Here is a 456,796-nt window from a genome sequence, read left to right as displayed (position 1 = left end):
TCTTCATGGACGTGCGTGGATTGGCCGCGATGAACTCGCAGGCCCAGATGGCACCGTCGATGTGCGTGAGGGCGTATGGCAGGTGCTCCAGGATCTCGGTCGCGGTCGGCTCGTCCATTGGCGCGCCAACAAGTAGCGCGAACCTGGATGACGGCAAGTCGGGTGGCGTAGGAGCGGTGTCGTACCCCTGGGCATGTCAGCGATCGATGGTTCTTGGTCGAAAACCTTTCAGAAAACTCTGGTGCTACGGCCGTTGCGATCCGAGGTGCCTGGCGTGCTCCGGAGGAAGCACCACGGGCCGACAAACGTAGCGAGACTGGAGTAGCTCAGTCAGCGAGGATTCGAAACCATCCACGGTCGAAGTTGCACTCACGAGGACGTCGTAATTCTTCGGCTCCTCTGCGGCGGCGGGATTGAAGGGGAAGCCACCTCTGACCAGCCGGCGTCCACAGCAGACGCGGAACATTGCGCCTTCGAGCATTACGTCGAACTTCGCAGACCAGAAACCGTTCGCGCGCAACACGTGGAACCGAAGCAAAGGGTCATGGTTGCGGCAGTGCTCGATAGCGTCGCAGACGACGTCGGTCAGCATCGTGGTCATCATGCCCGTGCCGTCGCGCAAGTCTCCTCGCCTGAAGTCATCCCAGCGAACAACCCTCCCCGCCGAACGTGTTTGAACGACCAAAGACAGCATCGCCGTGCTTCTCGCGATGGTAGCCGGAGGCCAAGGCGACGAACATCGCGTCGTTCTCGGTCGTCAGAGTGCGCGACGAGCGCCGAAAGTGGCTGCGGCGTGATGGTAGGCGACAACAGGGCGACCGGAGTGGATAGGGTTATGCAGCGCCGCCCCTCAGAAGCACTTCTTCACCTCGAACGAGCCGACCGCGCTCGTCTCCAGGTAGTAATGAACGTCGATGCTTCCCTTCACGCTCGTGTCGGTGACTTCGTCGATTACGATGGTGGCTGACAAGTCGGGATAGCCAATCACTTTCTCTCGCTTTGCGTCCCAGATGAGAGCTTGAGCCCAGTCGTAGGTTCCCGGCTCTCGCGCCCAGATAGAGGCTTCGACGAACTTTCCCCAAGTGCTCATCGCGCAATCCATCGGCGAGCTGGAGAAGCGCATCGTCATCCCCTCCGGAGCATCGGCCCAGAGTTGCTCTCCGTCGTGGTCACCGCCCGCCACGACGATGCCGCACTTCAGGTCGAAGGGTTGGCCTTCGATGATCGCCGTGATGCCGTTCTGACTCATGGGCTCGCAGTGGGGCTCCTTGGATTCCGATGCGTCCGAGGAACAGCCGGCGCAAAGCACGACGCCGACGATGCCGAGCAGTTCCGCAGTCGCGTGAACCTGCCGTTCCCGTTCAGTCGGTCGCATCACCGGCGTCCACTCCAGCATCGGTTCCAGCATCAGGACACATCGGCAGGTGCAAGCCGCCTCCGATGTTCTCGCAGCTCCATGATCCACTCGGGCACTTACAGGCCCAGATAGCCGGGTAGACCAATATTGTACCGTCTGGACACGTGCTCTTGCGCTGGATCTCGCAAGAAGCCCCTTCGACACACGAGGCCGTCGGCAGGTCCCACAGGATGTCGCCGTCGTGGCAGTTGGGATCGACAGGCGCGGGCTCACTCTTTGCGTCGGTGGCGTTGGGAGCGTCGCTGGCGGCGTCCGTGCCGATCGACTCCGAAGCAGTGTTCCCGCAGGCGATGGTGAGCGCGGCGGCGAGCGTAATCACCCGGAGCCGTGCCGAACGCACCATGCCCAACATGATACGCTCGATGGCGATGGAGCGCTGCTCGTTCTGCGGCAAAAGCAAGGGTGAGGTCGAGCGCTTGATCCAGGGCGGTGGGAAACAGCCGGCCGGCGAGCTGCCCGTGGTGTTCATCTGCAACGAGTGCATCGACCTCTGCGCGAACATCATCCGTCCGCCATCACCGCCGACGGTCGTCACGCGGCCCGAGGCACGATACGACAAGCTCTACCTGCCGCTGACGCCATGGGCCGAGATCGAGGTGGACGGCGAAAAGTATCGATGGTCTGCCGCCCGCGTGACGATGTCGGAGCATGACGCCGCCGGGAAGCTCACCACCAGGGCGCGGCCGATGGTGATGATCTCGGTGGGCAAGCTCGGGGAGCCAGCCGTTGGGGTGATGCATGAGGACGGAACGGTGCCGACAGAGGAGCTGGCGGTGGAGGCTGTGCGACGCATGCGGGCCCACATGTAGCGCCGGTGGTATCCTTCTCGAACGCGGGGTGGCGAGCCTGCCCCTGCTCGGGAGCCACCAATGACGAAGAACAGGAAGTGCCCGGTTTGCGAGCAGCCGCTGCCCGATCCGTCCGCCGTGGCTCGCGCGGAGAAAAACCTGGAGAAGCTCTCGGCAAAGCGCGAGGCCGAGTTTCAGCGACAGCTCGAAACCGAGCTGCGGCGGGCTGAACGGACGGCGGAAGCAAAGGCACGCAAGCAGTACGAGGCGAAGCTCAAGAGCGTCGAGGAAGCCGCCGCGACCAAGGCCAGAACTGAGGAGCGTCGCCGGCAAGATCGGCTGCAAGACCAGTTGATGCGTCAGAACGATGAGCTGCGCCGAAAGCTGGAGCGGCTGACGGCGGACGAGAAGGGGGAGATTGGCGAAGCCGACATCCGACGCGCGCTCCAGGAAGCCTTCCCTACGGACATCATCGAGCGCATCGGCAAGAGCCGCGGCTCCGCAGACATCCGGCACGAAGTCCGCGAGCAAGGCAGGACGTGCGGCGTGATCATCTACGAGGTCAAGAACGTCGCGAAGTGGTCAACCGACTACTTGAAGCAGGCTCGCAAGTCGCTGGCGCTTCACCATGGGGCGCAAGCAGTGCTCGTCTCGACCGCCTTCCCCGCCGGCAAGAAGTACCTAACGTTCGAGAAGGACGTCGCCGTGGTGCACCCAACGATCGTGGCCAGCGTTGTCCGCGCGCTTCGGCAGGTGATCGTCGTTCGAGGTGCAGCGACGGCCGGCACCCACGCCGAGCGTTCGCGGAAGGCGGACAAGCTCCTGCAATTCGTCAAGAGCGACGAATACCGCCGGGGCATGAAGGCCGTGGCCGAAAGCATCGCGGATCTCATTCGTCTTCAGGGCAAGGAAAGGCAGCAACACGACCGTACATGGGCTGCGCAGTCCGACCTGTACCGCGCGGTCGAGCAGGGTCACGCGGCCGTGGACTCTCGCGTCGCGCAGATCGTGTCGGGCGTGCCGCTGTCGCTGGTGAAGGATGACGAGGATGCGGACGAGACGGCGGCCGGGTAGCCGCCGGGTCACCGAGGCCGCGAGCCACTCCGACGCTGCTTCCGAACACCCTCCTTGAACGCATGCCGGAGGACCACGTATCTGGCCAGGCGCAGGGCCCAGTCGCTCATCTCGTCCCAGGCAGCGTCGGAGCGAAGCGGCAGGCTACCAAGAACGATACGGCCGGCGCTGACCAGCTCGGGCTCCCGGTGGCTGACGAACGCCAACAGCTCGTCAGCCTTGGCCGCCCCCTTGCCGACGGTGGCCACGCCCGAGTGCCGGAAGTGCATGCGTTCACCGCGAACCTCCAGGAAGCGATCGAGGCGATACACCATGACGGGGTGGTAGACGGAGCCGAACGATAGGCAGCAGACCAGCATGCTGGAACCAGTGCGATTGCCCCATGTCGGATGGCCAACCGTCTTCTGCGAACTGGAGACTCGAAGACCGAACACAACCTCGCGGCCTTTAGCATCACGAACGAGGAAATCGCGGTACTCGCCAGGGAACGTTCCGCCCCCCGCGTCGCCTGGCTCGTGCCACTTGAGGCCGAGATCTTCGGCAAGAGTGACGCCGAAACCTGCTTGCGGCTCGCGGAAGAGCGGAGCGTTCCGGAGCAGGATGTCGTCGAGCACAAGGATTGGCCGCCAGATGTGCTCGGGTACGTCCGCGCCGATCACGGTACGGTTCCGTGCGTGGAATCGTACGAAGTCGGGATCCATGACGGCGACTGTGGGTAGCGGTTCGTAGTTCCGCTCATCCTTCAATGCCGTGACCTCGTAGCGGCGATTAGAGAGGGCCTCAATGTAGGTCGGTATGTCCTCGACCTCGACTGCTTCTCGGCCGTCCAGAAAGAAGGCGGAACGCCAATCACCGTTCGTTAGCACCAGAAACTTTGCGCCTCGCGTCCTTGCGTAACCAAGTCCCTGGTTCTTGACCTCCTCGGAGAAGGAGACGTGCGGAGCCTTGCACTCGACCACAATGAACGTCCGCTCGCGATCATCCCTCCGGTGAACTGCTGTCGAGGTAACCGATTCTTCCGCGGTGGGGACGCGCCCCATCACCCATGGGTGGTTGGCTTGCAGCGTGAGGGTCGCTTCGACCGTGCCCTGCTCGCCGCGATCAACGAGTACTGAATGCTCGGTAATCTCCTGAACCACGCCTTCAACGGGTAGACCATCATCGCACGGCAGGATGAACACTCGCTCCCCGGAGCGGAGAGCATCTAGGTTGTCTCGGTGTGCCATGCGTCCGCTGCCGTCGTGAAGCGGCACTCGGCGCAGCTGGTTCACCCGCGCGCCCAACAGCTGCTCCCAGGCGCGCGAACTGGTGTCGATGAGGCACAACGCTCCGTACCAGTGTCGCCAATCGGTGCGCAGGATGGCCCACCCGCGAACATTGGTCTCGGCAACGCTTCCTCCCGGAGAGATATTCAGTCCCTCGTCCATCAAGAAGAGTTCCGAAAATTCGGCGTCGAATTCTTCGCTCACGGTGGCATTCGGCGCTGCGGCGGGAAGTCCAAGGGAGCGAGCGACCTCCCGCTCCTGGCGCGTCATGCCGTAGCCCAAGACGTGCAGGCACAGCTCCGGAGGCAGCCCGTCGATGGGTTCGGCCAGACGGAGCCACAGGCCGAGAGCTTGCCCCTCCTCTTTGAAGCCCAATACTCGGCAGACGACGGGCTTGCCGCTCACCGTCACGTCGAGGGCCTCCGGCACTTCCACGAAGCGGACGGCCTCTTGATCGCCGAGCCGAGCATTCAGCTCGCCGACGATGCTGGCGTAGGAGGGGTCTGGCTCATCGTTGGCAGTTAGCCCGTCTCGAACGATGACCTCGTGGACGTCCCTTACCTCGGCGGGCAGCTCCACGAGAACGTCGGCCCGCTGGCGGTTGCTGGTGCCGCGCGCAACCGGCTCTTCGGACAGCAGCGCCAGTCGCGGGTAGCCGTACTCCAACATGAGCGAGCGAAGCACATCTTGCCGGACGTACTCCTCGGGCAGGTTGCGGACGAGCTGCGAGCGGGCCACATCCATCAGGCGCGGCCCATCGGGGGTCTGAAAGACGCGGTGGTTGTACGAGCGCAGACGGCGCACGGCATGAGCAGGGTACCGAAGCTGTCACGCCTGTCACGGCCTCTGTCACGGGCAGTGGTGCGGCCAATCCAGCATGTTTTCCGCCGGATTCGGAGCCGTCACACCTGTAACGGCAGTTTTCAGTGATTGTTTGAAAGAAGAGGAAAAAAGGGGATTGGGCCGCGCCACTTTTCTCTTTTTCGCGCGCCTCTGAGAAAACAGGCGTGACACCCGTGACAGTGGGACACGCCCGACATCGTTTGTCTTTTTCGCGCGCTCTCTCTGGCGGTCAACGCTCTTCGGCGGTCTCGGGGTCTGGTGCGCTCAGGGGCGAGTGCTTCGCGAGCAGTTCCTCGCTCGGCTCCCACATGTTGCCCTTCCGCGTGTGCTTCCTCCTGTACCCGAGATGCCGAAGCGCCGCCGTGAACAGTTGCTCGTTCTGCGGCGTGTGCGGGACCTTCAGGCTGTCCATGAGCGCGTGCACGGGCTGAACGGTGCGGAACATGCCGAGGCGCTCGATCTCGGCGGCGATGAGCGGCGCGTACATCGGCTCGCGCATGACCGACTCCTGTGCCCTCGTCAGCTCGCGCTCAAGCTCGGGCGGGAGATACCAGGCTTCCCCTTGTTCGTAACGGACGCGCGCCTCGGCGAAGAACTGGTCGCGCACTTTGCTCACGCCATCTGGGTCGCACTGCTTGACCGGCACGACCCAGTAACGACGGTTGCCGGTCTGGTCGCGCAAGAATTCGTCGTGGTTGGTCGTGCCGGCGAAGACGCAGTGGCGCGGAAAGCGTTGGTTCTTTCGCCCGTAGGAGAGTCGGAACATGTCCTCCTTCCGTGAGATGAATGCTTTGGCCGTCTCGGCGTCGCGGCGGTTCAGCGCGGCCAGCTCGCCCATCTCGACCAGCCAGCAGTAGCGCAGCAGCTCGAACGAGTCCTTGTTGTGGAAGTCGATGTCGGCGTCGCTGAACCAGTCGTCGCCGGCAAGCGCCCTCAGCAGCGACGACTTGAGCACGCCTTGTTCGCCTTGGAGGACGAGCATAGTATCGACCTTCGCTCCAGGGACGATGGCTCGCGCGACCATGGCGATGAGGAACTTCGCCGAGATGGCACGGACGAGCGGAGTGTCATCGGCCCCCGCATGCTCGATCAGCCAGGTATCGATTCTCTTCACGCCATCCCACTCCAGGCCCTGCACGTACTCCCGCAGGGGGTTGTACGCCTTGCGGGCCGCGACCATGGCGATGGCTTCCCAGGCAAGGTTCGACGACGCGATCAGCTGCTGTTGCTTCTCGACCCGCGCTCGGAACTCGGACACGTCAGCTTCCTCAAGCGTCTTGCCGTTGCTGTGCCATGGCGGTCGCTTGGTCAGCTCGATCTCGCCGGTCATCTCGTTCAAGCGAAAGAGTCCGTCGTAGACGTAAGTCCGGTCGGTCAGGAGCTTTTCGAGCGTCGCCAGAGTAGCGGCCTTCGGCTTGCGCGACTTCTTTTTGGCCGGCTCCTTGGCTGCTGCATCGAGCCCATCGATCAGTGCCAGACCGGCGGAATTGTCGTTCGCCGCTTCGGCTTTGGGCGGCGGCGCGGAATCGGCTTCCGCGGGCGGTGGAGTCGAGACGCGGCGGAGCAGCTCGTCGGCCTTCTCATTGGCGTCGAGCACTTCCATGCCCCGCGCGACGAAGACCTCCTGCACCTGGAGCTTGTAGTTGGCTTCGGGGTTTTCCTCGACGAGCTTCTTTACTTCAGCGTCGAGGTTCTCGGCGTCCAGGAGCTGGAGCGCGAGCGGGGTCAGCCATCGTTTCTGTGTTGATCTATCGTCATCGTGATTGAGTTTCTGCATTCGTGCCTCGCGTAGTCTCTGAACGCACGCACGAGCAGATCTCGAAGCAGTGTCTGGTAGCAGATGCCAGGAGCAGCGTTGGCGATCTCCTTGGCGTCCTCGACCAGATCACGCGGCAGACAAATCGTGATGCGTTTTAATTCGCTCATGTCTATCTGCATGAATATGCATAGACGCTCTCGACAAAGTTTTGGCCCGCGTCACGACTCGCGAGCCAAAACAGAGCGAACCTTTTTTTCGAGGCCCTACATGAATGCGGCGCAATGCCCGTTCCGCTCGACATCTTTTTCGAGCGTGAAGGGGTTGGTGAAGCGGTGAAGGCCCGTGAAGGGGCTCGGGTTCACGGACTTCGTCTTTGTTTTCGCGGCCTTCTGGAGCGTGAAGGGGTGTGAAGGGGGTCGGACGCTATTGGGCGCGAAGTACACCGCGCTCTCATCGGGCGGCCATGTGCTCTCCCTCTTCCTCTCCCCTTTTCTCAATCTCTAACGGGGTAATACCCGTCACCCTATTCACCTCCGCCGTAACCCCCTGGAATCCAGGCGCAATCGCGTGAAGGGGTGGCCGCCCGGAACCCCTTCACACCCCTTCACGCCCCTTCACGCGCAGCCGGTGCCGGTCATGGCGGAATCGCCGTCGGCGGCGCATCGTTGATCTCCAAGGCGATGGCTCACGGCGAGGACAACCCGCTGGCCCAGGTGATGGAAGCCCTGCGCGCGAAGCTCGACGGCCGAGCGCAAGCCGCCGCCGACGTTGCCCAGAAGCTCCACGCCGCCGCCGACCGGTACGAGCGCGCCGTGCAGGCCGGTGCCGCTGCCGACCTCGCTCGCCAGCACGGGCTCGATGCGCCAGCTGTGGATTGCTCGCCAGAAGATGCCGCCCGAGACCTGAAGGTCATCATCGACGCGCTTCCGGAGCTGGCCAACACCAGGCCCCTCTCCACTGCGAGCCCCGAGCCGAAGGTGCCGGCACGAGAAGAGCCTGACGTGACGCCACCTCCACCAGCTTCGTTCGGCGACCTGATGGCCAAGAGCGCGCCCAGCAATCCTCGGCCCGAACGCGCGCCACCAAGGGAGCAAGCAGACCCTGAGGTTCTCCGGCTCGTCAGTGACATGCGCGGCTACGAACTCCCGGCGCTTCCCACGCCCCTCTTCCGTGCAGTGGCCGAGGAGCTGGCCGCTCGTGCGCGTGACCTCCAGGAGCGAGGCGTTGCAGATCCCGATAACAAGCTCGGCCTCGTCTTCCGTGCGCTCACCAAGTGCGCCTACGACCACGGCACGACGAATATCTTCGGCTTGAGCCGCCAGCACCAGGGCGATTGGCGGCAGAAGGCCATCGAAGCGCGAGAGCGCCGCCTGCGCCTCGAAGCCGGCGAGCCCGACTCCCTTCGCCAGCGCATCCAGATCCCCAAAGCCATCGTCGATCAGGTGACCAACGGCGACGACGACGACGACGACGACGACGACGAGGTCGAATTGTGGGAGCTACCGCGTCTTACCGAGCGGGCGGCCGACAGGGCGGTGGTGTTGCTCGGCGGCGTGCGAAAGCCCGAGAAGCTCGACAAGCTTCACCAGCGCATCGACTTTGATGTGGAATGGATCGAAACCTCGGCCGGCAGCACGGGCTCGACGTCAACGCTGGAGCGGCGCATCCGAGAGGGCAATGTGGCTGCCGTGGTGATCTTGCACGGGCTCATCGGGCACAAGCACTACGAGCCCGTCGTCGCAGCGGCGAGGCAAGCTTGCATTCCGGTCGCGTACGGCGGTCGAGCGGGCACGGCATCGCTGCGGTCGGCCTTCGAGGAGATCGAAACAGGGCTCGGCTGATCTTCTGAGGGCCAGCGGGTGTTGAGAAGATCGTTGATGCGGTGGCTGGCTGTCGCCCTACGGCAATTCGTAGCAGCAGCGAATCCCGACAGCCTCGGTCTTCGCGAACCGATTGTCGTATGCCCACGCGCCGCACGACAGCTCTGCGCCACTGCTTGAGAAGGCACCGCCGCGGACGTTGCACGTGTCCCAGCGATCGACGAACTGATCGCATGCGTTCTCCCATTCGCCCACGTTGCCGCTCAGATCGAACATCCCCGTGAATCCCCCCTCGCAGATCGGGAGTGACCCAGCGACGACTGGTGCAAGCTGGCCCTCTCCACGACACGCGGTCGGTTGGTACTTGTCCCCGTAGGGGTAGGCGCGTTCACCGTCGTGCGAGCAGGCCGCCATCCAACGGCTTGCGTTCGGGTCGCTGCCGTCTGAGTAGTCGAGAGTGCTCCCTTCTGCGCCGCCGCAAAGATCGCCTCCAGCCCACTCGCAGTAGGCGCGTGCGTCGCACCAATCGACGAAGGTGACCGGTGTCTCTGGACTCGCGGTTGGCCACTTGGCTGTCGGCACGTAGGACTCGTTCCACTTGCAGAACGCCGGCTGGGACTGTGGCGGCTCCTTCAGGAACTCAGAGTACCTGGCACCGGTGACCTCGGTTCGATCAATGCAGAAGGTGCCGAGCTTCGAATCAACCTCGACCGCCGACTCTGGGCAGCCCGAGGCGGGCGGCCGGTCGGTGTGCGTGGTCTCTCCCCCACACGACACGGTCCAAACGGCCGCAAGTAGAGCTGTACGCATCATCTGATTCACCGGCAACTCCAGAACTCCGTTTGACCTGCTCGCTTCCTGACACAAGCACCCGATGCACATTCACCATCGTGCTTGCAGAGTTGGCGGAACGGCGACCGCGCTTCGGCGTCGCAGGTTGGGGCACAGCGCACCGAAGAGCCAAGCACGCAGCACACGTGTCCCTTTGGGCAATCCGCGGCCTCATCACATTCGAATTGGAGCAAGTCCGCTGGGCATCCCTGAGTTCGCGCGACGCACGCCGCCTGGGTAGGGGACATGCAACAAGAAGACGTCGCTAGATTGCACGGGTCGGTTCCGCACGTCATCGTGCCTGGGTCAGAAACAGCGCGTTCGTGGGAGTCCTCGAATCGAAGTGCGACCGAAGGCAGGGCCCGCAGCGCGACGGCTTCCGGGGGACTTGCCGTGGTCGCGGTGATTGTTGGCCGTGCCCGCGGTGGGGATTCAGGTCGCCTCCACGCGAGCATGGCCGCAATTCCCAACACGACGGCGACTGAGCCGAACCCGACTCGCAGCCAGCTCGGGAAACGAGCCACGGTCGCCGCCTCACAACCAGGTCGCGAACGCGATCCTGAAGTCGCCGTCTTGTGGCTCAACAAGCGTGCCCGGTGAGGGCTGCGTCCACGCACCAATCCACCCGCCGGTCTGGCCGAGCAACCCTGGGTGATGTGCAACGCCTTGGTACTCGTAGACGCCGCGGCTTTCTGGATACGGTGCGAGGGGGTTGATGGGGAAAAAGCTCGAACCCGAGATCTCGAAGGCCGCGGTGTTGGACTGCCACCCAGCGCCTGAACTGAAGAACCCTCGGGTTCGCCGCTCGACCCTGCCGCCGGCGGTCGCTTGGTACCAAGTCACGAAGATCGTTCCCGAGAACACTCGATCAATCGAGTCGGTGAACGTGGAAAGCGCAATCGCGGGTTGGGTTTGATCCGCGTCCGAGAGCTGCCCATCGAAGACATTTTGCAGATTCCAACCCTGACCGCTGAGCGGCGCTGTTGCCAACGAGATCCGCCGTGGCACGACCAGCGGTGGGTCGAACGAGATGAGCGGGCCTTTGGAGTAGACGACCGCGATCTTTTGGCTCTGCGGATCGACGACAATTTCGGGGTCGCTCTCCTCGATGTGGCCCTGCGACGCGCAGTCGCTGGTCAGGTACTGATCGACACACGAGATGAAGCGATTGGGGCCGTTGAGCTTCGAAACATAGATGCGACGCCACTCTGGTCCGCATTCCGGATCTGCGGCCAAGTTGTTGCTGAACGCCAGATACAACGTTCCGGTTGGGGTCGCGTACAGGTTGCCGCGTCCCATGTCCTCCACTGGCTGGGGCGTGCAGTTACCCCAGATCATCTCCGCGGGGCCATCCTCGCCTGGTGCTTGAAGCATCTGCGGCGACGCCGCGAAGCCAAGCGATCCATCGGACGGGGAGAGGTTCACCTTCTGAAGCCAGATGTGACCCACCGCCGCCGGTGGGTTGGGCGGAACGCGCTTTCTGCCATCCTGGTAGGTGACGTAGAGGGCGTCTTGGAGGAAGTTGTCGAGCGCGGCCGAAGTCTTGTCGGCGAAGCCGACGTCTGCCGGAGCGAGCACCAACTTGCACTGAATGCCGGGCTCGTCGAACCGGCCCGAAGGACCGGTGCGAACCACGGCAAGCGCGCCGGGTTGTATGAACCCGTAGAGCGCCACCGCGTATGCGTGCTGAAACCCTCCTGGCGCGAGCACCGCGCGCGGCACAACGACGTCGGTGTCCCCACGGAAGCCGATCGCGGGGGGACAATCCGCGTTGATCCCTTCCAGGTCGTCCCACCGCGTGGCAACAAACGATCCCGCGCCGTCGAGGCTCGCATAGAGATGTCTGTTGGCGCTCATGTACACCCGCCCGTCGGGGAACTCTTCGCTCGGGTCGGTGGCTGCAACCTGAACCTCGGCGTCTTGAAGCTCGGTTTCGACTATTTGTTGATCGAGGGTCGGGCGAGTGGGATTGCAGGCCGTGAGAGCTGCCAGGAGGGCAACTGTCGAGACCAATCCGGATCGGATGCGTTCCATGGGCTCCCTCCAGCGCTACACGAAGCACTCACACTTGCACTTGCCGTCGGTGCACATTCCAAGCCCTGGATCTGGGCTGCAAGTTGCCGCGCAGGCCGCGTCGCATGCTGAAGGGTTGCAGCCCCCGTCGGGCACTCCACCTGCGCCGCCAGCGTCGCCAGCGTCTGGGTGGGCCCCCGATCCGCTCCCCGAACCGGAGCCACTGCTGCCACCCGCGGAGGCGTCGGGGGAACGATGTGCCGATGAGGTCGAGCCGCCACAGTTTGCGGCGAGTGCGGACGCGAACAGCGCCCCCAGTAACGGCCCCGAAAATCGTCCCACGCCGCCATGGTAGCGGTGATTCCCAGCGCCTCGCAAGAGTCCACGGCTGACTTGCCGGCAATCACCAGCGAGGACGACCAGGCTGGCACACGGAGGTGGATCGCGCTCTGGCGGTTGCTCGTAACCAAGCTCACTTGGTGTGTAGGTGTCTCACTCGTCCGGCCCCCGATGCCTCGTCGCCTCCTCATCCACCCAGTCGTCCTCCAGATACGACATGCCCTTCCTGCCAGGCACTTGTCGTCTCGCCCCCGGCCGATACACCGAGCAAGACTTCGGCCCATAGCAAAAGGTCTCGACCCGCCACTTCACCTTCGATTGATCCCATTGGTCGATGACGATCTCGACCGCCATCTTCGCGCCCCACATGCAGGAGCCGCACTTGGAGTCGTACGTCTTTGGGTCCAGGCGGCGATGGCCTCGCGCTCGGTAGACTTCGAGATCCGGCGGCGGAACACCGAGCCATGGCGGCGGCGATGAAGCGTCCGTCGCCGGTCGGTTCACCAGCTTGAGCCGAGCGGTCTTGTACAACTCGGCCACTTCGGTGCGCGCGTCCTCCACCGGCTCCGACTCGCCCGAGACTTGGTCGCCCGCTCGGAAGGCATGCTTGACCTGAGCAGCCTTCCCGATGGCGACAACGAATTCGCGCTGCTCGCCCCCGATGGTTCCGTCCACGCGCAATACGTAGCCGAGGTAGGAGTGGCTGCTCTGGTCGAAGGAGCGAGTGAGCCGGATGCGGGGCTGAACGCCGGTGATGGTGCCGGCCCAGGGGATCTTGTCGCTCATGGCGTAGCCTTCGGAGCTTCGCGCGCTTCGGCGACAAGACGAAAGCCAGAGCCGTCCGCTTCCACCCGGAGGTTCACCAAGAACGGGATGTGGCGGTACTTCTTTTCGCGGTCGGTGAGCAGTTGCTTCACCAGGACGCGAAGCTCGGCCGGCATCTTCGCCATCGCCTCGTCGAGCATGCTCCGCAGCTTTACTTGCTCAGGGTCACCTGTGCGTTCTAGCACCGGAAGGTTCCAGCAGACGCTCGCCGCCATGAACACGCGCCGGAGATCGTCCATGCTGTGGGGCCGTTCCAGCGCCTCGATGAGCGGCGCGGCGAAGTCGAGCATCAGTTCGGACACTTTGCCCGGAATGACGTTGCCCTTGGCGTCGATCTTGTGGAGGCCCTTCACGCGCTTGAGCTTCGATCCCACGAGCGCGACGGTAACACGGCCCGGCGAGTGCCTGGCGTCTTGACATCGCGCGAGTCAAACTACCGCCATGGCTTCACCGTACAGCATTGCGATCTGGGCTGCGCGCAAGTTGCACGAGCAGGGCCGGCACGCGTCCAAGTGGTACGCCGGCATCACCGATCACCCGCCTGCCCGCCTCTTCGACGAGCATGGTGTCGATGAGCACCGAGATCTTTGGGCCTGGGTGCAGTGCACGAGCGCCGATGTGGCACGGGAAGCTGAACGATTTCTACTCGCCGCTGGCTACCAGGGAGGGCCCGGCGGCGGACACGACGGCAGCGTCTTCGTCTACGTGTACAGGATCACGCCGGACACCTGCGAAACCTGCTGAACGCGGGAGCGGACGGCGTCGCGCGCGTGTAGGTGTGGTGGCCCGGTGGCTGTTCGGCCGTCGTGGAATTCGAGGACGAACCTTTCAGGAAAGACCAGGCTCCACGACAGACGGCGACTGGATCACCAACGGCCCGCTCCGGCTCTGGCCCCCGCCAACGAATAGTCCATTCGATAGCCATTCGGAGCCGCGTGCGCAAGCTCCCAGCGGTCGATCTTCTATCGAGCCCGAGGCGTCGGAAACTCGCTCCACTCGCGCCCGTCGAGTACGCGGAAGTTCTTGGTGGCGAGCTTGACGAGCTTGTCACTTGCGCCATCTCGCTGCGCCCAGTTGCCCCACTGTTTGAAGAAGAACCAGATGCCGGCCTCGGTCACTTGGTCGCGGAGCCGCCTGACCCAATCGATCTCTGCCGGCCGAGCTTGAGTCCCCGACTCGCCACCGACGATCACCCAGTCGAGCTTGTCGAGCCAAGGCGACAGATCGAGCGGCCCAAGCAGGGGCTCCACGCTGACGAAACGCACCGGTGCAGGAATCTCGACTAGATGCGGCAAACGTTGAGCGGCGCGCTGCTGGTCTTCGACCGTCGCACCGACCCACGCGTTCGCCGGCCAGCTCGACAACCACTTCTTGGGCACCATCTGCTTGATCGAGTGGGGACGCTTGCTCAAGAACTGGAAGTTGAGCCAGGCGCACTTGGGAACGAACTCATCGAACAGCCTGGCTCGCGCCACGTCCATCATTCGGTTGACCTCGTCGAGTCGGTGCTTGTCGAAGAGGTCACCCATGCTCTCCACGAAAACGCGAGCAGGCTGTCCTGCCGCCTCGGCCTCGCGGTTCCACTTGTACGGACTCTTCAAGATCGCACTGTGAGCCGGAGGAAAGGCCCTCGGTGCGTCTGCTCCCCAGATCTCCGGTCGTTTCGGATCCGTGAAGCGCGTGCGCCTGGGTTCGGCTCGACCTTCGCCGATGATCAACCAGTTCAACGGAAGCCGGTGATGTGCCTGTGCTTCGGCGTAGCAGTGATCGCACGCTGGCGAGACGCGAGTGCATCCCCACCACATGTTGAACGTGTGGTGTGTCCATTCGATTGACGAATTTGTTCCCATGTCGTTGCTCCTCTCGAATTAGCTTGGCGTGGCCGATTCGTCGCACTCAATCAGCGGTCGGCCGACTGAAGCCCCACACGCGTCCACGTCCACCTGCCACAACACGCCACACTCCACCGCGCACGCGAGCGGTCGGATGTTGGTGCTTGGCGTGATCGAGCCTTGCGCGTCCGGTGGCGTACAGGTCATCGCCCGCGCGGTAGAGCTTGCCGTTGCCGAGTGCCCCCAGGTGATGGGACTCACGCACGATGCCTTCGCCGCTTTCGACTAGCGTCGCGCCGGAAGGCAGACGGTCCACCGGGACGAACGCAACGTCGCCATTTCGTACAATGTCGCTGAGGTCGTCCTCATCGCATCCCCAGATCTTGGCCAGCGCGATGCGCACGCCAGCAGTCAGTTCACGCTGGACCCGCGCCGATCGACGAAACTCTGGAATCGGGTGGGCGAACGCTAGACCATTCTCGTTCCGGCCGATCAGGTAGTAGTCCTTCCGCACGCGCGTGTACCGACGCGGATCGAACACGGCCTCGCGTACCTGGACGACGGCCAACATTTCCCCGTCGGAATACGAGTACACCGACGCGTTGATCGCGCTGCCCCGACCACGTCGATCTGACTCGATCCCTGTACTCCACGCAGTACCGTCGAGATCGTCCAGGATGACGCGCAGCCAACCCGGAACGGCCTTGAGCGCGCCGAACCTGTCTCGTTCGACCTCGGGCGGCGAGGCTCGCTTCCTGGCGTCGGCTGCGAGTTTGCCGCTCTTGGACGGCGGCACGATGACACGCGGCGGCTTGCAGGTCGCGCTCGGGTTGGTTGCTGACGCACCGCTCTTCGGTTGGTGTGCTTCCCGGTCGTACTTCTTGCTGGTGTTGATGGTCACGATTGCCTCTCTTCCTTGTCCCCTGCATGACCTCTCTTTCCCCGCCGGGCTGATCTACCGGCGGATGGCAGACGCGGGACTGCTATGCCCGCGCCGCTCGGATCAAGATAGTCATCGAGTGCAGCGGTGCAACGTCGCTCGGCGCATTGGCCGGCAGATCTTCGTCGCGCTCGTCTCGGTCAGCGCTCGTCGCGTTCGCGCTAGCGCCGCCAGGAAATGATCGCCGAGTTGCTACTCGGGCTCATCGTAACGCGCGCTTTCGAATTCCGGATTTTGGATCACCAGGATCATTTTTCGTGTCGCGCGTCGAACCGCTATTACTCCGTCGCTCTCGATGTCCGATCGACTTTCCTGTCGCACGCGTCGTTGCCGAATCGAGCCGAAGCTCATCGCAACGGCGACATTTTCAGAGCGACGTTTCGAACTCGCGTTTGGGAGGGATGGGTGGCCAATCCGGGACGAAACATGCCCTTCCAGCGATCGTCGGCCTCTTTGGCGACGCTCTTCATGGAACGCCGCGTCATGCTCGCCAACCCCGTCGCCGGTGATGATCGGTTCCGGTTTTCGTTCCGGACGCCCGTGCGCGACCACCAGGAACGGTCATGGAACCACAGGGCGACGCGACGGTCGGGCGACGAGAATTTTCTGCTCGCGTTTGCTTGACACGTGCGCCCACTGAGGGCAGACGATCCCGGATGCCACGTGGAGCGGCGCTGCTGGAGATGAGGCCGACGCCGTACGGCTTCAGCCACGTCCGGCTGAAGCTGCACCGCGCTGCCAACACCAACGGATCGCGGGTCGCTTTGTCCATCGACGACATGAAGGCCGTCGTGGAGGTCTTCGGCATCCTCCGCGCCTGGCGTGACGAGGGGCGACGATGATGACGGGCCACCGGCACAACGAGTCGAAGCCGCCTTGGTGGGACACCAAGAACCGCCGCGCAATGCTCATCTGCCGCATCAGCGACAAGAAGCAGAAGGACGGTGTGTCCCTCGATGCGCAGGAGAAGGCGGCGACTGACTACGCGCAGGATGTCAGCTTGGAGGTCGTGGCGGCGAGGCCGTTTCAGGAGAGCGCCAAGAAGTCCGCGCTGAGGGCCGAGTTCCACGCGGCCATCGCCGAAGCTCGGAAGCAGAACATCAAGCACCTGGTGTTCTCCTTCTGGGATCGCATCACGCGAAACTTCACCGACGCAGAGCTGCTGGAGGAGATGATCCGCGACGACGAGATCACGCTCCACATCGCGGCCGGCCGTACCGTGCTTCATTCGCAGAGCGACGACTCCGAGTTCTTCATGTTCGACATCAACGTCGCGCAGGCGAAGCAGGACAACCGGCTCCGGCGGCGAAAGACGATCGACGGGATGGAGCAGCGGTGTCGCAACGGCTGGTATCCGAGCAAGCCGCCGTGGTTCTACTGGCAGCAGCCGGTGCTGGACGAGGACGGTCGTCCCAAGCGGCGCGGCAGCACCGTGATGGGGCCCACGCCCGAGGGTCGCCGCCTCCTGCGCCGGGAGATGGAGCTGCACCTTCGCGGCTTCAGCCTCACCCGCATCCGGGAGATGTGTCTCGAAGAGGGGCTCGTGCCGGCGCGCCTGATCCCGAGGTACCACTGCTCGATCATCGACGCGCATCTCAAGAACGCTTTCTACGCTGCGATCCCGAACCCGCACGACGGCTTCAGGAGCCAGTTCGTCTGGCGCGGCAATTGGTACGAAGCAAAGCACGAGCCGATCTTCACTGCCGAGGAGTGGGAGCGCCTGAGGGCGTCGTTCGGGGAGCGCACGCTGTACCGGAAGCTCCGGCACGATGGGCTCTTCGCTCAGGGCCCGCTCTCGCTCACATGCGCGGAGCCGGCGTGCTCTTGCAAGATCACGTATGCGCCGAAGTCCAAGCCGAATGGGGTCGTGTATCCCTACTACCGCTGCGCGGACGGCCGGCGCGTGCACCGTGGCAGAGGCGAGTCGCAGGTGAACGTCCGCGAACAGCAGATCCTCGACCAGCTCGTGAGCGCTGCGGACGCCATCCAGGTCACGACCGAGTTTGCCGAGACCGTGGCGCGCGCGCTGAACGAGACGCACAGAGCGGCGATGGCCGCGAAGGCGAAGTCAGCGGAGGTCTACCGTGCCGAGATCCGGTCGCTCGAAGAGAGGGAAGACCGGCTCTTCGATCGGTTCGACAGCGGCGAGATCGACCGCGACACCTACGACCGGCAGCTCGCACGCCTTCGCTCGGACAAGCAGGATCGGTTCGAGAAGCTCCGTGACGCGGACGGCGAGATCGACGCCAGCTACCTCGAAACGGCCGAGAGCGTTTTGGAACTCGCCAAGAGTGCGAGATCGTTGCTCGAAGCTCGTTCGCCTGCGGAGCAGCGCGATTTTCTGGAACGGCTGGTTTGTAACCCGCGCCTCGATGGGACAACCGTGCGTTTTGATTTCAGAAAGCCCTTCGACGTGCTTGCGAAAATGCGCGGAGTTGACGGATGGCGTCCCCAACGGGATTCGAACCCGTGTTACAGCCTTGAAAGGGCCGTGTCCTGGGCCGGGCTAGACGATGGGGACCGGCAGGGCCGCCTCATCTAGCAAAACTCTTCGGGCTGCTCAAGGGCTCGCCTCCAGGGTCCAGAGCGCGCCGCGCCTTTGATCGCCCACGAAAACGCGGCCTTCGAAGGCCGTGAGGGGAGCCGCGCAGTAGGCGTCGTTCAGGGCGAAGGGGGACTTTTTGTCCTCGACCCGGGCGAGAACGAGCGGGCCGTTCGCGCCCAGCTCGAGCAGCGCGCGCTCGGCCATGACGAGCAGGCGCTCGCCGACGCGGAGCAGGTCCGTCGGCGCACCGGCATCCGCAGGCAATGCGACGCGGGTCCACTGGTCGCCGTCCTCGGTGACGCGGAGCTCGCCGCCGTCGCCTCCCACGGTGATCCAGTAGAGGCGCTCGCGGTCGGCGAACCAGCGCACGGTGTGAGCGCCGCCGGAGTCGGTGACCTGAACGGCGCGCGCGTGCTCCGGAGCGAGGGCGGTGGCGTCCTTCGGCGGCGAGAGCACGACGTAGTCGTGGCGATCGATGCCGTAGAGCGGGCTCACCGCGACGTAGAGGCGATCCTTGAACCGAGTCATGTAGCCGAGGCGCACCGCCGCCTCGCCGCGAGCGCCGTCGTAACTGTAGGCGACGTCCCAGCGATCGGGCTTGTCGCCTTCGACGAAGAGCACGCCGGGCGAGCGCGACGCGGTGGCCTTCGGGGGGACGACGGCGCCGCTCGAGGCGTAGCGCTTGCCGCGGAAGCGGATCACGTCGAACACATGGATGGCCCCGGGCAGGAGGATGCTGCCGCCGCGCTCGGCGCTCGGGGCGCGGGGCGGGCGATGACCGGGCCGGCCGACGGGCTCGAAGCGGCCGCTGGCGCTGCTGGTGAACACGTAGCCTTCGACACCGAAGGCGACGCCCAGGCCCAGGTAGGGCGGATCGGCGTCGGGCACGTAGAAGCGCCCCTCGATGTCGCGGATGCGCAAGAAACCCTGACCGCCGGCTCCACCCTGCTCCGGCTCGCCGGGACGGTTCCAGTCGAAGACCAGCGCGAAGGGCTCCTTCTGCTTCGGGTCGTAACGCGTGATCGTGGCGCCGGTGTAGCCGAGCGGCGAGGTGGCGTGCGCCATGAACAACACGCCATCTCGGACCGCGAAGTCGCAGATGCGCTGGAGCGCGGACCAGTGACGGCCGACCTTGGTCAAGCGGGGGCGCTCGGGCAGCGTCAGAGCAGGGGCCGCGACCTCGTCGTTGCCGTCCTCGTCGAGTTGCTTGGGCTTCGCCGGTACCGGCGCTTTGGGCGGCGTCGCGCTCGCGCTCGCGCTGGGCGCGGACGCGGAAGCGCTCGGGGCGGGGGCCGGAGGCGCGCTCGGCGACGGCGGCGGCGCGTTGCAGCTCGCGATCAGCAGGGCCCAGGCGAAGGGTCGGCGCGCCACGCGGCCGAGCCTAGCGCGGGCGCACCTCCGCCGCGATTTCCGGCGTCTAGCGGGCTGGAACGCGGAGGGCCAAAAACTCGGCCGGAGTCCCAGGTCTGGGTAGGGTCGGCGGCGATGCTTCGCCGCCTGATGCCGCCGCTCGCCCTGGGTCTGCTCGCCGGCTGCGCCGCCAGCGACGACGGCAGCCCCCCGCCAGCCGCGAAGACCCAGGCCGTGGCGCCGAAGCCGCGCAAGAAGGTGGTGAAGAAGCCCGCGACCGAGCGGCCCGCGCCCAAGCCCGCGGTGGCGCCCGAGAAGAAGCCCGAGGCGCCGGCCTGCCCGGAGGACATGGCGCTGGTCGCGGGCGATCACTGCCGCGCCGTGGCGCAGCCCTGCCTCGAGCAGCTGAGCGCGAACGACGGCGGCGCCGACGAGAACCGCTGCGCCCGCTTCGATGCCTCCAAGTGCGTGAGCACCGCGCCGGAGCCGCGCAAGATGCGCTTCTGCATGGATCGCTACGAGTACCCGAACAAGGTCGGCGAGTTGCCGATGACTCTGGTGAGCTGGACCGACGCGGAGCGCATCTGCCAGTCGCACGGCAAGCGCCTCTGCACGGAGAGCGAGTTCACCTTCGCCTGCGAGGGCGAGGCGATGCTGCCGTACACCTACGGCCACGAGCGTGACGCGAAGAAGTGCAACATCGACAAGCCTTACCAGACGCCGCAGAAGCACCTTCTGCCCTACGAGCAGTGCCTGGCCAACGCGAGCTGCGCCGCGGAGTTCAAGCGGGTGGACGGGCGCGAGCCCATCGGCTCGCACCCGGAGTGTGTGTCGCCGTTCGGCGTCTACGACCTGAACGGCAACGCCAACGAGTGGGTCAGCCAGCCCTGGAAGGACGCGCCGCGCCGCTCCGGCATCAAGGGCGGTTGGTGGGGGCCGGTCCGCAACCGGTGCCGCGCCATCACCATGAGCCACGGCGAGAGCTACCTCGGCTACGAGGTGGGGTTCCGCTGCTGTCAGGACGCCGCCAAGCCCTAGCCACGGTCGCGGCGGCGACGTAGCGTGCCGCCATGTCGAGAGCGAACCCGCGCTGGGTGGTCGCGGCCCTCGCCGTGCTCGCGCTCGCGTTCTGGGTGACGCTGCGCTTCGGCCTGCGCGCGCCGAGCGGGAGCGAGCCGGGCGTGTCGTCGTCGCCCGCGGCAACGGCTGGCCCGGCTCGGCCCAGGCCGCGCGGGAGCTGGGGCGGATTCCGCGGCATTCATCTGAGTGACGCCGTGGTCGAGAGCGGCGAGGACTCGCGGCTCGGCGCCTTCTCGGGACGGGTCATCTCCTCGGGGAACCAGCAGCCGGTGGCTGGGGCGGAGCTCACCTTCGTCGGACCCGACGGAGCCCGCGCCGTGAAGAGCGGCGCGGACGGAGGCTTCGAGTTTCAACCCGAGCGGGAGGGTGGCCACGAGATCGCGCTGGTCACCGCCGAGGGCTTCTTCCCGCTCTCCGCGGAGCTCGGCACGAGCCCGGTCACGCTGATGGCCAAGGCCGGCTCGGGGATCTCGGGCGTCACGCTGCGCCTCGACCCGGCCGTCGAGTACCGCGGGCTGGTCGTGGATCCCAAGGATCAGCCGGCTCCTGGCGCTCGGGTCCGCGTCGTCGGCGGCGACGAGCTCGAGCTCGGGGGCGAGAGCTTCCAGGCGGATCACGTCGCCGACGCCCAGGGTGCGTTCTCATTTCGCGCGCCCGACGGCGCGCTGCTCGAAGCGCGCCACGACGGCTTCGGGCCCGGGCGCGCGCGGCTGGATGCGTCGGCCCAGATCAGCCACCGAATACGAATTCGGCTGACGGAGAAGCGCGCCGAGCAGGGTCAGGCGATCCGCGGGCGCGTGGTGGACGAAGAAGGGACGCCGCGGGTGGACGTCCCCGTCGTCGCTCGCATCGACGCCGCGAATCCCGCCGCCGAGGTGGCGGCGCCGCCGGCGCGAACGCGGAGCGGGGAGGGGGGAGAGTTCCTGCTCGACGGGCTCGCCCCTGGTGCCTATTCACTCTTGGCGAGTGACGGCACGAGCGCGCCCGCCGTCTTGCGGGGCGTGAGCGCGGGCGCGGCCGACGTGACGTTGGTCCTGACCCGCGGGGCGACGCTCTCCGGCAAGGTCAGCGACGCCGCCAGCGGCGCGGCGGTGCCGGCGTTCAGCGTGATCTTGTCGCAGCGGCGGGGACCCCTGGCGCTGGACACCGCGCGCGCGGTGACGGTGTTCGACGCGGAGGGCCGTTACTCGATCGAGCACCTGCGCCCCGGCAAGTACCTGATGCTGGTCGCCGCAAAGGGCTACGCGCCGCTCGCCGAGCGCGAGATCGAGGTCGCCGGCGACACCCGGGCCGACGCCAGCTTGAGCCGCGGCGCGACGCTCCGCGGAGTGGTCCGCGATGCGAAGAGCAAGCAGGCGCTCGAGGCGGCCAAGGTGTCGCTCGAAGGGCGGCAAGGGGGTGGGGAGGGCTCGGTGCAGCTCTTCGCCGTGGCGGTGACCGACGCGAGCGGGCGCTTCGAGCTCGAAGGGCTCGCGCCCGGGCAGCGCTCGGTGTTCGCCGCCGCGTCGAAGCACCACGCGCGGGTCGTCGGTGGCATCGTCGTGAAGGCCAGCGAGGCGCTGGGCCCGCTGGAGATCGAGCTCACCCCGACCGAGCCGGGCGAAGAGCCGCGCATCGAGCTCACGGGCATCGGCGCCATCTTGGCTGCCAAGGACGACGCCATGTTGATCGGCAAGGTGGTCGAGGGCGGCGGCGCCGCCGAAGTGGGCCTGAAGAGCGGCGACGCCATCCTCGCCGTGGACGGGCAGAGCGTGGTGAGCCTGGGCTTCGAGGGCACCATCAACGCCATCCGCGGCCCGGAGGGCAGCACCGTCTCGCTCCTGGTGCGGCGCGCCGACGCCGGAGCGCTGGAGCTGATCAACGTGCCGCGACGGCGGCTGAAGGCGTGAGCGCGGCAGCAGGGTTCATGCCGCCGCGGGCGAAGAAGTAGGCGGCCAGTGCCAGCTCCAGGTAGCCGTGGAACATGGCGAGAGACAGGTACAGGTTGCGCGTCCTGTGCACGTTGAAGCAAGCCGCGACCAGCACGCCCAAGGCGGAGAGCAGCAGCAGCGCGAAGCCGATCCGCCCGAACTCGCGCAGCATGGAGCGCGCGGCCATGCGCCAGGTCACCGTGCCCTGACCGCGTACGTCCTCTTGGGGCACCACCAGGAGCCAGGTCGAGTAGTGCACCGACTGCAGGAAGGCGAAGCTCAGCGTGAGGCCCGCGGCCTCGTAGAAGGGCAAGCCGGGCGCCAGCCAGTCGGAGGCCGCCAGCACGTGCAAGCCCAGGAGCTGCACCGTGCCGAGCTTCTCGGTCCAGAAGTAGGTGCGCCCGCTGAGAAGGATCAGCGAGAGGCCGACGATCAGCGCGAGCGGCACCAACGACGAGCGCAGGCGCCCGCGGAACAGGTAGAGCCAGAGCCCGAGGGCGACCAGGTTGTGGAGGTGGGTGAAGGCGATGCGCACGGCGTAGGGCTCGGCCTGCGCGTACAGACCGAAGGCGCCCACCAGCAGAAATCCGCCGGCGGCGCGGCCGTAGCGCCGGGACAGGGCCGCGCCCGCCACGAGCGCTGCGCCCATCCACACCGTGACCACGGCGAACTCCACGCGCGCCACGCCCACCGGATCGGCGCCCAGCTCTTGGGCGCTGCGGAGCAGCACGATGACGCCGCAGGCGACGGCGATGACCGCGAGCCAGACCCTGCCGAGCCCGCGCCTGAGCACGAGGTAGCGCAGATCGGCCGCCACGTGAGCGACGCCAAGGAAGATGGGGCCGAGCGCCAGGAGCAGGGTCGGCACCGTCACCGTGAGCACGAAAGCCACGATGGCGTGCAAGCTCGCGGTCAGCGCCACGCGCCGATCGCGCAGCGTGATCAGCGCCGCCAGCGGGCGGATGCCGAGCGCGACCCGGTACAGGGCGCTCCGCACCCAGTCGAGAGGAGAGACCGCGCGCTCGACGAGCGTCGTCACGGCCGGCGGCGGCGAAGCGCGCCGAGCCCGGCGAGGCCGAGCCCGAGCGCGATCAGGAGCGAGGTGCGCTCGGCGGAGGGGGCGCCGATGGAGCAGCCGCCGTCGTCGCTCGAGCTGCTGGACTTGGTGCCACCGGTCGCAGTGCTGCCGCCGGTCGCGCTGCCACCGCCGGCGCCCGCGCCGCCGCCGGCGCCCGCGCTGCCGCTCGGGACACACAGGTTGCAGTCGTATTCGACGCTACCGTCGGGCAGGGCCTTCTGGCACTTCTTCGCGGTGCAGGTGCCCGGGGACTTGTAGTCCGGCGGCGCCGTGTTGCAGGCATCACCGGCGGTGTTGCACTGATCGGGGGGCGGGACGTCGGCGCTCGCGGAGGTGGCAGAGAGCGCGAGTGCGCCAAAAAGGAACGCAGCAGAGATCAGGGGTCGTCGCAGCATGGCCGGAAGAATTGCTCGAAAGCGCGGAAGGGGCAAGCACCGGGCGTTGCTCGGCTTGCGTCGAGGCGGCACAATGCCGGTCCGATGCGGCGCGCGGTTCTGTGGGTGCTCCTCGCACCCTTCCTGGTTGGGCTGGTTGGCTGCGGTGAGGACGAACGCTTTGCGATCTCCGGGCTCGGCGCCGGCGGTACGGGAGGAGGCGGCGGCAGCGGCGGCGGCACCTCGGCGAGCTTTCAGACCCGAGGCACGGTCGAGCAGATCTACGTGACGCACGCCAAGCCCGGCGCGTCGCTCGAGGTGCTCGATCCGAGTGACGCCGTGGTCGGAGGCGGCGAGGCCGACGCGCTCGGCAGCCTGGTGGTGCGCAAGCTCACGCCCGGAAAGGGCTATCGCGTGCGCTCCGGAAACGAGGTGAGCGACGCCGTCGAGGTGCTCTCGGTCGGCGGGAGCACCCCGAGCCAGGACTTCTACTCGTCGCAGAAGCTCTCCGCCGGCTCCGGCTACATCACCACGCGCGACGGCACCAAGCTCTCGGTGTACGTCACGTTGCCGGGGCCCGCCGACAAGGGCCCATACCCGACCGTCGTCAACTACTCCGGCTACGATCCGTCGAAGCCGGGAGAGCCGCTCGGCGACTACAAGGACCTGTGCGGCGCGCTGCCGGTCCTGTGCGACGCGCCCTCGGATCCGAGCGCGCTGATCGCCGCGCTGATGGGCTACGCCACGGTCGGCGTGAACATGCGTGGCACCGGCTGCTCCGGCGGGCCCTACGACTTCTTCGAGCCGCTTCAGCTCTTGGACGGTTACGACGTGATCGAGACGGTGGCGGCGCAGGACTGGGTGGCTGGTCACCGGGTCGGCATGACGGGCCTGTCTTACCCCGGCATTTCGCAGCTCTTCGTGGCCAGGACCCACCCGCCGAGCCTCGCGGCCATCACGCCGCTCTCGGTGATCGGCAACACCGTCACCACGCTCGTGCCGGGCGGCATCTTGAACGACGGCTTCGCCATCAACTGGATCGAGAACGTGCTGAAGAAGGCCGACCCCTACGGGCAGGGTTGGGAGCAAGCCAGGGTCGATGCCGGCGACGAGACCTGCGAGGAGAACCAGCTCCTGCACGGCCAGAAGGTGGACGTCATCCAGAAGGCCTACGACAACCCGTACTACACCGACGAGGTCGCTGGTCCGGTGAACCCCAGCGCGTTCGCCGGCGAGATCGACGTGCCGGTGTTCCTGGCTGGAGCCTGGCAAGACGAGCAGACAGGGCCGTTCTTCTTCACCCTGCTCGACCAGTTCGCGGGCGCGCCGCTCGCGCGCTTCACGGTCTACAACGGCGTGCACCCGGACGCCTTCGGCCCGCACACGCTGATCGAGTGGAAGAACTTCCTCGATTTCTACGTGGCCGAGCGCATCCCGAGCATCGACGCCGCCGTCCGCAGCCTGTCGCCGCTCCTGTTCCAGGAGATCTTCAAGGTGAAGATGGACCTGCCGCCGGATCGCTTCACGCAGTACACGAGCTACGACGAGGCCCTCTCGGCGTACCAGAAGGAGCCGAACCTGCGCGTGCTGTTCGAGGCCGGCGGCGAGGCGCCGCTCGGCGCACCCCAGGGCTCCTTCGAGTCGAGCTTCGCGGCCTGGCCCGTGCCCGGCACGGAGGCGCGGCGCCTGTACTTCCAGCCCGACGGCAGCCTCGGCACCGACAAGCCCGCGGTCGCGACCGGCGCGTCGCGCTTCGCCCTGGATCCGGAGGCGGGTCAGCGCGGCATCCTGGCGCCGGGGGGCAACGTCTGGGACCTCTTGCCCGCCTACGACTGGAAGCCCCTCGAGACCGGCAAGGCGGTCGCCTTCATCAGCGCGCCGCTCGGGGACGACATGGCCGTGGTCGGGACCGGGAGCGTGGACCTGTTCGTCAAGAGCAGCGTCGACGACGCCGATCTGGAGGTCAACCTGAGCGAGGTGCGGCCGGACGGACAGGAGATGTACGTGCAGAGCGGCTGGCTCCGCGCCAGCCACCGCGCGCTCGCGGCCTCGGCCACGGAGCTCTGGCCCGAGCATGCCTTCCGCGAGAAGGACGCGAAGCCGCTCACGCCCGGCGAGTGGACCGAGGTGCGCGTGGGCATCGCCGGCATGAGCCACGTGTTCCGCAAGGGCTCACGAGTGCGTGTCGCCGTGGACACCCCCGGCGACAGCCGCGCCGAATGGCGCTTCAACCTGAAGAAGTTCTCCGGCGACGCGCTCTACGACGTGGCGCACTCCGCGGATCGCCCGAGCAGCCTGGTGCTCTCGGTCGTGTCCGGTGTGACGGTGCCGCCGACGCTGCCCGCGTGCCCGTCGCTCCGCGGGCAGCAGTGCCGCGCCTACGTCGAGCTCTCGAATCAGCCCTCGCCGTGATTCAGAACGGCGTGTCCGCGGTCCAGATCGGCCCGTTCTTCGGGCCACCGACCTTGATCACCCCGTGCGAAGGTCCGCCGCTCGCGCCGGAGCTGTCGCCCAGGGTGGTGCTGCTGCCCTCGTCGAAGTGGTAGAGCGCCGCGGTTTGGGCGTCGGTCGCGTGCTTCGTCTTGGCGGGCGTGAAGGCTGCCGTGTAGCGTACGCTGGTCGAGAGCCGGAGCTCGTCCACCCAGCCGGAGAAGGACGGGTAGGCGGAGCCGGCGTCGTGCTTCTCGGCGCCGATCACCAGGTAAGGATCCGAATTCGGCCAGGAGGTCGCGCGCCCGTTCTGGTAGCTCACGTCGCCGGTCGGCCCGGTCGCTTGCCCGTCGAGCTTGCCGTCCACCCAGAGTCGGAGCTGACCGCTGCCGCTCGCGCGCGTCGCGGCGACGTGGTGCCAGCTGCCGTCCTTCACGTTGGTCGCGCCGCAGAGCGTGGTGCCGTTGTTGCCCTTGCTGACGCCGATGGCCAGGCCGTTGGCGAAGAGCGAGAGCCCGAAGTCGCCCAGGTCCCCGGGGCCGTAGATGTCGCGATCGACGATGATGTTGCCGTTGATCCAGCCGTCGCCGCCGGACACGCAATTGCCCGCCTGGTTCTCGCCGCTCGCGACCTTCAGCCAGAGCTCGAGAGTGAAGTCGCCCTTGCCGATGTCGGCGGGGACCTCGGGCGCGTCGATCTTGATCTTGACGCGATCGACGTCGTTCTGTCCCGTCCCGTAGAAGCGCAAGGACCAGCCCGAGCCGGCGCCGCCGCTGCCGGAGCTGCCGCCGCTGCCGGAGCTGCCGCCGCTGCCGGAGCTGCCGCCGCTGCCGCCGCTGCCGGCGTTGCCGGACGTGCCGCCGCTGCCGGCGTTGCCGGACGTGCCGCCGTTGCCGCCGTTGCCGGACGTGCCGCCGTTGCCGGCGTTGCCGGACGTGCCGCCGCTGCCGGACGTGCCGGCGTTGCCGGACGTGCCGCCGCTGCCGGAGCTGCCGCCGTTGCCGGAGCTGCCGCCGCTGCCGGAGCTTCCGCCGCTGCCCGACGCGCCGCCGCTGCCGGACGCGCCGCCGTTGCCGGAGCCGCCGCTTTCGTCCTCGGCGCCGCACGCGAGCGCGAGCGCGAGCGCGCCTGCGCAGAGCAGCGCGCCCGCCAGAGAAAACCGCTCCATGCTGCGAAGCTACCACGTGGCCCGGCCAGGCGCCCCGTGCTTTGCTTCGCCCCGATGGCAGACTTCTATCTTCGACAACTGCTGGTCGGACGCGACGTGGGCAAGCAGAGCAGCGTTGGGCGACAGATGCAGAACTTCGTCTACCTGGTCGGCGACCGGGAAGCGGGAGAGTGCATCGCCGTCGATCCGGCCTGGGACGTGAAGGGCGCGCTCGACGTCGCGGCGGCCGACGGCATGAAGGTGGTCGGCGCCTTCGCCACGCACTACCACCCGGACCACGTCGGCGGCGGGCTGTTCGGCTTCGGCGTGCAGGGCCTGCCGGATCTGCTCGAGCTCCAGGCCTGCGCGGTCCACGCGCACCGCCTGGAGGCCGACGGATTGCGCAAGGTCACCGGCATCTCGAAGAGCGACATGACGCTCCACGACTCGGGCGACAAGATCCGGGTCGGTGAGATCGAGATCGAGTGGCTGCACACGCCGGGGCACACGCCGGGCTCCTCGTGCTTTCGGGTGAAGGACGCCTTGATCGCCGGGGACACGCTGTTCCTTCAGGGTTGCGGCCGAGTGGATCTGCCGGGCGGCGATCCGGAGGAGATGCGTCGGACGTTGACCCAGCGCCTGGCGACGCTGCCGGATCACTTGGTGCTCTACCCGGGGCACGCCTACGGCGGCGAGCACGCGCGGCTCGGCGAGGTGCGGCAGACCAACCCCTACTTCCCGCCCGCCCGCCCGGAGTCGTGAGGCATCACTCGAAGCGGGTGCGGGCGACGTCCAGGCGCGGGTGCGCGGGGAAGGAGAGGCGACGCACCGCGCGCGCGACGCAGCGCTCGGCGCTCGGGGAGCGCGGAGTGAGCCGCACCGTCACCCCGACCGCGCGCCCGTTCTGCACGGCGGCGCACACGTCCACGCGGGCAGAGTCGGGGACGCCGCAGCCCGCGAGGTAGCCGCTTCCGTTCAGGACCTTCGCGTAGTCGGCGGCGCCGAGATCCGCCGGCCCGCGCGGTCCGCCGATCCGCAGCTCGTCGTTCGCCGCGGCAGCCGCCGCCTCACAGGAAAGCCCGTCGCTCGAGCCAGGGCCGCTCGCGGGCTCCAGGGCAGGCGCCGGCGGCGACGGGACGGGCGCGGCGGCCCGATCCGGGGCGGGCGCAACCCGTGGCGCGGGGGTCGGGGCCGGCGTGGGCTCGGGAGTGGGCACCGGCTCGAACGCGGGCGCGCGCGCGGCGAGCGCCGGGGCTACGGGCCGAGGCTCGGGCGCGGGTTCGGGAACGAGCACCGGTTCGAACGCCGGCTCGGGGCGGGGCTCGGCGACGCGCGGGCGCGGCTCGGTCACCGGCGAGGGCGGCGGCAGCGTGCGCGGCGCGCGGGGCGGCGCAGGGTGAGCCGGCTCGTGCGAGCTCTCGAGCCAGCTCGCCACCGGGATCGTGCCCGCGCTCACGCCCCAGGCGACCGCCACCGACGCGAGCCACGCCGATAGCCCGACCGCGAGCACGGGGGTGCGCCGGGGTCGCGGCAGCGGCGGCTCCTCGAGATCCGGCATGCGGACCCGGCGCTTGTATTCGAGCGGGCGTGCCAAGGTTGGAGCAGCGTCCTAGCCGCGCGAGCCTCAGAGGTCCAGCTCGAGCCCCAGCTGCTGAAACACCAGGAAATCCAGCATCCCCGCCAAGAGCAGGAACAGCAGCGGCAGCGCGATCACCAGCAAGAGCTCCGCCGGCGGCGAGCGCTTGCGCTTCGGCGCCTCGATCGCCTTGATGTCGGTGAGATCGTCGTTGGCCTCCCGCGGCAGGGTCGGATCGCGCTCGAGCTGGCGGCGCTTCTTGCTCGGGCCTTCGAACGCGAGCCACCAGGGCTCTGGGCGCACGTTCGGATCGCCGCTCCGGTAGAACGTCTTCTCGGGGATGCGCGACGAGGTACGGCAGTAGGTGCAGGTCACGATTCGCTCCGTCGAGCCCACCTTCAGCCCACCGCCGCAGCTCGGGCAGAGCAGCGCGATGGCGCCGGGCTGCTCCTCGACCCGGGTCTCGAGCTGGTCGGTGCGGTGCTCCTCGGTCATCACGCCGATCAAACCCGGTGCGATGCGCGAAGCGTTCAGCGGCAAGCGATAGCTCCGAGTCTGAGCGCAGCGCAGGCAGCTCGAGCGGAGCTCCGGTCCCTGGCGCTGAAACGAGAGCGGCACCTGGCACTTCTCACACTTCGGGTCATCGACCGTGGCGACCATGTGGAGAGAAGTCGGCACCTGCATCCCGCGCTCGGTGACGAAGCCCGACTGCTGGTGACTGGTGCTGGTGACGTCCTTGAACGGGTTCTCGTTGGCGATGGATAGCCAGGCGCTCGGGTGCCTGCCCTCCGGCGAGCCGGCGAGATCCCCCGTGGCGTGGGCGTGCTCCAGCGCCTGTCGCCAGGAGCTCTCCGCGAACGCTTGGTCGAGCCCGCAGCGCAAGCAGCGCACCGAGCCGTCCAGATCCAGGTGGTTCAACGGCGAGGCGTGCCCGCAAGCGCGGCACTGGAACTCGACGCTGACCATCACCCAATACACGGCCACGGAGGGTAGCCTCGACCCGGGCAGTCTTGCCACGATCAGATCGCGCTCCACGCCGGCTCGAGGTGGTAACGTGTCCGTCGAGATGGGCGGCATCATCGACGTCGGGCCGGAAGCCACGGGCTTCATCGCCATCGGGCAGTTCGCGACGGGCTTCTTCGCGCTGGGTCAGGTGGCGACCGGCGTGATCGCCATCGGCCAGGTCGCCCGCGGCTTCTTCGTGGTCGGCCAAGCGGCGTTCGGGATCGTCTCGCTCGGCATGCTCTCGGGCGGGCTCGTCGGCACCATCGGCATGCTGGGCGTCGGTGGGCGCGGCGTCGGGGGCATTCTGCCGCTGGTGCCGCGGCTCCGGGAGGCGCGCGAGCTGCCACCGACGCAGAGCTTCGACGAGCTCGCGCGCGGCGGAACGGCCGAAGGCTGGGTGGCGGCGAGCGTGCAGCTCTCCCAGGACGGCAGCGCGCGCTTGTACACGGGCAGCGTGCCGCTGCCGGTGCGCGTGGACGCGCGCCTGCGCCGCGCGCTCACCAGCCACGCGGGCCAGACCCTGCTCGTGTCCGTGCGGCGCCTCGGCAACGGCTTCGTGGCGGAGCGCTTGATGTTGCTCCCCAAGGAGCGGGTCAAGGACCCGCGCTGGTGGTTGATCTGGGCGGCGCAGCTCGGGCTCTTGTTCGTGGCCAGCCTCGCGTTCTGGCTCTTGGTGGTGCGGCCGATCGTGGCGGCGATGCACCAGGTCTTCGCCTGACCTCTTCCGCTCGGGGCGGCTCCCTCCTATGAAGGCCAGATGACCGAAGCAGTCCGCTTCTCGAAGTACTCCGGCGCGCTCGCGGTGCCCGACCGGCAGCGCTCTCCGGGCCTGGTCATCTGCCACGAGTGGTGGGGTCTCAACGACGACATGCGCGCGATGGCCGAGCGTTTCGCGGACGAGGGGTTCCTTTCGCTCGCGGTCGATCTGTACGCCGGGCGGGTGACGGACGATCAGAACGAGGCGGCAGTGCTCTCGAACGAGCTCCGCACGCCGGACGCCATGAAGGTGGTGCAGGCAGCTTGCGACTACCTCGCGGCCCATCCCCGCGGCACGGGCAAGGTCGGCGTCACCGGGTTCTGCTTGGGCGGCGCCATGGCGCTGGCGGCCGCCTGCAACGTCGACGGGCTCGGGGCGGTGCTGCCGTTCTACGGCCTGCCGCGCGCCGAACACGCCAACTGGTCGCGTGCCAAGGCACCCATTCAAGGACACTTTGCCACGCAGGACGGCTTCGTGACGCCCGAACGCGTGACGGCGGCGCACGTCGCAGCGCTCGCAGCGGGTGCGAAATTCGAGCTGCACTTCTACGACGCCGGGCACGCGTTCATGCGCAAGGGCGACGCTCAGGCGTACGACGCGACCGCGGCGGAGCTCGCCTGGTCGCGCGCGACGGAGTTTCTGCACCGGAATCTGGACTAGGGGTGTCCCTAGTTCAGTGGGCGACAAGGCGGCTCGATACGAGCCGCTCGGCGGTCAGCCGAGCCCCGGGATCGCTCGAGCGGTCTTGCCATGATCAGATCACGTTCCGCCGCTGAGAGGCGAGTGCGAAGACCGGCCGGAACCGGCGCCGGCCGTTTCGACCGCACGGAAGCGTCGCGTGGCGTTTGCGGCCGCCAGCGGAGCGCGAATCAGGGACACCCCTAGCGCTGCGCGCTCTTGCCGCTGCCGTTCGGGGGTAGGCGTCGCGGCGGGATGGCCACCGCGGCGGGGCGGCCGAGGGCGCCGCGCTTGGGGATGCGGTACACCTGCTTGGCGCGGATCTTGGCGTTACGGAGCCCGTTCGCGCGCTGGATCTCGCGCACCGTCGTGCCGTATTTCCGGGCCAGCATGCCGAGCGTCTCGCCGTTCTTGGCGCGGTGAGCCACGAAGGACGTCGCGGCGCTGGCGAGGCCCCGCGCGACCATGACCTCGTGGGCGCGAACCGCGGTCTCTTGCGCGATGGGGTTGTAGAAGCGCACGTGGAGGTGGGTTGCGTGCCCCTTGGCGTGGAAGATCAGCGGCCGGTGCACGCCGCGCACGCCGTCGAAGAGGCTCTGGATCCAGGTCGGATCTTCGCCGGCCTCCAAGGCGTGCTCGCGCAGGAGCTTCTGAAGCCCTCGGTCGATCAGGATCAGCTCGACGTCCGTCTCGGTGATCAGCGCGCGCACGAACGCCCAGGTGCGCTCGCGATCGAGGTTCGCCTCCGTCGCGCGCCGGTACCAGCGCGCCGAGTCATCGCTGTAGAAATAGCTGAGATCGACGTCGCGACCGGCCTGATGGCTCATGTGCGGGCGGAGCGCGCCGCCGTGACGGGCGCTGATGTGGCCGATGTACACGTCGTGGGTATCGGGAAAGCGGGCGCGCACCACGCCGATGGCTCGCGCGATGTAGTCCACGGTCTCCTGCGTCCCATAGGCGTGACCCGGATCGATCAGCTGCCAGCCCTCGCCGCGCGGCATCTGCACGCCGTTGAAGAGAGCGCCGGCGCTGGGGCGCCCGAGCGACACGGAGCCGATGCTCCCGGGGTCTTGGGCGAAGGCTCGGGCGATCTCCGCTCGGGTCTTGCCGTCGAGCGGGTGCGGCTGCTTCGGCGCTGCCGCGACCTCCGGCCCCTCGGCGTCGGGCTGGTCTTCCCCGTCCTCCGGATCCTCGTCGTGGTCCTCGTGGGGCACGTAAGCGACGTCGTGGGTCGGCTCGGCCGTGCCCACGGCCGCAACGGGGACGGCGCTCGAAGCCGGCGTCGGGGAGCCGGACGCCGCAGGCACGGCCGCTCTCTGCACGGCACAGCCCGCGAGCAGAGCGAACGCCACGACGATCGGGGGCGGGCCGCGCATGGACGCCGGGAACGCTAGGCTATGCTCCGCGCTCGTGCCAGTTTCGGCCGCGCACTGCTGAACCCATGTCCTGGCTTCTCGCGAAAATCTACGACCCGTTCATGCGGAAGACCGAAGAGTCTTGCCTGGCGGAGTGGCGGCGTTCGCTGCTCTCGCCGCTGTCGGGTGAGGTGCTGGAGATCGGCGCCGGCACTGGCGTGAACCTCGCGCACTACGGACCCGACGTCCAGCGACTGGTGGTCGCCGAGCCCGACCCGCACATGCGGCGAAGTCTCAGTCGCCGCGTCGCCGCGAGCTCACGCGCCGTCGAGTTGCTCGACGCGGGCGCCGACGCGTTGCCGGCGGACGCTGCCGCCTTCGACTACGTGGTTTCCACACTGGTCTTGTGCAGCGTGCCAGACCTCGAAGCGGCGCTCGGGGAGATCCACCGCGTGCTCAGGCCCGGAGGCCGACTGGTGTTCATCGAGCACGTCGCGGCAGAGGACAGACCCGAGCGGTTGGCGTGGCAGGAGCGGCTCGAGCCGCTCTGGGTTCGCATCGCTTCGGGCTGCCACCTGACCCGGCGCACCGATCGCGCCATCGAGCGAGCGGGCTTCGGTATCGAGGCGATTGTCCGGCAAAGCGTGCGCAAAGCGCTGCCCTTCGTCCGCCCCAGCATCCGCGGCGTGGCGGTCCGGCCTTGATCCCTCGCGGGCGGAGGCTGCTATCCTCCCCGCTCCCGTGGTCCTCCCGATCCCCGATCACGACGAGTCGCTCGCGGCTCTGGCGCAGCAAGAGATCAAGTCGCTGCGCGAGCCGGGCGTGGTCTTCCGGCTGGGCTCGCTGCTCGGCACCGGCGCCATGGGCATCGCTTACTTCGGCATGCGCCACGCGCCGGACGGCAAGTCGCCGGTCGTGATCAAGCTGCTGAAGCCCCACTACGTGCTCCAGGCCGGCGAGACGGCGAAGCTCGTGGTGGACAAGGAGGCCACGGCGCTCTCGCGCCTGAACAGCCGCGTGCCGCCGACGCCGTTCGTGGTGCGCATGATCGACACCGGCGTCCTGCCCATCCACTACAAGGGCCGCGCGCTCGAGCTGCCCTGGCTCGCGTTGGAGTACGTGCACGGCGGCGCCGAGGGCACGACGCTGACGGAGCGGGTCGCGTACAGCGTGGACAAGACCGGGCACGCCTTCGACCCGGTGCGCGCCGCGCTGGCCGTGGAGTGCATGGCCAAGGGCATCGACGCCGTGCACGAGGTGGGGGTCATCCACCGCGATCTCACGCCGAACAACGTGCTCTGCTGCGGCTTCGGCGACAGCGAGATCTTCAAGATCACCGATTTCGGGCTGGCGCGTCCCATCGGTATGAACGCCACCTTCGGCGGCATCGTGGTCGGCACCGTCGGCTACGCCCCACCGGAGCAAGCGGCGCTGGACGACCGGCGCATCGGCACCTGGAGCGACGTCTTCACGTTCGCGGTCGATCTGTTCTTCATGCTGACGGGGCGCGGCTATTTCCCGACTCGGAACGCCATGGACTCGCTGGCGCTGATCCGCGCGCCGGAGCGCACCAGCATCCTGGAGTCCAGCATGCTGTCGCCCGAGCTGCGCGAGCAGCCGGCGGCCTGCGCGGGCATCGACCTGGCGCTGCGCCTGGCCACCAGCCACCGCCCCGAGGACCGGCCGCGGACCGCGCAGATGTTTGCGTCCATGGTGCTGCCCTGGCTCAAAGGCGGCCCCCGCTCGCGCCCGGCCACCTCGCGCCGCATCGAGAGCATCGCGCCGGGGGCGATGCCGAAGTCCGCGGACGACGCCGGCTGGCGCTGGACCGTGCGCCACATGCCCGGCGACGATCACGTGGTGCGCAGCGTGGCCTGGGACGGAGACGGACGCTGCCTGGCGGCCACCAACGAAGGCCTGCGCTTCTGGAACGGGACCGGCTGGCTCGAAGCGCCGATGGACGAGCTGCCGAACGAGCGGGGGATCCGCTTCGTGCAGCGCGTCTCGGCGGGGAGCTGGCTGGTGGGCGGCGATCAGGCGACGCTCGCCAGCTACTCCGCGGACGGCGTCAGCGACGTGGTGCGCGGGCCTTCGCCGGAGGTGAGCTTCTCGCTCGCGAGCGGCGACTTCGAGGATCTGGCCGTGGTGGTCGGTGAGGCGGAGGGCCGGCCGCCGGTCCTGTACGCGCTGTCGTCTCGGCGCTGGCTCAAGCCGCTCCGGCTCGACGACGTGGCTCGCGTCAGCGCCATCTCCCGCATCGGCGACGACCGCTGGCTGGTGGTGGGGCGCCGCGGCGACGGCGCGGGCTTCGCCGCGCTCTACCACCCGCTGCTCTGGCAGGTGCAGATGCTGGACATCCCGCGGGTGCGCGCGCTCCTGTCTTGCGCCGGCCGCAGCGATCGACGCGTCGGAGTGGCGACCGGCAGCGAGGGCCTGGTGATCTGCGTGGACGACGCGGGCGAGAGCCACTGGTTCCTGAAGGGCAAGCCGGATCTGCCGGCGGCGGCCGTGGACGCGGCGGGGCGCATCTGGGCCAGCGGAGCCGGCTGCATCTTCTTGCGCGATCCGAGCACCGATCGCTTCGAGCCGGTCTGGCAAGATCCGGCCTGGGTGACGCCCATCGTCAGCCTGTTCGCCGACGTCGGCATCGTGATCGCGATGGGCGCCGACGGCGGCATCCTGGAGGGCAGTCGCACGGGCGCCGACGCCGTGGGCTCGACGGAGCGCGCGCTCTAGAGGACGCGAGCAGAAGAAGTGCGCCACGACGCCACGGACGCCACGACGCCACGTTCCTTTGTCATGTGGACCGGTCGGACGTTCCGACTCGGGAGTCCCTGAGCAGCTCGGATGACGCACTGCGATCAGCGCTCGGGGGAACAGGAGCATGGCAGCGTACGAAGCCCGCTCGGATCTGACACCAAGATCTTCTTCTTCTTCTTCTTTCGTGGCGTCGTGGCGTCGTGGCGTCGTGGCGCAAATTTTCCTCGCGCTCACTTCCCCTGACTGAGCATGATGGTCGCGCAAGGCGCGCGGCTCGCGACCTTGATGGCGAAATCCCCGAACAGCGCCCGGCCGTCGATCCGCGGCAGGCCGAGCACGAGCAGGTCGGCGCCTTGGGCCGCGTCGACGACCGCCTCCACTGCGTCGCTCGCGCTCCGCACGCTCACATGGGGCTTGCCGCCCGCTTCGTCGTTGGCGAGGCGCAAGAGCGCGCGCTCCGCGTCCTTCACGGCGTCGTCGCTCGCCCCCGCGGGCAGAAGGCGGAGAAACTCGATGTCTCGCCGGGCGCTGCGGCGCAGGCTCCCGAGCAGGCGTGCGCGCAGCTCGTGTTGACCGCCTCGACCCCCGGCCGGCACCAACACGCGCCGAACCGCAGAGAGATCGAAGCCCAAAGGCGCGTTGAGCACCGCCACGTCGCAGTCGACGCCGTTCAAGAGGTGCTCGAGCTCGTTGAGCGTCCGACGTCTCGTCGAGCCGGGTCAGGCCCAGCAGAATGCACTCGCACTGCCGGACCTTGGCGACGCGCTCGATCTCGCGCCAGGGTGAGTCGGCGATGGTCATCAGGGCCTCGGGGCTGTGCCCGCGGCCGAGCGCTCTGGCGATGGCCTCGGTGAGCACGCTCTGCGAGCGCACCAGGCTCTCGGGCGGACCGTCACCGACCTCGGTCGGCCGCCGCATCACGGAGAGCAGCAGCACGCGGCCGACCTCCGGTGGCGCGAGCGCGCTGGCGACCTCGACCAGGCCCGTGGCGCTGTCGGGGTTCGCCACCGGAACGAGCACCATGGGCGAGCGCCCGCGCAGCTTGAGGAGCGCCGGATCGCGGGCTTCCGCCCGGGCGTCGAGCACCTCGGCGCGCGACGCGAACGCCGCCACGTACAGCAACACCCCCAGGCCGAGCCAGACTGCGCTGATGGCGCCCGCCGCGGGCACGGTCACCGCCTGGAACGCGGCGAGCGCGACACATGCGATGCCGCCCAGCACCGGGAACAGCGGGAACCAGGGCGCGCGGAACGCGTCGGTGGCGCCGCCTCGCCGGCGCGCCAGGTACGCCGTCCAGTGCGCGAGCGCGAACGAGACCAGGAAGATGAGGCCCGTCGCCGCGCCGGCGGCCGCCAGATCGGGCACCATGAACAGGATGGCGGCGACGGCGAGCAGCGTGGCGAACAGGGCCAAGACCGGCGTGCGGTAGACCTCGTGGCGCGTGGCCAGGAGCCGCGGCAACGTGTGGTCGGTGGCCATGGTGAACGCGACGCGAGACGCAGCCAGGAGGCAGGCTTGGAGCGCGGAGAGCGTGGAGAGCACGACCGCCACCATGACCAGCACGTAGCCGAACGGTCCCAGGAATTCGCGCACCGCGACCGCCGTGACCGTGTCGGCGTGGCGCTCGGTGAGGGCCATGATGCTGGTCCCCGGCGGCGTCCCGACCGTGACGATCAGGAACAACAGCGGCATGTAGATCGAGAGGCCCACCACCAGAGACAGGAAGGTCGCGCGAGGGATGTTCTTGCGCGGCTCGCGCACCGCGCCCCCGACTCCGGCGATCAGCTCGAAGCCCTCGAGCGAGAAGAACGTGATGCCCATGGCCGCGACCACGCCAGAGAATCCGTTGGGCATGAACGGCGTGAAGTCGGCCGCGATGGGATCTCCGTGCCGGACCCCCAGGGCCCAGAGACCCGCGGCGACCAGGAAGGCGAACACCACCAGCTTGCCGATGGTCGCGAGCTGGCTGCCGCCCATGGGCCTTCGGGCCAGCGAGAGCACGTAGATGGAGGCCGCGGCCAGGGCCAAGACCAGCCTGGCGCGACGCCCTGTCAGCCAGTCCGGCGGTGTGGTGCCCAGCGCGCGCAGCGCGTCCGCGAAGAGCTGAGCGCCGAACTCGGCGAAGCCGAGCGCGTAGAGCACCGCGGCCACGATGTACGCGAACCAGAGCACCCAGCCGACGGCGAACGCGGCGCGCACCGAGAGGATCTTCTTGGCGAACACATAGGCGCCCCCGGACTGGGGAAACGCGGTGCCGAGCTCGGCGAACGAGAGCGCGGTGATGAACGCGATCACGCCGTTCAGCGCGAACCCCAACAGGGCGGCGGGTCCGGCGGCGCGAAACGCAGAACCGGCGAGCACGATGAGACCACCGCCGACGATGGCGCCGACACCGATGCCGGTGGCGCCGAGCAAGCCCAGGGTGCGCGCCTCGTCGTCCGGCCGCGCTACGGTCGATTCCGGTGCTTCGTCCAAGCCGCTCACATGTTCAGGCGGCGGCGGAACGCCTCGTTCTTCTCCGCGTATTTCGGCGAGAACACGCTGAGCACCGTACCCTGCGCCGTGCGCACCATGAGCGCCTGCGTGCCGGCCAGGACGCCGCCGGTCAGATCGCAGTGCAAGAGCGCGCCGCCGTGGGCGTTCTTGAGCGCCGTCCCGCCGCCCAACAGCTCGCAGCTCACCTCACCGGGGCTCAGCGTCGAGAACTCGAAGACGTCCGGCTCGGCCTCCCAGTAGGTCACCCGGAGCTTGTGCTCGCTCGCCGCGCGCTCGCGGGTACACCAGCGCTCCTTCTCCTTCTTCGGATCCGCCGGCGCGGAGCAGGCGACGTTGACGGCGGCGCCCGCGGGGTTCGACTTGTGGGTGCCCGCCCACTCGCTGAAGAGCTTCACCAGCTGCTCGGTCTGCTGGCGCTTCGAATCCTCCGCCGCCTTCCTGGACTGGACGGCCGCCTCTTTGTCGACGATGTCCTTGTCCAGGGCGTCGAGCGCCGTGCGATCCGCGCAGTGCTTGTAGGCGTAGTCGCGCCATTGGCGCGCCGCCGCGAAGTCCTCGGCCACGATGCCTTGGCGGATCACGCTCTGTGCGTTCTCGCACTTCTTCGGATCCTTCTGGTTGCAGGCGGAGACGGCGAGGAACGCGAGGCAGACGGCCAGCTTGGGGGTGCGCATCGGGCGGGATACTACACGGGGTCGGGTCCCGGCGGCAGCGCGGTTTCGCCGGTCTTGTCCAGGGCCAGCTTGAACAGCACCGGCCCGACGACCTCGTTCACGGCGACCACGGCGATGCACAGCGAGCGGAGCGGGTCGCCGAAGCTCGGGAACGCCCTCGCGATCACCACCGACAGGCCGAGCGTGAGCCCGGCCTGCGAGACCAGGCCCGCCCAACCCCAGCGCCGGATCGGCGGCGGGTCGCCGGCCACGCGGGTGCTCAGCGAGTGCGCCACCCAGGTGGCCGCGGCGCGGCACGCCGCCAGCGCGAGCGCCAGCGGCCACAGCGAGCGCAGCAGCGGGATGTCCAGGTGCGCGCCGGCGGAGGCGAAGAAGACCACGAACACGATGGCGCTGGTCTGCTCCACCCCGTAGAGGAGCTTCTTGCCCTGCTGGGAGAAGTTCTCGACCACGAAGCCCGCGATCAGGAAGGTGAGCAGCGGATCGAAGCGGAGGTACTGAATGCCGGCGGTCAGGCCGTAGCCCAGCGCCATCAGCACCACCAGGAGCTCGGTGCCGACGAAGCGCAGGTAGAGCGTGAGCAAAATGCCGAGCGTCGTGCCGAGAGACGCGCTGCCCAACAGCTCGTGTCCCAGATGCTCGAAGTCCTCGAACGACGCCTGGGCGGCGGGATCGAGGAGCTGGCGCGCGAGCATCATCGCCACCGCCAGCATGACCAGCACGACCACGTCGGACGCCATGACGAAGGCGAGCGTGAAACGCGCGACGGGCCCCTGGGCGCGCGTTTGCGACAGGATGGCCAAGGTGACGCTCGGGCTGCGGCTCACCGCCAAGACGCCCCAGAGCAGGCCGGCGGCGAGCACGCCCAGCTTGGAGAGCCCTGCGGTGAACGGCATGAAGCGCGCGAGCAGGAAGAACGCTCCCGTGGTGACCGCGAGCACGATCAGCGACTGGAAGAACATTGCCGAGGCGAGGCTCTTGAAGGCGCTGCGGAGATCCGCGACCCGCAGCTCCGCCCCGCCGGCGAGGGCGATCAAGGCGAGGGCCAGCGTGTTGACGACCGAGAGGCGACCGACCGTCTCGTGGTCGATCAGGCCGAGCAGGTGTGGGCCGGCGACGACGCCTGCCAGGATGTAGCCGGTGAGGTGGGGAAGACCGACGACCTCGCAGAGCTCGCTGGTCAGAGTCCCGGCCAGGAGCAAGAAGCCGATGGCGCCGATCAGCTGGCCCATGCCGTGGGACTCCGGCACGACGCGCACCCCGAGCCAGAGCAGCCCGAACACCGCGACCAGCGTCACGAGCTGGGTCAGCCGCGCGGTGACGGACTTCTGCTGGGCGACGCCGCTCACGGGGCCCTCGCTGGCGGTCGGCTCGACCGGCCGGCGGAGGTGCGCGACGACGTCGGAGGCTCGACCTCGCCGGCGCGCTTGAGCGCGAAGCGGAGCGACGTGGGGCCGACGAGCTCGCCGAACAGGGTGACCGCGGTCGCGACGACCAGCACGGTCTGCCCGACTTCACCGCGGAATCTGAAGGCGAACGCCAGGCCGAACGCCAGCGCCACGCCGCCCGAGGAGAGCAGCCCGAACCCGAGCAAGGGCCCAGCCTTCTTGCCACCCCGCGAGAAGCGCAGGAGCGAGCCGCTCGTCCATTTGACCGCGATTCGAGCGAGGAGGACGACGGCGATCAAGAGCAGCAACCGCGGCGGCGCGTCGAGATCCACGTAGGCGCCGGCGAGCACCAGCACCGGCAGGAGCACCGAGTGCTCGGTGCGTTCGAGCATCGCGCGGAGCTCGTGGCGGCGCCCCGCCAGGAGCGAGAGGGTGAGCCCGAGCATGAAGCAGATCCCGAGCGCGGAGCTGCCCAGGCGCGTGGCGATGCCGATGCCGAAGAGGGCCGCGCCGAGCACGATGCCCCAGGTCTGGGTCACGCGTTCTTCCACCCGGAGCAGGGCGGAGGCCAGCGCTCCGAGCAACACCCCGCTGCCGAGGATGCTGAGCGCCACGCCCCAGAACGGCAGGCTGAGGGCGAGCCCCGGCGCCGGATCCAGCGCGAAAGCCAGGGTGATGGCGACCACGGGGATGACGTCGTCGGCTTCGGAGACGTCGGCGACCAGATCCGAGAGCGGGCCTTCGGCCGCGTAGCGCTCCACCACCCAGCGCACGGCGTAGCGGGTGGTCTCGCACGAGACGGCGCCGACGCCGATGCAGGTCACCAGGAGATCGTGCCCGCGCAGGGTGGTGAAGCTCTGGGCGTAGACCGCGAAGGCGCTGGCGACGCCGACGCCGGAGCCGAGCGCCAACAGCACGCCGGCGAAGAGCCGCCGCGCCCGGATACGGCGCGCCCCGACGAAGCCGTAGTCCACGCCGATCACCAGCGCGAGCCAGGCCAACGCCACCTGGGCCACGGGCTCGAGCGCCGCGAGCGTCGCGCGATCGACCGCGCCGAGCGCGTGCGGTCCGACGACCAGCCCGAGCAGCACCCACTCCGAGCCGGAGGGCAGGCCGTAGCCGCGGATGGCGCGGCCACCCACGAAGATGCTGCCGAGGTAGGCCAGGACGAGCAGGCCCACCAAGACCAGGATGGAGCTCACGCGCTCCCCGCGGCCCGTCCCCGACCCAGGCGCACGCCGCGCTCGGAGAGCGCTTCGAGGACCATCTTCAAGAGCTCTCCGCGGGCGGTCTCGCCCTCGGATTCGACGGAGACGCGGTAGCGCAGACCGTCGGCGTCGGCGCCGAGGAGCTGGACCTTCACGTCGTCGCCGACGCGAGCTGCCGCGGCGGCGAGCAGCTCCTCGACGGGCCCCGGCTTCTCCTCGGCGGCCACGACGAGCTCGACCCCGACGCGTCCGGCCGCCGCCACCAGCTCGGAGGTCTGGAAGAACAGCAGGAGGTGTGGGATCCGCACCAGGCTTCCGTCGTCGGACTCGAGCTGCACGTCCAACAGCCCGACGCTCTTCACCCGCCCCGAGCGCGAACCGACGCGGGTCAGATCTCCCGGCGAGAGGCGCCCCGAGTAGAGCACCGCCGCGCCAGCCAGCGCGGTCGCGAGCAGCGGCGTCGCAGCGAGCCCGAGCGCCGCCACTACGACCGTGCCCGCGCGCGCCAGGGCGCCCTGGCTGTCGCCGGTCACCACCGGCGCCGCGAACACCAGGGCCGCCGCCACGATGCCCATGCGCAGGAGCAGGCTGGTCGGGCCCGCCAGCTCGGCGGGGAGCCAGGCCACGCGCGTCTCGCCGCGGGCCACGCTGCCGAAAAACATCGCGACGAAGCGCAGCACCACGAGCAGCGCCACGGCCGTGAGCGCGGTGACCACGAGCATCGGGATGGTCGCCACCACCCGGCCGAGCAGGCCGGTGATGGGGGAGATCACCAGGCCCGTGAGCTTCTCCGTGTAGGGCCGCGTGGTCTCGAACAGCGAGAGCGAGCCGAGCAGCCACAAGTAGATGATGCTGACCTGCGCGACGAAGCGCAGGGCGCCGAAGCCCACGACCAGGGCGCTGCGGAGCGCGGCGGGTTGCACCACCTCCAGCGAGTAGATGCGCAGCGCCGGGATCCGATCGGGGTGGGTGACGATGTAGTCCCGGGCGCGTTCGGTGAACTCCCCCAACTTGCGCAGGAGGTACACGGCGAAGAGCAGCGCCAGCACCACCAGCGAGAGCGAGAACACGGTGGTCGCGATGGCGCTGCGCTTCTGCTCGCGCCGCATGGCCTCGCGGACCTGGGTGGCGACCCGCGCCGCGTGCTCCTTGACGCTGAGCTCGCCGGCGGCGCTGGCGTCCTCCGGGTAGAGCTCGATCACCAGGACCTTGCCGGCGTAGACGGCCGCGCCTTCGCCGCGCTCCTCGACGCGTACGTCTTCTGGCTTGTGGCTGGAGATGGCCTCCTTCAGCGCCGCCGCCGCGGCCTCGGCGCGGGCCTTCGCGGTCTGGCTTCCGTGCCCCACCAGCAGCTGGAACACCGTGACGTCGCCCACCCGAACCGGGGAGCCGGCCTCGGCGCTCGCGCTCGGGGCGGGCGGCGCAGCGCTCGGAGGCGCGCTCGGCTCGGGCGCGGCGCTCGGCGTCGGCTCGGGCTCCGGCGCGGCGCTCGGCTCCGGCACGGCGCTCGCGATTGGCGCAGGCTCGGGCTCGGCGCTCGCGCTGGGCGCGGCCTCGAGCTCCGCGTCGGCAGGCGCGTCGAGCGCGGCGTCTCGCGGTTGCGCTACCGGCTTGGCTGCCGGCGGCTTCGGCGCGGGCAGCGCCGCTGGTGGCTTCGGAGTGGGAGGCGCGACGCTGGGCGCCTGAGCGCTCGCCGCGCCGGCCAGGCCGAGCCAGAGCGCGGCCAGCAAACCTGCCAGGCGCTGAGCTCGGAGCGACATCGCTCGGAGCTTCGACCACCCCGGGCTCGGGAGGCAAGGGGGGTCAGACGGACCAGGCGGAAACACGGATGGGCACCGGATTGAAAGGCCTGCGCCCCGGGGGCACCATGTCGAGCGTGAATGCCCGGCCGACGCTCGAGCGGATCGCAGAGGCTCTCGCCGCGGTGCGGCTGGACGCCGTGCTCGTGGGCAACGCGGCTGCGGCGCTCCACGGTGCGCCGGTCACCACCTTGGATTTCGACTTCATGTTCCGGGACACTCCGCTCAATCGGACCAAGCTCAAGCGGTTCGCCAAGGCCATTGGTGCAGTGGTGTTTCGACCCTACTACCCGGTGTCGAAGCTCTACCGCGTGGTGGACGACGACGCGGGGCTACAGATCGATTTCATGCCGGCGCTCCACGGAGTGCGCTCCTTCCGGGGGACGCCGCGGCGACTGGGCCGCAGAGCTCGAGAGCCCGCAATGGCCCGCAACGCGGGCCACATGGACGATGGCGAGCGGCGTTGCTAGAATCCCGTCGGGCCAGGAGGGAAGCGATGAAGCCGTTGCGATCGGTTGGTCTGCTAGTTGCAGGGGGGCAATAGCGCTGGCTTTGCCCTAAAAGGCGCGCCTGCCCCAAAAACCCAAATCCTGACCAGGAATTACGCGGCGCGGTACATCGGGTCGAAAAAATGCCGCTCAGCGAGTGTGCCACCGGATCCGTCAGCCACGATGTCGGGAGCGCTCGCGTTCACCATGACCCGGGCCGTCCCGAATTTCCGTTGGCGAGCCGCGAGCGCTGGCCCCGGTAGTTGCTCAGGCATCGGGCGCGAAAGCTGACGCAGCGTGAGTTGCGGTTCCACATCTTGACCGACATAGGGGCTGCTGCGATTCTTTCCCCATGGGGCGGACACTTCTTCGGGCGTTTCCAGCGATCGGCGTGCTTGCAGCATTTGGTTGCCAGGACCAAGGCGTGCGGGTCACGGGCGGCCCGGACACGACGCTCGATGATCCGCAGTCCGAGACGGCAATCGCGGTTTCGAGCACCCTGGACTTCGCGCCGTCCGTGGTTGTGGCCTACAACGACGACACGGATAACGAGGCGAACGGCTACATCGAGTACACGAGTTCGACGCGAACGATCCACCCTGGCGCAAGCCTCATGGGTTGGTCGTACTCGCTCGACCAGGGCCAAAGCTTCACGTACGGCGGGAAGGTGGCACCGCCTCTGGAGCAAGGCTGGTGGGCAATATGGAGCGACCCGGCGATCACTACGCAGACAAGCGAGCCCGAAAATTCCAACGTGTTCATGGGCTACCTAGCCATCTCGTTCCGGCCGTTCCTTGCGAGCGGCGGAACGTTGAGCGGCTTCGTCAACGGTGAAGTGGATGGAGCCTGCGTAGCTCGCTCGGGTGATGGCGGGCTCAGTTTTGGGCAAGCTGAGTGTTTCAATCACCCGACCTGCCACAAGTGCATTCTGTGCCCCGGCGGCGTCGGCGACAGTAATGGCCAGAGTTGCCTGAGCGACGACGACTGCTCAGGCTTCGGCGAGTACCAGTACTGCAAGGGCGACTTTTACGACGGCGGGAGCATGACCGGCACCGCGACAGGGCAGGTCTTCTACGCGGTGCACGACGTGCCTGCTGGCACACCTCACGTGTGGCGATCCACGATCAGCTCTCCGCAGTTCGCATTGCTGGACCTGCCGTTCCCGGACAGCCAGAACTTCGTGATGCATCCGAGGGTTCGCTTCGACCAGTACCGCGGACGCGTCTACATCGCCCAACAATACAGTTTCGACGTGGACACTTCGGCCTTGGCTGCAACCTATTTCGAGGACGGCGTGTGGGCACCACCGACGTTCAACATCATGCCGGGATCGCTCAATGTCCCGATCGGACCGACGGTGACGACCGCGAATGGGCCGATGCGGACGGCCAACCAGTTCTCGTTCGATGTCGGCGAGACTGAGGTGCGATTCTTTTTCAACACCCGAAATCCCGAGAACGGGAACCTGTCGCTTCGCATCGTTTCATGCACGCCAGAGTTGACCGGGTGCCAGGTCGCCTACGCGTGGGGCACGTCTCCGCCCGGGCCGGTCGCCGATAGATTCAACCCTCTCATCCGTGTTGAACCCAACGAACCGGGCTTCGGGGAACGTTGGGGCATACAGTACCAGACGACGCAGTTTGATCCAGGCGGAACCGTCGCAGTCCTTCGCGCCGTGCTCGATTCGCCTACCGCGCCGCTGACCCCACTGACCGCCGTGCCCAGCCGAGAGGCGTGTCCCACCACGACGACGTTCTATTGGGGCGACTACGATGACCTACAAGCCGTTGATCGCGACACGTTTGGTCGTGCGCTGTTCGTAACGGCGTTCACGCAATCGTATGACGGCTGCAACCCGGCCGACCAGAAGGCATTCACCGCCGAGTCCGTACATGTGAATGCCACGGTCTTCCCGTGAGAGCGGCCTTGACAGCTATCGCCGGAATCTTGGCAGCGTGCGCCGGGCACTCGACGACTGACTCCTCTCTCGGCGGAGGCGGCATGGGCCACGGTGGCGCTGGCGGAGTAGTCAGTGACGCGATGGAAGGGAGCGCACAATCGGGCGGAATGGGCGGCGTGCTGGACGCCGGTCACGCCGATGCAGATGCGCAAGCGGACGTTGATGGCGACGCCCAGGTGATCGATCCGGAGTCTTGCGACTACCCTGTGAAGGGCATTCACGCGTGCTGCAATGGCAAGCTCTGTCGTGGGCAGTGCAATCCCAAGACCGGCGAGTGCTACTGCGGCGCGATCAGCGGTGGCTGCTGGGTTCCCACGGTTTGTTGCGGCAGCGTCTGCGCGAGCGAGAAGCTATGCGGGAACTGAAGTTCGTAAGCACCGGCGTTGCCACGCTCGTGTTGCTGGTCATGTGCGGCGGAGAATCGTCGAACGACGATCACACAAGTAGCTCCGGCGGGACTGGCGCGGGGACAGGCGGCAGCGCAAACGGCGGAACAGCCGGGTCCGGTGGCTCGTCTCCAGACTCCAGCGGCTGGGGTGGCGGTGGAGGAGGAATCATCATTCCGGATTCGAGCATCGACTACATGAGCCCGAACCCATACCTCGACGCTGGCGAAGACCAATGGTGCGCGCCAGAGCCGGGGCCCGGAGCCGTTACTACCTGCTGCGGAGGCGCGCCTTGCAACGGCGGATGCCTCACTTCGGGGGCAAGCAAGACATGCGACTGCTTTGCAATCCCTGGAGGTTGCCCGCCAGGACTAATTTGCTGCTTGATCAAAAAGGGCTGTACGGCGGCGGGCTCGTGTCAGCCCGGATTCTGACCCCCGCCTTTTCTCTCCGCCAGCCCGAAGTCCCCGCCCGTCAGCGCCGAGTGCATCGCCGGTCGCAGTCGCCCATCTTGTCGCCCTTGCACAGCTCGATGCAGCTGCGCTCCACCAGCGGCTTGAGCTTCGTTTCCAGCAGCTGCTTGCAGAGGCCCTCGGCCATCGCGGTTCCGCCGTTGTCGAGCAGACACTGCACGAGCACGCTCCGTCGCGCCCGCAGCCAGGGGTCGCTCGCCGCGTCGGACAATGCCTTCTGTGCTTCCCGTGCTCGGCGACGAGCTTCTGCCTCGCGCTTGTCGTCCAGCGCCTTCTGGTAGGCGATGCAGCCTGCCTGGTAGTTCAGCTCGCAGGCTTTCTTGAACCAGGCCGCGTTGCTCGACCGCTGCCCCAGAGCGTAACAGGCTTGCGCGTCACCGGCCTTGCACTGGTCGGCTTGCTCCTTCAGCTTCTCGCGGAGCGCCGCTTCTTCTGCGGCGCGCTTCTCCTCTTCGAGCCGAGTTTTCTCCTCGCGCGCGGCGCGTTCCGAGCGCAGCTGCTCCTTCCACTGGGGGAACACATCCAGGCGGGACAGATCAACGTCTGCCACTTTCACGTTGCCTACGCGCGCGTCAGTGATCGGAGTCTCGTCGATCCCGCGTGGCGGTTCCTCACCGGCAAGATCGAAGCGTGCGATGCCGTCTTGCTCCGTCAGCGCCGTCCGCTGCGCGCCTCGGAGCGAAAGCGTCACGGTGACTTTCGCTGCTGCCGCTGTCTCGCACTGCTTCCAGGGTGTCTCCGTGCGCCAGGGCTGCGTCGGCCCCACTTCTTGCGTGTCCTGGCTGCGGAACACGTTGACAACGAACATCGCCCCAGCCGCACCGCCGACGACGACTAGTCCGACGCCGCCGTTCTTCTGATCCTTGGCCTCTTGGGACGTGCAGTCGCGCTCCACATCTTTGCCGGCTGCGTCGGTGTCCGTCTTCTTGCACGGGCCGCCAACCATGTACGCGCCGACGCCTGCGAGCACGACCGCCCCCCCGACGAGCAAGTACTGCGTGCCCCGCCCGACGCTCGTGAGCTTCTTCTTGGCGGTGGTGTCCGCGACCATGGGTGTTGTGGTCACGTCGCGGCACAGCGTGGTCTTCTGGACGAGCACGTTGACGGAGTTTCCCGACACCTTGGCCTCGCCGGTCAGGTCGCCGGGCTTCTGCTCATGCTGCGCCTGGGCCTGGCGTGATGGATCGGGGCGCGGGTTGTTCTGGACGGTTTGCGTCTCGTAGGGCGCGCAGGCAGCGGCGCAGACGATGGTGGCGGAAAGAACCAGGCAGGGTACTCGGGTGAGCACGGCTTACGCCTCCTCCGGATCGAAGGAGATGGTATACCATCCTGTTTCGAGGGACCACGGGAAACGACCGTGGCGGCGTGGAGAAGCCAAGCCAGGTCATCCGCGACGTGGGGCGCAAGATCCGCGAGTTCCGAATGCGGCGCGGGTGGACGCAGGAGCAGGCCGCGGAGAAGCTCGGCATCGCGTTACGGAACTTTCAGGCGATGGAGCGCGGCAAGCAGAACCTGACGCTCAAGACGATGGTGCGGCTCGCGCGGCTGCTCGGCGTGCTCACCAGGGACTTGCTGGATGATCCTGTGTCACGCGCCGTTCCCCGCGGTCGGCCCCCAGCACGCGGATCATCGCGTCGTCGGTGAGGCTGCCACCTTGACTGGGTCGCTATCGCGCGTCAGCATTTTGTCGTGGCGAGGCCACCATGCCAAAGAAACGAAACTTCTCTTTGCCAAACCGGTACATCCCGAAGCGATCCGGCGTGTACATCGTCCACGACGAGGAAGGCAACGTGCTCGACGTGGGCGAGTCCGCCAAGGTCGGCCAGCGTATCAGGACCCACGAGCGACGTGCGTGCTGGAGTGAGAACGCCGTTGGGGCCGTCCGCGTTCAGGTGGTGTGGACGCCGGGGAAGAAGAAGGCCGGGCGGCGCGTGGTCGAACACCAGCTGCGCGATGAGTTCGATCCTGATTGCGGCGAAAGGTAGTGCGGACCATGCCATCAACTGGCCTCAAACGCGGGCCATTCCCGAGAGCCGAGATCGACTTGCACGTGAAAGAGGGCACTTGCATCGGCGTGTACGTTCTTGGCAGATGACGATGGCAAGTTCATCGTGAGATACGTTGGCCGTTCGGATAATCATGCCGAGGGCGTCCGCGGCCGTCTTCACCAGCACGACAACGACAAGTCAAAACTGAAGTCTACCCACTTCAAGTTCGACTACTTCAGCCCGGTGAAAGAATCCTACGAGCGCGAGTGTAGGATCTTTCATGACTTCGAGCCCCCAGACAATGATGCGCACCCGCCTCGTCCGGCTGGGAAGAAGTATAGGTGCCCCGTTAGCGACGCCTGTTTTTCAGGAGATCAAGACGAAGACGACGGGTGAGTGTCGCCATCCGTCATGGGATACTCGTCCACCCGATGCTCGATCATCCGCAGCATGTCCCGCATCGCCGATACGTAGCCAGCATGCCAGTACGCTCGCTCTCCAGTGCCTTCGTCCAGGTGGAGCTGGGTACTGAGATGCTCCGCAAGTTCTGGTTCCCCCAGAGCCCCGCCCATCGTGGGAATGCGGACGCGAAGCATGCTTGTGAGAGCGGCCAGTACCGCTGAGTCCGTCAACTCCGCCGAGTTCGCCCTACTCTTTCTCTTGTTGCCCATGATCGATATGCGGCGGAATGCCCACGGGACCGCCCAGGGCGCGGAGGCACTCCACGAGGTCAACAAGGGGCATCGCATCCAGCGAGCAATACTCCAAGAGGGACGCCTTCGCTTTGCTGCGGCTGCTTTCGGTCAGCTCAAGGTCGAACATCAGCCGCTCTAGTTCTACGCTCGCTGTACCGCCATCCGCAATTTCGAGTTCGGCGTAGCCATCTCGTCCGAGCAGTGCCGGAAAGACGCGCTTGAGGGAGAAGCTTCCACCGAAGTCCGGATGGTACACGTGGTCCCGGACAATCGGCAGCACGTCCACCAGCCGCGCGATTACGCCTTCGAGGGCCTTGGCGGTGCGCGGAAGGTTGTCTCGCAGATGCTCGATGCAGCGCCGCTCGAACGGCGAGTTGTACGCCGCGATCCTCTTCGCGCCGCGCACGGCGTGTACCAGGGCCGCCGCGAGTTTCTCTCGCGGGTCGGCGGGCCCATCAGCGATCCACTCGTGGTGTTGGCCGTCCTCGAAGTGGACGCTGAACTGCACCGGCACGGCATCGTACGGTCGGCAGCCTTTCCACACCGGAATGGCCAGCGCGACGGTTTCGAAGTCGAGGTAGGCGACCGGGGGCTCGAGCGCGGCGAGCGCCGCCCCGAGCCCCGGCTCCACGATCATCCTGCCGGCCACCACGGCCTTGCGCTGACGCTCGGTCACGGCGCTGAGCACGAGGCCGCCGGGGAGGTCAAAGATTGTGTGGCACCCTTGCTGCACCAACTCCGCCACTTTGGTTCGGCGAATTCGGTGGAGCGTGCTCACGTGATGGTTCGGCAGCGGCGGCGCGCAGCGGGGCAGGAAGGGGCACTCGTACGGTTCGTGGCAGTGCTCACCCGCGGGCACGTTCGGGCAGGGCCCGTGAAGCACCTTGAGCTGGCGTTTGGCCTCTCCAGGGATCGAAGGCAGAGCCAGTTCAGTCTCGTGGGTCACGTCACTTCGCACGAAGAGGTTCGACAGGTTCGGGAATTGGCACTCGCGGTTCAAGTGCATGATCTCGACGCGCCTCACACACAGGCCGGCGCGTTCAAGCACGTAGCGTTGGACGGCGGCGTCGGGAATGTGCGCAGCCTTCACCTTCGTGGTGGACTTGACCTCTGCGAGCGTCCAGCCTCCGCCGTCGTGCTCCAGAATGTCCGTCGCGACGAAGATTCCGCCCTCAAAGAAGGCGGCCTCGTAGAGCACCTGAGCGCCGGACTTGACGGCGCGCTTGGTTTCGCGCACGCGGCGCGCTCGATCGCGATGCGGCGCGTCGATCAAGACGCCGCCGGGAACGTGGCCCCGCGCCACCTCGCCGACGCGAATCCCGCGATCGAGGATGGCCTGCTCGGCCGGCGTGCGCGTCAACTCGGGCGCGTCGGGCTCGTGGACTTCCAGCCAGAGCCGCTTGTGGCACTGGAGTCCCGCCGTGAAGCGGGACTTGGAGAGCTGGAGCTTGTCAAAGATCGGGTGCCTCGGTCGTGCGCCGGCCCCCGCGCTGGTCGCCGCGTCAGTGAAGGACACGGCCACCTTCGCTCGGCTGCCAGAACTCAGGATGTATCCCAAGCTCGTGCATCTCGTGGATCAAGACGACGATGTTGTGGCAGAGGAACTTGCACAGAACTTCGTTGACTTGGCTCTGAAACTTCTTCGAACGCAGCGAGCCACCGAACTTCTTCTTGATCATTCCGAAGGTGGCCTCCACGTTCGAACGGCGGTGGTAGTGCTTCAGGAATTCGTCGCGCTTGTACCAGAACAAGTGCCATAGCTTCCTCCACGTCTCCGTTCGCGGCAGGTTCGACACAGCGTTCTTCTTGAACGGGATGAACGGTGCAGCGCCGTGAGCTTCAATTGCCACAAGATTGGGCTCGCTCAAGTAGCCCTTGTCAGCGGAGACTTCGTGCATATCGAAATTCTCTGCGGTGCTGGCCACCAGGCCCGCCAGTTGCGTTGAATCACCGACGCTGCCCATCGTGACCCGTATGGCCGTGACCACGTTCGTGATCGTGCCGACCATGGCGTGTGCCTTCAGCCAGCGCTTGCGGCGCTCCTCCCCGTAGTCATGGCCGTACCAGCGGTCGTAAACGCTGGTGCCGAATCCGGTGGAGTCGATAGCGAACTGCGACTCCACGGACACCAATGGCAGCGCGGTCTCCCTGACGAGCGCGGTGAGCACCGGCGTCAGCGCCGGCATCGTCAGATAGTGGCTGATCGAGTTGTGGTGCGGAGCGTCGTCGATGAACCCGTTCTTCTGGCACTCGCGAACATCCGTACTCGCGCGCCGGCCGCTCATGGTCGTGTACACCTTGGTCGTCGCCGCGTGCACCACGTCGCCGAGACCGAGGCGAGGGCGGCCTCGGTTCTGTGGCGGGCTGACGACACCGGCGCAGAGATCGCGGAGCAGGATGTGGAAGTATTCCTTCTCCTTGGTCTGGGCCTCGTTGTACGCCGGCCAATCTTGTGGATAGCTCGGCCGCATGATGTCGGTGCTTGCATGGGGTTGAACGTGATGCTGGAGAGACTGGAAAAGACGGACCGCAAGGATGTGCTTGCAGTCGGCACCCCAATCTTCGAAGTCAGCGCAGGTACAGGTGCCTTGCGCCGTGTTGACCATGTAGCCGCCCTTCGCCTTCGATTGCGATGGGACGATCCACACGCCTTCACCCACATCGAGTAGCCCACCCCTGTTCGCGATCAGGTGAGCCTTGGCGAGTCGGCGCTCCGCGCTCATGACACACCCTTTGGCCCCGGCTCACGCTCGAAGAGGCGCACCACGCGCGAGTCGCAGGACGAAGTACTCACTCCAAGCACGTCGGCTGCGGTGCTGCCCATTGGCAACCGCTTCAGCAGCGCGAGCACGTTGGCCGAGTAGCGAACGACCCTGGCTTGCTCTGGCTCAAGCGTCGCCGCGAGCTGGAGCATCTCGACATGGATCAGGGAAAGACGGAGGGCGGCCTGGAGCGGCGTCATCGCGTCGCCGGAAAGCACGTCGTCTTGTCGCAGGTTGGCCATACCTTTTAGTGTATACCTAAAAGGAATACCCTGCAAGGTAAGCTAAACACTTGACGCCCATGACAGACTCGGCGATGAGTGAGCCATGGCCCTGGTCAAGCTCGACGGCTACCGGTGCGAGAGGTGTGGCCACCAGTGGCTTCCAAGGTCCGGAAAGACCTACGGAAAAGACCTGCCGATGGTCTGCCCGAAGTGCAAGAGCCCGTACTGGAACAAGCCGCTTCAGGGCAAGCCCCGGAAAAAAACACGTGCAAAATGAGCGAGGGCGCGGGCAAAGTGCCACCGTCTGAGCTTGTCCAGCAGCGGAGCGACGAAGCGCGCATGATGTAATCGGGCGATATCCATGCTCTTTTCTCCATGCCGGAAAAAAGAGCTTGCACGCCTTCCATCTCGGAAATAGACTACTCCCGAGCTGCCTGAGGCGTGAAAAGCTCTTTTCTCACAGGCTGCTGGGGGCGAAAACTTATCTGGAACTCACAATCACGGTTCCGGTGGTTTGTTCTCCTGAAGGACTTTTCCTGCTCGGTAGATATCGTCGCGATCCTTGAAGATCACGTCGTAAACATCGAGCCGCGACTTCTTGGCGTTCTTGGTAATGCCAGCAATTGTCCCGGAGGTTTTGTTGCGACCCGCATTACCTCCGCCATCACCAATTGCGATGCTCAGTTCTTCGAGCGTGATACCTTTTTCACCGCGGCCAAAAACGATGCAAAGGATTTTTCGCTGCCGCCTTTTCTTGTCTTGGTCACCAGATATAAATGAGAAGAACATTTCAACTGGCGATCTACTATCGGGTTCGGAATCCTGACCAGGCAGAGTTTCCCGACGACGCTGTTTTCTTGCTGGTTTGCCTGCGCTGGATAAAAGAGCGTTGTATTCGGCCAACTCGGTGACAGTAAGGGAAACCTGGGTTCCGTCCTTGAGCGTGATAAGGGGCACGGGCATGGACTAACCCATGCCGAAGACATCGTCAAGCACGATGTTTTATGTGCAGAGCTTATCTGCCCGAGAAATCGAGACATGGCGCGGGTTTTGCGACAAAGCCAATAGCGCTCGGAGGTTGTGATGTGGCCGGGGCGCCGCCGCACTCAGCGCGTTCACAGGACGCACTCTACGGCGCTGGCGTTTACCCCGACATGACGGCCACGTCGGGCATCGTGTCGACGGTCGCCTTCCTGGGAATCAACAAGCAGAGCGTGTGTTCCGGCACGCTCGTCGCGCGTGACCGAATTCTGACTGCGGCGCATTGCCTCTGCCAAGTCGACCAGCCGGGTGTGAGCGGCCAGGTGGTTCCGCAGGGTTCGGTGACGCTCTCATTCCCTCAAAAAACGGATGCGGACGGGGCGTTCAACACGAGCCAAGCGATCGGCTATCGTCATTGCACGTGTTTCGACGACGCTTCAGACGAGCCGCTCTCTCTCCTCGAGTGCGTGGGAGACGGCAAGCAGTGCACCTGGTCGAATCCCGAGAGTGCCCCCCGTTGGAACGAGCCGCGCATGACCACGGCGACCGGAACCAACATCCTCTCGGGCTCGGGATTCACCTCGCCCGTGACGTTCTCGCGAGGCGTAGCGCTGGACTTCGAGCGCTTCTGGGCGTGGCGCCAGGACTTGTCCGCGGGCGCGGTGGAAGGACACGGCGTTTGCACTGCCGCGCTGACGTCGTGCTCCACTCATGGGGCCTTCTTCTCCACGACCGCCGGCCCGATAGTGGGTGGCCGCGACCTCGCGGGCGACCTGCGCGACGCCTTCGAGCTCGTGACCACCCCGGCCCTGGCCATCAAGCCCTTGCTCCCCATCGGCGGCTCGGACGACGCGGGTTGCCCGTCGCTGCCGTGCCTCACTTGGGTGAACCCGGATCTCTACCTGAAGGACCCGGCTCTCTTCGACTTCGGAAACGAGTTGGTGCAGCCCACGCTGATCCAGATGGTCGCGGGGAACATCCTCGCCCGGACGCTGCCCAGCGCCGGAATCGACATCACGACGTCATTGGCGGCGGACGTTCGGAGTCTGATCTCCGACTCGAGCCTCATGTGGCTCGCACCCGCCGAACCGAGCGAGAGGGTCCGCCGGCTGAGCGGTCGCGGAGCGGTTCAAGCGGTGGTGTTTCCGCGTGACCTCACCGACGCGCGCGTCGCCACGGTGGTCCGGGGCGCCTCCGGCTTGAGCCTGGAACGGCGCGGCGGACCTGCCGAGCAGCTGGGCGCCGCTTCCGAACCCGCGCCGAGCGTTCGCGCGCGCCGGGCTTTCGGGGCGGTCCTGAGCGGGGTGGAAGAAGCCGTGTACGTGGCCGGCGGCGTGGATTCAATCACCGGAGCGCCGGCGCGGAGCGTGCTGCGCTACGATCTCGCTTCCGGGACCTGGTCCTCCGTCGCCCCGAACCTAAAGGAGCGCCCGTCCACCCGCGTGCTCAGCACCGCGTGGGACCAGGAACGCCACCGGTTGTTCGTGCTCGATCTGGACGACGACCGGTTGGGCGCTTCGAAGCTCGACCGCGTGCGGCTCCTCTCCATCGACGTCCATGGCGGCGCGAGCAAGATCCTCCTCGAGCTTCCGTACTTGAAGCTCCACGACCGTTTGTGGATCCAGTGGTCGGATCAAGGGCTACTGGTGTATGGCGGGGCCAAGAAGACGCTGCGCATCTGGCGTTTCAGCGTGGGTGACAGCAGCATTTCGCTCACCGGTGTCCACACCAGGCAAGGCAGGCTGGTCGGCGAGCCGACCATGGGCAACCGCGATCCGATCGTTGCGGTGAGCAAGAACGGGTCGGTCGAGTACGTCACGGTGACCAGCGGTCTCTTCGGCTGGTGCCCACCGATCGGAGCCCTGTGAGGTCCCGCATCGTCGTCCTCTCGGTGGTGGTCGCAGCCGGTATCGCGTGGTCCTTTGGCGCCTGCGCGAGGGGTGGCGACGAAGAGTATCGGCACCCATGGGACGGTGGTGGAACCGGTGGCGGTGATGGCGCAGCGGACGATGCGAAGCACGCTCCCGTCGATGCCAAGGATGCGCCGGCCGACGCGCCGTTCGAGGTCAGCTTGTCCGATTCCGGCCTGCCAGCAGAGCACGCCTGGCTTGCGGATCCGATTATCTGGAAGCCGGCGCCGGGCAATGGGGCATGGGCTCCGAAGTGCGCGGTGTTCGAAGGGGTCTCCGCGCTGCTGAAGTTCCCCTCGCTCACATGGGAGGCTTGCGGACCCGGTTGCGCGCAGATGGACGTGACCGCCGGGTTCGGCAAGGTGAGCTACCCGACGCTCAGCACCCCACTCCTGCCCGAGGGGCCGGTTGCGTTTCTCCAGATTGAGGTGGGGGTCGAGACCGAGTCCCACTGGTTCATCCCGCGGCGGATCGTGAGTCTGTCGAACGGCGCGACGATTGCTGCCGTCCTACGGCAAGTGACCAAGGCTCCCGGGTATGCGACATGCGTGTTCGGGAATGCACGCGATGATGCATTCTCGAACCTGGTGGCGGGCAACTCGCAGGAGCTGCCATTCACCTGGCTCCCGGACGAGAAGGCATGGCGCTGGGCCACCCCTCCGCTCAGCGGCCTGCCACAGGGCCGCATGGAGTTCACCATGGACTCCTCGACGCCGATCCGCATCAAGACCGGAAAGGGCGCCGTTTTCGCGCTGCTCGACGTCGCCAAGAACGTTTGGACGTTGCTGGAGAGCAACTCGCACAGCCAGCTCGGCGGGGGCCAGGGCGACCTCGCAGTCTGGACCGACTACCCGAACGCATCTAGCGAGCGCATCCGCGGTTGGTCGCCGGACGGCAAGGGGGTGCGCACGCTCATCGAGTCCGTGCCCACCGACACCTGTTGGGTGGGGGTGAGCCCGACGGACATCGTCGGACTGGCGGCCAGTGCGTGCAAGCTCTTCGGGGACCTGAGGTTTTGGAGGGCGCCTCGCTCAAAAGACACCATCGCATTTCCGCCGAGTGTGAGCCCGACGCTCGACTACGGAGCCAATTGGGCGGTTCGCACTTGGGGCGGATACGCGGGCACTGTGCTCTACAAGCCGGACGACGCGGGCGCGTTCTCCAAGACCAACTCGCTCGTGCTGGTGCAGCTTTCGACCTGGAAGGCTTGGCGCATCGAGCCCACGCCAGGCAGCTACTTCGACCAGGACACCTGGAGCCTGACGGACACCGCCGTCTACCTCGGCGAGCAGAAGATCGGCGCTTCGAGCATGGGGCTCGCCCTGGTGAAGCGCATCGATCTCTCGATGCTGGACCTAGTCGCAACACCGCTCGGGTAAACGCGGGATCGTCTCGCGTTCACGCCGCGCTGCCGCGCAGCACCCGCGCCAGTGGCAGGCAGACCAGGAGAAAAAGCAGCGACAAGGTTGCCTGGGACGCACCGACCGGGAACTCGAAGAAGAAGGCGAAAAGGTAGCCGAGCCCGCCGGCGAGCCCGCCGAGCAGGCCCGCCAGGACGAGCGCCCAGCGCACCCGCTCGAGCAGCGCGAGGGCGGCCATGGCCGGGGCGACCGCGAACGCGAACACGGGCAAGGCCCCGATGGCACGCGTGGTGATCGACACTTCCAGCGCCACCACCGCCCACAGCAGGAGATCGAGGAACCGCACCGGCAGCCGGTGCACGCGTGCGCCCTCGGGGTCGAAGCCGGCGAACAGGAAGCCGCGGTAACAGGCCGTGATCACCAGCAGCGTGAACAGGCCCGCCCCGATCACCAGCGCCAGATCCAACGGGCGCACCAGGACCGCGGTGCCGAACAGGATGCTGGCGATGTCGTGGGACTCCTGCGCGATGCGATCGCCGACCAGGATGGCGCCGGCGCTCGACGCGAGGTAGACGAGGCCCACCAGCGTCTCGCTCGGCAGCCGCATGCGCTGCATGCGCAGGGTGAGGACGGCGGTGGCCGCGAGGGCCAGGCCGAGCGCGCCGAGCGCGGGCGGGATCCTGGCGTGGAGCGTGAGCTCGAGCCAGAACGCGAGCGCGACGCCGAGCCCGGCGGCTTGGCTCACCGCCGCGGTGACGAACACCGCGCGCCGGAGCACCACGAACACGCCGAGCACGCCCAGCACGAGCCCCGCGAACACGCCGCACAGGACCGGATCGCGGTAGATGCCGAGCTCCCAGCCGTGGGCGAACTCCGACCAGGTGGGCACGCCTTCCACCGCGCTCCGCTCGGAGCCCATTGGCACGCTGGGGACCTCGAGCGCCGCGTTCGGTTCGCTGGCCGCGTCGGTCTCGGGACCGGCGCCGAGGCCGCCGCCGAACGCCTCGTCGAGCTCGCCCGCGCTCAGCGCTTCGCCGCTGGCCGCGGGGGCCGGGCCGGCGTCAGCCATTTTCGTCCTCCAGCGTCTCGATCGCCGGCGGGCGCTCGCTGAAGCGCGCGTGGAAACGCTCGTCGGAGAACACCTCCGCGGGTGCGCCGCTGATGGCGGTGCCGGTGTCGCGATCGAGCAGGAGCGCGCGATCCGCGAAGCGCCGAACCATCCCCAGGTAGTGGCTGACGATCACGATGGCCAGGCCGTGGCGCTTGCGCAGGCCGTCCAGCAGCGTGAACGCCTCGTGCTCGGCCACCTGATCCATGGCGCTGGTCGGCTCGTCGAGCACGACCACGTCGGCCCCCGACAGGCTGAGCCGGGCGAACAACACCCGCTGCTTCTGGCCCTCCGAGAGCCGGCGGAACGGTTCGTCGCCCAGCGGCAAGACGCCCATCTCGTCGAGCGCGCGCTCGACCTCCGGCGGCTCGCCGCCCAGGCGCGGCCGCAGGAACGACCAGCCGCGATCGAGCCCCATGCGCACCACGTCCCGGGCGAGCAGCGGGTAGAGCTCGTCGATGGCCTTGCGCTGCGGCAAGTACGAGAGATGCAGGCCCTGCCGCCCGTGCTCGACGCTGCCCTTCACCGGCGGAAGCAGGCCCAGCATGGTCTTGAGCCAGGTGGTCTTGCCGGACCCGTTGCGGCCGATGATCGCCCAGAACTCGCCCGCGCGGATCTCGAGATCCACCGGCGGCAAGATGGCCTGGCCCAGGTAACCGACCTCGAGGCGGCGGCTGGCGAGCAGGGTGCGGGGCTCGGCGGTCATGACTCAGTGCGCGTGGCCTTCGACTTCGGTCAGCATCAGCCACACGCTCGGCAGCGCGCTCGGGCCCAGGCGCAGGAAGTAATCTCCGCTCTGGTCGAGCCCGAGGTCGAAGTGCTCGGGGATCGCGTTCGGACAGTGCTCGTTCGGCGCGCCCTCCGGCAGGAGCTCCGTCGCGTCGCTGCCGAAGCTGAGCCCGGTCGCGACGTTCGCGGTCCCGAAGAACAGAAGCGCGTTCGACGGGCCCTGGAGCTTCAGGTAGCCGGGCTTGCCGCTGGGCAGGGTCACCGTGTACGGAGTCTCGGCGAGAGCGAGCGCCGGCGCGCTCGCCGTGTCCTCCGCCGCGACGAGCGCCGTCCCGGTCTCGGAGGCCTGCTCGCAGGCGTGCTCTTCCGGGTCTTCGCCCGCGGGAGTGGATGCGTCTTCGCCACCGCAGGCGGCGGCGAGCAGACCGAGCAGGAAAAGGAGAGGAGTCGTTTTCATTCCAGGCGAGCCTCCATGGTTGCCGCTGCGAGCTTCTCCGACAGTGCGATGAGCTCGGCGTCGGTGAGCTGAATCGTCCCGGAGCTCTGGAGCGCGGCGAAGTCGAGGCCGTCGAAGAGCGTCCCGTCCAAGCCGACCCCGACCTCCAAGCGCAGGCGCTCGGGCGAGTGGCGTCCGATCGAGGTGCTCATGGCCCGCGACAGGCTGAGCGCCGGCAGCTCCAGCGAGAGCGTCGCGGGCACCGGCAGCTCGGCGCCCGCCGGACCCTTTTCGACCGTGGCTTCGAGCTCGAAGCGGCCGAAGCGCGCGTCGGCCCGCGCGATCTGGGCCTCCGGCAGCTCCCGCGAGGGCAGGACGCGCTCGAGCGCCGACGCTTCGGCGGCGTACAGGTCGAGCGGCTCGCCGAGGGGCAAGCGCACGACTGGAGACAGCACCACGCTGCCGCCGGCGAGCTCGGCCTCGATCTCCTCGTAGGCGACCAGCCGGCCGTCGTCGGCGTGGCAGTGCCCGCCGTGGCACAGCGAGTAGCCCGCCGGCGGATTCGCTGGGTCGAACCTCCCGCCGCCGCTCGGGCCGCTCGACGCGAGCAGGCGCGCCTCGTCCAGCCGCCAGCGCGCGCTGTCGATGCTGACCCAATATCCCAGGTCCGTGAGCACGGTTCGGTTGCCGAGGTCGCGCGCCGGGCCGGGCTCGAGCCGCGCCGAGATGCTCGCGCTCTCGAGCGTCGCGAAGCCGTGGCCGGCCTCGAACGTGCACGCCACGCTGCCGAGCCCAAGCAGAAGGACGAGGACCGTTCGCATGCTCACTTCCCGTAGATCTTGGCGAGCTGCTTCACCACGCCGTCCAGGTGCGTGATGTACGTCTGCCTGCCCTTCACGTTGGGGCCGCCGGGGATCTTCACCAGCGTGGCGCCGGCCTGCTTGGCGATGAGCTCGCTGGTCTTGGCGGGGTAATACGCCTCTTGCAGCACCGACTTCGCTCCTTGCTGCTTCGCGACCTCGATCACGTGCGTCACGTGATGCGGGTTCGGCGGGATGCCCGGGCGCGGCTCGACATATTCGACCACGACGAGCCCGAGCCAGTCGGCGAAGTAGGCGATGGAGCGGTGGTAGGCGATGACCTTCTGCCCTCGCGCCTTCGCCAGCGTCTTCTCCCAGCCCTTGGTGGCCTTGCCCAGCTTCTTGATGAAGGCGAGGGCGTTCTGGCGGTAGTCCTCGGCGTGAGTCGGGTCGAGCTTGGCCAATCGATCCGCGATGCCCTTGGACACGCGCGCCGCCTGGCGCGGATCGAGCATGTAATGGGGGTTTCCGTGCGGGTGAACGTCGCCTTGGCTGCGATCGACCTTGCCGGTCGGGATCTCCAGGATCTTCACCAGCTCCGAGCAGTCGAGGTAGCCGTCGGCTCCCACCTGGATCTTGCCGTTCCGCGAGCCGGTCTGGAGCGTCGGCAGCCAGCCCGTCTCGAGCTCGAGCCCGACTGCGATCAGGAGCTGGGCCTTCGCCAGCCTGAGCGCCAGGTGCGGCTTGGCGTCCACGAAGTGGGGATCCTGAGTGTGCAGCGCCAGCGGTGTCACCTCCACGTGCGCGCCGCCCACCTCCTTGGCGATGGCGGCCAGATCGGAGGTCGTGGTGACGATGGACAGCGCGGCGAATGCGCGCGCCGGCAGGAACAAGACAGAGAGGACGATCAGGGCTCGGATGCAGCGAAACATGGTCGGTTCCTTGTCAGAACGTGTGCGCGCCGTGGGCGCCCACGACGACTTCCGCGGCCAAGAAGGCCGCCCAGATGGGCTGGCCCGCGCCCCCCATGTCGCGCGAGCCTTGCAGCCGGAAGCGAGAGAACTCGCTCGGCCAGTGGGTGAGGTTGGCGCTCACGCGGTGGCGGAAGCGCGTCCACTCGGGGTCGAGGGGGTCGGTGGCCACGGCGCCGCCGAGGTCGTAGGCGGGAGAGCCGGCCTCGTAGCGGAGCGCGCTGCCCCAGCGCCGCGCGAAGCGGACGGCGACCTGGCTGTAACCGCTCGCGTCCCAGAGCACGTCTTCAGGCACCTGCCGCCGGCGATACAAGAGCTCCGTCTGCCAGCCGACGGACGTGGCGCTGGTGCGGGTGATGGGTCGGTACTTCAGGTACAGATCCGTGCCGAAGACCTCGGTGCGGTTGTCGCGTCCGCTGGCGTTCGGGCCGAAGGCACCGGATAGACCCCAGAGCAGCGACCAGTCGTGGGACAGGTCGAAGAACTGCTCTAGCGCGGTGACGTAGAGCAGATCCGCGGGGCGCTCGACGCCCAGATCGTTCGCGCCGTAGAAGCTCCGCGCGCTGGCCTCGCCGCCGGCCTGCGTCGCCGACGCCACGAGCTCCGCGTACCAGGGCAGCGGCAACAGCCAAGACAGCTCGACGCCGAGACCGCGGTTGCCCTCGGCGCCGAACACGCGCCCGATGGCGAAGGGCTGATCGGCGAAGTCCCAGGCGTGCGGGTGGGTGGCGTTGATGCGTCCGAAGCGGGTGAGGAACTGCCCGAAGCGCGCTTGCAGGCCCTGAGGCAGCTCCAGCGTGGTGGCGTAGACCTCCTCGATCTCCACGCCGGCTTCGGCGAACACCAGGTTCGCGTCGAAGCGCAGGTAGGGATCGACGACGCTCCTCGCGTTGAGCTCGAGCGATTGCAGGTTGAAGCCGTTGCGGCTCGGATCGTGTCCGCCGGTCTGGCGGTGTTCTTCGTCGGAGAACCAGGCCGCGGCGAAGTCGGCGATCAGCGCCAGATCCGGGTTCATCGACTGCGTTCCGCGGGCGGGCGCGGCTCGGGTCGGCGACGCGGGCGCGGAGCCCGGCGTGGACAGGTCTTGCTCCAGCTCGGCGAACACCGAGTCGGTCTCGCTGGTCGCCGGCTCGATCGGCGGAGCGCTCTCGCTGGTCGCCGGCTCGATCGGCGGAGCGCTCTCGCTGGCGGCCGGCTCGGCCGCTTCTTCGACGTCGGGCTCGTCGGCAGGCGTACCCGGTGGCGTGGCCTGGGCGAACGCCAGCCGCGCGCCGAGACACGCCGCCAGAGTGATGCGGGTGGTGGGGACCACGGGAGTGATCGCGTGTTGGATGGAACGATGGAAACGATGCGTCGCGGGCGCCGGTCGTGGGCGCGGAGTCGCGTGGGATGGACCACGCCGCGCGAGCTGGCCGCGCGAGCGTGTGGAAGGCCTTCGAGGCGCGGGCTCAGGCGCGCGGAGGCGACAGCTTCGGCGCGAGCGCGAGGAGCGGGATGGCGTCGTGGGCCAGCGCGGCATCCGGCGCGAGCAGCGCGGCGGAGCTCTCGGGCGCCGTCGCGACGAGCGTCCACCGAGCGATCTCGGCGAGCTCCGCGGGCGTGCGGGCCGGGAAGCAGCAGTCGTCGTGGCTGCCGTGGTCGCCGTTCTCCTCGGGCGTCGCGGTCTCGGCGCTCATGCGCTCGGTGGAGCGGAGCTCGGGGGCCTGCCCGTGGTGGAGCGTGCCGTGCTTGGCGCACAGGTAGTGGGCCACGAGCACGTGGTGACCGATGCTGGTGAGCTGCGCGCCGACCAGCACGAGCGCGACCAGCGCGGCGAAGGCGCGCAGGCTTCGCACCAGGCGGGCTCCGGGCAGGCGGCGCATGCGGACGGCTCTAGTTTTGCCACACGCACCGGGCCCACCGCAACTGCGCCGGGCGCAGGTGCGCCCGCGGCCACGCGCCCACGGGCGTGTCCTCGCCGACACGACCCAGCGCGCGATTGCGCGGAAATTTGGCTGGCTCGGCCCTTGCTCTCTAGGGTGCGAGAACGCTCGGGTGATTGCCGGGCAGGAGTGTCAGAGCATGAATGAGCGCAGGTTTGCAGTGGCCGTGGCCCTCTCTCTGGTCGCCGTGGCGTGCAGTCGGCAGGACCCGACCGAAGCGTCCCGGGAGCCTTTGGCCCGGGCGACCCCGGCCGTCCCTGCCGCGCCGGCGCCGGCTGCGCCCGCTCGTGCCGAGCCCAAGACCGCGGACCCACCAGCGAGCGTGCTGGTCAAGGCGGAGAAGGCCGAGCCCGCCAAGAAGCCCGCCAAGTCGCACCCCGCGTCCACGGACGCGGTTCTCCCCGACGGCCTCGCCGTGAAGCGCATCGTGATCACCCGCAGCATCGACAAGCGCGAGCCGGCAGCGGTCGATCGGCTGGTGGTGTCCGACGAGCCGCTCTACGCCTTCGTCGAGCTGGCGAACGGCTCGGACTCTGCCGCTGGTGTGGTCATCACCTTCGAGCGCGAGGGCAAGAGCGTCGGGCACGTCAAGCTCGAGGTGCCCGCCAAGAACGCCCGCTGGCGCACCTGGGGCAAGACGAAGCAGGTGCGACAGGCCGGCGACTGGGTCGCGGTGGTGAGGTCCGCCGACGGTGCCGAGCTCGGGAAGAAGAGCTTCACCGTCGAGTGACGTCCAGGACTCACCCTCAGGCGTGAAGTCGTCCCGTCTCGCGCGGAAGTTCGCTGGGCAGCTGCGCGAGCGAAGCGAGCCCGCGACGAGCGAGGCGAGTCGCGTCGGGGGTCCGGGGGCCGTGCCCCCGGCGGAGGACTACGGTGGGGGTGGGTGGGCGGGATCTAAGAAGTCGAGCAGCACCCGCGCCAGCGCTGCCGGCTGGTGGCGCTGCAACATGTGGGAAGCACCATCGATGATCACCCGCTCGGGGCTCTGGAAGCACGCCACGCGTCGCTCCAGGTTCTCCAGGGAGCGAAACGGCGAGTCCGCGCCCTCGACGAGCAGCACCGGACACTTCACCGCGCGCCAGAACGACTCGGCGACGTCGACGCGGAAGGGGTAGGGGCCGCGGGTCAGGTGCAACGGGTCGTGCTTGAAGCGGCGGGCGCCACCGGGCAGGGCGACGGTGCCGTGCTCGGCGAAGTACCGAGCCAGCTCGTCGCTGAGCAGCGGGTCGGCGGCCCGCAGGCGCTCGGCCGCGGCGTCGAGGCTCGGGTAGGCGCGGCTTTCGCTTTCGCGGGCGCGCTTCCAGGCGCGGATCCAGCTCTCCACGCGCACCGGGTGGGGCGTCTCGTCCTCCGGCGGCCCGAGCCCTTCGAGCAGGGCGAGAGCGTGCACCCGCTCCGGAAACGCGCCCGCGTAATACGCCGCGATGCTGCCGCCCATGGAGTGCCCGACCAGGGAGACGCGCCCCCTGCCGAGCGCTTCGACCACGCCGGCGAGATCCGCCACGTAGTCCATGAAGTGGTAGTAGCCACCGGCGCCGACGCGATCGCTGTCGCCGTGGCCTCGCATGTCCGGCGCGACCACGTGAAAGCGCTCGGCGAGCCCGTGGTCGACCAGCGGGCCGAAGCCCCAGGCGAGGTCCAGGAAGCCGTGCACCAGGACCAGCGTGTGATCCCGCGAGCTGTCCCGGCCGCCCCATTCGAGGACGTTGAGCGTCAGGCCCGTGGCCAGGGGGAGGCGAAGCTCGGTCGGCGCCAGCACGCTTCGGGATGCTAGCATGCGAGGGTGCCCGATGAGTCAGCCACAGCGTCGCCGCTCGGGTCGCTCGTCGCACGCTCGCCCGTCGCGATGTTGGTGGTGGACGAGCGCGGCGTCATCGTCGAGGCCAACCGCGAGGTCGAGCGGCTGTTCGGCTGGGCCGACCACCAGCTGATCGGCTCGTTCGTCGAGGTGCTGGTGCCGGGCCCCCTACGCCAGCTGCACGCGGAGCGCCGCAGCGAGTATTCGGCGACGCCGCGCACGCGCAACATGGGCAGCGGCTCCCGGCTCGAGGCGCGTCACCGCGACGGCCACTTGTTCAGCGTCGACGTGATGCTCGCCCCGCTCGACGACGGGCGCACACTGACGGTGGTCGTGGACCGGAGCGAGCTCGGCGTGGCCGAGGACGCGCTCCGGCGCAACAGCGCGACCTTCCGCCACGTGATGGAGAGCATTCCCGACGTGGTCTACGTCGTGCGGACGCAGGGCAGCGACGCGTTGTCGGCGCGCGTGGAGCTGGTGAGCGACCACGTCGAGGAGGTGGTGGGCTGGGCCGCCGAGGACTTCATGCGCGATCCGGGCCTCTGGCTCCGCTGCATCCACCCGGACGACCTGCCCGCGCTCGGGCAGCGCACGCAAGAGATGTTCGCGAGCGGCGAGCCGGTGATCCGGAGCTACCGGCTCGCGCACAAGAACGGAGCGGAGTGGCGGCAGATGGAAGACCGCGCGTCCCTGCTCCGGGACGTGAGCGGGAGGATCACCGGCTACTGCGGCGTCGCGCGGGACGTCACCGAGCAGCGGTCGCGGGAGGCTCACACGGCGATGCAGGAGCGTGTCGCAGCCCTGGGCCTCTTGTGCGCGTCCGTGTCCCACGAGCTCAGCAACCCGCTCACCTACGTGCTCGCGAGCGTCGATCTGGCCCAGACCCTGCTCGCGGAGCGACCGGAAGAAATTGCGCGGGCGCGCGCCGCCCTCGCGGACGCGCTCGACGGCCTTGGGCGCATGCGCGCCATCCTGGCGGATCTGACGCAGATGGGCCGACAAGAGGACTCGGCCGGCGTGGCGGACGTGCGGCGCGCGATCGATCTGGCGGCGCGCATCGCGGCCGGCGCGCTCACCGAGCGCGCCTCGCTGAGCCGAAAGTACGCAGAAATCCCTTTGGTTCGCGGCGACGAGACGCGCCTGGCCCAGGTCTTTCTGAACTTGCTCATCAACGCTGCTCAGGCCATGCCGAAGGAGCGCCACGGCGACATCACGGTCAGCGTCGCGCCTGGCTCGGGCGCCGAGGTGGTCGTGGAGGTATCGGACGACGGGGAGGGGATCGCCGCCGAAGCGCTGCCGCGCATCTTCGACGCGTTCTTCACCACCAAGCCGGTGGGCGTGGGCACCGGGCTCGGTCTGTACGTGTGCCGGGCGTTGGTCCGAGAGATGGGCGGCGACATCCGAGTCGAGAGCGAGCTCGGCAAGGGCACGCGTGTCCGGGTGGTCTTGCCGGCGGTCTTGGTGTAACCTGATTGCCTTGGGTCGGGCGCCGGGCGCTCGTTTACTTCCCAGTCAGGAGTCACCGTGAGAATCGCCACCATCTCTGCCTTGGTCTGCCTTGGTTTCGGAGCCGTCTTTTATGGCGCGTGCGGGAGCAGCAGTAGTAGTGGCGGGAACACGGGAGGCACGCAGACCGTGACCGGCGGCGGCGGCGGCGCGGGTGGCGCGGTCGGCGGCGCGGGCGGTTCCGGCGGCATGGCCACCGGTGGCGGCGGCAGCGGCGGCAGCGGCGGCAGCTCCGCTGGCTCCTGCAAGGGCGTCTGCGGCAGCGCCGACGAGCAGCCCGGCGGCTGCTACTGCGACCCGGCGTGCAAGAACCAGAGCCCGCCGGACTGCTGCGCGGACTACGACACCGAGTGCAAGACGACGCAGGTCCAGCTTCCGGCAGGCTGCGCCTCAGGCATTACGATCGAGTGCAATCCGGTCACGAACGAGGGCTGCAACGGCGGGGCCGGTCAGGCTTGCGACCTGGGAACGAGCTCGGGACAGTCGGTGATCGCCTGTTTCGATCCGCCCAACGACAAGAACCTGGGAGAGTCGTGCACCAACTCGAAGGGCCCGTACTGCAAGGGCACCATGCACTGCTCGGGTGACGTCGACGGTGGAACCGGCACCTGCAAGAAGTTCTGCTGCTCGAACGCGGACTGTGGTGGTGGCACCTGCGCGGCGTTCAACTCCCAGCTCGGCACCCTCGGCGTATGCGAGGGCGGCACCACCGACGCCGGCACCGACGGCGGCGGAGGCACGGGCGGCGGCGGCAACGACGCAGCGGCCGACACGTCCACGGACTGAACCCCGAGCTCTAACCCAGCAGCGAAGCCGCCGCGGTCCGCGAGGCCCCGGCGGCTTCGGTGTTTTTGTCCCGTCAGGGGCGTGCGCTGCGCCGAACGTCCGCGGGATGGACGTTCCGCGCAGCGGAGGGGGATGACGCCTCCCGATCAGCCGGGGGGGCCGCTCGGCTGTCACGGCGTGCGCGACCGCGCGATCGCCTCCCGGTCACGGGCGGGGGAACAGGTCGGCTGTAGCTGCCCGCGCGACCGCCTTCCGGTCACGGGCGGGGGAGCAGGTCGGCCGTAGCTGCTCGCGCGACCGCCTTCCGGTCACGGGCGGTGGAGCAGGTTGGCTGTATCCGTGGGGCTCATGATTGGTCACATCTCTTCCGGTGCCGCCTCGGATCGGGAGAGAACCGCCAAGACGCCAGAAAGAACGCCAAGGTCGCCAGGAAGAAGCTCACGGCCCTTGGCGGCTTGGCGGTCTTCTGAGGGTCCAGGCGCCGCGGGCGAGCAATGGTCAGCCGTGGGGGTGACCAGCGCCGCTCGGCTCACGCACGCCCGTCCGCCCACGACACAATCAAAGAAATCTGTCGTGGCGTCGTGGCGTCGTGGCGCAACTCTCCTGGTTGCCTCGACCTACCTCTTGATCTCGAGGCTCCAGCCGTTGAGCGTGCCGCTGTCGCCCGAGGCCACGTCCGCGACCAGCAGGCGCCAGGTGCCCTTGGACTCGTCGCCGACGAACTCGCTCACGCTGAAGGTGCGCTTGCCGAAGGGACCGCTCTCCGCGTCGGCTTCCTGGAGCACGGCCTCGCCCACGCCGATGCGCTGGAGCTTCACCGTCAGGTCGCCCTTGTACGGGTGGGTCACGTCCACCGTCACGCTGAGCGCCTTGATCTTGCCGGCGTCCGCCACCGCGATGTCCGTCGAGACACCCGCCGGGTCGTTGTCCTTGATCGGCTTCGACTCGGTGCTCGAGTAGCTCTGGCTGGTCGGCGCGGCGCTGCCGCGGGTGATCGAGAGCTTCCAGGAGTTCAGCTTGCCGACGTCGCTCTTGGCCTTGTCGATCACGACCAGGGACCAGGTGCCGGCGGCGTCCTGCCCGTCGAAGGCGGTGACCGCGAAGGTCTTCTTCAGATCGTCGGCGCTGCCGCCGGCGCGATCGGAGAGCACCACCTCGCCGCCGCCCTGGCGCACGAGCTTCACGATCAGGTCGCCACGGTAAGGGTGGGTGACGTCCACCGTCACGCTGAGGGCGCTGATGCTGCCGCCTTCGGCGACCACGATGTCGCTCTTCAGGCCGTTCGCGTCGTTGTCGGGGATGGCGCCGCCGGTGGTGTTCTCGTAGTCGGTTCCGCTGCCGGTGCAGGCCGCGTCCGCCGCGCAGTCGCCGTCGGCGCAGTCGGTCTTGCCGTCGCCGTCGTTGTCCTTCTGGTCGTTGCAGATCTCCTGCTTGGGCTCGGGCTTCGGCACGTCCGAGCCGTACACCGTGCCGTACTGCTCCACGTACTTGTAGCTGAGGTAGCCGTAGCCCGGGCCGTAGGGGTTCTGCGTGCCGAAGCGATCGGTGCCCCAGCTGTTCTTGAAGATGAAGAAGCCCTTCTCCTTGACCGGGTTCCCGCTGCCGTCCACGGCGGGCTTGCCCTCTTCGTCGAGGGGCTGGATCTCTTTGTCGTCGTCCCAGCCCACCAGCAAGATGGCGTGACCGGCGCGCTTCTTCAGGCTCTCGGTCTTGTCCTTCGCGTTCGGGTAAAACACGACGCCTTCCTTCCAGTACGTGGCCGAGTCCACCGGGATGGCCGAGAGGCGGTGGTTCCAGGCCTGGTAGAAGAAGGTCATGCCCACGACCACCGCCTGCTTCTTGCCGGTCATGAAGGCCTTGATGCTGTTGGTCTTCGAGTTGACCCACTTGCCGGCCGGCAGCTTGAAGCGAGGCGCTGCGAGGGCGCTCGCCGGCGGATCGCCGTTCGTGTAGCACTTGGTCGGCATGCTCTCGCCGGTGCACTCCGGGTCGTTGGCCGTCGTCCACTTGGTGCCCTGGTAGGGCCAGTCCTGCTCCTGCACGATGCCGAACTGGCTGATGGCCTCCAGGTTCGAGGCGGCGTTCGAGCCTTCGGTGTTGGTGAAGTCGCCGCCCTCCACCTTCACGCTCCACTGAAGGAACTGCTCCGAGAAGTCCGGGTTCGGCAGGTTGCCGCCCTTGATGTAGAGGTGCTCCATCAGCGCGTTGGTGGCGAAGATCGAGCACACGCCGCGGCTAGCCTGGTTTCGCACCGGCGACTGCTGCGTCAGGAGCTCGGTGTAGAGCTTCGGGTAGACGGCGTCGGCCTTGCCGAGCTCGTCGAGCTTGGCGTTGTCCGGAGCGTCCTTGAACAGGGCGTCCAGATCCGAGAGCGGCGCGTCGTTGTCGATTTCCCCGCCGGCCGGGCCGCCGCCGTCCGAGGACGAGCAGCCGAGCGCGAGGGAGGCGAGCAGAGGTAGGACAGAAAAGGACCGATTCACTTGGAGCTGGCGCATGTGGCTGTTCCTCCTACACTGTACGACAATGGACTACCGGATCTTCCCCGCCCAGTCTAATGAAATCGGGGGGTTGGTGGCCGCTGGGCGGCAGGCTCCGGGGCAAGCTTCGGGAAAGTAGCCGCGGCCTCGGCCCGCGCCAGGGAAAAATCATACCCTTCTGCTCGTAAGGTCCCCAATCGTGCGCACCACACTTGCTTGTCTCGGGTCCAGCCTGGTCCTCGTCGTGTCGGGTTGCGGGGGAGGCGACGACAACAGCCCCCCGAAGCTCGATCCCATCCCCGATCAGGTCGCGGCGGTGGGCACCGAGCTGTCGGTGGCGCTCCGCGCGACCGATCCAGACGGCGACCCCATCACCTTCAGCTACAAGGCCGACCTGGGCGACATCAAGAACCGCGCGCAGCTCACCAGCGGCGCCGGCGGCACCGCGGTCTTCAAGTGGGTCCCAATCGGGTCCGACGTCGGGATTCACTCCTTCGACTTCATCGCTTCGGACGGCAAGGACGACGCCCGCCGCACCGTCGCCATCGACGTGAAGTCGGCGGCGGGCGGCGCGGGCTCCCCGGTCTTCATCAAACCGCTCGGGACGGGGACGACGCTCGATCTGGGCAGCAAGAAATGCGTCGAGCTGCCCATCGTGATCCAGGACGCGGACAGCACCCAGGTCGAGATCGCGCAGGAGCCGCCCCTCATCGACGGCGCGACGCTCGAACAGACCGACGGGCTGGAGGCGACCTGGAGTTGGTGTCCGACGCCGGAGCAGATCAGCGGCGGTGAGCTCTTCTCGCTCCTGCTCTCCGCCTACGACAGCGAGAACGCGAAGGTCTTGAAGGACTTCCTGATCGTGCTTCAGAAGGGCGTGAAGCCGGACTGCCCGGGCGACGGCCCGGTCATCACTCACAGCCCGGGCGATCAGTCCACGAACCTCGACATCGCCATCGACGCCGACGTGAGCGACGACAAGGGCCTGAAATACCCGCCGCTCCTCATGTACAGCACGACGGATCCGGGCCAGACGCCGGACTTGTCGGCGATGACCCAGGTGACGATGACCCAGGTGTCCGGGGACATGGTCAACGGCAAGTGGACCGCCGCCATCCCGAACCCGGTGGCGGACAAGCCGACGGGCACGACGGGGAAGCTCTTCTACCTGATCGTCGCCAACGACAACGACGACGCCGAGGGCGACTGCGATCACCAGACGCGCTCGCCGGATCCCGGCTCGCACTCGATGACGGTGACCAACGCGACGTCCAGCGGCCAGAAGGAGTGCTCTTCGTGCTCCAGCGACGTGCAGTGCGGCGGGCCCGAGGACAACTGCATCTTCGTGGCGGGCGCCAAGGTGTGCGGCCTCGCCTGCATCGACGACTTCGACTGTCCGCTCAGCCACGAGTGCTCGACGGCGCCGGTGCTCAGCGTGAGCGGCAAGAGCGCCAAGCAGTGCATCCCGAGCTCCGGCAAGTGCGGCGGCTCCACCACGCAGTGCACCGACGACTCGCACGAGGACAACGACACGCTGACGCAGGTGAAGACCAAGCCGGGGCTGCCGGCGGGGACCTACCAGCTGAAGAGCTGCCCGGGCGCCCCGTTCGACGACGAGGACTGGTACCCCATCGACATCGCGAGCGAGTCCACCGTGACCGCGACGCTCTCCGGCGGCGCCTCGAGCAACCTGGACCTGATGCTGAAGGACTCGACCGGCAAGGTCGTGGTCAGCTCGGCCAAGCCGGGCTCGCAAGAGAGTGTGACGAGCTGCCTCACGCCAGGCCGGTACTACTTCCACGTCTGGGCCTGGTCCAAGGCGGAGAACTCGTATTCGCTGACCTGGTCCAAGCAGAACGGCTGCACCGCGCAGTGCGTGGACGACTCCTCGGACACCGGCGGCAAGAACGACGACAACAAGAGCCAGGCGCGGGACGCCGACATCACGAGCGGCCCGTACAAGTCGGCGGCCCAGCAGATCTGCGCCTGGGACGACGACTGGTTCAAGGTGTTCATGGTCAAGGACGAGACCATCAAGGCGACCTTGAAGTTCACCCAGACCAAGGCCAGCGAGGATCTGGATCTCTACCTGTACGATCCGGCCGGCGTGCAGCTCACCAAGTGCACCGAGGCCGACCCGTGGGAGTGCGACAGCTCGAACGGCCAGTCGAGCACCTCGAACGAGAACCTCTCGTACAAGATCCCGGCGACCGGCGACTACTTCGTGGTCGTCCACGGCTGGGAGGGCGCGCAGAACAAGTACGACATCTGCATCGACTACACGAGCACCAGCAAGACGACGAGCGGATGTCCGGCGCTGTGAAAAGAGCCCTCGGGCGCCTCGCGTTCGGGGCCCTCGCGCTGATCTGGGTCGCCTGCGGCTCGGACGCCTCCGAGTCGCCGGGAGGCAAGGTCACCGATCTGACGCTGAACGAGGTCACGCCAGGGGCCCTGGTCCCGGGCAGCGCCCTGGTCGTCGTGGGCAACTACGTCGATCTGAAGCCGGCGTTCGTGCGCCTCGTGGGCAGCATGAACGGGCAGCCCGTGGACGCGCTCCTGCCGGCGGAGCTCAAGGGCCTGGGCCGGCTGGAGGTGAAGTGGACCGGCGGCGCCAGCATGGGCCTGCCCGGAAACGACGGCGAGTTCTCGGGCACCGCGCAGGTGACCGCCAGCGTGCCCGCCGATCCGCGCGAGCACCTGTCGCCGCCCCGAGACGTCGTGCTCCGGGTGGCCTCCAAGCTCGAGCCGAAGTTCTACGGCGTCGAGGAGGGCATCAAGCAGGTCAACGACGCCATCCACGTCGAGGGGGACGACTTCCTCCTGGGCGGCGGCGAAGGGCGCACGGTCGCCATCCTGGAGGGCTGCTACCAGAAGACCGGTGACACCGCCTGCACCCCGGTGCCGGACGTCGAGGTGCCGCTCACTCCGGACGAAATCAAAACCGACGTCACCACGCAGCGCAAGCTCGCGACCTTCCCCTTCGCGCCCAAGATCGCCGGCATCCAGCCGGGCCTGTTCCAGGGCAGCGTGCGGCTGCGCAGCGACCACGTGGTGTCCGGCGCCTCCAGCGAGACGGGGCAGATCCCCGTGCAGATCCAGCTGGTGGCCACCACCATGACGGCGTTCTCGCCGGCCGCCGCCAGCCTCGGTCAATACGTCGAGATCAGCGGCGGCGGCTTCGTCGGGAAGAACGCGGATCTGAACGACCCGACGCCGGCGACCACGCGCATCCAGCTCGCCGGGACCTTCACGCCCACCGGCGCCCCGAGCGGCAACCCGGTGAACCTCGAGCTCATCACCGAGTTCGTGAACGGCAAGCTGATCCGCTACGTGCTGAACGAAGAGGACGCGCTGGGGCAGGCCGCGGATCTTCGCAAGGTGACGGGGCAGTTCAAGGGCACCGCCAAGCCGGTGGCCACCTACGGCGCACAGAGCGTGATCGGGGGCGAGATCCAGGTGACGCTCGGCATCGCGCCGCTCAAGCAGGTGGTCTGGGTCAACTGGCTCCCCACCTACAAGGACAGCCTGGAGAACCTGGGGCTGCGCGCCGCGGATCAGCGCGTCCGCGATCGCATCATCGAGGTGATGCAGGCCGCCTACGTCGGCGTGAACCTCGAGTTTCGCACGGAGGAGCCCCGCGACTTCAAGCTCTTCGCCCAGGTCGATCTGGAGGGGCCGGATCCGAACGGCCTCGGCCTGCTCGGCTACGACAACTCCGCCGGCAAGGACAAGGGCAACATCCGGCTGGAGGACAAGATCGGCGGCGTGAACGCGGTGACCCAGGAGGGCGGCTACCCCGGCTTCGGCGGCGTGTTCATCGACTCGCTGTTCGGCTTCAGCACGCATCCGGGAAAGTTCGCGAAGAAGCTCGACGTCGCCGATCCGCTGTTCGATCAGATCTTCGATCCGTTCCGGCCGGACCGCAGCGGCAAGCCGGTGCTGGCGGAGGAGCTGGCGGTGAACGTGCCCATCCTCCAGAGCGGCGCGAGCTGCCCGGCGCCGAGCAGCGATCGCAAGATGCGCATCGCGTGTGCCATCTGGGTGCTCGGCTCCATGGTCGGCACGACTGCGGCGCACGAGGTCGGCCACTCCCTCGGCCTGGCCGATCCCGAGGGCGAGGAGTTCCACAACCCCGGCGACGAGCCAAACCGGCTGATGGACTCCGGCGGCGCGCGCAGCTTCCGCGAGCGCGCCGAGCTCGGCGAGGGTCCGGGCGTGTTCTGCGACCTGGAGTTCAAGTACCTGCGCGAGATCCTGCCGAGCTCCGTGCCGGATCCGGTGCCCGTGCGGCCGACCTGCGACTGATCACAGGCTGTTGATCCAGGCGTCCACCGCCGCGAGGCCCGTGGCGTCCACGACCTCGGTGCCCAGGGTCGGCATCTGATTGAGGGTGCCACGCTGGTTCATGCGGATGTGCAGGTCGCTCTTGGCGGCGTCGCCTGGGACCAGGCGCGCCTGGCCGGTGCTGGGGTTCGAGGCCGTGAGCGCCTGGTTGGCCGTCGAGAGGTAGGTGTCCGTCGTCTTCACCGACGCCAGGTTTCCAGTTTTCAGCCAGAGCTGCATGTCCACCAGCGAGAACACGAAGCTGGTGTCGTTGTGGCAGATGCCGCAGTTGGCGTGCAGGTAGCCGAGCGCAGCCTGATCCGTCGCGGTGCCGGGCAGCGTGAAGGGACCGCTCGGGTTCGCGGTCAGGCGACCGTCCGCGATCAGGCTGGTCAGGGTCACGCCGGGCAAGCCGTGCGAGAGCTGGATGGCGGTGAACGAAGCGGCTCGGTCCTTCAGCTTGCCGTGGCAGGTCAGGCAGTCGTTCGACGACGGGATGTCGTGCTGCGTGCCCGAGGCGTTCAACACGCCGAGCGGCACCGCGTCCGCGTCGGTCTGCCCGGTGTTCCAGTGATAGGCCATCATCTGCCACTCGGAGGCGGAGGTCTTCTCGAGCAGGCGGGTCTCGACCCGCACGCCGTCCCGCGAGAACTCCTTCCAGAGCTTCGTGCCGACCGGGTAGACCCAGTAGTCCATGTCGCTGGTGTCGATCTTCGTGCCGGCGGGCAAGTAGACCCAGCGCTTCTTGGCCGCGCCGTCGGTCCAGAGCTGGTACTTCGGCTGGTACTCCTGGACGCCGGGCGCCAGCGTGCCCTTCGCCGTATCGGAGTAGAGCCCGGTCGCCGAGAGCTTGTCGGGGACGCCGCCGTCCGTGGTGGCGCCGCCGCTGCCCGAGGCGCCGCCGCTCGCGCCGCCGCTGCCGGAGGCGCCACCGCTCGCGCCGCCGCTGCCCGAGGCGCCGCCGGAGCCGCCGGTGTTGCCGCTGCCACCGGTCGAGCCGCCGGCGCCGCCGGTGCTCGTTCCGCCGTCCGAGTCGTCCGAGGAGCAGGCACCGGCGATCGCGGCAAGGGAGAGCAGGGCGAGGAGCGAGAGGCGGGGAAGCATGTCCCCGAGTCTACCTCAGCTCGCGGCCCAGGCGCGCCGGGCGTCGATGCCGTGCTTCTCGAAGCGCGGCACGTAGTCTCGCGCGAGGGTGTCGTCGAGGACGCGCGCGTACCAGCCGGCCGGCATCAGCCCCCAGGCCCGGTCCGCGTCGGGGATGCTCTGCTCGTCCCGGGCGGCCCAGGGTGCGTAAGCGCCGCGCACCCGGGTGAACATGCGCGGCAGCTCGCGCTCCGCGAGCTTCTCCAGCTTCGGCCCGAGGGGCGTCTCGGCCAGCCAGTCGAACAGCGCCCAGCCGAAGTCGCGGTGGCGGACCTCGTCGCGGAGGATGCGATCGAGCGCGCGCCGAGCCTCGGGGACGACGCATTTGTGTCGGAGCTCCTTGAACAAGCGGACCGCCACGGTCTCGCCGAGGCAGAACAGATCGACGCCGTAGCGCAGCACGTCGTGCTCCAGCGGCTCGCTCGCGCTCCGGCGCAGGACGAGCGAGTCGCGATCGATGCGCGGCAGCTCCGTGCCCCCGGCCGCCGTGTAGACCACGTGCGAGAGCTCCGCGTGGACCATCTCGTCGTTCACGATGCGCAGGCCGTCACGGATCAGATCCGGGCTCGCGCCGATCTGGATCAGCCAGTGCACCAGGTGGTGGGCGAACGCGGCGGAGCGGTACTCGGCTTCGATGCGCCGGAGCCACTCGGTGCGGGTGCGGTCCGAGGCGGGAGGGCGGGCGCGCTTCTTCGCGGCCATCTCTGGTTCAGGCGGGCTTCTTGCCGTGCTTGTCGTTCGCCCCGGCGGCGCCGGCCACGATCAAGAACAACGCGGCGAGCAAGCCGACCACGATCGGCCGAGACATGAACGGCTTGTTCTGAGCTGGCTTCGCCGCGACCGTCGGCGGATCCGGCGGCTCGTCGGCCCGAGCCGGAGCCGAGAGCGAGAGCGCCAAGCCGAGCCCGAGCCACGCCAGCCGTCGCGATGCCATCGATCTCACGGGTATTCGCGGGCCCGCGAGCCGTCAAGGCTGCCGAGGGCCAGAGCCGCTTCATCGCGCACCAGGCGCTCCGGATCCTCGAGCGCCGCGCGGAGCGCGGCCTCGGCTTCGGCTCCGCCCAGGCGTCCGAGGGCCCAGGCGGCGTGAGCGCGCGTGAGCGCGCTCGGATGGGACCCGAGCGCCAGGGCGAGGGCGGGCACGGCCCGCGGGTCGCCGGCGTTGCCGAGCGCGATGGCGGCGTTGCGGGCGAGCACGTCGCGGCTCACCCGGCGCAGCGCCGTCCGACGCACCAGCTTGCGGTAGCGCGCGTTGCCCGCGCCGAGCAGCTCGACCAAGTCCACGCCGGCCTCGGGAATGCGGCCGGCGAGCTCCGGGGCGTGAGGCGCCGGCGTCGCCGAGGCGTCGAACGGGCACACCGCCTGGCAGTCGTCGCAGCCGAACACGCGGGTGCCGATGGCCGCGCGGAGCTCGACCGGGATCACGCCGTGGTGCTCGATGGTCAGGTAGGAGATGCAGCGCCGCGCATCGACCACGAACGGCGCGACGATGGCGCCGGTCGGGCAGGCCTCGAGGCACGCGGTGCAGCTGCCGCAGCCCGCTAGGATGGCCGCGCCTGGCTCGAGCTCGAGATCGGTGACGAGCTCGCCCAGGAGCACGTTGGTCCCCAGGCCGGGCACGATCAAGAGCGTGCTCTTGCCCACGAAGCCGAGGCCGGCTCGCGCCGCGAGCTCGCGCTCGAGCAAGGGGGCGCTGTCCACGGCGATGCGGGCGTGGACGACGCGACCCGCTGCGTCCGCGAGTGCATCGGCGAGCGCGCGGAGCTTGTCCTTCATCACCAGGTGATAGTCGGTCCCACGGGCGTAGGCCGCGACCGCGCCGCGCAGCGGCTCTCCGCCCTTCGAGCGGCGCAGGGCGACGGGGGTGGGGTAGGTGAGGGCCGCCACGATCACCGAGCGCGCGACCGGGAGCAGCGCGCGCGGGTCGGCTCGATCGCCGCCCTGGGCCATGTAGTCGAGGCCCGCGCCGTAGCCCGCGTCGAGCCAGCTCTCGAGGCGCGCGGCTCCCTCTCCGAGGCGCTCCGCCGAGGTCACGCCGAGGCGCGAGAAGCCCAGGGCCGCGCCCGTCTCCCGGAGCCATTCCGCGAGCCTCGGGGCCTCGACGCGCGTCGAGCCGGCCCTCGGTTCGTGGCGCGTGCGCGCGGAGTCTCCGGTCACGGTCACCGTTGGAGCATAATCCGACTCGGCCATGTCCACCGCCCGCACGACCGAAGCGCCGCTCGCGCTGCTCGCCAAGGCTGCCGGTCCGGCGCGCGCCTGGCCGCCGAAGGCGCTCGGGGTCGCCCGGCTGCTCGCGCGTTATGGGACGCGCGCCCACCGCCGCAAGCTCGGGCGCTTGCAGGAGCTCGGCCTGATCGACCGGATCCCGAGCGACGCCCAGCTCTTCGCCGGCGCGATCGACATGCTGCGCTTCTGGATCTCACCTGCTGCGGCGGACTACTACGCCGAGAAGGGCATCGACTACACGTTCCACCAGGTCCTGCGCTTCGTGGACGATCCGGCCGCCGTCGGCGATCCCATCGGGGTCTTCAGCGAGCGCGACGCCATCATCGGGCACCTGATGCAGGTCGTGCACGCGAACCCGGTCTACGACCTCCAGCTCCTGATGCTGTTCGACGACGGGCACGCGGAGCTCGAGGGGCAGCTCGAAGCGATGCTGGCCGGCACACACCCGCGCGCGAGCTCGATCGCGGCCATCGTCGAGGAGCCCGACTACCACGCTCGGCTCTTGGACTACGTGCGGGTGTTCCGCCGAGAGCCGCGCACACCGCCGCCGCTCCGCAGCAACATCCAGGGCCGCTTCGACGCCGTCGAGCGCACCTTCGGCTCGCTGCCGGCAGCCATGCGCTACTTCGGCCGCCTGCCGGAGCGCTGGCCGGACGCGCTCCGGCACCTGCGGAGCGTCGAGACCTTCCCGCTCGAGCTGGCCGAGCCGGAGCCCGGGAAATCGCCTGCCCGGGAATAGTCCGGGCGCCTTCCGGGTCCCGGGCGGGCGGCTCTTGTGGTAACGCGGGGCCCCCGGTTCGACGCTGGGGTGCCTGGCGCCTGAGACCGGGCCTTTCGGAGGATCAGTCGTTTGCCGTGATCGAGATCCGCGAGCTCTACAAGTACTACGGGGACCGGCGTGCGGTGGGACCGCTCTCGGCCAGCATCGAGAAGGGCGAGATCATCGGCCTGCTCGGGCTGAACGGCGCCGGCAAGACCACCACCCTGCGCATCCTGGCCTGCGACCTCTTGCCGACCAGCGGCAGCGTCCGGGTCGGCGGCCTCGACGTGGTCGAGTCGCCGCACGAGGTGCGCAAGCGCATCGGGTATTTGCCGGATACGCCGCCGGTCTACCCGGAGATGACCGTCGAGGAATACCTGAGCTTCGCGGCGCGCCTGCGCGGCGTCTCCGGTGCCGAGGTCGAGCGGCGCGTGGACGAGACGCTCGAGCTCACCGAGACGGGCTCCGAGCGGGACCGGCCCATCGGAGCGCTCTCGCACGGCTACCGGCAGCGCGTGGGCATCGCGCAGGCCATCGTCCACAAGCCGGAGCTCGTGGTGCTCGACGAGCCCATCAGCGGCCTCGATCCGGTGCAGATCGTCGAGATGCGCGATCTGGTGCGGAGCCTGGGCGGCGAGCACACGGTGGTCGTCTCCAGCCACATCCTGAGCGAGATCCACGAGACCTGCGATCGCATCCTGGTGATCCGCGACGGCGAGATCGTCGCTTCGGGCACCGAGAAGCAGCTCTCCGATTCGCTCCTGTCGGGCATGCGGCTGTCGCTGCTCTTGCGCGTCGGCAAGGACGGCCATGCGCGGGCCGGCGAGCTCATCGCCGGGGTGGCCGGGGTGACCCACGTCGAGCTCTCGGCGGACGCCGGCTCGGCGCCAGGTGGCGAGCTCGCGGCCTTCCGCGTCCAGCTCGCCCGCGACACCCGCGACGAGCTCAGTCGGGCGATCGTCAACGGTGGCTTCGGCCTGCTCGAGGTGACCCGAGGCGAGCGCGAGCTCGAGAGCGTGTTCCTGGAGCTCGCCAAGAGCCTGGACGAACCCGCGCAGAAGAAGCGCAAGAAGAGGCGGAAGGCCGAGGACGCGGCGCCGAAGGCGGAGGAGCAGCCATGAGCCAGGCTCTGCTCATCGCTCGCCGCGAGCTCGCCGCGTACATGCGTTCGCCCCTAGGCGCCATCGTGATCGCCGGTGCGTTGCTCATCGACGGCATCTACTTCTACTGGAAGGGCCTGACCGAGAAGCTGGTCTCTGCCCAGGTGCTGAGCGAGTTCTTCTACGGCGCCAGCGGCACCACCATGATCGCCGGCATCGTGCTGGCGATGCGCCTCCTGGCGGAGGAGCGCCAGACCGGGACGCTGACCCTGCTCAACACCTCGCCGATCAAGGACAGCGAGATCGTCCTCGGCAAGTTCGTGTCCGCGTTCGGCGTGCTGGCCTTGATGACGCTGTTCACGCTGTACATGCCGCTGCTCATCTTCGTGAACGGCAAGGTCAGCGCCGGTCACATCCTGGTGGGCTACGCGGGCCTGCTCCTGCTCGGCGCCGCGTCGCTGTCCATCGGCCTGTTCGCCTCGGCGGTGGCCAAGTCGCAGGTCGTGGCGGCGCTGCTCGGCGCATTGATCCTGGCGCCGCTGGTGCTGCTCTGGGCGCTGGCCAAGGCGGTGGATCCGCCGCTCAACCGCGTGCTCTCGTCCCTCGCCATCCACCACGAGAACTTCCGCCCGTTCATGAACGGCATCCTGGAGCTGGACGGCGTCGTCTACTACGTGATGGTCACCTACTTCTTCTTGCTCGCAGCGACCAAGACCCTGGAGGCGCGCCGATGGCGGTGAAGGACGAAGAGCGCGACTCGTCGCCGGACAGCGCCCGCGGCTCGGAGCCGCCCCAGCCGAAGAGCGAGCCGACCGCGCCCGCCGAGCCCGCCCCGGAGGAGCGCCCGGCGGCGCCCGGCCGGCCCGCGCCCCTCTGGGTCGTCCCGGCCTACGTGGTGGGCTTCGTCCTGGTCTTCCTGGGCGAGCGCGTGCTCGAGCCGATGCCGACGCTGCGCTGGGTCGCGACCTTCGCGGGCCTCGGGGCGCTCTCCGGCGCCACGGCGGTGCGCTTCATGCCGCAGTTCCGCGTGGGCGGGGAGCGCCGCGACATCGAGAAGCTGCTCGGCGTCCTCAGCGTGCTGGGCGTGGTCGCCCTCGGCGTGTACTTCGTGACCACCGACTTCGGCTGGGACAAGCTCGGCCTCGCGGCGCTCGAGCCGGACACCGGCGAGCGCGTGCGCGGCGTGTTGACCATCTTCTGGGTGGCGCTGGTGCTGGTGGCCCTGTTGCCCATGCTGTTCGCCGAGGCGGCCCTCCTGCCCATGCGCCACGCGGAGCGGCCCGAGGCGCGCCGGGTGCGCGCGGCGGCGGTCAGCGGCCTCACCCTGGTCCTGGCGGCGGTGTACGGCGCGCTCTTCGTCTACTCGGCGGACAAGCTCGGCACCCGGGTGGACTACTCGTACTTCAAGACCTCGCGGCCCAGCGACTCGACCCGCAAGATCGCCGAGAGCCTGAGCGAGCCGCTGGAGGTCGTCGCCTTCTTCCCGCAGGTGAGCGAGATCAAGACCGAGGTCGAGAGCTACCTCGGCGATCTCGGGCGCGGCGTGCCCAACCTGAAGATCGAGATCCAGGATCGGCTGCTCGTGCCGAAGCGCGCGCGGGATCTGAAGGCCACGCAGGACGGCGTGATCGTGCTCGCCAAGGGCAGCGTCACCGAGACGCTCACCATCGGCATCGACGAGAAGAACGCGCGCCCCAAGCTCAAGACCCTGGACCGTGACTTCCAGGAGAAGCTCTTGAAGATCGTGCGCGCCCGACGCGTGGCCTACCTGACCGTCGGCCACGGCGAGCTGAACGACGCCTCGCAGGGCGAGAGCAGCCAGCGCAGCGTGCGCATCGCGCGGACCATCTTGCAGAAGCAGAACTACCTGGTGAAGGATCTGGGCCTGTCGCAGGGGCTCGGCAGCGAGGTGCCCGACGACGCCGACGTGGTGCTCGTGCTCGGCCCCACCGAGCCCTTCGCGCGGGAGGAGCTCGCCGCGCTCGAGCGCTACGGCAGCCGCGGCGGCAAGCTCTTCATCGCCCTCGATCCGGACGCCGTGTCCTGGGCCGAAGCCGGACCCGAAGGGCAGCCCGGCGAGGAGACGCCGGAGCCAGCCGGGAGCGCCGAGCCCGCCGCGTCGGCGGCGCCTTCAGCCAAGCCGGCCGCGTCGGTCGCGCCTCCGCCCGCGCCCTCCGCCGCGCCGGCGAAGCCCGCGCCCTCCGCCGCGCCGACGCCCTCCGCCGCGCCGGCTGGGTCCGCGCCTTCCGCCGCGCCGCCGGAGGCGTCGAAGCCGGTGCTGCCCGCGCAGGCGAGCGGCCTCGCGGCCCTCGCGCGCATCGCCGGCATCGAGTTTTCGCCCGTGGTGCTGGCCAACGAGAAGCAGCACGTGCGCCGGCGCTACAACGACTCCGATCGCACGTTGCTCGTGACCAACCGCTTCTCGTCCCACGCCTCGGTCTCGACCTTGAGCCGCAACTCCGCGCGGGCGGCGGTGGCGGTGTTCGGCGCCGGCAGCCTGGAGCGCGCCAGCGGCGCCACCGAGAAGGTGGACTTCGCGCTCAAGACCGTGGTCGGCACCTTCGCCGACCAGAACCGGAACTACCGCGCGGACAAGGACGAGAAGCCCGGCACCTTCAACCTGGCCGCGGCGGTCACCCGGCCGCGCAGCGCGGAGCCGCTGAAGAAGGCGCCGGAGCCCGAGAAGAAGGACGACAAGGACAAGAAGGACGACAAGAAGAAGGTCGACGCCGACGAGATGCGGGCCTTCGTGTTGGCCGACGCGGACGCCGTCACCGACGTGGTGCTGGCGAACGTCGTGGCCAACCAGGTCTTGTTCGCCGACGCGGTGCGCTGGCTCGGCGGCGAGGAGAGCTTCGCCGGAGAGGTGAACACCGAGGAAGACGTGCGCATCGAGCACACCAAGCAGAAGGACCTGGCTTGGTTCTACGCGACCATCTTCGGCGCGCCCGCGCTGGTGCTCGGCGCCGGCCTGTTGCTCTCGCGCCGCGGCAAGCCGAAGAAGAAGGCAGGTGCGGCGTGATCTCCTGGCGCGCGCTCTCCGGTCACCTGGTGGCCCTCGGCGTGGCCTCCGCCGTGGCGCTGATCGTCTGGACCCGCAAGGATCCCGAGGCCACCACCCAGAAGGGCAACGTCGAGGTCTGGGGCGGCTCCGCCGACGCCGTCGAGAAGATCGTGTTCGAGGCGGAGAACCGCTCGGTCCGGCTCGAACGCCGCAAGGACTCCCACGGGCTCTGGTACGTCGGCAACGTGGACAAGACCATCGAGGTCAAGCCGCCGTCCCCCCACGGCGACGCCGGAGCGGGCGACGCCGCCGACCCGAGCGCCGGGGACGCCGGCCCGCCCGCCGAGAAGAAGCGCGAGACGACCACGTTCGTCAGCGTCGAGCAGGGCAAGAAGCTGGCCGAGAGCCTGGCGCCGCTGCTCGCGGTGCGCCGCCTGGGCAAGCTGGACGACGCCCGCGCCGCGGAGTTCGGCTTCGACAAGCCCGAAGGCACCCTCAAGGTCACCGTCTCGGGGCGCGAGCGCACCCTGACCTTCGGCGGCGCGACCCCCGGCGGCGGCGATCGCTACGTGAAGGTGGACGGTGGCGAGATGTTCGCCATCGGCGGCAGCGTGGCGCAGAGCGTGCTCTTCGCCGAGTCCCGGCTGGTCGAGCGCAACTTGCACGGCTACGAGGCCGACGAGCTCAAGAGCGCCAAGATCGAGCGCGGCACGCTCTCGCGCGAGGTGGTCCGGGTCGAGGACAAGAAGGACGGCTGGGCCGACGCGGCCACGCCGATGTCGCTGGACGAGACCGCCGGCAACTGGATGAGCAAGCTCGACCGCCTGCGCATCGTCACCTTCGTCGAGAGCCCGAGCGGGCTCGGCCCCGACTCGAGCATCGTGAAGGTCGAGCTGTTCGGCAAAGGCGGGCGCAAGCTCGGCTTCCTCGAGCTCTACAAAGTGCCCGGAGAGGGCGGCAAGCCGAAATTCCTGGTCAAGACCGAGCACACGCGCTGGCACGCCGAGGTGATCGCGAGCGTGGCGGAGCAGGTGGAGCAGGATCTGGGCTCGGTGGTGAAGGCGAACTGAAGATCACCACCGGTGATACGCCGGGTGACCTTCCTTGACGGCGACGAACACCCCGCGGCAGGTGGCGGTGACCTTGCCGCCGGCCTCGAGGCGCGCCTCCACCACCGCCTTGTCCCCTTCCACGCTGGTGGTCTTGGCAAAGACGCGCAGCGGCGCGAGCGGGGTCGGGGCGCGTAGCTTGACGTGGAACTCCGCCGTCACCGTGCAGGGCGGGGTGTCCATGCCCTTGGCGAGCATCAAGGCGTAGGCCGCCGCCCAGTTGCTGTGACAGTCGAGCAGGGCGCCGGCGATGCCGCCGTTCAGGATGCCGCCGAAGGCCTGGTGGTGCTCCTCGGGGGTGAAGTCGGCGACCACTTCGTCACCCTCGACGCGGCTCTTGATGCGCAGGCCCTTGTCGTTGGCGGGGCCGCAGCCGAAGCAGCGGTTCTGGGGCGCGTAGCGGTCTTGCAGGCTCTCGGACATGGCCGAAGCGTAGATCAGCGCGCCCCGCTCGGCGACGGGGTGGTAGTCTACTGGATGGTGCGGAAGCTCTGCGTGCTCGGCCTGCTCGCCGCCGTCGCTTGCGGCGGGAGCGATGACGACCCGACCGGCAGTCCGACCAGCAGCGGGGGCGCGGGGGGCGTCTTCCCCGATGCTTCGTGGCCGGACGGCGGCGGAGCCGCAGGAGCCGGTGGCGCCGCCGGCGCTGCTGGAGCCGACGCCGGGCCGCCGCCGACGCAGCTCGCGCCCTGCGCCACGGGTCAGTGCTGGGACGCGCCAGCGCTCTCCAGCGTCTGCGGCTCGGCGACGGTGAACGAGGACTTCAGCAGCGGGAAGTACAACGTCCACGAGTACGCGCTGATCTTGCCGGCCGCGACGGCGGTGGGGCTCACGCTCACCGCCACCGGCGGCTCCTGGAGCCCGGAGCTGATCGTGAACACCGCCGGCGGCACGACGCTCTTCGACGGGCAGAACGCCGCGTCGGGGAACGACCCGTTGGTCGTGGCCACGGGCCCGACCGAGGTCACGCTGACCGCGAAGCAGGACACGGCGGTGAGCGTGTTCGTGACCGACTCGGCCGTCATCGACTCTGGGTTCGCGGCGCCGCTGCCGGCCGATGCGAAGTACACGCTCACCACCAACGTGGACTGCGCGCCTCCGGCGCGGGGCACGTTGCTCACTCCACCGAACTTCGATCCCAACGACAAGAGCGCCGGCGGCTACTACCTCCTGCCGGACTCGGTACCGCCCGGGCTCTACACCCACAAGGCCGCGGACTGTTCCCGCGGGACGAAGCTCCTGATCGACGTGATCTACACCGTGGCCACCCACTGGAAACCGCTCTATCCGTCGCTCTCGCCGCTGAAGGTGATGGACATGAACGAGGGCTCCTGCAGCACGGTCAACCACGCGACCCACGACGACGGAACGCACGTGGACATCGTCGCCGGCTGCGCCACGGACATCACCTGCGCCGACAAGAAGCCGAAGATTGCGCTGGCCAAGCTGTTCGTCGACACCGGCGTGGCCTGCGGCATCTTGAACAACGACACCGCCGTGCACGCCGAGGTCAACGCCTACTTCGCGCAGAAGACCAACTACACGCCCTGGAAGAGCCAGTTCATGCGCTACGTGGACGGCCACGTGGCCCACTTCCACGTGCGCGTGAAGAAGCCGGACGGAACGTGTAACTGAGTCAGCGCTGGAGCCCGAGCAGCGCCTCGGCCCGCTCCAAGAGCGCCCGCGTGCGCTTCGCGTCGTGGATCGCGGCGGCGGGATCGGCGAGGACCAGGCGCACGCTCTCCAGCGCTTCGCGCCGCTTCGGATCGCTCGGTTTAGGCAGCGTGCCGGCGTGGAGCGGGCGCTTCGGGTCTACCCGCCCGCCCAGAGCGCGGAGCGCCGCGAGCGCGCGTTCGCGCAGCCGTGTTTCTGCCGCGGGCACGCCCTCGGCGTGGCAGCCCTGCGTGCAGCGGGCGGGGTTGCTCCGGAAGCTGTGGTTCCTGCCGCGCGCCTCCAGGCTGGCTGCTTTGCCAGAGTGACAACCAACGCAGCCCTTGGGTACGTCCGCGTGGGCGCCAGGTGAGTCGTGGTCGTAGAGCAGCGTCGCCGCAGAGGCGTCCGGCCCGCTGTGGCACTCGACGCAGATGCGGCTCGGCTTGGCCTTGTCCGGCAGCTTCAGGGCGGGCAGCACGCGGAGCAGGGCTCGGTCCTGCTTCTCTGCGTGGGGCGCGTGACAGGCAGCGCAGCCGATGCCCAGCTCGAGGTCCGGCGTCGTGGGTCCGGTGTCCTTGCGCGCGCCGATGCGGTCGAGGAAGCCCGCGGTGGTGTGGCAGCCGCGGCAGGCCGGCTCGCGGCGCGCGCGCTCGTCGCGATCCGCCTGGGCCATGCGCGTGGCATTCCAGGCAGCGACGTGACCGTAGCGGGGCGGCGCGTCGTGACAGGTCGCGCACACGTCGGTGCGCAGGACGGCCCAACGTGCGGCCGGCTCCGGGATGGCCCCTGGACCGTGACAGGCGGTGCAGGTCACGCCGCCCAGCCGGCGGAGCGCCCGCGGCAGCTCGTTCCACGCCTCGGGCTTCAGCTCGAAGTGCCCGCTGTGGCCGAGCTCACCCAGGACTTGGGTGAAGCCGCCGTCCGGCAGCCCGGGCTCCCCAGCGGTGTGACAGGGCAGGGCGCAGCTCGCGTCGTAGCGCATCAGCTGTCCGCGCAGCCCGCGCTCGAAGACGTGGGTCATGCGCGAGCTCTTCACCCCCGCGGTGGCCTGCGCGTGGCAGTCGCTACGGCCGCAGTCGAGGAGCGTGTCGGAGTGGGTCCCGACCACCAGGGACAGCTCGCGCTTCTCGCGGTCCTCCAGCACCCAGCGCCCGCGGGCGTCGGGCTGGAACGATTGCAGGCTGCCGGCGGGCTGGATCTCGGCCTTGCCGTCCTTGGCCCGCTCCCGCACGCGCCAGCCGCTTCCGCCCAGCAACACCCGCTGCGAGAGCGCGAGGCTCGGCAAGCCCGAGGCCCGCGCGGCGGCGGAGACACGCACCTTCAAGCTGTGTTTGCCGGACTTGGCCGTGAGCTCGACCTCGCCCCGCGTGCGCGGCGACAGCGGCACGATGCCCCAGGGGGTCGGCGCCGCGAGCGGGCGCGTGCGCCCGCGCACGACGAAGCCGTTCTGCTCGACCTGGAGGTCGACGGGCTCACCTGCTGTCTGCGACCACTCGACCTTGCTCGCGAGCGCGTCGCGACAGCCGGGCGTCAGCGTGACGGTGAAGGGCGCGTCGAAGCCGATCTGGGTCAGATCACCGCCGGCGATCGAGAGCCAGGGCTGGAGCGTCACGCTGCGCGTCTCCCCGGCGCCCGCGTCGCCGAGGTCCACCTCGGCGGGACAGGTGCTCGGCGTCGTGACGGTCACGGACGGGCTGCCGACCCGCACGTCGAGCTCGAGCTGATCGGCGCTGGTCCGCAGACCGAGCAAGCTCGTGGTGGGCTCGATCTGACTGCCGGCGAGGCTCAGCCCCGAGCCGGCCTTGGCGCGGACGACCAGGTGCACGCTCGGCGGCGCGCGCTCACTCTGCGAGGGCCCGCTCGAGCAAGCAGAGAGGGCCGCGGCGACGAGCGCGCGCTTCAACGCGGCAGCTCCCGGCAGCTGCCGTGGGCGCACTTCGCGCCTTCGTCGCAGTCCTTGTCAATCCAGCAACCGGGCTTCGGCTCGAGGGGCAGACAGCGGTCGAGCACGCAGGCGCTCCCGAACGGGCAGCCGGCGCCGCAGGCGCGCCCGAGCGGTCCCGGGCCGCCGCGAGCGCACGCCCGAGCCGGAAGCTCCGCTTCGAACTGGAACTTGCAGCTCCAGGGCTCACCCGCCGGGCGCTCCGGCGCGAGGTCCACGCAGATGCGCTCGCCCGGGTGGCCCTGGCGCGGGCCGCAGAACCAGCCCGGATCGGGCTTGCCGGCCACCACACCGGCGGCCTCCGCCCAGCCGCGACAGACGAGCGCGCCGTCGAGATCGGCGCACTCCCACTCGCCGTCGTCGGGCAGGCGAGGGTGGCGCTGCGTGCACAGGTCGCCCCGGCACTCGAAGGCGTCGGAGGCGTGGCGCCGGTCTTCGCAGACGCGCGCGGCGCCGCTGCCGGAGCAGCGGAAACCGCGCTGGGTCGGAAGGTTGGGCAGCGGCCGCTCCACGCGGCGCAGCGCCCCGTCCACCCAGCAGACGCGGGTGTCCGCCACGTCGGTGCAGCGCTCGCCCACGTCCGCCGCTGCCGGGCTCGGCAGCGAACGCGCCCCGAGCTCCACCCTGGGTCTGCCGCGCTCGCCTGACTCGCCGCGGGAGCAGCCGAGCGCGCACGCCGCGGCGAGGAGCGCCGCGGGCATACGCGACCACCGGCTCACTTGCACGTGACGATGTTACTGCAGTTGCCGATCGACAGATCGTCCTTCGGGTAGTTCTGGCAGCACTGGTTGGCCTTCACGCAGCAGTCGGCGCTGTACAGCGAGCCGGTGCAGCCCGGAGGCGGGGTCTGGGTCTCGATGCACTGGCCCCACTTGCCGTCGCTGCCGCACTTCTGCTTGCCCCAGTGGCAATACTGCGGGTCGTCGCACCAGCGCTCGCTGCCGGGCGTGCACTTCTGGCAGTCCTTGTCCGCGCAGTCGGTGCTCTTGTCGCAGTCCTCGTCCTTGCCGTCGCTGCAGGCCGTCTCCACCGGTGCGCAGCCGCAGTCGCCCGGGCGCTTGCAGTCCGGATCGTCGCAGTCGATCTTGCCGTCGCAGTCGTTGTCGACGTTGTCCCCGCACAGGATCTCGACGAAGAACGGGAATTGTGGTGTGCAATTGGGCACCTGCTTGCAGGCGGTGGCGCTCACACAGTCCGCGTCCTTGCAGTCCACCTGGCCGTCGCAGTCGTTGTCCTGGCCGTCGTCGCACTTCTCCGCGCTGCACGTGCAGACGCTCGCGCAGTCCGGATCGGCGCAGTCCACCAGGCCGTCGCACTCGTCGTCCTTGCCGCTCCAGCAGTCCTCGTAAGTCGCCGTCGGCACACAGGGACCGCCGGAGTCGCCGTCGCAGTCCTCGTCGATCGAGTTGCCGGCGATCTCGGGCGAGGGCAGCACCTCGCCGACGCACTGGCCCCAGGAGTAGAACTCGCCGAACAGCTGGCAAGCCTGCTTGCCGTCCTTGCAGGCGCCTTTGTTGCGTCGCTCCGGCGGGCCGCTCCAGCAGTCCTGCACGGCGTCCTTGCCGCAGTTGCAGCCCTCGTCCACCAGGCCGTTGCCGTCGTTGTCCTGGCCGTCGGTGCAGTTTTCCTTGCTCGAGCCGGCGTCGCCGCTCGTGCCACCGCCGCCCGCGCTCCCGCCGTTGCCCGCAGCGTTTCCGCCGCCCGCCGCGCCGCCCAGGCTCACCCCGCCGGAGCCGCCGCCCGTGCCCGCGCCGCCGGCGTTGCCCGAGCCTCCGCTGCCGTCTTCGTTGCTCGTGGCGGAGCACGCCACCCCCGTCGCGATCAGAGCCCCGAGCCCGAGCCTCAGCCACTGCGCCGCCATGGCCGGGAGGATCGCACCGGCCCGCTGGTCGGGCAAGAGCTGCCTTGGAACACCGGGTGGAACCCGAGTGACCCGCGTCAGTTCGCCGGGCCGTTGGCCACGCCGCCGCCCTCGAGCTTGTTGCCGCCGTAGGGCTTCACCCTGGGCAGCGCGCCCCAGACCTTCTGGTAGAGCGCCTTCATCTCGGCGAGCTTCTCGGGCTGGGACTTGGCGAGGTCCTTGGTCTCGTTCGGGTCGTTCTTCAGATCGTACAGGTCGAAGCGCCAGTCGTTGCCGAACACCAAGAGCTTGTAGTCGCCGCTGATCAGCGCCCGCCGCTCGGGGTTGTTGCTGTCGGCGGGCAGATCCAGGAGCACCGGGCGCTCCTTCGGCGTCGCCCCGCCGAGCTCCGGCACCAGCGACTCGCCGACGAAATCGTGGCTCTCCTTCACTCCCATGAGCTCCAAGATGGTGGGGGCGAAGTCGATGCTCGAGCGAGGCGCGTCGATGCGCCGCGCAGAGATGCCCGGCCCGCAGAACATCAGCGGCACGCGCACCAGCATCTCCCAGAGCTCGAAGGCGTGCCGGTACATCTTGTGCTCGCCGAAGGCCTCGCCGTGGTCCGCGCTGACGATCAGCACGGTCTTGTCCCACCAGGGCTGCTTCTTCATGAAGTCGAAGAGCTTGCCCAGCCAGAGGTCGGTGTAGAACACCTCGGAGTCGTACTTGTCCCGCACCTTCTTGCCGAACACCGGCGAGTCCTTGTGCTGGTGGTAGACGTCGTGCGGGTCCATGTAATGCAGGTACATGAAGAAGGGTTTGTCCTTCGGCATCGCCTCGAGCTGCGAGATGGCGAGCGGCGTCATCTTGTGGCTGGTGACGTGGTTGTCCGTCTGCGCGTCGAACGACAGGCCCTCGACGATGCGCCAGTCGGCGAAGCCCTGGTCCATGCCGCTGTGCCCTCTTCGCATGTACATGTGGCCGTGCGTGCTCATGGTGTGGACGCCGGCCTTCTGCAACAGCTCCGGGAAGAACAGGTTGCTCTCGGAGTATTTGGTGAAGAAGTAACCGCTGCGCTTGAGCATGCTCGGGTACTTGCCGGAGAGCGCCGTGGCGACGCTCTTGGCCGTGTAGCTCGAGGTGGAGTAGCCCCGGGTGTAGCTCGCGCAGGTCTTCTCGAGCGCCGTCAGGTTCGGCGCGATGTCCCGCGGGTAACCTGCCCAGGGCATGTCGGCGCGCAGGCTGTCGACGAGCAGCAGCACCACGTTGTACGGTCCCGCGGGCTTCTTGGCGGCGGGAGCGGCGGTCGGCTCGTTGCTCGGCGGGGGCTCGACGGGAGCGCTCGCGCTCGGGCTGGCGCTCGCGGTCGCCGGGAGCGGGGCGGGGGTGGACGGCTCGGTCGGGGGCGGCGCGCCCGCGCAGGCGGCGGCCAGGAGCGCGAGCCAAGCGCGCCTCACGGCTTCTTCTCCACGGGGCCGGTCGGCCCCTTGGCGCTGCCGCCCTCCTTCAGCTTCATGCCGCCGTAGGGCTCGACGAAGCCGATCTTGCCGAATCTGTCCTCGAACACCTTCTTCATCTCCGCCAGCTTCTCGGGCTCGGACTTGCCGAGCTCCTTCAGCTCGCCCGGGTCGTCCTTCAGGTTGAAGAGCAGGTACTTCGAGCCTCTGCCCCAGACCGTCAACTTGTAGTCGCCCGAGATCACCGCGCGGCGCGGCGGGTTGTGGCTGTCTTCCGCCAGCTCGACGGCGATCGGCTCGCGATTTTCCGCCTCTTTGCCCCGGAGCTCCGGGACCAGGCTCTTGCCCTGGAACTGCTCCAGCGGCTTCTCGCCCAGGAGCTCCATGATGGTGGGCGCGATGTCCACCAGCGAGCGCCGGGCGTCGATGCGTCGCGGCTTGCCTCCCGGCAGCTTGACGATGAGCGGGACGCGGACGAGCACCTGCCAGACGTCGAAGGCGTGCTTCCACACGTTGTTCTCCCCGAACGCCTCGCCGTGGTCCGCGGAGATGATCAGCGCCGTGTCCTTCCACCACGGCTGCTTCTCGCACCACTCGAACAGCGTGCCCAGCCAGCGGTCGGTGTGGAAGACCTCCGAGTCGTAGCGGTCGCGGTTCTTGTTGCCGAAGTCGGGACCGTCGGGGTGCTTCTTGTATTCGTCGTGGGGGTCCATGTAGTGCGCCCACGCGAAGAACCGCTTCCCGGTGTTCTCGGGCTTACCCAGGATGTCCATCGCGAGCTTCGTCATCTTCTCGCTCGTGATGTGCTCGTCGGTGTTCGGGTTGAAGGTGATCCCGGGCACGAGCTCCCAGACGTCGAAGCCTTGATCCAAGCCCTTGCCGCGCCCGAAGTACATGTGCGCGTGCCAGGCCAGGGTGCGGATCCCTTTGTCCTGGAGCACCTCCGGGAAGAACGTGTTGCTCTTGGAGTAGCTCGCGAAGAACCAGCCGGCGCGGTACAGCGTCGCGGCGTAGCGGCCCGTCAGGTAGGTCGCGACGCTCTGGGCGGTGTAGCTCGAGGGCGAGTAGGCCTCGGTGTAGACCACGCTCTCTTCGGCCAGCTTGGTCAGGTTCGGGGCGATCTTCCGCTCGTAGCCGGTCCAGGGCATGTCCGCGCGCAGGCTGTCCACGGTCAGGAACAGCACGTTGAGCGGGCGTTCGTCCGCGGGCGCCGCCGGCGCAGCGCTCGGCGCGGGGACGGCGACCGACGCGCTGGGCGCGGCGGGCGGCGCGCTGGGCGCCGCGGGGGCGGGAGGCTCGCTCTTCGAGCAGGCCAGTGCCGAAAATGCGAGCAGGAGGGCGGAGGAGGAGCGCACGGGGATTCGCGGCTCCTAGCAGACTAGACTTTCGCTGTCTTGGCAGGGCAGATCGCGAGCTGCCAATGAGGCCAAAACCCACGGGAATACCGGCGAGGCCGGCTCACTCCCGCCGTCAGGTGGGAGCTCTCGCCTAGCGCTTCCTGAGCGCGTCTCGACGAGAACCCTCGGAGAGAGCAGGGCGCGCCAGCAAACGTGGGCCGCGACAGGGCAGAACCCGAGTCCGCCGCCGCGCCAACCTACTCGGAGATTTCTTTCTCCAGCTTGTCGAGCTCTTCCTCGGCGTTCTGAGCGCTGATCTTCTGCTCGGCCTCGTCCTCGAAGTCTTCCTCGGTGGGCAACCCCTCGCCGTCGTCGCCGACCCGGGCCGAGGCGGCGGTCGGGGCGGCGGTGGTGGCCGCCGGCGTCGCGGTGGAGGCGGCCGGCGTCTCCTTCTTCTCGCAGGCGGGCACGCAGAGGCAAGCCAGCATCAGAGCCAGGAGCGTGCGGGTCATTCAGCACCTCCCTTCGACTTCAGGGTGTCCATGTGCTTCTGATGCCGCTCTTTCTCTTTTTCGATCAGCTTGTCGGCCCGAGCCACGATGTCCTTCTTTCCTTCGGCGTCTGCCACGGCGCGGATGCGCTTGAGGCGCGCCATGCGCCAGGCGTGAACCTTGAGCTCCGCCTTCACGGCGGGGTGCTGGTGGAGATCTCCCCACTTCTTCTTGATCTCTTCGCGGCGTTCTTGCCGGCGCTCCTTGCGCGTCTCGCGGAGCTTGGCCCAGGCTTCTTTGAGGTCCTTCTTCGCCTCTTTGACCTCCTCCTTGGCCTCGTCCTTCTTGTCCTCGGCGGCGTCCTTCTTCTCCGCGATCTTCTCCTTGAGCTCCGCGCGCTTCTCCCGCACCGCCTCGGCGGCCGCCTTGCCCGGGCCTTTGGCGCCCGGAGGCCCGCCCTTCTCGGCCAGAGCGGGCGCGCTGAGCGAGAGCGCACAGAGGGAAACCAGTGCCAGCCTCGAAAGGGCGTTCATCGTGTTCTCCTGTTCGACGAGCCGAGCTCGCCTTCGATGGACGGCCATTTGAGCGGCGCTGGCGGTGTTCGGCCAGCACAACCGCGATTGTCTCGTGATTCTCGCGGGCTGCCTGGGGTGACCGGCCCGGAGGCCAGCTTCTGCCCAGTCCCGCGCCGTGCCATGATGGCGCCGCTCTCATGTCCGCCACCGTCCGCGGCCTGCTCGGAATCGCGCTGATCGGAGCGCTCTCCGGCGCGGCGGCGATCGGGGCGAGCGTCGGCGCCGGCGACGCCTGGCGCGAGATCGTCCGGCAGTTCTGGGCCGCGTTCGGCACGGGAGGCTGGGCCTGGCTCATCCGGGTCACGGCGCTGGCGAGTGCCATCGCGCTCTGCCTGGGGCTCGCGGAGGTGCTGCTCGGCATCCGGCGCGTGCGCGTGCGGGCCGACTACGACGGGCTCTCGACCGGCAACGTCCAGGAGGCCATCGCCGAGGTGCGGCGGCGCATCGCGGACTGCACCTCTCAGGCTCCGGACGTGGTCGCCGCCTTCACCGAGCTGGTGCGAGGCGCCGTGAAGGTCAGTGCCAGCGACATCCACGTCTCGCCGACGCCCGACGCACTCAAGCTGACCTACCGGGTACACGGCACGCTGCACGAGGTCGCGATGCTCGACCCGATGGTGCAGGCGCCGCTGGTCACCCGGGTGAAGGTCCTGGCACGCCTCGACACTTACGTGAAGAACTCGCCACAAGACGGGCGCCTGGTGATGGCGCTGGACGGTGGCAGCATCGAGGCGCGCGTCTCGACGCTGCCGACCGAGGGCGGCGAGCGCGTGGTGCTCCGGCTGGTGCGCGGCAGCCGCGCCGTGCCCGACGTGGAGTCGCTCACGTTCTCTCAGGAAGTGCGGGACGGCCTGGTAGACGTAGTCAATCGCCCCCAAGGGCTGCTCTTCGTCACCGGTCCGGTGGGCAGCGGCAAGACCACCACGCTGTACGCGGCACTCAAGCAGATCTCCCTGAACCGCGGCCGGACCACCACCATGGTCACGCTCGAAGATCCCATCGAGCTCGAGCTGCCGTTCGCAACCCAGACGCAGATGCACCCGAAGGCGGGCATGACCTTCGCCGGGACCCTGCGCAGCGTGCTGCGCCAGGATCCCAACGTGCTGATGGTCGGCGAGATCCGCGACAAGGAGACCGCGGAGATCGCGATGCAAGCCGGCCTGACCGGGCACCTGATCTTGACCACGGTGCACGGCCAGAGCGCCGCGGGCGTGTTCGCGCGCCTGGTCGAGATGGGCATCGAGCCCTTCATCCTGGCGAGCGCGACGGTGGGCTGCCTGTCGCAGCGGCTCGTCCGCACGCTCTGCACGGCCTGCCGGCGCGAGGCCAAGCCCGATGCCATGATCACCGACCGCTTCGCGCAGGCCGGCATCGTGCTGCCCGCCGGTCAGTACTTCGAGCACGTCGGCTGCGACTTCTGCGAGGGGCAGGGCTTCACCGGGCGCCTGCCGATCGCGGAGCTGCTCATCTTGAACGAGCCGGTCCGGCGCGCCATCAACGCGCGCGTGCCGACGAACGAGCTGCACCAGCTCGCCGTGTCGGAGGGCATGACGCCGCTCCTGCGCGACGGCCTGTCGAGAGCCCAGCGCGGCGAGACCTCGCTGCTCGAGGTGCTGAGGGTGGCGGGATGATCCGAGCTGCCGTGATCCGCGCCAGCGGCGTCGCTCAGCTCGTCGCCGCCGGCATGCTGGCGCTGGTCGGCGCGCGGTTCGGCACCGCCGGGGTGCTGTTCGCGGTGCGTGAGCGCGCACCCACCCTGGACGAAGGCGCACCGCCCGCCCGGCCCCCGCCGCCGCCGGCCGCGTCCGCGAGCGCGGCGCCGCCGCCGCGCCCCGCCGGCTCGGTGGTCAAGTCCGGCACCACGCTGAGGTTGCCGCTGGTGGTCACCCTAGGAGCGGATCGCTCCGAGCTCAGAGTGAATGGGACGAAGGTGGGAAACACTCCCTACGTCGGCGAGATCAGCTGCCGGGCGGGCGAGAGCATCAAGCTCGACATCCTGCCGCCGCGGGGCAATCCCACGACCATCGAGAAGAGCTGCGTGCCCGGCACGCTCAGGGTCGGGGAGTAGCCGCCGCGGTCCAGCTCGCGATCCGAGCCGCCAGGCGCGTCGCGCCTTCACCGACGAAGGCAATCGAGAAGAGCTCGTCGCCCGCCTCGACGAGCAGGTGGCGGGGCTCGCCGGGCACCAGGCCCACCGCGTGCACCGCGCCGAGGCGCGGTGCGGGCACGCAGAGGCGCGACCAGACGATCCCGAGGGCGCGGCGCTCGATCACGAGCTCGGCTCCTTGGAGGCGCGCGCTCACTCGGTCGCTGACCATGAAGCAGCCGAGCAGAACGATGAAGCCGAGCAAGAGGGCCGAGAGCAGGTAGCTCAGCCACGCCGATGCCTCGCCGCGCTGGAAGCGCGCGTTGTGCAAGAGCGCCATCACCGTGCCGACCACGACTGCGCCGCCGAGCACGCACAGGCCGGCACCGAGCTCGCTCTCGCCGGGGCGACCGCGCTCCTCGATGGGAGCACCGAGCTCGCGCCGCGCGGGGGGCGGGTGCCTGCGCCAGGGCTCCGCGCCGACGCCGAGGCCCCAGCCGGGCGTCACCGGCAGCGGCAGGTAACCGAGCGTGCGGCCGAGGTCGCGGAGCACGCGCGCTGGGTCTGCGCTCTCGAGCACGACCAGCCGCTCGCCGCCGTCGATGACGAGCTCGGCGCGATAACGAGCGAACGGTGCCGCCTCGAGCGTGGACCCGCCGGAGGTGAGGGCGATGGCGCGCGCGCGGGCCAAGGGGAAGCTCTGGTCGGCGGCCTCGATCACACCGGCGTCGAGCGCGATGCGAACGTTGCGCTCGCGAGGCCGGGCGAGCAGGACGAGCGCGAGGGCCACGAGCCCGAGCAGCAGCGCGAACGCGGCACGCGAGCTGGTGACGGGCCCCGGCGCGAGTAGGGGCGTGAGCGCGAAGAGACCCAGCAGGATGGCCGTGATCACGGGCGCGCCCCAGCTGCCGCGCTTGCGGAACTCGAGGCGCGCGGGGCTCGCGTACCGGAGCTGCATCCGGTCGGGCGTTCTAGCCGCCGCGATACCCCCGGGCGACAAAAAGATCAGCGGCAGCCAGGGCGGAGGGGGGGGGACGCCACAGGCTGCCGCTGCTCCAGGACACAGCAAGTCCCGGGCCATCTGGCAGTGACCACGAATCAGCCACTTGCGCCGTCCTGCTCCCAATTGGCATTTCACAGTTGAAATTCACGGATTCGCGGCTGCAATCCATGCCGCTTTCTGGCGGGTCCGCCCGGGTTCGTGCCATTTCAGGGGCCGATGACCCGCCGCTGGCTGAGCTTGCTCGGGCTGACCGTTCTCGGGGCCTGCTCCAAGAGCGAGGCGCCGACCCTGTCGAGCGCCCAACCAGCTCAGGACGCCGATTCGGCGAGCTCTGCGGCGCCGGCGCCGAAGGAGCGTCCGGCCCGGCCGCGGGTGCCGCCCGCCGTCACGCTGAGCGGCGAGAGCCAGCCGCTGCCCGCGACTGCGGTCGAGGCAGGCAGGCCTCGGGTCCACGCCCGCGCGCTCCGGGCCTGGATCCACGAGCGGCCTTCGTTTCGTTCCCCACGCCTCGGGTACCTGCGGGTCGGCTCGTCGTCGCCCACGACCGACAAGCCTGCGGGTCACGAGGGCTGCAAGGGCGGCTGGTACGCGGTCGAGCCGGACGGCTACGTGTGCGTCGGCAAGCGCGCGACGCTGGACGCGAACGACCCGGTGGTGAAGGCGACGCGCGAGCACCCGCCGGATCCGACGCGCAAGCTGCCCTACATCTACGGCACCGTGCGCAAGCCCGGACCCATCTACGGCCACCTGCCGAGCGCCGAGGAGCTCGGCCGCGCGGAGCCCGATCTCGCCGACCGCATGCAGAAGTGGTTGGACGCCGAGGGTGAGATCGGCGCCGGCTACGCCCAGGAGGTTTGGCTCGGGGGCGTGGGGGAGCTGGTCCCACCGGCGCAGGCGTGGGCGGACAAGCGCAGCGATCCGCTCCCCGCCTTTCTGCAGGCGGGGGCGCAGATCCCGACCATGCAGACCGACGACGACGAGGCCGCGGAGGTCGTCAGCACGGGCAAGAACCTGGTGACCGAACGCATGCGGGCGAAGGTGGGTTACTCGTTCTTTCAGACCTTCCTCCACGAGGGCCGTCGCTACGGGGTGACGACGGACCTGAAGGTGATGCCCACCGATCGGCTGCGCCCGATTCGCGGCTCCGACTTTCACGGCTTCGAGATTCCGAAGCAGATCGACTTCCCGTTCGCGATCGTGCGCCGGCCCGACGCGAAGCTCTGGCTCTGGCAGAAATCGGCGAACAAGCTCATCGACGCCGGCAACGCGCCCTACCGCGGCGCCGTGAAGCTCAGCGGCAAGCAGCAGTTCTTCAAGGGGCGGCTCCACTACGAGACCAGCGAGGGCAAGTGGCTCAGCGACAAGGACGCTTCGCGCCTGGACCCGGCCAAACGCATGCCGGCCTGGGGAAAGAGCGGCGAAAAGTGGATGGACGTGAACCTGACCAAGCAGACGGTCGTGCTGTACGAAGGTGAGAAACCCGTCTACGCCACGCTGATCTCGAGCGGCGAGGCCGGGCTCGAGGATCCGAAGCACACCACCGCGACCAAGCGCGGCATCTTTCGTATCCACACCAAACACGTCACCGCCACCATGTCCTCGGACGAAGTGGGGGAGGAGTTCGAGCTGCGCGACGTGCCCTACGTGCAGTACTTCGACAAGGAAGGCTACGCCTTGCACGGCGCGTACTGGCACGATCGCTTTGGTGTGCCGAAGAGCCACGGCTGCATCAACCTGGCTCCCGAGGATGCGCGGCGCATCTTCCACTGGACCGAGCCGCAGGTGCCGGTCGGTTGGCACGGCGTGCTCCTGCCCTTGAAGGGCACGATCATGTTCGTGCACCCCTGATTCAGTCCGCAGCGTCGGCGTCGGCCGCGTCGACTCCGGCGTCGCTCGCGGCGTCCAGATCCGCGTCGCTCGCGGCGTCGCTCGCGGCGTCGCTGCCGGCGTCGCTGCCGGCGTCGCTCGCGGCGTCGCTGCCGGCGTCGCTCGCGGCGTCGCTGCCGGCGTCGCTCGCGGCGTCACTGCCGGCATCGCTCGCGCCGCCGCAGCCTCCGGGCGCTTTCACCTCCAGGGTGGCCTCGTCGAACAGCGTTTCCTTGGTTTGCTTGTCGAGGACCGGATCGCCGTCCGCCTCGCGGAGCTCCACGCGGAAAATGCGGGTGCCGGTGCCCAGCGTCGCGAGCTTGGCGGCGAGGCTGGTCTGCGCGCCCGACACCCGAAGCGCCTCGCCCTCACCGCTCGGATCGACCCGGAGCAAGGCGGTCCCGCACTGCCGCTCGCTGCCGCAGGTGCCGGGCGGACGCAGGGTGAACGTGGCTTCGCCCTCGGAGTTGGTCATGTCGATGCTCACGACCACGGTCTGATCGGCGTCCTGTCCGAGCTCCACGCAGGGAGCGTCTCCGGGCTTCCAGCTTGGACCACCGACGCTCTGTACGGACACGATGGAGACGACCGGCGGCGGCAGGGGCGCCGGCGGGGTGGTCTCGTCGTCGCCACAGCCGAAGGCGCCGAGCGCGAGGCAGAGCCAGAGGGGGGCGCGCTTCATTTGCTGGCCTCGGGCAGCGCCTTGAGCTCCGCCTCGTCGAGCAGCGCCCGCTCGGAGTCGATGCGGAAGCCGCGCACGCTCTCCTCGAGCTCGTCCGCCAGCTTCTGTAGGGCGTCGCCCTGAGCCACCGCGTTCTCGCTGGAGCTCAGCACGGAGGCCGCGATGCGCTGCACGGCGTCCATGTTGCGCGCGATCTCGTCGGAGGCGATGGCCTGCTCCTGCACCGCCGCCGCGGTGTCGTCCACGACGCTGATCAGCGTCTTCAGATCGGCGAGGGTGGTCTCCACCAGGCCGGTGCCCTCCTCCACTACGCGGGTGCCGTCCTGCATGACGTTCACGGCCTCGGTGGTCTGATCTCGGATGGTGGCGATGAGGTCCTCGATGTCTCGGGCGCTCTGCCCGGTGCGCTTGGCCAGTGAGCTGACCTCGTCGGCTACCACGGCGAAGCCGCGGCCGTGCTCGCCGGCGTGGGCGGCCTCGATGGCGGCGTTCAGCGCCAGCATGGTGGTCTGCTCGCTGATCTGGCGGATCACCTCGACGATGTTGCCGATACGCTTGCCGCTCTCGCCCAGCGTGCCGATGCGCTGGGCGGCGTCCTCGACCACCCGGCGGATCTGCTGCAGGCGCTGGATGGCACGCGTGACCGCCTCGCCGCTCTGCTTGGCGGTTCGGGTGGCCTCGGCGGCGTTCTCGGCCACCTGCTGGATGGACGACGACAGCTCGGTCACGGCGGCCGTCGAGTTCGAGATCTTGCCGGCCTGCTCCTTGGCGCCGTCGAGCATCTGCTTGCTGACGCTGGAGATCTCACCGCTCGACGAGTTGACCTGGAAGGCGGTGCGCTGCACGCCGGCGGCCAAGCTGTGGATCTTGGCGAACACGCGGTTGAGGTTACCGGCCAGCACGCCGAGCTCGTCGTTGGTCTCGACGGCCAAGCGCTTGGACAGATCGGCGCGTCCCCGGGTCAGATCCTCGGTGGCGTCGATGTAGCGGCGCAGTGGCCGCGTGATCTGGACCGCCAAGAGGTAACCGACCAGGAGCGCTGCCGCGAGCGCGACGGCGAACACCACGGCCATGTCGCCGACTGCGTCGCGGATCTTCGCAGCCTGGTGCTCGCGGGTCCGGACCATGTAGAGCGTGCCGATCTTGTTGGTCTCCGGATCGCCGTTGCGCTCGTAGCCGAAGATCGGCTCGCTCCAGAGGTCCCAGGTCTTGCCCGAGAACTCCAGGACGGGGACCTCCTCGTCGCCCTCCTTGGCCATCTTCGGCGCCTTGGTGGCCTCGGCCATCGGCTCGCGCTCGTCCTTGCCCAGAGCGCTCGCCACGACCTTGTCACCGGCGACCAGCGCGAAGCGGTGCTGCTTCTCGGGCTTGTCGCTGCCGCTGTTGGCCGCGACGTCGGCGAACCAACCGTCGAGCTGGGTGGCGATCAGCACGGTGCCGACGATGCGCTCCCCGGCCGGCGCACCGGGTGTGTGGCTCTCGCTGCGCCGCACGGTGGCGCCGGCGACGCGGTAGCCCTTGCCGTTGATCAGCGCGATCTTGCCGCGGATCGGCTTGCCGTCGCGCAGATCGGAGTAGAGCCGCGTGGTGCGGTAGTCGGCGCTCGGGATGGTCTTCATGCCGCCGACGGCGACGGTGTTGCCCGCTGCATCCGAGATCACGAGCAAGTCGGGCGCGATGGTGCTCTGGAGCGGCTCCATCAGGCGCTTGACCGCCTCGCCGACCACGCCGGCCTCGGCGCCGTCGAGCGCCTGGCCGAGCGCTGGATCGCTGGCGATGATGCGGGCGATGGCGTAGTCGCTGGTGCCGAAGCTCTGGAGGTTGGACTTGTAGCGCTCGTAGTGCTTTTGCAGCACCGGTCCGCCCCGGCCGCCGGTGCTGGTCACGGCGCCGAACGCCGCCCACGCCCCCAGCGCCAGCACCACCACCGAGACGGCGATGATGGTGCCCACGATCTTTCCGCGCACACTGAGCTTCGGCCCGCGCATCGGGCCGAGACGCTACCTCTGGCCGGGTGGGGCTGTAAAATACCGGACGCGATCAGCGCTGAGCGAGCCGATACGCCCGGTTTTGTGCCCAAGCGGAGAGCACGATCAGGGCCGCCGCCCCGAGGCCCAGGGCCGAGAGCACTTGGGGGTGGGCCTGGGCGAACCCGAGCCCGAGCCCGCCGACCAGCGAGGCGGCGGGCACCGCGACTCCGATGACCAGGGTGCGGGCGAGGGCCCGGCGCGCAGCGGGCATGGCCTCGTAGAGCAGACTGGCCACTGGAGTCCGGAGCGCGTTGCGGAGCTCGCTCTCGACCAGCCGTGCCGACAGCGCCACCAGCACCGAGGCCGGGCCGAACGAGAGCAAGGCCTGGGCGGCCAGGTAGAGCAGGGACCAACCGCTGTTCAGGAGCGGCAACCCACCGGCGCCGAGCACGCGGCCCACCATCAGTGCCTGGAGCAAGAAGGCGAGCAGGTTTGCACCGGTGAAATAGAGGCCGAGTACGCGGTTCAGCTCGGCCTCGCCGTAGGCGCGCTCCAGGATGGCGCCGCTCTGGGTGACCAGCGCGAGCCGCCCCAGGGCGAGGGCGACGGCGCCCACCAGAATGGCGGCGAGCAAGCCCGTCGCCGCGCTCGGGTCGGGGCCGGACGCGGCGGCGGGCGCGACCGACGGCGGAGCGCCGCGCGCACGCAGCAAGAAGAGCGTGGTCGATGCGTACAGGCCCGCGGCCACGGCCACCAGCCAATGGGGACCGAGGGCCGGGCCCCCGAGCGCGAGCAGCGGGCCGGCGGCGACCCCGCCGAGTCGGCCGCCGGCGTGGACCAGCGGCAGCGCCCGCGCCGCGCTGGGGCCTGGCAGCTCGGCGAGCGCCAGCACGCCGAAGTGGATGGACTTGATGCGGGCCATCGCGGTGACCACGACGAATCCCGCGTAGACGCCCGCGCTGCTCGAGAGCGTGGCCGCCGCCGCGACGAACAGCACGACGCCTGCCAGCACGACGGCGCGCATGGCCCGCCCGGGGCTCGATCGGGCGAGCCCTCGCTCGAAGCCGAGCGAGAGCAGCACTTCGCCGAGCGCCCGGAGCGCCAGCGCGGTGGGCAACGCCGCGGCCCCGATACGGGCGATGAAGGCCGAGAGCACCACGCCTTCGGCGACGAGCTCCGCGCCGGTGGTGAGCGCGAGCAGGAGCGCCAGCCGCCTGACGCCAGGCAGCTCCTCAGGCTCGACTCCGAACAATCGCGCGGCGCTCAGGGAGCCTCCGCGCGATTCACACGGCAGAGGCGCGCCACGAAACGCCCGCGCACGCTCTTGGCGGGACGCTCGGCGTCGCCGGGGAACTGGAAGTCGAGGTCGCCTTCGACGCTGCCGTGTGGCGAGAGCTCGAGGGAGCGGAGCGTGACGCCGCCACCGGGCGGCAAATCGTAGGCGCGGGTCCCGATGCGTACGCTCGGCAGCGCGTGCGCGCGCTCGGTCTGTCCGGTCCACGGGTAGTGCGCCGGGCGTGGCGGGTCGTTCCACGGGCTGGCGATCACGACGCTCACCAGGGGTCGGCCCGGGGGCGGGGTGACGTAGCCTTCGCAAGAAGTTGCGTAGCCTGCGAACGTGAGCCTGAGCTCGTGACGCGAATCCTTGAGCTCGACGTATTCGGCGAACGAAGCTTGGGGTGAGAACTCCAGGCGCTCCCCGGCCGCCGGCCCGACCTCGAGGTGAATGCTCGGGGCCGCCGGCCGGCTGCAGCCGAGCGCGAGGAGCGCGGCGACCAACGCGAGCCTCGCGCTCACGGACGTGCGCTCGCGGGCTCGGCGCGCGGGGTCCTGCCCAGCGGCCAGCTCGCACGCACGAGCTTCCGGCCGGCTTGTCCCAGGGCCTTGCGCACGTCGCTGATGTCAGGGCGAGCGCGCGCATCGCGGCGCAGGCATGCGGCGAGCACCACGCTGACGTCGGCGAGATCCGTCATCTTGCCGAGCGACACCAGCTTGTCGGGCCAGCCGTCGTGGGCGAGGTGAAGCGAGAGGATGGCGGTCTCGTCGGCGGCGTCGAAGAGCGGCTTGCCCGTCAGCACCTCGAACGCCATGCAGGCGAAGGCGTACACGTCGGCGGCGAGGGGGCTCGGGGCGTGTCCCTCGGCGACGATGCCGATCACCTCCGGGGAGCAGTACTCGAGCGTGCCGCAGCCCGGGCGCAGCTTGCGACCGCTCAGGCCGAAGTCCACGAGCACCGGAGTGTCGCCGTCACGTAAGATCACATTCGAAGGCTTCACGTCCAAGTGGCCGACGCCCACGCTGTGCATGGCCTCCAGGCCGGCCAAGATGCCGTCCAGGTAGGAGAACGCCCGCTCGACGGTCAGCGAGCGGCTGCGCACCAGCCGATCGAGGCCCACGCCGCGGATCAGCTCCATCACCAGGATGGGCTTCGGACGCGCCGCCATGTCGAAGGTGACGAAGCGCGCCAGGTTCTCGTGCTGCGGCAGGGACAAGAGCGCGCCGGCCTCGTCGCGGAAGAGTTGCATGAACTCCTGCTCGGACAGGCTGCGGGCCGTGGTGGGGTCGAACTGCGGCACCTTGAGCGCGAAGCTCTCGGCCTTGGCGTCGTGGCGCTCCTCGAGTCGGCGCGCGACGAACACCGAGCTGACGCCGCCGGCGCCCAGGGGCCTGACCACGTAGAAAGCGCCGAGGGTGCGGCGCGGCAGCAGCCAGTCCGGCAGCTCGGCGCGGCGCCGGCCGAGCGGGATCGCGACCACGTCCGCCGGCGCCACCGCCGGCAGCTCCGCGACCCGCGACAGCACACCGGCGACGGCGAGTGTGAGCGGGGTGGGCAGCTCGCGCAGGAGCTCCTCTCGCGCGGCCGCCAGCTGCTCGGCATTCGGCGGCACCGACGCGCTCACGGCGCGCTCGAGCAAGAGCGACAACGGAGCGACGTCCGCGATCACCTCCGCGGCATCGGGCTCCTGCTCGAGCACGCGTCGCCGCGCGCCGGAGAGCAGCATGCGCAGCGAGTCCAGGGCGTGCTCGATCTCCTCGATGGCCGAGCTGCCGGAGCTCTGCTCCACGATGTCCGAGAGCCCGCGCGCGGCTACCACCGCCTCGAGCGAGCGAGCCAGCCGGAGCACCGTCCCGCGCAGCGCCTCCGCGCGGTGCGAGCCCCCGGCGGCTAGGCCCACCGAGAGCCGGAGCACGCGCCGGGCCGCGGTGGCGAAGCCGGCGTGATCGGCCAGGTGCGCCGTCTCGGTGTCGTGGGTGCTCTCTGCCTGCGACTCTGCAGCGCCGCCCGGGTCGAGGAAGCTGGCGTAGGCGCCGAGCACGGTCTCCACGTCCTCGTTGGTGCTGGCCTCGCCGAGGGTCACGATGGAGTGCCGGTCGCCGAGCCGCTCGGCCACCAGCAGGAACACGTCGCTCGGTTCGGCGACACCCTCGCGCACCGCGGCGTCGCAAGCGCGGGCCAGCGTGGCGCACACGATGCGGTGCACAGAGGCGTCGGGCCCGGCGGCGACCCGTCGGACCAGCACGTCGAGGGCGCGACGGATCCGCTCGCGCAGGCGGGTGCTGGCCTCGTCCGTCTCGCCGTGCGCGGTCTCGGTGTCGACCAGGTGCAGGAGCGCGCGCAAGCGTCGCTGATTGCCCAGCGAGCCGAGGCGGGACCAGGCGGCGGCGATCTCACGCTCCTCGGCGTCGAGCAGCCAGCGGCCCAGAGCATCGAACGCGCGTTCCATTCCGGGCAGGCTCGCGTCCGCGTCGCCGGGGCGGCGGCCAAGCAGCAGGAGATCGGCGAGGCGATTCGACTCCAGTGCCCCGGCGTCCAGGTCGGCGAGCAGCGCGAGCGCCTCGGGCAACGCTTGCGGGTCGTGCGCGTCGAGCTCGAGCAAGCGCTCGAGCGCTGCCCGCGCCTCCGTTTCGGCTTCCGTGGCGTGATCGTGGGCGGCGCGAGCCCCGCGGGTCTCGAACGCGACCATCGCCCGACGCAGCGACTCCGCGAGCCCGCCGTCGCCCCGTTCTCGGTCCAGGCTCGCAAGCGTGCGCTCGGTGATCGCTCGCAGCGCCGGCGGATCGCTGTCGAGCTTGGAAGCCAGGACCGAGCGCAGCATGTCGGCAGCCCGGCCACCGAAGCGAGTCGGCCCGAGCTCCGCGAACAGCTGCGCCACGGCCTCCGCGACGTCTGGCCGGCGCGACGCGGCCAAGAGATCGAGAAGCTGCTCGGCGGCGTCCGGCTCGGTCTCGATGGCGGGGCCGAGGCCCCAGACCATGGTGGCCGCGATGCCCGGGTCCTTGCGCAGGATCTCGCTCCTGAGGAGCCGCTGGCAGGCCTTCAGGCCGCCGTTCGGATCGGCGGCCAGGGTCGCCACCAGCGAGACCGCGGCGCGGCGCCACTCGGTGGGCGACAGCGCCGGGTCGAGCGCCAGATCGATCTGCTCGCGCAGGCTCTGATCCACGCTGGCGAGTAGCCCGCGCGAGATCGCCGCGTGGCGCCAGACCAGGGGCTCGCGATCGGCGAGCAGGCGGCGTCGCACGGGCCGCACGATCTCGCCCCCGAGCAGCTCGCCCGGGAGCGGATCGCCTTGCTGGGAGCGCATCACCGCTTCCCGCGCCGCGCGCTCCAGGATGCGCGCTGCCATGCGCCGCGCCGGCAGCGCCGCGAACGACGGTCGCACCATCCAGCGCTCCGCGAGCTCGCGCCGGGTCGCCAAGGTCAGGGCCAGCGCGTCCCCGTCCACGTCCGAGCCGATGGGCACGTCGATGACGAGGCTGACTCGGGCGCGCATCGTGGCCGGCTCGAGCGCCTTGCCCGAGCCCAGAGCCATGCGCGTGGCGACAGCGGCAAAGGTCCCGGCCGTGCCCTCGTAGAGGCGGGTCAGCACCTTGCGCCCGAGCTCGCGGCGCTCGGCGCCCGTCGGCAGCGCCATCATCAGCTCGTAGAGCGCGACGGTCGCGGGCCCCGGCGCGATCCAGTCCAGATCCTCGAACAGCTTGGCTTCCAGGGCGACCTGGCAGGCCCGGGTCAGCGATTGCGGGTCGATTCCGTCCAGGGGCGGGGGCCCGGTGACCCGCATGTTCTGCCCCAGCGCGGCGATCGCCTGCCGGAAGCTCGCGGCCCGGTCCTGCGGATCGGTGAGCCGACCCACCGCCAGCAGGGCGGTGGCTGGGTTGATGCGGGCGCGCATCGAGTCCGCGCAGGATATCCCAGGGCGCGCGCAGAGGAAAAACGCGAGCCCGAGAACCCGAGTTCACGCGGAGGCCTGGGTCCGGGAGTGCACGCTACGGTCGAAGCACGCGAAAAATTCCCCGAATTGTTCTTGGCCCGGTCCTTGAAAGAGGTGCCGGCGAGCTGGGAGCAAAGAAAAATGACCAAGTGGTTCAATCGCGGGTTCTGGAAGTTGGGCGCATGGGTGGCGGCGGCTGCGATCGGGCAGGGCTGCGTGCTGAAGCAGGAGGAGGACGTCTCCAAGTTCCAGCAGGCCATCCCCCAGGCAGACCACGTCAAAGTCGCCGGTCCCGAGGACGCGCAGGGCAGCGGTAGCTCCGGCGGCCAGAGCATCCAGGGGGACGAGCCCTGGGCCAACGGGCCTTGGGCCAAGTACTACGGGTTCACTCGGCAGGTCCGCAAGGGCGTGAACCAGGTCGCCGGCGTCGTGCTCGGCAGCGTGTGGATCATCGTACACACGCACCCGACCTCGGTAGACGACCACGAGGCCACCTGGGGCCCCTGGACGGACTCGCTGGAACCGGTGACCTACCGCTTCCGCGTCACCGAGGTCGGCCAGAAGGAGTACGAGTATCGCCTCGAAGGCCGCCCCAAGGGCTCGAACAGCGACGCGGACTACAAGACCATCCTGCTCGGCAAGGGCTGGGGCAAGGGCCACTCGAGCCACGGCGACGGCTACTTCACCATCGATCTGGACGTCGCCCACGAGCTCGACCCGTTCACCGCGGACGGCGAGACCGGCAAGATCAAGATCACCCACGACCTGCCGCCGGACATCACCTCGAACCTGTTCTCGCAGCCGCGCACCATCACGGCGGAGGTCACCCCGACCCACACCGAGGAGTGGTTCACGGTGACGAGCAAGAGCGCCGCCGACGGCACCGGGACGCTGAAGGTCGACGCCTTCGCCGACGCCGACGACAGCAACATGACGGAGCCGGAGGACATCTCGATCCTGAGCCAGTGGAACGGCACCGGCGCCGGCCGCGCCGACATCACCATCACCGGCGGCGACGTCCCGGCCGATCCGGGCAAGGTCACTGCCGTCGAGTGCTGGGGCTCGGACTTCTACCGGGTCTACTACAGTGACTCGATCAACTGGGAGACGTCTGAAGGCGACCCGGCCGCATGCGCCTACCAGAGCGCGCCGGAGATCTGAGCGCACTCACTCTGCCGCGGCCGCCGGGACGCTCAGAAAACCGCCAAGACCCCAAGTTCGCCAAGTTCGCCAAGTCAGAAATTCTTGAATCTCGGAATTCTCGAATCTCAGAATCCTCGGATTTGTGAGCTCTTGGCGAACTTGGCGTTCCTTCTGGCGCCTTGGCGGTTCTCTGGTGACCCCGAAGCCCTCGTGAAAGGGTGTTTCCGTACGCCAGATCCCCGCTACCATTCCGCGCCATGCAGCAGATCGGCTTGGTGGGGTTGGCGGTGATGGGGGAGAACCTGGCCCTCAACATCGAGGAGAAGGGGTTTCCCATCGCGGTCTTCAACCGCAGCACCGACAAGGTGGACGCCTTCCTCGCGGCGAACCCGGGCAAGAAGATCGTCGGCGCGAAGTCGCCGGCGGAGCTCTGCGCTGCGCTCAGCCGGCCGCGCAAGATCGTGATGATGGTCAAGGCGGGCAAACCCGTGGACGACACCATCGCAAGCCTGACTCCGCACCTCGAGCCCGGCGACATGCTGATCGACGGCGGCAACGAGTACTTCACCAACACCGAGCGCCGCAGCAAGGAGCTCGACGCCCGGGGCTTCCGCTTCGTGGGCATGGGCGTGTCAGGCGGCGAGGAAGGCGCGCGGCACGGCCCTTCGCTGATGCCCGGCGGGCCGAAGAGCGCGTATGAAGAGCTCGCGCCCATCCTGACCAAGATCGCCGCTCAGGTGGACGACGGCCCGTGCGTGGACTGGATGGGGCCGGGCGGCGCGGGCCACTACGTGAAGATGGTCCACAACGGCATCGAGTACGGCGACATGCAGCTCATCGCCGAGGCCTACGACGTCCTGAAGACGCTGGGTGGCATGAGCAACGAGCAGCTCGGGGAGCTGTTCGCGGAGTGGAACCGTGGCGAGCTCGAGTCGTTCCTGATCGAGATCACCAGCAAGATCTTTCGCAAGAAAGACGCGCTCGCCGACGGCTTCCTGGTGGACAAGATCGTGGACGCCACGGGCATGAAGGGCACCGGCAAGTGGACGGTGCAGCAGGCCGCCGAGCTCGGCTCGCCCATCCCGACCATAGCCAGCTCCGTGGAGGCCCGAATGCTCTCGGCCATGAAGGCCGACCGCGTGGCGGCTTCGAAGGCCATCGAGGGCCGCACCATCGCGAGCGGCAAGGTCGATCCGAAAACGCTCGCCGAGGACGTGCGCCACGCGCTCTACGCCGCCAAGGTGCAGAGCTACGCCCAGGGGATGAACCTGCTCCGGCGCGCCTCAGGCGAGTACGGCTGGGGCCTGCGCCTCGGGGCAATCGCCCGCATCTGGAAGGGTGGCTGCATCATCCGTGCGCGCTTCCTCGATCGCATCAAGCGCGCCTACGACCGAAACGCCGAGCTGCCGAGCCTGCTCGTGGACGCAGAGTTCGCCAAGGAGCTCGCCGAGCGCCAGCCCGCCTGGCGCCGGGTGGTGTCGCTGGCCGTCCAGTCCGGCGTACCGGTGCCGACCTTCTCGGGATCGCTCGCCTACTTCGACGGCTACCGGCGCGAGCGCCTGCCGGCGAACCTGCTCCAGGCCCAGCGGGACTTCTTCGGCGCCCACACCTACGCACGGGTCGATCGCGAGGGCTCCTTCCACACCGAGTGGGAGTGAGGCCCTGGCCGGTTTCACGCGCGTGTATTAGGCATCTCCGAACATGAACGACGACAGCGCCGCGCTCGACCGAGCCCGCGAGCACTGCTTCCTGTCCGGGGTGGGGGACGTGGGCGAGCAGCTGTGCGGGGCCAACATGCCCTTCGGCATCGCCAAGATCCAGGAGGTGCAGCGCCAGCTGGGCCTGCCCATGGACGCGAGCTTCACCGGCGCGCCGGACGCCACCGTCACGCGCAACACCGGGCGCTGGGGCCAAGGCTTCGGCTACGGCGGGCGCATCCAGTGGAGCGGCGACTTCGCGGTGCTCGACATCAAGAGCAACCACTGCGGCATGATCGCCGTCGCGCTCCACGACCGGCCGCCGCCCGCCGAGATCGAGGCGCGCGCGAAGAAGCTCGAGAAGGAGCCGCTGGTCGTCGACGGCGTCGAGGTCGAGTTCGACCTGACCGAGGGCAACCACTTTCTGGACATCTGCGAGGTGCGCGAGCGCTACACGGACGACGCGCCCAAGGCCGACACGCTCGCCATCATCCACTCGTCCGGGCACGAGCACCGCGAGCGCTCGCCGAAGGGGCCGGGCATCTACTGGGACGCCAGCGAGGAGCTCCAGAAGATGATGGAGACGCGCCAGACGCCTTGGGGGCCGGTGCACGTGCTCACGGGCGCGAAGGCGACCGACTTCTACGCGGCCTACACCTGGTGCCAGGACTTCAGCCTGCGGCGCCGGGAGGCCCTGGCCCGGGCGCTGCTCGGACCTCTGGACGTGATCGTGAACCGCACGCACCAGGGGCAGCTCGCGATGAACGACGCCATCCTCGGCTGCTACTGCTTCGACGACGAAGATCTGGCCTCCGGGCAGCTCTTCCCGCTGACGCTGGGACCGGAGCTGCCCGCGTATCTCGTGCGCCCGCGGCCGAACTTCGACGACGCGGCGCTCGGGGAGACCGGCTTCCGCCCGCGCGCGGAGCGGCTCGGGCTGGTGGAGCGCCTGAGCCGAGCGAACCTCCTGCCGCACGGCGGCGGCTACGCCTACTCGCAGTACCAGCGGGTGAAGGGCGTCGTGCAAGACGGTGCAAGCCGCGCATTCGAGCTCGAGAAGCCCGATGGAGGAGTCGATCTGGTCAGCGACGTGCGCGGCGCCGCCTACGGCTACCGCGGCGACGAGGTGCGACAGCGCATGCTGGACCTCCGCTTGGGCGAGCCGGTGGTCAAGACGGAGATCACGTATATTCTTCGCGTGTGAGGCGCCCGCTCACCCGCCTGCGTTGCACGAGCCGGCGCTGCAGGTCCCACCTTCGCAGGCGTTGCCGCAGGCGCCGCAGTTCTGCGGATCGGTCTGGAAGTTGACGCACTTCACCACGCTCGAGCCGGCGTCGCTGGCCGCCGCGTCGCCTGCATCCGTGCCGGCGTCAGCGGCGGTCCCGCCGCAGGCGTTGAGCCCGGTGCCACAGGCGCAGACACCGGCGTTGCACGCGCCGCCCGGGCCGCACTTGTTGTTGCAGGCACCGCAGTTGGCCGGGCTCTTCTGCACGTTGGTGCAGACCGCGGGCGTACCGCACTCGAGGTCGCCGGCGGGGCAGGCGCACACGCCGGCGTTGCACTCGCGGCCGCCGGTGCAGGTCACGCCGCAGGTGCCGCAGTTCGACTCGTTGGTCTGCAAGTTCACGCAGGCTCCGTTGCAGTCCGTGGTACCGGTGGGACAGCTCGCCGCGCAGGCGCTGGCCGCGCAGACCTGAGCGCTGGAGCAGGTGGTGCCACAGGCGCCGCAGTGGCTCGGGTTGTTCGTGAGGTCCACGCACAGGCCGCTGCACAGCGTGGTGCCGCCGGGGCAGGCGCAGGTGCCACTGTTGCAGACCTGGCCGCCGGTGCAGACGTTGCCGCAGCTGCCGCAGTTCGCGGGGTCGACCTGGAGCTTCGCGCAGGTGCCGCCGCACAGCGTCTGCTGGGTCGGGCAGCCCTGGTTGGTGCAGGTGCCGTTGACGCAAGCTTCGCCAGCGCCGCACTTGTTGTTGCAGGCGCCGCAGTGCTGGAAGCTGATGGTGGTGTCCGCGCACTGGTTGCCGCAAGCCAGCGTGCCGGCCGGGCAAGCGCAGGCGCCGTTGATGCAGGTCAGGCCGTTGCCGCAGGCCGTGCCGCAGGCGCCGCAGTTCTGCGCGTCGCTCTTGGTGTCCACGCAGCTTCCGGCGCAGAGCTGGAGCGGCGCGGTGCAGCCCGCAGCGCAGGTGCCGGCGTTGCAGACCTGGTTCGCGCCGCAGGCGGTGCCGCAGGCGCCGCAGTGGGTCGGGCTCGTGGCTGTGTTCACGCAGGTGCCGCTGCAGTCAGTCTGGCCGGCGTCGCACACGCAGGCCGCGTTGCTGCAGATCTTGCCACCCGCGCAGGCGGTGCCGCAGGCGCCGCAGTGGTTCGCGTCGCTGCCGGTGTCCACGCAGCTCGAGCCGCACTTGGTCAGCTGACCGCTGCACACGGTGTCGCAGAGGCCGAGGTTGCAGACCTGGGTGCTGGTGCACGCCGTGCCGCAGGCGCCGCAGTTGGCGGCGTCGGTCTGGAGGTTGACGCAGCTCGTGCCGCACAGCGTCTCGGGGCTCTGGCAGGTCGGCGGTCCGCCGTCGCCGGCGTCGCCCGCGTCGCTCCCCGCCACGCCGCCGGAGCCCGCCGTGCCGCCGGTCGAGCCGCCGGAGCCCGCCGTGCCGCCGGTCGAGCCGCCGGAGCCTGCCGTGCCGCCGGAGCCGCCGGTGGTGCCGTCGCTGCCGGCGTCCTTCTTGCCCCCGCTTCCGCCGCCGCCCTCGTCGTCGTCACCGCACTGGGTCTGCGCCAGCGCGAGCACACCGACCGTGAACAGCATCGTGAGCGTGCGAGCGGGTCGAAGCATGGACTTCATGGGGGCCCTCCGGAAAACCCGAGGGTAGCGTCGGTGCGTCTCGGATTGCAACGGGTGAGACACCCGCCCACAAGCTCAGTCCTTGGCCAGGAACGGGTAGCGCCAGCTGGTCGGAGGGGCGAAGGTCTCTTTGATCGTGCGCGGGGAGATCCAGCGGATCAGGTTCCAGAGCGAGCCGGCCTTGTCGTTCGTGCCGGAGGCGCGCGCGCCGCCGAAGGGTTGCTGACCGACCACGGCGCCGGTCGGCTTGTCGTTGACGTAGAAGTTGCCGGCGGCGTTGCGGAGCCGCTCCGACGCCTTGCTCACGAAGGCGCGGTCTTGCGCGAACACGGCGCCCGTCAGCGCGTAGGGCGAGGTCTCGTCGCAGAGCGAGAGCGCGTCGTCCAGCTTGCCCGCGTCGTACACGTACCAGGTGAGCACTGGACCGAAGATCTCCTCGCGCATCAGCCTGGACTTCGGGTCCGGAGTCTCCACCAGGGTCGGCTGGATGAAATAGCCGACCTTGTCGTCGTAGCTGCCACCCGCCAGGATCTTCGAGCCGTCGCCGCGCGCGTGCTCGATGTAGCTGACGTGATCGCGGTACGCGCTCTGGTCGATGACGGCGCCCATGAAGTTCGAGAAGTCCCGGATGTCCCCCACGCTGAGTTCGCGGATCATCGCCACCACGCGCTCGCGGACGTCGTCGGCGATGCTGCTCGGCAGGTAGACGCGGGAGGCCGCGCTGCACTTCTGCCCCTGGAATTCGAAGGCGCCGCGCACGATGGCCACCGCCAGGGCCTGCCGATCGGCGCTCTCGTGGGCGAAGATGAAGTCCTTGCCGCCGGTCTCGCCGACCAGGCGCGGATAGGTGCGGTAGCTCCCGATGCGTTCCCCGATGCTCTTCCACATGCCCTGGAAGACGCCGGTCGAGCCGGTGAAGTGCACGCCCGCCAGGTGCGGGCTCTCCAGCACGGCGTTGCCCACTTGCCCGCCGGAGCCGTAGACCAGGTTGATCACTCCGGGAGGCAGCCCGGCTTCGAGCAGGAGCTGCATGATGAAGTGCGCGGAGTAGACCGCGGTCGACGCGGGCTTCCACACCGCGGTGTTGCCCAGGATGGCCGGGGCGGTGGGCAGGTTGCCGGCGATGGACGTGAAGTTGAAGGGCGTCACCGCGAACACGAAGCCCTCGAGGGGCCGCGCGTCCCCCTGATTCCACATGCCCGGGCCGGAGAGCGGCTGCTCCGCCAGGATGCGCTCTGCGAAGTGGACGTTGAAGCGGAAGAAGTCGATCAGCTCGCAGGCCGCGTCGATCTCCGCCTGATGTGCCGTCTTGCTCTGCCCCAGCATGGTGGCGGCGTTCAGGATCGGGCGGTACTTCCCGGCCAGGAGCTCGGCGGCCTTGAGGAAGATCGCCGCGCGGGCGCCCTGCGACATGCGCGCCCAGTCGTGCTGCGCGTCCACCGCGGCCCGGATCGCCGCCTGCACCTCGGCCGGCCCCGCCATGTGATGGCGGCCGAGCACGTGCGCGTGAGCGTGGGGCATCACGGCGCTGCCCTGCTTGCCGGTCCGCACCTCTTTGCCGGCGATGATCAGCGGGATGTCGAGCTCGCTCGAGGCCAACCGCGACAGCTCGGCTTTGAGCGCCGCGCGCTCGGCCGTGCCCGGCGCGTAGCTCAGCACGGGCTCGTTGACGGGGGGTGGCGCGTGGCTCAGGGCGTTCAGCATGCGCGGCAGGGTAGACCAGATCCGGCGCGGTGTGAGCCGCCGGCAATCGTTGCGGACGCCGCTCCCCGCGAGCCGCGTCACCTCTGGTGTATGCTGCGCGCCGAATGAGACTCCGCGTGCTGTGGCTGCCGGCGCTGCTCGTCTGGGCGTGCTCGAGCACTGCGCGCAACCATGGCAGCTCCACGGGGGGTGCGGCGGGCACGGCCGGGGCGGGCGGCCAAGCCGGCAGCGCCGGAAGCGCGGGCTCGGACGCAGGCCCTGACGCGGGGTCGGGGAGCCCGACTCTGACGGAGCTCCACGTCATTCCCGGCGGCGCGGGCCATCACGTCACCGACGTGGCCATCAGCCCGACGAACGCTCACGTCTTCGTGGTCGGTTACGGCTCCGTGGCGCCCGGCTACGAGAGCTTCGTCGCCGAGGTCGCGCCGGGACAGGCCGAGGAGCTGCCGCGCCGCCATTTCCCGTCCAGCGGCGAAGCGTACGCGGAAGGCGTGGTCGTGGGCGGCACCGGATCCCTGTTCCTGTCCGGGTTCTTCGTGAAGGACGTGAAGATCGGCGACGCGTCCTTCACGGAGGCCGCAGGCTGGGGCGGCGTAGTCGCGCGCCTGATACCGGGCCCGGCTGGCGATCAGGTCGACGGACTGTCCATCATCGGAAACGGAAACCAGTCGTTCTGGGGCAACGCCCGCTTCGGCTCCGGCAGCGTCAGCGTGGGCATCGTGGTGAGCGGGACACAGCTGCACGCGCAGACCGTGAACGCTGACGCAGCTGGCGACGCCCTCGTGTCGCTCGAGTGGAGCGGCCCGGGCAAGCACGCGGTCTTCGCCGGGAGCGGCGCGCAGCGCTTCTTCGACGTCGCCACCGACTCGGTCCCGAAGATCTACGCCGCCGGTGAGTCTGCGGGCTTCGGCGACCCGCTCCTGGTCTTGGGCTCCGGCGCAGCGCTGCAGCTGGCCACCGTGGTGGCCTATGACTCGAACCTCGATCTGGAGTGGGCTCGCGCCATCGGCAGCGCCGGTGACGACGCCTTCTTCGACGTCGCGACGAATCCGACCGGCAACCAGGTGGTCGCCGTCGGGGTCGCCAAGGGCCAGGTCGACGTCGGCAAGGGCTCTCCGCTTCCCAACGAGGGCGGCGAAGACGTGCTGATCGCGCAGCTCGACGGCAAGGGTGAGCTGAAGTGGGCGCGCACGTTCGGGGGTGGGGCCGACGACCGCGCCTACGCGGTCGCCGTCGACAGCACGGGGGACGTCTGGGTGGGCGGGAGCATGAAGAGCGTCAGCATCGACTTCGGCACCGGCCCACTCACCAAGCAGGGCCTCGAAGACGGCTTCATCGTGCGCCTGGATTCGAGCGGCATGGTGCGCTTCGCGACGCTTTTCGGCGGCAGCGGCGCCGACAGCATCAGCGCGCTCGGCGCCACCGCCGGCCGCGTGGTTGCCGTCGGGAAGTTCGAGAAGAAGTTCGACTTCCTGAGCACGGAGATCGCCCCGGTCAGCACGAATCCGGGAGTCTTCGACTTCGCCGTGCTGGACCTCACCCCTTGAGGCAAGCTCAGAAGGCCGTGAAGCCGCCGTCGACGCACAGCGTCTGACCGGTCACGAACGACGCCGCGTCGCTGGCCAGGAACAGCGCTGCCGAGGCGATCTCCTCGGGGCGCCCGACTCGACCCAGGGCGGTGTGGCGGTTCGCGTGCTCCAGCATCTCGGGGCTCGCCAGGATGGCCGCCGCGAGCCGGGTCTCGACCAGCCCGGGCGCGATGGCGTTGACGCGCACCCCGCTCTGGCCGAGCTCGAAGGCGAGGGTCTGCGTCATGCTGACGAGCGCCGCCTTGGTCATGCCGTAGACGCCCTGGAGCGGCGCCGCGCGCAGGCCCGCCACGCTGGTGATGGTGACGATGGAGCCCGTGCCCTTGCGATCGATCACGTGCTGGGCGAATGCGCGGCTGGTCTCGAAGGCGCCGCGCAGGTTCACCTCGAAGGTCTTCTCGTAGGCGCCGGGATCGATGTTCACCATGGGGCCGAAGTAGGGGTTGGTGCCGGCACAGTTCACCAGCACGTCGGCGCGACCGAAGCGCTCCACGGTCTCCCGTACCAGGGCGTGGCACTGGTCGGTGTTGCCGACGTGAGCGGCCACGGCGTGCACCTCGCTGCCGCCTTCGCGGAGCTGGGCCGCCACGGCCTGCACGCCGTCGAGCTTGCGCGACGAGAGCACCAAGTTGGCGCCGGCGCCAGCGAAGGCGCGGGCGATGGCCTCGCCAATGCCCCGGCTCGCGCCGCTGACGATGGCAACCTTGTCCTTCAAGTGAATGAGCGACATGGCCGAGAGGTGTACACCTTCTCTGCCGAGCGTCCTATGCTCGAGTCCGATGCCGATTGGACCCCACGACGGCGTGCTCCTGGTGGCGCACGGCACGGTGACCGACCTCGACGACCTGCCGGCGTTCCTGCAACAGATCCGCCGCGGCCGGCCGGCTTCGCCGGAGCTCTGCGCCGAGATCCGCCACCGCTACGAGGTCATCGGTGGCTCGCCGCTGCTCGACATCACCCGGGCGCAGGCCTCGGCGTTGTCGAAGCGGCTCGACGCGCCGGTGCTGGTCGGGATGCGGCTCTGGCGCCCCACCGTCGAAGACGTGCTGCGCGGCATCGGCGGGCTCCGGCTTCGGCGCCTGTGCGTGCTGCCGCTGGCGCCGTTCTCGGTGCACGTCTACTGGGAGGCCGCCCAGGCCTCACTCGCGTCAGTGCGCGCCGAGCTCGGACCCAACGCGCCGGAGCTCGTGCCCACGGAGCCGTGGGGCACGGAGCCCGCGCTGGTCGAAGGCTTCGCGGCGGCGATCCGCTCGGTGTTGGGCGAGGACGGCAAGCGGACCGCGGTCGTGCTCACGGCCCACAGCTTGCCGACCCGCGCCATCCGTGAGGGGGATCCGTACGAAGCCCAGTTCCGCGCCTGCGCGACGGCTGTGAGCGAGCGCCTGGGTCGCGACACGGTCGTGGCGTTCCAGAGCCAGGGCGCCGACGGCGGCGACTGGCTGGGGCCGGATCTGAAGAGCGTGCTCGAGCTGGAAAAGGCGTCTGGAGCCGAGCGCGTCGTGCTCTCGCCGATCGGCTTTCCCGCCGAGCACGTCGAGACGCTCTACGACCTGGACGTCGAGGCGGCGGGCTGGGCCCGAGAGCTCGGGCTCGAGCTCACGCGGGTGCGCGCTCTGAACGACGACCCCAGCTTGGTGTCAGCGCTGGAGAGCGTGGTGCGCCGCGCATTCGGCTGAGGCGGAAAATTCCAGGCTGACCCAGCGCGCGCAAATTCGCGCAATTGTACCGGAGGGCGCGTGTCCGTAGCATGTGGCCATGTCCCTCTCGAAGCGCAGCATCTTTGCGGTCGCTCTGGTTTGCTTCGGCGTCGCGCACGCCTGCGGCGGTGACGAAGGGGGAGGGGTCGCGGGAAACACCGGTGGCTCGGTCGGCACCGGCGGCAGCAGCGCGTCCGGTGGCGGCGGCACGGGCGCCGACTCCGGCTTGATCTTCGACGGACCCCAGAGCGAGATCGAGTCGCTCAGCGTCGAGCCGGCGAGCGCGATCATCGACGTCTTGAACGGCACCAGCACGCCAGCGCAGTTCAAGGCCGTGGGCAAGCTCAAGGGCGGCGGCACCACCGCCGTCAGCGCGACCTGGAGCTTCGACCGGCTCGACCTCGGGCTGATCTCGCCGGCAGCGAGCCTCAAGGCCCACGGCAACAAGGGCGGCTCCGGCACCGTCACTGCGACCTACGGCGCCCTCACCGCCACAGCCAGCGCGACCATCAACCTGAAGTTCGAGGACGACACCGCGAACCTGCCGCAGTCGGACAAGGACAAGTTCAAGACGCCGGACGCCAACCCGAGCGGCACGCTGCTCTACCCGTACGACCAGACGGTGTTCGCCCGGGGGATCCTGGCGCCCGAGCTGATGTGGAGCGGCGGCGGGGCGGGTGACAAGTACAAGCTGGAGATCGCCGACAAGTCCGTGACGCTGACGGCGTACTTCAGCGCCGATCCGCCCAGTCGCTTCAGCATGAAGAAGGAGTGGTGGACGGCGCTGACGGAGAGCAGCGACGGCTCGCCGGTGAGCGTCAAGGTCTCGCGCTTGGACGCTGCCGGCGCGGCCCATCAGGCCATGTCCCAGAGCTGGACCATCGCCCCCGGCAACCTGCGCGGCACCATCTACTACTGGGCGGTCAACACCGGCACGCTGATGAAGATCGCCCCGGGAGCGTCGAGCCCGGTGGCCGTGTTCGACCCGGGTCCCGCCAATCAGCTCGGCAGCCCCGCGCCCGCCAACTACAACGGCACGCAGCCGCCCTGGGAGTCCGGCGGCAACGGCAAGCGCTGCGTGGCCTGCCACACCGTGAGCAAGGACGGTTCGACGCTGGCCACCGTGTTCGAGAAGACGGGCTCGACCGCGAGCCCCTGGGGCACGATCGATCTCACGCAGAGCACGCCGCCCGTCGTGCAAATCAGCTCCTACACCTCGACCACGATCTACCTCGCGCTCTCGCCCGACGGCGCCTACGCGGTGCACAACGATCTGAACATGTCGATGCACCTGGCGAACGCCAAGACCGGGGCCGCGGTGGCGAGCGCCCTGGACGGCATCGCGGACAAGGTGTGCGATCCGGTGTTCTCCCCGGACGGGAAGCTCTTGGCGTTCTCCAGCAACGTGACCGGCGCCTACCCGGTGGAGTTCACCCGGGCGGACCTCGACGTGTTCGAGTTCGACCAGAACACGCTGACCTTCAGCAATCGGAAGAACATCGTGAACGGGGCCAACCTGGCCATCGCGTTCCCGAGCTTCTCCCCGGACTCGAAGTGGATCCTCTACCAGAAGGGCGACTACAGCCGGGCCAAGTACGGCGCCGGCAACAACCTGACCGGGCACAACAAGCTCTACATCGCGGACGTCGCCAAGCAGGTCGGCGAGATCGAGCTCTCGGCGGCGAGCGGCACGAGCCTGCCCGCCAAGGACCAGCTCCGGAGCTACCAGCCCACGGTCAACCCCGTCGCGGTCGGCGGCTACATCTGGGTCGTGTTCTTCAGCCCCCGCGACTACGGCAACCGCATGCAGTCCACGAGCGACTCCACCACGGAGAACAGGAAGCAGCTCTGGGTCTCGGCGGTGGACCTGAACCCCCAACCGGGGAAAGACCCGAGCCATCCGGCGTTCTGGCTGCCGGGACAAGATCTCAGCACCATCAACATGAGCGGGTACTGGGCGCTCGAGCCCTGCAAGCAGAACGGCCTCGAGTGCAACGAGGGCTACGAGTGCTGCACCGGCTTCTGCCGCGACCAGGGCGACGGCACCTTCAAGTGCGTGCCGCCCCCCACGAACCAGTGCGCCTTGGTCGGGGAGAAGTGCACCACGGTGGCGGACTGCTGCCTGCCGCCCGGCTCCAAGATCCAGTGTATCGGCGGCTTCTGTGCGCTGCCCGGTCCGGCCTGAAGGGGAGGGGCGGCGCCCTCCGCGCGTAGGACGACATGTGTCGCTGTGTGCGCCGATCCGGAGTAAGACGGACTCGATGAAGAAGAAGCCTACCCGGGTCGTTCCGCTCCGGCTCCGGCTCCTGGGCCTCTTCTGCGTGCTGGTGCTCGGTGTGGGCTGCCCGTGCGTGAAGGGTCCGGTGAACGCCAGCCCCGCCCTGCGCTGGTGGCTGTTCTCGAACTTCGGTGCCTCGAAGGTGTGTCCGGAGATGCTCAAGCGCGGCGCCCCGCTCAAGCTCACTCCCACCGGCAACACCATCGGACGCTTCTTCCCCACGCAGTGCACCCACGAGATCCATGACGACCGGAAGAGCATGACCCTGCACTTCGGCGGCACCGGCTTCGCGTGGACGCCGGTGGCGGGGCGGGTCGGTTTCGCCGTGAGCGCGTCCATCGAGTACCGCTTCGACTTCTTCATGGGCGAAGAGCACATCTACGTCTGGGCCAAGGATCCGCGCATCCTCAAGGGACCGGACTTCCAGGTCGGCTCGGTCGAGAACAAGGTGGTGAACTGGGGGCTCAAGACCCCCGCCGGTTGGATGGTCGATCAGTTCGGCTCGCAGATCGTCTCGAGCCAGCTGGCCAGCGGGTTCACGGTGTTGCACGGCGACGACGGCGACGACTTCACCCTGGGCATCCTGCAACCCCCGCAGAAGCCGAAGCGCCCGTTCGACACCTCTAAGGGCGATCGTTACGTCTTCGCCAACGAGACCACCGAGATCCGCGCCAACCAGATCGATTTCCTCGGCCCGTTCGAGGTCGCCGACGACGAGCAGGCGCTGTTCTTCCGCATGCGCGTGGACGGCCCCGCGGTGGAGGCGCTGCTCTTCCCGCGCGGCACGGGCGATCTGTGGCGCGAGGGGCTGCAGAAAGGCGCGGCCCTCGGGCCGCCGCCGGGGCCGCCGATCACCGGGTTTGCGCTGCCGCCGGGCGGCGAGACCAAGAAGCGCATCCCGGTGCGGAAGGGGCAGTATTACCTGATCGTCGACAACTCCGCGGTCGTTGGCCAGGTCACGCCGCCCTGGAACCCGCTGGCCGTCGTCGGTGGTGCCGCCGCGGTGGTTTCTTACAGCGCGGAGCTCGGCGACGACGACGACGAGTTCTGACTCGACTTTCGCCGTCTTGACATGAGCAGATCGCGATCTGCCACTGAGGTCGAGAACCCGCGAGAATGCCGGCGAACGCGCTTCGCGATACCCGGAGGGGTGGGCCGGCGCACTCCGTCGTCAGGTGGAGGTAGTCGCCGAGCGCTTCCTGAGCGGGTCTCGACGAGTACCGCGCAGCAGGCAGGCCCCGGTCGCAATCGCGGGGCGCGAAAGAGCGAAGCCGGACTCTGATCACGGCAAGAAGCGGTAGGTGAACGAGATCCAGGGCAGGAACGCGATCTCGGGCTCCTCCTCGGTGTCGAGCGGGCGCACCGCCGCGAGATCCAGCGACCAGGTGCGGTAGGGGAAGCGGAAGCCCGGCGCCACGACGATGCCGCTGAGCTCGCCGACCTCGCCGCCGAGCGGGACGGCGGTGTCCACCTCGAGCAACAGCGCCGCGCCGTCAGAGAGCCGCCAGATGGCGCCGACGCCGTTGACCATGAAGGTCGCCGGCCCGGCCAGCAGCATGTGGCTCGAGAGGCTCGCGCTCGATTCGCATTTCCGGTCGAGGCAGAGCTCGGCGACGCCGCCCACGCGACCGAGCACGAGGTTCGCGTCCTCGACGCCGAACAGCCCCGTCACCGAGCCGATGCCGGCGAGCCGGAGCGGCCCCTGGCGCAAGAACGCGCTCTTCAGGCTCAAGTCGAAGAAGTACAGCGTGTCCGGGCCCTCGGCGATGGGCGGGACGCCGGTGAGCGTGATCTGAGTGGTGTCGCTCACGGCGTAGCCCGCCTGAAGCAGCACGATCTCGCTGCTGCTGAAGTACAGCGTGCCCTCGGGATGCGTGTACGCGGTGGGCAGGAGCACGACCCGGTCGGCGTGCGCGTGTCCGATGCGCGCGGAGCGGCCGGTCGGCGCGGGGGGCAAAACCGGGGCGGGCGCCCAGCCGGGGGGCGGCGCGGAGTAGGCCGGGGCGCGGTAGGGCGGCGGCAGCGGCGCGGGCTCCGGGGCGGCCGGGGAGCTGCTCGGCTCGGGTGTAGCCGCCGGTTCGCTCGGCGGTGTAGCCGGCGGTTCGCCCGCTGGCTCGGGCGCGGGGATCGGCGCGGGCTGCGCATGAGCCGACGCGGTCGTCGCGGAGATCGCACAACAAAGGGCGATCACCCGAGAAATCAGCCGCGTCGTTACCTGCATTGGGTGCTCGGGGGTCGATGGTCAAGGTCCGCCCGAGCTGCTACTTTCGCTCATGTCGGGCCCGGTGTGGACTGGTTCCCGCCTTGCATTCACGTCGTGTTCCAACCCGAGCCCTCCGTGATGCCCCACCCCCTTCGCCGCGTGCTTCGCCTGGGTCTCCCCCTCGCCGGGGCCCTGGGGCTTGCCCTTGCCTGCAGCCGCAGCGGCCTGGACGCCGACGACTTCGAGTGGATCGACGGCCGAGAGACCCCGCCGGATGCCGGCCTGGGTGGAGCGGCCGGCGCCGCTGGTCTGCCTGACGCCCAGCAGCCGAACGTCTGCGTGCCGAGCGAGGAGGTCTGCAACGGCACCGACGACGACTGCGACGGCCAGACCGACGAGCTGTCGCCCGTCCCTTGCCCGGGCGGCGGCGAGCAATACTGCGTGAGCGGGGCGTGGAGCGCCTGCCCGGAGAAGTGTGAAGCCTGCATGCCGGGCAGCGAGCGGGTCTGCTTCAACTCGTACTGCAAGTACTGGGGTGTCCAGACTTGCACGGCGGACGGCAAGAGCTTCGGCAAGTGCAAGGAGCACGATCCTCCGCCGGAGTGCAAGAGCATCGCCAAGGACAAGAAGTACTCGCCGGAGCTCGAGCAGTGCTGCCTCGACAATGGCTACTGCTGCCGCGACACCTTCGATCTCGACGACGACGGGGACAGCGGCGAGATGCTCGGCGACTGCGAGGACGTCCTGTGCAAGCCGTGAGGCTCTGGGCACAGGTCACCATCGCGCTCTCGGTCCTGCTCCTCCAGCACCGGGCCGACGCGGCGTGCAACCGGCCCGACCTGGTGTTCGTCGTGCCTCCGGACGGCGCCAGCGCCGTGCCGCCGAACGCGAAGCTCTTCGCGCGCTACCGCTCGAACGCCGCGTACACCGGCGAGGACATCACGCTCAGCGGCGCGGGCGGCGAGCAGGTCCTGAGCGGTGAGTGGAGCGAGGCGGAGACCCTGCTCAGCGTGACGCCGGTGGAGCTCCTGCCCGGCGAGCAGTACTCGGTGGAGTGGCCGCGCCTGCGCGGCGTCAACTCGGGGAGCCTGGGCAAGGGCGCGAGCGTGGAGTTCACGGTGGGCAGCGCGCTCGACGAGGCGCCCCCCGAGTTCGAGGGACTCTCCGGCATCTCCTGGGACGTGGACCGCGAGCGCGACGACTGCACGGACAGCCTCGAGGACCGCTACCTCTTCGACCTCGAGCTGGGTGACGCCAGCGACGACGGCGGCCGCGAGTCGCTGATGGTCGTGGTGTTCCAGACCAAGGGCCCCAACGTCGACGAGAGCGCGCCGGAGCCGATCGGCGTGCAGCGCATCCCGAGCCCGGGCAGCAGGTTGCGCGTCGAGCGCACGCTCGGCGACGGGGAGGGCGACGTGTGCTTCGCGGCGGTGGCCCGGGATCTCACGGGCAAGGTGAGCGCGAGCGGCGCGAAGGAGGTGTGTACCGAGACCGTCGCCCCGCCGTTTTTCGAGGGATGCAGCGCGGCGCCGAGACCGCCCGCCGGCGGCGTCGCGGCTCTCTTCGCGCTCGTGCTCGGCGCGCTGGTCTGCCGGCGGGGTCGGCGGTGAGAGTACGGGTCGCCCTGTTCGGGCTCGCTCTCGTCTCCGCGGCCGGCGCCCAGCCCACACCCGCACCCGCACCCGCACCCGCACCCACACCTGCACCCGCACCCGCGCCTCGCGTCGCCGTGTTCAGCGTGCACGTCGCCCCTGGCATCGACCCGAGCCTCAGCGCGCTGGTCGAGCGCCAGCTCGGGCAGAGCGCGGGTCGCCTGGGCTACGAGCTCACCGATCCGACCACGACGTCCCGAGTCGCGACCGGGCTCTCCGGCGCCCTGACGCCCGAGCGCGCGAGCGGGCTGGTCCAGCAGAGTGGCTCGGCGTTCGGGCTGTTCGCCAGCGTGAGCGCCAGCGGCGGCCGCTACCTCGTGAACGTGCAGGTCTCCCCGGCGAGCGGGCCCCCGAGGAGCGCGGCGGCCGCCGGCGTGTCCTCGGATCTGTACGCTTCCATCGATCAGGCGCTGCGCTCGCTCTTGCCGCCCGCGCAGAGCTCGGCCGCGGCGTCACCTGCGCCCGCACCGGCGGTGGCGCCGGAGAGCGAGCCGTTCCCGGAGGGCCGCTTCCGGCTGGCCTTGGGCGGGGCAGCTGCCTTCGGGGTCTCGCCGGGGCCGTTTCAGAACTACCTGGCGGGCGCTCGGGCGGACTGGCGCTTCAGCGACGAGGCGTCCCTCGGCATCGGCGTCCAATACGCCAACCTGAAGGGCAAGGAGGGCCGCGCGCACAACGTGCTCTCGGTCGCCTTGTTCGAATACCGCATCGACGTCGGCGCGGGCTGGGCCGTGCCCCTGCGCTTCGGCAGCGGCTACCTGCCGAAGAACGGCCCGGTGGTGAAGACGGCGGCGGGCGTGTCCGCGCCGCTCGGCGACGATCTCGAGCTCACCGCAGAGCTCCTGGCACCGACCATCTGGATCACGAACGAGCGGGCGGTGCTGTCTCTGGACGTGTCGGCGGAGATCGGCGTGACGTTCTGAATCGACTCCTGCTGTCTTGCCGCTTCGCCCTCGAGATCGCGATCGTCCCATTGATCGTCACAGAGGTCGTGTTCGCCCTGGTCGGGCACTGAGGGGAGCCGTGAAGAACCGCGCCCGGTTGGCGCGGAACTCGGAAGCGCGAAGTGGCGCCGCATGCCTGCCCCTCGTCCAAGACGAATACTGGAGCGCCGGAGTCGAGAGGCGGGTACCCTTGGGCGCATGGGCATCAGGAAGGCTTTGTCTTTGGGGCTCGCGCTCGCGGCGCTCGGCCATGCCGCCAGCGCACGGGCCGCGACCGGCTTGTGCGACAGCAACCCGCCGACCTCCTCCAACGCCTGCATCAACGCGATTCAATCCGCGGGCGGCGTGGTCAACGACATCTTCAAGGACAAGAACGGCCTGACCGGCCCCCAGCTCCCGCTGTTTGCCAAGTTCTTCAACAACTGGCCGGGCTGCGACACCACGAGCTGGGCGGGCTGCGCGGGCGAGTCCACCCCGCCTTACGACTGCCCGAGCCAGTACACCTGCAACGCGGCGGTCACCAACACGGTCGCGAACGCGACGAAGTACCTGGAGAAGCTCGATCATCTGTGGTGGCACCCCTGCCGGCTCATCGATCACACGCTGGTGAACGGCTGCCCGAACCGCGCCATCACGAACTGCGTGCCGGATGGCAACACGCAGGGCTACTTCCCCTGGGAGGGCCTGGTCTTCGATCTGGGCGGCCCTTCGAACAAGGTGGCGATCTTCGCACAGAACGACCACGGGCCGCAGCCCTGCGAGTCGATCGAGTACACCGTCTACCTGACGGACAACCCGCTGGCGAAGGAGGCCATCAACGACCCAGCCACGACCGGCACCGATCCGCAGAAGTGGAACCGTGCCGTGCTCCAGCAGATCTTCACGCATGGCTGGTTCACCACGCGCCAGCCTTCTCCGGGCAACCCAACCTACGCCGCGTGCGGCGACACGGCGAACTACGCCGTGGAGGACGACTCTTTCGTGCAGGTGCACGGGCTCCCCTGCGGGATCACGTTCCGCTACGCCTCGATCGTCGCGGGCTACGACGGCAAGGAGTTCGGCGCGTGCGAGTACCACTCTCAAGAGGGCGAGGTGGACGCCGTCGCGGGCCTCACTGAAGAGGGAAGCGGCGTCTGCCCCGACGCCGACAAGGACGGGTTCGTCGACTGCAGCTGCCCGGGCGCGACCAAGCCTTGCGACTGCAAGGACGACGACGCCAAGGTCTATCCAGGCGCGCCGGAGCCGTGCGATTCGGCGACCGATCTGGATTGCGACGGCACGCCGGGCGCGTGTCCGAGCGGCCTCTACTGCCACACGAGCATCTGCGTGCCGCCCTGCAAGGTGGGCGAGATCGGCAACTGCCCCATCGGCTCGACGTGTCAGGGCACCGCTCAGGGCTCGATCTGCGTCCCTGACGACTGCACGACCGGCGGTTGCCCGCCAGGCTCGGTGTGCGACTCGCAGACCAAGAAGTGCAAGCCAGCCTGCGACGGCGTCGTGTGTCCGTTCGGCGAGTCGTGCAAGGACGGCAAATGCGTCGACTTGTGTGCCGGCGTGCAGTGCCCGCCGCCGAAGCAGTGCTGGCTCGGCGAGTGCAAGGCGCCCTGCAAGTGCTACGCGGGGGACATCGGCTGCAACACCGGCGAGGTGTGCGACAAGGGCGGCACCGACGGTTGCGTGCCTCCAGCGTGCCAGGGCAAGACCTGCGCGGCGGGTGAGCACTGCGACGCGACCGGCGCGTGCGTCGGGAAGTGCTCCGGTGTGATCTGCCCTCAGGGCCAGAAGTGCAACTCGACCACCGGCTGCGTCCCGCTCTGTGAAGGCGTGCTCTGCGGCGACGGTGAGACGTGCAACCCGAAGACCGGCGCTTGCGAGGCTTCGCAGTGCAACCCCCTCTGCATTCCGCCGAAGGTCTGCGTGGCCGGGCAGTGCGTGTTGCCCGAGGCGGGCACGGGCGGCAGCGGTGGCGCGGTCAACGACGCGGGCAGCGACGCGGCGGCCGCGAGCGGCGGTCAGACGCCGAAGGGCGGCACCACCGACAGCGGCGACGACGGCGGCTGCGGCTGCCGCGCGCCGAAGACCGCGCCGGTCTGGCCTGCGGCGCTCCTCGGCCTGCTCGGCGCTCTCGGGCTCCTGGCCCGCCGCCGTCGGAGCTGAGAGGTCGGACCCTCGACCTCCTCGATCAAGGCATCGAGCTCGGAACGCGCTCGGTACCGACTCGAGCGGGGTTACTCCCCGTCCTCCCGCCGGGGCGTGACCACCACCGAGTCGATCAGCCAGCCGTCTTTGGTCTTTGACAGGCCGAAGGTGACGTCGCGCTCGTCGCGCTCGGGGCCGCTACCGCGATCACCGGTCATGCTGGCGCTGCCGCGGACCGTGGCGCTGGTGGCGCCGGCCAGCAGCTCGACGGAGTCCGGGTGGATCTCGACCTCCGCGGTGCGAAAGATCGTACCGGCGCGCGTGGCCACACCGACCAGGTCGTCGCGACCGGACTTCAGGTTGGTGAGCTCGCTGATGTCCACCCGCACGTTCGGCACGAACAGCGTCTCGAACTCCTTCTTCATGCGCGTCCCGCGGAAGATCGGGTTCTCGCCCGGACCGGAGACCCGAACCACCGTCGCCAGGCGGTCGAGCTGCTCGCGGATCAGCTCCTCGTCGTTCTTCCGCGCGAAGATCGCGTAAAGCAGGACGGCGACGCCGATCACCGCGGCGCCGATCCCGAGCCAGCGCCTGGACACTAGTTCCTCGCGAGCTTGACCCGCCAGTCCACGGGCAGGTCCAGGAAGCCCTCGAGGCACAGGAAATCGTAGATCCCGTCGCAGATCACCTCGGCGGTGTCGCTGAACAGGTGCGGATCGGTGAAGAAGCGGATGGTCTCGTCGCGGAAGGCTTCCTCGCTGTTCTGGAGCTTGCCGAGCAGCTCGTCGCCGCAGAAGTTCACCATCTGCTCCATGAAGATCCGCTCCCAGTTGGCGCGGAACTCGGGGAACTGCGTGCTCAGCACCTTGTAGTTCACCGCGTTCGGGCTGCGGCCGGTGTGGGCTGCGCGGAGCGTCGCGCGGCACATGGCCTCGAGGCGCGGCGGCAGGTGCTTCTGCAGGAACTCGAGCAGCACGCCGCTGTGGATGTGCATCACCCGGTTCAGCTCCGGCGAGCGCCGCGACAGGAAACCGACCTGCAGATCGCGCTCGATCTTGGCCAGCAACTCCAGCGTCTGCTGCTTGACGTCGTTGCTGGTGTACTCGAAGCCCTCGAGCTCGGCGCGCAGGCGGTTCTTGTAGCGGTTCAGGACGTAGTACACGCCCTGCTCGGCGTGGTGGATGACCTTGTCCTTGTCCCCGCGGGACTTCTCGTGCAGCTCGCTCTCGAAGAACAGCTTCGCGATGCGGCGCCCGATGGTCTTCATGTTCTGGGTGGCGAAGTTGCCGTCGCTGGCGAAGAGCCGGCTGAGCAGTCGGGTCATGGTCTTGCCCTGCTGCTCTTCGAGCTGCTCCGCCGGTACGTTCGGGCTCTCGCCGGTGCCGAGCGCGGCCTGCATGCCCTTGATCTGAGCGACCACCTGCGCGGTGATGGCGTCGAGCTCGGGGCTGGTCTCGAGCTCGCCCTTGTAGTGGACGATGCGGGCCTGGACCTGCTCGTTCAGGAGGCCTAGCGCCTGAAAGGTGAGCTTCTCCTTCTCGTGCTCCGTCATCGAGGGCTGCTCGCGGCGCAGGGGCGGCGGGCGCTGAGGGGGCTTTGGCGGGGGCTTGCGAGGCGGGGCGGCGTCGGTCACGACCGCGGAGAATAGCCGAGCTTGTCCCTGGCGTCGCCAAGGTTCAGGGACTAGCGTCGCCCGGTCCCTCGGAGGAGAGCTGTCATGCGCTTCGTGCTTCGGAACCTGGTCTTTTCCAGCGTGCTGGCCATCGGCTGCGCACGCGGTCCCAACGTCTCGACGGACCAGCTGCCGCTCAAGCGCGTGGTCGTGTACCGCAACGGCGTCGGCTACTTCGAGCGCTCCGGCCGCGTGGACGCGGACGCGGTGACCTTCAAGATGCGCCAGCGCATGGTGGGGGATTTTCTGGCCACGCTGGCCATCGTCGAGCGCGGCGGCAGCTCGGTGCGGGCGGCGTCCTTTCCCCTCGAGATCCTGGACGACGAGCAGGAGCCCGAGCTCGATCCGCGCTACCAGAGCATGCTGAAGCCCTGGCCGGGGCTGCCGCCGAAGAAGAAGGAGAAGAACCCGCTCCGCGAGGTCATCCTGCAGCTCGACGGCAAGGAGCACGATCTGGCCATCGGTTACGTGTCCGAGACGCCGGTCTGGCGTCCTTCCTACCGGGTGGTGGTGCAGGACGGCGGCAACGCCGATCTACAGACCTGGGGCATCGTGCAGAACGTCTCGGGCGAAGACTGGAAGGCCGTCGATCTGGTGCTGGTGGCCGGCGCGCCGCTGGCCTTCGAGTCCACGCTGGGCGATCCCGTGATCCCCGAGCGCCCCATCGTGACCGACACCGGCGAGGTGATCGCGGCGGTGCCGACCGGCGTCACCAGCCTGCAGCAGCGGCGCGAGGCGGAGCTCGAGCGCTTCGGAGGCGAGGCGGCGGAGGAGACGGCGGCGGACAAGGCCATGGAAGGCGGGCTCGGCCTCCGCGGCGCTGGACCTGGTGGCGGTGGCCTGTCGGACCTCGACGAGGACGACGCGCCCAGCACCAAGGCCGGTGGCAAGGGAGATCTGGCGAAGAACAAGAAGAAGCCGGCGCCCAAGCGCGTAGCCGCCACCGGTGCAGCCCGACCGACGACGCCCTCGGCGGAGCCGGCGCCCGCGCCGCCCAGGGAGGCGCCGGCGCCGAGCCGCGACGAGCGGCGGCGCATGGCGCTGGAAGAAGCCAAACGCGAGGGCCTCTCGGCGCCGCGTCGCATGAGCGCGCTGGCGGCGGTCGCCGTCGAGGCGGGGGCGACGCGCTACGAAATCCCGACGCCGACCACGGTGCCGAACGAGAGCGCCACCATGGTGTTGCTCCTGAACAAGCGTGTGCCGGGCGAGGCGGTGTTCCTGTTCGCGCCCGACGGCGGCGTCCCCGAGTCGGGGTCTCATCCGTTCCGCGTGGTGCGCTTCACGAACGCGACCAACGGGCTGCTCGAGCGCGGCCCCATCGCCGTCTTCGAGAAAGGCTCGTTCCTGGGCCAGGGCATGCTCGATCCGCTGCCGCCCAAGGCCACCGCGGTGGTGCCCTTCGCGCTCGAGCGCAGCCTGGCGGTGCACCTCGATCGCAAGTACGACGAGCAAGGCGCCCGCGTGTTCAAGATCGAAGCGGGCGAGCTCTGGATCGAGCGGGACAGCGTTCAGAAGACGCTCTACACGGTCGCGAACGGCGGCGACAAGCCGGGCAAGGTCCTGGTCAAGCACCCGCGCGCGGCCGGCACCCGGCTCTTCAAGCCGCCAGCGGGCACCGAAGACAACGCGGGCCTCGGGCACGCCCTGGTGCCGATGAGCGTCAGGCCCTTCGGCAAGAGCGAGCTCACCGTGGACGAGCGGCGCGCGCACCAGCAGATGGTCAGCTGGCTCTCGCCGCTGGCCGACGAGGCCGTCAAGGCCTTCCTCGCGGACAGCCGCGCGAACCCCGGGGTGCAGGCGCAGCTCAAGAGCGTGTGGGCCGTCCGCGAGGTCTGGAAGAAGAGCGTGGACGAGGAGCGGAAGCTCGTGGACGAGCAGGCGGAGCTGGAGAAGGCCGCGAACGAGACCCGCCTGTCGCTGCGCGCCATCGAGAAGAACACCCAGGCGGCCGACCTGCGCGTGAAGCTCACCAAGCGCCTGGACGAGGTCACCAAGCGTTTGGAGCAGATCACCAAGCGCCTGATCGAGGTGAAGATGGCGATGAACGAGCAGGAGGTGCGCTTCCGCGACGCCGTCCGCGAGATCAAGCTCCTGGCGGCGCCGCCGCCCAAGGAGTGAGCCGAGCGGGACCCGCGGCCGGGTTGACAAAGCTGACGTTACGTATCATTTGAAGCGCCCATGATGGAGCCCGAGGCGGTCCGCGCCCTCCTGGCAAAAGCCTTTCCCGACGGGGAGATCCGCGTCGAGGACATGACCGGAACCCAGGATCACTACGACGCGACCATCGTCTCCGAGGCCTTCGTCGGTAAGAGCCGCATCGAGCAGCACCAGCTGGTCTACGCGGCGCTCGGCGAGGCCATGCGCGGGCCCATCCACGCGCTCGCGCTCAAGACCTACACGCCCGAGGCCTGGGCGAAGACCAGAGGTTAGGACCATGGACGACGCACTCCGACAGAAAATCCAAGACACCATCGGCCAGAGCGGGGTCGTGCTGTTCATGAAGGGCAGCAAGATCTTCCCGCAGTGCGGCTTCTCCGCGCGGGTGGTTCAGATGCTGAAGGAGCTCGGCGCGGACTTCCGCGACGTGAACATCCTGCAAGATCCGGAGCTGCGCGAAGGCTTGAAGGAGTACTCGAGCTGGCCCACCTTCCCGCAGCTCTACGTGGACGGAAAGCTCGTCGGCGGCTGCGACATCGTGACCGACCTGTTCGAGAGCGGCGAGCTCAAGGAGCTGGTCCAGAAGAGCTGAGGGCGCGGTTCGGCCCGCGCCTCCCTCAACGCTCCACGCCCACCCCCGAGACCTTCGCCACCTCGAAGCTCGCCCGCGCGGCGCGGTTCGCGTCCGCGAACGGGAAGGTGAGGGTGGTCGGGCCGTCGGCCTTGCCGGTGATCATGCCCTCGTGCTGGCCGATCACCGCGCGCACCTTGTTGCGGTCGAGGCTCTTGGTCTTGTCCGCGATGCGGCCGAGGGCGCCGGAGGCCCGGACGTCCCTGCCGCCGTCCGGGAAGAGCACCGACTCTCGCACCTGCGCGGGATCGCCGAAGGCGCCGATCCAGTAGACCAGCGAGGCGGCGGCGGCGCCGGGGGTCGGGCCGGTGAACCAGGCGCCCAGATGGTGGGTCGTGCCCAGCGCGCAGCGCGCGTAGAGCGCCCCGTGCGTCGCGCCGAGCTTCTCGGTCAGCGCGTTGGCGAGCTTGAGAAACGCGCGGCGCTCCCCCGAGTAGAAGTACGGCGTCACGTATTTCCCGGCGAAGGTCAGGCGCAGCCCGTGAGGCGAGCCGTCGAGCGGGACTGGCTCCGGCGCCAGCGTGACCTCGGTGCCGATGCCCTCGTGGCTGGCGATCTCGCCGGCCTCCTTCCAGACGAAGCGCCAGCTGCCGTTCGGGTTCTTGGTCAAGAACTCCCCGAGCGCGGGGTCAGCCGCGGGATCGGCGTTCGGGCGGGCGAGGGCCAGCTCGACCACCCAGCCTTCGACCTCCGTCGGTCCGATGGTCGCACCGCGCATGATGCGCGCGCGCGTCGCTTCGCACACGCGCTGCGCGCGCTCCGCGCGCTCGCGCTCGTACTGATCGGCGCTGATCGCGGACGCGCTCGGGCTCGCGCTGCCCCAGGACCAATTGCTACCCGGAGCCAGGTAGCGAAACGCGGCGCCGATTGCGACGACGGCGACGACGACGATGACCAGCGGCGCGACGACGCGCGGCACACCACGGCGCGGCTTGTTGGCGCCGCCCTCGAGCGCCGCGCGGCGGGCCGTCACCAGGCGGCGGGCGAGCTCGGCGGCGCGACGCTGGCGGAGCTCCGGCGCCAGGGTGCCCCAGTGATCCGTCATCCCGGCGATGTCGGCGGACACCTCGGGGCCGGCGCCGACCAAGCGGATCTTGCCGCCCTCGACGATGGCGTCGCCGGCCATGCCGAAGCGCGCGATGGCCTCGCCCACCATCACCTCCAGGTCGGCGAAGCTGCCGTCGTAGTGCTCCGGCGAAGCGGGAGGCACGCTCGGCGCTCCGAGCGCTTCGGGGCGGTCCACGGAAGCGAGGGTCGGCCCGGTGGGCGTGACGCCCAGGTCGAGCGGGGCGCCGGAGGGCGGCACGATCAGATCCGGGATGTCCACCGACTCGTCGGGCTCCGCCACGGGCACCTCGGGGTGCTCTTCGCCGGCGCGGACGCGCCGGAGCATCTCCCGCTTCTCCGTGGCGCGGTCCCGGAACAGCTCCTGCATCGCACCGGCCAGCGCTTGCTCGGGGTCGGCGGCGCCCAGGGTCTCGTGGGTCACCGCCAAGAGATCGCGGCGCATCTCGGCGGCGGTCGCGTAACGCCCGGCGGGATCCTTGACGAGCGCCTTCAGGATCACGCGCTCGAGCGAGACCGGGCAGTCGGGGGCCACCTGGCTCGGCGGCAAGATCGGCTCCTTGGTGATGGCCTCGAGGCTCGCGAGCACGCTGTCGCGCTTGAACAACCGCCGCCGGCTCACCAGCTCGTACAGGACCACGCCGAGCGCGAAGATGTCGCTCCGGCGGTCGAGCGGCTTGCCGCGCGCCTGCTCGGGCGACATGTACTCGACCTTGCCCTTGAGCTGGCCCGCCTCGGTCTCCGGAGAGATGCGCACGAACGCCTTGGCGACGCCGAAGTCGAGGACCTTCACGCCGCCGGAGTAGGTGACGAACACGTTCTGCGGGGAGACGTCGCGGTGAACGATGCCGAGCGGCGAGCCCGCGTCGTCGGTGAGCTCGTGGGCGGCGTGCAGGCCGGAGCAGGCCTCGGCCACGATGTAGGCCGCCAGCCCGAAGGAGGTCTTGCGCTTCACCGCGAGGCTGCGCTTGATGAGCGCCGCCACGTTCTCGCCCTCGAGGTACTCCATCACCAGGTACAGGTGCTGGCCGGAGTGCCCGAGATCGGTGACTTGAACGACGTTCTTGTGCTGAATGCCGGCGGCGATGCGCGCCTCGTCCAAAAACATGTCCACGAAGCGTTGCTGCTCCGCCAGGTGCGGCAGGATGCGCTTGATGACCACCGGGCGCTCGAAGCCGCTCGGGCCGCGCAGGCGCCCGAGCAGGATTTCCGCCATGCCGCCCGTCGCGAGGTGGCCGACCACCTGATATCTGCCGATGCTCTCCAGTGGGGCAGGGGAAGCCATCGCGTCGTCCGGGCACGCCAGCGTAGTCGACAGCCGCGCGGAATTGTGCACTTTTCGGGACGGACCATGACCGAACGCCCCCTTGTCTTGCTCTCCAACGACGACGGCTATCGCTCCCGCGGCATCTCCGCGCTCCGCGACGCGCTCTCGGAGATCGCGGACGTCGTCGTCTGCGCCCCCGAGGTCGAGCAGAGCGCCTCCAGTCACGCGCTGAGCCTTCACCGCCCGCTCCGACTGTTCCGGCACGAGCCCGGAGTGTTCTCGGTGGACGGCACGCCGGCGGACTGCGTCTACGTGGCGCTCGCGGCCGGCGAACGCGTCTTGCCTCGCAAGCCCGATGCCGTCGTCAGCGGGCTCAACCACGGGCTGAACCTGGGCGATGACGTGTTCTACAGCGGGACGGTCGCTGCGGCGCGCGAAGGCGCGCTCAAGGGGTTGCCGGCGCTGGCCGTGTCCGCGGGCGCGGGCGCGGACTTTGCCGCCGCAGCAGCGCTGTCTGCCCGCCTGCTCGAGGCGCTCCTGGCCGAACACCGGGGGCGGGCCGTGCTGCTCAACGCGAACTTCCCTGCCGGCGCGAGCTGGCCGGTTCGCGCCACTCGGCTCGGCCGGCGCGAGTACGAGGAGAGCATCGAGTTTCGCCGTGATCCGCGCGGCCGCGAGTACCTCTGGATCGGTGGTCCGCTGCGCGAGCATCGCCCTGTACCCGGCTCGGACACCGAAGCCTTCGACCAGGGCGCGGTGGGTGTCACGCCGTTGGTTCTGGATCTCTGGGGGCGCGAGACGCACGCCGAGGCGGAGAGTGTCGTCGAACGAACGGGCGCGAATTGAGATGAAGAGCTTGGGGGGCGCTCGGAAATGAACTAATGAATGCGCCGATGGCTGCCCGCAAGCGCTCCGCCCAGACCCCGAAGCCCCGTTCACCGGCCCGAGGGAAGCTCACCCCGCGCGGAGGCAGCAAGAAGTCGCCTCTCGCCAAGAAGCCCCCCAAGCACGCCCTGCCGCACATCGCGGCGGAGCTGGTCGATGGGCTCAGCTACGTACGCAAGCTAATCCGCGAGATCCCGAACTTCCCCCAGCCGGGGATCCTTTTCAAGGACATCACGCCGCTCTTGGCCAACCCGAAGGCCTTCCACATCGTGTTGGACGCCATCGCGGAGCGCTTCATGGGCGAGCACATCGACGCGGTGGTGGGCATCGAGTCCCGCGGCTTCATCTTCGGCGGCGCGCTGGCCGCTCGGCTGAACGCGAGCTTCGTCCCGGTGCGCAAGCCCGGCAAGCTGCCGTACCGCACCGACAAGGTGAGCTACTCGCTCGAATACGGCGAGAGCGAGCTGGAGATGCACCGCGACTCGCTGCCCGAGGGTTGCCGCGTGTTGGTGGTGGACGACCTCCTCGCCACCGGCGGAACCGCCGCCGCCGCCGGCGAGCTGGTGCACCGACAGGGCGCCTACGTGGCCGCCTACGCCTTCGTGGTGGAGCTGGGCTCCCTCGGAGGTCGCGAGCGCCTGCTGCCGACCCCGGTGATTTCCTTCCTGCAGTACGACTGAGCTGGGGCAACTCGCGCGGGATCTGGTACGATCTCCGCATGGCTTTCCGGGGATGGCTGGTTTTCGGGCTTGGGCTCGCTCTGCCGCTGGCGACGCAGGGCTGTGACGACGGCGCCTACGACGGAGGTGGTTCGTCCGGCGGCAGCGGCGGCAGCGGCGGCAGCGTGCCGATCACGGGCGCGGGCGTCGGGCAGGCGTGCAGCGGAGCGACGCCGTGCCGGCCGGGGCTCGCCTGCACGAACGGGGTGTGCGAGCTGGGGCACTCCACTCCGGAGGGACAGAACTGCGTGATCGGCGGCGAGTGCCAGGACGGCCTCACGTGCCTCCTGGGCAAGTGCGCCAAGGCCGGCACCGGCCAGACCGGAGACAGCTGCACGAGCGACGCGGACTGCATCAGCGGGCATCGCTGCGTGCTCGCCGGTTTCTCGACTCAGTGCGCGCCGGAGGGCACCGGCGACGTGGGCGCGGACTGCCAGGTCGCCGGGGACTGCTACTCGGGTCTGACCTGCACCCTCGGCAAGTGCGGGCAGCCGCTGCCTGGCGCGCCGACCTTCGGGCTGCCGACCTGGCAAGGCGTGAGCTGCGAGGGTGCGACGGCCGGCACCGTGCGGGCCTACTTCGAGGTGCCGGGCGCGAACCCCAAGGGCCAAGAGGGTGACTTCTTCCGGCTGCCGTTCCCGAACGACGTCCGCATCAAGGGCGGCACCCTCGACCTCACCGGCTTTCCGACGCCGGGCGCCGAGCTGCTCGGCTTCGATCCGGTGAAGCTCTACGTGGACGCCCTGGATCAGGGCGAGGGCGCCTGGGGCACCAACCCGACCATGGTGTTCCGGTTTTCCGGCGAGATCGACTTCGACACCTTCACCAAGACCAGCGGTGGCATCTACCCGATCCAGTGGGTGGACATCACGCCGGGCACCCCGGAATACGGCTCGAGCGCAGGCCTCTTCTTCCAGTACGACCCCAACAAGAGCAACTACGTCTGCCCGAACAGCATCTCGATGCGGCGGCCGACGGGCTACCCGATGACGCCCGGGCACCAATACGCGGTGTTCCTCACCACCGCCGGCAAGTCGAAGAGCGGCGCCGCCATCGAGCGCTCCGAGCACCTCGCAGCGGTGCTGGCGGACGCGGCTCCCTCCGACGCCGCGCTCGCGGCGGCGCACGCCGCGTTCGCGCCGCTGCGCGCCTACCTCAAGGACAAGCTGATCGGCACCGAGCTGGTGCTGAACGCCGCGGTCATCACCGCAGGCAAGGTGCGCGATCCGATGCAGAAGCTCGCCTCGGTGGTGGACGCGCTGCCGGCGCCGACCGCGAAGAGCTGGGTGAAGTGCGGCGGCGGCGCCAAGTCGCCGTGCCCCCAAGCGGAGGGCGAGCGGGCTTGCGGTGACGGCAGCGCGGCGGACTTCGACGAGTACCACGCGCTGGTCTCGCTGCCGGTCTTCCAGAAGGGCACGCCGCCGTACACGGAGTCGGGCGGCGACGTGCGGCTCGATCAGCCGGAGCGCAGCGAAGACGTCTGCCTGGCGCTGACGCTGCCCAAGGGCACGATGCCGCCGAGCGGCTGGCCGCTGGCGGTCTACGCGCACGGCACCGGCGGCTCGTTCCGCAGCCACGCGCGCGCAGAGATCGCCGGCGCCCTCGCCAAGGCGGCCACGCCGGGGGGCACCGTGGGCTTCGCGGTGCTCGGCATCGATCAGGTCCAGCACGGCCCGCGCCGCGGCGCCTCCACGGCGTCGCCCAACGATCTGTTCTTCAATTTCAAGAACCCGGCCGCGGCCCGCGGCAACCCGCTCCAGGGCGCGGTCGATCAGGTCGCGCTCGCGCGCCTCGCGGCGGCGCTGGACGTGGACGCCGCGACCAGCGGCGGCGCGGCCTTCAAGGCCGATCCCGCGGCCATCGTGTTCTACGGCCACTCGCAGGGCTCGACCGAGGGCAGCCTCGCGCTGCCGTACAGCGACGGCTACAAGGCCGCCGTGCTGAGCGGGAACGGCGCGAGCTTGATCCACGCGCTGCTCGCCAAGAAGCAGCCGGTGAACATCGCCGGCGCGCTGCCCTTCGTGATCGCAGACCTCGATCCGAGCACCGGCAAGCTCCGCAGCGGGGATCTCCACCCCGTGCTGAGCCTGCTCCAGATCTGGATCGACCCCGCCGACCCGCTCAACTTCGGTCGCGTCATCGGCAAGGCGCCGGAGACCGGCAAGCTGCCGAAGCACGTCTTCCAGACCTACGGCACCGGCGACAACTACAGCCCCGGCAAGACCATGGCGGCCTTCGCCCTGGCCTCGGGGCTCGAGCTCGCCACGCACGACTCGAGCGCCACGAGCACGGAGCCGATCGGCGAGCCGCCCCTGCCCGAGAAGACCCTGCCGCTCGCCGGCAACGTCAGCGTGAGCGGCACCCCGACCACGCTGGTGGTCCGTCAATACGGTCCGCCGACCGGCAAGGACGGCCACTTCGTGGCCCTCGACGTGGCGGCGGCGACCGCGGACATCGCGCGCTTCCTCGGCATGGCGGCCCAGGGCGCGGTGCCGCAGGTCGGGCAGTAGCTCAGAGCCATTCCCACGGGAACGCCTGAACCTCGGCGATGCTGGTGCGCCCCAGCGCCAGCGCGACCAGTCGATCGACGCCCAGCGCGTTGCCACCGGCGGGCGGCATTCCCTCGCCGAGGGCCACCAGGAGCTTCTCGTCCAGCGCGTAGACGGGCCGGCGCGCGCGGCGCCGCGCGCGTCGATCGGCGACGAAGCGCGCGCGCTGCTCCACCGGGTCGGTGAGCTCACCGAAGCCGTTGCAGAGCTCGACGCCGCCCAGGTAGAGCTCGAAGCGCTCGGCCACGCGGGGATCGCTCGGGCTCCGGCGCGCCAGCGACGCCTGAGAAGCGGGATAATCACACAGGAATACTGGACGGCGACGGGCGGCGAGCGCCGGCTCGACCGCGTCGACCAAGAGCTGGTAGAAACGATCCTCGTCCTCTTCCGCCAGGCGCACGGCGTCCTCGACGTCGGCGTGGCGACGAAATGCGTCGCGCACGCTGACGCGATCGAAGGGCGCTCGCACGTCGATCTTCCTGCCGTCGGCCAACTGAACGCGGGGCTTGCCGGCGAGGCGGCGCACTACGCGCTCGACCAGCGCCTCCGTATCGGCCATCACCGCATCCTGCCCGGCGAAGGCGCGGTACCACTCCAGCATCGTGAACTCGGGCTCGTGCAAGCTGCCGAGCTCGTCCTTGCGGAAGCAGTGCGCGAGCTGGAAGCAGCGCGGGATGCCACCCACGAGCAGTCGCTTCATCTGAAACTCCGGCGAGGTCGAGAGGTAGCCGCCCGCCGCCCCGAGCGCGTCGACGTGGAGGTCGAGCCCCGGCGTGCGAACCCGCGCCGGCGTGTCCACCTCCACGAAGCCCGCCTTCGCGAAGTAGCGCCGGATCTCGTCGCACGCAGCGGCGCGCCCGAGCAGATGTCGACCGACTCCCTCCCAGGTGAAGCGCGCGACCTCGCCGTCGCCGCGCGGCGCGGGGCAAGGGAAGCGCTCGCGGACCTCGGCGTGCGTGAGCTCGGTGCGCGCGAGCCTCCCGGCGACCACCAGCAGATCCCCGGGAGCGACCTCCGCGGCGGCCGCCAGGCTCACCCGCAGGCTCGCGAACGCGTCGGCGAGCACGAGGCGCTTGCCCAGGACGCTGGCCACTCGCCCGCCTACGGCGACCTCCCGGGCGCGGCTCGGCCTAGCGCCAGGCGCTGTGAGGTCGCTCGGTGCGAGAACCGGGCTCAACCGCCCGCGAACACGCGCGCGGCGAACGCGGCGATCTGTACGCCCATCCACGGTCCTGCGATCGCGAGCACCACGGCCACCACCACCAGGCGGGGCAGGTGCGCCAGAGTGACGTCCTGAACCTGGGTCGCTGCCTGCATCACCGCCACGGCGAGCCCGATGACCGCCGCGGCGCCCACCACCGGGAGCGAGACGGCGACCGCCAGAAGCAGCGCCTCCTGGGCGTTGCCGATCAGGTGCGCGACGTCCGGCACGGCTCAGTCCTGGCTCGCGTCGCTGGCGGCGTCGCCGCTGTCGGCGCCTGCGGTGCCGTCGCTACCCGCGGCGCCGTCGCTGCCGGCGGCGCCACTGCTGCCCGCAGCTCCGTCGCTGCCGGCGCTACCGCCGCTGCCGCCCGAGCCGCCACTGCCACCGGTTCCGGGCGGGATGGCCGCGGCGTCCACCGACGGATCGGGCTCGTAGCTCTCGACCTTGGGATCGCAGGCGCTGACGGAGGACTTGGCCGGGGGCGCGGGGCAGCACACCGCACTCTTCGACTTCACCTCCCAGGGGCCGCGGCAGATGAGCCCCTGTTCGCAGTCGTCATTGCCATTTCCGAGATCGCAGCTCTCGCCCTCGCCCGCGTCGCCGCACGCGCCGAAGAGGCCCAGCGACGCGACCAAGAGCCCCAGCTTGGCGGCGCGCCCCAGCATCAATCGGCCCCCGCGTCGTTGCTGGCGTCGCCCGCGCTGCCGTCGCCACCCGCGGCGCCGCTGCTGCCGCCCGAGCCGCTGTCGCTTCCCGCAGCGCCGCCGCTGCCGGCGCTGCCGCCGGAGCCGCCGCTGCCAGCGCTGCCGCCCGACCCGCCACTGCCGGCGCTGCCGTCGCCGCCGCCGCTGCCGCCCGACCCGCCGCTGCCGCCCGACCCGCCCGCGCCGCCGCTGCGCAGGCAGCTATCGGAGCTGATGGTCTGCCCCACCGGGGGGCAGCACCGATCGGCCGAGTCATCGACGAGCTCGGCTCCGGACACGCAGATCAGGCCGCTCTCGCAGTCCTGGTTGCCGTTCAACGGGTCGCAGCGGTCGCCCTCGCCCTGCTTGGCGCAGCCGGGTGCCCAGAGCAGGGCGGAGAGGGGAATGGCGCAGAGATGGGGCAAGAGCCGGCGCAACATGTTCGCCCTCAATAGCATGACTCGTCGGCATTCCGTCAGGGGGAAGGCGGAAATTCGCGGAGTTTCCCCGCTACTCGCCGCCGGCGCGGCGCCGCTTGGCCTCGACCGCCTCGGCGAAGAGGCCGACGTACTGGAATGCGCTGGTGATGGAGAAGACCAGCGAGATGTAGACCAGGGTTCGGCCCACCACGACGAGGTCCACCACCCCGAGGTCGAGCGGGCCGAGCGACAGGTGGTACGGATAGCCGACGATCAGCGCGATGATGCCGATCATCTGTAGCGCGGTCTTGCTCTTGCCGCCTTCGCCGGCGGCGATCACCACGCCTTCGCTGCTGGCGATGGACCGCAAACCGGTGATGCTGAGCTCGCGGGCGAGCAAGAGCGCCACCGCCCACTCCGGGATGCGGCCCATCGGCACCATCCACACCAGCGTCGCCATCACGATCAGCTTGTCCGCGAGCGGATCGAGGAACTTGCCGAGCACGCTCACGACGCCCAGCTTGCGCGCCAGGTAGCCGTCCAGCAGATCGGTGATGGCCGCTGCGCCGTAGACGATGGCGGCCCAGGTGCAATCGGTGGGGGTGCCGCTGTCGAGCAGCCAGAGCACCAGCGGGATCACCGCGATGCGTCCGAAGGTCAGCAGGTTGGGCAGATTGACGGCGTCCTCTTTGAGCGAGCGCCGCCGTTCGGCGCGCACCTTCGGGTCGAGCTTGGGCTTCCTCTTGCGCGGCCGGCGCGAGCGGCGGGAAGGCGGCGCTTCGGAGGCGGGCATCGACGCGGCGAGCATACAGGGAATCGGCTGCGTCAGGTCGCGTCGACGAATACGGCTCCGTCGCCGTTCATGCTGACCAGCCCGGCCTGAACGGCGGACGCATCGCCCGGGCCTTGCGCCTGCGGCAGGATCCGCCCGACCCAGCCCACGACAGTGCCGCCCCGGAGCATCAGCGGGCGCTCGGGACTGACCTGGACGGCGAACAGCGACGCGCTCGTGCGCAAGGCGAGCAAGCCCTCGCCGGAGAGCTGGACCATGGGCACGTGCTCCATGGCGCCAATCGACAGCCGGCCGCTCTCGTGCCGGAGCGACGTGTCGAAGCCGATCACGCGGTCCTCGCGCGCGTAGAACAGCTCGCGCTCGAGGCGGGTGACCAGCAAGCGCGGCTCGGCGGAGAGCACCAGCGAGCCCATGCCCTCCAGCACCACGAGCGGCGTGCGCATGCCGCCGAGCGGCTCGTCGAGCTCACGACCGCGAGCGCGCCGATGGATGGCGCTCTGGCGAAACGCTCCAGCTTCGGGCAAGAGGGCCCGCACCCGATCCAGGCGTACTGCGAAGCCGCCCTCGAGACGGATCAGGGCGACCTCCGGCGAGCTCGCCACTACGCGACCGTCGAGCGGCGGCGCGAGCAGCAGGCTGTCGGCCAGCTTGCGCGGCGAGCTGACCCCAGCGACGGCGGGTGGGGGTCGTGGCTCGAGCGCGGCGCCGATGTCGGCGACTGGTGGGGGGGGCACGGAAGCGCGCGCCCTGAGCGGTCGGGACGGAGGCGGCACGTCGCCCCCGAGCTCGTGCCAGTGACCGGTCAGTGCGGGGTCGCCTCGGCCCGACTCGGCGCGAGAGAAAGCCTGGGTGTCGCCCTCGAGCTCGTGCACCGCCTCCGCCGCGACGGCACGCACGGCCTGCATCTCGGGGCGCGGGCCGGGCTCGATCAGGTCGGCGAGCGCCTGTTGCATGCGCCGCGCCAGGTGCGGCTGACCGGCCCGCTCGAACGTCGTGGCGGCCTTCTCGAAGTCACCCAGGCGCTGGTGTACGAGCCCGAGGTAGCCGGCAGCGCGCTTGTGACGAGGACTGTGCTCCAGGAGCTGCTCGAAGGTGTCGCGCGCCCTGAGGAGCTGGCCGGTCTTCAGGTAGCACAAGCCCAGGTTCAGGCGCGGCGTCTCGGCTTCGGGGCGCGCGCGCACGATCTCTTCGAAGATGCTGATGGCGCGCGGGTACAGGCCCAGCCGGAAGTAGACCACGCCGAGCAGACCTTGCCCTTCGACGTCAGCCGGCTGGAAGCCGAGCGCACGCTCCAGCTCCTCCTTGGCCTCGCCGACGCGGTTTTCCTGGAGCAGCTCGCTGCCGCGGTACAGGTGGAACAAGAAGTCTTCCGCAGCAAACGCCCCGCTCGACGGCAGCTCCGACTCGCGCTCGCGGTCGTCGGGCGCTTGCTCCGGCGGGCGATCGCTGCCGCCGGCGCGCTCGCTGGCCTCTGCCAGCGAGGGCAGGACGCCGGGGTCGGGGCGGGTCATGACAGGGGGAAGGGTAGCGAAGATCGAAAGCAAGCACGAGCCTTCAGCTCGCGGCGCGCACGGCTTCTTCGAGCCCGAACCTGCCTTCGTGCAGCGCGCGGCCGACGACCGCCGCGGCGATCTCACCGGGCGCCTGGGCGAGGGCGGTCAGGTGCGCGAGCGTGCCGACGCCGCCGCTGGCGATGACCGGGAAGTGGGTGCTCGCGGCGAGGCGCGACGTGGCGTCCACGTTCGGGCCGACCTCGGTCCCGTCGCGCTCGATGTCGGTGTAGAGCAGGCCCGCGAGGGGATGCTCGGAGAGCTCTGCCACCAGATCTTCGACGCGGCGATCGCTGGTGTTCTCCCAACCGTCGGTGGCCACCCAGCCGTCCTTGGCGTCGAGCGCGACGATCACGCGACCCGGGTGGGCGCGGGCCAGCTCGCGGACCAAGACCGGATCGGAGACGGCTGCGGTACCGAGCACGACACGCTCGACTCCGAGCTCGAGGTAGCTCTCCGCCGCCTGGGCGCTGCGGATGCCTCCGCCCACCTGGACGCCCGGCCCGAAGCTCGCGACCACGCGCCGCACCAGATCCGTCTGCACGGCCCGGCCGGCGCGGGCGCCTTCGAGATCGACCACGTGGAGCCGCGAGACCCGAGCGCGCCACTGTCGGGCGATCTCGGCGGGATCGCTCGCGTAGACGGTGACGTCGTCGTAGCGCCCGCGGCGCAGGCGCACGGCCTGGCCGTTCAAGAGGTCGATGGCGGGGATCACCAGCACGGCGCGCTCAGCTCGAGAGGAAGGCGGCGAGCAGAGCCAGCCCGGCGGCTTGGCTCTTCTCGGGGTGAAACTGCACCGCGAACACGTTGTCCCGGGCGATGGCGGCGGTGATCCGGTGAGGACCGTGGCTGGAGGTGGCGACCACTAGAGAGACATCCGCCGGGAGCGCGTGGAAGGAGTGAACGTAGTAGACCCAGGTGCCGGCGCCGCCGGCGGCGTCCAGGAGGCGGTGGCCCTCGCCGGCGTACTCCAGCTGGTTCCAGCCCATGTGCGGGACCTTCACGCCCTCCGGCGTGAGTCGCTCGACCCGCCCGGCGTAGAGCCCGAGGCCCGGCACGCCTTCGGCCTCGGCGCTCGCGTCGAACAGCACCTGCAGGCCCAAGCAGATCCCGAGGTAGGGTACGCCCTGCCGGATGCGCTCGAGGATGGCGGCGCCGAGCCCGCCGCCGAGGGAGCTCATGCAGTCGCGGAACGCGCCCTGCCCGGGGAACACCAGCCGCTCCGCCCGCCGCACGCGTTCGGGATCGGCGGTGCGCTCGACGCTGACCGCAAGCCCCGCCCGCTCCGCGGCGGCGGCCAACGCCTTCTCCACCGAGCGCAGGTTGCCGAGCCCGGTGTCGATGACCGAGAGCTGCATCAGAGCGTGCCCTTGGTGGAGGGAACGCCGGGCGCGCGGGGGTCGATCTCGACCGCGCTCCTGAGCGCCCGAGCGAAGGACTTGAAGCAGATTTCCACGATGTGGTGCAGGTTCTCGCCGGCGTGCAGCTGGACGTGCAAGTTGGCCTGCGCGCTGCGGGCGAAGGCTTCGAAGAAGACCTCGGCGAGCTCGACGTCGAACTCGCCGATCTTCGCCTTGGGCAGCGGCACGCGCCAGACGAAGAAGGGCCTGCCGGAGAGGTCGAGGGCAGCGGTCACCAGCGCCTCGTCCATCGGCAGGGTTGCCGAGCCGTAGCGGCGGATCCCGGCGCGGTCGCCCAATGCCTCGAGCACTGCGCGGCCGAGCACGATGCCGACGTCCTCGGTGGTGTGGTGACCGTCGATCTCCACGTCGCCCTTGGCCTTGACCGAGAGATCGATGGCGCCGTGCCGGGCGATTTGGTCGAGCATGTGCGAGAGGAACGGCAGCGGCGTGTCGATGCTGCTCTTGCCCGTGCCGTCGAGGTCGAGCTCGACCGTGACCGAGGTCTCCTTGGTCGTCCGTTCGACTCGCGCCCTCCGGCTCGTCACCGGAACTCCTCGACCTTCCACGCACCGCCCTCGCGCAACAGCTCCACGGTGCCGCCGGCGCCGTAGGACATGGTCGCGCGCTCGCCGATGCGCTCGAACTTCGCCGTGGGCAGCGCCGCGGCCAGGGCCTGCGTGAGCCGCGCCAGCTCGTCCTTCTGCTCGCCCTCCCAGGCCTTCTTGAGCTTGCCGGCGTCGAGCCCTTCCTTCTTGCCGTCCGGGACGAAGCGCATCAGCACGTCCCAACGTTTGTTCTCGAAGGCGCGGATGAAGGCCCGCACGGCGGCCTCCGGCGAGGCCTGGCTGTAGAGGTCGATGGCCGAGCCGTCGACCCGCCACTGGCCGCCTTCATAGACGAGCAGGAGCGACTCCCCGTTGGGCGCGGTCACGCTGGCAGTGACCAGCGGCGGCCCGGACGGGCGGGCCAGCGCGGTGGCGATGTCGCGCACCTCCTCCGGGTTCTCCTTGACCATTCGCGCGAAGGCCTCGAAGGGCAGTTGCTTCTTCGCCTCGTCGCTGAGGAGCGAATAGGCCTGCTCCGTACGCCCGGCTTTCAGCGCCTGGGCATAGGCGTCCAGCGTCTCTTTCGGGCCCTGGGCGGGCTTGCCCGTCGCGCAGCCGGCGGCGAGCGCGGCGGCCACGACGGCCACGGATCGGAGGCGGGTCACGCGGGGAGACACGCCGCCCGGATACCACAGGCCGGGCGCAGCGTCAGCGTACTGGCCTTTGCCCGGAGGCGTACTAGTGTCCGGGGTATGGCGCCCGCCCCGCCGAAGCCCCTGGGCACCGAGCGCATCGCGGTCGTCCCGCTGCGCAACTCGGTGCTCTTCCCCATGTCGGTGGTGCCCATCAACGTGGGGCGACCGCGCAGCGTGCGGCTGGTCGAGGAGCTGGTCGGCAAGGAGAGCGCCCTGGTCGGCGTGCTCACGCAGAAGGACGCCGAGACCGTCGAGCCGACCTTCGAGGAGCTGTACGAGGTCGGGACGCTCGCGCGGCTGGTCAAGGTGATACGGCTGGGGCCGAACAACTACTCCGTGGTGCTGAACGGCATCGGTCGCTTCCGCGTCGACCAGCCCCTCGGGCTCGAGCCCTACATGCGCGCGGACATCGTGCGGCTCGCCGACGAGGGGGGCGACGAGGCGTCGCTCGGGGACCTGGCGAAGCGGCTGCGCGAGGCCACCCGCAAGATGCTCGCGCTCCTGCCCAACCTGCCCAAGGAGACGGCGGGCATCCTCGACAACGTCCGCGAGGCGGGCGCGCTGGCGGATCTCATCGCCTCGAACCTGCCGGAGGAACAGGCCGAAATCGCCTTCCGGCAGCGGGTGCTCGAGGCGGTGGACGTGCGAGCGCGGATCGAGATCGTGCTCGCCGTCGTGGAGCGGCAGCTCGACGTCTTGAGGGTCAAGGGCGAGATCACCACGATGGTGCAGGAGGAGCTCAGCCGCTCGCAGCGCGATCTGGTGTTGCGCCAGCAGATGCGCAGCATCCGCGAGGAGCTTGGCGAGGCGGGTGACGACGACGAGCTGGACGACCTCCGAGAGCGCGTGGCGCGCGCGGAGCTGCCGACCGAGGCAGAGAAGGCCGCGCGCAAGCAGCTCTCGCGGCTGTCCGGCATGCAGCCGCAGGGCGCGGAGTTCCAGGTCACGAAGACCTACGTCGAGTGGCTCGCGGACCTGCCGTGGAACCGCACCACGAGCGACCGCTTCGACGTGCGCGAGGTGCGCCGCTGCCTGGACGAGGATCACTTCGGGCTCGAGCGGGTGAAGAAGCGCATCGTGGAGTTTTCGGCCATTCGCCAGCTGCGGCGCGACAAGAAGGGCCCGATCCTGCTCTTCGTCGGCCCGCCCGGCGTGGGCAAGACCAGCCTCGGCCGCTCCATCGCCCGCGCCATGGGCCGGCGCTACGGCCGCATCGCCCTCGGCGGCGTACGCGACGAGGCGGAGGTCCGCGGCCACCGCCGCACCTACGTGGGTGCCCTACCGGGCCGCATCATCCAGGCGCTGAAGAAGGTCGGCACCAAGAACCCCGTGCTCGTCCTCGACGAGGTCGACAAGATGGGCGTGGACATGCGCGGCGATCCCGCGGCAGCGCTGCTCGAGGTGCTGGATCCGGAGCAGAACGACACCTTCGTCGATCACTACATCGACGTGCCCTTCGACCTGTCGTCGATCATGTTCCTGGCCACGGCGAACTACTTCGACAACATCCCAGCGGCGCTGCGCGATCGCATGGAGGTGATCGAGGTGCCCGGCTACACGCGCACGGAGAAGCGCGCCATCGCCGAGCAGTTCCTGGTCCCGAAGCAGCTCAAAGAGCACGCGCTCAAGCCCGAAATGCTCTCCTTCGCGAGGGAGGGCGTCGAGGCCATCATCGACTACTACACGCGCGAAGCCGGCGTGCGCGGGCTGGAGCGGGAGATCGCCGCGGTGTGCCGCGACGCAGCGGTGCGGCTGGCGGAGGGGCAGACCGTCCAGGACGTGATCGTGGACAAGCCCTGGGTCGAGCAGGTCCTGGGCGTGCACAAGCACAACCCGGAGATCGCCGAGCGGCGCTTGCACCCGGGCGCTGCGACCGGCCTGTCGGTCACCGCGAGCGGCGGCGATCTGTTGCTCGTCGAGGTCACTCGCATGCCGGGCAAGGGCGAGATCACCGTCACCGGCGGCCTGCGCAACGTGATGAAGGAGTCCGCGGCCACCGCGCTCTCCTTCGTGCGCTCGAAGGCCGAGCTCCTGAAGCTCGAGCCGGAGTTCCTGCGCACCATCGACCTGCACGTGCACGTGCCCAAGGGCGGCTCCGCCCGGGACGCGGCCAGCGCCGGCGTCGCGATCTTCGTCGCCGTGGCATCGCTGCTCCTGGATACCCCGGTGAAGCCCGACGTGGCGATGAGCGGCGAGCTGACCCTGCGCGGGCGCATCCTGCCGGTGTCCGGGATCAAGGCGATGGTGCTCGCGGCGCATCGCGCGGGGATGCGCTCGCTGGTGTTGCCGGCGCGCAACGAGCGCGACCTGGAAGAGGTTCCGGACGAGGTGAAGCAAGACCTCGAGGTCCACCTCGTGAGCCGCGTGGACGAGGTCTTGCCGCTGGTGCTCGCGTCCCCGGAGGAGCGCGGTCCGCTGTCCGACCGCTCCTTCCCGCCGCCGGGCAGCGGTGAGGCTCGACCCTGACGGCGGAGCTCGGGCCCCTCTTCCGCTCGCGCTCCCTGCTCGTCGGCTTCGGCGTGGGCGGTCTCGGCTGCCTGGGCAGCGGGTTCCTTCCGCTCTTCGGCGGTCCGGGCTACGAAGCGGCGCTGCTGGCCGGTGTGCTCCTGCCGAGCGTGGCGGCGGTCTCGACGGCCGTGGCGGTCTCGGGCACGCGGGCCTCGGCCTTCGACGCGCTCGGCCGCGGCGTGGCCGCTGGGTTCGTGCTCGGTCTGCTCGGTCTCGTGCTCTCGGTGCTCCACGGCCTGCGCGTCGGCTTCTGTGATCTCTGGGACGGCGTCTTCGTGTTCTGCCTGGGACCGGGGGTCGGCAGCGTGCTGGGCGGCGCGTTCGGCGCCGGGGCGGGGCTCGTCGCCGCCGGGCGCGCGCGGCGGCGCCTGCTCTGGGCGGTGTCGCTCGCGCTCGCGGGTCCGGTCGGCTCCATCTTGGTCAGCCTGTGGCGCTTCTGGTCGAGCCCGATGGTGTTCGCGTTCGATCCCTTCTTCGGCCATTTCGCTGGCCCGCTCTACGACACCGTGATCGAGCCGCTCGACCGGCTCGAGAGCTACCGGGTCGGCTCGCTGCTGTCGCTGCTCGCCTTCGCGGCGTTCTGCTTCCACCTGGAGCGCCGCGAGACGGGCTTCCTGCTGGTGGGGCGCGGCCGACCTGGCGTGGCGCTGGCGGGGCTCCTCGCCCTCGGGGGCTCGCTCTGGGTGTCGCTCTCGGGCCCGGAGCTCGGCCACTGGAGCACCACGGCGAGTATCCGCGCCGAGCTCGAACGGACGCACTCGACGGAGCGCTGCGACATCGTCTACGCGCCCAGCATCCCCGAGCGCGAGGCGCGCATCCTGGGCCGCGAGTGCGACGCCCACGTGCGCGAGCTCGAGCGCTGGTTCGAGACCCGAGGCCCCGAGCGCGTCAGCGTCTTCGTGTTCGAGTCCGAGGGCCAGAAGGGGCGCCTGATGGGCGCAGCCAGCACCTACATCGCCAAGCCCTGGCGCCGCGAAGTGTACGTGCAGTTCGCGCGCTATCCGCACCCCGTGCTGGGTCACGAGCTCGCGCACGTCGTCGCCGGCAGCTTCGGCTCGGGACCCTTCCGCGTGAGCGGACCGCTCGGCGGCTTCATCCCGGATCCCGGGCGCATCGAGGGCGTCGCCACGGCGGCCACGCCCTCCGACGACCCGGAGCTCACGCTGGCGGAGTGGTCCCGAGCCATGCTCGAGCTCGAGCTGTTGCCGCCGCTCTCGGCGGTGTTCCGCCTGAGCTTCCTGGGCGAAAACAGCAGCAAGGCGTACACGGTGGCCGGCGCCTTCATGGAGTGGCTGCGCGCCACCCACGGCGCCGCGGCGGTGCGCGGCTGGTACGCCGGCAGGCCGCTCGAAGAGCTGACCGGCAAGGATCTGCTCGCGCTCGAGCGTGACTGGCGGGCGTCGCTGGCGGAAGCCAAGCTCGCCCCCGCCGCGCTGGAAGCCGCCCGGGCGCGCTTCGATCGTCCCGCGGTGTTCGGGCGCAAGTGCCCCCACGTCGTGGATCGCATCCTGGGGGAGGCCCACGGCAGGCTGGGGCAGGGCGACGTGCGCGGCGCGCGGGAGCGCTTCGAGCGCGTGCTCTCGCTCGACGAGGCCCACTTCGGCGCGCGCCTCGCGCTCGGCAGCTGCTCGGTCCGCGCCGGCGACGAGGCCGACGCACGGCGCCGCTTCCAGGCGCTGGCCGAGGACCAGAAGCTCCACAAGTTGCTCAGGATCGCGGCGGACGAAGCCATCGCCGACCTGGACCTCGCCAGTGGCGCCGCCGAGCCCGCGGCCCAGCGCTACCGCCGCATCGCCGAGGCGTTGGTGGACGAAGACCGGTTGCGAACGCTGGACGTGAAGGCTTCGAGCCGCGCGGACCCCGCCCGCAGCGCGATCGCCGCGCTGTTGATCGGCGACCCGCGGACAGGTCGCGACTTCGGTGAAGCAGCGGCTCGGCTCGGCGAGTGGGCCGAGGCCGAGCGGAGCGACGGGCTGCCGGAGTACTTGCTCGGCCGGAACTTCTACAACGCCGGGCGCTACGAAGAGGCCGCGCGGCGCCTCGACAGCGCCCTCGGCAAGCAGCTCACCTTGCGCCGGGTCGAGGCGGAAGCGCTGCGCTTGCGCGTGATCGTCGCCTGTGCCCTGGACGACCGCCCGAGCGGTCGCGCTGCGCTCGCCCGCTACAGAGCGCTCGCCGGGCTGGAACCTGCGGCGCGCTCGGGCGTGGAACGGGTCGCGGCGCGCTGTGGCCTGGAATGAGCCGCGCCGACCGCGCAACCCATCCCTGGGGCACGCAATGGACACGAGCTTTTCCCGACCGCTGGCGCTGGCGCTCGGGCTGCACGCCCTCGTGGCGCTCGCTGGGCGCTCGCTGGCAGCGCCGGCGGTCGGGCCTCCCGCGCAGCCCGCCCCGGGCATCGACGAGCTCGGGATCCTCGTCGAGAGCGAGCCGCCGGCCGCCGCCGAGCCGGGGCCGGCGCTCGGTGCCCTGGCAGCGCGTGGCGCGCCGGCCGCAGCGCTCACGAAGCTGGCTCGCGGCCCTGCGCCGCTCGTCGGGCAGCAGACCGGCAGCGAGCTCGGCAACGCTGGCGAGGCGGCCAGGCCGAGCGCGGCGGCCCCCGTGCCGGAGATGGCCGCGAGCCCCGAGCGCCCGGTGGACCTCGGCCTCGGCGGGCTCTGGGCTCGCGCCGGCCTGCCGGATCGCCCGAAGTCCGGCTGGCGCACCGGAGCCGACGCGGCCGGTGGGCTGGGCGCCGGCCTCGAGGCTCGGGACCAGGAGCGCGGCCTCGCGCGGGGTGGCGTGGTCGCGACGCTGGCCCGCAGCGCGGCCATCGGCCTCGGCCCGAGCGAAGGCGAGGCGACCTTCAGCGTGCTGACGGACCGCGACGGCAAGGTGACCAGCGTGAGCCTGGGCGAGGCTCGGGGCGGCGCGTGGGAAGCCACGCTCGGCGAGCTCCGGCGCTCCCTCGCTCGGAAGCGCCTGCGCGTGCCGCCCGGGGCGAACGGGCTCGCGGTTCAAGTGCTGGTGCGGGCGCGCCTGCAGCTGCCGAGCGGCTCCCGACCCGGCGAGGCCATCCGCGCCCGAGGCGCCGGCGCCGAGTTCGACGTCGCCGACCTCGGGGCTCGACCCGCGCGCGTGGTCAGCGCGCGGGTCACGAACGAGCGCTTGCTCTGAGCCCGCTCGGCGGCACCGCCTCAGAAATGCCCGCTGATGCCAGCGCTCCTGTAGCCGACCCAGGGCATCACCCGGGGCGCCTCCGCACGGGCGCTGCTCTTGGTGCTGCCGGAGCTCAGGAGCAGCAGCGTCACGCCGGCGCCGATCCCGACGATGCCGACGCCGAAGCCGACGTAGGAGAGCGTCTTGGCGCTGTCGCCGTCCTCGTCGAGGGCGACGATGTCCTCCTGAACCGACTTGTCGCAGGCGGAGCCCGGCCCCGTGTTGCTGCCACAACCGCTCTTGTCGAACAGGTCGTCGGCATCGGAGTACTTTCCGGAAGCCGTGAGCGCGAACACGGTCCCGAGGCCGAGCCCGACGGCGCCGACGCCGAGCGCGACGTAGCCGCCGATCTTCATGCCGTTCGAGCCCGAGCTCGTACCGCGGTCACCGGCTCCGTCTGCGCCCTCAGGCGAGCCCGCGCCGTCTCCGCCGCCCCCAGCCGGAGCGCCAGCGCCCGGCTTGGCGACGAGCGCGAGCGCGACCGACTCCTTGCCGCCTTCCTTTACGGTGAGGGTCACGACCTCGGACTCCATGTCCTTGGCGTAGGCCTGGAACTTGTGCTCGCCGGGATCGACCGGGCGCGGTACGCCGACCAATGCCGACGGCACCTGCACGCCGTCCTGAGTGACGGTGACCTGCGCCGCGCCTGCACCCTGGACGTTCACGGTCACGTAGGGGAGCCGCGGCTCGAGCGCCGCGAGCTCGGTCTCGGCAGCCCGCTTCGCTTCCTTGAAGGCTGCGGGCGCGTCGTCCGCGATGTTCGCGCGCTTGATCTGTAGGTAGTTTTCTCGAGCTTTGACCAGCTGGCCGAGCTTCTCGTGAGAGCGCGCGATGTAGAGCAGGTGAGGGGGCGCCTTCACGAGTGATTGGGCACGACTGAACAGGTCGATGGCATCGGCCCACCGCGACTCGTTGAAGGCCTTTGCCCCCTCGCTGGCGGCGGCTCTGGCACCCGCACGCTCGTCGTCCGACTGAGCGAGCCCCAAGGTCGAGTGTGACGCCAGTGCCACCGCCAAGAGGCCGGCGGACATGCGACCACGCCACGTGCTCGGTATCTCCGACATGATGGCGGAGCCTACATCAAGCACACCGGAAGCGGGTAGACCTGGCGTCTTCGGGCACATCCCGGCACAAACCGGCCGAAATCGCCCCGGCGTCGAGCGTGAGATCCGCTAGCATGGCAGTGTGACCCAACGCGGCGGCAGAGGCCCCGTCATCAACGACGACAACGCGGCGACGTTGGTCATGCGCCCGTCCGAGCGGCCGGTGCTGCCCGCCGACCCGTCGAACCTGATGACGGCCTATGCGCCGCCGAACGAAGAGCTGCTCGAGCTCGCGCGCTACCAGCCCCCAGATTCGGGCGGGGCGGAGTCGATGCGCGGCCGAGCTCCGGCCATTCCTCTGCCGCCCATGAGCGGCGACGCTCCGGAGTGGATTCGGGCGGCGCGCGCCATGGCCAACGCCTTCGAAGCCTGCATCCAGCGCGGAGAGGCGGACGCCTTCGAGCGCGCCGCCATCGAGCGGGCCTGGTACGCCTACACGATGGGCGGTGTCTCGCCGCGCCAGGTGATGCGCGTCGTCCGGTTGGTGGGTCACGCCCACAATGCGCTCTCCAAGACACCGCCCGATCGTCTGCACGTGGCCATCGAGGACTGTGCGCTCCTCATCTACAACGGCCTGCCTTCCATCGTCCGCTCGACCGTCCCGTACGATCGCGTGCGACGGGTCGTCCACTACCTCAGCCAACAACCCAATGCCTGGGTCGGCATCGTCGAGGGCAGCGTGGAGCTGTTGGGCTGGAAGGACGCCGCGCAAGCCCACGCGGCCTCCATCCTGCGCTCCATCATCGACAAGGAGATGTGACGCGCGAGCGGGTCGAACGCCGCGTTTCCGCGGTTTGTCGGCGATTCTGCGAGCGTTTCGTGCCCCACGTCAGGCCTGGGTGTAGACTCCGGCCGGAGCGCCTGCGGAGGAGTCCGAGTTGTTCGAGCCCGGCACGATCATCGAGGGAAAGTACAAGATTGTCCGCCCCATCGGCGTGGGCGGCATGGGCGAGGTCTACGAAGGGGAGAACGTCCGCATCAATCGCCGCGTGGCGATCAAGGTGCTCCACGCCGCCGCCGCGCAGAACTCGGACGCCGTGGCCCGCTTCGAGCGCGAGGCTCAGGCCGCCGGCCGCATCGGCAGCGACCACATCCTGGAGATCTTGGACCTCGGCACGCTGGACGGCGGCGAGCACTTCATCGCCATGGAGTACCTGGACGGCGAGACGCTCGGCGCCCGCATCGAGCGCGTAGGCCGCATGACCCCTGGCCAGGTGTACCCGCTGATCCGCCAGGCCCTGGTCGGGCTCAAGGCCGCGCATGGCGCCGGCATCATCCACCGCGATCTGAAGCCCGACAACCTGTACATCCTGCGGGAGAAGGCCGGCACGCCGGACTTCGTCAAGATCATCGACTTCGGCATCTCGAAGTTTCACGCCCTGGGCAGCGACATGAGCATGACGCGCACGGGCGCCGTGATGGGCACGCCGTATTACATGTCGCCGGAGCAAGCCCGCGGCAGCCGCGACATCGACGTGCGCAGCGACGTGTACGCGATGGGCGTGATCATGTACGAGGCGCTCTCGGGCGCGAAGCCCTTCGACGCGGAGACGTTCAACGAGCTCTTGTTCAAGATCGTGCTCTCGACCCCGCCGCCGCTCGCGGAGATCGTGCCGGGCATCGATGTCGCCTTCGAGAGCATCGTCTACAAGGCCATGGCGCGGGACGTCGCGCACCGCTTCCAGTCGGCGGAGGACATGATCCAGGGCCTCGACGCCTGGGCGCAGGGCGGCAAGCCGGTGACCATCCCGCCGGAGATCGGCCACGGGCCATCCCCGGACGTCGAGATCCCGCGTGCAGCTCCGCTCCCGGCGGCGGGCATGCCGGCCCACGGCGCGACGGCCAACGGCGCGGTCTGGTCGAGTTCGAGCGACCAAGTCGTCACGCCGATGAAGAAGAGCAACGCGCCACTCTTCGCCGCGATCGGTGCCGTGGGCTTCGTGCTGGTCGCCGGTGGCGCGTTCGCCGCCTACAAGGTCGCCACCCGTGGGGCGCCGGAGGCCGCGTCGGCAGCGTCGGCGATCCCCGAGGTCGCCGCCGCCGCCCCCGAGCCGACCGCGAGCGCGGAGCCGGCCGAGCCCGCGGAGACCGCCGAGCCCGCGCCGTCCCCGTCCGCCTCCGCAGAGCCGGCGCAGCCGGAGGCCGTCGCGGCCAAGCCCACGGCGCAAAAGCCGGTCATCGGGACCAAGCCCGTGGTCAAGCCCGTGGAGAAGCCCACGACCACGACCAAGCCCGCGGAGAAGCCGGCGACCAAGCCCAAGCCCGGCGGCGACGACTTCGGGTACTAGGGGGGTCCCTCATTCGCGCTCCGCGGGCGGCAGCAAACGCCATGCGACGCTTCCGTTCGGTCGAAACGGCCGGCGCCGGTCCCGGCCGGTTCTCGCCCTCGGGTCTCGATGGCGGAACGTGATCTGATCATGGCAAGACTGCTCGAGTGATCCCGGGGCTCGGCTGACCGCCGAGCGGCGCGCATCGCGCATCGGCGCGCACCTGCGCCCCTAGCCCAGCCGCTGACGGATCAGGCCCTCTTGCGCCGTCGACGCCACGTGCCGGCCGTCGCGCGTGAAGACCATGCCGCGCACCAGGCCGCGCCCGCCCCGCGCGGCTGGGCTCTCGATGCTGTGCAGCAGCCACTCGTCCATGCGGAACGGCTCGTGAAACCACATCACGTGATCGAGGCTCGCGACCTGCATCCCCGGGCTCAGCCAGCTGACCCCGTGAGGCAAGAGCGCGGTGCCGATGAACGAGTAGTCGCTGGCGTAGGCCAGCAGGTAGCGGTGCAAGGCAGGGTCGTCGGCGAGCTTTCCGACCGCTCGAAACCAGACGTCGCGGCGGGCCGGGGCCACGGCCGGCCGACGCGGATCGAGCACTGGCTGCACGGGCTTGATCTCGAACGGTCGCTCGGCGGTGGCACGCTCCAGCAGCTCCGCCGGTAGGTCGGCCAGGAGCCGAGCGAGCTGTGCGCCTTCGGTAGGCAGCGTCTCCGGCGCTGGCACCTCGGGCATCGCCGAGCTGTGCGCGAAGCCCTCTTCCTCGGTCTGAAAGGAAGCGGCCAGGTTGAAGATCGGGTGTCCGCTCTGCACCGCCACCACGCGTCGCGTGGTGAACGAGCCGCCGTCACGGATGCGGTCGACCTGGTACACGATCGGCTTCGACACGTTGCCCGGCCGCAGGAAATAGGCGTGCAGCGAGTGCGCTTGCCGCTCCGGCGGCACCGTCTGCACCGCCGCCGACAGCGCTTGCCCGAGGACCTGCCCGCCGAACACCGTTCCCCAGCCGAGATCCTGGCTCTGGCCGCGGAACAGGTTCTCCTCGATCTTCTCCAACGCGAGCTGGGTCACCAGCTCGTCGAGCACCTTGGACATGGCCGACGCTTTAGCACGCTAGCCTTGGTACTTCTTCAGTCGCTCCGCCAGCTCCGACCACGCGCTGGTCAGCACGTTGTCGGCGATGGGGTAGAGCACGCCCTCCTCCTTGACGTTGTGCTGCTGGATCAACATCAGGAGCGTGTCCCCTTGATCCAGCACGCCGGCGAGGTCGCCGCGTTCCATGGCGCTCGCCATTTGGTCGAGCAGTCCTTTCATCTGCGCGTGCTCCATGCGCATGATGTGGGTCGGTCCGCCGCCGTGCATGCCGGTGGCGTCCTCGAGGGCAGGGAACAGCACCTCCTCCTCCATCGCGAAGTGCTGCCGCATGGCGTGCGCGAACGCGGCGAAGCGCGCCCGGGCGGTGGCGGAGTCGTCTGCAGCGGCCTCGAGCTCCGCCCAGAGCTCGTCGCAGCGGCGGTGGTCATGGGTGAACAGTTCGCCAGGGCTCGCAGAGCTCATGATTTACCTCCAACAGCGCTCATGTTATCGGTCGATAACATGGCCTGGTCGTTCCGGCGAGCAAAAACCGACGTGCGCCAGCAGCAGATCGTCGAAGCCACCCTGGCGTTGCTCGCGGACTCGCCCCTCGACCAGCTGAGCACGCGGCAGATCGCGCGGGCCCTGGGCATCTCCCAGCCCGCGCTGTTCCGACACTTCGCCTCCCGCGACGAGCTGCTCATGGCCGTGATCGCGGCGACCCAGAGACAGCTCGGCGAGATCGCCGAGAGCGTGCTCTCCGAGCCGGTCGGACCGGTCGAAAAGCTCGAGGCGCTCGCCCGTGCGCTGCTCCGGCACCTGCACCGTCACCCCGGTCTGCCACGGCTGCTGTTCGCGAACGTAGCCAGCGGCGAAGGCCCGCTGTTCGACGCGCTCAAGCAGCTCTACTCGATGCAGCGCGCCCTGGTCACCGAGCTCACGCGCGAGGCGCAGCGGGCTGGTGAGATCGACCCGAGCATCGACCCCCGCGACGCGGCCACGCTGTTCGTGGGGATGTTGCAGAGCATCACGCTGATCCGGCGCCTGGACGCGCGCCCGGATCCGCTCGAGGCCGAAGGAGCGCGCCTGCTCGGCATCTGGCTGCGCGGCGTGCGCGCGAGCTCCAGTGCTCTGCCGGCGCTGCCAGTCGAGTCATTGCCGGTGCCCGAGGGCCTCCGGGCCCTCGACGTCCGACCGATCCTCGAGCAGGGCACCGATCCGCTCGACGCCATCCTAGAGGCGCTCGCCGCCGTGGGGCCAGGCGGTGTGCTGAAGCTCACCGCTCCATTCCGGCCGGAGCCGCTCCTCGCCCTGCTCGGGGGCCGCGGTCACGCGCTCGCGGACCAGCGCCTCGGCCCGCGCGAGTTCCTGGTCGAGGTAATCCACGGCGGGCAACCGGTGCCCGAGGACCTGCGCGACCTCCCGGCGCCGGAGCCGATGGAACGCGTGCTCGTGGCGGTGAGCGCGCTGCCGCCGAGCGGCGTCTACCTCGCCCGCTTGCCGCGGAACCCCCGGCTCCTCGTGCCGCACCTCCGCGAACGCGGTCTCATCCACCAGATCTACGAGGAGCCCGACGGCAGCGCGCTCGTCCGGGTGTATCGGCCGAGATGAGCGCCGGCATGTCGATGGGCAGCCTGCGCCCCGAACAGGGGCCGCCGCTCGGCATCCCGGCGAGCTTCTTCGCCACCGCGCCGCTCGGCGTGCTCGGCGCAGGAGCGCTGTTGATCGCCGGCGGCTCGTCGTTGCTCTGGACCCGCTTCGCCGGGGCGACCGCCGCGCTCGTGCACCTGGGAACGCTCGGTCTGCTCGGCTCGGTGATGCTCGGCGCGCTCTACCAGATGATCCCGGTGGTCGCCGGCGCGCCGGTCCCGCTGGCGCGCGCGGCGCACGGGGTGCACGCCGGCTGGGTGCTCGCGGTGAGCGCGCTGGTCTGGGGCTTCGCCGCCGAGCAGCGCACGGCGTTGGTCGTCGGCGCGAGCCTGCTGTCGCTGGTCTTCTTGGCGTTCCTGGTGCCCACGGGCGTCGCGCTCGCGCGGGCACCCGTGACGGGACCGACCGTGGCCGGCATGCGCGTGGCGGTGCTCGGCCTTCTGCTGGTGGTGGTGCTCGGCGTCTGGCTCGGCCACCTGCGCGGCTCCGGTGTGCCGAGCCCGCGCTACCCCGGCGTGCTCGCCGCGCACGTCTCGGCGGGGCTCGTGGTCTGGATCGGCGGCTTGATCGCCGGAGTCAGCTTCCAGGTCGTGCCCATGTTCTACCTGACTCCAGCCTTCCCGCGCTGGCAGACCCACGGCCTGGTAGCGGGGTTTGCGCTCGCGCTCGCGTGCCTCGTGCTCGCCCTCGTGCTCGGCGCGAGCCCGACCGTCACCACTCTCGCGGCGCTGCCGGGCGCGCTCGCGGCCTGGGCGCTGCACCCGATCTGTACCCTCGTCGCCATCGCCCGCCGCCGGCGCAAGCGCCCGGACGCGAGCCTCTGGTTCTGGAAGGCAGGGCTGGGCGCCGCCCTCGCCGCGTTGCCGAGCGCAGCCCTCGCGCTCTTCGGGGACGACTCGCGCTGGCCCGTGCTGTTCGGGTGGCTCGTGCTCTGGGGTTGGGCAGGTTTGATCGTGCACGGCATGCTCGGGCGCATCGTGCCCTTCCTGGTCTGGTTCCATCGCTACTCGAAGCGGGTGGGGCTCGAGCCGGTGCCGTCGATGAAGCAGCTCTTGCCGGAGCGCTACCAGCGGCTGGGCTTCGCCGCGCACCTCTGCACGCTGCTCCTCGGCATCGCAGCGCTCGCGAGCGGTCTCGATCCGCTGGCGCGCGCTACCGGCGTCGGCTTGGTGCTCACGGGGCTCGCGCTGGGCGCAACCGTCTTGCGCCCGCTCGCCCACGGCCGATAGCTCAGATCCCCTTGCTCGCCACCGCTCGGAGCAGGTGGCGCTGCGCGAACGCGAACACCGCGAGCGCAGGTGCGCTGAGCAACACGTTGCCGGCCATCACGATGTGCCAGCGCACGCCGGTGCCCTGCTCGCGCAAGAGCGCGATGCCGAGCGGCAACGTGCGTACGGCGTCGTCGGTGGTCATCACCAGCGGCCAGAAGTAGTCGTTCCAGTGGTAGACGAAGCTGAACAAGAAGAACGACACCAGGGTCGGCTTGAGCATCGGGGCGAGCAGGCCGTAGACGATGCGGAGCTCGCTGGCGCCGTCCATCCGGGCAGCCTCGATCAGCGAGTCCGGTACGCTTTGCAGGGCCTGGCGGATCAGGAAGGTGCCGAAGGCGCTGACGCCGAAGGGCAGGATCAGCGCCGTCATGGTGTTGACCAGCCCGACCTCGGCCAGCATGGCGAAGACGGGCACGAAGCGCACCTGTGCGGGGATGAGCAGCGTGGCCACCACCAGCCCGAAGGCCAGGCCCCGCCCGCTGAACTTGAGCTTGGCGAGGGCGTAGCCCGCCGGCAGCGCCACGGCGATCTGCACCACCGCGATGCCGAGGGCCATCAGCGTCGTGTTGAGGAAGTAGCGCGCCAGCGGCATCGACTCGAGCACCGCTCGGTAGGCGGCGAAGCTCAGTCCCGAGGGCAGGGGAGCGGTCGGCGCCCGCACGATCTCCGGCAGGGTCTTGAAGCTGGTCGCCAGCATCCACAGGTAGGGCAGGAGCCAGACCGCGGCCGCCACGCCGAGCAGCAGGTTGACCACGCCCTCGGCGAGCGGGCGCCGCAAGGTCCGGGTCTCGCGTCCGCTCACGCCGCCCCCTTCTTGCGCCAGGCCCAGAGCTGGAGGGCGGTCAGCCCGAGCAAGAGCACGAAGAACACCACGACCAGCGCGCTGGCGCGGCCGACCCGCAGGTTCAGGAAGACCTGCTCGTAAATGGCGTAAACGAACACGCTGGTCGAGCGCACCGGGCCGCCCTGGGTCATCACCCGCACCACGTCGAAGACCTGAAAGCTCGTGATCAGGCTGGTCGTGCCGACGAAAGCCGCAGTCGGCCGGAGCAGCGGCCAGGTCACGTTGACGAAGCGTTGCCAGGCGCCGGCGCCGTCGAGGGACGCCGCCTCGTAGAGCGAGCGCGGGATGTCCTGCAAGCCGGCCAGGAACAGCACCATCGAGTATCCCGCGATCTTCCAGATGGTGACGCCGGAGAGGGCGTAGAGCGCCGACTTGGGGTTACCGAGCCAGTTGGTGGTGGGCAGCCCCACCGCACGGCAGAGCGCGGTGAAGGCGCCGGCGTCCGCGTCCAGCACCCAGAGCCAGAGCAGCGCCACGCTCACCCAGGACACGACGTAGGCGCTGAAGATGGCGCTGCGCACGAAGGCCGCGAAGCGCGTCGGCCGGTTCAGCGCCAGCGCCAGGCCGAGCCCGAGCGCCATCGAGCCGAGCACCACGATGACGCTCAGGGTGAGGGTCGTCCCGAGCGCGTGCCCGAGCTCGCCGGAGTCGATCAGCGCTCGGTAGTTGTCGAGCCCGACGTAGCGCGGCGGCGTCAAGAGATCCCAGTCGTAGAGGCTGGTCTTGGCGGCCTGGATCAGCGGCACGAAGAAGAACACCACCAGCAAGAGCAGCGTGGGACCGAGCATCCAGAGCAGGTCGAGGCGGCGGCTCGGACGCATCAGCGCCACCTCCGCGCGAGCGAGCGGGCCTCGTCGAGCGCGACGCGCGTGTCCCGCCCGCCGAGCACCGCGCCCTCCAGCCGCGGCTGCACGATCTCGCGCTGCACGCGGAACAGCTCCGGCGACCAGGGCCAGGGCCGCGCGACCTCGAGCTGATCGAGCGCAACACGGTCGTTCGGGTGTTTCTCGTAGTAGCCGTCCCGCTCGAGCTTCTCGATGGCGGCGCGGGTCACCGGCAGGTAGCCGGTGCTGGTCGCCCAGCTGATGGCGCTGTCGGTCTGGTGCATGAAGCGCAGGAAGGCCCACGCCGTGAGCTTCTCCGCTTCGGGTGCGGCGCGCAGCATCACCCAGTGCGTGCCGCCGGTGGGCACCGCGCGTCGCGTCTCGCCGGGCAGCGGGGCCGCGACCACGGGGAACGGCGCGTTCTCTTCCAGGTATTTCAGGAACGCCGTGCTGGTCCAGATCATCGCCACGCGCGAGCCCAGAAAGTCCTGGTTGGTCTGCTCCCAGGCGTTGTAGTCGCGGCCCGGCGGCGGCTTCATGCTGCGATCCTCGAGCACCAGGGTCTTCCAGAAGTCGAGGGCGCGGACGCCCGCTTCGCCGCCCAGGCTCACGCTGCCGTCGGCCTCGACGACGTCAGCACCGGCCTGTCCGACCAGCGCGGCCCAGAACCACCAGTCGATGGGACAGCCGAAGCCGTAGCGAGCGGGGCTCCTGGTCAGCACGCGGGCCGTCTCCCGGAGCTCGGCCCAGGTCTTGGGTGCTGCGAGCTTCGCCTCGGCGAACAGCTTGCCGTTCAGGTAGGCGATGGGCGTCGAGCGGTTGAAGGGCAGGGCGACCAGCCGCCGGTCCGCGCCGCCGACCCACGAGCCGCTCTGACCGAGCGCCGGCACGATGCCGAGCTCGCCCGCGCCCGGGTAGCCGTCGAGGGGCTCGAGCACGTCCGCCTCGGCCAGGTACGGCACGACCTCGCCGACCACGTGGGAGAGAGCCGGCGCCCGCCGCGCCGCGATGGCGGTGCGGAGCTTCGCGAGTCCCTCGAAGTAGTCGCCCTGGTAGATGGGCTTGATCCAGTGCTCGGTCTGAGACTGATTGAAGGCCCGAACCAGCGTCTCGAGCACCTGCCGGTTCTTGCCGCCGTAGGTGAACCAGAGCGGGGCGACCTTGCGCCCCGGAGGCGGCCCGGCCGCCGCACAGCCGGCCAGCCCCGCGGCGCTCGCGGCGAGGAACGCCCGGCGCCCGAGCCTCACAGCGCCTTCCCCGTCTCGCGATCGAACCAGCGCAGGTGCTCCGGGGAGAAGCCGATCGAGACGCTCGTCTCGGGCGCCGGCGTCTCGAAGCCGGCGACCTTGGCGCGCAGGGTGACCGCGCCCGCGGCCAGCTCCAGGTGGGTCTCGCTGCCGTGGGGCTCGGCGCTGACCACGCGGGCCTCGGCGTTGATGGCGAGCTCGACGGCTGCGCTCCCAACACGCACGTGCTCCGGGCGAATGCCGAGCAGGTCGCCCGGGTCGGGTGCCGGCAACGCGAACCCCGCGGCGCGCGCCTGCTCCGCCTCGATCAGGTTCATCGGCGGCGAGCCGAAGAAGCCCGCCACGAAGCTCGTCGCCGGCGCCTCGTAGATGCGCCGGGGCGTGTCCACCTGCTCCAGCCGCCCCGCGCGGATCACCGCGATGCGGCTCGAGAGCGTCATGGCCTCGGCCTGATCGTGGGTGACGTAGAGCGCCGTCGCGCCCAGTCGCCTGAGGAGCTTGCCGAGCTCCACGCGCAGCTCGGCGCGCAGCGCCGCGTCCAGGTTCGAGAGCGGCTCGTCGAACAGGAACACGGCTGGCTCGCGCACGATGGCACGACCCATCGCCACGCGTTGCTGCTCGCCGCCGGACAGCTCGCCCGGCCGGCGATCGAGCAGGCGCGTGATGCTCAGGAGCTCGGCGGTCTTCGCCACCGTCGCCTCCCGCGCGCTCTGGCTCACCCCGCGCATCTTGAGCGGGAAGGCCATGATGTCGCGCACGCGCATGTGCGGGTAGAGCGCGAAGCCCTGAAAGACCATGGCCACGTCGCGGTCCTGGGGCGCCACCCGGGTCATGTCCTTGCCGCCGATGAGCACCCGGCCGCTGTCGGGGAAGTCGAGGCCCGCGACCATGCGCAGCGTGGTGCTCTTGCCGCAGCCGCTGGGCCCGACCAAGCTGACCACCTCGCCGGCGGCGACCTCGAGGCTCACGTCGTCCACCGCCGGGCGATCTCCCCCGGAAAAGCGTCGAACCAGGCGCTCGAGCTGGAGGTCGGTGGCCATGGCGATCCCGGGTGGTATACGGGAAAACCCGGTCGATCAGGAATTTCGCGAGATATGGCTCCGGCAGGCGACATAGCGGCTCTCTTCGGCGCCCTGGGGCTTGTCGCGCTCTTCGGCTGCGACACCCGCACCTCGCAGGCGGCCTCGGTTCCCGCGTCCGCCGCCTCGCCGGTCGCGAGCGCCAGCGCAGCGCCGGCCGCGACCGCGACCGCGGCGCCTGCAGCTTGCCCGGCGGGCATGGTCCTGATCCCCGGCGGGCCGTTCAAGGCCGGCAACGACTCGCCGGCTGCGGCGCCCGAGGAGACGCCGCGCTTCGAGACCGAGGTCGCGAGCTTCTGCCTCGACGTGACCGAGGTCACGGTGGACGCCTACGCGGCCTGCGTCACGGCAGGAAAGTGCGTGGCACCCGCGGCGGAGGGGCGCTTCTGCAACACTCGCTTCGACGATCGCGGCGACCACCCGATGAACTGCGTGGACTGGAGGCAATCCCACGCCTACTGCGAAGCCCAGGGAGCGCGTTTGCCGAGCGAGCTCGAGTGGGAGTACGCCGCCCGTGGCGGCAGCGAGTACCGCGCCTACTCCTGGGGCTCGGAGCCGCCGGACGGCCGCACCTGCTGGAAGCACGTGGGCGGCTCGTGCCGCGTGAAGGAGTTCCCCGCCGGTGCCTTCGGCCTCTACGACATGATCGGCAACGTCTGGGAGTGGACCGACGACTGGTTCGGCGACTACCCGTGGCCACCGCCCGCTGGCACCAACAAGGTCTACCGCGGCGGCAGCTGGAGCCGCCGCTTCGAGAAGTGGATGAGCCCGCGGCTCCGGAACCGCTGGCCTCCCGGCATGTCGGGCTCGCACCTCGGGTTTCGCTGCGCCGCGACGCCCGGCGACGTCAAGTGCCCGTTCGGCAGGAGCGGCGACGGCAAGCACTGCTTGCACGGGGTGACCAACGTGAGCTGCCCCGGCCGCGCCAAGTGGAACGGCGTGCGCTGCGCCCTCGAAGCCGAGCCCGAGTGCCCGGCGGGTCGGGAGAAGCGGCCAGGACACGGCTGTGTGCTCACCCTGGACGTCAAAGGGCCAGGCCCCGCTGCCGACAGCTCACCGGTATCCCGCGTGCGGACGCCGGAGTACGACGCGGATTGCCAGCAGAACAAGCCGGGGCGCCCGAGCGCTTATCGCTACAGCGGCGGCAGCCACCACGCGCGAAATCAGGTGAGCGGCGCCGCGGGATGTGCCAATCGAGACGTGGGAGTCGGATGGAACTCGACGTGTTGTCCGTGAAGATCCTGATCGCCGCTGCCTTGGCGATCGCCTGTGCGCCAGCTGCCGCACTTGCACCGGCCTCCGCACCCGCGCCCGCGAGCCGCGTGCTCTCCGGGGAGCCGGCGGTGTCCACGGAGCGCGCCGCCACCCCGCCGCCGGAGGCTTCGGCCGAGCCCATGGCGGCAACTCGTGCCGAGCCGCCCGCTGCGCCGGCGCCGAGCGAGCCCGCGCCGCTGCCGGAAGGCACCATCGTCTTGCACATCGGCGACTCGATGGCCGGCGCGCTGGGCGTGGCGCTGAATGCCGAGCTCGAGCAGCACAAGGTCAAGGGGCACTTGCGCTTCAAGACCGCGAGCTACATCCCGGGCTGGGCCGGCGGGCTCGAGCTGCCGCTGCACCTCTCGCAGCTGAAGCCGGATCTGGTGCTGATCACGCTGGGCACGAACGAGGTGAAGATGCCCGATCCGACCCAGCGCGCGCCGATGTTGAAGAAGATCGTGAAGATGATCGGCGACCGCCCCTGCGTGTGGATCGCGCCGCCGGTCTGGACCCAGGAGAAGGGCCTCTACCAGGTGATTCGCGACAACATCGCGCCGTGTCGCTACATGGACACCGAGGTCGTGTACCCGGACATGCCCCGCCTGAACGACAAGATCCACCCCACCATCGGCGCGCGCCAGGAGTGGGCGAAGCGCGTGGTGGCCTGGCTCGCCAAGGAGCGCCGCCCGACACCGGACAAGCCTTGGGCCCTGGCCCCGGAGTGAGTCAGCTCGGCTTCTTCTTCTCGACGGCCTTCGCCTCGGGGCGCTTGGTGAAGCGCGTGGCGATACTGCCCAGGAGCAGGCCGGCGCCGCCGCCCACGAAGAGCGAGACCAGGAGCGCGGCCACGAAGGCGTCGAGGGTGTCTTTGCCGACCCTGGCGTGAGTCGGCAGGTAGAGGGCGAGCATGGTCACCATGCCCATCCACGCGGCGAAGGCGTTGCGCATGCCGCGCCCTGCGGCGGCGCCCTGCACGGCGGCGGCGAGCAGCAGCGCCAGCACGCTGATCACGGAGAGCACCTGCACCGGCACGATGGCGTAGGCCTGCACGTTCGGCTGGAGCGCGTGGGCGATCGACAGCTCCGCAGCCGCTGCGCCCAAGCCGCCGACCACCAGCGCCGGGGTGAAGAGCGAGCTCTCCCTGAGCGGCGCGCTCGCCGCCAGCAGAGCCAACACCGGGAACCCGTAGGTCAGGAGCACGCCCGCGATGGGCCGCGTGGCGTCGAAGCGTGACGCGCCGTACAGCGCCAGGCCGCCGATCAGCAGGACCGGGAGCTGGTAGCGCGCCCAGCCGGTGTCGAGGTCGCGGTCGCTCATCGGGGGGAGTCTCTGACACTTTTCCCGGGCCGCGGCCAGGGCTATGCCGCAAACATGTCTCGCTTCACCAAGGACGCCATCCTGGCCGCCGGCGCCGCCCTCGCGACGCAGCGCCGGCCGGTGCGATTCCAGGACGTGGACGCCGCCGGCACCATCTTCTTCCCGAAGGTGTTCGAATACTTCTCCGACGCTTACCTGGAGCTGTTGCTCGCGGCGGGGCTCGACGTCCCGGGGTCGCTCGCGCGCAAGGAGTCGGCGGCGCCGCTGGTGCACGCCGAGGCGGACTACCTCGGGCCGCTGCGCTTCGGCGACGAGGCCGTGGTCGAGGTCGTGCTGGCTCGCGTGGGTGGCTCGAGCACGAGCTACGCGCACCGGATCCGCCGGCCCGACGGCAGCGTCGCCGCCATCGGTCAGACCGTGCACGTGTGGGTGAGCGGGCAGAGCTTCGCGCCCATCCCGGTGCCGGACGCGCTACGCGCCTACCTCGAGGGGCGGCCCGGCGTCAGCATGGCTTGAGCGCCGAGGCGAGCTCCCGCGCGGCACGCCGGCGATCCGGCTTGCCCAGCGCGTTCGCCGGCAGCGCGGCGACGCACGCGATCCGGCGTGGCCGCGCGAAGCTCGACAGCGAACCAGCCGCGCCCTCCAGCACTCGGCGGAGGGCCGGCTCGGGATCGAGCCCGGGAGTCAGGACCAAGAGCGCGGCCACCACCTGGCCGAAGCGGGGATCTGGTGCGCCGAACACCAGGGCGTCGCGCACGCCCGGCTGCGCGCGGAGCGCGCGCTCGACGCTCTCCGGGTGCACGTTCTCGCCGCCGCAAAGCAGGACGTCGTCGGCGCGACCGTGGACGTAGACCCGGCCTGCTGCGTCGATTTCGCCGAGATCCCCGGTACGGAAAAACGCGTCCGGCGCAAACGGCTCGCCCAGATACCCGTTCGCGAGCATGGGTCCGCGGACCTCCAACACTCCGTCCTGCACGCGGAGCTCGGCGCCCGGCAGCGCTTGCCCCGAGTCCAGCGACTCGGGATCGTGCGCGTCGCCCGGGCGCTGGGTCGCGATCTGCGAGCAGGTCTCGGTTAGCCCGTAGCTCGTCAGGAGCGGCACGCGGCGCGCGCAGGCCTCGCGCCGGAGCTCGCTCGGACAGCCGGCACCGCCGACCAGGAGCGCGCGCAGGCGCCCGAGGCGGCCGTGACCGTCGGCGGAGAAGAGCGGGCCGAGCATGGCGGGGACCGCGGAGAGCACGCTCACCCGCTGGCGCTCGCAGAGCTCGAGCAGCGCCTCGGGCTCGAAGCCGGGATGGGCCACGACGCCGCTTCCGGCCATCAGACAACGCGTCAGGATCGACAGCCCGCCCACGTGGGCGAAGGGCAGACACAGGAGCCAGCGGTCGCTGGGACGGAGCGGGAGGTTCGCCGCGCTCGCGCGAGCGCTGGCGAGGAACGCTCGGCGCGGGAGCGCGACGAGCTTGGGCTCGGCGGTCGAGCCCGACGTCGCGACGAGCGCGGCGGTCTCTTCGCCGGAGGGTGGGAGCGCTGCCGCGCTGGGCTCGAGCGCGCTCGGCTCGACACGGACGGCATTCGCGCGGCGCACCAGGAGCTCGCGTTCGACCTCGCTCGCTCGCGGGTGCAGCGGCAGGAACGGAATGCCGGCGTCGAAGAGCGCCAGGCTGAGCACCAGCGTAGGCTCGTCCACGCGCGCGACGAACGCGATCGGCCGGCCCTGCGGGAGGGAGCTCACGATGAGCCGCGCGCGCGCAGCGAGCTCCGTCCCGGTCAGGGTTCTCTCACCCAAGCTGAGCGAGAAGCCGGGCGTCAGCCGGAGCTCGTCCACGGGCCCTCCAGAGTCAGCCCGAGCCCCGCCATGGGTGGTCGGACGATGGACAGCGGCGCGCCCTCGGGCAGCTGCGGCAGCTCCAAAGTCGGGAACGCGGCGAGCGCGGCGTGCCGATCGACGCCATGCCCCAGCGCTCCGCCCGCCGCGAGCGCGACCTCTGCCGCGGCGGCGAGCGCCACCGGTCCCTCGAAGGCGTGGCTCACGAGCGCGTGTTTGCCGGCAGCGCGCAGTGCTCGCGCGCGCGCGAGCGTGCGTTCGATCCCGCCGATCGGGCTCGGCTTGAGCACCACGCCCGAGCAGCCCGGGTGCGCCACGAAACGGGCGAACAGCTCGGGGTCCAGGGCGGATTCGTCCGCGAGCCAGGGTGTGGCCTCGCGGCCGAGCTCGAGCAGCTCGGCGCCCGCAGCCGGCTCCTCGCACAGCGCGACTCCGTGCCGGGCGTAGACACCGAGCGCCTCCCGCGCGCGGGCCGCGTCGAGGCCGCCGTTCAGGTCGAGGCGCAGCTCGATCTCGGGCCCGAGCGCGCGCCGCAGCTCGCCGAGACGCCGCGACTCCTCGCCGAGCTCGCGGCCCAGGGCCTTGAGCTTGAGCGCGCGCGCGCCGCGCTGGAGCGCCGCCCGAGCTGCGTCCAGAAACCCGTCGTCCAGAAGGGCGCCCACCAGCACCGAGCGCGGAGCGCCGAGCGCCTGCGCGCCCAAGAGCGTCGAGAGAGCGACTCCCCGCCGCCTCGCCAAACGGTCGAGGAGCGCCGTCTCCACGGCGAAGCGCGCGCTGGGAGAGCGAAACCCCGCGAGCACGGCCTCGGGATCGTCCACGGCCTCGGGCAGCGCACTCGAGACCAGCTCCGCCCGCGCGCGCTCCAGATCGTCGTCGCCGAATCCCGGCAGCGGCGTGGCCTCGCCGAAGCCGAGCGTGCCCTCGGCATCACGGAGCACCACCAGGAGCCCGTCGCGTCGCGGGTACGTGCGCCGCGCGCTCGCCACGCCCGATACGTCGCCGCCCCAGGGCGTGACGAACCAGGTCATGAGAGGGCGATTCCGATCGCCAGCAGCGCGCTCACGGCGAGCAGCAGACGCGCCGTCGCCGGCAGGAGCGAGTTGAGCTCACGGCCCTCGCTCGCGCGGAGCCGCAGCCAGAGCCGGACGGCCCAGGGCAGCGTCAGCCACGGGGCCAAGACCAGCGGCCGCCCGAGCCCGGCGCCGAGCATCAGGGCCGGCCCGAGGTAGGCCGCCGACAACAGCGCCAAATACTCGTGGTTGGCGAAGCGCCGGCCGAAGCGCACCACCAGCGTGCGCTTGCCGGCGCCGACGTCGGTCTGGTGATCGCGGGCGTTGTTGACCACCAGGACCGCAGTGGCCAGCGCACCGACCGGCACGGCGGCGAGCCAGGCCAGCGCCGGCACGCTGCCGGCGGCGACGAAGCTCGTGCCGCAGACGGCGACGAAGCCGAAGAACACCAGCACGAACAGGTCACCGAGCCCGTGGTAACCGAGCGGGTAGGGACCGCCGGTGTAGGCGATGCCGCTCAGGATCGAGGCGATGCCGATCACGACGACGGGCGCGCCGCCGATCGCCGTCAGGTAGAGCCCGGCCAGGAACGCGGCGAAGAACGCTGCGATCATGCCGGCCTTCACCGCCTTGGCCGACAGGATGCCGCTCTGGACCGCGCGCGTCGGGCCGAGCCGCGCGGCCGTGTCCGCGCCCTTCTCGTGATCGAAGACATCGTTGGCGAAGTTGGTGCCGATCTGGATCAGGAGCGCGCCAGCCAGGGCCGCCAGGGCCGCGCCCCAGCGCACTGGTCCGAGCGTGCTCGCGACCGCGGTGCCGACGGCCACCGGCGCCAGCGCCACGGGCAAGGTCTGCGGACGCGCCGCCAGGAGCCACGCGCCGAAGCTGCCCGGACCGGGCAAGGAGAGCGTCGAGGTCATCTCAGGGCAGCCGCTTGAATTTTCCGAACTCGGGCTTGCGGTGCTCGAGGAAGGCGTTCTTGCCCTCCTGGCCCTCGGCGGTCATGTAGAAGAGCAGCGTCGCGTTGCCCGCCAGCTCCTGCAGCCCGGCCTGGCCGTCGCAGTCGGCGTTGAGCGACGCCTTCAGGCAACGCAGAGCGAGCGGGCTGAGCTCGAGCATCTCGCGACACCACTTCACGGTCTCGCGCTCGAGCTCGGCGAGCGGCACCACGGTGTTCACCAGCCCCATGTCCAGGGCCGCCTTCGCGTCGTACTGTCGGCACAGGAACCAGATCTCGCGGGCCTTCTTCTGGCCCACGATGCGCGCCAGGTACGAGGCCCCGTAGCCGCCGTCGAAGCTGCCCACCTTGGGACCGGTCTGGCCGAAGCGCGCGTTGTCCGCGGCGATGGTCAGATCGCAGACCAGGTGCAGCACGTGCCCGCCGCCGATGGCGTAGCCGGCCACCATGGCCACCACCGGCTTGGGGAGCGTGCGGATCTGGCGTTGCAGATCCAGCACGTTGAGCCGGGGCACGCCGTCGGCGCCGACGTAGCCTGCGCTGCCGCGCACCCGTTGATCGCCGCCGGAGCAGAAGGCCTGGTCGCCCGCGCCGGTCAGGATCACCACGCCAACCTCGGGATCTTCCCGCGCCGCGTCGAAGGCGCGGATCAGCTCCTTCACCGTCTGCGGGCGGAAGGCGTTGTGGACCTCTGGGCGGTTGATGCTGATCTTCGCGATGCCCTCGGCGCGCTCGTAGACGATGTCTTCGTAGCCGCCGGTCTTCTGCCAATTCGGGAGCGTCATGGGTGGTTCTCCAGGGTTTTCGTCACGGACCAGGCCGAGAGCTCGCGGTCGAGGATTCGGGCCAGTAGGCTGGGGGTTTCGAGGAGAGGGTTGTGCCCGGCTCCGGGGACGCGGCGGTGCGGGACGCCCGGGCGCCCGCGCGCCGCCGCGGCGAGCTTTTCGTCGTGCTCGCCCGTGAGCAGCAGGATCGGTACCTCGGCGCGCTCGCTCGGCAGCTCGGGCATGCGCCCGGTGCCGAGCGACGCGAGCGCGCGAGCGAGCGCGCGCGGGTCGTGGGCGAGGCGAGTGGCGCGCTGCGCGGCGAGCACGGGCTCCGGGAGCCGCGCCTGCGAGGCGAAGAGCGGCAGCTTCTCCCAAGCGTCGACGAAGCTCGCGAGGCTCTCGGTCTCGAGCCGGAGCGCCAGCTGGTCTTCCCAGGCGAGCCGCGCGGCGCGCTCTGCGGCCGTGCCGAGGCCCGGGTTTGCCCCGATGGCGATCACACCTCGGATGCGTTCGGGGTGGCGGCAGGCGAGCCCGAGTGCGAGGCGGCCCCCGAGCGAGTAACCCACCACGAAGGCCGGCTCCAGGATCTCGGCGGCGAGCGCGTCCACCGCGCCCCAGAAGTCCGGCGGCACCTCCCGCGGCGGCAAGCCGTGCCCGAACAGGGGCGGGCTCCGCACCGGACCGGGGTAGCGGAGCGACCCACGCACCCGCTCCCACGACTCGGGTGCGCCCAGAAACCCGTGCAAGAGCCAGAGCGGCGCCGTCATGCCGAGACCCCCGGAGCTCGCGCCAGCGACTCGCGCAGCGCGCGCCGGCGCGTGCGTCCATCCTCCGGCGGCACCACCACGTGGAGCAACCGCGCTCCGCTCGGGCGTGCCGCGAGCGCGTTCGAGAGCTTGGTTCGGCTGTCGATGCGCTCGTAGGCGACGCCGAAGGCGCGGCACGCGTGCCCGAGGAAGTCCGGCGGCGGGGTCAAGAACAGTCGCTCGAGATCCGCGACACCGATCGCGCTCGCCACCGGCAGCTCGCCGAAGATGCGGCCCCCAACGTTGTCCACGACCACCAGGCTGAGCGGACCCGACGCCTGGCCGAGGAGCGCGAGGGAGCCGACGTCGTGTTGCGCGCTGACGTCGCCGATCAGCGCGAACACCGGGATCTCGGCCGGGAGCACGCTGCGAGCGCCGGCCGTGCCGGCGATCAGCCCGTCGATGCCCGATAGCCCGCGCTGGTGCAACACCGTGAGCGCGCGCTCGGAGCGCGGCGCGAATAGATCGACGTCACGCACCGGCAGGCTGTTGCCCAGCATCAGGTGCGCGCCTTCGGGCAGGGCGTCGAGCAGAGCCCTCGCGACGAAAGCTTCGCTCAGGACCGCGCCCGCCAGCGCCTCGGAGAGCAAGCCCTCGGCCTGGCGCGCTCGGGCACCGAGGCGCGCGAGCCAGGCATCATCCACGGAGCCCCTGGGATCGAGCGCCTCGATCAGCGCCGCCGGGCTCGCCCTCACCACAGCCGTCGCGGTGGCCGTCGGATCGGGCAGCGCCGCCTCGCTCACTACGATGCGCGGCACGTCGGCGAGCTCGCCCGCGAGCCGCTCCCACGCTCCCGAGGTGGGGGGGCTGCCGAGCTCCAGGATCAGATCCGGGTGGTCTCCCTCGGCGCAGGCCCGCCCGAGCCAGGCGTCGAACGCTGGCAGGACGAGCGAGGCGCACTCCGCTCCGTGCGGAACGCCGCTCGTGCTCTCCGCCAGGAGCGCGAAGCCGCGCTCGCGCACGAAGCGGCCGAGCGCGCGCCTGAGGCGCGCGTCGCCACTCGCGTGGCCGAGCCGCGGTCCGCACACGACCAAGCCGCGGCGGGCCCGCGCGACCGCCTCGGCCACCGACGCCGGAACGCGCAGCTGGCTGAGCTCGGTGCGCTCGAGCGCGGGCACGCTGACCCGCAGCGGCTCGCTTGGCCCAGCGCTGGGCTCGAGGGGCTTCCGGAACCGGGCGTTCACGTGCACCGGGCCAGGGACCGGTGACAGCGCGGCTTGCACCGCCAGCGCCGCGACCCGCGGCACGTAGGCGAGTCGCGCGTCGTCCGGCTCGCCGAGCTGGATGCTCTGGCGCACGTGGGCGCCGAAGAGCGCCTTCTGATCGAAGGTCTGGTTCGCGCCCAAGAGCTCGAGCTCCCAGGGCCGATCCGCGGTGACGGCGATGAGCGGCAGCAGCGCCCGCTCGGCCTCGAGGATGGCGGGGAAGTAGTGGGCACCCGCGCTGCCCGAGGTGCAGACGAGCAGACTCGGGCGCCCGCTCACCCGCGCCTGGCCCAGCGCGAAGAAGCCGGCGCTGCGCTCGTCCACGATCATGTCGAGCCGGAGCCCCGGCTCGGCCGCCGCCGCCAGCACGAGCGGGGTCGAGCGCGAGCCGGGGCTCGCCACGACCGAGCGGACGCCCAGCTCGACGAACGAGCGCATCAACGCTCGCGCCCAGTCCTGGGCGCTCACGGTGCGCTCTCCGCCCATGGCCCTGGGGCCCGGCCGGCCCCCAGCGCGGCGAGCATGGTCATGAGCTTCGCCTCGGTCTCGGCGAGCTCGGCTTCGGCGGCCGATCCCCGGACCACACCGGAGCCGGCGAAGAGCCAGGCGCGCGTCTGGGAGAGCAGCGCCGAGCGCAGCGCGACCACGAAGCTGCCGGTGCCGTTCGCCTCGATGCAGCCGACCGGGGCGGCGAACCAGCCGCGCGGGAAGTGCTCGGCGCGGCGCAGGAAGGCGCGCGCCAGATCCGCGGGAACGCCGAGCACCGCTGGCGTCGGGTGGAGGGCGCCGACCAGGTCCAGCACGTGCCGCGGCTCGCGGAGCATGCCTGCGATCGGGGTCACCAGGTGGTGGACGTGGCGGAGGCTCCGGATCTCGGGCTCGCGTTCGGATTCGATCTCGGCCCCCGCGCTCGAGAGAGCCGCGCGCACGGCGCCCACCACGTAGTCGTGCTCGAGCCGATCCTTGGCGCTCCGCCGAAGCTCTTCGGGATCCCTCGCGCGCCCCAGCGTGCCGGCGACCGCCTCGCTCTGGACCTGGCTCCCGTCCCAGCGCACCAGGAGCTCTGGGGTCGCGCCGACGAAGCTCCGCGTGCCATCGGAGAAGCCGAAGCGCGTCACCCCGAATTCCTGCGCCAGGGCGTCGAGGGCCACCCCCGGATCGAAGCTGCCCGCGAGCACGGTGCGCCGCACGACGACCACCTTGTCGAGCGCCCCAGCCTCGACGTGCGCCACTGCGTCCCGAGCCGCCGAGAGAAAGCGCGCCTTGCCGTCGTCGAGCATGCTGGTCGGGCCGGTGCTCGGCTTCGCGCGCGGTCGCCGGAGGGTGCGCAGCTCTTCGAGCAGGGACTCGGGCCGCGAGAGCTCTCGAGGCTCCGCCACCAGCGTGACCCGCGTCTCGACGCCGCGCCGGGTGAACGTCCAGCGCGGGATCGCGAAGCGCAGATCGCCGAGCGCCGCGAACGGGCCGGGCGAGTCCGGCTCGAAGCCGAGACCGCCGAAGGCTCGGAGCGGGGCGGCGTCCAGGCGCTCGATGTCCGCCAGAGTGGCGGCGAACGACGCGCGGGCGTCCGCGAAGCGGTCGGGGCCGCGGGCCGTCACCACCCGCGCGGCGCCCACCCCGAGCGTGAGCTCCGGCTCGAGCTCACGCTTGCCGCGGGTGTCCCAGAACGACCAAGCGAAGCCCGGCGGGATCCGGAGCAGCTCGGGGTCGACGTCCACGCTGCCCGAGAGCGCTACGTGAGAGGCCGCTGAGCGTGCACCGGATCCGGCTCTTCGCAGCGCACGCTCGAAGCTCATGGCACCCGTCCCACGAACAAGGTTGCGACGCCGAAGGTCAGGAGCTCGACCTTCTCCACTTCGAGCCCGGCGCCGGACATCAGCGCGCCGAACTCCACCCGCGAGGGGAATGCCGCGATGGAGCGCTGCAGGTACTCGTACTCGCGCGTGCCCGAGAGCAGCCCGCCGAGCCACGGCACCACGCTGTGGATGTGCCAGCGGGCCATGCCCGCGAGCGGGCCGCTCTCCGGCTCGCCCAGCTCGAGCACGACGACCCGCCCGCCGCTCCGGGTCACGCGCCGCATCTCCACGAGCCCGAGCGCACGGTCCTTGGCGTTGCGGATCCCGAAGGCGATGGTGGCCCCGTCGAAGCTCGCGTCGGGGTGGGGCAGGGACTCCACCTTGCCGGCCTCGAGGAGCACGCGACCGCCGAGGCCGGCCTTCTCCAGCTTCGTCCGGCCGATCTCCAGCATGCGCTCGGACGGATCGACGCCGACCACCTCGGCCGACCGCAGCGTGCGCGCGATGCGGAGCGCGAGATCCGCGGTGCCGGTCGCGACGTCGAGCACCCGCGCGGCGCCCGAGAGCGCGAGCGCTCGCACCGCCTTGTCGCGCCAGCTCTGATCGACGCCAAGGGAGATGATGCGGTTCAGGAGGTCGTAGCGGTCCGCGATGGCGTCGAACATCTCGCCGCTGCCGGGGCGAACGTCGGCGCTCACGTGAGCCCCGCGAGGGCTTCCGGGGCCAGCGCCTGCGCGCCGTCGCTCCGGGCCGAGGCCGGATCGTCGTGGACCTCGATCATCAGCCCGTGGGCGCCAGCGGCGAGCGCGGCGCGAGCCAGCGGCAGGATCAGATCGCGGCGTCCGGCGGCGTGCGAGGGATCGACCACGACCGGCAGCCGGTACACGTGGGCGAGCAGCGCCACGCTGCCGAGGTCGAGGAGATTGCGCGTGGAGGGGTCGAAGCTGCGGATGCCACGCTCGCAGAACGCGACGCCCGCCGCACCGTGCACCATCAGGTACTCCCCGGCGTGCAGCCACTCGTCCACGGTGGCGGCCATGCTGCGCTTCAGGAGCACCGGCTTCTTGGCCCGCCCGACCGCCTTCAAGAGCGAGAAGCTCTGCATGTTGCGCGAGCCGACCTGGAGCAGATCCGCGACGGCCGCGACCTCGTCCACCTCGCGCTCGCTCATCACCTCGGAGACCACGCCGAGGCCCGCCGCGTCAGCCGCGCGCCGCAGCCAGCCCAGAGCCGCGCTGCCAAAGCCCTGGAAGTCGTAGGGGCTGGTGCGCGGCTTGTAGGCGCCGCCACGCAAGACGCGCACGCCACGACCGGCGAGCGCCTTGGCGATGCGCGTGATCTGCTCCTCGCTCTCCACGGCGCACGGTCCGGCGATCAAGACCGGCGCCTCGCCGCCGAGCACGACGTCACCGATCTCGAGCCGCGGGCCGTGCCCGTCCACGCGCGGGCGCGGCGAACGCGGCTGGCTCACGCAACCGACGCCCTCGACCCGAGCGACCGCTTCGGGCTCCACCCGCGCCGAGGCCCGACCGATGATCAGATGTACCGGGCCGCGCTCGGAGCGCTCCGTGCTCTCGACCCAGAGACCGAGCCCGGTGAGCTCGCGGCGCACCTGATCGACGTCGGCTTGCTCCGTCAGCGTGACGATCATCGGTCAACCTCGCCGGCGCGCGACCTTTTCGCGCGCGAAGGAGAGCAGGTTGCCGAAGCGCTGGAAGTCCGCCCGCTGCGACTGCACGAACGAGTCGATGACCGTTTGTGCGACCAGCGCGAAGGAGACCAGGCGCTTCAGCCGCTCGGTCACGTGGCTGCGTCGGGACGAGCGGGGGGCGTCGTAGGCCACCTCCGTCGCCTCCTCCAGCCGCGAACGCACGCTCTGGGCGAGTGCGCGCTCGCGCTCGTTCACCACCCGCGAGATCATCTTCCAGAAGTCCGTCTCGGCTTCGAAGAACTCCTTGCGCTGACCCGGCTTCCACACGCGCTTGACCACGCCCCAGCGCGAGAGCTCGCCCAGCGTGGTCGAGACCGCGCCCGCGCTCATGCTCAGCCGCTCCGCGATCTCCGCGGCTGAGAGCGGGATGTCCTCCAGGTAGAGCACGGTCCAGACCCGGCCCAGCGCCTTGCGAAAGCCCCAGTGCTCGATCACGTCGCCGATGGCGTCGGCGGCGATCAGCGCGGACTGGTGCAGCGGATCACTCATGAAACCTCGAACTTTCAGAAGTTACTGAAAGTTCGTAGGTGAGCGAGCCTCGAAGGTCAAGGGGGGCGGCAGGCGGCGTTCAGCCGCCGGCCGGGCCCGCGTAGCGGCCCATGCCGAGGATCAGGTTCCGCTTCTTGTCGCGCACCAGGTACAGGAACGGCCGCACCGCCCGCACCTCGACGCCACGGGGCTCGGGCGCCTTGCCGGCTCCGGCGTCGCCGCTCCGCTCGGCGGTCGCGCCTTCGTCCACCCGCAGCTGAATGCGATGCGGCAGCTTCGAGAGGTGGAGCTTGCGCGTGCCGGTGATGGTGGAGAAATCGGCCTTTCCCGGGGTGAGGGCGGCGTGGATCCCGATCTTCTGCAGGGCACCGGTGAGCTCGACGGTCTCTCCCGCTTCGAACCGGGGCAGGCTCACGGTCACCTCCTTCGGAGCGAGGGCCGAGAGCAGCTGGTCGAGCTTCTTCTCGTCGAAGCCGGCCTCGAAGGCCGCGAGCTCGCCACGCGGGACGATCAGATCGAAGACGAAGCCGTCGCCCTCGTAGTCGAGCTCCACGACCTGCGCCTCGGGCGTCTCGTTCACCAGGTGCTCTCCGGTGCGCGCCAGGAGCTCTACCTTCGCCGTCTTCTTGCCGCCGGGGAGCTGGAACTCGCCGCCGTGGGTGTGCCCGGGATCGAAGGGCTTCGCCCAGGGCGCCTCGAAGTCCAAGGCGCTGACCAGCACCAGCTCCAAGCCCGAATCGAGGCTGCCTTGCGGCAGGAAATTACCGAGCCGCTCGTCGGTGCGTTTCTCGACCCAGAGGTTGACCTGCGAGCGAACCGTCTCCGGCGCGGCGAAGTCCTTGGGCGAGAACGGCGCGGCGTAGTGGCGCTGGAGCAGCTCGATGAACGCCTGCGCCGGCTGGCGCTCGGTCTGGGCGAAGAAGCCCTGGGCGACGCGCAGCTTGAAGCTCGCGGCCGAACCGCCGAGCGGAGCCTTCCGCCAGACGGCGAGCAGCGCCTGGTTCGACTGGTGGATCGCCGTCGGATCTCCCGCGAGGCCCAGCACCGACCCGAGCTCCTCCGCGGTCTCGCTCTCGGCGCCTGCCCACGCCATGGTCAGCGCCATGCGCACCCCGGCTGGCGAGAAGGCGAAGCTGTCGGGTCGCTCGCGCAGCACGCGGAACAGGCGAAACGCGAACGCGCGGTCGCCGGCGGCGACGTTGGCGACGTCCGAGCGCTGCACGGGGGTTGCGGGCTCCGGCGGGCGCTTGAACGCCTGGCAGGAGACGCCGAGCAGAAGCACGGCGGCGGCCCCCAACACCCCACTCTTCAGCCAGTGTCGCATGACGCGAGCTTTTCGGTGACCCCAGCGAGAATCGAACTCGCGTTACCGGCGTGAGAGGCCGATGTCCTAACCGCTAGACGATGGGGCCGAGTTGTTGGGGGACCAGGATTCGAACCTAGATAACAAGGACCAGAGCCTTGTGTCCTGCCTTTAGACGATCCCCCAGGAGAGCTAGCCGGGGAGGGCTACCCCCCGGGACCGCCCGAGGGCGGGTGAGGGGGCCGGCTAACTAGCCCCACTTTTCGGGTTAGGCAAGGACAATGGGGCGGGCGGCGGCAAACCGCAGCGGAAATCCGCAAGCACCCGCTTCACGCGGGCCCCAAGGCCGCCTAGATCTGCCCCCCCGCGCCCGGCGCGGCCGAGAAGGAGCCAGAAGTTCGATGAGCGCGAAAGAGATCCTCTACGCCCGCGACGCACGCAAAGCCATCGGCATGGGCGCCGATGCCCTCGCCGACGTGGTGAAGATCACCCTCGGACCGGGTGGGCGCAACGTCGCCCTCGAGAAGAGCTGGGGCGGACCGGTCGTGACCAAGGACGGCGTCACCGTCGCCAAGGAGATCGAGCTCGACTGCAAGACCGAGAACCTCGGCGCCCAGATGCTGCGCGAGGTCGCCGCGCGGACCAACGACGACACCGGCGACGGCACCACCACGGCCACCGTGCTGGCGCAGGCCATCTACGCGGGCGGCATCAAGCTCGTCGAGGCCGGCCACGCATCGATGGAGATCAAGCGCGGCATCGACGCCGCGGTCGAGGTGGTCGTCGCGGAGCTGAAGAAGATGGCGGTCGCCGTCAGCGGCACCGAGGACATCCGCCGTGTAGCGACCGTGAGCGCCAACGGCGACGAGCGCATCGGAAAGATCCTGGCGGAGGCCATGGAGAAGGTGACCCGCGACGGCATCGTGACCGTGGAGGAGGCCAAGGGCCTCGAGACGGAGGTCGAGGTGGTGGAGGGGATGCAGTTCGACCGTGGCTACCTCTCGCCCTACTTCATCACCAACGCGGAGGCCCTGAGCGCCGAGCTCGAGGACCCCTACATCCTGGTCACGGACAAGAAGATCACCGCCATGATGGACCTCGTGCCGCTGCTCGAGGAGGCAGTGCGGGCCGGAGCGCCGCTCCTGGTCATCGCCGAGGACGTCGAGGCGGAGGCGCTGGCGGCGCTGGTGGTGAACAAGCTGCGCGGAGTGCTCAAGGTCGCGGCCTGCAAGGCGCCGGGCTTCGGCGATCGCCGCAAGGAGATGCTGAAGGACATCGCCGTCCTGACCGGTGCCACGCCGATCATGGAGGAGGCGGGTCGCTCGTTCGAGGGCATCCCCTTGAAAGACCTGGGGCGCGCCGCCAAGGTGACGCTGGACAAGGACAACACCACGATCATCGACGGCGCCGGCGACAAGAAGGCCATCACCGGGCGCATCGAGCAGATCAAGAAGCAGGTCAAGGAGACCACCAGCGACTACGACCGCGAGAAGCTCGAGGAGCGGCTGGCCAAGCTGTCCGGCGGCGTCGCGGTGATCCGCGTCGGCGCTCCCACCGAGACCGAGATGAAGGAGCTGAAGTTCCGAGTGGACGACGCGCTCCAGGCGACGCGCGCGGCGGTGGCCGAAGGCGTGGTCGTTGGCGGCGGTGTGGCGCTGGTGCGTGCGGCCAAGGCCCTCGATGGGTTGAAGCTTTCCGACGAGCAGGCCTTCGGCGCCAGGCTGATCGCGCAGGCTTGCACTTCGCCGCTCGGCCAGATAGCCGCCAACGCGGGCTGCGAGGCGCGGGTGGTGATCGAGACCGTCAAGGCCGACTCGGGCAACCGAGGCTTCAACGCCTACTCGGAGGAGTACTGCGACCTGGTGGCAGCGGGGATCATCGACCCGGTCAAGGTAGTGCGGGTGGCGCTCCAGAACGCGGCCAGCATCGCCGGCCTGATGCTCACCACCGAGTGCAGCGTCGTCGAGCTGCCGAAGCCGGAGCCGGCCGGCATGCCCGGCGGCGGCATGGGTGGTGGCATGGGCGGCATGGGCGGCATGGGCGGCATGGGCGGCATGGGCGGCATGGGCGGCATGGGCGGCATGGGCGATTTCGACATGTGAGCCCATGGACGGCGCCGCCGCCGGCACGATGAATCGCAGACAATGCCGGGCTACGCAGCGCGTGACGGGGCAGCTTTTGACCCCCGTCGAACCGGCGGGCTAGACTGGCCTCTGATTTTCGGAGCCTCATGGAGCTTCGCGTAGTCGGCTGTCACGGCGGAGAGACGCCGAAGCATCGCACCAGTGCCTTCGTCTTGGACGAGCGGATGGCGCTCGACGCGGGCTCACTGACGAGCGGGCTGGACCTCAAGCTCCAGTTCCGGCTTCAGGCCGTGCTGGTCAGCCACGCGCACCTGGACCACGTGCGCGATCTGGCGACCATCGCCGACAACCGCTGTCAGGCCGAGTGCGAGCCGCTCTTGGTCGCCGCCAGCGTGGGCACCATCCGGGTGCTCAAGAAGCACTTCTTCAACAACCTGATCTGGCCGGACTTCTCGGAGATCCCGAGCAAGGCGAACCCGACCATCCAGTTCGTGCCGCTCACGCCGGAGAAGCCGAAGCTCATCGCCGGCTACAACGTCCGGAGCGTGATGGTGAACCACACCATCGAGTCCGCCGGTTTCATCGTGGAATCTCCGGAGACGGCCATCGCGTACAGCGGCGACACCGGTCCCACTGACCGCTTCTGGGAGCTGCTGAAGGAGACCCCGAATCTGAAGGCGCTGCTGATGGAAGTGAGCTTCCCGAACCGGGAGCAGAAGCTCGCGACGGTGAGCGGGCACCACACGCCGCGCACGCTGCACAAGGATTTGAAGAAGTTCGGCAACCCGAAGGACTTGCCGACGCTGCTCTATCACATCAAGCCGGTCTTCCAGGGCGAGGTCGAGCAGGAGTGCGCGAGCCTGAAGGGCGTGAACCTCGGTGTGATGGGCATCGGGGATCATTATGTTTTGTGACTAGTAGGAGCGTCGGCAGAAGAGATTTGCGCCACGACGCCACGACGCCACGACGCCACGGAGCGTCGGCAGAAGAGATTTGCGCCACGACGCCACGACGCCACGACGCCACGACGCCACGGAATGTTTCTTCGTCCGTGTCTCGGACTGGTGGGCTGTTCTCGACCGTCTCGGCGTGATTTCAGCCCAGGGTGCGATGACGTTCCGACGAGGGATGCTGCTCGCCGGGACCGCGCTGGTGTTCTGGCTCCCGGTGGGATCCGCCGCTTGCTCGGGCTCCACGGACGGAAGTGGCGGGAGTGGCGGCGGCAGCGGCGCCAAAGCCGGTGTGCTGGCGTCGTGGCGTCGTGGCGAAGTCTCTCTGCAGTCTCTCTGCCCCCCGGACAGCCATTCTCAAAAAGTTAACATAATCTATCTTATGCGATCTTTGTTTGGGGCGTTAGCGGGCGTTTTTCGGCCTTGGCGCCGCAGCGCTGACATCCGTGTGGCTGCGGCGCGACGCTCAGCGGGTCGGCGGCGCGACGTGCAGGCTCAGGAGATCGCCGTGGTTCGAGACCACGAAGGCCCGGTTCCCGTGCGCAGCCGGCGTGTGGGACGAGCCGTCCACCATGTGGATGCCGTCGATCACGCTGCCATCCAGCGGCGACAGCAAGAACACGCCGAGCTTGCTGGTGTTGACCAGGAGCGCCCCGTTGATGGGCACCGGCGCCGAGATGCCGCCGTCCGGCAGCGAGCGCCGCCAATCGTCCCGGCCCGTCTCCGGATCCAGCGCCCAGAGCCCCGTGGTCCCGGTGGCCGCCAGGAGCAGCTTTCTCTCCGGGATCATCGGCCCCTTGCCGTCCCGGGGCGCGTGCGCGGGCTCCGTCCAGAGCGTCAGCTCACTCACGCCTTCCACCATCGGGTTCGACCAGACCGGCGTGCCGCTGTCGGCGTCCAGGGCCCAGACCCCGCCGGCATAGCTGCCCACGAACACCACCGGACCGCTCTCGAGGACGTCGCCCACGGGCGTGGTGTCGACGTCCAGGTAGGTCGGGAGCTCGCCCTGGCGCTGCTCGGCCTCCGCCGCCAGATCCACCGGCTGCCAGACCTCGTCGCCCTTCTTGGCATCGAAGGCCGTCACCGTGCCGTCGCTGAAGCCCACGTAGACCTTGCCGCGCCAGACCAGCGGGCCCGAGTAGCCCGCGACCTCCATGCCCAGGGCCGGCGTCCGGTGCTGGCTCCAGAGCATCTTCCCGGTCTTGGCCTCCAGCGCGACCACGGTGTCGTTGGCGTTCACGGCGAAGACCACGCCGTGATCGAGCACCGGCCGGCGCGACACCTCGGCGTTGGTGGAGAAACGCCAGAGCAGCTCTCCGGTGCCGGCCCGCACCTTGTACAGCGCGCCGTCGTTGGAGCCGAAGTAGACCACGTCCTCGCCGGGATCGTAGAGCGGCGCGCACTGCACGAAGCCGAGCGTCTCGAAGCGCCAGAGCACCTCGCCGTTGACCGCGCGGATGGCGTAAAGGCCTCGATCGCTCGACCCCACGAAGATGCGGCGGCGGCGCACGTCGAGCTCGGGCTGTCCGCGCTCGTAGGGCTCGCCGACCTTGCGCACCTCCGCCACGATCTGCCGCTTGTAGACCAGGCTGAGCGAGCCGCTGGGCCGGTACTTCCAGAGCGGCAGCTCCGGGTTCGCGCCGGCCCGGAGCGACTCGCAGCCGGCCAAGCCCAGCGCGCCGGCGACGAGCAGCAACCCGAGCGCGCGCTTCACGGGGCTCCGCTGCCGGGGGGCGCTGGCTCCGGCTCGGGCATCGGCATCGGCATCGGCGCGCCCCCGGGATCGTCCATGGGCGGCATCGATGGCACCTTCAGCTTTCCCATGTCCTCCAGCATCTTCTTGAGCTTGGTCGGATCCTTGAGGATGGCCTCGCGCATCTGCTCGATCTGCTCGGGTGTGTAGCTCGAGCCGCTCGCCGGCGCGGTGCTCGGGTCGATGACCGCCATCAGATCTTTGGCGGCCTTCTCCACGTAGCTCGTGGTCTGATACGGAGACTTCTCCTTGGCGAGCTTCTCGGTGACCTTGGCCAAGAGCTCCTTGCCTTTGTCCTTCTCGCCCCGGGTCACGTGCACGCGAGCCTGGTGGTAGAGGCCGAGCGAGCCGAAGCCCGGCTCGTCGGACTTCTCGAGATCGACGAACACCTTGAGCGCGCCGTCCGCGTCGCCCTTGGCTTCCAGACACAGGCCCACGCCCTCCAGCGCGCGCAGGCGCACGTCGGCGTCGTGCTTCGCCAGCTCGGAGCCCTGGACCTTCTCGTACAGGCCCTTCGCGTCGTCGTATTTGCCCTGATCGTAGAGCACGCCCGCGCGCCCGAGCGTCGCCAGGATCGAGGTGCCTGAGCCCGGCTTCGCCTTCTCGGACTCGGCGAAGGCCTTCTCGGCGGCCTCGAGGCGCGCCTCTTCGGTGGCAAAGCTCGGCCGAGACTCGAGCGCGGCTTCGTCCGGATTGCCGCTCGGCGTGCCGACCCGGCCGAGCTCGGCGTCGACGCCGCTCATCAGGCCGTCCGAGGTCTTGCCGGCGGTCTTGTTCGCACGCCAGCTGTAGATTTGCCAGCCGATCCCGCCGGCGATGCCGAGCACCACCACCCACTGGAGCAAGCTGAAGTGCTTGCGGATGAACTGCGTCGTGGCGTGGGTGCCTCGCGCCAGCGCGTCGTCCATCATCTCCGAGGCGTCGAGGCCTCGGGCGACGGCCGCCTGGCGCTCGCGGCTCCGCTTGCTTCCGCGCCGCTCCGCGCCCTGCTCGCGCAAGCGCCGATTGCGATCGCGGACCGCGCTGGTGGCGCTCTTCTGCTCTTGCTTCGCGCGCTTCTTCTCGGACTTGCTGAGCTTCTTCGGAGCCGAGTCCTCGGTCGGGCTCGCGGCCGCTTCGTCGTCGCTCGACTCTTCGCCGGGCTCGGCCTGCTCCTCGGCCTCGTCGCTCGCCTCCGCGGAGTCGTCGTCCGCGCTCTCGGTCGCGCTCTCGGTCGCCTCGCTCTCGGCCTGGGCGCGCCGGCGGGCACGCCGCGAGAGCTGTTTTTCGTCCTCTTGCTCAGCCACCGGCGCCTCTATACCACCCTCGGCCCGCCACGCGAGCCTTCTTCAGTCCGCCGGAGGATCGCCCGGCTTCCAGGGCTTTGGCGGCGGTGCGGGGAGCTCGTCGGCGAGCGGCACGACGGCGACCGACTCCACCGCCACGTGCTCGTCGGAGAGCACCACCAGCGTCACCGGCCGGCCGGGCTTGGCTCCCAGGCTCTCTGGAAGCGTCACGTACAGCTCGCGGCTCGGACCCGGCTGGAGCTCCAGCGCGACGCGGTTCGTGGGGTGAATTTGTGGGAGCTTTCGGTCCTTTACTGGCATACCCATGCGGTCGTACTTGAGCGCCTCGAAGGGCGCGCCGATCCGCACCGTGCCCGGTTGCGACTGAGCCCCGGCGCGGACGATCACCCTCACCCCTTTGCCGTTGCCCCCACGCGGGACGACCAGCTGGAGCTTGGCGCCGAGCGAGCTCTGCTTGGCGAGCCTCGCGAGCTCGCGCTTCTCGGGCCCACCGACCTGCTCCAGGATGCCCGCGCGGCGCGCCAGCTCGAGCCCCCCCGGCAGCGGGTCTGGCACGCCCAGGAAGCGCACCAGCGGTTCGGCCATCTCGGCCTCGGCGCCGAGCGACACCAGCGCCTCCGCGATGGCCGCACGTGCGCCCTGATAGCGCTCTTTCGCGAAGGCCCGCGCCAGGGGGACCCGCGCTGCTTCGTCGCCGATTCGCGCCAGGGTGCTGGCGATGAACGGCCGGAGCCGCACGTCGTCCAGGCTCTGGGTGAGCGGCCAGACCGCGTCCTTGCTGCGGATCTTCGCGAACGCCTCGAGCAGCTCCCGGGAGCGCGTGTAGTCCCGCGCCGCCCTGTCCTTCCACCAGGCCACCAGCACCGCCTCGCCGCGCCGGTCGCCGGACTCCGCGAGCGCCAGCGACGCCAGGCGCTTCCAGCGCAGATCCTCCGAACGCTCCAGCTCGTAGACGAGCGGCGCCCCCTGATCGAGCCGCGTCAACGCGAGGGCGGCCCAGCGCCGCACCTCGAGATCTTCGTCGCGGCCCAGCGCGAGCCGGAGGCCCGGCGCCGTCTCCGGTCGCCGGAGCTCGAACAAGATCTCGGTGGCCTTGCGCCGGATGGCGACGTCAGCGTCGTCGAGCAGCGCGACGAGCTCCTCGGCGGCGTCGCCGTCCCCGGAGATCCCCCGCAAGATGGCGCGCGGCCAGCCCTTGCCCTCGGCGCGCAGGCCCTTCACCTCGTAGCGGCCGTGGGAGGCCCCGAGCTCCCGCAAGCGGCCCCGGAGCTCGCGAAAACGCGCGGCCTCGTCGCCCGAGCGGTCGCGGGTCTGTCCCGGGTCGCTCGCCACGTCGAACATCTGGCAGGCGCCCAGCTTGCGCTGGCAAACGACGCGGAGGTTGCCTTCGGCGATCAGGGCCTGCTCCTCCGTCTCGGCGAGGGCGAGGCCGGGCCCGCTCGAGCGCTCCCCGCTCAGCAGCGGGCCCAGGTCCCGACCCCGGAGCCGCGGGGGTCGCGGGATCTCCAGGCCCGAGAGCACCGTGGGCAAGAGGTCGATGGTCTGCACGACCTCCGAGATGCGGCGCGCGCCGACGGCGCCGGGGGCGGACACGACCAGCGGCACCCGGACCTGCTCTTCGTAGACCGTCGTGCCGTGGTAGCGGCCGCCGTGATCGCCGAACTCCTCGCCGTGGTCGGAGGTCACGATCACGATGCCGTTCGGCCGGCCCGCGCGAAACTGCCGGATCAACGCGCCGGCGGTCTCGTCGGCGGCCCGGATCTCCGCGTCGTAGCGGTCCACGTCGCGCGCACCGAAGTCGAAGGCGGGGTGCGCCTCGTAGGGCTCGTGCGGGCCGAACAGGTGCACCCAGAGAAACACGCGCTGCGAGCTGTCGAGTCCCTGCAGGTACTCGGCGACCTGCGCGACCCGTCCCTGCCCCTCCAGGAACTCCACCTTGCGGTACTCGAACCCGAGGAAGCTGTCGCGAAACGGCGCGAAGCGCTCGGTGTCGATGAAGAACACCGCCGGCGGGTAGAACGCGGCGGTTCGATAAGCGTAGGTGCGGAGGAGCGAGGCCCAGGTGTCGGAGTCGGCACCCGCGCCTTGCAGCAGCAGCGGCCGCATGTACTTGCCGGTCATCAGCGAGGTGACCGAGTAGCTGGTGTGCGGTGTCGGCGCGTAGGCGTGCGTGAACAGCGCGCCGCCCTCGGCCAGCGCGTCGATGTTCGGCGTGGTCTTGCGCGCGTAGCCGTAGGCGCCGACGTGATCGGCGCGCAGGGCGTCCACGGTGATCAGGAGCAGATCCCGGCCGCGGAAATCCACGCTGCGGGCGTTCGGGCTCGGCGCGTCGGTCTCGGCTACGTCGGCGTCCACGATCGGCGGCGGCGGCGCCACGAGCGCTGCCGCGCGCACCGCCTGGCCGGCAATCGGCGCGCGCTCCAGCATCACGAGGCGAAAGTTGTCGAAGCGCCCGAGTCGAGCCGCGGCTGGCTGGCAGAGCAGACCGAGGGCCACGGCGCCGAGCCCGAGCCCGAGCAAGCCGAGCGCTCCTGTGCGGCGGGGCGCGCTGCCGAGCGCGAGCCCGAGCGCCGGAGCGAGGGCCAGGCAAGCGGCGGCGAGGCCCAGGTGAAACGCCGGATACAGGCGCACCAGGACGAAGCGGTTGGCGAGCTCCCCCGCAACGATCGCGGCCAGTGCCGCCGCCGCCACCCGCCGCGGATGCTGCCGGATCGCGTCTGCGAGGCGCGGCGCCAGCGCGTAGACCAGCGCTCCGGCGAGCAGCCCGACCCCGAGCGCGAAGCCCAGGCGCCGGGGCAGCGCGGCGAGCAGGCGGCCGCCGCCGACGCCGTGGCCGACCAGGCCCACCAGCACGGCGACCGAGAGCGCGAGGGCGATCCGACCGTCGCGGCGAGCGCCGCGCTCCGCCAAACCGAGGAGCGCAGCGCCGAGCAGGCCGCCCGCGCCGGCGAGCAGGAGCGCGGCCGGGGCGAGGTAGACGAGCCCCCACTGCAGCTCCCACACGCCGGCCAGCAGGCGGCGCTCGGCGCCGAGCACCACGCCCAGCTCGGCGAGGAGGACCAGGGCTGCCGCGCCGATGGCGCTCGAGATCCGAGCGCTCGGGCCGTGGCTCTCAGCTGAACTCGACGCCGACAATCTCGTAGTGGCGGGCGCCGCCGGGAAGCTGGACCTTGATCTCGTCCCCCGCCTCCTTCCCGATCAGCGCGCGGGCGAGCGGCGCGGAGATCGAGATCGTGCCCTGGTTCAGATCCGCCTCGTCCGCCCCGACGATCTGGTAGGTCGATTCCTCCTCGGTTTCGACGTTCAGGAGCGTCACCGTGGCTCCGAACCGAACCTTGTCGCCGCTGAGCGAGGACGGGTCGATGACCTCGGACCGGGACAGCTTGTCCTCCAGGTCCTTGATGCGGGCCTCGACCAGGCCCTGGCGCTCCTTGGCCGCGTGGTACTCGGCGTTCTCGCTCAGGTCCCCGTGCTCGCGGGCCACGCCGATCTCGCGGGAGATCTTCGGACGTTCCTCCTTCAGGCGCGCCAGCTCCTCCTTGAGCTTCTCCGCCCCGCGGGGCGTCATCGGGACCTTCTCGACCATGGGAACCCCGGATCTACCCGAGGCCCGCGCCCAAAGCCAGAAGCGCCGGGCTTGCCCTCGCTCGCCCGAGCCGCTACTCAGGCGTCCGCGGCATGCGCCTCTTGGGCAAATTCCTGGTCCTCCTCGCGCTCGGGGCAATCGCCCCGGCCTGCGGCGCCAAGAAGCCCGCGGCGAGCCCGCTCGAGTACGCGGAGAACGCGAAGATCGAGTACGACCTGGCGCTCAAGGCCTTCTTCGACAAGGACTGGGACGAGGCGGCGCTCCTGTTCAAGGAGGTCAAGCGCAAGTACGGCTACAGCCGCTACGCGCGCCTGGCCGACCTGAGGCTGGCGGACATCGAGTTCAAGCAAGAGAAGTACGCGGAGGCCATCAGCGCGTACAAGGGCTTCGTCCACGACTACCCGAACGACCCCGAGGTTCCCTACGCGCGCTACCGCGTGGCCAAGGCCTTGTTCGAGCAGTCGAGCCCTACCCTGCTCCTGCCGCCCCTCGAAGAGCGCGACCTCGCCAACGTCCACGACGCCTACGACACGATTCGCGCGTTCCTGGGTGACTTCCCCAACTACAAACGCGCGCGCGAGCTCGACTACATGCTGGAGATGGTCGCGGGCCTGCTCGCGCGCCACGAGCTCTACGTCGCGCGCTTCTATCTCGGGCTCGGCAACTTCCCCGCGGCCGTCGCCCGCTGCCAGTACGCGCTCCGCACCTACGAGGGATCGGGGCTCGAGGCGGAGGCCATGCTCCTGCTCGGCGAGACCTACATGAAGATGCACAAGCGCAAGAAGGCCCGCGCCGTCCTGCGCCAGCTGCTCTCGCTCTACCCGGACAGCCCGTTCGGCATCCCAGCGAAGGGCTTCCTTCGGCTGATGCAGGACGACGCCGTCGTGCCCCCCGCACCCCTGCCCTGACCAATGGCCGACCCGTCGCCGCTCTCCACCGTCGCCCCCACGGTCCTGATCGTCGACGACGAGAAGAACATCCGCCGCACCGTCGAGATGGTGCTGACCGGCGAGGGCTACCGGGTGCTCGAGGCGGGCAGCGCGGAGGAGGCCCTCGCCACGCTGAACAACCCCGCGCAGCCGGTGGACCTGGCCATCTTCGATCTGAAGCTGCCCGGCATGAGCGGCCTGGAAGCGCTGGAGCGGATGCGCGCCGACGACGCCACGCGGGACCTGCCCGTGATCGTGATCAGCGGGCACGCCACGGTCCACGACGCGGTGAACGCCATCAAGCTGGGCGCCAGCGATTTTTTCGAGAAGCCGCTGAACCGCGAGCGCGTGCTGGTCAGCGTCGACAACTGCATCAAGACGGCGCGCCTGTCCCGCACCCTCGAGCAGATGCGCGGCGAGCTCGAGGCTCGCTACGAGATGATCGGGACGAGCTCCGTGATGCAGGAGCTCTACGGCAAGATCGACAAGGTCGCTCCGACCAAGGCCAGCGTGCTCATCACCGGCGAGAGCGGCACCGGCAAGGAGCTGGTCAGCCGCGCCATCCACCGGCTCAGCCCGCGCAAAGAGGCGCCGTTCATCAAGGTCAACTGCGCCGCCATCCCCCGGGAGCTGATCGAGAGCGAGCTGTTCGGTCACGAGAAGGGCTCGTTCACCGGCGCGCAGGCGCGCAAGCGCGGCTTCTTCGAGCAGGCCCACGGCGGCACGCTGTTCCTCGACGAGATCGGCGACATGGACCTGACGGCTCAGGCCAAGGTGCTGCGGGCGCTCCAGAACGGCGAGGTCGTGCGGGTGGGCAGCGAGCACGTGATCCAGGTGGACGTGCGGGTGCTCGCCGCCACCAACAAGGATCTGTCGAAGGAGGTGGCCGCGGGCGCCTTCCGCGAGGATCTGTTCTTCCGGCTCGACGTCTTCCCGATCCGAGTGCCCGCGCTCCGGGAGCGGCCGCTGGACATCGCGCTGCTCGCCGAGGCCTTCGCCGAGGCGTTCTGCAAGGACAACGGCCTGAAGCCGAAGAAGATGGACGCCGCCGTGAAGGAGGCGCTGTGCCGGCGCAAATGGCCCGGGAACGTCCGCGAGCTGAAGAACGTCGTGGAGCGCGCCGCCATCTTGTCCGGCGACGTCATCACCATCGCCGACCTGCCGGAAGATCCCCACCAGAGCCCGTTCGAAGACGACGTGGACGAGCAGCCCGAGAGCGACGCCGCGCCGATCGCGCTCTCCAGCGTCGCGACCCTCGGCCAGAGCGGCGAGCGGCTGACCCTGCGCGACTACCGCGAAGCCTCGGAGCGCGCCTACATCGTGGACACGCTCAAGGCGTTCGAATGGAACATCTCCAAGGCCTCGGTGGTGCTCGGGGTGGAACGCACCAACCTGCACAAGAAGATCCGCGCCTATGGCATCAAGCGCGGGGAAGGTTAGCTCCCGGCGCGGCGCGCTGATCGGGCCCGGCGAGCCGAGCCCGATGTTCGAGGAGGGCGCGCTTCCGGGCGTGCTCGGGATCCACGGCTTCGGCGGCACGCCGCTCGAGGTGGAGCTCGTCGCCGACGTGGCTCGCGCACTGGGGCGTCGCGTCCACCTGCCGCTCCTGCCGGGCCACGGCACCCACGCCGACGAGCTGTCGCGCACGCGCTGGGAGGACTGGGCCGCGGCGGTCGAGGCGGCCCTGGACCGGGTCAGCTCCCCGAGGGAGCCCTGCGTGGTGATCGGCCTCTCGCTCGGCTCGGTGCTGGCCACCCACCTCGCCGTCACCCGCCCCGAGCGGGTCAAGGCGCTGGTGCTCCTGGCCAACGCCTTCTGGCTCTCCGCGCCCTTCCCTGCCTGGGCGCTCCGCGCGGTGGACCTGCTCGGAGTGCCCGATTTCCGCATGCCCAAGGTGGCCGCGGACATCGCCGACCCGGTCGCCCGGCGCACCCACCTCACCTACGGCGAGCACCCGGTGCACGCTGCGGTCGCGGTGGAGCGGGCTGGTGCCCGCATGCGCCAGCGACTGTCCGAGGTCCAGGTGCCCACGCTGATCGTGCACGGCGAGCGCGACCGCGTCTGCCCGGTCGCGAACGCCGAGCGCGTGGCGTCGCAGCTCGGGACGCGAGACGTGAAGGTGGTGCTCCTGCCGCGATCGCGGCACATCCTGACCCGGGACCTGGAGCGCGCCGAGGTCGCCCGGGAGCTCAGGGCCTTTTTGGAGAGGCATGCCTGACTCGGCGGGAGCGAGCTCTTGCGCAACGACGGAGCGAAAGAAGGCGCGGCCGCAAGAGCGCGGGCACGGTCGCGCGCCGCAGCGCCTCGTTGCGGGGACCTCGTCGCGCCGCCCTCGTGGGGGTGGCGCGGATTTCAGGCTGAGCGGAACAAGCAGATCTGGAGGGAGCCCATCCGTAGACTCGACGCCGATGGCCAGCAAAGGCTCGACCACGGACTTCGATGCCACGGTCGCTGTTTTCGAGCCGAGCGTGCTCGCCGACGCCGACGGGATGCAGCGCGCTACGGACCTACTCACCGCGCTGCTCGAGTCGCGCACCAAGAGACCGTTGGACCCCCGCTGGGCACCCCGCTGCGTGGCCGTGCTGCGTACCCCCTTTCCTCGAGATCACCGCCACGAATCGGCGCGCGCCGCGCTGCTTCGCACTGCCGGCAGCGTGCTCGTGCTCCGGCTCGGAGCGCTCCGTCAGGCGAGCACGGCGCAGCTCCTCGAGCTGCTGCGGCTCGGCGGCGATGCGCGCGATGGGGGTGACGTTCGCTATCGGTACATCCTCGAGCTGGTCGGCAAGCTGGGCACACCCGCGGATGTCCCCGCGCTCTGCGCGTGGTTCGAAGCTCGTCCAGGCCGCGAGCTGGGCAGCGGCATGACGTCGGTTCACGCGGTGATGGTCAACGCCTTGATGCGCCTGGCCAACGCGGAGACCCTGGCGCTCCTGAGCCACGCGCTCGAGCAGGACTCGGCGGGCAAGGCGCCCCTGGGCAAGCACCAGCGGTGGGCCTACGAGCGGACCGTCGAGGGGCTCATGGCCGGAGAACGACCCGCCGTGGGTACCAACTTTCTGCCCGAGCCCCGCGGCGTGGGTTGATCTCCTCCTGCGCCTACCGCCCCGTAGAGCCGAACCCACCCGCGCCCCGCTCCGTGGCGTCCAGGCTCTCCGCCCACTCGAGCCGCGCCCGCACCACGGGCGCGATCACCAGCTGCGCGATGCGCATCAGGGGCTCGACGACGAAGGGCTCGGCGCCGTGGTTCACCAGGATCACGCCGACCTCGCCGCGATAGTCGGCGTCGACGGTGCCTGGGGAGTTGACCATGCTGACGCCGTGGCGGAGCGCGAGGCCCGAGCGCGGGCGCACCTGGCCCTCGAAGCCCGGTGGGATGGCCAGGGCGAGGCCGGTCGGGATCAGCCGGCGCTCGCCGGGCGCGAGCGTCACGGCCTGCGCCAGCGCAGCGCACAGGTCGAGGCCCGCGGAGTCGGGCGTCTGGTACGCCGGCAGCGGGACCTCGACCTTGCCCACGCGCAAGACGCGCACGAGCGGCGTCACAGCTGGGCGAACCTTCCGCTCTTCAAGGCCGCGTCGAGCAGCTGCCGCACGCGCTGCTCCAGGGCCCGCGCCTGCTGATCGGGGATCTGCGAGAGCGCGGTCTTGATCTCGCCCAGCGCCTTGAGCTGGCTGAAGAGCTGCAGGTCGCTGGGCGGGGCGGCGCCGGTCAGCACCTGGCGAATGCGCTCGATCTCGGCGGACAGCGCCTCGACCCCCACCCCCAGCGCGCCGACCCGGCGACGATCCGGGTGCTCGCGGTAGAAGGCCTCGAGCGCGGGCTGCACGATCTGCTCCAGGATCGGCGCCTGATCCTCGGCGTTCCAGATGTGCTTGAGCACGAACAGATCGCTCGTGTCCGCCTCGCTCCGGCCGTCGATGTAGGCGCTGGCGGCGAACAGCTTGAGCATCTTGACCACGCGGCGGTCGCTGATGGTGATGCCCTCGGCGCGGATCTGGAAGATCAGGCCCTTGTAGCTGGAGAGGAACGCCTCCGAGAACGACAGGCGCCGCGCCAGATCCTCGGTCATGTTGTGGATGTCGGCCGCCGAGAGCAGCGGCTGGGGCTTCGTGCGCCGGAGCTTCTTCACCTCGTGCTGCACGCCGAGCTGGAGCAGCTCGTTGAAGTGGTAAGCGTCCAGGTTGTCGGAGCGGATGCGGAGCAGGAAGCGGTCGAACATGGCCGACAGCGACTCGTCGCTCGGTACCTCGTTGCTGGCGCCGAAGGCGCTGATCAACGGGCACTCGATGACCTGCGCGCCGGAGGTGTAGCGGCGCTCGTTCAGCAGGCTGAGCAGGGCGTTCAGGATGGCGCTGTTGGCCTTGAACACCTCGTCGAGGAAGACGACCTCGCTCTCCGGCAGCATGCCCTCGGTCTTGCGCCGGTAGTGCCCGTCCCGGAACGCGGCGATGTCCACCGGCCCGAATATCTCGTTCGGCTCGGTGAAGCGCGTCAGCAAGTACTCGAAGTACCTGGCGTGGATCAGCTCCGAGAGCGTGCGGATCAGCGCGCTCTTGGCCGTGCCCGGCGGGCCGATCAAGACCGCGTGCTCCCGCGCGACGACCGCGATCAGGAGCAGGCGGATCACCTCGCTCTTGCCCAGAAACTGCGAGTCCAGCGTCTCCGCGACGCGCGCGAGACGTGACGAGAGGTTGTCGGCCATCAGAGTCCTTTGGGCTTCGCCTGGCGGTGCTTCTCGAAGATCTCGTCGGCCATGCCTTTGAGCTTCTGGGCCTCGCGCTGGATGTCGGCGTTGTTCTTGTAGTGGTCGCTACCCATCACGTACGTGGCGAAGGCGTAGTAGCTCCGCGCCACCTCGATCTCGTTGCCGATCTCCTTGGATAGGGCCACGGAGCGCATGAAGTAGTCGATGGCCTTGCCCTCGTGCCCGGCTCCCCAGGCCCCAGCCGCAGTGACCTCGCCCAGCGTGCGCAGCGCCACCGCCAGGTGCGACTTGCTGCGCACCTGACCGAACAGGTCCACGGCGTGTTTGATGGCCTCACGGGCCTTCCTGAGGTCGTTTTGCAGGAGATAGGCCTTGGACAGGCCGCGCTTGGCCTCGGCCAGGTGCAGGTTGTCGCCGAGCTCGTCGCACAGCTCCTCCGCCTGCTTGAGCACGCGGATGGCCTCGTTCGTATCGCCCAAGCGATAGTGCATCTCGCCGATGTTGGTGAGCACCACGGCCAGGCGGTTTCGCTCGCCGATCTCGCGGGCCACCTCGAGGGCCTCCCGGAACAGCCTGAGCGCTTCGACGTTGTCGTTCCGGTCCTGGGCCAGCTTGCCCAGGTTGTTCAGGCTCTGCACGATGCCGAGCGGGTCGTTGATCTCGCGCCGGAGCTTCAGCGACGCCTCCAGGGCCTCCGCCGCGCTCTCCGGCTTGCCGTGGTCCATCCAGACCAGGCCGATGTTGTTGAAGGAGAGGGCGATGCTCCGGAGATCTTGCAGCTCCTTGCGGATCTCGAGGGCTACCTTCAGCTCGGTCAGGGCATCGTCGTATTCGCCCTTCATCCACAGGCACTTGCCGATGTCGTCGTGGCAGGCCGCGATGCCGCGTCGATCCGCCGCGAGCTCGAACAGCCCGAGCGCGGTCTCCAGGTTCTTCTGCGCCAGCGCCAGCATGCCGGTGTCGCGGTGCAGGCGCCCGATGCGGTTGTGGGCGGCGCCGCCCTTGGCGCGCAGCGCCAGGCGGTAGGCGAGCCCGAGCATCTCGCGGAACGCCGCCAGCGCCTCGTCCGTCTTGCCGAGCAAGGTCAAGACGTCGCCGTGATCGTGCAGAGCGTCGATGCGGCGCCGAGCGTCGGAGTCTCCGAGCAGCTCGAGCCCCTTCGCGTAGTACTCGTGGGCCTTCTTGGCGGCGTAGCTGCTGCGCGCCAGATCGCCGGCCTCCAGGTAGGTGAGCCCGGCGCGTGCCAGGGCGCCGGCCTTCTCGAGGTGCGCTGCCAGCATCGCGCAGTATTCTTCCTGCGAGCGCACCCCATCCTTCTGCGCCAGCCAGTCGGCGATGGTCTGGTGATAGCGGCGCGCGGAGGCGCCGCTCGTGAGCTGGGCGATGCGCTCGCGCTCGAGGTTGTGCTTGAACACGTACTCGACCTCACCCGAGAACGAGGAGTCGGGAAGCTTGAGCACGTAGTCGCGGGCGACCAGGCCGTCGAGCAGGGCTCGAAGGTCGTCCCAGTCCTTCATGTCGGACTTGGTCCAGAGCTCCGGAGCCGGCTTGTCCATGCGCACCAGCGCCACCAGCGCACCGAGCCAGAACACGCTGCCCACCGCGGCGGCGTGCTCGAGCAGCTGGCGCTCGGCGGAGGACAGCGCCGCGATGCGCGCCGCGACCGCGTCGGCCACGTTGAGCGGCAAGCGCGCTCCCGCCAGCTTCTCGAGATCGACCTTCCAGACCGGATCACGGGCCAGAGCGTCGCGCTCCTCGAGCACGCCGGTGTCGTGGAAGATTCGCACCATCTGCTCCAGCAGCCCGGGGTTGCCCCCCGCCATCCCCACGGCGGCGTCCACCAGCGCCTCCGGCGGTCCGCCCGCACAAGGCGCGAGCAGCGCCTTGGCCAGATCCACCGCCAGGTTCTCCGGGAGCGGGGTGAGATCGACGCGCTGGTGACGCTCCTTGCCGAAGGCGAACCAGTCCTCGTGTCGCGTCACGAGCTCGGAGCGCGTGGCGCACAGGAGCAAGATGGGGCCGCTCAGGTTCTCCATCAGGTACCGGAGCAGCTCGATCGAGTCTTCGTCCGCCAGGTGCAGGTCCTCGAAGACCAGGCAGATCGGGCCCTGAGCCGCATCCCCCTCGAAGAAAGCCTTGACGATGGAGCGCCGGAGCAGGCGCGCCTGGATGGCGTCGTCCTCGACGGCACGGGTGAGCGGGCTGCCCAGGAAATCGAGGTCGATGAGCTGACCGAGGAAGTAGCAGACGTCGCCGACCTTGCGATCCTCGAGCACCGTGGCGACCTGAGCCCGGACCTGGGCCTTGGCGGCCTCGGCGTCCATGCCCTCCACCAGCCCGAAGCGCGAGCGCAGGAGCCGCGCGAACACCCCGTAGGAGTTCTGCAGGCCCCGCGCGCTGCCGCGGTAGACGCGCGGGACACGCCCGCCCCCGGTGCGGAGCTCCAGCAGGAACTCGTGGATGACGCGGCTCTTGCCGATGCCGCTCGGCCCCGCCAAGGTGACGATGCGCGCCTCCCCCGAGGTGCGGCAGGCCTCGGCCGCGGCGCGAAGCAGGCTCTTCTCCGCGTCGCGGCCCACGAGCGGCGCGCGCAGATCGTTGACCCCGAACAGCAGCTCCGACGCTGGCGACTCGTTCATCGCCGCGTAGTTTCGCGCTCTTTCTTCGGCTTCACAAGGGCACGAGAGGCCGGGATTGTCCGCCGGATCGAGACCGGCGTGGTGGCGGCCACGGACTTGACGCGGGCCGGCTCGGCGCGCGTGGGGGCCGGGACGCAGATGCGTCGCTGCCCGGCCGGACAGCTGATGCGCACGTGGAAGTGGTCGTCGTGGACCTGGCCCGCGCTCGGCTGCTTCATCGCCATCGCCGCGCGATGGAGCACCGGGAGGTAGGTGCCCTTCGATCGCGCGTAGGCGAGCAGGCGCCGGCGGATCTGGTCGGCGACGAAGATGTGCTCCACGCGGCTCCCAGGGTCGGAGACCCAGGCCTCGACCAGCGCCCAGTTTCGCGCGTCGTCGAAGCGGTAGTTGCGGTTCTCGAGCGCCACCCCGTTGTCCACCACGGTGAGAAACTCCGCCGGCGCCACGCTCTCGCCGTCGGGCCCCACGAACAAGAACGCCACGTCGGCGTCTCGGCCGCTCTCGTGGCTCTTGTGCCCGGGCAGCTCGCCCCCTTCTCGCCGCGACAGGTCACCCACGTGCAGCGTGAGCCCCGGAAAGCGAGCGGCCAAGCGCTTCGCGGAGCGCTCCAGGAGCCCGACCAGGCCGGGCAGCCCGTAGTGCGCGCCGTTGGCGTGCCGGAGCCGGATCTCCTTGCTGTTCTCCAGGAGCACGGCTCCCTCGAGCTTGCCGTCCGTGGGCGAGCCGATGCTGAGCGCCGGCAGCGTCGCGGGCCGGCGGGAGGGGCGAGGCGCCGCGGCCGCGGCCGTGCCCTTCTTGGGCGCGGGCGCGATGGCGCTCTCGCGCGCGAACGCCCCCGACGTGGCGGTCACGGCGGCGAGTATGAAGACCGTCGGCCATCCCCGGCGCATGCTCCGTGTTTGCTAGTGGCCCCTGCGCCTTTGGGCCAAAATCCTGGGACGAACCCCCGGGCGAAGGCCGGTATTTTCGCGGCCGGCGCGGCCGCGCAAAAAGCTCGGTTGCGCGCCGGAGCCGCCTGTACGACCCTCCGCCGCTGAAACCGGCAGGGCATTCGGCCCTGCGTCCGCGGTCTGATAGATTACCGGACTCTCGTGTCCAGCCTCCCCGACAAGACCCCCGCCCAGAGCTTCTCGAACGAGAAGCGTTCGCTCGGAAAGGGCGTCTTCAAGAAGTGCGGAGGCTGCGGCTCGGTGCTGACGGCGGAGGCGCTCTCGGACTCCTGGCACGTGTGTTCCGGGTGCGGCTATCACCACCCGATGACGCCGGCGGACTGGCGCCGCCTGCTGCTCGACGGCGCCTCCCTCGAGCGCTGGGAAGACCACGTCGCGCCGGGCGATCCGCTGCGCTTCGACGATGGGAAGAGCTACCGCGACAGGCTCGAGCGCGCGAAGAAGCAGAGCGGGCAGACGGAGGCGATCGAGGTCGGGCGCGGGCAGATCGACGGCCGCCGCGTCGCCTACGGCTGCTACGTCTTCAGCTTCATGGGCGGGAGCATGGGGTCGGTGGTGGGCGAGCGGGTCACCCGCCTGTTCGAGCGCGCCACCCTCGAGCGGCTCCCCGTCGTCCTGCTGCACGCCTCCGGCGGCGCGCGCATGCAGGAGGGCATCCTGAGCCTGATGCAGATGGCGAAGTCGGTCGCCGCCCTGTCGCGCTTCCGCAGCGTGAAGAAGCCCTACATCAGCGTCTGCCTTCACCCGACCACGGGCGGCGTGGCCGCCAGCACCGCGCTGCTAGGCGACGTCAACATCGTCGAGCCCAACGCGCTGATCGGCTTCGCGGGACCGCGCGTCATCGAGAGCACGCTCCGGACGACGCTCCCTGAAGGGTTCCAGCGCTCGGAGTTCCTCCAGAGCCACGGCATGATCGACCGCATCGTCCCGCGAGCCGAGATGAAGTCCACACTCAGCACCCTGCTGGGGCACCTCTCCGGAGGTCGCGCGTGAGCGAGCCGCTCGAGACGACGCTGAAGCGGCTCTACGGCCTGATCCCGCGCGGCAAGGAGCTGGGGCTCGAGCGCATGGAAGCCGCTTGCGCGAAGCTCGGCAACCCGGAGCGCTCGTTCGCGGCGGTGCACGTCGCCGGTACGAACGGCAAGGGAACCGTCTCCGCGTTTCTGGCTTCCATCGGCCGGGCGCAAGGCAAGACGGTGGGCCTCTACACCTCGCCCCACCTGATCCGCTTCGCCGAGCGCATCCAGATCAACGGCGCGCCGCTCGAAGACGACGCGCTGGTGCGCCTGCTCAACCGGGTCATGGATGAAGCTCCCGACCTGACCTTCTTCGAGACCACGACGCTGGCGGCGTTCCTCGCCTTCCAGGAGGCCAAGGTCGAGCTCGCCGTGCTCGAGGTCGGCCTGGGCGGCCGGCTCGACGCCACCAACGTGATCCCGCCGCCGCGTGTCGCGGTGATCACCCGGGTCGCCTTCGACCACATGGACGAGCTCGGCGACAGCCTGAGCAAGATCGCGACGGAGAAGGCCGGCATCATCAAGAAAGGCTCTACCGTGGTGGTGGGCAAGCTCCACCCGGATGCCCGGGACGTGGTGGAGCGGCGCGTGGCGCAGGTCGGCGCCCACCTGGTGGCGCTCGGCAGCCCGGAGCCCATTCCCGGTGCCGCCCTCGCCTACCCTCGCTTCGCCATGTTCGGCTCCAACCTGGCGGTGGCGGTCACCGCCGCGCAGGAGCTGGGCGTGCCGCCGCGCACCATCGCCGACGGCATCGAGGCAGCGCAGTGGCCGGGCCGGAACGAGCTCCTGCACCGCAGCGGGCAGGAGCTGACCCTGCTCGACTGCGCCCACAACCCCGACGGCACCGTGGCCTTGTCCCACGTGCTCGATCCCAGCATCTTGGGTGAGATCGAGAGCCGCCGCGACGTGGCCCTGGTGTTCGGCGCGCTCAAGCGCAAGAGCTGGAAGGCCATGGTGCGCCGCCTGGATCAGGTCGCCGCGCACAAGATCTTCGTGGCTCCGCCGCTCTCGGCCGACAAGGTCGTCGATCCCGCGGAGATGGCCGCGGCGTTCAGCGGCACGGTCGCCAAGGACGTCGCCGAGGCGCTCAGCACGGCCCGCGCCCGGGTCGGGCAGTCCGGGCTGGTGGTCGTCACGGGTTCCATCTACCTGGTGGGCGCCGCGCGGGCGCTGCTCTTGAACCTGCCCGCCGATCCGCCCGTCGACATGTGAGGGAGCCATGCCGTCGTTCGACGTCGTCTCCAAGGTAGCCTGGGCCGAAGTCACCAACGCGCTCGACCAAGCCTCGCGCGAGGTCGCCCAGCGCTTCGACTTCAAGGACACCGAGACCAGCCTCGAGAAGACCGAGGAGGGCATCGTGGTCCGGGCGAACAGCGAGGAGCGCGCCCAGGCTGCGGTGGGCGTGCTTCAAGAGAAGCTGATCCGCCGCAAGGTCAGCCTCAAGCACACCGAGGTCGGCGACCCCACGCCTGGGCCCAAGGGTTCGGCGCGCATCTTGGTCAAGATCAAGGAAGGCATCGAGCAGGAGAAGGCGAAGCTGATCCTCAAGCTGCTCAAGGACAAGAAGCTCAAGGTCCAGGCCTCGATTCAGGGCGACACGGTGCGGGTCACCGGCAAGAAGAAGGACGAGCTGCAGGAGGTCATCGCTCTGCTCCGCGGGGAGGACTTCGGCATCGAGCTGCAGTACGTGAACTTCAGGGACTGAGCATGAATCCCCGCAAGCTGTTTGGGACCGACGGCATCCGCGGAAAAGCCAACGTTCCGCCGATGACGCCGGAGCTGGTGGTGCGCCTCGGGCGGGCCATCGCCTTGGTCGCGCGGCGCGACGCCGGCCGCGCGCCGCGCATCGTGATCGGCAAGGACACGCGGCTCTCGGGCTACATGCTGGAGACGGCGCTGGAGGCCGGGATCTGCGCCATGGGCGGGCGCGTGCTCCTGACCGGGCCCATGCCCACGCCAGCCGTCGCGAACCTGACGCAGAGCATGCGCGCCGACGCCGGCGTCGTGATCAGCGCCAGTCACAACCCCTACGACGACAACGGCATCAAGATCTTCGGCCCCGACGGCTTCAAGCTGGCCGACGAGCGGGAGTCCGAGATCGAGCGTTTGCTCGACGACCCGGCGCTCGACAAGAAACCCTGCACCGGCGACCGCATCGGCCGGGCCGAGCGCATCGACGACGCCACCGGGCGCTACATCGTCTACGCCAAGAACGCCTTCCCCAAGGATCTCACGCTCAACGGGCTGAAGATCGTGGTGGACGCGGCCCACGGCGCAGCCTACCGCGTGGCTCCGCTGGTCTTCAGCGAGCTCGGAGCGGAGGTCTTCACCATCGGCGTCAGCCCGAACGGCAAGAACATCAACAAGGCCTGCGGCGCCCTCCATCCCGCCGCCATGGTGCGCGAGGTCGACAAACGCGGCGCTCACCTCGGCATCGCCCTCGACGGCGACGCCGACCGCGTGATCATCGCGGACGAGGCCGGGCAGATCGTGGACGGCGACGCGATCATGGCGCTGTGCGCCACGCGCCTCTTGAGCGCGGGAAAGCTCGCCCACGGCACCGTCGTCGCGACCGTGATGAGCAACATGGGCCTGGAGCGCGCCCTCGCGCCGGCAGGCGGACGGGTCGAGCGCACGGCCGTCGGGGATCGCTACGTGGTCGAGGCCATGCGCAAGGGCGGCTACACCTTCGGCGGTGAGCAGAGCGGCCACCTGGTCTTCCTGGACCATGCCACCACGGGCGATGGCGTGGTGGGTGCGCTCCAGGTTCTGGCGATCATGGTGGCGGAGCAGCGGCCGCTCTCGGAGCTCGCCCACGTGATGCAGCGGGTCCCGCAGCTCCTCGAGAACGTGGTCTTGCCCGCGCGCCGCCCGATCGAGGAGATGCCCACGCTGAGCCGCGAGATCCGCCGGGTCGAGGCCGAGCTCGGCCAGGAGGGCCGCGTGCTGGTGCGCTGGAGCGGCACCGAGGCGAAGCTTCGCCTCATGGTCGAGGGTCCCGATCAAGCCCGGCTCGAGGTCGTGGTCCGGACGATGGCGGAGGCGGCGCGCTCGGACATGGGCGTCGTCGAGTGAGCGCAGAGCCCGCGATCGTCCTGGCGAAGAGCCTGACCCGGGTCTTCGGCACCGGCGAGGCCGCGCGCCGCGCCGTCGACGACGTGTCGCTGTCGGTGCAAAAGGGCGAGGTGGTGCTCATCTTCGGCCCGAGCGGCTGCGGCAAGAGCACCCTGCTCGCTCTGCTCGGCGGCCTGGATCGTGCGTACTCCGGCTCGCTCGAGCTGTTCGGCCGGGACGTGTCGCGCCTCTCCGACACCGAGCTCTCGCAGCTCCGCGGCGAGCGCATCGGCTTCGTCTTCCAGGCCTTTCACCTGCTCGGCCACCTGTCGGTGCTGGAAAACGTGATGGCTCCGGCTCTGTTCTCGCGCGACGAGCGCTCGGTGGAGACGCGCGCTCGGGAGGTGCTCGAACGCGTCGGCCTCGGGGACCGAGCCGGCTCGCGACCGGCCGAGCTCTCCGGAGGTCAGCGCCAGCGCGTGGCCATCGCTCGCGCGCTCCTGCACCAGCCGACCCTGCTCCTGTGCGACGAGCCGACCGGGAACCTCGACCGCAAGACCGGCGAGCAGATCATCGACCTGTTCGCGGATCTCCACGCGGATCTGGGCACGACCATCCTGATCGTGACCCACGAGGACCGCCTGGCGCGCCTCGCCCATCGCACCCTCGACATGCTGGACGGCAAGCTGGTCACGCCCGCCAAGGAGAGCGCATGAGGGCGGGCGCGCTGGCGAAGATGGTCCGGAGCGAGCTCCGGCGCACGCGCGGTCCGCTGGTCACTGCGGGAGTCGGCATCGCGGTCGGCGTGGCTTCCCTGGTGTTCTTCCTCGCCCTGGGCCTGGGCGCCCGCAAGGTGCTCCTCGGCGACGTGTTCCCCATCGACCAGGTCGAGCTCGAGCCCAAGAAGACCAGCGCCGGCCTCTTGTCGCTGCTGGGCGGCACGCACGAGCCAGCCGGCATCGACGCCGCGAGCGTGGAGCGCCTGAAGGCCGCGCCCGGCGTGAAGGAGGTCTTCCCCAAGCTGCGCTTCCGCTTCCCCAGCATGGCGAAGGGGGGCAAGGAGGTCCTGGGCACCGAGATCGGCACCCACGAGATGGTCGGCGACGGTATCGACCCCGCGCTGGTGGCCGGCACCGGCCCCGGCGCCATCACCGGCTTCCGGGACCCGCTCGAGACCCCCGGCGCGGAGTGCACGACCGACGCCGACTGCACGGACCCCCAGTACTGCGAGCGCCCCAGCGCCGCGCCCCGCGGCCAGTGCTCGGACCCGGTGCCGGCGCTGGTCAGCCGCTACCTGGTCGAGCTCTTCGACCACGGCGTCGCGCCGGCGCATGGCCTGCCCCCCGTGGCCGAGACGCTGATCGGGCGCGCCCAGGGCGTCGCTTTCCAGATGACGCTGGGCAACTCGCTGCTCGGCGTCGCCCGCCACGGCGAGCAGCGCAAGGTCCGGATCAAGGTGGTGGGCATCTCCCCCAAGGCCATCGACCTCGGGGTCACCTTGCCCATCGAGGTGGTGCGGCGCTGGAATCGCGAATACGCCGGCGAGAGCGCCGCATCGCGCTATTCCAGCCTGGTGGTTCGCGTGGCCGGCGCAGGCGACACCGGGCACGTCATCGACGCCGGCGCCGAGCTCGGTCTCGTCCCTCACGACACGCGCGCGCGCGACGTGAGCGTGCTCATCTCCGGCGTGCTCGCACTCTTGGTGCTGGTGGCTTCGGTGATTTTGGCGGTCGCCGCCCTGAACATCGCCCACACCTTCCGCATGCTGGTGGCGGAGCGCCAGCACGAGATCGGCCTCTACCGGGCGCTGGGTGCCAGCGCCCGCGACATCCGCACCTGGTTCTCGTCCCTCGCCCTGGTGATCGGCACCGTGGCTGGCCTCGGCGGCGCGCTGATCGCTCGCGGCGGCGCGCTGATCGCCGACTGGCGTGCCGCCAAGGATCTGCCCGACTTCCCCTTCAAGCCCGAGTCGTTCTTCGTCTTCCCGTGGTGGCTGTGGCTGCTCGCCATCGGCTTCGCCTCGCTGTTCGCCCTGCTCGGTGCCATCGGCCCGGCGCGGCGCGCGTCGAACACCGACCCGGCCCAGGCCCTCGCCCGCGACAAGTGAAGATCTTCACCTCGAGACCCAGCCTCGGGTAAGGCAAGGCATGCCCCACGCCCTGTCCCTCCCCGTGCTCTGCGGACAGCTCCTGGTCGTGGGCTTCCAGGGCACCACCCTGCCTTCGGAGCTGGGCCGCGTGCTCGCTGACGGGACCCGCGCCGGGGTCATCGTGTTCAAGCGCAACCTGCCGAGCCTCGAGGTCGCGCACGCGCTCAACGCCGAGGTGGTCGCCGCGGCGCCCGTGGAGCTCCCGCCCTTCCTCGCGGTGGACCAGGAGGGCGGCCGGGTGGGCCGCCTGCCCCCGCCGTTCCTGAGGCTCCCGCCCATGCGCCGCCTCGGCGCCCTCGGCGACGCGGAGCTGGTCGCTCGCGTCGCTCGCGTGCTCGGCAGCGAGCTCGCCTTGCTCGGTTACAACCTGGACTTCGCGCCGGTGCTCGACGTCGACTCGAACCCGGACAACCCCGTGATCGGCGACCGCGCGTTCTCCGCCGACCCCGCCGAGGTCGGCCGCCTCGCGGGCGCTCTGCTGGAAGGGCTCCAGGCCTCGGGCGTGATGGCCTGCGGCAAGCACTTCCCCGGTCACGGTGACACCCACCTCGACAGCCACCTCGATCTGCCCTTCGTGCGCCACCCCGAGGCCCGCCTGCGCGAGCTGGAGCTCCCACCGTTCCGCGAAGCGATCCGGCGCGGCGTGGCGACGCTGATGACGGCGCACGTGGTCTACGACGCGCTCGACCCGGACCGACCGGCGACCTTGAGCGAGCGCATCTCACGAGGGCTGCTCCGGGACGAGCTCGGCTTCGAGGGCGTCTTGTTCAGCGACGACCTGGAGATGCGCGCGCTCGCCGACCGGAAAAGCGTCGAGGAGAGCGCGGTCGCCGCCATTCGCGCCGGTTGCGACGCCCTCCTCGTGTGCAGCGACCTCGCCCTCGCGGAGCGCGCGCACGCGGCGCTGGTGCGCGAGGCCGAGCGCGACTCGGCGTTCCGAGAGCGCTGCCGGCAAGCAGCGACGCGAGGCCTCACCGCGCGCCGGCGCTTCCCGCCTCGCCCCGCCGCCGATGCCTCGGCCGTCGGCGGCCCCGCCGCCCGCGCGCTCGAAGCCGAGCTCGCGTCCCGGCTTCCTTGAGGGAGCAGAGCACGAGAACTGCGCCACGGCGCCACGAGCGCCACGACGCCACGGAGAGAATTTCGTGATGTGCCTTGCCCCGACGGCGGTTGCTTCGTCCGCAGCGGGTCGCGGAGCGTCGGCCGAGCCGCGCGCGAAGCGCTCGCGCTCACTCGAGAGCCGGCCAGGCCGAGGTGGGTCGCTCGACCGTCAGCCGCCCGCCGGCACCGGATTGCCGCCGAACACGCAGCTCGTCCAGCAGTAGTAGTTGGTCGGCTTGACCGGCCAATTCGCCGGAATGTTGCAGGCCACGTTGGGCGACGCGCACTCCCACGGCTCCGCCGCCAGCGGGAGCGCCTTGCAAGTCCCGCCGAGGCACGCCTGGCCGGCCGCACACTTCACGTTGCAGGAGCCGCAGTTCGCCGAGTCGGTCTGCGCATCGGTGCACCAGTCTCCGCAATCCAGCTTGCCAGCGGCGCACAAGGTGGCTTTCTTCAAGCACACCCCGCTCGTGCAGGTCTCGTCGTAGTCGCACTGGTTTCCGCAGGCGCCGCAGTTCGCCCAATCGCTCGCCAGGTTGTGGCAGGCGTTGTCACCCGGGCACTTGATCTGCCCGTAGGCACAGGCGGGGACGAAGCACGTCCCCCCGCTGCAGCCCTGCCCGTCCGGGCACTTCGTGCAGCTCGCGCCGCAGAACTTCGGATCCTTGTCGACGGCGACGCAAGCCTGCCCGGAGCTCGCGGCGCACAGCGACAGTCCCGACTCGCAGGCGCACTTCGAGGTGGCGCAGATCTGGGCTTTTGCTCCGGTCGGCCCGGTGGTGCACGCCTGGCCGCACGCGCCGCAGTTCTTGGCGTCCTTGCTGGTGTCGATCTCGCAGCCGTTGGCGGCGTTGCTGTCGCAGTCGTCGAACGCCCCCGTGCACTTCAGGCCGCAGACTCCGGCCTTGCACTCCGGCGTCGCGTTCGCCGCCTGCGGACAGGCGCTGTTGCACGCACTGCAGTGCTTCGGGTCGGTGTCGGTGTTCACCTCACAGCCGTTGCCGGCCTTGGCGTCGCAGTTTTCGAACGGCGCCGTGCAGTCGACACCGCACACCCCCGCGGAGCACGTCGCCGCGCCGTTCGCCGGCTCGGGACAGGGATCGCAGCCGCCACAGTGCTCGACGTTGCTGGAGGTCTCCACGCAGACGCCGTCGCAGTCCTTCTCGTTCGAACCGCACTTTCCGCCACCGCTGCCGCCGCCGCCCGGGTTGGTGCCACCCGAGCCGCCGCTCGCGGAGCTGCCGCCGCTGCCGCCGCTGCCGCCGCTGCCCCCACCGCCCGAGGTCGCGCCCCCGCTCCCTCCGCCGTCCGGATTGCCGCTCCCTCCGCTCGCGGAGCTCGGCTCGAACTTTTCGCCGCCACAGGCCAGCGCCAGCGAGAATGCGGAGACCAGGACCCCAAGAAACGGCGCGACGCCCCTCATCCCTCCGAAGATAGCATGCGCTCGGGGCCCACAAAAAACCAAGAGCCCCGCGTCGCCGCGAGGCCCTTGATCATCCAGAGCTAACTGGAATCAGCCAGCGCCGGCCGAGCCGCTCGCCGAAGCGCTCGCGCTCACCGACACGTTCAGGCTGACCGATGCGTCCGCCTGCGCCTTGAGCGACGCCACGAGGCAGCCGCCGACCTTGAGCGCGGCCTGGCCGCCGCCCTTGACCGCCGCCTGCACGCCCTCGATCGACGCCTTCACGTTGGCGATGGCGCCTTCGATGCGGCCCTTCATGCCGAGGGTGACCTTGAGCAGCGCCGGGAGGTTCTTCTCCAGCGCGCCCTTGAGCTTGGCCGACGCTTCCGCGTCCGCCGCACCCGAGAAGTTCACGCTGACCTGCGCCGGCTTGCACTCGAGCTTCGCGCTGATCTCAGCGTCGCAGTTCGCCTTGCACTCCGCGCTCATCTTCGGCGGGACGACCTCACCGGAGCACTTCGGCTCCTTGATCTCCACCGAGCAGCCACCCGAGCAGGAGCCCTCGCACTTGGCCTGGCCCTTGACCTCGCAGGAGGCGGAGCACTTGCCCGAGCACTTGCCCTTGCACTCGCCCTTGGCTTGCGCGGAGCACTTGCCCTCGCACTTGCCCTTGCAGGCGCCCTTGTTCTTGTCGCCCGCGGTCGAGGCCTGGCCGTCGCACTTGCCTTCGCAGGTGCCGCCGCAGGTGCCGCTGAAGTCAGCTTCGCAGCTGCCCTCGCAGGAGCCGCCGCAGGTGCCTTCGCACTGGGCGCCGGCTTCGACGGTGCAGCCGCCCTTGCACTCGCCCTCGCACTTGCCGCTGATCTCGCCGCCCTCGCACTTGACCTCGGCCTTGCCACCCGAGACGCTCGCGTCGCAGGAGCCAGCGCACTCGGCCATGGCGTTCATCGAAGCGGAGCACTTCGGGGGCACGACCTTGACGTCGAGCTTGCCGCTGATCTTCGCCTTGGCCTTGACCGAACCGAGCACCTTCACCGCAGCCTGGCAGGCAGCCTCGGCCTTCTTGCCGGGACCCTCCTCCTTCGGCGCGATGTCGTCGTCGCTCGCGCCGAGGTCCTTGGCGAGCTGGCCGCAGGCGGCCGTGACGTCGCCCTCGACCTGAGCGGCGAGGTTCTTCAAGTTCGCGCCCGCTGCGAGCGCGCCCTTGATCTTGCCTTCCATCTCCGCCTGGAGGCCGAAGTTGGCCTTCATGATCGCGCTCGGATCGCTGATGTCCGCCGGGCAAGACCCGGGAACGCCCGGCAGACCCGGCATACCACCGCAGTTCATGAGCAGCGGAGCTGCAATCAGGGCCGCGGTGCCGAGCACCGGACCACCCATCATCCGCCAACGATTACCGACCATCTTCAATTCCTCCTCGGAAGCTCTGCATTCCAAAGCCGCGGGGGACGCTACACCTAGAACGCCGCGCATTGGAAGCGCGGTTTTTTGGGTTTCGCATCGCCCGCCGGGGTCTCACGCGAGCCTTGGCCGCACGCCGGCCAGAGCCCTGTCACCAGACGCTCGTCGGGGACATCCCGGCTCACGTCGCCGGGCGTATCGCCTCTTTTCCCCGGATTGTAAAGACTTTTGTTCAGTGCCGGCGGGCGGCCGACTACCTGGAGCGCTGCCCGCTGCCCCCCCGGCCTCGCGACCGGGCGGCAGGGAGCGTGGCCGGAACCGGCTCGCCGAACGGCAGCTCGACCTGGGCCGGATTGCGGCTGCCGGGAGCACGCGCACCGGTGCGCTCGAGCATCTCGCGTTCGAGCTCGAGGTCCGCCTCGATGACCTCGAGGTTGTCGAGCGCGAAGGCCAGCGCGTCGAAGACCTTGGCTGGATCGAGCTGCGGGTAGCGCTTCAGGATGGTCTCGACCCGCGCGCCGTTCTTGTAGAAGGCGTAGAGGCGGCGCACCGGGATCCGCGTGTCGGCGACGTGCGGGCTCCCGCCGAGGACCTTCGCGTCGACGCGCACGTGCGGATGCGGAACCAGGACGATCGGCAGGCTCATGGATGCCACCCCGAGGCGAGCCCATCCATACCGCGACGGGTGCCCTGGCGCGACTGGGATCCGATGTTCAGGCGAAGTGCGACCGGATGGCTTCGGCCACCTTCGCCGGCGTGAGCCCGAGCTCGTCGGCGATGCGCTCCGCCGGCGCCGACGCCCCGAAGCGGTCGATGCCGATCGCGAGCCCCGCCTCGCCGGTGACCGCGCGCCAGAGGCTGGTGCGCCCGGCCTCGATGCTGACGCGCGGGATCCCCGCCCCGAGCACCGCCGCCTGCTCGCTCGCCGGCGCCCGCATGAAGGCCTCCCAGCACGGTGCGCTCACCACGCGCACGCGGAAGGTCTCCCCGAGGAGCTTCTTCGCCTCCACGGCGACGCCGACCTCGCTCCCGGTCGCGATCAACACCAGGTTCGGGTCGGTCGCGTCGTCGAGGACGTACGCGCCCCGCAGGATCTGCCTGGCGTCGAAGCCGGCCGGGCGGCTCAGTGCTGCGGTCTTCTGCCGGGAGAGCACGATGGCGGTGGGGCCGTTCTTCCGCGACACGGCGTGGGCCCAGGCGGCCGAGCACTCCAGGCCGTCCGCCGGCCGTACCACGTCCAGGTTGGGGATCAGGCGCAGCGCCGCGACGTGCTCGATGGGCTGGTGGGTCGGTCCGTCCTCGCCGAGCAGCACGGAGTCGTGCGTGTAGATCCAGATCGCCGGCTGCTCCATCAACGCCGAGAGCCGGACGCTCGGCCGCATGTAGTCGCTGAACACCAGGAAGGTCGAGCCGAAGGGCAAGAAGAAGCCGGACAGCGCCAGCCCGTTCGCCACCGCGCCCATGCCGTGCTCGCGGATGCCGAAGCAGAGGTTGCGTCCGGCGAACTCGCCACGCTGCACCTCGCCGCTGCCTTTGATGGTGGTCTTGCAGCTCTCGGCGAGATCCGCCGAGCCGCCCACCAGCGCCGGCACCAGCTCCGCCACCTTCTGCTCGAGCTTGGCCGCGAGCGAGCGAGTCGCGTCAGCCTTGCCGTCCACCAGCTTCGTAAGCTCGTCGAGCAGGTTCCCCGGAACCGCGCGCGTCGTCAGCTTCTTCCAGAGCTCCGCGCGGGAGCCGGAGAGCCTGGCGACGCGCGCCTTCCAGTCCGCGAGGAGCTTCTCGTTCTGCGCCACGTGCGCCCGGAACGGCTCGGTGGCACCGGCCGGCACGTGGAACGGCTCCTGGGGCCAGTCGGCCTTCTGCTTGGCGCCGGCGATCTCGTCCTTGCCGAGCGGCGCGCCGTGAGCCGCCGAAGTGTCCTGCTTGGTCGGCGCGCCGATGGCGATGTGCGTGCGCGCGACGATCAGGCTCGGGCGCTTCGCCTCCGCGATGGCGGCGTCGAGGGCCGAGCGCACCGCGTCGGGGTCGTGCCCGTCGGTGTGCTGCACGAACCAGCCGTAGGCCTCGAAGCGCTTGCCGACGTCCTCGCTGAACGAAAGCGCCGTCGAGCCGTCGATGGTGATCTTGTTGTCGTCGTAGATCAGCACCAGGTTGTCGAGGCCCAAGTGCCCCGCGATGCTGGCGGCCTCGCTCGCCACGCCCTCCATCATGTCGCCGTCGCCGGCGATGGCGAACACGCGGTAGTCGATCAGCGCATCGCCCGGCTCGTTCACCCGCGCGCCCATCATCTTGCCGGCGAGCGCCAGGCCCACGGCGTTACCCACGCCTTGCCCGAGGGGGCCCGTGGTGGTCTCGACTCCCGGCGTGTGCCCGACCTCCGGGTGCCCTGGCGTCTTGCTGCCCCACTGACGGAAGGCCTTCAGCTGATCGAGCGAGAGGTCGTAGCCCGCCAGGTGCAGGAGCGAGTAGAGCAGCATCGAGGCGTGGCCCGCCGAGAGCACGAAGCGATCTCGGTTCGGCCAGTCGGGCTCCGTCGGCACGTAGCGCAGGGTGCGCGTGAAGAGCTCGACGCCGATCCCCGCCAGCGCCATCGGCGTCCCGGGGTGACCTGAATTCGCCTTCTCGACGGCGTCCACTGACAGGAAACGAACGGTCTTGACTGCGGTCTCGAAGGCGCTCGACATGGCCCGGTCCCGTAGACCAACGACGCAGGGCAGCCAAGGGTTCTCAGCGGCTCTCTTCGATGGCACGGTTGTGATCGGCGAACGAGCGGCTGAAGCGGTGCCTGCCGTTTCCGGCCGCCACGAAGAACAAGAACTCGGTCTTGGCCGGCGCCAGCACCGCGCGGAGTGACGCCTCGCCCGGGCTGGCGATGGGGCCCGGCGGCAGGCCCGGGTGTTTGTAGGTGTTGTAGCGGTTCTGCGCGTCCCGGAGCAGCGCCGGCGTCACCTTGCCGTCGAAGCCCGCGCAGCTCGGCGCTCGCTCGGGCTCGATCACGCAGCCGTAGGCCGCCGTCGGATCGGCTTGCAGCATCTTCTCCGGCCTGTGCTCCGGATCGTCGAGCCGGTTCAGGTACACGCTGGCGATGACGGGGCGCTCGTCCTCGACCACTGCCTCTCGCTCGACGATGGACGCGAGCGTCACGATCTCGTGCTCACCCCAACCCCGCCGCTGGCGGAGCTCCTCGCGCGCCCCGGGGTGCTTCTCGGCGAGCGCCTCGAAGCGCTTGCGGAAGGTCCGGACCAGCGTGCGGATCACCTCGGCCGGGGCCGAGTCGACCCCGAGCTCGTAGGTCGCAGGGAACAGCAGCCCCTCCACGCTCTCGCCGCTCACCCCCAGCTCACGCCGCAAGCCCGCGTCCATCACCGCCTTGCGGAACGCCGCCTCCGCGCAGATCTCCTGCTCCTCCAGGCGGCGAGCGAGCTGGGCGTGGTTCCAGCCCTCGGGCACGGTGACCTTCCGTTCTGGGCGCGAGCGGGCGCGGGTCAGACGCTGGGCCAACTGGCGGGCGCCCAGGCCGTCGTTGAGCACGTGGGCGCCGGGCTCGAGCTCGGCGGCGTCGGAGAACACCCGCAGGTACCAGGCGAACAGGCGCGGGCTCTGCACCAGCCCGGCGCGCGCGAGGCGCTCGCCCGCCGCGCTCGCGTTCAGATCTGCTGGCCAGTCGACCAGGAGGCGCCGCCCCTCGCCCGCACCCGGCAGGAGCGCCCAGCCGAACAGCGCGAGCAGGGGCAAGACCAGCACGGCGAGGCCGATGCCGATCCCGCTCGCCAGCGCGCGCGTCGATTTCGAGCGCGCTTTGGCCTTCTTGGGGGCCCGCCTCGGGGCTCGGGGGCGCGGCGCCCGCTTGCTCACGGCGCGTTCTGTCTCCCGTCGAGCCAGCTCTGCAACAGCAACGCTGCGGCCTCGCTGTCCACCAGCGCTCGGGCCTCTCTGGCCTTCACGCCCCGCTCGCGTAGCCGCGCGGCGGCCTCGCGGGTGCTCAGCCACTCGTCGATCATCTCCACGGCAACGCCCGTGGCGGCTCGAAGCTTCTCGGCGAACTGGCGGGCGCGCTTCGCCTCCGGTCCCTCCCGGCCGTCGAGCCGCCGCGGCAGCCCGACCAAGAAGCGCTCGATGCCCTCCTCTTGCGCGAGGCGACCGAGCTCGGCGATCAGCTTGCCCTTGTCCTTTCCGTTCAGGAATGGACGCGGGTGGGCCAGTAGCCCCAGGTCGTCGGCGACGGCCAGGCCGACCCGCACCGTCCCCAGATCGATGGCGGCCGCGCGCATCCGCCGGGCTTGTACCACGCCGAGGGCCATGTGCCCGATTTCGCTGAGAGTCCTTGACCGTCCCCCCCCTTCCGAGCATAAGCGCGGAGCCAAATCGTCCGGGTCGAACCATTCATGAGCTACCGCGCCGTCAAGGGGATGAACGACATCCTGCCGGACGAAGCCGCCCGCTGGCACGCGCTGGAGCGCGCCTTCCGGGAGACCGCCGAGCTCCATGGCTACGCCGAGATCCGCACGCCGGTGGTGGAAGGCACCGAGCTGTTCGTGCGCAGCATCGGCGCGACCACCGACGTGGTCGAGAAGGAGATGTACAGCTTCTCGCACCACGACGAGTCGCTGACGCTGCGACCGGAGGGCACCGCGGGGGCTGCGCGCGCCTACGTCGAGCACAAGATCCACGGCAAGGAGCCGGTCTCGCGCTGGTACTACCTGGGTCCGATGTTCCGTGCCGAGCGCCCGCAACGTGGCCGCTACCGCCAGTTCTACCAGGCCGGCTGCGAGATCTACGGGGATCCCGGCCCCGCCTGCGACGCCGAGATGATCGACATGCTGGTGGGCATGTTTCGACGCCTGGGCGTGCCGGACGTGGTCGCCAACATCGGCAGCATCGGTGGTGCCGGGACGCGGGAGCGCTACCGGGTGAGGCTCCAGGACTTCCTGCGCCCGAAGCTGGCTGAGCTGAGCGAGCACGCTGGAGCCCGCCTCGAGGTGAACCCGCTGCGCATCCTCGACTCCAAGGATCCGAGGGACCGGGCGGCCTGCCAGGGCGCGCCGAACATCCAGGACGTCTTCGACGACGCCGACCGCGCGCACTGGGACGGGCTCCGCGCCCACCTGGACGCCCTCGGCACTCCTTATGTGGTGGATCCGCTCTTGGTGCGCGGGCTGGACTACTACACGCGCACGCTCTTCGAGCTGAAGAGCAACGCTGGCGAGCTCGGCTCGCAGAACACGCTCTGCGGCGGGGGCCGGTACGACGACATGATCCGCGAGCTGGGAGGCCCGGCCGTGCCGGCGCTCGGCTTCGCGATGGGCCTCGAGCGCATCCTGCTGGCGGTCGGTGACATGGCTTTGCCGAAGCGCGCCCGCTGCTCCCTCGCGCCGCTCGGGACCCGCGCCGTGGGCAAGGCCCTCGAGCTCGCTCGGGCGCTGCGTGACGCCGGCGTGGTCGCGGACGTGGACGGCCGCGGCAACTCCCTGAAGAGCATGCTGCGCCGCGCCGACGGCCTGGGCTCGCGCTTCTGCATCGTGATCGGCGACGCCGAGCTCGAGCGCGGCGTCGTGCAGCTGAAGGATCTGGTGCAGCACTCCCAGGAGGAGCTGTTGCTCGACGACGTCGTCGGGCGCGTGGCCGAGGCCGCGGCCGGTGCCGCGACGGGTGGAGGCGCGTGAGCCGAGCCCGCGCACTCGTGCTGGCGATCGCAGTCGCGATCGCGCTCCTGGCGAACGCGCGCGCGGCGCTGGCTCAGGATCCGTTCGGCCCGGGCATCGCCCCGATGGGTGGAGGCCAGCAGCCCAAGCAGGCGCAGCCCAAGGCGCCGCCGGGGACTCCGGAGATGCATGCGGCCGGCGGCGGGGACTCGCTCTTGCCCCCGGGCAGCGAGCCGAGCCTGCCCAAGAACCCGCTCAAGATCAGCAAGAAGGTCAAGGGACGCATCGGCACCAGCACCCAGCTGGACGACGAGCCGCAAGGCCAATCGCGGGAGCCCCAGCGCGAGTTCTACGGTCTGTACTACTCCGAGAAGAACGGCGGCTACCGCTTCCGGGTCGCGTTCCCGGTCTGGGCCGAGCGCACGCAGCCGTCGCTGACGCAGCCCAAGGTGGTGGACCGCGCCTCGCTCTTCGGCGGCCTCTACTACAACCGCCGCAGCGCCGAGCGCGCCGACGACGTGCTCTTCCCGCTGGTCTGGAACATGCGCGACCTGAAGGCGGGCAGCCGCACCACCGTGGTGGGCCCCTGGGTCAACCGCGTGGCGCCCGGCGAGCGCGACAACTGGCTGGCCCCGCTCTACTTCACCGGCAAGCGCAAGCACGGCGGCTACACCTTCATCCCGCCGCTCTTCACGTACACGCGCACCAACGCCGACGGCCAGGGCGGCTTCAACCTGGTGGGCCCGATGTACTGCTCGTGGAAGGGCGGACAGAGCTGCGACACGCGCACGGCCTACGACCTCGACTTTGGCGTCGCGCCCTTCTACTTCTACGGGCAGAACGAGCAGAGCAAATACGAGGTCATCCCGCCGCTCCTCCACTACTACAAGTACGACGATCGCACCGAGACGTACGTGAACCTCTGGGGTCCGTACTACCGGGAGCGCACCCAGGCGCGCGAGATCTTCCACCTGATGCCCCTGTACTGGAGCATCTGGGGCCCGAACGAGCGCCACACCACGCTCCTGCCCTTCTTCCACTATGGGTACAAGGGCAACTCCAGCCTGTTCGTAAACCCGTTCTATTTGATCGCCAAGGGTGAGAACGACGAGAGCACCTTCGTGACCTGGGGCTACGCGCGCCACCGTGGGCGCACGAAGCTCGACATGATCACGCCGCTGTATTGGCACTACGAAGATCCGGACATCGGCCTCGACCAGAAGCTCTTCTTCCCGTTCCTCTACTCGCGGACCAGCCCCCGAGAGTCCAACCAGGTCTTCTTCCCGTTCTGGGGCCACTTCGAGCGCTATGGGGTGAGCGAGACCACCTGGATCACGCCCTTCTTCCAGCACACCACGGATCTGCGTGGCTGGGAGACCAACATCCACCCCATCCTGTACCTGGGGCGGAACGGCCACAGCTCCCACACCGTGGTGGCGCCCTTCTTCTGGGACTTCGTCGGGCGCGAGTCGCGCGCCACCGTCGGCTTCCCGATCTACTGGCGCTTCAGCGATCGCGACAGCGTCTCTCAGCTGGTCGGCAACGTGTACTACCACGAGAAGAAGCTCTCGAACGGCCTCGACTGGGAGATCCACGTGTTCCCGGCGTTCAGCTACGGCGAGACACCGGACGGCCACTGGTGGAACATTCTCTACGGGCTCGCCGGCTACACCCGCCGCGGAGACCTCGTAAAAATGCGGACGCTCTGGATCCCGATCAAGCTGAGCGGCGAAGACAAGGACTGAAGCTCGTCGAGCGCCGGCCCTGGCGGGCGTGTTAGGCTCCGCCGATTCTGGAGGTGTCCATGAAGCGTTTCGTTCTGTTCTTTGCATTGGGTCTTGCTTCGCTCACCGCATGCGGCGGGGATGACGACGGTGGGGGCTCCGGCGGCTCGAGCGGCTCCGGTGGCAGCGCGACCGGCGGCAGCGGCGGCTCGGCCACGGGCGGCTCGGCGGGCTCCGGCGGCTCGGCCACGGGCGGTGCAGCCGGCTCGGGTGGCTCGGCCACGGGCGGCGCAGCCGGCTTGGGTGGCTCGGCCACGGGCGGCGCAGCCGGCTCGGGTGGCTCGGCCAGCGGCGGCACGGGTGGCAGCAGTACCGGCGGCACCGGCGGCAGCTCGACCGGCGGCACCGGCGGCACCAGCGCCTGCAACAGCCTGGTCAACGACGGCGCGGACGTCCCGGAGACGGCGGAGACCGGCACGCCCCCGACGATGACCGGCGGCAGCATCGCGGACGGCACCTACGTGCTCACTGCCCGCAAGGACTGGCAGGGGAGCTGCAACTGCACCACCCGGCAGAAGCTCTCCATCACTGGCACCGCGGTGCAGGTGGTGACGCGCACCGACGCCGGCGCGGACCAGCGCTTCGGCGGCACCTTGAGCATCGCCGGCAAGGCCGCCACGTTGAACGTGACCTGCCCCGGTGCCCAGACGAAGGCGCTCGAGTACACGGCGACCGCGACGGAGCTTCAGCTCTTCGACCCGGCGGACCAGTCGCTGCAGGTCTACGCCAAGAAGTGAGCCACCGAGCCGTGACGCGGGCGGGCTGCTTCGGGCCTCCCGCGTCGCGCGCTCGTCAGAACCGGTAGCTGTACGCCGCGCTCGCGGGACCGAGGCTCAAGCTGTGCACCGGCCCGCGCGCCCGGCCGGCCTTCTTCGCCGGCTCCTTGGACGAGATCACGATCAGCGCCACGCCCGCCGCCGCGCTCAGGCCGCCGCCGATCATCAGCGGCACGCCCAGGCGGTTCGAGCCGAGGTCGTCCGTGGCGAACGACAGGTACGCGCCCACAGCCGCCGTCCCCACGCCGGCGCCGGCCATGAACATCGCGATGGGCAGCGGCGACTCCTTGGGCGCTTCGGCCTCCTCCGCGGGTTTGTCCGCCGGCGCTTCGAGCTTGGCCTCGGCCTTGGCGGCGGGCGCGGGGCCCTCCGCGCGAGCAGGCAGAGCGAACGCGACGGCGACGGTGGCGAGGGAAACGGCGGCAAAAGCGCGCATGGCGGGCGGAGACTAGGGCAGAACGGCGCGCTCGCCAACCTCGCAGACCAGCGCTAGCTTCCCGCGCGTGAAACGCTTCAAAGCAGCCGTCATCGGCGGCTCGGGTTACGGCGGCGGCGAGATGATCCGGCGCCTGCTCCTCCACCCGGAGGTGGAGCTCGCGCGGGTGTCCTCCCTCGACTTCATCGGCGAGCCGCTCGGAGCGGCGCATCCGAACCTCGATGGGCTCACGGATTTGCGCTTCGAGAGTCTAGCGCCGGAGGAGGCCGCGCGGGACATGGACGTGGTCCTGCTCGGCCTGCCGCACAAGGTCAGCGCGGAGGTGGTGCCCAAGCTGATGCCGACGGGCGTGCGCATCGTGGACATGAGCGGCGACTTCCGGCTCAAGAACGCCGACGCCTACGAGAAGCACTACGGCAAGAAGCACCCCTGCCCCGAGCTGTTCGAGAAATTCGTGTACGGGCTGCCGGAGCTGAACCGCGAAGCCATCAGGCAGAGCCGCTACGTCGCCTCGCCGGGCTGCTTCGCCACCACTATCGAGCTCGGCCTCCTGCCGCTGGCCAAGGCCGGCTGGCTCCGGGGCTCCGTCGAGACCGTGGCCATCACCGGCTCGAGCGGCAGCGGCATCGTGCCGAGCGCCGGCACGCACCACCCGGTTCGCGCCGGCAACCTCCGCACCTACAAGCCGCTCTCGCACCAACACGTGCCCGAGATCGAGGAGACCCTGGCGCTGGCGGGCGCCGAGCAGTTTGCGCTGCGCTTCGTGCCGGTGTCGGCGCCGCTCTCCCGCGGCATCTTCGCCACCAGCTTCGCGCGCGTGGACGCATCGGTGCCCAAGGAAGAGCTCGATGCCGCCGCCAGGCGCACTTATGCAAGCGAGCCGTTCGTGCGCGTGCCTCGGGGCCGTCTGCCGGAGGTCGTCGCGGTGGCGGGCTCGAACTACGTCGAGGTCGCCATCGTGCCCGGCCCCGTCGAGGGCAGCACACGGCTGGTCACCTGCTTCAGCGTCACCGACAACCTGATCAAGGGCGGCGCCGGACAGGCCATCCAGAACATGAACCTGATCCTGGGGCTCGACGAGAAGCTGTCGCTCGAGGATCCCGGCGGCTACCCATGAGCGCGCGCGTCGTCGTCAAGCTGGGCGGCGAGGTCATTCGCGACGCGGCTCTCGGCGCGGTCGCCGCCGAGCTCGCCGCGCTCGCGAAGCAGCGAAGCGTCGTCGTCGTGCACGGCGGGGGGCCACAGACCACGGCGCTGCAGAAGGCCCTGGGCCAGACGCCGAACATCGTCGGCGGCCGGCGCGTCACCGACGCCGCTACCCTCGACGCCATCAAGATGGCCGTCGCCGGCCAGGCGAACGTGGATCTTTGCGCCGCGCTCACGGCCGCAGGAGCCAAGCCCGTCGGCCTCCACGGCGCGTCGAGCGCCGTGATCCGAGCCAAGCACCGTCCTCCGCGGATCTACAGCGGCGCCGGCCCGGATCCCGTCGATCTCGGTCACGTGGGCGACGTGGAGGGCTTCGACCAGGGCCTGCTCGAGCTCCTGTCGGGCGCGGGCTACCTGCCGGTGCTGGCCTGCATCGGCGCCGACTCGAGCGGCAACGTCTACAACATCAACGCCGACATCGTGGCGACTCGGGTCGCAGCAGCGCTCGGGGCCAGCGATCTGATGGCGCTGATGGACGTCCCCGGTGTGCTCGCCAATCGCGACGACCCGAGCACGCGCTTCGCGAAGCTCTGCGTCGCGGAGGCCAAACAGCTCATCGCCGACGGCGTCGTGGCCGGCGGCATGATCCCCAAGCTCGAGGAGTCCTTCGTGGCGCTCGAAGCCGGCGTGCCCCGCGTTCACTTACTGAACCGCGGGCTCGCGGAGGCGGCAGCGAGCCCGGGCAGCGTGGGCACGCTGCTAACGAACGACAGTCTTGCCATGATCAGATCACGATCGTCCTGAGTGACGAGGACCCACGAGAATCTCCGGCGAGGCCGGCGGATGCCTCCTCGTGCAGGCGTGAGTCGTGACTTCCTGGCCGGTCCCGCTTCACGGGTGACCTGGAAGGAGCCCGTCCGCAGTGGGGGCTCGCTCGGCACCGAAGGGCCCTGAGACTACCTCGCGATCTCGAGCCCGCCGACCTTGACCTTCTTCGAGTCCACCTTGATGCCGGCGCCGGTGCCGCCGCCGACGGTGGTGGACTTCCCGGTGGTGCTGACCCCGGTGCCGGTCCCGGTCTTGACCCCGGTCGAGTCGACCTTGGTCCCGGCAGCCGTCCCGACGCCGTCCTTGCTCACGGTGGTGCCGCCCGTCTTGACGCCGTCCTTCGACACCTCCGGACCGTTCTTGGTGTCGCCCTCCGCGGTGGGCTCGGCAGCCTTGGCTGGGGCGGCGGCGGTATCCGCCGGCGCCGGCGGGGCGCCGGCCTTGTCGTTCTCGGCCTTGGGGGCCTCGGCGGTCGAGGTCGTGGATTTATCGACGCTCGGCTCCTCGGACTTCGAGCACGCGCCCAGGCCGAGCGCGCTCACCAACACCAGGTAGGCTCCTGTTGCTCTCATCGTTCCGTCCCTCTCGGGGCTCCGCTATTTCGCGTCAGAACAGCAGCGGAAACCGGTTTCCGTGCCGTGGTAGTAGCGGTCGTGGGCGGTCTGCGCCGCGCGGCAGAAGTTCCGGCTGGGCTGCCAGTAGGCGCCCTTCATGGCGGGGCGCACCGGGGTCGAGTTGTCGATGCTGACGAACTCCTCCAGGTTTCCAGCCAGGTGCTTGATGCCGAAGGGGCTCTCGCAGCGCGGGTACTCGTCGGCGGTCACGCGCATGTCGCGGAGCTTGCCCTCGGGCGTCACCACGTCGAAATGGTCGGCGTTGCAGGCGGAGGCGTCACGCTTGAAGCCGTAGGGGTACGGGCGCATCTCCTCGCCCTCGCAGGCGAAGTTGTACTCGCTCTCCAAACACATGCGCTTGCCGAGGCTCCGGCAGGTGCGGTCGCCGTCGGTCCAGCTCTGGTCGTTGGCGGGAAGGCTCTCCCCCGGCTTGACGTATTCCGAGCGGTCCATACAGAACCGCATCTTCTTCCGGGGCTTCAGGCACTTGGCCGGCTGGGCGTACTCCGCGCAACGGAAGTACTCGTAGCGCCCGGGCGGATCCATGTACTTGACGCAGCGCTGCTCCACCTCGGGGCAGTACTCGCCCTCCACCAGGACCATGCCCTCCGCGCAGGCCTTGGGCTCCTCCGGCCGCGCCAGCGCAACCAGATCCACCGTGGACGGAAGCAGGGCTGCCAGAGTCGGCGACTGAGCCAGCTTCGGCGTGGGCCCGTCTTCGTCGAGCGCCTGCGGCTGAACCGCGTCGCGTCGATTACAGGCGACGAGAAGCAGCAGGGCTGCGCTCATCACGGCGGCGTTGGGCAGGCGTCGCACGCGGCCTAGGAATCCCAGCGGAACGCCGGTGCGTCAAGCGCTTATTTTGCTCCAGCCCGAATGGGAAATCCTACGGACTACGAGGGGATCCGTGTGATTTCAGACGCTTTGGCTCCGATATCTCCAGTAGATTGTATGCTCGGCCGGCCGCTCAGCCGTGGGCTCCGGCAGACGATCCGGGGGTGTCCGCGCAGCAGCGCACCCCGACCTGGATGTCCTTGTAGTGGTCGTCGTGCTTGGTGGTGGCGGGTCGGCAGCGGTTGCGGGCGGGCATCCACCAGCCGCCCTTGAGTCCGTTCCGGTAGGGGTAGGCGTGGCGCTGGCTCTCGCGCAGCACGGGCTCGTCCATGTTGCCGACCATGTCCTGCACTCCGAAGGGGCTCGCGCACTCCGGGTTGGCCCCGTTCGGCATGCGGTGGTCGGCCAGCACCTGGAAGCGCTTGTTGTTCGGATCGTAGAGTTCCTCCTTCGGCCTGTCCTGGTTGCACTTGGCTTCGCGCTTCCAGCCGTAGGGGTACGGGCGCATCTCCTCGCCCTCGCAAGCGAAGTTCCACTCGTCCTCGGTGCACACGCGTTTGCCGAGGTTTTTGCAGGTATCCTGGGCGATGACGAAGCTGGCGTGGTTCATCGGCAGCTGCTCGCCCGGCTTCGTGTACTCGTGGCGGTCGATGCAGAAGCTCATCTTCACGCGCTCGCCGACGCAGGTGGCCTTGGGCTCGTACTCACCGCAGCGCGCATACGGCAGCGCGGGATCGTCCAGCCACTTGGTGCAGCTATGGCGTACCTCGGTGCAGTACTCGCCTTCCACGGCGACCATCTCGGGGGGACAGGCCCCCCCGTTGGTGGGCACGGCCCCCGGCGGCGTGCCGGGCACCGGGCTGACGCCCCTGTCAGGGGTGGGAACTGCGTTCACGGGCAGTGCGTCACCCGTGACGCTGTTACGGCCGTAGATACGCTCGGAGCGACCGGTCTCGAAGGCTCCCTGGTTGGGGTCAGCGGTGCCCATCGGCCCCACCAGGGCTTGGAACGAGGGCTCCTCAGCCAGCCCGGGGACGCTCGAATTCGCAGTGCTTCCGTTCCCTTTCGAGAGCAGCCCCGCAGCCACCAGAAGGAAGCCCATCAAAACGCGCCGAGTCATGCGACCTCCACCTACATCGTCGCAGCCCCCGAAGATCCGAACCAAGTTCCCGGACATGCTCGCCCGGAGTGCATCCGGCGTGCCGAGCGTTTCAGCGCCCGCCGTCGCCCAAGAACGGCACGAAGCGGACGTCGAGCAGGCGCTCGCGGTCGAAAGCGTTCGGGCCTTTTCCGGCTGCGCGACGTGTCCAGCGCTCGAGCGCCTGCGCTTCGGCGTGGGGCCCGACGGGGATCACCAGGCGGCCGCCCACGGCGAGCTGATCGAGCAACGGTTGCGGCACCTTCTCCGGCGCAGCGGTGACCACGACCACGTCGAAGGGCTCCGCCTCCGGCCAGCCCACGTAGCCGTCGCCGGTTCGGAGTCGAACCCGGTCGTCGTCGTAGCCCAAGGCGCGCAGGGTCTTCTTCGCCTGGTCCGCCAGCTCGGGGAGGTACTCGATGGACCAGGTGCGACGGCAGAGCTCCGCCAGCACCGCCGCCTGGTAGCCGCTGCCGGTGCCGATCTCGAGGCAATTGTCCGTCGGCTTGGGTGCCACGGCCTGGGTCATGAACGCCACGATGAACGGCTGGCTGATGGTCTGCCCACTGCCGATGGGCAGGGGTCGATCCGCGTAGGCCATCCCCTCCACCGCCGCCGGGACGAAGGCGTGGCGTGGGACTCGGCGCATCGCGCCCAACACGCGCTCGTCCGTCACGCCTTCGCCGGCGATGGAGCGCACGAGCGCCTCCCGCTCGGCGACGCGCTCGGAGAACGCAGGATGGGTCGGTCGCGGCGGCGGCGCGGGGACCACCGATGTCGCCGGGGCCTCGGCCAGTGTTGGCGCCGCGCTGGGCGTCGGCTCACGGCGCGCGCAAGCCCAGACCAGGGCCACCAGGACGGGAGCGAGCTTCATCGGCGAGCCAGGGCGGCTGCAGGCTTCATGCCGCTACCCGCTCGGCGAGCTTCTCCCGCAGCCGCTCGGCCAGCTCGGCGTCGCCGGCCTGGGAGGTTTCGTCGGCCATGCGCCCGAGGTCTTCGTCCGGCACGTGCTCGACGATCTCCAGCGTGAGCTCCGCCGCTGCGCGAACGTTGCCGGTCTTGAGCAGCAAACGCACCAATGTCGCGGCCACCTCGACGCGCCGGTCTCCCTGAGCTCGGAGCGCGGACAGCAGGCGCGCGGCGTGCTCGGTGTCGCCGTCGGCCTCCGCCACTGCGGCCTCGGCATAAGGGTCCAGGGCGCCCTGGGTGGAGCGGATCAGATCCCGCGCGGCGGCGGTGTCCCCACTGGCCAAGGCGGCCCAGACCAGGGTCTCGAGGGCGAGCTTGCGCTCGGCGGGATCGCGGCTGGTCCCGAGGGCTGCGTTCGCGAGGGACGCGGCGCGGGGCCCGTTCCCCGCCTCGAGCGCGCGCTGGGCTTCTGCGAGCAGCTCCCTGGCGGTCTCGGCGGGTACGCGGACCGCCGGCGTCTCCTGCATGGCCGCGAAGAAGTTCGAGACGCCGCCCATCGCGAACAGCAGAGCGCCGAGCAGCGAGCCCAGCCGGAACAGCACGATGGCGGTGACGATGCCGAAGATCAGCGAGACCGTCGCGGACAGCTTGCGCCGCTCGGGCCCGAGCGCCGTGGCCAGCACCTGACCGCCGTCGAAGGGCAGCACGGGCAGCAGGTTGATCACGCTCCAGAACACGTTGGCGAAGGCGAGCAGCGCCAGCCCCTCGACCCAGGGGGCCTCTTTTGGCGCAGCACCGAGCAGCTTCGAGAGCACCAAGAGCGCGCCGTAGGCGACGAAGCCCAGGGCGAAGCCCGCGCCGGGCCCCGCCAGCGTGACCAGGATGCGACGCTTCTTGCTCAGCTCATGGGTAGCCGCCCAAGAGGTCAGTCCCCCGAGCATGTGCAAGACGATGCTCGGCGATTGACCGTAGGCCCGCGCCGCGAAGGCGTGCCCCAGCTCGTGCACCATGATCGAGACGAAGATGATCCCGAGCCAGAGCGCGGCATCCGTCCAGGGGCGCCCCGGCCGGAGCCCGATGATGATGGCGAGGATCCAGAAGCCAAGCTGGATCTCGACCGGGAAACCGAAGAGACGAAAGCGCAGGGCGCCCATTGACTGAGCGTGATAGCTCAGCTTGGCGGGGCGGGCGAGGGGCGGTCACTCGTGGACGTACACGGTCGTCCCCTGCCCCATGTCCGGCCCCACGTTGATGCCGTGCCATCCCTCGGGAACCGGGGGGTCTGTCCAGCGAAAGACCAAGCGCGCGTCCACCGGGGCCAGGTTCACGCAGCCGTGGCTCCGGGGGATACCGAACACGTCGTGCCAGTAGGCCCCGTGCAAGGCGTAGCCAGCAGCGAAGTACTGGATCCAGGGGACGTCGCGGAGCTCGAAGTTCTGCGAGCCCCGCCGCACCGTGATGCCGTACTCGGGATCGCGCCCCTTCTTGATGTTGAGCAGGCGCCGCTGGTCGTCCTCGCTGAGCTTCTTGCCGTCCGCCTCCGCCTTCTGGAGCCGCGCGACGGTCGCCGCGGTGTCACCGCTGGCAGCCACGGCGCGATGGATGCTCCCACCCGCCAGCGTCGAGTTCTCCTGGGAGTCCATCGCCGCCGCGATGTGCTTGCTCTGGAGCCGGAACTGCCCCTGCACCGTGGAGAGGGTGGTCTTGGGATCCCCAATGCGGTCGCGCCCGGTCGAGACCAGGGTCGCGTACCAGGCGCGCTTGCCCTCGTAGAGCACGAGCGTCTGCTGCATCAGCGACACGTCGATCCACTTCTCGCCCTTCTCCGCCGCCTCCGGCCAGGCAGCCGGCGGCACCACCACCGCGATGTCTTCGGCGCGGAGCCAGCGCGTCTTGTCCTTGGCGGTCTGGTAGAAGCGCTTGCCGGCCTTGACCCGCACGTTACCGCTCAGCGGCACGATGGCGCGTTTCGGGACCTCCTCGGCGGGCTTCGCGAGGTCCTTGTCCTTGATCAGCTTCCAAGTCGTGACCTCGCTCTTGATCACCCAACAGAACGGCATCTCCACGCCCTTGCCCAGCTCGATGCCGTGGAACGGCGAGCCGGTGTCGGGCTTGACCTTGGTGGTTGGGATCAGGCGGAGGTCCACGGTGAGGCCGAAGTGGCGCTTGAAGCCGGCGTCGTCGCTGTCGAAGGCCCCCACGAAGGAGAGCCCGGTCTTGCGCCGCACTCGGTCGGCGAACACCGCGTACTCCGGGACGTTGAAGCCGGAGACGTTGGGGATGGCGCGCTTGCCCCCCTCGAGCCAGAACGGGATGGGGTCGCTGGCGGTCTTGGCGCCGAACAGCTCGTTGATGCTCAGCTCGGTGCTGGGCCGGAAGCCCGCCGGCGCCTTCAGCCCCGGCGCGGCGATGCCCCGGCGGTCCAGGGGCACGTCGTTGGCGCCCAGGATCACTCCCTGCACCTCGGACTTGTTCGCCTCGTACCAGTCCAGGTGCTCCTTCAGCTGGAACTCGCTCTTCTCCTGCTCGGCGCGGGTCGGGATCCGCAAGTACTGCGGCGCCGTCGCGCGCACGAAGCCGTAGCGATAGGGCAGCGGCTTGTCGAGCTCCGCGCGCACGCTCGCCGCGCGCAGGATCGGCTCGTCCATGTCGATGCTGGCCTCGTCCGTGCAGACGTGGCCCATCGGGTAGACGCGGTACCACTTGCCCTTGCAGCCCTTGCCGGCGACCGGGTCGGCGTCGCGCTTCACGACGCCACCGAGGCGGATGTAGCCGAGCTTGCGCGAGTCGATGTCCGGCAGCTTGTAGACGGTGGTGGCGATCACCGTGGCGCCGAGCTTGGGCGCGTCGTCCGGCGCCTTCGTGTCGAGCTCGCCGTGCTCCACTACCAGCGTCGAGACCGGATTCGGCTCTGCGCTGGTGGAGGCGCTCGGCGCCGGGCCCGCCCGCGCGCTGGGCTTGCAGGCGGCCGCCAGGCCGAGCAGAGCCCCGAAGACGATTGCGGACCGAACGCTCACGAGATCGGCGTTCTTAGCGAGTTTTCGGGGCGGGTCAACCCGTCGGATCGCCCTCGGACGGCCCTTCGCTCACGGGCTCTCCGCCCTTGCCCTTGCCGTCGATCTCGACGTGCTTCGCGCCCTCGGGGAGCTCCGGCAACTCTTCCAGGTTCGCGCCGGGGCCGACCCAGAACACCTCCGGCACCGGCCGGTACTCGCTGTAGTAGTTGCGAAGCTGGCGCACCTCGCCGCCCGGCAGCGTCAGCTTCACGCTGCTGACCACGTCGTAGCCCTTGATGCCCCGCTGGCGCTTGATGGTCTTGCCCTCCTTGACGAAGGGCTTGGTCCAGACCCGGCGGTAGAAGTCGTGGGTGCGCACCACGGCGTAGGTGTGCTCGATCTTGCCCGGGGGATCGCGCCCGAGCAGCTCGACCCGGAGCTTGGTCTTGGTGGGCAAGAAGGCGTGGACGATCAGCGGCGTGTCGTAGGGGTTCCTGAACTTGAGATCGACCTCGCCCCAGACCACTGTCGCATCGAGGCCGAGCGGCGCATACCCGCTCGGGCGGCTGTGGCTGCGCCGCGCCTGGACATCCAGGGCGCCGTAGACCGCCGCGGCGTGCACGGTCGAGGCCACCTGGCAGGTGCCGCCGCCGAGTCCCGGCTCGAGCTCGTCGTCGCGGATCACTGGGGCCATCACGAAGCCACGCTCGTGCGTCCGCGGCCCGACGATCTGGTTGAAGCTCACGCTCTGACCGGGCGCGATCACGAAGCCGTTCAGGTAGCTGGCGGCCTTCGCGATGTTCACCGCGCGCCCTTGGCCCGTGCCACCGAAGTTCGTCTCGAACGCCGAGAGCACCTTGCTCACGTCCACGTTGGCCAGCGAGGCGCTGGTGACCTTGGCCGGGATCGGCTTGGTCGCCAGGGCGAACACCGCCAGGTCGTCGCGCTCGCCCTGGGCGAGCATCTCCAGCGTGCCGTCCACGTCGAGCTCGCGGCCGGCGTTCTCGTCGATGCGCTGATGCAGAGCGAGATCCAGTCGGGCGTCCACCGGCTCCTTCGCGACGTGGGGCGCGACGCGCGAGAACGCCATCTTGGCTCGCTCGGGATCCAAGCTCCAGACCAGCGGCAGGTCGATCTCACCGCGGCGAGACCTGAGCGCGCGGTACAGGCGCTCGCTCGGCTTGCCGCCCTCCGCGTGCTCCCGCACGGCCTTCATGGTCGCCGCCACGTCGAGCTCGATGCCGAGCTCCCCGAACGAGACCGGCAGAGAGCCGCCCTGGTCGGGCAGCGCGAAGTAAGCCTCACGGTCGAGCAGCCGCACGCGGCGGATCTCCAGCCAGTCGCCGAGCGCCACAGCCTCGGGCTGGAGCTCGCCGCCGATGGTGGCCCCGGGCATCGCCCGGCCTGAGGACTGCCAGTCGAAGTACTTCCACGTGACGGTGCCCGTGAGCGCAGCAGCGCTCAGGGCAAGGAACGCAGCGATGGCCAGGTCGCGACGCACGACGAAATGGTAGCGGGCTCCCGTGGCTCTCGGCAAAGTGACCGGGAGCCCGAAGAGACCTTCGACAGCGATTACGCTCGGATGCCGGGGTCGTGTTCCCGGGGGCGGCGCGCTATACCACCCGGGCCATGAAGCTGACGGTCAACGGAGAGGTCCGCGAGGTCCCCGACGGCCTCACGGTGCGGGGGCTGGTCGAGCACCTGGGCCTGACCGAGGGCCCGGTGGCGGTCGAGAAGAACCGCGAGGTCGTGCCGCGCGCCGAGCACGCGAGCGCGGCTCTCGCCGACGGCGACGTGATCGAGATCGTGCACTTCGTGGGCGGCGGCTGACCCCGGGTGGCTCGCGGGTGCACGGAGATTTGCGCCGCGGCGCCACGAACGCCACGACGCCACGGAAGAAAAGAAGAAGCAGATTTTTGTTTTTTTCCTGACCCGGGAGCTGCGCGGCTCGCTGGGCGAACGCGCCTCGGGCCGAGAAACAGAAGAGAAATTTCTGACGTGGCGTCCGTGGCGTCCGTGGCGTCCGTGGCGTATTTCTTCCGCTTTCCCGCAGGCAGCACGGCGCGGCGCGGGCAGCTTCGTGGATAGCCTGGGCCGTCCGTAGTACCCTGCCGGTCGATGGCCCCCGTGAGCTCGCCGGGCCAACCCCTGCAAGTCATCGGACGCTATGCGCTCTTCGACGCGTTGGCGGCGGGCGGCATGGCCACCGTGCACCTGGGGCGGCTGCTCGGCCCGGTGGGGTTCGCGCGCACCGTCGCCATCAAGCGCCTGCACGAGCAGTTCGCCGCCGATCCGGAGTTCGTCACCTCCTTCCTGGACGAGGCCCGGCTGGCGGCCCGCATCCGCCACCCCAACGTGGTCCCGACCCTGGATGTGGTGGCCGACCAGGGGCAGCTCTTCCTGGTCATGGAGTACGTGCAGGGCGAGAGCGTCTCGCGCCTGCTGAAGCTGCTCAAGAAGCGGGACGCGGTGATGCCGCTGCGCATCGCCGTGGCGACCGTGGCCGGCGCGCTCCAGGGCCTGCACGCGGCCCACGAGGCCCGCTCCGAGAAGGGCGAGGCGCTCTGCATAGTGCACCGCGACGTCTCGCCGCAGAACATCCTGCTCGGCGCCGACGGCGTGCCGCGGGTCCTGGACTTCGGCGTGGCCAAGGCGGTGGGGCGCCTGCACACCACCCACAGCGGGGGCCTGAAGGGCAAGCTCGCGTACATGTCGCCGGAGCAGGTGCGGGGCCTGCCCGTCGATCGGCGCTCGGACGTGTTCGCCGCGTCGATCGTGCTCTGGGAGATGCTGACGCACAGCCGGCTCTTCGGCGCCGACAACGAGGCGGCGATGCTCGACTGGGTCCTGACCAAGCCCATCCCGCCGCCGAGCACGCTCGCGCCGGACGTCCTGCCTGATCTAGACGCCGTCGTCCTGAAGGGCCTGGAGCGCGATCCGGAGCGGCGCTGGCAGACGGCGCGGGAAATGGCCCTCGCCCTCGAGGACTGCATCCCTCTGCCCTCCGCGGCTCAGATCAGCGCCTGGGTCGAGGGCGTCGCCAGCGTGACCTTGCACGAGCGCGCGGAGCGGGTCGCCGAGGTCGAGAGCGCGACCAGCGACGCCGGCGACCACAAGAGCGCCGTGCTCGCCGAGCTCCGCGCCAGCGAGCCTGCGACCCGCGCCGACACGCCGGCGTTCGCTTCCTCCCCCTTCGCCTCGGTGCCTCCCGGCGAGGTCCAGACCGGCTCGCGTTCGGCGGCCATCTCCCTCGTCACCAGCACGCCACCTGGGCCCACGCACAGCCGCCTCCTGGTGCCTCTGCTCGCCGCGGTCCTCGGGCTCCTGGTGGTGACGCTCGGCACCGTGCTCTGGATGCTGGGGCGGGCGGAGCCGAGCCCCGCCGCCGCACCGCCCGAGGCGTCGGTCGCCCGGACCGGCGAGCCCGCGGCGCCCGCGAAGCCGACCGCACCCCCGAGCGCCGCGCCCGAAGCTCCGAGCGCGGAGCCCGCTTCCACCCCCGCGGCGCCGAGCGCTTCCCCAGCCCCGCCGCGCGCGACGCAGCGCCCCAAACCGCCCAAGCCGGGCGTCGACTGCAGCGTGCCCTTCGTCCGCGACGACCTGGGTCGGAAGATCTGGAAGAAGGAGTGCCTGGAGTGAGCTCCTCCTCGCCCCGCCGGCTCGCGCTCGCCGGCCTCGCGGTCGCGCTGGCGCTCGGCGCGCGCGACGCCTCCGCGCAGGCCTGGAAGAAGAAGCGCGACGAGTGCATCGCCGCCTCCGAGGACGGGCAGCTCGCCAAGGTGAAAGGGCAGCTCCGCGCGGCACGCGAGAAGCTGCTCGCGTGCGCGGACAAGACCTGCCCCGGCGCCGTCCGCAAGGACTGCGAGGCCGGGCTGACCGAGCTCGAGCGCCTGATCCCCACCGTGGTCTTCGGCGCGAAAGACGGACAAGGCAAGGATCTGGTGGACGTGAAGGTCTCGTTCGACGGCGCGCCCTTGCTGGAACGCCTCGACGGAAAGGCGGTCGAGGTGGACCCCGGTGAGCACACCGTGCTGTTCGAGGCCGAAGGGCTGCCGCCTCACGAGGAGAAGCTCCTGTTCCGGGAGGGCGAAAAGGCCCGCATCGTGGTCGCGACGTTGGCGAAGAAGGAAGCGCCGAAACCCAAGCCCAAGCCCAAGCCCAGAGCGGCGGCCGGCCCGAGCACCGCGACCTGGATCGTCGGGGGCATCGGCGCGGCAGCGCTGGCCGGCGCCGGCGTCGTCGGCTTCGTCGCCCTGCAAGAGCGCTCTTCCCTCTACGACAGCTGCGGTAAAGCGGGCACCTGCTCCCAGGACGAGGTCGACTCCGTCTACCGCCTATACAACGTGTCGTACGTCGCGGCGGGCATCGGCGGAGCGCTCCTCGCCACCAGCGCCGTCATGTACTTCACGACCTCGAAGCCAGCGACGGAGGAGCGCTCATCGGTCACCCTCTCTCCGTGGCCAGGCGGCGCGACGCTCTGGGGGCGGTTCTGAAGATGAAGCGCGCGCTCTGGGCTCTGCCGGCGCTCTTGCTCGCCGGCTGTCCGTCCCTCGACGGCTTCACGGGCAAGCAGGCGGCCGACGGCGGCCCGAGCGGGTCGGGGTATTTGTCGCTCGGCGAAGCGGTGAAGCTCTGCTCCCAGCTCCAGATCTGCCCCAAGCTCGGTGACTCGATCGTCTTCTCGCTGCTGATCCCGCTCCAGGACGTCGCGTTCCCCATCTGCGTCGATCGGCTCACGGGGCCGCTGCCGCCGGGCCGCCCTGGGGTGGCGCAGCAGGCCCAGAGCCTGAGCTGCGCCGCGAAGGCGACCAGCTGCGCGACCGCCGCGGGCTGCTTCCCCTACGAGTCCGTCCAGCCGAGCGACCCGCGCTGCCAGGGGTTCGACGGCGGCACCACCGACGGCGGCACCGCGACCGGCGCCTGCTCGCCGGACGGTAAATCCGTCTACAACTGCCAGTACAACCAGATCGTGCACTGCGATCACCCCTACTTCTACCCGGGCTCGACCTGCCTCGTCGATCCGACCGGCGTGCCGCGCTGCGCGGTCGCCCAGAGCTGCACCGCGACCCAGACCACCTGCTCGGGCAGCGTCGTGCAGTACTGCGGCGCGGTCAGCAACTTCGTTTACGGCGAGGACTGCTCGTTCTGGGGCGCGACCTGCGGCAACGACCAGAGCGCCAACGTCCAGGACTGCATCCTGAACGGCCTCACGCCATTTTGCTCGACCGACGACGTGCAGTGCATCTCGAACCGGCTGCGCACCTGCTCGGGCGGGTTCTTCTCCGAGTACGACTGTCTAGCACTGGGCGGGACCTGCGAGAGCGCTCCCGCTCCGCACTGCGTGTTGGCTGGACCAAAGTGCAAGCATGGCGATCCGAACCTCGACAAGTGCAGCGGCAACCAGCTCCCCGTGTGCCTGGCGGGCCAGCCCAAGACGCTGGACTGCACGAGCTTCGGCCTGACCTGCAAGGCTGGCCCCTACGGCGACTACTGCGGCTGAGGAATTTGCGCCACGACGCAGCGACGCAGCGACGCCACGACAGAAATTTCAGTTCTTCTCTCGGACCCGAGGCACGTTCGCCCTCCGCGAGCGCCCGAGCGGCAGAGCCTTCGGGTCAGAAGAGAAGACGAAGATCTTCTGCTTCTTCTTCTCCTTCGTGGCGTCGTGGCGTCGTGGCGTCGTGGCGCAACTCTTCCGGCGCTACGGCTGCTGCAAGCGGCGGTGCTCGCGGGCGAGCCCGAGGTAGCTCACCGCGCCGTTGATCCCGAGCAGCGCCTCGTCGGCGTTCACCTCGCGGATCACCTTCGCCGGCGCCCCGCGCACCAGGCTCCGGGCCGGGATCTTCATGCGCGGCGGCACCACGCTGCCGGCCGCGATCAGGCAGTCGTCCCCGATCTCGACGTTGTCCAGGATCACGCTGCCCATCCCCACCAGCACTCGGTCGCCGATGCGCGCGCCGTGGATCACCACGTTGTGGCCCACCGTGACGTCCTGCCCGATCTCGGTGTGGCTGATGCCCGTGGTCATGTGGATCATGGTCAGATCCTGCACGTTGGTGCGGGCGCCGATCACGATGCGCCCGCAGTCGCCGCGCAGCACCGCGCCGTACCAGACGTTCACCTCGTCGCCGAGCTCGACCTCGCCGATGACGACGCAGTTGTCGGCCAGAAAGCAGCTCTCCGCGATGCGCGGCGTGAGGTCTTTGTATGCGCGAACCAGGGCCATCAGGTCACCACCGGGAGCAGGCGTTTTTCGGGTTTGGGCCCGAGGGGGCGGAGCGGGGCGGCCCGCGCGGCGTCGAGGAGCTCGCCCGCGAGGGAGTTCTTGAAGGCGCGCACGATGCGCAGGCCCAGGAGCTGCCCGCTGGGATTGTCCTGGCAGCCGAAGTGGACGATCTCGTTGGCCTCGGTGCGACCGGTGTAGCCGGTCTTGCCCGGGCCCACCGCGAGCACCTCTCGAGTCGAGCCGACCAGCGACTCCAGGTGTCGGCGCCGGATGGACTCCGACAGCTCGAACAGCTCCGCCAGGCGCGCGCTCTTCTCCTCTTCCGAGACGTCGTCGTCGAGCTTCTCGGCGGGCGTGAACGGCCGCTCCGAGTACTTGAAGCCGAACAGGCCCACGAAGCCCATCTCGCGCACCAGCTCGAGGGTGCCCTCGAAGTCCTCGCGGCTCTCGCCGGGAAAACCCACGATCACGTCCGTCGAGAGCGTCACGCCGGGCACCGCCGCCCGGAGCGCGGCGACCCGCTCGCGGTACTCGCCCAGCGAATAGCGGCGGATCATGCGCCGGAGCACGCGATCGCTGCCGCTCTGCACCGGCAGGTGGACGTGCCGGACCAGGCAGGAAAGCTCCTGATGCGCCCGGATCAGGCTCATCGTCAGGTGCCGCGGGTGGGGGCTCGCGTAGCGCAGGCGCCGGAGCCCGGGCACCTGCCGCGCGATCTCGCGCACCAGCGAAGCGAACTCGCTCTCGTCTTCACGCGCCGTGGTCGGGTGGGTGTGCGTCCAGGGAAGCTCGCCCGAGCCGGGCGCGGGCCCGAGGGCGCGCGCGGGATCGCGGTAGCTGTTCACGGTCTGTCCGAGCAGCATCACCTCGCGCACGCCAGCGTCCACGAGGCGAGCGACCTCGTCCACGATCTCGTGGCTCGGGCGGTAGCGCTCCGGGCCCCGGGTGTGCGGCACGATGCAGAACGAGCAGCGTTCGTTGCAGCCCTTCATCACCGTCACGTGAGCCGCGGCCCCCACCTGCCCCTTCTCGGCGTCGGCGCGGAGGAAGTGCGGCTCGTCGAGATCGTGCACGGTGCGCACGCGCGGCGGCGCGCCGGCCTCGAGCTCGGCGAGCAGCCCCGGCAGCTCCGGGATGTTGTCCGGGCCGAACACCAGATCGAGCTCCGGAACGCGAGCGAGCAGCTTCTCCCCCTCCTGCTGCGCCACGCAGCCGGCCACGCCCACCACCAGCCCCGGGCGCTCGCGCTTCCACTGGACCAGCCGGCCCACCTCGCTCCTGAGCTTGTGCTCGGCCTTCTCGCGCACGCTGCACGTGTTCACCAGGACCACGTCGGCCTGCTCCGCGCTCGCTGCCTCGACGAGCCCCGCCTTCTTCAGCACCTCGGCCATGCGCACCGAGTCGTGCTCGTTCATCTGGCAGCCGAAGGTGACGAGGGCGAAGCTCCGCACGGGCGGCGGAAGCTAGCATTTCTCCGGCCGGCCGCTCGATGCCCTCGAAATGACAGGAACAATTCCACCTTGTGGGCTTATGTAAGAGCATGTAGGCTACTGTCGTATGAGGCACCTGGGACTCGGGTTCGCGGCACTTCTCCTGACCTTCGCGTCTCTGCAGCTCCCCGGCTGCGCCACCGAGACCGCGAGCGACGCTGGCGACGCCTGCGGCGCGCCGGAGTCGCGCGCGAGCTGCGTGCCGCCCTACCCCGCGGGCAAGGCCGACGCGCCCGATCCGTGCGCGGTCAACGGCTGGTACGACGACGCGAACGACTTCTGCGACGATCCCTACGGCTACTGTAAAGACCCCGATCCCGATTGCGGACCGGATCCCGAGGCCTGCGGCGACACCCCCGAGTCCGAGGGCTTGATCTGGAAGGGCAGCGCGAAGCAAGGCTGCCTGGGCCCCGGCGCCGGCGCCGGCGACGACGTCGAGCTGATCCTGACCGAGCCCTACTGCGACACCTGCACGGACCAGGACAAGGCCGTGCTCAAGGCCCGCTCACCCATGGTCGCGAAGACCGTCGCGCTGATCGACGGCGCGACCAAGTCGGTGGACGTCTCGCAGTTCACCTTCAGCGTGTCCGAGATCGCCGACGCGCTCCTGCGCGCGCACGGCCGCGGCGTGAAGGTCCGCCTGGCCATCGACTCGGCTCAGAACGTGCCCGACTCGAAGGCCACCGCTCTGGCCGGCCAAGGCATCGACGTGCGCTTCGTCGCCGGCAAGCCGAGCGGCCCGGAGGGCGCCGGGATCCTGCACGCCAAGTTCTTGCTCGTGGACGGCAAGACGCTGCTGAACGGCAGCAACAACTACTCGTCCACCGGCACCACCATCAACGAAGAGAACGCCATCCTGCTGCGCGGCAGCGCGGACCACCCGCTGATCCAGGGTTTTTCCTGCCACTTTTCCGCGATCTGGGACAGCGACCACGCCGCCGCCGGCGCCTGCTCGAACCCGGCCGTCGCGTTCACGCCCTCCACCGCGCCGGTGAAGCTCTTGAAGGAGCGCATCAAGGGCGCGAAGAAGAGCGTGGACGTGATCATGCACCACCTGACCTTCACCGATCTGGTGAAGGAGCTCCGCAACGCCGCCCAGCGCGGCGTGCGCGTGCGGGTGCTGCTCAACGCCCCGGAGCGCGCCGCCCACACCGGGACGGTCTGGAACGAGCTCGCCGCCGCCGGCGGTCGCGTGCGCTACAAGCGCGTCAACGAGGCGGCCTACCAGCTCTTGCACCACAAGCTGGTGATCATCGACGGCCGCCAGATGGTGGACGGCTCCGGCAACTGGTCGGGCAGCGCGTTCTTCAACAACTTCGAGAACTACGTGGTGGTCGATCACCCCCGGGTGATGGAGCGCATGCGCGAGCTCTACCACCGGCTCTGGACCTGGTCCTTGACCGCGGAGTCCCTCGACTCGGGCCGGAACGCCGCAGAGCAGCACGTCGAGCAGAGCCACGCCTACTTCGGCAACCTGCACGCGCACTTCCACGCGGAGCAGAACGGCGTCTTGCTCGATGACGGCAAGGCGGAGAAGAAGGACTCGAGCGGCCAGGTCGTCCCGGTCAGCGTGCCGAGCGACGTGGGCGCGGCGGCGCGCGACGCGTTCGAGTACTCCCGCGACGCGGGCCAGCTCGACTTCCAGGCGCTCTCGCCCCATTGCCACGACGACGGCGCCGGCAACGACGGCTCCAACATGAGCGAGGCGGGCTTCGCCGCGCTCCGGGAGGCCGCCCTGGCCACCACCACGCCGAGCTTCGTCGCCCTGGCCGGCATGGAGTGGAGCACCAACAGCCTGGGCAACCACGTGGGCGTGGTCGGCTCCGCCGCCATCGCCAAGACCGAGCGCGGCCGCTTCGATCAGTTCTACGGGAAGTACCTGCCCGAGCGCGAGGCCGCCGGCGACCGCCCGCTGGTGATGCTGAACCACCCCAAGACCTTCAAGACCAGCGAGGACAGCCTGGAGGGCAACTGGGACATGCTCTTCGGCGTCCCCCTCACCGACATCCCGAAGGCCAGCGAGCGCGGCAACAAGTTCAACGACTACGGCATCGACGACTTCGCCCCGCTGAAGGACGTGCGCCCGTCGTGGATCGCGGGCACGGCGCTCCCCGACCCGGCCATCGTGGACAAGACCCTGGCCGCGGTCTGGGCGAGCGCCGCCCCCTACGTGCGCAGCATGGAGGTGACCCTGGGCCGCGGCACCGATCTGGGCGGCGAGGTGCCCGAGAACCCCAGCTTGGTGGAAGACCTCTCGAACCCCGGCAGCATCATTCGCCGCACGCGCCTCGGCGACTTCGACTTCTTCCTGACCCGCGGCTTCCGCATCGCGCCGACGGCGTCGCACGACAACCACTACGCGAACTGGGGGCTCGGCCACACCAGCCGCACCGTGGTCCTGGCCGAGAGCTTGAGCGCCGACACGCTCTTCGACGCCATCGAGCAGCGCGAGGTCTACGCGAGCGAGGATCAGAACCTGAACGTGCGCTTCTTCGTGGCCGATCGCGTGCCCATGGGCGGGCGCACCCAGACGCCGGCCGCGAACCTCGGCGCGCGGGTCTTCGTCGCCGATCCGGACTACTCGGGCCCGTTCAACCTGCGCCTCTTCCACGGCACCCTGGGCGGCAAGGTCGAGCTCGCGAGCGAGCAGAACGGCGTGTCCGGGGGCTGGCAGAGCTTCGACTTGAGCCTCGCCCAGCCCGGCGAGCACTTCTTCTACGTCGAGGTGCTCGAGGTCCAGGCGAATCGCGCGGCCTGGACCGCGCCGATCTGGATCGAGCGGATTTGAAGGGTTGTTCGCGGTGGTGCCGCCGGCTGACAGGCGCGCACTTGCCGACCGCTGTTTCCGCCCGGTCGCCCGGCTCGCGTCAGTACAGAGGTGCAAATCCCAAGAATGCGCCTTGTCCCGCGATCGGGTCGAACGGTGGACCAAAAGGGTTGGGCTGCTTCGCGGGCTCGAAGAACTGCCCCGACACGAACAGGGACCTCGCAACACCCGGTCGAACCGCCGAGTAGTACCACTTGCTGCCGTAGTCTGCGGGACGTTGATCCGAACCCAAGTAGTCACCGTCTGCACCGATGTTGGAGGCGAACATCCCGACGCAGGGTTCCAGGGCGGGTCCCGGGTCGAGATCCCCTACAGCGGCGCACCAGCCGGCCGTCGTCACCGAGTCACTCGCGGCCCACAACGTCCCTGCATCGATCGGCTGAGCCCAAAGGAAGCCGGCGTTGGCATCGAATCCGGAGAGGAACAGCTCCGAGTTGTAGACCGCGACGGAGTGCTCGCCGGGCCCCGGATCGAGATCGACCGGCGCGCTCTCACCGTTTGCGATGGCGAAGCTCTCCAGCAGGTAGATCGTCCCGTTGTCGTCGACCGCGACCTCGCCGGCGGAGCCAAAGTGGTCTCCGCCCCACTCCCGCGACCAGAGCTGCTTCCCGTTCGCGTCGAGTCGCTCGAGCCAGACGTGATTGGCACCGAAGCTGCCGGGAGCGCTCGGATCCGCGACCGTGCCGGAGACGACCAAGCCGCCGTCGGGTGCGAGTGCCGACGCTCCGCCGTAATCATCTCCCGGTCCTCCAAAGGTCGATGCCCACCGAAAGTCACCGTTCGGCGAGAACGCGACGAGTGCGACGTCCTCGCCTCCTTGGGTATCGACCATCCATTCCGACGGGCCTGGATCGAGGTCGGTGGGAACGTGGTAGGTGAACGAGGCCACGACGCCGCCGTCGGGAGTCACCGTGAGGTATCCGCTGAACAAGACCGCTGCCCAATCCCAAGTGTGGGTCCACTGCTCCTGTCCAGCTGCGTCCACCCGCTGGAGATAGACGTCTCCGTTGCCAAGTGTGGTTCCCACCATTCCCAACAGGTACGCCCCACCTTCGGGTTCGGCGACGATGCTCGCAGGACTGAACGAGGCACGAGCTCCCAGCCAGGTTCCGTCCACCGAGAACCATGACACGTACCCGGTCGGTTCGGAGGCGTCGGCTCCAACCATCTGGAACGCGCCTGGGCCTGGATCGAAATCCGTCGTACCCGTGAAGTGACCGCCCACCCACACGCGCTCGGCGCTGACCGCAAGCGCGGTAGCCGTCGTCTCCGCTTCGCCTCCCCAGCTTCGCACCCAACCCTCGGGAGGGATGACTGGCTCGGGCGACTCCTGGCGTGCAACCTGCCCACACGCCGTCGTGGCCAACCCACACACGAGGCTCGCCGCGGCGTACCGTCGCCCACCCCGCCTTTTCCAGCCACCGCCAGCCGGCGTCGGCAGACCCCGTGCGAAGAACCAGCCACCGCCCACGCCAACCAGGATACTACGCGGACAGGTCGGGTGACAGCGCCAGACCCCCTGATGCAGCAGGAAGGCGCGAAGTCAAAATCGTTGCGTCGTTGCGTCGTTGCGTAAATGCCGCCCGGGGCTTTCAGTCGGCTACGGCCGCTTCTGCTTCTCGCTCATCCCCTGCAAGACCAGCCTCGGGCTCGGGCCGTCGAAGCCTTCGCGGGTGAAGAGCAGCCCCCTCCCCTGCTCCATCTGCGCCACGACGGAGCCGGGCCCGTCGATCAGATCTTCGTGGGCGGAGGGGACGCTCTCCCTCTGCATGATCTTGCCGTCGCTGCGGCGGACCACGAACAGGAAGTCGGCCTCCGCCGTGAAGCCGTAACCGGCCACGATGTACTTCTCGTAGACCAGGATGCGGTTGTTGCTGGTGAGCGGCGGCGTGCGCCAGAGCACCTTGCGCGCAAACGGCTCGAACGCGACCAGCGACGAGCACTTGCCGCCGGCCTCTCGCGAGTAGCTCTGGCACGCCTCGTTGAAGTAGACCACGTCGGCGAAGTAGCGCGCGTCTTGCACTTCGAGGTGGGTCTTCTTCGAAAGGTAGGGCGCGAGCGGGACGCGGAAGAGCAGCTTGCCCGCGCAGTCGAAGGCGGCGATCTCGCTGTCGCAGTTCGCCGAGCCGCTGAGCTTGCAGCTCCCGGCGTCGTAGGGATCGCGGTAGAGCGCGAAGTAGCCGTTCGGCGTCGGGTCGAGCAGGAACAGCTCGAGCGTGCCGTTCGCGAGCGGCACGAAGCTCGGCACCGGGGGCCCGACCCAGGTGCGCTGCGCGCGGGCCGAGAGCGCACCGTCGACGTGGCTGCGCAGGCGCCCCGCGAGCTCGAAGCGTTTCTTTCCGGGGACGGCCGGCACGACCAGGCCACCGGCACTCCGCGTGGTGGCCGGCCCGCTCGGGAAGCCACAGGCCGGAGTCGCCGTGCCGGCCGCTGGTGCGACCGCCACGGCGGCCGGCGCGACCTCCGGCGGGGTGGTCGGCTCGACGATGGTGAGCGGCGGGGGTGCCGGCTCGGCCGGCATCATTTGCCGAGGCTCTGGCGGCAGGGGCGGCGGTGAGGTGTCCCGCGGCGCGGGCCGGGCACAGGCAAAAAGGGCCCCGAACGCGAGGCAGACCGGCGCGGCTTTCATGGCCCCTCGAGCATGCCACCACGGTTTCCTGTCGTCATTGACCGGGTGCGGGCCCTTACCTATGTTGCGCGCCGATTTCTGCGCGAGCCGCGCTCGCGCCCGAGGGAACCTTTAGCGCAGGGAAGTGCCATGGCCGAGCAATTCAAGAACCTGGTCGATCTGTGTGAGAAGAGCTGCAAGAAGTACAAGGACCGCGAGCTGTTCGGCACCAAGACCGAAGGGTCCTGGAAGTGGATGACCTACGGCGAGTTCGAGAAGCTCGTCGACGACTTCCGAGGTGGGCTCGCCTCCCTGGGCGTGGGCGCCGGAGACAAGGTCGGCATCGTCGCCAACAACCGCATCGAGTGGGCCGTCGCCGCCTACGCGACCTACGGCCTGGGTGCGGCCTTCGTGCCCATGTACGAGGCGCAGAAGGCCGACGAGTGGCGCTTCATCCTGGACGACTGCGGCGCGAAGATCGCCATCGGCGCAACGCCCGACATCTACAAGAAGCTCAAAGGCGTGAAGGAGCAGGTCTCGACGCTCCAGCACGTGATCGGCTTCGAGGAGCCGGAGAGCGACGACCACTCCTACGCGGCGCTCCTGAAGAAGGGCGCCGACAAGCCCGTGCCGGCCAAGCACCCGGCGGAGGCTGACACCGCGGGCTTCATCTACACCTCGGGCACCACCGGCAACCCCAAGGGCGTGATCCTCAGCCACAGCAACATCTGCAGCAACATCAACGCCATTCACGCCATCTTCCCCTTCGACCCCAACGATCGCTCGCTCTCGTTCCTGCCCTGGGCGCACTCCTTCGGTCAGACCTGCGAGCTGCACGCCATGCTCAGCATGGGCTGCTCCATGGGCATCAACGACGCCGTCGAGAACCTGGTGGCGAACCTGGCGGAGGTGCAGCCGACCATCCTGTTCGCCGTGCCCCGCATCTTCAACCGCATCTACGACGGCGTGAACAAGCAGATGACGGAGAAGCCCGGCTTCATCCAGAGCCTGTTCCGCAACGCCGTGGCGAACCGCACCAAGAAGCACCGCGGGGAGGACGTGGGCGTCTGGGCGGGCATGGGCATCTCGCTGGCCGACAGCATCATCTTCTCGAAGATCCGCCAGAAGTTCGGCGGCCGGCTCAAGTACGCGGTGAGCGGCAGCGCCGCGCTCTCCAAGGAGGTCGCCGAGTTCATCGACGCCCTGGGCATCGAGGTCTACGAGGGCTACGGCCTGACCGAGACCAGCCCCATCGCCACCGCGAACTTCCCTGGCCACCGCAAGATCGGCAGCGTGGGCAAGCCCATCCCCGGCGTCACCATCAGCATCGACAAGGCCGTGACCGGCGACCCGAAGCACGGTGAGATCCTGATCAAGGGCCCCAACATCATGCAGGGCTACCACAACCGCGATGACGAGAACAAAGCCGTCCTGATGGAGGACCGGACGTTCCGCAGCGGCGACATGGGCTTCGTGGACGAGGACGGCTACCTCTACATCACCGGCCGCATCAAGGAGCAGTACAAGCTCGAGAACGGCAAGTACGTGGTCCCCTCGCCGCTCGAGGAGGAGCTCAAGCTCTCGCCCTTCATCGCCAACGTGATGATCCACGGCGCGAACAAGCCGTACAACGTGGCGTTGGTGGTGCCGGACAAGGCCGCCCTCGACAAGTGGGCCGCGGACAACGGCAAGACCCTGGGCGACGTCGAGAAGAGCGACGAGGTCAAGCAGATCATCGAGGAGGAGCTGAAGAAGTACGCCAAGAGCTTCAAGGGCTTCGAGCGCCCGGAGAAGTTCGTGCTGACCAGCGAGGACTTCACCACCGACAACGGCATGCTGACGCCCACGCTCAAGCTGAAGCGGCGGAACGTGCTTCAGAAGTACGAGCCGGCGCTGGATGCTTTGTACAATTGATGTGGCGCTCCGCTGACGATGGGGGAGCCTCGCGGCACTTCCACTCGGTCGAAACGACCGGCGCCGGCCCCGGCCGGAATTCGCACACTCCTCTCTCTTGCCGATCGCGATCTGATCTTGCCAAGACCCACGACGTGGTTCCGGAGCGGGCCTCCGGCCCGCGTGAGTCTGGTGAGGTCCTTGGGATCTGCGCCACTCCCCGAGTGATGAACCCCCTGCAAACGTTGCCTCTTCTCGGGTTGAGCCTCCTTCTGGCCTGCGCGGGGGCGCCCCCGCCGGCGGTCGCGCCCGAGCCCGAGGCAAGGGCGACGCCGAAGTGCGAGCCGGTGGACGTCGCCCGAGGCGAGGCGGCGTTCGAGCGCGCGAAACCGTTCCTCGAGCACCTGCGCTACGAAGAGCACCCCAAGCGCGAGCTCTTCGAGCAAGGCGTGAAGGACCTGGAAGAGGCGGCCGAGCACGGCAGCCTGGAGGGGCAGCACCGCTTCGGCAGCGTGGTCTTCGGCTTCGCGTTCACCGATCACGCGCCGGAGCCTGCGGACGAGAAGGACTACGTCCGCGCCTTCACCTTCCTGCGCGTCGCCGCTCTGCGCGGGCACGGGCGGGTGCTCGGGTCCTTTCCCGGGCTCGACGCGAAGAACGTCGCTGGGCTGCGGCTGGAGGAGCCCCTCGACACCATCCCCAGGGCCTGGCTCGCGAAGGCCTTCGAGCAGGCCGACACTTGGATGGCCTGCGCGCCGGCGGCGGCGAAGAGCCGCTACGTCGCGCCGCCTCCCGAGCCGGAGAAGCCCACGCTCGCGCCGAGCGACAGCGGCTGGACCAAAACCCGGGATCCCGAGGGGCCGATGCTCCGGGTCACCGACGAGCAGGACCTCGGCTCCGCGCTCGAACCGCCGATCACCACGCGTTGGCTGGCGGCGTTGCCGGCGCTCTACGCCTGTTACGCGGAGTGGCTCGGGCGCGAGGCCTCCGCCACGGCGACGCTGACGATCTCGATCAAGCTCCCGAAAGGAGGCGTCGAGGTGAAGGGCGCCCCGGACAACGCGCTCTCGAACTGCACGCGGGAGGCCTTCGCCGCGGTGAAGCTGCCGACCGACGCCGAGCGCGGCGCGCGCCTCGAGATCGGTCTCTACCCGCGGGCGCTGTCGGCACCTGCGCTGCCCGAGCCGCACGATGACGCCAAGCTCGAGCGCTGGGAGGCCGACGGCAGCTGCTGGATGATCGTCACGCACCCCTGCGCGCCCAACAAGATGTGTTTGGCCCCGACCCGCGAGCGGGTGCGCTGCAGGCAGCCTGCCCCGTGACGGTGTAGACTCGCTGCATGCGGACCACCTGGCGCGTGCTCACCGCGCTCTCGACGCTGCTCGCGAGCTGCGGGGGAAAGACGGAGGGCCCGAGTGCCGGCAGCGGCGGCGCGGGTGGCAACGCTGGCACGAGCGGCACGGGAGGCGCCGGCGGCGCCGTCGGCGGTAGCGCTGGTGGCTCGCTGGGCGGCGCAGGCGGCAGCGTCTCGGGCTGCGTGCTCGAGTCGTCTGGCGATCTGCCCGCGCTGATGGCGGGCCCCGGCACGCTCACCGGCCCCGGGATCGTCGCGACGGACACCGGGTTCGTGATCGGCTACCGCGACCAGGACGGGAGCTCGCTCCGCGCCCTCGTGCTCTCGCTCTCCGACGCGGGCGTGGCCGGCAATCCCTCCGACTTCCAGCTGGGCGGCTGCACCAGCGAAGTCCCGACTGACGGCGTGAGCCTCGCCTATCGGAGCGGCCTCGGGATGCTGGCAGCCAGCACGCCCAACTGCGGCAAGGGCGCCGGCGCGGTATTCATCCCATTCGACGACAAGGGCGTCGTCGAGCAGGCCTCGGCGCCGAAGAACGGCGCGTTCGAGCAGCTCGACACCTCGCTCCGCGCCGTCGCGCCCGGCAAGCTCACCGGAGAGTGGGAGCTCGTCTACCTGGTCACCACGGACGGCCTGCCCGCGGTGGTCGAGCGCATCGTCCTCCAAGGTGCGGTGTTCAAGACCACGGTGCCCATCGCCCACCCGTTCGGGGACGGGCCCCGCCCCTGGGCGTCCGTCGCGACTGGCAGCGAGGTCATCGCGCTGCTCTCACCCAACCCGGCGGCCGGGAGCTCGGAGCTTCTGCTCGGCCCGCTCGGTGCGAGCGTGCTCAGCGTCGCCGCGGCGCCCGCGCTGCCCGCCGCCAACGCCGGCGATCTGGTGGCTTGGGACGCGCGCGTCGCCGCCGGAGTGCGCACCCCGAGCGGGCTCCACGTCGGCGTCTACGAGCTCGCCACGGGCGGCATCAACACCGTCGCCACGGGCGAGCTGCCGAGCCCCGGCGCGCTCTCCTCGGTGCTGGCGGTGGACGGCGATCGACTCTACGCCGCCCACGGCAGCCCCATGTTCATCCAGCTCGACAGCCTCGGCGGCGCGATGGGCACTCCGAGCTTCGGCAACATTTCGTCCGCCAAGCTCGGCGCGGACTTCGACGGAACGCGCCTCGCGATCGCTGCGGCGCGCGGCAAAGTCGCGCTGGTGTGGCTCGGGAAGCCCAAGCTGAGCTCGAAGAACGTCGCCGGCGGCTGGCTCATCGCTCGCTGCGAGTGATCACAACACCGCGCCGCGCCACGACAATCTGCGCGCGCTTGACCAGTGCGCGAAATCGTGGGATTGAAACGGAAGCTACGAGGTAATCCATGAACCGCCTCCCGCGTAACCAGATGCTCACCGCGAAGTCCCGGAAGGACTTCGGCGTGTGCATTGCCTTCGCGGCAGGAGGTCGGCTGATCGCCTAAACCAGCCAAATACCCCTGATCTCCTGCCGCGGGCACCGAAAGGTCCCCGCGGTTTTTTTTTTGCTTCGCGCTTGGAGTCAATCGTCATGAACACACAACGACAACGAGAATCCCTCCACTGGAGATTGAAACCCGTCCCCGAGCTGGTGCGGCTGGCGTGGCCCATCGCGGTCTCGATGCTGTCCTACAGCGTCATGACCCTGGTGAGCACGCTGTTCGTCGGCCGGCTCGGGGCTAACGCACTCGCAGGCGTGGGGCTCGGTGGCATCGCTGCCTTCGGCCTGATCGTCTTCGGCTTCGGCCTGCTTCGTTCGGTGAAGGTCGTGGTCAGTCAGGCCACCGGCGCCGGGCGGCGCGGGGACATCCCCGTGTATCTCGCGGCAGGCATCGCGCTCGCGCTCGCCCTGGGGCTCCTGGGCATCGGCGCGGGCCGCGGGCTGGCCGCGTTCCTACCCCGGTTCTCGGCCAGCGCCGAGGCCGGGCACCTCGCCGCCGAGTACCTGTGGTGGCGTAACCTGGGCGCGCCGTTCGTGCTCGTGGCCGTGGCGCTCCGCGAGGCGCGCTACGGGCTCGGGGACTCGCGCTCGCCGCTGGTCTCCGCGCTCGGCGCGAACCTCTGCAACATCGCGCTCGACGCGCTGTTCATCCTGGTGCTCGGCCTCGGCGTGCGCGGCGCGGGTGCGGCGACGGCGCTCTCCCACGTCGTCGAGGCGGCGCTGCTCGTCTCGGCGTCGCGTCGCCCCGGCTTCGCCTGGGCGCGGGTGCGGCTCCGACACGTCGGGACCTTGCTGCGCCTCGGGGTACCCCTGGGCCTGCAGTTCCTGCTCGAGATCGGCGCCTTCGCGGTCCTGGTCGTCGTGCTCGCGGGCATCGGCGCCGTGGATCTCGCGGCGCACCAGATCGCCCTGCAGCTGACCCACATCTCGTTCCTGCCGGCGCTCGCCGTCGGTGAGGCCGCGAGCGTGATGGTCGGGCAGGCGGTCGGCGCCGGACAGGACGGGCTCGTGCCAAAGGTCGCGCGGCGCGCGCTCCTGGTCGCGACCGCGTACACGGGAGCCTGTGCGCTCGTGTTCGTGGCCTTCGCCCAGCTCCTGGCCGGGGCGTTCACCACCGACCTCGCGGTCCGCGCGGTCACGGTGAAGCTGCTCTGGGTGGCAGCTGCCTTCCAGATCTTCGACGGGGCAAACGCCATCGCCCGCTGCGTTCTGCGCGGCACCGGTGACGTGCGCTACCCGGCGGTGATCGCCGTGGTCATCGCCTGGGTCTCGACCCCGCCGTTGGCTTGGCTCTTGGGCGTGCGCCTCGGCTGGGGCGCGCTCGGCGGCTGGCTCGGCTTGTGCGCCGAGATCGTCGTCGGTTCGAGCCTGCTCTGGTGGCGGCTCGAGCGCGGCTCCTGGCGCAAGGCCGCGGAGGCCTCCCGCGAGCGGCTTGCCTCCGAGCCGGGTGAAGAGGAGCTCGTGACCGCGCCGGTCACGGGCTGAGAGAGCACCTCACGTGACTCTTCGCGCACGACGTCTGGCGCCTGACGCCAGCGGAAGCGTAGCCGGCCCCGGCCTCGCCGGTTGCTCGCGGCGGGGCTTCGCCCCGCACCCCGCGCGGGGACCCCAACCCCGCGCCGCCACTCTTCCGACTGGCTGAAGTCAACCTCCACTGACGGTGATCGGCGCTTCGAAGGTGAGCGGCGTACCTTGCTCGGGCTTCGCTGTGACGAGCAGCGTCCCAGCAAGGTCGCCGCCGGCCTCGAGGAACACGGTGATCTCCCGCGGCTCGACCCACTCGGCCGCGCAGGCGGTGAAGCCGCGGCTGCCCTGCGCGAGCAGCGTCGAGTCGGCGCTGGTGAAGCTCGCGTTCAAGAGCCAGACGCTCGGCTCGGCGGAGAACAGCCGGCCGTAGACGTAGAAGTGCGATCCACCTTGGGCGCCGTAGTGACGGACCAGCGCATCGCCGGCCACGAGCGGCGCGTAGCCGCCGCCGATCTGCTCGCGCAAGAGCTCGAACGCCGGGACGCTGCTCGGCGCTGGCCTGCTCGGATCGCACTTCGTGGGCGCCTCGGGCTCCGAGCCCGGCTCCTCCGAGGAGCACCCGGCGACGGCGATGACGAGCACGAGGAGCGAGCTCCGCAGCATGGGGCTCGACATACCACGCGCCCTCAGGAGCGGCCCAACCCGGTCACGGCCAGGACCACACACACCACCAGGACGGCGTGCTCGACGCCGCCCTCCGGGAGCTTCTCGGTGAAGCGGCGCAAGCGGCGCCCGAGCGCGTTGCCCGAGACCAGCGCCAAAGCGAGGGAGCCCGACCAGAGCCAGAGATCGCGGGTCAAGAGACCGCCGGCACCGTAGCCGGCGACGCGCCCGAGGTGCATGGCGACGCCGGACGCCGCGATGGTGCCGGCGTAGGCGTCGCCCGACAGGCCCGCCGACAAGAACAGCGGGCCGGTGAGCACCCCGGCGCCGCCCGCGGTTCCGGTGAGCCCGCCGATGACGAAGCCGGCGGGGGTCATCGCGCGGGCCGGCGCGCGCACGTCGAACGCGCCGAGCGCGCGCCCGAGGCTCAGCGCCGTCACGAGCAGCATCAGCACGTTCACAGCCACGGGGGGAACGCTCACCGCCGCGAGCCCACCGACGGCCGCGCCGGGCACCGCCCCGAGCGCGAAGGCGCGCGCCACGGCCCAGTTCACGCGCTCGCGAAGCACCCAACCGCGGTGGAGGTTCCCGATCAGCAGCGCCGGGGTGGTCACCGCCAAGGCCCGGACCGGATCCCAGAGCAGCGAGAGCCCGAGCAGCAGGAGGAGCCCGCCACCGAGCCCAGCCAGCGTGGTCAGCGCTCCGGCGGCGACCCCCAAGCAGAGCAGCAGCGCGACGTCGAACATGCAGCCCAGGGTGGGCCTCGGTGAGCAGTTGCACCAATTGATTGTTTTGGTAGTTTCCATAAACAATCATGATGGATGATCTGAAGCACCTGCTGCTGATCGCGGAGCGCGGCACGTTCACCCAGGCGGCGCGCGCCGCGCACCTGACCCAGCCGGCGCTCAGCGTCTCGGTGCGCAGGCTCGAGCAGGCCTTCGGCGCTCGCTTGCTCGACCGCGGCCGGCACGGTGCGGAGCTGACAGCCGCGGGACGAGAGGTCGCCTCCCGGGCGCGGGTCGCCCTCTCCGCCATCGAAGACGCGCGCCGAGCAGTGGCCGAGCTCGAGGGGCTCGACAAGGGAGTGGTGCGTCTTGGGGCCGGCGCGACCACCGCGACCTATCTCTTGCCCTCGCTGCTCGGGCGCTTCCGCAAGCGTCACCCTGGCGTGCGCATCGTGCTGCGGGAGCTGACCCGCGACGAGGCGCTCGATCAGCTCGAGAGCGGCGGTCTCGACATCGCCGTCTTGACTGGACCGGACGGAGAGCACTGGCGCGACGACGCCTTCGTGTTGGTGGCCGCGCCGGGCGTGCGGCTCGAGGGCGCGCCGTTCTTGACGTTCCCCAAGGGGACCGTCACCCGGGAGATGCTCGATCGCCACTTCCCCGAGGCCGACATCGTGATGGAGCTCGGGAGCATCGCCGCCATCAAGGGTCACGTGGCCGAGGGCATCGGTGTGGCGTTGATCAGCCGCGCGGCCATCACCCGCGACCTCGCCATCGGCCGCCTCGTCCAGCTCAGGCACCCCGCCACGCCCATCCCGAGGCAGCTGGTCCTCTGCCACCGCGGCGCCCTGCGCTTGCCGCCCGCCGCGGCCGCATTGCGCGAGCTGATGCTGAGCGTGCGGGGCTGACGCAGTTTTCGCGGGCCTTCTCCGCGACACGCCACTTGCCGCGCCGAGCCAAGCGTTCCAATTCTCCCGATGCCCCATGAAGGATCCCATCTGCGGCATGGACGTGAACCCGGAGCAGCCGAAGGCGCGCTTCGAGCACGAGGGCGTGGCGTACGGTTTCTGCTGCCAGGGCTGCGCCGACAAGTTCCAGGCCGATCCGGCGGCGTACCTGACGGCCATCGATCCCATCTGCGGTATGACGGTGAAGCGCGCGACGGCCAAGGCGAGCTTCCGCCACGAGAAGAAGCCGTACTTCTTCTGCTGCCAGGGCTGCGCCACCAAGTTCCAGGCGGACCCAGCGAATTGCCTGACGGCCGTCGATCCGGTCTGCGGAATGAGCGTGAGCCGCTCGGCGCCGGGTGCGCTGGTCCGCCACGAGAAGAAGCCGTACTTCTTCTGCTGTCAGGGCTGCGCGGAGAAGTTCCAGGCGAACCCCGCCCAGTACCTGCCCGCGACCTCGGCCGAGGCGCCCGCCCCGCCACCGCCGGCGCCCAAGGCCGCGCCGAGCGCGGCGTCCGCTTGGATCTGTCCGATGTGCCCGGAGGTCCACGAATCCAAGCCCGGCGCGTGCCCGAGCTGCGGCATGGCGCTCGAGCCGGCCGAGATCGGCGCAGCCGAGCCCGACAACCCCGAGCTCGACGACATGCGCCGCCGCCTCCGTGTGTCGCTGCTCTTCACGTTGCCGGTGTTCGCGCTGTCCATGGCGGAGATGTTGCCGGGTGATCCGGTCGGTCACGCGCTCGGCTCGCTCCGCGTCGCGAGCCTTCCGGCTCGGCCGCTCGTCCTGGCGCTGCTCGCCTCGCCGGTCGTGCTGTGGGGCGGCTGGCCCTTCTTTCAGCGCGCGTGGGTCTCGCTTCGGACGCTGCGCCTCAACATGTTCACGCTGATCGGCGTCGGCACCGGCGTCGCCTATGGCTACAGCCTGGTGGCCGCACTCGCCCCCGGCCTGTTCCCCGCCGAGCTGCGCGGGCACCACGGCGAGGTCGGCGTGTATTTCGAGGCCAGCGCCGTGATCGTCACGCTGGTCCTGCTCGGTCAGGTGCTCGAGCTCCGGGCGCGCGCGGCCACTTCGAGCGCGGTGCGCGCGCTGCTCTCCCTCGCCCCTGCCCTCGCTCACCGCCTGGACGCTTCGGGCAACGAAGCGGACGCGCCCCTCGACTCCATCCACGTCGGCGACAGGTTGCGGGTGCGCCCCGGCGAGAAGGTGCCGACGGACGGCGTGCTGCTCGAGGGCGAGAGCCGCGTGGACGAGTCGATGCTCACCGGCGAGGCCGCCCCCGTCGCCAAGTCTGCGGGCGATCGCGTCACCGGCGCCACCTTGAACACGACCGGCAGCTTCGTGCTCAGGGCCGAGCGGGTCGGGGCGGACACGTTGCTCGCGCGCATCGTGCGCCAGGTGATGGAAGCGCAGCGCACCCGGGCGCCGATCCAGCGACTGGCGGACCGAGTCTCGGCGTCGTTCGTGCCGGCGGTGGTGGTGGCGGCGCTGGTCGCATTCGGGATCTGGATCAGCGTGGGGCCGGCCCCGCGCCTGGCCTACGCGCTGGTGGCGGCGATCAGCGTGCTGATCATCGCCTGCCCCTGCGCGCTCGGCCTGGCGACGCCGATGTCGATCATGGTGGGGACCGGGCGCGGCGCCCGGAGCGGCATCCTGTTCAAGAACGCCGAGGCGCTGGAGCGGCTGGCCGCGGTGGACACGGTGCTGGTGGACAAGACGGGCACCTTGACCGAGGGCCGCCCGCGCGTCACCGCCGTCAGCGCGCTCGGCGGGCGCAGCGAGACGGAGCTCCTCGCGCTGGCGGCGAGCCTCGAGGTCGGCAGCGAGCACCCCCTCGGTCGCGCCCTTGTCGAGCACGCTCGCGCGGAGAAGCTGACGCTCACTCCCGCCGAGGGCTTCAGCGCCACGCCAGGCCGAGGCGTGAGCGGGCGCGTCGGAGCGCACGAGGTCCGCATCGGTAACGCCGCACACCTTCAGGACGCCGGCATTGAGCCGGGCGAGCTCGGCGCCGGCGAGAGCGCGGGCCGCACGCTGGTGCTGATCGCGGTGGACGGCGCCCTCGACGGAGTGGTCGAGGTCTCCGATCCGGTGAAGAGCACCACCGCCGAAGCGCTGGCGTCGCTCCGAGCGGAGGGCATCCAGGTGATCATGGTCACCGGCGACCGGGAGGCCGCTGCCCGCGTCGTCGCGAAGGAGTTGGGCATCGCGGACGTACACGCGGGCGTCTCTCCCAGCGAAAAGGCTGAGCTGGTCGCCAAGCTCCAGAGCCAGGGGCGCGTGGTGCTGATGGCCGGCGATGGCATCAACGACGCGCCGGCGCTGGCGCGCGCCGACGTCGGGGTGGCCATGGGCAACGGCACCGACGTGGCCCTCGAGAGCGCCCACGTCGCGCTGGTCCGGGGCGATCTCCGTGCCATCGCCCGGGCCCGGGCGCTCTCGCGGGCGACGCTGACCAACATCCGACAGAACCTGGGCTGGGCCTTCGTCTACAACGCGCTGGGCGTGCCCGTCGCCGCGGGCGCGCTCTACCCGGTCTTCGGCATGCTGCTTTCACCGATGATCGCCGCGGCCGCCATGAGCCTGTCGAGCGTCAGCGTGATCGGCAACGCGCTCCGGCTGCGAAACGTCGCCCTGTGAGCTCGCGCTTCGGCACTGGGGAATTTGCGCCACGGGCGCCACGACGCCACGGCGCCACGATTTCATTTCTAGCCGACCCGACGCGCCCGCGCCCGCGCCCGCGCCCGTCAGCCCACGACACAACCAAGAAATTCCGTCGTTGCGTCGTTGCGTCGTGGCGCCGTGGCGCAATCTCTCCCGCTCCCACCCGCTCGGCGGAGCCGGCGCTCCGGCACCCGCGCGCGCGGCAGCCCACGACACGACCAAGAAATTCTGCCGTGGCTTCGTGGCGCGCGTAGCGCCGTGGCGCAATCTCTCCCGCTCCTACGCTAGAGCGCGAGGCTCACCGGGGAGCCCGCCGGCTTGATCGCCGCCGCGTTCGGCGCGAAGGCGCCCTTGTCGCGGATGAGCAGGAACGTCGTCTTGCCGTCGTGCCCGACCGGGTAGGCGAAGCCCTTCACCTTGCCGATGACCTTGCCGGCAGCGTCCAGGATCTCGACCGTGCGCTCGTCGGTGAGCACCGGCCATGGCGTGTCGATGGGCGTGCCCCAGGAGAGGGTGCCGTCGTCGGCGATGATGGCCGTGTTGAAACGCCCCGGGGCGCGCTCGGGATCGGTGGGCACCGCGACGTCACCGGCTCCGTTCACGTACGAGATGCGCTTGTACATCTTGTTGAACGTCCAGTCCGCGGTCCAGGTGGGATCGCAGTAGCCCATGATGTCCTTGTACTTGCTGGGCTCGAGGAAGTTCTTGGTGAAGATGTCCCAGCCCCAGGTGCCGATGCCGCCGCCGGAGTACGGGAACTGCGGATCGGCGTCCTGCGTCTGACAGGGCGCGTGGAACAAGCCGAGCGCGTGGCCCACCTCGTGCGCCATGGTGTCGGACGAGCTCGGGTTGCCGCCGCTCGGGAAAAAGCCGAGGCCGATGCTGCTGCGCGAGAGCACGTCGTTCGGCTGGTTGTACGGCGTGTTCGACAGGCCCGCGATGCACGCGCCGCCGCAAAACGCGGCGAAGGACGTCGCGGGGGTGAAGACGCCGTAGTAGTAGTAGTTGGCCGGCGGCTTGTCGTTGGAACGCAGCTGCATCAGCCAGTTCAAGAGCTGGTTCCAGCCCGAGATGCTCTTCGCCTGGGGGGCCGAGCCGCCATACGTGGCTGGCGCGCGCACCTCGACGTTGACCTCGTGGGCCGGGTACAGCTTGAACAGCCGGTCGTGGTACGCCTGCACCTCGCTGGGCCCGGTCACCGGTGTGATGCCGTTGATCACGATCGGCACCAGCATGACGTTGAATACGCCGGAGCCCTGCGCCCCCAGGTTGACCGCGCCGTATTTCGCCTTGTCGCTCGCGCCGGGGAAGCTCTGGCCCTGCGCTGCCTCGAGCAGGCTGACGGTGTAGGTCGTGTTCGGCTTGATGGTCCCGGGCGGGATCGAGACCTGGATGGTCGAGTTCGGGTCAGTGTCGGACGACGGCCCGCCGATGTACGCCCCGCCGTCGAAGCTGCCGGTGGCGCCGCCGGCGAGCTCGACCCGCGCGATGATCTCGCGGGCCTGGTAGCCGGACTCCGGGTTGACGAAGACGCGGAAGACGCCCTCGCGATCGACGATGATCGGAGCGTTGCGGGCCGGCTCGCTCCAGTTCTGCATCAGCGGCACCTTGACCGCCTGGTACAGGCTGATCTCGGTGATCGACAGGCCCGTCGCGAGCCCGCCCGACGAGATGGTGCCGCCGCCTCCACCGCTGCCCCCGCTCGGGCCACCGCCGGCGCCGCCGGCGGGAGCGCCGCCGCCGCCAGGCGCACCACCGGTGCTGCTCATGCCGCACGCCGGCGCGCACTGCGCGGTGTCCCCGGTGGTACAGACGCACAGCTCGTAGCAGTTCGCGCAGGCGCTACAGCTGTTGTTGGAGCAGTTCGGGTTCGACCCGCTCGAATCCGCCGAGCCGCAGGCGAAGACGAAAAGGCCAGTGGCGACGAAAAGCGAGAGCGAAAGTGCGCGCAGCATCGAGCCTCCCAAGCGCCGACATTGGAGCATGGACCGGCCGACCCGCACGCGCCAAGTGCACGTGCGCCCACGATTTTGCTCGGGCCACACTGGAATTTTCCAGTTGCCGCGGAAGCGTCAGGACGGCGCCGCTGGCAAGCCGGACTCACGGTCGAGGCGGCGCCAGTAGCGGGGCAAGGGCGCCGAGCTCAGGCCGCGGTCCCGCAGCGCCGCTTCCCAGCTCGCCTCGAGTCGCACCGCGCGGGCCCAGGCGTCGCCCGGCGGCAGTCCCTCGAGCACCTCCATTTCGAAGCGGTCACGCTCGGCGCCGATCGACCCCAGCGCACCGTCCAAGTCTCGGAGCGCGAGTCGGTGCAAGCGCTCGTGGCGCCACCAGAGCGTGCCCGGATCGTAGCTACCGTTCGGCGCTCCGAACGCGGGCAACTCGGCGCCGAGGTCCACCGGCTTGAACAGCGACAGACAAGGCGCCGCCGTGGCCGTGACCCAGCAGGCGTCGCCGGGCCGGGCGACCAGCGAGCCCGTCGTCTGCCCGTGCGCGCGCGTCGGCAGCCAGCCGGCGTGCGCGCACACGGTCTGAAACACGCCGCCGAGCGCCCGGCTCGGTCGGTCCGGGGAGCCGTGCTGGCGCAGCGCGCGCATCGCCGTGAGCGCCGAGATGCTCCCGCGCTCGCGCTCGAGCAGCCGCTCCGTGCACGCTCGCCGGCGCACGGCGGCGGCAGCCTTCGTGATCACCGGGTCGGCGAAGATCCGCGCGAAGTCCTCGCGGCCTTTGCCGGGCCGGAGGCCGTAGTCGCGGGCCCGCGCGGCGAGCCCGGAGCTCGTGAGCTCCCAGTCGTCACCGAGGGTGAGCCCGTTGGAGATCGACCGTACGCCGCGCACGCGCTTCGCCGCCCAGGCGCGCCCAGCGGTCTCCAGCACCCAGGCCTCCTCGGGGTCGGCGACCAAGAAGCTGTTGTGATAGCGAAAGACGCTGCGATGCCCGCCGTTGCCTCCCTGTCCGTGCGCTTCGAGCAGCTCTGCGATGAGCTCCACTGCGCCTCGAGCCGAGCTCGCGCGCTCGAGCCCGAGGCGCACCAGATCCATGCCCGTGAGGCCGGTCTCCGCGTGGGGCGCGCGGGTGAACACCGCCTCGTTGCCGATCGCGACGCCGGCGTCGTTCACGCCCATCTCGGCGCCCCACATCCAATACGGGCGACACAAGAGCGCGCGCCGGGTCGCCGACACCTCCGGCACGTCCACGTAGGTGCAGCGCGTGACGGCGCCCGGCGCGTGGCGCTGCTCCGCCACCAGCTCGACCCGCTGCGCCTCGGTCGGTTCGCGGTCGCTGTTCTTGGCGAACAGCATGCGCCCGTCGACCGTGACCTCGGGCGTGGCTACCAGCGTGTCGCACATGGGAGTTGGTTCTTGACAAATCCGATGGGTGAATGCACAAAACCGGCCGTGAAGCTGTCGAACAAGGGCCGCTACGCCGTCCGGGCGCTGTTCGACATCGCCTTCTACAACGACGGTCGCCCCACGCAGGTCAAGGACATCGCGGAGCGGCAAGGCATTCCGCCGCGATTTTTGGAGCAGATCTTCCAGGATCTCAAGCGCGCCAACATCGTGGGCAGCAAGCGCGGACCGCAGGGCGGCTACAGCCTGGCCAAGCGTGCCGCCGAGATCCGTCTGGGCGACGTGGTGCGCGCGCTCGAAGGGCCCATCAGCCTGGCCGAGCGCGCCGAGCCCGGCCCGCGGCGAGGCAAGATCGGAGCGGACGGTCGCACGGTCACGGACGCGGTGTTCCGGGATCTCTCGCAGCGCATCGAGGCCTGCTTCGACGGCGTCACCATCGCCGACATTTGCGGACGCGCCGACGAGCTCGGCATCCACCGCCCGCGGGGGCAGCGTTATGTCTATGTCATCTGACGGCCTCCCGCCCCTCCCCGAGCACCCCGGCGTCTACGGCAGCGTGCTCGAGCTGATCGGCGACACGCCGCTGGTCGAGATCGCCAAGCTCGAACGCGACCCGCCTCGGGCGCGGGTGCTCGCCAAGATGGAGCACATCAACCCCGGTGGCTCGGTCAAGGACCGCATCTGCCTGGCCATGATCGAGCGTGCCGAGCGCGACGCGCGTCTCGGCCCCGGCGGAACGGTCGTCGAGCCCACCAGCGGGAACACCGGCATCGGGCTGGCCCTGGTGGCCCGCCGGCGCGGATATCGCTGCATCCTGACCATGCCGGAGAGCATGAGCCTCGAGCGCCGCCAGCTCCTTTCCGCCCTGGGCGCGGAGGTGCAGCTGACGCCGGAAGCAGAGCAGATGGAGGGCGCGATCGCCAAGGCGCGCGAGCTCGTGGCGACGATCCCCGGCGCGTTTCTGCCGCAGCAGTTCGAGAACGACGCCAACCCCGAGGCCCACTACGCCTCGACGTTCCGGGAGATCGTGCACGCCCTCGGAGAGCAGGCGCCGCACGCGTTCGTGGCGGCCGTCGGCACCGGCGGCACCGTGAGCGGCGTGGGCCGGGCGTTGCGGGAGCGCTTCCCCGACTGCCGCGTGATCGCCGTCGAGCCCGAGACCAGCGCCACCATCTCCCGCGGCGAGCGCGGACCCAGCAAGATCCAGGGCATCGCGGCGGGCTTCGTGCCGAAGAACTACGACGCCTCCGTACCGCACGAGGTGAGGACCATCGCCGACGAGCGCGCCTACCAGGTGAAGCGCGCGCTCGGCCGGCGCGAGGGCCTGCTCGTCGGGATGAGCGCCGGCGCCAACGTGGCGGTCGCCCTCGACGTGGCGCGCGAGCTCGGACCGGGCAAGACCGTGGTCACCATTCTGTGCGACACCGGAGAACGCTACTTCAGCCTCGATGAGTACTTTCAGGACTGACTCGGCCGTGCTCGGCACTCGGAGCGCCCTCGTCGTCGGGGTGGGTGGGCTCGGCTGTCCGGCTGCGCTCGCGCTGGTGCGCGCGGGCGTGGGCCGCGTCGTGCTCGCCGACGACGATCTGGTCGAGGAGGCCAACCTGCACCGGCAGATCCTGTTCGGGCCCGGTGACGTGGGAAGGCCTAAGCTGGAGGTGGCCCGAAAGACTCTGCTCGGGCGTGGCGGGACGGAGCGGGGCATCGAGCTGCACCACGGTCGCCTCTTGCCACAGAGCGCGCGAGACCTGGTGCGCTCGGTGGACGTCGTGCTGGAGGGCTCCGACAACTTCGCGACCAAGTTCCTGGCGGCGGACGCTTGCTTCCTCGAGCAGCGCGCGGTCGTGCACGGCGCGGCCATCCGCTGGCACGGCACCGCCTGGTTGGTGCTCCCGTCCGGCGCGCCCTGCTACCGCTGCCTGTTCGAGGACGTGCCAAAGGGCGCCCAGCAGGGCTGCTCCGAAGCAGGCGTGATGGGCCCGGTGGTAGGGCTGGTCGGCGCGCTGATGGCGGATCTGGCCCTCCGCTTCCTGGTCGGCGACACCGAGGCCGCCGGCCGCATCCTGAGCTACGACGGCAAGACCGATCGACTGCGTTCGACGCCGGTACCGCCTCGCCCCGCTTGCCCGCTCTGCGCGGAGCGGCGCATCGCCGATTTGACCGAGTCCCGCTACGTGACGGGGCTCTGCACAGCCTGATAGGAGAAGAGCATGGACGTGACGGTTCGCATTCCCACCCCCCTGCGCTCGCTGACGGGCGGGGAAGAAGCAGTGAAAATCAGCGGCGCGACGGTGCGCGACGTGATCGACGGCCTGGAGAAGGCGCACCCGGGCATGAAGGACCGGTTGCTCGACGACAAAGGAGTGCGGCGCTTCGTCAACATCTACGTCGGCGAGGAGGACATCCGCTTCCTCGATGGGCTGGACACCGCGCTGACCAGCGGCCAGGAGATCAGCATCGTACCGGCCATCGCAGGCGGCTGATGATCGATCCGACGCTCAGTCGCCAGGCGCTCTTGCCAGAGGTGGGCGCGAGCGGGCAGGCGCGCATCCAGTCCGCCACGCTCGAGGTCGTCGGCTCCGACGGCGCCATCATCGAGGCCGAGTACCTGCACCGCGCCGGGGTGGAGCGGCTCGCCCTGACACCCGGCCGCGAGCCGGAGCCGTTCGTCCACGAGAGCTTCTTTCGCTTCGCGGCCTCGCGGCGCGTGGGCGCGGGCGCTTGGCGCGCGCTCTCGAAGCTCCGGCGAGCGCTCGGTCTGGAGCTGCCGTGAGGCGCGCGCGCCTCCTATCCGGCGTCGCGGACGCCGTCGGTGGGACGCCGCTCATCCGGCTGAACCACGTGGCCAGGAGCGCGCCGAGCGTCGAGGTCTACGTGAAGCTCGAGTACATGAACCCCGGCGGCTCGGTGAAGGACCGCCCCGCCCTGCGCATCGTGAAGGACGCGATCGCCGCCGGACGCCTGGGCTCGGACAAGATCCTGATCGACGCGACCAGCGGCAACACCGGCGTCGCCTACAGCATGGTGGGCGCCGCCCTCGGCTTCCGCGTGCAGCTGGTGATGCCGAGCAACGTCAGCAAGGCGCGCAAGGACATCACGCAGGCCTACGGTGCCGAGCTCATCCACTCGAGCCCCATGGAGGGCTCCGACGGCGCCATCCGCCTGGTGCGGGAGATCGTCGCCAAGGACCCGGAGCGCTACTTCTACGCCGATCAGTACGCGAACCCGTCGAACCCCCTCGCCCACTATCACGGCACGGGGCCGGAGATCCTGGACGCCCTCGGCGATCGCATCAGCTGCTTCGTCACGGGCCTCGGCACCACGGGGACCATGATGGGGACCACCCGGCGTCTGCACGAGCACCCGCGGAAGATCCACTGCGTCGCGGTCGAGCCGGCCGAGGCGCTGCACGGCCTCGAGGGCATGAAGCACATGGCATCGAGCCTGGTCCCGGAGATCTACGACCCCTCGCTGCCGGACGAGATCTTGCCGGTCAGCACGGAGGACGGCTGGGACATGGCCGACCGCGTCGCGGAGCTCGAGGGCCTGTTCGTCGGGCACTCGTCCGGCGCGAACATCTTCGGCGCGGTGAAGCTGGCCGAGCGCCTGCACGCGCGCCAAGCTGGAGGCTGCGTGGTGACGATCGCCTGCGATCGCGGCGATCGCTACTTTGCTCCGCTGAAGTGGGAAAGGAAGTACGCCTGGTGAGCACCCCTTGGATTCATGGCGGCGTCCGCATCCCGAAGCGGGTGCTCGCCGAGGTCGAGCGCGCCGGACGCGCCGCCTACGGCCGGAACGAAGAGGCCTGCGGCTACCTGGAGGGTCCGCTCCACGACGGGCTCGCGGTCGATCGCGCAGTGGAGCTCGAGAACCTGGCCAACAAGTACCACGCCGTGGATCCCCAGGGTCACCCTCGGACTGGGCGCGAGTACTTCAAGATCAACGCGCTCAAGTTCGAGAAGGCCATCGCCCAGGCGCACGCGCAGGAGCGCGCGGTGAAGGTCTTCTTCCACTCGCACCTGGACTGCGGCGCGTATTTCAGCGCGGAAGACGCGGCCAGCATGACCATGGGTGGCGACGGCGCGCCGAGCCACGCGCTCGCCTACCTGGTCACGGCAGTGGATCTGGGCGAGGTCACCGGTCATCGACTGTTCGTCTGGGATGAACGCAAGAAGAGCTTCGTCGAGGCCCCGTTCGGCGTCGAAGAGGACTGATGCGCGGGCCTCTGCGAGCAGCCATGCGCACGCTGACGGCGCTCGCGATCTTCGCCGGGACCGCGCGCGCCGATCTCGCCGGCGACGCGCAGAAGCTCGCGGCAGGTTGGGCGACGTCCGGCGAGGTGCGGCGCCTGCCCGCCCGCTTCGTCGAGCGGGGTGGTCTGCGACCGCTGCTCTTGCCCGCCGCTTTCAGCGATCCGCTGCGGGAGGACTGCGTGACGGTGGCGGTGCTGGGGACGACGTCCAGCACGTTCCTCTTGCGCTTCTTGCCCTCGAACGGCGCGCTCTCCTGGCCGGACGGCGAGCACCCCGAGCTGAGCGTGGCCGGCGGCGCTCAGCTGGTCCGCTGCGGAGTCCGCAAGGCCATGCTCGAGCGGCTGGCCTTGGAGATGCGCTCGCCACGCGGGGCGGTCGAGGTGCTGGTCGCCCGAGGTGCGCGCCCCTTCCCACCGCTCACGCGCTTGCTCGCGGCGCGCTCGCCGGGCGCGTTCGCCGGCCCAGGGATCGCCGGACCGCGCGCGGTGCCGGAGCCCCTCGAGCGCCGGATCGCCTCGCACGCGGCGCGGGCGCGGCGCGACGGCGCCAGCGCGGTGTCGCAGCGCAGCGTGAGCGCCGACTCCGCGGGCCGCGGACGCGTGCGCTTCGAGCTCGAGCCTGGCTGCCATCGGGTGAGCCTGCTCTCGGGCAGCGCGGGGCAGAACGTGGACCTCGACGCGGATCTGGCGCTCGGCGCGTCCTCCGAGCCGGTGGCGAGCGATCGCTCCGAGGCCGCGGACGCCACGCTCGGCGCGTGTCTCGCCGAACGCGCGATCGCCACGCTCACGTTCCAAGGCGCGGCCCCGGGTGGCGGCGCGAGCTTGCTGGTCGAGCACTACCCGCTCCCGGCGGAGCTGCCGCCGCGCTGGGCGCCGGAAGAACGGGCACGCATCGCCCAGGCGCTGCGCCAGCACCGCGGGCCTTCACAGCTCTCGGCGCCGGTGTTCACGGCCCGCGGCGTTTCGGGGATCACGCTCCTGCCCCTCGAGCTCGAGCCGGACGCCTGCTACGTCGCGGCCGTGGCCGCGGTGCGCGGCCAGAGCGCCGGAGTCGCCCTCTCGGCGGAGCTCGGCCGGCGCCAGGCGCAGAACCACGGCGGGCCGGACGCCTCGGGGACGACCCTGGCCTTCTGCGCACGGGGAGACGCTTCGGCACGGCTCAACGTGGAGGTGCGAGGCGACGGCGTCGCCTGGCTGCTGGGGCTGTTTCGCGCGGGCCGCGCCCGCGTCGGGGAGCAGGCCGAGTGAGGGCCCTCCTGGCCGCCCTGCTCCTGTCCACCGGCTGCGCCGTGGTCGGTGGCGCCGCCGCACCTCCGCCCAGCGCCGGCGTGCGCCCCGTCGCGGGGCGCCTCGACGGACAGCGCTTCCTGCACGCCGACGCGCGCCGCGCGCGCGCCCTCGGCGCGTCGGAGCCGGAGATCGTGGCGATCGACGCCGGCGCCCCGGGCGACCGCATCAACGGCTTCGTCAGCGTCCCGCGAGACGACTGCGCGCTCTTCATGGCGCGCGGCTCGGCGGACGTGGACGACATCGACCTGTTCGCGTTTGCCGACGACGGCACGCTCGTCGGCTCGGATGAGCGCCCCAACAAGACACCGACCCTGCTGATCTGCCCTCCGCACCCCGACCGCCTCTACCTGAGCGCGCGGGTGGCCGCCGGCTACGGCGCGGTGGCGATCGGAGCGCAGCGCGTCACCAAGTCCGACGCGGCAAAGGTCGGCGCGGCGTTGGGAGTCCCCGGCTTCGGCAGCGCGGCCGAGGCGGATGTCCTGGCGCAGGTCGAGCGCACGCTCGGCGAACACAGGCGCGGCATCGGCGGGCGCTGGCAGGAGCTGCGCCGGGCGGCGCTGCCGGTGGAGCCGGGGACGCCGAGCCTGATCTCCGCGGTAGTGGAGGCGGATCGCTGCGTCGATGCCTGGGTGACACCCGCCGAAGCCGTGTCGCACCTCGACGTCGCCCTGCTCGACGCGGACGGTCGCATCACCGGTCGCGCCGTGGCGCACGGACGCAGCCGATTCTTGGTGGCTTGTGCCCCGGAAAAGACCGCGTTCACCTTGGAAGTGCGACCCCAATCCGGACGCGGAGTGGTGGTGGTGGTGCTCTCCCAGTCCAAGGACGGTGGCCGCGCGGAGCTCGGCGCGCGCATCCCGGTCATCGACCTCGGTCCGACGCTCGAGGTCGGCGAAGCGGCGGCCGCGCTCGCGGCGCGCCTCGAAAAAGGTGACTACGACGCACCCAAGAAGCTCCATCGGGGCGAGCTACCCGTGGCGCAGCGCACCAGCGTGGAGCTCGAGCTCCGCCCGGGCTGTGCTCGCATCGACGCGGTCGGCGGGCGCCCGCTGTCGGGGCTGGAGAGCTGGCTCTGGTCCAGCGACGGGTCGCTGATCGCGCACGACCGCGGCGGAGCGCGCGCGACGCTGTTCGCTTGCAGCAAGGGTGGCCCTGCGCGCCTCGACCTCGAAGCGCTCGCCAGGCCCGGACCCGTGCTCGTCGAGCAACGTCGCCTGCGCGTGCCGCCGCCGGTGCTCGCGGCACACCCGCTCGCTGCTGGCCGACTGCTCAGCCGTCTGCTCGCGCGGGGAACCGTGCCGCGGCTCGATCAGGTCGGCGCTCCCAAGCTGCTCGCCTTGAGCGAGAGCAAACGCGTGGAGCTCGACGTCGTCATCCCGATCGCGCGCTGCGCCGACGTGGTGCTCGCGCTCGGTCCGGACGCGTCCGGCGCCGAAGTGCGCATCGTGGACGCGGCCACGGGAGCGGAGCTCGAGCGGGGATACGGCCGCCATCAGGCCGCCGCCCGGGCGTGCGCGCTCGGCCGAAACGACACCCTCAAAGCGCGGGTCGAGCTGTCGGTCGCGAGCGGCGCGACGGAGGCCCTGACGCTCACCCGTACGCTGTCCCCCAGTCAGTGATTTGCTTCATTGTTCCAGCTACTTAGCCTCTCAGCCTCGACGCCGGCAAGGCTCGCGCGGAGCAGCACAGCGGACAGTGGCGTTTTCTGGAGCTTTCGGGCTACCCTGCGACCCGCACTGCGACAAGCCGGTGCATCGAAGTTGGAGCGGGTTCGGAAGTAGCAGAGCGAAAGCAGACTGCGGAAGAGGAGCACACAGATGATGGAGCAGCAGACCGGCATTCAGGCACAGGGTGGAGGCTATGGACCGCCTCCGGGCGGGTACGGTCCTCCGGGCGGAGCGCCCGGCGGGTACGGCGCGCCTCCCGGGATGCCCGGTGCTCCGATGGGTCCGCCCGGTGGAGCCCCGATGGCACCGCCCGGTGGTGGAATGCCGCCCGGGATGGGCATGGGCGGCGGCGCGCCCCCGGACCTCGAGGCACACGTCAAGAAGTGGTTCACGCTGTCGATCGTCTCGATCTTCTGCGGTTGCGGTCTGCTCGGCCTGATCAACGTCTGGATGGCCATGCAGGCCAAAGACGCCCTGGCCAAGGGCGACACGGCGACGGCGGCCGAGAAGATCAAGACGGCACGCATGCTCTGCATCGTGGGCTACGTCCTGCTCGGCTTGAACGTGGTCCTCGGCATCGTGTACGGCATCTTCATGGCCGTCGCGATGAGCTGATCGAAATCAGCAGCGGAAAATTCCCAGGGCGTCGCCGACCGGCGGCGCCCTGTCTTTTTGTTCGCTGCCGCTCGCTTTTTCCGCCCGATCCGAAACACCGAACGCAGAAGTGCAGGCCCGGGTAACATCGACTCCATGTCGATCTTGCGCTGGGGCTTGGGTGTGTTGGGGCTCGGAGCGGCGGTCGCCAGCGCCTGCGGCGGCGACGACGGCGGCGGTACCGTGGGGCCGAACCTGGGCGGCGCCGCGGGCGACGCCTCCCTCGGCGGAAGCGGCGGCACTGGCGGCGGCGTCAACATCGACACCGGCACGCCGGAGGAGTGCAACGCGCAAAAGCCCTGCGAGGCCGGCGTGTGCGTCGGTGGCAAGTGCTGCGCGTCGCTCGATCAGGCCTGCGGCGCGAGCTGCTGCAACACGTCGGAGGTCTGTCTCTTCGAGCAGTGCATCGTCCCAGGCAAGTCCTGTCAGACCGCGGCCGACTGCGCAGCGGGCGAGTACTGCGAGACGGCCCTGGGCACACCGGCCGGCGACGGCGGCCTCACTGACGGCGGCGCGGGCGACGGCGGTGCGGTGTGCACGCAGCCGGTGCCCGCCAACGGGAAGTGCGTGAAGCTGCCGCCGATCTGCCAAGGTGACGCGGGGGCGCCGGACGGCGGAACCTGCGTGGAGCAGTGCGAATACCACCCGCCCTCGGGCGTGCTCACTGCCGTGAAGAAGTGGCAGTGGGGCACCGACTCGGCGCCCAAGCAGTTCCCGAACTTCGCCGACGTGTGGGCGACGCCGACGGTGGCCCGGGTCGTGGACGCGAACTGCGACGGCAAGGTGGACGAGACCGATCCTCCGAACGTGATCTTCGTGTCCGGCAACGCGGCCGGGACCTGCTGCTCCTGCAACGGCGCCACGCCCAGCACTTGCCTGACCGGCAAGCTCCGAGTGCTCGACGGTCAGAGCGGCCAGGAGATCTGGACGCTGGACAAGGCCAAGGCCGGCGCCTTCGGCTTCGCGGGCCTGTCGGTCGCCCTCGGCGACGTCACCGGCGATCAGAAGGTCGACATCGTGACGATGACCGGCGACGGGTTCATCGCGGTGATCGACAACCAGGGCAAGGTGGTCGGCGTGAGCGACAAGCCCGTGGACAGCGCCGCTGCTGGCGCGTTCGGCTGGGGCGGCGGCATCGCCATCGCCGACATGGACGGCGACGGCTCGCCGGAGGTCGCCTACGGGCGCAACCTGTTCTCGACCAAGGGCGGCGTCATCACCCGGCTCTGGGTCGGCACCGGCGGCAACGGCGGCGGCGCGGCGCGCGAGCTGTCGTTCTTCGTGGACCTGAACGGAGACGGAAAGCTCGAGCTGCTCGCCGGCAACACCGCCTACAAGCTCGACGGCACGACGCTCTGGAACACCGCCGGGGTCGGCAACGGCTTCAACGCGGTCGCCGATTTCGACGGCGATGCCAAGCCGGAGGCCGTGGTCGTGCAGGGCGGGAAGCTCTGGGTGCTCGAGGGCGCGACCGGCGTGGTCGAGCTCGGTCCCCTCACCTTGCCCAGCACCGGCGAGGGCGGCCCGCCCACGGTCGCGGACTTCGACGGCGACGGCAAGCGCGAGATCGGCGTCGCGCAGCAGGCGCTCTACACGATGGTCAAGCCCGACTACGCCGGCAACAAGCTCGACGTGGTGTGGACCGCGCCGAACCACGATCTATCGTCGAGCGTCACCGGCTCGAGCGTGTTCGACTTCGACGGCGACGGCAAGGCCGAGGTCGTCTACAACGACGAGTGCTTCCTCTGGGTGTACGACGGGCAGACCGGCAAGGTGCTGTTCGCGACCCAGACGACCTCGTTCACCGCGACCGAGGCCTCGCTGGTCGCCGACGTGGACGGCGACGGCCACTCCGAGATCCTGATGGTCTCGAACGGCGCCGACCCGAGCGCGGCCGGGTGGAAGTGCAACGTGGCCCCGTGGAACCAGCCCGACGCCGCCAACAACCGTCCGGCCTGGGTGCCGCCGGTGGGCAAGACGGCCTACCGCGGCATCACCGCCTTCGGCGACAAGCAGAACAGCTGGGTGGGCACGCGCACGGTCTGGAACCAGCACGCCTACTCGGTCTCGAACGTCTGCGACTCTCGGGACAGCGCCTGCGATCCGCCCAACATCTACGGCTCCATCCCCTTGGCCCAGAAGCCCAACTGGACCCAGTCCTGGCTGAACAACTTCCGCCAGAACGTGCAGGACAAGGGGATCTTCGACGCGCCGGACGTCACCGTGAAGGTGGACGTGAGCTGCTCGACCCCGATCGTGGTCAAGGTCTCGGTGCGCAACATCGGCCTGGCCGGGCTGCCCGCCGGCGTCACGGTGGCGGTGTTCGTCGATCAGGGCGGGACCCAGACTCAGCTCGGCACGGTGGTGACCACCAAGCCGCTCTTGCCCGGCCAGACCGAGGTGCTGGACTTCACCGTGCCCGCCGGCGCCGCGCTGCAGAGCGACGGCTTCTTCGCCAAGGTCGTCATCGATCCGAACAACAAGACCTTCAACGAGTGCCGCGACGACAACAACCAGAGCGCGATCGTCAAAGCCAAGTGCGGGCCGGCTTGAGCTGAGCCGCCCGGGAACGGCAGACCAACCGCCAAGTGCGGTGCCGGGCGAGCCCTGGTTCGTCCGGCTGGTAACTCGGGTCCGACGCCGATAGGTACGGGTGCCCCCGAGCGTCGAGGCCGTTAGCGAAGTGGTGTTGCATACCCGTCGCCAAGTTTGGTCCGGGAGGTCTTGCGACTTCGTCACTGGTGACTTGTTCCCGACTAGCAGAATGCTCGAATCGCACCTCCTACGCCCGGGGGCTTCCGTACCGTGGGAGTCTGCAGATGGCGAAAAGGAAGTACAAGCGGAAGGCGCTCCGGGTCTGCAATCCGGATGCGGCTGGCATCGATATCGGCGCTGACGAGCATTGGGTCGCGGTCCCGGCGGACCGCCAATACTCCTGAGACTTGGCGCTCTTGGCGTCTTGGCCGTGTTCTCCGTCTGCTCGAGCAGAGGCTATTCGTACGGGTTGGCTTCGAGCCCGCCGCCCGCCGGTTTGCCGCCGCCACCGGCCGGTTTGCCGCCGACCGGCTTCTTGCCGCCGGGGGCGACCGGCAAGTCGCTGGGCTTCACGGCGCCCGCGACGCTGCGCACGCGGATCGCCGTGTTGTCGTTGGGAGTGATGGTCTCGCTGAGCTCGCTGCCGTCGCTCAGACGGACCAGCAAGGTGACGCTCTCGCTGGAGCGCGGCAGCTCGAGCTCGGCGCCTTTTTCCTTGAACTGCACCCCCGTCACGCCGGGGCCGCGGATCTCCGAGATCTCCGTGTCCGAGGTCACCACCACCCGAACCCGGGCCGAGGGGACGACGACGGTCGCCGGCGGCGGCGCAGCGGTGTGGCTGGGCGCGGCGCTCGGCGGCGTCGCCGTGGCGGGTCTGCCGCGCCCCGTCACCAGCGTCGCGAACACGATCAGAAGTCCGACTGCGACCGAGCCGAGGGCCGCCGCCAGGAACACCAGGGTCATGCGCTTGCGGCGCTGATGCTCGGCGATTTCTTCCCGGGTGACCGCCGGCACGACCTTCACGCTGTCGAGCGTGAGCGGCGCCGAGGTCCCCGCGGTCGAGCCGGTACCCGAGCTCTGGGTCTGGCGCATGGACTTGAAGCCGGCCGGCTGGCGCGTTCCGCCGAGCACCGCCGCCAGCGCCTTGCGGCGCTCGACGATGGTGGCGCCGCAGAACTCGTGCACCAGGCGCGCGATCTCGGCGCTCGAGACCAGCTCGGCGTGTTGCCGCGCCCAGCCGTCCAGGGCGTCGGCGAACGCCGCCGCCGTCGGCCAGCGATCGTCCGGTTTCGGCGAGAGCGCCCGCATCACGATGCGCTCCAGCTCCGCCGGGATGGTCGGGTCCACGCTGCTCGGCGTCCGGTACTTGCCCTCCGCCACCTCGAGCAGGATCTGCGCGTCGTTGTCGGCCTGGAACAGGCGCTCTCCGGTGAAGAGCTCCCAGGCCACGATGCCCATCGCGAAGATGTCCACCCGCCGGTCGATGGCGCCGCCCCGCGCCTGCTCCGGCGCCATGTAGCGGAACTTGCCCTTCGCCATGCCGGTCGCCGTGTGCACCGAGCGCTCGGCGGCTTTGGCGATGCCGAAGTCGGTCAAGCGCACCGTGCCGTCGCTGCCCAGCAGGAGATTGTGCGGCGTCGCGTCGCGGTGGACGACGCCGAGCGGGATGCCGTCGAGGTTGGTGATCTCGTGCGCGGCGTGCAGGCCCGAGAGCGCGTCCACCAGGATTCGGATGGCGGCGGGGCGCGAGATGCGCTCGTTGCGCTTGCGGGCCGCGCGCATGACGTTGGCCAGACTGGGGCCGTCTACGTAGTCCATCACCAACAGGTGCTCGCCCTCGGCGTCGTGGACGTCTTGCACGTTCACCACGTTGGGGTGCCGGATCAGCGAGGCGATCCGCGCCTCGTCCATGAAGGACGCGGCGAGCTCCGGCTCGGCGCCGACGTGCGGGTGCATGCGCTTGATGGCCACCAGGCGCTCGAAGCCGCCTGCACCGCGCTGGCGGCCGACGTAGACGGTGGCCATGCCGCCGGACGCGATCTCGAGCAAGAGCTCGTAGCGACCGACCTGCTGCATCTGCGGCTTGCCGACCGCCGGCGCCGTGGCGGTGGGGCTGGATGCGTAGCTCTCTCGGGCGTCGAGCGCTCGAGTCAGCTCGATTTCGCTCATGGTGAGCTCCTCGAGCGTCGCGCCGTCGTCCGCGCCCTTGGACTGCATCAGAACCGCCCCCGGGCGCCGACGAAGGCGGGGCCCAAGATCAGGCCCGCTTCCTCGGGAGCCGGCTTGGGCTTGGCGCTGCCCTTCCAGTTGGTGAAGAACAGCCCGACTACGGCCGTTCCGACGCCCACCACCGCCGTGGCGCCGATGAGGACGTTGGTCCGACGTTGCTTCCCGCGTCCCTCGTCGAGACCTCCGGCGGTCGGTGCCTGGTCGTATTCGTCTCGCGCAGAGTTGGTGTCGAGCCCGCTCCACGCCGTGACTCCGCCGAGCACCGCGGTCACGCCGAGACCGACGTAGAACAGGGTCGGGGACAGGGGCTTTTCGCTCGCGCGGTCCGCCTGCGGCTCGACCGCCGGGGGGCTCTCGTCCGTTTCCTCTTCGAGCGCCGCGCTCGACTCCTTCTTGGGCGGATCGAGCGCGACCTTCACCAGACTGCCGGCGACCACCGTCAACTTGCGCTGCACGGTTTTGTCGCCGAACTCGCCGCTCACCAGGTGGTCGCCGGGATCGACGTACGTGGTCTCGGACTCGATGCTCTTGCCGTCGAGCTCCACGTTCTTGGCACCGCGATCGACGATCTGGACTCGGCCGAGCTTCGGCATCAGCTCGCCGATCAGCGCGTTGGCCTTCTCCCGGCGGGAGTCGTCCTCGGGCGCGTCGCGGAGGTAGCGAGCGCAAAGATTCGCCGCGCGCACGAGCTGCCCGGCCTTCTGGTGAGCCGTGGCGGCGTTGAACAACGCCGCCGGGTGTGGAGCGATGGCGTAGGCTTCTTCGAACGCCTTGGCGGCGACGCTGTATTCGTGGCGTTTGAACGCCTTCTCGCCCGCCTTGAACTTGGCTGCGGCCTGCGCTTTCTCGTCGCCCTGAGCCTCGGCCGGCCTGGGCTCCGCGAGCAGCAGGGCCGAGCCGAGCAGGCAGAGCGCGAGGGGTCGGGTCCGAAGCACGGGGGCGCCCAGCATGGTACCGCCCACGCCCGAGCGGGGCCAGATCACCCGGCGGAAGACAAGAATTCCCCGAGGGCGCGGTTGTATTCGCTCGGGTGCGTCAGGTTCACGATGTGCCCGCCACCCGGGATCTCGACCAGACGAGCGCCCGGGATCAGCCGGCCCAGGGCACGGCACGGCCCGAGCGAGGCCTGGTCCTCGCTGCCGACGATCACCAGGCTGGGCACCGCCAGCTGGGCGAGGCCGGGCAGACGCTCGGGCGACGGCTGCACGGCGATGAGCTCCCGCAGGGTGTTCACCAGCGCGTGCGGGGCGTGCTCGACGAATCCCCGCCGGATCAAATCCGCAGTCTTCGCATCGAAGCGTCCCCAGATGGTCTCCGCACCGGCGACTTCGATGCCGGCTCGCTCGATCGCCTCGGCAAAGCCCAGGGCCCAGGGCACGTGGGCCGGCTCGTCCACGGCGCGGGGGAAGGCGGACAGCACGAGCCCGGCGACGCGCCCGGGGTGCTCGAGGGCGAAGCGCAGCGCGACACCTGCGCCCATGCTGAGCCCACCGACGACGGCGCGCTCGACCCCGATGGCGTCGAGCACGCCCGCGAGGTCGGCGACGAAACACTCGGGACGGTACGCCTCGGCGGCCGCGGGCGCGTCGCTGCGCGCGTGCCCGCGGGCATCGAACAACACGACGCGGTGACTCGTCTGGAGCGCGCGGGCCTGGGGCCGGAAGTTCCGCGCGCTGCCTCCGAACCCGTGGCCCAGGACCAACACCGGCCCAGCCTCGCCCCAGCACTCGGCGTAGAGCGACACGCCGCCGGAGCTCACCGGCAGGCGCCGTGGTGGGCTCACAGCGCGGCCTCGTACAGCGCCAGCACGTCGTTTGCATCCGGGAAGCGCGGGGTCGCGGACAGCACCACGTCGGCCATCGCGTCTTGGGCCAGGACGGCGCAGAGCCTCCGGTCCACCCCCAGCTCGGTGGCGGAGCGCCGGAGCCCCACCCGCTCCGTCAGCCGCTCCAGCTCGGAGATGGCGCGATGAGCATTCTCGGCGTCGCTGACCCCGGGCGCGGCGACCCCGAGGGCGATGGCGATCTGCGCGTACCGCGCCTCGCAGATGCCGAAGTTGAAGCGCATCACGTGCGGGAGCAGCGCGGCCAAGGCCTGGCCGTGGGTCACGTCCAGGCGCGCCGAGAGCCCGTGGGCCATGGCGTGGCACAGCCCGAGCCCGGAGCTGCCGAAGCCGAGACCGGCCAGGTGCGCTGCGAAGCACATCTGCGAGCGCGCTTCGATGTCGCTGCCGGAGTCGTGAGCCCGGGGCAGATAGGTCGCGATGGCCGCGATGGCTCGCAGCGCCAGGGCGTCCGAGAACGGGTTGTGGCGGTTGCTGGTGAATGCCTCGATGGCGTGCGTGAGCGCGTCGAACCCCGTCGTCGCGGTCACGTCCGGCGGGAGCGACAGGCTGAGCTCGGGGTCGAGCACGACGCGCGCCGGCAGCACGCTTTGGTGTCCAATCACGATCAAGCGCTGCGTGCGCGGGTCGAGCAGGTGCGCGAACATGTTGGTCTCCGACCCGCTGCCGGCGGTGGTCGGGATCGCTATCACCGGCAGCCCCGGCCGGGCCGGGCGACAGCCCGGCGGGAAGTCGCTCACGCTGCCGCCGTTCGGAGCGAGCAGCGCCACGGCCTTCGCCGTGTCGATCACCGAACCGCCGCCGACCGCCACGATCGCGCTGCGCGGTTCGCGCTGCACCCGCGCGACGAGCGTCGCCACCCGGTCTCCGCTCGGGATGCGGCGAGGTGCCGCCGAGATCTCGACCAAGATCCCGTCGGCTTCGAGCGTGCCCTTCAGTTTCGAGACGACGCCCGCTTGCTCGACACCCGGATCCGTCACGAGTATCGCACGCTCGCGCTCCAGTGCACGCACGGCTCGGGGTAACTTCTCGACGCTCCCGCAACCGAAGTGCGCCTGGACGCCGGGCTCGATTTCGAAGACCTTGTCACTCAGCATCGGGCGGACCCGGGGAAGGTACATCAACGCCCTGCCCCGTGCGACAGCCGTCGCTCTTCTCTGCTTGACCCCCGGGCTCCTCGTCCCTACTCGTCGCCGGTCATGCCCGAGCCGAGCCTGAATCCGCCGCAGCGCGCCGCCGTGACCACGCTCTCGGGTCCGCTCTTGGTGCTGGCCGGGGCAGGCACCGGCAAGACCCGCGTCATCACCTACCGCATCGCTGCGCTGATCAAGAGCGGGATCAAGCCGGGACGGATCCTCGCCGTCACGTTCACCAACAAGGCCGCGAAGGAAATGAGGGAGCGCGCCATGGCCCTCTTGGGCAAGCGGCGCCGCCGCGGCGAGACGGCGCCGGAGATCTCCACATTTCACTCGCTCTGCGTGCGGGTGCTCAGGCGCCACGCCGAGAAGTTGGGCTACCCCAAGGAGTTCTCGATCTACGACCGCGGAGACCAAGAGACGGTGGCCCGCTCGGCGCTGCGCGACATCCGCGTGGGGCACGAGAAGCTCAGGCCCGGGGACTTGATCCACGCCATCAGCACCTGGAAGGGCTCCTCCGTCGCTCCGGACGCCGCCGAAGAGAGCGCGGAAGACGACAAGAAGCAGCTCGCCGCGCTGGCCTATCGCCGCTACCAGGAGCACCTGCGCGCGAGCGGGGCCATGGACTTCGACGACCTCCTGCTCAAGACCGAGGAGCTCTTCTCGCGCTTCCCGGAGGCCCGTTTCGCCGAGGCCACCCGCTTCGACCACCTGCTCATCGACGAGTACCAGGACACCAACGGGCTCCAGTACCGCATCGTCCGCGCGCTGGCCGAGCGCCACCGGAACCTGTGCGTCGTCGGCGACGACGATCAGTCCATCTACGGCTGGCGCGGCGCCGAGGTGACCCACATCCTGAGCTTCCAGCGCGACTGGCCGGAGGCGAAGGTGGTGCGGCTGGAGGACAACTACCGCTCTCGCGCCCCGATCCTCGGCCTTGCGAACACGCTGATCGCCCACAACTCCACTCGTCACGACAAGGTGCTGCGACCTTCCCGCGAAGGCGGCGAGCTGCCGCGCTTCATCCGCTTCGAGGACGAGAGCAGCGAAGCCGAGAGCGTGGTGCGCGAGATCAAGCAGCGCGTCGACAGCGAGAACCCCGAGCGCGTTTCCCCCAGCGACATCGCCATCCTGTTCCGCACCAACGAGCAGCCCCGCGCCTTCGAGCTCGAGCTCAGGCGGGAGCGGGTCCCCTACCAGCTGGTGGGCGGGCTCTCGTTCTACGATCGTAAGGAGGTCCGTGACGTCCTCGCCTACCTGAAGGTGTTGGCCAACCCGGCGGACGAGGTCTCGCTCCTGCGCGTCTTGAACACGCCGCCGCGCGGCATCGGGGCGAGCACCGTCGAGACCTTGCTCGAGCAGGCAGTGAGCGCCGGCGAGCCGCTCTGGAACGTCCTGCCCCGCGCGGTCGAGCTCGGCGACATCCCCCACTACGCAGGGGAGCGCATCGAGGCCTTCCGCCGCATGATCGAGGGCTTCCGCGCACGCCTGGGCACCGCCCCGCTGGCGGAGCTCGCGCGCGGGCTGATCGAGACGGTCAACTACAAGTCCGAGATCGAACGGGTCTACAAGAACCCCGGGGACGTCGAGGCGCGCTGGCAATCGATCGAGGAGCTGGTCAACGCAGTGGCCCTCTACGAGTCCCGCAGCGACAGCCCTTCCCTGCTCGGCTTCCTGGAGGACACGGCGCTCTCGGGCCGCGAAGACCAGAAAGACGACGACAAAGACAAGCGCCAGCTCCACGCCATCACGCTGATGACCCTGCACAGCGCCAAGGGGCTCGAGTTTCCCCACGTCTACATGGTGGGCATGGAGGAGGGCCTCTTACCCCACGGCCGCTCCATCATCGATGGACGCAGCATCGAGGAGGAGCGGCGCCTGTGCTACGTGGGCGTCACGCGCGCGCGGGAGACCTTGACCTTGACGCTGTGCAAGGCGCGCATGAAGTGGGGCAAGGCTCGGGCGCAGATCCCGAGCCGGTTCCTGATGGAAATGCGCGGCGAGACCGAGAAGGCGCAGCGTGCCGCCGAGGCGGCGGAGAAGCTCTTCCGGGGCGAGGCCCCGGCCGAGGAGAGCGGGGCCGAGCCAGGCGCGGAGCATGCGGCGCCCGTCGCCAAGAAGCCGAAGAAGAAGCCAGTCGGGCGGGCCCGCCAGGCCCGGGGCTGACACCAGGGAGAGAAGTCATGGGTGTATCGGTCGTCACGGGAGCAAATCGTGGAATTGGGCTCGAGCTCGCGCGGCAGCTCGCGGCTCGCGGAGCCAGCGTCGTGGCGGTGTGCCGCAAGAGCTCACCCGCCCTCGATGCGCTCGGAGTCCGCATCGAGAGCGGAATCGACATGACCGCCCCCCCGGCGTGGTCGAAGCTCGCGGCGGCGCTCGCAAGCGACGACATCGACCTCTTGATTCAGAACGCCGGCGTGCTCATCCCGGACTCGCTCGAGGACCTCGACCTCGACAAGGTCCGCGCGCAGCTCGAGCTCAACGCCATCGCCCCCTTGTTCTCGACCCGGGCCCTCGCCGGGCGCCTGCACTCCGGATCGAAGGTGGCGTTGATCACCAGCCGCATGGGATCCATCGGCGACAACGGCTCCGGGCGCTACTACGGCTATCGCATGAGCAAGGCGGCGCTGAACGCCGCCGGCGTCTCGCTGGCGCATGACCTCCGCCCCCGGGGCATCGCCGTGGTGATCCTGCACCCCGGTTCGGTGCGGACGGAGATGACGGCCGGGCACGGCATGATCGAAGCCGACGAGTCGGTGCGGGGCCTGCTCGCCCGCATCGACGAGCTCCGGCTCGACACCACCGGGCGATTCCTGCACCAGAACGGCGAAGTCTTGCCGTGGTGAGGGTCGGCCGCCACTTCGCGGTGGCGATTGTCTGGCTGCTCTCCTTCAGCCTGCTCTCCGAGCACGCCGTCCGCGTCATCCCCCTCGCGCTGGCGCGGCAGCTGAGCCTCCAGGCCTACCTGACGCTGGTGCAGCTCGCCGTCCTCGCGATCGGCCTCGGAACGAGCTTCGCGCTCCTGCCCGAGCCCAAGCGCGCGCTCGGCCTCGCCGCGGGTCCACTGCCGCGCCTCCTCGCGCTCTTCTTGGCTGGCCCGGCGATCTACGTCTTGGCGAGCTACGCCGCGATCTACGCGGCGCTTCCGACTCTGCTGGCCGAGCTGGCTGCCCGGGGCCGCCAGGCGGTCCAAGAGTCCACCGGCGAGTTCGGGCGCGAGCTCGTCGCTGCGGGCCTCGTGTCGGCCGTGATCTGGGGCGTCGTGGTGTCACCGGTGGCCGAGGAGCTGATGTTCCGCGGCGGAGTCTGGTCGGCGGCGCAGTCCGCGGTGGACGCGTTGCGCCAGCGCTTCGCTCGAGCCGAGACCGCGCCCTCGTCCGGCGCGCTGCCCGAGGGCGTGCTCGAGCCGAGCGTTGCGCTCCGCTTGCTGCGCGGGGCGTCGAGCTTCTTCCTCACCGGCGGCATCGCGACCGCGGTCAGCGCCGGAGTCTTCGCCCTGATGCACGCCGACATGCCCGGTGGCCTCGGGATCGTGCGCTGGGTGTCGGCGCTGGGTCTCGGTCTGGCGACCGGGCTATCCCGCCAAGCGAGCGGCGGCATCGCGGGGCCGATCGTCGTGCACGTCGTGTTCAACGCCTGCGCGCTGGCCACCACGCGCCGCTGGCTGGTCACCGAGAGCTTCGGGCAGAAGCTCGGCGTGCCGCTCCTGCTCTCGTACGCCGCTGCCGGCGCTGCCCTGTGCGCCCTGGCCGTCGCGCTCGCGTTCAGGGGCCGACGAGCCCCATCTTCCTGAGCACGACGTCCGCCACCAGGCCGAGCACGTAGAGCAGCCCGAAGCGCCGGGTGTGGTGGAAGGCGAAGGCCACGAACCACAGCGGCCAAACGTTGGGCGGCAGCTCCGGCGGCGGCTTCGCCGGGCGCCGGAACCGATACGCCTTGAGCGCGAGCCAGAGCGCGGGGACGGCTCCCAGCGTCGAGAGCAGGACCGGCGAGAAATAGCGGGTGAGCACCAGGTACCCGACCAGGGCGTATTGGCACAGCAGCATCGCGATGGTCACCGCACGCGACGCGCGCTCGCCGAGTAGCACGGGCAAGGTCCGGATGTGCTTGCCCCGGTCCGCCTCGAGCTTGTCGATGTGCTTGCCGAAGAGCACGGCCGTCGCTCCCAGCGCGAAGGGCAAGCTCGCGAGCGCCACCTGCCAGTCGAAGCGCCCGGTGACCACGTAATACGTCCCGCCCACCATCAGCGGGCCCCAGACCACCAGCACCGCCGGCTCCCCCATGCCGATGTACTTGAGCGGCCAGGTGTAGAAGAGCACGAAGAAGATGCCGATCGCGAACAGGGTCAAGGTGGCTTGACCCCGCTGCGCCACCAGGAGGGCACCGGCCGCGAGCGCCACGAGCCCGGTGAATGCGGCGTATTTGAGCACCTGACGCGTGGTCATCAGGCCATGCTCCAGAGGCTGCGGGCCGTACTGGGTGCGGAAGTAGTTGTCCTTGTCCACGCCCTTCTTGTGGTCGGTGAGATCGTTGACCAAGTTGTTGGTGGCGTGGGCGAAGCATAGTCCCAGGGTGCAGAGACCCCAGAGCACCGCGTCGAAGAGCCCGTCGCGAAAGGCGAGCAGGCCCGCGATGCCGCTCGCGATGGCCGTCATGATGATGACCGCGGAGCGCGTCGCGATCAGCCAACGGCTGACGATGTCGAGCTCCGCCCACTCTTCCTTGCTGACGCGCGGGATGACCGACAGCGCGCGTCCCCACATGGCGACGTTCATCGCGGCACCTCGGCTCACATCTTGTCGAGCTCGGCGTCGATCTGCTCGTCGTAGGCGTCGCGCTCGCGCTTCTTCTTCGGCTTCTTCTCGTCCTCGTCCAGCTCCGCCATGCGCTCGGCCTGAGCGCGGCGCCGCCAGCGGAGCAGCATGGCGCCGGCGGCGATGCCCGCCGCGCCGAAGGCCAGCGACAACAGCACGCCGACGTCCTTGAGCGGGTTGCCCGGCGGCACTGCCAGAACCTTCTCCCCGTAGCGCCGGACGATGTCCGCCTGGATCGCCTCCTGGGTCTCACCAGCCTTGAGGCGCTTGCGGATCTCGCGCCTGAGCTCGTTCGCGACCGGTGAGCCGTGGATGTCGAGCGTCTGGTTCCAGCAGCACGGAGCGCGGATGCGCCCTTCGAGCGCCGCGGCGCCCTCGACCACTTCGCTGAACTCCGAGGTGCCGACCTCGTCGTGCTCGTCCCCGGGGCCGGCGACGGCGACCGGGGCGGCGAGCAAGAGCGCCAGGAACACCCCGAAGCGGAACCGACGGCCGAGCGACATGGGCGGAATCTGGCGCCGTTCGCGCTGGCCGTCCAGAGCCGATTCGCTGCCGGGCTTGCGCGGGCCCGGGCTGTTGCGCTAACCCGCCGCCATGCGCGTTCGTGCTCTTGCCCTGTCCGCGGTCCTCGGGGTCGCCGCCTGCGAGTCGAATCCGCCGGCGCCCGAGCCGGCCCAGCCGAGCCCCGTAGCTCCGCCGCCAGCCGCCGCGAGCGCGGCGCCGGCCCGAGCGTCCAAGAGCTACGGCGCCCCGATCAAGGGCTCGACCGCGGTCGCGCTCGGCGAGGTGCTCGGCAAACCGGAGAGCTACGAGGGAAAGACCGTGGTGGTCGAGGGCGAGGTCCGCCGCGCCTGCTCCAAGAAGGGCTGCTGGATGGAGCTCGCCGAGAGCGTCGCCGCCGAGGCGCGCGGAGCGCGCGTGACCTTCAAGGACTACGGCTTCTTCGTGCCGACCGACTCCGCTGGCGCCCACGCCAAGCTCGAAGGGGTCGTCAACGTACAGTTGATGAAGAAGGGCCACGTCGAGCACCTCGAGGAAGAGGGCGCGAAGTTCGCCAACAAGAACCCCGACGGCACCGTGCGCGAGGTGCAGTTCGTGGCCACCGGCGTCGAGCTGACCAAGTAGCTGTCTGGATCAGACCTTCGGGATCCTGAGGGTCTTGCTGATCATCAGGCTGCCGCTCACGAGGTACATGAGCACGAGCGGGTGCAGGCGGAGGCCGAGGAGCTCCACCTCGCCGAACGGCAGCGCCACGCCGATCCGCCGCTGCCAGGTCAGCACGGCGAGCACCAGGACCAGCGCCAGGCTGGTGGGGATGGGCGTCCCCTCGAAGTAGGCGACCTTACCGCTCTCGTCCGCCAGCGCCGAGGCGGTCGCGTTGTAGCGGGCCAGGCGGCTGATGCCGCAGCCGACGAAGTAGACGAGCACCGCCGCGTCGAGGCCCCCACTCATGCCGGTCGCGAACGCGAGCACGGCCGGAGCCACGCCGAAGGACACCAGATCGGCCAGCGAGTCGAGGTCGGCGCCGAGCATCGAGTTCTTGCGCCTCCAGCGCGCGACCCGGCCGTCGAGGTAGTCGAACACCGCCGCGAACGGCAAGCAGGCGAAGGCCGCCCAGAGGTAGCGCTGGTCGCGAGCCTCGAGGTACTTCAACACCGCCAAGATGCTGGCGGTGCCCGCGAAGCCGTTGGCCAGGGTGATGACGTCCGCCAGGGAGAAGTCCCGCAGCATGGTGAAGTGGCGGCGGCGGGCGCCGGCCGCTCGGCCCTGGGGCTCTTTCCTCTCCACGCCCTCCCCTTCAGCACGCCGGGCGTGGGGCGAAAAGCCCCAAGAAAATCGGGGAGCAGAGCCGCCCGCTCGGAGCCGATCGCCAGGGGTTTCCCGTCTGCCCCGAGGTTGTGGTAGCGCTTCGGCCGGTCATGAGGAGGTTGGTTCTCGCGCTCGCCTGTCTGGTCGTAGCCCTCACGCTGGTCGGGCCGGCTCGCGCCACCCAGACCCACGTCGTGGGGCCCGGACACACCCTGGGCAAGATCGCCAAGCGCTACCACGTGACGGTCGAGGCGATCTGCGACGCCAACGGCATCGAGCGCCGCGCCCCGCTGAAGATCGGCACCAAGCTCGTCATCCCCGACGCGGCAGACGGAGGGAAGCCGGGCAAGCCCGCGAAGGCCGAGCAAGATGAGGCCGAGGAGCCCGAGAGCGCCGAGGAGGCCGAAGAGCCCAAGGCGCCGAAGCCGGAGCAGTCCGATGACAAGGCGGACAAGTCCGGCGGCGAAGGCAAGGGCTCACGCAACTTCGGCAACGACGGGCTCCGCGTGCTCGACGTGCCGGGCCACGGTGAGGCGTACTACTTCGAGCCCATCGGGCCGGGCCGGAAGGGCATGAAGCCCGTGGTGATGTACCTGCACGGCCGCGGCGGCAGCCCGCTGCGCGACTGCCGGCGCTGGGCCCCGGTGGCGCGCCGCTTCGGTTGGCTCGTCTGCCCCAGCGGTCCGAGCGCCTACGGAGACGGCCGTGACTGGAGCAACAACTGGTACAGCGGGCAGCGGGTCGCGATCGCGACGCTGAACGCTCTGCGCAAGGAGTACGGCCGGCGGGTGCAGCTGGTGGGCAACACGCTGATGGGCTTCAGCGAAGGCGCCTACGTCGCGCTGAACGTCGGCGTGCGTGAACCGCGCACCTTCAACCGTTGGCTCATCCTGGCGGGCAACACCTCGTATTGGGGCGGCGCCGGCCTGGAAGAGCTGAAGAAGAACGCGACTACGCTGAAGCGCGTCTATCTGATCACCGGCGAGGCCGACAGCGTGATCGACGGCACCCACCAGCTGCAGGACTGGCTCGAACGGCACAAAGTCGCGACCCGGGTCTCCACGCCGAAAGACATGGGTCACGAGGTCGCGCTGGAGCGAAAAGCGGCAATGTACCGCGCCGCGCTCCATTGGCTCGACCGCGGCGGCGGCGCCAAGGCCGGCACGAAGAAGGCCTCCGCGTCGAACAAGAAGGAAAGCGCCCGCAAGCGCTGAGCCCGCGCCTAGTGCCAGGCTGCCGCGGTCTTGACCGGCTGCCCGCTCTTGTCGTGCTCCATCACCAGCTGCTCGGCGTGCTGCATGCAGCCCACGCAGCTCGGGAAACGCGAGCCGTGGTCGCAGGTGATCAACGTCGCGGTCGGCGGCGTGCCCTGGAACTCCCCCGCGTCGATGTGCCGGCCGCACGAGATGCAGTGGATGTGCTCGGACTTGACGTTGGGTCCGGCGCGGTGGTGCGGATCCTGAGCCTTCCGCTCGCGCTTGGTGAGACGTTTCTCCCGCTTCATGTCGCCGCCATCAGAGCCGAGTGACCCGGCATCGTCAAGCGCTCACGCCCCCTCGAGCTCGGACAGGAGCTGGCGCGCCAGGGCGTGCTCGGGGTTGTCGGAGAGCGCCTTGCTGGCGAGCATGCGCGCTCTCCGTGGGTCACCAGCGCGCTGTGCGAGCAGCGCCAGCTGATACTGCGCGTGCGCCTTGAGCTCGATGGTGACGGGCTCTCCGGAGTCGTCCTCGCCGGTGCGCAGCATGGTCACCCCGCGGAAGGCGCGGCCAGCTACCTCGGTCTCGTCCATGTCCAGCGCCAGCTGTCCGAGCTCCATCGCGAGCCGGGAGTTCTTCATGTCCATCTCGAAGGCCTTGGTGAGCGAAGCCAGCGCGTCGCTCAGGTCGCCCTCCGCGAGCTGGATTCGGCTCATCTCCCGAAACACGGGCGAGAGCTCCTTGGAGCGACGACCGCGGAAGGAAGCCACGACCTCGCCGAGCAAGGCCATCGCCTCTTCGCCGCGTCCCACGGCCGCGTAGGCCCGCGCGCACAGCACGCTGCCCTCGGTGTCGTCTGGCGCGAGCCCGCGGGCCTCGGCCAAGACCTCCACGGCACGACCGGGATCGCCATCGGGCATGAGCAGGAGGTTGCCCGCCGAGAGCAGGAGCTCGAAGCGTCGCTGCACTTGCTGCTCGGCTGATGCCTCCTCCAACACGAACTGCGCGAGCTCACGGTTGTCGCCGATCGACTCGTAGAGCGCGCGCAGTCGAGCCCGCAGACGCGCGTCGCCCGGAGCGAGCTTGTGGGCGCGCTCCAAGCCGCCGCGAGCGTCGCCGAAGCGGCCGGCGCGCTCGCAAGCGTCAGCCAGCGCGAGCGCCGCCTCGCTGAGTGCCTCACCGTCCTCGAGGGCGATGAGCTTGCGGTAGGCCATGCTGGCGGCGTCCCAGCGCTCGGCCCGGGACTCCAGCTCGGCCAACCTGCGCACGACCTCGCGGTCCTTGCCCAGCTGCTTGGCGAGCTCACCCAGGCGAACGCGCGCCGCTTCGACGTCACCAGAGCGCTCGAACACCTCCGCGAGCCGCAGCCCGAGCTCGCGGGCACGCTCCGGCTCGGCACGGGAGATGGCCCGCTCCAGGGCCGCGACCAGGTCGTAGGCCGCGTCTGGATCGACGGCGAAGGCCGCCTCCAGCGCCTGCACCGCCTCGTCGTCCCGCCCGACTTCGGAGAGGAGCGCGGCTCGCGCCCGGCTCACGTCGGGATCCCGGCCGACCTCTCCCGGAAGGGCCTCCAGGATCTGAAGGGCCACGTCGGACTCCCCGGCGCGCTGGTGCGCCTCGATCAGGCGACCCAAGAGCTCCCGATCGTTGGGCACCACGTTCACGGCATCTCTGAGCAGGCGGGCAGCACCGCCCCAATCCCCCGAAGCGGCGTAGCGCTCGAGCAGCGGATCACGCAGCTCCGCCGTGGTCGGACTGGCGACGAACCCGAGCTCGAGCGCGCGCTGCGCGCCGGCTTCGTCGTTGATGTCGTTGCGCAGCATGACCAGGCGGGACGCGAGCTCGACCGCAGCGTCGCCGCGCTCCACCCGGAGCAGCGCCTCCAGGGCGTCGGCGATGACGTAGGGGTCGTCCCTGAGCTCCGCCAGGCGGAGCACCGACTGGACCACCTCACGATCGCTCTTGTCCCACTCGAGCACTGCGCTGTACACGTCGTAGGCGTCGTCCGCACGACCCTGCGATTCGAGCAGCTTGCCCAGGTGGACCGAGCAGGCGACGATGCGCGGCACGTCCTGACGGTCCTTGGCGCTGTCGATCTGGGTCACCAGGAGCGCGGCGATCTGGTCGCGCTGCCCCGCCGCGTCCAGGATCGACAGCAGCCGATCGGCGGCGCGCTGCTGCCCGGGGTCCTCGTCGAGGATCTCCTGCAAGATGCTGGTCGCGTCGTGGCTCTTGCCCTCGTCGAGCAAGATCTCCGCTTGCTCCAGCCGGAGCTGAATGCGGTCGTCGCGCTCTTCAACCAGGGGCACGGTCTGCTCGATCAGCCGCACCAGCTCCTCCAGCGCGCCGAGCTTGCGGTACACGGCCGCGAGCGGCTCCCACACCTCGCGGTCGGCAGCGTCTTGCCCGAGGAGCGACTCGTAGATGCGCCGAGCCAGGGCAGCGTCGCCGGCATCCGCGGCGGCGCGCCGCGCCACCGTGAGGAGCAGCGCCCGGGACTCGTCCGGGGGCAGGAGCCTCGCTGCGCGTTCGCGCAGGCCGAGGGCTTCCGCGAGGTCCCCCTTCTCGTCGCACAGATCCGCGAGCTCGCACAGCGTCCACGCCGCGTCCGCGTCCGAGAGCCCGGAAGCGTCGCCTTCCCCGATGGCGGTCCGGAGCAGCGACTCCGCGAGATCGACGCGCTCGATGCGCTCTGCCAGCGCCACGCCTTCGCGCAGCGCCTCGGCGTGCGCTCCCGGCAGCGCCACCACGAGCGCGAGCGCCTCGGCCAGCGTCGCTTCGTCGTTCTTGGCGCGCGCGACGCGCTCGAACAACATCACCAGGGAGGAGTCCCCTGGGTGAGCCTGGACGGCGGCGCGCAGGAGCCGCTCGGCGCGCTCGAGATCGGGGCTTCGCTCCAGCGCGCGCTCCAGGACCTCGATGCCGCGGGCGAGCGCGGGCGGATCCTTCAGCCGGATCTCGGCCAAACGGTAGAAGGCGTCGGTCTCGATGCTGGTGTCACCCGAGGAAAGCGCGCCGGATACTCGGCGCTCGAGCACCTCTGCCTCCGCGCTCGCGTCGCCGAGCCAGTCGTACACGCGCCCCAGCGCCGCCCAAGCGCGATCGTCCGAGCTGGGGCTCTCGTCGAGCCCGCGGTGAATGCTCTTGGCCCGCTCGCGGATCCGCGCCTCGGCCTGGGCCAGTCCGCCGAGGTGCTCGGCGTGCAGGAAAGCCAGATCCGCCAGCGCCCGCGCGGCCTCCGCCGGCGATGCGGCCTGTCCGAGTCGCGTCTCCACGGAGCGCGCCAGGAGGTCGTAACGCCCGCGCTGCCGGAGCGTCGCCTCCAGCGCATCCGCCTCGCGCGCGCTCTCCAGCGCGGCCTCGAACGCCGAGTCCACCAGCTCGGCCGCGCGCAGGGAGTCGCCGGTCTTGCCGGCAATTTCGGCCAGGTCGAGCAGCGCCTCCGCCCGGCTCGGCGCGTCTTCGTCATCGCGCCCCAGCACGAGCAGGAGCGCGCGATACTGCTTCTCGGCCCGGTCGAGCTGGCCCTCCTCGAACGCCAGCTTGGCCAGGGCCTGCAGGATGCCGGGGTGCGCCGGATCGATCTTGTTGGCGAAGTCGAGCTCGGCGATGGCTTCCGCTCGACGCCCCGCGGCGAGCGAGACCCGTGCCAGCTGGAAGTGTACGAGCGCCCGGTCTTTCGGCTTGCGAGTGCCGTAGCGCTCGATCTGCTTCTTGAGCACCCCGAGCGCATCGTCGAAGCGCGACGCCTTGGTGAACGCCGCCGCCAACCCGAGCCGAAGCGAGGGCTCGTCCGGCGCGAGCTCGATGGCCTGCTCGAGGAGCGGGATCGCAGCGCCGGGGTCGTCCAGACGGTCGAGGTGGATTCGAGCCGTCTCCTGCAGGAGGCGGAGCCGCGCCTTCGCGTCGGGAGCGCGCTTCGCTTCAGTGGCCAAGAGCTCGGCCAGCGGCCCGAACGCTCGCTGCGCGCGGTACAGCTCCGCCAGACGTTGCCGCACCGCGCTCGCGTCCAGGGCGTTCTGCGCGGCATGCTCGAGGCGTGCCCGCGCCAGATCGGGCTGTCCGGCGCGCAGATAGGCCTCGGCCAGACGCAGCGCTCGCGGGCCGAGCTCGTCCCGACTCGAGCGCTCGCACAGCCGCTCCAGCGCCCGAGCCGCGTCCGCCGGTCGGCCCTCCGAATCGTGGATGCGCGCCAGCGCGTCGAGGGACGACTCACTGCCCAGCTCGGCTGCTGCCGCGTGGTTCGCGATGGCGCGGTCGGGAGCCCCCAGCCTGTTCTCGGCGATCTCGGCGGCGCGGGCGTAGAGCGCCGCCGCGGCCCCGGCATCGCCCAGGCTGGCCCGAGCCTTCGCCTGCTCTTCCCAGAAGCTCGCGATCTCGCCGTCCAGCTTCTGCTCTTCCAAGAGCAGCGCGAAGCGCGTGACTGCGCCCTGCGCTACGCGGTCCGCCGGATCCTCGGCGAAGAGCTCGCGAAAGTGCGTGAGCGCTTGGCTCGCGTCGGCGAGCCGGTCCGAGCACAGGCACGCGGCTTCGAACAGGAGCTCCCGGCGTTTGTCCTTCGGGAACGGGAGCTCGGTCCCGCGCAGGTAGAGCGCCACCACCGCGGCGTGATCGCCGTCGTCCGCCAGTCGCTTACCCAGAACCTCCAGCGTGGCGAGGGCCGCCGCTCCGGCGCCAGAGCCCGCGTGCGCTTCGGGGTCCTCACCAGCCGTCCAGGCTGCGATCGCCGCGCTGGCGAGCTTCTCCGCCAGCGCCCTGGCGCGCGGGCGATCGGCCTTGGCATCGAGCACCAGGAGGGCGCGATCCCACGCTCCGGCGCCGACGAACGCCTCTAGCGCCGACTCCAGATCGCCGGTGCGAGCCAGGTGGATATTTCCGAGCTCGATCGTCAATGCCGTGCGGCGCGCCGCGTCCTCCGCTGCTGCTGCTTCTTCGGCGGTGAGCGCGGCGAGCTCCGGCCAACTCTCGTCGCTTTGGTACAGCCCCGCGAGCGCCTCGTAGCTCTCGGCGTCCGCGCCGAGCTCAGCCCGGATCGACCTCCAGGCCTGGATGGCGCGAGCCCGATCGCCGAGCTGATCTGCCCACAAGCGCGCCACGAAGGTGCGATCTCGGCGCGCCGCTTCGGGTGGCGAGAGCGCCGCTCGCGCCGTGAGCACCTCGATCAGCTCGGGCCAGTTTCCGGCGGCGGCCACGGCATCCGCCAGCCCGTCCAGGGCCTCCATGTCCCGCGAGTCGTCCGCGAGACGGGCACGCCACGCGCGCACCGCACGCTCCCAGTCCTTGAGCGCGCGACCGGACACGCGCGCCGCGGCGCCGAGCGCCGCTTTCCTGCGCTCGGGCTCGTCCTCCAGCTCTGCCAGCTTCTCCAGCACGGTGACCCGGTCGGCGGCCTTGCCCGCCGCCTCCAGCAACGGATCCAGCTCGCGAGCGGCGCTGAGCGCCCGCGCGCGGTCGTCGTGCGCCTCCGCCAGCACCCGCTGGTAGAGCTCGCTGGCCCCGGCCGCGTCAGCGAGCTCGGTCTTGCGCGCGGAGGCCGCCTCCAGCAGTAGATCGAGCCGAACATCGGCGTCGCTCGCGCCGTCCGCGATGGTGGTCAGGAGCTCCGCGCGACGTTCGTGATCACCGGTGCGACCGGCCAGCTCGGCGAGCCGGACCCGGTGCAAGGCTTCGTGGGGCTCGAGCGCGACCAACTGCGCGACGCTCTCGAACGCGCCTTGGTAGTCGCCGACCGAGTCGAGCTTCAGCTGGATGATCTTCTCCAGCCGGGAGACGCGCTCCTGCTTCGTGTCGGCGAGCTCGAGCTCCACCTCGAGCATGCGCGCGACGTCTCCGATCTGGCTCGCCGCCTCGTAGCGCTTGCGCAGGAGCTCGGCAGCGGCGTGGCGCACGCTCTTCGCCTTGCTCTTCTTCTTCTTCGACTCTTCGCTCGGAGCCAGCGACTCTCGCGCCGAAGGCAGCGCGACCAGGCGTTCGAGCAGCTCCGGCAGCTCGGGCCTGGGGCTCGGGTCCGCCATCAGCTTCTCCAGCAGGCCGTACGCCTCGACCGGATCCCCCAGGTCGAGCCAGAGCCGAGTCAGGCGCACCAAGAGATCGCCCTTGAGGGCGCCGCTCGCCGGGCCGAGCCGCCGCGTGAGCAGCGCGATCAAGGGTCGCGTCCGCCCCTCGCGCTCGTAGAGCCGCTCGAGCGAGGCCTCGATGCGGGCGTCTCCGGGCGCTAGCTGGTCGAGCCGCTCCAGGTAGTCGATGGCGCGGTCGGCGTCGTTCGCGAAGTCCTTCGCCGCCATCGCCGCCTCGCGCAAGAGCTCGATCTTGCGAGCGGGGTCCGCTTCGCGCCCGAGCGCGCGGTCGTACAGCTCGAAGAGCTCGGGCCAGCGCGCCGAGTTGTTGAAGGCGAGCTTGAGGCGATCGAAGGCCCAGTCTGCGCCCGGGCACAGCTCGAGCACGCGGGTCAGGAGCGAGACGACCCGCTCGGCGTCCTCGAACCACTCCTCGTTGAACTCGACGAAGCGGCGCCCGAGCTCCTCGGCCACTTCGGGAGCCAGCTGTCGGTCGAGCGCTCGCGCGTAGGCCTCGGCCACCGGATCGGGCCGGTTCAGCCGGCGCGCCACGCGCTCCGCGGCGTCCCAGAGATCCGACTGGCCCGGCGCCTCTTCGGCGCCGCCGAGCGCGATGCCGAGCGTCGCCTCGTCGTCGTCCTCGCGGCACTCGAGCAGCTTGCGATACCAGCGCCCGCGGGCGTCGGCCAGAGCGTCCACGCCGCGCGAGACGTCGAGCAGCGACTGAAGCATCTCGGCGCGGGCCTCGCGCGTCTCGGCGTTCTCCGCAACCCGCTCCAGGAGCATCGCTGCTTCCGCGCGGGCCTCGTCGAACGACAGCGCAGCGCGCACCAGCCGCATCACCTCGGGGTCCCCGGGAGCGGCGTCGAGCAGGCGCTCCAGCGTCCCGAGTGCGTCCTTCGGTCGGCCCAGGCGTTCGATCCAGAGCGACACCATGCCGAGCTCGGCCGTGGTCCGCTGCTCGCCCTCGGAGCGTTCGCGCAGGTTCTGCAAGGTCTGGAGCGCACCCTCGGGGTCTCCATGGGTGGACTGCAGGCGAGCCAGCTGCGAGAGCGCGTCCAGGCGCTCCGGGTCGCGATCGAGCACGCGCTTGTAGAGCTCGATGGCCGCTGCCGGATTGCCGAGCGTCGTCTCTTCGGCGAGCGCCCACGCGATCAGCACCGTGGTCGGATCCGCCGCGCGTGACGCGCGCCACTCGAACAGCCAGCGCCGGTCGGCGACCCGCGCCGCCGTCAGCTCGCTGGTCGCGAGGAACACGGTGAACGCCTCGGCGGCCGCCTGCACGTCTTCGCTCCCGCCCTCGAGCACCCGACGGTAGATCTCCGCGACCTCGTCGCGATGGTCGGCCGTGGCGGCCAACACGCGCGCCCGCGCGAGCAGCACCTGACGCATGCGAGAGGGGTCCAGACCCTCGCGCGCGAGCACGCCGTCGGTCAGCACCACGAACACCTCGACAGCGTTCGCCTGCACGGCGGCGCCCTCGAGCGAGAGCAGCAGCGCGACCACGTCCCGCTCGTCGGCCCCCGCCCGGTGCAGGACGCCGAAGGCCTCCGGGACCTTCTCCCAGGCGCCGGCCGCCGCATACAGCTCGATCAGCCGCCGCGCAGCCTCCGCCTCGTCGGGGCTCACCCCGAGCACCCGCTCGTACATGCGGCGCGCCCGCTCGTCGTCGCCCGCGGCGTCGGCGGCGCGCGCGCCTTCGAGCCAGGATTTGGCAGCGGACTCGGGGTCCACGAGCTGCTTGGCTTGGACCAGGCCGAGCTTCTCCAAGAGCTGAGCGCGATCCTCCGGCGCCCCGGCTACGGCGATGCGCCGTTCGAGCACGCTCTTCATCGTCTCCGCGTCACCGTTGGAGTGCGCGAGCAGCTCGACGTTCTCGAGCACCGTGTCGGAGAGCTCCGCGTGGGCGAGCAGCTCCCGGTAGTGCTCCAGCGCCCTGCCGCTGTCGGTCTCCGCGGCGACCTCGGCCATACGGAGCAGGGTGGCGTTCCGGCGCTCGCCCTCGTGGAAGGCCAGCGCGCGCTCGAGCTCGGCGTAGAGCAGCGCGAGCTCGCGGCTCTGGCCGTAGCTCTCGACCAGCGCCTGGTGGGCGACCGCGTCCCTCGGGTCGTCTTCCAGGGCTCGGTGCCAGATGGCGACCGCCTCGTCCGGGCGGCCGAGCTCGCTGCCGAGCAGCCGGGCCATGGAGTGGAGCAGCTGCTTCTTGCGCTCGCCTTCGGGCCCGCGCCCGAGCGCGTCGCGATACAGCGTGAGGCGTTCCTCCGGGCTGCCTTGCTCCGCGAGCAGCTCGTCGATGCGGGCGAGCAACTCGGGGTTCGAAGGCTCGAACGAGAGCGCACGGCGGTAGACCGCCGTGGCACGCTGGGGATCGCCAGCGGCGACCAGCGCCTCAGCCGCGGCGCTGGCCAGCGCGAGCATCTCCGGGCTGTCGACGGCGTGGTCCGCCAGTGCTCGAGCGAGCGCTGCTGCCTTCTCCAAGGGGCGACCGGACTCCGTCCCGAGCGTCTGCACGCGCTCGAGCCAGGTCGGGATCGCGTCACGCGAGCTCTCGACCACCAGGCCGAGTGCCCGCCCCGCCAGCTCCAGCCCACGCGTGGGATCCTTCAGGTGACTCTCTGCGATGCGCAGCGCCTCTTCGAACGCTGCCAGGCAGAGCGCCCGGTCCTCTGACAGCTCCGCCCGGGTCTCGAGCACGCGAAGCAGGCCCGTGCCCGGCTCCTCGTCGCGGTACACACCCTCGAGGACGTCCGCCGCCGCGAGCCGCGCGGAGCCGGAGAGCAGCAGCTTCTCGACCGCGGTCCGGCTCACCTTGTCGGTCGGGTCCGTCTCCAGCGCCTTCTTGTACGCCTCGAGGCCACCGGTCACGTCGTCCAAGCGCGAGATCTTCAGCTGCGCTAGGCGGTTCAAGAGCGCGACCCACTCGGTGAGCGGAGCTTGCTCGATGTCCCGTTCGAGCACCCAGGCCAGCTCCTTCCACTGCTTTTCCTGCTCGAGCAGCGGGATCATCTGGGCGTGAGCGTCACGGGCCGGACCGAACCGAGCGAGGTACGCGCGCCAGGCGGCGAGCGCGGCGTGTTTGTCCCGCCCCTTCGTGGTGCGAAGCTCCGCCGCGCGGAACATCAAGTGGCGGCCTTCGCCCGGCTCCTTGGCGCGGGCGGCCCGGCGCTCGGTCACGTCGATGAGCCCCTCGAAGTCGCCGGCCTCCTCGTACAGGCTTTGGAGCTTCTTGAGCGAGTCGTCCGCCCAAGGTGAGTCGACCAGCGCACGGTACGCCGTGATCGCCTTGCCGGGATCGTTCAGCTCTCCCTCGGCCAGCTTCGCGAGGCGGCGCGCACCAGCGTTGCGCTGCTCCGGGTCCGTCTCGAGCCGGACCCAAAGCTCGAGGCTGGCGGCGATCGCCTTCGAGTCGCCAGCCTTGTCGGCGAGCTCGGTCAGGTGGCGAGCCGCAGTGAGGGTCGCGGCGGGGTCGCTGCCGTCCTCCACGACCTGCTTGAACGCGGCCTCGGCGCGCTTCACGTCACCGGAGCGCAGGTAGACGGTGCCGATCTCCGCGCCGACGCGGGCGCGCACCGCCGGGTCTTTGCAGGTGCCGAGGGCGCGATTGAGCAGCTTCGCGGCTTCGGCGGGCTGGTTCAGGCTCAGAGACAGCTCGACGAAACGCCGCCGAGCTTCGTCCTCGCCGGGCTCCGCGCTCACCACAGGCCCCAGGAGCTCGAGCGCACCCGCGGGATCGCCGCCGTCCTGCTTGATGAACGCCAGGCGGCGCTGCACCTCCAGGCGGCGCGGCCCGCGCACCGTCTTGAGCTCGAGGTTCAGCATGGCCGCGGCCTGATCGGCCAGACCCAGCTTGAAGTAGGCGTCCGACAACGCCGCGGCCACCCGCGCGGCGACCGCGCGGTTGTCCAAGAGCGCTTCCGCCGCACGCCGCGCCTCGGCGTGCTCCGGCGCTTGCGCGAGCAGCGCCTCGATGTGCGGGACGGCGCGGTGAGGTTCGCCGATGTCCTTGGTGTAGAGCTCGAGCAGCCGGCAGCGGATCTGGAAAGCCTCGACCTCGGACGGGGCCGGATCTCGAGCGAGCGCGGCCTCCAGGATCTTCACCGCCTCGCGCTGCTTGCCCGAGCGCACCAGCCGCTGTTCGAGTGTGTCGCGTACCCAGCTGTCCGCGGGATCGAGCTTGTGCAGCCGCGTGAGCGCGTCGATGCTGACCTCGCCCAGGCTCGGCACGTCGGCGGCGACCTCGATCACTTGCCTGAGGCGCCGGTGTTGGCTGGCTGGATCTCGCTCGTGGGTCGCCAGATCCAGGTAGAGCTTGGCGAGGCGCGCGTCGTCGCCCGCGTCGCCGAAGATCTTCTCGAGCTTCGCCACAATCTCTGGATGCCCGGGCTGGGCCGTGAGCACGCGTTCGGCGTAACTCACTGCGCCGTCGGGATCGCCGAAGATGTCCGCGAAGAAGTGCGTCGCTTGCAGGAACACCGCGGCCTGGGCCTCGGGACCGAGGAGCTTCACCCGCCGATCCTGAGCCAGGCTCTCGTACGCGAAGGCGAGGTCGGCGACCTTGTCCTGCGCCGTCGCCACGGCGTGGAGCTTCTCGAACAGGGCTGGAAAGACCTGGCCTTTGGCGGCGGCGTTCACCAGCGTGTCGAGCACCGCTTGTGGGTTCTCGAGGGGACCATCGAGCAGCTCGTCGAGCTCCTCGATCCGCAAGATGCGACTGCCTGGCCCCCTGCTCCCTTTGGTGTTCGCCATTCGTCCCTTCGACAGTCCCCGGGCCAGTAACGCTAACAGACTCGCGGGGTTTTGGACGCGACGACATCGGTGCTGAGCATTTGCGCCGTGCCTCGCCCAGGCTGGGCCGGAGAGCCGGGCAGAAATTGCGCCGCAGGAGGGCTCGATAGTCGCGCGGCCGCCGCGCGGCCGGCGGTAGAGATCGGGACATGTTCGAAACCGCGGAGCTCGGGCGCACGCTGGACAAGGAAGAGTTCTCGGAGCGCGCGCGCGCACTGCGCATCGCGCTCCTGTCGGTCCAGCAGGAGCTCTCGGCTGCGGACTTCCCCGTGCTCATCGTGCTCGGCGGCGTGGACGGCGCGGGCAAAGGCGAGTCGATGAACCGGCTCTTCGAGTGGATGGATGCTCGCGGGCTCGTCAGCTACGCGACGGACGAGCCCACGCAGGACGAGCGCGAGCGCCCCGAGTACTGGCGCTACTGGATGGCGCTGCCGCCCAAGGGTCGCATCGGGATCTTCCTCGGAGGGTGGTACGCGCCGGCGCTGGAAGAGAAGATCTCCGCACGCGTCAGCGACGACCATTTCGACGCCGCGTTGCGCCGCGCGAGCACGTTCGAGAAGAACCTGGCTGACGACGGCGCGCTCATCATCAAGCTCTGGCTCCACATCAGCAAGAAGGTCCAGAAGAAGCGCTTCGAAAAGCTCGAAGACAACCCGGACACCAGCTGGCGAGTGACCAAGCAGGACTGGAAGCGCCACGAACGCTACGACGACATCCGCAAGAGCTGCGAGCACATGATCCGCGAGACCAGCACCGGGGAGGCGTCCTGGACCGTGATCGAGAGCGGCGACGCACGCTTCCGGGACATCGCCGTCGCCGAGCACGTCCTCGACCGCATCCGCGAGCGCCTGAAGAACCCCCTACCTTCGTCCCAAGGGCGGCCCGCCTCCACCGACCTGCCGGACCCCCACACCATCCTCGACTCCCTGGATCTGTCCAAGAAGATCGACGACAAGAGCTACGAGCGCGAGCTCGAGCAGCTGCAAGGCCGCATGAACCGCCTGTCGCGGAAGGTGCAGAAGCGCCAGCGCGGCGTGCTCATGCTGTTCGAGGGCTGGGACGCCGCCGGCAAGGGCGGCGCGATCCGGCGCATCACCGGCGCGCTGGACGCGCGGGCCTACCGCGTCATCCCCATCGCCGCGCCCACCGACGAGGAGCGCGCCCACCACTATCTGTGGCGGTTCTGGCGTCACCTCCCGCGCCTGGGCAAGTTCACCATCTACGATCGCAGCTGGTACGGGCGCGTGCTCGTCGAACGCGTTGAAGGCTTCGCCAGCGAACGGGCCTGGATGCGTGCGTACAAGGAGATCAACGACTTCGAGGAGCAGCTCGTCGAAAAGGGCATCATCGTGCTCAAGTACTGGATGCACATCAGCCGCGACGAACAACTCCGGCGCTTCCAGGAGCGCGAGCGCGAGGCATACAAGCAGTACAAGATCGGGCCCGACGACTACCGCAACCGAGCCAAGACCAACGCCTACGAAGGCGCCGCGAACGACATGATCGAGCGCACCAGCACCGAGTACGCGCCGTGGATCCTGATCGAGGCGGAGGACAAGCGCCTGGCACGCATCAAGGTGCTGCGCGAGGCCTGCGCGCACATCGAAAGCGCGCTCTAGCGAGAGACTCGGTCACCCGGACTCCAGGTGCCCCCGGAAAGGGCGAACCCTGGCGCCCTTGGGCGCTTCGCCGTTCGGGTCTTGGATTCGCCCGCGAGCCTCCGACCCGGGATCCCTGATCAGGTCGGACGACGTGCTGGGATCAGCGCTCGGGACAAGAGGAGCATCGCGTCGGGCGAGGCGGTCTCGGGTCTGACACCAAATCTTCTTCTTCTGTCGTGGCGTCGTGACCTCGTGGCGTCGTGGCGCAAGTTCTCCGAGCGACCCGGGATCCCCGGTCAGGTCGGACGACGCGCTGGGATCAGCGCTCGGGGCAAGAGGAGCATCGCATCGGGCGAGGCTCTCTCGGGTCTGACACCAAATCTTCTTCTTCTGTCGTGGCGTCGTGGCGTCGTGGCGTCGTGGCGCAAATTCTCCGAACCCCGTGTTACTTGGTGCCGTAGAGCCGGTCGCCGGCGTCACCGAGCCCCGGCAGGATGTAGCCGTGGTCGTTCAGCCGCTCGTCGATGGCGGGCGTGTAGATCGGCACGTCCGGGTGCTGCCTCCGGAACGTGGCGATGCCCTCGGGCGCGGCGAGCAGGCAGACGTACTTGACGCTCTTGGGCCCAGTCGCCTTCACGCGGGCGACCGCTGCGGCGGCGCTGTTGCCGGTCGCCAGCATGGGGTCCATGACGATCACGTCGCGATCGTGCATCTCGCTCGGCACCTTGAAGAAGTACTCGACCGGCTCCAGCGTCTTGGGATCCCGGTACAGGCCGATGTGACCGACTCGAGCGCTCGGCACGATGCGCAGCATGCCGTCCAGCATGCCGGTGCCGGCACGGAGCACGCTAATCAGCACGATCTTCTTGCCTTCGAGCAGCGGCGCTCGCATCGGCGAGAGCGGCGTCTCGATGTCCTCCATCACCAGCGGCAGGTCGCGGGTGACCTCGTAGGCCATCAGCATGCTGAGCTCCTGCAAGAGCGCGCGGAACGAGCTGGTGCTGGTGTCCTTCCTCCGCATCAGCGTGAGCTTGTGCTGGATCAAGGGGTGATTGATCACGAAGACGTTATCTTCCGACATCGCTCTCTCCAGGAGTCAGCGGCAGACGCGATTCTTACCACCCTGCTTCGCGCGGTACAGCGCCTCGTCCGCCTTTTGGAACAGGTCCTTCGCGTCCGCCGCGTCCGCCGGGAACGTCGCCACGCCGATGGAGATGCCCGGTCTGAGCGGGATGCCGTCCTTCTCGAACGGGTGTGAGCCGATCGCGGCACGGATCTCCTCCGCCACGCCGACCGCCGCTTCCGCCTCGAACCCGGGCAGCGCCGCCAAGAACTCGTCCCCACCGAAGCGCGATCCGATGCCGCGCTGGCCCACGACCTGTCCGATGAGCTTGCCGCTCGCGCCGATCACGTAGGCACCGAACAGGTGCCCGTGGGTGTCGTTGATCTTCTTGATGCCGTCCAGGTCCATGACCAGCAGCGCCACCGTCTTGCTCTGGCGCTTGGCGGCGTCGATCATCTGCTCGAGCTCGGCGTCGAACTTGCGTCGCACGAACAGCCCGGACAGGTCGTCGATGTTCAGCAAGCGTTCGACGACCTGGTTGTAGGCCTGCGCGACCCCGTCCTGGAGCTCGAAGCGGACCACGGTCGTCCCGAGCACTATGTTGTCGTTGGGAGAGAGCACAGCGTCGGTGACCTTCTCACCGTTCAGCGTGACCCCGTTGGTGCTGCCGAGATCGACCAGCGCCCAGGCGTCGCCCCGATCGTCGATGCTGGCGTGGTGCCAGGAGACGAGACCATCCGACAGCGTGAGCGCGGCGTCGGGATCCCGCCCGAGCAGCAGCGTGCGATCGACGATCACGCGGCTGCCGACGTCCTTCTCGCTACCGCTGACGACGACCAGCACGGGGCGGTGCGGCGCCTTCACGCGGCGCATCACCTCGCTCTGCACGCCCTCCTCCGCCTTGAGCGTCTTGGGCACGCCCGTGGGACGCCGTCCGTGGCCCTCGCTCGACACGTCCGCCCTTATACCATCCTCCCTTGGGCGGTCCCTCCCGGGCCGGACGAGCCGGCGGGATCAGCGCGCTGTCTCTGGTGCCGATCAGGTCGCTCCTGCCGGCCTTTCTCAGCGCTTCCCGGGCCAGCGGCCAGTGCTCGGGATCCCACCAGAAGATCAGCGCCTTCAAGAGCCGCTTGTCGCGCAGCTCCCGCGCCACCGGCACCGGCTCTCCCGTGAACGGGTCGAGGCCCGTGAAGTACATCGCCGTGGCCACCGCCATCGGCGTGGGGATGAAGTCTTGGACCTGGCGCGGGCGCATGTCGTTCCGCTTCAGGTAGCGCGCGAGCTCGATGGTGTCCGCGAGCGTCGAGCCCGGATGCCCGGTGATGTAGTACGGCACCAGGTACTGCTCCTTGCCGGCGGCGTCGCTGGCCTGACAGAACGCCTGCGCGAACCTCTCGTAGGTCTCGACTCCGGGCTTCTTCATCTTGTCGAGCACCTCGGGATCGACGTGCTCGGGCGCGACCGAGAGCTGCCCTCCGGTGTGGTGCTCGGCGAGCTCGCGGATGAAGGCCGGGCTCTTCACCGCCAAGTCGTAGCGCACGCCGGAGGCGATGAAGACTCGCTTCACTCCCTTCTCGCGCCTCACCTTGCGCAGGAGCTGCACGAGCGGATCGTGATCGGTGACGAGGTTCTCGCACACCCCAGGGTGAACGCAGGAGAGCCGGCGGCACGCCGCTTCGATCTTCGGCTCCTTGCAGTGCAGCTTGTACATGTTGGCGGTGGGGCCGCCGACGTCGGTCACGACCCCGGAGAAGCCGCTCATGCGGGAGAGCTGCCGGATTTCGTCGAGCACGCTCCGTTCCGACCGGCTCTGGATGATCCGGCCCTCGTGCTCGGTGATGCTGCAGAAGGTGCAGCCGCCGAAGCAGCCGCGCATCGTCACGATCGAGTGCTTGACGGTCTCGAAGGCGGGGATGCGCTCCTGCCCGTACGAGAAGTGCGGGCGCCGCGCGAAGGGCAGCGCGTACAGGCCATCCATGTCGGCCTCCGCCAGCGGCAACGCAGGCGGGTTCAGGTACACGGCCTCCTGACCGTGAACTTGCAGCAAGGGACGCCCGTTGTGGGCGTTCGTCTCCTTCTGGAAGAGCGCCGTCATCTTGGCGAACGCGCGCTTGTCACGGCTCACGTCGTCGAAGGACGGCAAGACCACCAGCTTGCCGTCCGTCACGAAGCGACTCGGGGCGTCCGCGAGCGGCTGCCACTCGGCCGGGTTCTTCTTGACCACCGCGGTGCCTCGGACGTCGTGGAGGTCGCTCGCGCGCTCGCCGGCCGCGAGCCGCTGGGCGATCTCCCAAGCGGCGCGCTCGCCCATGCCGAACACCAGGAGGTCCGCCTTGGCGTCGAGCAGCACGGAGCGCCGCACCGAGTCCGACCAGTAGTCGTAGTGCGCGATGCGCCGCAGGGACGCCTCGATCCCGCCGAGCACCACCGGCAGGCCCGGAAACGCCTGCCGGCACAGGTTGGCGTAGACGATGCTCGCGCGGTTCGGGCGCTGGTTCGGGCGCCCGCCGGGCGAGTACTGGTCGTCGGAGCGCACCTTCTTCTGCGCGGTGAGCTTGTTCAGCATGCTGTCCAGGTTGCCGGCGCTGACGCCGACGAAGAGGCGCGGCCGCCCCATCACCCGGAGCGCTTCGGGACCGTCCCAGCGGGGCTGAGCCAAGAGGCCCACGCGGTAGCCTCGCCCCTCCAGGAAGCGCGCGATCAGCACCGGCCCGAACGCCGGATGATCCACGTAGGCGTCGCCGGTCACGATCAGGATGTCGAGCTCTTCCCAGCCCCGGGCGTCCATCTCCGCGCGGGAGGTCGGCAAGAAGGCCCGGAGCTCGCTCGGCGACGGAGCGCTTCGATGGCGGCGGAGCGGGACCAGGCTCATGGCGAGCCCCGGATATGGCACCCGAGGCGCCCGCCGTCGAGGCGCCTCAGTCGAAGCGGTGGAAGCCGCCGCCCGTCTGCTTGACTGGTGCGGCGCCGCCGCCCTTCGCCTTCTCGCGGGTCAGCGAGACGCGGAAGCGCTGGTTCTCGTCCGGCGTGACCTTCTCGACGGCGTCGGCGTAGCCCTCGCGCCTGAGCGTCAGCTCGACGGCTTGGTCGCCCCGCGGCAGCTTGACCTCGATGGGGGTCGGGCCCTTCTCGACGCCGTCCACGAGCAGCGTGGCGCCGGCGGGATTGCTGACCACCTTGAACACGACCTCGCTCGCCACCGGGGGCGCCGGCGGCTCCGGCTTCGCCCAGAACGACGCCGGGACCCGCAGCGCTCCCGTCCCTTGGCTCAGCGCGACCCCGTTGGGCTTCGGCATGCTCAGCACCACGATCACGATGCCGAGCACGAACACCGTCCCGGCGGCGGCCATGGCCGCCACGATCGCGGCCTGCGTCTTGCGCTTCTGCGCCGCCGCTTGAGCGAGCGCGTCCACTCCGGAGCCCGCGTGCGACCCGCCGAAGGTGAAGCCGCTCTCCAGCTGGCCGCGCGGGTTCGACCCCACGCCGGAAGCCCCGGTGTCCGCCAGCATCCCTTCGAGCTCCGGGATCTCCACCGCGGCGTCCGCCTCGGCGGTCGGCACCGCGCCCACGGAGCCGCCGGCGCGAACCCGGCGCAACATCTCGTTCTTCTCGGCGATGCGGTCGCCGAACAGCCGCTGCATCATCCCGACCAGAGCGTCCTCCGGGTCGTCCACTCCGAGCAGCTCCCGCACCACGGCCATCAGGTCCCGGCGCATGTCGGCGGCCGTCGCGTAACGGTCGTCGGCGCGCTTCGCCAAGGCCTTCATCGCCACCCGATCGAGCGACTCCGGGCAGCCCTCGATGACCTTGCTGGGCGGCGCGGGCATCTCTCGGCAGACGGCCTCGAGCACCGCCAGCTTGGTGTCCCGCTTGAAGAGCCGCCTCCGGGTCAGCAGCTCGTAGAGCACGATGCCCAGGGCGAAGACGTCGCAGCGCCGGTCGATGGCTTTGCCCCGGCACTGTTCCGGGGCCATGTACTCGAACTTTCCCTTGAGCTGCCCCACCTCGGTGTGGGCAGTGCGGTCCGCCGCCTTGGCGATCCCGAAGTCGAGCACCCGGACCCCACCGCCGTAAGTCACGAAGATGTTCTGAGGTGAGACGTCCCGGTGAACGAGGTTCAGCGGGCGCCCGTCCGGATCCTTGAGCTCATGGGCGGCGTGCAGGCCGGCGCAGGCTTCGGCCACGATGTAAGCGCACAGCGCGACCCCGATCTCCTGCTCGCTCAGCAGGCTGCGACGGATGATCCCGGCAGCGTTCTCGCCCTCCAGGTACTCCATCGTGAGAAACAGGTTCTTCCCGTCCTGCCCGAGCTCGTGCACCTGCACCACGTTTCGGTGCTGAATGCGGGCCGCCAGGCGGGCCTCGTCCAGGAACATGTCGACGAAAGCGGGCTGTTCGGCCAGGTGCGGCAGAATCCGCTTGATCACGACGGCGCGTTCGAATCCACTCGGGCCGCGCAGCCTTCCGAGCAAGATCTCGGCCATGCCGCCCACCGCCAGGCGTCCGACGACCTCGTACCGGCCGATGGTGTCCAAGCTAGTTGATTCCGCTGCGCCCATTCCCCCTGCTATGCTCTCAAGCGAACAAGCCTAGCAAAATGCCTCGCATCGTCACAAGGGTTCTACCGGGCGTCCTTCTGGCCTTGGTAATCGGGTGTCCCACATTGTCGGCTGAAGCTCAGCCCAAAGCCAAGAAAGACCCGAAGACCGAGGCCTTGGAGCTCTTCGAGCAGAGCGCGGACCTCTACCGCCAGGGGAAGTTCGACGAGGCGGCGCAGCTCCTCGAGCGCGCGTACTCCCTGCACGACGAGGCGGTCCTGCTCTACAACCTGGGCCGCGCTTACGAGGGCCTCGGCGAGAACCAGAAGGCCATCGACGCCTATACCAAGTACCTGGAGAAGGCCCCGAACGCCAAGGACCGCGGGGCCCTCGAGCGCCGCATGGAAACCCTGAAGGCGCAGATCGAGAAGGAGAAGGCGCGCACCCAGCCGGAGACGACGACCCCCAAGGCGCCGGAGCCGGCGAAGCCCAAGCCCGAGCCCGTGAAGTCGAGCAAGGGCCCCGGTGTGCTGCCGTGGGTCGTGACGGGTGTCGGCGTGGCCGCGGTCGGGGCAGGCCTCTTCGTCGGGCTTCAGGCCAAGAGCAAGCGTGACGACGCTCAGGACAACCCCGTGTCGGCGGACGCGCAGGACGAATACGACAGCGCCAAGAGCATGGCGACGACCGCCAACGTGCTGCTCATCGCGGGAACGGTGGTCGCCGCCGGGGGCGTGACCTGGGCGCTCCTGTCGCGCAAGAAGTCCGAGCCAGCAGCGGCCGCCCCTCTGCACCTGACGGTGACCCCGGGCGGCCTGCGGCTCGGAGGCCGGCTTTGAGCGCGGAGCAGACCCCGGCGCCGCCGGACGCCACCAGCGAGCAGGTGCTGTTCGAGGGCTCCCCTGCCCTGGTGCCCGGCGTGGGGATGCTGCTGCTCTGCATGGTCACGCTGGGGCTCGCGCTGCCGTTCCTGTGGCTGCGCGCGAAATCCAAGCACTACAAGATCACCACCCAGCGCATCGTGGTGGAGATCGGCCTCTTCTCGAAGAAGCTGGAGCAGGTCGATCTGTACCGCATCACCGACTACGTGGTGGAGCGCCCGTTCGGCCAGCGCATCATGGGCACGGGGAACGTGGTCCTCGAGGCCATCGACAGCACCAGCCCCAAGCTCAGGCTGGACGCGCTCCGGACCGACGTGGTCGCCCTGTACGAGAAGCTCCGCGTCGCCACCGAAGCCGCGAAGCACCGGCGCGGAGTGCGCGTGGTGGACTACGGCGAAGGTGGACTGCCGGTCGGGTAGCCTCGTGTTGCGCCAGCTGGGGCCACGGGAATCGCGTCAGGTGCGGGTTTCTTCGAGCAAGTCGAAGCTGGCTCACTTCGTGAACAGGATGTGCTCGCCGCCCGGGGCCACGGCAGCGGCCTTCACCTCGTCCATCTCGAAGGGCACGTCGTGGGTCTGGTTCTTGCGCCAGAGCTCGGCCTCGTTGCGGAAGAAGGGGCTTTCCTTGGCGAGCACGGTGCCACCCGGGAGGGCGTTCTTGATCTTCGGGCCGGTCTTGGTCACCTCGGCGACGAATCGCTGGACGGGGCCCGAGCCGTAGTTGAAGTCGAGGGGCGAGGCGAGGCTCTTCACGATGCCGAAGTTACAGGCATCGACGTTCCACTGGTCACCCGGCCGCGGGAATCCCTGCTTGAACAGCGGGTCGCTGAACGCCGGGATGTCCACGAACCAGATGGGGTTCAGGCTCTTGAACTTGACCCGGTGCAGCGCGCCCCAGCGCCAGGCCGTGCGATCGGCTCCGACCACCTTCACCAGGTCGTCCACCGCGTCGAGCAGCGCCGTGACCAGACGATCGTCCTTCTTCTCGACCGTGCCGGTGGTGGTCATGTCGTCCCACAGCGCGCTCTGGCCCGACGCCGAGTCGTAGGTCGCGAGCTTGGTCGGATCCTGCTCCAGCATGCGCACGAACGCCTTGACCATGTTCGCCGTGCCGAGGCTTCCCATGCCCGCGGCCTTCATCTCGTCCTCGAGCGCGCGCCCGATGGCGCGCACCAGCCAGGCGTTGAAGATCAGCGTCGCCTTGGCGGCCAGCGCCTCCTTGGCGTCGACGTTCAGCGACTCGTCATCCGGGTTCAGGCCCGACGCGGCGTCGAAATCGGACTCCGTCTCCCACTTTCCCAGCGCGTCGAGCACGTCCGCGACGTCGGCAGCGGCGTAGCGCGGATCCGCCACGGCGGCCGCGAGGTCCGGGTGCGTCCCGGGCGTGGCCTTCTCCGCCTCGGCCTTGGTGAGCGCGGCGACCAGGTGCTTGGTCAGGCGGGCGCCGAGCCCAGACCTGTGATCGCCCTGGATCGCCGACATCTCGTCCAGCGTCATCGAGCCGGCCTTGGCGCCCACGCGCTCGTGGATGCGTCCCTGGCGCAAACCCTCTGCAAAGTCGCAGCCGATGTAGAACGGCTTGCCGTTCGGCAGGAGGTCGTTGGTCGGATCGTTGTCGTTGGTGCTGCCGATCTGATCGGTGTTCGCCGTCGCGACCCAGCCCGAAGCGGGGGTCTTCGACTTCGGCACGTATTGCTCCTCCAGGAAGGACCCCGTCCACTCGTGGTCGCCGCTCTCTCCGTCGAGCACGAAGCAGGGCATGGTGCCTGTGAACGTGCCTGGGTCCCAGGTGTAGGCCTTCTTGTCGCGGTAGGGCAGCTTGCCCTGGGCGAACATGAACACGTCGCCGCTCGAGTCCGCGAACATCCAGTTCTGCGCGCCGGTCCCGAACGGCTGCAGGGCCAGCCGCGCTTCGTCGACGCTCTTGGCCCGCGCCAGGTCGAACACGGCCTGGTACTCGCCGGTCGGCTGGTGCCCGGTCCAGCGCACGCTCAGGACGTTGGCGTCCGCCGCCACCGGCTTCACCTTCATGTCGGCGTCGATCTCCGGCACGACCGGCCCGTGGTGCGGCACGATCAGCACGTCCCAGGTGTAGTCCGGCTTACCCTTGATCTTGATGGTCTCGCTGACCTTCTGGAAGGCGACCTTCTGCCCCTTCAGCATCACGCCCGCGCCGTCGCCCGACACCTTCTCCTTCCAGACGTCGGTGACGTCGTAGGCCGAGGTCGTGGAGCCCCAGGCCAGGCTGCGGTTCGCGCCCAGCACGACGCCCGGGATGCCTGGGAACGCGACGCCGCTGAGCTCGAGCTCGGGGGTGGTCTCGCTGCCCACGTAGATGTGGGTCGGCCAGAACACCATCGGCGATGACAGGCCCAGGTGCGGGTCGCTGGCCACCATGGCGTTGCCGGTCGCCGTCTTCGCGCCAGCCACGCCCCAGTTGTTCGAGCCGAAGAACTCGTCGCCGCCGAACAGATCGCGCACGCGGCGCACCGAGCGCACGAAGGGAGCGGCGGCCGCGGCCAGCCCGGGCGACAGCTCGGGCGCGAGGTTCTTTTCGAAGGCGTTCTTCTTGGCGAGGGCGCTCTGGGCTGCCGGTCCGCGCGTCGCGCTCGGGCCCGGGCCGCGGAGCAAGTCCTTGGGCAGCGGGTCGTCCTTGAAGCCCACGAGCGGTGTCGCCGGGTCCAGCGGGTCGAAGCGGAAGGCGTCGATCAGGATGCCGGCGCGAGCCTTGGCGGCGGGATCGCTCGCGCTCGGGTTGAACACGGCGCGAACCTTCTCCACCGTCTCGCTTCGCCCGATGTCGTCGTCGGCGTCGTAGGACAAGGACCAGGTCTGCAGCCGCGCCATGGCCAGACTGTCCACCGGCGACCAGTCGGTGAACGCCTCGGGCGGCATCAGCTCGAACTGCTGCGGGGGCTTCAGCTTGCCCGCACGGTAGGCCGTGTTCCACTGCGTGACGCCGTCGGCGAAGGCATCGATGGCCTTCTTGTGCTCGCTCGTCGGGTCCATGCCGTCGTAGATGGCCTTCGCTGCACGGTGCAGCCCGATGGTGCGCATCGTGATGTCGTCCTCGATCTGTCCTGCGTCCGCCTCTGCGAACAGCTCCGCCAGCCTTCCGGTGGCCAGGCGGCGCGCGATCTCGAGCTGGTAGCCGCGATCGCGCGCCATCAGCCAACCTTCGACCCGCATCGCGTCCTCGACGGTGCGCGCGTAGATGTGCATCCAACCGTACTTGTCGCGCACGGCGTTGACGGCGCCCGTCAAGCCTTCGAGGCCCCGCGTCTCGGTGACCGGCACCTGTTCGCCGAACACGCCCTTGTCCGGGCCGGCGTCGGTGCCGGTGTCGGTGCCCGAGTCACCGCCGCTGCCCCCGCTGCCACCAGTGCCGGGGGAGCCTTCACCCTCCTCGCCGTCGTGACAGGCGCTCACGGCGAAGAACGGTGACGAGCACAAGAGGCACAGGGCGAATCGCTGGCGAAGGCGCAACATGCCCGGGGTTCTTGGTCAGCTGCGCCGCGGCGGCAAGGGATACGGCGTCACGCCCTTCCGAAGCGCTCGACGCCCAGCCGAGCCAGCGCGTCGGCGCGCTCGTTCTCGGGGTGCCCGGCGTGCCCCTTGACCCAGTGCCACTCGACCCGGTGCCGGCCGATGGCGGCCTCCAGGCGCTGCCACAGATCGACGTTCTTGACCGGCTTCTTGTCGGCGGTCTTCCAGCCGCGCTGCTTCCAGCGCGGGAGCCACTCGGTGATGCCGTCCCGGACGTATTTGCTGTCGGTGTGGATGCGCACGCGCATCGGACGCTTCAGGGTCTCGAAGGCCTGGATGGCAGCCATCAGCTCCATGCGATTGTTCGTCGTCTCGCGCTCACCGCCGTGGAGCTCCCGCTCCTTGCCCCGGAACCTGAGCAACGCACCCCAACCACCGGGACCCGGGTTACCGGAGCACGCCCCGTCCGTGTAGACGTCGACGAAGCCGTCGTCAGCGCTCTCGTCCTTGACCATCGGAACCTCTCACGCTCTATCACTCGTCCGCTCTGGCGAGAATCGTCCAGCCGGGCTCCATCGTTCGGGTCGCATGGTCGAGGCCGGTGAAGGCTGATATCCTACGTGGTGTGAGGTGCTCATGCGATCGTTGATTCTCTCGGCGAGCGCTCTGGCGCTCGCGCTGTCCGTGGGCTGTGGTGGGGACGACGACGGCGACGTCGCATCGAACGGCTCCGGCGGGAAGCTGAACTTGGGGGGCTCCAGCGCGAGCGGAAACGGCGGCGGACTGAACGTCGGTGGCAGCGCGGCGGGCGGCGGCGCAGCCGGCACCGGCGTCGGCGGCAACGGCGGCGACGGCTATTGCGGCAGCAAGCTCACCGGCACCATCCGCGACTTCAAGATCGACCATCCGGATTTCGAGTACACCATCGACACCGACCCGGGCATCGTGCAGGACGACCTGGGGGCCGACGGCAAGCCGGTTTACGCGGGCCAGTCCGGCAACCCGACGACCACGGGCAAGGCCAACTTCGATCAGTGGTTCAACGACGTCGCCGGCGTCAATCAGAAGAAGTTCTTGCCGGTGACGCTGACCAAGTCCGGCAGCAACGTCTACACCTACGACAACTCCGCGTTCTTCCCCATCGACAACGAGCTCTGGGGCAACGAGGGCAACTCACACAACTACCACTTCACCTTCGAGCTCCACACCAAGTTCGTCTACCTGGGCGGAGAGGTGTTCACGTTCACGGGCGACGACGACCTCTGGGTGTTCATCAACAAGAAGCTCGGCATCGATCTCGGCGGGGTCCACGGCGCGATGAGCGGGCAGATCGATCTGGACGCGGACGCCGCCAAGCTGGGCATCCAGAAGGGCCAGACCTACCAGCTGGACTTCTTCTTCGCCGAGCGCCACACCAGCGAGTCGAACTTCCGCATCGACACCACGATCGCTTCGTTCGTCGACTGCGGCCCCGTGGTCCAGTAGCCCATCGAGCAAAGCCGAGAAACATCGCCCGTTTTGCCTGATTTGAGGGGTCTCGTGCTACTCTCCCGGTGATGAGGACCTTCCGTCGTCTGCTCGGGGCGTGCGCCGTGTCGGCCTTGGCCGTCGCGGCTTGCACCAATGACTACGAGGACTTCAGCTTCACCGGCACCGGCGGCTCGGCAGGCGGCGGCGGTGCCGGGACCGGAGGCGGTGCGACCGGAGGCACCGGCGGCGGCGTGACCGGAGGCACCGGCGGCGGCGTGACCGGAGGCACCGGCGGCGGCGTGACCGGAGGCACCGGCGGCGGCGTGACCGGAGGCACCGGCGGCGCGACCGGAGGCACCGGCGGCGCGACCGGAGGCACCGGCGGCACCGCGACCTGCCCCGGGAACCAGAAGCTCTGCAACGGCGCCTGCGTCGCCACCAACGACCCCAAGTACGGCTGCGCGGCTCCGAGCTGCGACCCGTGCACGTTGCCGAACGCCACCACTCAGTGCGTTGGCGGTCTGTGTGCCCTTCAGACTTGCAGCAGCGGCTACGACAGCTGCGACGCCAACGCCGCCAACGGCTGCGAGCAGACGCTCGACACGACGGACCACTGCGGCGCCTGCAGTCGCAAGTGCAACACCCTCAACTCGACCTCGGCGGTGTGTACGGCGTCGGCGTGCCGCCACGCCTGCAACACCGGCTTCGGTGACTGCTCGTCCCCCACCACGGGTCCGGACAACGGTTGCGAGACCGACCTGGCGACGACCAAGGCCAACTGCGGGGTGTGCGGCAACAACTGCGGCTCGCTGGGCGCGCAGGGCGGCTTCGGCTGCAAGGCAGGCACCTGCGTCTGTCTGGAGAACTCGCAGTGCCTGACCACCGGCGGGCTCTCCAACTCGAGCTGCAACCAGGCCGCAGGGCTCTGCGTCTGCGACGGGACGACCTGCAAGCCCGGCGAGGCTTGCGGCAAGACTTCGGGGAACACCGTCTGCCAATGCGCGGGCGGCCCCGCCTGCGCGACGGGTGAGAGCTGCTGCCCCGGCGGCTGTGCCGACACCCAGACCGACGAGAACCACTGCGGCGGCTGCGGCGTGAAGTGCGCGACGGGCAAGACCTGCACCGCCGGCGTGTGTCAGTGAGCGGCGGACCCGCCGAGAAGCGCGAGCTGGTGCTCGGCCGGAGCTGGTACTGGCTCGCGGCGCTCGGCGGCGTGGGCCTCGGGCTCTACGCGCTGCGCGACGTGCTGACGCCGATCTTTCTGGCGTTCACCATCGCCTACATCCTGGATCCGGTGGTCGATCGGCTGGAGAGGTGGCGCATCCCGCGTGGCGTCGCCATCGGCATCGTGCTCTTGGTCTTCACCGGCGCGGTCGCCGCATTCCTCCTGCTGGTCATCCCGGAGGTCGCCAAGGACATCGCCAGCGTCGCCCAAGAGCTGCCCGGGCACGCGAAACGGGCGCTCACGCGCCTCGAGCCCATCCTGCGAGAGCAGGGCATCCAGATCCCGCACACCGCCGACGAGTGGATCGCTCAGCTCAAGAGCAAGGCGGACTCGATCTCCGCCAGTCAGCTGGCGCCGGTGGGCAACGCGCTCAAGGCACTGATCGGCGGGACCGCTTCCGCCATCGGCGCGGTGTTCGGCGCGCTGATCGTGCCGATCCTCGCCGTGTACTTGCTCGCGGATTTCGACCGCATGGTCGAGGGCGTCCGCTCCCTGGTGCCGCTACGCTACCGCGACAGCGTCGGGTCGTACGCGCGCGAGATCGACCACACGCTCAGCCAGTTCATGCGCGGACAGCTGACCGTGATGCTGATCCTGGCGGTGCTCTACGGCGGCTCGTACTCGCTGCTCGGCGTGCGCCTGGCCGTGCCCATCGGCATCGCTGCCGGTATCTTGAACTTCGTCCCCTACGTGGGCGGCGCGTTCGCCCTCGTCGCGGGCGTCCTGATGTCCCTGATCGGCGGCGGTGGCTGGCAGCAGATCGCCGGCGTCGTCGCGGCCTACATCGCGGTGCAGACCCTGGAGGGCTTCGTGATCACGCCGCGCATCGTCGGCGAGAGCGTGGGCCTGCGGGAGATCTGGGTGCTCTTGGCCCTGTTCGTCGGCGGTGAGGTGTTCGGCTTCCTGGGCGTCCTGCTGGCGGTCCCGGCGGCGGCGGTGCTCAAGATCTTCGTCTCCCGGGCCCTCGACCACTACCGGGAGAGCAACCTCTACCTGGCGCCCGCCGGTGCCCCGCCATCCGCTCCCGGCGCCGAGCCCGAACCGGAGCCCGAGCCAGAACGCGACCCCGACCCCGACCCCGAGCCCGACCCCGACCCCGACCCCGAGCCGGAGCCCGAGCCGGAGCCCGACCCCGACCCCGAGCCCGACCCCGACCCCACGCCGGAGCCCGACCCCGCGCCGGAGCCCGACCCCGCGCCGGAAGAGCCGAAGAGCTGAGCTCAGCTACAGCTGCAGCCGGCTTTCTCGATGCGCGCCGTCGCGGCAGCCACTCGCTGCTTCGCCCACTCGCAGCGCTCATGGGCCGCGCCGGCGATCTCGCAGATCCGCTCCTGCGAGCGCTTCATCGATCCCAACGCCTTGCACGCCGTCTCGCAGGGCGAGCGCGGGGGCGACGCCTCGGGGCTGGGCGTCGTGGCGGCCGGCTCCGGCTTCTTCTCCTCCGCCATCCCCTCACCCCCCGCGGCCGGCTCGGTGGGCTTGGGCTGGGCTCCCGGCTCGGGCCCCAGCTCGGCGCTCAGGTCGCGCTCCGCGGCCTCGATCTCGCCCGCCAGAGCGTCCACGTCACCCGAAGGCTCCGGCGACTTGGCCCCGGGTGCCGCGGCTCCGCCGCACGCGCCCAGACACACCAGCCCGAGTAGCACGGCCGCCCGCATGGGCAGGGATGCTACTCGACGGCGCTCAGCCGCGCAGCTCCTTCTTGGCGCGCGAGAGCGAGTCGTCTTCCTCCGGCATGAGCGAGAAGACCAGCACCGCGCCCACCACCGGGAGCAGCCAGATCAGCTTCGACTGAAGGATCTTCTGGCTTCGCTCGTAGGAGCTGCTGCGCCAGACCCGGACCGTGAGCCAGATCTGCGCCACGACCAGACCGAGGAGCAAGAGACCGTAGACGAAGTCGAAGCCGGACATGAATTCACGAGTAGATAGTCACCGCCGCCTGCCCGCGCAAGCCCCCGTGCCGGGCCCAAGGTTCGATAATAGGCTTCGAACGTGGTCGACGATGCGCCCCTGACGGCCCTGCTCGGGCCCACCAACACGGGCAAGACCCACCGGGCCGTGGAGCGCATGCTGGAGCACGAGACCGGGATGCTGGGCTTGCCGCTGCGCCTGCTCGCCCGAGAGGTCTACGACCGGGTCAGCGCGCGGGTCGGCGAAGGCCAGGTCGCCCTGGTCACCGGCGAGGAGAAGCGGGTGCCGGCGCGCCCACGCTTCTGGGTGTGCACGGTGGAGGCGATGCCCGTCGAGCGCAGCGTGGACTTCCTGGCGGTGGACGAGATCCAGCTCAGCGCCCACCGCGAGCGCGGGCACGTCTTCACCGACCGACTGCTCGACGCGCGGGGCCGGCAGGAGACATGGTTCCTCGGCGCGGACACGCTGCGCCCGCTACTCTCGGAGCTCTTGCCGAGCGCGAGCGTGCGCCGCCACCCGCGGCTGTCGCGCCTGCGTCACTCCGGCTCAGCCACCCTGGGACAGCTGCCACCGCGCTCGGCCGTTGTCGCCTTCAGCATGGCCCGCGTGTACGAGATCGCGGAGCGGCTCAAGCGGCGTCGCGGGGGGGCAGCGGTGGTCCTGGGAGCGCTCTCGCCACGGGCGCGCAACGCCCAGGTCGCGATGTACCAGGCCGGAGAGGTCGAGCACATGGTGGCGACGGACGCCATCGGCATGGGCTTGAACCTCGATCTCGATCACGTCGCCTTCGCGGATCTGGAGAAGTTCGACGGCAAGCGACCACGACCGCTCGAGGCCGCCGAGCTCGCGCAGATCGCGGGGCGCGCCGGGCGCTACCAGAACGACGGCAGCTTCGGCACCCTGGCTCCCCTGCCGGCGCTCCCCGAGCGGTTGGTTCGCGCGATCGAGAGCCACAGCTTCCCTGCTGAGCGCGCGCTGGTATGGCGCTCGAGCGGCTTGGACTTCTCCAGCGTCGAAGGGCTGATGGGCTCGCTCAAGCGGGCGCCGACCCGACGCAGCCTGAAGTTGGTCGAGCGAGCGGACGATTTCAGCGCGCTCGCCGCCCTCGCCCGCGACCCGGAGGTGCTCCGCCGCGCGGCCCGCGAGCCTGGCGTGCGGCTGCTCTGGGACACCTGTCAGATCCCGGACTATCGCCAGCTCCTGCCCGAAGCGCACGCGCGGCTCGTGCGCGAGGTCTTCGTCGAGCTGGCCGACCGCGGCGCGCTCTCGAGCGAACGCCTGCGGCGCCACATCGCGCGGCTCGACGACGCCAGCGGCGACATCGAGGCGCTGCTCGGCCGCATGGCGTTCGTCCGCACCTGGACCTACGTCACCAGCCACACCGGGTGGGTCGAAGAGCCGGAGTGCTGGCAGGAGCTCACGCGCGGCATCGAAGACCGGTTGAGCGACGCCTTGCACGCGAGGTTGGTGGAGCGCTTCGTGGAACGCGCCCGTCCGAGCAAGCTCTCGGGCGTGAAGCTCCCGGGGCCCTGGGCTCGAGCGCTGGAGCGAGCGGACCGCCACGGCGCGTTCGCCGAGCTCTTGGCGCGCGCCCGGCCCGAGGCCGCGGCGAGCCCGGACGAGAGCTGGGCCGCTTCGCTCGTCGACGCGCCCCACGAGCGCTTCAGCGTGGACGAGCGCCGACGCATCAGCGCCGACGACCGCCCGGTTGGTGTGCTCACCCGCGGAGCGGATCTGGTCCGCCCCGAGGTGCGCGTCACGCTGGACGTCACGGCCGGCGTGCGCGCGCGGCTCGGGCGGCGCCTCTTGGCCTACTCCCGGGATCTGATCCAGGGACTCTTCTCGCCGCTGCGCTCCGAGCGCGCGAGAGAGCTCTCGCCGGCCGGGCGCGGCCTCGCCTACCAGCTGGAGCAAGGGCTCGGAACGCTGTTGCTCGCCGCCGTTTCGCCCGGGCTCGAGACGCTCACGGAGCGGGACCGCGCCCTGCTGCGAGAGCTCGGCGTAGTCCTCGGACGGAGAGCCGTTTACCTGTCGACCGCCCTCGGCCCCGACGCCATCGCACAGCGTGCCGCGCTCTGGAACGCCCACACCGACGGCGCCGTGAGCTTGCCGACCGCGGTGTCGATCCCGATCGGGCGCCTGACGCCGAGCGCCCGACGGGGGCTATTGGCCATCGGCTACCTCACGCTCGGGACGCGCGCCGAGCGCGTCGATGTCGCTGACCCGCCACGGCGCCGGCGCCGACGGCGCAAGCGTCGCGGCCCGCGCGCCGCGCTCCCGACGCCGGGGTGAGCCATGGGTCGCTACCGGGCCAGGGACCTGCTCTTGCCGCCGAGCTTGCTCAGCATGGCGCGCGTCCCGCTCGCCGTCGCCTTCGTCCTCTGGCTGAACCACCCTTGGGTCGAGCTCGCCGTCCTCGCGTTGGCCGGTGCAACCGACGTGGCGGACGGCTGGTGGGCGCGGCGCTTCGGCCAGGTGACTGCGACGGGCGCGGTGGTCGATCCCATCACCGACAAGCTCTTCGTGCTGACCGTGGTAGCGGCGCTGATCGCTTCGGAGCGGCTGTCGGTTTGGTCGTTCGCGCTGCTCGCCACCCGCGAGCTCGGCGAGCTCCCGCTGGTCTTGTGGTGGGCGCTCTCCCATCGGAAGCGACGCGCGCGAGCCGAGCAGCCGATGGCCAACCTGCCCGGCAAGGCGGCGACCGTGTTGCAGTTCGCCACCGTCGCGCACGCGCTCTTCCACGGCCGCTTCACCGACGAGCTCTTGTGGGCCACGGCCGTGGCCGGCGCGCTGGCAGCGGTCAGCTACTGGGTCCGGGACCTGCGCGGGTAGGACGACGCGATGTCGGACGGTGTGAGAGCGCGTCAATATTGCGCAAGCCCCCGATATTTTTCGCGGAGCGGGGGACCGGACCCGTGCTAGTTCGGATAGTGCCATGACCACCGCAAAGCTCGTCTACGAAGGCAAGGAATACACGCTTCCCGTCATGGAGGGCTCCGAGAAGGAGCGCGCCATCGACATTCGCAAGCTGAGGGCGGAAACAGGCCTCGTCACCTTCGACGATGGCTACGGCAACACTGGTTCGTGCAAGAGCGCGATCACGTTCATCGACGGTGATCGTGGCATCCTGCGCTACCGCGGCTACCCCATAGAAGAGGTGGCGGAGCGCGCGCGCTTCACCGAGGTCTGCTACCTGCTGATCTACGGCAAGCGGCCGAGCCTCGAGGAGTTGGCGAAGTGGCGTCAGAAAATGACGATGCACACGCTGATCCACGAGGACATGAAGAAGTTCTACGAGGGCTATCCCCCGAACGCGCACCCCATGTCGATCATGGCTGCCATGGTGGCGTCGCTCTCGAGCTTCTACCCGGACACCGACAAGGATCTGGATCTCAACATCATCCGCATCCTCGCCAAGAGCAAGACGCTCGCGGCCTTCGCCTACAAGAAGAGCATCGGGCAACCGTTCGTCTACCCGCGCAACGACATGTCGTGGCCGGCCAACTTCCTACGCATGATGTTCGCCGTGCCGGCGGCGGAGTACGAGGTTCCCAAGGCGTACGAAGACGCCATGAACCTCCTGCTCATCCTGCACGCCGACCACGAGCAGAACTGCTCGACCTCGACCATGCGCATGGTGGGCTCGAGCGAGGCCAACCTGTACGCCTCGATCTCGGCGGCCATCTGCGCGCTCTGGGGCCCGCGCCACGGTGGCGCGAACCAGGCGGTGCTCGAGATGCTGGAGCACTTGCAAGAGAGCGGCGAGGACTACAAGAGCTTCCTCGAGCGGGTGAAGAAGGGCGACAGCAAGGCGCGCCTGATGGGCTTCGGGCATCGCATCTACAAGAACTTCGACCCGCGGGCGAAGCTGCTCAAGGCGGCCTGCGACCGGATCTTCAACGAGCTCGGCATCCACGATCCGCTGCTCGAGCTGGCCAAGAACCTGGAAGAGGTCGCGCTCAAGGACGACTACTTCGTGAAGCGCAAGCTCTACCCGAACGTCGACTTCTACAGCGGCATCATCTACCGCGCGATGGGCATCCCCACCGACATGTTCACGGTGATGTTCACGCTGGGCCGCATTCCGGGCTGGATTGCGCACTACATGGAGCAGCGCAACGACCCCGACGGCTACCGCATCCATCGGCCGCGCCAGATCTACACGGGCGAGGTCGAGCGGACCTTCGAAGACTGGGGCACGCGGCGGCTCTGACTCGGGTTGCGCTCTTTCGCGCCCCGTTCTTGCCGCCACGCCCTGCCTCGCGTCGATGTTGTTGTCGAGACGCACTCGGGGAGCGTCAGGCGACAATTCCTACCTGACGGGGAGAGTGCGCCGGCCTCGCCGGTGTTTTCGTGGGTCCCGCTCTCAGTGGCGGATCGCGATCTGCTCGTGCCAAGACAGCGAGAGTCGAGTCTGAGCTCCGGTGTCGGTGCGCCATCGATTGGCGCACCCGCCCCGAGCTTTGCTAGCCTCCGGTCGACGTGGGTAAAGACGATCTAGACGGGCTCTGGGACGTACCGGGCGAAGACTCGGCCGCGAGCCCTCTGCCGCCGCGAACGGCGGCGCCCGCCAAGCCGCCCGAGCCGGCTCCCGCGGTCGCCAAGCCGCCCGAGCCGGCTCCCGCGGTCGCCAAGCCGCCCGACCCGAAGCCCGCTCCAGCGCTCGCCAAGCCGCCCGACCCGAAGCCCGCTCCCTCGGTCGCCAAGCCGCCCGAGCCGGCTCCCGCGGTCGCCAAGCCGCCCGACCCGACGCCCGCTCCCTCGGTCGCCAAGCCGCCCGAGCCGGCGCCCGCTCCCGCGCTCGCCAAGCCGCCCGAGCCGACGCCCGCTCCCGCGGTCGCCAAGCCGCCCGAGCCGACGCCCGCTCCCGCGGTCGCCAAGCCGCCCGAGCCGGCGCCCGCTCCCGCGGTCGCCAAGCCGCCCGAGCCGACGCCCGCTCCCGCGCTCGCCAAGCCGCCCGACCCGGCGCCCGCTCCCGCGCTCGCCAAGCCGCCCGACCCGGCGCCCGCTCCCGCGCTCGCCAAGCCTGCCGAACCGAAGCCGGCGACCAGCCCCGCGCCGAGTGCCGAGAGCTCAGGGGCGCGGCCAGCCAGCATTCGACCGCCTCCGCCACCGGATCCCGAAGTGGACTCTGGCTGGGACGCCACCCCTGCACCGCCGAAGGCAGCGACCGCCGCGCCCGCACCCGCACCCGCGGCAAGGGCCGCGCCCTCTGCGAAACCCGCGCCGGCAGCGAAGCCCGCACCCGCGCCCGGTCCCGCAGCGATGCCCGCGCCGGCAGCGAAGCCCGCACCCGCGCCCGGTCCCGCAGCGAAGCCCGCGCCGTCGGCCGCACCCGCAGCGAAACCCGCGCCGTCGGCCGCGGCGAAGCCCGCGCCGTCGGCCGCACCCGCAACGAAACCCGCGCCGTTGGCCGCGGCGAAGGCCGTCCCCACGCTCCCGGTCGGGGCCTCCAAGCGCGAGCGGCGGGAGCATCAGCGCCGCGAGCGAGCCGCGGCTGCCAGCCGCAAGGCCGAGCGCCGCAAGGCGAAGAAGTCGGCGCGCGCCGAGCGATTGAAGGCCGAGCAAGAAGCCCGTCGCCGCGCGCAGGAGCAAGCGCGCCTGAAGGCGGAGGCCGAGCGCGCGGAGCGGGAGGCCGCGCGACCCGAGCCCGACCCGAGGCCGGCGCCGGTAAGGCCCAAGAAGGCAGCTCCCGTGAAGACCTCCGCCCCGCGCGCCGAGCGGCGCCACGACCACACCGTCGAGCACACCGGGCCGAAGCTGACCCCCTCACCGAAGAAGCAGAAGACCGCGGCGCGCGCGCCCGCGGCGTCGAAGAGCGCGACCAACCCCGCGCTGATACTGGCCATCGTCACCGGCGTCGCGCTGGTGATCCTGGTGCTGGCTTACTGGCAGAAGCGCTGACTGTTCCCCGGCCCCGCCGGCAATCCCGTGGGTCCTCGCTGTTCGTGATCCGATCACGGCGAGGCGGCCGAAGTCGCGTCAGAGCGCGACTTCGCTGAGCTTGATCTTGCTCTCCGCGTGGGCGCCGAGGCCCAGATCCGCGGCCATGGCGATGTGCTTCGGCTCGCGCCCGACCTGCGCCAGGCTCTTCATGCCGTTGTCCTTGCGGGCCTGATCGATGATCTTCCAGCCGATGGTGTCCATCGCCACCGGATCGGTGGTCGCGAAGACCGCGCCGTAGGGGATGCGGCGCTTCGGGTCCTTGTCGAGCGGACCCTTGTCGTAGATGATCTTGTAGGCGTCGATGATGTGCAGGCGCACGCGGCTCCGCACGATCTCGTGGTTGTAGAGCGCGGCGATCTGGGCGTGTGCGCCGGCGCCGTGATGCTTGCCCGGGTTGATGATCGACCCGTGGGTGATGTTCTTGAGACAGCCGGTGAAGCCGCAGATGGAGTGATCCTTGACCTGCGTGAAGTTGATGACCGCGGTCGCCTCGGTGAGGAACTTCACGTATTTGGTCTTCACGCCCTTGTAGACCGTGATCTCGTCCATCTCGGTCACGCTGTTCATGTGGATCCCGGTCTTGACGCCAGCAGGCAGCTTGTTGCCCTTGCCGCCGATGCGCGTCCCCTTCAGATAGCTCGGGAACTGCTCGTACACGGTGATCTTCTCCGCCGGCACGCCGAGGGCGATGAGCGCGTCGATGACGGGCATGACCAGCTCGGCGTTGGCCGCCATGGTGGCGCCCGACTGGCCGGCGATGCCGTTCGGCTTGAGGGCGACGACGTCGTCCTTGTGGATGAACTTGCCGAGCGCCTCTTTCAGGTTCGGCGCACTGGTGAGCTCCATCAGCGCGCGCTCGACCATGTTTTTGGCGACGTCCGCCTTCGGCCAGAGCTGATTGGGCTGCATCAGCGAGGCAAAATCATTCCCTTTCGTCACTTTTACGACGCGGCCCGGCTTGGTCATGGGCTTGAAGCCCGCCGGGGGCTTCGCCACCAGGCTGGAGGCATCCCCGGCCCAAGCCAGCGGCGCTAGCGACGCGGTCGCCAGCGCGGCGGCGCCGCCGATGATTGAACGTCGCGTCAGGCCAAAATCCAGGTCATCTCGCTTTGCCATCTGCCACCTCGGAGCCCCTGATGGGCTCACTGAGCATAGGGGCAGGCTGGCGAATTGGCGAGGTCCGGCGGCGAGAAAAGTACGGAAGCCCCCGGGAAAGCCCTTGAAATATCAAGGCTCCGGCTCCGAGTGAGGGCAAGACCACGAACACCAGCAGGCGCGCTGCGAGGAAGATCAGCCCGAACAGCAACGCGGGCAGGCCGGAGTGGGGCCCGGGCGAGAGCAGCGCCGCCACGAAGCTCCACTCCGCGGCCAGCCGGAGCATTCCGGCGTGGCCGAGGAGCAGGAGCCCGGCCCCGAGCAGGGTGCGCCGGACGTTCACCCTCGCCTCCAGCGCGCCGCCGGCTGCGCGGTGAGCATGGCGAAGACGATGGCGTTGCCGAGGGGACCGCCGGAGGCGAAGGTCAGCTCGGATCCGCGCTCGACCGGCGCGCCGAACAGGTGGAAGGCGCGGTAGAGCTCGACGAAGCCGGCGCGGTCCGCGTGGGCGCGGCAGCCTGACAGCGCGAAGCCCATCGCGGAGATGCTCCAGCCGAAGATCAACGGCCCGGAGTCGATGTCGCCGGCACGCCAACTGGTGCCAGGCAGGTACTCCCGCACCACGCCGAAGCCAGCGACGCTGCCCGCGAGCTCACGCCGGAGCGCGCGGTGCAGCGCGAGGGACGCGCCCTCGTCGGCGAAGGAGAGGAAGTACGCGCCGAGGGCGGTGCCCGAGCCCCGGGGGGCGTCGGCCGGGGCGCGGTTCGGATCGAGCGCCTGGTAGAGCAGGCCGGAGTCGGGATCCACGAAGCGAACCGGGAGCAGGTCGAGCCAGCGCTGCACCACCGCGGGCGGCTCCTCTCCGAGGGCCCGCGCGCGCAGCGCCAGGGAGGCGACCGCCGCCGCGTTGTCCACCGGGTAGATTTCCCCGGGGTAGGTCTCGATGCTGAGCGAGGGCGCGGCCTCGAGGCGGCGTTCGAGGCTCTGGCTGATGCGGTCGTTCAGCGTCGCGAAGCGCTGCTCGGGCTCGACGAAGCGCCTGAGCGAGAGCGCGAGGTTCGCGTAGCCCAGGTACGCGGCGTGACCGTCCTCGGAGTCGAGCGAGTCGAGGGGGTCCGCTCGCCAGGCCTCGGCGTCGAAGGTGCGGGCCGGCGCGGACAGCACGGCGTCGAGCGCTCGGTCCATCCGAGCCAAAGACTCCGTCGCGAGCTCCGGGTGCTCGCGCGCCGTCTGCCCGAAGCCGAGCGCCGCCATCATCGCGGTGCCGAAGAACCACTCGCCGTCGAAGCGACGCGAGCCGGTGCTGAAGCGCGCCGGCTCGAGCTCGCGCACGTGGCGATCGACGTTCGCTCCGAACGCGCCGACGCGCGCGCGGTCACCGCCGAAGAACGCCTCGGCTCCGGTCTGACACAGCCGGCGCGGTACGACCAGGAATGCAGCCGCGAGCGCCAGCAGCGCGGCCGCCCATGCGATCCAGTTTCGACCCATTTCTCGCTTCGACGGCCGCCCGTCGAGGGAGATTCCCCTCCCCACGGTTTCTCCACCGAGCCTCCACACGCTCCGGGGGTCTCGGCTGGTGAACCCGGGCGGAGCAGCGTAAAGTCCGCGGTCTTCCCGAGGTGCTCCCGTGACCGCCCCCGACCGCCCCAAGGACTTCATCCGCGACATCATCGACGCCGATCTGGCCGCCGGGCGGCACCAGTCCGTCGTGACCCGCTTCCCCCCGGAGCCCAACGGCTACCTGCACATCGGGCACGCCAAGAGCATCTGCTTGAATTTCGGCATCGCGAAGGACTACGCCGGGGTCTGCCACCTGCGCTTCGACGACACCAACCCCACCACCGAGGACATCGAATACGTCGAGGGCATCCAGCGCGACATTCGCTGGCTGGGCTTCGACTGGGGCGACAAGCTGTTCTTCGCCTCCGACTACTACGCGCGGCTCTACGACTTCGCCGAGGAGCTGATCCGAAAGGGCCTGGCCTACGTCTGCGATCTGAACGAGCAGCAGATCAGCGAGTACCGCGGCACCATCACCGAGCCCGGCAAGCCGAGCCCGTTCCGCGAGCGCTCCGTCGCCGAGAACCTCGACCTGTTCCGGCGCATGCGCGCCGGCGAGTTCCCGGACGGCTCCCGGGTCGTGCGCGCCAAGATCGACATGGCGTCGCCGAACATGAAGCTCCGCGACCCGCTCCTCTACCGCATCAAACACGCGCACCACTACCGCTCGGGCGATGCCTGGTGCATCTACCCGCTCTACGACTTCGCGCACCCGCTCTCCGACGCCATCGAGGGCATCACACACTCGATCTGCACGCTGGAGTTCGAGAACAACCGCGACATTTACGACTGGCTGATCGACAACGTCGAGCTCCCGGCGCGGCCCCGGCAGTACGAGTTCGCCCGACTGAACCTCACCTACACGGTGATGAGCAAGCGCAAGCTGCTCGAGCTGGTCGAGAGCGGTCGAGTGAGCGGCTGGGACGACCCACGCATGCCGACCATCGCCGGACTGCGCCGCCGCGGCGTCACGCCGGAGGCCATGCGGAGCTTCGCGACTCGGGTTGGGGTGGCGAAGAACAACAGCACCGTGGAGCTCGCGCTCTTCGAGCACACGCTGCGCGAAGACCTGAACGAGAGGTCGCCGCGCGTCTTGTGCGTGCTCGACCCGCTCGAGGTCGTGATCGAGAACTACCCGGAGGGCCAGATCGAGGAGCTCGAAGCGGCGTATTGGCCCCACGACGTGCCCAAGCAGGGCAGCCGCAAGCTGCCGTTCTCGCGCCGGCTCTTCATCGACCAGAGCGACTTCGCGGAGAACCCGCCGAAGGACTTCTTCCGGCTCGTGCCCGGTCGCGAGGTGCGACTGCGGCATGCCTACGTGATCAAGTGCGAGCGCGTCGAGAAGGACGCCTCGGGCAAGGTCACCCGGCTCGTCTGCAGCTACGACCCGGCCACTCGGGGCGGCGACAGCGGCGGGCGCAAGGTCCGTGGCACCATCCACTGGGTCAGCGCCGCGGGCGCGCTCGACGTCGAGGTCCGGGTCTACGACCGGCTCTTCCAGACCGAGCTCCCCGGCGCCGAGAGCGGCGATCCGCTCTCGGATCTCAACCCGGACTCGCTGGTCGTGCTGCGCGGCTGCAAGGCGGAGCCGAGCCTCGCCGAAGCGGCGCCCGGCGACCGCTTCCAGTTCGAGCGCGAGGGCTTCTTCTTCGTCGATCCGAGCGACAGCAGACCCGGCACGCCGATCTTCAACCGCACCGTTGCGCTGAAGGACACCTGGGCCAAGCTGGTGCAGAAGGCGGAGCCCAAGGCCGAGGCTCGCAAGGCGGAGCCGAAGAGCGCGGCCAAGGCGGCCCAGCGCGAAGGGCTCTCGACCGCGGCGCGCGCCCTAGTCGAAGCGCACCAGCTCTCGCCGGAGGACGCGCGGGTGCTCGGAGAGCCGGGCCCGTTGCGCAGCCTGTTCGACTCGGCGCTGCCGCACCACGACAACGCCCGCGCCGTCGCCAGCTGGATCGTCAACGAGCTGCCGCGCAGCGACGAGCCCCTGCCCTTCGGCGGGCAGGAGGTCGCCGAGCTGGTCGCGCTGATCGACGCCGGCACGTTGAGCGGCGCGCTCGGCAAGAAGGTGCTCGGGGAGATGCTCGCAGGCGGCGGCTCGCCCAGGGCCATCGTGGAGAAGCAGGGGTTGCGCCAGATCGCCGATCCGGCGGCGCTCGTGCCCATCGTCGAGGCGGTGCTGGCCAGGAACGCCGACACCGTGGCCCGCTACCGCGCGGGCAACAAGAACGTGCTCGGCGCCCTGACCGGGATGATCCTGCGGGAGACCCGCGGCCAGGCGAACCCCAAGCTGGTGAGCCAGCTCTTGCTCGAGAAGCTCGGGTGACGGCGCCAAAGCCCCGGGTCCCCTGGCGCAAGCGCGCGCTCCGCATCGCGCTCGAGATCGGCCTCGTCGCCGCCGTGTACTTCGGCGTCAGCGCCTGGCAAGGCCGGAAGCTGCTCGGCTCCGCGAGCCCCGCGCCGGCGTTCAGCCTGCGCTCGTTGGACGGAAAGCAGGTCGCCCTCGAAGATCTGCGTGGCAAGCGCGTGCTCTTGCACTTCTGGGCCACCTGGTGCGGGGTGTGCCGGCAGGAGCACGGCGCGCTGAACGCCGTCCAGGCGGGGCTCGGGCCAGACGAGGTGCTGCTCAGCGTGGTCGCGGACTCCGAGGATCCGGAGACCGTGCGGCGCTATGCCGCGGAGGCCGGCATCCGCTACCCTGTGCTCTTGGCCGACGCCAAAGTCGTTCGCGACTACCGGGTGGGCGCGTTTCCCACCAACTACTTCGTGTCGAAAGCCGGTCAGATCACCGGACACACCGTGGGGATGAGCACGCGCTTCGGGATGAACGCGAGATTGGGGTGTGCGAGATGAAGAAGCTGTGGATCGCGGGCGCCTTCTGCCTGATCGCGTGCTCGAAGCCCGAGCCGCCGAGGATCACGCCCCACTCCGCCCGGGTGACGGCGCTCACACCGCTGGCCATCGGGATCGCGCTCGAGCTCGACGTCGAGAACAAAAGCCCCTACCCGCTCGTGGTGCAGGAGGTGAGCGGCACGCTGAAGCTCGGCGCGGGGCAGGAGGTGGGCCGCGCGCGCTCGGAGCCGAAAGGCAACGTGCCGGCGCGCGCGACGACGCGCCTGCCGGCGGAGCTCTCGGTGCCGTGGACCGGGCTCGGCGCGCTCGCGCCGCTGGCAGCGAGCGGCAAGCCGGTGCCGTACTCGTTCGAGGGCACGGCGAAGGTGGGTGGCGCCAAGCTCAACCTGGACGTGCCGTTCACGGTGAAAGGCGAGATCACGCAGCAGCAGATCCTCCAGGCTGGGTTGCGCGGGCTCGGCGGGATGATCCCGCTCGCGCAGTAGGCCCCGCCTCACCAGGTGTAGCCTCCGCCGGCGGTGACGATCAGGAAGTCCGACACGTAGATGGCCATGGCGGTGATGGTCCAGCGCCGCAGCTTGGCGGTTCCCGCGTTGTACTTGGGAAAGCTCAGCGTGATGGCCGGACCGTGCGCGACCCCGCTGGTGCTCTCTTCGTTCTCCGTCCCCCCGACCTTGGTCGTGGTGAACGTCGCGGCGGCGCCCAGGCGGTAGCCCAGGAAGACGCCAAACCCGCCCTGCTCGAGCGTGCTCGGATCCATCGCGCCGAAGCTGAGCCACTGGTACCCCGCGGTCAGCGAGCCCGAGACGGTCGCCTGCTCGTATTCCGTCTCAGTTCCCGCGGCCGAGACCTTCCCGAAGCCACCTTGGAAGGTCCCCATCAGATCGACACCGACGCCGCTCCAGCCGCCACCCTCGGGCCCGGGGAACTGGCCGCCGGCCATCAGGCGCAGCCCGCCCTGGATCGAGTAGCCCATGAGCGTCAGGTCGAGGTCTCCGGTGCTGGTGCCGTACAGGCCGGACAGCTCGAGCGCGCCGCCCAGATCGTACGACGGCGGCGTCACCACGCGCCGGACGCTCTGCCCCTGAAGCCCGAAGCTCACCCCGCGGCCATCCACGCTGGTCGCGGTGTTCTCGCGACAGATCTCACCGGGTTGGTTGGCGCAGTCGCGGCTGGTCTCCTGCCGGGCGCCCCCACTCGGGGCGATCTGGGTCGTGCTCGGCGCGCTCGCTCCGGCGAGTGCGCTTCGGTCCGGGACCAGCGCCACCACCTTGACCTGGGCCCAGGACCAGGTCTCTTCGCGCTTGTCGGGGTGCTGGAACGTCACGAAAGAGCCCGGTTCCTGGCGCAGGACGCGCACGTACAGCACACGGTTGTCGGCAGTCACGAGCACGTCCCAGTTGTTGGTGGCCGCACCCGGGGTCGGGTAGCTGGGGACACTCGCCGGCGCGGGGGTCGAGCTGGGAGGCGGGGCGACGTCGCCCGCGGGCTGCGCGGCCGCGATCAGGGGGCAAAAGACGAACAGGGCGAAGGGTAACGTTGAGCGGAACGGGGGCATGAAGTCTCCGGAAGGCGCAGCGTCGAGCCGCGGTTGGAGGGCGAAACCTGCAACCCTACCAGCGACCTTCGAGATTTCGTAGGTCCAAAGCGTCGGTCGCGTTCTCGAGCCGAAGTCGGGCCGGCTGCCGCGCTCGCGCTTTGCTGCCGAGCAGCCTAAACTGCCGGCATGGGCCGGGAGAGAACACGCTTCGGCGCGTGGGGAAGAGGTCTGACCTTCGCGGGCGCCGCGCTCGTGGCGTCCGCGTTCGCGGGCGCGTGCGGCTCGGACGACGCGGAGGAGCTCCGGCGAGCCAAGCTGGCCGAAGGCTGCTTGCTCAACACCGACTGCAACTCGCCGCTCGTCTGCGCCTTCCGCAAGTGTCACACCGAGTGCAACGAACAGCGCGACTGCCCGGACGGCGAGCTCTGCGTCCCCACGGACAAGCCGTTCAAGGTGTGCATGTTCGAGAGCGAGCAACAGTGCGACTTCAACAGCCAGTGCCCGGAGCGCTTCAAGTGCGTCTTCGGCAAGTGCCGTCCCGAGTGCAAGACCGCCAAAGACTGCGTCCCCGACCAGGCGTGCGCGGAGGGGTCGTGCGCGGTGCAGGCCGAGGTGGACGAGAACGGCCGGCTGATCAACTCCCAGGATGCCTCGCCGGTCGGCAACTCGTGTGTCTACCACTCCGATTGCGAAGGTGAGCTCAAGTGCATCGGGGGAGCGTGCTTGCCCGAGTGCAAGACCGGCGAAGATTGTGCAAGCGGCGTCTGCAGCGCCACCGGCAGCTGCGTGACGGGGGTTCCGGATGGCGGCGCTGGCCCCGGCGCCTGCGCGAACGGCGTGAAAGACTCGGCGGAGTCCGACGTGGACTGCGGCGGGGCGTGCGGCGCTTGCGCCGGAGCCGCCTGCACCAAGCCGAGCGACTGCGCGAGCCACGTCTGCACGGCGCAGAAGTGCTCTGCGCCGAGCTGCGGCGACGGCCTGCAGAACGGCACCGAGTCCGACATCGACTGCGGCGGCACCAGCTGCCCCAAGTGCCCCGCGCCCAAGGGGTGCTGGACCGCCAGCGACTGCGCCGAGGGCAAGTGTGCCGCTGGGACCTGTACGACCCCGGGATGCACCGACGGCACCAAGAGCGGTAACGAGACCGACATCGACTGCGGCGGTGGTCAGTGCAGCCCCTGCGCCGATGGCAAGGGCTGTGGCGCGAACGCAGACTGCTCGAGCGGCGCCTGCGTAGCGAAGGCCTGCAAGCCCGCCGGGCCCTCGACCTGGGTCGAGGCGATCGTCGGCACCCCGCGGGTCGTCGCCGACCCCGCCGGCAATCTGGTCGCGGCGGGCACGTTCGTCACGGGCCAGGACATCGGGGGAGTCCCGCTCAATTCGAGCGGCGGCAACGAGCTCTTCGTCGCCAAGCTCACCCCGGCCGGCGCGTCCCTGTGGGTCGTCCGCCTGGGCGGAACTGGTGACGATCAGCTGGTGGATGTCAGCGTGGACTCCAAGGGCAACGTGATCGTCGCCGGCAACACGAACAACGGGGCGTCGTTCGACAAGCCGCTCGGCTGCGCGACCCGCGGGATGTTCGCCATCAAGCTGAGCGCGGACAAGGGCAGCGAGCTCTGGTCGCGCTGCATCAGCGTGCCGGCCGCCAGTGCCGACGGAGAGCAGTACTCCGTCGGCGTCGACGCTGCGGACGAGGTGTACGTCGGCGGCCGCTTCTACGGCACGTTCTCGTTCGGCGGCACCCAGCTCTTCGAGGCGAACTGGGCGGGCTACCTGGCCAAGTACTCCGGGGTGACCGGCGCCGTTGCCTGGGCGAGGCCCCTGAAGACGATCAACGGGGGTTCGGTCGGCGCTGGACCGCGCGCGCTCCTGGGCGACGGGAGCAACGTGCTGGCGGTGGGCGAGTTCATCTCGACCCTCGACCTGGTCGGCAAGCAGCTGGTCAGCACGGTCGCCGTTACCTCGGACGTTTACGTCGCGCGCTTCTCCGGCGCGGACGGCGCCGTGATCGATGCGCGACGGTTCGGCGACGCGGGCAACGACCTGGGGCGCGACCTCTCCAAGGACGGCGCGGCGGGGCTCTTGATCGCCGGCTCGTTCGTTGGCCAGGTCGATTTCGGGAGCGGCCAGGTGGTGGCGAACCAGGGCAACACCGACGCCTTCTTGCTGAAGCTCGACGCCGCCACGCTCACGACCGCCTGGGCGAAGGGGTTTGGCAGCAGCGCCTTCGACTACGGCGTGTCAGTCGCGGTGAAGGGCAGCGGAGAGGTGGCCTTCGCCGCGGAGATCGGCGGCGCCGTGGACTTCGGCGGCGGCCCGGTGCAGCACGTCGGCTCGTCGGATCTGGTGCTCGCGCGCTTCAACCCGCAAGGCGGCCACCTGTACTCGAAGAGCTGGGGCCACATCAGCGCCGACTCTCCGACCAGCGTAGCGTGGGTCGGGAGCGCCCTCGGCTTGGCGGGCAAGTACAGCGGCGGTTCCCTCGACTTCGGCACGGGCCCGCTGCCCGCCGCCAAGACGGCGTTCTTCGCTCACCTGGTGCCGTAGCTCTAGCCAGAGTCCTTGCAGCAGCGGAAGCCGGTCGAGTAGTCGTGGTACTTCGGCTCGTGGCCGATGGTGACGAAGCCGCAGCCCTTACCGTGCTCGTCGCCGGTCGAGTAGAAGCCGCCCATGAAGATGCCGTGACCGGTGTTCACGCCGATCTTCTTCCTGATGTCGTCGCGCAGCGGGAGCTTCTGCTCGAGCGAAGCGTCCACGACGTCGCTGACCCACTCGTGCACGTTGCCGACCATGTCGAAAGTGCCAGCTGCGTTCGTGCACTCGGCGTGCTCGGCGGTCTTGGCCAAACCGCCCGGCGTAGTGTTCAGCTCCGGTGCATTGAAATGCTTCGCGTAGTCCCAGCGCCGCGGGTCGTTGCCGAACAGCTTGCCGAGCAGGTGGGGCTTCATCACGTTGCAGGCAGTGCGCTTCTCGTGCCAGCCGTAGGGCCAGGTCGCGCCCTTGTCGCCGCGACAGGCGCGGTACCACTCGCCGAGCGTGCACAGGCGCTTGCCGGCGGCCTCGCACGCCGCCCGCGCTTCGATGCGATTCACGTACGCCTGCGGGAAGACCCCGCTCGACGAGCGCGCCGCGTAGCTCACGCCCTTGTCCGGGCGCTGGTTGTGCGGGTGGACGCGCGCGGGCTCGCTCGCGAGCACCAGGTGTGCCTCCCAGCGATCGACGCAGGCCTTGCCGACGCGGGACATCTCCGGCGGGCAGGGCCCCGCCGGCGCCGGTGCCGCGGGCGAAGCCGGCGTCACCGCAGCGCTCGCTGTCGGGGGCGGAACCGGCGCGACCGACGCGCTCGGGCTGGGCACCTGCTGGTCCTCTGCGCGCGCGGGCCGGCAGCCGAGCGCGAGCGGCAACAAGAGGAGCGGGGCCCGCGAGTCGAGTCGCACGCCCCGAGTTGTGACACGGACGGCGCTCACCGCCCAAATTCGGGTGTCCCTAATTCGCGCTCCGCTGGCGGCAGCAAACGCCACGCGACACTTCCGTTCGGTCGAAACAGCCGGCGCCGGTGCCGGCCGGTTTTCGCACCTTCGCCTCAGTGGCGGATCGAGATCTGATCATGGCCAAACAGTACGGGTGATTTCAGGGCTCGGCCGTCCGCCGAGCGGCGCGCATCGAGCCGCTCCGTCGCACGCCGCGCCCCCTAGCGCCTGCTCTTCTTGGCGGCCTTCTTCGGCGCGGCCTTCACCTTGGCCGCGGGGGTGGTCTTCGGCGCGGCCTTCGCCTTGGCCGCGGGGGTGGTCTTCGGCGGGGCCTTCACCTTGGCCGCGGGGGTGGTCTTCGGCGCGGCCTTCGCCTTGGCCGGGGGCGTCGCCTTGGGTGCAGCCTTGGCGGCCTTCTTCGGCGCGGGCGCCTTACCCGCCTGCCAGAGGCCGATCCAGTTGCCGGCCGGGTCCCTGAAGCCGGCGATGAAGCCCATGCCCGCGTCGAGCTTCAGCTTCGGCATCGCGATCGTGCCGCCGGCCTTCGCGATCTTCTTCAGGTGGGCGTCGATGTCCGCGACGCTCACGAAAAAGGTCACGCCACTCTGGCCGTCCATCGACTTGCTGATGCCGCCCTCGATGCCGCCCTCTTCCTTGGCGACCATCATCATGCTGCCGTCTGGCGACGGGCTCATCCTCCACGCGAAGATCTTCTTGTAGAAATCCTGAAGCGACTTCCCGTCCGACCCCGAGACCTGAAACCAGTTGACCGGATGTCCCATGAGCGCTCCTCGTCGAGGTTAGGGGCGAACGCGTACCACGCTTGCCGAGCAGGGTCAGCGGTGGCAGCGTCGGCCGCCGATGCCGCCGACGGTCTGCCTGAACATGATCGTCAAGGACGAGGCGCGGGTCCTGATGCGCTGCCTGGACTCGGTCAGGCCCTTCGTGCAGAGCTGGGTCATCGTGGACACGGGCTCGACCGACGGCACTCAGGAGCTGGTCCGCCGCCTGCTCGCCGACCTGCCCGGGGAGCTCCACGAGCGGCCGTGGCGGGATTTCGGCCACAACCGCACGGAGGCCCTGGAGCTCGCCCGGGGTCGCGCCGACTACACCCTGATCATCGACGCCGACGAGATCCTGATCCCGGACCCTGGCTTCCGGCTGCCGGAGCTGACGGCGGACGAGTACCTGACCTTGCACGCCGCCGGTGAGAGCCCGACCCGCTTCTTCCTGCCCCAGCTCGTCCGGAGCTCGCTGCCTTGGAAGTACCGCGGCGTGCTCCACGAGGCCATCTACTGCGAGGTCCCGCACACGAGCGAGAAGCTCAACGGCCTCCTGTGCAAGGGCTTCTTCGACGGCGCTCGCAACGCCGACCCTCAGGCCAAGTACCGGAGCGACGCGCGGGTGCTGGAGGAGGCGCTGAAGACCGAGCCCGACAACGCCCGTTACGTCTTCTACTTGGCGCAAAGCCACCGCGACGCTGGTGACCTCGAGGCGGCCATCGGGGCCTACGCGCGGCGCGCCAGCATGGGCGGCTGGGCCGAAGAGGTCTTCTACTCCCTCTTGCAGCTCGGCGTGCTGCTCGAGAAGCAGGGCGACCCCTTCGAGCCGGCGCAGGCGGCGTACCTGCGCGCCTACCAGTTCCGCCCGACCCGCTCCGAGCCGCTCTGCGAGCTGGCCCGGCACCACCGCGAGGCCAAGGACTACGCGCTGGCGCACCTGTTCGCGAGCCAGGCCCGGCGCATCCCGCGACCGGACGACGTTCTGTTCCTGGACGAGTCGGTGTACGCCTGGCGCGCGCTCGACGAGTACGCCATCGCCGCCTACTACGTGGGCGAGCATCGGGAGTCCCTGGCTGCCTGCGAGCGCCTGCTCGCCGAAGGCAAGCTACCGGAGAGACACCGCGAACGCGTGGCGAAGAACCGGCAGTTCGCGCTGGATGCGCTGGCAAAGGCGCCGCCGGACAGGCGCGACAAGAACCGCGCCAAGCAGCAGCGCAGGCAGCGCCGCTAGGGGGGTGTCCCTAATTCGCGTTCCGCTGGCGGCAGCAAACGCCACGCGACGCTTCCGTTCGGTCGAAACGGCCGGCGCCGGCCCCGGCCGGTCTTCGCACTCACGCCTCATTGGCGGATCGAGCTCCGATCATGACCAGACTGTTCAAGTGAATCCGGGGCTCGGCTGACCGCCGAGCAGCGCGAATCGAGCCGCTCGGTGGCACACCGAACCAAGGACAACCCCTAGCCTCCGCGCCGTTTGACCAGCTCTCGAGCATCGAGCAGCTGCCGGCGCCACTGACCGTAGAGCGCACCGCTCGACTCGAGCCGGTTCATCGCCGAGACCACGTCCGGCTCGAGCGGCTCGGGGCGCGCCCGCGAGAGCGGGGTGCCGGGCAAGGGCATGAAGGAGTGGTTGTGCACCCGAGCGCCGAGGCCGATCAGCTTCTCGGCGAAAGCGAGCGAGGCGCGGCGCTCGTCGCCGGTCTCGCCCGGCAGGCCGAACAGGAAGTCCACGTCGGGGCGGAAGCCGGCCTCTGCCGCGTAGCGCACCGCCCGCTCCACCTCCGCCACGCCGTGCCCGCGGTGCGAGGCGGCGAGCACACGCTCGGAGCCCGACTGCCCTCCGATCACCAGGTTGTCGTTGTCCACGTAGCGCCTGAGCACGGCGAGCGCTTCGGGCGTCACGTGCTCGGGCCGCACCTCGCTCGGGAAGCTGCCGAAGTAGAGCTTGCCTTCCGCGGGCAGCTCGGAGCGCACCGCGGCGAGCAGCGCCTCCACCTGGCCGAGATCCGGCTCCTCGCCGCTGGCGCCGTAGGACAGCGCCGTGGGCGTGACGAAGCGCGCGTAGCGGGCGCCCTGCTCGACCATCGCCCGCACGTGCCGGCGGACGTTCTCGACGCTGCGGTGCCGAAAGCGCGCCTTGAAGGCGAAGGGCGTCTGGCAGAAGGAGCAGGCGTAGATGCAGCCGCGAGTGAGCTCGATCGGGTTCCACTTGCCGTAACGCAGGTTGAAGGCTGGGAAGTCGTCGAGCGGCCGGCGCGGCGCGGAGCCGGTCGCCGTGTAGACGCCGTCGAGCAGAAAGGACGTGCCCGGGATCTCCGGGAGGGATCGGCGTTCGCCGAGCGCGGCGACGAGCTCGACGAAGGTGCTCTCGCCCTCGCCCCGGACCACCAGGTCGAAGCCGGCCCGGAGCGTCGCCTCCGGCTCCGCGGTCGCGTGCACGCCACCGGCGACGTGCCTCGCCCCAGGAGCGAGCGCCCTCGCGCGCCGGAGCTCGGCCTCGGCCCAGGGCGCGTCGCCGGAGTAGAACGACCACGCCACGAGCACCGGCCTCCCGGCGCTCTGTCCGTGCGCCACCGCCGCCCCAATCGCGTCGAGCTTCGGAGCGAACACGACCTCGGTGCCGGCGGTCCGTGGGTCGGCGTCGAGGGCCGCGGTCACCACGTTCAGCGCCGTGATCCCGGTACGCGCGTGGACGGCGACGACGAGGGGGCGCATCTGAGCCGTGGTTCTACCCGCCGAGCCGGGCTGAGTCGATTCCAGGAAGGACCCGGGGTGCGGCTCGAATCAATCGCCGGTGCTATCGTCGAACCTGCGATGCGACCGATAGCCTCCCTGTTCCTCGCGGCGGCGCTCCTCGGCGGTCCGGCCGTCGCCCAACCGAAGGCCAAGCCCAAGCCCCCGGCAGCGGCCCAAAAGCCCCCGGCCTCGTCGTGGAGCTTCTCGTTCAAGAGCGGACGCGGGCGGCTCGGGGTGAACGCCACCGACATGACCGAGGAGCTCCGCGACTACTTCGGCGCCCCGAAGAACGCCGGCGTGCTGGTGCAGCGCGTGGAGCCCGGGACCCCGGCGGCAAAGGCGGGGCTCAAGGTCGGCGACGTGATCACGCGCGTGGGTGGCGAGCCGGTCGAGAGTCCGAGCGACGTCTCGCGCGCCCTCGCGGACAAGAAGAACGGCGAGCTGGTCCCAGTCAGCGTGGTGCGCGGGCGCCGCGCGCTTCAGCTCCAGGCCAAGCTGGACAGCGATCCGCCCGCCGACAGCGGCATGGACTTCGACTTCTCCTTCGAAGGCTTCGGGGATCTGTTCAAGGGCATGGGGCCTGGCAACAGCAAGCAGTTCTTCAAGCAGTGGCAGTGGAAGTGGCCCAACGACGGCAAGGATGACGCTCCGGCAGATCCCGATCGCATCGAGAAGCGCATGAAGGAGCTCGAGAAACGCTTCCGGGACATGGAGAAGAAGCAGCAGAAGCCGCCGGCGAAGACCAAGGCGTGAGAACCGAGCTCTCGCTCTGCTCGTGGCTCAGGCTGGAGCCCGCGTTCATCGGCGCCCGTGAGTCCGGAGCGCTGCTCTCCGCGCTGGTTCGCGAGCTCGCCTGGGAGGCGCGAGAGATCGTGCTCTTCGGCAAGCGTATCGTGCAGCCGCGCTTGATCGCCTGGGCCGGCTCGGTGCCGTATCGCTACTCGGGGCAGACGCTGCCGGCTCGAGAGCCCTCCCCCACCCTGGCGGAGCTGATGGAGCGCGTGGAACGGGCGACCTGCGGCGACTTCAACCACGTGCTCGTGAATCGCTACCGCCACGGGCAGGACAGCATGGGCTTCCACTCAGACGACGAGCCAGAGCTCGGCGAAGACCCCTTGCTAGCGTCGCTGTCTCTGGGCGCGACTCGGCGCTTCGTGATCCACCCCAAGAAGAAGAGCCTGGGCATCGCGTCGCGCACGCTCGAGCTGCGAGACGGCGATCTACTGGTCATGGGCGGCGCCTTCCAGCACGAGCTCCGGCACGGCGTGCCGAAGCAGCCCGGAGTGAGCGCGGAGCGCGTCAACCTGACCTTCCGGCGCCTCATCACCTCGCCAGGAGGATCCTGAGCGTGACGCGGCGCTTCTGCGGATCCGGCGGAGGAGCGTCGGTGCCGCCACCGTAGACCGCCTCGGTGACCGCGATGGTGGTGAGGCGCGCGGCGTCCACGCCGTTCTGCAGCAAGAGCTGCCGCACCGTCTTGGCCCGCTCGTTCGCGACGGCGGGGTGCTCGCCCGGCGAGACCTGCCCGACGATGGCGACGCACTCGATGCCCGGCGTCGCCTTCATCCGCTGCGCGATGGCCGTGGCCACCTGCGTCGCCTCCGGGCTGGCTTCGGCAGAGGCCTGGGCGAACATCACGACCTCCGGCATTTGGGCGGCCTTCTTGGTGAGCTCCGGCAGCTTGTCCTGGGTCGCCTGCGACTCGAGCTGCGCGCAACCACGGATCTCTTGAGCGGGAGCCGCCCCGGTGGGCTGGAAGGGCGGCAGGGCGATGCTCATCCTGCCCGGCTGGCAGCTGCCGGGCGGCGGCGCCGCCATCTGGCAGGCCGCGCTCTGGTTCCGCTGGAAGTAGGCGTCGAGCTCGAGCTCGTGGGCGCTCATCACCTTGATTTCCTCGCGCAGCGCCGGCGGCGTGAAGTTCGGGCTCGAGGCGTTCGGCTGGGGCTCGTACACGACCTCGAAGACGCCGTGCGGCGCCGGGAACTCGACCTGGCGGATCTTGAGCACCGACTTGAACGTGCAGGTGCCGCTCCACGGAGCCTCGGCGGCGCAGTGCCGCTCCGAGGGACCACCGCAGGCGAAGAACGACGAGACGAAGAGCGCGCCAGGCAGCGCGCCGATGGCCCAACGAGCGAGCGATGCCATGCGGCGAGGCTAGTGCATCACCCGAAGGCGGGCCAGCCACGCGCGCCCGCAACGCTTGCGCTCAAGGCACCAGCACGACGGCGCCGTCGAGGACCGCGATGTCGCCCTCGACCTTGATCTTCATTCCCCCTTCGAGCCGAGAGTAGCCCTTGGCCGGGAACGCTCCGTCTTCGGCCAAGAGCCACCCGCTCTCGAGGCGCGCGAGCTTCACGAAGTGACGCTGGCCCTCTGCCCCGGCGTAGGGCGCCGGATCGTGGACCACGAGCATGTCGGGGGCCGGGCGGCCGGACTCGTCGATGCCGGCGCCGACCACGGTGAGCCAGTGCCCACCGTGACGGCGGAAGAAATCCGCGCCGTATTTGCCAGGCGTGTACCAGCCCGCGTGGATGACCGCGACGCCGCCTTCGTCCAGGGCCTTCGCGATGAACCCGAGCTCGGCGCTCTTGACCCGGGTGGTGAAGCGCGCCGGATGTCCTCGCCAGCCTTGGTACTGAAGGCGGCGGTAGCCCCAGCCGCTGTCGCGGAGGAAGGCGTGCAGACCTCGGAGCAGATTGTTCGTGCCGGTGCCGCCGTTGGGGGTCGTTCCCATGTAGCGGCCGGAGCCGAGCTGACGCACCAGCTCCAGCTGGCGCGCGCGCGGCGATTCCCCCGGCGGGATCAGGGTTTCGCGACCCTGCGAGGCGAGCCAGGCCAAGCCGTTCGAGACCGCCACCGGTCCGCACCAGGACTCCCCGCCCCCGATCACGCCGAGGGCCGGATCGGTCTGGGTCAGGTCGGGCATCGGGCGAAGGGCGGCCGTCAGGCGTGCCTCTTCCTGTTCGCGGGCCCTGCGTTCGGCCCGCTCGCGCTCGAGCGCGATCGCGACCGAGCTGCTCAGCCGGAGCGCAGGCGTCCCGAGACCGGTAACCAAGCGAAAGGGCTGGCCTCGGGCGGTCTGTGCCTCCGCAGACGAGAGCCCGAGACGCAGCGCCAACAGGCCGGCGACGCCGGTGACGATCAGCGAGAGCCAGGCTCGTTTGCGCATCCGCCGGGGAGCCTACGTGCTCGCCCCGAGGCCGTCAAAGTCGCGGCGCTTCCACTGGCCGGGCCTTTCCGTATCATGCGCGCCATGTCGAACCGGACCGGGACCTTCATTCTGCGTTTCCTCCTCGGCGCGAGCGCCGCCAGCGCCGTCGTGGCGTGCGGTGCCGGCGGCGTCGGCAATGCCGTTCGCCCCAAGGAGTCGAGCGCGACCGAAGCCCTCGAAGAGGGCAAGTGCCAGGGCGTGGGCGAAGGCGGCGAGCCGTTGGTCGTGGACTGGAAGCCGGAGCAGCGTGGCGATCTCGAGATCGCAATGAAGGAAGGCGTCGCTGTGGTCGGCTACAGCTGCGAAGGCATCAAGCTGCTCAAGGAGTGCCACATCGAGGGCAACTACGGCTACATGGGCATGACCCGCAAGGAGCAGGTCGTGCGCCTCAACAACTCCGACGAGGTACGCGCCAACCTGCCGCTCAGCGGGGTGAAGCTCAGCGCGGAGCTCAAGCGCGGCTCGTCCCTCGACGTGGCCATGGTCATGGTCGGCAAGCAGAAGACCACCTGGAGCGAGCCGACCAAGACGGACCTCAAGGGCAAGTGCGACGGCGCGACCCACTTCGTGCGCGGCGCGACGGTCGGCGCCTTCGTGATGGAGACCAACACCAGCGGCGAGGCCAAGGCCGCGGCCGCGTTCTTCGGCGCCGAGACCGCCGGTGCCTCGGCCAGCAAGCGCCAGGTCCAGAACAAGGACGGTGACCTCGGCGCCTGCAAGTCCGCCACCTCGAGCGCGACCAACGCGCCGGATCAGTGCGGCGCGCCGGTGCGCCTGCTCCTGGTGCCGATCGCCAAGGAAAAGGCCGCGGACGACAAGGCCCCGAAGGCGCCCGCGGTCGAGCTGGCGAAGCAAGAGGGCGGCTGCCCGGCGGGCCTGGTGCTGGCGGAAGGCAAGTGCACCAAGGCCGCGGACGCGCCCGCCTATCAGTGCAAGGCCGGTGACGCCAAGGACTGCGAGGCGCAGTGCGGCAAGAACCACGCGGGCAGCTGCGGCGCCCTGGGCGTGATGCACGCGACCGGCAACGGCGCGGCCCAGGACGCGGCGAAGGCGGCGCAGCTGTTCGAGAAGGCGTGCGGCGGCGGAGACACGCCGAGCTGCGTGAACCAGGGCCGTTTGCTCGCCGACGGCAGCGGGGTCGGCAAGGACGAGGCCAAGGCGGCGGACCTGTTCGACAAGGCGTGCACCGACGGCGTGGCCGAGGCCTGCGGCTTCTTGGGCGTGCTCCTGGCCGAAGGACGCGGCGTGGGCAAGGACACGGGCAAGGCCGCCGAGAAGCTCAAGCTCGGCTGCGACGGCGGCTACGACAAGAGCTGCGGGCGCGCGGCGCGCCTGTACGCCAGCGGCGACGGCGTCGCGCAGGATCTCGGGACGGCGCTCCAGCTCTTCACCAAGGCGTGTCGCGGCGCCGACGCCGCAGCCTGCAGCGAGCTCGCGCAGATGCACGAATACGGCAAGGGCACGAGCAAGAACGCCATGATCGCGGAGATGCACTACCGCCGCGGCTGCTACATGGGCAACGCGGACGCCTGCGCCGATCTCGGCCGGCTCGAGGCGGCCAAGCCCGGCGGCGCCGACGGCGCCAAGCGCAGCTTCACCATGGCCTGCCAGCGCATGAGCAGCTTCGGCTGCGCGACCATGAAGCTGATGTACGGCGGCAATTCCCCCTTCGTGCCGAACCCCAAGGACACCATGGAATGGCGGAACACCTGCACCAAGGGTGACCTCCGAGCCTGCACGCGGCTCGGCGTGATCAACGCGGCCACCGGCCAGACCGCGGGCGCGAAGATGGATCTCCAGCGCGCGTGCACGGGCGGCGACCAGTTCGCGTGCCTGGCGGGCAAAGCCATCAAGTGACCCATGGAGTAGTTGACAAGCACCGCCCTTGTCCCCGACCGTTCTCGGGTGATCGCCCGCGTTTCCCTGGGACAAGCCGCGCTCGTGCTGCTCGCGCTCCTGGCCTGCAACTCCTCGGCGCAGAAGCCCGCCGAAGATCCCGAGCCCGCTCCGCCGCCTCCGGCGCGCACCGCAGCGCCCATCGTGCAGCAAGAGTACACGCCGCCGCCGGCCGCGGGCGAGCCAACGCCGGTGGCGACCGCCGCCGAGAGCGACGCGCCGGAGATCAGCCGCTCTGCCGGCGTTGCCGGCGGCGCCGTCGTGCTCTGGCCGCGCATCGTGCTGCCGCGTGACGCCGGCAAGCCGGATCTGGAGACGCTCAAGCTCGCTGCCCGCGCGCAGTCGCGCCTGGCAGACATCGCCCGCAAGGTGCTCGGCAACGTGACCATCGACATGCGGCCCGAGCCCGAGCGCGTGTGTCCGAAAGCGGGCTGCAAGGGCGTGTCGCTGGGGATCCTGTTCGCCAAGGCCGGCGGCGGCTGCTCGCTCTTCGCGCTGGTCAGCGCGCCGGGGACTTCGCCGCAGCGCATCGTCCCCTGGTCGCCGGGAGCGGTGAAGCTCGCCCAGGACAGCGTGGCCTTCCGCGAGCCCGCCGAGAAGATGGTCAAGGTCACGGACTATGCGCAGTGCGCGAAGCTGCCCGACGACCTCGCCGCCAAAGACTCCGACATCGAAGCGGCGATTCGTTCGGCCGCCGGCAAGTAGCTCATGCGCGCCCGCGCGTTCGCCCTGGCGCTGCTCGCGCTGCCTGCCCAGGGCCGCGCGGACGAGCTCGCGGTCGCGACGGATGGCGGCGAGCCCGGCCCGGGTGCAGCGGTGAAGACCCAGGTCGCGATCGGGTGCATGCGCCCGGGTGCGCGCTGCGAAGATCCGCGGAGCTCCCACGAGGTCGCGGGCCTGTTCGGCATCCGTGGGGGCGAGACCTCCGTGCACGGGCTCGACGCCAAGGCCGGCGTGAGCCTGCACAGCGTCTCGACCTCGTACGTCACGAGCCGGCGCGGCGGGGTGAGCGCCCGGGCGGGACACTTCGCGTTCATCGGCGGCGGCCGCGGCGGCATGGAAGGCGGCATCGGCCTCGACGTCGGCTTCGGGCTGTACCACGCGGTTGGCGACGACCACGGCCCGTTCTCGCGGCTCGGCGGCCGCGGGTTCTTGCTGGGCAATCCCGTGTTCTTCGCCTCGCTCGTCGAGCTGCCCCAGCTCCAGCTCGGCTACCAGCTGCTGAAGCGAGAGCTGCACCTCGAGCTCGCGGCTCGTGGCGGTCCGGTGCTCGCCGGTCGCGTGAACCCCGATGACGAGCGCCGTCGGCTGGGCGGCAGCTTCGAGTGGGGCGGCCACCTGGCGGTCGGGGTCGGACCTTTGAACCTGGGCGTCGAGCTCAGTCACGTCGAGCCCGGGGAAGGTGACCCCCACGGTGGTGTGGACATCCTCTCTGCGCTCCTGTGCGGGGGCGCGCGCTACACGGGGGCCTGCTTCGACGCGCGGCTGTTCCGCGCCGCCACCGACCGGCGGAACGAGCCCGTCCAGACGGTGCTGTTCGGCGTGAGCCTGGGCTCGCACACAGGGGAGCCGCCGTCGGGCCACTGAGCCCTGGGCACCCGCCACGTCCTGGGTCAGACTGGTTTCGCTTGAGCCAGCTCAAAGACGACCACCAGTGGGTGATCGAGGAGCAACGCGCACTCGACATCACGAGCGCGGAGGAGTTCGACCGCATCGCCTTCGCGATGCGCGCGCTCAGGCTGCTCAGGCCGCCGATGACGGTGGCGGTCTACCCGCGGACGCGTTCGCTCTCGGTCGAGCGGGGCCGGGACCTCTCGACGGAGCCGACGGGGACCTGGGCCATGCTCGGCATTCCCCCGAACGCGAGCCGCGCGCACATCGCGCTGGCGGTGGCCGAGCTCGCTCCCGCAGAGCAGCGGCCGTGGCTGCTCGACCTGTTGGCGCTCGGCGCCCACGACGCCCGAGACTAGGCCTTGGCCATCAGTCACCGCGAGCTCTTCGCCTGGGCCTTGCCGCGCCTGGGGCTCGAGCCGCGCAGCTTCGAGCGGCTCGGCAAGCAGGTCCGGAAGCGCATCGGGCGCCGCGTGAGCGAGCTCGGGCTCGGAGACCTGTCGGCCTACCGCGGCTATTTGGAGACTCACCCCGAGGAGTGGCAGGAGCTCGACGCGCGCTGCTATGTCACCATTTCGCGCTTCTTCCGCGACCGGGCCGTGTTCGAGCTGCTCGAGCGAGTGGCGCTGCCCGGGCTCGCGGCCCAGGCCGAGGCCGACGGACGGCACGAGCTCTCGGTCTGGAGCGCCGGCGCCGCAGGGGGCGAAGAAGCCTACAGCCTGGCGCTGCTCTGGCGCTTCCGCTTGGCGCCTTCGTACCCGGGCCTCGAGCTCCGCGTGCTCGGTACCGAGATCGATCCGGTGAGCCTGTCGCGGGCCGCTCGGCGGCGCTACCCGCCGGGCTGCCTGCGCGAAGTACCCGCGGACATCCGCGAGGCCGCGTTCGTGCGAGTCGGAGCCGAGCTCGAGCTCCGCGCGGAGCTGGCCAACGGAGTGCGCTTCGAGCACGAGGATCTCCGCCAGGTCATCGCCGCGGGCCCCTTCGACATGATCTGCTGCCGAAACCTCGCCTTCACCTACTTCGACTCGGCCACGCGCCCGGCGGTGCTCGCCGCGCTGCTCACTCGGCTCCGCGGCGGCGGCTACCTGCTGATCGGGCGGCGTGAGTCGCTCCCGCTCGCTCTGCCGGCCTTGCACGAAGCGAGCCCCGACTCGCGGCTCTATCGCCTCGCGGACCGGCCCTGAGCCCGCAGATTCTTCGCCAGAGCTTCGCCCCGCGCGCCGACCGGGTCGCTATATTCGTCACAGCGACCCGGCATGAGCGACAAGGTCCCCGCCCAGGCACGGATCGGCGCCGTCCTCGGCGTGCGCCCGGGCGAAGGACGTCGCACGGGCCTGCTCTTCGTGCACCTGCTCCTGGCCTCGGCGGTGTTCATCCTGGGCCGCACCGTCCGCGACACGCTGTTCCTGAGCCGCTATTCGCTCGCGGCGCTGCCCTGGATGTTCGTGCTCTACGGAGTCGCCTCGGCCATCACCGCCGTCGTCTACAGCCGCTACGCCGACAGGATCCCGCGCCACGTCGCCATCGTGACGAGCGTCGCCATCGGCATCGCCTCGTACCTGGGAGTCTGGGTCCTGGTGCGGACCGGTGCGCACTGGATCTACCCGGTGTTCTACGTCTGGTCCGAGGTCGCGGCGAACCTGTTCATCGTACAGTTCTGGACGCTGGCCAACGATCTGCACGACCCGCGCTCCGCCAAGCGCTTGTTCGGCACGATCGCTGCAGCGCGCATCCTGGGCGTGGTCCTCGTCGGCACCAGCACAGGCATCATCGTGCGCGTCATCGGCACGGCGCAGCTCCTGTTCGTGCTCGCGGCCATTATGGGCGGCATGGCCGTCGTCGCGCTCGCGCTCGCCAAGGAGCCGCGGCCGGTGACCGAGGCGCCGAGCACCACCGCGAAGAGGGACCACGCGGTCGGCTCGGATCCGTACGTGCAGTCGCTCGGGCTGTTCCTGTTGCTCGCCTTCACCGCGCTCACCGTGGGGGACTACCAGTTCAAGGCCATCGCCCGCGCCACCTTCCGCGAGGACGCGCTGGCGCAGTTCTTCGCGCTGTTCTACGCCGGAACCGGCATCGTCTCGCTCGGCTTCCAGCTCCTCGTCACCCCGCGCCTGCTCCGCCGGCTCGGTGTGGGCTGGGGTATGGCCGTGATGCCCGGCGTGTTCGGCGGCGCCAGCGTGCTCCTGCCGTTCTTGCCGAACCTGGGCATCGCCAGCGCGATGAAGTTCGCGGACAACGGCTTCCAGTACACCATCCACGAGACCACGCTGCAGGCGCTGTACGTGCCCTTCCCCGCGGCGGTGAAGGCGCGCACACGCGCCATCCTGGACGCCATCGTCAAGCCCGCCGCCTACGGAGTGGGCGGCGTGCTCCTGATCCTCCTGGCCGAGCGCATGGCCGTCGAGAAGCTCGGCTTCGTCACGAGCGGCGTCGTCGCGCTCTGGCTCGTCAGCGTGCCGCTGGTGCGACGCCGTTACCTGACCAGTCTCGAGGCCACGCTGAGCGCCCGCGGGACCCTGGCCCTCGACGCCGACTTCGTGCTCGACGCCGCCAGCCGGAAGGCGCTGCTCGCGGTGCTGGAGCGCGGCAACGCGCGGCACGTGCTGGCCGCCCTCGAGCAACTGGGCTCCGACTCCACTCCGGAGCTTCGGGCTCACGTCGAGCGCTTGGCGCGGAGCGACGATCCGGACCTGCGGCGCGCGGCGCTGGAGAAGCTCGGCACGCTCCCGGGCGCGTCACCCGATCCGGCCAGGGCGGCCCTCGAGGACGACGACGCCTACGTGCGGCGCGCGGCGGTGAACGCCTACGCCAAGCTGGCAGGGGACGAGTGCGTGGACACCCTGGTGGCTCGTCTCGACGACCCGCACCAGGACGTGCGCGTCGCCACCATCGCCGGGCTGCTCCGCGACGCTGGAGTGGAGGGCGCCATCGTCGGCGGCTCGCGGCTCGAGCAGCTCATCGTCTCGGGCGAGCCCGCTCAGCGCACCGAGGCGGCGCTGGTGCTGGGTGCCGTCGGCCCCGGCGCGTACCGTCCGCTCAAGAAGCTGCTCGGCGACGCCGATCCAGCCGTGCGCCGCGCGGCACTGCGCGCCTGCGAGGCAGTGGCCGACCCGCGTCTGGTCCCGCTCCTGACCGAGCTCCTGCACGACCCCGCGGTGCGGCTGCGCGCGGCCAACGCGCTCTCGGCCATCGGCGCGCCCGCGCTCGAACCACTGCTCGCGCTGATGGCCAATCCAGAGACCCCCCGCGACGTCCGCCTGCTCGTCCCCCGGGTGTTGCGGCGCATCCCGACTCCCGCGACCTACCAGCGGCTGTTCTCCCAGGTGGACGCGGCCGACAGCCACCTGCGCCTGCGCATCCTCGGCGCGCTGTCTCGCCTGCGCCAGTCGCTCAAGCGCCCCCCGGAGCCCATCGAGCGCCTGCGCGTGCTCCTGCGGGCGGAGCTCGAGCGTGGCTACCGAAACCTCGCTGGCTGGGACGCGGCGCGCCTGCGCTTCGAGACGCCGCTCCTCGGAGAGGAGATGGACTTTCGTCACACCCGCGCCATCCGTCGCATCCTCCGCATCCTGGAGCTGCGCTACGATCCGGAGCCGCTCCGGCTGGTCCGCGAGCGCATCGAGGAGCCGACCCGCCGCGCGAACGCGCTGGAGGTGCTCGACACCATGCTCGAGCCCATGCTCCGCCCGATGGTGATGCGGTTCTTCGACGACGTGCCCGCGCGCGAGCTGGTGAAGAAGGCTGGGGACCTCGGCCCGGAGGCGGCCCCGTCCGCCGCGGACTTCATGCGCGAGGAGGCGGCGCATCCGAACCCCTACATCACGCTGGTGGTGCTGGACGCGCTCGCGCGGCACGGCGATCCGCTGGCCGGCGAGCTGGGCGAGGCCGCCGCGAAGCGGCCCGAGGCCCTGGCCCGCGAGGGAGCCGTGTTCGCCCTGGCGTCCGGCCCGCCCGAACGCGCCCGGCCCGTGCTGGCCGTGCTCAGCCAAGACCCCGATCCGAACGTCGCTCGTCATGCCAAGCTCGAGCTCGCCCGTCTGAGCGGCGAGCCGCTGGAGGCCCAGATGCACTCGACCGTCGAGAAGGTACTGTTTCTGAAGAGCGCACCGCTCTTCGCCAAGGTCACCGGCGAGGATCTGGCTCCCCTCGCCCACGTCGCGGAGGAGCAGACCTACGCCGCGGGCACGCACATCTTCGAGCAAGATGAGCCCGGCGACAGCCTGTTCGTGGTCGTGCGCGGGCACGTCGCCATCGTCCACGACGGCGATACGGTCGCCACGCTGGGCCCCGGCGAAGCCTTCGGCGAGATGGCCGTGCTCGACAAGGTCCCGCGCAGCGCCAGCGCCATCGCCCAGGACGAGTGCGAGGTCCTGCGCATCGGCAGCCCGGAGTTCTACGAGATCCTGCACGAGCAGGTGGAGATCGCCGCTGGCGTGATCCGCATGCTGACCCAGCGCCTGCGCGAGGCGACCAGCGCGAGCGTGGACGAGAAGCGGCAGCGCCTGACCAGCTTCTGAGGGCGGACATGAACGGCCTCCGCATCGACGTCGAACGCTTCGTGAGCCTGACCTTGGCGCTGGCGGCGGGCGCGTGTGCGCCAGCGCCGGGCCCGGCTCCTGCCCCGAGGACCATCGTGGCGGTGCCCGAGCCGGAGACCGCCGCCGAGCCGGAGACCGCGAGCAGTCAGGCGCCCGAACACCACAAGCCAGCCGCGCTCGCCTGCGACAACGACGTCGGCGAGGTCTCCTGCTCGTTCATCGACCCGAAACGCTACGGCGGCCCCATGTGCGAGGGCTTCGACGGCTCCTGCGAGCTCCTGAAGAAGGGCTACGGCTACCGCCGGCGCGTCGCAGCCGCCGTGGCCCGCTGCTGGGAGAGCGTCGGGCCGCGGGCGTGCGACATGTTCGTGCGCAAGACCTGCTACCGCAAGGGACTGGCCGACGCCTGTCCGGATCCGAGCTTCGAGCCGTTCTGTGTGGGGGTGCTCGAGCGCTGCAAGGCCAAGGGCCAGCGCGCCGACTTCAGCCTGCCCGAGTGCGTCAAGGCGCTCTCGTCGCTCGAAGGTGGCAATCTCGAGTGGGCAAAGTCGGCGATCGGCCCGAGCGCCGAGGGCTGCCAGCTGATGTTTCCGGTGTACTGAGGCTCACGCCCGGCCGTACGCCAGATCCAGCGCCACGTCCTCGTCGTCGATGTTCCAGGGCGCGCGGCCGCGCTTCGGGCGGAAGTGCTGCTTGCCCGCCGCCAGGTCGTCGATGAACCAGCGCACCTCGCGCCAGAGCGTGTCGGTGAAGCGCGGGTGGAAGAAGCCGAAGTGCCCGACGGCGTCCACCCCGAGCTCGGCCGGGATCACGCGCCGGTGCTCGAGCGGGGCGCTCGAGAGCGCGCCGAGGAACTGGCTCACTGCGCCTTCGGGCGCGAAGTCGTCGTCGCTCATGCTGTAGAACAACGTCGGCTTGTCGAAGCGCGCGAAGCGACGCCGCGCCGCCGGGTGCTCGCTCATCAGGTAATCGGGGTGGCTGCACCAGCGCGCCCACTGCTCGGCCACGCCCTTCGGCAGGTCCTCGCCGATGCCGGCGGCGCCCGGTAGGTAGCCGAAGCTGCGGGTCAGGGTGGGCAGCATCACGTTCCAGACGAAGCCGAGCTTCATCCGCCCGAAGAGGGGCCAGTGCCCGTAGTAGCCGAGCTGCGCGCCGACCAGCACGGCGCCGGTCACGTCGCGCGCGTCGTCGAGCAGACCGAGCAGCTGGCCGCCGAAGCTGTGGCCGACGAGCACCAGGGGCTCGGCGCCATGGCTCTGCTTCGCGTAGTCGAGCACGCTCCGCGCATCGAGCTCGGCCCAGTCGCTCATACTGGCGGGAAAACCCCGGAGGTTCAGCGGGCGCGACGCCCCGACACCGCGGTAGTCGTAGCTGAGCACGCGGTAGCCGGAGCTCGCCAGATGCTCGGCGAAGCGCGAGTAGTAGCTGGCCGGCACCGCTGTGGCGCCGTTGATGACGACGGTGGCCCGGGCGGGCTGGCGGGGCTCGAACAGCGTCGCTCCGAGACCGAAGCCGTCCTGGGCGATGATGCGAAGACGGCGTCCGAGGCTCGCTCGGCTCTCGGCGGGCTTCTCTCGATTCATGGTAGACCTCCTTCTGGCCAGAGCATGGAGTCGTGAGCCCGCCTCCGCTCGCGGCATGATCGCAGGGGCATCCTGCATTTCTGCACCGCATGATCGACTGGGACGACCTCCGCATCTTCCTCGCCGTGAGCCGCGCCGGCACGCTGGCCCGAGCCGGCAGCGCCCTCGGCATCAACGCCACCACGGTCGGTCGCCGGCTCGAGAAGCTGGAGGAGACCGCGGGCGCGCGCCTGTTCGACCGCACACCGGAGGGCTACGCGCTGACCCGGGCCGGGCACGAGCTCCTGCCGCGGGCGGAGCGCATGGAGAGCGAAGCGCTCTCGCTCGAGCGCAGCATCAGCGGAGCGGACCGGAAGGCCGCGGGGCTGGTGCGCCTGAGCGTGACCGAGATGCTGGGCACCCGCTTCATCGCGCCCCACCTGCCGCGATTCCACCAGCGGCACCCGGAGATCCTGCTGGATCTGTCCTGCACCAACCGGAGCGTGCAGCTCGCCCGCCGGGAGGCCGACATCGCGCTCCGTTTGGCACAGCCCCGCGAGGAGAACCTGGTGGTGAAGAAGCTCACCGCCATCGACCTCGGCTTGTACGCGGCGAAGGGCTACCTGGAGCGCGCCGGGCGTCCGCCGGGCCTCGCCGATCGTCTCGACGGCCACGACGTGATCTTCTTCGCCGACGCGCGGCCCTTCGCCGTGGAGAACGAGTGGCTCTCTGGCCGGCTGGGGCGCGGCCGCATCGTGATGCGCTCGGACAGCGTGAGCGCCATCTTCAGCGCGACGGTGGCCGGGCTCGGCATCGGGCTCCTACCCGTGATCGTCGGCAACGCCGAGCCGAGCCTCGAGCGCATCGCGAGCGAGGACGCGCCGGAGCCCCGCGTGGTCTGGCAGGCGGTGCACCGAGATCTGGCGCGCGCCACGCGGATCCGGGCCGTGCTGGACTTCCTGGGCGAGATCGTCGTCCCAGCCACACGCGCCCGCGCCAAGAAGCGTGCAGCGCCCAGCGGCCGTTGACCGGCCGGCGGGCGCGCACTAAGTGAGGGCCGGGATGGCGGACCGGCTCTCGAACGACCTCGCGTCGCTCAAGCTCGACCGCGAGACCAGCGACGGTGGATCGCCCTGGCTCAAGCGCCTGGTCTGGCTCGCGGTCATCGCTCTGCTCGGCGGCGGCGGTTACTACGTGGCGCTGCCCCGGCTCGAGGCGCAGTTCTTCAAGCCCGAGGTCCTGGTGACGGAGATCTCGACCATCACCCCGGCCCAGGCCTCGGTGAAGCTCACCTCCAGCGGCTACGTCGTCGCGCAGATCTCGAGCGACGTCGGCCCGGTGGTGGCCGGCCGCGTGAAGAGCATCTCGATCAAGGAGGGCGACGTGGTCAAGGCGGGCCAGGTCATCGCCATCCTGGAGAACTCGGATCGGAAGAGCGCCATCTCCGCAGCCCGCTCCCAGGTCACGAGCGCCGAAGCGCGAGCCCAGGTGTCCCGGGCCGATCTAGCGGCCATGGAGATCAAGGCCAAGCGCGAGCGGGCGCTGGCCAAGGAGGGCGTGAGCGCCCCGGCCGTCGCCGACGACCTGGAAGCGCAGATCGCCGCGCAGAAGAAGGTGGTCGAGGCCGCCGACGCGCAGACCAAAGCGGCGCGCTCGGAGGTCCGAAACCTGCAAGTGAACCTCGACTACATGACGGTGACCGCGCCCATCGACGGCACGGTGGTCGGCAAACCGGTCGGCGTCGGCGCCATGGTGGGGCCCTTCGTCGGAGCGCTGGCGAAGCTGGTGGACCTCGGCTCGATCATGGTCGAGACCGACGTACCGGAGGGGCGCGTCCACACCCTGGCGCTGAAGGCCCCGACCGAGATCTTGCTCGACGCCTTCCCCGGCAAGCGCTTGCGCGGCGAGGTCGCCCAGATCGGCCCGCGGGTGGATCGCGCCAAGGCCACCGTGACGGTGAAGGTGAAGTTCGTGGACGCCGCCGACGGCGTGTTGCCGGACATGGCGGCGCGCGTGAACTTCCTGGGCGAGCAGCTGACCGAGAAGAGCATGAAGGAGCCGCCCAAGGTCGTCGTGCCCGGCTCCGCAGTCACCGAGCGCGCCGGAGCCAAGGTCGTGTTCGTGATCGACGGCGGGCGCGTGCGCATGCGCCCGGTCACGCTCGGGCCGCCCATCGGCAACGGCTTCGAGCTGGTGGAGGGGCCGCCCAGCGGCACCCGCGTCGTCAAGGATCCGCCCAAGGAGCTGGCGGACGGTAGGGACGTCAAGGAGAGGCAGGGGACGTGAGCGAAGCAGAACCCATCATCACCCTCCGGGGAGTCAACAAGACCTTCACCCGCGGCAAGGAGAAGCTGGAGGTCCTGAACGAGCTGGATCTCGACATTCCGAAGGGCTCGTTCGAAGCGCTGATGGGCCCGAGCGGATCGGGCAAGACGACGCTGCTCAACCTGATCGCCGGGCTCGACCGGCCTTCGAAGGGCAGCGTCGAAGTCGCGGGCAAGGACATCGCGAAGCTCGGCGACTCGGAGCTGTCGCGCTGGCGTTCGCAGCACATCGGCTTCATCTTCCAGCACTTCAACCTGATCCCGGTGCTGACGGCGCTCGAGAACGTGGAGCTGCCGCTGCTCCTGACCAAGCTGCCGGCACCGGAGCGGAAGAAGCGCGCGGCCACCGCGCTGCGCGTGGTCGGCCTCGAGGACCGCATGGGTCACCGGCCCGCTCAGCTCTCCGGCGGACAGGAGCAACGCGTCGGCATCGCCCGCGCCATCGTCCACGACCCGACCATCCTGGTCGCGGACGAGCCGACCGGTGAGCTCGACCGCCACAGCGCCGACGAGATCCTGGGCCTTTTGACCAAGCTCAACCAGGATTTCGACAAGACCATCCTGATGGTCACCCACGATCCGGCAGCGGCGGAACGCGCCAGCATCATACGCAAGCTGGACAAGGGTCAGCTCGTATGAACCTCGCCACCCTCGCGGTGAAGAACATCCGGCGTAACCGCCTGCGCACGGTCCTGACCGTGCTCGGGGTCGCGGTGGCCATCCTCTCCTTCGTGCTCTTGCGTACGGTGCTCGATGCGTGGAACACCGGCGCCGAGCATGCAGCGCAGGATCGGCTGGCGACCTGGCACAAGGTCACCTTCGTGATGCCGCTTCCCAAGCGCTACTTCGAGGAAGTGCGCCAGGTCCCGGGGGTGAAGAAGGCGACCTACCTGAACTGGTTCGGCGCCAAGCACCCGACCCGCGACCGCGAGTTCTTCGCGAACCTTGCCGTCGATCCCGAGACCTTCTTCGACGTCTACGACGACATGGTCGTACCGCCGGCGGAGCTCGCCGCCTGGAAGCAGGACCGGCAGGGCGCCATCATCGGCGCGTCGCTCGCCAAGCAGTTCGGCTGGAAGGTCGGGGACGAGGTCACCCTGGCCGGGAGCATCTACCCCGGCGACTGGAAATTCCGCATCTCCGGCATCTACACCGCCGCCCGACGCTCGGTCGATCAAGCCCAGTTCCTCTTCCACTGGGACTACATGAACGAGTCGCTGCCAGCCGGGCGCAAGGATCAGATCGGCTGGATCACCACCAGCATCGAGGACGTCGGGCGCGGCCCCACCATCGGCACGGCCATCGACAAAGCCTTCGAGGAGCGCGAGATCCAGACCCAGACCATGAGCGAGCGGGCGCTGAACTCGCAGTTCCTCGGCGCCGCGTCCGCCATCCTGACCGCCCTCGACATCGTCAGCATCGTGATCCTGGTGATCATGATGCTGATCCTGGGCAACACCATCGCCATGGGCGTACGGGAGCGCACCCGGGAGTACGGCGTGCTGCTCGCGCTGGGCTTCCGCCCGGGACACATCGTCAGCTTCGTGATCGGGGAGAGCTTGACCGTGGGCTTCTTGGGCGGCGTCGTCGGCCTGGGGCTCAGCTACCCCATCGTGCAGCAGGGCATGGGCCGCTGGCTGGAAGAGAACATGGGCTCCTGGTTCCCGTACTTCCGCATCCCCGCGCTGGTCTCCCTGGGTGCCATCGGCATCGCGGTGATGCTCGGCCTGGTCGCCGCGCTGATCCCGGCCTGGCGCGCCTCGAAGCTCGACGCCGTCGAGGCGCTCCGGAGGCTCGGGTGATCCCCCTGTCCTACAACGTGCGAAACCTCGCGGTGCGCAAGGCCACCACGGTCGCCTCCGCCGGCGGCATCGCGCTGGTGGTGTTCGTGCTGGCCTCGTCGCTGATGCTCTCCGAGGGCCTCCGGCGCACCCTCGCCACCTCCGGCAAGGACGACACGGTGGTGGTGCTGCGCAAGGGCAACAACGCGGAGCTCTCCAGCACCATCGACGACCCCACGGTTGGCATCGTCCGGAGCGCGCCGGGGGTGAAGGCCAAGAGCGACGGCACGCCCATGTCCGTGGCCGAGCTGATGGTGGTCGCTTTCATGGAGACCTCCGACGGCAAGGGCCGGAGCAACGTGCAGATCCGCGGGGTCCCGAGCGACGTCCTGGACTTCAGGCCGGAGGTACGGCTCCTGGAGGGCCGACCCATCAAGCCCGGCACCGACGAGGTGATGGTCGGGAAATCCATCAGCGGGCGCTTCAAGAACCTCAAGCTCGGCGACTCCTTCGAGCTCCGGAAGAACCGCCCGGTAAAGGTCGTCGGCGTCTACGAGGCGGGCGGCAGCGCCTTCGAGAGCGAGGCTTGGGTGGATCTCGACGTGTTGCGCGAGGCCTTCGGCCGCCGGGGCGTGGTCTCGACGGTGCGGGTGAAGCTCGATTCCCCGAGCCGCTTCGAGGGCTTCGAGACCGCCATCGAGAGCGACAAGCGTCTGGGCCTGGACGCCGTGCCGGAGCGCGAATTCTACGAGAAGCAGAGCGAGGGCACGACGCTGTTCATCACCGTGATGGGCGTGCTCATCGCTGTCTTCTTCAGCGTGGGCGCGATGATCGGCGCGACCATCACCATGTACGCCGCGGTCGCCAACCGCAAGCGCGAGGTCGGCGTGCTGCGCGCGCTGGGCTTCTCGCGCCTGATGATCGTGGCTTCGTTCCTGTTCGAGTCGGTGCTCATCGCCCTGATCGGCGGCGGCATCGGCGCCCTCGCCTCGCTCGCCATGGGCTTCGTGAGCTTCTCGATGATGAACTTCTCGACCTGGAGCGAGATCGTGTTCCGCTTCACGCCCACGCCCGAGATCATCGGAACGAGCCTGCTCTTCGGCGGCGTGATGGGCGTGCTCGGGGGGTTCTTCCCGGCGCTGCGCGCGGCGGCGGTGTCACCCGTCGAGGCGATGCGGGAGTGAGCCCTCCTCGGGGGGATGTCCCTGATTCCCGCTCCGCTGATCGCAGGGAACGCCACGCGACGTTCCCGGACTGTCGAAACAGCCGGCTCCGGCCCACCCCGTCGGGTATCCCCCTCCGGGGACTTCCAAGGGTCGTCGCGAAGCGCGTCCGGCCGGTAACTGCAGGCCCTCCCACCGGAAGCGTGAGTTACCTAGCAGACGCCAAGGACGCCAAGTCCGAGATATCCCAATTTTCGAATCTCTGAGCTTCTTCCTGGCGAACTTGGCGTTCTTTGTGGCGTCTTGGCGGTTCTCTCCCGATCCGAGGCGGCACCGGCAGAGATGTGACCAATCGTGAGATCATGGCCAGACTGCTCGAGTGACTCCAGGGCTCGGCTGACCGCCGAGCGGCGCGAAGTCGAGCCGCTCGGTCACGCACCGAACTACTTCAGGGACACCCCCCCGCGCGGACGTCGCGCAGAACCCGGGAAAACCACCGCCCCCTCCGGTCCGAGGCCTGTTTCCGAACACCCCGGCCTTGGCCCACCCCGACAGGCGCTATCCTTCAGCCCAGGTTGAAGCGCGGAGAAGTCGTCGGCGGCCGATTCGAGGTCCGGAGCCTGGCCGGCTCCGGCGCGATGGGTGTGGTCTGGCGCTCGCTCGACCGGCAGACCGGCGATGCCGTCGCACTGAAGCTGTTGCGTCCGGGCTCCGAGAGCGAACGCTTCCTGCGCGAGTCTCGCTTGCTCGCCGAGCTCGACCACCCCGGCATCGTCCGCTACGTCGCCCACGGCAACTCCGACGAGGGCCCGTATCTGGTCATGGAGTGGCTGGAGGGAGAGAGCCTCGCGCAGCGGCTCGAACGCGCCGAGCTCAGCGCGACCGAGGCGGTGCGCGTGGTCACCGGCATCGCCTCGGCGATTGGCGCGGCCCACCGTCGCATGATCGTCCATCGCGATCTGAAGCCCTCGAACGTGTTCCTGGTGAACCGCAGCATCGAGGACGTGCGGGTGCTCGATTTCGGGGTGGCGCGCCAAGGCGCGCTCGCCGGGGATCTCACCCGCACCGGCGTAATCGTCGGCAGCCCGCGCTACATGGCGCCGGAGCAGGCGCGGGGCGCGAAGGACGTGGGCCCCGCGGCGGACGTCTGGGCGCTCGGTGCCATCCTGTTCCGCTGCCTCACCGGTCACCCCATCCTGCCGGACGGCCCGATGGAGGTGATCCTGTCGGAGCTCTTGCTCTCACCGATCCCAAGGGTCAGCGACAGCCGCAAGGACGTCCCACCCGAGCTCGACGAGCTGGTCGGCCGGCTCCTCTCGAAGGAGCCCGGGGACCGGCCCGCGGACGGCGACGCCGTCGCTCGGGCGCTCGCCGCGCTGCAGCTCGAGGGGGATCTCGATGCTCCGCTCAGCCAGGGAGCCCGAGACGGCGCCGTCTTGACCCTGGCCGAGCAGCGCTTCACCTGCGTCGTGCTGGTGAGCGGCCTCGAGCGCGCGGTGATGGACGCTCCGCCCTTCGATCTGCGCGCTCTGGCCGAGAAGCACGGCGGCACCCTGGAGCGACGCGGTGAGAGTAGGGCGCTGGTGTTCGCCACCCTCGGCACCGCCAGCGACGTCGTCGCGCAGGCCGCGCGCGCCGCGCTCGAGATCCGCCGCCACGCTTCGGGGGTGACGCTCGCGCTGGCGACCGGCGCGGGGCCCGTGGGCGATCTGGCGAACCCCGAACGCAGCGTGGTGACGCGGGCCGAGGCGCTGATCGACCAGAGCGCCTCCGGGATTTTCCTCGACCAGGTCAGCACCGGGTTGCTCGAGTCGCGCTTTCAGATCGAGCGCCGCCCCGGCGCGGCGGGCTCTGCCACGTTGCTCGGCGAGCGACTCGATCCGACGCCGCTGCGCCGGCTGCTGGGACGCTCGACCCCGTGCGTGGGGCGCGAGCGCGAGCTCAGCGTGCTCGAGAGCCTGCTCACCGAGAGCCTGAGCGAGAGCGTGGCGCGGGTGGCGCTCGTCACCGGTAACTCCGGCGTGGGCAAGAGCCGCGTGCGCTACGAGCTGCTCCGGCGCCTGGAGGCCACGGCGCGGAGCGCCGGCAGCAGGCCGCCCGAGATCTGGCTCGGCCGTGGCGACCCCATGGCCGAGGGCTCACCCTTCGGACTGCTCAGCAGCGCGCTGCGCTTCGGCCTGGGTGTCTCTCTCGACACGCCCCGGGACGAGGTGCGCGATCGGTTGGCGGCGCGGGTGGGCAAGGCCCACTCCCCGCACGCGGCCGGGCGCGTCGCCGACACGCTCGCGGACGTGGTCGCCGGCGAGGTCGAGGCGCGGAGCGCGATGAGCCCGGTCTCGGCGGGTGATCTGATGCTCACGGCCTGGGAGGACTTCCTGAGCGGCGAGCTCGACCAACACCCCATCTTGCTCGTGCTCGAAGACCTGCACTGGAGCGACTGGGGCAGCGTGCGGTTCGTGGACGCGGCGCTTCGGCAGCACGCCGACCGCCCGCTCTTCGCCCTGGGGCTGGCCCGCCCCGACGTCACCGACCGCTTCCCCGGCTTGTGGGCGGAGCGGCGCCCGCTCGTGCTCCCGCTCGGGGAGCTCGGGCGCCGCGCCAGCGAGAGCCTCGTGCAGACGGTGCTCGGCGAAGACGTGGCCCCGTCGCTCGTCGCGGCCATCGTCGAGCGCGCCGGCGGCAACGCCTTCTTCCTGGAGGAGCTGATTCGAGCGGTGGCGGAGAGCGGCCCCGAATCCGCACTGCCGGGCAGCGTGCTGGCGGTCGCGGAGGCGAGGCTGGCGGCCCTCGATCCGGAGCTGCGCCAGCTCTTGCGCGCGGCCAGCATCTTCGGCCAGGTCTTCTGGCCCGCCGGCGTGGCGGAGCTTCTGGGACGACACCCGGACAGCGTGCGCGCCGATCTCGCTCGCCTGGGCGAGCGCGAGCTCGTCTCGCGCCGGCGCGGCTCGCGCTTCGGGAGCGTCGAGGAGTACGTGTTCCGTCACGCCTTCGTACGCGAGACGGCCTACTCGATGCTCACCGAGGAGGATCTCCGGCTCGGGCATCGGCTCGCCGCCGCCTGGCTCGAGCGCGCGGGTGAACGGGAGGCGCTGGTCCTCGGCGAGCACTGGCATCGAGGGGGCGAGCTCGGGCGCGCCGCCCCGCACTTCTGCCGGGCGGCCGAGGCCGCCATCCGGGGCAACGACTTCGAGCACGCGCTCGTCCACGCGCGCCGCGCGCTCGAGGCGCGGCCGAGCGGCGAGCTCGCCGGCGAGCTCTACCTCCTGATGAGCCAGGCGCACCAGTGGCGCGGTGAGGCGGAAGAGCGCGAGAGCGCCGCGCGCCAGGCGATGGGGGCGTTCCCGCGTCTCTCTCCGCGCTGGTACGTGGCCGCCGCCGAGACCGCACGCATCGCCTCGCGGGCGGGACGCCACGACGAGGTCTCGGCGCTGTTCGCCGAGGTGGCCGCCGACACCGCGCCGGAGACGGCCGCGGCGCGCGCCGTGGTGCTGGCCCAGCTCTGCGTGCCGGCGCTGCGCGCGGGAAGGACCGAGCTGGCCGGCGAGATCCTCGCCTGCCTCGCCGAGATCGAGAGCCACCTCGCCCCCAGCGACCACGAGGGCCGGGGCTGGATCGCTCGGGCGGAGGGCTACGCCGCTCTCGTGGCCGGAGACGCTGCGACGTACCTGGAGAAGACCGAGTTGGCCGCCCGGTGCTTCGAGGAGGCGAACGAAGAGCGCCACGCCCTCACCTTCCAGACCAGCGTGGGGTTCGCGCACATCGCCCTGGGCCAATACGCCCAGGCCGAGGCCATCCTGCGCGACGTGCTCGCGCGCGCCGAGCGCATGAACCTGGCGCTGACCCGCGCCATCGCCAAGCACAACCTGGGATACGCCGTCGCGCTCGCCGGAGATCTTGCCGCCGGCATCGCCATCGAGCGCGACGCCATCGCGGACGCCGTGAGTCAGCACGACCGCTGGATCGAGTGCGTCTCGCACACCTACCTGGCCGCGCTCTTGAGCCGAGCAGGCAAGCACGCGGAGGCACTCGCTTCGGCGCTGAAGAGTGCCGAGCTGTCCGACCGGCCGAACCGGGTGCTGGCGCTCGCGCTGGCTGCCCGAGCCGAGCTCGGCCGCGGCGATCCCAGCGCGGCGCTCGGCCACGCCACCGAGTCCCACTACCTACTCGAAGAGCTCGGCAGCATCGAGGACGGCGAGGGATTGGCACGCCTGACTTGGGTCGAAGTGCTCCGGGCCAACGGCGAGCGAGAGAAGGCGAGCGCCGCGCTGGACCGAGCGCAGCAGCGCTTGCGCGAGCGCGCCGACAAGATCTCCGACCCGGCGCTCAGGCGGAGCTTCCTCGAGAACGTCCCCGAGCACCGGGAGACGCTCTCGCTCGCGCTCACTTGACGTCGGACGGCGGTACGGCGTTGACCACCGGCTTGACCTGCCGGAGCGCCGCGATGAGCGCGCGCTTGTCCTGTTCGGTCATGCCCTTGTAGTACCACCACGGCATGCCGTAGAGCGGACGCCCCGATTTGCCAATGCCTTCGTTCAGCACGCGCAGGAGGTCGTCGTCGGTGTAGCTGCCGATGCCGGTGGCCTGGTCGCTGGTGATGTTCGCGGCGTAGACCTTGCCCCTTCCGGGCAGCTCCATCATCGTCCCGCCGGAGAGCTCCTTGCCGGGGATGGGCTCCCGTCGCTCGTTGAAGGCGTCGTGGCAGTCGTGGCAGTTGCCCAGGGTGAGGAGCCAGTTGCCGCGCGCGACCACGTCTGCGGGAGCATCGCCTGCCGGTTGGGTGACCGGCGCGGGCACCGCGCGGATGAACATCGAGACCGGGAAGTTCACCTGCATGCGCCCGGGGTCGTTCTTGATGGGCGGGAGCGACCGCAGGTACGCCACGATCGCCAGCGTGTCGGCGTCGGACAACGACGCCGCGAAGGACTTGTACGGCATCATTGGGAACAGCACGCGACCGTCCTTGCTGAGGCCCTCGCGGATGGCCCGGACGATTTCGCCGTCGGTCCAGTTGCCGAGGCCGGTCTCCTTGTCTGGCGTGATGTTGGGCGCGCGGATGATGCCCGGGAAGCCGGGGATCTCGGGGAAGACTCGGCCCTCGTCCAGGTGACCGTCCACCACGGGCTCCCCCGGCTTGCTCTCGTCCACCTTCGAGTGACAGCCGGTGCAGACCGCGACGTGGTTCGCCAGGTAGCGCCCACGCTCGATGGCCTCCGGCGTGTTCGGCGCGGTCAGGTTCTGCGCCGCGCGTGCCTTGGGCAACATCACGTAGAAGCGCGTCACCACGCCGAGCACCGCAAGCACGACCAACGCCACGAGCCCGATCAGGATCTTCTTCACGATCTTCATGCTCTCACTTGCCTCCCAGCCGTCGAAGGTGAAGCACCAAGGCTTCCAGCTGCTCGTGCGAGTACACCGCTCCGAAGGCAGGCATCACACCGCCCTTGCCGTCACGGATCACCCCGTAGAGCTCCTTGTCCGTGCGCACGGCGTGGAACGCCGTGTCCGTGAGATCGCGCGGGCCCGGCTGGCCGGGACCCAGCGGCGGGCCGCCCTTCCCCTCCGGTCCGTGGCAGCGTGCACACGTCGACGCGAAGAGAGCGGCGCCGTCCGGGCGGCGCTCCGCCGCCGCTTCCTTGCTGCACCCCCCAGCGCCGGCCACACACGCGAGCAGCACCGCGCGCGACAAAAGGCTGCTTTCCCACCTCATGACCGCGCAGGATGCCCCGAGTCATTGATCGATCTCAAGTGGGTTCTCCGCCGCCAGGCGCGGGGTGTAACCTCGTAGTCCGTGAAACCCACGACGCTCCGCTTGGTCGGCCTCTCGGCGCTCGCCCTCTCGGCGACGCAGTGCGGGGGCCTCTCGAACTTCCCCGGCGGCAACTGCCCGAACAGCGCGGAGGCCGCCATGAGCGCGAGCTTCGGCTTGAAGGGGGAAGCCGAGGGCAAGGTGAAGGCCGCCCTCGCGGCGGGCGCGTCGCTGCAAGCACTGGCTGTGGAGCTCGAGGCAGACGTGGCCGGCGCCTGCGGCAAGCTGGCCAAGGATCTGGGCGCGAGCGACGCCGACATCGAGCCCAAGGACTCGGGGCCCGGCAAGAAGGCCGAGGCGGCCTGCCAGGCTGCGGTGAAGGTGCTCGGTCAGGTCAAGGCCAAGGCCAAGGGCTCACTCCGGGTGCAGGTGAAGCCGCCGAAGTGCTCCGCCAGCATGGAGGCGATGGCCGACTGCGCCGGCAAGTGCGACGCCAGCGTCGAGCCCGGCAAGGCCGAGGTGAAGTGCGAGGGCGGAGAAATCAGCGGCAAGTGCGAGGGCCAGTGCAAGGGGAGCTGCACCGTCGAGGCCGGCGCCGAGTGCTCCGGAAGTTGCAGCGCCAGCTGCGAGGGCAAGTGCGACGGGGAGATCAGCGGCAAGTGCGACGGCAACTGCAACGGCCGCTGCGACGGCAAGATGTCCGGCGGCAAGTGCGAGGGAGTTTGCGACGGGCGCTGCTCGTCCACGGTCAGCGGGCGCTGCAGCGGCACTTGTAGCGGCAAGTGCAGCGCTGCGTGCACCGTGAAGGGCAAGGCCGAGTGCGAGGGTCAGTGCTCGGGTGGCTGCAGCGTCGAGCTGAAAGAGCCGAAGTGCAGCGGTGAGGTGAAACCTCCGAAGGTCAGCGCGGAGTGCAAGGCGAGCTGCGACGCGCAAGTCAACGCCAAGCTCGAGTGCCAGCCGGCGCGGGTCAGCGTGGGCCTCATCGGCAGCGCCGACGTGCAGGCTGCGATGAAGCTCAAGAGCGCGCTCGAAGCCAATTTGCCGGCCCTCGTCAAGGTCACGCTGGGCATGCGCGCCAAGCTGCAGAAGGCCGTGGCCACCGTGCGCGTCACGCTCGAGGGCGCCCGCGCCGCCGTGAAGGGTGGCGGCGAAGCCGCGCTCAAGGCGGGTGCGTGTCTCGCGGCCTCGATCAAGGCGCAGGCCGAGGCCAGCGCGTCCATCAACGTCAGCGTGAAGGCGAGCGCCAGCGCGAGCGCCAGCGCCGGAGCAGGCTGATGAAGCGAGTCGTCATTTCGGTGGGTCTTCTCCTCTTGGGTTGTGGCGGAGGCGGCGAGGCCGACTCCGTGAGCACCGGCGGCAGCGGCGGCTCCGCCACCGGCGGGGCGGCGGGCGGCGGTGGCGCCAGCGGGAGCGGTGGAACCAGCGTCGGCGGAGCCGGCGGCGTGAGCGGAGGCGGCACGAGCGGGAGCGGCGGCTCGAGCTGCAAGTCCACCCTACCCTCGCCCACCTACGTCGATCCTAAAACCGCCAAGGAGCTCGTGGTCGAGAACGACCCGGCAGCCCCCGGCGGCATCTTCGACACCAGCGTCGAGTACCCGCTGAACGCGCCGGGCGGAGCCATGAGCTACTCGGCGGTGCTGGCCAAGAACGACATCTCGACCCGAATCGCCGTCTCCAGCGACGCCGGCGCGACCTGGACCTACGTGGCCGCCGCGAACCAGTCCGGACCCATCACGGTCCCCGTGCCGGTGGGCTCCCCGCGCTGCCCGAGCGGCACCTGCTCCGGCCGACTGATCCACGAAGTGTCGTCATTGGTCTTCGATGCCGACGATCCGGACGTGACCCGCCGCTGGAAGCTGTTCGCCTTCTCCTACCTGGTCATGGGCGCCGACCAGCTGCAGTACGACCTCGGGTACATCTCGCTCTTCACCGCAGAAGAGCCGCACTTGACCTGGAAAGACGAGGGCAAGGTCCTGGGCTGGAACAGCGAGTCGGAGTTCTCCAGCAAGGACGCCAAGACGCTCGTCAACGGCTTCCCGAACATGGCCGATTGCATCGCGCTGAGCGAGCCGGATGTGATGTGGCGCCAGGGGGGTGTGCTCGAGCTCGCCGTCGGTTGCGTGAAGGCCGGCACTCCGAACACCATCCGCGTCGAGCTCTTGCGCTCGCTCGACCACGCCAAGACCTTCCTCTACGCAGCGCGGCTCTTGGAGGCGAACGACGCGCTCTGCCTGGGCGGCAGCATTCCGCAGATCAACGCCGCCGAGCTCTTCAAGGCGCAGGGCAAGACCTGGCTCATCGCGACGCCAGCCGGACCGGTCCCCCCTGGCGGCATCGGCTACCGCGGCTGCTTCGTCTTTCCGGTCGCGGCGGGCGGCAAGGGCATCTTGCGCGACCCGAGCGGCGCGCCGGTGGTGGAGCGCGTGCTCGACGCCCCCGACGGCCGCTTCACCGGCGCCTGCAGCGTGGCCGAAGGCGCCGCCACCATGGGCTACTCGGTCTCGGCGGCCAGCTTCGACACGCCGCCGAAGATCTTCCACGTCTACCAGTCCGGGCAGGCGGCGCCGTGAGAGCTGACCGCGTCGCGCCCGCCTCAGCGCGCCAGCTCGTCGAGATCGACTCGCAGCCCCCGCGGTAGCTCCAACACGCCGCTCGTCTTCTCCTCGGAGCACGGCTCACCGCCAGATCCCCACCGACACCGCCCAGCCCAGGTACTGGCGCGCGCCGTCGATGGCCGCTCCGAGAGCGAGCTTGTCGTCCTCGTGGAGCAGTCCGAACAAGCTCCACTCGAACAGGCGCGCGTCGAAGCCGAAGGTGCCGTGAGTGCGGGGCGAGCTGCCGCGAAACCGCGTCGGTTCCAGGTACGTCCCCGCGCGGAGCTTGAGCCAGCTCGGCACGGCCTCCGTCTCGGCGCCGAGCCGCGGCGTCAAGCTCACCCGCTCGCCCGAGCGATCCACGTAGCCTTGCAGGAACGACTCGACGCCCACGCTGCTCTGCACGTCGCCGTCGGCGTGGAGCGACGCGGACAGGAGCAAGTAGCGCCGGGGGATGCCCACGTAGCGCCGGTGCAGGAGCTCGGAGAGCCGGTCGCGCTGCTCGGCGCGGTAGCGCTCGTCTGCCTCCTCCTCCCGGTCGAGCTCGACTTCTGCCGCCTCCAGGGCGTCGGGACCGAGGCGCTCGGCGCGAACCAGGCGTTTTTCCCTTTCGCGCTCCCGCTCGTCCAGGAAGGCGTCCACCCGGCGCATCACGATCACCGGATCGAGCCAGCCCACATTGAGCGGGCGCGGGCCGAGCTGCACGGCCACGCCGACGTCGCTGCTCCAGGGTCGCTTGACCCGCCGCGGCAGCCAGATGGCGTTGGGGCTCGCGGGGTCGCGCAGCACGATGTCGCCGCCCACGGCGCGCCCGCGTGCGTCCACGTCGGTGGTGACCGGTGCGCGCACCGCGACGCCCAACCGAAAACGCTCCCCCGTCGGGCGCCAGAGCAAGCCGCCCTCCAGGCTCACCCCGCGCGTGGTGAAGACGTTGCCCGAACGGGTGACGATCTCGTCCTTGGTGGTCACGTCGAGCGCGGTGATCTGCACGCCGATCCCGCCGACGATCTGCCCGTCGTCCACGGCGCGGGCCAGGTAGGTCCGCACGGTGCTGAACTGCGCGCGAACCACCTCCTCTTCGCCACCCAGCGCGGGGTCCGGCTGGCGCAACAAGCCGTAGCGGAAGAGCTCGAGGCCGAGACCGATACCCCACGGGCCGATCTGGACGTTGCCGGCGGGCGCGAGCAGCACGAACTCGCGAGGGTCGCTGCTGCGCGGATCCGTGGCTCCACGCCCCGTGTTGTAGAAATCGGTCCGGGCCAGGTTTCCGGGGAAGAGCAGGCCCAAGCTGGCGTCGTAGTCGACGTGCGTGGCGGACCAGGCCGCGCGCACCGCCGGCGCCGCCGGGTTGTGCAGGTTGCCGTCCACGCCCTCGGCGATGGCGACGTAGGCGCCGGCCAGGCCGAGCGCGCGCGAGCCGGCCAGCACGGGCCCGCCGGCCAGATCGACCGAGTAGTCGCTGGTGCGGATCGCGGAGCCGTTGGGGCCGAGCGGGCCGTCCGCCCGCGCTGGCGGCGAGAGCGCGAGCAAGCACCCGAGCAGCGCGGCGCGCCTCATGGGGAGAACGCCCATCCTGCGGCGAGGAGCGTGTAGGGCACGGTGGTGTGCCACATGTTCGGCTCGTCGGTGCTGTCGCAGCGCACGCACTCGGCCGAGGTGAGGTTGAAGATCCCTGCCGCGCCGAAGCTCCAGCGCAGGGCGAGGCCGGACTCGCTGCGGTGCTCGAGCATCAGCCCGATGTGACCCCAGACCGCCGGGTCCCAGGAGTACGCGGGTGGACAGCGTCCGCTCGGGCAGTCCGTGCGCTCCTCGTAGCGGCCGACCGAGAGCCCACCCTCGGCCCCGAGGCCGAAACCCGTCGCGGCGATCAAACGCAGGCGCACGGAGGTGCCGAGCTGGAGCGTGCGCGTGCTCCCGCCGACTCCGGCGCCCGCGTTCCACGAAAACCCTGGGCTCGGGCTCCAGTCGAAGGCGACGCCGGCGAGCCCGAGCGGCGCGCCCAGGCCGAGCTGGGCCTCGAGCGCGAACGGGCGCTCGACCCAGGCGCGCGCTTCGGGCCGGTGCCGATCGTCGAACAGCTCGGCGTCGGGACCGACCTCGCGGTGGTCGATCGCCGGAGGCGGCTCGGTTGCCCGCGCTGCCGGGCCAGAGCCGAGCAGTGCGAACAGCACGCCGAGGAGGGAACGCTTCACGTCTTGGTGTGGAGGCCCGCGGACTCGAGCAGGCGATACAGGTGCTTGCGATCGATGCCGGAGATGCGAGCGGCCTGGGAGATGTTGTTGCCAGCGCGGATCAACAGGTCCTTCAGGTAGTCGCGCTCGAAGCGGGCCACCAGCTCCGCCTTGGCCTCGGAGAAAGGGCGGTCGGCCCTCGCGACCCACTCGGTGTCCTTCTTGGCGGTGGTCCCAGCGAGCAAGAGCGGCATGGCCGAGAAACGCGTGCCCGGTGGCGAGAGCGCCACCGCGCGCGTGACGATGTTTCGGAGCTCGCGCACGTTCCCGGGGAAGTGATAGGCGAGCAGCCGCTCCAGGTTCTCGCCGCGCACGTCGGGTTCGGGACGCCCTTCGCGCGAGAGCAGGACCTTGACCAGCTCCTCCACGTCTTCCAGCCGCTGGCGCAGCGGCGGCAGGTGCACCTCGACGACCGCCAGGCGGTAGTAGAGGTCGCCGCGGAAACCGCCGCGGGCGACCTCCTCGGACAAATCGCGGTGTGTCGCAGCCACGACGCGCACGTCGTAGCGCGCGGGCTTGCGCCCGCCGAGCGGCGTGACCTCGCCGGTCTCGAGCAGGCGCAAGAGCTTGGGCTGAAGGTTGATGGGCAGGTCGCCGATCTCGTCCAGGAACAGCGTGCCGCCGTGCGCCAGCTCGAAGGCTCCCGGTCGATCGACGTGGGCGCCGGTGAAGGAGCCCTTCACGTGCCCGAACAGGTCACTCTCGATCAGCGTCTCGCTCGACGCGCCGCAGTCGAAGACCACGAACGGCCCGTCCTTGCGCGGGCTGTGCTCGTGCACGGCGCGGGCGGCCAGCTCCTTGCCGGTGCCGCTCTCGCCGAGCAGCAGGATGGGCGCGTTCGAGGCGCTCGCGCGCTCGAGCACGGCGTAGACCTGGCGCATCGCCAAGCTGCTGCCGACCAGCGCCCCGAAGCTCGGCTGCGTGCTCGGCGGGATGAGCACCGCGTCGTCGGCGGGCACGAGCTGGATCAACGTGCCGCCCACGCGCAGAACCGCACCCACCGGCACTACGGCCTTCTGGATCGACACTCCATCCAACAACGTGCCGTTGCGTGAGCCGAGATCGGTCACCTCGAAGCCGTCGTCCTTGGGCACGAGCGAGCAGTGCCGGCGTGACACGGACTGGTCGGTGAGCACCACATCCGCGGACGCGTCCGCGCCCACCACCACGCCCACCGGCGGCACCGCGACCTCGAGGCCCGCCTCCGGCCCGTGCAGCACCGAGAGCCGGGTCGGCCGGGGCCCCGCCGCCACCGGGATGTGGTTCGTGGTGCGGGTCAGGCGCATGGCGGCGCGAGCATATCGCGGCTGTGGCGCGCATGCCCCAATCCGGCGTCAACCTGCGGGATCGAAGCCCCAGGTCAGGAGCTACCACGCCGCGAATCGCGGAGATTTCTGGTGGCACATGCGTTGCTCAGGGGCGGCCGACTCGCTCACACGGAGACCACAAAAATGAAGCTCGCGTTTTCCTTCGCTCCCCTGTTCCTGGCCGCCCTCGCGGGCTGCACGTCGCTCGGCGCCTACGGCGGGATGATGGCTCAGCCGGGCGCGGCGACGACGCCCGCGGCCGGCAGTCCGGCCACGGCCGCTCCGAGCCCCGGCGCGGCCACGCCGAGCACTGAATCGGTCGCCGAGAGCGCAGCCAAGCCGGCCGCGCCGAGCAGCGTCAGCGTCACGATCCGAAACACCTGCGGAAAGACCGTGAAGGTGTTCTTCGGGCAGAAGCCGAAATTCGGTAGCGGTACCTATTCGACCGCGAGCAGCAACTCGGTCCAGAGCCACTCCTTCCGGCCCGGCGACCTGTTCTGGATCGTGGATCAGAGCGAGAACGGCGTGGCCAACGTCGAGGTCAAGGACAGCACCAAGGAGATCGAAATCCGCGGCTCTTGCACCGAGCTGGCACAGCGCTGACCACCCCGCGTTGCCCGACCCCGGAGATGCACTATTCTCCGGGCGGTGGCGGCTTCCGAACCCACAGCGGTAATCCCGGCGGAGCTGGGCCCGTTCTCCATCCAGGGCGTCCTGGGTGAAGGCGGCAGCGCCGTCGTCTACGCCGCGCTGTGGAACGGTGAAGAAGTCGCGCTCAAGGTGCCGCGGGAGCGCGAGCTCACCCCGAGAGAGCAAGAGCGATTCCTGGAAGAGGCCAAGATGCTCGAGCGCGTGCGACATCGCGCCGTGGTCGAGGTGCTCGGCTCCGGTCGCTTGCCCGACGGGCTACCGTACCTGGTGATGCGCCGCTGCGAGGGCGAGACGCTGGCGGATCACCTGTCGGCCAGGGGTGCCCTCGGCTTGGCCCACGCGCTCGATCTGTTCGAGCAGCTCGCGAGCGCGGTCGAGGCGCTCCACGACGCGGGCCTGTTGCACCGCGATCTGAAGCCGGAGAACCTGCTCTTGGTCGACGGCGCGCGGGCCGTGAAGCTCCTCGACTTCGGCATCGCCAAGGAGATCGACGCGCCGGCGTCGACCACCACCCAAGCGGGCATCGCTCGCGGCACGCCGGCCACGATGGCGCCGGAGCGCTTCTTCGGCGCGCCCGCCAGCAAGAGCACCGACGTGTACGAGCTGGCGGTGGTGTTCTACGCGATGCTGGTGGGGCGGCTGCCGTGGAGCGACGTGACCAACGTGCAGGCGCGCCTGAATCCGCTCTCGCCGCTGGAGGCGGGCGCGGCCGTGCCGGACACGCTCTCGGGCACCGTGATGGAAGCGCTCTCCACGCGGCCCGAACGCCGCCCCGACGGGGTCTCGGCGCTGGTGCGCCGGGTCCGCGAGAGCGTTCGCACCGGGGCCACCACCGGGCGCGTCACCGCCGCCACCAGCATCAGCGCGCCGCCGCCGCCGCTGTTCCCGCAGAAGAGCGAGGACGCGCAGGTGATCGAGAGCCGCCGGGATCTTCCAGCCCACAAGGGCAGCGCGCGGACCATCGCCAGCGTCGCCGCGCTCGCGCTGATCGCCGTCGGCGCGGTGGCCGTCATCGGCCTGCGCACGAGCGCGACGCCGGCGAGCCCGACCCCGAGCGCCGATCCGCCTGCGCCAGCCGCCGCCCCGCTCGCGCCGACGGAGCCCGAGCGCGCCGCCGAGCTCCCCAGCGCCGAGCCGGCGCCGGAGGCGAACCTGGCGCCGACGCCAGCGAGCCCGCGCGGTAAGCCCATCGCCTCGTCGGCGCCGTCGGCGGCGCCGACCGCCTCCGCCAAGCCACCGCCCCCGAAGGGCAAGCCCAAGGGCGCGCCGTGCACGCGCTCCTCCGAGTGCGCCAGCATGGTGTGCGCCGCGGAAGTCTGCCAGTGAAGAGGACGCGAGGGCTGCTCTCACTCGTGCTCCTGCTCTGGAGCGCCCCCGCTCTGGCCGACGAATACGACGCGGCCTTCACCCGAGCCATCGCCGCCAAGGAGCGCGCCCTCGACACCAACGATCCGGCGAGCTGGCAGGCGGCCATCGACCTGTTCGCGGAGGCCGACCGCATCCGCGCCACCAAGGAGAGCAAGTACGAGCTGGGCGCCGCTGCCGCGCGCCTGAAGCAGGACGACGTCGCGCTCGAAGCCTACGAAGCCGCGCTCGGCCTCGGGCTCGAGGGTGCGGCGGCGGACAAGGCCCGCGCCTTCATCGCCGAGCACGAGAGGGCGATGGGGCGCGTCGACGTGCGCGGCCCCGAAGGGGCGGAGATCTGGCTCGCCGCGCGCTGGCGCGGCACGCTACCGCTCGGCAAGCCGCTGGTGGTGTTCGCCGGCAAGCGGCGGATCGAGCTTCGCGCCGGTGGGGATCGAGATCAGCGCGAGCTCACGGTGACCGCCGGCGCGCTGGCTCTGGCCGACTTCACGGCGAGCCCGAGCGCGGGCCCGCCGGTCGCCGCGCCGCCGTCTTGGCAGCCGCCGGGGCCCGAGGCACCCAAACCCGAGCCGCCACCGCCAGATCGGACGCTCGGTTGGACGCTGACCGTGGGGGGCGCGAGCCTGGCGGTGCTGGGCGGCGCCTCGGCGCTCGTCGCGAGCAGCAACGTCTCGGCCCACCGCGATCGCTTGACCGATCTGTGCGCCGTTCGGAGCGGGACGGACGGCTGCGCCGAGGCCAAGCCCGGGCAGAAGCTCGCAGCTCAGGACGAGGTGGACTCCATCGCGACCTGGAAGGCGGTACGGACCGGGGGCTTCGTGGGCCTCGGCGCCGGGGTGCTCGCCACCGGCGTCGGCATCGCGCTCCTGGTCTCGAAACCGAAGCCCCAGCGCACCACGCTGACGCTCGTGCCGGGCTGGGGTGGCGGGGCGCTCCGAGGAAGCTTCTGAGCGACGCCCGCATCGCGTATCCTCGCCGCCATGCTTCGCTTCGCGTTGCTCACCACGCTGGCTCTGGTCACCGGCTGCTCCAGCGAGTCGTCGAACCCCGCGGGCGCCGGCGGCGCCGGAACGTGCAGCCCGGGCTCGACGCAGTCCTGCGTCGGACCCGCGTCGTGCGCCGGAGGCCAGGTCTGTCTCCAGGACGGCTCTGCCTGGGGACCTTGCGAGTGCGGCGGCAGCGGCGGCAGCAGCGGCAGCGGCGGGGCACCGGGTGGTGGCGGGGCACCGGGTGGTGGCGGGGCACCGGGTGGCGGCGGAGCGAGCGGAGGTACCGGGGGTGGCGGGCCGAAGCACGCCTACCTGCTCTACTTCGCCGGGATCAAGGCGGTGGTGAAGAAGATCGACGCGAGCACCGGCGCGCTGCTGGTCAACGGCCCCGAGCTGACGAACCCGCTCTCGGCGGGCGACGCGCGCGCCATCGCGGTGGACTCCGACGGCTCGCCGCGGGTGCTCTGGCAGGACGGCGCCAACAACGGGCAGGTGGACATCCTGGACGCCGTCACGCTGGCCGCGAGCGGAACGACGAAGAAAGTGACTCACCCGTATGCGAAGTTGGCCTTCGCCTACGCACGCCGCCCGGACAAGGCGGCGATGCTCTGGGGCGACACCCTGAACGGCCCGTTCTATGCCTGGGACCTCCAGGCCAACGATGACCAGCTGGGCACCGGCAACGGCACACTACTGACCGCGCCATCGACGGGCTACCTCACCGCCGCGGCGGGCTACGATGGAAGCGAGCTCTTCGTGCTCTGGTCCAACGCCTCGACGGAAGGGCGCCTCACCTACCCCGGTACGTCGAAGAGCATCCCGCTGCCGACGCTCCCCGCGGGCTTCTATCGCTCCGTCACCGCGGACAGCGTCCGCGCGCGCGTTGCCATCACGGACGACACGACCTTCGCGCAGATCTGCACCTTCACCACGCTCGACGCGATCGGCACGCCGCCGACCCTGCCGGGCTGGCAGCACGGCCAGTGCGCCGACGTGTACCTGCCAGCCTGGAAGCTCCGCGGCTACACCAGCCAGCTGTGACCCGCGGCGAGTCCCGGGCTATGCTACCGGATCATGCGCGCGCGACCCTCCCCCACCCTGCTGTTCGCCCTGGGCTCGCTGTTCCTCGCCGGCGTCGTCTCGTCGAGCTGCGGCGGTGACTCCGAGGTCGCGAAGAAACCCGACGGCGGCAGCGGCGGCGATGCCTCCGCCGGCGGCGGCAGCGGCGGCACGGGCGGCAGCGGCGGCGGCATCAACATCGACAGCAGCGCCGGCGGCAGCGGCGGAGATCCCGACGCCTGCGCGGACGAGAGCTGCGGCTCCGACGCGGGCCCGGCCTGCGGCGACGGCAAGATCGACCCCGGTGAGAAGTGCGACGACGGCAACGGCGTCTCCGGCGACGGCTGTGCCGCGAACTGCGACGCCATCGAGAACGACTTCGCCTGCCCCACCCCGGGGCAAGCCTGCGTGTCCACGGTCAAGTGCGACGACGGCAAGATCAGCGGAAACGAGACCTGCGACGACGGCAACTCGGCCGCGGGTGACGGCTGCGACGCGACCTGCCAGGTCGAGGCCGGCTGGAAGTGCCCCACGCCGGGCGCCGCCTGCGAGGCCGCGGAGTGCGGCGACGGCCTGCTCGCCGGCAGCGAGAAGTGCGACGACAAGAACAAGCTGGCGGGTGACGGCTGCGATCCGAGCTGCAAGCTCGAGAAGGGCTGGAAGTGTCCTACGCCGGGCACCGCCTGCGAGAAGACGGTGTGTGGCGACGGCAAGCCCGAAGGCACCGAGCAGTGCGACGACGGCAACAACGACATGGGCGACGGCTGCACGCCGTTCTGCGTGAAGGAGCCGAATTGCAGCGCCGGCGAGTGCTCGAGCACCTGCGGCGACGGCCTGAAGCTGCCGAGCGACAACGAGCAGTGCGAGGACGGCAACACGGTGAGCGGCGACGGCTGCTCCGCCACCTGCCAGGTGGAGCCGGGCTTCCAGTGCACCGACACGCCCAGCGGCGGCGGCACGCAGCTGGTCCTGCCCATCGTGCTCCGAGACTTCAAGATCGCGCACCCGGACTTCGAGGACTTCCTCGGCGTCGACCTGGGCATCGTTTCCAACACGCTGAAGGCGAACGGCAAACCCCAGTACAATTCCGCGACCACGACCCCCACCACCACCGGCGCGGCGAATTTCGATCAGTGGTACTCGGACGTGGCCGGCGTCAACCAGACCATCTTGCAGACGCTCACGCTGACGCAGATTGCCGGCGGCGCCTACCAGTACAACAACACCAACTTCTTCCCGCTGAACGGCCTGGGCTGGGGCAACGAGGGCAACAGCCAGAACTTCCACTTCACCAGCGAGGTCCGCTACTGGTTCGAGTACAAGGGCGGCGAGCAGCTGGACTTCACCGGCGACGACGACGTCTGGGTCTTCGTGAAGAAGCAGCTGGCCGTGGATCTCGGCGGCGTGCACGGCGCGATGAGCGGCGGCGTCACGCTGGACGCGGCCAATGCTGCCCAACTGGGCCTGACCGTGGGTAAGGTCTACGAGATCGTGGTGTTCCAGGCCGAGCGCCACACCACGCAGTCGAACTACAAGCTCACGCTCTCCGGCTTCGTCAGCAGCACGTCGAGCTGTCAGAGCGTTTGTGGTGACGGCATCAAGACGCCGAACGAGGCCTGCGACGACGGCAAGAACGACGGCAGCTACGGCAGCTGCACCAGCGACTGCAAGAAGGGCCCGCACTGCGGCGACGGCAGCGTGCAGAGCCCGCAAGAAGAGTGCGACGATGGCGTGAACCTCTCGCCGTACGGCGGCTGCGCGCCGGGCTGCAAGAAGGGCGGCTTCTGCGGCGACGCCGTGGTGGACAGCCTGTTCGGCGAGGCCTGCGACGACGGCGTGAACGACGGCGGCTACGGCGAGTGCGACACCGGCTGCAAGCTGGGACCCCGCTGCGGCGACGGCATCAAGCAGACGCCTCAAGAAGAGTGCGACGACGGCAACAAGAAGAACGGGGACGGTTGCAGCGCAAACTGCAAGACCGAGGGCCCAGCCTGAAGCGCCGAAGCGAGCTCCCAGCGGACTGGCAGAGCACCGGCTTCACGCCCGGCGCGCGGCATTTCGCGGCGCTCTCTGCGCTGCTCTCTGGCTCCGACGACGACACGGCCGAGGCCGCGGAGCGCGCCCTCGCCCGCGCTGGGCCGCCCGGCGCCGAAGCGGCGCGAGCGGCGCTCCCGAGCGCAGCCGCCGCCGCCCGGTTCCGCCTGGCTCGCGTCGTGGCGCGGGTCGCAGCAGAGCATCCCGACGCGCTGCGCGACGCGCTGCTCGAGCTGCTGGGCGACGCCGATCCGCGCGTGCAGCGGGCCGCGATCACCGGGCTCGGCAAGGTCGGGGGTCCCGGCGTGGAGGCGGCGCTGCTCGGACGCTGGGAGCGCTCTGCGCTGCCCGAGCGCCGGGCGCTGGCGGAGGCGCTGGGCAAGGTCGGCGGCGCCGACAGCGGGAGCTTCCTCTCGGCCCTCTCGGCGGACGACCCGGAGCTCGAGCGACGGCGCGGGCGAGCGCTGGTGATGCTGGGGCGCAGCGCCGAGCACGGCCCGAGCACGCTCGATCTCGACCGACCACTCGCGCGCGAGGTGACCGTGGTGCTCGGCTGCCGCCACGGGCTCGGGCCGGTGCTGCTCGACGAGGCGCGCGAGCGCGGACTGCCCGCCGCGGCAGAGCGCTCCCCGAGCGAGGTGGTGCTGCCGTGGGCGGGAGCGCTCCGGCCGCTCTTCCTGCTCCGCGCCGCCCTCGACGTGGGTCTCGAGCTCCCGCTCCGACCCGCGCGCTCGCCCGACGCGAGCGTGGTGGCGGCTCTCGAGTCGGCGGCCCCGCTGCTCCGCGCGCTTTCGTCGGGGATCCCACGCTTCCGCCTGGCCTGGCGCGAAGGTGGCCACCAACGCGCGCGCACGTTCCGCATCGCAGAGGCGCTCGACCCCGGGCTCTTGGTCAACGACCCGAGAAGCGCACTCTGGGAAGCGCGCGTCGACGAGGGCGCGCGACGCGTGGTCCTGGTCGCGCGTCCCGACGAGGAGCTCCGCTTCGGCTATCGAGGACGCGACGTCCCCGCGGCGTCGCACCCGACGGTGGCCGCGGCGCTGGCGCGAGTGGCGGGCGTGCGCGCCGACGACGTGGTCTGGGATCCGTTCGTCGGCAGCGGTCTCGAGCTGTGCGAGCGCGGACTGCTCGGGCCGTTCCAGCGCCTGATTGGCACCGACGTCTCCACGTCTGCGCTGGACGCCGCCCGGGAGAACCTGCGCCGCGCCGGGCTCCACGCGGAGCTCGTCCGGGGCGAGGCCCAGAGCCACCACCCCGTCGGCGTGACGCTGGTCATCACGAATCCCCCGATGGGCCGCCGGGTGGCACGCCACGGCGAGCTCGCGGACCTGATGGTGGCTTTCCTCGAGAACGTCGGGCGCTGCCTCGAGCCCGGTGGGCGCCTGGTCTGGCTCTCGCCCCTGCCGGCGCTCTCTGCGAAGAAGCTGGCGGCTCTGGGTCTCGCGGTGGAGCGCCGGGGCGCGGTGGACCTCGGGGGCTTCGGCGCCGAGCTCCAGGTCGCGGGTCGCGGCTGGACTTCGGGGCCTTCGGGCGCCAAGATCCGGCCGCCATGAAGACCGCCCTCGTCATTTCCTTCGCGCTCGCCGTCGTCGCCTGCAACAAGACCGAGAAACCCAGCGGCGGTGGCGCCGCGCCCGCGAGCGGGCCCGTGTCGGGCACCGTGGAGGTGAAGGCCGACGAGAACGGCTTCACGCCGAGCAACATCACGCTGAAGAAGGGCGAGAGCGCGACGCTGCGCTTCAAGCGCACCACGGAGGACACCTGTGCGGACAAGGTCGTGTTCCCCGACCTCAAGATCACCAAGGATCTGCCGGTGAATCAGCCCGTCGAGATCGCCATCGACACCAAGGAGGCCAAGACCCTCGGCTTCGAGTGCGGGATGGGCATGTACAAGAGCAAGGTCGTGATCCAGTAGCTCAGGGCTTCTTCGGCTCCTCTTTCTCCAGCTTCTTCAGCACCGTCTCGGCGGCCTTGCGTTTGTCCTTGGTCGCGAGCTCCACGGTCTTCAGCTTCGCGCGCAGCGCCGTGAGCTTGTCCTCGGCGTCGAGGATGCGCTTGACCAGCGGGTTCGCGTTGGCGCCTTGCCCGCTCTTGTCGCCGAGGGCCGCCAGGTGCTCGCGCAGGCGCTTCAGATCTTCGGTCACCTCGTCGATGGCGGCCTGGATCTCGTCCCGCTCCTTGCCGCGCGCTTCGGCCTCTTCCAGGCGAGTAGCGGCCTCCTTCAGCGCGGCGCGATCCGGCGCCGGCAGCGCCTCCAGCGCCGCGAGCTCGGTCAGACGCATGGCGGTCAGTGAATCGACACCCGTCGAGCGCTGGAGCCCTTCCTGGACCTTCAGCGTGCGCTCCAGCTTCTTGCCGGGCTCGGCCTTGAACACCGCCAGCGGCTTCTTGTCGTGCACGTCGTAGTCGAGCTCGTCGGCCCCCTCGACCTTGGAGTTGTCCACGATGTTCAGGGAGAGGTACACGGTGCGCACCGAGCGCGAGCGGTTCTTCAGCTCGTAGGTGTGCACGCTGTTCTTGAAGAAGTCCTCGACCAGGCGCCCCTTCTTGAACGTCACTCGCTGGGTCGCTTCGCTCGCCTCGCTCTTCAGGCTTTCGAGCTCGACGTCGAGGTCGACGCCGAACTGCAGGAACGCGCGCTCCGTGGGCTTGAGCCGAGCGAGCCCCGCCTCCCCCGCGAATCCTCCGGCTTCGTAGAGCGCGATTGGCCCCGCCGGCAGCGTCTGGCGGGTGGCGTTCACGAAGCGGATCGAGCTGCGGGCCGCGGTCCCTGGTCCGGAGAACCAGCTGATGCGCCGCGTGACCACGGACGACTGCAGGAACGGCACCAGCGCCGAACCGTGCGCGCGTAGATCCAGGGGCTGGGCCAGCTTGTAGCTGAACAGCGCGCCGGCCTCGACGCCCTCCGCGGGGGCGATGGACGCGAGGTTGCCCACGCTGAGCGCCTCGCTGCTCGAGATCGTCGCGCCCATGCGCACGCTCGGCGCTCGAGTCTTGTGGCTGCCGCCGAGCCTGCCGTGGCCGGAGCCGAAGCCTTGGCCGGTGCCGGTCCCCGAGCCGTGGGTGGTGATGCCCTCTTCCAGGTTGTCGCCCCAGATCTGGTCCACGGTGGTGTCGAGCAGCTGAGGCACCGTGGCGAGCCGCTCCTCCGGCTCCGCGAGCTCGCGCCGCCCGTAGCGTGGAGCGGCCAGCGGAAACAGGAAGGAATCCGGCTGACCGTTCACCAGCTCGACCGTGACCTTGGCCCAGCTCTCTTCGGTGTCGTTGTGGATCAACGCCCAGCCCTGGAGCGTGCCGCGCTCCCCGCCGTCGGCGATCACCAAGCGATAGGTGGTGCGCCAGATCGGCGCCTCGGCCAGGTAGCCCAGCGTGATGGGCTTGTCGCTCTGGGCGAGCAGGCGCAGCGAGCGCTGGTTCTGAGCCGCGCGCACCGAGAGCGCGTCGAGCGCCGCGCCGAAGCGCGTCGAGTAGCTCGGATCCGTCGGGCGCACGCTGGCGACACCTGCCGTGTCGAGCTTCTGGAGCTCACCTTCCTTGGTGACCAGGAGCAGCGTGAGCTCCGGCTTCTTCGCCTCGGGCTCCTCGGACTTGTCACGCCGTTTCTTGTCGCCTTCGTCCGGCTCGGGGGGCGGGGCGGCCGGGCCGGGCGCCGGTTCGAGCACGTCGATCAGCCGTCCCACGAGCGTCTCCGACTTCTTGCCCGAGGTGCGCACCTCCACCTCAGCGCCCTTGAGCGAGAGCAAGAGCGTGCGATAGGTCATCGGCTCCTCGGCGCCCGGAGGCAGCCCCGCCAGCGCCCGCGCCATGCCCCGGCTCAAGCTGCTCGAGAACTCGACGCCGGTCAGCGTCACGCCGCCGGCGCTGCCGGCCACGACCAGCGTCTTGAGCGCGTCGTCGAGGTGCCCGGTTGGGACCGGCAGCGTCGTGCTCTCGCCGCGGGCCAGCGTCCCGGAGCGTTCGAAGTAGCCGACGCCGGTCTCGTAGAGCTTGAGCGAGCGCAGCGGCAAGACCGACGCGGGAGCGGAGCTCTGGGCGCTGGTCTGGCAGCCCGAGGCGAACCCGAGCGCAGGGAGGAGCAGCGAGAACGCGAGGAATCTCATGGCACGGCTCGTACCAGGACAGCTCCGGCGAGTCGATGGTTCCCCGGTCGTCGCAGAGGGGCGCTTCTCTGCTAGGCTCCCAGGGTGATGGCGCGGCGAGTCCTCAGCGTGTGCTCCGGCCTGGTGCTCCTCTCGATTGTAGCGTGCGCGACCGGCGAGGCCGACCTCGGCGGGGGGCTCCCGGACGCAGGAGTCGGCGGCTACAAGAGCAGCGGTGGCTCGAGCGCGACGGGCGGCGCCGCTGGCTTCCCTAGCGGCGGCGCCGCGGGCTCCTCCAGCGGCGGCGCGAGCGGCAGCGGCGGCTCGGGCGCGACCGGCGGCTCGGGCGCGACCGGCGGCTCGGGCGCGACCGGCGGCTCGGGCGCGACCGGCGGCACGAGCGGCAACATCATCCCCAAGACCTGCGGCGAGGCCCACGGCCTGGTCGGCTGCTGCGGCTCGAACAACGAGATCTACTACTGGGAGTGCGGCAAGCTCCAGGGCGGGCCAGGCTCCTGCCAAGGCAACCCCTGCGGCTGGGATCCCGTGAACAAGTTCTACTCCTGCGGCGGCACGGGCTTCACGGGCTCCGATCCGAGCGGCGTCTACAAGCGCGAGTGCGGCGGCACGAACCCCGATCCGGGCAACTGCCCGGGCACGTCGTGCTGCCAGGGCTACTGCGGCACGAGCTCGCCGAAGGGCTGCTGGTGCGACCAGGGTTGCTCGCTGGCCGGCGACTGCTGCCCGGATGCGTGCTCGGTCTGCGGCGCTTGTTAGCGCCCGGCGATTTCGTAGAGCAGCGCTTCCGTCGCCTCCCAGCCCAGGCAGCCATCGGTGATGGACACGCCGCGCGCGAGCGTCGCGCCCTGCTTCCAGTCCTGCCGGCCCTCCACCAGGTTGCTCTCGATCAAGAAGCCCATCAAGGCTCTCTGGCCGCCCCGCATCTCCTCGAGCACGGCGCGGCACACCTCGGGCTGACGGCGCCAGTCGCGCATCGAGTTGCCGTGCGACGTGTCCACCATGATCGGGCGCACCAGCCGCGGATCGGCGGCGACGACACGCGCGGCCGCTTCGCGCACGTCCTCTGGTGAGTAGTTGGGCTTGGTGCCACCTCGCAAGACGACGTGGCGGTCGGGGTTGCCGCGCGTCTGCACCACGCTTGTGACGCCCTCGGAGTTGATGCCCAAGAAGTGATGCGAGTGTCCGGCGGAGATCAGCGCGTTGACGCAGGCGTCGAGGCTGCCGTCGGTGCCGTTCTTGAAGCCGATGGGCATGCTGAGCCCGCTCGCCATCTCGCGGTGCGTCTGACTCTCCGTGGTGCGCGCGCCGATTGAGGCCCAGGACAGCAGGTCTGCCACGTACTGCGGGGTGATGGGGTCGAGCACCTCGCTGCCGCAGGGCACGCCCAGGGCGTTGATGGAGAGCAGCGTCTGGCGCGCCCGCACGAGGCCCGTACCGATGTCGCAACTCCCGTCCAAGTGAGGATCGTTGATCAGGCCCTTCCAGCCCAGCGTCGTGCGCGGCTTCTCGAAATACGCGCGCATGATCAGGACGAGGCGATCGCGCGTCGCTTCGCGCACCTTGGCGAGCCGGTACGCGTACTCGACGGCGGCGTCCGGATCGTGGATGGAGCACGGGCCGACGATGACCAGGGTACGCTCGCGGTCGCGTCCGAAGATGACGTCGCGGATCTCCTGGCGTGCCGCCAGCACCAGCTCGCTCACCTGGACCGAGGCCGCGAGCTCGGCCTTGACCACGCGCGGCGGGCGGAGCGGCAGGAACGCCGTGAGGTTGGTGTTCTCGACGGGGAGATCCGAGAACTGGGGATGCTCGATTGCGCCCATGCGGTGCCGAAGGAATGCGGCGAGATCTCCTTCAGGTCAAGCTTTGCACGAGCCGGGGCAGCGTTTGACCCGCGCGCGCCTCGAGCTTCTGGGTGGCCAGGTGGTCTGCCCGAGTCGGTCCCAGGTTCACGATGGCGATGGGGATGCCGCGCTCCGCCGCGCGCCGCACGAAGCGGTAGCCGCTGAACACCGTGAGCGAAGAGCCCACGACGAGCAGCGCCTCCGCGCTCGAGACCTTGGCGTAGGCCTCGTCCACCGTCGCGCGGGGCACGTTCTCGCCGAAGAACACCACATCGGGCTTGAGCACGCCGCCACAGGCAACGCAGTCCACGACGGAGATCTCCCCTTCCAGCTCCGCGTCGCCGTCGGGCATCGCCGCTCCGGGGGCCGGCTCCCAGCCGGGATTCGCCGCGAGCAGGCGGGCCTGGAGCGCCACCCGCGGCTCGAGCGCCCCACAGCCGAGGCAGCGCACGCGCTCGAGGGCCCCGTGCAGCTCGATGACGTCGCGACTGCCGGCGGCGTGGTGCAGCCGGTCGACGTTCTGCGTGATCAGCCCCGCCCAGCGCCCGGCGCGCTCGAGCTCCGCCAGCGCGACGTGCGCGGCGTTCGGCTCCGCCCGCGAGAAGCGCGCCCAGCCGGCCAGGCTGCGCGCCCAGTAGCGGCGGCGCACCGCCGGATCTTTCGTGAACGCCTGGTACTGAACCGGCGTGGCCGGCCGCGCGCGCCGGCCCTCGCCGCGGTAGTCCGGGATGCCGCTCTCCGTGCTGCAACCCGCGCCCGTCAGCGCGAGCACTCGCCGGCCGCGCAAGAGCTCGGCCAGGGCTTCGATGCTCATGGGCAGTCGGGGAGCTGCGCGGCGCCGCTGACCTCGCTCGCCTCGACGTGGGCGACGCCGGTGTCGGTGACCGAGTGCCCGTACACGTCGGTGACGCGGAACGTGTACGGCCCGGGGCCCATGCCCGCCGGCTCGACGAAGTAGTTGTAGTCCTCGCGCTTCACCTCCACGAAGCTTCCGCCCTTCTCGTACTCGAGCTTCGCGATGCCGTGGCGGTGGTTGCGGACTTGCACCGCGGTCCACCACTGGTTGCTGCCCTCCTTGAAGCGGTAGCGCAGCGGGCCCGTGACCGCGCAGGGCACGTAAGTCCAGCTGATGTCCACGCGTCCCAGGGGGAGCGCGGCGATCTTCTCGAAGGCCTGGGGCGATAGATCGATGTCACCTGGCTTGCACTCCGGGCACCGGTCCACGATGCGGACGGTGACCGAACCGCTCGGACCCTGGATGGCGGCGCAGCGGCCGCAGCTGCCCGAGGCCAGATAGTCGGCCTGGTTCATCGCGCCGACCATCAGGTCGTTCGGCGACGGCCCGAACATGCAGTTCCCGTCGCCGGTGGCGGCGTAGTAGGTCGCCTCGCCGGTGTGCGGCGCCTCAGCGCACGAGCCCCCACTGGAGCCGCCGGCGCTGGTGCCCCCGGCCCCGCCGGCGCCCTGACCTCCGGACCCGCCGGTGCTCTGGCCGCCGGTGCTCTGGCCGCCGGTGCTCTGGCCGCCGGCGCCACCGGTCCCGCTCGCGGATCCGCCGCCGTCACCGCCCCCGCAGCCGATCACCAGGAAGACCAGGACCCACGCTCGAGCGCGCATGAGCCCGAGCTTGTCAGAATGCAGCTCTCTCGGCCAGCAGGAGGGCCCCGCGCTAGCATGATGGTGCGATGTCCAACGAGGGGGCAGCTCGAGGCTCCCAGGCCGCGGCGCTGGAAGAAGCGGCGGCTCTGGGGGATCTCTCGCGCGCACGCGAGCTGATGGCCGCCGGTGCGCTGATCACGCCCGACGCGCTCTGCCTGGCGACAGCGGCGGGCTCGAACGACGTCGCCCTGGCCCTGCTCGAGGCCGGCGCGAACCCGAACGCCCCCGACAGTCAGGGCGCGGCGCCGATCTTCATCGCCGCCGCCGCCGGACACCCCGCGGTCCACGCCTTCCTGGGCGATCCCGACCACACCGATCCGCGCGCCACGATCTGGCCCGCCCACACCGCCACCTTCGGGCACGGCGAGGTCACCTGGACACTGCTCGCGAAGGGCGCGGATCCGAGCTCACGCTACGCGCCGCACGCCCGGCCGACCGCCGCCGGCACCACCGCCTTGATGGTCGCTGCCGCCTTCGGCCACACCGCGGCCCTCGACGTGCTGATCGCTCGCGGCGCCAAGCCCCGCGACACGGACTACGCCGGGCGCACGGCCCGCGACTGGGCCGAGCGCTTTGGCCAGAAGCCCGCGATGGAGCGGCTGAAGCAGTTCGCTCGGAAGTGACCTCGCAGGCCGCACGAGCGCCCAGGCGAGAATTATTTCGCCATTTCGCCGTGCTCCATTCCGGCGCTGGCAAGCGGGCCGAGCCGTGGCACCCTCCGCGCCCGCATGACCTTCCGCGCGCTCTCGCTCCTGGCTCTGGGCTCCTTCTCTTGCCTGCTCGGCGTCGCCCCGGCGTGCAGCTCCGACGACGGCGGCGAGAGCCAGCCGCACGACGACGCTGGCACCGACACGGGCAGCGAAGCGGCGGCGCCGAAACCACCGGGCAGCCCCTGCCTCTCGAACGCGGAGTGCCTGGGTAGCGAGCCGCATCCCGGCGTGTGCTTGCACGGTGTGTGCGTGACCCGCGCGACGGCTCCTTGCTCCGCGCCCGGCGCCGCCGACGGCTGTGACCCCGGCGCGCTCTGCTACGAATCGACCGTCCTCGGCGGCAACGGCTTCTGCCTGCCCCAGCTCGACGCTGCGGCTTGCAGCGGGGGTGCCATCGATCGTCACGGCGTGTGCGCGCCGCTCAAGGGCAAGGGCTGCGACAAGGCCGGCGGAACTTTCTGCGAGCTGTTCGAGCCCCCGGCGGGCGAGCCCGGCGCGAAGTGCGGTGACGACAGCGAGTGCAGCAGCGTGAACGCTTCCTGCTACGACGGCTCGAGCGACCCCAGCGGCTGGATCGGCGGCTACTGCCTGGCCTTCGGCTGCGCGGACTCGAGCGAGTGCGGGCAGGGCTCGTGCCAGCCGGTGGCGAGCGACGGCAGCGGCGTGTGCGTGCAGGGCTGCGGCATGGATCTCGACTGCCGCGCCGGCTACTGGTGCGCGAAGACCGAGGACGAGACCGCGACCTACTGCCGCGCCGGTTGCGACGCCGCGGCGGCGTGCCCGAGCGGCCTGGTCTGCCTGAGCGACGAGTGTATCCCCGAGGACGTCGCCTGTACCCCCGAAAACCCCACCGGCTGGTGCCCGAAGGACAGCTGGTGCAACGCCGGCGCTTGCAGCACCGAGCTCTTCGTCTGCGACGGCAAGGACGACACGCTCGAGGACAACGACTCCCAAGCCGCCGCCAAACCCGCGCCGGCCGGCGTGACCAAAGGCCTCTTCGCCTGCAAAGGCGACGAGGACTGGTGGGAGGTCACGGTGCCGAAGGGCAAGGTGCTGCGCGTCGGCATCGAGTTCGCGAACGCCGCCGGTGATCTGGATCTGGTGGTGTACGACAGCGCTGGCAAGGTCGTCGGCTCCCGCGTCGGCGCCCTCTACCCCTACGGCGATCGCAGCTCCGAGACCGACACCGAGTACTACGGCTTCTGGTCGGAGGCGGGCGGCGACAAGTACCTGCTGCGCGTGGTGGGCAACATGGGCGCCGAGAACACCTACAGCCTGCACGTGGACGAATTCGCCTATCAGGACGGCAAGACCTGCCTGGACTCGTTCAGCTTCGCCGAGTGCGTGGGCGAGCAGCCGAACGGCGCGGGGCTCATCCCCTTCCCCTTCCCCGATCCGAAGAGCGGAAAAGGCGAGGACAACTACGTCTGGGACACCTATTCGAACTACCGCTTCGCGCGCCGCGAGCTGGTGATGCTGGTGCGCTGGGCGCTGGCAGAGACCGCCAAGGCGTTCCCCGGCACGGGTCCGCTAGGCCTCATCGACACCTGCCAGAAGAACGGCATCACCCCGGGCTACGACGTCGACGATCCGCGCCACCCCGCGTCCACCCACGATCAGGGCGGCAACCAGGACCTCGCCTACTTCCAGACCGACGGCGACAACCACGCCGAGATCGTCTGCGGCGACGGCTCGGTCCACGCCGACGGCTATTGCTCCGACGCGGCCAAGACCAAGCACGTCGTGGACCTGCCGCGGCAGGCTTTCTTCATGGCGAAGCTCATCTCCAACCCGCGCACCCGCGTGATCGGCGTCGATCAGGTGCTCGGCCCGCTGATCGAGCAGGCGGCCAGCGATCTCGGCGCCCTGCCCGCCGGCGATCCGAAGAGGCTCACCAGCGAAGAGGTCTCGGCGTTCGCCGGGCACGTCGCCTACGGCAGCGGCTGGCCGTACCACCACCACCACATCCACCTGAGCCTGAAGTGGTGGGGACAAGAGACGTCGCCGAGGTGGACCTCGCAGTCCTCGGATCCGTCCCTCGACCCACGCGAGCTCCCGCCGCTGAAGCTGGTCAGCGCCTGGCCGGCGCGCGGCCCGCGCGAGCGGCCGAGCCGCGCGCCACGGCGCTCGCGTTGAGCCATGTCCCGCGTCCGGCGCGCTACGCTCACCGCGCTCGCCGCGGCCATCGCCGGCGGCCGCCCGGAGCTCGGCAAACGTGAGCTCGCGCGCTTCGACCCGCTGATCCGCTGGCGCGCCCAGAGGCTGCTCTCCGCGGCCCTCGACCGCGCGCACCTCGGCACCAACGTCCACGACCCGGTCCACCTGTGCCGCATCGCCTTCCTGAACGTGGCCAGCGGCGCGCCGGAGGCGGACTACGACGACGTCGAGGCAGTGCGCGCGGAGCAGGAGGCGCTCGGAGCGCAGCTGGTCCCGCCGCGGCGCGGGCCTTGGCTCACGCTGAGCGTGGTCGCGCTCGCCTGCTTGTCCCTCGGCGGGGCTCTCCTCGCCTGGCGCCTCAGCCGCCCCTTCGACCCGCGGCAGAGCGCCGAAGGCCGCGCGCTCTCCGAGCACATGACGGCCTTCGTGATCGCGGCGTCGCGCGGCGACCGCGCGGCCGCCGAGCGCGCCAGGGGACAGGCCACCGGCCCCGCCGTGCAGAAGACGCTAGGTGGGGACGCGACCGCTCGCCTGGGCGAGCTCTTCGACGCCGCCGCGCAGCTGAACGCCAGCTCGGGGGCGGAGCAGCTCGAGGAGTCCGGCAACCGTCTGACGTTGGCCGCTGGCGCGCTGAACCGCGCCCTGGCCGACTCGAAGCACCCCTACTTCGTGGACACCGACGTGTTGCCGGGCCCGACCGGGGCGCGCGCCGCGTTGCTCGGGTTCTACGTCGAGCGCGAGGTGTGGGTGAAGAGCGGGGACCAAACGCACCGTGTGGTCCACCTGTGGCGGCTCGATCGGCTGAACCTGGTGCAGGGCTACACCGGCTACACGCGGCCGAGTTTGCCGGCAGCGACGGTCCTGCTCGATCAGGTCGAGGGCGATCTGGTGCGCTACGTGCTCCCCGCGCTCCCCGACGCCGAGCCGATGAGCCTTGTGGACGAAGCGACCGAGCTCGAGGCGGACGCGCGGGGCGGCGATTGGGTGAAGAGCGTCAACACCCGCGCTGGCGAGCTCCTGCGCGGCTACTTCGTCGCCACGCAAGAGGGGCGCGATCCGGCCGTGCGCCGCGTGGGCGAGCTGCTGGCGCGGCGCCGCGCGCTGGTGCAGAGCTGGCGCAGAGATCTGGCAGGGCTCGGGCACGTGCTGCGCATTCCGGAGCGGCTAGTACCCGAGGCGGACTACTCGGCGGACCTCTCGCTGCGCGTCCCGCGCGCGCAGCTCGGCGAGTGGGACGACCTGCACGCCGAGCTGCTCGAGCCGGGGCCTCGGGCTGCGTTCCTCAGGTTGCGCAACTTCTACGTCGCCTCCGTCGAGCGCCACGAGGTGCAGCACCGTCTGGACTTCGCCCGGGGCCTCATCCCGATCCCTGAGCTCTTGTGCAAGCAGCTCGGCGTCGAAGATCCGCTCGACGCGCCCGAGGGCTCGCTGCGCGCCCGGGCCCGGGAGGAGCTGTCAGCCTACCTGGCCAGCATCATCGCCAGCACGCACTCGCCGGTGCTCGAGCTGGTGCTGCTCTCGCGCCACGTGTTCGTGGGGCGCGGTGGCACCTACTGGCACGCGGCCTTGGCCACCTTCCGCGGACTAGCCCTGGAGCTCGGCCTGGACCCGGACGCCCTGATCGGCCGCGGCGTGATCCGACCGGAGCGTTTCGCCAAGCTCTGGAGGGCCGTCCTCGACGTGCCGCCGGCCGAGCTCCGCGGCGCCGCCGCGCGCTTCTACCAGAAGGCGTACGGGACCGAGCTGCCTGCTGTCGAGACCGCGAGCCACGCGAGCCACCGCGAGTGGCGGCACTAGACTCGACTTGGGCAGTCTTGCCAGAGACTAGAGCGAGTCGTCTTGGACACGAGCCGCGGCCTGCTTCGCGAGGAAAGCCGCGATCTCGGGCAGCGCGTCGAAGCGGCGCTTGAAGGCCGAGAGCCACTGTTTCTCTTCGAACAGGGCACGCGCGGCGTCGTTCCGGCGCGCGCACCACCAGACCGCCTCGCGCACGATGCAGTCGGCGAAGCAGGGAGACTTGCCGGCCGCGAAATCCCGGGTCCGGTAGATCTCGTCCAGCGCGCCGAAGTACTGCGGCAAGCGGCGCTCCTCGAACTTCTGCTTGGCCACGACGTCGTCCGCCGGGAACGCGCCGAACGCCTGGTAGAGATCGTAGCCGCCCATGGCCACCGAGAGCGCCCGGGTCAGCGCCTCCGGATCCGCGGGCCAGGCCGAGGTGCCTTGCCCGACGTGGTGCATGATCGCCAGCGTCTGGTAGATGTGCTCGCCGCTCGGCGTCTCCACGAAGGGATACTGCTTGAACGGGTTCTTGCCCTCAACGACCGCTCGCGCCGTCTCGAAGCTGGCGAAGACGTCGATCCACGGCTTGCCCGCGAGCACGTAGACCATCCGCACGCCTTCGGCGCGCCCGCCCTCCGCGTTCGGGATCTTCAGGTAGTGCAGTTTGTCGGCTTCCATGCGTCCCTCTCTCATCCTAGCTGCTTCCCCACCGCATCGCGTAAAGCGAGACAGCAGGACTCGTAGCGAAGGTCGGCGTTGCCGCTCTTGTCCACCACGAGCCTGACCTGAGTCGGACCCTTCTTGTGTGTCGGGCAGCTCACTCTGGCGAGCTTCTTCCCCACGTCGTCCGCCAGCTGCCGGAAGGCCTTGACGATGGCCGCATCCCTCACCTGATCGAGCGGTACGTCCTTGCCCCGCACGTTCACCAGCACGTTGACGGCCAGCTCGTTCATTTCTTCACCAGGCAAGACTGCGTGTTGTGCCCGCCGCCGGCAGGGGCGTCATGAGCGCCCATCCAGAGGTTCTGTCCGACGTAGCTCGTGAGGTCCACCGCCAGCTGTTTCTGATCGGAGTCGCAGACGAGCTTCTGGATGTACTGAAGATGGTCCCAGGCGTTCTGGCCGTTCGTCTCCCAGCCCTGACAGCGCGAGATGCCGTCGGTCATCTTCGGCCCGGTGTTGCTGGCCACGTAGATGGTGCCGCCCGCGTGGTTCAGACAGACCAAGAGGTAGTTGCCGGGCGCGCTGACCTGGAACGCCTGGTCGTCGCAGATCTCGTTGCCGTTCTTGGGCGACTCGACGCAGTCAGCGACCTCGTAGGGGCAGGCGGGACAGCCCGTGCCGCCGCAGTCCACCTTCTTCTCGTCGCAGTCGAGGCTGCCGTTCGTGCAGTGATTGGCCGGGCAGCTCGCGCCACCGCTACCGCCGCTGCCACCGCCACCCCCGCTGGCGCCGCCGCTGCCACCGCCCGCTCCGCCCGTCGCGCCGCTGCCGCCAGCGCCCCCGCTGCCGGGCCAACCGGCGCCGCCGCCGCTACCGCTCCCGCAGCCGGTGCACTCGCCGAACGAGGTGCCGCTGGCGTTGCAGCTCTGGGTGCCCTTGGGCCCGCCGCCGGGGCACGCGCACTCCTCCACCTTGCCAGGGACGCAGCCCGACGCGCCGCCGACGCCGGACTCCTCGCCGCTTTCGGTCGCGCACGACCACGACCACGGAACCAGGAGCACGAGAGAGCCCAGCCGACGGAGGCCACGCATCCGTGAGAGTGTACTCTCAGCCGCCGTTCTTGAACATGTCCTGGCAGCTCGCCTGACCGGTCGAGGCGTCCACCTCGCAGGCCCCGAACACCGGCGGCTCGCAGGCGATGGCCGGGCAGTTGATGCCTTCCGAGCACTTCTGCGCGTTCCACTGGACGGAGAGCTCGTTCAACGTCGCGAGCGCTGCCCCGTTGTCGGGATTCACGAAGGTAGGCCCGCACGGGCACGCGAGCGCGTCGGCGATCTGGAGCGTGCACTGCTCGCTCGAGAAGACTGGGTTGCAGCCCTTCGCCAGCGCGAGCTGCTCGTCGTAGGCTTGAGCGAGCGCGCTGCATGGCGCCCCGCCGCCACCGGGCGCGCCCCCGAGCGCACCGCCGGAGCCGCCGGCCGCGCTCCCTCCCGTTCCGCCATCGGTCGCGCCGGAGCCGCCGTTGCCGGAGCTCGCGCCGGAGCCCCCGCCCCCGCTGCCATCGGTCGTCGACTCGCCGCCGCAGCCGACCACCCAGAGCCAGCCCGACAGCCAGATCCAGCGAGACGTCATGCCGACTAGTTTGCCCCGCGGCTGGCCTTGCAGCAACGGAAGCCCGTCTGCACGCCCGCGTAGCGCTCGCCGTGATTCGCGGTCGCGGCCCGGCAACGGTTGCGCCCGATGAGCCACCAGCCACCCCGCAGGATGGCGCGCTTGCCCGCCGGTTGGTTGTAGCGGCTCGTCCACTCGTCCACGTTGCCGACCAGGTTGAACACCCCGAACGGGCTCTTGCACTCCGGCAGCGCGTCCCTCGGCACCCGCCGGTCGATGAACTGATCGGGCCCGGTGACCAGCTGCTCCTCGGGAAAGTCGTGGTTGCAGCGCTTGCCGTCGCGCACGTAGCCGTAGGGGTAAGGCAACGCCTCCGGGCCTTCGCAGGCGAACTCCCATTCGTCCTCGAAGCACAAGCGCTTGTCCATCGCCAAGCAGAGGTTCTGCGCCTCGCCGTAGCTCACGTGGGTCAAAGGGTGGGTGTACCCGGGCGGCGTGAATTCGTACTGGTCGATGCAGTAGCTCATCTTGCGCCGCGACCCTTGGCACTCGCTCGGCTCGGCGAACTCCGCGCAGGCGATCTTCTGGCCGACGCTCAGTCGCGGCAGCCAGCGCCTGCAGAACTGCTTCGGCTCCGAGCAGCGTTGGCCCTCGACGTGGACCATGTCCACGGGGCACTTGGCGTCCTTCGGCTCGTAGGGCGGCGGAACGAGCTTCGGCAGCTTGCCCGTGTTGCTGGCGAAGCCGCGCATGCCCGGCGGATCGGCTGGAGCCCCGCCGTCGCTCGGCAGCGGAGCCAACACGGGCGGCGGCTCGGCCGGCTGGACGATCGCGCTCTTGTCGGCCTTGGTGCAGCAGCGAAAGCCGGTGGTGAAGTCGTGATACTCGGCGCCGTGTCCGGCGGTCACGTAGCGACAGCCCTTGCCGTGGAGCTTCGCCTCCACGTAGTGGCCGCCCATCAAGAGCGCTTTCTTGTCACCCTGCGTCCACTCGAGCAGGTTCCCTTGCAGGTCGAACACGCCTTCGGGCGTCACGCAGTCGGCGAACTCTCCGGTCTTGGCCACCGTCTCGTCGAGCTGGTTCAGCTTCGGATCGTTCAAGATCACCGAATCGTGCTGGTACTTGCCGTGGATCCGCACCACGGGGTGGAGGCGGCGCGCCACGTTGCAGGCCCCCTTCTCGTACTCCATGCCGTAGGGGTAGACGCGGTACGGACGTTTCACGCCCATGCACGCGTCCTGCCACTCTTGCGTGGTGCACAGATACTTGCCGGCGCGGCGGCAAGCGGCGTCGCCTTCCTCCGCGGAGATGTAGGCCTGGGGTAGGACGCCGGAGCGGCTCTCCGCCCTGACCTTGAGCGGGCCCACGGCATGGTGCGGCGAGTGCTCGCGTCCGTCGGGGCCGCGGGTAGAGGCCTCCCAGCGATCGATGCAGAAGCGCCCGTCGATGAGCGCCATGCCCTCGGGGCACGGCTGCTTCTGGGCCGGCGGTGCCTGGGCGTCCGGCTCTGCTGCGACCGCCGGAGCCGCGTCGGGGACGCTGGCCGCGCCCGCGCTCGCGCTGGGGGCTGGAGCCGGAGCTTCCGGCTTCTTTCCGCACGCGGCGAGCAAGAGCAGCAGCCAACAGGCGCGACGAGACACGGGCGGAGGGTAGCCCGCGACCCGCGCACGGGCGACAAACTGTGCGAGACTTCGCGGCATGGGGGTCACCTCGCCCCAGAGCCCGATCCGCGTGGCCTTCATCCCCGGACACCACACCGGTTTCGCGGGCCGCATCGGCTTGACCCTCGGCCCCGGGAAACGGGACGCCCGCTGGGACCGAGACCTCGACGCGGATCTCGAGCGCCTGCGCGGCGACTTCTACACCGACCTCTTGGTCTCGTTGATGGAGCCCGAAGAACGGCGGGTGCTCGGCATGGCCGCGCTGCCGGAGCGCGCGCGGGCGCTCGGCCTCGACTTCGAGGAGCTGCCGATCCCCGACGGCTCTGTGCCCAGATCTCGGTCCGACCTCGAGGCGCTGGTGCGCTCCATCCACCGGGCCGCCGCCGCCGGCAGAAACGTGGTGGTCCACTGCCGCGGCGGTCTCGGCCGCAGCGGCATGGTCGTCGCTGCCTGTCTGCGCGCGCGGGGACTCGAAGCCGAGCGCGCCATCGAAGCCGTCCGCCGCGCACGCCCTGGCGCGATCGAGACGGACGAGCAGGCCGCGCTGGTCGCAACCGTGGAGGCCAGCGACCCGCCGATCCTGCCCATCCCCTTCGAGCGCTTCCACGGCTGCCTCATCGCCGGCGCCATCGGCGACGCCCTGGGCTACCCCATCGAGTTCGACAACCACCCCTCCATCGTCACGCGCTGGGGCCACGAGCCGCCCGCCCCGCTGGCCTACGCCGACACGCCGCCCGCGCTCGTCTCCGACGACACGCAGATGACGCTGTTCACCGCCGAGGGGCTGATCGCTGCGGCCGATCCGAACGAGCAGCTCGATCGAATCCACCAGGCCTACTTGCGCTGGCTCGCCACGCAGACCGGCAGCGCCACACCCGCAGGCGGCTGGCTCCACTCCGTCGAGCGGCTGCATGCGCGGCGCGCCCCCGGCAACACCTGTCTCTCGGCGCTCTCCGCGCAGAGCCAGAGCTTTCACCGTCCCAGCGTGAGCGCCCCGCCCAACGACAGCAAGGGCTGCGGCGCCATCATGCGCTCGGCGCCCATCGGCCTCGGCGCCCTCACCCGCGAGGCGGCCTTCGAGCTCGGCCGTGATGCGGGCGTGCTGACTCACGGCCACCCGAGCGGCTACCTGTCCGCGGCCTACTTCGCCGCGCTCATCCACGACCTCTGCCGTGGCGGAGAGCTGCTGGAGGCCATGGACGCCGCCGACGCTCTGCTCGCCTGCGAGTTCGGCGCGGCGGAGACCCAGCGCTTCGTGGCGCTGGCCAAGGAGCTGGCGCTCGGCGGGCCACCCAGCGCCGCTGCACTCGAGGCGCTCGGCGGCGGCTGGACCGGAGAGAGCGCGCTCTCGATCGCCCTCGCCTGCCTGCTCTCGAGCGACGGCGTGCCCGCCACCCTGTGGCGAGCGGTGGCGCACGGCGGCGACAGCGACAGCACCGGCAGCCTGGTCGGCAATCTGCTCGGCGCGAAACACGGCACGGCACCCCTTCCCGCACGCTGGCTCGACGAGGTCGAGCTCGGCGACGTCACCGCCGTCCTGGCGAGCGATCTCTACGACCGCACCGTGCTCGGCGCGCGCATGGATCGCGATCGGTATGGGTGACACGCAAAAATCGCGCGCTCTCTCGCTGCCAGCGGTCTTAGCTTCGGAGCATGGACCGCCGTGGATTCCTCCTCTTCGCCTCCGCCCTGACCCTGGCCTGCGCCCGCGACGCCACGCCGAGCTCGCCCGACGACTCGCCGCAGCAGAAGATCGTCGACCGCGCGGCGCTCGCCGTCGATCGCATGCGCTCGGGCGGTCAGTTCCCCGCCCTCGATCAGCAGCTGAAGCAAGCTCGCGGAGTGATGGTGTTCCCGCGCCTGATCAAGGCCGGCATCATCGTGGGCGGAGAGGGCGGCAACGGCGTGCTGTTGTCGAAGGACGACTCGGGGCGCTGGAGCGCGCCGGCCTTCTACTCGTTGGGCGCCGGGAGCCTGGGCGCGCAAATCGGCTACCAGGAGGCCACGGTCGTGCTGTTCTTCATGACCGACGCGGCGCTCACCAGCGCCATCAACAACGGCGTCACCTTGGGCACCGACACCGCCGTCGCCGCCGGCACCATGGGCGACAGCGGGCAGGCCAGCGGCAAGAGCTCGGCCAAGGACATCGTGCAGCTGGTCGACGTGGGCGGCATCTTCGCCGGTGTCTCGCTGGACGGCACCGTGGTCGCGTCGAGGCAGGAGTTCAACCGTGCTTATTACGGCCCCGAAGCGACCACCTATCGCATCGTGATGGAGCGGCGCTTCGAAGCTCCGAACGCGGCCCGACTGCACGCGGCCTTGACGCCGCGCTGACTCAGCGCCGGCGCTTCGGCTTCGGCAGCGCCTCGTCCACCAGCGCGCGCACGTCGTCGTGGCGGCGGGCGGGCCGCGGCGTGACCGCGAGGTTCTTCTCCAGCGCCGCGACCCGGAGCACCAGGTGCCCCACCTGCTCGGCCAGGTGCTTGTCGCGGATCTCGTCGGCCGCCACCGCGCGGGCCAGGCCGTCTTCGCCGAGCGGGGCCCGACTCGGGCCCATGGCCACGTTCACCTCCAGGCGACTGACCGCCCCCTCGAGCGCCTCGACGCGCGGGCGTAAGCCGTCGAGCTGTGCCTCGAGCTCGAGGATCCGGGAGAGCAGCTGCGAGCCGGAGTCGCGGTAGGCCATGGGCCTCTGAGGTTAGCGCCGTTCGGCGAGCGACGCGGTGCTGGTCTTCTCGATGTTGCCGTCGTTGTCCTTCACCCAGCGCGAGAGCTCCTCGGTCTCGCCGAGGACCTTCTTGCCGAGGCGCTGCGCGGCCTGAGCGATGGCCTGGCCGTCTTCGCTCGCCTGGGTGCGGCCCGCGCCGATGAGCCAGGTCACCTTCGAGGTCTGGAAGGGCTCGCGCACGGTGTAGAGGACGGTCCCGGTCTTGACGTCGAACAAGCTGGCCTCGAGCAGCCCCTCCGTGGACACCGTCTGGCCCGGCGCCAGGAACACGCCCAGGCCGGTGGCGTAGAGCCACGCCCAGTTGTTCAGGTGGGAACGGTCCTCGGTGATGGTGTTGACGAGCATCAGGTAGCGCGTGCGGTAGCGAGCCGCGATGGCGCGCAAGCCTTCGATGCCGGAGGGGTTCGGCAGCTCGGTCGAGACGTCGGTCACCGCGCTCACGTGCGGCGAGCCTTTCAGCGTCCGGGTCAGCGACTTGGCGACGATGGCTTGCTCGGTCACCGGCGCGCGCTTCTCGGGGTCGAAGGCCGTGTCGAGCGCGACCACGCCGATGCGCGCAGGCAGGGTGATCTCGACGCGCGCGGCCAGCACCTTCTGCAGGTCGTCCTCGCTGACCGAGCCCGTGGAGTCGCGGCTGAAGAGCGAGCGCTCGAGCACCGGGCGGGGCGAGGCGGCGGCGGACGGGGCCGGCGCTTCGAGCGCAGCTCTCGGCGCGGCGCCGCAGCCACCGAGGCCCAGGAAGGAGGTCAAGAGGCCGAGCTTCAAGCAAGATTTCACGGGCGACATGCCCACGAAACGAGCGCGCACGGCGGTCCCTTACACCGGAGGCTCGTGAAGAGAGAGCTCGCCGAGCTTGCGCGAGGTGATGTCCGACAGCGCCATGATCGTGGCCTGCGGGTTCACGGCGCTGGGGCTCGGGAACACACTGGCGTCGCAGATGTACAGCCCTTCGAGCCCCTTGAGCTTGCCGTCCGGATCCACCGGTCCGCTCTCGTCCACGGTCATGCGACACGACCCGAAGGTGTGGTTCATGGTCATCGCCATGTGTCTGGCCTTCACCCGGGGGGAGAGCAGGCTCGCGGTATCGCTCTGGTTCTTCATCTCGTTGACGACGCTCACGAGCCCGGTGTGCACGTAGCGCGCGCCGAGCGAGAGCAGCGCGTCGGCGGCGTTCTTCATGCCGCGCATCACGGGCTGCACGTTCTTCTCGGGGATCCACAGCCGCATGCTGGGGTCGCCGCTGCGGGTGGCCTTGACCGTGCCGTGCACGTCGCCGCGGTACACGATGGCGATCACCACGGCGCGCTTCACCTCGTCCAGGCGCTCGACGAAGCGCCGCCCGACGTCGCCCCAGCGCACCATCAGCACCGCGGGCGACGCCCAGAGCCCCTCGTATTTGAGCCCGCGGATCTCCTGGGAGATGGCGCCCCAGCCCTGCGTCGCGCCGACCCAAGGATCGACCACCTCGTCCATGATGCCGACCAGGCCGCCGCCGACGTGACAGAACAAGGTCGCCCCCACCCGGCCGCGGGGGTTGATGCCGCTCTTCTGCAAGAGCACGGGCGTGTGCATGGTGCCCGCCGCCAGCACCACCAGCTTGGCGCGCACGCGAAAGCGCCCGACCTTCCTCCAGCCCGGCAGCTCGATCACGTCGCCTACGACGCCGACCGCGCGCTTGCCTTCGACCAGGACTCCATCGACCTGGCTGTGCGTGTAGACCTCGGCCCCGGCTGCCTCGGCCGCCGGCAGGTACACGCGATCGACCGACTGCTTCTTGCCGCTGGCGCAGCCCGTGAGGCAGTCGGAGCTGGCCTCGCAGCCGTCGACGGCGCGCGGCAGTCCCCCGCCCTTCTCTCCGACGACGCCCTCGATGGCGTCGCGCACCAGGAGGTTCCGCCGCCCGAACACCGTCATCGGCGTGGGAGCGACGCGACAGCGCGCGAACACGCGAGCGTACGCGGCGTCGAGCTCGGGCCCGTCGAAGTGCGCGACCCCGGCGTCGCTCTGCCACTCCTGCCGCACCCACTTCGGCAGCGGCAGCATGATGGCGGAGTTGACCACGCTACCGCCGCCCAGGCAGCGTGCGTGCATGCTGGGGCTCGGCGCCGTGCCCAGGATGATGCGCAGCCCGCCCTCCCAGAAGTTGCGAGCGAGGAAGCGCGGCGTGTCCCGCACCATGTCCTCGGGGCGCACCTCCGGGCCAGCCTCGAGCACGACGACCTTCATCCCCGCGCGAGCCAGGTTGTCCGCGGCCACGGCGCCGCCGGGGCCGGAGCCCACCACCACCACGTCCGCGCTGACGTCGAAGCCGCCGCGCACGTCGTCGAGCCCGTACCTCACGCCGGCTCCTCCGGTCGGGGTCGGACCGCGATCTTCACGCGATCGAGCGGGCGCTCGCAGACGCGGTACTCACCCACGTAGGCGATGGCGCTCGGGTGCGACATGTACATCATGGTCGTGGTGGCCTTCAGCGAGTCCCCCAGCACCCTGAACGGAAGGAAGCGCGAGCTCCGCCAGTTGGCGATGGCCTGTGTTCGGCGCAGCGCCGGCAACCTGGAGAAGCGCCGGAACCCCAGCACCAGAAACACCGCCGCGAGCTCGACGAACGCGAACAAGAGCACGAGCAGCCGGCGTTGCCGCGGCGGCAGCTCGTCCAGGTACTCGAGCGTGCGCGGGACCATGTCCGTGGACTTCCAGTCCGGGGCGCCCAGGTCGTTCTCCGGGAAGGTCGCCTCGCTCGAGGCGGCGATTCCGGCGATCGCAGTGCGCATCCAGAAGCTCTGCTCGGCCACCGCGCGCGGTTCTAACACGCTATGCTGGCGCGCATGCGGAGCTTCGACGTCGCGCGCTTTCTGGCGCTGACCGCCAGCCTGGCGGCCGCGTGCGCGGGCGGGCGACCAGCTCCGGCGCCGAGCCCGATCGTGGCGACCGCCCCCACCGAGGTGGAGGTGCCGGACGCGGCGGCGCAGGAGGACGACCGGCCGGATGCCGGCGTCGGCTTGGCGAGCGAGCCCGAGGGCCCGGCGGGCGAGGGAGACCCGAGCGCGGAGGGCAGTATCGCCGGAGATCCGCTGCGCGGCCCCGCCGACGAGCACGCGACGCTCGTGCCTGCGCCGACCGGCGGCATGGACCCGGCGGACATCGCTCGGGTGATCCGCGCCAGAGTCTCCAAGATCAGAGGTTGCTACCAGGCTGAGCTCAAGAACGATCCGAGCTTCGAGACCAAGCTGACGGTCCGCCTGGTGATCGGCACGAACGGCGCCGTGAGCAGCGCGAGCCTCACGCGGCCCTCGGGCAGGCAGTCCTTCGACGTCTGCGTGCTCGGCGAGGTGCGCCGCCTGCGCTTCCCCGCCCCGGACGGCGGCGCGGTCACGGTGAGCTATCCGTTCGTCTTCAAGTCGGCCTGAGCCGAATCAGCCCGGCTTCTTCCAGCGCGCACGCACCCGCGCGCGCACCTCGGGATCGCCGAAGTGGCGCTCCAGCCACGCCGAGCCCGCGCCGGCGGCCTCGGCGTATTCCTCGGTCGAAAGCGGCACGAGCGACAGCACGGTGACCGGTTGCCCCTTTGGCATCACCACGAAGCCCCCCTCGGCGAGCACGAAGCCGCCGATGTCGAGGTCGGCGATGGGCGCACGCAGCGTGTCACCAACCTTCCACGGCTTGGCGTCTGGACCGCGCTCGTGCAGCGTGCGCGCGAGGCGCCCCACCCAGGTGACGAGCTCGAAGGAGTGCTCGTCCACCCAGGCCGCCAGCTCGACGTGGGGGGCCCCCACGGCATCGCCGCCCGCCTGGGCCACGCGCCCGAGCCCCGCGGTCAGGATCACGAAGCCCGGATCCGCGTGCGGCTTGCGCACCTCGATCGAGTGCGGGATCACGCCCTTCGCGAGACACGGCACGTCGGCGACGACGTCACTCGGGTAGGCCTCGGCGAAGCGCGCGCTGAAGAGCGCCCGGTAGGTGTTCGGGGCGATCGCCTCCGGATCGCGCGCGTCCGGCGCCGAGGCCTTTGCCCAGCGCTCCGCCGCGTCCACTGCGCTCCCGGTGTGGGTGAGCTCCACCAGACCGCCGCCGAGCGTCACCGTGTAGCGCTCGGTGTCCCCTTCGACGGGCTCGATGGGGTAGGCGCCGACGCGCACACCGATCGGAACGAGCAACTCTTCACCCGCGGCCAGCTCACGGTTCTCCCGCACCATGCGCGCGCAGGCGACTAGCACCGCCTCGTGCCGCCGCGAGCGCTGCCAGCGGCTCTCGGGATCGACCGCCACGCTCACGTCCGGCAGCGCGAACGCAGCCATGCCCCAGCTGCGGTAGACCGGCGGCGCGCCGGCGAAGGAGAAATCCAGCCAGGCCGCGAAGGGCACGCAGTCGGGGTCGTCGAGATCGCCGAGCTGCCGCTCGAAGTCGCCCTTGCCCACCACCAGATCGCCGGCGCGGTTCAGCACCACCCCGCGGCCGTGCTGCAAGAGCAGGCGCGCGAGCTTCGACAGCGCGCGGAGCTCGCCCTTCGGCCCCCACACGTCCGCCATGCCTCCCAGCGCGCGGCCGGCACGGAACAGGCCCGGCTCGCCCAGCCCGAGCGAGACGAAGCCGAGGCCCGGATCGAAGTCCTCGCCGACGTCGCGCAGATCGAGCGCTTCCTTCGGGAAAGGTCGGTCCCCGACGTGGGTCGAGATGTCGTGGCCGAAGGCACGAAACGCGAGGCGCGCCTCGGTGGACACCTCGACGGCCTGATCCTCGAGCCGGATCTCGCCGGCCCAGACCCGCTGCGCCTGCGGGCCGTGCGGCACGGGGCGCTCGAGCAGCACCGTGATCCAGCCGAGGGTCCGCGCGGCGGCGGCGGCCTCCTCCGGCTTCTCGTCGGTGCTGATGCCGACCTTCTCGTCTCGCTCCCGGAGCAGCCGGTCGTAGTCGGCGTCGCCCGGGTCGAGCTCGAGGTGCGTCGCGCGCGGCCCGAAGCGACTGGGCTCGACGGCGAGGACGCGCACCTTCGCCCCGACGACCGGCTCGAAGCCGTGACAGGCCGAACGGCCGAAGCGAACGCGCGTCGCAGCGTCGAGCATCAGGCTGCCGACCGCGTCGGTGACGTCGAAGCTCGCGATCTGGGCCGAGGCCGGCAGCGCCAGGCTGGGGAGCGGCGGCGCCGTGGGCTTGCGGGTGAAGCGATCGAAGAGGCCCATGGCTCGCCCCTCTTACACCGGATCGATGACCGCCCCTAGTCACGCGACGCCAGCGGCCGCGCTCAGCGTAGATCCTCAAGCATGGCCTGGTGGAGGTTCGGCTGGCACAGCTCGGCGGCCGCGATCTTCTCGAGCTTCCAGTCGTAGGGGGAGCTCACGCTGGTGGCGCTGGTGTCCACCGCGACGAAGTTCAGGAGCGGACCGTAGTCGTTCGGAGGCAGCGCGAGCGGCTTCGCGGCCCTGAGGTTCCAGAAGGTCGAATAGGCGGCGGAGTGCGGCATGCGATTGGCCGATCCTCCGCTCTTGAAGGGCCGCGTCCCAGCGCCGAAGTCGAGGTTCGTCCAGAGCGTGGCGTACGGCGCGCGGCCGTGATGGTCCATGCACAGATCCACGCCCTTGCCGTCGGACCAGACGGTGTTCCGGGTGTAGCCGTCCACGCTGAGGTCGTGGATGAACGGCTTCTGCACGTCGAAGCGGGTGAAGAGCAGCTCGCTGCTGCCGCCGGCCGTGAAGGCGTGGTGGCCCACCAGCGCGCCGCGGTCGAAATTGGTGTCGAGCTCGACGTCCGTCACCGTGACGAAGTGGCAGTTGCCGAGGTTGACGCCGTAGTCGGCGTTCAAGATCTCGACGTGGCTCACCCAAGAGTCGAGCACGCCGTTGAGCTGAATGGCGTTGTAGCCGTGCTCCTTGAAGTGTCCGGGGTAGGTCGTGCCAGGGAACTCGAAGGTCAGGTGCTCGACCCCGACCTCGCGCACGCTGGGGCTCACGGCGCGCAACTCCGGCTTCCAGCTCGTGTCCACCGCGAGGGGCAGCGGCCGCTCGAGCACGATGCTCCCGGCGCCCACGCTCTTGACCTGGGAGTAGAAGCGGAACACCTGCTTTCCCCCGTCCTCCGCCACGTTGCCCGGGAAGTGCCCGCCGTGCAGCGCCTTGAACAGGGAGCCCGCCGCGTCGGTCATCAAGAGCCGCACCCAAGCTCCCGGGGTGATGCCGGTGGTCGTCGAGACGACGAGGGTCTTGTCGCCGAGCTTCGCGTTCGCGGTCACGTCCGCGAGCTTCGTGCCGCTGTCGCTGCCCTTGATCTCGAGGAACGCTCCGCTGAAGGACCAGTTCGACTGGCCAGCGCTGTTGAACGTGAGCCCGTACACGTCGCCGAGGGCCTTGGGGAAATACAGGATGGTCTTTCCCATGCCCGCGCCGCGCAGCACCAAGTTGGGCTTCTTGATCTCCAATCGCTGGCTGAGGATGAACTTACCGGCAGGGACGCTGATGACGCCGCTCGCCGTGCCGGCGATGGCGTCGAGGAAGCTCTGGGTGTCGTCGCTGGCGTCGTCGGGCGTCGCCCCGAAATCGCTCACGCTCTTGACCGGGCCCGCGACGTTGGGGATGGCCACGTTGCCGGTGCGGTAGCCGGCGTAGGCGTACTCGCGCAGCCGGCCCGTGGCGCTCCAGAGCTCGCCCTGCTTGCCGTACAGCGCCGAGGGCGTGCAGTTCGGGTCACCGCCGCCTCCGGCGACGCCGCCGCTGCCCGCGCCGCCGCCGCTGCCCGCGCCGCCGCCGCTGCCTGAAGTGCCACCGTCCGCCTGCGCCCCCGCGCTGCCGCCGCTGCTGGTTCCTCCGCTGCCGGTCCCGCCCTTGCCTCCACCTGCGCTGCTCTCGCCGGCGTCGTCGGAGCCGCAGCCGCCGAGGGCCACCCCGATGCCGAGGAGAAGCGCCGCCTTCCGCGTCATGCGCTCAGAGTATGAGGCTCGGCAGAGGCGAGCAACTCAGCGCCGCCCGGCACGCGAGCCGAGCCAGAGCTCGAGACACGCTGCGGCGAGCCAGGCCGGCGCGCCGAAGAACAGCAGGAGTCTCACCGACAGCGCAGAGAGCGCGAGGAAGGCGACCCAGAGCTTGCCGGTCAAGACGGCCGCGAGGGGCTCGTGCGTGGCCAGCGCCCGACCCAGCGCGAGCTCGAGCAAGGCGAGGCCGAGCGTCCCGAGCACGGGCCAGCGCAGGCGGCGCTTCACACGGGCCTCGCCGTCAGCATGGCCAAGAGCAGCGCGTTGCCCAGCGCGCCGCCGATGGCGAACGGGCGCTCCGCCCCGCGCGACGCCGGCACGCCGAAGAGCGCCGCCGTGCGGTAGAGCTCTACGAACAGCTCGTCCTGGCGGTGAGCGCGAGCGGCGCCGAGGCCGAACCCCGTGGCACCAACGGACACGCCGAGCACGATCGGTCCCGCGTTCACGTCGCCGAGCCCGTCGAAGCCGGACGGGTACTCGCGGATGCCACCGAAGCCGAACAACGTCCGGCGGCCGTCTCCCGCCAGAGCAGCGGCCAGGCGCGCCGACAGGCCGCGGTGCGCGAAGCTCAGGAAGTAGGCGCCGACCGCGGTGCCGGAGCCGCGCGGCGCGTCGAGGGGGATGCAGGTCCCGCTCCGCGAGCGCTGCACCAGGTAGCCCGACGCGTGGATGGTGCACTTGGCGAAGCGCTCGGCCCAGGCGTCGAGCTCGCGGCTGCGATCGCGCCCGGTGGCCCGCGCGTGCAGGCCGATGGAGCCCACCACCGCCGTCACGTCCGGAGGCCAGGTCTCACCGGGATAGGTCTCGGTCATCCCCGTCGGCGCCGAGAAGACACGCTGGGCGAGCGCCTCGGTGATCCGATCGTGGAGCGCCGCGTGGGGTGTCTCCGGCTCGATCAGGCGCAGCATGCCGAGCCCCAGGTTCACGTAGCCCAGGTAGGCGTGCCCCTCGCCCGGATCCATGCGGGTGACGCCGTGCTGGCCGTAGACGGACGCCGCGTACGAGAGCGTCTGCGGGTTCACTAGGCGATCGGCAGCGACGCGCATCGCCGGCAGGTAGGCCTGCCGCTTCTCCGGGTGATCGAGCACGATCTGGCCGAGGCCGAGCAGGGTCATCTGATAGATGGCGACGGCGCTCTGGCCGTCGAAGCGGCTCTGCCCGGTGCGATAGAAGGTGAGCTCCTTCTGCTCGAGCACGCTCCGCACGACCGCCTGCGCGAGCGCGTCCTGGGTCTCGAGATCCCCGCTGAGGAAGGCGCGCGCCCGCCAGCCCGCGACGTGACGGGGCAGGAGCGCGGAGGTCGCGAGCCAGCACAGCGCGAGCACGGCGGCGCGTCTCCAAACGCTCACTCGCGACACCTAGCACGCGGCGCCGGTGAGTTGGCCGTCCGGGCCCCGGCAAGGTTGAATGGCCCACGCTCGTGCACGTCCGCTCGGTACGCTGGCCCGCTCCCTCCCGACGCCCGGGTTTCTGGGCGCGCGTGCGCTCACGGTTGGCCGACGCCGGTCCGAGCCTCGGCGTGTGCGCGGTGAGCGCGGGCCTCATCGCGCACGCCTGCAACGCCGAACCGGAGAAACCCAAGGGCGGGAAGGCCGAACGCTCGTGGGTGCACGCGCTGCTCGGGCCCGACGCCGTCGCGACGTCCGAGCAGCCCACGCCAGCGAAGAAGCTCAAGCTACGCCGCGGGATGCGGCTCCCGAGCGACACGCGGGACGCCCTGATCCTGGTCGTGCGCTCTGCCCCCCCAGCGCCCGAGCCGGAGCTCGTGCCCCCACCGCCGCCTGCGCCGAGGCCGGAGCCGCCGAAGCCGCTGGTGGTCGCGCGCAAGCCGGCGCCCCCGCCACCTCCACCGCCCGCACCGCCGCCGCCCGCGCCAAAGGCCGAGCCCATCCCAAAGGCGACGGTCGTCGCGGCCGCGTTCAGCGTCCCGAAGCAGCCCGCACCGCGCCGCCCGCCACAGCTCCTCGAAGAGACGCTGCCGGCGGCCATCGAGCGACCCGCCGAGGAGCCCGTCGTCGCCAAGGCCCCAGCTCCCGAGCCCCCGCCGGAGCCCAGACCGGTGGCCGTTGCAGCTCCGCTCCCCCCTCCGGCGCCCGCGCCCACCCCCGCCGCCGTGCCGGCGCCCGAGCCAGAGCCGATCGCCGCTGCACCGCCCGCGCCCGCTCCCGCGCCTCCCCGTCCCCCACCTGCTCCGGCCCCGCCGCCCGCTCCTGCTCCGGAGCCGCCTCCCGCTGCGCCCGAGCCCGAGCCCGTGGTCGTGGCAGCACCGCCGCTACCAGCGGCCGTAGCTCCCGCGCCCACTCCGCGAGTCGCCCGCGCGCCGAAGCCGCCCAAGCCGAAGCGCATCGATCGTCCGCGCCGCCCGACCCCGATGTCGCCCAACGACGCCACCCGCTACCTCGCCCAGGCCTGGGAACACCTGACCGGCGAGCGCGCGACCGAGGAGGTGATCAGCGTGCTCTGGGGCCAGTGGGCGCTCGAGACCGGACGCGGCCGCTGGATGGTGGACTACAACTACGCGGGGCTGAAGGGCCGGGCCCCCGACGGCGGGACCGCCAACTGGTGGACCTGGGAGGAGGCCGACGACGGCGCGCGCCGCATCCGCGCCCGCTTCCGCAGCTACGAGGCACCCGAGCACGGCGCCCTCGACTACGTGGAGATGCTCTTGCGCCGCTACCCCAAGGCGCTCGCCGCGGCCCGCCGCGGAGACGCGGTGAACTTCATCTTCGAGCTCGACCACGGCGGGTTCTTCACCGAGCGACCCGAGCACTACGTGCGCTCGGTCGCGAGCCTCGCCCGCGAGTTCCGCCGCGACAACTACGCCGTGCTGTTCAGCGAGTGACGCCCGGGTCCGCATCTGGCCGAAGCTGCCAGGACTCTGGCGGTTCCGGCCATGCCGCCTGTCGCAGCCGAGGCCTAGGCTGAACGCACAGGAGAGACACCGATGAACAGCCACGAAATCACCTCGTTCCAGAAGACCTTGCTCGGCGCTGCCTTCGTCGCCGGGCCCGCGCTGCTCTGTGCTTCCACCACCAGCTTCGCGCTCGGGATCGGGCTCATCCCGCCGGGCGTGTCGAGCTGGGTCGAGGGCATCTTCGGCTCCCTCGGCATCGCCTGCTTCGTCCCGATCTACCTGGAGCTCTCCCGACGCGTCGGCCGAAGCCACCCACGGCTCGGCGCGCTGACCAGCGTCACCGGACTGTTCGGGGCGACGGTCGGAGTGGCGCTGGAGTTCCTACGCGTTGCCGAGCACGCCTTCCGAAGCAACGGCGCCGCTGACGGGGTCTTCGCTGCCACCTACTCGAACCCTGGCTGGGAGTTCTTGTCCGTGGCGCTGCTCGGGCCCCTGTTCCCGCTGACTTCGATCTTGCTCGGCGTCGGCGCGTTCGCCGGTCGCACCATGCCGCGTGGCGTGGCTGCGTGCCTGGTAGCTGCCGGCGTCGGTTTCCCGCTCGCGCAGGTCGCTGGTCTGGAGCTCGCGCTCCGCTTCACCTATCCCGCCGCTGGCGTTCTCTGGCTGATCGCGCTGGCGCCGCTCGGCGTCGCCTACTTTCGCGAGGCCGCAAGTGAGCGGCGAAACGCGCCGGGCGCCACGCCGGTCCAGCGCCGGAACGCCCGCTGGAACGTGCTGGCCTCGGAGTAGCCCAACAAGAACGCGATCTCGTCCAGCGTGAGCGACGGATCTCCCAGGTATCGCCGTGCCAAGAGCTCACGACACTCGTCCAGGAGCGCGACGAAGCTCGTGCCCTCCTCGGACAAGCGCCGATGCAGCGTGCGCTCGCTCGACGCGAGCGCCTTCGCGACCTGCTGCGCGGTCGGCACCTCCGCGCCGAGGCGCTCGAGGAGGAACACCCGCACCCGATCCGGCACGCGCTGGGAGTCCGGCACGGCTCGCCCGAGCTCCTCGGCGTGGCGCGACAGGTACTGGAAGAGCGCTGCGTCGTGGCTTCGCACCGGGAGGTCGAACACCTCCCGGTGCAGGCGCAGCACCGCCTTGTCCGCCCGGAACCGCACCGGGCAGCCGTAGGCTCGCTCCACCAGCGCGACCTCGGCCGGCGGCGCCGAGGGGAGCGCGACGTCGATGGCGATGGGCCGGCTGGCTGCGAGCCCCGCGAGCTCCCGGATGATGGGTATGGTCGTGAGCGGTCCGGCGATGCACATGGCCGGGTTCCGGACGACGCGCTCGGGCAGCCTGCGTTGGAACACCACCGCGTCCGAGCGCTCCTCGATCTCCGGCGCAATGCGGTCGTTCACCAGCCGGCTGAAGCGGGAGAAGCAGGCGTAAGCTTCGCGGATGCTGGCAGCGTGTTGCATGGCGTAGCCGACCACGCCGAGCGCGGCGATGTGAACCGCGCTGCCCAGCGAGACCGCGAAGCGCACGGCCCGGTCGTCCCGCGCGATGGCGTCCCAGAGATCGACGTAGCGGCTGAGCGGCACGCGCGCGGCCGGATCCGCCAACTCGGCGGGCTGGATTCGAGCGCTCCGGAACAAAGCGCCGGCATCCAAGCCGAACGCAGCCGCCGAGCCGGCGACGCCCGCGATCAGCGCCGCCGGCACCGTGGACCGCTCGAGCGAGTCGTCGTCCGCCAACGCTCAACGACGCCGGCGCGCGAAGAAGAGCGCGGCCCCCAGGAGCGCGAGCAGGTTCCCGCTCGGCGCGCTCGACCCGCCCGGCACGCGACAGCCGCAGCCGCCGTCGTCGTCCGAGTCACTGCCGCTGCCTGGCCCGGCGTCCGCCTTGCCGCCAGTTCCGCTGCCGCCGGTTCCGCTGCCGCCGGTGCCGCTGCCGCCGGTGCCGCCGGCGCCGCCGCCTCCGCTGGCTGTGCCTGCGGCTCCGCCGGTTGCTGCGCCTGCGCTGCCTCCCGTCGCCGCACCCGCAGCGCCGCCGGTCGCGGCGCCTGCGCTGCCGCCGGTCGCCGCTCCCGCAGCCCCGCCTGTCGCGCCGCCGCCGGTGCCGCTGGTTGCGGCGCCTGCGCTGCCGCCGGTGCCGCCGCTGCCACCCGTCGCCGTGCCGCCGCTGCCACCTGTCGCCGTGCCGCCGCTGCCGCCCGTCGCCGTGCTGCCGCTGCCGCCCGTCGCCGAGCCGCCGCTGCCGCCCGTCGCCGTGCCGCCGCTGCCACCCACCGCCGCGTCTCCGGCTCCACCAGTGCCGCCGGCACCGTCGCTGGCAGCGTCCGTGGCCGCGTCCGCGCCGGCGTCCGCGCCGCAGGTGTACGCCATGCCCAGACCGGCAGTCGCCGCCGGGCGCACCTGGAAGCCGCCGCTGCACCAGACCGAGATCTGATCGGGCGCGGTGTTGTTCTCCGTCGGGACCACGATCGACGGCAACGTCCCGGCGTCCGCCGGCAGGCAGATCTTGGTGTTGCCGACGTTCTCCCAGCTCGCGTGCAGGAGCGGCGTCAGACCCGGGCCGACGAACAAGAGCGCCTCGTTGTCGTTCTGCAGCCAGTTCTGCGGCCGGTCCAGGTCGCACGCCGAGTTCCACGCGGTGTCGCAGATTTGCACGAAGCCGTCGTTCGGGATCTGGACCGCGGTGAGGTTGATCGTCGCGTAGGGTTGGCAGTTGTCGCCGTTGAGCAGCACCAGCGCCGCCAGCCCGCACTGACCGAGCGTGGTGGCGGTCGAGCCAGCGTTCTTCACGACGCGGAGCTCGATCAGCTCGCCCGCGTCGTTGTTGAGCGGCGTGTCGTAGTTGATCTTGTCCCAGAAGACCATGCAGCCATTCGCGATGGCGACCCCGATCGCGTCCGCGCTCTCGCTCACGGGCTCGGGACCGGTCGGCGCGGAGTCGGCTCCGGAGCAGGCGACGGCAAGGACGAGCGGCAAGAGGACGCAGGTGGTGATGCCATGCGGCCGCGAGCGGTATTTCCCCAGCATCCGCCGATGATCTGCGGGAGCGCTCGCCGAGTCAACGCTGGCGACGAGCCTCGGCCGGGCTGGTATGAATCTCCCTATGCGTATCGTCCTCGTGCTCGATCCGCCGGTCTACAAGACGAGCCCGGCGGCGTGGCTTCGCGAAACGCTCGACGCCGGCGACGTCTCGCTGGTGTCCCTGCCCGCCGTCGATCCGCTGACGCGCTCGCTCGCGGAGGCGCTCGGCGCGCACGAGCCGGGTGACGGCGGCTTCGTCGTGCTCGCGCGAGCCGGCACCGGACGCTGCGAGGCGCGAGACTGGGAGGAGCTCGGGCTCGCCAAGCGCGCGCGGCGCATCGAGCCCGTGGAGGACCCGGCGGTGGAGGGTGCCATCGTGGAAGGCGCGCAGCACTTCGATCGCGGTGACTGGGAGCGTGCGTACCGCGCCTACTCCCTGGCGGACTCGCTGCTCGCCTGGGAGCACGGGCCGCGCCGCGCAGAGGTGCTGGTGTGCTTGGCCAACATCGAGGCGGCCCGGGGCTCCACCGCCGCCGCGTCGGCGCTCCTCGATCGCGCGCTGGCCATCTTCCCCGATCACCAGGCGGGCCTCCGGCAGCGCATCGAGCTGGCGCGCAGCTCGCACGACGCGGCGACGGCGGCCGCGCTGCGCCGGCGCCTGCTCCGCTGCGCCGAGACCGACGCCGAGCGCGCGGATCTACTCTCGAGCATCGCCGACGACTCGCTGACCGCGACGGTCGAGGCGCTGGAGCAGGCCCTGGAGCTCCGCCCCCGCGACCCGCGCCTGCTCGAGCGCAAGCAGGCCACGCTGGAGGCAGCCGGGCGCTGGCGCGAGGCGGTGGATGCCAAGGTCGCGCTCTCGGAGACCATCGACAACCCGCGCGATCGCGCCCGATCGCTGACTGCGGCCGCGGGCATGTGCGCCCGTCGCACCAACGACGTGCCGCGGGCGGTCGCGCTCTACGAGGCTGCCATCGCCGACGATCCCGCCGCCCCCGGGGCGTTCGAGGCGATTGAGGCGGTGCTGCTCAAGAACGACGATTTCTCCGGGATCGAGCGCGCCTACGTCCGGCAGCTCGATCGCCTGATCGAGCGCGGCGAGAAGGACGCCGCGACCGGCATGCTCGACCGGCTGGCCACGCTGCGCGCGGAGAGGCTCTACGACGTGCGCGGCGCCATCGTCGCGCTGGATCAACTGGTGGTGCTCTCGCCGTCCAACGTGACGGCCCGGGCGCGCCTGGCCACCTTGCTCGAGCAGACCAACGAGATCGAGCTCGCCGCGCGCTGCCTGGAGAACGCCGCGGAGTGGGGCCCGGCGCGGGCGGAGACGTTTCGCGACCTGTATCGAGTGTGCACCCGCCTGGGTGACGTGGACCGGGGCTACTGCGCCTGCGCCGTCCTGGTGCACCTGGGCGAGGCCGACGTGGACGAGCAAGAGGTCTACCGTCGCTTCGCCCCGGAGACGACGCCGCGTCCGCGCGCCGCGTTCGACCCTGCCAGCTGGGCGGAGCTCTACGCCCCCGAGCACGACGAGGTCGTCTCGCGCATAGTGCACGCGGTCGCTCCGGCAGCCACGAGCTTGCGCATCGAGCAGCTGCGCGCGGCGCGCCGCCTGCCGGATCTGACCCGTGCCGAGCGGCACGACCCGGAGAAGACCACGCTCACCGCCGTGCGCACGGTCGCCTGGGTGTGCGCCGTCCTGGGCATCCCGCTGCCGGACGTCTACACCAAGCCCGAGGAGCTCCCGGGCGGCATCGCACACCTCCCGCTGCCGGAGCCGGCGCTCTTGCTCGGCAAGTCGATGCTCACCGGTCGCTCGGTGCCCGAGCTGGCCTTCGCCATCGGGCGCGAGGTGGCCTGCCAGCACCTGACCGGTCGCCTGGTCACCTTCTTCCCAACCCTGCCGGAGCTGCGCTCGGTGCTGGTCGCCGCCGTGGCCCAGGTCCTGCCGTCGAGCTTGCCCTCGGACGTGGTGCAGCTCCGCGACGCGCTCCACACCCGCATCGATCCGGCGCGGCGCGCGGAGCTCGAGCGGGTGGTCGAAGCGCTGCAGGCCCGCGACGGCCGCCTCGACTTGAAGCCTTGGATCCGCGCCATCGAGTTGGCCTCGTGCCGCGCCGGCCTGCTGGTGTGCGGGGACATCACCGCCGCGGCGCGCATGCTCGCGGTGGACGGCCGTGTGGTCGGCGGGCTCAGCGCCGCCGATCGCATCCGCGACCTGATCCCGTTCTCGGTCTCGGCACGCTGTGCGAAGGTGCGACGCGCCATCGGCATCGGCGCCACGGCCGCGGCGCCGAGCTAGTTCTTCACGCAGCTGACCTGCGTCGAGCTGCAGGTGCCGCAGGAGCAGCTCGTGCCCGACGACTGCACGTGGTAGCCGGCGGGACAGCTCGAGCCGCACACGGTGAAGCTGTTGCCGCTGTTCACGCCGCAGCTCACCTGAGTCGAGCTGCACGTCCCGCACGAGCAGCTCGTCCCCACCGACGACACGTGGTACCCGCTCGGGCAGCTCGAGCCGCAGGTGGTGAAGCTATTGCCGCTGTCCACGGCGCAGGTCACCTGCGTCGAGCTGCACGTCCCGCACGAGCAGCTCGTCCCCACCGACGACACGTGGTACCCGCTCGGGCACCCCGAGCCGCACTTGCTGAAGCTGTTCCCACAGTCCGGCGCGCAGGTGGCCTGAGACGAGCTGCAACTTCCGCAGGAGCAGCTCGTCCCGAGCGCCGACACGTGATACCCGGCGGGGCAGCTCGAGCCGCACTGACTGAAGCTGGTCTTCGGGGTGTGCTTGACCCCGGTCACCGGATCGCAGGAGTCGGTCGTGCACGAGTTGCCGTCGTCGATGTTCACCGGCGTGTGCGAGATGGCGCCCGTGGTCGGGTTGCAGGAGTCCGTGGTGCAGGCGTCGTTGTCGGTGACACTCACCGGCGTGTGCTTCACGCCCGTGACGGGATCGCAAGAATCGACCGTGCAGGCGTTGTTGTCGTTGACCTGAGGCGGAGTTCCGGGCTGGCAGTTGCCGCTGCCGTCGCAGGTCTCGGCGCCGTCGCACACCGTGTTGTTCCCGCACGCCGTTCCGGACCCAACGAAGGTCTTCACACACTGGCCGCCGGTACAGCTCTCGTTGGTGCAGGGGTTGCCGTCGGCGCAGTCCGCCGGGCCTTGGCACGACGCGCCGCCGCCGCTGCCACCGCCCGCGCTCGTGCCGCCCGCGCTCGTGCCACCCGCGCTCGTGCCACCCGCGCTCGTGCCACCCGCGCTCGTGCCACCCGCGCTCGTGCCACCCGCGCTGGTGCCGCCCGCGCTCGTGCCGCCCGCGCTGGTGCCGCCCGCGCTCGTGCCGCCCGCGCTCGTGCCACCCGCGCTCGTGCCACCGCTGCCGCCGACCCAGCCGCCGTCGCCCAAGGATCCGCCGCTACCGCCGAGCTGGGCGTCCCCGCCCGCGTCGGAGTCGAGCAACTCCTCGGCGCCGTCGAAAGCCGTGCAGCCGACCACTAGCGGCAGACACAGCGCGACCCGCACGAAGCAGCCCATCGAGCCAAGAGCTTAGCGCTCGGCGCCGCGGCGGTCGAACGATTCGCCAAGGCCCCGGCGGACGCTACGGCAAACGGTGCGTGACCCCGAGCTCGTCCTTGACGGCGGCGCAGGCGGACTCGTCCTCGCCCCGCAGCACCACGGGCCAAGCGAAGGCGGCAGCTTCGACGGCCACGAAGGTCGGCAGGCGCTTGACCCGCTCGACGTAGTTCTTGGCGAGCCCGAGCGCCGCGTCGGCGCGGTGCCCCCGCACCTCCGCCTTCGAGCGGCGGCCTCGGTACGCATCCGCACCGGCGAAGTCGTCGCGCAGATCGATGCTGAGGACGTCGGGCACGCTGCTGCGCGCCTTGAAGAAGCGCGTCAGCGGCTCGCGCAGGCCGAAAGGCAGCTCGGGCAGGAAGATGTGCGCGAAGTGGCGCAGGCGATCCTCGCCGAACAGGAGCTTCACGCGCACCGAGCGACGCGTCCCCTTGCACACGGAGCACGGATGCGCGATGCCGTTGGTGCACGCCGAGCAAGGCGCGCTCTCGTCGCCGTGCGCCGTCACGCGCCCCGTGCCGCCACAGCGCAGGCAGCGGTTGTTCTCGGGCCGGAACTGGCACTCGCTGCAGCGCTGGGTCGTCGCGCTGCGCGACGCCGGCTCGAGCGTGCGGAACTTCGCGCCGTTCAGATCGTTCACGTCCGGGGCCGGCGCCTTCTCGGTGAGCAGCCGCTCGAAATCGTCCTCGCTGACCTCGACCTCGTCGCTCCAGCTCGTGCGCTCGACACCGCGACCGGTCACCAGGATGGCGACCACGTGGTCGGAGCGGCCGGCAACTACCGGCAGCACCGCGTCCACCTCGGCGGGGCTCGGAATGACATCCTCGAAGCTCGACATGGTGCGGACGAGCATAGTGCCAAGTCGAGGGACTGAGCGAGCACCGACGACGCAACCGGAGTATGCTGGGCGCGTCATGAGCTCGCGCCGCGCGATTGCTGCTTCGCTCGCCGGCGCGCTCGTGGCCCTGGTCAGCGTCTCTGCCTGCATGACCATCGCCGATCCCGTCGCAACCGGCGGCACGGCGGGCATCATCGCCAGCGGCGGCGGCAAGGGCGGAAGCGGCGGCAGCAGCGCCGGCGGCGCCGGCGGCTCCGTGGGCGGCAGCGGCGGCAGCGGCGCCAATACCGGCATCGAGAGCTGCCAGAACGGCGTCGACGACGACCAAGACGGCGAGATCGACTGCGCCGACTCGGACTGCGTCCCGGCGTTCACCTGCGTGTCGGTGCCGAGCGGCTGGACCGCCGTGCTCACCACCACCGCGCCGTGGTCCGGCGGCACGGGCAAGCCCATCGCCTGCGCGGACGGCAGCAGCGCGACGCGCTACCTCTCCGGCCCCGCCGGCGCGGCTTCTTGCACGCCCTGCACTTGCGGCTCGCCCATTGGAACGTGCGGCAGCACGCCCATCTCGTGCTCCATCGGCGACGCGAGCTGCAACTCGCTGAGCGCCATCAACGTCTCGACCTGCTCCAACTTCGGTGCGCCCGGGAACGGGGCGATCTCGTGCGTGCTCGGGCCGACCTCTGCCGCGGGCGCCGCCTGCCCCGCGTCGACATCGTCGCTCACGAACCCGGATTCTTGGCAGTCCGTCGCCGACACTTGCCCGCTCCCGGCCGGAGGCTGCGCTGCCGGGCAGGTGTGCGTTCCCAAGGACGACGCCGCCGGGCCGAGGTCGTGCGTGCTCGACGCCGGGACCACGCCGTGTCCCAGCGATTGGCCGTCGCCGCAGACCATCTACACCGGCGGCACGGATCAGCGCGCCTGCGGCAACTGCACCTGCCTCAGCCTCGGGCTGACCTGCGCGACCGACACGTTCCAGCTCATGACCCAGGCAGGCTGCGTGGACTTTGGTCCCTTCCCCACCTTCACCACCACGAGCTGCAAGAGCTACAACCTGAGCGGCGGCGCGACCTGGTCGCTGAAGCGGGTGCCGGCCAGCGACAAGACGCCGAACGGCTCCTGCACCGCAATCGGCGGCACGCCCACCGGCAGCGTACAGACGTCGGGCAAGACGACGCTCTGCTGTCGTTGATCGCTGCGAGCTCGCACGCGGGCCCGAGTCGAGCGCAGAAGCCGTGCCGTCCGCCAGCGCGTCCGCAGCGCGGACAGCTGTCCGAGGGCGGACAGCGGACAGAACGCGCCAAGTCCGCGCAATCAGAGGAGCGGCCCTTCGGCACGCCGCTTGAATGGGTCGTGGTCGTGTCCGACCTCGAGAGCGGACCGGGAGGATCGAATCGTGAACACCATCGTCAAGACAGCGGCGCTGCTCATCGCCGCGCTCTCCAGCACCGGCTGCTACAAGGCGACCTTCGTCGCCGAGCCGGAGGCCGCCAAGCGCGAGCCGACGCACGAAGAGTGGAACCACCACTATGTCTTCGGCACGGTCGGCGAGGCCGAGATCGACGCGCAGCGCTACTGCAGCGGCGAGGTCGCGGCGGTCCGCACCGGCGGCAACGCCGGCACCACCACCCTGGGCATCGTGACCCTGGGCATCTACACGCCCCGCAAGGTGTACGTGACCTGCAGTGACTCCCCCCGCCTCACGGCGCGCTCGGAGGTGAAGTGATGACCACCCTGAAGCTGATGCTCGTCACCGCCCTCGCCCTCGCGGCGACGGGCTGTTACTCGACCACGGTGCGCTCGGGCCTGCCCGCCGGCACGACTCCGATGGAGGTCGACGAGCGCTGGCACTCCGGCTTCGTCGGCGGCACCTCCGAGGCCAGCGGCCCCTACGACATGGAGCGCATCTGCCCCGAGGGCTGGTCGGAGATCGAGACGGAGACGTCCTTCGCCAACGGCCTGGTCGAGCTCGCGACCGCCGGCGTCTACAACCCCCAGACCGTCAAGGTCACCTGCGCTGCACCGAAGCGCTCCGCAAAGCGAGAGGAGCGGAGGCAACACTGAGGCAGGATTTGAGCGGGGCGGACGGGACTCGAACCCGCGGCCTCCGGCGTGACAGGCCGGCGTTATAACCAACTTAACTACCGCCCCGGAGCGGTAAGGCCCGCGGTGTTTACCACAGGGGCCCCCGCGATCAACCAGAAAAAACCGCGAAAAGACAGCGCGAAGCGCCGCGCTATACTTCGGAATCATGGCTTCACGGGCTTTGCTACTTCTGGGGGCATGCCTCGCGTCCGTCGCCTGCGGGAGCAGCGATGACTCGGGGCTCACGGGTGGCAGCGGTGGAGCAGCTGGGGCGGCCGGCGCGAGCTCGGGCGGCTCGACCAACACGGGTGGCTCCACCAACACTGGCGGTACACCCGGCACCGGTGGCGCGCCGGGCACCGGCGGCGTGCCCGGCACGGGCGGCCTCCCTGGCACCGGCGGCGCGCCTGGCACCGGCGGCGCGCCGGGCACCGGCGGCGTGCCCGGCACGGGCGGCCTCCCTGGCACCGGCGGCGCCACGAGCTCGACCTGTAAGGACATCGACCTGGCCTACCAAAAGGCGCTCGCGGACGCGAAGCTCTGCAACAAGGGCTCCACCGCGCCGTGCTCCAAGAAAGTGGCCAAGGACGTCGCGTGCGGCTGCGAGACCTTCGTGAACGCCAACGCGCAGATCGCCCTGGCTGCGCTCGACGCCGCGATGAAGGCTTGGCAAGCGAAGGGCTGCACGAAGGCATGTCCGGAGATTGCCTGCTTCGAGCCCAAGGCAGCGGAGTGCACCACCTCCGGCAGCGGCAGCGCCGGCAAGTGCAGCGACCTCGCCGCGAACCAGTGATGGTCGCCGTCCGCGTCGTCCTCGTGCTCGCGCTCTTGCTCGCGCTCGATCTGCGCGCCGCCCACGCCACGAGCTGCATCGAGCCAGAGCTCGGTCCGTCGAGCGCCAACGCCGACGTGGTGTTCGTCGCGACGGTGGCGAGCGAGAAGGACCACAGCGTGTACGGGCTCAGCGTGGAGCGAGTCTACAAAGGGGAGGTCCCGAAGAGCGTGAAGGCCCGAGGGGGCGGCATGAAAGGCGCCTCGTTCCAGCGCGGGAAGAGGTTCCTGGTCTTCGCGCGCCTGGATCCGTCGGACGCGGAGGCGCCGCTCTTCGCCCACTTGTGCGGCGGCACACAGCTCGCGGAGCAGGTCAGGGACTGGATGACCAAGCTCGGCGACGGCTCGACTCCCGGGACGACGCTCGCGAGCGGCAGTGCCGCCGCGGCACCCGCACCCGAGGCTGCACCCGAACCCGTGCCCGCGCCCGAACCCGAGCCGGCACCCGAACCCGTGTCCGCTCCCCCGCTCGAGCCCGAGCCCGAGCCCGCGCCGGCACCTGCGCCTCTGCCGGCTCCCGCGGACGCTGGCTGCGCGGCGTGCGCCCTCGGCGCCGCCAGCCCGGGACCCTCCGCGACATGGCTCGCGCTCGGCCTCGGCGCCGCGTTCGCGACCCGGCGCGCAACGAATGCGAAGCGGCCTCGCCGCTCGCGGAGTATGCTTCGGCCATGACGCTTCGGCACGGGCTCTACCTCGCCTTGGCCTGCGCGCTCGCCGTCGCGTGCGGCGGCAAGTCCGAGGAGAGCGGCAGCGGAGGCAGCGGCGGCTCCGGTGGGAGCGGAGGCAGCGGCGGCTCCGGCGGCACCAGCAGCGGCGGCTCCGGCGGCATGGGCGGGCTCAGCTGCACCGAGCTCGAGCAGCAGTACAGCGCGTATCTGGCCCAGGCCAAGGGCTGCAACTCGCTGATCAACTCGCTGCAGTGTACCCAGCTCGTGGACACCGAGCTCGCCTGCCCGTGCAGCACCTACGTGAACCCGGCCAACACCGACGCGCTCAAGAGGCTCGCCGAGCTGAAGACCGAATTCGGCCAGAAGATGTGCATGGAGGGCGTCGCTTGCCCCGCCATCGCCTGCATCGAGCCGCAGGGCTCCGCCTGCCAGCCGAACGGCGCCGGTGGCGACGGAGACGGCTGCGTCGACTTTGGACCGGATTGATTCATGTCCAACCTGCGATCTCTCTTCATCGGTCTCGGTTCGCTCGCGCTCGTCGCGAGCCTCGGCGCCGCCTGCGGCCACGACGAGCTGCTCATCGGGCAAGGCTCGGGCAGCGGCGGCGAGAACACCGGCGGTGTCGCCAGTAAGGCGGGCGGACCGGACGCTTCGAGCGGAGGAAGCCCCGCGGGCGGCGGCACGACCTCGAGCGGCGGCGGCTCGAGCGACGCGGCGAGCGACGGCCTGGCGGGCTCGGCGGGGGCGCTCGCGGACGCCTCGAGCGACGTGATCGAGGACGCCGCTGACGGCAGCGACGCGCCAGCGGCTGTCGTGCCCGACTTCCACCTGGTGGACGAGAACCCGGCGTCGGCGAGCTACAAGAAGTTGGTCTCACCTCGGGATTATCTGGGGCAGGTGTCCGCCTGGTACTTCGGACACTCGACGTGAGGCTACTGCAGTAGCCAGTTTGGCTACCTGGACACGATGCAGAAGGAGCTCGGGAGCGTCAGCACCAAGAAGCAGATCCAGATCTTGGGCGTGAACGGCAACGGGCTCGAGTCGGGCAACGCCAGCATGACGGCCGGGCGCACGCTGCCCTGGCTGCAGGACACGCTGGCCACGGACGTCTGGAAGTCGTGGGCCGTCGAGTACCGCGACGTGGTGGTCCTGGACGAAGAAAACCGCCCCGTCGCCGTCTACAACTTGACGACCTACGACCTCGGCAACCCGACCAACTTCGCCCAGCTCAAGTCCATACTGGTCGGCGCTGCAAACGCCGACTAGCGTTGCCCTTCATGGAGATCGAGTTCGTCGGCGCGGCCAAGACGGTCACAGGTTCGAAGCATCTGATCCGCACCAAGCATGCGACCATCCTGCTCGACTGTGGCCTCTGGCAGGGACAGCGCCGCGAGACCATCGAGAGGAACCGGGATCTGGGCCTGGATCCGACCAAGGTGGACGCCGTGGTCCTGAGCCACGCGCACATCGATCACTCCGGCGCCTTGCCCGCGCTCGTCAAGCACGGCTTCGACGGCCCGATCTACGCCACCAACGCCACCCGCGACCTGTGCGCCGCCATGCTGACCGACGCGGCGATGATCCAGGCCAGCGACGCGAAGTTCATCAACAAGCTGATCGACAAGGGCGAGAGCGACATGGAGCGGGTCGAGCCGCTCTACGACGAGCGCGACGTGCTCGAGGTGCTCGCCCGCATGGTGACCCTGCCCTACCGGCGCAAGCTGCCCATCGCCGACGGCGTCCGGCTCAGCTTCTACGACGCCGGGCACGTGCTGGGCAGCGCCATCACCGTGCTCGACGTCGAGGAGGACGGCAAACAGCGGCGTCTGGTGTTCACCGGGGATCTGGGCCGGCGGCGCATGCCCATCCTGCGCGACCCGGAGGTCCCCGAGCACGCCCACGTGCTGATCACCGAGAGCACCTACGGCGACCGGCTGCACAAGCCCATCGAGCAGATGGACGACGAGCTCGCCGGCATCATCAAGAAGGTCTACGACCGCGGCGGCAAGGTGATCATCCCGTCCTTCGCCCTGGAGCGCGCGCAGGAGATCGTCTACGCCCTCAAGGGCCTGCGCGAGGCGGGGCGCCTGCCACCCATTCCGGTGTACGTGGACTCGCCCTTGGCGGTGAAGATCACCGACGTGTTCAAGCTGCACCCCGAGTGCCTGGACGAAGAGGCGCTGGAGCTGTTGGAGGGCCGGCACTCCCCCTTCGACTTCGACGACCTGCACTACATCTCGGACGTCGAGGACAGCAAGGCCCTGAACGCCTCGAACCGGCCCTGCATCGTCATCAGCGCCAGCGGCATGTGCGAGGCCGGCCGCATCCTCCACCACCTGAAGGCCGGGGTCAGCGACAGCAAGAACGCCGTGCTCATCGTCGGCTACCAGGCACCGCACACGCTGGGGCGCCGGCTGGTCGAGCGCCGCTCGCAGGTGAAGATCTTCGGCACCATGACGCCAGTGCACGCCGAGGTCCACGTCCTGAACGGCTTCTCCGCCCACGCCGACCAGCGCGACTTGATGGACTACGCGCAGGAGGCGCGCACGCGCGGCGAGCTGGAGCGCGTGGTCTTGGTCCACGGCGATCCGGTGCCGATGCGCGTGCTCTCCGACATGCTGGGCGAGAAGGGCTTCGCCAACGTGCACAGCCCGGATCCGGGCGACAAGCTCACGGTGTGAACGGCGAGTAGTCCAGGCCGAAGGTCCCCGCGACGGCTCTGTTGGTGACCTTGCCGGCGTGTTGGTTCACGGCGCTCACGATGCGTGGGTCGAGCTTGCAGGCCTCCCTCAGGCCCCAGCGGGCGATCTTCAGCGCGTAGGGCAAGGTCACGTTGCAGAGGGCATAGGTGCTGGTGCGCCCCACCGCCCCCGGCATGTTGGCCACGCAGTAGTGGATCACGCCGTCCACGATGTAGGTGGGCTGGCCGTGAGTGGTCGGCCGCGTGGTCTCGACGCAGCCCCCCTGATCCACGGCCACGTCCACGATCACCGCGCCGTTCTTCATCGAGGCCAGGTCTCGCTTCTCGATCAGGCGCGGCGCGCGCGCGCCTTCGATCAAGACGGCGCCCACCACCAGATCCGCGCGCTGGATCTGCTCGCGGATCGTGTGCCGGTCGCTGAACAGCGTGGTCACGTTCTTGGGCATGATGTCGTCCAGGTAGCGCAGCCGATCCATGTTCACGTCCAGGATGGCGACGCTGGCGCCGAAGCCGGCGGCGACCTTGGCCGCGTTCGTGCCCACGATGCCGCCGCCCAAGACGGCCACGTGAGCGGGCTCCACCCCGGGGACCCCGCCGAGCAGAATGCCCCTGCCCTCCTGCGGGCGCTCCAGGTACTTGGCGCCCTCCTGAATGCTCATGCGCCCGGCGACCTCGCTCATCGGGGTCAAGAGCGGCAGCCGGCCCAGCTCGTCGCGCAGCGTCTCGTAGGCCACCGACGACGCGCCGGAGGCGAGACAGCCGCGGGTCAGCGCCTCGTCCGCCGCGAAGTGGAAATAGGTGAACACGACTTGACCCTCGCGCATCAGCGGGATCTCGTCGGCCTGGGGCTCCTTGACCTTCACGATCAGGTCCGCCTCGCGCCAGATCTCCTCGCGCTTGTCCACCAGCGTGGCGCCGTTCTGCTCGTAGTCGGCGTCCGAGATGCCGCTGCCGAGGCCCGCGCCGCGCTCGATGAGCACGCCGTGCCCGGAGCGGCGCATCTCCTCCACCCCCACGGGCAGCAGCGCGACGCGGTATTCGTGGGCCTTCACTTCCTTGGGGACGCCGACGATCATGCGGCCCGTGTATCACGCCGGCGGACGCGCCCCAATCGAGCTCCGCGCCAGGAGCAGCGGCTGGAGCCACAGCGGCCAGGAGGCACCGAGGGCCCAACCGGCGATCACGTCGCTCGGATAGTGCACGCCCAAGTAGACCCGCGACGCGCCGATCGCGAGCACTACGAGGGCGCACGCGCCGATTACCCACCAGCGCCGCTCGGGGAAGCGCAGCACGGCCACCACCGCGATCGCGCCGTAGATGGACGCGCTCGCCATGGCATGCCCGCTCGGAAAGCTGAAGCCGCCGGCCTGCGCGAGGTGTGCCAAGGTCACCGGGCGCGGGCGCGAGAACGCCAGCTTGAGCAGCGAGTTGAGCGCGCCGGCCCCCGCCGACGCGACCGCGACGTACAGCGCTGGCACGCGCTGCCCGAGCCCGAGCAGCGCGAGCGCCGCGACGAGCGCCACGCCGGCCAGCGTGGGTCCATTGCCGAGCCAGGTGAGCGCCGCCATGACGGAGGTGAGTCGAGCGCCGCGCGTGCGCTCCGCCAGACTGATCAGCGGCGAGTCGAGCCAAGCCGTCGAGTCCGCCAGCACCGCCCCCGCGAGCGCCAGGAACACCACGGCCGCCGCCACCAGCCAGAGCCAGCGCAGGAAGATCAGCCAGGAGACGCGACCCGCGACGACCCAGGGCCGAGACGGACGCGACGATGCGGTCAGGGCAGGACCGCCTGTCCGCTGCCCTCGACCACCCGCCAGCGTTTGTCGGCGCTCGCGCCCGTGATGGTCTCCTTCACGCCGTTCGGCCAGCGCACCTCGAGCTTGTCGATGCTCGCGCTGGTGCCCAGGCCCACGTGCACCCAGCGCGAGCCCGGGTGGCGCGACTGCGACTGCACCTCGCGCATGCGCGTGACGCCGCCGGAGGTGACGTAGACCCGAGCGCCGATGGCGGAGCGGTTCGAGGTCGTGCCGCGCAGGTCGAGCTCCAGGAAGTGGTGGCCCGGCGTGCCCTTGTTGCGGAGCAGCAGCATGCGCGGGCCGGGACCCGGCGAGAGCAGCAAGAGGTCGAGGTCGCCGTCCTCGTCCACGTCCGACCAGAGCCCCGTCTGCGCCTGGTGCAGGTGCGCGTGGGCCTCGTAGGTCACGTCGGTGAAGCCCTTCGGGAGGTCGTTCCGGTAGAGCCGCGGGTAGTGGCCCGGGTAGGTGGAAATCACCAGCAAATCCAGGTCGCCGTCGTTGTCGTAGTCGGCGAAGGACGCCTCCACGTCGCCCTCGTCGTAGATCAGCCCGAGCTCGCGGCGCTTGTTCTCGAACACGAAGCTCGGCGCCCCACCGTTCACCAGCAGCATGCTCGGATCACTGCCCGGCTGCACGCGCGGGTGCGAGATGTTGGGCACATAGAGGTCCATGTCGCCGTCGTTGTCGATGTCGCCGGCGTCGCTGCCGAAGCTGTGCCCGCCGCTGAAGTTGAACATCGGCACGTCGTCTGCCGCGGCGTTGACCGCCGCCGCAGACTCCAGGAACTTGCCGCCTCCCAGGTTCTTCCAGAGCAGGTTCGCGCTGAGCTGGTAGTTCGACACGTACACGTCGAGCAGCGCGTCGTCGTTCCAGTCGGTCCAGAGCACGCCGTACACCGGGCGCCAGGGATCCTGCGAGATTGCCGCCTTGCTGGCCGCGTCCAGCATCTTCACGCCGGCCTGCCCCTCGTAGTAGCGGCTCGGTACCGTGGGCGCGTCCGGATAGTGGATCAGCCAGTAGCCGGCATAGAGGTCCAAGAGGCCGTCTCCGTTGCCGTCGCCCAGGGCCGCCGCGCTCGAAGGCCCGAGGTGCTCCACGTCCGCGCTCGGGCTCCAGACGAGCTTCCCGGTTCCGTCGTTCGAGAGCAGCTTCGGGAAGAAGTCCTCGTCGGTCTTGCCGTCGCAGTCATTGTCGCGTGAGTCCGGGACTTCCGGCGCACCCGGCTTGGTCTCGGCCCGGGTGTCGTCGCAGTCGCCGGCGGCGATGCTCACGCCGTCGCCGTCGGCGTCCGACGTGTCGGTGCCGTCGTCCGCCTTGCCGTCGCAGTCGTCGTCGTAGCCGTTGGTGGTCTCGGCGGCGCCGGGCTTCACGGCAGGGTCGGCGTCATTGCAGTCCTGGTCCACCCCCACCCCGTCGCCGTCGGCGTCGGTCTGCACGTATTGCGAGCCGAACGCGTCCAGATCGCCGTCGTTGTCCAGATCGCCGAACACGAAGAAATTCGCGTTGGGCGTGTCGGGTGAGAAGGCGCCGCTCCACGGGCTGAACGCGCCCTTGCCGTCGCCCTTGAAGGCGAGCGGGCCTTTGCTGCTGGTGAAGACGGCATCGTCGTGGCCGTCCCCATCGAGATCCGCCCAGGCCGCCCAGCTGGCGATGGTGTCGCCGAAGACCTGGTCCTTTCGCTCGAACCAGCGCTCCGCGTCCGACCACTGGCAGAAGTGATCGCCGTCCAGGCGCAGCCGGTAGTTGCCGTCGAAGCCCGTGGGAGGGGAGCCGGGCTTCGACGGGTCGAACACCAGCGACCGCCCCACGTCGCCGGGCGCGACCTTCTCCACTGCCAGGCGTGGCTCGATGCCGAGGTGCTCGTACACCAACATGTAGTGCTCGGTCGGCAAGAGCAGCGTCTCCGGGATCGGGACGTCCAGCCAGGCGTCCTTGCTCGCGGTGGTCACCTCGACCTCGATGGGTGGCACCAGATCGATGGGCTCCGAGTAGTCGGGCCAGTCCGACTGTGCGAACGAAGCTGGGTAGCTCCGCCCGAAGGTGCGCATCAGGCGCAAGCGCGCCTTGCCGGTGCCCTTGCCGAACCCGACCTTGATGCTCCTGGCCGCGAAGGGATGCTCCGGAACGATCTTGGTCGCCTCCTGTACGCCCTCCCCGAAGTCGACGTTCAACACGCCCAGGTACTCCCCCGACGACATGCCGACGGTCGCGGGCGCGAACGTGTCCCGCCACGACTTGCCGGTGCAGTAGCGGCTGAACGCGTCCGGCAAGGTCGGCCCGGAGTCCCCGGCGTCGGCGTCGCCGGCGTCGTCAGCTGCGTCGATCGTGGCGTCGGCGCCTGCGTCCGGCTTCGGCTTGCTCCCCCCACCTCCGTCGTCGGAGCCGCAACGAGCGAGGACGAGCAAGACCGGCAGGGCCGCGAGGGCCGAGAGCGCGCGCATGGGGCAGCATTTTACACCGCCTTGCCGGGAGGGCATTTCCCCGCTACGAACCCCTCACCCTCGGGCGGGTAGCTCAGCGGTAGAGCGCTGGCCTTACAACGCGGCGAGGGACGCCCAAGCGCGTTGAATCCCGCCAAAAGCCGAAGGCTGCTCCCGGCTCCGCGCGTCGTTCCATGCGGTTGCGTGTCGTTGTCGGCTATTGGCGTTGCCAGAACGTTGATGGCCGGAAGAGCGGCCTCGGGCAGCTTCCGGAGCTTGCCGCTGTTGGCCAGGTAGCGAGCGTGCGCCTCGAGTGTGGAATGCCCCGCCAGGGCGGTCGCTTGCTGAACGGTCACGTCGGCATCGGCCAGGGCTTGGCTGAACGCGCGGCGCCAACTGTGGAAGTCCACCGGCAGCGTGTAGTCCGTGTCCTCGAACAGCTCGCGCTGGCGGAGGGTGAGAGGGATCTCGGCTCCGTGCTCGTCGCGAGCGCGCGTCCAGACCGCCTTTGTGAGCTTCCGCCCGTTCGATCGCTTGGTGACCACCACGGTTTGCACCTCGATCCCGAACGCCCGCATCAGGTCGCGCCTGAATGCGTCCGCGTGCGACGTCTTGGCCCTGCCCTCGCCGGCTCGCTCCCCGCGGCGAGCGGGGAAGAGCACGCCCGCGGTGGGACGACCGGCCCTCTCCCACCAATCGCGCAGGATGGGCCGCAGCATCTCCGGCACCTCCAAGAGCTGGGGTCGCTTCGTCTTCTGACGCGGGGCCCAGCCCCACGTGAACTTCCCCTCGGTTGAGTCGAAGGCCTCCCAGCGGAGCGCGTGAAGGTCGCCGGTCCGGAGCCCGCCGAACATCCGCGAGACGCACGCCAGCGTTTGCCGTTCGAGCACAGCGAGCCGCTGCGCCTCGTCCGGATGCACCCACGCCAGGTAATGGGCAAGCTCAGCGTCCGTCAGGACGGCGCGCTCCTTGCGCACCTCGGAGGCGAACTTCGGAAGCTCGGCATCGTCGGCGGGGTTCTGCTCGATCGTGCCCTCGCGCTTGAGGGCGGCAAACACGTTGCGGATGTCTTGGAGCAAGTGAGCCACGGTCTGACGCGACCGCCCCTCGCCCTTGGCGAAGTCCAGAGCCTCGTGGATGTGCTGCGCCGTGATCGTCGTCGTGTCGAGGTGCCCGAGCGCGGGGTTGGCGTACGCGCGCAGCCGGGCGAGCTCGTCCTTCGCTCCCTTCACGCCGTCTGCCTTGCGTGCCTTGTTCACGCGCTCGACGGCTTCGGCGAACGTGTCGGCTCGCTTCGCATCGTCGGCCGTGGTGTCCGTGCCAGCGTTGGCCAGCCCGACGAGCCGCGCGAGCTTCCGACGGGCAGCGGGCTTGCTGAACGTCTCGAGCAGCTCCGAAACCCGGATCCATTCGCCGTCGACGATCTTCCAGTAGCGCGCGCCGAAGCCGGACTTGGTGAGGTACAGGCTCCCTTTTCTCGGTCGTGCCATGTGCTGCGTTCCCTTTCGGTTTGGAGGGCGCCCCGGCGTGCCAAGCCGGGTGTGCAGGCTGCGCGCCCTTGTGCTGCTACTTGTCGTTCTGCTCGTGGTAGCGGATCTCCTCCCGCGCCTTCCGGATCGCCTCGGCCGCGGTGTCACCGTGCCCCGACGATTCGAAACCGTCCTCTCCCTTGATGCTGGCGCGGACGCTCGGCAGGAACGGCGTCGACTCGTCGTCCACCACTATCGTGTAGCGACGCAGCTTGGTTCTGATGATGCTAGCCATCGTTGATCCCCTTGGTCCTTCCGATGGGAACGACGGGCCCGCTCTGTTCCACCTCTGCCGCCGACGTGGCCAGGAGCAGCGACGCGGCGAACCGCTCCGCCGCCCGGCGCGTCCGCGGGTTCTCGGCCACCGCGATCAGAAACTCGCGCGCGGTGGCGGAGCACGTGGCGAGGGCCAGCATGCTGTCGGTGCGGTCAGCCACGTTCGCCTCCCGTCTCGGTCGCGCCGTCCACCTCGGGGCCGTCCACCTCGCACGATGACGTGAGTTGACGCAGCTCGCCGAGCCAGTCGTCGAACAACATGGGCAGCCTGTCGTGTGCGGAGATGGCGCGCATGAACTTCATCTGCGCTGCGGTCGCGAGCTTGAGCCGGTCTTCGGTCAACGGGCTGCCGGGAACGCCGGCCTCGGATTCGATCTCGCCCTTGAGCGCGCGGACGCTCGACAACGCCTTGGCCAACTCCAGAGCAGCGCCCTCGGGTTCGTCCAGGCCCAGCGAGTCGAGAGCCGCCGTGATGCGCTGCTCGGTCAACGCGACGAGGCCGAGCGCGTCCGTCTGGTGAATGCCGCTCATGACGCCACCTCGCTCTCAGCGTCGGCGCGTGGCGCCAGGTAGTGCTCGGCGCTGTCGAGGGCGTCGACGGCGCTCGCCACGAAGGCGGACAGCTCCACCGAGGTCTGATGATCGACGCCGTGTCCGTCGCGTGTGGCGATGGCAACGCGGCCGGCAAGCTCGGTCAGCTTCTCCAAGTCCTCCCGGAGCTCCGCCAGCTCGCCGCGGGCGGTGGCCACCAAGGTCTCGGCGGGGCTCACGACGCCACCTCGGAGCGGAACACGTCGCGCTCGATGTCCCTGGCCGTGAACTCCAGGCGCCTGGCGACGTCAGCGACGCACTGCATGGCACGCATCAGGCCACCCGAATCGGGACCGGGCGAAACGATGTCCCGGACGGCCAGCGCCAGCGACGTGGCGTCTTCCCTGATGCGAATCGCACGAGAGAGGTTCGGGTCGCAGTCGTAAGCCGCGGACCTGTAGGCGTCTCGTGCTCGCTTCTCGGCCGCCTTCAGGCGGAGCAGGTCCGCGGTGGTCGTCGTTTTCGGCGTGCGTTTCGCGGTTCGCTTCGGTGCGCGCTTGGTCGGGGTCTTGGTTCGTGATTTGTTTGCGTTGCTCATGGTGGTTCCTCCACTTTGGGCACGCTGCTCGGGGTGGCCTAATCACCCCGGGCAGCACTTGCCGTTACCGCTGCTTGCGCTTCGGCTTGGCGGACTTGAATCGCTCCGCGTGCGCCTTCCGAAGCGCCTGGCGCATGACGTCCGACCAAGTCAGACCGGTTTCGGCTGCGACGTCCGCGACCACTTGGGCCTCGTCCGCTGTGAGTCGGATTGCCATCTGCTTCGTTCGTTCACCAGGTGCCATGTAAACCACCGTATACCATTGTTAGACGCTCGCGCAACCCCCGCCCGTAAGTGAGCGTAAAGTTTCCATATTCGTCACCCGCTGGCCGGGTCCAGCCATCCGTCCACGGCTCCGCGAAAGCCCGTCGGCTCGGGTCCGCGGTCGCGGTGCTTCACCTTCTCAGCGGCCACGGTGAGAAACGTCCCGTCTCGCTGGTGGCCAGTGCGTTTCAGTTCCGATTCGAGCCAAACGGCCGTGCACATGTAGAGCCGAGCCGACCATCCGCCGGTTGCGCTGTCCGATGCGAGTGCAGCCATCTGCTCGACAAGCTGCGCTTTCTGTTCGTTCGTCATGTTTGAGATCCTCCTTGCGTGTGGCTTTAGCCCGGGGCGTCCACAGGGAAACACAAGCCATGCCCGTCAGTCTGACAAGCAATGTCCGACCGCCAGATCGCGCCCGCCTGCGCGCCTTGTCGTATGCTGCCCGCTGGCTTCCGAACGACGGGCAAAAATGGATCTCTCGCGATTCCGATTCTGCCCAATTGCGTCGCGGTTCATAGACGACGTGGATGGCGCTCAGGCGTACTACGCACACAAGCTTGTCGAGCCGTCCGACCATCTGATCTCGGTCGGGAGCCTCGACATCCTTGTGCGATTCAATCCCGAGGAGATCCACCTGTTCACGGAGACCGAACCGTTGGACGCCCAGCGAAGACCGCGCCCGTTGGTTCGGAGGCCGGGCGCCAGCCGGGAAGCACGGTACTTTTCGATCGACCGAGCCCGACGCCTCGACCTGATCCTTCCAACCATTCGGACGCCGATCCAAACGCTCCGCGCGACAATGCCCGGGGCAACCTTGCTGATCGGTCCACCGGACTCGTCTGCGCTCCGCATCGGGGTTGTGGTCGGGCCTGACGATGGCGCGCGGGTCTACTTCGTCCGGACGGCGTTCGACATGACTCCCAAGCAGTTTCAGGCCAAGCTCAGAGCTCACCGGCCAGCGCCGTGGCCCAAGTAAGAAAAAAGCCCCGGGCACACTGGCCACCCGGGGCTGGACGGCGTCACTCACACCGGCCAAGCGTCCTGGATGTTCTCCGACTGCCTTGACTAGTCTCGACCCTTTGGGGGCGGTGAGTGGCCCTACCGGCTTGCGCCGGTCGCCGTGCTGGACACCAGGACTGTAGGGCCTGCCGGGAGGGTTCGCAACGAACCCGCTGTGCCCCCTGGCCAAACCCCTGGAATCCTGCGGAATCACGCCGCCACCTGCCCGAAGAAGAAGCCCCCAAGCTCGGCCAGCCCGTAGTTAGCGACGGCCATGGCGTCGGACTCGTCGCAGGTCTCGAAGCGCGCACCGGACGCACGTAGCGCCGTGAACACCGCGACCTTGGGGTCAGTGCGCGGCACCTTCCCGAGTAGCAGCTTGCGGGCGCTGGCCATGTTCACCGTGTGCAGCTCGACGCCAGCGCGCACCAGCTCGAGCCGGACGACCCCGCCAAGTTCGCCCAAGGTGTGCGCCGCGGTCACGCGCGAGAAGGCGTAGCCCTCGATGAACGCCAGCGTTGCGCCGGTGCTCCGTGCGAACGCGACAAGCCGATCCGCGATCGTCTCGGTGCGCCGTGCGCGCTCTGCGTCCGTTGCATCCCGTCGAAGTCGCTCGCCGACCACGACCGATTCCACGCGGCTCCAATCGCCATCCCACGCGCAAGGCACCGCGACAGCGGCGGCGGCCGTGACCGAGAGGTCAAGCCCTAGGATCACGCTCGGGGTCACGCGACCGCCTCGAACTTCGCGCTCTCGATCACCTGCACCGCGCCGCGAATCGGTTCGCCGTTGCCGTCTCGGACTTCGCGCACCCGACCGCCGTGGAACACCTCGCGCGCCATCCCGCACGCGGCGTGCTGCTCCGAGACCAACTCCGAGCGTAACTGCGGCTCGTGCTGCCGCGCCCAGCGCTCCGCTTTCGCAGCGTCAGCACCGGGCGCCAGGAGCACGACAACGCGCATCCCGTCGAGCCGGACCGTGTGCCCCTTGGCGCGGAGCGATGCGATCAGCGTCGCCACGATCCGCTCCGCCTGTCGGCTGACTCGTAGCTATCACGCACGCGGCGCGAGTCGAGCCGGCCTTGCGCGATGTGCGCTGCCGCGATCCGGTGGTCGGCCTCCGTCATGCGCACCACGGTCTCGCCCTCGAGCGCCAGGCGAAGCGGCGGCAGGTCTTGGTTGCGTTCGACGATGACGCCAGCGGCGATCAACTCGGCGCGCAAGGCGACGGGATCGACGACGGCGCGGGCAAGGCGTGCGGGTGGAATGTCGCGCGGTGTGCGGCCGGTGGAAGTGAGCGGTGGCAAATGTTGGGTCATGGTCACGGATCCAATGGGCATGAGAGGTTCGGCAGACTGATGCCGGGCAAGCTCGGCAGCGTGATGTTGAGCGACGGGATCGGCAGCGACAGGTTCGGGAGCCCGGGCAGGTCAATGTCCAACGTCGGCAGCGAGATCCCGGGCAGCGAGGGCAGAGCAAACGCGAGCGACGGGATCGGGATGTTGATCGAGGGCAGTCCCGGCAAGTCGATGTCGAGCGACGGCAAGCCGATGTTTGGCAAGCTCGGGAGCGCGAACGCCAACGACGGGATCGGCAGCGAGAGCGAGGGGAAGTTGCACAGGGTCACGGCTCACACTCCCATCGCAACGAAGCACCCGGGAACGCCCTTGATGCCCGCGGGCAACGTCGCACCGGGCGCTGCAGCGACGAGCATCCCGGTAGGCATCGCGCCGCCGAGCATGAGCGTGCCAGTCAAAACGATCTTGTCGTTGATGAGCTGGATTCGCGCCTGCCCCGTCGAGCTCGACAGGACCACGCCGTTTTGCTTGCTGATCTCGAGACGGCCCCAAGGCGTCAGCGCGTTCAGCGTCTCGTTTTTGCCGTCGAGGTAGAGCGTCAGCGTCTCACCCGCCGCCGTCTTCGAGACCATCGCGCATTGGCGCTTCTTCTCCTTGCATTGAACCTGCGCCGCCATGTTCGGACCGGTGGAGTGCAAGATCGTGTCGCCAGCCTCGAGCTTGCCGATCACTTTCGCCGTGCGCGTGTCGCGTGCGCCGATGCAGACCGCGTCTCTGGCGCCAGCGCCCGTCACGATCACGCCTTCGCAGAAGCCATCATCGGTCACGCCGTAGGGCGCGCTCGACACGCCGAGGCACTGCATCAAGGGCGCGTCGCCGAAGTCTTCGGTCTCATCGAGGAAGGGCTGCTTCGCTGACACCAGCGGTGCACCGGTTTTGGCGTCGAGGGTGACGCCGTCCAAAACGACAAGTTCAATGCTCATGATGGGAACCTTTCAGGCGCCGAAGCGCCGAGAGAGAGGGGAAGGACCGCGGGGCACCCGCCTAACGAAACGAATCGCTGGGGCGGGTGTCTGCGGCGCGCTGCATCGGGCGCGAGCAGGGGACCGAAAAGAACCCCGCTCAAGCGCCACCTGTCGCGCTTGCGCCGCCCTCAGGGCGGGCCAAGACAGGTGCCGGGACCCGAACGGGAAGGAAGAACCCTGACCCCGGCGGTCGCTGCAACATCTGTGATCACGTGCGCGCGCCGTGGTGAGCCAGGTTGCGCACGTGGAGATCCGAGACGCGCCCGGTCAGCTTGTCGCGGTCGTGATTCGAGAGCGACCGGAGTATCAGCCGGAGCTGCTCTCGCGAACGCTCGCGCCCGGGGTTGACGTTCTTGCGCTCGACGGCCTCGATGAAGTCCAGCGCCTCGGGCTGCCACGCAACGAAGCACACGCGGCGTGGACTGCCCTCGGCACTGCGACAGCGCAGGCTGTAGAAGCCGGGCATCGTCGCCGTGAACGCCGAGCCGTCGATCTGAACGGCGCCAGGCTCCGGCTCGGTCACCACCTCCAGCGGGTTGCCGTCGAGCTGGACGTCGTGGCCGGTGACCGACACGGACTCCCCCACCAGCACCTCGCGGCACTGGCTGACCGTCCACGGATGGCGGTCGAGGGTGGACATCACGTCGAAGGTCAAGCGGCCTCCGGAGCGGGTGGCGGGTTCTCCGCCTCACGCAACGCGGCGCTTCCGCGGGCGTAGCTGGTGGGGTTCGACGCGAGCAGGCGACGCGCCAGGATGGCTTGGCCGGCGGCGTCGAGCTCGCGCACGCGCTTGGCAAACGCGACGTCTTCGGGAGTCGTGAGGGCGCGCTCGCGGTCGCGCTGCGCTTTGGCGTCGGCCTCGCGGGCCTGGCGGAATCGGTCGTGGGCGCTCATTGCTCCAGCTCCCGTTCTGCGGCCTGGACTGCGTCGCGGTGCGCCGCATCGATGCGCATTCGCTCTTGCTGCGCCAGGAGCTCGACCGCTCGGCGCTCGACTGCCGCGGCACGATCGGCGGCTTCGCGTGCGGCTGCCGCCTGCTTGGCCAGCTCGTGCGCGGGCGGCCCCTTGGCCCACGGTCGCAGCCGTTGCCACAAGTCGCGGGCTCGCTTCTGGTTCTCCAGCTCGACGCTGTGATCGCGCTGGTAGATCGCGAGCGTCGGAGCCTTGGTGCGCAACTGGCGCTCGAACTCGTCCAGCTCCGCGAGCTGCGGCTCCGCGGTGTCGAAACCCGCGTGGTAAGCGATCTCGATCGCGCTCTGAACGCGGGCGCCGAGTGACGGCGTCTGCCTATCGGCGAGCGCGTGCTCGATGCGCGCGCGGATCGGCGCGGGGGCGCCGTGGCGAGGGTGGTTCCAGAGTGTTTTGCTCATGTGGTCTTCTTCTCCAATCGTTCGATCACGGCCGCCGTTTCGCGGCCTGGTTCGTTCAGCCAAACGCGCGCCGCGTACCGGTCGCTTGGGGTTTTCCTCGGAAGCTGCGCGTACAGATCCGCCGGCTCGAAGGCGCACAGCTCGAGCGTGCGCGTCCACCCGCCGGGCAACGTGCAGCCGATGACGTAGACGCCAGGCACGTCGGGGCGAAGCTCCTGCGGTCGCGTCTGCGTCGAGCCCGGTGGCACGCGGAGCAGCGCCCAGGTGGCGCGCATGTCGGCCACCGGGGTCAGGCGCAGGGCTTCGCCGATCTCGCACTCGAGCCGGCGCATGTCGCCCGTCTCGAACCCCTGGCCATGGTCGTCGCCGAAGAACTTGGAGCGGACGGCGAGGCCGACGGCCAAAGCCTCGAGCTTTTGAGCGAAGATCTGCGGTGGAGTCGTTCGTTGCGCTTGCATGTCATCTCCCGGGGGCCAGGTAGCGGCCGCCAAAGTTCGTGTAGGGGTTGCCCTCGACCGGCGGCGCCCAGAGTGAGGCCGCGCCGGTTGCATCGGGGTCGGTCAGGACGTGGCCGATCGTGATCAGGGTGGAGATCCAGTCGCGCCCGCGCGTCTGGTATTCGAGGCCGCCGCTCCGTGTGAAGCGGTACGCCAGCGAGAGCATTTCGCGACGCATGCCCGCGTGAGGGACGATGCTCAGCGTGCCTTCGCGCAGCATCCGACGCAGGAACCGGATCGCTTCTTCCTTCGAGGGCTGAGACCAGGCGTAGGGCTTGAAAAGCAGCTCGCGCTGGGTGAAGAGCGCGCCGAGGGAGGTTGACTCGCGCTGGTCCGAGAAGACCGACGTCGCGCCCCATGCCTCTGCTCGCTCCGCGATGCGCGCCACGACTTGCTCGATCGAGGTCTGCGCCAGCTCTTGGTTCTCCCAGCCGCCGATCTCGGCAACGCGGAGGATTCGTTTCGTCTGCGGCGGGAGGTAGGTCTCGCGGCCCCACTCGTCGCGAATGATGTTGCGGTCAGCGTCGAGCGCGAGCACCCGCTGCCGGCTGGGAAGCGCCCACGCCGCGATCGAGTAGCAGAAGCCATCCCCGCCTTCCGTGAGGTTCGACGGATCGATCGAGACGAAGGGACGCGAGAAGGTGTAGCCCGGCACGGCCGGCTGGAACGCGCGCTCCATGGCCTCGATGTCGCCGAACGCCAGGCCTGCGGCGGCGCTGGGTCGAGCGCCATACTCGCGAGCGTGGACCGCGGCGTCCGGCTCGAGCTCGTGCGTCTGCGCCTCGGAGATCCCATCGGGGTTGGCGACCCATGAGGGCGCGTTCGCGACGATCTGCGCCTCGGTGTCACCCTGGGCGAAGCGGTCGTAGTGGAAGTCCACGACAGAGACGGGCGACGAGATCAAGAGCTTGTGTGCGCCCGGGTGCGTCACGGTCATGGCGTTGGCGCTCGCGATCACCTCTTTGGCCGGCGCGCAGCCTTCGCTGGGCCACTTCGCGAGCTCGTCGGCACTGAAACCGAAGGACCGGAAGCCGGACACCGCTCCGATCTCGGCAGCGCGCACGATGAACCCGCGTGGTAGGTCGCGGAGCGCGATCTCGTCGCCCGTGCGGTCGAAGGCAACGCCGAGCACCTCGAGGGCACGCTCCAAGAGCCGGAGGCGTTGCTGCGCCTCGGCCTTGTTCTCGGAGAGGAAGATCCAGTAGTGGCGCTCGCCCGGCGGGATCTGCCACTCGCCGAAGAGCGTCTCGTTCAGCGCGACCTTGACGGCCGTGTGCGACTTCGCGCCGCCGCGTCCGACCTGGGCAACGAGGGTGTGAGCGGTCGGGTGCGCGTAGAAGCGCGCGTTCTGGTCGCGCCACCAGGCCGTGAGCGGGGGGATGCCTGACGCGGCAAGGCGCCCGTCCAGCGTGCAGAGCGTCTCGAAGGTCGCGCTCATGGCTTGCCTGCCTTGCCGGGCTCGATGCCCAGGTCGGCCATCCACTGCGGGCGGGCCTTGGGGCGCACCTGGGCCTCGCGGCTCGCCAGCTCCCACGCCGCCATGCCGTGCCCGCGGGCCTCGATGCGGAGCTGCCGGGCCTCGGAGCGGAGGCGCTCGGCTCGGGCGGGGTCCGTCGCGTCGAGCTCGGCCGCCTTGGCGCGTGCCCACCGCGCATCAGCGAGGGCCTGGCGCTCATGCTCGACCAGCGCACACACCTCGGACGACAGCTCGCCACCATGCGCCCGAGTCAGCTCCCCCCGGCGGAAGGCAGCGAGGCGCTTGGACCAGCGGTCGGCAGCCTGCCAGGCGGCGTCGCCCTTGGCCTCGAGGCGCGCCAGGGCGCCCTGATTCCCCGCCCTGAACTTGGCGTTCTTGGCGAGCGAGTTACCCGGCATGAAACGGCCGGCGGGGTCGCGGTCACGTCGGGCCGGATCCGCTGGCGAGGCCGGCGGTAGCTCGTCGGCGGGAAGCGTCTCGATGACGACCAGGGCGCCGAGCTGGCGGGCTCGGCCATGGGCTGACCTCAGGGCCACAGCTGCGCCTCCAGGCGACGGCGAGCCGCGCGCACCAAGGCGCGGGCCTGGTCTCGGGCCGGGCTCTGTCGCCGAAGCTCGATCTGGTCCTCGGCTCGGCTGAGGGCGTCGGCCATCGCGGCACGAGCCTCCCGGCGGTGCGCGAAGTCGTCCGGAGTGAAGCCCCGAGACCGGTACAGGCTCAGCGCCACAGAACGCGCGTCATCGTCCTGGAGGCCCCGGAGCACCTCCGGCCACCCAAAAGCGCTCCCACGCGGCGAAGCTGCGCCGCGCACAGCCGTTTTGGTGCGGGTTGGTGAAGCGGTCGAATGAAACTCGGTCATGGTCAGCGCCTCCCGGGTTCGCGGGGGTAGAGGGTTGGGGTGGGTCGCCGCTCTGCGGCCTCGGCAAACGCCGCGCGCACCCGGGCCGCTGCGGCGGCAGCGTCGGGGTCAACGTCGGCGGGGTCGAGCTCGTCGGCGTCGTCGTCCACCGGCCAGTCGTGGCGCTCGATGACGATGGGCGGCTCGGAGTCGTCGGGGCCGTTGATGACGATGCGGAGCGTCCGGTAGCGCGGCGCGCCCAGGGTCATCCCGGCGGGGCCGTCGAGGGTTGCCAGCGGGCGCACGTCAGCGCCGCCGGCCTCGTGAGAGTCGGTCATTGGGTTGTCTTTCGGGTCGTGGAAAACGCGGGGTTTCCCGCGCATCGGCAGAACGGCATCGGCGCTTGCTGGCCGGTCGTCTGCGTTTCCAGCGGAAAACGCGCTGGTTCGGGTGTGAGCGGGGCGGCTACGTCAGCCGGAAGTCAGCGGTCGGCCGCACCCGGCTGAGGGCTCGGCCTCAGCGTCGAGGGCCACCGCGAGGGCGCTGCATCGAGCTGGGCGCCCTCAGCGTGTCGGCCCGCGGGTCAGGTCGGGGGGCGGCGTCGGGGCGCTGTTCCGGGAGAGACGCAGCGCGGGCGCAGCCAGTCACTCCGCGGGCACAGTGTGTGTTTCCCTGAGCGTCTCCAGCTTCTTGTCATCGAGGTTCCCGCTTGCGAGACCGTCCATGATGGTAAACGGCTGCACCAACGGATTCCGGAAGCGGTACCGAAATCGGCGCGATGACCCGATCTTGGTGAGCATCTGGCCACGCTGGGTCTCGCACAATTCGGAAAGATGACGAGAGAATGCGGGAATCTCGAAACGCCGGCCCACTATGATGCTGAGCGGGTCGCGGACGTCGCTAGCTTGAAAGTACCCGAGCGAATCAGTCCGCGCGAGAGCGCAGGCCAGCACAACCTCACGGTAGAGGTTGTCGCGGCGCGGGCTCATCACCGCTCGGTGGTGTAGCGACCGGATGCTCTCCTGAGTGTTTGCCACAGCGGTCTGAATGCCCTCGGCCACATCGAGCATGTCGATCGCATTCCGGTCATTTTTGGCAGCCGCCCTGCCCGAGTGGAGTGCCACGAGGTGCGTGTAGTGCGGGAGACCTTGAGAAAGCTGGACGATCCGATTCTGAGCCGGCGCCGTGATCGTGTACCCCACCTCCCCGAAGCCGCGCTGGACGATCTCGAGCAATTCAGCATCGGACATGCGGGGCATCTGGATTTGTGCGAGCGCCCGTTCGATAGACTCATGTTCCGCGATCAGGGTTCCCACCGTGTCGGCCACGCCGACAATGATGACCACTGCGTTCGTCGCCTGATCGGACAGCGTCTTGATGGTGTCAGCGATCAGTGCGCTCGCGTGCAAAGCGGCCCGATCGAATTCGTCGATGATGACGATGATCCGCGCCTTGGCGGACGCTTGCACCAGAAGTGTCCGCACATCATCCGGTCGCACTTTTTCTGGCAACGTGGCACTCAGCGGAACGGCGACGGATTTCTTCGGCGCGCCAAAGCCCAGACCTTGTTGCGTGCTCACGCTCTGCAGTTGACCGAATACCTTGTGCCAGATAGACGAAAAGTCGTCGGTGCCGTCGGTAGTAATCTTCACAGCGACGACGCCACCCTGGCCGAAGCTGCTCAAATACTCTCGGATGATGCTCGCGAGCGACGTCTTCCCGACCCCGCGTTCGCCATAGATGATCGCGTGCCGTCCAGGCTGAGTCACTGCGTCAATCACCGCAGCAAGTTGCTGCTTGCGCCCGGCGAACAGCCTCAGTTCATCGACCGGAGCCGCGGGCCGGAAGACCTGGCCAAGCTGATAGTAGGCGGTTGCATCCATGTCGCGACGCACACTACCGCCGTGCTGGTTACCCCCGCAATCGGCAGATGGATCCGCTGGCGGCAGTCGTCGAATCCGCCGGCAAGCGCGAAGCCGAGCCGTCACTGCCTGCTCTCCTTCGGCCACAAGTCCAGCACCTTCCCTGCCCTCGCCCCGGCCTCGCAGATCTTCCTGGTGAACGCCTCGCCGTACTTCTCGACCACCTGCTCCGGCTTGAGCCCGGTCGTCACCCACGTGACCCGCCCCGTGTCGTAGCGGTAGGCGATCACCTCGCCGATCACGTCGTCGGCCCCGGCGCGGCGAGACTCCCACCCGAGATCATCGAGGCAGAGGATCTGGCAGTTGCGAGCGCGTTCGACTAGCTCGGCCTCGCCGTGCCCGAGCCCGTGTCCGAGTCGAGCGATGGGAAGATCGGCCGCGCGCACCCACCGAAGATCCACGCCAGCGAGCGGGCGATTCGGATCGGGGTGCTCGACGTTGTCCGCGATGAGCCGTCGCGTAGCCGCCACCAGCGCCGTCGTCTTGCCGATGCCAGTCGGGCCGCAGATGAGCCGGCCACCGTGCTCGGGACTGAGCTGCTCCGCCAGCGGTCGAAGCTTCGCGTCGATTCGCTCGAGAAGCTCCGTCATCGAGAGCGAGCCCAGCGCGAACGGACCGTCGGTCAACGCATGGCCCACGCGGAAGGCGATGGTTTGGCGCTTCTGCTCTGCCAGCCGTTGCTTCCCAGCGTCGAGTGCATCGGCGAAGCGCTGCTCCCATCCCGGCTCGGCGAGCTCGTCCGTCCACGTCCACAGGCGCCAGCCGGCGATGCGCGAGCGGCGCACCAGTTCTTCGCGGTCGATGTCCAGCACCGGGCACACGGTCTCGGTCACTTCGTCGGCCGTCAGCGAGGCCTCGGGCATGGGCGGCATCTTCTGTGCGATGACCTCGCCGATGGTCTTCGGTTCGTGGGCTGCGCAGCCGGTGCAGAGTGCCCCACCGGGCGTGCCACAGCGCGCACAGCGCGGCCGCGGGGCGGCGATGGTCATGGTGCTATCGGTCATCAGAGATTCTCCACCGGCATCTCCCAAAGGCCGGCGTTCGGCTGCTTCGGGCCGCTCGTGCGCCCGCCCCTCGCCTCGCGCTCGCGCTTGTACTTCACGGAGTTCGCCAGCCAGGTTGTGAATCTGCCGTTCGGGCTCTTCACGTTCTGTCCGTCGAAGTGTCCGACGAACGCGACGCGCTCAAGCTCGAGATCCACGCGGTGCTCCTGTGCAAAAGCTCGATGCTGCTCGGTGGGGCGCCAGTCCGCTGGGATTGGCGCTTCCCGCTTGCGAGAGGTCTTCGCGCTGGTCCGCTTCTTCGGAGCGCGCTTCGGCCCCGGCGAAGTGAGGGACAAACACTCCGCTGGATCCCTACGCTGGATCCCTACGCTGGATCCTAGGACACCTGTGTCCGCTTCGGGTAACCGTGGATGTCCGCTTCGGGTGTCGTGGATGTCCGCTTCGGGTCGGACAGATTCGGCCACCTCAACCGGACGCTGCTGTCCGCTTGGGCTGCCATCCGAACCGGACACGGGCGTCCGCTTGGGCTTGTCGTTCAACACTTCGATCCTCCACTCGTCGGACGACCGCCCAGCGCCTCCGGGCGCGCCGCGGCGTCGGCGGACGATCCGCACTGGCGCCGAACCTTCGGCAACGTGCTGGTCGAGCAGGGAGAGACGACGCCGAAGCTGCCTCTCACTGATGCCCAGCGCTTCGGCCATCCGCTCTTGTCCGAACCAGGCCACGCCGGTCTTGGCGTTGGCGGAGTAGGCGTAGCGGATACACAGGTGGCGCAGCTCTTCGGGGAAGCCGACGGCTTCGACCGCGTCGAGTACGCGGAACAGTAGGGGACGGGGCATTGGGTCATTGTCCAGGCGGGCACGGATCGCAAGTGCAGCTCGGCCACTCGCGCCCGCACACGTCGCAGTCCGGCACCTCGCGCCCAGCCTTGCCGCGGGGTCGCTCGAGATCAGCGAGTAGCTGGCCGAGTTCGCGGTCGATGTGGGCACGTAGCGCGGCGAGTCGAGCGATCAGTTTCTCGCGGTTCACGATGGCCACCCCGGCAATTTGATGTTCTTCAGCGTCTCGCGCTCCGCGGCTTCGACGACGAGCATGTGGTCGAGCATTTCGCCGTCCACGTGCCCGGAGATCACGTTCTCGACCATCTCGATCAAGGTCTTGGGCGGGATGGCGTCGAGCTCGACGCAGCGGCGTATCCCGCGCTCGACGTCGCGAGGTTTCGGATCTCGCGTCGGGAGATCCATCTCGCGGATCTGCTCCGGAGTCAGCGCGGCCCGGTGAAAGTGGATCTCTGCGCCTTCGCCGAACCGCTCGAGCCCTTCGCGGATCTTGGTGTCGATGTCGAGGCCGGCGGCGTCGTAGTCAGTGAAGAGGTAGATGTGGACGGGCTTGTCCAGTCGGCGAATCGATTCCGCCGACTCGAAGAGGTAGGTCTCGGACGCGAAGCCACGCGACACGAAGAGCGGCACCCGCCACTTGTAGGTGGCCTCGGACAGCACGCCGGCCAAGGCTTCCTTCTCGCACCACACCTGCACGTGTTCTGGCATCACGCGCCAGAAGTCGCGCTTGTAGAGGCGCTGCATTTCGTCCAGCAGGTCGTCCAAGCCGTTGTGCAGGTCCACCGCGTGCTGCCAGCGTGTCGAATCGCTCACCCAGCCATAGGGCATCGCGCTGGCACGCCGGAGATCCAGGACCCGGCGCTGCACCCGGCGGTACCCGGCGTCGTTCTTCGGCACGTGCCCCCTCACGGACATGGCGTAGAAGATGCCGCGGACCGTGATCGGGTTCTGCACGGCGACGTAGTCCAAGATCGCGGAGTCGAGCTCTGAGATCTGGTCCTTGGTGGACCGGAACCGTTTTATGGCGCTAGTGCCGTAAGCGGTCATCGCGCACGCCCCCTCAGCCACGCGAGCACCTCTTCGGCCTCGTAGCGCGGCGCATCGCCCACTTTCAGCTCGGGCAACCCCTCGCGACGCAGGCGGTCGAGGGTGCCCACGCTGATGCCGAGCAGGCGTGCGCAGCCCTCGCGGTCGAGCAGTGTCGGAGCGGCGGCGGGCTCGTGCTCGGAGAGCGCGTCGGCAACGGCAGCGCGTACTACCGCGGCGAGCTCGTCGGCGCGCAGCACGACGAGCCCTGTGATGGGCTCGGACATAATGGGTACTCCGTCTAGGTGGCGACGATCAGCGAGAGCGGACCGGGCGCCGCGTTCTGCTCGCGATAGGCCCACTCACGGTCGACGGCAGGCTTCTCCAGGCGGTGTTCGACGTGAACTGCCAGATCGATCACGTGCTGAACGTCAGATCGCGAAGATCGCATCTTCGGACGCCACTTTCCTGCCGCCTTCAGGACCGCGATTCGCTCGGCGCGCTCGCGCCGCAGTTGGCTGGCTGAGACGGTCACGCGGCCTCACGCAAGCGCATCGCCAGGCGATCGGTGACCGCGTCGCACGCTCGCCTCTTGGGAAGAGAGACCGCCTCTGGATCGCGCTCGTAGACGCGCCAGGTACCGGGCGCGACGTCGGCCAGGGCGGCGGCTTCGGTGATCGAGAGGTTCGCGGCGAGGCGAATTTCGCGCGGGGTTTTGGAGATCATGGGGCACACCTTCGGCTTTGCGTCACCGGCGGGGCCCTGGGGTCTCACTGTCCGGTGCGCGGGTTGGCTTGTCTTGACGCCAAGTAAAGCGCTCCCGCGGCAAGCGTGTGCGACTACGCCTACAGATTCTCAGTCGCGGATCGCACGTGGGCGCGAGAGCGCCTCGTACATGCTCCGCAGCTCACCACGCAGGCCGCTCCGTGAGTCCGCACGTGGGTAGACGTCCGCGTTCTCCGCGAGCACGTTGTACGCGAGCGCCCACTTCGCCTTCTCCGTCCTAGCGCGAGCAGTTTCGCCTCGAAGCACGATAGTGTCCACGGTTGCCCCGTCCGCTCGAGCCTGCGTTGCCTGTCTCGCGGCGCTGTCGGCCCTCAACTCGTCTCGCACGAATCGCAACGCGATGCCGCCGAGCCGAAGCCCGAGCGATATCCGCTTGCTCTCTTGGACGGTGCGCTCTGCGACAACCCGGACCGCCTGTTGGACGCCCGCTACGGGGGGGATCGATGACCTGGTGGGCCGATGCTCGTGGATTTCGAGCGCTGCCCAAGCTTCCGCATCAGCAAGGCCGCGTGCCCGTCCCTTGTCGAGTTGCGAAACGATCCACGCAAGGTCGCGGTAGAGGACCCGCGCAGCATGCGCCATCTCCGCCGGCGTGGGTGCGTGGGACGGAAGCGCTGGCTTGGGTGCTCGCTTCGGCGAACGCCCATTTGTTCTTGTGCTAGCTTGTCGGTTGGTCGTCACGTTCGACCCATCGCCCCGGACGGTTGCCGCCGTCGCGGGGCGCCTTTCCTTACGGCTCTACCCCGCCCGCGCCGCACACTCCAGACCCCGCAATCCTGTCCGCGAGGCCCCGGAGGGCGACCCCGAGCACGTGATCGGCAAGACGCGCGTCGAGCAGGTGGTCAGCGGGGGCAGCGTCGGCTACGATGGTTCTGGCAACGACGTTGCCAAAACTCGAATCGGCTGGAAGCGAAACAGAGTCTTTTTCAGCCGAAACGGGCGGGTAGCTCAGCGGTAGAGCGCTGGCCTTACAAGCCGGATGTCGCAGGTTCGAAACCTGTCCCGCCCACCGGAAATCATGCTGGATCGCGTTTTCGAGTCTCGCCGTGTGGACACGGATACTGTCCGCGCCCTGAGAACGTCGGCTGAGAGACTCGGAAGCGCGGCTGCCGGCATCTGCAGCGCGCCCTCGGCGAGCTTCACGTAGACCATGTGCGTGCTTGCCGAGCGGTGGCCGGCGAGCGCCATGGCCATCTGGACGTTGACGCCGGCGGCTGCCAGCGCGGTGTTGAAGGACCGGCGGAACGAGTGGAAGTCGAGCGGACGCGTCTCGTCGCTCCCGGACTGGATCTCGCAGAGCGCCTTGGCCGAGGCCTCGGCCGCCTCGAGCTCCGCCGCGGAGGCTCCGGCCCCCCTCAGGGAGGCCCAGCGCTCGACGGCCTCAGGGAAGCCAGGGCGGGGCCGGACGATGCCGGCAGCCCAGAGCGCTTCGCGGAGGGCCTTGGCGTAGCTGGACTTCCGCTTGCGCTGCCCCGCGTTCGGGCCTCGCCGCACGGGGAAGACGGGGCCCTTCGACGGCCGCCCGACGCCATCCCACCACGCGCGCAGGACCGGCACGAGCACCGGGGGCAGCTCGAGGCGCTCGCGGAGCTTGGCGCCGGTGTGGCGCTTCGTCTTGGGCCGCGGCACGTGGGCGTCCCGCCACGCCTCGCGGTCGACGTGCGCCCAGTCCCAGGCGTGCAGATCGCTCGTGCGCATCCCGCCGAAGCTCCGCGACGCGAGCGCCATCACGTGGAGCTCGGGGTCGACGTCGCCGCACGCCATGAACCGCGCGAACTCGTCATCGGCCAGGAGCACGCGGTCTCGCTCGTCGGTCGTGGCGCCCTTCGGGATCTCCGCCTTGGCCACCGGGTTCTCGGAGATCACTTCATCGCGCCAGAGGTCGCCGAGCACCGCGGACAGGTCGTTCTTGATGTGGACGATCGTCTGCCGGCTCTTGCCCGCGTCGCGCGCGCCCTCGAGCACCTCGCGCACGTCGGCGACACGGATCTTGTCCACGGGCGTCGAGCCGATGCGCGGCAGCGCGAAGTCCCGCAGGCGCTGCTCGCGCTCTTTCCACGTCTTGAGGCCCTCGCCGCGCTGGCGCTTCACCACGCGCGCGGCCGCCTCCGCGAATGTCTCGACGGCCGCGACGCGTTCCGGCGTGGGTTCCTCGTTCCGCTCGAGGTCCTCGATCAAGCGAGCGAGCTTGCGCCGCGCCAGCGCCCGGTTGTCGGTGCCGAGGTTGAACCATCGTTTCACCCGCACGCCGTCGACCAGCACGGGCACGCGCGCAGCGAGCCCCGCCTTCGTGAGGATGAGCGTGCCGGTGCGCTTGTTGCGAGGCTTCTTCTCCATGGCCTTCGTGCCTTTCCTTGGCGCCCCCCGCGACGTGCCAAGTCGCGTCCGCTGGCAGCGGGGGCTGTTCTCCTTACGAGCGCTCTCGGCGCTTCCTCGATCCGCTCCTCGTGAACACGTCGGCCGGCTGCGGCGGCGTCGGCCTGGGCTCGTGCTCGAGCTCCGTCTCCGCCTTCCACAGCTCGAGCAGCGCCTCCATGAGCGCGCCCTTGGCGTCGCCGTCACACCCGACGCCGGCGAGCTCGGCGCCGAGCATGATGTGCCGTCGCGCCGCGACGACTCCCCGAAGCGCGGCTTGCCGCTGGTCGATGCCGAACGCGCCGCTCATGACGCACCGTCGCCTTCATGCGAGCTCGGCGCCCAGGGCGGCGACTCGGGCGCGTACTGTTTGCCATCCGCGCCGTAGCCCCCGGCTCGCTCGCCCGGCGGACGGAAAGGGAACTCCGCGCGCGCCGCCTGCAGACCGCGCAGGAGCGGAGACACGCTCTCCAGGTAGCGATCGGCGCGGCGCTCCGCGAGCGAGATCACGTTCCCAGCGCGCTCAGCTCGCTCCGCGCGCTCGACCTGCACCCGCTTCTGCCAGCGGTGCATGCCCACGCCCACCGCGAAGTTGTACAGGAGCCAGGGCGTGACGGCTGTCACCGACGACGGCGCCACGAAGGCGCCCAGGACCTTCACGTCCGTGCCGTCGAGCGGCCACCGGAGCGTGCGGTTCACTTCCGCGAGCGACTCGTTCCAGCCGGGTAGCTCGCGGAGCTTCAAGCCGCGCCCGCTCATGTGAACCCCACCAGGGCGCCTGCGTTGCGCTGAATGCTCAAGCTCGTCTTGGCGATCAGCACGGCGCCTTGCAGGCGCTCAGAGGGGATCTCGCTGAGCACGTACCGGAGCGCGATGAGGAGGCGCGAGGCGTCCTCGTCCAGCCAACCCGCGTGCTCAGCGAGCGCTGACTGGATCTGTTTGGCGGTCCAGCGGTGCGGTCGGGGCCGGCGTCGGGCACTGCCACTTGCCAGTGGGGTCTTCTTCGGGTTCTTCTTCGTCTTGGCCATGGGGGTGTGTTCTCCTTTGGTCCTGGCCCTCGGCTGTTCCACCAGCGCGGGGGCCGTTTCGTTTCAGCGCTTGCGACGCTTCGGCTTGGCCGCTGCCTTGAACTTCTCGGGGTAGGCCATCCGAAGCGCCTGGCGCACGACGTCCGACGCGCTCAGCCCCGTCTGCTCGGCCAGCTCCGAGATCACTTCGAACTCGTCGGGGGACAGCCGCAGATTGAGCCGCTCGGTTCGGTCGCCGTGTGCCATGGTGCTAATTGTCATACAACGCGCTCCGGCGTGCAAGCCCTGTTTCACGTGACACCTGTCCACGGTTCGTGTCCACGCGCGCAGCGTCGAGGCGCTTTTCCCCGCGCGCCGCGGCACTGACCTCCGGCTTACGAGGCCGGCTCTCTCGCTCTCCCCTCGCCATGTTCACGTCGGCTCGTCCGCGAAGGTCACGCAGTCGATGTGCATCAGGACCGCCCCGCCGCCCCCGTGCCGACCCATCCCAAAGTGGTAGTTTCCGGGCGTGGTCAAGAGCACGGTGCGGACCGAGCTTTGCCCGGCCGGAGCCGTGAACGCGGGTACCGCGGCGCCTGTCGGAAAGCCGATCGGCCAGCAGTAGAACAGCCGGCCTCCGAGCGCCGCGTCCATGGGCCCCTCCACGCCGTCCACCGTGGCCTTGAACGTCACGGGGACGCCGGGCCTCGCCCGGACCTTCCTGTGCGGGTGGCCCGGGTGCGGGTTGAGCCGGCTGTTCAGCATGTAGTCGTGATCCCTGTTCGGGAACCCGTTGGCCCCCGGCCACGCTGCCGGCGGATCGCCTGGGTCGTAGTTCTGGCCGGGGTGGAGGGCCGCCCACCCGGGCGGCGCGGGGATCGTCCCGGTTGGACGAAGGAAGCCGATCGGCACCGGCGCGTCGAGCCACACGCTCGTGTCGATCCCGGAGGTGTGGCGCACTGTGAAGTCGGGCATCGCTCAGGCCTCCGGGTCCGCCGGAAGGAAACGCGCGAACGTCTCGGCCAGCGTGACGGCCTCACCGGCGGCGTCGCGGAGCTCGCGGAGCAGCTGCGCCGTCGTGGCGAAGCCGCGCACGCCGAGCTTGTCGAGCTGGGCCAGCCATTCGGTTGTGTTCCGGTTCGCGGCGGTCAGCCGATCCACCACGCGGTGGATCTCTTCGTCGGTCGGAACGTCGCTGTGCTTCGGGATCTCCATGGGCCTCTCTCCCTCACCGCGGCAGGTAGCCGGGGGGTGTGTTGTTGTTCGAAGGCGGCAGACCGTTGTTGCCGCCGGGCTTCGCTCCACCGGCCGCCTGAGCGAACTTGTCCGCGGCAGCGGCCGCTCGCTCGAACGACTCCGCGACGCGATCGCCGCTCTTGCCCCCCTTGGCCAGCGATTGCTCGAGCTCCCTGATCGCGCCCTTCGCCTTGGCGAGCTCGTCCTCGCCAACCATGCCGCGCACGTCGGAGTACGCGCCGAAGGTGAGCTTGTTTGCGATCCCGGTCTTGCGCTCGCTCCGTTCGGTTTCTGCGAAGCTGACGCGCTCCTTGAGCAGCTTCAAGGCTTCTTGCTTCCGCTCGACGCTCGACCCACGCGCCACGATCGAGCCAGCCGTCGCCGCCCCGGCCAGGTCCGACGCGGACGCCAGATCCTTCCTGGCGGCGTCGTCGACCGCGTCCTTGCCGAGCTTGTATGCGAGATAGGCCGCAGCAGCGATGCCCAGCGCCGCACCCGCCGTCTTCCACGGTCCCGCCGCCGCAGCGCTCGCCCGGATCTGCGCTGCAGCGTAAGTGCCGATCGCGGTGCCCGCCTGGGCGAGGGCTCCGCTCGCGAAGCCGAGCGCCATGCGCGCGCCCACGTACGCGCCTCCGGCGGCCAGTGGATTGTTGACCGCGAAGCTCACGATCTTGGCAAAGCCAGTCGCGACCTTCGGCAGGTGCTTGGTGAGCTCGTTCATCGCCTCGAGCGCGGCAGGCTTGGTGAACTCTTGGGCGAACGTCTCCATGGCTAGCGCGAGCTTGCGCTGTGGGTCCTCCATGCGATCGACGGCCTTGGACTGGGCGTCGGCGAACTTGAACGAGCTGGTCCCGGCGCGCTTCAGCGCGTCGTTGAACGCGCGTAGGCCCGCCTCCGTCTTCGTTGTGACGTCGCCCTTGGTCTTTTCGAACGCTTCCCGGAACGGCGCCGCAAGCTCGGTCACGAGCTTGAGCTGCTCGCCCTTGAAAACCTTCGCGAGCTTCTCGCGTTGCCCGCCCGTTTTGATGAGCATGGCAGCCAGAATGGTTTCCGTCCGCTGGATCTCTCCCGTCTTGTCGTTGACCACGCTCACGCCGAAGCTCTGCTTGATCTCCTTCTGCCGGCTCGGGTCCGCCATCTGGTCCATGAGTTGAGTGATCGCCGAAAGCCCTTTCTTGGTGCTGCCGAGCGCGTCGCCGCCTTTGTTCATGAGCGCGATAAGCGATCCAAACGCCTCGGCGCCGGTGAGCCCAGCGGCGCGGGCGCTCGCGCCCGTCATGTGAATCGCTTTCGTGAGGTCCTCGAAGCCGATGCCGCCCTTGTTCGAGAGGTCGACCGCAGCGGCCAGGGCATCCGGCATCTCCTTGGCGGTCACCCCGAGCTTGTCGTTCAGGGCGCCGGCGACGCTCGAGAGCTCGCCGACGCTCCGCCCGCTCGCCGTGGCCAGGACCCCGATCGCTCCGATCGACGCGGCGGCGAGCTTCGCGTCGCCGGTCTCGGCGAGCACGTCCTTGAAGGCGTCCGCGAGCTCCTGGCTTGAGCGCCCCGTGCGCATGGCGACGGGCTCGATCTGCTGCTGCACGTTCTGCCACTTCGTGGCTTCGCCCGTCGCGCGCTCGATGCTGAACGCGAGGTCGCGGTAAGTGCTCTGGAGTGAGCCGGCCTTCGTGAGTGCCGCGCCCGCACCGAAGATCCCCCCGAACTTCGCCGCCATCGTCAGCGTGCCCTTGAGCTCGGACCCGACCGCGGCGAGCGAGCCTCGCATGCCTCGCAGCCCCGCCGTGCCCACCGCGCCCATCGCGGTAGACAGGCTCGCCATCTGCGCCTTGGTGGCGGCGGTGACCTGTTGCAGGCCGCCGAGGTAGCCGCCGGCGACCAGCGACAGCCTGACCCGTGCTTCACGCTCAGCCATGGCGCGCCGTCCGCCCCCTCGTGTCCGCGCGCGACAGAGCGGCCCCGAGACCGGCTCGGAAACGGCCCTGCCGCGTGCTCAGGGTCCGGCTTGGCGGGCCAGCGCGGTTCATGACGCGCTCGCGAGCAAGCCCGCCCCCTGGGGTTCGTCGGGTTGTTGTGCAGTCATGGGATCACGTCCTGTTGTGCGCCCGGGGAAACGCCGGCAGTGGTCACTACTCCGCTGCCGGCGCCGTGGGCGCGACGCTGCCCACGCGACGCTGCCCAGCGCCGTCTCCCGTCCGACCGGGGAGAAACTCCGGCCGTAGTCTTCACTCGAGCAGCTCCCGCAGCGGCGCCCCGTCGCGCTGCAGCCCCCGGAGGGTCTCGCGCACGAAACGCGTCGCGGCGCCCGAGAACGTGTGATGCGTGAGACGGTTCGCGTTCGCGTCGCTCACGTCGACCCCGAGCTCCCTCGCGACCATGACGGCACGCCCGCGCGCCTCGCACCGCTGAGCCCGCGCCGCGTCGATCGCGTCGAGCGCGGTGAAGACGTCGCCCAGCTTCGTCGCGAAGTTGGTCCAGAGCTGCATGGTCTCGGCGTCGGGCTGCTCGCCCGGGTAGAACGGCGCGAGCGCTGCGGCCAGGTTCCGCTCGGCCTCCGCGATCGCGTCCTGGTTCCGCTTCACGAGCTCGAGCAGCGAGTCCCGCTCGTGCTTCGCGTCGCTGAGCCAGGCCGGCGCGCGTCGCGCGACCTCGCGCAGCATCGCGGTCTCGTACAGGCACAGCACGTTGGGCCGGTTCTCGCGGTCCTCGCGCTCGCTGTGCCGGATGCGGTGTTCCAGGTGGAACTCGAACGCGGCGTAACGACGCACGCGGCGGATCGCCGTCGCGGCCTTCGCGTACACCGCTGACGCGATCGGCCCACCCTTGGGGAGCGCCTCGAGCGTGCCGGCGGCGACGTCGTGTTTGCGCACGTCGAGCTCGAGCGAGACGCTGGACGATTCGCAGACCGGGCAGATCGCGACCTCGCCCGCGAGATACTCCGGCGTGTACCGCGCCACAGCGAGCTCGTGCTGGTCGCGCGCGGTCGGCGACCAGTTCTCGACCAGGTCGGCGGGCTGCTCGGTGCGCCGCCGCTCGCGCTCTTCGGGGCTGATGAACGAGATGCCGAACATCAGAGCACCGGCGCCCCGCGGCCGAGGTACTGGCCCGCTTCCCAGTTTTGCTCCATGCGGTTCCTGCTCGAGAAGCCCGGCACCTTGGCGCACAGGTAGAGCCGCGCCTTCTCGGTGGCGTTGGGACCGGGGATCGCCGCGAGGTGGTTCGGCAAAGTCGCCGTGACTCCGCCGTCGAGGTCGATCGCCGCGGCGGGGCTGGCGTCCGCCACGAGCTGATCGAGCAGCGCCAGCGCGGCCGCCTGGTTCTCCGCGATGGCTGCAGAGAGCGCGGCCTTGAACTCCTTGGTGAGGAACGCGGTGAGCGCGCCGATCTTGCTGCCGCCGCTTGCCCCGGAGGGCGCGGGAGCGGGCGGAGCGGGGGGCGCGTCGCCCTCGGCCATGCGGATCTGGTTCGCGAGCTCGCCGGCCTGGAAGTGTCGCTCCGTCTCGCTCATGAGCGCGAACGCGTCGCGGTGCGTGGTGGCCAGGTACGAGTAGCACTTGGCACTGAGGTTCTGTCCGCCGTGGGCTCGCACGGCGAGGGCGATCTGTTTCATCGGGTCTTCTTTCGGTGGCTGGTGTCCCCCTGCAGGAATCGAAGGGCGCGGGCGTGGAGTCGGCGTCTCGGTGATCTTGGCGTGCAAGACCGGCTCGCCGTCGCGGTAGAGCGTGCCGCCCCCGGCTGCGCGAAAACGGGCGAAGGCCTCGGCGTTCGCGCGGTCCGCATCGGTCATCGGCCTGGGGCTCTGGGCCATGCGGATCGGTTCGCTGAGCAGGAGCGCGCCGGCCTTGGGGTGTGCGTGATTCATGGTGTGAGTCCTTCCGCGCTGTCCGCGATCGAGTGTCCAACCCCCTGCCGAACTTCTACCGCGCCGCGAGATCTTCCGCCTGTGCGCGGGCTCGAGCTCCGGCGTGCAACGCTGGCGTTCACGGTCAGCCTCCCCCCTGCGGAACGGCGCCGAGGATCTGGAGGCAGCTCGTCTGAATTCGCGAGAGCGCGGACCCGAGCGCGGTCAGGCGATAGATCGAACCCGCGACGGGCGGATCGGCCGCGAGCGCCTCGAGCACGTCCGCGGTGCGGGCGAGGTCGCGCGCCAGGTCGCCGCAATCGTCCAGAGCTGGGAGCTGGTGGAAGCTCCGGACGATCTCGTGCGCCTTCGTGCGCGCTGCGACGGCTGCCGAATACACCCGAAGGTCGGGGGCGTGTCCGCGGCGCAGAGCGGGGAAGTAGCGGTTCACGCCATCCCCGAGAAGCATCGCGGCCCGGGCCACGTTGACCGCGACGTCGAGCCCGAACTCATCCGGTGACGCGTCCTCGGCCGCGCAGCGCTCCACGTGCGCGCCGAAGGACCTCGGCGCCACCGCCGATGGCTTCTTGGCGGACCTGCGCTTGGGCTCGAGCTTCGCCTTCGGAGCTCGCCGCTTCTTCGCCGTCGTCATCGTCGGCCCCCCCTCGCGAGCAGCTCGACCTCGGCGGCGAGGTCCTCGCACTCCACGGTCAAGCGGTCGTCCAGCGCCGCGGCCTTGCCTCGCGCGTCGATGCGAAACACGGGCTCGCCCTGCGAAGGCCGAAGCGGCGTCGGGGCGTCGGGATCCCGCGGCCGGATGACGCCGGCGGCGATGAGGTTCTCGCGCAGGCTCATGGGTCGGGCGTGAATCCTTCCTTGTCCGCGTCGGACCGGCGCAGCGATTGCTCCTGAGCGATGGCGGCGTTCAGGTGTCGGCGGAGGTAGTCGACGCCGCGCGTGAGCGTGATCTCGAGCGGAGTGATCACTTCCACGTTCGTCGACGCCGGCGTTTCGATGAGCGCGCGCACCGAAGCGCACGCGGCCTCCATCTCGGTCAGGCGGGTCGCGCAGAGCGTCCGCAGTGCCGCGCCGCTCACGCTGCACCCCCGAGGTACGCGGCCGCCTCGAGCTCGCGGAACGAGTCAGCGCAGAGCCCCTCGACGCGGCGCCCGCCCAGGACGGCGCGAGCTTCCTCGAGCTTGGCTTCGTCGCCGGCTCCGACCTCGAGCACGACGTCGCCCGGTGCCAGGTAGAGCCGCTCGCCGCGCGCGCTGAACCCCAGCACGCTCTCGGTGGTGACCCGACAGCCCTTTGGTGCGTTCGGCGGCAGCTTCACCGAAACGCCGGGCCGGGCGCTCTGCTCGGCGCCGGCCTCGCGCAGCGCCATCCGCGCCGCGAGCAACTGCGCTTGGGTGCGCTCGAGCTCGTCGCGCAGCCTTGCAATCTCTTGGTCCTTGTCCATGGTTCGTGTCCTTCCCGCCAGCCTCGCGGCCAGCGTCAGCATGCGTTTCACTGTCCCCCTGCGTTGTCGTCTGGTCCCCCCGCCGTGCGGCGCTCGAGCTCGGCCTGTAGCGAGGCGATGAGCTCGGCCAGGTGGCGGTCGCGCTCGAGGATCTCGGCGGCCAGCGCGCGGCAGCCTGGGCAGCCCGGGTGCGGCTCGGGCTGCTCGCCCTCTGCGCCCTCCGGCTTCTGCCCCGTCGCCGCGAACCGCTTGAGCTCTTCGTCGGTCCAACCGGGGAAGCTCTCGCGCTCGCCAAGCTCCGCTGCGTCGTTCTCTTTCATCATGGCTTTTCGGTCCCCTGGTTGTCGGCCTGGTCAAGCTCCTCGAGCTTCGGTAGCAAGATGGCTTGCGGCGGCAGTCGGCGGTCCGGGTGCTCGCCGGTCTTCACGAACCGCTCGAGGTCCTCGTCGCTCCAGCCGATGAACACGCCGGCCGTGGGCACGCCGGCGACGTGTAGCTGCGCGGGTTGGTCCAGGCCGAGCAGACGACGGCGGCTCGCGCTCACGCGCACGAGCTCGCGGACAGCGCGCGCCACGGTTTCGTCGTCGCGGGAGTTGAGCCCGCGTTCCAGCTTCTGGACGCAGCGGTCCATCCGCATGAGCTCGAGCTGCACCAAGCGATCGGCGTCTTCTCGGACCAGCCGATGCGCGTCGGCGAGCGCGCGCTGGACCAGCCGGAAGGCGTTGCTCACGTTCACGCCGAGCTGCGTCGCGATCCGGCGGTACGAGGCCCCGGCCAGGCGGAGCTCGACGGCCTTGGCTCGGCGGTCGAGGGAAGCGAAGGCCCGAGCGTTCGAGCGGTGCGTTGCCCGCCGATCGTTGCTCGTCTTGCGCTGTGCCTTGCTCATGCGGAACCTCCGCGAAAGCCGCTGGGGCGCGCCGTCGTGTCCGTCGTGCAACGTCCGCCGCGAGGGGGGAACGCTCGGAGCCAGGCCGAAAGCAGGGCTTCGGTTGCCGTGGCGGCTCGGCTTGGGTGGCCGGCGTTCATGCTGCACCTGCCTTCCGAGAGGGCGTGCCGAATTCTCTCTCGAAGTCCGCGAGCGCTTGCTGCGCGAACGCACGGGATGCGGCTTCCGTGGGGCCCGGCTCGAAGAAGTCCGCGAGCGCCGATTCCTCCGGCTCCGGCTTCCCCCCTCTCGCCGTCTCCCTTGAGAGCTGAAGCTGCGGCCGTTGTGCGCGCGCGCCTGCGCGCGATCCCTCCTCGGATATCTCCACGGATCTAAAACTCCTCGGATCAGAGACTCCTCGGATCCCCGGCACCTCCTGCCGCTTGAGGTCCCCCTGATCTGCCGCTTGAGGTCCCCCTGATCTGCCGCTTGAGGTGGCACCAGTTGCCGCTTGAGGTGGCGGTTCGAGCGGCATGGGGGTGCCGGTAGCGCCTGGCTCAAGAGGCACCTCGTTCCGCTTGAGGTCCCCACCCGAAGGGGCAGCTCCTGCCGCTTGAGCCTCCTTGGACACGGCAAGCCGGTACTCGTCGGAGTTGCGCCCGACGCCACCGGGCATGCCTCGGCGACGGCGCTCCACGCGGACCGGGCTGACGCATCGCTGACAGGGCTTCTCCGGCTTGCACCGGCACTCGTTCAGCTCGGCGAGTACTTCGCGCACGGCGCGGACCGAGAGCCCCGTGGCCCGTGCCAGCGTCTGCTGCCCCGAGAGCCCGACGCCCGTCTGTCTGTTGGCCAAGACCGCCATGACCATCAGGACGTGACGCACGGCGGGACGCAGGCTGGCGTCAGCGCTGCAGAGGGCGACCTGCACCCTGATGCCCATCGGGCCCGCGCCGGCGTCAGCCACCTCGCCCGCCCTTCACGACGCGCAAGGCCGGCTCGTCGCCCCCAGCATCGCCCCGGCGCCTCAGCCAGCCCAGGACGGCCGCGAGCTCGAACCGCGGGGCTTCGCCCACCACACCCCACTGCGGAAAGCCCTGCTCGCGCCTCATGCGATCAACCGTGGGCAGCGAGATGCCCAGCGCATCGGCGAGAGCAGCGCGCGACAGGAGCGCCGGCGGCTTGCGGGCGCCAGCTAGAGCCTCGGCCAGGGCCGAGTCGACCTCGCCGCGCACGAGCTCGCGGAGCTCCGCCCGAGTCATCGTGACCAACATCGCGTCATCGTGGGCCATCGTCTTCTCCCGCTGCGGCCCTCTCGCAGCGTTCGCGTCTATCCCGCGCGGCGGTGCACCGGCGTGTCCGAACCGTTTGCCCCCTGCTCGGCCTCGAGCTGACGAATGGCGTCTCGAACGCGCGCCTCGCACGTCGATCGAACGCGGCGCCCCTCGAGCACGGCTCGGAAGGTTCGCGGGTCGACGCCGGCGATCACGGCGCCACGGCGCAGCTCATGCGGCGTCCACTGCGTCTTGCTCATGTGGCATCTGTGCGCCACCCGAGCGGCTTCGGTCAACCCGATCGATCAGCTCGACCTACGCTGGCCGTCGCCTGGCGCTGTCTCACTTCGCCGTGACCAACGCGCGGAGGACGGTCTTTCGTCGCGAGCGGAGCTGTGTCTGCCGCTGTCTCACTTTTCGATCGGGTGCGAAGAACGAGAGCAGCTCCGCGAGCACTCGCGCCTGATCAGTCCGGTTTCGGCTCTTCGCCCCGTCGACGCTGAAGGGCAACGAGCTGTAGCGCTGCACGTTCGCTCGGAGCGCTGGGGACAGGAGCTCGGACGGCACCAGGCAGACGCCGCGGAGCAGGAGCTCGTGGAGCTCGCGCACACGGCGATATTGGGCGTCAGGCGGATCTTCTTCCGGCCATTCGAAGGGTGCCCAGCCCAAGCGTGGTTTGTCCGCGAGCTCGTGAAGCGCGGATGCGAGCCTCGGGTTCTTGTCCAGAAGGCGATCGACCTCGGCGAGCAGCCGTTGCGCGTCGTCCAGCCGCGGCGAGAGCTTGCTTCTCGCGGGCTTCCGCCGTACTTCTTTCTTCGTCGATCGCGTCATCGATCGTGCGCCCGGCGGGTCCTGAACACACCTGCCGGGCGCCTCCTTTTTCAGCCTACCGCAGCCGTGAGGGCCCGTCCTGCGCCCAGAGCACCGGCGGCGCGATCCCCCGCTCTGCCGCCCAGCGTGCGGCGTGGTCCGCGACGTCACCCGGCCAGACCACGCGCCAGGTGTGAGGCCTCTGCCCAGGGCGCACGACCTCGAGGACCACGCTCCGCGAGCCAGCCACCCCACGCGCCCGCAGGAGCTCGCCGGCGGCAGGCACGAGCGTCCGGGTCGCGGTCACGCGGTCTCGCTCTCTGCGGCCACGCCAGCGGCCTCCAGACGTCGTTCCAGCTCGAGGCCGAGCTCACGGGCCCGGCGGGGCTCGCCGGCGTCCAGAGCGGCGCGCAAGGCCCTCGCCAGGGCGAGCAGCTCGTCACGCTCGGCGACCGGCAGGCGTACCACCTGGGCCAGCTCGCCGTGGACAGTAGCGCGTGGACACTCAAGACTCCTCACCGCGGAAAGCGACTGATCACCGGGCGCGTCGTGATCGCGATTCTCGCTGGCAATTGCGCCTACCGGCGCCCTTACAAGCCGGATGTCGCAGGTTCAAGCCCTGTCCCGCCCACGACACTCGGAGGAGTGAATCCATGACGACGCTCATCGGGCTGCCGGGAGCCCTCAGGAAAGGCTCCCACAACGCGGCCCTGCTCCGGGCCGCGGCGGAGCTCGCGCCGCCAGGGACGAGCCTCGAGCTCGCGACCCTCGCGGACATCCCGCTCTACGACGGCGATCTTGAGAGCGAGCACGGCGTCCCCGAGCCGGTCGCGCGCTTGAAGGACAAGATCGCCGGCGCCGACGGGCTCTTGATCGCCACGCCGGAGTACAACCACTCCATACCCGGCGTGCTGAAGAACGCCATCGACTGGCTCTCTCGCCCGCCCAAGGACACGGCGCGGGTCTTCGCCGGAAGGCCCGTGGCGATCCTCGGCGCCACCCCGGGCATGGGCGGAACGCGGTTCGCCCAGGCCGCGCTCCTGCCGGTGCTGCGCACGCTCGGCACCGAGCTCTGGACCGGCAAGCAGCTCTACGTCGCGGGCGCAGGCAAGCTGTTCGACGCCGAAGGCAAGCTCACCGACGAGAGGACCCGGGAGCTGCTCGCCGCGTTCGTCGCGGGCTTCGCGGCGTTCGCCCAGAGGAAATGAACCGGCTGGAGGCCCGGCGACACGCGGCTCTGGAACACCCGGGAACGGGGCGGTAAAAGGGCAGAGCCGCGCCATGAGCACCTCCGACGTCGAGCTGTCCGTCATCGCCCCGTGCCTGAACGAGGAGCTGAACGTCCCCGAGCTCACCGCCCGCGTGCTCGGCGTGTTCGACAAGGGTGGCTTCGCCGGTGAGCTCGTGCTGGTGGACGACGGCTCGAAGGACGGCACCGCGCGGGCGATCCGCGCCATGATGGCTGCCCACCCTGGGCGCGTGACCGGCGCCTTCCACCCGCAAAACCGCGGCATCGCCGCCGCCTGGAAGAGCGGCGCCGCCGTGGCGCGCGGCCGACTGGTGGCGACCATCGACGCCGACCTGCAGTACCAGCCCGAGGACCTCTTGCGCCTGCGCCGCGCGCTCTACGAGCACTCGGTGGACGTAGTGCAAGGCTGGCGAAGCTGGGTCGGTCGCCAGAAGGACAAGCGCTACCACATCAGTCGGGCCTTCAACTTCATGCTGAACAGCGCCTTCGGCATGCAGCTCGCGGACAACAAGAGCGGCTTCGTGATGTGCGCCCGGGAGGTGTTCCAGGACCTCCTGACCTACGAAGGCAAGTACTTCTACTGGCAGTCGTTCGTCATGGTGGCCGCCCATTCCAAGGGCTACAGCTACAAGGAGATCGAGACGCTGTTCGAGCAGCGCAAGGCCGGAGAGAGCTTCCTGGACAAGCAGGCCGCGCGGGCCAGCGTGAAGAGCGCGTACGATCTGGGCAAGGCGCTCTGGGAGTACCGCGCCAGCGGGCCCGCGGACGTGGCGCACCAGTTTTTGCGCCAGCACCCGGTGGTCGATCGGTCGCCGGAGCGGAGCCCGCTCCGGAGCCTGCAGTGGCGCACCTACATGGCCGCGTTCAACCAGACGCACTGGATGATCACGCGGGACGTCGAGCACTACTACGAGACGCTCAGGAAGACGCAGTGGCTGTCGCCGAGCGCCACGCGCGAGCTCGGCGACGAGAAGCTCCGGCGCCTGGTGCGTCACGCCTACCGGAACGTGCCGTACTACCGGGCGAAGATGCAGGAGGCGGGCCTCCGGCCCGAGGACGTGCGCGGGCGCGACGACCTCCACAAGCTGCCGCTCCTGACCAAGGCGGACATCCGAAAGCACCTCTTCTTCGACATCATGAGCGAGAACCACGACAAGGGTCAGGTCCTGCGGATCTCGACCAGTGGCTCCACCGGCGAGCCCTTCGTGTGTTACGCCGACCGCGCGCAGCTCGAATTCCGCTGGGCCGCCACGCTGCGGGCCCAGGAGTGGACGGGCTACCAGTTCGGCGACCCCACCGTACGGCTCTGGCACCAGACCATCGGCATGAGCCCGCGGCAGGCCGCGATGGAGCGCGCGGACGCCATCCTCTCGAATCGGAGCTTCGTGCCGGTCTTCGAGATGAACGAGGAGAACCTGAAGAAGACGATGCGGCTCATCGCCTCCATCGGGCCCACGCTGCTCGACGGCTACGCCGAGGCGCTGGACTTCATCGCCCACTACGTGAAGAGCTCCGGCAACCCCGGTGTGCGCCCGCTGGCCATCATGTCCAGCGCGCAGACGCTTCCGGAGCCCAGCCGCAAGCTGATCGAGGAGGCCTTCGGCTGCCGGGTCTTCGACAAGTACGGCAGCCGGGAGTTCTCCGGCATCGCCTACGAGTGCGAGGCCCACGCGGGCCACCACGTCGTGGCGGAGGGCTACATCGTCGAGATCCTGAAGGACGGCGCCCCGGTCGCGCCCGGCGAGGTCGGCGAGGTGGTGATCACCGATCTGAACAACACCTGCATGCCGTTCATCCGCTACCGCATCGGGGATCTGGCGGAGGCCATGGGTGACGAGCTGTGCTCCTGCGGGCGAGGCGCGCCGCGCATCGGCGCCATCCAGGGGCGCGTGCAGTCGATCATCCAGGGCAGCGACGGCCAGTACGTGCCGGGCACCTTCTTCGCCCACTACCTGAAGGAGCTGGACTACGCCATCAAGCGCTTCCAGGTGGTGCAGGAGCGCGCCGGCCACATCACCTTCCGGGTGGTAAAGGGCGGGCGCTTCTCCCAAGACGTGCTGGACGAAGTGCTGGCGGAGTTCCGGAAATACCTGGGCGAGCGCCTGCAGGTGGACGTCGAGTTCGTGGACGACATCGCGCTGGTCCGCACCGGCAAGCACGTCGCAGCCATCTCGAAGATCCCGGTGGACTTCCAGGCGTCCGCGCCGGTGGTGGTCCGCCCTGGACAGAACGGCAGCTGATCAGCGCGAAGGCAGCGACAACACATCGCTCCGCGGCGGCTCCCAGGGGGGAACGAAGCGCGGGCAATCGCGCGGAGCGCGCTCCGCGATCATCTCGGCGAAGCCGAGCCCCGGCTCGCGGTCGAAGCGCACGTCGCCGAACACCAGGCCAGTACCCGGCAGCTCGACCCAGAACGGCAGGCGCGCGAAGCGCAGATACGCCGCCACCTCGCAGCTCTCCCGAGCGAGGCGTTGGAGCTCAGCGAGCGGCGCGACGAACTCGCGCTCGAAGTACACCTCGGCGCTGCTCGGCCGGGCGATGGCCCGAAGCGGCGCGGTGGTCTGGCCGGAAGAGAGCGCGCAGCGCTCCGCGGGGTAGAGCGAGGGCGCGAGCGAGATCCGCCCGCGGCGTACGGCGTAGCTGCCGTCGCTCGCGGTGTGGGCCGAAGCGAACAGCCAGCAGGCGGGGTTCGCGGGGTTCGAGGTCAGCACCACGTCGTGCAGCGCCTCGCCGGAGAACGCCGCGCCGAGCGCCTCGCGCGCTTTCCGCTCGGCGAGCGGTTTGGCCAAGCCGAACGTGACGAGCACCAGCGCGCTGCCCGCGAGCGCGACCAGGGCGCGCGCGGCCGGGGAGCGCTTCCAGAGCAGCGCGAGCCCGGCCACCACCCAAACGAGCACCAAGCCCGAGAGCGCTAGCGGCACCATCCGCGTCGCGAACGGCAGCACCACCGTGAGCGTGAGCCAGAGCGCGAGCAGCGTCTTGCCGAGGCGCGCCTGCACGCCGAGGAACAGTGACGGCAGCGCGGCGGCCCAGAACAAGGGCTCGACGATGAAGATGCGGTCGCCGTACACCCAGCGATTGTCCAGCGGCCAGAACGGGTGCACGCCGTAGCTGTTGGAGAAATCCATGAACACGTGGAGCGCGGGCCCCAGGAACGAGAGCGCAGCCAGCCAGGCCCAATCCGCGCTCGAGAACGGCAGCCGCCGGCGCCGGCCCCAGAGCCAGACCAGACCGAGCGCGATGACCCCGAGGGGCACCCCGGCCAAGAGCGTGTGCGTGTGACCGCGGTGGTGCAGCAGGTAGCCGAGCTTTGGACCGCTCAGCCCCACGTAGGCGAAGTCGAAGTCCGGGACGTTGTTGGCGAGGGCGCTGGCGAAGTAGGCAGCACGCACCCACTCCGCCTTGGGCTCGGCGCGGCGCGCGCGGTACCGGCTCGCGAGCTCGGCAGAGAGGAGCCCGGCGAGGATGTGGGTCAGGTTGTCCAAGCAGGTCCGAGCATCCTAGCAAGCATTGTCCTTGAGCCCGTCCCATCCTGCCTTCATCATTTGCCCATGGTCCGCCGCCGCGCTTCGGGTCTCGTCTTCGGGCTCTTCTTCTCGACCCTCGCCTCGAGCGCCGCCGCCTTGCAGCAGCCGGACAACACCACCATCCCGGTCATCGACGGCAGCGTCACCACCTGCAGCGACAAGAACGTCCAGGTGTGCCTGAACGCCGAAGAGGGCGGCTCGACCATCAACGCCCTGTCCGCCGCGGCGGTCACCCCGGAGACCTACACGCCGATCTGCGGCCTGACCTTCAAGGTCATCGCGCGCGGCGCGGGCTACCTGAACACCTTCGGCTGGTACAACGTCGTCGCCGGGCAGAAGCCGCCGGCCTCCGATCTGCACTCGTTCCTCGAGTGCACCGACGGACCGGGCACCGTCAAGGTGCTGAGCATCAAGAGTAGCCCGTACTACCAGGGCGGCGAGATCGGCTTCTTCATGGCCACCCCCGAGGGCACGAGCGGCAACTGCCCGCAGTTCGCCGCGACGGGCGGTCCCGTCGCCGGCACCGTGGGCCACATCTACTACTCGGAGCGCAAGTACAACCCCGACAACACGGGGCCGAACAGCTGGGTTCACCTCATCACCTACAACAGCGTCACGCACCCGAACTCCTTCTACTTCGCCTGGGAAGATCTGCTGAGCGGCGGCGACAACGACTTCGACGACCTGCTCACGCGCGTGGACGGCATCCAGTGCTCCGGCGGCGGCGATCCCTGCACCGTGAGCGGCCAGCAGGGCAAATGCGCCAGTGGGCTGATGCAGTGCCAGAACGGGCAGCTCACCTGCGTGCAGACGTGGCAGCCGACCACCGAGAGCTGCAATGCCCTCGACGACGACTGCAACGGCCAGACCGACGACGGCGATCTGTGTCCGCCCAGCCAGATTTGCTACAAGGGCAGCTGCGTGCCGAAGTGCGGCACCACCGAGTTTCAGTGCCTCGGCGGGCTCAAGTGCAAGGACGGCGTGTGCATCGACCCGGCCTGCGAGACCGTCAGCTGCAACGCCGGTGAGGTGTGCGTGGCAGGCAAGTGCCAGGGCGCCTGTGACGGCGTCGTGTGTCCCTTCGGGCAGAAGTGCGTCGAAGGCGTGTGCTCCGACCCTTGCGCGAGCGTGAAGTGCGACGCCGACTTCGTGTGCGTGGAGGGTGTGTGCAAGGTCAACTGCGGCTGCGACGGCTGCCCCACGGGCAAGCAGTGTACGACCGCCACGGGCAAGTGCGAGGATCCGGGCTGCAATGGCGCCAGCTGCGCCGCCGGAACGCACTGCGTGGCCGGCGCCTGCGTGGACGACTGCCAGGGCGCGGTCTGCCCGAAGGGCCAGCTCTGCTCCGCTGGGCAGTGCGTGGTGGACGCGGACGCCGGCGCCGGCGGCAGCGGCGGCTCGAGCGGCGACGGCGGCATCGTCTTCGGCGGCTCCGGCGGCGGCAGCGCGGCCAGCGGCGGCAGCGGAGCCAAGGACGGCGGTGCGTTCGGCGGCACCGGCAACCTGCCCGGCACGACGCCCGCGGAGGACGACGGCGGCTGCGGGTGCCGCGCCGCAGGACGCGACCGCGGCGCCGCGCTCGGCGCGCTGGCGCTGCTCGGGCTCCTCGCCAGTCGCCTGCGGCGCCGTCGCTGAGGCTGGGTCAGCCGCAGACGTTGTTGATGGCGTCTTCGAAGCCGGGCGAGTTGCAGCTGCCCTGTAGGTTGAAGACCTTGCCGGAGCTCGGGCCCGATTCGCAGTAGCACTGCAGCCCGCCCCCGGGGAACGGCTTGCACGTCACATCGAAGTAGCCGCAGCTCATGCCGCAGCTGCCGTCGCTCGAGCCCCAGCCCTGGCAGCCGGGATTCACGCCGATGCACGCCTGGAACGCGTCCGAGTACTTGTCGCACGCCGGCGGGAGCGAAGGCTCACCGCCCGCGCAGCCCATCGGGTACTTGAGCGCGCAGTCGAAGAGCATGCCGAGCTCGTCGGTGCAGCCCATGGACTGGGCGTAGTCGATGGCCTCGCTGAGCTCCTTCTTGCAGCTCGGCAGGGCGCACGGCAGCTGGTTTATCACTGCGCAGACCTTCTCCGCCTTGGCGTCGAGCGAGCCTCCTCCACCACCGCCCATGGCGCCCATGCCACCCGTGGCCGCCATGCCGCCCATGGCCCCCATGCCGCCCATGGCCCCCATGCCCCCCATGCCGCCCATGGCGCCGCCGGCACCGCCGAACGCGCCCGAGCCGGCGACCGCTCCGCTGCCCGCCGTACCAGCTCCGCCACCGCTACCAGCCTGCGCGCCGCTGCCGCCGCTGCCCCCGCCCTCGGTCTTGCCACCGCACGCGCCGACCGAGAGCGTTCCCACCACACACCAAGCCAAGAGCTGCGCTGCCCGCATCGCGACCTCCTGCGCTCCTTCCTACCACGGATCGCGCCCGGCGGCCTCGACACGCCGAGCGGACCGTCGCATCGTCCGGGCCCATGTCGCGCCGCCCCCTGTTCGGCTTCGTGTTCCTGCTCGCCGCCGCGTGCGGCTCGCCGCCCGCCGTGGGCTCGGCGCCGTCGCCGGCTCCGAGCTCGACGCCGAGCGCCACCCCGCCCGAGAGCGTGGCACCCGCGCCGAAGCTCATTCCGCGAGACGTCTTCTTCGGCAACCCCGAGCGCGCCTCGCCGCGAATCTCCCCGGACGGAAAGCAGCTCTCCTGGCTCGCGCCGGTGGACGGCGTGCTCAACGTGTGGGTCGCGCCCATCGACGACCTCACCCGTGCCAAGCCGGTCACGAGCGACAAGAAGCGCGGTATTCGCGTCCACACCTGGGCCTTCACGAACAGCCACGTGCTCTACGCGCAGGACGAAGGCGGCGACGAGAATTGGCACGTCTTCAGCGTGGACCTCGGCACGAACAAGGCGCTGGATCTGACGCCGATGAAAGGCGTGCAAGCCCGCATCGTCCAGGGCAGCCCCAAGAAGCCCAAGGAGCTCTTGGTCGGCATCAACGACCGCGACAAGAAGTGGCACGACGTCCATCGCGTGGATCTGACCACTGGCAAGCTGACCCTGGTCGAGAAGAACGAGGGCAAGGCGAGCTACGTGGCGGACGACGAGCTCCGGCTGCGCTTCGCCCTCGAGAGCGTGAAGGGTGGCGGCTACTCCTTGCTCGAGCGGAAAGGCGCGAAGTGGGAGCCCTGGAAGAGCATTCCGTTCGAGGACACGCGCAACACGAACGTCATCGGCCTCGACGCGAGCGGCAAGGAGCTCTACTGGACCAGCAGCCTCGGCCGCGACAAGAGCGTGCTCGAGCGGGTGAGCCTGGGGAAGAAGGACGCGAAGGTCCTCGCGCAACGCGACACCGCCGACGTCGTGGAGGTCTTCAGCCATCCGGCGACGCGCGTGCCGCGGGCCGCCGCCAGCGAACACCTGCGCCGCGACTGGCAGGTCATCGACCCGGCCATTCAGCCCGATTTCGACGCGCTCCGGCAGGTCGCCGACGGCGACTTCCAGGTGGTCAGCCAGTCGCTGGACGACCAGCGCTGGGTCGTCGCCTACACGCTCGACACCGCCGCCGCGCGCTTCTACCTGTGGGACCGCAAGGAGAAGCGCGCCAAGCTCCTGATGAGCGAGCGCCCGGAGCTCGACAAACACGCGCTCGCCAAGATGCACCCGGTGCTGATCCCGGCGCGAGACGGGCTCGGGCTACCGAGCTACCTGACCCTTCCGCGAGGCCGGAGCCTCGGCGCCGGCGAGCGCGCCGACGCGCCGAGCCCGCTCGTCCTGTTCGTGCACGGCGGACCTTGGGCCCGCGACCGCTGGGGCTACCACCCCTACCACCAGTGGCTCGCCGACCGCGGTTACGCCGTGCTCAGCGTCAACTATCGGGGCTCGACCGGCTTCGGCAAGGCCTTCGTCAACGCCTCGAACCTGGAGTGGGCGGGCAAGATGCACCTCGATCTGATCGACGCGGTCGCCTGGTCCGTCGATCGCGGCGTCACCACGCGCGATCAGGTCGCCATCATGGGCGGCAGCTACGGCGGCTACGCCACGCTGGTGGGGCTGACCTTCACGCCCAAGACCTTCGCCTGCGGCGTGGACATCGTCGGCCCGTCCAACCTGAACACGCTGTTCGAGTCGATCCCACCCTACTGGGAGTCCTTCAAGGAGGAGTTCCTGACCCGCGTCGGCGACATGCGGACCGAGGCGGGCAAGAAGCTCCTGACCGAGCGCTCGCCGCTGACGCACGTCGGCAAGATCGAGCGCCCGCTGCTCATCGGCCAGGGCGCCAACGACCCTCGGGTGAAACAGGCAGAGTCGGATCAAATCGTGAGCGCCATGCGCGCCAAGAAGATCCCGGTCACCTATGTGCTCTACCCGGACGAGGGCCACGGCTTCGCGCGCCCGGAGAACCGCACGAGCTTCAACGCCGTCGCGGAGGTGTTCCTGGCCGGTTGCCTGAAAGGTCACGCGGAGCCGCTGGGCACTTCCTTCAAGGGCTCCAGCATCCAGGTGCCGCACGGCGCGGAGCACGTGTTGGGCCTCGCCGAAGCCCTCGGCAAGAAGTGAGTCCCAGAGCCGGAAATTGCGCCACGACGCCACGAACGCCACGACGACCCTTGGAAGTCCCTGAAGAGGGACACCACGACGGAGGAGAAATTTTCAGGGGGCAGACCTGACCGCGTCGGCGTGGCCCGCGGAGGTTCCGCTCATCCGGAGGGCGCGCCGGACGAGCAGCGGTTGCGCCACGACGCAACGACGCCACGACGCCACGAGGGAAGAGAACTTCAGGGGGCAGAGGAGCAGACCGGGCACATGGGTGACACCTGACGAAGCCGCCGCGACCCATCTTCTCGGCCTCCGGCTCGGGAGCGCCGCCACAAGTGCTCTGAGAAATTGAAATTCTCTTCGTGGCGTTCGTGGCGTTCGTGGCGTTCGTGGCGCAAAATCTCCGGGACGCCGCCGCGGGTCAGGACATTCCCGGCTGCTCCCCAGGGCTGTCGCTGCCGCTGCCCGGGGCCGCCGGCGGCGGCGCGGGCGTGCCGGACTCCGGAGCCCAGAGCTCGCCGTTTCGGTACTCCATGAACAGGCGCCGCGCGCCGAACATCTTGTCTGGGTCGGTCAGCGCCAGCGCCTCGCGCAAGACGTCGTCCATGTGATCCACCAGCACGATGCGCATCGCCTTGAGCACGCGCCGCGGGATCTCGCGCAGGTCCTTGCGGTTGTCCTTGGGGATCAGCACCGTCTTGATACCGTTGCGGTGAGCCGCCAGGAGCTTCTCCTTCAGTCCACCGATCGGCATCACGCGCCCGCGCAGCGTGATCTCCCCGGTCATCGCCACGTCGCTCTTCACCGGTTGGCGCGTGAGCGCGCTGGCGATGCTGGTCGCCATGGTCACGCCTGCGCTGGGGCCGTCCTTGCGGACGAAGTCCGGGAAGTGAACGTGCACGTCGATCTTCTGGTAGAACTCCGGCTCGAGGGAGAGGGCGCCGCCGCGGCTGCGGATGTAGCTCATCGCCGCCTGGGCGCTCTCCTCCATGCCCTTCTCGAGCAGGCCGGTGATCACCAGCTTGCCCTTGCCCGGCACCACGCTGACCTCGCAGTCCAGGATGTCGCCGCCGTATTCGCTGACGGACAGGCCGTGCGTCAGGCCGATGGAGTCGGCCTCCTCCTTCTTGCCCAGGCGGTACTTGGGCACGCCCAGGTACTTCGGCACGTCGGAGCCCTTGATCTCGATCTTGAGCTCCTTGCCCTCTTTCACCACGCGCAGGGCCGCCTTGCGGCAGATGCTCGCGACCTCGCGCTCCAGGCTGCGGACGCCGGCCTCCTTCGTGTAGTGGTGGATGACCGTGCGCACCCCGTTCTCGCTGAACGAGAAGTCGACCTCGTCCAGACCGCACTCGTGCTTCTGGCGCGGCACCAGGTACTTCTGGGCGATGTTCAGCTTCTCGAACTCGGTGTAGCTCGAGAGCTGGATGATCTCCATGCGGTCCTGGAGCGGCAGCGGAATCCCGCCCAGCGTGTTCGCCGTGGTCAGGAACATGATCTGCGACAGGTCGTAGTCGAGATCGAGGTAGTGGTCGTTGAAGTTGTGGTTCTGCTCCGGATCGAGCACCTCGAGCAGCGCCGCCGCCGGATCGCCGCGGAAATCCGTGCTCATCTTGTCGATCTCGTCGAGCAAGAACACCGGGTTCGCGGTGCCGACCTTCTTCAGGTTCTGGATGATCTTGCCCGGCAGCGCGCCGATGTAGGTGCGGCGATGGCCGCGGATCTCCGCCTCGTCACGTACGCCGCCGAGTGACAGGCGAACGAATTTCCTGCCCGTGGCCCGCGCGATGCTCTTGGCGATGCTGGTCTTGCCCACGCCGGGCGGCCCGACGAAGCACAGGATGGGACCCTTGAGCTGCTTGGTGAGCGCCTGCACCGCCAGATACTCGATGATGCGCTCTTTGCACTTCTTCAGACCGTAGTGATCCTCGTCCAGGATCTTCTCGGCCTCCAGGATGTCGAAGCGCTCCTCCGTGGTGTCGTACCAGGGCAAGCTCAAGATCCAGTCGATGTAGTTGCGCACGACGGTCGCCTCCGCGCTCGTCGGGTGCATCATCTTGAGCTTTTTGAGCTCCTTCTTGACCTTCTGCTGAGCCTCCTCGCTCATCTGCTTGGTCTTGAGCTTCTCCTCGATCTCCTGGATCTCGCTCTTGAACTCGTCGCGCTCGCCGCCACCCAGCTCCTTCTGGATGGCCTGCATCTGCTCGTTCAGGTAGTACTCCTTCTGCGTCTTCTCCATCTGCTTCTTGACGCGGGAGCGGATCTTCTTTTCTACCTGGAGGATCTCGATCTCGGCCTGCATCAGCTCGTACAGCCGCTCGAGGCGCTTCTTGGCCTCCAGCGTCTCGAGCAGGCCCTGGCGATCGGCGAGCTTGATGGTGGGCAGGTTGGCGGCGATGGTGTCGCTGAGCTTCGCGGGATCGTCGATGCTCTGCACCTGCATGAGCACCTCGGGCTGAACCTTCTTGTTCAGCTTCACGTACACCTCGAAGGTGCTCTGCACGCTGCGGATCAGCGCCTCGACCTCGACCCCCGTCTGGACGTCTTCGCTGAGCTCCTCGACTTCGACCAGGAAGTGGTTCTGACCGTCGACGAAGCGGGCGATCTTGGCGCGCTGACGGCCCTCGACCAGCACCTTCACGGTGCCGTCGGCCAAGCGCAAGAGCTGAACGATGGTGCCGATGGTCCCGACCTGGAACACGTCTTCGGGCGTCGGGTCGTTGGTCTTCGCGCTCTTCTGCGCGGCCAGGAAGATCTCCTTGTCGCGCGCCATCGCGTCGTCGAGGGCGGCGATGCTCCTCTCGCGCCCGACGAACAGCTGGCTCACCATGTGCGGGAACACGATGATGTCGCGCAGCGGCAGCGCCGGCAGCGGGCGGCGTGCGGTGGCGGGCTTCTCGTTGTCTTTGTTGAAGAACATTCGGTTTGCTCGGGCGGGCTCTGACGCGGGCCGTGCGCCCACTCTTGGACCGGCTCCGCGGCAAACCCCGGGTGACGCTCAGCCTACTCCGGCTTCGCGTTGGTCCTTCTCGTAGACGATGAGCGGGGATTCGCCCTTCGCGATGACCTCTTCGGAGAGTACGACCTCCTTGATGCCGTTCTTGGTCGGCACGTCGTACATGATGTCGAGCATCGCCTCCTCGAGGATGGCCCGGAGGCCGCGCGCTCCGCTCTCGCGCTCCAGCGCCTTCTTGGCCACCGCCTGCAGGGAGCCCTTGCTGAACTTCAGCTTCACGCCGTCCATCTCGAACAGCTTCTGGAACTGCTTCACCAAGCTGTTCTTCGGCTTGGTCAAGATGTCGACGAGCGCCTCCTCGTTCAGCTCGTGGAGCGTGGCGATGACGGGCAGGCGGCCGATGAACTCGGGGATCAGCCCGAACTTGAGCAGGTCCTCCGGCTGCACCTTGTTCAAGAGCTCGCCGAGCTTGTAGTCGCTCTTACCCTTCACGTCGGCGCCGAAGCCCAGGCGGCTCTGGCCCAGCCGCCGCTGCACGATCTGGTCGAGCCCCACGAAGGCGCCGCCGCAGATGAACAGGATGTTGGTGGTGTCGACCTGCAAGAAGTCCTGCTGCGGGTGCTTGCGCCCGCCCTTCGGGGGCACGTTGGCGATGGTGCCCTCGATGATCTTGAGCAGCGCCTGCTGCACGCCCTCCCCGGAGACGTCCCGGGTGATGCTCGGGTTGTCGCTCTTGCGGCTGATCTTGTCGATTTCGTCGATGTAGACGATGCCGCGCTGAGCTCGCTCGACGTCGTGGTCGGCGTTCTGCAAGAGCTGCACGATGATGTTCTCGACGTCCTCGCCGACGTACCCGGCCTCGGTCAGGGTCGTCGCGTCGGCGATGGCGAAGGGGACCTTGAGGATCTTGGCCAGCGTCTGCGCGAGCAGGGTCTTGCCGCTGCCGGTCGGTCCGAGCAGGAGGATGTTGCTCTTGCTGAGCTCCACGTCCTCCGTGGCGACCTTGCTGTCGATGCGTTTGTAGTGGTTGTAGACGGCGACCGAGAGGATCTTCTTCGCCCTCTCCTGCCCCACCACGTAGTCGTCGAGGATGGTCTTGATCTCCGACGGCTTGGGCATCGGGTCCGAGCCACCGGCCGGCTCGTCCTTCTCGACCTCCTCCGCGATGATGTCGTTGCAGAGGGCGATGCACTCGTCGCAGATGTAGACCGTGGGTCCAGCGATGAGCTTCTTCACTTCCTTCTGCGATTTCCCGCAGAAGGAGCAGCACAGGTTACCGTTGGAGTCGTCTCGGCGCCGTTCCACTTTTTACCCTGACGGAAATCTCTAGAATTTCGCGGGAATTGTAGGCCGAGCCCCCCGACCCCGCAAGTAACGGTGAGCTCAGTCGCCCTTCTTCTTGGGCTCGAAGATCTCGTCGATCAGCCCGTATTCCTTGGCTTGTGCCGGGCCCATGTAGAAATCGCGCTCGATGTCCTTGGCAATTTCTTCGCGGGCACGCCCGGTCGCGCGCACCAGGATGTCCGTGATGACGTCCTTGGCGTGGCGGATCTCGCGGGCCTGGATCTCGATGTCGGTGGCCTGACCCCGAGCGCCGCCGAGGGGCTGGTGAATCATGATGCGGGAGTGCGGCAGCGCGTAACGCCGGCCTTTCTGCCCGGCGCACAGGAGCAGCGCGCCCATGCTCGCCGCCTGGCCGATGCAGATGGTGCTGACCGGACAACGGACGTACTGCATGGTGTCGTAAATGGCCAAGCCGGCGGTGACCACGCCCCCGGGCGAGTTCACGTAGAGCTGGATGTCCTTGTCCGGATCTTCGCTCTCCAGAAAGAGAAATTGGGCGATGATGATGTTGGCGACGTCGTCGTCCACCTGACTGCCCAGGAACACGATGCGGTCCTTGAGCAGGCGGCTGAAGATGTCCCAGGTCCGCTCGCCGCGGTGCGTGGTCTCGACCACGTGGGGGTAGATGATGCTGGCCGTGGCGGGGTTTTCCAGGACCGCCATGGCCTGGCGGCGGGTTTCGGGTCGCTGGGTCATGTGGCTTCCTCTCGGCTCTCGCGCCCCTAGGGGGACTTCCCTGGCTCGTCCTCGATCTTGGCCTTCGCCTCGATGATGTCGAGTACCTTGTTCTCCAGAATCATCCCAATCAGCATCTCGCGCTTCTTCGGATCGCGGTATTCGGCCCGCAGCTTGGCCACGTTCTTCCCGCTCTGCTCCGCCAGCTCGGCCAGGCCCTCCTCGATCTCGGCGTCGCCGATCTTGATGCTCTCCTTCTTGGCGATCTCCGCCATCAGGAGCCCGGCGCGGACCTTCACCTCGCTGTCCGCCTGGATCTTCTGCCGCAGCTCGTCCCCTAGACCGGACACGCTCTGACCCTGGCGGCGGGCCTGGGACATGATCTCCTGCTGCGTGAGCTGCATCTGGCGTTCGACCAGCGAGGGCGGCAGCGGGATGGGGTTCGCCTTGACCAGCTCCACCACCAGCTGCTCGGCGACCGCGTTGTCCGCGTTCTCCTTGAGCTGCTTCTCGATGCGGGTCGTGATGTCCTTCTTCAAGTCGGCGAGCGTGTCGAACTCGCCCAGATCCTTGGCGAACTCGTCGTCCAGGGCGGGGAGCACGCGCTCCTTCAGCTCCTTGAGCGTGAGCTTGAACACCGCCGTCTTGCCCTTCAGCTTCGGGTGCGGATGCTGGGCGGGCATCTCGACGCTGGCCTCGGCGGCGTCGCCGACCTTCTTGCCGGTAAGGGCCTCGTCGATGGGCCCGAGCAGGACCCCGGCGCCGAGCTCGGAGGGGAAGTCGGTGGCGCCCGCGTCCTCGATCACCTTGCCGTCCACCTCGATGCTGAAGTCGATGGTGACCTGGTCACCCTTGGCGGCGCCGCGTTCGGTCTTGGGCGGCTCGAGCGTCGAGTGCTCGCGACGCAGCCGCTCGAGCTCTTCGGCGATCTGCTCGTCCTTGACCTCGATCTTCGGGCGCTTGGCCTCGAGGCCGTCGTACTTGACGCTCTCGATGAACGGGACGATCTCGAAGCGCGCCTTGTAGGAGAACGGCTTGTTCTCTTCGACCTTCTGCGGCTCGATGGCCGGCGAGCTGACCGGCTGCACGTTCTCCTTGCTGACCGCCTGCGGGAAGGTCTCGTCCACCAGGCGCTGGGCCACGTCCGCCGCGATGCGCGCGCCGAACATGTTTCGGAGGATGCCCCGGGGTGCCTTGCCAGGGCGGAAGCCGCGGATGCGCGCGCTCTTGGAGACGGCGGTGTAGGCCTTCTCCATCTCGCTGCTCACGCGGTCGGCAGCGACCTGGACGTCGAACTCGATCAGCACGGGGCTCAGCTTGTTGACCTGGACCTGCATGGGAGGGGCCTCAATTCCACGCGCCGGCTTTCGGGTCAAGCGCCGCGAGGCCGCTCGGCGAACCCGGGCCCGGAGGGCCCGCCCGCCCGGGCTCCGTGGGTCTTGGCAAGGTCAGATCACGATCGTCCACAGAGGCGAGGCGCCCGAGAACCCGGCGAGGCCGGGCGACAGCTGTTTCGACCGGTGGCCGGAGTCGCGGGGCGCGGCGAATGTCCGGGCGAGAAATACAAAAGAGAGCCCCCGCGGGAGGCAGGTCCGCGGGGGCTCCAGGGCTCCGGGAGGGAACCCGGACCGACTGGGGGCGACGCTCGGGCCGACCCCAGCCAATCCGAAGCCAAGTCAGTCGTCGTCGTCCTCGTCCTCTTCTTCGGCGGCATCGAGCATGGCCTCGAAGGGATCGGCGTCGAAGTCGAGCTCCGCCCCGAGGGCGGGCTCCTCCAGCTCGTCGAGGGTCCACCCAGCACGCATGCCAGGGCGGATCTCCTCACGCTGGAAGTCAGCGAAGCTACGGTAAGCGCGGGGCGTGGACATCGGTTCGGGTCTCCTCGGTCGGGGGGTGGCGGCCGCGCTCAGTCGCGAGCGCGAGACTTGGGAAGCAGGAGGAGCACCCGGCCAGGCCCGGGCTCGACGTTCGCGAAGAACCGCGTGGCGAGCAGTCGCTCCCGCGCTGCCTCGCCTTGCTCGACCTCGGTCAGCGCCGCGCGGAGGCGGCGGCGAAAGGAATGTCGGGCACTGGCGGAGGCGTTCATACTTACGTCAACCCACTTACACCTACATCTGCGCACACAGTACGACACGCCCGGGTGACCGCCAAAAAACTGATGGGGTTTCGCCGAAGTTCGATAAGCCAGGGACCGCGCCGGGCTTTCGCTGTAAAGCACGGACCGCGACCCAGATGGCCCGTCCAAACGTGATCGCGATCGCCAATCAGAAGGGGGGCGTCGGCAAGACGACCACGGCGGTCAACCTCGCTGCCAGCCTGGCGGCGGCGGAGCGCCCTACCCTCTTGGTCGATCTCGACCCGCAGGCGAACGCATCCAGCGGCGTCGGATTCGGGTCCGGCACCGTGGAGCGCACCATCTACGACGCGCTGGTCGGCAACGCCTCACTCGGCGACATCATCCAGCACACCAAGATCGGCACCCTCGACGTGGCGCCGAGCACGCAGGATCTCACCGCCGTCGAATACGAGCTGTTCGACGAGGCGCGCGGCACTCACCTGCGCCGGCTGCTCGCCGAGGACGTGGTCGAGCGCTACCGCTACGTCGTCATCGACTCGCCGCCGTCGCTCGGCGTGCTCACGCTCAACGTGTTGGTCGCCGCCGATCGCGTGATCGTGCCGCTGCAGCCGGAGTACTACGCGCTCGAGGGCATCACCTACCTGATGGCGACCATCGACCGCGTGAAGTCGAGCTTGAATCCCAACCTCACGGTCGAGGGCATCGTGCTGACGATGTGGGATCCGCGCAATCGGCTGGCGCACCAGGTTGCGGACGAGGTGCGCCGGCATTTCCGCGTGTTCGACGCCGTGATCCCGCGCAACGTGCGCCTCTCCGAGGCGCCCAGCCACGGCCTGCCGGCGCTGCTCTACGACGTGTCGAGCAAAGGCGCGCAGGGATACCTCAGCCTGGCTCGCGAAGTGATCGAGGCGCACTCGTGACGGGCGGGGGCATGGGCAAGCCGCCGCGCGGGCTCGGCCGTGGGCTCGACGCGCTCTTCCCCGCGAAGCCCGCGCCGGCCCCCGCCCCCGCCCACGGCGGCGGCAGCTACGGCGAAGGCAACGTCTTCACCTGCGCCGTCGAGAAGATCAAGCCGCAGCGCGGACAGCCCCGCAGCCACATCGACGACCAGGCGCTGGAGGAGCTGGCGCAGAGCATCCGCGAGCACGGCATCATCGAGCCCCTGGTCGTGCGCCGGCGCGGCGTGGACGAGTTCGAGATCATCGCCGGTGAGCGCCGCTGGCGGGCCGCGCAGAAGGCCGGCCTGCGCGAGGTCCTGGTGGTGGTGCGCGACGTGTCCGACAAGGACGCGTTCGAGCTGGCGCTGATCGAGAACATCCAGCGCGCCGACCTGAACCCGATCGAGCTCAGCGAGGCCTTCGACCGGCTGATGCGCGACCTCGGCTACACGCAGGAGAGCCTGGCCTCGCGCATCGGCAAGGACCGCTCGACCATCGCCAACGCGCTGCGCCTGCTCAAGCTGCCGGAGCGCGTGCGCAAGCTGGTGATCGCCGGCGACCTCTCCGAGGGCCACGCCCGGGCGCTGCTCGGCGCCCCCGACGAGCTCAGCCTGGCGACCCTGGCCGACAAGGTCATCGCCGGGCGCCTGAGCGTGCGCCAGACGGAAGCCCTGGTGCGCAACGCCAAGCAGAGCGCCGGCAAGGGCCCGAAGGGCGGGCGCAAGAGCAGCAAGAGCGCGGCGGTCCGGGACCTGGAGCTCCGCCTGGAGCGCAAGCTCGGCACCAAGTGCGAAGTCAAAGATCGCGACGGCAAGGGCGAGATCAGCGTGAAGTACTCGTCACTGGACGAGCTGGATCGCCTGCTGGATTTGATATTGTGATGCGCACATCTCTCCGCCACCTCCCGACCCGGAGCTCGTCGAGCTCCATCTTCGCGGCCTAGCCCACGCCCTCGCCGCCGCTGAGCTCTCTGGGTCGCACGCCGCTGCGATGCGCGAAACGTCCATCCCGCGGACATCCCGTGCGTCGCACGCCGCTGCGATGCGCGAAACGTCCATCCCGCGGACATCCCATGCGTCGCACGCCGCTGCGATGCGCGAAACGTCCATCCCGCGGACATCCCGTGCGTCGCACGCCGCTGCGATGCGCGAAACGTCCATCCCGCGGACATTCCGTGCGTCGCAGCCCGTTCCGATGCGCGAAACGTCCATCCCGCGGACATCCCGTGCGTCGCAGCCCCTTCCGATGCGCGAAACGTCCATCCCGCGGACATTCCGTGCGTCGCAGCCCGTTCCGCGTCGTGGCGACGTGGCGCTCAGACCGGCTGACGTCCTGGGATGAGCGCTCCAGAGCAGCCGAGCACCGCAGTGCTCGACGCGCTCCCACGTCTGACACCAAAATCTTCTTCTTCTTCGTTGCGTCGTGGCGTTCGTTGCGTCGTTGCGCCAAATCCGTCGGCTACTTCTTGGGAGGGCCCTTCAGCTCGTCGAGCTCCTTCTTCGCCGCCTCGCCGACGCCCTTGCCGCCGCTGAGCTCGACCGCCTTCTCCAGGGCGGCCACCGCCTCCTTGGTCTTCTTCGCGGTTTTGTAGTGCATGCCCAGGTAGTAGTGGGCCGGGGCGTATTTCGGATCCAGCTTCAGCGCGGCCTCGTAGTCGCTCTTGGCGCCGGGCTCGTCCTTCATCTCGTGGCGGCACACGCCGCGACGGGTGTGGAAGTCCGGCTGCGCCTTCTTCTGGATGGCCTTGTCCAGCGTGCTCACGCAGTCGGCGAAGCCTCCGAGCTTGCCGAACAGGGTGGCCACCGCGGCGACCAGCTTGTCGTCGGCGCCCGCCGCGACCTTGCGCAGCTCCGCGAGCGCTTCGTCCTTCTTGCCGGCGCCCGCCAGGAGCTCGGCGTGCGCGTAGCGCAGCTCCAGGTTGTCCGGCTGCGCCTTGACCGCCTGCCCGTAGGCCGCGAGCGCGCCGGCGGCATCGCCGGTGGCCTCGAGGGCCAGCGCGCGGTTCATCAGCAGCATGGGCTGGGTGGGGGCGTGCTTCAGCGCCGCCTGCACCACGTCGAGCGCGGCCTTGCCTTCGTCCGCGTCGAGCAAGAGCGCCGACAGGTTCACCGCCGCCTCGGTCAGCTTGCCGTCGAGGGAGAGCGCCTTCTGGTATTTCTCCCTCGCGCCCTTGGTGTCGCCGCCGTTCTCGAGCGCCACACCGAGGTAGAACGCCGCTTGCGGATCGTTGGGAGCAGCCGCCTCGGCGGCGGACAAGATCTCCTTCGCCTTCGCGAAGTCGCCGGCCTGGATCGCGTCCATGCCCTCCTTGACCTTGGCGCTCGAGGCCGGCGCGGTCGGCCCGGGCCCGTCCGTCTTGGGATCGTCGAAGGGAGGCGGATCGCCGTCGGGGTTCTTCGCCGGAGTGCCACCGGTGCATGCAGCCAAGAGCAGGGCGAGTGTCAGCGAGGTGAGTTTGTTCATCGAGCCTCCAAGTCTTCGAGCTCCGCGACGGTCGAGAGAATACGGCGCTTGAGCTCTTCGATGCGAGCGGGCTCCTCGAGCTTGGCTCCGGAGGTGTCCGTGACGTAGAAGACGTCGGCCACGCGGGTGCCCTCGGTGTTGATTTTGGCCAGGGAAATCCCCAGGCCGGCCTCCTGTAGGGTGTTGGACAGCCAGAACAGCAGGCCCGGCCGGTCCCGCGTCGTGACCTCGATCACCGTGTGGGCGGTAGCGCGGTGATCGACGTTGACCTCGGTCGGAACGTGGGGGGTGTGTCCGACGCGATAGCGCGGCGACGCTCGCCCCCCGAGCACCAGCTCGGCGGGGGTCGACTCGCCGCAGAGCAGGCTGGCGAGGTCGCGCTCGATGCGCGGAACCATCGCCCGCGTCTCCGCTTCGTCGCGGGTGCTCTTGACCCAGAACAGATCGAGCGCCCGCAGGCGCCCAGAAGGATCCGTCCAGGAGTGGATCTGCGCTCCGACTACGGCCAGGCGCGCGGCGGCCAGCGTCGCCGTGAAGATCGCCAAGAGGCCCGGTCGATCGTCCGCCACGAAGCCGAGCTGGTGGTGCTGCTCGTCCGTCGCCAACATGCCGACGGTGGCGGCGCGCCCATCGGCGCCGAGCGCGAAGCGCGCGTGAGCGCGGATGTCCGCTTCGGAGTTCGCGTACAGGTAGCGCTCGGGCATGGCGCGGAGGAAGTGGGTGACGAAGCCCCGCGTCTCGGGCTCGTCCCAGCCGGCCACGATGCTGGCGATCTTCTGGTCGAGCGCCTGCTCGGGGACGGCGCCCTCGTCCAGGCGTCGCATCGCTCCGACGTAGAGCTCGTCCAGCATGCGCGCCTTCCAGCTCGTCATCGCCGTCGGGCTGGTGGTCGAGACGTCGGAGACGGTCAAGAGGTAGAGCTCGCGGAGCCCCTCGCTGCCGTGCACGTCCTTGCAGAAGTCGGCGAGCGTCGCCGGGTCGTCGATGTCGCGGCGGGTGGCGACGTGGTACATGCGCAGGTGCTGCGCCACTAGGTGCTGGATCTCGCGGATTTCCGGGGCGGCGAAGCCGAGACGCTGGAGGATGCCTTCCGCCATCTCGGCGCCGCGCTCGGAGTGGTTCTTGCCGCCGATGTCCTTGCCCACGTCGTGGAGCAAGGTCGCGAAGAAGAGCACGTTCGGTCGGGCGATCTCGGCGGCGAGGCGCGACGCCAAGGGGTAGTCGGCGGCTAGATCGCCGCGCGTGAGCGAGCGCAGGCGATCGACCGCTGCGACCGAGTGCGCGTCCACCGTGTACACGTGGTAAACGTCGTGGTGCACGCGGCCGACCACGGGTGAAAACTCCGGGATCATCGCCACCAGGAGGCCCAGGTCGTGGAGCTCCGCCAACACCGACTCGTGCTTCAGCCGCGAGCTCTGCACCGTCGTGACCAAGCGCACGAACAGCCGTGCGGCCTCTGCGCTCGCGCGCAGGCGCTCACCGAAGCTCGGCGAGCTGGCCGCGCGCGCCACCACGTCGCGGGCGAACTCGTACACCCGCACGTCCCGGCGCAGCGCCTCGTCGTAGAGCCGGAACGCGAGCGCGGGCTCGGTCTCCAGCGCACCGGGGTGACCGATGCTGACCTCGCCGTTCACCAGCGTGAGCCCTCGCCCGATGCTGACCGCGTGGGGCTTGCGCGTCGGAGGCGGCAGCGCGCGGGACAGGATCATGTCGCGCGCGCGCTCGATGGCCCGAGCGTGGCGGTAGTAGTCGCTCATGAAGCGCTCGACCGCGGGACCGCCGCTGCCGTAGCCCAGGTCGTCCGCCAGCTGCTCTTGCCGGTCGAAGCTCAGGCGATCGGCCCGCCGCCCGGCGTACGCGTGCAGGAGGTTGCGCACCCTCCAGTGGAACTCGTGGGCCTGGTCGATCTGCTGCCACTCTCGCGGAACCAGCACGCCGAGCCGCACCAGGTCGGCGAGCTCGGTGATGCGCCAGCGCGCGCGGGCTGCCCAGTGGGCCACGTCGAGATCGCGGATGCCTCCGGGTCCGTTCTTCACGTCGGGTTCGAGCAGGTAGACCGAGCCGCCGAAGCGGCCGACGCGGTCGTCCGCACGGGCGCCGAGCCGCTCCAGAAAGCGCGCGATCTCACCGATGCCGAACAGACCCTCGAACACTCGTTCGAGCAGCCGCGCGCTGGCCTCCCGGGCTCCGGCGACGTGGCGCCAGTCCAGCAGCGAGGTGGCGGTCGGTAGATCCCCGCGCCCGAGCTCGATCACGTCGTCCGGAGAGACCACCTGGTGACCCACCGAGAGCCCTGCGTCCCACAGCGGGTAGAGCAGCGCCTCGGCGATGGGCTGGGTCTGCTCGAGGCTCGAGCCGAGCGGCAAGAGCCGCACGTCCAGATCGCTGGCAAACGCCACGGCGCCCCGCCCGTAGCTGCCGACCGCCGCGAGCGCCACGGATCGCCACTCGCCGGAGCGACGCATGGTGGCCTCGACTGCGCCGAACAGCGCGCCGAGCAAGCCGTCGAACACCTTCGCGTAGCGGCGTGCGGCGGGCAGGCCGGCTTCGCGTCCACCGGTCCGGATCATCGCCTCGACCTCCGCGCGGTGGCGAATCACGTAGCGGGTGAGCTCGGGACCGAGCTCCGGCGATACACGGGTGAGCAGCGGCCCGGTGGTGGGCATGAGTGGGGAGGTCGTCATCGAGCCGGCAGGGGCGTCCGTTATAGCGCAGAGGCCCGCGGCGAGAAGTCGGCCGTCATGCTAGGCTGGCGCGCAATGCTGGGACGAAGGCGGTTCCTGTGGGCGTTCGGGGCTGGTGCCGCGGGTCTCGTGCTGCACGGGCGACCGGCCCGGGCGAGCATCGCGCGCGCCCTCTCGCTCCGGGAGCTGGTGCGGTCGAGCGAGCGCGCCCTGGTCGGCACCGCCCTCGACACCGAGAGCCGCTTCGAGAGCGTGGGCGGGCGGCGCCGCATCGTCACCTACAGCCGCCTGCGGGTCGAGGAGCGCCTGGGTGGCCCCGGCGACGAGAGCGAGCTCCTGGTGCGGACGCTCGGCGGCAAGGTCGGCGACGTAGGTCAGGTCGTGCACGGCGAGGCGCTGCTCCTGCTCGGCGAGCCGGCGCTCGTGTTCTTGGGGCCGAGCCCCGAGGGCCCGCTGGTCGTGACGGCGATGGCCCAGGGTCACTACCCGATCCGCGCCGACAAGCGCGGCGAGCGCCGCCTCTCGCCGAGCCCCCGGCTCGCCGAGCTCGTGGGTGACGGCGCAGCGCGGGAGCTCGCCGGAAGACGCGTCGCGGAAGCCACGGGCCTGGTGCGAAAGGCCTGGGATGCGCGCTGAGACCCCGCTCGCTCTGCTGGTCGGCCTCGGGCTCTTCTGCCTCGCATCACCTGCCGAAGCCTTCTGCCGCACCACGACCTGCGGCCCGGGCGAGTGCCAGGCGTCGGCGGACTGCGCGTATTGTCTCGAGGGCGGGCTGCCGCTCTACTGGCCCGGGGGCTGCGCGTCGTTCTCGGCTCAGGTGGCCGGCTCGTCGTTGCGCGGCATCTCCGCCCAGACCACCGGGCAGCTGGTCGAGAGCGCGCTGGCGCAGTGGATCGGCGTGGACTGCGGCGGTGGCGCCGGCCCCTCCCTCGCCATCTACCGGACGCAGAACGTCGTGTGCAACCGGCAGGAGTACAACCAGGACTCGCCGAACGCGAACGTGTGGATGTACCGCGACGACTACTGGCCCTACGCCGGCAGCGGCTCGACGCTGGCGCTCACCACCGTCACTTACAACGTGAAGACCGGAGAGATCTACGACGCGGACGTCGAGATCAACTCGATCGAGGTCCCGCTGACCGTGGGGGACACCCAGGTCCAGGCCGACCTCGCCTCGATCATCACCCATGAGGCCGGTCACTTCCTCGGGCTCTCGCACACCTGCGACCAGAGCGCGACGATGTTCGCGAGCTACAAGTTCGGTGATGTCCAGCTGCGCTCGCTGGAGGCGGACGACGTTCAGGGGATCTGTGCCGTCTATCCGCCGGGCAAGGATCCGACCCAGTGCGATCCGACTCCGCGGCACGGCTTCTCGGAGGACTGCGGAGCGCCCCCTGCCGACGACGGCTGCTGCACCACGGCGGCAGGGCACTCCGACTCGCGTGGCGCGTTCGCGCTGTCCCTGGCGCTCGCCGCCCTGGCCCTCGCCGCCGGCCGCAAGCGGACCGGGGCGAGGACGCGCTGAGCGCGGGTGCCGGCCCGTTTTCCTCGTAACTGCCGCGGCGCGTGCCGAACCCCCGGGCTTCTGTTAGAACCCTCCGGGATTGTAGGTTGGGCGGCGGGTTCTCCGCCCCAAGACGCGGAGGCTTAGCGTGGGTCGTTCGGCGAAGGTTCTGGGTGCGGTCGTTGCAGGGGCGTTCACGCTGGGGGCGTACGCGTGCGGCGGGGACGAAGGCGGCGGCGGCAGCGGTGGCTCCGGCGGCAGCGGTGGCTCCGGAGGCACCGAAGCCGGGGCTTGCGGTCCGACCCCGCTGGGCTTCCCCGGCGAGTGCAAGGGCGGCGCCCCAGAGGAGTGCTGCGACACGACGCTGCCGGTGATGGTGAAGCGCGACAAGAACGACAACCCGATCCCGCCGGACTGGTCCTGCATCACCGGCGGCGGCGGAACGGGCGGAACGGGCGGCGCAGGCGGCGCGGGCGGCACCGGCACGGGTGGAGCGTCCGGAGCCGCTGGTGCCGACGGCGGGACCAGCGACGGCGGGACCACCGACGGCGGGACCACCGACGGCGGGACCAGCGACGGCGGCCCCCCGACCGACAAGAACGTGTTCGTGGTGAAGGACTTCTCGAGTGACGACCCCGTTGCCGACATCGAGGTCGAGCTGTTCGAAGGCGAGAGCATCTTCGGCAAGCAGCCGTTCCACCAGGACTTCACCAAGGGCAACGAGCACCACACCGGCGTCACGGAGCTGAACGTCGGCGAGTTCTATTTCCCCCACCCCGCGAGCAGCAAGTACCTCTCCTATCGCGTGAAGGAGAAGGTCGGCGTGGCCAAGGAGTTCGTCGGCTTCGGGCAAGACGTCCCGGCCGCCCCAGGCAAGGTGGAGGGCAGCACGCTGTCGCCGACGCTGTACGAGCAGCTCGCGAACTTCGCCGTGCCGCTGGTCGGCTGGACCCCGCCGGAGGATCTCGCGATCATCACCGGCCCCATCCGCGACTGCGCGGGCGACGACGTCGGTGGCGCTCGCATCAAGTTCTTCGACGAGACGGCGGGCAAGGAGATCGAGCCCGGCACCTGCGAGCGCGACGTGCGGTACATCTACTTCGACGGGCAATACCCGAACCCGAAGTGTGCGTACTCCGACCGGCGCCAGTCGCTGTTCGTGATCGCCAACGCGCCGTCGAACGCGCCGGGGCAGCCCAAGGCGGGCAACAAGTACAAGATCGAGTACTGGGGCCGCCTGAAGGACAGCGACACCGACGCGGTGAAGTTCGCGGAGAAGAGCATCGAGATCTTCGCCAACACGGTCAACGTCCACCAGATCCGCCCGAACGTGCAGCAGAAGTGACTGCCTCGCGCCGCCCACCCGGCGGCGGGAAACGGAGCTCTTTTCGACCGTGACGCTCCTGGTTTCGGCTGGAGAAGGCTCGGGCGACGCCATGGCGGCGCCGGTCGTGCGCCGCCTCGGCTCGCCGGCCTTTGGCCTGGGGGGCCGCGCGCTCGGCGCGGCGGGCGCGGAGCTGCTGGTCGATCTCGCCTCGCTCACCGCCATGGGGATCGGCTCGGTGGTGGCGCGGGCCCCAGCGATCGTCCTGGCAGCGCGCAAGCTGCTCGCGGAGTCGAAGGCGCGCCACGCTCGCGCGGCCCTCTTGGTCGGCTACTCCGAGTTCAACGCCTGGCTCGGACCCCGCCTGCGCGCGCTCGGGGTGCGCGTGCTCTGGTACGCGCCGCCTCAGATCTGGGCGTGGCGCAGCGGCCGCGCGCCGGGCCTCGGCCGCGCCGTCGATCGCATGGCCGTGGTGCTGCCGTTCGAGGAGGCGCTGTGGCGCAGCTACGGGGTGGACGCCCACTTCGTCGGTCACCCCTCCCTCGAGCGCAGCCCCGCCAGCCGCGAGGCCGTGCGCGAGCGCCTGGGACTGGCCCCGTGGGCCGAATATTTGGCCATCCTGCCCGGGAGCAGGCCCCACGAAGTGTCGCGTCACCTCGGGCCGATGCTGGAGGCGCTCGCCATCCTGCGAGCCGACCGCGGCGCCCTCGACGCCCGGGTGATCGTCGCGCCGTCGCTCACCCGCAGCGTCGCCGACGAGGTCGCTCGCCGCTCGGCGGCGGCCGGTGTCTCGGTGATCGAGTCGAGCGCACCCGGCGTGCTCACCGCGTTCGACGTGGCGCTCGCGGCCAGCGGCAGCGTCACGCTCGAGTGCGTCGCTGCCGAGGTGCCCCCGGTCATCGGCTACCGCGCCGGGCCGCTGACCGAGCTCGTGGCCAAGCGTCTGCTCTCGGTCGAGATGGTGGGCCTGCCGAACCTGGTGCTCGGCGAGCGCGTGTTCCCGGAGC

Annotated in this window: 403 protein-coding genes, 5 tRNA genes and 8 pseudogenes (2 of these 416 cut by a window edge); 179 read left to right on the top strand and 237 right to left on the bottom strand. The window is 69.9% G+C overall.

Translation table 11 applies throughout. The features are described 5' to 3' along the window. From HS104_11565 to HS104_11555, 3 genes are all read right to left on the bottom strand, one after another. On the bottom strand, positions 1-118 hold the 5' end (the start) of the coding sequence (locus HS104_11565; protein MBE7480604.1) for a hypothetical protein. It extends 578 nt beyond the left edge of the window; only the first 118 of its 696 coding nucleotides appear in the window; it begins with the start codon at positions 116-118; its stop codon lies beyond the left edge, outside the window. Between the two features lie 126 nt (positions 119-244). Then, positions 245-694 carry a hypothetical protein gene (locus HS104_11560; GenBank protein ID MBE7480603.1) on the bottom strand — a complete coding sequence of 150 codons (450 nt, stop codon included), beginning with the start codon at positions 692-694 and terminating at the stop codon, positions 245-247. 156 nt (positions 695-850) lie between these two features. Further along, positions 851-1,396: a hypothetical protein gene (locus HS104_11555; GenBank protein ID MBE7480602.1), complete on the bottom strand. Its 546-nt coding sequence runs from the start codon at positions 1,394-1,396 to the stop codon at positions 851-853. Between the two features lie 371 nt (positions 1,397-1,767). On the opposite strand from HS104_11555, the pseudogene HS104_11550 reads away from it, so the two are divergent. Together HS104_11550 and HS104_11545 are read left to right on the top strand one after the other, a co-directional pair. Continuing rightward, positions 1,768-1,923: pseudogene (locus HS104_11550) on the top strand (hypothetical protein). Positions 1,924-2,286: 363 nt separating this feature from the next. Beyond that, positions 2,287-3,279, top strand: coding sequence for a hypothetical protein (locus HS104_11545; protein ID MBE7480601.1), 993 nt, complete (start codon positions 2,287-2,289; stop codon positions 3,277-3,279). A gap of 8 nt (positions 3,280-3,287) precedes the next feature. On the opposite strand, the gene HS104_11540 is transcribed toward HS104_11545, so the two are convergent. Then, positions 3,288-5,348, bottom strand: a complete 2,061-nt coding sequence (locus HS104_11540; protein MBE7480600.1) for a type I restriction enzyme HsdR N-terminal domain-containing protein — start codon at positions 5,346-5,348, stop codon at positions 3,288-3,290. Between the two features lie 268 nt (positions 5,349-5,616). Then, entirely contained in the window at positions 5,617-7,164 is a 1,548-nt protein-coding gene (locus HS104_11535; protein MBE7480599.1) for a hypothetical protein, read from the bottom strand. A 557-nt stretch (positions 7,165-7,721) separates the two neighbouring features. Here HS104_11535 and HS104_11530 point away from each other — a divergent pair. Further along, on the top strand, positions 7,722-8,987 hold the full coding sequence (locus tag HS104_11530; GenBank protein ID MBE7480598.1) for a hypothetical protein: 1,266 nt from the start codon (positions 7,722-7,724) through the stop codon (positions 8,985-8,987). A gap of 57 nt (positions 8,988-9,044) precedes the next feature. On the opposite strand, the gene HS104_11525 is transcribed toward HS104_11530, so the two are convergent. From HS104_11525 to HS104_11510, 4 genes are all read right to left on the bottom strand, one after another. After that, positions 9,045-9,779, bottom strand: coding sequence for an SUMF1/EgtB/PvdO family nonheme iron enzyme (locus HS104_11525; GenBank protein MBE7480597.1), 735 nt, complete (start codon positions 9,777-9,779; stop codon positions 9,045-9,047). 552 nt (positions 9,780-10,331) lie between these two features. Further along, positions 10,332-11,831, bottom strand: coding sequence for a hypothetical protein (locus HS104_11520; protein ID MBE7480596.1), 1,500 nt, complete (start codon positions 11,829-11,831; stop codon positions 10,332-10,334). A 471-nt stretch (positions 11,832-12,302) separates the two neighbouring features. Then, positions 12,303-12,935: a hypothetical protein gene (locus HS104_11515; protein ID MBE7480595.1), complete on the bottom strand. Its 633-nt coding sequence runs from the start codon at positions 12,933-12,935 to the stop codon at positions 12,303-12,305. Beyond that, the gene (locus HS104_11510; GenBank protein MBE7480594.1) at positions 12,932-13,348 is read right to left on the bottom strand and encodes a hypothetical protein; all 417 of its coding nucleotides are present in this window, start codon (positions 13,346-13,348) and stop codon (positions 12,932-12,934) included. Before HS104_11510 ends, HS104_11515 begins: the two co-directional genes overlap by 4 nt. A gap of 67 nt (positions 13,349-13,415) precedes the next feature. On the opposite strand from HS104_11510, the gene HS104_11505 reads away from it, so the two are divergent. Next, positions 13,416-13,718 (top strand): hypothetical protein, encoded by a 303-nt coding sequence (locus tag HS104_11505; GenBank protein ID MBE7480593.1) that lies wholly within the window; start codon positions 13,416-13,418, stop codon positions 13,716-13,718. A gap of 218 nt (positions 13,719-13,936) precedes the next feature. Here the strand turns inward: HS104_11505 and HS104_11500 are convergent, their stop codons facing one another. Together HS104_11500 and HS104_11495 are read right to left on the bottom strand one after the other, a co-directional pair. Beyond that, entirely contained in the window at positions 13,937-14,824 is an 888-nt protein-coding gene (locus tag HS104_11500; protein MBE7480592.1) for a phage Gp37/Gp68 family protein, read from the bottom strand. Between the two features lie 46 nt (positions 14,825-14,870). Next, complete coding sequence (locus tag HS104_11495) at positions 14,871-15,707, bottom strand: hypothetical protein (protein MBE7480591.1); 837 nt, start codon at positions 15,705-15,707, stop codon at positions 14,871-14,873. Positions 15,708-15,923: 216 nt separating this feature from the next. On the opposite strand from HS104_11495, the gene HS104_11490 reads away from it, so the two are divergent. The 3 genes and pseudogenes from HS104_11490 to HS104_11480 all read left to right on the top strand — a co-directional run bounded on the left by HS104_11490 (position 15,924) and on the right by HS104_11480 (position 17,094). Beyond that, a complete protein-coding gene (locus HS104_11490) occupies positions 15,924-16,370 on the top strand; it encodes a hypothetical protein (protein ID MBE7480590.1) in 447 nt (148 codons plus the stop codon). 32 nt (positions 16,371-16,402) lie between these two features. Further along, on the top strand, positions 16,403-16,588 hold the full coding sequence (locus HS104_11485; GenBank protein ID MBE7480589.1) for a hypothetical protein: 186 nt from the start codon (positions 16,403-16,405) through the stop codon (positions 16,586-16,588). Next, positions 16,585-17,094 (top strand): annotated as a pseudogene (locus HS104_11480) (recombinase family protein). Before HS104_11485 ends, HS104_11480 begins: the two are co-directional and overlap by 4 nt. Positions 17,095-17,814: 720 nt before the next feature. Here HS104_11480 and HS104_11475 read toward each other — a convergent pair. The 3 genes from HS104_11475 to HS104_11465 all read right to left on the bottom strand — a co-directional run bounded on the left by HS104_11475 (position 17,815) and on the right by HS104_11465 (position 19,662). Continuing rightward, positions 17,815-18,201, bottom strand: a complete 387-nt coding sequence (locus HS104_11475; protein MBE7480588.1) for a hypothetical protein — start codon at positions 18,199-18,201, stop codon at positions 17,815-17,817. After that, positions 18,190-18,267: transfer RNA gene (locus HS104_11470), tRNA-Glu, on the bottom strand. Before HS104_11470 ends, HS104_11475 begins: the two co-directional genes overlap by 12 nt. A gap of 39 nt (positions 18,268-18,306) precedes the next feature. Next, on the bottom strand, positions 18,307-19,662 hold the full coding sequence (locus tag HS104_11465; GenBank protein ID MBE7480587.1) for a hypothetical protein: 1,356 nt from the start codon (positions 19,660-19,662) through the stop codon (positions 18,307-18,309). 114 nt (positions 19,663-19,776) lie between these two features. Between HS104_11465 and HS104_11460 the strand changes: the two genes are divergently transcribed. Together HS104_11460 and HS104_11455 are read left to right on the top strand one after the other, a co-directional pair. Further along, on the top strand, positions 19,777-20,679 hold the full coding sequence (locus HS104_11460) for an SUMF1/EgtB/PvdO family nonheme iron enzyme (GenBank protein ID MBE7480586.1): 903 nt from the start codon (positions 19,777-19,779) through the stop codon (positions 20,677-20,679). Between the two features lie 32 nt (positions 20,680-20,711). Beyond that, positions 20,712-22,610 (top strand): carboxypeptidase regulatory-like domain-containing protein, encoded by a 1,899-nt coding sequence (locus HS104_11455; GenBank protein MBE7480585.1) that lies wholly within the window; start codon positions 20,712-20,714, stop codon positions 22,608-22,610. Here the strand turns inward: HS104_11455 and HS104_11450 are convergent. Further along, complete coding sequence (locus tag HS104_11450; GenBank protein MBE7480584.1) at positions 22,579-23,670, bottom strand: hypothetical protein; 1,092 nt, start codon at positions 23,668-23,670, stop codon at positions 22,579-22,581. The two genes, HS104_11455 and HS104_11450, sit on opposite strands and share 32 nt — an antisense overlap. Continuing rightward, positions 23,667-24,104 carry a hypothetical protein gene (locus HS104_11445; protein ID MBE7480583.1) on the bottom strand — a complete coding sequence of 146 codons (438 nt, stop codon included), beginning with the start codon at positions 24,102-24,104 and terminating at the stop codon, positions 23,667-23,669. Before HS104_11445 ends, HS104_11450 begins: the two co-directional genes overlap by 4 nt. Positions 24,105-24,188: 84 nt before the next feature. On the opposite strand from HS104_11445, the gene HS104_11440 reads away from it, so the two are divergent. Then, entirely contained in the window at positions 24,189-26,495 is a 2,307-nt protein-coding gene (locus tag HS104_11440) for a CocE/NonD family hydrolase (GenBank protein ID MBE7480582.1), read from the top strand. Position 26,496: 1 nt separating this feature from the next. On the opposite strand, the gene HS104_11435 is transcribed toward HS104_11440, so the two are convergent. Beyond that, on the bottom strand, positions 26,497-27,681 hold the full coding sequence (locus HS104_11435; protein ID MBE7480581.1) for a LamG domain-containing protein: 1,185 nt from the start codon (positions 27,679-27,681) through the stop codon (positions 26,497-26,499). A 54-nt stretch (positions 27,682-27,735) separates the two neighbouring features. Here HS104_11435 and HS104_11430 point away from each other — a divergent pair, with 54 nt between their 5' ends. Then, positions 27,736-28,422 (top strand): MBL fold metallo-hydrolase, encoded by a 687-nt coding sequence (locus tag HS104_11430; protein ID MBE7480580.1) that lies wholly within the window; start codon positions 27,736-27,738, stop codon positions 28,420-28,422. Positions 28,423-28,426: 4 nt separating this feature from the next. Here the strand turns inward: HS104_11430 and HS104_11425 are convergent, their stop codons facing one another. Both HS104_11425 and HS104_11420 read right to left on the bottom strand, forming a co-directional pair. Further along, positions 28,427-29,254 (bottom strand): hypothetical protein, encoded by an 828-nt coding sequence (locus tag HS104_11425; GenBank protein MBE7480579.1) that lies wholly within the window; start codon positions 29,252-29,254, stop codon positions 28,427-28,429. Positions 29,255-29,284: 30 nt separating this feature from the next. Next, complete coding sequence (locus HS104_11420) at positions 29,285-30,220, bottom strand: hypothetical protein (GenBank protein MBE7480578.1); 936 nt, start codon at positions 30,218-30,220, stop codon at positions 29,285-29,287. 70 nt (positions 30,221-30,290) lie between these two features. On the opposite strand from HS104_11420, the gene HS104_11415 reads away from it, so the two are divergent. Both HS104_11415 and HS104_11410 read left to right on the top strand, forming a co-directional pair. Continuing rightward, the gene (locus HS104_11415; GenBank protein ID MBE7480577.1) at positions 30,291-30,959 is read left to right on the top strand and encodes a hypothetical protein; all 669 of its coding nucleotides are present in this window, start codon (positions 30,291-30,293) and stop codon (positions 30,957-30,959) included. Between the two features lie 39 nt (positions 30,960-30,998). Next, positions 30,999-31,658 carry a dienelactone hydrolase family protein gene (locus HS104_11410; protein ID MBE7480576.1) on the top strand — a complete coding sequence of 220 codons (660 nt, stop codon included), beginning with the start codon at positions 30,999-31,001 and terminating at the stop codon, positions 31,656-31,658. 221 nt (positions 31,659-31,879) lie between these two features. Here the strand turns inward: HS104_11410 and HS104_11405 are convergent, their stop codons facing one another. After that, the gene (locus tag HS104_11405) at positions 31,880-33,052 is read right to left on the bottom strand and encodes a penicillin-insensitive murein endopeptidase (protein MBE7480575.1); all 1,173 of its coding nucleotides are present in this window, start codon (positions 33,050-33,052) and stop codon (positions 31,880-31,882) included. 65 nt (positions 33,053-33,117) lie between these two features. Here HS104_11405 and HS104_11400 point away from each other — a divergent pair, with 65 nt between their 5' ends. Together HS104_11400 and HS104_11395 are read left to right on the top strand one after the other, a co-directional pair. After that, complete coding sequence (locus tag HS104_11400; protein MBE7480574.1) at positions 33,118-33,735, top strand: class I SAM-dependent methyltransferase; 618 nt, start codon at positions 33,118-33,120, stop codon at positions 33,733-33,735. A gap of 37 nt (positions 33,736-33,772) precedes the next feature. Beyond that, positions 33,773-35,767 carry a serine/threonine protein kinase gene (locus tag HS104_11395; GenBank protein ID MBE7480573.1) on the top strand — a complete coding sequence of 665 codons (1,995 nt, stop codon included), beginning with the start codon at positions 33,773-33,775 and terminating at the stop codon, positions 35,765-35,767. A 254-nt stretch (positions 35,768-36,021) separates the two neighbouring features. On the opposite strand, the gene HS104_11390 is transcribed toward HS104_11395, so the two are convergent. From HS104_11390 to HS104_11370, 5 genes and pseudogenes are all read right to left on the bottom strand, one after another. Next, positions 36,022-36,465 (bottom strand): hypothetical protein, encoded by a 444-nt coding sequence (locus HS104_11390; protein ID MBE7480572.1) that lies wholly within the window; start codon positions 36,463-36,465, stop codon positions 36,022-36,024. Between the two features lie 427 nt (positions 36,466-36,892). Next, positions 36,893-38,467: pseudogene (locus tag HS104_11385) on the bottom strand (amino acid permease). Positions 38,468-38,972: 505 nt separating this feature from the next. After that, positions 38,973-40,310 carry a cation:proton antiporter gene (locus HS104_11380; GenBank protein MBE7480571.1) on the bottom strand — a complete coding sequence of 446 codons (1,338 nt, stop codon included), beginning with the start codon at positions 40,308-40,310 and terminating at the stop codon, positions 38,973-38,975. Next, positions 40,307-41,551, bottom strand: coding sequence for a potassium transporter Kef (locus HS104_11375; protein ID MBE7480570.1), 1,245 nt, complete (start codon positions 41,549-41,551; stop codon positions 40,307-40,309). Before HS104_11375 ends, HS104_11380 begins: the two co-directional genes overlap by 4 nt. Then, positions 41,548-43,317, bottom strand: coding sequence for a mechanosensitive ion channel (locus HS104_11370; protein ID MBE7480569.1), 1,770 nt, complete (start codon positions 43,315-43,317; stop codon positions 41,548-41,550). The genes HS104_11375 and HS104_11370 overlap by 4 nt, the downstream gene beginning before the upstream one ends. Before the next feature lie 68 nt (positions 43,318-43,385). Between HS104_11370 and HS104_11365 the strand changes: the two genes are divergently transcribed. The 3 genes from HS104_11365 (at position 43,386) to HS104_11355 (ending at position 46,169) form a co-directional block, all read left to right on the top strand. After that, a complete protein-coding gene (locus tag HS104_11365) occupies positions 43,386-43,826 on the top strand; it encodes a hypothetical protein (protein MBE7480568.1) in 441 nt (146 codons plus the stop codon). A 370-nt stretch (positions 43,827-44,196) separates the two neighbouring features. After that, positions 44,197-45,762: a hypothetical protein gene (locus tag HS104_11360; GenBank protein ID MBE7480567.1), complete on the top strand. Its 1,566-nt coding sequence runs from the start codon at positions 44,197-44,199 to the stop codon at positions 45,760-45,762. 122 nt (positions 45,763-45,884) lie between these two features. After that, positions 45,885-46,169 carry a hypothetical protein gene (locus HS104_11355; GenBank protein MBE7480566.1) on the top strand — a complete coding sequence of 95 codons (285 nt, stop codon included), beginning with the start codon at positions 45,885-45,887 and terminating at the stop codon, positions 46,167-46,169. A 495-nt stretch (positions 46,170-46,664) separates the two neighbouring features. On the opposite strand, the gene HS104_11350 is transcribed toward HS104_11355, so the two are convergent. Next, complete coding sequence (locus HS104_11350; GenBank protein ID MBE7480565.1) at positions 46,665-47,951, bottom strand: hypothetical protein; 1,287 nt, start codon at positions 47,949-47,951, stop codon at positions 46,665-46,667. A gap of 77 nt (positions 47,952-48,028) precedes the next feature. Here HS104_11350 and HS104_11345 point away from each other — a divergent pair, with 77 nt between their 5' ends. Together HS104_11345 and HS104_11340 are read left to right on the top strand one after the other, a co-directional pair. Further along, entirely contained in the window at positions 48,029-48,307 is a 279-nt protein-coding gene (locus tag HS104_11345) for a helix-turn-helix transcriptional regulator (GenBank protein MBE7480564.1), read from the top strand. Between the two features lie 59 nt (positions 48,308-48,366). After that, complete coding sequence (locus HS104_11340; protein ID MBE7480563.1) at positions 48,367-48,648, top strand: hypothetical protein; 282 nt, start codon at positions 48,367-48,369, stop codon at positions 48,646-48,648. A gap of 651 nt (positions 48,649-49,299) precedes the next feature. On the opposite strand, the gene HS104_11335 is transcribed toward HS104_11340, so the two are convergent. The 3 genes from HS104_11335 to HS104_11325 are packed head-to-tail and all read right to left on the bottom strand — an operon-like array spanning position 49,300 to position 52,350. Further along, the gene (locus HS104_11335; GenBank protein ID MBE7480562.1) at positions 49,300-50,862 is read right to left on the bottom strand and encodes a DUF2779 domain-containing protein; all 1,563 of its coding nucleotides are present in this window, start codon (positions 50,860-50,862) and stop codon (positions 49,300-49,302) included. Continuing rightward, positions 50,849-52,069 carry a transposase gene (locus tag HS104_11330; protein ID MBE7480561.1) on the bottom strand — a complete coding sequence of 407 codons (1,221 nt, stop codon included), beginning with the start codon at positions 52,067-52,069 and terminating at the stop codon, positions 50,849-50,851. Before HS104_11330 ends, HS104_11335 begins: the two co-directional genes overlap by 14 nt. Continuing rightward, the gene (locus HS104_11325) at positions 52,066-52,350 is read right to left on the bottom strand and encodes a hypothetical protein (protein ID MBE7480560.1); all 285 of its coding nucleotides are present in this window, start codon (positions 52,348-52,350) and stop codon (positions 52,066-52,068) included. Before HS104_11325 ends, HS104_11330 begins: the two co-directional genes overlap by 4 nt. A gap of 85 nt (positions 52,351-52,435) precedes the next feature. Here HS104_11325 and HS104_11320 point away from each other — a divergent pair, with 85 nt between their 5' ends. Further along, positions 52,436-52,609, top strand: coding sequence for a hypothetical protein (locus HS104_11320; GenBank protein MBE7480559.1), 174 nt, complete (start codon positions 52,436-52,438; stop codon positions 52,607-52,609). 221 nt (positions 52,610-52,830) lie between these two features. Here HS104_11320 and HS104_11315 read toward each other — a convergent pair whose 3' ends face one another. Then, entirely contained in the window at positions 52,831-53,289 is a 459-nt protein-coding gene (locus tag HS104_11315; GenBank protein ID MBE7480558.1) for a hypothetical protein, read from the bottom strand. 197 nt (positions 53,290-53,486) lie between these two features. On the opposite strand from HS104_11315, the gene HS104_11310 reads away from it, so the two are divergent. Then, positions 53,487-55,181, top strand: a complete 1,695-nt coding sequence (locus HS104_11310) for a trypsin-like serine protease (GenBank protein ID MBE7480557.1) — start codon at positions 53,487-53,489, stop codon at positions 55,179-55,181. Beyond that, positions 55,178-56,602 (top strand): hypothetical protein, encoded by a 1,425-nt coding sequence (locus HS104_11305; protein ID MBE7480556.1) that lies wholly within the window; start codon positions 55,178-55,180, stop codon positions 56,600-56,602. The genes HS104_11310 and HS104_11305 overlap by 4 nt, the downstream gene beginning before the upstream one ends. 19 nt (positions 56,603-56,621) lie before the next feature. Here the strand turns inward: HS104_11305 and HS104_11300 are convergent, their stop codons facing one another. From HS104_11300 to HS104_11270, 7 genes are all read right to left on the bottom strand, one after another. Further along, the gene (locus tag HS104_11300; GenBank protein ID MBE7480555.1) at positions 56,622-57,503 is read right to left on the bottom strand and encodes a metal ABC transporter permease; all 882 of its coding nucleotides are present in this window, start codon (positions 57,501-57,503) and stop codon (positions 56,622-56,624) included. 142 nt (positions 57,504-57,645) lie between these two features. Beyond that, positions 57,646-58,398 (bottom strand): metal ABC transporter ATP-binding protein, encoded by a 753-nt coding sequence (locus HS104_11295; protein ID MBE7480554.1) that lies wholly within the window; start codon positions 58,396-58,398, stop codon positions 57,646-57,648. 3 nt (positions 58,399-58,401) lie between these two features. After that, on the bottom strand, positions 58,402-58,878 hold the full coding sequence (locus tag HS104_11290; GenBank protein MBE7480553.1) for a hypothetical protein: 477 nt from the start codon (positions 58,876-58,878) through the stop codon (positions 58,402-58,404). Then, a complete protein-coding gene (locus HS104_11285) occupies positions 58,875-59,678 on the bottom strand; it encodes a hypothetical protein (GenBank protein MBE7480552.1) in 804 nt (267 codons plus the stop codon). The genes HS104_11290 and HS104_11285 overlap by 4 nt, the downstream gene beginning before the upstream one ends. Before the next feature lie 2 nt (positions 59,679-59,680). Then, positions 59,681-60,589: a zinc ABC transporter substrate-binding protein gene (locus tag HS104_11280; GenBank protein MBE7480551.1), complete on the bottom strand. Its 909-nt coding sequence runs from the start codon at positions 60,587-60,589 to the stop codon at positions 59,681-59,683. Positions 60,590-60,602: 13 nt separating this feature from the next. Next, entirely contained in the window at positions 60,603-61,961 is a 1,359-nt protein-coding gene (locus HS104_11275) for a zinc-regulated TonB-dependent outer membrane receptor (protein ID MBE7480550.1), read from the bottom strand. A 115-nt stretch (positions 61,962-62,076) separates the two neighbouring features. Then, positions 62,077-62,490: a hypothetical protein gene (locus tag HS104_11270; GenBank protein ID MBE7480549.1), complete on the bottom strand. Its 414-nt coding sequence runs from the start codon at positions 62,488-62,490 to the stop codon at positions 62,077-62,079. A gap of 199 nt (positions 62,491-62,689) precedes the next feature. Between HS104_11270 and HS104_11265 the strand changes: the two genes are divergently transcribed. Beyond that, positions 62,690-63,280, top strand: coding sequence for a DUF2914 domain-containing protein (locus HS104_11265; protein MBE7480548.1), 591 nt, complete (start codon positions 62,690-62,692; stop codon positions 63,278-63,280). 138 nt (positions 63,281-63,418) lie between these two features. Here HS104_11265 and HS104_11260 read toward each other — a convergent pair whose 3' ends face one another. After that, positions 63,419-64,309: an alpha/beta hydrolase gene (locus HS104_11260; GenBank protein MBE7480547.1), complete on the bottom strand. Its 891-nt coding sequence runs from the start codon at positions 64,307-64,309 to the stop codon at positions 63,419-63,421. Between the two features lie 24 nt (positions 64,310-64,333). Between HS104_11260 and HS104_11255 the strand changes: the two genes are divergently transcribed. Together HS104_11255 and HS104_11250 are read left to right on the top strand one after the other, a co-directional pair. Then, positions 64,334-65,815 carry a PAS domain S-box protein gene (locus HS104_11255; GenBank protein MBE7480546.1) on the top strand — a complete coding sequence of 494 codons (1,482 nt, stop codon included), beginning with the start codon at positions 64,334-64,336 and terminating at the stop codon, positions 65,813-65,815. A gap of 228 nt (positions 65,816-66,043) precedes the next feature. Continuing rightward, the gene (locus HS104_11250; protein ID MBE7480545.1) at positions 66,044-66,640 is read left to right on the top strand and encodes a hypothetical protein; all 597 of its coding nucleotides are present in this window, start codon (positions 66,044-66,046) and stop codon (positions 66,638-66,640) included. Positions 66,641-67,257: 617 nt separating this feature from the next. Here the strand turns inward: HS104_11250 and HS104_11245 are convergent. Next, complete coding sequence (locus HS104_11245) at positions 67,258-69,135, bottom strand: proprotein convertase P-domain-containing protein (protein MBE7480544.1); 1,878 nt, start codon at positions 69,133-69,135, stop codon at positions 67,258-67,260. A gap of 181 nt (positions 69,136-69,316) precedes the next feature. Between HS104_11245 and HS104_11240 the strand changes: the two genes are divergently transcribed. Then, positions 69,317-71,440 (top strand): pre-peptidase C-terminal domain-containing protein, encoded by a 2,124-nt coding sequence (locus HS104_11240; GenBank protein ID MBE7480543.1) that lies wholly within the window; start codon positions 69,317-69,319, stop codon positions 71,438-71,440. Beyond that, on the top strand, positions 71,437-73,422 hold the full coding sequence (locus HS104_11235; protein MBE7480542.1) for a hypothetical protein: 1,986 nt from the start codon (positions 71,437-71,439) through the stop codon (positions 73,420-73,422). The genes HS104_11240 and HS104_11235 overlap by 4 nt, the downstream gene beginning before the upstream one ends. On the opposite strand, the gene HS104_11230 is transcribed toward HS104_11235, so the two are convergent. The 4 genes from HS104_11230 to queG are packed head-to-tail and all read right to left on the bottom strand — an operon-like array spanning position 73,423 to position 76,746. Further along, entirely contained in the window at positions 73,423-74,544 is a 1,122-nt protein-coding gene (locus HS104_11230; GenBank protein MBE7480541.1) for a hypothetical protein, read from the bottom strand. A gap of 15 nt (positions 74,545-74,559) precedes the next feature. Further along, complete coding sequence (locus HS104_11225) at positions 74,560-75,285, bottom strand: ferritin-like domain-containing protein (GenBank protein MBE7480540.1); 726 nt, start codon at positions 75,283-75,285, stop codon at positions 74,560-74,562. 7 nt (positions 75,286-75,292) lie between these two features. Further along, positions 75,293-75,517, bottom strand: a complete 225-nt coding sequence (locus HS104_11220; GenBank protein ID MBE7480539.1) for a hypothetical protein — start codon at positions 75,515-75,517, stop codon at positions 75,293-75,295. Between the two features lie 5 nt (positions 75,518-75,522). Continuing rightward, positions 75,523-76,746, bottom strand: coding sequence for a tRNA epoxyqueuosine(34) reductase QueG (gene queG / locus HS104_11215; protein ID MBE7480538.1), 1,224 nt, complete (start codon positions 76,744-76,746; stop codon positions 75,523-75,525). A 25-nt stretch (positions 76,747-76,771) separates the two neighbouring features. Here queG and HS104_11210 point away from each other — a divergent pair, with 25 nt between their 5' ends. The 5 genes from HS104_11210 (at position 76,772) to HS104_11190 (ending at position 82,743) form a co-directional block, all read left to right on the top strand. Further along, the gene (locus tag HS104_11210; GenBank protein MBE7480537.1) at positions 76,772-77,548 is read left to right on the top strand and encodes a hypothetical protein; all 777 of its coding nucleotides are present in this window, start codon (positions 76,772-76,774) and stop codon (positions 77,546-77,548) included. A 116-nt stretch (positions 77,549-77,664) separates the two neighbouring features. Continuing rightward, complete coding sequence (locus HS104_11205) at positions 77,665-78,690, top strand: ABC transporter ATP-binding protein (GenBank protein MBE7480536.1); 1,026 nt, start codon at positions 77,665-77,667, stop codon at positions 78,688-78,690. Continuing rightward, positions 78,687-79,409, top strand: coding sequence for an ABC transporter permease subunit (locus tag HS104_11200; GenBank protein MBE7480535.1), 723 nt, complete (start codon positions 78,687-78,689; stop codon positions 79,407-79,409). The genes HS104_11205 and HS104_11200 overlap by 4 nt, the downstream gene beginning before the upstream one ends. Beyond that, a complete protein-coding gene (locus HS104_11195) occupies positions 79,400-81,691 on the top strand; it encodes a Gldg family protein (GenBank protein ID MBE7480534.1) in 2,292 nt (763 codons plus the stop codon). Before HS104_11200 ends, HS104_11195 begins: the two co-directional genes overlap by 10 nt. After that, positions 81,688-82,743, top strand: a complete 1,056-nt coding sequence (locus HS104_11190; GenBank protein MBE7480533.1) for a DUF4340 domain-containing protein — start codon at positions 81,688-81,690, stop codon at positions 82,741-82,743. Before HS104_11195 ends, HS104_11190 begins: the two co-directional genes overlap by 4 nt. A 3-nt stretch (positions 82,744-82,746) precedes the next feature. Here HS104_11190 and HS104_11185 read toward each other — a convergent pair whose 3' ends face one another. Then, positions 82,747-83,205 carry a PaaI family thioesterase gene (locus tag HS104_11185; protein MBE7480532.1) on the bottom strand — a complete coding sequence of 153 codons (459 nt, stop codon included), beginning with the start codon at positions 83,203-83,205 and terminating at the stop codon, positions 82,747-82,749. Positions 83,206-83,259: 54 nt separating this feature from the next. On the opposite strand from HS104_11185, the gene HS104_11180 reads away from it, so the two are divergent. Then, positions 83,260-84,417, top strand: a complete 1,158-nt coding sequence (locus HS104_11180; protein ID MBE7480531.1) for a hypothetical protein — start codon at positions 83,260-83,262, stop codon at positions 84,415-84,417. A gap of 1 nt (position 84,418) precedes the next feature. Here the strand turns inward: HS104_11180 and HS104_11175 are convergent, their stop codons facing one another. The 7 genes from HS104_11175 to HS104_11145 form a co-directional block, all read right to left on the bottom strand. Further along, positions 84,419-86,338, bottom strand: a complete 1,920-nt coding sequence (locus tag HS104_11175) for a hypothetical protein (protein ID MBE7480530.1) — start codon at positions 86,336-86,338, stop codon at positions 84,419-84,421. Then, positions 86,335-87,096, bottom strand: coding sequence for a hypothetical protein (locus HS104_11170; protein MBE7480529.1), 762 nt, complete (start codon positions 87,094-87,096; stop codon positions 86,335-86,337). Before HS104_11170 ends, HS104_11175 begins: the two co-directional genes overlap by 4 nt. Further along, positions 87,093-88,238: a hypothetical protein gene (locus HS104_11165; protein ID MBE7480528.1), complete on the bottom strand. Its 1,146-nt coding sequence runs from the start codon at positions 88,236-88,238 to the stop codon at positions 87,093-87,095. The genes HS104_11170 and HS104_11165 overlap by 4 nt, the downstream gene beginning before the upstream one ends. A 77-nt stretch (positions 88,239-88,315) precedes the next feature. Next, positions 88,316-89,674, bottom strand: coding sequence for a sulfatase (locus tag HS104_11160; protein MBE7480527.1), 1,359 nt, complete (start codon positions 89,672-89,674; stop codon positions 88,316-88,318). After that, positions 89,671-91,029, bottom strand: coding sequence for a sulfatase (locus HS104_11155; protein MBE7480526.1), 1,359 nt, complete (start codon positions 91,027-91,029; stop codon positions 89,671-89,673). Before HS104_11155 ends, HS104_11160 begins: the two co-directional genes overlap by 4 nt. 239 nt (positions 91,030-91,268) lie before the next feature. Continuing rightward, positions 91,269-91,523 carry a hypothetical protein gene (locus tag HS104_11150; protein MBE7480525.1) on the bottom strand — a complete coding sequence of 85 codons (255 nt, stop codon included), beginning with the start codon at positions 91,521-91,523 and terminating at the stop codon, positions 91,269-91,271. Next, positions 91,520-92,035, bottom strand: coding sequence for a hypothetical protein (locus HS104_11145; protein ID MBE7480524.1), 516 nt, complete (start codon positions 92,033-92,035; stop codon positions 91,520-91,522). Before HS104_11145 ends, HS104_11150 begins: the two co-directional genes overlap by 4 nt. Positions 92,036-92,214: 179 nt before the next feature. Between HS104_11145 and HS104_11140 the strand changes: the two genes are divergently transcribed. Both HS104_11140 and HS104_11135 read left to right on the top strand, forming a co-directional pair. After that, positions 92,215-93,708 carry a type II/IV secretion system protein gene (locus HS104_11140; GenBank protein ID MBE7480523.1) on the top strand — a complete coding sequence of 498 codons (1,494 nt, stop codon included), beginning with the start codon at positions 92,215-92,217 and terminating at the stop codon, positions 93,706-93,708. Next, entirely contained in the window at positions 93,705-94,145 is a 441-nt protein-coding gene (locus tag HS104_11135; GenBank protein MBE7480522.1) for a hypothetical protein, read from the top strand. Before HS104_11140 ends, HS104_11135 begins: the two co-directional genes overlap by 4 nt. Here the strand turns inward: HS104_11135 and HS104_11130 are convergent. Then, complete coding sequence (locus tag HS104_11130; protein MBE7480521.1) at positions 94,129-95,121, bottom strand: hypothetical protein; 993 nt, start codon at positions 95,119-95,121, stop codon at positions 94,129-94,131. The genes HS104_11135 and HS104_11130 overlap by 17 nt on opposite strands. A 261-nt stretch (positions 95,122-95,382) precedes the next feature. On the opposite strand from HS104_11130, the gene HS104_11125 reads away from it, so the two are divergent. Further along, the gene (locus HS104_11125) at positions 95,383-97,014 is read left to right on the top strand and encodes a L,D-transpeptidase (protein MBE7480520.1); all 1,632 of its coding nucleotides are present in this window, start codon (positions 95,383-95,385) and stop codon (positions 97,012-97,014) included. A gap of 1 nt (position 97,015) precedes the next feature. On the opposite strand, the gene HS104_11120 is transcribed toward HS104_11125, so the two are convergent. From HS104_11120 to HS104_11100, 5 genes are read right to left on the bottom strand one after another with little or no spacing between them, the layout of a single operon-like run. Beyond that, positions 97,016-97,714, bottom strand: coding sequence for a hypothetical protein (locus tag HS104_11120; protein MBE7480519.1), 699 nt, complete (start codon positions 97,712-97,714; stop codon positions 97,016-97,018). Next, positions 97,711-99,702 carry a methyl-accepting chemotaxis protein gene (locus tag HS104_11115; protein ID MBE7480518.1) on the bottom strand — a complete coding sequence of 664 codons (1,992 nt, stop codon included), beginning with the start codon at positions 99,700-99,702 and terminating at the stop codon, positions 97,711-97,713. Before HS104_11115 ends, HS104_11120 begins: the two co-directional genes overlap by 4 nt. Positions 99,703-99,754: 52 nt before the next feature. Then, positions 99,755-100,936 carry a hypothetical protein gene (locus HS104_11110; protein MBE7480517.1) on the bottom strand — a complete coding sequence of 394 codons (1,182 nt, stop codon included), beginning with the start codon at positions 100,934-100,936 and terminating at the stop codon, positions 99,755-99,757. 11 nt (positions 100,937-100,947) lie between these two features. Then, complete coding sequence (locus HS104_11105) at positions 100,948-101,481, bottom strand: hypothetical protein (protein ID MBE7480516.1); 534 nt, start codon at positions 101,479-101,481, stop codon at positions 100,948-100,950. Next, a complete protein-coding gene (locus tag HS104_11100; protein MBE7480515.1) occupies positions 101,478-104,855 on the bottom strand; it encodes a protein kinase in 3,378 nt (1,125 codons plus the stop codon). Before HS104_11100 ends, HS104_11105 begins: the two co-directional genes overlap by 4 nt. Before the next feature lie 180 nt (positions 104,856-105,035). Between HS104_11100 and HS104_11095 the strand changes: the two genes are divergently transcribed. The 3 genes from HS104_11095 (at position 105,036) to HS104_11085 (ending at position 108,938) form a co-directional block, all read left to right on the top strand. Next, positions 105,036-106,055 carry a hypothetical protein gene (locus HS104_11095; protein ID MBE7480514.1) on the top strand — a complete coding sequence of 340 codons (1,020 nt, stop codon included), beginning with the start codon at positions 105,036-105,038 and terminating at the stop codon, positions 106,053-106,055. A gap of 239 nt (positions 106,056-106,294) precedes the next feature. Beyond that, entirely contained in the window at positions 106,295-107,695 is a 1,401-nt protein-coding gene (gndA, locus tag HS104_11090) for an NADP-dependent phosphogluconate dehydrogenase (protein ID MBE7480513.1), read from the top strand. 43 nt (positions 107,696-107,738) lie between these two features. Next, the gene (locus tag HS104_11085; GenBank protein ID MBE7480512.1) at positions 107,739-108,938 is read left to right on the top strand and encodes a hypothetical protein; all 1,200 of its coding nucleotides are present in this window, start codon (positions 107,739-107,741) and stop codon (positions 108,936-108,938) included. 9 nt (positions 108,939-108,947) lie between these two features. Here HS104_11085 and HS104_11080 read toward each other — a convergent pair whose 3' ends face one another. Next, positions 108,948-110,573: a hypothetical protein gene (locus HS104_11080; GenBank protein MBE7480511.1), complete on the bottom strand. Its 1,626-nt coding sequence runs from the start codon at positions 110,571-110,573 to the stop codon at positions 108,948-108,950. A 75-nt stretch (positions 110,574-110,648) separates the two neighbouring features. Next, positions 110,649-112,277, bottom strand: coding sequence for an L-glutamate gamma-semialdehyde dehydrogenase (pruA, locus tag HS104_11075; GenBank protein ID MBE7480510.1), 1,629 nt, complete (start codon positions 112,275-112,277; stop codon positions 110,649-110,651). A gap of 104 nt (positions 112,278-112,381) precedes the next feature. Here pruA and HS104_11070 point away from each other — a divergent pair, with 104 nt between their 5' ends. Continuing rightward, positions 112,382-113,824 (top strand): hypothetical protein, encoded by a 1,443-nt coding sequence (locus HS104_11070; GenBank protein ID MBE7480509.1) that lies wholly within the window; start codon positions 112,382-112,384, stop codon positions 113,822-113,824. 7 nt (positions 113,825-113,831) lie between these two features. On the opposite strand, the gene HS104_11065 is transcribed toward HS104_11070, so the two are convergent. Beyond that, positions 113,832-114,596 carry a glucose 1-dehydrogenase gene (locus tag HS104_11065; GenBank protein MBE7480508.1) on the bottom strand — a complete coding sequence of 255 codons (765 nt, stop codon included), beginning with the start codon at positions 114,594-114,596 and terminating at the stop codon, positions 113,832-113,834. Between the two features lie 49 nt (positions 114,597-114,645). Between HS104_11065 and hemH the strand changes: the two genes are divergently transcribed. From hemH to HS104_11050, 3 genes are all read left to right on the top strand, one after another. Then, the gene (gene hemH / locus HS104_11060) at positions 114,646-115,542 is read left to right on the top strand and encodes a ferrochelatase (GenBank protein MBE7480507.1); all 897 of its coding nucleotides are present in this window, start codon (positions 114,646-114,648) and stop codon (positions 115,540-115,542) included. A 79-nt stretch (positions 115,543-115,621) separates the two neighbouring features. Next, entirely contained in the window at positions 115,622-117,748 is a 2,127-nt protein-coding gene (locus HS104_11055; GenBank protein MBE7480506.1) for a PD40 domain-containing protein, read from the top strand. A 76-nt stretch (positions 117,749-117,824) separates the two neighbouring features. Then, entirely contained in the window at positions 117,825-118,892 is a 1,068-nt protein-coding gene (locus HS104_11050; GenBank protein MBE7480505.1) for a hypothetical protein, read from the top strand. A 231-nt stretch (positions 118,893-119,123) separates the two neighbouring features. On the opposite strand, the gene HS104_11045 is transcribed toward HS104_11050, so the two are convergent. After that, on the bottom strand, positions 119,124-119,798 hold the full coding sequence (locus HS104_11045) for a hypothetical protein (GenBank protein MBE7480504.1): 675 nt from the start codon (positions 119,796-119,798) through the stop codon (positions 119,124-119,126). Positions 119,799-120,182: 384 nt separating this feature from the next. On the opposite strand from HS104_11045, the gene HS104_11040 reads away from it, so the two are divergent. From HS104_11040 to HS104_11025, 4 genes are all read left to right on the top strand, one after another. Further along, positions 120,183-120,803 carry a hypothetical protein gene (locus HS104_11040; protein ID MBE7480503.1) on the top strand — a complete coding sequence of 207 codons (621 nt, stop codon included), beginning with the start codon at positions 120,183-120,185 and terminating at the stop codon, positions 120,801-120,803. After that, entirely contained in the window at positions 120,800-121,654 is an 855-nt protein-coding gene (locus tag HS104_11035) for a hypothetical protein (GenBank protein MBE7480502.1), read from the top strand. Before HS104_11040 ends, HS104_11035 begins: the two co-directional genes overlap by 4 nt. Then, complete coding sequence (locus HS104_11030; protein ID MBE7480501.1) at positions 121,651-122,616, top strand: hypothetical protein; 966 nt, start codon at positions 121,651-121,653, stop codon at positions 122,614-122,616. Before HS104_11035 ends, HS104_11030 begins: the two co-directional genes overlap by 4 nt. A gap of 219 nt (positions 122,617-122,835) precedes the next feature. Further along, complete coding sequence (locus tag HS104_11025) at positions 122,836-124,794, top strand: hypothetical protein (protein MBE7480500.1); 1,959 nt, start codon at positions 122,836-122,838, stop codon at positions 124,792-124,794. A 71-nt stretch (positions 124,795-124,865) separates the two neighbouring features. Here the strand turns inward: HS104_11025 and HS104_11020 are convergent, their stop codons facing one another. Further along, positions 124,866-125,375: a nuclear transport factor 2 family protein gene (locus tag HS104_11020; GenBank protein MBE7480499.1), complete on the bottom strand. Its 510-nt coding sequence runs from the start codon at positions 125,373-125,375 to the stop codon at positions 124,866-124,868. Continuing rightward, positions 125,375-126,328 carry a hypothetical protein gene (locus HS104_11015; GenBank protein MBE7480498.1) on the bottom strand — a complete coding sequence of 318 codons (954 nt, stop codon included), beginning with the start codon at positions 126,326-126,328 and terminating at the stop codon, positions 125,375-125,377. The genes HS104_11020 and HS104_11015 overlap by 1 nt, the downstream gene beginning before the upstream one ends. Positions 126,329-126,493: 165 nt before the next feature. Here HS104_11015 and HS104_11010 point away from each other — a divergent pair, with 165 nt between their 5' ends. From HS104_11010 to grxD, 3 genes are read left to right on the top strand one after another with little or no spacing between them, the layout of a single operon-like run. Then, positions 126,494-128,566, top strand: coding sequence for a DUF4139 domain-containing protein (locus tag HS104_11010; GenBank protein MBE7480497.1), 2,073 nt, complete (start codon positions 126,494-126,496; stop codon positions 128,564-128,566). Between the two features lie 60 nt (positions 128,567-128,626). After that, the gene (locus tag HS104_11005; protein ID MBE7480496.1) at positions 128,627-128,878 is read left to right on the top strand and encodes a BolA family transcriptional regulator; all 252 of its coding nucleotides are present in this window, start codon (positions 128,627-128,629) and stop codon (positions 128,876-128,878) included. Between the two features lie 4 nt (positions 128,879-128,882). Continuing rightward, the gene (grxD, locus tag HS104_11000; protein MBE7480495.1) at positions 128,883-129,197 is read left to right on the top strand and encodes a Grx4 family monothiol glutaredoxin; all 315 of its coding nucleotides are present in this window, start codon (positions 128,883-128,885) and stop codon (positions 129,195-129,197) included. 25 nt (positions 129,198-129,222) lie between these two features. Here the strand turns inward: grxD and HS104_10995 are convergent, their stop codons facing one another. Beyond that, the gene (locus tag HS104_10995) at positions 129,223-131,586 is read right to left on the bottom strand and encodes a serine/threonine protein kinase (GenBank protein ID MBE7480494.1); all 2,364 of its coding nucleotides are present in this window, start codon (positions 131,584-131,586) and stop codon (positions 129,223-129,225) included. A 66-nt stretch (positions 131,587-131,652) separates the two neighbouring features. Here HS104_10995 and surE point away from each other — a divergent pair, with 66 nt between their 5' ends. The 3 genes from surE to HS104_10980 are packed head-to-tail and all read left to right on the top strand — an operon-like array spanning position 131,653 to position 135,682. Further along, positions 131,653-132,414: a 5'/3'-nucleotidase SurE gene (surE, locus tag HS104_10990; GenBank protein ID MBE7480493.1), complete on the top strand. Its 762-nt coding sequence runs from the start codon at positions 131,653-131,655 to the stop codon at positions 132,412-132,414. A gap of 47 nt (positions 132,415-132,461) precedes the next feature. Next, positions 132,462-133,133, top strand: a complete 672-nt coding sequence (locus HS104_10985) for an adenine phosphoribosyltransferase (GenBank protein MBE7480492.1) — start codon at positions 132,462-132,464, stop codon at positions 133,131-133,133. Between the two features lie 38 nt (positions 133,134-133,171). Continuing rightward, complete coding sequence (locus HS104_10980) at positions 133,172-135,682, top strand: hypothetical protein (protein ID MBE7480491.1); 2,511 nt, start codon at positions 133,172-133,174, stop codon at positions 135,680-135,682. Position 135,683: 1 nt separating this feature from the next. Here HS104_10980 and genX read toward each other — a convergent pair whose 3' ends face one another. The 10 genes and pseudogenes from genX to HS104_10930 form a co-directional block, all read right to left on the bottom strand. Then, on the bottom strand, positions 135,684-136,898 hold the full coding sequence (gene genX, locus HS104_10975; protein MBE7480490.1) for an EF-P lysine aminoacylase GenX: 1,215 nt from the start codon (positions 136,896-136,898) through the stop codon (positions 135,684-135,686). After that, entirely contained in the window at positions 136,895-137,134 is a 240-nt protein-coding gene (locus tag HS104_10970) for a flagellar biosynthetic protein FliQ (GenBank protein ID MBE7480489.1), read from the bottom strand. The genes genX and HS104_10970 overlap by 4 nt, the downstream gene beginning before the upstream one ends. Positions 137,135-137,155: 21 nt before the next feature. Then, positions 137,156-137,590 (bottom strand): hypothetical protein, encoded by a 435-nt coding sequence (locus HS104_10965; GenBank protein ID MBE7480488.1) that lies wholly within the window; start codon positions 137,588-137,590, stop codon positions 137,156-137,158. 38 nt (positions 137,591-137,628) lie between these two features. Next, positions 137,629-137,808, bottom strand: a pseudogene (locus HS104_10960) (hypothetical protein). A gap of 310 nt (positions 137,809-138,118) precedes the next feature. After that, complete coding sequence (pgsA, locus tag HS104_10955; protein MBE7480487.1) at positions 138,119-138,820, bottom strand: CDP-diacylglycerol--glycerol-3-phosphate 3-phosphatidyltransferase; 702 nt, start codon at positions 138,818-138,820, stop codon at positions 138,119-138,121. Between the two features lie 32 nt (positions 138,821-138,852). Further along, entirely contained in the window at positions 138,853-140,331 is a 1,479-nt protein-coding gene (locus HS104_10950) for a tetratricopeptide repeat protein (GenBank protein ID MBE7480486.1), read from the bottom strand. A gap of 43 nt (positions 140,332-140,374) precedes the next feature. Continuing rightward, positions 140,375-141,091 (bottom strand): 1-(5-phosphoribosyl)-5-[(5-phosphoribosylamino)methylideneamino]imidazole-4-carboxamide isomerase, encoded by a 717-nt coding sequence (gene hisA, locus HS104_10945; GenBank protein ID MBE7480485.1) that lies wholly within the window; start codon positions 141,089-141,091, stop codon positions 140,375-140,377. Positions 141,092-141,098: 7 nt separating this feature from the next. Then, positions 141,099-141,728, bottom strand: coding sequence for an imidazole glycerol phosphate synthase subunit HisH (gene hisH / locus HS104_10940; protein ID MBE7480484.1), 630 nt, complete (start codon positions 141,726-141,728; stop codon positions 141,099-141,101). After that, positions 141,728-142,318: an imidazoleglycerol-phosphate dehydratase HisB gene (gene hisB, locus HS104_10935; protein ID MBE7480483.1), complete on the bottom strand. Its 591-nt coding sequence runs from the start codon at positions 142,316-142,318 to the stop codon at positions 141,728-141,730. The genes hisH and hisB overlap by 1 nt, the downstream gene beginning before the upstream one ends. Next, positions 142,315-142,983, bottom strand: a complete 669-nt coding sequence (locus HS104_10930) for a hypothetical protein (protein ID MBE7480482.1) — start codon at positions 142,981-142,983, stop codon at positions 142,315-142,317. The genes hisB and HS104_10930 overlap by 4 nt, the downstream gene beginning before the upstream one ends. A gap of 87 nt (positions 142,984-143,070) precedes the next feature. On the opposite strand from HS104_10930, the gene lon (HS104_10925) reads away from it, so the two are divergent. The 3 genes from lon (HS104_10925) to HS104_10915 are packed head-to-tail and all read left to right on the top strand — an operon-like array spanning position 143,071 to position 148,677. Beyond that, a complete protein-coding gene (gene lon, locus HS104_10925) occupies positions 143,071-145,479 on the top strand; it encodes an endopeptidase La (GenBank protein MBE7480481.1) in 2,409 nt (802 codons plus the stop codon). A 53-nt stretch (positions 145,480-145,532) separates the two neighbouring features. Further along, complete coding sequence (locus tag HS104_10920) at positions 145,533-147,761, top strand: hypothetical protein (GenBank protein ID MBE7480480.1); 2,229 nt, start codon at positions 145,533-145,535, stop codon at positions 147,759-147,761. Between the two features lie 37 nt (positions 147,762-147,798). Beyond that, a complete protein-coding gene (locus HS104_10915; protein MBE7480479.1) occupies positions 147,799-148,677 on the top strand; it encodes a hypothetical protein in 879 nt (292 codons plus the stop codon). 20 nt (positions 148,678-148,697) lie between these two features. Here the strand turns inward: HS104_10915 and HS104_10910 are convergent, their stop codons facing one another. Further along, positions 148,698-149,783, bottom strand: coding sequence for a hypothetical protein (locus HS104_10910; protein ID MBE7480478.1), 1,086 nt, complete (start codon positions 149,781-149,783; stop codon positions 148,698-148,700). A gap of 121 nt (positions 149,784-149,904) precedes the next feature. Between HS104_10910 and HS104_10905 the strand changes: the two genes are divergently transcribed. Beyond that, positions 149,905-150,582, top strand: coding sequence for a hypothetical protein (locus HS104_10905; protein ID MBE7480477.1), 678 nt, complete (start codon positions 149,905-149,907; stop codon positions 150,580-150,582). 184 nt (positions 150,583-150,766) lie between these two features. Further along, on the top strand, positions 150,767-152,110 hold the full coding sequence (locus HS104_10900; protein ID MBE7480476.1) for a protein kinase: 1,344 nt from the start codon (positions 150,767-150,769) through the stop codon (positions 152,108-152,110). A 210-nt stretch (positions 152,111-152,320) separates the two neighbouring features. Here the strand turns inward: HS104_10900 and tesB are convergent, their stop codons facing one another. Further along, positions 152,321-153,187 (bottom strand): acyl-CoA thioesterase II, encoded by an 867-nt coding sequence (tesB, locus tag HS104_10895; protein ID MBE7480475.1) that lies wholly within the window; start codon positions 153,185-153,187, stop codon positions 152,321-152,323. An 18-nt stretch (positions 153,188-153,205) separates the two neighbouring features. Beyond that, a complete protein-coding gene (locus HS104_10890) occupies positions 153,206-153,649 on the bottom strand; it encodes a hemerythrin domain-containing protein (GenBank protein ID MBE7480474.1) in 444 nt (147 codons plus the stop codon). A gap of 21 nt (positions 153,650-153,670) precedes the next feature. Here HS104_10890 and HS104_10885 point away from each other — a divergent pair, with 21 nt between their 5' ends. Together HS104_10885 and HS104_10880 are read left to right on the top strand one after the other, a co-directional pair. Continuing rightward, positions 153,671-154,777: a DUF2249 domain-containing protein gene (locus tag HS104_10885; protein MBE7480473.1), complete on the top strand. Its 1,107-nt coding sequence runs from the start codon at positions 153,671-153,673 to the stop codon at positions 154,775-154,777. Further along, entirely contained in the window at positions 154,774-156,045 is a 1,272-nt protein-coding gene (locus tag HS104_10880) for a hypothetical protein (GenBank protein ID MBE7480472.1), read from the top strand. The genes HS104_10885 and HS104_10880 overlap by 4 nt, the downstream gene beginning before the upstream one ends. A gap of 1 nt (position 156,046) precedes the next feature. Here the strand turns inward: HS104_10880 and HS104_10875 are convergent, their stop codons facing one another. The 4 genes from HS104_10875 to HS104_10860 all read right to left on the bottom strand — a co-directional run bounded on the left by HS104_10875 (position 156,047) and on the right by HS104_10860 (position 160,042). Next, positions 156,047-156,784 carry a carbohydrate ABC transporter permease gene (locus HS104_10875; protein MBE7480471.1) on the bottom strand — a complete coding sequence of 246 codons (738 nt, stop codon included), beginning with the start codon at positions 156,782-156,784 and terminating at the stop codon, positions 156,047-156,049. 101 nt (positions 156,785-156,885) lie between these two features. After that, positions 156,886-157,752, bottom strand: coding sequence for a sugar ABC transporter permease (locus tag HS104_10870; GenBank protein MBE7480470.1), 867 nt, complete (start codon positions 157,750-157,752; stop codon positions 156,886-156,888). Then, positions 157,752-159,032, bottom strand: a complete 1,281-nt coding sequence (locus HS104_10865; GenBank protein MBE7480469.1) for an ABC transporter substrate-binding protein — start codon at positions 159,030-159,032, stop codon at positions 157,752-157,754. Before HS104_10865 ends, HS104_10870 begins: the two co-directional genes overlap by 1 nt. Continuing rightward, positions 158,999-160,042: an ABC transporter ATP-binding protein gene (locus HS104_10860; protein ID MBE7480468.1), complete on the bottom strand. Its 1,044-nt coding sequence runs from the start codon at positions 160,040-160,042 to the stop codon at positions 158,999-159,001. Before HS104_10860 ends, HS104_10865 begins: the two co-directional genes overlap by 34 nt. Before the next feature lie 54 nt (positions 160,043-160,096). Between HS104_10860 and HS104_10855 the strand changes: the two genes are divergently transcribed. Then, the gene (locus HS104_10855) at positions 160,097-161,317 is read left to right on the top strand and encodes an SUMF1/EgtB/PvdO family nonheme iron enzyme (GenBank protein ID MBE7480467.1); all 1,221 of its coding nucleotides are present in this window, start codon (positions 160,097-160,099) and stop codon (positions 161,315-161,317) included. Continuing rightward, entirely contained in the window at positions 161,293-162,063 is a 771-nt protein-coding gene (locus HS104_10850) for an SGNH/GDSL hydrolase family protein (GenBank protein MBE7480466.1), read from the top strand. Before HS104_10855 ends, HS104_10850 begins: the two co-directional genes overlap by 25 nt. A gap of 1 nt (position 162,064) precedes the next feature. On the opposite strand, the gene HS104_10845 is transcribed toward HS104_10850, so the two are convergent. Then, on the bottom strand, positions 162,065-162,655 hold the full coding sequence (locus HS104_10845) for a hypothetical protein (protein MBE7480465.1): 591 nt from the start codon (positions 162,653-162,655) through the stop codon (positions 162,065-162,067). A 54-nt stretch (positions 162,656-162,709) separates the two neighbouring features. Between HS104_10845 and HS104_10840 the strand changes: the two genes are divergently transcribed. Next, entirely contained in the window at positions 162,710-163,171 is a 462-nt protein-coding gene (locus tag HS104_10840; protein ID MBE7480464.1) for an acyl-CoA thioesterase, read from the top strand. On the opposite strand, the gene HS104_10835 is transcribed toward HS104_10840, so the two are convergent. The 13 genes from HS104_10835 to HS104_10775 form a co-directional block, all read right to left on the bottom strand. Continuing rightward, positions 163,158-164,483, bottom strand: coding sequence for an AMP-binding protein (locus tag HS104_10835; GenBank protein MBE7480463.1), 1,326 nt, complete (start codon positions 164,481-164,483; stop codon positions 163,158-163,160). The genes HS104_10840 and HS104_10835 overlap by 14 nt on opposite strands. After that, positions 164,465-165,511, bottom strand: a complete 1,047-nt coding sequence (locus tag HS104_10830; protein MBE7480462.1) for a mandelate racemase/muconate lactonizing enzyme family protein — start codon at positions 165,509-165,511, stop codon at positions 164,465-164,467. Before HS104_10830 ends, HS104_10835 begins: the two co-directional genes overlap by 19 nt. Beyond that, positions 165,508-166,413, bottom strand: coding sequence for a 1,4-dihydroxy-2-naphthoate polyprenyltransferase (locus HS104_10825; GenBank protein MBE7480461.1), 906 nt, complete (start codon positions 166,411-166,413; stop codon positions 165,508-165,510). Before HS104_10825 ends, HS104_10830 begins: the two co-directional genes overlap by 4 nt. A gap of 1 nt (position 166,414) precedes the next feature. Then, positions 166,415-167,236, bottom strand: a complete 822-nt coding sequence (gene menB / locus HS104_10820) for a 1,4-dihydroxy-2-naphthoyl-CoA synthase (GenBank protein ID MBE7480460.1) — start codon at positions 167,234-167,236, stop codon at positions 166,415-166,417. Continuing rightward, complete coding sequence (locus HS104_10815; GenBank protein MBE7480459.1) at positions 167,233-167,985, bottom strand: alpha/beta fold hydrolase; 753 nt, start codon at positions 167,983-167,985, stop codon at positions 167,233-167,235. Before HS104_10815 ends, menB begins: the two co-directional genes overlap by 4 nt. Then, complete coding sequence (gene menD / locus HS104_10810; GenBank protein ID MBE7480458.1) at positions 167,982-169,697, bottom strand: 2-succinyl-5-enolpyruvyl-6-hydroxy-3-cyclohexene-1-carboxylic-acid synthase; 1,716 nt, start codon at positions 169,695-169,697, stop codon at positions 167,982-167,984. The genes HS104_10815 and menD overlap by 4 nt, the downstream gene beginning before the upstream one ends. Next, a complete protein-coding gene (locus tag HS104_10805) occupies positions 169,694-170,947 on the bottom strand; it encodes an isochorismate synthase (protein MBE7480457.1) in 1,254 nt (417 codons plus the stop codon). The genes menD and HS104_10805 overlap by 4 nt, the downstream gene beginning before the upstream one ends. 74 nt (positions 170,948-171,021) lie before the next feature. Beyond that, positions 171,022-171,690: a ubiquinone/menaquinone biosynthesis methyltransferase gene (locus HS104_10800; GenBank protein MBE7480456.1), complete on the bottom strand. Its 669-nt coding sequence runs from the start codon at positions 171,688-171,690 to the stop codon at positions 171,022-171,024. 29 nt (positions 171,691-171,719) lie between these two features. After that, positions 171,720-172,676, bottom strand: coding sequence for a 3-deoxy-7-phosphoheptulonate synthase (gene aroF / locus HS104_10795; GenBank protein MBE7480455.1), 957 nt, complete (start codon positions 172,674-172,676; stop codon positions 171,720-171,722). A 3-nt stretch (positions 172,677-172,679) separates the two neighbouring features. Then, complete coding sequence (locus HS104_10790; protein MBE7480454.1) at positions 172,680-173,225, bottom strand: hypothetical protein; 546 nt, start codon at positions 173,223-173,225, stop codon at positions 172,680-172,682. A 79-nt stretch (positions 173,226-173,304) separates the two neighbouring features. Then, positions 173,305-174,549 (bottom strand): hypothetical protein, encoded by a 1,245-nt coding sequence (locus tag HS104_10785; GenBank protein ID MBE7480453.1) that lies wholly within the window; start codon positions 174,547-174,549, stop codon positions 173,305-173,307. 16 nt (positions 174,550-174,565) lie between these two features. Next, positions 174,566-174,637, bottom strand: a tRNA-Glu gene (locus tag HS104_10780). A 6-nt stretch (positions 174,638-174,643) separates the two neighbouring features. Beyond that, positions 174,644-174,714, bottom strand: a tRNA-Gln gene (locus HS104_10775). 215 nt (positions 174,715-174,929) lie between these two features. Between HS104_10775 and groL the strand changes: the two genes are divergently transcribed. Both groL and HS104_10765 read left to right on the top strand, forming a co-directional pair. Then, positions 174,930-176,630, top strand: coding sequence for a chaperonin GroEL (gene groL / locus HS104_10770; GenBank protein ID MBE7480452.1), 1,701 nt, complete (start codon positions 174,930-174,932; stop codon positions 176,628-176,630). 128 nt (positions 176,631-176,758) lie between these two features. Beyond that, positions 176,759-177,526 (top strand): 3',5'-cyclic-nucleotide phosphodiesterase, encoded by a 768-nt coding sequence (locus HS104_10765; protein MBE7480451.1) that lies wholly within the window; start codon positions 176,759-176,761, stop codon positions 177,524-177,526. A 502-nt stretch (positions 177,527-178,028) separates the two neighbouring features. Here the strand turns inward: HS104_10765 and HS104_10760 are convergent. Genes HS104_10760 through greA form a run of 4 tightly spaced genes read right to left on the bottom strand, consistent with a single transcriptional unit; the run spans position 178,029 to position 184,187 of the window. Next, positions 178,029-179,276, bottom strand: coding sequence for a PQQ-binding-like beta-propeller repeat protein (locus tag HS104_10760; GenBank protein ID MBE7480450.1), 1,248 nt, complete (start codon positions 179,274-179,276; stop codon positions 178,029-178,031). Continuing rightward, complete coding sequence (locus tag HS104_10755) at positions 179,273-180,601, bottom strand: hypothetical protein (GenBank protein ID MBE7480449.1); 1,329 nt, start codon at positions 180,599-180,601, stop codon at positions 179,273-179,275. The genes HS104_10760 and HS104_10755 overlap by 4 nt, the downstream gene beginning before the upstream one ends. Positions 180,602-180,643: 42 nt before the next feature. Then, positions 180,644-183,736 carry a sulfatase-like hydrolase/transferase gene (locus HS104_10750; protein MBE7480448.1) on the bottom strand — a complete coding sequence of 1,031 codons (3,093 nt, stop codon included), beginning with the start codon at positions 183,734-183,736 and terminating at the stop codon, positions 180,644-180,646. After that, positions 183,714-184,187 (bottom strand): transcription elongation factor GreA, encoded by a 474-nt coding sequence (gene greA / locus HS104_10745; protein ID MBE7480447.1) that lies wholly within the window; start codon positions 184,185-184,187, stop codon positions 183,714-183,716. The genes HS104_10750 and greA overlap by 23 nt, the downstream gene beginning before the upstream one ends. 92 nt (positions 184,188-184,279) lie before the next feature. On the opposite strand from greA, the gene HS104_10740 reads away from it, so the two are divergent. The 4 genes from HS104_10740 to HS104_10725 all read left to right on the top strand — a co-directional run bounded on the left by HS104_10740 (position 184,280) and on the right by HS104_10725 (position 188,199). After that, a complete protein-coding gene (locus tag HS104_10740) occupies positions 184,280-185,095 on the top strand; it encodes a tetratricopeptide repeat protein (protein MBE7480446.1) in 816 nt (271 codons plus the stop codon). 3 nt (positions 185,096-185,098) lie between these two features. Then, positions 185,099-186,556 carry a sigma-54-dependent Fis family transcriptional regulator gene (locus HS104_10735; protein MBE7480445.1) on the top strand — a complete coding sequence of 486 codons (1,458 nt, stop codon included), beginning with the start codon at positions 185,099-185,101 and terminating at the stop codon, positions 186,554-186,556. Further along, positions 186,531-187,334 carry an alpha/beta fold hydrolase gene (locus tag HS104_10730; protein ID MBE7480444.1) on the top strand — a complete coding sequence of 268 codons (804 nt, stop codon included), beginning with the start codon at positions 186,531-186,533 and terminating at the stop codon, positions 187,332-187,334. The genes HS104_10735 and HS104_10730 overlap by 26 nt, the downstream gene beginning before the upstream one ends. A gap of 190 nt (positions 187,335-187,524) precedes the next feature. Beyond that, complete coding sequence (locus HS104_10725; GenBank protein ID MBE7480443.1) at positions 187,525-188,199, top strand: hypothetical protein; 675 nt, start codon at positions 187,525-187,527, stop codon at positions 188,197-188,199. 13 nt (positions 188,200-188,212) lie between these two features. Here the strand turns inward: HS104_10725 and dut are convergent, their stop codons facing one another. From dut to HS104_10705, 4 genes are read right to left on the bottom strand one after another with little or no spacing between them, the layout of a single operon-like run. Continuing rightward, positions 188,213-188,656 carry a dUTP diphosphatase gene (dut, locus tag HS104_10720; GenBank protein ID MBE7480442.1) on the bottom strand — a complete coding sequence of 148 codons (444 nt, stop codon included), beginning with the start codon at positions 188,654-188,656 and terminating at the stop codon, positions 188,213-188,215. After that, positions 188,653-189,816, bottom strand: coding sequence for an AAA family ATPase (locus HS104_10715; protein MBE7480441.1), 1,164 nt, complete (start codon positions 189,814-189,816; stop codon positions 188,653-188,655). Before HS104_10715 ends, dut begins: the two co-directional genes overlap by 4 nt. Further along, on the bottom strand, positions 189,816-192,458 hold the full coding sequence (locus tag HS104_10710; protein ID MBE7480440.1) for a tetratricopeptide repeat protein: 2,643 nt from the start codon (positions 192,456-192,458) through the stop codon (positions 189,816-189,818). The genes HS104_10715 and HS104_10710 overlap by 1 nt, the downstream gene beginning before the upstream one ends. After that, the gene (locus HS104_10705) at positions 192,455-193,309 is read right to left on the bottom strand and encodes a penicillin-insensitive murein endopeptidase (GenBank protein ID MBE7480439.1); all 855 of its coding nucleotides are present in this window, start codon (positions 193,307-193,309) and stop codon (positions 192,455-192,457) included. The genes HS104_10710 and HS104_10705 overlap by 4 nt, the downstream gene beginning before the upstream one ends. A gap of 240 nt (positions 193,310-193,549) precedes the next feature. Here HS104_10705 and accD point away from each other — a divergent pair, with 240 nt between their 5' ends. Genes accD through nagZ form a run of 7 tightly spaced genes read left to right on the top strand, consistent with a single transcriptional unit; the run spans position 193,550 to position 200,705 of the window. Further along, complete coding sequence (gene accD / locus HS104_10700; protein MBE7480438.1) at positions 193,550-194,401, top strand: acetyl-CoA carboxylase, carboxyltransferase subunit beta; 852 nt, start codon at positions 193,550-193,552, stop codon at positions 194,399-194,401. Continuing rightward, positions 194,398-195,636 carry a bifunctional folylpolyglutamate synthase/dihydrofolate synthase gene (locus tag HS104_10695; protein ID MBE7480437.1) on the top strand — a complete coding sequence of 413 codons (1,239 nt, stop codon included), beginning with the start codon at positions 194,398-194,400 and terminating at the stop codon, positions 195,634-195,636. Before accD ends, HS104_10695 begins: the two co-directional genes overlap by 4 nt. A 7-nt stretch (positions 195,637-195,643) precedes the next feature. Further along, positions 195,644-196,129 (top strand): YajQ family cyclic di-GMP-binding protein, encoded by a 486-nt coding sequence (locus tag HS104_10690; GenBank protein ID MBE7480436.1) that lies wholly within the window; start codon positions 195,644-195,646, stop codon positions 196,127-196,129. A 2-nt stretch (positions 196,130-196,131) separates the two neighbouring features. Continuing rightward, complete coding sequence (locus tag HS104_10685) at positions 196,132-197,499, top strand: phosphoglucosamine mutase (protein ID MBE7480435.1); 1,368 nt, start codon at positions 196,132-196,134, stop codon at positions 197,497-197,499. Then, on the top strand, positions 197,496-198,194 hold the full coding sequence (locus HS104_10680; GenBank protein ID MBE7480434.1) for an ABC transporter ATP-binding protein: 699 nt from the start codon (positions 197,496-197,498) through the stop codon (positions 198,192-198,194). The genes HS104_10685 and HS104_10680 overlap by 4 nt, the downstream gene beginning before the upstream one ends. Beyond that, the gene (locus tag HS104_10675) at positions 198,191-199,585 is read left to right on the top strand and encodes an ABC transporter permease (GenBank protein ID MBE7480433.1); all 1,395 of its coding nucleotides are present in this window, start codon (positions 198,191-198,193) and stop codon (positions 199,583-199,585) included. Before HS104_10680 ends, HS104_10675 begins: the two co-directional genes overlap by 4 nt. 40 nt (positions 199,586-199,625) lie before the next feature. Beyond that, positions 199,626-200,705: a beta-N-acetylhexosaminidase gene (gene nagZ, locus HS104_10670; GenBank protein MBE7480432.1), complete on the top strand. Its 1,080-nt coding sequence runs from the start codon at positions 199,626-199,628 to the stop codon at positions 200,703-200,705. A 189-nt stretch (positions 200,706-200,894) separates the two neighbouring features. Here the strand turns inward: nagZ and HS104_10665 are convergent, their stop codons facing one another. From HS104_10665 to ruvX, 6 genes are all read right to left on the bottom strand, one after another. Further along, a complete protein-coding gene (locus tag HS104_10665) occupies positions 200,895-202,148 on the bottom strand; it encodes a hypothetical protein (protein MBE7480431.1) in 1,254 nt (417 codons plus the stop codon). 90 nt (positions 202,149-202,238) lie between these two features. Next, the gene (locus tag HS104_10660) at positions 202,239-203,507 is read right to left on the bottom strand and encodes a hypothetical protein (protein ID MBE7480430.1); all 1,269 of its coding nucleotides are present in this window, start codon (positions 203,505-203,507) and stop codon (positions 202,239-202,241) included. A 274-nt stretch (positions 203,508-203,781) separates the two neighbouring features. Beyond that, positions 203,782-204,183 (bottom strand): DUF433 domain-containing protein, encoded by a 402-nt coding sequence (locus HS104_10655; protein MBE7480429.1) that lies wholly within the window; start codon positions 204,181-204,183, stop codon positions 203,782-203,784. 58 nt (positions 204,184-204,241) lie between these two features. Further along, positions 204,242-206,212, bottom strand: a complete 1,971-nt coding sequence (gene tkt / locus HS104_10650; GenBank protein MBE7480428.1) for a transketolase — start codon at positions 206,210-206,212, stop codon at positions 204,242-204,244. A gap of 43 nt (positions 206,213-206,255) precedes the next feature. Continuing rightward, a complete protein-coding gene (gene mltG / locus HS104_10645) occupies positions 206,256-207,383 on the bottom strand; it encodes an endolytic transglycosylase MltG (GenBank protein ID MBE7480427.1) in 1,128 nt (375 codons plus the stop codon). Next, complete coding sequence (ruvX, locus tag HS104_10640; GenBank protein ID MBE7480426.1) at positions 207,380-207,829, bottom strand: Holliday junction resolvase RuvX; 450 nt, start codon at positions 207,827-207,829, stop codon at positions 207,380-207,382. The genes mltG and ruvX overlap by 4 nt, the downstream gene beginning before the upstream one ends. A gap of 84 nt (positions 207,830-207,913) precedes the next feature. Here ruvX and HS104_10635 point away from each other — a divergent pair, with 84 nt between their 5' ends. Genes HS104_10635 through HS104_10625 form a run of 3 tightly spaced genes read left to right on the top strand, consistent with a single transcriptional unit; the run spans position 207,914 to position 211,691 of the window. Beyond that, the gene (locus HS104_10635; protein ID MBE7480425.1) at positions 207,914-209,191 is read left to right on the top strand and encodes a histidine--tRNA ligase; all 1,278 of its coding nucleotides are present in this window, start codon (positions 207,914-207,916) and stop codon (positions 209,189-209,191) included. Next, the gene (locus tag HS104_10630) at positions 209,188-210,915 is read left to right on the top strand and encodes a hypothetical protein (protein MBE7480424.1); all 1,728 of its coding nucleotides are present in this window, start codon (positions 209,188-209,190) and stop codon (positions 210,913-210,915) included. Before HS104_10635 ends, HS104_10630 begins: the two co-directional genes overlap by 4 nt. 59 nt (positions 210,916-210,974) lie before the next feature. Next, complete coding sequence (locus HS104_10625) at positions 210,975-211,691, top strand: hypothetical protein (GenBank protein MBE7480423.1); 717 nt, start codon at positions 210,975-210,977, stop codon at positions 211,689-211,691. Positions 211,692-211,746: 55 nt separating this feature from the next. Here the strand turns inward: HS104_10625 and HS104_10620 are convergent, their stop codons facing one another. Then, positions 211,747-212,166 (bottom strand): hypothetical protein, encoded by a 420-nt coding sequence (locus HS104_10620; GenBank protein MBE7480422.1) that lies wholly within the window; start codon positions 212,164-212,166, stop codon positions 211,747-211,749. Positions 212,167-212,287: 121 nt separating this feature from the next. Here HS104_10620 and argC point away from each other — a divergent pair, with 121 nt between their 5' ends. Together argC and argB are read left to right on the top strand one after the other, a co-directional pair. Beyond that, positions 212,288-213,283 (top strand): N-acetyl-gamma-glutamyl-phosphate reductase, encoded by a 996-nt coding sequence (gene argC / locus HS104_10615; GenBank protein MBE7480421.1) that lies wholly within the window; start codon positions 212,288-212,290, stop codon positions 213,281-213,283. Then, the gene (gene argB / locus HS104_10610; GenBank protein ID MBE7480420.1) at positions 213,280-214,116 is read left to right on the top strand and encodes an acetylglutamate kinase; all 837 of its coding nucleotides are present in this window, start codon (positions 213,280-213,282) and stop codon (positions 214,114-214,116) included. Before argC ends, argB begins: the two co-directional genes overlap by 4 nt. Before the next feature lie 152 nt (positions 214,117-214,268). On the opposite strand, the gene HS104_10605 is transcribed toward argB, so the two are convergent. From HS104_10605 to HS104_10575, 7 genes are all read right to left on the bottom strand, one after another. Next, on the bottom strand, positions 214,269-214,712 hold the full coding sequence (locus tag HS104_10605; protein ID MBE7480419.1) for a hypothetical protein: 444 nt from the start codon (positions 214,710-214,712) through the stop codon (positions 214,269-214,271). A 24-nt stretch (positions 214,713-214,736) separates the two neighbouring features. Continuing rightward, a complete protein-coding gene (locus HS104_10600; protein MBE7480418.1) occupies positions 214,737-215,570 on the bottom strand; it encodes a hypothetical protein in 834 nt (277 codons plus the stop codon). A 151-nt stretch (positions 215,571-215,721) separates the two neighbouring features. After that, positions 215,722-216,708 (bottom strand): SUMF1/EgtB/PvdO family nonheme iron enzyme, encoded by a 987-nt coding sequence (locus HS104_10595; protein MBE7480417.1) that lies wholly within the window; start codon positions 216,706-216,708, stop codon positions 215,722-215,724. 91 nt (positions 216,709-216,799) lie between these two features. Continuing rightward, the gene (locus HS104_10590) at positions 216,800-217,600 is read right to left on the bottom strand and encodes a protein-L-isoaspartate(D-aspartate) O-methyltransferase (GenBank protein MBE7480416.1); all 801 of its coding nucleotides are present in this window, start codon (positions 217,598-217,600) and stop codon (positions 216,800-216,802) included. 25 nt (positions 217,601-217,625) lie between these two features. Further along, positions 217,626-218,789, bottom strand: coding sequence for a hypothetical protein (locus HS104_10585; GenBank protein ID MBE7480415.1), 1,164 nt, complete (start codon positions 218,787-218,789; stop codon positions 217,626-217,628). 45 nt (positions 218,790-218,834) lie between these two features. After that, positions 218,835-220,319 carry a L,D-transpeptidase gene (locus HS104_10580; GenBank protein ID MBE7480414.1) on the bottom strand — a complete coding sequence of 495 codons (1,485 nt, stop codon included), beginning with the start codon at positions 220,317-220,319 and terminating at the stop codon, positions 218,835-218,837. A gap of 367 nt (positions 220,320-220,686) precedes the next feature. Beyond that, positions 220,687-222,132 carry a VanW family protein gene (locus tag HS104_10575; protein MBE7480413.1) on the bottom strand — a complete coding sequence of 482 codons (1,446 nt, stop codon included), beginning with the start codon at positions 222,130-222,132 and terminating at the stop codon, positions 220,687-220,689. Between the two features lie 128 nt (positions 222,133-222,260). Between HS104_10575 and thiS the strand changes: the two genes are divergently transcribed. The 4 genes from thiS to HS104_10555 all read left to right on the top strand — a co-directional run bounded on the left by thiS (position 222,261) and on the right by HS104_10555 (position 226,131). Continuing rightward, positions 222,261-222,461 carry a sulfur carrier protein ThiS gene (gene thiS, locus HS104_10570; protein ID MBE7480412.1) on the top strand — a complete coding sequence of 67 codons (201 nt, stop codon included), beginning with the start codon at positions 222,261-222,263 and terminating at the stop codon, positions 222,459-222,461. 288 nt (positions 222,462-222,749) lie between these two features. Further along, positions 222,750-224,270: a serine/threonine protein kinase gene (locus tag HS104_10565; GenBank protein ID MBE7480411.1), complete on the top strand. Its 1,521-nt coding sequence runs from the start codon at positions 222,750-222,752 to the stop codon at positions 224,268-224,270. Then, positions 224,267-225,124, top strand: coding sequence for a hypothetical protein (locus HS104_10560; GenBank protein MBE7480410.1), 858 nt, complete (start codon positions 224,267-224,269; stop codon positions 225,122-225,124). Before HS104_10565 ends, HS104_10560 begins: the two co-directional genes overlap by 4 nt. Before the next feature lie 2 nt (positions 225,125-225,126). Continuing rightward, positions 225,127-226,131 carry a hypothetical protein gene (locus HS104_10555; GenBank protein MBE7480409.1) on the top strand — a complete coding sequence of 335 codons (1,005 nt, stop codon included), beginning with the start codon at positions 225,127-225,129 and terminating at the stop codon, positions 226,129-226,131. Positions 226,132-226,332: 201 nt separating this feature from the next. Here the strand turns inward: HS104_10555 and HS104_10550 are convergent, their stop codons facing one another. Both HS104_10550 and miaB read right to left on the bottom strand, forming a co-directional pair. Beyond that, on the bottom strand, positions 226,333-226,851 hold the full coding sequence (locus HS104_10550) for a gamma carbonic anhydrase family protein (protein ID MBE7480408.1): 519 nt from the start codon (positions 226,849-226,851) through the stop codon (positions 226,333-226,335). A gap of 5 nt (positions 226,852-226,856) precedes the next feature. Further along, positions 226,857-228,308 (bottom strand): tRNA (N6-isopentenyl adenosine(37)-C2)-methylthiotransferase MiaB, encoded by a 1,452-nt coding sequence (gene miaB, locus HS104_10545; protein MBE7480407.1) that lies wholly within the window; start codon positions 228,306-228,308, stop codon positions 226,857-226,859. Between the two features lie 106 nt (positions 228,309-228,414). Here miaB and HS104_10540 point away from each other — a divergent pair, with 106 nt between their 5' ends. Further along, positions 228,415-231,135, top strand: a complete 2,721-nt coding sequence (locus tag HS104_10540) for a phosphatidylserine/phosphatidylglycerophosphate/cardiolipin synthase family protein (GenBank protein MBE7480406.1) — start codon at positions 228,415-228,417, stop codon at positions 231,133-231,135. A gap of 79 nt (positions 231,136-231,214) precedes the next feature. On the opposite strand, the gene HS104_10535 is transcribed toward HS104_10540, so the two are convergent. After that, positions 231,215-232,201 (bottom strand): hypothetical protein, encoded by a 987-nt coding sequence (locus tag HS104_10535; protein ID MBE7480405.1) that lies wholly within the window; start codon positions 232,199-232,201, stop codon positions 231,215-231,217. 573 nt (positions 232,202-232,774) lie between these two features. Further along, positions 232,775-233,698 carry a hypothetical protein gene (locus tag HS104_10530; GenBank protein MBE7480404.1) on the bottom strand — a complete coding sequence of 308 codons (924 nt, stop codon included), beginning with the start codon at positions 233,696-233,698 and terminating at the stop codon, positions 232,775-232,777. A gap of 234 nt (positions 233,699-233,932) precedes the next feature. Here HS104_10530 and HS104_10525 point away from each other — a divergent pair, with 234 nt between their 5' ends. The 4 genes from HS104_10525 to HS104_10510 all read left to right on the top strand — a co-directional run bounded on the left by HS104_10525 (position 233,933) and on the right by HS104_10510 (position 239,967). Then, positions 233,933-235,696, top strand: a complete 1,764-nt coding sequence (locus HS104_10525; GenBank protein MBE7480403.1) for a long-chain fatty acid--CoA ligase — start codon at positions 233,933-233,935, stop codon at positions 235,694-235,696. Positions 235,697-235,902: 206 nt separating this feature from the next. After that, positions 235,903-236,997, top strand: a complete 1,095-nt coding sequence (locus tag HS104_10520) for a hypothetical protein (protein MBE7480402.1) — start codon at positions 235,903-235,905, stop codon at positions 236,995-236,997. A 17-nt stretch (positions 236,998-237,014) separates the two neighbouring features. Continuing rightward, positions 237,015-238,298, top strand: coding sequence for a hypothetical protein (locus HS104_10515; GenBank protein ID MBE7480401.1), 1,284 nt, complete (start codon positions 237,015-237,017; stop codon positions 238,296-238,298). Positions 238,299-238,611: 313 nt separating this feature from the next. After that, positions 238,612-239,967 (top strand): MATE family efflux transporter, encoded by a 1,356-nt coding sequence (locus HS104_10510; GenBank protein ID MBE7480400.1) that lies wholly within the window; start codon positions 238,612-238,614, stop codon positions 239,965-239,967. Between the two features lie 159 nt (positions 239,968-240,126). Here the strand turns inward: HS104_10510 and HS104_10505 are convergent, their stop codons facing one another. Together HS104_10505 and HS104_10500 are read right to left on the bottom strand one after the other, a co-directional pair. Beyond that, the gene (locus HS104_10505; protein MBE7480399.1) at positions 240,127-240,612 is read right to left on the bottom strand and encodes a hypothetical protein; all 486 of its coding nucleotides are present in this window, start codon (positions 240,610-240,612) and stop codon (positions 240,127-240,129) included. 23 nt (positions 240,613-240,635) lie between these two features. Next, positions 240,636-241,358 (bottom strand): TSUP family transporter, encoded by a 723-nt coding sequence (locus HS104_10500; protein MBE7480398.1) that lies wholly within the window; start codon positions 241,356-241,358, stop codon positions 240,636-240,638. 71 nt (positions 241,359-241,429) lie between these two features. On the opposite strand from HS104_10500, the gene HS104_10495 reads away from it, so the two are divergent. Together HS104_10495 and cadA are read left to right on the top strand one after the other, a co-directional pair. Further along, complete coding sequence (locus HS104_10495; protein ID MBE7480397.1) at positions 241,430-242,245, top strand: LysR family transcriptional regulator; 816 nt, start codon at positions 241,430-241,432, stop codon at positions 242,243-242,245. 97 nt (positions 242,246-242,342) lie between these two features. Next, positions 242,343-244,919: a cadmium-translocating P-type ATPase gene (gene cadA / locus HS104_10490; GenBank protein MBE7480396.1), complete on the top strand. Its 2,577-nt coding sequence runs from the start codon at positions 242,343-242,345 to the stop codon at positions 244,917-244,919. A 308-nt stretch (positions 244,920-245,227) separates the two neighbouring features. Here cadA and HS104_10485 read toward each other — a convergent pair whose 3' ends face one another. Then, complete coding sequence (locus HS104_10485) at positions 245,228-246,898, bottom strand: hypothetical protein (GenBank protein ID MBE7480395.1); 1,671 nt, start codon at positions 246,896-246,898, stop codon at positions 245,228-245,230. A gap of 117 nt (positions 246,899-247,015) precedes the next feature. Then, entirely contained in the window at positions 247,016-248,290 is a 1,275-nt protein-coding gene (locus tag HS104_10480) for a C69 family dipeptidase (protein ID MBE7480394.1), read from the bottom strand. Between the two features lie 48 nt (positions 248,291-248,338). Between HS104_10480 and HS104_10475 the strand changes: the two genes are divergently transcribed. From HS104_10475 to HS104_10425, 11 genes are all read left to right on the top strand, one after another. Beyond that, on the top strand, positions 248,339-248,803 hold the full coding sequence (locus HS104_10475) for an Rrf2 family transcriptional regulator (GenBank protein ID MBE7480393.1): 465 nt from the start codon (positions 248,339-248,341) through the stop codon (positions 248,801-248,803). Further along, positions 248,793-249,758 (top strand): cysteine synthase A, encoded by a 966-nt coding sequence (gene cysK, locus HS104_10470; protein ID MBE7480392.1) that lies wholly within the window; start codon positions 248,793-248,795, stop codon positions 249,756-249,758. The genes HS104_10475 and cysK overlap by 11 nt, the downstream gene beginning before the upstream one ends. Next, on the top strand, positions 249,739-250,488 hold the full coding sequence (locus tag HS104_10465; protein MBE7480391.1) for a HesA/MoeB/ThiF family protein: 750 nt from the start codon (positions 249,739-249,741) through the stop codon (positions 250,486-250,488). Before cysK ends, HS104_10465 begins: the two co-directional genes overlap by 20 nt. 12 nt (positions 250,489-250,500) lie before the next feature. Further along, the gene (locus tag HS104_10460; protein ID MBE7480390.1) at positions 250,501-250,773 is read left to right on the top strand and encodes a MoaD/ThiS family protein; all 273 of its coding nucleotides are present in this window, start codon (positions 250,501-250,503) and stop codon (positions 250,771-250,773) included. Next, entirely contained in the window at positions 250,773-251,063 is a 291-nt protein-coding gene (locus HS104_10455; protein ID MBE7480389.1) for a hypothetical protein, read from the top strand. Before HS104_10460 ends, HS104_10455 begins: the two co-directional genes overlap by 1 nt. Beyond that, positions 251,060-251,998 (top strand): cysteine synthase family protein, encoded by a 939-nt coding sequence (locus HS104_10450; GenBank protein ID MBE7480388.1) that lies wholly within the window; start codon positions 251,060-251,062, stop codon positions 251,996-251,998. Before HS104_10455 ends, HS104_10450 begins: the two co-directional genes overlap by 4 nt. Continuing rightward, positions 251,992-252,504 carry a Mov34/MPN/PAD-1 family protein gene (locus HS104_10445; protein ID MBE7480387.1) on the top strand — a complete coding sequence of 171 codons (513 nt, stop codon included), beginning with the start codon at positions 251,992-251,994 and terminating at the stop codon, positions 252,502-252,504. Before HS104_10450 ends, HS104_10445 begins: the two co-directional genes overlap by 7 nt. A 23-nt stretch (positions 252,505-252,527) precedes the next feature. Next, positions 252,528-253,790, top strand: coding sequence for a hypothetical protein (locus tag HS104_10440; GenBank protein ID MBE7480386.1), 1,263 nt, complete (start codon positions 252,528-252,530; stop codon positions 253,788-253,790). Then, entirely contained in the window at positions 253,787-255,451 is a 1,665-nt protein-coding gene (locus HS104_10435) for a hypothetical protein (GenBank protein ID MBE7480385.1), read from the top strand. The genes HS104_10440 and HS104_10435 overlap by 4 nt, the downstream gene beginning before the upstream one ends. A gap of 348 nt (positions 255,452-255,799) precedes the next feature. After that, positions 255,800-256,114 (top strand): CD225/dispanin family protein, encoded by a 315-nt coding sequence (locus HS104_10430; GenBank protein MBE7480384.1) that lies wholly within the window; start codon positions 255,800-255,802, stop codon positions 256,112-256,114. A gap of 135 nt (positions 256,115-256,249) precedes the next feature. Then, on the top strand, positions 256,250-258,706 hold the full coding sequence (locus HS104_10425) for a VCBS repeat-containing protein (GenBank protein ID MBE7480383.1): 2,457 nt from the start codon (positions 256,250-256,252) through the stop codon (positions 258,704-258,706). Positions 258,707-259,144: 438 nt separating this feature from the next. Here HS104_10425 and HS104_10420 read toward each other — a convergent pair whose 3' ends face one another. The 4 genes from HS104_10420 to HS104_10405 are packed head-to-tail and all read right to left on the bottom strand — an operon-like array spanning position 259,145 to position 263,857. Continuing rightward, positions 259,145-260,905: a serine/threonine protein kinase gene (locus tag HS104_10420; GenBank protein ID MBE7480382.1), complete on the bottom strand. Its 1,761-nt coding sequence runs from the start codon at positions 260,903-260,905 to the stop codon at positions 259,145-259,147. Continuing rightward, positions 260,905-261,852 (bottom strand): tetratricopeptide repeat protein, encoded by a 948-nt coding sequence (locus HS104_10415; GenBank protein ID MBE7480381.1) that lies wholly within the window; start codon positions 261,850-261,852, stop codon positions 260,905-260,907. The genes HS104_10420 and HS104_10415 overlap by 1 nt, the downstream gene beginning before the upstream one ends. A gap of 44 nt (positions 261,853-261,896) precedes the next feature. Next, entirely contained in the window at positions 261,897-262,700 is an 804-nt protein-coding gene (locus tag HS104_10410) for an alpha/beta fold hydrolase (protein ID MBE7480380.1), read from the bottom strand. Further along, a complete protein-coding gene (locus HS104_10405) occupies positions 262,697-263,857 on the bottom strand; it encodes an iron-containing alcohol dehydrogenase (GenBank protein ID MBE7480379.1) in 1,161 nt (386 codons plus the stop codon). Before HS104_10405 ends, HS104_10410 begins: the two co-directional genes overlap by 4 nt. 102 nt (positions 263,858-263,959) lie before the next feature. Here HS104_10405 and HS104_10400 point away from each other — a divergent pair, with 102 nt between their 5' ends. Genes HS104_10400 through HS104_10390 form a run of 3 tightly spaced genes read left to right on the top strand, consistent with a single transcriptional unit; the run spans position 263,960 to position 267,689 of the window. Then, a complete protein-coding gene (locus tag HS104_10400; protein ID MBE7480378.1) occupies positions 263,960-266,062 on the top strand; it encodes a UvrD-helicase domain-containing protein in 2,103 nt (700 codons plus the stop codon). A 17-nt stretch (positions 266,063-266,079) separates the two neighbouring features. Then, complete coding sequence (locus HS104_10395) at positions 266,080-266,742, top strand: SDR family oxidoreductase (GenBank protein ID MBE7480377.1); 663 nt, start codon at positions 266,080-266,082, stop codon at positions 266,740-266,742. Beyond that, a complete protein-coding gene (locus HS104_10390; GenBank protein MBE7480376.1) occupies positions 266,739-267,689 on the top strand; it encodes a CPBP family intramembrane metalloprotease in 951 nt (316 codons plus the stop codon). Before HS104_10395 ends, HS104_10390 begins: the two co-directional genes overlap by 4 nt. Here the strand turns inward: HS104_10390 and HS104_10385 are convergent. Continuing rightward, the gene (locus HS104_10385) at positions 267,661-268,671 is read right to left on the bottom strand and encodes a prenyltransferase (protein ID MBE7480375.1); all 1,011 of its coding nucleotides are present in this window, start codon (positions 268,669-268,671) and stop codon (positions 267,661-267,663) included. The genes HS104_10390 and HS104_10385 overlap by 29 nt on opposite strands. Positions 268,672-268,685: 14 nt before the next feature. Further along, positions 268,686-269,213: a cytochrome c-type biogenesis protein CcmH gene (locus HS104_10380; GenBank protein ID MBE7480374.1), complete on the bottom strand. Its 528-nt coding sequence runs from the start codon at positions 269,211-269,213 to the stop codon at positions 268,686-268,688. A 91-nt stretch (positions 269,214-269,304) separates the two neighbouring features. Between HS104_10380 and HS104_10375 the strand changes: the two genes are divergently transcribed. Next, positions 269,305-269,835 carry a DUF4920 domain-containing protein gene (locus tag HS104_10375; protein ID MBE7480373.1) on the top strand — a complete coding sequence of 177 codons (531 nt, stop codon included), beginning with the start codon at positions 269,305-269,307 and terminating at the stop codon, positions 269,833-269,835. A 9-nt stretch (positions 269,836-269,844) separates the two neighbouring features. On the opposite strand, the gene HS104_10370 is transcribed toward HS104_10375, so the two are convergent. After that, entirely contained in the window at positions 269,845-270,441 is a 597-nt protein-coding gene (locus HS104_10370) for a CDP-alcohol phosphatidyltransferase family protein (GenBank protein ID MBE7480372.1), read from the bottom strand. A gap of 188 nt (positions 270,442-270,629) precedes the next feature. Here HS104_10370 and HS104_10365 point away from each other — a divergent pair, with 188 nt between their 5' ends. Beyond that, positions 270,630-271,733, top strand: a complete 1,104-nt coding sequence (locus HS104_10365) for a LysM peptidoglycan-binding domain-containing protein (GenBank protein ID MBE7480371.1) — start codon at positions 270,630-270,632, stop codon at positions 271,731-271,733. 8 nt (positions 271,734-271,741) lie between these two features. Here the strand turns inward: HS104_10365 and HS104_10360 are convergent, their stop codons facing one another. Both HS104_10360 and HS104_10355 read right to left on the bottom strand, forming a co-directional pair. After that, a complete protein-coding gene (locus tag HS104_10360; protein ID MBE7480370.1) occupies positions 271,742-272,023 on the bottom strand; it encodes a hypothetical protein in 282 nt (93 codons plus the stop codon). Positions 272,024-272,065: 42 nt separating this feature from the next. Continuing rightward, positions 272,066-282,517: a tetratricopeptide repeat protein gene (locus tag HS104_10355; protein MBE7480369.1), complete on the bottom strand. Its 10,452-nt coding sequence runs from the start codon at positions 282,515-282,517 to the stop codon at positions 272,066-272,068. 188 nt (positions 282,518-282,705) lie between these two features. On the opposite strand from HS104_10355, the gene pap reads away from it, so the two are divergent. Further along, positions 282,706-284,175: a polyphosphate:AMP phosphotransferase gene (gene pap / locus HS104_10350; protein MBE7480368.1), complete on the top strand. Its 1,470-nt coding sequence runs from the start codon at positions 282,706-282,708 to the stop codon at positions 284,173-284,175. Positions 284,176-284,602: 427 nt separating this feature from the next. Here pap and upp read toward each other — a convergent pair whose 3' ends face one another. The 4 genes from upp to HS104_10330 are packed head-to-tail and all read right to left on the bottom strand — an operon-like array spanning position 284,603 to position 289,779. Further along, a complete protein-coding gene (gene upp / locus HS104_10345) occupies positions 284,603-285,238 on the bottom strand; it encodes a uracil phosphoribosyltransferase (GenBank protein MBE7480367.1) in 636 nt (211 codons plus the stop codon). Positions 285,239-285,253: 15 nt separating this feature from the next. Next, entirely contained in the window at positions 285,254-286,138 is an 885-nt protein-coding gene (locus tag HS104_10340) for a GGDEF domain-containing protein (protein ID MBE7480366.1), read from the bottom strand. Next, complete coding sequence (locus HS104_10335; protein MBE7480365.1) at positions 286,041-288,092, bottom strand: YgiQ family radical SAM protein; 2,052 nt, start codon at positions 288,090-288,092, stop codon at positions 286,041-286,043. The genes HS104_10340 and HS104_10335 overlap by 98 nt, the downstream gene beginning before the upstream one ends. Before the next feature lie 46 nt (positions 288,093-288,138). Next, a complete protein-coding gene (locus tag HS104_10330) occupies positions 288,139-289,779 on the bottom strand; it encodes a serine/threonine protein kinase (GenBank protein MBE7480364.1) in 1,641 nt (546 codons plus the stop codon). Between the two features lie 104 nt (positions 289,780-289,883). Here HS104_10330 and HS104_10325 point away from each other — a divergent pair, with 104 nt between their 5' ends. Together HS104_10325 and HS104_10320 are read left to right on the top strand one after the other, a co-directional pair. Beyond that, the gene (locus HS104_10325) at positions 289,884-290,594 is read left to right on the top strand and encodes a tetratricopeptide repeat protein (protein MBE7480363.1); all 711 of its coding nucleotides are present in this window, start codon (positions 289,884-289,886) and stop codon (positions 290,592-290,594) included. Next, positions 290,591-291,055 (top strand): PH domain-containing protein, encoded by a 465-nt coding sequence (locus HS104_10320; GenBank protein ID MBE7480362.1) that lies wholly within the window; start codon positions 290,591-290,593, stop codon positions 291,053-291,055. The genes HS104_10325 and HS104_10320 overlap by 4 nt, the downstream gene beginning before the upstream one ends. A 72-nt stretch (positions 291,056-291,127) precedes the next feature. Here HS104_10320 and HS104_10315 read toward each other — a convergent pair whose 3' ends face one another. Both HS104_10315 and rnhA read right to left on the bottom strand, forming a co-directional pair. After that, positions 291,128-294,124 carry a penicillin acylase family protein gene (locus HS104_10315; GenBank protein ID MBE7480361.1) on the bottom strand — a complete coding sequence of 999 codons (2,997 nt, stop codon included), beginning with the start codon at positions 294,122-294,124 and terminating at the stop codon, positions 291,128-291,130. Between the two features lie 47 nt (positions 294,125-294,171). Next, a complete protein-coding gene (gene rnhA / locus HS104_10310) occupies positions 294,172-294,636 on the bottom strand; it encodes a ribonuclease HI (GenBank protein MBE7480360.1) in 465 nt (154 codons plus the stop codon). Positions 294,637-294,757: 121 nt separating this feature from the next. On the opposite strand from rnhA, the gene HS104_10305 reads away from it, so the two are divergent. The 3 genes from HS104_10305 to HS104_10295 all read left to right on the top strand — a co-directional run bounded on the left by HS104_10305 (position 294,758) and on the right by HS104_10295 (position 298,034). Further along, the gene (locus tag HS104_10305) at positions 294,758-295,606 is read left to right on the top strand and encodes a fibro-slime domain-containing protein (GenBank protein ID MBE7480359.1); all 849 of its coding nucleotides are present in this window, start codon (positions 294,758-294,760) and stop codon (positions 295,604-295,606) included. A 71-nt stretch (positions 295,607-295,677) separates the two neighbouring features. Further along, on the top strand, positions 295,678-296,733 hold the full coding sequence (locus HS104_10300; protein MBE7480358.1) for a hypothetical protein: 1,056 nt from the start codon (positions 295,678-295,680) through the stop codon (positions 296,731-296,733). Further along, complete coding sequence (locus HS104_10295; protein MBE7480357.1) at positions 296,730-298,034, top strand: AI-2E family transporter; 1,305 nt, start codon at positions 296,730-296,732, stop codon at positions 298,032-298,034. Before HS104_10300 ends, HS104_10295 begins: the two co-directional genes overlap by 4 nt. Before the next feature lie 2 nt (positions 298,035-298,036). Here HS104_10295 and HS104_10290 read toward each other — a convergent pair whose 3' ends face one another. Both HS104_10290 and HS104_10285 read right to left on the bottom strand, forming a co-directional pair. Then, positions 298,037-298,471: a hypothetical protein gene (locus HS104_10290; GenBank protein ID MBE7480356.1), complete on the bottom strand. Its 435-nt coding sequence runs from the start codon at positions 298,469-298,471 to the stop codon at positions 298,037-298,039. Positions 298,472-298,496: 25 nt separating this feature from the next. Beyond that, entirely contained in the window at positions 298,497-298,724 is a 228-nt protein-coding gene (locus HS104_10285) for a hypothetical protein (GenBank protein ID MBE7480355.1), read from the bottom strand. An 81-nt stretch (positions 298,725-298,805) separates the two neighbouring features. Between HS104_10285 and HS104_10280 the strand changes: the two genes are divergently transcribed. From HS104_10280 to HS104_10265, 4 genes are all read left to right on the top strand, one after another. After that, positions 298,806-301,016 (top strand): helicase, encoded by a 2,211-nt coding sequence (locus tag HS104_10280; protein ID MBE7480354.1) that lies wholly within the window; start codon positions 298,806-298,808, stop codon positions 301,014-301,016. 3 nt (positions 301,017-301,019) lie between these two features. Beyond that, positions 301,020-301,556, top strand: a complete 537-nt coding sequence (locus tag HS104_10275; GenBank protein MBE7480353.1) for a CDP-alcohol phosphatidyltransferase family protein — start codon at positions 301,020-301,022, stop codon at positions 301,554-301,556. Positions 301,557-301,659: 103 nt separating this feature from the next. After that, positions 301,660-302,937, top strand: a complete 1,278-nt coding sequence (locus tag HS104_10270) for a citrate synthase (GenBank protein MBE7480352.1) — start codon at positions 301,660-301,662, stop codon at positions 302,935-302,937. Between the two features lie 269 nt (positions 302,938-303,206). After that, a complete protein-coding gene (locus HS104_10265; protein MBE7480351.1) occupies positions 303,207-304,628 on the top strand; it encodes a hypothetical protein in 1,422 nt (473 codons plus the stop codon). Between the two features lie 78 nt (positions 304,629-304,706). Here the strand turns inward: HS104_10265 and HS104_10260 are convergent, their stop codons facing one another. Together HS104_10260 and HS104_10255 are read right to left on the bottom strand one after the other, a co-directional pair. Beyond that, on the bottom strand, positions 304,707-305,786 hold the full coding sequence (locus tag HS104_10260; GenBank protein ID MBE7480350.1) for a DUF362 domain-containing protein: 1,080 nt from the start codon (positions 305,784-305,786) through the stop codon (positions 304,707-304,709). Between the two features lie 318 nt (positions 305,787-306,104). Further along, positions 306,105-307,253, bottom strand: a complete 1,149-nt coding sequence (locus HS104_10255) for a hypothetical protein (protein ID MBE7480349.1) — start codon at positions 307,251-307,253, stop codon at positions 306,105-306,107. A 139-nt stretch (positions 307,254-307,392) separates the two neighbouring features. Between HS104_10255 and HS104_10250 the strand changes: the two genes are divergently transcribed. From HS104_10250 to HS104_10240, 3 genes are read left to right on the top strand one after another with little or no spacing between them, the layout of a single operon-like run. Further along, a complete protein-coding gene (locus HS104_10250; GenBank protein MBE7480348.1) occupies positions 307,393-309,648 on the top strand; it encodes a glutamine--tRNA ligase/YqeY domain fusion protein in 2,256 nt (751 codons plus the stop codon). Beyond that, entirely contained in the window at positions 309,645-310,175 is a 531-nt protein-coding gene (locus HS104_10245) for a TlpA family protein disulfide reductase (protein ID MBE7480347.1), read from the top strand. Before HS104_10250 ends, HS104_10245 begins: the two co-directional genes overlap by 4 nt. Next, positions 310,172-310,660, top strand: a complete 489-nt coding sequence (locus HS104_10240; GenBank protein MBE7480346.1) for an LEA type 2 family protein — start codon at positions 310,172-310,174, stop codon at positions 310,658-310,660. Before HS104_10245 ends, HS104_10240 begins: the two co-directional genes overlap by 4 nt. A gap of 8 nt (positions 310,661-310,668) precedes the next feature. Here HS104_10240 and HS104_10235 read toward each other — a convergent pair whose 3' ends face one another. Continuing rightward, positions 310,669-311,733, bottom strand: a complete 1,065-nt coding sequence (locus tag HS104_10235; protein ID MBE7480345.1) for a hypothetical protein — start codon at positions 311,731-311,733, stop codon at positions 310,669-310,671. Between the two features lie 168 nt (positions 311,734-311,901). Here HS104_10235 and HS104_10230 point away from each other — a divergent pair, with 168 nt between their 5' ends. Beyond that, positions 311,902-314,262, top strand: coding sequence for a hypothetical protein (locus tag HS104_10230; protein MBE7480344.1), 2,361 nt, complete (start codon positions 311,902-311,904; stop codon positions 314,260-314,262). A 2-nt stretch (positions 314,263-314,264) separates the two neighbouring features. Here HS104_10230 and HS104_10225 read toward each other — a convergent pair whose 3' ends face one another. Continuing rightward, entirely contained in the window at positions 314,265-315,152 is an 888-nt protein-coding gene (locus HS104_10225; protein MBE7480343.1) for an SUMF1/EgtB/PvdO family nonheme iron enzyme, read from the bottom strand. A gap of 254 nt (positions 315,153-315,406) precedes the next feature. Beyond that, entirely contained in the window at positions 315,407-315,967 is a 561-nt protein-coding gene (locus tag HS104_10220; protein ID MBE7480342.1) for a VOC family protein, read from the bottom strand. Positions 315,968-316,046: 79 nt separating this feature from the next. Between HS104_10220 and HS104_10215 the strand changes: the two genes are divergently transcribed. Further along, a complete protein-coding gene (locus HS104_10215) occupies positions 316,047-317,198 on the top strand; it encodes a glycosyltransferase family 2 protein (GenBank protein MBE7480341.1) in 1,152 nt (383 codons plus the stop codon). A gap of 224 nt (positions 317,199-317,422) precedes the next feature. On the opposite strand, the gene HS104_10210 is transcribed toward HS104_10215, so the two are convergent. Beyond that, complete coding sequence (locus tag HS104_10210; GenBank protein ID MBE7480340.1) at positions 317,423-318,679, bottom strand: TIGR04013 family B12-binding domain/radical SAM domain-containing protein; 1,257 nt, start codon at positions 318,677-318,679, stop codon at positions 317,423-317,425. A 99-nt stretch (positions 318,680-318,778) separates the two neighbouring features. Between HS104_10210 and HS104_10205 the strand changes: the two genes are divergently transcribed. Further along, positions 318,779-319,453, top strand: a complete 675-nt coding sequence (locus tag HS104_10205; protein ID MBE7480339.1) for a PDZ domain-containing protein — start codon at positions 318,779-318,781, stop codon at positions 319,451-319,453. After that, positions 319,450-320,046: an alpha-ketoglutarate-dependent dioxygenase AlkB gene (locus HS104_10200; GenBank protein ID MBE7480338.1), complete on the top strand. Its 597-nt coding sequence runs from the start codon at positions 319,450-319,452 to the stop codon at positions 320,044-320,046. Before HS104_10205 ends, HS104_10200 begins: the two co-directional genes overlap by 4 nt. Here HS104_10200 and HS104_10195 read toward each other — a convergent pair. Together HS104_10195 and HS104_10190 are read right to left on the bottom strand one after the other, a co-directional pair. Continuing rightward, positions 320,024-320,845, bottom strand: coding sequence for a hypothetical protein (locus HS104_10195; GenBank protein ID MBE7480337.1), 822 nt, complete (start codon positions 320,843-320,845; stop codon positions 320,024-320,026). The two genes, HS104_10200 and HS104_10195, sit on opposite strands and share 23 nt — an antisense overlap. Positions 320,846-320,906: 61 nt before the next feature. Beyond that, positions 320,907-321,869 (bottom strand): hypothetical protein, encoded by a 963-nt coding sequence (locus HS104_10190; protein MBE7480336.1) that lies wholly within the window; start codon positions 321,867-321,869, stop codon positions 320,907-320,909. 84 nt (positions 321,870-321,953) lie between these two features. Between HS104_10190 and HS104_10185 the strand changes: the two genes are divergently transcribed. The 7 genes from HS104_10185 to HS104_10155 all read left to right on the top strand — a co-directional run bounded on the left by HS104_10185 (position 321,954) and on the right by HS104_10155 (position 330,555). Further along, positions 321,954-323,768, top strand: coding sequence for a sel1 repeat family protein (locus HS104_10185; GenBank protein MBE7480335.1), 1,815 nt, complete (start codon positions 321,954-321,956; stop codon positions 323,766-323,768). A 48-nt stretch (positions 323,769-323,816) separates the two neighbouring features. Beyond that, positions 323,817-324,512, top strand: coding sequence for a hypothetical protein (locus HS104_10180; protein ID MBE7480334.1), 696 nt, complete (start codon positions 323,817-323,819; stop codon positions 324,510-324,512). A 3-nt stretch (positions 324,513-324,515) separates the two neighbouring features. Then, positions 324,516-325,394: a hypothetical protein gene (locus HS104_10175; protein MBE7480333.1), complete on the top strand. Its 879-nt coding sequence runs from the start codon at positions 324,516-324,518 to the stop codon at positions 325,392-325,394. Between the two features lie 41 nt (positions 325,395-325,435). Next, the gene (locus HS104_10170) at positions 325,436-325,777 is read left to right on the top strand and encodes a hypothetical protein (protein MBE7480332.1); all 342 of its coding nucleotides are present in this window, start codon (positions 325,436-325,438) and stop codon (positions 325,775-325,777) included. A gap of 3 nt (positions 325,778-325,780) precedes the next feature. Next, positions 325,781-326,602: a chemotaxis protein CheR gene (locus HS104_10165; protein ID MBE7480331.1), complete on the top strand. Its 822-nt coding sequence runs from the start codon at positions 325,781-325,783 to the stop codon at positions 326,600-326,602. 72 nt (positions 326,603-326,674) lie between these two features. Then, positions 326,675-329,932: a HEAT repeat domain-containing protein gene (locus HS104_10160; GenBank protein ID MBE7480330.1), complete on the top strand. Its 3,258-nt coding sequence runs from the start codon at positions 326,675-326,677 to the stop codon at positions 329,930-329,932. Between the two features lie 8 nt (positions 329,933-329,940). Continuing rightward, complete coding sequence (locus tag HS104_10155; protein ID MBE7480329.1) at positions 329,941-330,555, top strand: hypothetical protein; 615 nt, start codon at positions 329,941-329,943, stop codon at positions 330,553-330,555. Positions 330,556-330,558: 3 nt separating this feature from the next. Here the strand turns inward: HS104_10155 and HS104_10150 are convergent, their stop codons facing one another. Next, entirely contained in the window at positions 330,559-331,536 is a 978-nt protein-coding gene (locus HS104_10150; GenBank protein MBE7480328.1) for an alpha/beta fold hydrolase, read from the bottom strand. A gap of 89 nt (positions 331,537-331,625) precedes the next feature. Here HS104_10150 and HS104_10145 point away from each other — a divergent pair, with 89 nt between their 5' ends. From HS104_10145 to HS104_10120, 6 genes are all read left to right on the top strand, one after another. Beyond that, positions 331,626-332,543: a LysR family transcriptional regulator gene (locus tag HS104_10145; protein ID MBE7480327.1), complete on the top strand. Its 918-nt coding sequence runs from the start codon at positions 331,626-331,628 to the stop codon at positions 332,541-332,543. Between the two features lie 34 nt (positions 332,544-332,577). After that, entirely contained in the window at positions 332,578-333,801 is a 1,224-nt protein-coding gene (locus HS104_10140) for an efflux RND transporter periplasmic adaptor subunit (protein MBE7480326.1), read from the top strand. Further along, complete coding sequence (locus tag HS104_10135; protein ID MBE7480325.1) at positions 333,798-334,478, top strand: ABC transporter ATP-binding protein; 681 nt, start codon at positions 333,798-333,800, stop codon at positions 334,476-334,478. The genes HS104_10140 and HS104_10135 overlap by 4 nt, the downstream gene beginning before the upstream one ends. Beyond that, on the top strand, positions 334,475-335,641 hold the full coding sequence (locus tag HS104_10130) for an ABC transporter permease (protein MBE7480324.1): 1,167 nt from the start codon (positions 334,475-334,477) through the stop codon (positions 335,639-335,641). The genes HS104_10135 and HS104_10130 overlap by 4 nt, the downstream gene beginning before the upstream one ends. After that, entirely contained in the window at positions 335,638-336,804 is a 1,167-nt protein-coding gene (locus tag HS104_10125; protein ID MBE7480323.1) for an ABC transporter permease, read from the top strand. Before HS104_10130 ends, HS104_10125 begins: the two co-directional genes overlap by 4 nt. Before the next feature lie 554 nt (positions 336,805-337,358). Next, a complete protein-coding gene (locus HS104_10120) occupies positions 337,359-341,171 on the top strand; it encodes a protein kinase (GenBank protein MBE7480322.1) in 3,813 nt (1,270 codons plus the stop codon). Here HS104_10120 and HS104_10115 read toward each other — a convergent pair. Further along, on the bottom strand, positions 341,164-342,129 hold the full coding sequence (locus tag HS104_10115; protein MBE7480321.1) for a c-type cytochrome: 966 nt from the start codon (positions 342,127-342,129) through the stop codon (positions 341,164-341,166). The genes HS104_10120 and HS104_10115 overlap by 8 nt on opposite strands. A gap of 4 nt (positions 342,130-342,133) precedes the next feature. Continuing rightward, positions 342,134-342,490 carry a c-type cytochrome gene (locus HS104_10110; protein MBE7480320.1) on the bottom strand — a complete coding sequence of 119 codons (357 nt, stop codon included), beginning with the start codon at positions 342,488-342,490 and terminating at the stop codon, positions 342,134-342,136. 81 nt (positions 342,491-342,571) lie between these two features. On the opposite strand from HS104_10110, the gene HS104_10105 reads away from it, so the two are divergent. Then, the gene (locus HS104_10105) at positions 342,572-343,804 is read left to right on the top strand and encodes a hypothetical protein (GenBank protein MBE7480319.1); all 1,233 of its coding nucleotides are present in this window, start codon (positions 342,572-342,574) and stop codon (positions 343,802-343,804) included. A 112-nt stretch (positions 343,805-343,916) separates the two neighbouring features. On the opposite strand, the pseudogene HS104_10100 reads toward HS104_10105, so the two are convergent. Then, positions 343,917-344,021 (bottom strand): annotated as a pseudogene (locus tag HS104_10100) (energy transducer TonB). Between the two features lie 46 nt (positions 344,022-344,067). Between HS104_10100 and HS104_10095 the strand changes: the two are divergent. Continuing rightward, complete coding sequence (locus HS104_10095) at positions 344,068-345,099, top strand: hypothetical protein (GenBank protein MBE7480318.1); 1,032 nt, start codon at positions 344,068-344,070, stop codon at positions 345,097-345,099. A gap of 105 nt (positions 345,100-345,204) precedes the next feature. On the opposite strand, the gene HS104_10090 is transcribed toward HS104_10095, so the two are convergent. From HS104_10090 to HS104_10080, 3 genes are read right to left on the bottom strand one after another with little or no spacing between them, the layout of a single operon-like run. Next, positions 345,205-346,680: a hypothetical protein gene (locus HS104_10090; GenBank protein ID MBE7480317.1), complete on the bottom strand. Its 1,476-nt coding sequence runs from the start codon at positions 346,678-346,680 to the stop codon at positions 345,205-345,207. Further along, positions 346,677-347,315 (bottom strand): hypothetical protein, encoded by a 639-nt coding sequence (locus tag HS104_10085; protein ID MBE7480316.1) that lies wholly within the window; start codon positions 347,313-347,315, stop codon positions 346,677-346,679. The genes HS104_10090 and HS104_10085 overlap by 4 nt, the downstream gene beginning before the upstream one ends. Then, positions 347,312-348,640: a sigma 54-dependent Fis family transcriptional regulator gene (locus HS104_10080; GenBank protein ID MBE7480315.1), complete on the bottom strand. Its 1,329-nt coding sequence runs from the start codon at positions 348,638-348,640 to the stop codon at positions 347,312-347,314. Before HS104_10080 ends, HS104_10085 begins: the two co-directional genes overlap by 4 nt. A 165-nt stretch (positions 348,641-348,805) precedes the next feature. On the opposite strand from HS104_10080, the gene HS104_10075 reads away from it, so the two are divergent. The 7 genes and pseudogenes from HS104_10075 to HS104_10045 all read left to right on the top strand — a co-directional run bounded on the left by HS104_10075 (position 348,806) and on the right by HS104_10045 (position 356,674). Next, complete coding sequence (locus HS104_10075) at positions 348,806-349,264, top strand: hypothetical protein (GenBank protein ID MBE7480314.1); 459 nt, start codon at positions 348,806-348,808, stop codon at positions 349,262-349,264. Between the two features lie 45 nt (positions 349,265-349,309). Then, positions 349,310-350,638 (top strand): serine/threonine protein kinase, encoded by a 1,329-nt coding sequence (locus tag HS104_10070; GenBank protein MBE7480313.1) that lies wholly within the window; start codon positions 349,310-349,312, stop codon positions 350,636-350,638. Next, positions 350,635-351,627, top strand: coding sequence for a hypothetical protein (locus HS104_10065; GenBank protein MBE7480312.1), 993 nt, complete (start codon positions 350,635-350,637; stop codon positions 351,625-351,627). The genes HS104_10070 and HS104_10065 overlap by 4 nt, the downstream gene beginning before the upstream one ends. A 30-nt stretch (positions 351,628-351,657) precedes the next feature. Next, entirely contained in the window at positions 351,658-352,707 is a 1,050-nt protein-coding gene (locus tag HS104_10060; protein ID MBE7480311.1) for a hypothetical protein, read from the top strand. 33 nt (positions 352,708-352,740) lie between these two features. Next, positions 352,741-354,456: pseudogene (locus tag HS104_10055) on the top strand (DUF4215 domain-containing protein). A gap of 227 nt (positions 354,457-354,683) precedes the next feature. Next, complete coding sequence (locus tag HS104_10050; protein MBE7480310.1) at positions 354,684-356,312, top strand: HEAT repeat domain-containing protein; 1,629 nt, start codon at positions 354,684-354,686, stop codon at positions 356,310-356,312. Next, positions 356,309-356,674, top strand: a complete 366-nt coding sequence (locus tag HS104_10045; protein MBE7480309.1) for a cupredoxin domain-containing protein — start codon at positions 356,309-356,311, stop codon at positions 356,672-356,674. Before HS104_10050 ends, HS104_10045 begins: the two co-directional genes overlap by 4 nt. Position 356,675: 1 nt before the next feature. On the opposite strand, the gene HS104_10040 is transcribed toward HS104_10045, so the two are convergent. Continuing rightward, on the bottom strand, positions 356,676-358,859 hold the full coding sequence (locus tag HS104_10040) for a hypothetical protein (protein ID MBE7480308.1): 2,184 nt from the start codon (positions 358,857-358,859) through the stop codon (positions 356,676-356,678). An 87-nt stretch (positions 358,860-358,946) separates the two neighbouring features. Between HS104_10040 and HS104_10035 the strand changes: the two genes are divergently transcribed. Beyond that, positions 358,947-359,615, top strand: a complete 669-nt coding sequence (locus tag HS104_10035; protein ID MBE7480307.1) for a hypothetical protein — start codon at positions 358,947-358,949, stop codon at positions 359,613-359,615. On the opposite strand, the gene HS104_10030 is transcribed toward HS104_10035, so the two are convergent. From HS104_10030 to HS104_10020, 3 genes are read right to left on the bottom strand one after another with little or no spacing between them, the layout of a single operon-like run. Beyond that, positions 359,612-360,682 carry a 3-deoxy-7-phosphoheptulonate synthase gene (locus HS104_10030; protein ID MBE7480306.1) on the bottom strand — a complete coding sequence of 357 codons (1,071 nt, stop codon included), beginning with the start codon at positions 360,680-360,682 and terminating at the stop codon, positions 359,612-359,614. The genes HS104_10035 and HS104_10030 overlap by 4 nt on opposite strands. A gap of 31 nt (positions 360,683-360,713) precedes the next feature. Beyond that, on the bottom strand, positions 360,714-361,517 hold the full coding sequence (locus HS104_10025) for an NAD-dependent protein deacetylase (GenBank protein ID MBE7480305.1): 804 nt from the start codon (positions 361,515-361,517) through the stop codon (positions 360,714-360,716). After that, on the bottom strand, positions 361,514-362,320 hold the full coding sequence (locus HS104_10020) for a hypothetical protein (GenBank protein MBE7480304.1): 807 nt from the start codon (positions 362,318-362,320) through the stop codon (positions 361,514-361,516). Before HS104_10020 ends, HS104_10025 begins: the two co-directional genes overlap by 4 nt. 68 nt (positions 362,321-362,388) lie before the next feature. Here HS104_10020 and HS104_10015 point away from each other — a divergent pair, with 68 nt between their 5' ends. The 3 genes from HS104_10015 (at position 362,389) to HS104_10005 (ending at position 367,026) form a co-directional block, all read left to right on the top strand. Beyond that, positions 362,389-362,985 carry an ankyrin repeat domain-containing protein gene (locus tag HS104_10015; GenBank protein ID MBE7480303.1) on the top strand — a complete coding sequence of 199 codons (597 nt, stop codon included), beginning with the start codon at positions 362,389-362,391 and terminating at the stop codon, positions 362,983-362,985. A gap of 105 nt (positions 362,986-363,090) precedes the next feature. Further along, positions 363,091-365,208 carry a hypothetical protein gene (locus HS104_10010; protein MBE7480302.1) on the top strand — a complete coding sequence of 706 codons (2,118 nt, stop codon included), beginning with the start codon at positions 363,091-363,093 and terminating at the stop codon, positions 365,206-365,208. Between the two features lie 3 nt (positions 365,209-365,211). Further along, positions 365,212-367,026 carry a hypothetical protein gene (locus HS104_10005; GenBank protein ID MBE7480301.1) on the top strand — a complete coding sequence of 605 codons (1,815 nt, stop codon included), beginning with the start codon at positions 365,212-365,214 and terminating at the stop codon, positions 367,024-367,026. Positions 367,027-367,053: 27 nt separating this feature from the next. Here the strand turns inward: HS104_10005 and HS104_10000 are convergent, their stop codons facing one another. The 5 genes from HS104_10000 to HS104_09980 are packed head-to-tail and all read right to left on the bottom strand — an operon-like array spanning position 367,054 to position 370,921. Further along, complete coding sequence (locus HS104_10000; protein MBE7480300.1) at positions 367,054-367,686, bottom strand: glutathione S-transferase family protein; 633 nt, start codon at positions 367,684-367,686, stop codon at positions 367,054-367,056. 11 nt (positions 367,687-367,697) lie between these two features. Further along, positions 367,698-367,961, bottom strand: coding sequence for a hypothetical protein (locus HS104_09995; GenBank protein MBE7480299.1), 264 nt, complete (start codon positions 367,959-367,961; stop codon positions 367,698-367,700). Beyond that, positions 367,958-368,761: a hypothetical protein gene (locus HS104_09990; protein MBE7480298.1), complete on the bottom strand. Its 804-nt coding sequence runs from the start codon at positions 368,759-368,761 to the stop codon at positions 367,958-367,960. The genes HS104_09995 and HS104_09990 overlap by 4 nt, the downstream gene beginning before the upstream one ends. A gap of 16 nt (positions 368,762-368,777) precedes the next feature. Continuing rightward, the gene (locus HS104_09985; protein MBE7480297.1) at positions 368,778-369,302 is read right to left on the bottom strand and encodes a hypothetical protein; all 525 of its coding nucleotides are present in this window, start codon (positions 369,300-369,302) and stop codon (positions 368,778-368,780) included. Positions 369,303-369,307: 5 nt separating this feature from the next. Beyond that, entirely contained in the window at positions 369,308-370,921 is a 1,614-nt protein-coding gene (locus HS104_09980) for an SUMF1/EgtB/PvdO family nonheme iron enzyme (protein MBE7480296.1), read from the bottom strand. A 58-nt stretch (positions 370,922-370,979) separates the two neighbouring features. Here HS104_09980 and HS104_09975 point away from each other — a divergent pair, with 58 nt between their 5' ends. Continuing rightward, positions 370,980-372,545 carry an ADP-ribosylglycohydrolase family protein gene (locus HS104_09975; protein ID MBE7480295.1) on the top strand — a complete coding sequence of 522 codons (1,566 nt, stop codon included), beginning with the start codon at positions 370,980-370,982 and terminating at the stop codon, positions 372,543-372,545. A 50-nt stretch (positions 372,546-372,595) separates the two neighbouring features. Further along, a complete protein-coding gene (locus HS104_09970; protein ID MBE7480294.1) occupies positions 372,596-373,276 on the top strand; it encodes a lipid-binding SYLF domain-containing protein in 681 nt (226 codons plus the stop codon). A gap of 1 nt (position 373,277) precedes the next feature. Here HS104_09970 and HS104_09965 read toward each other — a convergent pair whose 3' ends face one another. Genes HS104_09965 through HS104_09950 form a run of 4 tightly spaced genes read right to left on the bottom strand, consistent with a single transcriptional unit; the run spans position 373,278 to position 376,462 of the window. Beyond that, the gene (locus tag HS104_09965) at positions 373,278-373,628 is read right to left on the bottom strand and encodes a hypothetical protein (protein MBE7480293.1); all 351 of its coding nucleotides are present in this window, start codon (positions 373,626-373,628) and stop codon (positions 373,278-373,280) included. Positions 373,629-373,640: 12 nt separating this feature from the next. Continuing rightward, complete coding sequence (locus tag HS104_09960) at positions 373,641-374,477, bottom strand: hypothetical protein (protein ID MBE7480292.1); 837 nt, start codon at positions 374,475-374,477, stop codon at positions 373,641-373,643. A gap of 9 nt (positions 374,478-374,486) precedes the next feature. Then, positions 374,487-376,010 (bottom strand): GMC family oxidoreductase, encoded by a 1,524-nt coding sequence (locus tag HS104_09955; protein MBE7480291.1) that lies wholly within the window; start codon positions 376,008-376,010, stop codon positions 374,487-374,489. Continuing rightward, positions 376,007-376,462, bottom strand: coding sequence for a hypothetical protein (locus HS104_09950; GenBank protein MBE7480290.1), 456 nt, complete (start codon positions 376,460-376,462; stop codon positions 376,007-376,009). Before HS104_09950 ends, HS104_09955 begins: the two co-directional genes overlap by 4 nt. Positions 376,463-376,495: 33 nt before the next feature. Here HS104_09950 and HS104_09945 point away from each other — a divergent pair, with 33 nt between their 5' ends. After that, positions 376,496-377,077 (top strand): TonB family protein, encoded by a 582-nt coding sequence (locus HS104_09945; protein MBE7480289.1) that lies wholly within the window; start codon positions 376,496-376,498, stop codon positions 377,075-377,077. A gap of 6 nt (positions 377,078-377,083) precedes the next feature. On the opposite strand, the gene HS104_09940 is transcribed toward HS104_09945, so the two are convergent. From HS104_09940 to HS104_09925, 4 genes are all read right to left on the bottom strand, one after another. Next, positions 377,084-378,847, bottom strand: a complete 1,764-nt coding sequence (locus HS104_09940; GenBank protein ID MBE7480288.1) for a hypothetical protein — start codon at positions 378,845-378,847, stop codon at positions 377,084-377,086. A gap of 62 nt (positions 378,848-378,909) precedes the next feature. Further along, the gene (locus HS104_09935; GenBank protein MBE7480287.1) at positions 378,910-380,577 is read right to left on the bottom strand and encodes a hypothetical protein; all 1,668 of its coding nucleotides are present in this window, start codon (positions 380,575-380,577) and stop codon (positions 378,910-378,912) included. A 36-nt stretch (positions 380,578-380,613) separates the two neighbouring features. Continuing rightward, entirely contained in the window at positions 380,614-380,856 is a 243-nt protein-coding gene (locus tag HS104_09930) for a hypothetical protein (protein MBE7480286.1), read from the bottom strand. After that, positions 380,853-381,977 carry a hypothetical protein gene (locus tag HS104_09925; protein MBE7480285.1) on the bottom strand — a complete coding sequence of 375 codons (1,125 nt, stop codon included), beginning with the start codon at positions 381,975-381,977 and terminating at the stop codon, positions 380,853-380,855. The genes HS104_09930 and HS104_09925 overlap by 4 nt, the downstream gene beginning before the upstream one ends. Positions 381,978-382,108: 131 nt before the next feature. On the opposite strand from HS104_09925, the gene HS104_09920 reads away from it, so the two are divergent. Continuing rightward, positions 382,109-383,470: a glucosaminidase domain-containing protein gene (locus HS104_09920; protein MBE7480284.1), complete on the top strand. Its 1,362-nt coding sequence runs from the start codon at positions 382,109-382,111 to the stop codon at positions 383,468-383,470. Positions 383,471-383,572: 102 nt separating this feature from the next. Then, entirely contained in the window at positions 383,573-384,271 is a 699-nt protein-coding gene (locus HS104_09915; protein ID MBE7480283.1) for a hypothetical protein, read from the top strand. Here HS104_09915 and HS104_09910 read toward each other — a convergent pair. Both HS104_09910 and HS104_09905 read right to left on the bottom strand, forming a co-directional pair. Beyond that, positions 384,175-385,218 carry an AraC family transcriptional regulator ligand-binding domain-containing protein gene (locus HS104_09910; protein MBE7480282.1) on the bottom strand — a complete coding sequence of 348 codons (1,044 nt, stop codon included), beginning with the start codon at positions 385,216-385,218 and terminating at the stop codon, positions 384,175-384,177. The genes HS104_09915 and HS104_09910 overlap by 97 nt on opposite strands. A gap of 3 nt (positions 385,219-385,221) precedes the next feature. Further along, on the bottom strand, positions 385,222-386,505 hold the full coding sequence (locus HS104_09905) for an MYXO-CTERM sorting domain-containing protein (GenBank protein ID MBE7480281.1): 1,284 nt from the start codon (positions 386,503-386,505) through the stop codon (positions 385,222-385,224). 76 nt (positions 386,506-386,581) lie between these two features. On the opposite strand from HS104_09905, the gene HS104_09900 reads away from it, so the two are divergent. Then, entirely contained in the window at positions 386,582-388,801 is a 2,220-nt protein-coding gene (locus HS104_09900) for a hypothetical protein (protein ID MBE7480280.1), read from the top strand. Positions 388,802-389,667: 866 nt separating this feature from the next. On the opposite strand, the pseudogene HS104_09895 reads toward HS104_09900, so the two are convergent. After that, positions 389,668-389,940: pseudogene (locus HS104_09895) on the bottom strand (hypothetical protein). A 157-nt stretch (positions 389,941-390,097) separates the two neighbouring features. Beyond that, positions 390,098-390,910, bottom strand: coding sequence for a hypothetical protein (locus HS104_09890; protein ID MBE7480279.1), 813 nt, complete (start codon positions 390,908-390,910; stop codon positions 390,098-390,100). A gap of 76 nt (positions 390,911-390,986) precedes the next feature. On the opposite strand from HS104_09890, the gene HS104_09885 reads away from it, so the two are divergent. The 3 genes from HS104_09885 (at position 390,987) to HS104_09875 (ending at position 392,974) form a co-directional block, all read left to right on the top strand. After that, positions 390,987-392,102, top strand: coding sequence for a hypothetical protein (locus HS104_09885; GenBank protein MBE7480278.1), 1,116 nt, complete (start codon positions 390,987-390,989; stop codon positions 392,100-392,102). Between the two features lie 204 nt (positions 392,103-392,306). Continuing rightward, the gene (locus tag HS104_09880) at positions 392,307-392,636 is read left to right on the top strand and encodes a lipoprotein bor (protein ID MBE7480277.1); all 330 of its coding nucleotides are present in this window, start codon (positions 392,307-392,309) and stop codon (positions 392,634-392,636) included. Further along, complete coding sequence (locus HS104_09875; GenBank protein ID MBE7480276.1) at positions 392,636-392,974, top strand: hypothetical protein; 339 nt, start codon at positions 392,636-392,638, stop codon at positions 392,972-392,974. The genes HS104_09880 and HS104_09875 overlap by 1 nt, the downstream gene beginning before the upstream one ends. Positions 392,975-392,987: 13 nt before the next feature. On the opposite strand, the gene HS104_09870 is transcribed toward HS104_09875, so the two are convergent. Beyond that, positions 392,988-393,061, bottom strand: a tRNA-Asp gene (locus tag HS104_09870). 100 nt (positions 393,062-393,161) lie between these two features. On the opposite strand from HS104_09870, the gene HS104_09865 reads away from it, so the two are divergent. Genes HS104_09865 through HS104_09840 form a run of 6 tightly spaced genes read left to right on the top strand, consistent with a single transcriptional unit; the run spans position 393,162 to position 397,175 of the window. After that, complete coding sequence (locus HS104_09865) at positions 393,162-393,788, top strand: hypothetical protein (GenBank protein ID MBE7480275.1); 627 nt, start codon at positions 393,162-393,164, stop codon at positions 393,786-393,788. Continuing rightward, complete coding sequence (locus HS104_09860) at positions 393,788-394,498, top strand: hypothetical protein (protein MBE7480274.1); 711 nt, start codon at positions 393,788-393,790, stop codon at positions 394,496-394,498. The genes HS104_09865 and HS104_09860 overlap by 1 nt, the downstream gene beginning before the upstream one ends. Next, a complete protein-coding gene (locus HS104_09855; protein MBE7480273.1) occupies positions 394,495-394,980 on the top strand; it encodes a hypothetical protein in 486 nt (161 codons plus the stop codon). The genes HS104_09860 and HS104_09855 overlap by 4 nt, the downstream gene beginning before the upstream one ends. Before the next feature lie 3 nt (positions 394,981-394,983). Continuing rightward, positions 394,984-395,424 (top strand): hypothetical protein, encoded by a 441-nt coding sequence (locus HS104_09850; protein MBE7480272.1) that lies wholly within the window; start codon positions 394,984-394,986, stop codon positions 395,422-395,424. Between the two features lie 36 nt (positions 395,425-395,460). Next, complete coding sequence (locus tag HS104_09845; protein ID MBE7480271.1) at positions 395,461-395,760, top strand: hypothetical protein; 300 nt, start codon at positions 395,461-395,463, stop codon at positions 395,758-395,760. Between the two features lie 11 nt (positions 395,761-395,771). Further along, positions 395,772-397,175, top strand: coding sequence for an MBL fold metallo-hydrolase (locus HS104_09840; GenBank protein ID MBE7480270.1), 1,404 nt, complete (start codon positions 395,772-395,774; stop codon positions 397,173-397,175). On the opposite strand, the gene ald is transcribed toward HS104_09840, so the two are convergent. The 25 genes from ald to HS104_09715 all read right to left on the bottom strand — a co-directional run bounded on the left by ald (position 397,165) and on the right by HS104_09715 (position 415,232). Beyond that, complete coding sequence (gene ald / locus HS104_09835; GenBank protein ID MBE7480269.1) at positions 397,165-398,271, bottom strand: alanine dehydrogenase; 1,107 nt, start codon at positions 398,269-398,271, stop codon at positions 397,165-397,167. The genes HS104_09840 and ald overlap by 11 nt on opposite strands. Positions 398,272-398,283: 12 nt before the next feature. Beyond that, positions 398,284-398,886 carry a phosphatase PAP2 family protein gene (locus HS104_09830; protein MBE7480268.1) on the bottom strand — a complete coding sequence of 201 codons (603 nt, stop codon included), beginning with the start codon at positions 398,884-398,886 and terminating at the stop codon, positions 398,284-398,286. 80 nt (positions 398,887-398,966) lie between these two features. Beyond that, positions 398,967-401,429 carry a VCBS repeat-containing protein gene (locus HS104_09825; protein ID MBE7480267.1) on the bottom strand — a complete coding sequence of 821 codons (2,463 nt, stop codon included), beginning with the start codon at positions 401,427-401,429 and terminating at the stop codon, positions 398,967-398,969. Positions 401,430-401,440: 11 nt separating this feature from the next. Continuing rightward, on the bottom strand, positions 401,441-402,898 hold the full coding sequence (locus HS104_09820) for a tyrosine-type recombinase/integrase (protein MBE7480266.1): 1,458 nt from the start codon (positions 402,896-402,898) through the stop codon (positions 401,441-401,443). 76 nt (positions 402,899-402,974) lie between these two features. Continuing rightward, complete coding sequence (locus HS104_09815) at positions 402,975-403,172, bottom strand: hypothetical protein (GenBank protein MBE7480265.1); 198 nt, start codon at positions 403,170-403,172, stop codon at positions 402,975-402,977. Further along, positions 403,165-403,374 (bottom strand): hypothetical protein, encoded by a 210-nt coding sequence (locus tag HS104_09810; protein MBE7480264.1) that lies wholly within the window; start codon positions 403,372-403,374, stop codon positions 403,165-403,167. Before HS104_09810 ends, HS104_09815 begins: the two co-directional genes overlap by 8 nt. After that, positions 403,367-403,744 carry a hypothetical protein gene (locus HS104_09805; protein ID MBE7480263.1) on the bottom strand — a complete coding sequence of 126 codons (378 nt, stop codon included), beginning with the start codon at positions 403,742-403,744 and terminating at the stop codon, positions 403,367-403,369. The genes HS104_09810 and HS104_09805 overlap by 8 nt, the downstream gene beginning before the upstream one ends. Continuing rightward, the gene (locus HS104_09800; GenBank protein MBE7480262.1) at positions 403,741-403,983 is read right to left on the bottom strand and encodes a hypothetical protein; all 243 of its coding nucleotides are present in this window, start codon (positions 403,981-403,983) and stop codon (positions 403,741-403,743) included. Before HS104_09800 ends, HS104_09805 begins: the two co-directional genes overlap by 4 nt. Beyond that, positions 403,980-404,342 (bottom strand): hypothetical protein, encoded by a 363-nt coding sequence (locus HS104_09795; protein MBE7480261.1) that lies wholly within the window; start codon positions 404,340-404,342, stop codon positions 403,980-403,982. The genes HS104_09800 and HS104_09795 overlap by 4 nt, the downstream gene beginning before the upstream one ends. Before the next feature lie 318 nt (positions 404,343-404,660). Continuing rightward, the gene (locus HS104_09790) at positions 404,661-404,918 is read right to left on the bottom strand and encodes a hypothetical protein (GenBank protein ID MBE7480260.1); all 258 of its coding nucleotides are present in this window, start codon (positions 404,916-404,918) and stop codon (positions 404,661-404,663) included. Positions 404,919-405,815: 897 nt separating this feature from the next. Continuing rightward, complete coding sequence (locus HS104_09785) at positions 405,816-406,334, bottom strand: hypothetical protein (protein ID MBE7480259.1); 519 nt, start codon at positions 406,332-406,334, stop codon at positions 405,816-405,818. Next, positions 406,331-406,624 carry a hypothetical protein gene (locus tag HS104_09780; protein ID MBE7480258.1) on the bottom strand — a complete coding sequence of 98 codons (294 nt, stop codon included), beginning with the start codon at positions 406,622-406,624 and terminating at the stop codon, positions 406,331-406,333. The genes HS104_09785 and HS104_09780 overlap by 4 nt, the downstream gene beginning before the upstream one ends. Further along, entirely contained in the window at positions 406,612-406,929 is a 318-nt protein-coding gene (locus tag HS104_09775; protein MBE7480257.1) for a hypothetical protein, read from the bottom strand. Before HS104_09775 ends, HS104_09780 begins: the two co-directional genes overlap by 13 nt. Next, the gene (locus HS104_09770; protein ID MBE7480256.1) at positions 406,926-407,231 is read right to left on the bottom strand and encodes a hypothetical protein; all 306 of its coding nucleotides are present in this window, start codon (positions 407,229-407,231) and stop codon (positions 406,926-406,928) included. Before HS104_09770 ends, HS104_09775 begins: the two co-directional genes overlap by 4 nt. Before the next feature lie 3 nt (positions 407,232-407,234). Then, a complete protein-coding gene (locus HS104_09765) occupies positions 407,235-407,885 on the bottom strand; it encodes a hypothetical protein (protein MBE7480255.1) in 651 nt (216 codons plus the stop codon). A gap of 250 nt (positions 407,886-408,135) precedes the next feature. Beyond that, positions 408,136-408,567, bottom strand: coding sequence for a hypothetical protein (locus HS104_09760; protein ID MBE7480254.1), 432 nt, complete (start codon positions 408,565-408,567; stop codon positions 408,136-408,138). 11 nt (positions 408,568-408,578) lie between these two features. Beyond that, entirely contained in the window at positions 408,579-408,821 is a 243-nt protein-coding gene (locus HS104_09755) for a hypothetical protein (protein ID MBE7480253.1), read from the bottom strand. Next, positions 408,818-409,297: a hypothetical protein gene (locus tag HS104_09750; protein ID MBE7480252.1), complete on the bottom strand. Its 480-nt coding sequence runs from the start codon at positions 409,295-409,297 to the stop codon at positions 408,818-408,820. Before HS104_09750 ends, HS104_09755 begins: the two co-directional genes overlap by 4 nt. Beyond that, positions 409,294-409,755 (bottom strand): hypothetical protein, encoded by a 462-nt coding sequence (locus tag HS104_09745; protein MBE7480251.1) that lies wholly within the window; start codon positions 409,753-409,755, stop codon positions 409,294-409,296. The genes HS104_09750 and HS104_09745 overlap by 4 nt, the downstream gene beginning before the upstream one ends. 1 nt (position 409,756) lies before the next feature. Further along, entirely contained in the window at positions 409,757-411,232 is a 1,476-nt protein-coding gene (locus HS104_09740; protein ID MBE7480250.1) for a hypothetical protein, read from the bottom strand. Next, positions 411,229-411,807, bottom strand: a complete 579-nt coding sequence (locus tag HS104_09735) for a hypothetical protein (protein ID MBE7480249.1) — start codon at positions 411,805-411,807, stop codon at positions 411,229-411,231. Before HS104_09735 ends, HS104_09740 begins: the two co-directional genes overlap by 4 nt. Positions 411,808-412,132: 325 nt before the next feature. Further along, on the bottom strand, positions 412,133-412,447 hold the full coding sequence (locus HS104_09730; GenBank protein ID MBE7480248.1) for a hypothetical protein: 315 nt from the start codon (positions 412,445-412,447) through the stop codon (positions 412,133-412,135). 306 nt (positions 412,448-412,753) lie between these two features. Beyond that, positions 412,754-413,992 carry an ATP-binding protein gene (locus HS104_09725; GenBank protein ID MBE7480247.1) on the bottom strand — a complete coding sequence of 413 codons (1,239 nt, stop codon included), beginning with the start codon at positions 413,990-413,992 and terminating at the stop codon, positions 412,754-412,756. 101 nt (positions 413,993-414,093) lie between these two features. Then, the gene (locus tag HS104_09720; GenBank protein ID MBE7480246.1) at positions 414,094-415,035 is read right to left on the bottom strand and encodes a hypothetical protein; all 942 of its coding nucleotides are present in this window, start codon (positions 415,033-415,035) and stop codon (positions 414,094-414,096) included. Beyond that, the gene (locus tag HS104_09715; GenBank protein ID MBE7480245.1) at positions 415,035-415,232 is read right to left on the bottom strand and encodes a hypothetical protein; all 198 of its coding nucleotides are present in this window, start codon (positions 415,230-415,232) and stop codon (positions 415,035-415,037) included. Before HS104_09715 ends, HS104_09720 begins: the two co-directional genes overlap by 1 nt. Before the next feature lie 231 nt (positions 415,233-415,463). On the opposite strand from HS104_09715, the gene HS104_09710 reads away from it, so the two are divergent. Beyond that, positions 415,464-415,862, top strand: coding sequence for a hypothetical protein (locus tag HS104_09710; GenBank protein ID MBE7480244.1), 399 nt, complete (start codon positions 415,464-415,466; stop codon positions 415,860-415,862). 198 nt (positions 415,863-416,060) lie between these two features. Here HS104_09710 and HS104_09705 read toward each other — a convergent pair whose 3' ends face one another. From HS104_09705 to HS104_09690, 4 genes are read right to left on the bottom strand one after another with little or no spacing between them, the layout of a single operon-like run. Next, positions 416,061-416,921, bottom strand: a complete 861-nt coding sequence (locus HS104_09705) for a hypothetical protein (GenBank protein MBE7480243.1) — start codon at positions 416,919-416,921, stop codon at positions 416,061-416,063. Beyond that, positions 416,918-417,187, bottom strand: coding sequence for a helix-turn-helix domain-containing protein (locus HS104_09700; protein ID MBE7480242.1), 270 nt, complete (start codon positions 417,185-417,187; stop codon positions 416,918-416,920). The genes HS104_09705 and HS104_09700 overlap by 4 nt, the downstream gene beginning before the upstream one ends. A 14-nt stretch (positions 417,188-417,201) precedes the next feature. Continuing rightward, positions 417,202-417,435 (bottom strand): hypothetical protein, encoded by a 234-nt coding sequence (locus HS104_09695; GenBank protein ID MBE7480241.1) that lies wholly within the window; start codon positions 417,433-417,435, stop codon positions 417,202-417,204. Next, the gene (locus HS104_09690) at positions 417,432-417,626 is read right to left on the bottom strand and encodes a hypothetical protein (protein MBE7480240.1); all 195 of its coding nucleotides are present in this window, start codon (positions 417,624-417,626) and stop codon (positions 417,432-417,434) included. The genes HS104_09695 and HS104_09690 overlap by 4 nt, the downstream gene beginning before the upstream one ends. Positions 417,627-418,623: 997 nt before the next feature. Here HS104_09690 and HS104_09685 point away from each other — a divergent pair. Then, positions 418,624-418,695, top strand: a tRNA-Val gene (locus HS104_09685). Between the two features lie 122 nt (positions 418,696-418,817). Here the strand turns inward: HS104_09685 and HS104_09680 are convergent. The 20 genes and pseudogenes from HS104_09680 to HS104_09585 form a co-directional block, all read right to left on the bottom strand. After that, positions 418,818-420,023: pseudogene (locus tag HS104_09680) on the bottom strand (site-specific integrase). Positions 420,024-420,096: 73 nt separating this feature from the next. Continuing rightward, positions 420,097-420,351 (bottom strand): hypothetical protein, encoded by a 255-nt coding sequence (locus tag HS104_09675; GenBank protein MBE7480239.1) that lies wholly within the window; start codon positions 420,349-420,351, stop codon positions 420,097-420,099. Then, positions 420,348-420,800: a hypothetical protein gene (locus tag HS104_09670; protein MBE7480238.1), complete on the bottom strand. Its 453-nt coding sequence runs from the start codon at positions 420,798-420,800 to the stop codon at positions 420,348-420,350. Before HS104_09670 ends, HS104_09675 begins: the two co-directional genes overlap by 4 nt. After that, positions 420,797-421,069, bottom strand: coding sequence for a hypothetical protein (locus tag HS104_09665; protein MBE7480237.1), 273 nt, complete (start codon positions 421,067-421,069; stop codon positions 420,797-420,799). The genes HS104_09670 and HS104_09665 overlap by 4 nt, the downstream gene beginning before the upstream one ends. A gap of 63 nt (positions 421,070-421,132) precedes the next feature. Then, positions 421,133-421,315: a CopG family transcriptional regulator gene (locus tag HS104_09660; GenBank protein MBE7480236.1), complete on the bottom strand. Its 183-nt coding sequence runs from the start codon at positions 421,313-421,315 to the stop codon at positions 421,133-421,135. A 165-nt stretch (positions 421,316-421,480) separates the two neighbouring features. After that, positions 421,481-422,023, bottom strand: a complete 543-nt coding sequence (locus tag HS104_09655) for a hypothetical protein (protein MBE7480235.1) — start codon at positions 422,021-422,023, stop codon at positions 421,481-421,483. A 3-nt stretch (positions 422,024-422,026) separates the two neighbouring features. Next, entirely contained in the window at positions 422,027-422,263 is a 237-nt protein-coding gene (locus HS104_09650) for a hypothetical protein (GenBank protein ID MBE7480234.1), read from the bottom strand. A gap of 13 nt (positions 422,264-422,276) precedes the next feature. Continuing rightward, positions 422,277-424,196, bottom strand: a complete 1,920-nt coding sequence (locus HS104_09645) for a phage tail tape measure protein (protein MBE7480233.1) — start codon at positions 424,194-424,196, stop codon at positions 422,277-422,279. Between the two features lie 310 nt (positions 424,197-424,506). Then, positions 424,507-425,352 carry a hypothetical protein gene (locus HS104_09640; protein ID MBE7480232.1) on the bottom strand — a complete coding sequence of 282 codons (846 nt, stop codon included), beginning with the start codon at positions 425,350-425,352 and terminating at the stop codon, positions 424,507-424,509. After that, positions 425,352-426,143, bottom strand: a complete 792-nt coding sequence (locus HS104_09635) for a hypothetical protein (GenBank protein ID MBE7480231.1) — start codon at positions 426,141-426,143, stop codon at positions 425,352-425,354. Before HS104_09635 ends, HS104_09640 begins: the two co-directional genes overlap by 1 nt. A 124-nt stretch (positions 426,144-426,267) precedes the next feature. Further along, the gene (locus HS104_09630; GenBank protein MBE7480230.1) at positions 426,268-426,774 is read right to left on the bottom strand and encodes a hypothetical protein; all 507 of its coding nucleotides are present in this window, start codon (positions 426,772-426,774) and stop codon (positions 426,268-426,270) included. Next, a complete protein-coding gene (locus HS104_09625) occupies positions 426,771-426,977 on the bottom strand; it encodes a hypothetical protein (protein ID MBE7480229.1) in 207 nt (68 codons plus the stop codon). The genes HS104_09630 and HS104_09625 overlap by 4 nt, the downstream gene beginning before the upstream one ends. After that, positions 426,974-427,219 carry a hypothetical protein gene (locus HS104_09620; GenBank protein ID MBE7480228.1) on the bottom strand — a complete coding sequence of 82 codons (246 nt, stop codon included), beginning with the start codon at positions 427,217-427,219 and terminating at the stop codon, positions 426,974-426,976. The genes HS104_09625 and HS104_09620 overlap by 4 nt, the downstream gene beginning before the upstream one ends. Further along, complete coding sequence (locus tag HS104_09615; GenBank protein ID MBE7480227.1) at positions 427,216-427,584, bottom strand: hypothetical protein; 369 nt, start codon at positions 427,582-427,584, stop codon at positions 427,216-427,218. The genes HS104_09620 and HS104_09615 overlap by 4 nt, the downstream gene beginning before the upstream one ends. Before the next feature lie 47 nt (positions 427,585-427,631). Beyond that, a complete protein-coding gene (locus HS104_09610; GenBank protein MBE7480226.1) occupies positions 427,632-427,907 on the bottom strand; it encodes a hypothetical protein in 276 nt (91 codons plus the stop codon). Next, the gene (locus HS104_09605; protein MBE7480225.1) at positions 427,904-428,470 is read right to left on the bottom strand and encodes a hypothetical protein; all 567 of its coding nucleotides are present in this window, start codon (positions 428,468-428,470) and stop codon (positions 427,904-427,906) included. Before HS104_09605 ends, HS104_09610 begins: the two co-directional genes overlap by 4 nt. A gap of 938 nt (positions 428,471-429,408) precedes the next feature. Further along, positions 429,409-429,741 carry a hypothetical protein gene (locus HS104_09600; GenBank protein MBE7480224.1) on the bottom strand — a complete coding sequence of 111 codons (333 nt, stop codon included), beginning with the start codon at positions 429,739-429,741 and terminating at the stop codon, positions 429,409-429,411. 324 nt (positions 429,742-430,065) lie between these two features. Beyond that, entirely contained in the window at positions 430,066-430,554 is a 489-nt protein-coding gene (locus HS104_09595; protein MBE7480223.1) for a hypothetical protein, read from the bottom strand. Positions 430,555-430,609: 55 nt separating this feature from the next. Beyond that, positions 430,610-430,840: a hypothetical protein gene (locus tag HS104_09590; protein ID MBE7480222.1), complete on the bottom strand. Its 231-nt coding sequence runs from the start codon at positions 430,838-430,840 to the stop codon at positions 430,610-430,612. Further along, positions 430,837-431,052 (bottom strand): hypothetical protein, encoded by a 216-nt coding sequence (locus HS104_09585; protein ID MBE7480221.1) that lies wholly within the window; start codon positions 431,050-431,052, stop codon positions 430,837-430,839. Before HS104_09585 ends, HS104_09590 begins: the two co-directional genes overlap by 4 nt. A gap of 134 nt (positions 431,053-431,186) precedes the next feature. Here HS104_09585 and HS104_09580 point away from each other — a divergent pair, with 134 nt between their 5' ends. Further along, complete coding sequence (locus HS104_09580) at positions 431,187-431,741, top strand: NAD(P)H-dependent oxidoreductase (protein MBE7480220.1); 555 nt, start codon at positions 431,187-431,189, stop codon at positions 431,739-431,741. A 73-nt stretch (positions 431,742-431,814) separates the two neighbouring features. Next, positions 431,815-434,022, top strand: a complete 2,208-nt coding sequence (locus HS104_09575; GenBank protein MBE7480219.1) for a glycosyltransferase — start codon at positions 431,815-431,817, stop codon at positions 434,020-434,022. On the opposite strand, the gene HS104_09570 is transcribed toward HS104_09575, so the two are convergent. Then, a complete protein-coding gene (locus HS104_09570; protein MBE7480218.1) occupies positions 434,023-435,267 on the bottom strand; it encodes a metal-dependent hydrolase in 1,245 nt (414 codons plus the stop codon). A gap of 66 nt (positions 435,268-435,333) precedes the next feature. Here HS104_09570 and HS104_09565 point away from each other — a divergent pair, with 66 nt between their 5' ends. Continuing rightward, positions 435,334-436,944, top strand: a complete 1,611-nt coding sequence (locus HS104_09565) for a DUF4114 domain-containing protein (GenBank protein MBE7480217.1) — start codon at positions 435,334-435,336, stop codon at positions 436,942-436,944. A gap of 7 nt (positions 436,945-436,951) precedes the next feature. Here the strand turns inward: HS104_09565 and HS104_09560 are convergent, their stop codons facing one another. Further along, entirely contained in the window at positions 436,952-437,686 is a 735-nt protein-coding gene (locus tag HS104_09560) for a hypothetical protein (protein MBE7480216.1), read from the bottom strand. A gap of 83 nt (positions 437,687-437,769) precedes the next feature. Here HS104_09560 and HS104_09555 point away from each other — a divergent pair, with 83 nt between their 5' ends. After that, positions 437,770-439,845: a S9 family peptidase gene (locus HS104_09555; GenBank protein MBE7480215.1), complete on the top strand. Its 2,076-nt coding sequence runs from the start codon at positions 437,770-437,772 to the stop codon at positions 439,843-439,845. Positions 439,846-440,245: 400 nt separating this feature from the next. Here the strand turns inward: HS104_09555 and lon (HS104_09550) are convergent, their stop codons facing one another. The 5 genes from lon (HS104_09550) to HS104_09530 all read right to left on the bottom strand — a co-directional run bounded on the left by lon (HS104_09550) (position 440,246) and on the right by HS104_09530 (position 446,667). Further along, on the bottom strand, positions 440,246-442,744 hold the full coding sequence (gene lon, locus HS104_09550) for an endopeptidase La (GenBank protein MBE7480214.1): 2,499 nt from the start codon (positions 442,742-442,744) through the stop codon (positions 440,246-440,248). A 78-nt stretch (positions 442,745-442,822) separates the two neighbouring features. Beyond that, complete coding sequence (gene clpX, locus HS104_09545) at positions 442,823-444,085, bottom strand: ATP-dependent Clp protease ATP-binding subunit ClpX (GenBank protein MBE7480213.1); 1,263 nt, start codon at positions 444,083-444,085, stop codon at positions 442,823-442,825. Positions 444,086-444,163: 78 nt separating this feature from the next. Then, entirely contained in the window at positions 444,164-444,820 is a 657-nt protein-coding gene (clpP, locus tag HS104_09540; protein ID MBE7480212.1) for an ATP-dependent Clp endopeptidase proteolytic subunit ClpP, read from the bottom strand. Positions 444,821-444,846: 26 nt separating this feature from the next. After that, positions 444,847-446,136, bottom strand: coding sequence for a trigger factor (tig, locus tag HS104_09535; GenBank protein ID MBE7480211.1), 1,290 nt, complete (start codon positions 446,134-446,136; stop codon positions 444,847-444,849). Positions 446,137-446,475: 339 nt separating this feature from the next. Continuing rightward, positions 446,476-446,667 carry a transcriptional regulator gene (locus HS104_09530; protein MBE7480210.1) on the bottom strand — a complete coding sequence of 64 codons (192 nt, stop codon included), beginning with the start codon at positions 446,665-446,667 and terminating at the stop codon, positions 446,476-446,478. 364 nt (positions 446,668-447,031) lie between these two features. Here HS104_09530 and HS104_09525 point away from each other — a divergent pair, with 364 nt between their 5' ends. Both HS104_09525 and HS104_09520 read left to right on the top strand, forming a co-directional pair. Then, a complete protein-coding gene (locus HS104_09525; protein MBE7480209.1) occupies positions 447,032-447,796 on the top strand; it encodes a ParA family protein in 765 nt (254 codons plus the stop codon). Between the two features lie 11 nt (positions 447,797-447,807). Beyond that, positions 447,808-448,695 (top strand): ParB/RepB/Spo0J family partition protein, encoded by an 888-nt coding sequence (locus tag HS104_09520; GenBank protein MBE7480208.1) that lies wholly within the window; start codon positions 447,808-447,810, stop codon positions 448,693-448,695. A gap of 577 nt (positions 448,696-449,272) precedes the next feature. Here the strand turns inward: HS104_09520 and HS104_09515 are convergent. Together HS104_09515 and glnD are read right to left on the bottom strand one after the other, a co-directional pair. After that, entirely contained in the window at positions 449,273-450,277 is a 1,005-nt protein-coding gene (locus tag HS104_09515; GenBank protein MBE7480207.1) for a tetratricopeptide repeat protein, read from the bottom strand. Beyond that, positions 450,274-452,943, bottom strand: a complete 2,670-nt coding sequence (glnD, locus tag HS104_09510) for a [protein-PII] uridylyltransferase (protein MBE7480206.1) — start codon at positions 452,941-452,943, stop codon at positions 450,274-450,276. The genes HS104_09515 and glnD overlap by 4 nt, the downstream gene beginning before the upstream one ends. A 93-nt stretch (positions 452,944-453,036) precedes the next feature. On the opposite strand from glnD, the gene HS104_09505 reads away from it, so the two are divergent. The 4 genes from HS104_09505 to lpxB all read left to right on the top strand — a co-directional run. Next, positions 453,037-453,597 carry a hypothetical protein gene (locus HS104_09505; GenBank protein ID MBE7480205.1) on the top strand — a complete coding sequence of 187 codons (561 nt, stop codon included), beginning with the start codon at positions 453,037-453,039 and terminating at the stop codon, positions 453,595-453,597. Continuing rightward, positions 453,587-454,486, top strand: coding sequence for a matrixin family metalloprotease (locus HS104_09500; GenBank protein MBE7480204.1), 900 nt, complete (start codon positions 453,587-453,589; stop codon positions 454,484-454,486). Before HS104_09505 ends, HS104_09500 begins: the two co-directional genes overlap by 11 nt. Positions 454,487-454,613: 127 nt before the next feature. Beyond that, entirely contained in the window at positions 454,614-455,810 is a 1,197-nt protein-coding gene (locus HS104_09495) for a hypothetical protein (GenBank protein ID MBE7480203.1), read from the top strand. A 49-nt stretch (positions 455,811-455,859) separates the two neighbouring features. After that, positions 455,860-456,796, top strand: partial view of a lipid-A-disaccharide synthase gene (gene lpxB, locus HS104_09490; protein ID MBE7480202.1) — the 5' portion only. The gene runs 173 nt beyond the window's last position; 937 of the gene's 1,110 nt are visible here — the first part of the coding sequence; its start codon is at positions 455,860-455,862; the stop codon falls past the right edge of the window.

Source organism: Polyangiaceae bacterium (genome assembly GCA_015075635.1).
Taxonomy (GTDB): Bacteria; Myxococcota_A; Polyangia; order Polyangiales; family Polyangiaceae; genus JADJKB01.
This window is presented reverse-complemented; position numbering and strand designations above follow the sequence as displayed.

Excerpts from the sequence above, each read along its gene's own strand:
- HS104_11560 (MBE7480603.1), bottom strand. The coding sequence starts at position 694 with ATGCTGTCTTTGGTCGTTCAAACACGTTCGGCGGGGAGGGTTGTTCGC.
- HS104_11555 (MBE7480602.1), bottom strand. The coding sequence starts at position 1,396 with ATGCTGGAGTGGACGCCGGTGATGCGACCGACTGAACGGGAACGGCAG.
- HS104_11545 (MBE7480601.1), top strand. The coding sequence starts at position 2,287 with ATGACGAAGAACAGGAAGTGCCCGGTTTGCGAGCAGCCGCTGCCCGAT.
- HS104_11535 (MBE7480599.1), bottom strand. The coding sequence starts at position 7,164 with ATGCAGAAACTCAATCACGATGACGATAGATCAACACAGAAACGATGG.
- HS104_11525 (MBE7480597.1), bottom strand. The coding sequence starts at position 9,779 with ATGATGCGTACAGCTCTACTTGCGGCCGTTTGGACCGTGTCGTGTGGG.
- HS104_11520 (MBE7480596.1), bottom strand. The coding sequence starts at position 11,831 with ATGGAACGCATCCGATCCGGATTGGTCTCGACAGTTGCCCTCCTGGCA.
- HS104_11515 (MBE7480595.1), bottom strand. The coding sequence starts at position 12,935 with ATGAGCGACAAGATCCCCTGGGCCGGCACCATCACCGGCGTTCAGCCC.
- HS104_11505 (MBE7480593.1), top strand. The coding sequence starts at position 13,416 with ATGGCTTCACCGTACAGCATTGCGATCTGGGCTGCGCGCAAGTTGCAC.
- HS104_11500 (MBE7480592.1), bottom strand. The coding sequence starts at position 14,824 with ATGGGAACAAATTCGTCAATCGAATGGACACACCACACGTTCAACATG.
- HS104_11490 (MBE7480590.1), top strand. The coding sequence starts at position 15,924 with ATGATCGCCGAGTTGCTACTCGGGCTCATCGTAACGCGCGCTTTCGAA.
- HS104_11485 (MBE7480589.1), top strand. The coding sequence starts at position 16,403 with ATGCCACGTGGAGCGGCGCTGCTGGAGATGAGGCCGACGCCGTACGGC.
- HS104_11460 (MBE7480586.1), top strand. The coding sequence starts at position 19,777 with ATGCTTCGCCGCCTGATGCCGCCGCTCGCCCTGGGTCTGCTCGCCGGC.
- HS104_11455 (MBE7480585.1), top strand. The coding sequence starts at position 20,712 with ATGTCGAGAGCGAACCCGCGCTGGGTGGTCGCGGCCCTCGCCGTGCTC.
- HS104_11445 (MBE7480583.1), bottom strand. The coding sequence starts at position 24,104 with ATGCTGCGACGACCCCTGATCTCTGCTGCGTTCCTTTTTGGCGCACTC.
- HS104_11440 (MBE7480582.1), top strand. The coding sequence starts at position 24,189 with ATGCGGCGCGCGGTTCTGTGGGTGCTCCTCGCACCCTTCCTGGTTGGG.
- HS104_11435 (MBE7480581.1), bottom strand. The coding sequence starts at position 27,681 with ATGGAGCGGTTTTCTCTGGCGGGCGCGCTGCTCTGCGCAGGCGCGCTC.
- HS104_11430 (MBE7480580.1), top strand. The coding sequence starts at position 27,736 with ATGGCAGACTTCTATCTTCGACAACTGCTGGTCGGACGCGACGTGGGC.
- HS104_11410 (MBE7480576.1), top strand. The coding sequence starts at position 30,999 with ATGACCGAAGCAGTCCGCTTCTCGAAGTACTCCGGCGCGCTCGCGGTG.
- HS104_11405 (MBE7480575.1), bottom strand. The coding sequence starts at position 33,052 with ATGCGCGGCCCGCCCCCGATCGTCGTGGCGTTCGCTCTGCTCGCGGGC.
- HS104_11400 (MBE7480574.1), top strand. The coding sequence starts at position 33,118 with ATGTCCTGGCTTCTCGCGAAAATCTACGACCCGTTCATGCGGAAGACC.
- HS104_11370 (MBE7480569.1), bottom strand. The coding sequence starts at position 43,317 with ATGTCGCTCCGAGCTCAGCGCCTGGCAGGTTTGCTGGCCGCGCTCTGG.
- HS104_11365 (MBE7480568.1), top strand. The coding sequence starts at position 43,386 with ATGGGCACCGGATTGAAAGGCCTGCGCCCCGGGGGCACCATGTCGAGC.
- HS104_11360 (MBE7480567.1), top strand. The coding sequence starts at position 44,197 with ATGGGGCGGACACTTCTTCGGGCGTTTCCAGCGATCGGCGTGCTTGCA.
- HS104_11355 (MBE7480566.1), top strand. The coding sequence starts at position 45,885 with ATGGAAGGGAGCGCACAATCGGGCGGAATGGGCGGCGTGCTGGACGCC.
- HS104_11340 (MBE7480563.1), top strand. The coding sequence starts at position 48,367 with ATGCCAAAGAAACGAAACTTCTCTTTGCCAAACCGGTACATCCCGAAG.
- HS104_11330 (MBE7480561.1), bottom strand. The coding sequence starts at position 52,069 with ATGAGCGCGGAGCGCCGACTCGCCAAGGCTCACCTGATCGCGAACAGG.
- HS104_11325 (MBE7480560.1), bottom strand. The coding sequence starts at position 52,350 with ATGGCCAACCTGCGACAAGACGACGTGCTTTCCGGCGACGCGATGACG.
- HS104_11320 (MBE7480559.1), top strand. The coding sequence starts at position 52,436 with ATGGCCCTGGTCAAGCTCGACGGCTACCGGTGCGAGAGGTGTGGCCAC.
- HS104_11310 (MBE7480557.1), top strand. The coding sequence starts at position 53,487 with ATGACGGCCACGTCGGGCATCGTGTCGACGGTCGCCTTCCTGGGAATC.
- HS104_11300 (MBE7480555.1), bottom strand. The coding sequence starts at position 57,503 with ATGGGCTCCGAGCGGAGCGCGGTGGAAGGCGTGCCCACCTGGTCGGAG.
- HS104_11295 (MBE7480554.1), bottom strand. The coding sequence starts at position 58,398 with ATGACCGCCGAGCCCCGCACCCTGCTCGCCAGCCGCCGCCTCGAGGTC.
- HS104_11290 (MBE7480553.1), bottom strand. The coding sequence starts at position 58,878 with ATGAAAACGACTCCTCTCCTTTTCCTGCTCGGTCTGCTCGCCGCCGCC.
- HS104_11285 (MBE7480552.1), bottom strand. The coding sequence starts at position 59,678 with ATGCGAACGGTCCTCGTCCTTCTGCTTGGGCTCGGCAGCGTGGCGTGC.
- HS104_11280 (MBE7480551.1), bottom strand. The coding sequence starts at position 60,589 with ATGTTTCGCTGCATCCGAGCCCTGATCGTCCTCTCTGTCTTGTTCCTG.
- HS104_11270 (MBE7480549.1), bottom strand. The coding sequence starts at position 62,490 with ATGCGCCGCCTGCCCGGAGCCCGCCTGGTGCGAAGCCTGCGCGCCTTC.
- HS104_11265 (MBE7480548.1), top strand. The coding sequence starts at position 62,690 with ATGAATGAGCGCAGGTTTGCAGTGGCCGTGGCCCTCTCTCTGGTCGCC.
- HS104_11250 (MBE7480545.1), top strand. The coding sequence starts at position 66,044 with ATGGCCACCGGTGGCGGCGGCAGCGGCGGCAGCGGCGGCAGCTCCGCT.
- HS104_11245 (MBE7480544.1), bottom strand. The coding sequence starts at position 69,135 with ATGCGCCAGCTCCAAGTGAATCGGTCCTTTTCTGTCCTACCTCTGCTC.
- HS104_11230 (MBE7480541.1), bottom strand. The coding sequence starts at position 74,544 with ATGCTTCCCCGCCTCTCGCTCCTCGCCCTGCTCTCCCTTGCCGCGATC.
- HS104_11225 (MBE7480540.1), bottom strand. The coding sequence starts at position 75,285 with ATGGCCGCGAAGAAGCGCGCCCGCCCTCCCGCCTCGGACCGCACCCGC.
- HS104_11220 (MBE7480539.1), bottom strand. The coding sequence starts at position 75,517 with ATGGCATCGCGACGGCTGGCGTGGCTCGGGCTCGGCTTGGCGCTCTCG.
- HS104_11210 (MBE7480537.1), top strand. The coding sequence starts at position 76,772 with ATGTCCACCGCCCGCACGACCGAAGCGCCGCTCGCGCTGCTCGCCAAG.
- HS104_11200 (MBE7480535.1), top strand. The coding sequence starts at position 78,687 with ATGAGCCAGGCTCTGCTCATCGCTCGCCGCGAGCTCGCCGCGTACATG.
- HS104_11195 (MBE7480534.1), top strand. The coding sequence starts at position 79,400 with ATGGCGGTGAAGGACGAAGAGCGCGACTCGTCGCCGGACAGCGCCCGC.
- HS104_11185 (MBE7480532.1), bottom strand. The coding sequence starts at position 83,205 with ATGTCCGAGAGCCTGCAAGACCGCTACGCGCCCCAGAACCGCTGCTTC.
- HS104_11180 (MBE7480531.1), top strand. The coding sequence starts at position 83,260 with ATGGTGCGGAAGCTCTGCGTGCTCGGCCTGCTCGCCGCCGTCGCTTGC.
- HS104_11165 (MBE7480528.1), bottom strand. The coding sequence starts at position 88,238 with ATGGCGGCGCAGTGGCTGAGGCTCGGGCTCGGGGCTCTGATCGCGACG.
- HS104_11150 (MBE7480525.1), bottom strand. The coding sequence starts at position 91,523 with ATGACCCGCACGCTCCTGGCTCTGATGCTGGCTTGCCTCTGCGTGCCC.
- HS104_11145 (MBE7480524.1), bottom strand. The coding sequence starts at position 92,035 with ATGAACGCCCTTTCGAGGCTGGCACTGGTTTCCCTCTGTGCGCTCTCG.
- HS104_11140 (MBE7480523.1), top strand. The coding sequence starts at position 92,215 with ATGTCCGCCACCGTCCGCGGCCTGCTCGGAATCGCGCTGATCGGAGCG.
- HS104_11135 (MBE7480522.1), top strand. The coding sequence starts at position 93,705 with ATGATCCGAGCTGCCGTGATCCGCGCCAGCGGCGTCGCTCAGCTCGTC.
- HS104_11130 (MBE7480521.1), bottom strand. The coding sequence starts at position 95,121 with ATGCAGCTCCGGTACGCGAGCCCCGCGCGCCTCGAGTTCCGCAAGCGC.
- HS104_11125 (MBE7480520.1), top strand. The coding sequence starts at position 95,383 with ATGACCCGCCGCTGGCTGAGCTTGCTCGGGCTGACCGTTCTCGGGGCC.
- HS104_11120 (MBE7480519.1), bottom strand. The coding sequence starts at position 97,714 with ATGAAGCGCGCCCCCCTCTGGCTCTGCCTCGCGCTCGGCGCCTTCGGC.
- HS104_11115 (MBE7480518.1), bottom strand. The coding sequence starts at position 99,702 with ATGCGCGGGCCGAAGCTCAGTGTGCGCGGAAAGATCGTGGGCACCATC.
- HS104_11100 (MBE7480515.1), bottom strand. The coding sequence starts at position 104,855 with ATGCGCGCCCGCATCAACCCAGCCACCGCCCTGCTGGCGGTGGGTCGG.
- HS104_11095 (MBE7480514.1), top strand. The coding sequence starts at position 105,036 with ATGACCAAGTGGTTCAATCGCGGGTTCTGGAAGTTGGGCGCATGGGTG.
- gndA (MBE7480513.1), top strand. The coding sequence starts at position 106,295 with ATGCAGCAGATCGGCTTGGTGGGGTTGGCGGTGATGGGGGAGAACCTG.
- HS104_11085 (MBE7480512.1), top strand. The coding sequence starts at position 107,739 with ATGAACGACGACAGCGCCGCGCTCGACCGAGCCCGCGAGCACTGCTTC.
- HS104_11080 (MBE7480511.1), bottom strand. The coding sequence starts at position 110,573 with ATGAAGTCCATGCTTCGACCCGCTCGCACGCTCACGATGCTGTTCACG.
- pruA (MBE7480510.1), bottom strand. The coding sequence starts at position 112,277 with ATGCTGAACGCCCTGAGCCACGCGCCACCCCCCGTCAACGAGCCCGTG.
- HS104_11070 (MBE7480509.1), top strand. The coding sequence starts at position 112,382 with ATGAGACTCCGCGTGCTGTGGCTGCCGGCGCTGCTCGTCTGGGCGTGC.
- HS104_11065 (MBE7480508.1), bottom strand. The coding sequence starts at position 114,596 with ATGTCGCTCATTCACTTGAAGGACAAGGTTGCCATCGTCAGCGGCGCG.
- hemH (MBE7480507.1), top strand. The coding sequence starts at position 114,646 with ATGCCGATTGGACCCCACGACGGCGTGCTCCTGGTGGCGCACGGCACG.
- HS104_11055 (MBE7480506.1), top strand. The coding sequence starts at position 115,622 with ATGTCCCTCTCGAAGCGCAGCATCTTTGCGGTCGCTCTGGTTTGCTTC.
- HS104_11050 (MBE7480505.1), top strand. The coding sequence starts at position 117,825 with ATGAAGAAGAAGCCTACCCGGGTCGTTCCGCTCCGGCTCCGGCTCCTG.
- HS104_11040 (MBE7480503.1), top strand. The coding sequence starts at position 120,183 with ATGCCCCACCCCCTTCGCCGCGTGCTTCGCCTGGGTCTCCCCCTCGCC.
- HS104_11025 (MBE7480500.1), top strand. The coding sequence starts at position 122,836 with ATGGGCATCAGGAAGGCTTTGTCTTTGGGGCTCGCGCTCGCGGCGCTC.
- HS104_11015 (MBE7480498.1), bottom strand. The coding sequence starts at position 126,328 with ATGACGGAGCACGAGAAGGAGAAGCTCACCTTTCAGGCGCTAGGCCTC.
- HS104_11010 (MBE7480497.1), top strand. The coding sequence starts at position 126,494 with ATGCGCTTCGTGCTTCGGAACCTGGTCTTTTCCAGCGTGCTGGCCATC.
- HS104_11005 (MBE7480496.1), top strand. The coding sequence starts at position 128,627 with ATGATGGAGCCCGAGGCGGTCCGCGCCCTCCTGGCAAAAGCCTTTCCC.
- grxD (MBE7480495.1), top strand. The coding sequence starts at position 128,883 with ATGGACGACGCACTCCGACAGAAAATCCAAGACACCATCGGCCAGAGC.
- HS104_10995 (MBE7480494.1), bottom strand. The coding sequence starts at position 131,586 with ATGGCTTCCCCTGCCCCACTGGAGAGCATCGGCAGATATCAGGTGGTC.
- surE (MBE7480493.1), top strand. The coding sequence starts at position 131,653 with ATGACCGAACGCCCCCTTGTCTTGCTCTCCAACGACGACGGCTATCGC.
- HS104_10985 (MBE7480492.1), top strand. The coding sequence starts at position 132,462 with ATGGCTGCCCGCAAGCGCTCCGCCCAGACCCCGAAGCCCCGTTCACCG.
- HS104_10980 (MBE7480491.1), top strand. The coding sequence starts at position 133,172 with ATGGCTTTCCGGGGATGGCTGGTTTTCGGGCTTGGGCTCGCTCTGCCG.
- HS104_10965 (MBE7480488.1), bottom strand. The coding sequence starts at position 137,590 with ATGCTGGGGCGCGCCGCCAAGCTGGGGCTCTTGGTCGCGTCGCTGGGC.
- pgsA (MBE7480487.1), bottom strand. The coding sequence starts at position 138,820 with ATGCCCGCCTCCGAAGCGCCGCCTTCCCGCCGCTCGCGCCGGCCGCGC.
- HS104_10950 (MBE7480486.1), bottom strand. The coding sequence starts at position 140,331 with ATGACCCGCCCCGACCCCGGCGTCCTGCCCTCGCTGGCAGAGGCCAGC.
- hisH (MBE7480484.1), bottom strand. The coding sequence starts at position 141,728 with ATGCAGCTCTCGGTCATCGACACCGGGCTCGGCAACCTGCGCTCGGTG.
- lon (MBE7480481.1), top strand. The coding sequence starts at position 143,071 with ATGGCGCCCGCCCCGCCGAAGCCCCTGGGCACCGAGCGCATCGCGGTC.
- HS104_10915 (MBE7480479.1), top strand. The coding sequence starts at position 147,799 with ATGGACACGAGCTTTTCCCGACCGCTGGCGCTGGCGCTCGGGCTGCAC.
- HS104_10910 (MBE7480478.1), bottom strand. The coding sequence starts at position 149,783 with ATGTCGGAGATACCGAGCACGTGGCGTGGTCGCATGTCCGCCGGCCTC.
- HS104_10900 (MBE7480476.1), top strand. The coding sequence starts at position 150,767 with ATGGGCGAGGTCTACGAAGGGGAGAACGTCCGCATCAATCGCCGCGTG.
- tesB (MBE7480475.1), bottom strand. The coding sequence starts at position 153,187 with ATGTCCAAGGTGCTCGACGAGCTGGTGACCCAGCTCGCGTTGGAGAAG.
- HS104_10890 (MBE7480474.1), bottom strand. The coding sequence starts at position 153,649 with ATGAGCTCTGCGAGCCCTGGCGAACTGTTCACCCATGACCACCGCCGC.
- HS104_10885 (MBE7480473.1), top strand. The coding sequence starts at position 153,671 with ATGTTATCGGTCGATAACATGGCCTGGTCGTTCCGGCGAGCAAAAACC.
- HS104_10880 (MBE7480472.1), top strand. The coding sequence starts at position 154,774 with ATGAGCGCCGGCATGTCGATGGGCAGCCTGCGCCCCGAACAGGGGCCG.
- HS104_10875 (MBE7480471.1), bottom strand. The coding sequence starts at position 156,784 with ATGCTGGCGACCAGCTTCAAGACCCTGCCGGAGATCGTGCGGGCGCCG.
- HS104_10870 (MBE7480470.1), bottom strand. The coding sequence starts at position 157,752 with ATGCGTCCGAGCCGCCGCCTCGACCTGCTCTGGATGCTCGGTCCCACG.
- HS104_10860 (MBE7480468.1), bottom strand. The coding sequence starts at position 160,042 with ATGGCCACCGACCTCCAGCTCGAGCGCCTGGTTCGACGCTTTTCCGGG.
- HS104_10855 (MBE7480467.1), top strand. The coding sequence starts at position 160,097 with ATGGCTCCGGCAGGCGACATAGCGGCTCTCTTCGGCGCCCTGGGGCTT.
- HS104_10850 (MBE7480466.1), top strand. The coding sequence starts at position 161,293 with ATGGAACTCGACGTGTTGTCCGTGAAGATCCTGATCGCCGCTGCCTTG.
- HS104_10845 (MBE7480465.1), bottom strand. The coding sequence starts at position 162,655 with ATGAGCGACCGCGACCTCGACACCGGCTGGGCGCGCTACCAGCTCCCG.
- HS104_10840 (MBE7480464.1), top strand. The coding sequence starts at position 162,710 with ATGTCTCGCTTCACCAAGGACGCCATCCTGGCCGCCGGCGCCGCCCTC.
- HS104_10830 (MBE7480462.1), bottom strand. The coding sequence starts at position 165,511 with ATGACCTGGTTCGTCACGCCCTGGGGCGGCGACGTATCGGGCGTGGCG.
- HS104_10825 (MBE7480461.1), bottom strand. The coding sequence starts at position 166,413 with ATGACCTCGACGCTCTCCTTGCCCGGTCCGGGCAGCTTCGGCGCGTGG.
- menB (MBE7480460.1), bottom strand. The coding sequence starts at position 167,236 with ATGACGCTCCCGAATTGGCAGAAGACCGGCGGCTACGAAGACATCGTC.
- HS104_10815 (MBE7480459.1), bottom strand. The coding sequence starts at position 167,985 with ATGACGGCGCCGCTCTGGCTCTTGCACGGGTTTCTGGGCGCACCCGAG.
- HS104_10800 (MBE7480456.1), bottom strand. The coding sequence starts at position 171,690 with ATGTTCGACGCCATCGCGGACCGCTACGACCTCCTGAACCGCATCATC.
- aroF (MBE7480455.1), bottom strand. The coding sequence starts at position 172,676 with ATGATCGTCACGCTGACGGAGCAAGCCGACGTCGATCAGGTGCGCCGC.
- HS104_10790 (MBE7480454.1), bottom strand. The coding sequence starts at position 173,225 with ATGAGTGATCCGCTGCACCAGTCCGCGCTGATCGCCGCCGACGCCATC.
- HS104_10785 (MBE7480453.1), bottom strand. The coding sequence starts at position 174,549 with ATGCGACACTGGCTGAAGAGTGGGGTGTTGGGGGCCGCCGCCGTGCTT.
- groL (MBE7480452.1), top strand. The coding sequence starts at position 174,930 with ATGAGCGCGAAAGAGATCCTCTACGCCCGCGACGCACGCAAAGCCATC.
- HS104_10765 (MBE7480451.1), top strand. The coding sequence starts at position 176,759 with ATGGAGCTTCGCGTAGTCGGCTGTCACGGCGGAGAGACGCCGAAGCAT.
- greA (MBE7480447.1), bottom strand. The coding sequence starts at position 184,187 with ATGGTCGAGAAGGTCCCGATGACGCCCCGCGGGGCGGAGAAGCTCAAG.
- HS104_10740 (MBE7480446.1), top strand. The coding sequence starts at position 184,280 with ATGCGCCTCTTGGGCAAATTCCTGGTCCTCCTCGCGCTCGGGGCAATC.
- HS104_10735 (MBE7480445.1), top strand. The coding sequence starts at position 185,099 with ATGGCCGACCCGTCGCCGCTCTCCACCGTCGCCCCCACGGTCCTGATC.
- HS104_10730 (MBE7480444.1), top strand. The coding sequence starts at position 186,531 with ATGGCATCAAGCGCGGGGAAGGTTAGCTCCCGGCGCGGCGCGCTGATC.
- HS104_10725 (MBE7480443.1), top strand. The coding sequence starts at position 187,525 with ATGGCCAGCAAAGGCTCGACCACGGACTTCGATGCCACGGTCGCTGTT.
- HS104_10715 (MBE7480441.1), bottom strand. The coding sequence starts at position 189,816 with ATGGCCGACAACCTCTCGTCACGTCTCGCGCGCGTCGCGGAGACGCTG.
- HS104_10710 (MBE7480440.1), bottom strand. The coding sequence starts at position 192,458 with ATGAACGAGTCGCCAGCGTCGGAGCTGCTGTTCGGGGTCAACGATCTG.
- HS104_10690 (MBE7480436.1), top strand. The coding sequence starts at position 195,644 with ATGCCGTCGTTCGACGTCGTCTCCAAGGTAGCCTGGGCCGAAGTCACC.
- HS104_10685 (MBE7480435.1), top strand. The coding sequence starts at position 196,132 with ATGAATCCCCGCAAGCTGTTTGGGACCGACGGCATCCGCGGAAAAGCC.
- HS104_10675 (MBE7480433.1), top strand. The coding sequence starts at position 198,191 with ATGAGGGCGGGCGCGCTGGCGAAGATGGTCCGGAGCGAGCTCCGGCGC.
- nagZ (MBE7480432.1), top strand. The coding sequence starts at position 199,626 with ATGCCCCACGCCCTGTCCCTCCCCGTGCTCTGCGGACAGCTCCTGGTC.
- HS104_10665 (MBE7480431.1), bottom strand. The coding sequence starts at position 202,148 with ATGAGGGGCGTCGCGCCGTTTCTTGGGGTCCTGGTCTCCGCATTCTCG.
- HS104_10660 (MBE7480430.1), bottom strand. The coding sequence starts at position 203,507 with ATGGGTGGTCCGGTGCTCGGCACCGCGGCCCTGATTGCAGCTCCGCTG.
- tkt (MBE7480428.1), bottom strand. The coding sequence starts at position 206,212 with ATGTCGAGCGCCTTCGAGACCGCAGTCAAGACCGTTCGTTTCCTGTCA.
- ruvX (MBE7480426.1), bottom strand. The coding sequence starts at position 207,829 with ATGGCCCTCGGCGTGGTACAAGCCCGGCGGATGCGCGCGGCCGCCATC.
- HS104_10635 (MBE7480425.1), top strand. The coding sequence starts at position 207,914 with ATGAGCTACCGCGCCGTCAAGGGGATGAACGACATCCTGCCGGACGAA.
- HS104_10625 (MBE7480423.1), top strand. The coding sequence starts at position 210,975 with ATGAAGCGTTTCGTTCTGTTCTTTGCATTGGGTCTTGCTTCGCTCACC.
- HS104_10620 (MBE7480422.1), bottom strand. The coding sequence starts at position 212,166 with ATGCGCGCTTTTGCCGCCGTTTCCCTCGCCACCGTCGCCGTCGCGTTC.
- argC (MBE7480421.1), top strand. The coding sequence starts at position 212,288 with ATGATCCGGCGCCTGCTCCTCCACCCGGAGGTGGAGCTCGCGCGGGTG.
- argB (MBE7480420.1), top strand. The coding sequence starts at position 213,280 with ATGAGCGCGCGCGTCGTCGTCAAGCTGGGCGGCGAGGTCATTCGCGAC.
- HS104_10605 (MBE7480419.1), bottom strand. The coding sequence starts at position 214,712 with ATGAGAGCAACAGGAGCCTACCTGGTGTTGGTGAGCGCGCTCGGCCTG.
- HS104_10595 (MBE7480417.1), bottom strand. The coding sequence starts at position 216,708 with ATGACTCGGCGCGTTTTGATGGGCTTCCTTCTGGTGGCTGCGGGGCTG.
- HS104_10590 (MBE7480416.1), bottom strand. The coding sequence starts at position 217,600 with ATGAAGCTCGCTCCCGTCCTGGTGGCCCTGGTCTGGGCTTGCGCGCGC.
- HS104_10585 (MBE7480415.1), bottom strand. The coding sequence starts at position 218,789 with ATGGGCGCCCTGCGCTTTCGTCTCTTCGGTTTCCCGGTCGAGATCCAG.
- HS104_10580 (MBE7480414.1), bottom strand. The coding sequence starts at position 220,319 with ATGGGCCACGTCTGCACGGACGAGGCCAGCATCGACATGGACGAGCCG.
- thiS (MBE7480412.1), top strand. The coding sequence starts at position 222,261 with ATGAAGCTGACGGTCAACGGAGAGGTCCGCGAGGTCCCCGACGGCCTC.
- HS104_10565 (MBE7480411.1), top strand. The coding sequence starts at position 222,750 with ATGGCCCCCGTGAGCTCGCCGGGCCAACCCCTGCAAGTCATCGGACGC.
- HS104_10555 (MBE7480409.1), top strand. The coding sequence starts at position 225,127 with ATGAAGCGCGCGCTCTGGGCTCTGCCGGCGCTCTTGCTCGCCGGCTGT.
- HS104_10540 (MBE7480406.1), top strand. The coding sequence starts at position 228,415 with ATGAGGCACCTGGGACTCGGGTTCGCGGCACTTCTCCTGACCTTCGCG.
- HS104_10530 (MBE7480404.1), bottom strand. The coding sequence starts at position 233,698 with ATGATGCCGGCCGAGCCGGCACCCCCGCCGCTCACCATCGTCGAGCCG.
- HS104_10525 (MBE7480403.1), top strand. The coding sequence starts at position 233,933 with ATGGCCGAGCAATTCAAGAACCTGGTCGATCTGTGTGAGAAGAGCTGC.
- HS104_10520 (MBE7480402.1), top strand. The coding sequence starts at position 235,903 with ATGAACCCCCTGCAAACGTTGCCTCTTCTCGGGTTGAGCCTCCTTCTG.
- HS104_10515 (MBE7480401.1), top strand. The coding sequence starts at position 237,015 with ATGCGGACCACCTGGCGCGTGCTCACCGCGCTCTCGACGCTGCTCGCG.
- HS104_10505 (MBE7480399.1), bottom strand. The coding sequence starts at position 240,612 with ATGCTGCGGAGCTCGCTCCTCGTGCTCGTCATCGCCGTCGCCGGGTGC.
- HS104_10500 (MBE7480398.1), bottom strand. The coding sequence starts at position 241,358 with ATGTTCGACGTCGCGCTGCTGCTCTGCTTGGGGGTCGCCGCCGGAGCG.
- HS104_10495 (MBE7480397.1), top strand. The coding sequence starts at position 241,430 with ATGGATGATCTGAAGCACCTGCTGCTGATCGCGGAGCGCGGCACGTTC.
- cadA (MBE7480396.1), top strand. The coding sequence starts at position 242,343 with ATGGACGTGAACCCGGAGCAGCCGAAGGCGCGCTTCGAGCACGAGGGC.
- HS104_10485 (MBE7480395.1), bottom strand. The coding sequence starts at position 246,898 with ATGCTGCGCGCACTTTCGCTCTCGCTTTTCGTCGCCACTGGCCTTTTC.
- HS104_10480 (MBE7480394.1), bottom strand. The coding sequence starts at position 248,290 with ATGTGCGACACGCTGGTAGCCACGCCCGAGGTCACGGTCGACGGGCGC.
- cysK (MBE7480392.1), top strand. The coding sequence starts at position 248,793 with ATGTCATCTGACGGCCTCCCGCCCCTCCCCGAGCACCCCGGCGTCTAC.
- HS104_10465 (MBE7480391.1), top strand. The coding sequence starts at position 249,739 with ATGAGTACTTTCAGGACTGACTCGGCCGTGCTCGGCACTCGGAGCGCC.
- HS104_10460 (MBE7480390.1), top strand. The coding sequence starts at position 250,501 with ATGGACGTGACGGTTCGCATTCCCACCCCCCTGCGCTCGCTGACGGGC.
- HS104_10455 (MBE7480389.1), top strand. The coding sequence starts at position 250,773 with ATGATCGATCCGACGCTCAGTCGCCAGGCGCTCTTGCCAGAGGTGGGC.
- HS104_10440 (MBE7480386.1), top strand. The coding sequence starts at position 252,528 with ATGCGCACGCTGACGGCGCTCGCGATCTTCGCCGGGACCGCGCGCGCC.
- HS104_10430 (MBE7480384.1), top strand. The coding sequence starts at position 255,800 with ATGGCACCGCCCGGTGGTGGAATGCCGCCCGGGATGGGCATGGGCGGC.
- HS104_10425 (MBE7480383.1), top strand. The coding sequence starts at position 256,250 with ATGTCGATCTTGCGCTGGGGCTTGGGTGTGTTGGGGCTCGGAGCGGCG.
- HS104_10420 (MBE7480382.1), bottom strand. The coding sequence starts at position 260,905 with ATGCAGTCCAAGGGCGCGGACGACGGCGCGACGCTCGAGGAGCTCACC.
- HS104_10405 (MBE7480379.1), bottom strand. The coding sequence starts at position 263,857 with ATGCTGAGTGACAAGGTCTTCGAAATCGAGCCCGGCGTCCAGGCGCAC.
- HS104_10400 (MBE7480378.1), top strand. The coding sequence starts at position 263,960 with ATGCCCGAGCCGAGCCTGAATCCGCCGCAGCGCGCCGCCGTGACCACG.
- HS104_10395 (MBE7480377.1), top strand. The coding sequence starts at position 266,080 with ATGGGTGTATCGGTCGTCACGGGAGCAAATCGTGGAATTGGGCTCGAG.
- HS104_10385 (MBE7480375.1), bottom strand. The coding sequence starts at position 268,671 with ATGAACGTCGCCATGTGGGGACGCGCGCTGTCGGTCATCCCGCGCGTC.
- HS104_10380 (MBE7480374.1), bottom strand. The coding sequence starts at position 269,213 with ATGTCGCTCGGCCGTCGGTTCCGCTTCGGGGTGTTCCTGGCGCTCTTG.
- HS104_10375 (MBE7480373.1), top strand. The coding sequence starts at position 269,305 with ATGCGCGTTCGTGCTCTTGCCCTGTCCGCGGTCCTCGGGGTCGCCGCC.
- HS104_10370 (MBE7480372.1), bottom strand. The coding sequence starts at position 270,441 with ATGCTGCGGGACTTCTCCCTGGCGGACGTCATCACCCTGGCCAACGGC.
- HS104_10365 (MBE7480371.1), top strand. The coding sequence starts at position 270,630 with ATGAGGAGGTTGGTTCTCGCGCTCGCCTGTCTGGTCGTAGCCCTCACG.
- HS104_10360 (MBE7480370.1), bottom strand. The coding sequence starts at position 272,023 with ATGAAGCGGGAGAAACGTCTCACCAAGCGCGAGCGGAAGGCTCAGGAT.
- HS104_10355 (MBE7480369.1), bottom strand. The coding sequence starts at position 282,517 with ATGGCGAACACCAAAGGGAGCAGGGGGCCAGGCAGTCGCATCTTGCGG.
- pap (MBE7480368.1), top strand. The coding sequence starts at position 282,706 with ATGTTCGAAACCGCGGAGCTCGGGCGCACGCTGGACAAGGAAGAGTTC.
- upp (MBE7480367.1), bottom strand. The coding sequence starts at position 285,238 with ATGTCGGAAGATAACGTCTTCGTGATCAATCACCCCTTGATCCAGCAC.
- HS104_10335 (MBE7480365.1), bottom strand. The coding sequence starts at position 288,092 with ATGAGCCTGGTCCCGCTCCGCCGCCATCGAAGCGCTCCGTCGCCGAGC.
- HS104_10330 (MBE7480364.1), bottom strand. The coding sequence starts at position 289,779 with ATGGGCGCAGCGGAATCAACTAGCTTGGACACCATCGGCCGGTACGAG.
- HS104_10315 (MBE7480361.1), bottom strand. The coding sequence starts at position 294,124 with ATGTTGCGCCTTCGCCAGCGATTCGCCCTGTGCCTCTTGTGCTCGTCA.
- rnhA (MBE7480360.1), bottom strand. The coding sequence starts at position 294,636 with ATGGTCAAGGACGAGAGCGCTGACGACGGCTTCGTCGACGTCTACACG.
- HS104_10305 (MBE7480359.1), top strand. The coding sequence starts at position 294,758 with ATGCGATCGTTGATTCTCTCGGCGAGCGCTCTGGCGCTCGCGCTGTCC.
- HS104_10300 (MBE7480358.1), top strand. The coding sequence starts at position 295,678 with ATGAGGACCTTCCGTCGTCTGCTCGGGGCGTGCGCCGTGTCGGCCTTG.
- HS104_10290 (MBE7480356.1), bottom strand. The coding sequence starts at position 298,471 with ATGCGGGCGGCCGTGCTACTCGGGCTGGTGTGTCTGGGCGCGTGCGGC.
- HS104_10285 (MBE7480355.1), bottom strand. The coding sequence starts at position 298,724 with ATGTCCGGCTTCGACTTCGTCTACGGTCTCTTGCTCCTCGGTCTGGTC.
- HS104_10275 (MBE7480353.1), top strand. The coding sequence starts at position 301,020 with ATGGGTCGCTACCGGGCCAGGGACCTGCTCTTGCCGCCGAGCTTGCTC.
- HS104_10270 (MBE7480352.1), top strand. The coding sequence starts at position 301,660 with ATGACCACCGCAAAGCTCGTCTACGAAGGCAAGGAATACACGCTTCCC.
- HS104_10260 (MBE7480350.1), bottom strand. The coding sequence starts at position 305,786 with ATGGCAAAGCGAGATGACCTGGATTTTGGCCTGACGCGACGTTCAATC.
- HS104_10255 (MBE7480349.1), bottom strand. The coding sequence starts at position 307,253 with ATGGGTCGAAACTGGATCGCATGGGCGGCCGCGCTGCTGGCGCTCGCG.
- HS104_10240 (MBE7480346.1), top strand. The coding sequence starts at position 310,172 with ATGAAGAAGCTGTGGATCGCGGGCGCCTTCTGCCTGATCGCGTGCTCG.
- HS104_10235 (MBE7480345.1), bottom strand. The coding sequence starts at position 311,733 with ATGCCCCCGTTCCGCTCAACGTTACCCTTCGCCCTGTTCGTCTTTTGC.
- HS104_10230 (MBE7480344.1), top strand. The coding sequence starts at position 311,902 with ATGGGCCGGGAGAGAACACGCTTCGGCGCGTGGGGAAGAGGTCTGACC.
- HS104_10220 (MBE7480342.1), bottom strand. The coding sequence starts at position 315,967 with ATGGGACATCCGGTCAACTGGTTTCAGGTCTCGGGGTCGGACGGGAAG.
- HS104_10215 (MBE7480341.1), top strand. The coding sequence starts at position 316,047 with ATGCCGCCGACGGTCTGCCTGAACATGATCGTCAAGGACGAGGCGCGG.
- HS104_10210 (MBE7480340.1), bottom strand. The coding sequence starts at position 318,679 with ATGCGCCCCCTCGTCGTCGCCGTCCACGCGCGTACCGGGATCACGGCG.
- HS104_10205 (MBE7480339.1), top strand. The coding sequence starts at position 318,779 with ATGCGACCGATAGCCTCCCTGTTCCTCGCGGCGGCGCTCCTCGGCGGT.
- HS104_10195 (MBE7480337.1), bottom strand. The coding sequence starts at position 320,845 with ATGGCATCGCTCGCTCGTTGGGCCATCGGCGCGCTGCCTGGCGCGCTC.
- HS104_10190 (MBE7480336.1), bottom strand. The coding sequence starts at position 321,869 with ATGCGCAAACGAGCCTGGCTCTCGCTGATCGTCACCGGCGTCGCCGGC.
- HS104_10185 (MBE7480335.1), top strand. The coding sequence starts at position 321,954 with ATGTCGAACCGGACCGGGACCTTCATTCTGCGTTTCCTCCTCGGCGCG.
- HS104_10175 (MBE7480333.1), top strand. The coding sequence starts at position 324,516 with ATGCGCGCCCGCGCGTTCGCCCTGGCGCTGCTCGCGCTGCCTGCCCAG.
- HS104_10160 (MBE7480330.1), top strand. The coding sequence starts at position 326,675 with ATGAGCGACAAGGTCCCCGCCCAGGCACGGATCGGCGCCGTCCTCGGC.
- HS104_10155 (MBE7480329.1), top strand. The coding sequence starts at position 329,941 with ATGAACGGCCTCCGCATCGACGTCGAACGCTTCGTGAGCCTGACCTTG.
- HS104_10150 (MBE7480328.1), bottom strand. The coding sequence starts at position 331,536 with ATGAATCGAGAGAAGCCCGCCGAGAGCCGAGCGAGCCTCGGACGCCGT.
- HS104_10145 (MBE7480327.1), top strand. The coding sequence starts at position 331,626 with ATGATCGACTGGGACGACCTCCGCATCTTCCTCGCCGTGAGCCGCGCC.
- HS104_10140 (MBE7480326.1), top strand. The coding sequence starts at position 332,578 with ATGGCGGACCGGCTCTCGAACGACCTCGCGTCGCTCAAGCTCGACCGC.
- HS104_10130 (MBE7480324.1), top strand. The coding sequence starts at position 334,475 with ATGAACCTCGCCACCCTCGCGGTGAAGAACATCCGGCGTAACCGCCTG.
- HS104_10115 (MBE7480321.1), bottom strand. The coding sequence starts at position 342,129 with ATGAAGATCGTGAAGAAGATCCTGATCGGGCTCGTGGCGTTGGTCGTG.
- HS104_10110 (MBE7480320.1), bottom strand. The coding sequence starts at position 342,490 with ATGAGGTGGGAAAGCAGCCTTTTGTCGCGCGCGGTGCTGCTCGCGTGT.
- HS104_10090 (MBE7480317.1), bottom strand. The coding sequence starts at position 346,680 with ATGAGGCGCGCCGCGCTGCTCGGGTGCTTGCTCGCGCTCTCGCCGCCA.
- HS104_10080 (MBE7480315.1), bottom strand. The coding sequence starts at position 348,640 with ATGCGCCTGACCCGCACCACGAACCACATCCCGGTGGCGGCGGGGCCC.
- HS104_10075 (MBE7480314.1), top strand. The coding sequence starts at position 348,806 with ATGAAGCTCGCGTTTTCCTTCGCTCCCCTGTTCCTGGCCGCCCTCGCG.
- HS104_10060 (MBE7480311.1), top strand. The coding sequence starts at position 351,658 with ATGCTTCGCTTCGCGTTGCTCACCACGCTGGCTCTGGTCACCGGCTGC.
- HS104_10045 (MBE7480309.1), top strand. The coding sequence starts at position 356,309 with ATGAAGACCGCCCTCGTCATTTCCTTCGCGCTCGCCGTCGTCGCCTGC.
- HS104_10040 (MBE7480308.1), bottom strand. The coding sequence starts at position 358,859 with ATGAGATTCCTCGCGTTCTCGCTGCTCCTCCCTGCGCTCGGGTTCGCC.
- HS104_10035 (MBE7480307.1), top strand. The coding sequence starts at position 358,947 with ATGGCGCGGCGAGTCCTCAGCGTGTGCTCCGGCCTGGTGCTCCTCTCG.
- HS104_10030 (MBE7480306.1), bottom strand. The coding sequence starts at position 360,682 with ATGGGCGCAATCGAGCATCCCCAGTTCTCGGATCTCCCCGTCGAGAAC.
- HS104_10025 (MBE7480305.1), bottom strand. The coding sequence starts at position 361,517 with ATGAGCATCGAAGCCCTGGCCGAGCTCTTGCGCGGCCGGCGAGTGCTC.
- HS104_10020 (MBE7480304.1), bottom strand. The coding sequence starts at position 362,320 with ATGCGCGCTCGAGCGTGGGTCCTGGTCTTCCTGGTGATCGGCTGCGGG.
- HS104_10015 (MBE7480303.1), top strand. The coding sequence starts at position 362,389 with ATGTCCAACGAGGGGGCAGCTCGAGGCTCCCAGGCCGCGGCGCTGGAA.
- HS104_10010 (MBE7480302.1), top strand. The coding sequence starts at position 363,091 with ATGACCTTCCGCGCGCTCTCGCTCCTGGCTCTGGGCTCCTTCTCTTGC.
- HS104_10005 (MBE7480301.1), top strand. The coding sequence starts at position 365,212 with ATGTCCCGCGTCCGGCGCGCTACGCTCACCGCGCTCGCCGCGGCCATC.
- HS104_10000 (MBE7480300.1), bottom strand. The coding sequence starts at position 367,686 with ATGGAAGCCGACAAACTGCACTACCTGAAGATCCCGAACGCGGAGGGC.
- HS104_09995 (MBE7480299.1), bottom strand. The coding sequence starts at position 367,961 with ATGAACGAGCTGGCCGTCAACGTGCTGGTGAACGTGCGGGGCAAGGAC.
- HS104_09990 (MBE7480298.1), bottom strand. The coding sequence starts at position 368,761 with ATGCGTGGCCTCCGTCGGCTGGGCTCTCTCGTGCTCCTGGTTCCGTGG.
- HS104_09985 (MBE7480297.1), bottom strand. The coding sequence starts at position 369,302 with ATGACGTCTCGCTGGATCTGGCTGTCGGGCTGGCTCTGGGTGGTCGGC.
- HS104_09975 (MBE7480295.1), top strand. The coding sequence starts at position 370,980 with ATGGGGGTCACCTCGCCCCAGAGCCCGATCCGCGTGGCCTTCATCCCC.
- HS104_09970 (MBE7480294.1), top strand. The coding sequence starts at position 372,596 with ATGGACCGCCGTGGATTCCTCCTCTTCGCCTCCGCCCTGACCCTGGCC.
- HS104_09965 (MBE7480293.1), bottom strand. The coding sequence starts at position 373,628 with ATGGCCTACCGCGACTCCGGCTCGCAGCTGCTCTCCCGGATCCTCGAG.
- HS104_09945 (MBE7480289.1), top strand. The coding sequence starts at position 376,496 with ATGCGGAGCTTCGACGTCGCGCGCTTTCTGGCGCTGACCGCCAGCCTG.
- HS104_09940 (MBE7480288.1), bottom strand. The coding sequence starts at position 378,847 with ATGGGCCTCTTCGATCGCTTCACCCGCAAGCCCACGGCGCCGCCGCTC.
- HS104_09935 (MBE7480287.1), bottom strand. The coding sequence starts at position 380,577 with ATGACGCGGAAGGCGGCGCTTCTCCTCGGCATCGGGGTGGCCCTCGGC.
- HS104_09915 (MBE7480283.1), top strand. The coding sequence starts at position 383,573 with ATGAACAGCCACGAAATCACCTCGTTCCAGAAGACCTTGCTCGGCGCT.
- HS104_09905 (MBE7480281.1), bottom strand. The coding sequence starts at position 386,505 with ATGCTGGGGAAATACCGCTCGCGGCCGCATGGCATCACCACCTGCGTC.
- HS104_09900 (MBE7480280.1), top strand. The coding sequence starts at position 386,582 with ATGCGTATCGTCCTCGTGCTCGATCCGCCGGTCTACAAGACGAGCCCG.
- HS104_09890 (MBE7480279.1), bottom strand. The coding sequence starts at position 390,910 with ATGTCGAGCTTCGAGGATGTCATTCCGAGCCCCGCCGAGGTGGACGCG.
- HS104_09885 (MBE7480278.1), top strand. The coding sequence starts at position 390,987 with ATGAGCTCGCGCCGCGCGATTGCTGCTTCGCTCGCCGGCGCGCTCGTG.
- HS104_09875 (MBE7480276.1), top strand. The coding sequence starts at position 392,636 with ATGACCACCCTGAAGCTGATGCTCGTCACCGCCCTCGCCCTCGCGGCG.
- HS104_09865 (MBE7480275.1), top strand. The coding sequence starts at position 393,162 with ATGGCTTCACGGGCTTTGCTACTTCTGGGGGCATGCCTCGCGTCCGTC.
- HS104_09860 (MBE7480274.1), top strand. The coding sequence starts at position 393,788 with ATGGTCGCCGTCCGCGTCGTCCTCGTGCTCGCGCTCTTGCTCGCGCTC.
- HS104_09855 (MBE7480273.1), top strand. The coding sequence starts at position 394,495 with ATGACGCTTCGGCACGGGCTCTACCTCGCCTTGGCCTGCGCGCTCGCC.
- HS104_09850 (MBE7480272.1), top strand. The coding sequence starts at position 394,984 with ATGTCCAACCTGCGATCTCTCTTCATCGGTCTCGGTTCGCTCGCGCTC.
- HS104_09845 (MBE7480271.1), top strand. The coding sequence starts at position 395,461 with ATGCAGAAGGAGCTCGGGAGCGTCAGCACCAAGAAGCAGATCCAGATC.
- HS104_09840 (MBE7480270.1), top strand. The coding sequence starts at position 395,772 with ATGGAGATCGAGTTCGTCGGCGCGGCCAAGACGGTCACAGGTTCGAAG.
- ald (MBE7480269.1), bottom strand. The coding sequence starts at position 398,271 with ATGATCGTCGGCGTCCCCAAGGAAGTGAAGGCCCACGAATACCGCGTC.
- HS104_09825 (MBE7480267.1), bottom strand. The coding sequence starts at position 401,429 with ATGCGCGCGCTCTCGGCCCTCGCGGCCCTGCCGGTCTTGCTCGTCCTC.
- HS104_09820 (MBE7480266.1), bottom strand. The coding sequence starts at position 402,898 with ATGGCACGACCGAGAAAAGGGAGCCTGTACCTCACCAAGTCCGGCTTC.
- HS104_09815 (MBE7480265.1), bottom strand. The coding sequence starts at position 403,172 with ATGGCTAGCATCATCAGAACCAAGCTGCGTCGCTACACGATAGTGGTG.
- HS104_09805 (MBE7480263.1), bottom strand. The coding sequence starts at position 403,744 with ATGAGCGGCATTCACCAGACGGACGCGCTCGGCCTCGTCGCGTTGACC.
- HS104_09795 (MBE7480261.1), bottom strand. The coding sequence starts at position 404,342 with ATGAGCAACGCAAACAAATCACGAACCAAGACCCCGACCAAGCGCGCA.
- HS104_09790 (MBE7480260.1), bottom strand. The coding sequence starts at position 404,918 with ATGACGAACGAACAGAAAGCGCAGCTTGTCGAGCAGATGGCTGCACTC.
- HS104_09765 (MBE7480255.1), bottom strand. The coding sequence starts at position 407,885 with ATGAGCATTGAACTTGTCGTTTTGGACGGCGTCACCCTCGACGCCAAA.
- HS104_09760 (MBE7480254.1), bottom strand. The coding sequence starts at position 408,567 with ATGTCCACCCTCGACCGCCATCCGTGGACGGTCAGCCAGTGCCGCGAG.
- HS104_09755 (MBE7480253.1), bottom strand. The coding sequence starts at position 408,821 with ATGAGCGCCCACGACCGATTCCGCCAGGCCCGCGAGGCCGACGCCAAA.
- HS104_09750 (MBE7480252.1), bottom strand. The coding sequence starts at position 409,297 with ATGAGCAAAACACTCTGGAACCACCCTCGCCACGGCGCCCCCGCGCCG.
- HS104_09745 (MBE7480251.1), bottom strand. The coding sequence starts at position 409,755 with ATGCAAGCGCAACGAACGACTCCACCGCAGATCTTCGCTCAAAAGCTC.
- HS104_09740 (MBE7480250.1), bottom strand. The coding sequence starts at position 411,232 with ATGAGCGCGACCTTCGAGACGCTCTGCACGCTGGACGGGCGCCTTGCC.
- HS104_09730 (MBE7480248.1), bottom strand. The coding sequence starts at position 412,447 with ATGACCGACTCTCACGAGGCCGGCGGCGCTGACGTGCGCCCGCTGGCA.
- HS104_09725 (MBE7480247.1), bottom strand. The coding sequence starts at position 413,992 with ATGGATGCAACCGCCTACTATCAGCTTGGCCAGGTCTTCCGGCCCGCG.
- HS104_09720 (MBE7480246.1), bottom strand. The coding sequence starts at position 415,035 with ATGACCGATAGCACCATGACCATCGCCGCCCCGCGGCCGCGCTGTGCG.
- HS104_09705 (MBE7480243.1), bottom strand. The coding sequence starts at position 416,921 with ATGACCGCTTACGGCACTAGCGCCATAAAACGGTTCCGGTCCACCAAG.
- HS104_09700 (MBE7480242.1), bottom strand. The coding sequence starts at position 417,187 with ATGTCCGAGCCCATCACAGGGCTCGTCGTGCTGCGCGCCGACGAGCTC.
- HS104_09690 (MBE7480240.1), bottom strand. The coding sequence starts at position 417,626 with ATGATCTCCAAAACCCCGCGCGAAATTCGCCTCGCCGCGAACCTCTCG.
- HS104_09675 (MBE7480239.1), bottom strand. The coding sequence starts at position 420,351 with ATGAGCGGCGCGTTCGGCATCGACCAGCGGCAAGCCGCGCTTCGGGGA.
- HS104_09670 (MBE7480238.1), bottom strand. The coding sequence starts at position 420,800 with ATGAGCGGGCGCGGCTTGAAGCTCCGCGAGCTACCCGGCTGGAACGAG.
- HS104_09665 (MBE7480237.1), bottom strand. The coding sequence starts at position 421,069 with ATGGCCAAGACGAAGAAGAACCCGAAGAAGACCCCACTGGCAAGTGGC.
- HS104_09660 (MBE7480236.1), bottom strand. The coding sequence starts at position 421,315 with ATGGCACACGGCGACCGAACCGAGCGGCTCAATCTGCGGCTGTCCCCC.
- HS104_09655 (MBE7480235.1), bottom strand. The coding sequence starts at position 422,023 with ATGCCCGACTTCACAGTGCGCCACACCTCCGGGATCGACACGAGCGTG.
- HS104_09650 (MBE7480234.1), bottom strand. The coding sequence starts at position 422,263 with ATGGAGATCCCGAAGCACAGCGACGTTCCGACCGACGAAGAGATCCAC.
- HS104_09645 (MBE7480233.1), bottom strand. The coding sequence starts at position 424,196 with ATGGCTGAGCGTGAAGCACGGGTCAGGCTGTCGCTGGTCGCCGGCGGC.
- HS104_09640 (MBE7480232.1), bottom strand. The coding sequence starts at position 425,352 with ATGTTCGGCATCTCGTTCATCAGCCCCGAAGAGCGCGAGCGGCGGCGC.
- HS104_09635 (MBE7480231.1), bottom strand. The coding sequence starts at position 426,143 with ATGAATCACGCACACCCCAAGGCCGGCGCGCTCCTGCTCAGCGAACCG.
- HS104_09630 (MBE7480230.1), bottom strand. The coding sequence starts at position 426,774 with ATGACGACGGCGAAGAAGCGGCGAGCTCCGAAGGCGAAGCTCGAGCCC.
- HS104_09625 (MBE7480229.1), bottom strand. The coding sequence starts at position 426,977 with ATGAGCCTGCGCGAGAACCTCATCGCCGCCGGCGTCATCCGGCCGCGG.
- HS104_09615 (MBE7480227.1), bottom strand. The coding sequence starts at position 427,584 with ATGGACAAGGACCAAGAGATTGCAAGGCTGCGCGACGAGCTCGAGCGC.
- HS104_09610 (MBE7480226.1), bottom strand. The coding sequence starts at position 427,907 with ATGATGAAAGAGAACGACGCAGCGGAGCTTGGCGAGCGCGAGAGCTTC.
- HS104_09605 (MBE7480225.1), bottom strand. The coding sequence starts at position 428,470 with ATGAGCAAGGCACAGCGCAAGACGAGCAACGATCGGCGGGCAACGCAC.
- HS104_09600 (MBE7480224.1), bottom strand. The coding sequence starts at position 429,741 with ATGGCCCACGATGACGCGATGTTGGTCACGATGACTCGGGCGGAGCTC.
- HS104_09595 (MBE7480223.1), bottom strand. The coding sequence starts at position 430,554 with ATGACGCGATCGACGAAGAAAGAAGTACGGCGGAAGCCCGCGAGAAGC.
- HS104_09580 (MBE7480220.1), top strand. The coding sequence starts at position 431,187 with ATGACGACGCTCATCGGGCTGCCGGGAGCCCTCAGGAAAGGCTCCCAC.
- HS104_09575 (MBE7480219.1), top strand. The coding sequence starts at position 431,815 with ATGAGCACCTCCGACGTCGAGCTGTCCGTCATCGCCCCGTGCCTGAAC.
- HS104_09565 (MBE7480217.1), top strand. The coding sequence starts at position 435,334 with ATGGTCCGCCGCCGCGCTTCGGGTCTCGTCTTCGGGCTCTTCTTCTCG.
- HS104_09560 (MBE7480216.1), bottom strand. The coding sequence starts at position 437,686 with ATGCGGGCAGCGCAGCTCTTGGCTTGGTGTGTGGTGGGAACGCTCTCG.
- HS104_09555 (MBE7480215.1), top strand. The coding sequence starts at position 437,770 with ATGTCGCGCCGCCCCCTGTTCGGCTTCGTGTTCCTGCTCGCCGCCGCG.
- lon (MBE7480214.1), bottom strand. The coding sequence starts at position 442,744 with ATGTTCTTCAACAAAGACAACGAGAAGCCCGCCACCGCACGCCGCCCG.
- clpP (MBE7480212.1), bottom strand. The coding sequence starts at position 444,820 with ATGACCCAGCGACCCGAAACCCGCCGCCAGGCCATGGCGGTCCTGGAA.
- tig (MBE7480211.1), bottom strand. The coding sequence starts at position 446,136 with ATGCAGGTCCAGGTCAACAAGCTGAGCCCCGTGCTGATCGAGTTCGAC.
- HS104_09530 (MBE7480210.1), bottom strand. The coding sequence starts at position 446,667 with ATGTCCACGCCCCGCGCTTACCGTAGCTTCGCTGACTTCCAGCGTGAG.
- HS104_09525 (MBE7480209.1), top strand. The coding sequence starts at position 447,032 with ATGGCCCGTCCAAACGTGATCGCGATCGCCAATCAGAAGGGGGGCGTC.
- HS104_09520 (MBE7480208.1), top strand. The coding sequence starts at position 447,808 with ATGGGCAAGCCGCCGCGCGGGCTCGGCCGTGGGCTCGACGCGCTCTTC.
- HS104_09515 (MBE7480207.1), bottom strand. The coding sequence starts at position 450,277 with ATGAACAAACTCACCTCGCTGACACTCGCCCTGCTCTTGGCTGCATGC.
- glnD (MBE7480206.1), bottom strand. The coding sequence starts at position 452,943 with ATGCCCACCACCGGGCCGCTGCTCACCCGTGTATCGCCGGAGCTCGGT.
- HS104_09505 (MBE7480205.1), top strand. The coding sequence starts at position 453,037 with ATGCTGGGACGAAGGCGGTTCCTGTGGGCGTTCGGGGCTGGTGCCGCG.
- HS104_09500 (MBE7480204.1), top strand. The coding sequence starts at position 453,587 with ATGCGCGCTGAGACCCCGCTCGCTCTGCTGGTCGGCCTCGGGCTCTTC.